Consider the following 382784-nt stretch of genomic DNA (forward strand, 5'->3'; position numbering starts at 1 on the left):
CATTTTCTTCCGATGCAAGCATCTTCCGTAAATGTCGAAACTCGTTCGACTTGCATGTATTAGGCACGCCGCCAGCGTTCATCCTGAGCCAGGATCAAACTCTCATATAAAAGTTTGAGTTAGACTCGATTTTAAATTCATTAACTAGCGAATTGACTTCGCAAATGTTCTTTGTAGATAGCGACCGAAATCGCTATCGACCCTGCACATTTATCGAAACTTTGTTCAGTTTTCAAAGGTCTACCTTGTCGCAACAGCAACTCATTTATAATACCATATCCACCAAACACTGTCAACATTTAATTTGAAAGTTTTTTGAGAAGGAAATGATCAAAGCTTAGAGCGCTGTGTGTTTCTTAAAAACGACAACTTAAATAGTTTAGCAAATCAAACCGCATTAAGCAAGCCTAAATAGCAAAAAAATCAAAAAAGTTTGGAGTGACTAAAATGGTTGCCGTTAGACTAGTAATTCGCCAACAATTCCGTGCATAATTCGTGAGTCGCCAAACTGGACGCGGGACTCACCGGGTTGCTGGCGCCTGGCGTTGTGATCGCGGTCAAAAAGGCCTGGATCAACGGTGCAAACCCACGGGCCGTCAGCATGGGTTGCCAGCTAGGCAGACTTTGCGTCAAGTCGCCGGCGCTGGTACTGACCGTCAGTTGCTGCAAATCACGGACGCAACTGATGCCTGTCGGTCGATGAAGTGTCAGCGTTTCTTGATCGACGCCTGCTTGCATATCCAACCAGGCGCTAATGGATTGCGTGGCGTCGGTCAACACAATTCCCGCCTGCCGCAGATTGCCGGCTTGATCGGCGACGATCTGGAATTTGCGGGTGCTAGCGGTCAGTTCCGCCGGACTGATCTGAGCGGCAGTCAGCGCCGTGTCGATCACGTGGGTGAACAAATCGAAAATCGCAAACTCAACTGGCTGAGCCGTGGCAATCCGATTTTTCTCAGCACGGACCATAGTGGGTCGCACTCCGGCGCTGGCTTGGACATTCAAACTGGCAAAGCGCCGGTTGAACCCGCAAGTCAACAAGAGTCCCCGCGCGGCGGCCAAAGCATACAAGGACTGCACCTCGGCCAGATCGGTGCTGACCGGCTTATCCACGTAGACGTGACATCCCGCCAGCAAGAACTGGCGGATCAAGGCGCCATGAGTGGCAGTCGGCGTATGGATAAAAACCGCGTCCGGCTGTAGTTCCAGCAGCGCCGCCACGGTTGTTACCGCCTGAGTAAACCCATAGCGCGCCTGTAAATGATTCAGCTTGACCTCATCGCGCGTGCACAAAAGCCACTGTGCTTGATCCTGTAACCCTGCCATCACTGGTAAATAAGCCTTTTGGGCAATGTTCCCCAAGCCGATCACACCGATTTTCAACATTTGCATGTCCTCTTCTTCTATATAATGGTTGCGCACAACAGTCGTCCATGGGGTCGTGTTCCGTCCATCATCAAGCCAACACCCGAACGCGCTACGCTCATTATACTATACCCCTCTGCCCACAGTCAGGAAAAATCACCTGGTGCCGCCGCCAACAAAAACGCCAAAAAACGTTCCGCGCTTAGCTATCAGGACAACTAAGCGCAGAACGTTTCGTCAACTTCTCTACTGGTTCGTTTATTTCTGGCGCGAGCGCACGCAACTGGCCCACGATCAAGGGGCTAACGCACGTCGACTGCCACAGGTTTACTGCTGGTAATCTTCAATGTTGATAACTTTGTCGATCCAGCTCTGGTCGTAGAAGTCTAGTTCGTGGGTCACGAGCAAGGCCGCGCCGGGGAAGGATTGGATGCCCTTGCGCAGGGCGGCTTTGGTCGCGTCATCCAAATGATTGGTGGGCTCGTCCAAAATCAACAGATTCGCCGGGATCATCATGATCTCCGCCAATTTCACTTTGGACTGCTCGCCCCCGGAGAGATCCGCGATCGGCGACAAGACTTGCTGGGCGGTCAAGCCCGTTCGCGCTAAAACTTGCCGCAAAATCTTCGGCTTCTCACGAGGATACAGATCCTGCATGTATTGCAGTGGCGTGGCCAACTTATGAGGCCATTGCAAACTCTGATTGTAATAGGCGATCTTCAGCGTAGGCGCCTGCTCGATCTCCCCGGCCAAAGGCGCTAACTGACCCAGAATGGTCTTCAACAAGGTGGATTTTCCCACGCCATTGTACCCGGCAATGACCACTTTCTCATCGTCCGCCACAGAAAATTCCAGTGGCCGCTGGTTCAACGGCTGCTTGTAGCCGATCACCAGATCCGTCGTGGTCACAATGATTTTGCTGGCGGTGGCGCTATGGGCAAAAGTGATCGTCGGTTGCACGAGCCGATCCGGCGCCTTCATGACTTCCACGTGGGCCAACTGCTTCTCCCGCCCCCGCGCCGAACGTGACCGCGAACCAGCCTTGTATTTACGAATATAGGCCTCGGTTTTGGCGATTTGTTCTTGTTGTTTCTGATAAGCGCGGCGATAGGCCAAGGAATTGGCTTCCTTTTGCTTGAAGGCCGCGGCCAAATCTCCGGTGTAGCGGGTGATCTGACCAAATTCAATATCCAAAATACAATTGGTGATGCCCTCGAGGAAATTATAATCGTGGGAGATCACCAAATAAGCGCCCTTGAAAGCCCGCAGGAAATCCGTCAGCCAATCAATGTGCTTCGTATCCAAATAGTTGGTCGGCTCGTCCAAGACCATCACATCGGGCTGTTGCAGCAGCAATTTCGCCAAAATGATCCGCGAACGTTGGCCGCCACTTAAAGCCGCCACATCATGTTCCAGCCCCATATCGGTGATCCCCAGACCGGTGGCCACCGTTTCGATTTGCGTCTCCACGTCATAAAACCCAGATTCTTCAAGCCGCGTCTGGATCTTGCCGGCCTTTTCCAGCAAGTCATCATCGTAATTTTGACCATATTCTTCATATAATTGGTTCATGCGCGTTTCGGCGGCGTACAAATGATCGAAAGCCGTCCGCAGAAATTCTCGAATGGTCATCCCCGGCGTTAATTGGGCGTACTGATCCAAATAACCGATCTCTAACCCTTTTTGCCAGGTGATCTGGCCCTCGTCCGGCAGGATCTCACCGGTCAGGATCTTGATCAGGGTACTTTTCCCGACCCCGTTCTGACCGACGATCCCCATGTGGTCTTGGTTCTCAACTTTAAAATTCGCATGGTCATACAGCGTCTTATCAACAAAAGCATGACTAAGATCGGTGACCGTTAATACACTCATAATTCAGACTCCTTAAAATTCGACTGACTAAAAATATACCATAAATCTTGCAAAAACGGCAGTATTCCAGATTACAAAATCATATTTTTCGCTATTTTTGTCATAAAAGTCCCCTTTTGTTACGAACGTGTGTCAAAAACCGCGCTTTATGACAATCAATTAACAGTGTGTCAGGTGCTGCGCGAACTTGTAATCTGGCTGGTATTTCACTGTTATATTCACCCGTTATACTCGATAGCGTTGATAAAACAACAGGAACTATTCCGCAACACGTAAAGGAGTCTTTCATTTATGTCCGCACGTTTGAACAATAAGCATCTCACTAGAATCGCATTCACCTTCGCGATCACGATTGCTTTCTTCTTGCCTAACTTCAACGTTCTCGCCGCTTCTACCTTGGGCGATAGCACCGAAGCGGCGCCCGTTTATCCATCGAAACAAGCTGTCAACCAAGTCACTCTCGCAGCGCGGATCACCAAAGATTTAGACGCGACCAACGCCGCCCAAGATCGTTTGGCCCGCCAAACTGCCACTCGTGCCGCTCAACTTGCTTATCAGAAACAACAAGATGAGATCGCCCGCAAAGCTGCCGAGAAAGCCGCCGCTGAAAAGGCTGCTGCTGAGAAAGCTGCTGCCGAAAAGGCTGCTAAGGCCGCTGCGGCAAAAGCTGCCGCGCAAAAGGCTGCCGCTGCTCGGGCTGCGCAAACCAGTTACTCAACGAGTCGTTCGACTTCGGGAACTTACCGAGGAACTTTCAAAATCAGTTTCTACGATCCTGCCGTTCTTGGTTCTAACATGGGTTATGGTGGCGTTGCCGCTAACTTGAGCATTTTTCCTCGGGGCACGCGCTTGAAGATCAGTATGTCTAATGGTCAAGTGCTTTACCGGACGGTCAATGATACTGGTACGTTTGCTTACAGCAATCCTTACCAATTGGACGTCGCAATGCCGAACAGTTCCATTCCTGCTGCTGGGATTCTCTCCGCTTCTGTCGAAGTTCTTTCCTAAGCAGCTGTCGTTACTAAAATTGAATAGTGTCAACTCGAGTCGCCAACTTGTTTGGCGGCTTTTTTCGTCCCTACGGCGAGCTAGGTTGGGGTTCTGGGGCTGTTTAAAAGTAGATTGGCCGCAGCTTGCGCTGCGAAATTCGGGGTGAGCTCGCTGTGGGCGTCACTTTGAGCTTTTCGGAAAACCACCGAAAAGCTCAAAGCCGAGCCTTGGTCTAAGTGGCAAAGCCACTAAGACCAATTTCACGGCGATCTCACCCCGAATTTCTCCGCTCCAGCCGCTCAACGTTATAACAGCCGTTTGAGCACTCACGCCATTTTGCAAGCTATTGTCAATTGATGTGGGACCACGCAATTGACGACCATGGTTAGTGGTCACAATCTTTACGTTGGTGACACCAGCATAGTCTGTCAGATAAACTGAGGCAAGTTCTTGGTGAATCAGCCGAATCTGTTGATGTTGCCGTACCACCCCCGAAAATCGGGTAATTGTTTGACCGCTAGCTTGCAAAAGCGCTTCGTCAAATTCTTTGCCTTGATTGCAGATAGGCTTAATTCTGTTCAGCAACCGGCTGGGACTGCGCGGCTCAGTGGTGAAATTGTCCTTGGCTGCTTTGCCGCCTAGGACAAGGCTCGATTTGAAGCCAATTCCCGCTTTTGGAATTGGCTTCAAACAACGCCCACCACGTTCGAAACAGAGTGCGAACCGACCCGGTCAGCTCATGAGCATTAGCCTAGCAAGGATTTTGGAAGCTGCGCTTTGCTTCCAGAAGCCTTGCGTAGCTAAGCGCAGGGAGCTGGGTCGGTGAGCACGTTTCCAGTCCGCAACAGCAGTCCCAGCCGGTTGCGCTCACGCACAACACACTACCACACCTGCAATCAAGCGAAAATCTACAAACAGAACCAGTGTTTTCCAACTTTTCTCAGCAATATTAATGTAATTCCCAGCGAGATTAGTTAAAATGAAAGCAAGAGCAAAATCAGAGTGCGAACCAGCCCGGGTTGCGCTTGAGCATTATCCTAGAAATCGTTTTGGAAGCCGCGCCTTGCTTCCGCAACAATCGTGTAGCTAAGCGGAAAGCGCTGGGGGTGGCGAACACGTTTCAAAAAGAGTGAGAGCCACCCCGGGTAGCTTCTGAGCATAGCCTAGTCAGGATTTTGGAGGCTGGGCTTTGCCTCCGGAAGCCTGACGTAGCTAAGCGGAAGAAGCTGGGGTGGCGAACACGTTTCAAAAGGAGGTCAAAAATGAGTGTTGATAGTATCACCGAGCCAGCGTTCATGAACGCATTGCTGAGCCTCACTGAGGAGCAGGACTTCCGTCAGATCACCGTTTCCATGTTGACCCGCAAGGTCGGGATGCATCGCCAAAGTTTTTATTATCATTTTCAGGATAAGTACGAGTTGCTGGCTTACACTTACCAACAAATCAGTTTCCACTTTCTTGATAGCGATCAGGTGACCTTCACCAATTGGCGGGTGCAAGTTGAGAAGATGCTGGATTCGATCAACAAGCATCAACGTTTCTATTTGAATACGGCGGCCAGTGATCAAAACACGTTATTGCTGACGTTCTCGCATGTGGTTAAGGCGCGGTTAACGGATATGCTGGAGGAGATTGATCCGGAGCAACATTTATCGCCTCATGATCGGGCTTTTTACGCGGAGTTCTTTGGTTATGGCTGTGGTGGTGTGTTGGTCGATTGGATCGTAGGTGGCTTTGCGACGCCGCCACAAGAAATCGCGGGCAAGCTGTCGCGGCTGGTCACGGACATCAAACACTTCTCGCCTTATCTCTAACTAAGTCCGGCTCACCTGATTAGCCTGTAGGTCACGTCAATCAAAAATCAACACGATAAAACACCCCACGGTCACGCGGACCTGGGGTGTTTTTGACTGATGAGAATGCTACGTGAATTCTGGTTTTTGAAACGTGCTGCGCCAGCCCAGCTTCTTCCGCTTAACTACGCTAGGCTTCCGGAGGCAAAGATCCGCCTCCAAAATCCTAGCTAGGTTAATGCTCAGAAGCTACCCGGGCTGGCTTCGCACTCTGGTTTTTGAAACGTGCTGCGCGCAACTGCTTTCTGCGCCGATACGCAATTTGTCACAGATTGTCTGCGCCAATCTGCAACAAATCGCTAGTCGTGCTCAAAAGCAACCCGTTGCGCTTCGCACTCTGATTCTTAATTTCCGGTCCAGGCTGTGTAGTCGTTGTTTTGGGCGTAGATGACGAAGTGTTGGTCGACGGTGGGATTTTCGAAAACGAAGCCTTGATTGGTGACATTCAATTTGTTCTGGCGCGTTTCTTCGTTATCGAGCGTCTCCTGGGCCAAACCTTGGGTGGCGCGAATTTTGTCCGAAACACGTTGGAGTTCGGTCGTCGAGGCGATCTGGTAGGCCGCCGCGCCAATATAGGCGTTGGTGCCATGAATGTAGTCACTGCTAATGCTTTCACTGGCGCCGCGATAATTCAGAAAAATCTGGACCATATCATCGAAGGTCAGGTTGGTTTTCATGTTGCTGGTGATGGCTTTGAGCACCTTTTGGAAATTAGCGAGGGTGCCGGTACTGGCGGTAGATTTGATAATTGCCGTGATGATTTGGCGCTGGCGCTTCTGGCGACCGTAATCGTTCTCCGGATCGTCGTAACGCATCCGCGCGTAAGCCAGCGCCTGTTTCCCATTCAGATGCATCGCTCCTTTGGTAAAACTGGAGCCACCGTAACTGAAAGCAAAAGGCACATCCACGTCAACACCGCCGACCGCGTCCACGATTTTCTCCAGGCCACCCATGTTGATGGTCACGTAGTAATCCAGCGGCACATTCAGCAACTGGCTGACCGTATTCATCGCCATTTTCGAACCGCCTTCACGGTAAGCCGCGTTGACTTTCTGGACGTTGAAACCGCTGGAGCCGACCATTTCCGCCATCGTATCCCGCGGCACACTGGTCAGTAAAACCTTCTTGGTGCCAGGATTGACCGTTGCGACGATCATCGTGTCCGAATTACCTTGATCGTTCCGGCCCTCGGCGCCAGTATCCGCCCCTAATAAGAGCACGGAAAAGGCCTTTTTCTGTTGGAAAAGCGCCGCCGATTTGATTTCCCCGGCGGATTCATAAGTCCCATTAAGAGCTTTCTTCGTTTGACCGTACAACCGCAACGCATATGCGCCCACGGCAAACGCCACGACCACAACGAGCAGACCAATGATCCGCCCCCAGCGTGGCTTCTTAACCCCATCATCTTCAAACGTCAGCAAGCGATTACGGCGCAACTTGCGCGTATGTTCCGTTCTTTTGTCCAAAATAACGACCTCCGTTATTAGCTACTAATAGATTAATACAGCTGACGACAAAAGACTAATAAAAAACGTCACCCTTACAACATCCTTAAGCAAATTGTGACAAAAGTGCAAGACCACGATGATCATTGTGGTGGGTTTGGTGGGTGTTGCGCGCGAGCGCAACCGGCTCCTATTCATGTTTTTTCGCTTGATTGCAGGTTTGGGTGGGTTTGGATGGTGACGCAACCGGCTGGGACTGCTGATGCGGACTGGAACGTGGTGGGCATCGTTTGAAGCCAATCCGCAAGCCCGGCGGCTTGTCTTCAAATCGAGCCTTGTCCTAAGCGGCAAAGCCGCTAAGGACAATTTCACCACTGAAACGTGTTCGCCACCCCAGCTTCTTCCGCTTAGCTACGTCAGGCTTCCGGAGGCAAAGCCCAGCCTCCAAAATCCTGACTAGGCTATGCTCAGAAGCTACCCGGGGTGGCTCTCACTCTAAATAGAGCCGCGCAGTCCCAGCCGGTTGCTAGGCAGCATTGAGCCTATCCGCAATCGAGGCGAAGGACTTGACGAAGTGGTTTTGCAAGCTAGTGGTCAAACAATCACTCCTTTTTGAAATGGTCCGGCAATATCAACGGATTTGGATTAGCGGAATGATATACTTTGCGTTGGTCTAATAATTTGACCCATTTCCTTAATAATCCTTGAGTTGGGAACGACGGATTCAGTTGATTCATCCAGAGCTTGCCTTAGTTCATCAGACAGACTGCTCTGGTGTCACCAATTTAAAGCTGGTAACCACTAGCCATGGTCGTCATTTCCGTGGTGCTCCATCAATTGGCAATAGTTTGCCAGGTGGCGTGAGTGCTCAAACGCCTGTTAAACCGTTGAGCGGCTGGAGCGGAGCGTGGCGTTGGTGGGCTGTTTGTTCGTCTGGCGGAAGGTCGGGCTGGGGGTGAGTCAGCCGCGATATTATTGTTGGCGATTTATCGCCTACAATAAGGCCGAGTTTTGAGATTTTCGGTGGGTTTCCGAAAAGCTCAAAATCGTGCCCGCCGCGTTCCACCACCCCCAGACCGACCTGGAGCCCCACCACATCTGCAATCCACCAACGCCACGCGCAGCGCAAGCTGCGGGCATCATCCTTTCGCCTGCGAAGTGCTGCGGTCATCATCCCTTCAACCAAGGCAAATCGCCGAAACTCACCACAATAAAGCAGACTTTTTCATTTCGAGGATTAACTATCTGGGCGAAAAAGTGTACGATATGATTAAGCGCCATTAACAAATATTCCAGGAGGTTTTTTCCATGGCTACAATCAAACAATTACCAGAACGACAAGAGGTTCCCGAGTCCTTAACTTGGGACCTAGGCTTGATCTATCCTGACGATGCCGCTTGGGAGGCGGATTTCGCTGAAGTTGGCGCGTTGGCTGACCAAGCGGCTGCCTTCCAAGGCAAGCTGGGTGCCAGCGCCAGTGAACTTTATCAAGGAGTGGTTGCCTTACACGCGGCTTTTCGCCGGCTGGAGAAGGTCTATGTTTACGCCAGCATGAAAAGCGATCAGGACACCAACAATAACCATTATCTCGGCTTAGACGCGCGCGCCGGTTCTTTGGCAACCAGTGTTTCGACAAAATTATCTTTCTGCGATCCAGAGATCATCGCCATTGATGACGCGACTTTGGCGGATTTTTTTGTCAGCGAACCGCGCTTGAAGGATTACAGCCATTTCTTCGATAACCTGCGGCAACAAAAGGCTCATGTGTTGGACGCCAATTCAGAGGCCTTGGTCAATGCGGCGACGGAAGTTTTCGGCGCCTCCCGTAGTACCTTCAATGTTTTGAACAACTCCGATTTAGAATTTCCTTTGGTGCAGGATGAAGACGGTCAAACCGTTCAATTATCCAACGGGCTCTACGGCACTTTGATCGAATCCGGCGACCGCGATGTCCGCCAAGACGCTTTTACCGGCTTGTATAGTGTTTACGACCAATTCCAAAACACGCTGGCGCAGACGCTTTCCGGCGAGATCAAGAGCCACAATTATTTGGCCCAAGTCCATCATTATCCTAATGCTCGGGCCGCGGCCATGAGCCAAAACAATGTGCCCGAAGTCGTTTATGACACCTTGATCGAACAGGTCAACAGCCATTTGGACCTGCTTCATCGCTATGTGGCGCTGCGCAAACGGATCCTCGGCGTCGACACCTTGCATATGTACGATATGTATGTGCCGCTGACCGGCGAGCCCCCGCTAAGTTATGATTTTGCCGCGGCGAAAGTCGAAGCCAAAAAAGCCCTGAGTATTCTCGGCGACGATTATCTGAGCCACGTGGATGAGATCTTCAACAATCGCTACATTGACGTGGTCGAAAATAAAGGCAAACGGGGCGGCGCTTATTCCGGCGGTTCTTACGACACTGCGCCTTACGAACTGCTGAACTGGCAAGATAATGTCAGCAACCTGTACACTTTGATCCACGAAACCGGCCACAGCGTGCACAGTTGGTACACCCGCCACAATCAGCCTTACCAATACGGCGATTATCCGATTTTCTTGGCCGAGATCGCCTCAACCACCAATGAAAACTTGTTGACCGAATATCTGCTGAAAACGCAAACGGATCCGCAAGTCCGCGCCTATCTGTTGAACTACTACTTGGATGGCTTCAAGGGCACCGTTTATCGCCAGACGCAATTTGCCGAATTCGAACACTTCTTGCACACAGCCGACGCGGCAGGCCAACCGCTGACCGCCGAAGCGTTGAATCAGAAGTATGGCGCTTTGAACGCCCATTACTACGGTGACGCGGTGGTTTCTGATCCGGAAATCAGTTTGGAATGGTCACGGATCCCGCATTTCTACATGGACTATTACGTTTACCAATATGCCACTGGTTTTGCGGCGGCCTCTTCCCTCTCTGCCAAAATCACCAGCGAAGGGCAACCGGCTGTTGACAAGTATCTGACTTACTTGAAGTCGGGTTCCTCCGCTTATCCGATCGAGATCATGCAAAAGGCTGGGGTCGATATGACCAAGCCGGATTATCTCGAGGCTGCCTTTGCTGTCTTCGCGGAACGGTTGACGGAACTGGAACAACTGCTGGGTCAATGATTGCTTAAGGCTGGATAAAAGGAGGCTGTCCGCAGCTTGCGCTGGGCGTGGCGTTGGTGGATGGCAGATGTGGTGGGGCTCCAGGTCGGGCTGGGGGTGGTGGAACGCTGCGGGCACGATTTTGAGATTTTCGGAAGTACGCCGAAAATCTCAAAACTCGGCCTTATTCTAGGCGGCAAAGCCGCCAAGAATAATATCGCGGCTGACTCACCCCCAGCCCGACCTTCCGCCAACTAGTAAACGGACCACCAACACCACGCTCCGCTAAACATTATCTTGGCCATTTAAGCACTCCCGCCAACTGGCAAACCATGTTCAACTGATTCAGATTCACGCAATTGACGGCCGTGATTCGTGGTTACAATCCTTGAATTGGTGACACCATCGCAGGCTGTCTGATGAACTAGGACAAAATATCGATGAATCAACCAAATTCGTTGGTATTGCCTGACGACAAAAAAGTGGTCACCTTTCGACCACTTGCTTGCAAAAGCACTTCGTCAGATACCCAGCTTCGATTGCAGATCGGCTCAATTCTGCCTAGCAACCGCCTCAGGACGTGTGGCTCAGCGGTGAGATTATTCTTAGCGATTTATCGCTTAGAATAAGGCTCGATTTGAAGACAAGCCGCTGGGCTTGCGGATTGGCTTCAAACGATGCCCACCGCGTTCCAGCCACGACAAACGTCCTGAGGCGGTTGCGTCACCATCCAAACCCACCCCGCCTGCAATCAGGCAAGAACCAAACTACCAAAAAGTTTTTCAAAAAAACAACATATCGGAGGTTACCACCATGTGGGGAATGATCGCTACTTGGCAAATGGCACGCGATGGCGTGGCCACTGCCGCGCAGGAGTTACAGCAACAAGGAGATGCCGGTGACGCCTTGGTCACGGCTATCAAGGACGTGGAAAACAATCCCGAATACGGCTCGGTCGGTTACGGCGGTTTGCCCAATGAACACGGGTTGCTGGAAATGGACGCGGCATACATGAATGGCAATACTTATGGAATCGGCGCCGTAGCTGGCATTACCGATGTCAAGAACCCAATCACCGTCGCCCGCAAACTCAGCCACGATCATTTCAATAGTTTCCGGGTCGGCGCCGGCGCAACGGAATACGCGCAACAGGCTGGTTTTGAGCGGGTCAATATGTTGACACCCGCTGCGATCACCGCTTGGCAGGAGCGCGTCGCTGAGGTTGCTGGCAAAAATTTGACTCCTTATGACGGTCATGATACCGTCGGCGTCGTCGCCCTGGATCAACAGGCGAAAATGGTCGCCGGCACGTCCACCTCGGGACTCTTCATGAAAAAGCACGGCCGCGTTGGCGATTCGCCGCTGTCTGGCTCTGGTTTTTACGTGGATAGCGAAATCGGCGGCGCCACCGCCACCGGGTTAGGCGAAGATATTATGAAAGGCGTGCTCTCCTATGAGATCGTGCGCTTGATGAAGTCCGGATTGACCCCGCAAGCGGCCTGCGACCAAGCCACTTACGATTTCGACCGGCGGCTCAAACAACATTATGGCAAAGCCGGCGCCTTCTCCCTGATCGCCCTGGACAAACAAGGCAATTGGGGCGTGGCCACCAATTGCGAGTTCACCTTTGCAGTCGCCACCGCCACCCAGCCGCTGACCGTTTACACCGCCAATCCCGGCCCCGATGACAGCACCACTTTTGTCGTGACGGCCCATTAATACCGGCGCCAATCAATCAGGAAAAAAGGTTCGCAAAATATCGGCAACACGAGGCACCAGTGACGTTAGGTCATTGGCGCCTTTTTATTTCCCCTAGAACTTCAGACCGCATCCGTTCCAGCTAATTGTTGATTCCAAACTCTAAATTTTCTAAAAAGAGCCCGCCAGTCGCCACAAAAAAACTGACCGCAAGTCATTCTGCGGTCAGTTCATTGAGTAGTGGTCACGATGTTTTAGCCATTTCGGCGTTTTTGGACGAGGAGCGCGAACAGGTAGCAGATCACTTCGATCAAGGCGATGAAGAAGGTGACCGGCCAATTGGTCAGATAGCCTAGCCACAGGCCGAGCCAGACGCCAAACAGCGCGGCCGCCACGGAGATCAGCAGCAATTGTTTCATGCTGTGTCCCAGGGCTTTGGCGATCGAGGCTGGCAACGTCAACAGGATGAACACCAGCATTGAGCCGACGATCTGCGCGCCGACGCTGACACTCATTGCCAGCAGGATCAAGAAGATGATCCCGATCACGCGAGCGTGGACCCCATTGGCCTTGGCGCCGACACTATCGAAGGAATCGAATTGCAGCGGCCGGAAAATCAGCCAGATCGTCACCAGCACCACCAGCGACAACACCACCAGTTGCCAAACGCCGCTCTGACTGATGCCGACAATACTCCCGAAGAGAATATCGGTGGCGTAACTAGAGCTTTGATTGGCCAGCGCCAGGAATAAGATCCCTGAGCCGATAAAGAGCGAGGAAACGGCGCTGATCGTCGATTCCCGTTGGACCCGTTCCACCGACAAACTACTGATCAGCAAGCTGCTGGCCAAGGTGAACAGCAACATCCCAATCAACGGCGAGATGCCGAGAAACGCGCCAAACGCCGCGCCGGCAAAACCGATCTCAGACAACATGTGGGCCAGAAAAGACAATTGCCGGGCCACCACGAAGACGCCGATCACCCCACAGGTCAAAGCGATAAACGTACTGGCCACAAACGCGTGGCGCATAAAGGTAAAAGCAAACATTAAAGCCGCACCCCCTTCAAACTATCGGCGTTGACTTCTTTGCTGGAGCCGGTCAACAACTGCTGATTACTGATCAACAAATAGCGGTCGGTGTACCGCGCCGTCAACTCCAAGTCGTGGCTGACGAAGACCAGCGCCATTTTCTGCTGGGTCACGATCGTATCCACCAAGGCCATCATCTGCACCTTCGCGTCCACGTCCATGCTGGCAGTGGCCTCATCCAAAATCAACAGATCTGGATCGGCTAACAAAGCTTGCGCCAAGTACGCCCGTTGCCGCTCACCGCCAGAGGTCAAGGTGATCGGGCGGTCTTTGATCTGCGTCAATTGCGTCTGCGCCAAAACTTGGGTCACCCGCTCTTTTTCCGAATGGCTCAACCACGGCCGCCAACTCATCCCCACATTCAAGGCCACGAAACTGGCGACGGACAGCGGCGCGTCGGCATCCAAATTGCGAAATTGGGGCACGTAGCCGATTCGCAGTCGCTCATGACCAGGCAACGGGATCCGCGTGATCGTGCCGGCAGTGGGATGGGTCAACCCGATCAACAGTTTGACCAACGTCGACTTGCCGGCGCCATTATGCCCGATCAAGGCCAATTTCTCGCCGGCGTCGATCGTAAAATTCAAATTCTTAAAAACAGTTTTCTCACCGAAGCTCATCGCTAAATCGGTGACTTTCAAAATTGGGTCTGTCATTGATTCTCCTCACTTACTATTTCTCAAAACGTGCTCACCGACCTAGCTTCTTCCGCTTAGCTACGCCATTGTTCCGGAAGCAAAGCCCAGCTTCCATAACAATGGCTAGGCTAATGCTCAGAAGCTGACCGGGGTGGCTCCGCACTCTGGTTTGAAACGTGCTGCGAGGTGCAGACCGCTGCGCCTTAAGGTATCAGTTTGCCAAATCTGCTCCGCAGCTTAGTCAATCTGATAAATTAATGCTCACGGTCTAATCGCACCTCTCCGCACTCTGTTATTTTGTGATTGTCGCGAATGCTTGTAACTGGCTGGTCATCCAACTCAAATAATTCTTCCCTTGCGGCAATGTTTCGGTCACTCGCAAAATTGGCACCTGATGTCGCTCGGCCCGCTTGATCAAATCGGTGACCAAGGCGCTGGTCACTTGTTTATTGACGACTAGGCAACTGACTTCGCGGTGATCCAATTGATCTTGCATCCGCTGAATATCAGCAGGCTTCGGATCGGCGCCCTCTTCAATATCCAAGGCGAAGCTTTCATTGACGATGGTCATTTTCAAATTAGTCAGGACATAATTGAAAACTGGCTCGGTAATCATTACTTTCTGCCCGGAAAGCGTTTGGCGTAACTCTTTTTCCTGTTCTTGCAACTTGGCCAAACGCGCCAAATATTTCTGCCCGTTACGTTCGAAAGTCGCCGCCTGAGCTGGTCGCAGCGCGCTAAAACGCTTGACCAACAGCTTCGTGACTTGGGGCATCACGCTGAAATCATACCAAAGATGTTCATTACCGCCGTCTGGCAACTTAACGATATCCGCCGCCACATCGATCAGCTGGGTCTGTTCATCGTCGGCCTTGACCAATTTGGCCAGCCAGCTGTCATAGCCCGCGCCGTTCATCAGCGCCAGATCCGCCCGCGCCACGATCTTCGCGTCATTGGTCGTCGGCGAATAATCGTGAGGATCCACACTCGGCGAATTGATCAAGCTCGTGACTGTCCCCGCGTCGCCCAAAATCGCCCGCGCCGGATCACCATAGAAATCCAATGAGGTCACAAAATGAATCTTGCCCGTAGTCTTCGCTGGTTCCTTGGTCGCGGTCCGGCCACAAGCCGTTAGCAGCAGACTCAAGCTGAGCAGCGCCACCAACCAAGGCCATTGTTTAATCAGTTTTTTAACCATAACTCCTCCTTACTAATCAATAGTCTAATGATGACAATAAATATGGTCAAATGTTCATAGGTTCATCTATCGCAATAAAGCGGTTAATTGCGGTGATCGCGCTGGGGTCGCGCCTGCCAAAACTCAGTGATAGCTTACATTCTAACCTTTTTTTGCAAAAAAATTAAATTTTTTGTATTTCAGAGCTTTTGCTTGATTGCAGGTTTGGGTGGGGACGCAACCGCCTGAGACTGCTGTTGCGGACTGGAACGTGGTGGGCATCGTTTGAATTGATCGAGAACGACTGGTTCCTATTCTTGATTGTCCGGAATTCGCAGGGTTTGGGTGGGGACGCAACCGCCTCAGGACGTTCGTCGTGGCTGGAACGCGGTGGGCATCGTTTGAAGCCAATCCGCAAAGTGCGCGGCTTGTCTTCAAATCGAGCCTTGTCCTAAGCGGCAAAGCCGCCAAGGACAATTTCACCGCTGAGCCACACGTCCTGAGGCGGTTGCTAGGCAGAATTGAGCTTATCTGCAATTGAAGATGGGTATCTGACGAAGTGCTTTTGCAAGCAAGAGGTCAAAACAATTGCCAACTTTTGGGATGGTACGGCAATGCCAACTGATTTGGATCAGGAGATCGGCCTACTTTGTGTAAGTTGAACATCTTTATCCGCTCCAGAAACAATCACTGGTTGGAAATTGACCGATTCGGCTGATTCGCCAAGAACTTGCCTCAGTTTATCTGACAGACTATGCTGGTGTCACCAACGTAAAGATTGTGACCACTAACCACGTCCGTCAATTGCGTGGTTCCCCATCAATTGGCAACAGCTTGTCAGTTGGCGTGAGTGCTCAAACGACTGCTATAACGTTGAGCGGCTGGAGCGGAGCGTGGCGTTGGTGGATTGTTTACTCGTCGGCGGAAGGTCGGGCTGGGGGTGAGTCAGCCGCGATATTATTGTTGGCGATTTATCGCCTACAATAAGGCCGAGCTTGAAGATTTTCGGCGAGTTTCCGAAAAGCTTCAAGTCGTGCCCGCCGCGTTCCACCACCCCCAGCCTGACCTGGAGCCCCACCACACTTGCCATCCACCAACGCCACGCGCAGCGCAAGCTGCGGACAAGCTACTTTCATGCAACCTAAGTGTTCCACTAGCAGTCATAATATCACCAAAAAAAACGGAATTGCTTTTATTTAGCAAAGTGGTATATTGTAATTAGATTGATCACTGTTCACGAAATTTATTGGACTAACGGGCAAGTTAAGGGCGCTGATGGGTTGTGCATTCAAGGAGGAGTTAAGATGTCATTTACCGAAGTTATTGTAGGAATTTTGTCAACACTTTGGGCGCTGGCGCCCTTTGCGTTAGCGCTGTGTCTCGGCGTGGGTCTATTCATGTTGCTGGTATCCACCCTCGAATTACTCCATCGTTACCTCAAGCAGCAAATCAAATAACCTCGAATTCCCACTGACCACTGAAGTCGTCGCTAGTTAATCGCTAGCGACTTTTTTTATTGGTCGCCTGGTGCTGACCAAAAAAGCCGCGGGAATCCGTTAGCTTGCAGCAGCTGGTCAGGCGACCAACCGCTCCAAGCTCACGTTATCCCGCGACTTATGCGTATTTTCAATCATAACTTTCGATTGCTATTTTTAGCTTGTTATTTTTGGCTTGTTATTTTTATTTTGCTATTTCTATTTCGTTATTTCTCTGGCGCGATTTTTCTACTCGGAAATAAGCGGGCCAACGTATTCGTTGACGGCGCGGACCCAATCCACCGGCTGAGCTTGGCGTAATTGGGTGGCTAAGGAAATGGTTTGGTCGGCGATGATGCTTTGGGCATCGATCACTTGATAAGGGTGCTCCGGCGCTTTTTCTTGAGCCAATGACAGTTCGGTACACCCGAGAACGATGACGGAAACGTGGTAGTCATCGTGCATTTTGGCCAAAATGCGGTGGTACAATTCATGGTCAACCAGATTCTGCTCTTTGATGTCTCGGTAAATCAATTCATTGACCATCGCTTGGATCGACTGATCACCGAGCACGACTTCGTGACCTGCCCGCTGGATCTCGTTGGCGTAAACTTTGTCGGCGATGGTGCCGGCGGTGGCGATCAAGCCCACCCGTTTTTCTTGGGGGAAGCGTTGGTGCAAGTTGTTGATCGCGATCCGCGGCATATGCAGCAGTGGCACTGGCGTCAGCGCCTGAAGTTCATCGTAGAAATAGTGGGCCGTGTTGCAGACCATCACGAAGAATTCTGGATGTAACTGACTCTGTTGCAAAATATCCTCCTGCAGATCCGGGAAGAAATTCGGTTGTTGGTGATCCAAAATATAGTTGGTCCGGTCAGGCACGGTGGCGTCATTGACCAACAAATAATTCAAATAATCCTGATCCTTACTGGCAGGTGTCCGCGCGTTCAACAACCGCAGATAACTTTCGGTGGCCATGGTGCCCATCCCACCAATGATCGTAAAGAAATCTTTCATGAAAACTAGCCTCGCAATCTCGCGGCCACAGCCTTGGCCACGGCCATATCCGTTGGCCACGGCGTATTGACGCCGCGGACTTTTTGTTCATCGTCGGAGCCTTTACCGGCCAGCACCACGATATCCCCGGGTTGACTTTCCGTGATTGCCAACTCGATGGCCGCGGCCCGATCCAATTCGATCGTCACCTTAACCTTCTGGGGATCGATCCCGGCTACGATTTGATTGGCGATGTCGATCGGCTCCTCGAAGCCCGGATCGTCATTGGTGATAAACGCCCGTTGCGCCAATTGATTCAGCGCCTTGGCGAAACCTTCCCGCCGCGAAACGCCCTTGTCGCCAGGACTCCCGACCACAACCAGCATCCGCGGTTGCTGATATTCTTTCTTCAAGAAGGACAACAACGCGACCATGCTGGCATAATTATGGGCATAATCCACATAAACGCGGCCATGACCCGGAATGTCCAGCTTTTCCATCCGGCCGGGGATCTGCACATTGGCAATTCCCTTGGCAGTATCTGGATAAGTGGCGCCAGCTAACCCAGCGCCAATGATTGCGGCGCAAGCATTGCTTTCATTGTAATCGCCGATCAGATCCAGCTCATACTCGCCGGTGATCCGCAATTGCTCCGCTTTCAAGGTACCCGCCGTCAACTTGAAGCGACTTTTCGACAAGTCGGCTTCTTCGGATTGATAGCGGAAATCGATTTTGACCCCTTCCGGCGCTGGAAAATCCGCCGAGGCGAATAAATAAACACTATCCGGTTCGGTGGTGATCGTCGCCGCCGCATAAACCTCATTGAAGTAATCTGTTTCGGCGTTGATCACACATTTCCGCGAATTGACCAACAGCTGCAATTTGCAGTGGAGATAATCGGCGAAAGTCGGGTGTTCGTTGGGCCCAATATGATCCGGCGAAATATTCAAGAAGAAGCCCACATCATAGGTCAGCCCGAAAACACGATTCTTCTTATAAGCTTGGGAAGACACTTCCATGGCCAAGTGGGTCATGCCGTTGTCCACCGCCGTCCGCATGTCGCGGAACAGGTCCAAGGATTCTGGCGTGGTCAATTCCGAAGCGATATGCTGCTCCGGTTTCGGCCCCAGCACCCGTTCCACCGTGGATGACATCGCTGTATGCCCATCATTGACGCGATCCAACATCCCCTTGGTGAAATAAGCCGAAGTTGTCTTGCCTTTGGTGCCGGTATAGGCGATCACGAACAAGTCATCTTGCGGAAAATCGTAAAACGCCGCCGCTAATAGCGCCATCGCTTTACGAATATTACGCACGATCAAGGCGTGCATGCCCTTGCCTTCCGCATAAGGTTGTTCCGCAACGTACACGGTTGCCCCGTTGTTTTTAGCCATTTCCAAATAGATCGGGCGGAAGTTCTCACCTTTACAGAAGAAGAGTGTATTCGCGGTAACTTGGCGCGAGTCGTAGGACGCGCTGGTGAATTTCTGCGAGACCTTGTCCTGGACGGCGCTGCTTTTTAATAAATGGTGCTCCTTTAAAATTAAAATACATGCATCTAGTGTTAGCCCCATAATCTAACTCCCTTTACTTAGCTATCATGTGTTTGTGCGATTGAAAAACCGCAACTTATGCGCAACGACGTTAGTTTATATTATACCACAGAGTGCGAACCGACCTGGGTAGCTCCTGAGCATTAGCTTAGATAAAGTAGGTTGGCCGCAGCTTGCGCTGCGAAATTCGGGGTGAGCTCGCTGTGGGCACTGTTTTGAGCCAATCCGCAAAGTGCGCGGCTTGTCTCAAAATCAGGCCTTGTCCTAAGCGGCAAAGCCGCCAAGGACAATTTCACGGCGATCTCACCCCGAATTTCTCCGCTCCAGCCGCTCAACGTTTTAACAGCCGTTCGAGCACTCACGCCTGCTGGTAAGCTATTGCTAATTGATGGAGATCCACGCAATTGACGACCGTGGTTAGTGGTCACCAGCTTTATATTGGTGACACCAGTACAGTCTGTCTGATGAACAGACCTAGTACTTGGCGAATCAAGCCGGGGCGTTCCTGAGCATTAGCCTAGCAATCTTAGCAATGACTTTAGAAGCGGGCTTCGCTTCGGAACAATTGCGTAGCTAAGCGCAAGGAGCTGGGTCGGTGAGCACGTTTCAATGATGGCCGCAGCTTGCGCTGCGAGAATCGGGGTGAGCTCGCTGTGGGCGTCACTTTGAGCTTCGCAAAACCCGCGAATCTCAAAGCTGAGCCTTGGTCTAAGTGGCACAGCCACTAAGACCAATTTCACGGCGATCTCACCCCGATTCTCTCCGCTCCAGCCGCTCAACGTTTTAACAGCCGTTTGAGCACTCACGCCATCCGGTAAGCTATTGCTAATTGATAGCGATCCACGCAATTGACGGCCGTGGTTAGTGATCACCAGCTTTATATTGGTGACACCAGTACAGTCTGTCTGATGAACAGACCTAGTTCTCAGCGAATCAACTGAATCGCCCGGATTCACCGAGGATTGTTTAAGGAGCAGGCAAAGATGTCCAACCAACAAATTCAAACCCGTTGATGCTGCCGTACCACCCACAAAATCGACGATTGTTTGACCTCTCACTGGCAAAAACACTTCGTCAAATCCTTCGTCTTCAATTGCAGATAGGCTCAATTCTGCCTAGCAACCGCCTCAGGACGTGTGGCTCAGCGGTGAGATTATTCTTAGCGATTTATCGCTTAGAATAAGGCCTGATTTTGAGACAAGCCGCGGTCTTTGCGGATTGGCTCAAAACAGTGCCCACCGCGTTCGAAACAGAGTGCGAACCGACCCGGTCAGCTCCTGAGCATTAGCCTAGCAATTGTTTTGAAAGCCGCACTTTGCTTTCGAAACAATTGCGTAGCTAAGCGCAGGGAGCTGGGTCGGTGAACACGTTTCCAGCCACGACAAACGTCCTGAGGCGGTTGCGTCACCATCCAAACCCACCAAAACCTGCAATCAAGTTGTCTCTAGCTAAATAAGTTCTTGATATTCCGCCAAATCTTCTCCAACCAATTCAACCCGTCAACTTTCTCAGCCGCTAAAACAGCCACGTTTTGATCCTGCTCGGGAACCAAGTGGCCACTGCCAACCAGGGGCATGGTCACGCTGCCCATTTGATCGTTTTTGGCGATTGGCGCGGTTTGGCTGTACTTGGTCTTCTCGATCTTCAAGTTCAGCTGCTTGGCGGTGACGCTTTTCGGCAGTAACATTTTGACAGTTTGGCTGGGAACGACTTTGACCTTGGCCTTCTTGCCGTCAGTGACCTTCATCGCCGGCAATAACGCGCTGGCCTGCTTGGTCTGGAAAACGTTGACCAGGTGCCAGTTGGCATAGACTTCCTTCATCAAGTCAGCGGTGGCGACGAAGCGTTTCGTGCGATCGCTACTATTGCCATCGGCGTGCAACACGACGGTGATGATGCGGAAACCGTTCTTTTTGACGGTGCCAACGAAACATTCGCCCGCTAAATCTGAGGTGCCTGTTTTCAAGCCGTCAACCGGCAATTCGGCCTGAGCCACCGCTTGGCCTGGCAACAGATAGTTCCAAGTTGGGTAGGTGGTGCCGTGGAAAGGTAGCCCGGTGATCGTGGTCGTTTGCAAAACTTCGGGATAGTCGTTCAGTAAGTGTTGCGCGACAACGGCCAGGTCCCGCGAACGCATTTTATTTTCGGCGTCGGCGGCGGAATCAGGGTAGCGATTAGCGCCGAGGAAGCTGTTGTTGAGGCCGCTAGCGTTGACGATTTGGTAATCGCGAGCGCCCCATTTCTTCAGCTGGGCCCGCATGGCGTCGACGAATTTCGTCTGATCACCACTGACCGCGTCGGCCAAAACCATCACCGCCGCGTTGGCGGAGTAGACCCAACCAGCCTCAAACAATTCTTTGACGGTATAGGCCTGCCCCGCGGCGAAAGGAATATTCGACAATTCCATGTTACGACTTAAGGTGACTTCGTGGTCGCTGGGCGTCAGCGTTTGGCTCCAAGTGAGTTTGCCTTGTTGGACCGCTTGAAGCACCAAGTATAGGGATAACATTTTGGTCAGCGAGGCAATCGGCAAAACAGCGTCGATATTCTTCGCCGCCAGGATCTGCCCACTATCGACCTCGACGGCTAAGCCCGCTTTGCCGGCAATATCCGTTTGCGGTGACTCGATCGTGCTACTGGCCGCGGCCACCAATTGGCGCGTTGGCTGGCTGATCCCCACGATCAGGCCCAAGACCAACGTCACCACTAGGAAAAGATGTCGTGTTCTATTCTTCATTAAAAAAATCCTCCATTGATCACTGGCTCCCCCACCAACCAGTTGTCCCTGGCCCGCTCTTCCCCAAGAGATTGCGCCACGGTTGAACTCCGGCGCCAACTAAACCGCCACCGTTTTACTGCTATCAAGACTAAGATTGCGATGATTTTATTTGAGTATGCTCGTGTTCCCAGATGATGACTGCCTGCTGGCGCTCTTTCAGAGCTAGGACCGCGCCTGCTCACCTGGAGCGGTCAGGCTGCTAGCCTTGACCAGATCGGTGCGTTTGGCCGTGACATCCAACGGCAAAATAATAATAAAAGCCGTTTCGTCTGGATTTGAGGTGGCGTAGATCTCGCCACCGTGCAACACGACAATGCTTTTAGCAATGGCCAAGCCTAACCCGGAGCCGCCGGTACTGGCCGACCGTGAACCATCGACCCGATAGAAACGTTCGAAAATACTTTGCAGGTCTGCTTCAGGAATCGGCGCGCCGTCATTGGTCACGTTAACGACCACGTTGTCTTGCTCGATATGGGCGCTGAGCATGACGCGGGTCGCGCCTTTGCCATATTTAAACGCGTTGGTGATTAGATTGCTGAAGACGCGGACCAATTTGCCCGTGTCCGCTCGCATGATGATCGGCCGTTGGACCACAGCGACTTCAATGAACATCTGCCGTTTTTGCGCCTCGAGTTCGAAGTCCGCCGACAATTGTTCCAACATCGAGACCAAGTCGAACCGTTGCAATTGTAACTCCGCGTGGGTTTGTTGGACCTTGGTGAATTCAAACAGATCCTCGACTAATTCCTTCATCTGCTTGGTTTTCTCGTAAGCAATGTGGTTATAGCGCAACAAATCGGCTTCATCCCGGTATTGCTTATTCTCGATCAGGCCTAAATAACCAATGATCGACGTTAGCGGCGTGCGAATATCGTGGCTAACATTGGTGATCAATTCGTCCTTGGAAACCTCGATCTTGCGCTCCTCGGCCATGGAATTCACCGTGCTGTCCACCAAGGCGTTGATGCTGGCGATCACGTGATTCAAATAACCGCCAACCTTCAAATTGATTCGATGATCCAAATGACCATCCGCGATATAATGCAATTCCGCGATAATATGGCGCATTTGCATTTGGCGATAACGCCGGTGCAGCCGCCAATAGATCACCCAAACATTGATCAGCATCAGGATCGTGATGAAGATCCACTGCCAACTCCAAATGTGCCACGGTCCGATCGTCAGGGCGTTTTTGATCTGGTAGATCCCGTCGTTGAGCCCGCGATTACTGCTGATGGCCTGGTTGATCAAGACAACCACGGCGAACTCCAGCAGCAACATCAGCCCTAAGGTAACCACCCCTTCGAGAAAAAGCTCCCACTTCTCACTGGTCTTGAGGATCACCGGCCGCGGCGCCACTGGTGCTTTTCCCGGTGTGGGGCCCAGTGTGCGGCGCTTGTTCTTGACCGCGGACGGCCCTGGTTTGACCGCCATTACGCGCTCACCTTGTAACCAACGCCCCAAACGGTTTCGATCACTTTCTCGCCGCCAGTCGCTTCTTCGATTTTATCCCGCAAATGGCTAACATGGACCATGACCGTTTTCGCGGACACAATGCTCTCCTGTTGCCAAACCCGCTCGAAAATCTCGTCCGCCGAGAAAACCCGGTTGGGATGGCTGGCCAACAAATAAAGAATGCCAAATTCCAAGGCGGTCAATTGAATATCCACTTGATTCAATGTGGTCACTTCATGGGAATCCTTATTGATGATCAGCGGTCCCACTTCCAGGCGATCCGGCTCGCTACTGGTTACCTGCGCGCTGGCCCGGCGCAATAACGATTTGACCCGCGCCATCACTTCCAACGGGTTGAACGGTTTGGACACGTAATCATCGGCGCCAGTGATCAAGCCTTGGATCTTATCCATATCGGTGGTTTTCGCGGAAACCACAATAATCGGAATGTCCGACTCTTTGCGCACTTCCTTGATCACATCGATCCCCGTCATATTCGGCATCATAATGTCCAGAATCATCAAGGCGATGTCCGGGTTGGTCGCCAATTTGGTCAAGGCCTCGCGTCCGGTAAAAGCCGACACAGGTTGGTAGCCTTCGTTTTTGGCATAAATACTTAATAACTCAACAATATCTTTATCATCATCAACGATCAGAATCTTCATTTCACAACCTCATTTCCTCATTAACACAGCGGCCAGTTAGTTTCAGCGCTAACTGTTGAAAGGTAAACACTCCCTTATTGTACCAAAAGCCACGTTAAAATTCTCTAAAGAATTTGCGCCGCGCGGGATCGATTGCGAGTAATTTGACCGTGCGGCCACCATGAGAATAAAGATGGGGTATTTTCGTGATAAAGCGTAACGGAATGGCGTTGGAATTGGGAATTGTCATAACCGCAGGATGAAGCACCCGAACCCGATTGCCAAAGATCCACCTGCCAGCAAGTCACAATATGCATAAAGAAAGCCTCACTTCCGGGCAAGAAGTGAGGCGGTGAACCTAGTTTTTCAGTTTTAAGGGGGAGGAGTAAAAAGGAAAAAACTAGTTCTTAAGGTTTTGAGTTTAGTTGCTAGAGTTGCAGGCGGGTCCGCCACTGGATTGAAGGTGACTGGCAACGGGCATTGCCATGACCTCTGCTGCTCTATATGATTAATAGTAAGCCAAAGAAGTGAATGAATCGTGATTCAAACTTGGCAGTTTCGCGAAATAATTGTGATGAAATTATGAACTCTGCCAGATTGCGGGTGTGGTGGGTGTTGCACGTGAGCGCAACCGGCTGGGACTGCTGTTGCGGACTGGAACGTGGTGGGCGTCGTTTGAAGCCAATCCGCAAAGTGCGCGGCTTGTCTTCAAATCGAGCCTTGTCCTAAGCGGCAAAGCCGCCAAGGACAATTTCACCACTGAGCCGCGCAGTCCCAGCCGGTTGCTAGGCAGAATTGAGCCGATCTGCAATCAAGGCGAAGGATTGGACGAAGTGGTTTTGCGAGCTAGAGGTCAAACAATTGTCATTTCTGAAGTGGTACGGCAATGCCAACTGATTTTGATTAGTTGGTTGGGACATTTTGCGTAGACTGAAAATCTCTACTCGTTTCCTCAACAATTCATGGATGGAACCCGACCGATTCAGTTGATTCACTGAAAACCAGGTCTGTTCATCTGACAGACTGTACTGGTGTCACCAATTTAAAGCTGATGACCACTAGACACAGTCGTCATTTGCGTGGTTCCTCATCAATTGGCGATAGCTTGCCAATTGGCGTGAGCGCTCAAACGACTGCTATAACGTTGAGCGGCTGGAGCGGAGAAATTCGGGGTGAGATCGCCGTGAAATTGTCCTTGGCGGCTCTGCCGCTTAGGACAAGGCCTGATTTTGAGACAAGCCGCGCACTTTGCGGATTGGCTCAAAACAGCGCCCACAGCGAGCTCCCCCCGAATTTCGCAGCGCAAGCTGCGGCCAATCTACTTTTAACCAGAATAAGCAATCTCGCTGATCAGCACCGTCAAAAAAAGCCGTAACGCGATTTCACGTTACAGCCTGATCAATTCTTATTTTCGAATCACAGCAACTGAGATGCGGGCATGCTTGACCATGTAAGCCGCTTGACTACCGACGCGCGCGCCGGTAGTTTTCGCTCGGGCACCGATGATCAATAAATCCGGCTTGATCGTCGGGATCGCCTCATGCACAATGACATCGCCCGGCTTGCCCTCACCGATAAAAGTCTCAACCTTCTCCACGCCAGCGTCCTCGGCCTCATGGCGATATTCTTCCAAATGTCGCTCCAGATCCTCGCGCTCGCCGTGAACATAATCATTACTGAAGGCTTGGTAAACATTCATTTCGTCGCTTTCCAAAATCGAAACGATCGCCAAACCTAAATGGTCTTTCTTGGCGCGGTGGACCGCGTATTTAAAGGCCAATTTGGAATCCTCTGAATCATCCACCGCGACTAGCATTTTATGAAAATATACTTCTGGATCTCGATCTACTTCTGCCATCGATCTAGCACCCTTTCTTTCCGAAAACCACTAACTTGACTTAACTGAATTTTTCGAAACGTGCTGCGCGAGGATTGCTTGTTGCGCTTAACTACGTCATGGTTTCGAAAGCAAAGAACGGCTTTCAAAGTCATGACTAGGTTAATGCTCACAAGCACCCATCCTCGCTCCGCACTCTGATTTCTGAAACGTGCTCGCCGACCCAGCTCCTTCCGCTTAGCTACGCGCTGGCTTTGGAAGCAAAACCGGATTCCAGAGCCTTCGCTAGGCTAATGCTCAGGAGCTAACCGGATCGGCTCGCACTCTGGTTTTGAAACGTGCTGCGCGCAACTGCTTTCTGCGCCGATACGCAATTTGTCACAGATTGTCTGCGCCAATCTGCAACAAATCGCTAGTCGTGCTCAAAAGCAACCCGTTGCGCTCCGCACTCTGGTTTAAAACAGGCCTTTGACTGATTCCCATACGATTTGTAGGTTCAGGATCGTTAGGAGGATCGTGCAGGTCCACGCTAGGATCGTGATCCATTTGCGGTTGGCGAATTCGCCCATGATTTTCTTGGAACCGGTATAGATCGTTAGGGGAATCATGGAGAATGGTAAGGCGACGGATAGGAAGACCTGCGAGTTGACCAGTAAGGCGTCCAAAGCGGATTCCTTGCCGTGATAGATGATCGCGCAGATCAAAACGGGAATAACTGAAATTAGCCGAGTCACTAAGCGCCGCGCCCAAAGAGGCATCTTCATGTGGATGAAGCCTTCCATGACGACCTGGCCAGTTAATGTGCCGGTGATGGTTGAATTTTGTCCTGACGCCAACAACGCGACGGCAAACAGAGTCGATAGGACTGGTGACGCGACCGCGCCGGCCATTTTATGATCCTGTAAGGCGTTGTATAAGTTACTGAAAGTGCCTAATTGTGAGGTGTCTTTGCCGAAGAACAAAGCGGCGCCGACGATCAGCAACAAGCAGTTAACGACGAAAGCCGCGCTAAGCTGCAAATTTGAATCCCAAGTGGTGTACTTGATCGCGCGCCGAGTCGATTCCTTGTCGTTGCGATCAAATTGCCGCGTTTGGGCAATCGATGAATGTAAGTAAAGGTTGTGGGGCATAACGGTGGCCCCGACGATCCCTAAGGCCATGTGCAATTCGCCTGGGCGGAGGATCTCTTTATGCGGTAACAAGCCTTCAAACGCCGCGGCCATATTAGGTTGGGCGATGATCACTTGATAAACGAAAACGACTAAAATAACAATGATCAGCGTCACCACGATGGCTTCGATTTTTCTGAAACCAAGCTTGGTCAGCGCTAATAGTAGGAAAACATCGAGGACGGTCAAGGCAACGCCGACCACCAATGGGATGCCGAACAAAAGCTTCAGTGAAATCGCGCCACCAATAACTTCGGCGATATCTGTCGCCATGATCGCCAGTTCGGTGGTGATCCATAAGAAGATCCCCATGCCTTTGCTGGTGTGGGCCCGGGTCGCTTGCGCCAAGTCCATATGGGTCACGATGCCAAGTTTAGCAGCCATGTATTGCAGCAACATCGCAATTAAACTTGAAATCAAGATCACGGACATCAGCAAGTAACCGTACTGGGCGCCACCACCGATCGAGGTGACCCAGTTACCTGGATCCATGTAACCAACTGCAACTAATGCACCTGGTCCTGAAAATGCTAGTAAATTCTTCCAGAAATTACCTGATTTAGGAATTTCGACGGTATTATTGATCTCTTCCAAACTTGGTCCATTGGCATATTCGATCAATTTATGGTGTTCTTCTTCTGCCATTGTGTGCCATCCCTTCTTCTCTTTCACTCCAAAAACTATTGTACTCTTATTTTAACGAATGTGAAGATAAAGTTTAGGTATGCCAAAGTAAATTTTCAGAAAAATATCATCAGAAAAGTGTTTGTTTCCCGGAAACTCGGTAAATTTAACCGGCCTTTTCTCATTATTTTTCTTAAACTTACCTAACTTTTCTGAAAATCCGCGCCCAAATTTACCCTGACCCCACTGCCACTTCGCTGCCGACTTTGCCCAAAATGTTCTGTCACTTCTCCTTAAATAATCTGTGCTTCTCTCAAATGTTCTGCTACTTCTCCCCAAATAATCTGTCTCCTCTTAGCGAGGCTGGCCTAACTCAGTGCCGCCGCCAACGCCCATGCTGATTGCCGCCACTCAACCTCACCAAAAACGACCTTTCAGCGTCATAATACCGCCAAAAGGTCGTTCTGTCTAAAGAATTGGTTTGATTTAAGAAGTTAAGTAGTCCGCGGCTAAAAGTTAATTGGTCTAGCCTAAAATCGGCTTAATTGCCGATGCTGTAATTTGGTGATTCTTTGGTGATCTGGACATCATGAGGGTGGGATTCCCGCAAGCCTGCGCCAGTGATTTTAACGAACTGGGCGTTGTCGTTCAAGGCTTGGATCGTTGGCGCGCCAACATAACCCATGCCAGAGCGCAAACCGCCAACCAATTGATAGATCACGTCGGCCAAGGCACCCTTCGCCGCGACCCGACCCTCGATGCCTTCGGGAACCAGTTTGTTGGCTTCGTTGACGCCAGATTGGAAGTAACGATCTGACGAGCCGTGGGACATTGCGGCCAGCGAGCCCATGCCCCGGTAAGTCTTGAAGCGTCGTCCTTGGAAAATCTCGAATTCGCCAGGCGCTTCGTCGGTCCCGGCCAACATGCTGCCTAACATAACCGCGTTGCCGCCTGCTGCCAAGGCCTTGACGATATCGCCAGAGAACTTGATCCCGCCATCTGCGATGATCGCCTTGCCTCGTTGCCGCGCCACCGTCGCCGCGTCATAGATCGCGGTAATCTGCGGAACGCCGACCCCGGCAATGATCCGGGTGGTACAGATCGAGCCTGGGCCGATCCCAACTTTGACCACGTCAACGCCCGCGTCATACAAAGCGGCCGTCCCTTCAGCGGTGGCCACGTTGCCAGCGATCAGAGTTTTTTCAGGGAAGGTCGCGCGGATCTCCGCCACTTTCCGCAGAACTCCCGCGGAATGACCATGAGCCGTATCGATGATCAACGCGTCGATCCCGGCATCAAACAGCGCCTGCGCCCGGTCAAAAGTATCCGAAGTCACGCCGACCGCGCCAGCAACCAACAACCGACCGTGACTGTCCTTGGCCGAGTTCGGATATTGCTTCACATTTTCAATATCTTTGATGGTGATCAGTCCGCTCAACCGGCCAGCGTCGTCAACTAATGGCAATTTCTCGATCCGGTGCTGTTGCAAAATCTTTTCCGCTTCATCCAACGATGTACCTTGACGCGCGGTCACTAAAGCGTCATCGGTCATCACGTCCTTGACCGGCACAGCGTAATCGGTCACGAAGCGCAGATCCCGGTTGGTCACGATCCCCACCAAAGTCAAATCTTCCTGCGATTTGACCACCGGTACCCCGCTGATGCGATAACGGCGCATCAAATCTTCGGCTTCACTGACCGGCCGTTCCGGCGTAATGAAAAACGGATCAGCGATCACGCCGCTTTCGGAGCGCTTGACTTTCCGCACTTCGTCAGCTTGTTGCTCAATACTCATGTTCTTATGGATCACGCCTAGACCGCCTTGGCGCGCCATGGCGATCGCCATGGGCGCTTCTGTAACGGTATCCATGCTGGCGCTGAGAATCGGGACATTTAAATGGATGTTGGCCGCCAAATCAACCGACAGATCCACATCATTCGGTAAAACATGACTTTCTGCTGGTATCAACAGCACATCATCAAACGTTAATCCTTCTTTTGCAAATTTCTGGTCCCAATTGCTCATCAAACTAGCCTCCAAAGTATTAATTGTATTTTATTTTAACAACTAACTTAGCATAGCTCGCCACTTTGGTCAATAGCAAAACTGGTTTACTGGTTTTTTAGATTGGCCGCAGCTTGCGCTGCGCGTGGCGTTGGTGGTGGGCAGATGTGGTAGGGCTCCAGGTCGGGCTGGGGGTGGTGGAACGCTGCGGGCACGACTTGAAGCTTTTCGGAAACCCGCCGAAAATCTTCAAGCTCGGCCTTATTGTAGGCGATAAATCGCCAACAATAATATCGCGGCTGACTCACCCCCAGCCCGACCTTCCGCCAGACGAACAAACGAACCACCAACGCCACGCTCCGCTCCAGCCGCTCAACGTTATAACAGCCGTTTGAGCACTCACGCGACTAGCAAGCTATGGTCAATTGATGAGGAGCCACGCAATTGACGACCGCGGTTAGTGGTTACAATTCTCAAATTGGCGACACCAGTGCAGTCTACTTGATCAACTAAGGCAAATTCTTGATGAATCAACAGAATTGGTCGGTTTCCACCCAAAGATTGTTTATGGAGCGGGTAACGATGTTCAACCGGTGCAAACTGTACCAACCTACTAATCCAAATCAGTTGGTATTGCCGTTCCACCAAAAAATGAACGATTATTTTGACCTCTAGCTCGCAAAACCACTTCGTTAAATCCTTCGCTTCGATTGCAGATAGGCTCAATTATGCCCAGCAACCGGGTCGGGCCATGTGGCTCAGCGGTGAAATTATTCTTTGCGGCTTTGCCGCTTAGAATAAGGCTCGATTTGAAGACAAGCCGCGCACTTTGCGGATTGGCTTCAAACGATGCCCACTGCGTTCCAGCCGCACAAATGGCCCGACCCGGTTGCGCTCACGCGCAACACCCACCCAAACCCGCAATTCAAGCAAAAATCAAATTTTTACCCGTTGGTCAGACCAGCATGGATCTGATCCAAATTCCACTTCATCATGTCGTAATAAGTATCGCCAGTCTTGCCTTTTGGCGCCAGTGAATCGGTGAAGATCTTGGAATAGATCGTCAGACCCGTTTCCGTAGCCACTTTGTTCATCGACTTCGGGGACACCGAGGTCTCGACGAAGAGACTTTTGACTTGGGAGTGGTCGATCTGCTTGAGCACGGCCTTCATTTGTTCCGGCGTGCCTTGAGCTTCGGTGTTGATCTCCCAAATATAAGCGGGCGTGACGTGATAGGCCTTGCTGAAATATTTAAAAGCGCCTTCGGATGTGACCAGTAACCGCTGGGCTTTGGGAATATCGAGAAATTGTGAGGTGGCTTGGTTGTGCAACTTGGTCAATTTGGCAAGATAAGCGTCCGCGTTTTTTTGGTAATAAGCGGCGTTTTGTGGATCTTTTTCTTTGAGGACCTTGGTGATCGTTTTGACGTATTGGCAGCCATTGGCCAGGTCGAGCCAGGCGTGGGGATCTTCTTCCTTGACGTTGGTGGTCAAGTGCAAGGCGGTCACGCCAGCGCTGGCGGCGAAAACGTCGCGATTGAATTTCTTTCCGGAGGTTTCGACCAGTTTCTTGAACCAGCCATTGCCGCCGGTTTCCAAGTTCAGGCCGTTGTGGAACAACACATCAGCTTCGGCCGCGGCGGAAACGTCGGCGGGACGGGGTTCGTACTCGTGAGGATCGGTGCCCCGCTTGACGATGCTATACAGCTCGATGCGGTCCTGGCCCACATTATGGACCATATCTTCAAGGATTGAATTGGTGGTCACCACGCGCAATTTGCTATCCGCAGCCACGCGTTTTGCGGCGGCATTACCGCGATTGTTCAGGAAAAACCAAGTCCCGCCAATGATCAGGAAAACGCTGAGAAAAGTTAAGATCGCTTTTTTCATTAACGGTCACCGCCTTCGTTGGTCGCTAGAGTCTCAACCGACGCCGCTTGTGGCGCTGGCGCGGTTTTCTTGACCCGGTGGCGCAAGAAAGCTTGCTTGGGTGACAGCAGGAAGGAGATCAGGAACAGGCCCGCCGCCACTAAAACGATTGCTGGACCTGACGCCCAGTTGAAGGTGTAGCTGAAATACAAGCCGGTAATCGAAGAAAGAACGCCGATACCCCCGGCGAGAAACAGCATCGTGGTCAGTTTGTCGGTCCACAGAAAGGCGGTCGCCGCCGGTGTGATCAACATCGCCACCACCAAAATAATGCCGACAGTCTGTAAGGCGGAAACGGTCACCAAGGTTAGAACCAACATTAGCGCGTAATGGAGGATCTGCACCTTGAGCCCGTAAGTTTGCGCGTAGGTCGCGTCAAAGGAGGTGATCAATAATTCCTTGTAGAAGAAGGAAACGAACAGAATCACGATCCCCAACACCACCGCCGTCGTCATAATGTCGCTGTCACTGACCGCTAAAATATTCCCGAACAAAATATGGTGCAAGTTAGTCGAGCTTTCCGCCATGGAGATCAGAATGAAGCCTAACGCGTAGAAGGCGCTAAAGACCACGCCGATCGAGGTATCGGTTTTGATTTTGCTATGAGACGCGACGAAGCCGATCAATAATGCCGCCAGGATCCCGAACAAGGACGCCCCAATCAGGATATTGAAGCCGAACATATAAGCCACCGCTACCCCTGGCAAAACCGCGTGAGAAATCGCGTCACCCATCAAGGACATCCCCCGCAAAATAATGAAACTCCCGATCACGCCGGACATCACGCCAACCATAATGGCCGTGATCAAGGCGCTTTGCAGGAAATCATATTTGCCCAAAGCGTTAATAAAGTCGATCAATGAATTCATTCGCCTACCCCCGTTTTCTCTGTGAAAAGTACCGCCGATAAATCCGCGCTAAATGCTTGGCCAATGTTGGCGGGATTGTAAACCGCGCTCGTTGGGCCGTAATCGATCACGCCATGATTCATCACCACTAAATCGTCGAAATACCGGGAAACCTTATTCAAATCGTGATGAACCACAATGATCGTTTTGCCTTGGTCCCGCCATTGTTGCAAAATTGCCATGATCGCCGTCTCGCTTTGCAGGTCGATCCCCACGAACGGCTCATCGAGAATAATGATCTCCGCCTGCTGAACGATCGCCCGAGCCACAAAGACCCGCTGCAACTGGCCCCCAGACAAGTTGCCGATCTGCCGCCGCTTGAAATCGCTCAAGGCAACTTGGGCCAACGCCTGCTCCGTTTCCGCCCGCTCCTTAGCGCCTGGACTGCGGAACAAGCCTAGCCGGCCGTAAGTCCCGGTTTCCACCAAGTCGAAAACGTTGATCGGAAAAGTAAGATCCAGATCCTTACGTTGTTCCACATAAGCGACCTGCTTTTGGACTTGTTTCATGGTTTGATCATTGTAAGCGACAGTGCCCTGCTGCGTTTTGATCAGTCCCAAGATCGCCTTGATCAGCGTTGACTTGCCTGCGCCGTTTGGTCCGATGATGCCCGTGATCTTGCCGGCCTGGAATGTCACGTCCAGGTTTGCAAAAACCGGGGTTTCGTCATAGGCCACGGTTAAATTCTTGATTGTTAACATAATGCGCCTCCCCTTTTTGATATCGCTCTTCTTGAAGTCTACTGGAAAGTTTCGTTAATTGCAAGAACTTTGTTAATCTAGCCTAAATATACAATTAAACCGCGGCGTTATTCTGATTAGTTTGAGCTAATTTTGTGATTGTATCCGTGTGTTCCTAAAGTAGATTGCCCGCAGCTTGCGCTGCGAAATTCGGGGTGAGCTCGCTGTGGGCGCTGTTTTGAGCCAATCCGCAAAGTGCGCGGCTTGTCTCAAAATCAGGCCTTGTCCTAAGCGGCAGAGCCGCCAAGGACAATTTCACGGCGATCTCACCCCGAATTTCTCCGCTCCAGCCGCTCAACGTTATAACAGCCGTTTGAGCACTCACGCCGACTGACAAGCTGTCACCAATTGATGAAGGACCACGCAAATGACGACCGTGGTTAGTGGTTACCAGCTTTAAATTGGCGACACCATAGCAGTCTGCCTGATGAACCCAGACAGGTTCTCAATGAATCAACTGAATCGGTCGGTTTCCACCCACAGATTGTTAAGGAAACAGTTGACACGTTCAGCCTACGCAAAATATCCCGACCTTCTAATCCGAATCAGTTGGTGTTGCCGTACCACCAAAAAATGGACGATTGTTTGACCTCTAGCTTGCAAAATCACTTCGTCGAATCCTTCGCTTCGATTGCAGATGGGCTCAATTCTGCCTAGCAACCGGCTGGGACTGCGCGGCTCAGTGGTGAAATTGTCCTTGGCGGCTTTGCCGCTTAGGACAAGGCTCGATTTGAAGACAATTCCCGCCTTTGGAATTGGCTTCAAACGATGCCCACCACGTTCCAGTCCGCATCAGCAGTCCCAGCCGGTTGCGCTCACGCGCAACACCCAACTCTTCTGCCATGAAATCGCCAGCAAAAAACAGAACCGCTCGCAAAACAAACAAACGCAAAAAAATCCCGCTCAACCGAAATTGAGCGGGACCATTTTCAATTCAAATGAAGTGGGCGGAGCTTAAAACATCGTGTTGCCTTTGATGTGATAATGCCGCCGGAATAAGTAACGGAGCCCGTAAACCGCGGCTGCCATTAGCAGATAGACAATCGCTGGTAGCACCACATTCAGACCTGGCAAGATCACAGAAATCATGCTGATCAACGCCATCACCACAAAAACGGCGACCACGGAGAGCAAGATAGTCCGCCACAATGGCCGTTTTGGCTTGCGCCCAGCTTTTTTGGCAGCTTGGGATTCGGCCATGCCATCGGTGAACCAAGTCAGTAAGAACCCAAAGGACAGTGACATGGTCACCAAAGTCAAGAAGCCAGAACTGGTGTTGTTGGCGGCGTTGGCTTTGGTGAAGAAGCCCATCACGCCGAAGACAGCGGCCAGGATCACGAAGTATAACATGGACCAGTCAACTGACCGCATCCAATATTTGATTTCGATTGGCTTGGCAGGCGCATGAATGATGTGGTCAACTTTGACGGTGGGTGCGCCGTAGAGTTGCGCGGCAGGCTTGCCAGTGCGTTGTCCGGCGATGATCTCTGGCAGGAATTCATCGATTTTTTGGTCAGCGTCGGCTTCGGTGTAACCCGCTTCCACGAAAAGTTTATGCATTTTGAAGACGTAATCGTCATTCTTATTGGTTAATTCCGCCCGCAATTCGGCCGGGGTCATCTCTTGCGGATCCTTACCTTGAGGACGTTTCCGTTCGCTACGAACCTTGGCCTGTCTAGCGCTGGCCTCCTGATTACGTCGCGCGGTCTCAGCGCTAACATCCGTTTTAACGATGTCGATCGTGTCGGTCTCATCAGTCGAATCGGTTGAATCGTTGGCAGATTCTGCAGCTGGTTCGTCCTTGACGGGTTCGCTCGTTGCTTGCACCTCGTCTGGCGGTGTTTGCTGGTTGTTTTCTTCGTTTGCTTTCACTAAAATATCGCTCCCTGATAAACTAAATTGAGGTGGTGCTCTGGTGGTTTAGACGTTGAAACGGAACTCGATGATATCGCCGTCTTGAACCAAATATTCTTTACCTTCTGACCGTAAGCGGCCGGCTTCGCGCACCGCTTGCATGCTGCCGTACTTATCCAAGTCGGTGAAGGAGACGGTTTCGGCGCGAATAAAGCCGCGTTCGAAGTCGGAATGGATGACGCCGGCTACTTGCGGCGCCTTCATGCCTTTGCGGAAGGTCCAGGCGCGGGTTTCTTTGCCGCCGGCGGTGAAGAAGGTGGCTAGGCCCAGCAAGGAATACGAGGCCTTGATCAGGCGATCCAAGCCGGATTCGCTGGCGCCTTCCGCGGCCAAAAAGTCAGCCTTGTCGGCGTCATCTAATTCGGCGATTTCTTCTTCGGCCCGCGCGGAGATGCCGATTGCTTCCGCATTTTCGCTGGCCGCATAGTCGCGAACGATTTGGAAATACTTGTCGTCTTCCGGCGCGCCCATCGCGTCTTCAGCAATATTTGCCACGTACAGAACCGGTTTGGCCGTCAATAAGAATAGGCCTTTGACGATTTTGGCTTCGTCTTCGTCAAACGCGATCGACCGCACGCTGTCGCCAGCTTCCAAAACCGGTTTGATCTTCTTCAAAACGGCAAATTCAGCCACCGCTTCTTTATCTTTGGTGCGCGCCACCTTTTCCACGCGTTCGTAGCGCTTATTGATGCTTTCCAAATCGGCCAAAACCAACTCCAGATTGATCGTTTCAATGTCGTCTAGGGGATCGACCTTGCCGGTGACGCTGGTAATATTATCATCGTCAAACGCGCGCACCACGTGAATGATCGCGTCAACTTGGCGAATGTTCTCCAAGAATTTATTACCCAAACCTTCACCCTTGCTGGCGCCTTTGACAATGCCGGCAATATCGGTGAATTCGAAGGTAGTATGAATGATTTTCTTGGCCGGGATCAATTCGTCGATCCGCTTGAGCCGACTATCCGGCACTTCGACCATGCCCACATTGGGATCGATCGTGGCGAATGGATAATTGGCCATTTCCGCACCGGCCTTGGTGATTGCGTTAAATAATGTTGATTTACCAACGTTTGGCAAGCCAACGATACCAGCTGTTAGTGACATAATAAACTTCCTTTTTCTCTGATTTATTGCGACGAACCGCGCTGCTCTGGCGCTTGATGACGTGGTCGCGCTGGGCCATGTTCAAGCCTAGGGCCGTTTGAGCGCGGCTGGCGTCACATATTGCGGCTCTTGGCTCAGGTCAACTTCCGCGGCGGGAGTCACCACTTTCTTCAACTTCTTGGTGAAATCGCGCCGCGTCAACATCACCAAGTGGCCGCACCCCAAGCATTTGATCTTGATGTCGGCGCCAACGCGGGTCACTTCCCAGCGGTTCGCGCCGCAAGCGTGGGGTTTCTTCATTTGAACAATATCGCCTAATTCAAACATATCGCACCTCTAATCTAAATGCATTTGCATCATTTCCAAGATCCGATTCAGATCTTCAGTGGACGCGTAACTGATCTCGATCTTGCCAGCGCCTTTCTTGGTGCTGTCGATTTTGACCTTAGTGCCCAGCTGATCGATCAAGGCGTTCTCCGTCGCCACGATGAACGGTGATTTGGCCGCTTTCTTCGCTTTACGAGCAGGCTTATCACTATTCAATTGGAGCACCAGTTGTTCCAATTGGCGGACGGTCAGGTTCTCTTTGACGGCTTTGACCGCCAGTAAATCGATCTGATCCTTCTTCTTCAAGCTTAATAGCGTGCGCGCTTGCCCCATGGACAATTGGCCCGCCTGCAAAAGCTTCTTGGTCGGATCCGGCAAGGTCAACAAGCGCAAGTAATTGGCGATGTATGGTCGGCTTTTGCCAATGCGCTCAGAAACTTGTTCCTGGGTCAACGCCAACTTCTTGATCAAGGTTTGGTACGCCTCGGCTTCCTCCAAAGGCGTCAAATCTTCTCGTTGCAGGTTCTCCAACACCGCGATCTCCATCATTTGAGTCTCATCGATGTCGCGAATGATGGCCGGGATCGTCTCTTTACCAGCTAACTTGCTGGCGCGAAACCGCCGCTCGCCGGCGATGATCTCATAACCATTGATACTTTGGCGCACAATGATCGGTTGGAAAACGCCGCTTTGCTTGATCGAATTGGCCAGCTCTTGCAAAGCCGCCTGATCAAACGTCTTCCGGGGTTGGTAAGGATTGGGGCGGATCTCCGCTAAGGCTAATTCTTCCACCGCTTCTTTATCAGAATCGATTGCCTCAAAGTCCGAGAAAATCGCGTCGATCCCACGACCCAAACCTTTAGAATTTTTATTGGTCGCCATTCGCCTTCATGACCTCCTTTGCTAAGGAAATGTAGACCTCGGCGCCGCGTGACTTGGGATCATAATCAATGATCGGCAACCCGTAACTCGGCGCTTCCGCTAACCTGGTGATGCGCGGAATAACGGTTTTGTAAACCCGCTCGCGGAACGTTTTGCGCACTTCATCGATCACTTCGGCGCCCAAATTGGTGCGAGCGTCATACATGGTCAAGAGCACGCCTTCGATTCCTAGATGGGCGTTGAAATGCTTCTGAACCAAGCGAACCGTATTCAACAATTGGCTCAAGCCTTCCAAGGCATAATATTCACTTTGGACCGGAATCATGATCGAATCGCTGGCGGTAAAAGCGTTGATCGACAGCTGCCCCAATGACGGCGGACAATCGATCAAAATATAGTCATATTGATCTCGAACTTCCCGCAAGCCAGCTTCCAGCCGCTGTTCCCGCGCCATTTGTGAGGTGAGCTCGATTTCCGCGCCAGCCAGTTGGATCGTCGCTGGCACCACATCTAAATTGACCCGTTTGGTATGATACGTCGCAGCTTTGATCGGTAATTCGTTGATCAGCACATCGTAAACATCCTTAGAAACATCAGATTTCTTGATGCCTAACCCACTGGTGGCATTGCCTTGGGGATCTGTATCCACAATCAAGACCCGTTTACCGGCTTCATTGAGGCAAGCGCCCAAATTGATCGTTGTTGTTGTTTTACCCACGCCGCCTTTTTGATTGGCGATCGAAATAATTTTAACCATTTAGTTCTCCTCTTTAGCCTTGGAATCTGGCGCTGCTGGCGCCTCGGGTACGGTCACCTTGATCGTGACTTGGTAGCTCTGCCCTGCCAGTGCCTCTTGATAGGACACTTGGGCGCCACTGGCCTCGATCAACTTGATCGATTGCTTGACCGTGTTGACGGCGACCCGCAGATCAGCGTTACCCACATGTTGCCGCTGACCACCAGTCAACCGTCCCGCCGCTTTGGCCGGGGATTTAGCGCCGGTCGACGCAGCCGATGGCAACTCGGGGCCGGCCACTGCTGGTTCCGGTTCCGGTTGACTCAGCCGTTTGATCAAAGCATCGGTTTGCGTCACCGTTAAATTATCCGTTAAAATCTGCTTCAAGACAATCGCCTGCGCGGTAGCGTCCAGTTGCAAAAGCGCCCGCCCATGTCGCGGTGAAATTTTGCCACTGGCTAAGGCTTCTTGGGCCTCGATCGGCAGCTTCAACAACCGCAACTTATTGGCGATGTACGACTGACTCTTGCCCACGCGTTGCGCCAGCTGGGCCTGGGTCAGCTGATTGTGGGCCAACAAATCTTGATAGGCGCTGGCCTCGTCGATCGCGTTAAGATCTTCCCGCTGCAAGTTCTCGATCACCGCCATTTCCGCGGATTCCTGAGAGTCCATTTGCGTCACGATTGCTGGGATCTGGCGCCAAGCCAAGGCCTGGACCGCCCGAAAGCGCCGCTCACCGGCAATGATCTCATAATGTCGCGGTTCATATTCGCGTAAAATAATTGGCTGCAAAAGGCCGTGCGCCGCGATTGTTTCCGCCAATTCGCTGATCGACTCATCACCAAACTGCTTCCGCGGTTGGTGCCGGTTGGGCACGATCTGTTTCAACGCGACCTCTTGGACCCGTTTCGCCGCAGTCGCAGCGGTGGTATCCGGCGCGGCGGTTGGTGCCGTTAACGCTGGCGTTGCCAACTCCTGACCCGGCGCCGCATTCCCGTTAGACTGGGTGCTAGTCGCTGCTGCTTTGGCTGACGTGCTACCAGCGGTCGTGCCCGCAACGTCTGACGTCGCGCTGGGCTTAGCTGTTGTTGTGTTTGATTTTTTCTGACGATTAAAGAAAGCCATGGTGATCCCCCTTAATATTCTCGGTCATGCCCTGTTGACGCTGAATCACACGCGATCAACCAGTGGTGCCTTGGCAATAGTCCCCGGCTTCCGTGGGTATGTTTTCGGTGTTTCTTTGGTTTTTTGGATAATGATGATTTTACGTAAATCGGCCGTTTCTGGCAACGTCAACGTCTTGGTCGCCACCACTTTGCCGCCGAGAATCTTAATGGCATAATCCGCCGCCGCTAATTCCTCGTCGCCTTTCGCGCTCTTCATTGCCACGAAATAGCCGCCCTTCTTGACCAACGGCAAGCACAACTCAGCCAACACCGGCAAATTCGCCACCGCCCGCGCCGTCACCACATCGTAACTTTGGCGATGACTCGAACGCTTACTCCCGAAATCCTCGGCGCGATCATGATAAAACGCCACCTGCTCCAGATCCAGCTCCCCAGCCAACTCCTGCAGAAATTTGATCCGCTTATTCAACGAATCCACGATACTCACCTGCAACTGCGGGAAAACGATTTTAACAGGTAACGAGGGAAAACCCGCGCCAGCGCCCACATCCAGCAAGGACCAGGGCTGCGTCTGCAGTTCTGGCAACGCCAACGCCAAGGTCAACGAATCATAAAAGTGCTTCAAATAAACCTCGGGTTCGGCAGTGATCGCCGTCAAGTTGACTTGCTCGTTGGTTTGGACCAGTAAGCGGTAGTATGTCGCGAACTGGGTCATTTGGGGGGCAGTGATGGTAATGCCGTCATCTGCGAGTTGTTGCTGAAAGGCTTCTGGTGACATGGTTTTCCTCATCTCTCGTGAAACAGTTTTGTGTTTCACACACTCCCTTTTACTTTAACGAAAATGGCTACATTTTGCAAGATGATTCCCGACATTTTTGCGACGATTGCTTGGGTCCAGAGTGCGAACCGACCCGGGTAGCTCCTGAGCATTAGCCTAGCAATTGTTTTGGAAGCCGCACTTTGCTTCCGGAACAATTGCGTAGCTAAGCGCAGGGAGCTGGGTCGGTGAGCACGTTTCAATGTTGCCCGCAGCTTGCGCTGCGAGAATCGGGGTGAGCTCGCTGTGGGCGTCACTTTGAGCTTCGCAAAACCCGCGAATCTCAAAGCTGAGCCTTGACCTAAGCGGTAAACCGCTAAGGTCAATTTCACGGCGATCTCACCCCGATTCTCTCCGCTCCAGCCGCTCAACGTTCTAACAGCCGTCTGAGCACTCACGCCATTTTGCAAGCTATCGTTAATTGATGAGGAGCCACGCAATCAACGACCATGGTTAGTGGTCACGAGCTTTAAGTTGGTGACACCATTACAGTCTGCCTGATAAACTTAAGCAAGTTCTTGATCAGTAAGTTGAATCGGTCGAGTTTCCTCCAATGATTGGTTACAGGAACAAGCAGAGCTGTTCAGTCTACGCAAAATAGCCCGACCTCCTGATCTAAATCAGTTTGCATTGCCGTACCACCCCAAAAGGGCATTTGTTTGTCCACGGCTTGCGCTGCGAAATTCGGGGTGAGCTCGCTGTGGGCGTCACGGCGATCTCACCCCGAATTTCTCCGCTCCAGCCGCTCAACGTTATAACAGCCGTTTGAGCACTCAAGCCATTTTGCAAGCTATCGCCAATTGATGGGGAGCCACGCAATCAACGACCGTGGTTAGTGGTCACAATCCTTGAATTGGTGACACCATTAGAGTCTGTCTGATAAACAAAGCTAGTTCTCAGTGAACTAACTGAATTGGTCGGTTTCTAACCAGAATCCGTTTAAGCAAGTGAGATAAAGCTGTCGGCACTATCCGAAATGTACCAACCTTACGTCCCAAAATTCGTTGATGTTGCAGTAACACCAAAAAAATGGCGATTGTTTGACCACTACACTTGCAAAAGCACTTCGTCAAATCCTTCGCCACGATTGCAGATAAGCTCAATTCTGCCTAGCAACCGGCTGGGACTGCGCGGCTCAGTGGTGAAATTGTCCTTGGCGGCTTTGCCGCTTAGGACAAGGCTCGATTTGAAGACAAGCCGCGCACTTTGCGGATTGGCTTCAAACGACGCCCACCACGTTCCAGTCCGCAACAGCAGTCCCAGCCGGTTGCGCTCACGCGCAACAACCACCATAATCAGCCAAATCAAACAGAGCTCCGGTAATCACTCAGCCTCGCTTTCATCGCTGTGATCGCTTAAAGCGGTTGATTTTGAGCCGATCACCCCATGTTTAGCCAGTTCTTGTCGGCGGTAGGTCGCCATTTTCTTCAAGAAGAGCCAGCCGACCACGATATTCAAGATACCGGTGCCCAAGAAAATCCATTTAATATCGATCACGTCCGCCAGCGGCCCGAACATCAGAGTTCCGATTGGGGTAGTGGCACCGACGAAGATCCCGAAGACCGAGAAGACGCGGCCCATAAATTCTGGCTCAACGTTTTCTTGGATCAAGGTCGTGTCCGCGGTAGGCAACAACGGGAACACCAGCCCACCGATGGCCATGATCACGCAGTACCAAACGATATTGCTGGCAAAACCGATCACGCCAAAAACCACGCCACAGACGATCATGACTAAGGAAATCGCGCCGATTTTGTCCTTGATGACCTTGTGTAGGGACACCAAGACCCCGCCGACCACGCTGCCGATCGACCAGGCCACCTCCGACCAGGTCAGATACATCACATTTTCGCCATAGGCTCGCTCAACGAACACCGGTGACAAAACGCTGGCCGGCGCCAATAAAACGAAAAAGGCGAAATAAGCGATCATCAAGCCTAAAATCAGCGGCCGCATTTTGACATAGTTCAGCCCCGCGGCCATTTCCTGGAAAATCCCCAATTTCTCCCGGATCCGCGCTTGTGGTTTCAATTTCAGCGTGCCGATCATACTGATCCCGATCGTCGCTGTGATCACATCCAGCCAGAAAGCGAAGTTCAAATCGAAGTTGGCCAGGATCACGCCCCCGATTGCCGGCGCCATCAATTGCGAGAACGACGCCAAGGTGTTGTAGATGCCGTTGATCCGCGAAAGATCCGAAGTCGGCGTAATATCGGCGACCAGCGCGTTAACGCTAGGCGACTGAATGCCATTGCCCGCCGAGCGCGCCGCCAGCAAAATCAGCAGCAGCCACAAGGCGTCGATATCAAACGCGAACAAAATCGCCATTAATAATGTGACCAAAGCGATCCCGCCATCGGCCATCATCGCCAATTTTCGTCGGCTGTACCGATCGGCCCAGACGCCGGCCCACAAGGAAATGATCACCGAGGGGACGGTGTTGGCCAGCGTGGCGTAAGTGACCCACATGCCCGAGCCGGTTTTCAAAGTGATGTACCAGACCACCGCGAAGCCGCTGACCATCGAGCCGAACATGGAGATGGTTTGGCTGATCAGTAGGATCGAGATTTGTTGGCGCCAATTCTTGGCCTTATTTGGTTGATAATTTGTTGAATCTGTCATAATTCCTCCAAAAACTTTCCCCAGAAAGTTTGTCTCTTCATAAAGTGTGGTTGGGACTGGGCTTGATAAAAATAGTTTGTCCGCAGCTTGCGCTGCGAAATTCGGGGTGAGCTCGCTGTGGGCGTCACTTTGAGCTTTTCGGAAGGGCGCCGAAAATCTCAAAGCTGAGCCTTGGTCTAAGTGGCAGAGCCACTAAGACCAATTTCACGGCGATCTCACCCCGAATTTCTCCGCTCCAGCCGCTCAACGTTATAACAGCCGTTTGAGCACTCACGCCATCCGACAAGCTATTGCCAATTGATGGGGTGACACGCCATTGACGACCGTGGTTAGTAATCAAAATTTTTAAATTGGTGACACCGGCACAGTCGGTCTAATGAACTCGGGCAAGTTCTGGATAAATCGGCTGAACAGTATTCGTGGACTATTCAATGTTGGCCGCGGACAATCCTATTGCACGACACGAACTAGTCTGACCAATTAACCTAAATCCGTTGATATTGCCGTACCACCAAAAAATGGGCGATTGTTTTGACCTCAATCTTGCAAAATCACTTCGTCTGATACCCAACTTCGATTGCAGATAGGCTCAATTCTGCCCAGCAACCGGCTGGGACTGCGCGGCTCAGTGGTGAAATTGTCCTTGGCGGCTTTGCCGCTTAGGACAAGGCTCGATTTTGAGACAAGCCGCGGTTTTTGCGGATTGGCTCAAAACGACGCCCACCACGTTCCAGTCCGCAACAGCAGTCCCAGCCGGTTGCGCTCACGCGCAACACCCACCATACCCGCAATTAAGTGTAGAAAAAACCGTAAAAAAAGACTGCACCAATGACCAACAGCATTGGGCAGTCTAATCTTTGTCCGTCTGAACTCTCACCGATCAAAATGGAAGTTTGACGTTACCCCGAAAAGAAGTGGCCATGCTGTGACTTACTGTGCGATTATTTTTTCGATTTAACAACATGTCGCTTCCTTCTTTCTCCATTAATTTACACTTATTAAGTAATTTATCATAAAACGGCCAAATTGCCTAGTGTTTTTTTACCAAGCGTCATTTGACTGGGTGCTGGCGCTGAATAAGCAACGTTGAGCGCCAGTTCAGCCTGGATTCAGGCCGCTTCAATCTTGCTCGTCACCTGGCACATCGCGAAGGCCTAACGGAACAATAATCACGGAGAAAAGGGCGATCAGCGTCCCCGCGATGATAAAGATCGCGGGTGCCGCCAGCCGGTCAAACAGGAAGCCAAAGACTGCCGTTCCCAATGGAACCGCTACTTGCACAAAGGCATCAAGAAGTGAGAACACCTTGCCTTGTTGCTTGGGCTGAATTTGTTTTTGCATATAGGTGACTAGGGGGATCTTCCCGGTGACCAGAACCATCCCGATCAAAAGACTGATCAGAAAAATAAGAGCCGTAAAAACAACTAGTGGTGACGCGAACGCCTGGATAACTACCCCGTTGCTGGCAATTAAGATACCGCACACGATCCAGCTCAGAACAATCAAGGAGAGCTCTCTCCGCTTGAACTTTAGATAGGGCATTACCAGCGAAGCGATGATCATCCCCACCGGAACGGCGATCTCAATTAGTCCGATCGAGAGCGAATTACCCGACAGTTTCGTGAAGACGACATAGGGCAGCCCCACTGTCAGGCTAGACATCAAGAAATTGATCAAGAGCATCCCCAGCATCAAGAGCAGGACGACGTGTTCTTTCAGCAAATATTTGATTGTCTCCACAAATGTGGCGTTATTGGTCGATATTGAATCTGAATCTAAGTCGGTTGAACGGATACTTGGACGTTTAGAGTACGGTAGTTTTAGGAAAAAGATAATTGCGATGACTTCGCAGAACACCTCGAAACCCAAGAAGAGTTTGAGGTTGATAAACGAGTACGCGGCGCCCGCTAGGAGTGGCCCCATCATCGACGCGAATGAGCTCATTGACTGTTGTGTACTATTGTAATCGATCAGTTGTTCTTCCGAGGACACAATATAAACAGCAGAGGTCATCAACGTGCTGCCATAACTAATGTCGCTGATGTTGAGGAAAACGGTCAGAATGGAAACAGAGATCACACTGACTTGCCCACCCCACTGGAGAAAAAGACCAAAAACAAGCAAGGACACAATACTGACCAGCTGCGACCCAATGAGTAGCCTCCGTTTAGGAAAGCGGTCAACAATATAACCAATCAGTGGCGTGAGAATGATCGAGGTGACCGCGCCAACGACCAACACCGTGCTATACGCGGTGGCGCTGTTTGTTTTTGCTAAAATGCTTAGTGATAATGCAAATGTAAAGATGCTGCTGCCAAGCTCCGCAAATAAAACAGAGCCCATTAACAAAATTTTATTTTTACCCATTATGTTCCTCCCGGTGCCATTGCAAGAGCGTAGTTGTGATGCCTACTCAACTCTGCCATGGCGCTTTGACGGCTAGTGCTTTAGGCCGACCGATCTCACGACTCGCAAAAAGACTGGTGCAACCTGTGACGGAGTTCAACGTAATTATCATCAATCAGTCCGAAGTTAGTAGCTCCCAGCATGCGAAACCGGAATTTCAAAAAAGTCGTTGGACAACACAAAAAGGCCATCGTAAACACAGCGTTGCGTTTGCAGTAGCCTCAATAACCATTTTATTCTGAGTGATAAGGGGCTTGTTAACTAGCCTTTATCAAAGCAGTGGTAGGTGTTGAGGCGACGTTCAAAGTTGTCCTTAAATAGCTTCATAATTGCCACCTTCTTTCCCTTTCGCTTTCGGCCGCAGCCAGAGCGGCTGACCGCACCTTGATAAACCACTAAAAAGATATAAACACTGGGTGTCGCACACGGATAAAAACCTTTATTCTAGTAAAACCTTATTTCAAGAAGTCAAGACGAGTAAAGTTTCGTCAAAATCGCCGCTATTCTCCCCGACTGATTTTCCCAAGATCAGCTGACTGGTGCTCATGCTTGTTCGGACGGTTAACCCGAATCGAAATACCGACACCACTAGCATGATCATTACTTTCAAAGGCATTCCCGAAATCGATTTCACAGCCAATTATATTCTAAATCACAAATAATGTCTATGAGTTTTTCTAATAGAATTAAAAATATTTTTCCACTATTCAAATTCTGGCTCATTATCTCTTAATGTTAAGCAAATGGTGCGTCGCTTTTCCGTTAAGCCCAGCTCCGTCACAACAACGATTGCTGAATTTAACAGCATGCTGATCGTCATGTCAAACCAGAAGTCTAGCACCGCGTGAATTGATGTTTCTAAAGTGACTGATAACTGCTGCCTTTGTCCATCTTTCCCTGTATGCGAGGCGTAGATGCTTTTTTTGGCATCAAAAAAGTCTAGAATCCCTGGCGAAGAATCATTTTCCAACACCAAAAATTCTAGACCCATTTTTTTGAATAAATCGACCAACTTAATTGGCTCAATAGCCCGCCCCAGCAACGGCCCAGCCACCAACAAGCGACTTCAAGTTCGGCTGCGCTTAAAAAGGTCAAATTGCCTAGCGTTTTCGCTATTATTTTTCGAAAAAAGCGTTATAATAGAGTCGGTTAAAATAAAAGTTAGGAGGACTGAAGAAATGTTAAAAACGATTTCAACAAATTTCTCGGCGGCGCAGTTACAAAGGGATTGTCCTCAATTGGCCCATCGGATCGGAATTTTGATCAACACTTATCTGCAACCAGGTGAGTTTCATGATCCTTATGCCCTGAAGGTGCGGCGGTACACCATTGTTTTGAACCAAAATACCCAGCGGTTGGATCTCCGGTCGGCTTGGGATCTGGCGGAGGGTGAGCAACCGCTATTGACCTTGCGCGCCTTACTTGGTGAGGCGCCCTCAGTTGACCTGACCGAAGCGACGATCACCAAAATGTTGATGACGCAACTAAACGCGGTCTTGGCCCACTGAGCGGTCAATTTTCTGATCGAATTACCGATCGACTTACTGATCGAATTACTGATTGGATTGCTGACCGAATTACCGATTGGATAACTGGCCGGATCGCTGGCGAGCTTGGATCCACGCCTGTGATCCCACCCGCATGATACCACCAGCTGATCACGCTCACATCGTCACACCAACGTGATCACATTCAAATCACGCCCACAAAAAAACTGATTCGCCATTTCCGTTGGTTTAACAACAGAAATGGTTCGAATCAGTTTTTTCCTTTTTAAAGCGCGGCCGACAGATTGTTAACACAGGGGGGGAGGAAGTGTCTAACAGGTAATAAGAAGCGCGTAGCAGTCGGGGGGGACTGAAATCGCGATTTGTGGCCGCGTTTGGTAAAATGTAAAATATGTTGAAATCATGAAACGACGTTAAGCAGCGGTGTTTAGCAGTTCTTCACGCCGTCAGTCATCATTTTCTCTTTGAGTTCGGCAGTTGTCGGCGCTTGATAACGCGTAATGGAAACGGCGCTATCCAAGATGCCGCTGTTGTCGCGCAGAATCAAGAAACCGTTATGAAAATCTAACGCCAAACCATCCGTCAAGTACATCAACTCAGGCTTGCCCGTAAAGAAATGGAGACCCTGCTCATTGGTCAACGCTTGATCATAGCCATTTTCAGGTTGATCCACCAGAACCAACTGGAATTTAGCGCCGATCGTACAGGAGCCACCCATGTTTGAGAACTTGTTTGAGCCATCATCCAATGCTAGCAGCACCAGCTCATCCTTGGTAATTTTATTCGCCAAATAGGTTTGAGCCGCCTCTTTGATTTTGATTTCCATCCTAAATCACCTTGTCCTTTCAAAAAGGGTTGTGCACAACTCTTACTATTTCATTGTAACGGTCTTGTGCAGCGATTGCAATGGAACTGCTTAAAAAAAGTAAGCCGGCCGAGCGACGAAATGTCACTAATATCAAGGGTTGATCAACGTTTAACTATTTTTGGCAAGGAGATCGCGCCAACTAAATGCACAAATGCCGCTTCTTCACGCCAGCGCATCCACAAATAAATTGCTCAAAATGATCAACGCTACACAGGTGTATTTGCTTGCATTCGCTTGACCACTTACTTAAAATTAGTGGTGTAAACTGAAAGTGGAGGTAATTTTTATGACAAAAGTCGTTATTTTGGGCGCTAATGGTCAAATCGCCCGTTTAGCAACAGCCCAATTACTGGCTGACAAAAAAGTTGACCTGACCTTATTTTTACGGAACGCTGGCCGTTTAAAGAATGAAGCCACAGGCAACGCGGAAATCATCGAAGGCGACGCCACCAAAGAAGCCGATCTGACCAAAGCAATCACCGGCGCTGATGTGGTCTACGCCAACTTGGCTGGCGGGACGATCGAAGTGCAAGCGCGCAAAGTTGTGAATGTCATGGACAAATTAGGCGTGAAACGGTTGATCTGGATCTCAACTTTGGGGATTTACGACGAAGTTCCCGGTAAGTTCGGTGAATGGAATCATGAACAGCTGGATGAAGGTTACCTACCACTTTACGCGGCGGCGGCCGAACAAGTTGAGAAGTCCGACTTGGATTATACGATCGTGCGGCCAGCTTGGTTGGACAACAAAGATGAAATCGATTATGAATTGACGCAAAAGGGTGAGGACTTCAAAGGGACTGAAGTGTCACGGAAGAGTGTGGCCGCCTTTGTTAAGCGGCTGATCGATGATCCGACGGAGAATCTGCGGCACTCTGTGGGCATCAACAAGCCCAACACCGATGGCGACAAGCCGGCTTGGTATTAAAAGTATGATGCCCGCAGCTTGCGCTGCGAAATTCGGGGTGAGCTCGCTGTGGGCGTCACTTTGAGCTTCGCAAAACCCGCGAATCTCAAAGCTGAGCCTTATTCTAAGCGGCAAGCCGCTAAGAATAACGACACGGCGATCTCACCCCGAATTTCTCCGCTCCAGCCGCTCAACGTTTTAACAGTCGTTTGAGCACTCACGCCAGCTGGCAAGCTATGGCAAATTGATGAGGAGCCACGCAATTTACGGCCATGGTTAGTGGTCACCAGTTTTAAATTGGTGACACCAGTACAATTCGCCTGATGAACGAACCTACTTCTCAGTGAATCAACTGAATCGGTTGGCTTTCCATCCAAGGCTTGTTAAGGAAACAAGCAGAGATGTTCGGCCTATGCAAAATGTCTCAGCCTTCTAATCCAAATCCGTTGACATTGCCGTACCACCCCAAAAAAGTTGGAATTGTTTGACCACGACACTTGCAAATGCACTTCGTCAAATCCTTCGCCTATATTGCAGATAGGCTCAATTCTGCCTAGCAACCGGGTCGGGCCATGCGGCTCAGCAGTGAAATTATTCTTTGCGGCTTTGCCGCTTAGAATAAGGCTCGATTTGAAGACAAGCCGCGCACTTTGCGGATTGGCTTCAAACGACGCCCACTGCGTTCCAGCCGCACAAATGGCCCGACCCGGTTGCGCTCACGCGCAACACCCACCAAAAAACCTGCAATCAAGCGCAGAATAAAGAATCGAACCACATATTTTTCCAATCAATCACAGCAATACGCTTTACCAAAAAAAACCAAGGAAAGAGAAGGCTTTGACATGACAGAATACAAGTTTCTCGAACCATACAAGTTTTTGCATAAGGACATTACCCTGAAGAACCGCGTCGTCATTCCGCCAATGACGGAAACGATGGGCTTCCATGATGGTAGCGTCAGCGACGCCGAATTGAGTTATTACGGCACTCACACTGGCGGTGTCGGCATGTTCATCACCGCCGTGGCCAACGTTAACGATTTAGGCAAGGGATTTGAAGGTGAGCTCAGTGTCGCCGATGATCGCTTTATCCCCGGTCTGCGCAAGTTGGCCCATGCGATTCAGCAGAATGGCACCAAGGCTGTTTTGCAGATTTTTAGCGCTGGGCGGATGACCAATAGCCAGGTGCTCCGCGGTCAACAACCGGTTAGCGCCAGCGCGGTCGCAGCGTTGCGGGCAGGCTCGGAAACGCCCCGCGCGTTGTCCACAGAAGAAGTTTACGCGACGATTGCCGATTTCGGTCAGGCTGTGCGCCGGGCGATTCTGGCCGGTTTTGACGGGGTGGAGATTCACGGCGCCAACACTTACTTGATCCAGCAATTTTTCTCTCCCCATTCCAACCAACGGACCGACGAATTCGGGGGTTCTGTGGAGAAACGGATGACTTTCGCCTTGGATATTATTCGCGAAGTCAATCGGGTCGTGGACGAATATGCGACCAAGCCGTTCATTATCGGTTATCGGATCTCGCCTGAAGAAATCGAGAAGCCAGGGATCACGTTTGAGGACACCTTGAAGTTTATCGATGTGCTCAAGGATCAACCTCTGGATTATCTCCACGTTTCCATGGGCAGTGTTTGGCGCAAATCGCTGAACGATCCAAGCATCACCACCCCACTGAACGAGACGATCAAGGCGCACTTGGCTGGGAAAATGCCGCTGATCGTGGTCGGCGACCTGCAAACGCCTGCCGATGTGGAAAAAGCCGCTACAGCTTTCGATTTGGTCGCGATCGGCCGCCAGAGCTTGCGCGAACCACAATGGGTCCAAAAAGTCGAACATCATGACGAGCAAGCGATCCGCTACGCGATCTCGCCAGATGATTTAGACGAATTGGGCATCAAGCCGCCTTTCCTGCAAATTTTGATCGCCCTCAGCGGTGAAAACGGCATTCCACTGACAACTGCCAAGGATGTCAACCAAGCTGCCGCCAACGCTCGGATCGACCACTATCTTAGCGGCGGCAAATAGCGTTCAGACCAATTAACGCTTGAAAAAGTGCTATGTTAGTCAGCATTTAAAAAGTGCCAAAATCAAGCAAGCATTTAAGCAAACGCTGAAAATCCAAGCAAGCATTTAACACGCGCTAAGATTACTCCAGCATTTAAAAAAACGTCAAGACTAGTTGCTTGGCGTTTTTTGTCGGCGTTTGGACGTGAATGAATGGCGATAGCTAACCCTGGATCAGGCGCCGGTGATGGGTTCGTTGCCAACGCCTTCACGTTTTTTTCTAAAGGTGCAATGTCAAGAGTAATTCCGTGCCCGTGGATGCTTGATCGATGAAATTTAGTTTCTTGAGCAGCCCTAGCGAGGGCAAGTTAGCTCGAGCGACTTCGGCTTTGATTGTCGTGATGCCTTGCTCCTTGAGCCACTGGATTACCGCGCTGACCGCTTCAAAAGCGTAGCCGTGCCGCGCTTCGGTTCGGCGGATCGAATAGCCGAGCCAACAGCTATCATCCGCTTGTTTGAGATAAATGTCGCCCAACAACGCGCCGGTCTCGCCGGTCTCGCGGTTAATAATCGCCAGCTGGACGCCATTGGGCAAATCTTCGCCGCTCAGCAAAATGTCCGCGTAAGCCTGTTTCGTCAACCCTTTCAGGCCTTGATAACGCATCCACTCCAAATCATTGTGATAAGCCATAAAACTAGCGAGCTCACTTTCCTGAAAGCGACGAATCAGGCAGCGCTGGGTGTATATTTCCATGGGACTCTCTTTTCGCTGATTATTTGGTCGAACTAACCATATCAAATTTATCAGCTTTTTGCACATCTGGCGAAAAAGTGTCTTAATCCTAGCCAAACTGGTTGATTGGTATTATACTATATATATTGGAACCCCTTTCGAGGGTGATTCCGTGGAACCCCATTAATGGGTGATTCCTTAGAGAGTATCGGCTTGCCCGGTGCTCTCTTTTTTAGTGGTTTTATTTCAAGTCCTTATAACGAACCGCAGCACAGGATTAATTGCGGGAAACTTAGTGTTGACAATTAGTCAGTTGATGCGCTAAACTGGGCGTATTATAAATGTCGAAATGAGGGATCATGCCGTTGAGAATCTAAATTAATTCAAAACAACAGTTGAGCTAAACAGTCTTGTTGAACAACAAGGGGGTTCTCTGTGCGTTTTTGGATCGATTTAGTGCTCAAGGGTGTGGTCTCTTTTTGTGTCCAATTTGCCACAATAAAACCTTGCTAGCATGATCCCTGCGCAGACTGATTGGTGATTACTGCCTGTAGGGAGATTGGCCGCAGCTTACGCTGCGAAATTCGGGGCGAGCTCGCTGTGGGCGCTGTTTTGAGCCAATCCGCAAAGTGCGCGGCTTGTCTCAAAATCAGGCCTTGTCCTAAGCGGCAAAGCCGCCAAGGACAATTTCACGGCGATCTCACCCCGAATTTCTCCGCTCCAGCCGCTCAACGTTTTAACAGCCGGTTGAGCACTCACGCCGACTGGCAAGCTATTGCTAATTGATGGGGAACCACGCAATTGACGGCCGTGGTTAGTGGTCACCAGCTTTAAATTGGCGACACCAGTACAACCTGCTTGATGAACTAGGACATGATCTTGATGAATCAGTTGAATTGGTCGTCACTCAAGGATTGTTTAGGAAACAGGTAAAGATATTCAACCAATGCAAACTGTCCCAACCAACAAATCCGAATTCGTTGGCATTGCCGTACCACCCTAAAAGGGTGATTGTTTGACCTCTAGCTTGCAAAACCACTTTGCCTAATACCCAACTTTGATTGCAGATAGGCTCAATTCTGTTCAGCAACCGGCTGGGACTGCGCGGCTCAGTGGTGAAATTGTCCTTGGCGGCTTTGCCGCTTAGGACAAGGCTCGATTTGAAGACAAGCCGCGTACTTTGCGGATTGGCTTCAAACGATGCCCACCACGTTCCAGTCCGCAACAGCAGTCCCAGCCGGTTGCGCTCACGCGCGACACCCATCACAACTGCAATCAAACGAACATTAATAAATAGAATCGCATTTTTCAAAAAGTATCCCGAGGTGATCAATCTATGTCCAAAATTGAAATCAAAGACCTAACCTTCGGCTACGATCAACAAGGCACGCTCTTGTTTGACCACGCCGACTTAAATTTAGAATCGACCTGGAAACTAGGCCTGATCGGACGCAACGGCCGGGGGAAAACGACCCTGCTGAAGTTGTTGCAACATCAGCTCCCTTTTTCTGGGCAAATCAACCAACCGCTGAATTTCGTTTACTTTCCGCAAACGATCGCCGACCCAACACATTTGACTTACCAATTGATTGAGAGCCTGTCGCCCAGCGAATTGTGGGAGGTCCAGCGGGAATTGAACTTGTTGCAAGTGGATGAAGGCGTGCTGTGGCGGCCTTTTGCTGACCTGTCTGGCGGCGAGCAGACGAAGGTTTTGTTGGCGTTGTTGTTCACGGATACGACCAACTACCCGCTGATCGACGAACCGACCAATCACTTGGATCTGCAAAGTCGCCAACAAGTCGCCCGCTATTTGCGCCAGAAACAGCAGGGGTTCATTGTGGTCAGTCACGATCGTCATTTCATTGATGAAACGACCGACCATATTTTGGCCATTGATAAGGCCAAGTTGACCTTGATGCAAGGGAATTTCAGCAGTTACGAGCAGCAAAAGCGGCAACAAGATGATTACGAACAGGCGCAAAATAGCAAACTTAAAAAGGATATCGGACGCTTGCGCCAAACCGCGGCGGAAAAGGCGGCCTGGTCCCATTCCCGTGAGAAAGACAAATACGGGCAACAACACGTCAAAAACAGTGGCGCGATCGGCGATACCGGCTTTATCGGCGCCCGCGCCGCCCGGACGATGAAACGGTCGAAGAATCTCCAACATCGGATGGAAACAGAGATCAGCGAAAAAGAGACGCTCCTGAAAAATATCGAATATATTGATCCCTTGGGCATTAATTTTCAACCGACTTTTCGCAAGAACTTGTTGACAGTGAAAAATTTCCAATTGAGCTATGAAAAGGATCAGCCTTTATTTCAACCGGTCAGTTTCCAATTGGAGCGCGGCCAACAATTGGCGCTGGTCGGTCCCAACGGCGTGGGTAAATCGTCATTGATCCGCACACTTTTAGGCGAGTTCCGCGGTATCCGTAGCGGTGAATTCCAAATGTCAAATCAGCTCAAGATCAGTCGGGTGCGGCAGGATTATCAAGATAACCGCGGTTCGCTGGCCGACTTCGCTGAATCGCAGCGCTTGGATTACCAGCTGTTCTTGAATAACCTGCATAAGCTGGGCTTGCCGCGCAACGCCTTTTCCAGTCGAATCGAGCAGTTGAGCATGGGCCAGCAGAAGAAAGTCGAGTTGGCCAAATCCCTAGCGCAACCGGCGGAACTGTATTTATGGGATGAGCCGCTGAATTATTTGGACGTTTTCAATCAGGAACAATTGGAACAACTGATCGCCGATTTTCAGCCCACCTTATTGTTGATCGAACATGACCAGGACTTCATCGCCCACGTCACCGACCAAGTCATCCAGCTTCGCCCGCAATCCTAGCGCGGCGGACGGGGCCAATGTACCGACCACCGCTCCCAATCCTGAGCCGATCTACCTGATCCAAAGCCGATCTAATCGAATTTTCTGATATAGAACAGTCTGGCCTAATAGCCCGAACTGTTCTGTTTTCTGTACCAAAAATATTTTCTCGCAACTTTTCAAAGGTGCCACACGCGACTATCTTTCTGAAATATGCGGCTTGTTGCCAGCCTATTTACAGAAATAGTCGTGATCATTCGGCTGGGTCAGCATTCTAAAAGCGCTGATTTTCCCCTGTACCAGTGGATTTCAAACGCTTTACATCTGTTTTCATTCGTTCTAGGATGAAGTTGTCAGAACCTGAACAAATTTGAAAGAGATGTTGAAAATGGCTAAGTTAGCGACGACAGCAATCAGCGCGCCCAGTGTCGACGACGCGATCAACCAATTGGTCAGCCGTGGGGTGGTGGCCTTCAAGCAATATCAGAATTACGATCAGACGCAAGTGGACGCGATCTGCGCCGCGATCGTGCGCACCGCGATCCGGCACGCCAAGGAATTGGCCTTTCTCGCCTACAAGGAGACCGGGCGAGGCAACGCTGAGGATAAAGCGATCAAGAATATTTATGCCAGTCAATACATTTGGAATGAGATCAAAGACGACCAAACCGTAGGCGTGATCAGTCGCGACGGCCACAATGGTTTGGAGAAAATCGCAGAACCACTAGGGGTGATTGCCGGGGTAACGCCGGTGACCAATCCCACTTCCACAGTGATTTTCAAGATTTTGCTGGCTTTGAAAACGCGGAACGCGATTATTTTCGGCTTGCATCCCCAAGCTCAAGAATGCGGCAGCGCCACCTGTCAACTTTTGGCCACGGCGGCGGTCAACGCGGGAGCGCCGGCGAATTTGATCCAGTGGATTCAGCAACCAAGCATTGCGGCCACATCCGCGTTGATGAACCATCCGCAAGTCAACTTGGTCTTGGCCACCGGCGGCCCCAGCATGGTCAAAGCCGCCTATTCCACCGGCAAACCAGCGATGGGTGTCGGCCCCGGCAACGCGCCGGCCTACATTGAGAAAACCGCCAACATCGCCAACGCCGTCGCTGACATCATCATGTCGAAGACTTTCGACAATGGCATGATCTGCGCCTCGGAAAACAGCATTGTCGTCGATCGCGACGTTCTCGAAGCGGTCAAACAAGAATTTCAGCGGCAAGGCGCCTTTTTCGTGGCGCCAGCCGACGTGGCCAAGTTAAGCGCCACCGTGATCGATCCGGCGCGCCACACCGTCCGCGGCCCGATCGCCGGACAAAGCGCCACCCGTATCGCTGACTTGGCCGGTATCAAAGTCCCCGCGAACACCAAATTGTTGATTGGCGAAATCGCCGGCATCGGCCCCAACTATCCCCTTTCCGGAGAAAAGTTGTCCCCGGTTTTGTCCATGTATGTGGCCAATAATCAGCAAGCCGCCTTCAGTATTTGCCTGGGACTGTTGAATTACGGCGGCTTAGGCCACACTGCCGTCGTCCACTCCCAAGACAACGATTTGATCGAACGCTTTGGCGCCATGATGCCCGCTTGCCGGATCCTGGTCAACACCCCTGGCTCCCTAGGCGGCATCGGCGGTCTCTTCAACAAGCTGACCCCTTCCCTGACTTTAGGCACCGGTTCCTACGGCAAAAACTCGATCTCCCACAATTTGACCGACTTCGATTTGTTGAATATCAAAACCGTCGCCCGGGCAACCCGGCGGCCCCACGAATTGATCAACGAGATCCGCGATGTTTTACACGAATATTAGGAGAACACAGCCGCTTAAGCGACTGCAGTAATTGTCGCCTTGGCAAAAAACCTCCCAGCATACTAAAGCACATTTTAGTATGCTGGGAGGTTTTTCTAGGGAGAACAGCTTTGACCCAGACTTTTGCGTTGCGGCGCAGCACTGACGCTCGCCTAAAATTTTGAATGATCCGACTTTGAACGCCGCCATTCGATTTCTTGGGCGGTCGTTTTTTACAACCTTGGTGTTAGCCACTCACGGCCAACCCTAATTAGGCAAGGCCAGCGCTTGCAACATTTTCCGCTGGACCGTGGGCAAGGCCGCCGTGGGGAAATCTGCCGCCGCGAACCAACGGCCGGGCAAATTGGCCAAATCGGGCACCTGCGGCAACTCCGCCGTCAATAAGTGCAATTGCCACTGCCGGTGGGTAAAGGTGTGCTTGACCAGCGGCAAACGCGGATCACGCAGCGGGAGTGGTGTCGGCCACCCACTCACCGCCTGCCACGCCGTCGTCACCGCCGCCAATAACGCCTGTTCGCTAGCAACAGTTTTTTCTGATTGGGTTTGCGACAGCTGACTTTGTCCGGACTGGTCTCCTTGATTTGTGCTCAACAGCTCATCTTGATCCAACAAGGGGAACAGCCACAACCGCGCCAACATCCCCGTGGTCGGCCGCTGCAACAAGAGCCACCCCGCCGGACTATGGATCGCCAAGGCGAAATAATGCTGGACCACCGGCCGGGCTTTTTTCTGGCGCACGGGATATTGCAAACTCGTCCCTGCCGCCGCGCTGGCATCAAAACGGCGCAAAGGTGACTGGGCCTCATCTGGATTCTTGGCGGTCATGTAACGGGTGCCGATGTCCATGATCGCCTGATTGAAATCGCCCGGGCGCGCCGGGTCGATCAAGCGGGCGATGATCGCGCTGAATACCAAGCGCGTCTGCGGCTTGGTGATATCCAAGTCGATTTCCAACAAACGGGCAAAGACGCGAAAAGCATTGCCATCCACTGCCGGCACTGCCTCACCGAAAGCAATACTTGCGATCGCGCCGGCAGTATAGGGCCCAACGCCAGCCAGATCGACCAATTCGGCGGCTGTGCGCGGCCAAACACCGGCGTAGTCATGCACCAATTGTTGCGCCGCCTTTTGCAAGTTACGGGCCCGGGAATAGTAGCCCAACCCTGACCATAATTGCAACAATTGTTCTTCCGGCACCGTCGCCAAATCTTGAATCGTCGGTAGCGCCGCCAAAAAGCGTTGGTAGTATGGGATCACGGTTTGTACTTGGGTTTGTTGCAACATGATTTCACTCAAGAGGATATGATACGGCTCTTGATCTTGGCGCCAAGGCAGGTCGCGGCCCTCGGTGTCGTACCAGCGCAACAATGTCTGGCGGAACGCGGCGATTTTTTCGGGTGACCAGGTCAAATAATGGTCGGCCAAACTTTCTATGGTTGCTCTTGCTACGGTTGCTTGTGTCTTACTCATTTTCTGCTGCCCCACTTCTCTTGAATACTGCGCTAAGCGTACCCGAATTTTCCGCCTTTTGCAAAAAAACTGGTGTGGTTGGGACTGCTTATTCTGGTTTAAAGTAGATTGGCCGCAGCTTGCGCTGCGAAATTCGGGGTGAGCTCGCTGTGGGCGCTGTTTTGAGCCAATCCGCAAAATGCGCGGCTTGTCTCAAAATCAGGCCTTGTCCTAAGCGGCAAAGCCGCCAAGGACAATTTCACGGCGATCTCACCCCGAATTTCTCCGCTCCAGCCGCTCAACGTTATAACAGCCGTTTGAGCACTCACGCCATTTGGCAAGCTATTGTCAATTGATGGGGAGCCACGCAATTGACGGCCGTGGTTAGTGGTTACCAGCTTTAAATTGGTGACACCAGGACAGTCAGTCTGATGAACTGAGGCAAGTTCTTGGTGAATCTGGAAGAATTCGGTGAAAACGGTGTCCTAGTACGCTTCAAGCCCCAGTAATTAAAAAATAATTTTAGCGTTTATGGGCGATCCAGTCGAGATAATCCCACAATTGGGTGGTCAATATCTGAATAATTAATCTCCGTCGCGTGATTGCGCTCCGTGATTCTTGCCAAAATTAGAATCGCGATCAGCTTGTTAATCCTGATCGACTAGGCTTGGATCAATGATCTCGCCGTTCAAAGCAACGTCATCATTAGAATAACGTTGATATTGACATTAATCTCATAACAATTATAATAGAAATCAATAAGTACTTGGGATTCACCCACTTAGAACCGCGGATGCAGGACAATAAGGAGGTAACGACGAATGAACACGACGGATTGTAGCAGCGATACAGTGACCTACCTGTATCATTTACCGATGCGGAAAGAATATGAGAACGTCGCTAAAGTCAAAACGACCAGTTGTACCGTACACACTAAGAAGTGTGTGGTTCACTGTCGCGACTAGTTTCGGACACAAATTTCAGAATTGGTTCCAAGCTGAATTGTCACCAACGATTCAGCTTTTTTGCTATCTTCATTTGACTTGCCATTTTTCTATCACGAATGGATCGCCGTCCTCATAATAGTCAACCCACGCCCGCAAATCCAAGAAGCGCGACAAGACCGGCTGATAACGAAAACGCCCCGCTCCCCACATTTCCGCCCATGCAAAAACTCCTCTCCAGCCAGATAAGCTTTGATTATTTGCTTATCTGGCCAGCGAGGAGGATGGTTCTGATTGAGTGGTCGCGATTTTTGTCACTGAACGCGAACCGCAAACCCCGTTATGGACGCGGCACGTCATTACCCAAGGCAGTGAAGCGTGGGTTGTCGCGGCCGGCTTCGCGTTCTTGGTCGATGGCCTTTTGGGCGGCGAGGTTGAGGTAATTGAACGGATAGTCGAAGTTGGGTTGGAACAGCATGTCCACGTAGGCCAAATCATCAATGGTGTTGTCGTTTTGGATCGCCAAGGAGATGGTATTGGCGGATTGGGCGATCTCGTGTTTACTGATCAATTGACAGCCGAGGATGCGGCGGGTTTCTTGGTCATAGATCAGGACGATCTTGATTTTGTCGGTGGTGGGCATGTAAGTTGGGCGCCACGTGTCTTCATAAATGATTTGTTGCGCTTTGAAGCCGTTGCGCAGCGCGTATTTGTAAGTCAGGCCAGTGGTGGCGATGCTGTAATCGAACAGTTGCAGCGCCGATGTGGCTTGCGTGCCCATGTAAGGCATGGTGTTGCCGAAGATGTTCGTCGCCGCTAAGACCGCTTGCCGAATCGCGTTGGTGGCTAATGGCGTGTACGCCGGCCGACCGGTGGGATTGAAGCGGACGGCGCAACTGTCTCCCGCCGCGTAAATATCTGGGTTGGACGTCTGCATGAATTTATTGGTCAAAAGCGCGCCATGCCGATCCATCTGCACTTGATTGCGCAACAACGTCGTGCTCGGCACAAAACCCGTACAAACAATCGCCAAATCAGCGCTGAAAGCCTCACCTGACATAGTCTTGATCAACAGGTCGCCCTTTTCGTCGCTGGTGAATTCTGAAACGCGCTGGTTCAAGTGGATCTCCACTTGGTGCGCCTCCAACAATTCCGTGACCTTAGCGGAAATTTCTGGGCCGATGTAGTGGTGCATCACCTGCGCGCCTGAGGTCAGTAACAACACTTCATGGTTGGTCTGGGCGTAGCTTTCGGTAATCTCGGTGCCCGAATAACCAGCGCCAATCACGGCGATCCGATGATTATGCTGGGCAGTTTCGTAGATTTCTTGTGCCTGTTGGAAATTTTTGCACAAAAGTACCTTGGATTCGTCGATCCCGGAAAGTGGCGGAACCGCCGCGGTTGAACCGGTACACATAATCAACTTATCATAAGAGTCATCGATCATTTCCCCCGTCTTGATGTTGACGGCGCGCAGGCGTTTGCTGACGGTGTTGATGCTGAGAACATTATGATGGGTCCGGATATCCGCGCCTTGTTGCTGCAATTCTTCCAGCGACGAATAGAACATGTCTTCCAAGTTCTTAACCTTACCCCCCAGGTATAGGTAAATCCCACAGGAAAGAAACGAAATATCATCATTTCGCTCATAGATCGTCACTTCTGTTTCTGGATGTGTTTTCAAAATCTGCGCCGCTGCGATCGTTCCCGCATGCGTGCAGCCGACAATTACAACTTTCATTTTGGATCCCCCTCTGGCGAATTGGTCTAACCGGCTTGCGCGTAGCGGCCCTAATTCTTGCCGCGTTTTGGCCAAACTTGGGTCAATCAATTCCCCGTTCTTACTTTTTGTAGTACAATTATCTTTAGTATACCGCATTCCGCGCAAACGTGGATAGACTTATTATACCCTATCAACAGGGTTGACGATTGGGGGAGCTATTATGTATCGCTATTTTATCCAACCGCAATTCAACAAATTCGCCAATTCTGTTTTCGGCTATGAAATGCTGATTCGCAAATGGGGCGGCGACCGCTGGCAATTGCCCAAGGACTTCGCCTCGATCCCGATCGCGATCCAAACCGATCTGTTGCGCAAAGTCGGGCAGGAGTTAGCGCTCAAGGTGGAATCGATCTCCTTTAATTTGAACCGCACTCAGTTTATTAATGATGACATCAGCGCTGCCTTGATCGCGACCCAGCATCAAATCTATCCGATCGTGCTCACCGTCGAAGTGACCGAGGAACCCACTGACCGCGTGGGGGTGGCCCAACTCCTGCCGAAAATCGTCGAATATAATGACCACGGCATCGAGATCAGCTTGGACGACGTGGCCACTGGGGTCAACACGTTGGATCACATCGAGCCGCTACTGCCCTTTGCCGCCGAGATCAAAGTCGCGATGCAGAACTTCCGGGCCGAACACCGCGAGAACGAAATCAGCGCCCAGTTGCAACAATGGATCGCCATCGCCAAGGAATACCAACTCCGCCTGATTTTGGAAGGCGTGGAAAATGACGCCGAAGATGAAATGGCCGACGACTATGGCATCGCGATCCGCCAAGGCTATTTCTACGGCAAGCCCCATCTATTCAAGCTGCGCGAGGACGACCTGACCAACGACCAGCTTCGTAGCTAAGCTTAGGTGGCTGGGCGGTGTGTGTGGTTCTATGTTGGCCGCAGCTTGCGCTGCGAAATTCGGGGTGAGCTCGCTGTGGGCGCTGTTTTGAGCCAATCCGCAAAGTGCGCGGCTTGTCTCAAAATCAGGCCTTGTCCTAAGCGGCAAAGCCGCCAAGGACAATTGGTTCTTTCTAAACTTTGGCGAAGACGCGATCAACACTGATATAGCAGCTTTCATGACGACGAATAAATACGCCAACTAAATTAATTGGAGCGATAGGAAATAAATGGCCACATCAAGCCAACCTATTATCTAATGTTGCGTGTTGCAATTTCTCAAATTCCGGAAGCAAGCCTCTCGATTATCGAGAAATTTTCAGGCCATTCGCCAAACGTTAGAAAGAACCGGACAATTTCACGGCGATCTCACCCCGAATTTCTCCGCTCCAGCCGCTCAACGTTTTAACAGTCGTTTGAGCACTCACGCCAATTGGCAATCTATTGCCAATTGATGGGGATCCCCGCAATTGATGGCCGTGGTTAGTGGGTACCAGCTTTAAATTGGTGACACCAGTGCAGTCTGTCTGATGAACAGACCAGATTCTCGATGAATCTGCCACATCGGTCGGTTTCCAACCAGAATCCGTTCAAGTGCGATAATGATGTTCAGCTCACACAATGTGTCCCGATCTCCTAATCCAAATCCGTTGGCATTGCTGTACCACTCCAAAATTGGTAATTGTTTTGACCTCTCGCTTGCAAAACCACTTCGTCAGATACCCAACTTCGATTGTAGATGAGCTCGATTCTGCCTAGCAACCGCCTCAGGACGTGTGGCTCAGCGGTGAGATTATTCTTAGCGATTTATCGCTTAGAATAAGGCCTGATTTTGAGACAAGCCGCCGGGCTTGCGGATTGGCTCAAAACAGTGCCCACCGCGTTCCAGCCACGACAAACGTCCTGAGGCGGTTGCGTTCCCATCCAAACCCTACCACACCGGCAATCAAGCACGGATCAGTTGGTATTGCCGTACCACCAAAAAAGGGACGATTGTTTTGACCTCTACCTTGCAAAAGCACTTCGTCAAATCCTTCACCTTGATTGCAGATCAGCTCAATTCTGCCTAGCAACTATTTTGGCGGCTGGGCTTTGCTTCCAGAAGCCTGGCGTAGTTAAGCGGAAAAGTCAGTTGTGTGGAACACGTTTCAATAGCGCACAACTAATGACCTTGGCTAGTGGGGCTCAGTTCGATCTAGGCGACATCACTAAACAATCATCAGCGTCAGTCCCCAATTGTTACTGGGAACTGGCTTTTTTTGTTGGCGCCTCGATCGTCATTTTCCGGAAAACAGGCGGCAAAAATTGCCTGAGAATATCACAAGGCTAACTGTTTCTTATGGGATTGAAGGCTGACCGCCTGGCTAGACAAGAAATTAAGGCCTATCGGTTTATTTCACTAACTCATCGACTTGAATCATGCGATACTTTGCTTGAATCCAAGAATCAACCCACTGGAGATGAGCAAAGTGAAAACTCTCAAAGCTTGCTGGCAACATTTTCCGGTCACTCTAATCTACGTGGTTGTCGGCTTGCTGGCAATTTTAGCGCCACTGGTCAGCGGTCTTGGTTCGAGCCAAATCAACCGCATACTCGGAGGGACGATCAATGAATTAGGACAACATCAATTTTATCGTTTGATCACCGCGACTTGGCTTTACACCGGGCATTGGGGCTGGTGGAAATTATTGGTGTGCGGTCTGTTAGTGTTGATCGGCGAAGATTATTTAGGTCACCGCACCATCGCCTGGCTGGTTCCCGTCACCGGCATCCTCTCCAGCCTTGGATTGGCCGGTTTGCGCTTCGCCTTACAGGACGCGCTACGGCCACGGCGGCATCCCCTGAACGATCCTTATTTCGACTACGCCAGCCTCCGCACGCTTCAAGTTGGCGCCACCCCCGTGATTTGCGCCTTATGCCTCTTCCTGCTGCTCATGTGGAGCTTTCAAAATCTTCCCCCGCAACGGCTAGGTAAGCTGAGCGGGCTGATCAAGGGCTTGATCGGCGGGCTGCTTTTGGTTAATTTGTTGCCCGCGTTGCTAGCGGCCCCGCTGTTTCACCACCCCTACCAACTTAGCACGATCACTCAGATCATTGGTTTTAGCGTGGGCCTATTGTTGTACTTAGGCACTAGTTTGGTGTGGCATTGGCAACATTTGAGTCCAATGGCGAAAAAAATAGCTTTGATTGCAGTTGTGATGGGTTTGGGTGTGGACGCAACCGCCTCAGGACGTTTGTCGTGGCTGGAAACGTGTTCACCGACCCAGCTCCCTGCGCTTAGCTACGCAATTGTTCCGGAAGCAAAGTACGGCTTCCAAAACAATTGCTAGGCTAATGCTCAGGAGCTACCCGGGTCGGTTCACACTCTGTTTCGAACGCGGTGGGCATCGTTTGAAGCCAATTCCAAAAGCGGGAATTGTCTTCAAATCGAGCCTTGTCCTAAGCGGCAAAGCCGCAAAGGACAATTTCACCGCTGAGCCACACGTCCTGAGGCGGTTGCTAGGCAGAATTGAGCTTATCTGCAATCGAAGCGAAGGATTTAACGAAGTGGTTTTGCAAGCTAGAGGTCAAACAGTTGCCCATTTTTTTGGTGGTACAGCAATGCCAACGGATTGGGATTAGTAGGTCGGTACAGTTTGCATTGATTGGACATCTTTACCTGTTCCCTAGACAATTCACGGGTGGAAATCGACCGATTCAGCTGAGTCATCAAGAACTTACCTTGGTTCATCTGACAGACTGCGCCGGTGTCACCAATTTGAGGCTGGTAACCACAAGCCACGGTCGTCAATTGCGTGACTCCCCATCAATTGACCATAGCTTGCCAATTGGCGAGAGTGCTCAACCGGCTGTTATAACGTTGAGCGGCTGGAGCGGAGAAATTCGGGGTGAGATCGCCGTGAAATTGTCCTTGGCGGCTTTGCCGCTTAGGACAAGGCCTGATTTTGAGACAAGCCGCGCACTTTGCGGATTGGCTCAAAACAGCGCCCACAGCGAGCTCACCCCGAATTTCGCAGCGCAAGCTGCGGCCATCATACTTTTACAAAAACAAGCAAATTCCGCAAGTTTAGCGTCAGAAAAGGTTATACTAAAGGCAGTTACACTTGGAAAAAGTTAGGAGGATGTTTCATGGTAGCAACAATCAAATTAGGTCAATCGACGGTCAACGCTACCCCATTAGGCTTAGGCACCAATGCGGTGGGCGGTCACAATCTTTTCCCAGGATTAGACGATGAAACGGGCCGGGCGATTGTCCGCGCCGGCCTGGATAATGGCATCAATTTATTGGACACGGCCTTCGCGTACGGGCTCGGCGCTTCGGAAACCCTGATCGGCGAGGCAATCAAGGGTTATGACCGCAGCAAAATCGTCATCGCCACCAAGGCAGCCCAGCATGTCCACGCCGATGGGACGATGACCATCGACAATTCACCCGCTTTTCTGAAGCAAGCGGTGGCGGAAAGTTTGCAACGGCTCCAAACAGATTACATCGATTTGTTCTACATTCATTTTCCCGATGAGCATACCCCGAAGGATGAAGCGGTCCAAGCCCTGAACGAACTGAAACAAGCAGGCAAGATCCGAGCGATCGGGGTGTCCAACTTCTCGCTGGCTCAATTAAAAGAGGCCAATCAGGATGGCCTAGTCGATGTGGATGAAGAGCAATATAGCCTGCTCCACCGCGACCAAGAAACGGAGCGCTTCGCTTACTTGCAAGCTCACCAAATTTCGTTTGTGCCTTTCTTCCCACTAGCGTCAGGATTACTGACCGGCAAGTATCACGAGGCCGTTAGTTTCCCCGCCGATGATATTCGCCATGATAATCCTGATTTTCAGGGCGCTCGTTTTGCGCAGATCATCGCGCAGATCTACCAATTGACGCCGATCGCGGCGGCGCACCAAGCGACGATTGCCCAAGTTGTGCTGGCTTGGTACATCCAGAATCCCGCCATCGCCGTGGTTATCCCCGGCGCTAAACGGGTCAAGCAGGTCGTCAGCAATGCCCACGCGCTTAAAATCAATTTGAGCGCCGCTGAGTATCAACAGATCGATCAAATTTTCCGCTGATCGTTAATGCCCAGCAATATCAAAATAGCCCATTACCTTTCGACTTCACGCCATGGCGTCTATCGGGGTAACGGGCTGTTTTTTACTTGTTCGAAAAGTATGAGGGCTACGCTAAAAGTAGATTGGCCGCAGCTTGCGCTGCGAAATTCGGGGCGAGCTCGCTGTGGGCGTCACTTTGAGCTTCGCAAAGCCCGCGAATCTCAAAGCTGAGCCTTATTCTAAGCGGCAAAGCCGCTAAGAATAACGACACGGCGATCTCACCCCGAATTTCTCCGCTCCAGCCGCTCAACGTTTTAACAGCCGTTTGAGCACTCACGCCGACTGGCAAGCTATCGCCAATTAATGGGGGAGTCACGCAATTGACGACCGTGGTTAGTGGTTACAAGCTTTAAATTGGTGACACCAGTGCAGTCTGTTTGATGAACTCGAGCAGAATCTTGACGAATCAACTGAATAGATCGGTTTTCCACTCGTGGATTGTTAAAAAAACGAGTGGAGATGTTCAGCCTACGCAAAGTATACCGGTCTCCTAATCCAAATCCGTTGGCCTTGCCGTACCACTCAAAAAGGGCGATTGTTTGACCGCTTACTTGCAAATGCAGTTCGTCAAATACTCAACTTCGATTGCAGATAGGCTCAATTCTGCCTAGCAACCGCCTCAGGACGTGTGGCTCAGCGGTGAGATTATTCTTAGCGATTTATCGCTTAGAATAAGGCTCGATTTGAAGACAATTCCCGCTTTTGGAATTGGCTTCAAACGATGCCCACCGCGTTCCAGCCACGACAAACGTCCTGAGGCGGTTGCGTCCCCATCCAAACCCACCACACCCGCTACACCGGCGTGCTTCCGGCGGCGGTGATCACCCGCGCTTTCACGCTGGTCACCCCGATATTTTCCCGCAATAAACGGGCATAGATCGTGGCCATGGCCGGCAACGGTTCGGCGCCGCTAAAGGAATAAACCACGCTCATCAGCGGCTGGATCGCAGTGTCAAAATTGACCGCGGCGCGGCGGCTGTCAATGGTGGGATTGCCGAAAGGGCCGACCGAATCGAACAGCGTGGGCAACGCAGCAATGTTGATCTGACCTTTGCCGATCCCGGCGTAGGTTGAGCCCCCGCTGGCGCCGGGCGCCACGTGATCGATCCAGATAAGGCATTCAGATTATACGAGCCGATGGAAAAACCGCTGAAGATCGACATCAGATTATTGATCTCGACCACATTATTGATCTGATAAACTTCTTGGCCCTTGACCAACCGGCGCAACATCGCCTCGGCGGTATTGCGGTAACTGGCCTGCGCTTTGCCTAAAGCCCGATAAGCCGCGCGGGTCGCGGCGATCTGGGGCATCTGGGCGATCACTGGTAGATCCAAGCGCGCCGCTTGCTTCGCGCCCAATTTGATGAACTTGGCTTGTAACGCTGGTGAGCTGAAGGTGACTTCAGCTTGATAATCCAGCACCAACAAGCTGGCCTTGGGGACGACCTGAGTCAATTCAGGCGCGATCGTGATTTCCATAAAAAACCGCCCACTTTCTTTTTTTAACTGCCCACTCTTGATTGACAAGCAAGCAGAAACTAATATTTATATTATACCACCCACCCCGACCGCGCCGTGCATTTCTGCCGGCAGAGGCTTACAATGGTCTAGTAAACTTTTTGAGAAGGTGTGCTTAATGACAAAACGTATTAAAGGTTCATGTACCACAGTTCTGGTTGGCAAGAAAGCATCGATCGATGGCTCAACGATCATCGCGCGAAACGAAGACGGCGCCGCGCCGCTAAATCCGGAAAAATTCGTCTTCGTCAAGGCGGCGGACCAACCCCGGCATTATCAAGCGGTCTTGAGCAAATTCAATCTAGATTTGCCGAACGATCCTTTGGCCTATACCTCCACGCCGGACGCGGTTTCGGGGCACGGCACTTGGGCCGCGGCAGGGATCAACAGCGCCAATGTGGCAATGACCGCCACCGAAACGATCACCTCAAATTCGCGGATTTTGGGCGTGGACCCACTGGTTGACGCTGGTTTGGGCGAAGAAGACATGACCACGATCACCCTGCCCTACATTCACAGCGCGCGGGAAGGCGTTCTGCGCTTAGGCAGCCTTTTGGAAAAATATGGCACCTACGAAATGAACGCGATCGCTTTTTCCGACAAGGATGAAGTCTGGTACTTCGAAACCATCGGCGGACATCACTGGGCCGCCATCCGCATTCCCGATGACGCCTACGTGATCGCGCCTAATCGCCTGAACATCGATCAATTCGACTTCGCCGCCGACAACACCTTGTTTGCCCACGACCTGCCCGATTTGATCGCGACTTATCACCTGAACCCCGATCCCGACCAAGTCAACCTGCGCCATATTTTTGGTAGCAGCACCATTAAGGATACCCGCTACAACAACGCCCGCGCGTGGTACGGCCAAAAGTATTTCAACCCTGAACGCGTGCAGGACCCGATCGATCAAGACCTGCCCTTCATTTGTCACACCAACCACAAGATCACCATTGAAGACCTAAAGTTCGTCCTCAGCTCCCACTATCAAAATACCCCCTACGACGCTTATGGCACCGGCACTGACGCCCAACGGAAGCAGTTTCGGCCGATCGGGATCAACCGTAATCAGGAATTACACATTTTGCAAATCCGCAATGATGTGCCCGCCAGCATCGCCGGGATCCACTGGCTGGCGTTTGGTCCCAACACCTTCAATGCGGTGGTGCCATTTTACGCCAACGTGACCGACACCCCAGCTAGCTACCGCGGCACCGGCGAATGCGATCCGTCCAAGGCTTACTGGCTCAGCAATGTCCTGGCGCTGATCGGCGATAGCAACTTCGGCCTTTACGAAGACCAAGAGAACCTCTTCGAAGAAAACACCGTCGCCGCTTGCCGGCATTTGCAACACGAAACCGACGCCCAAGCCACAGCGCAATCCGATCTACCCGCCTACCTGACCGCCGTTAATGAAAAAATGGCCGCGATCGCCATGGCCAACAGCAACAAGTTGCTGGGCCAAATGTTGGCGCTCGGCGAACCACAAATGAAATTACAGTTCACATTGCACGATTAACCAGAGTGCGGAACACAACGAGTTGACTTTGAGCATTAACCTAGCTAGGATTTTGGAGGCTGGTCTTAGCCTCCAGAAGCCTAGCGTAGTTAAGCGCAGAAGTCAGTTGTGTGGAGCACGTTTCAAAACAGAGTGCGAACCGACCTGGGTAGCTTCTGAGCATTAACCTAGTAAAAGTAGATTGGCCGTAGCTTGCGCTGCGAAATTCGGGGTGAGCTCGCTGTGGGCGCTGTTTTGAGCCAATCCGCAAAGTGCGCGGCTTGTCTCAAAATCAGGCCTTGACCTAAGCGGTAAACCGCTAAACGTGTTCACCGACCTAGCTTCCTCCGCTTAGCTACGCAACTATTCCGGAGGCAAGGCCCAGCCTCCAAAATAGTTGCTAGGCTAATGCTCAGAAGCTGACCAGGTCGGCTCGCACTCTCAACCATTTCACGGCGATCTCACCCCGAATTTCTCCGCTCCAGCCGCTCAACGTTTTAACAGCCGTTTGAGCACTCACGCCGACCAGCAGGCTATTGCTAATTGATGGTGAACCACGCCATTGACGGTCGTGGTTAGTGGTTACCAGCTTTAAATTGGTGACACCAGTACAGTCTGTCTGATGAACTGGCCTAGTTCTCAGCGAATCAGTTTGATTGGTCGGTTTCCACCCACGAATAGTCAAAGAAACAAGTAGAGATGTTCAACCAATGCAAACTGTACCAACCAACAAATCTAAATCCGTTGGCATTGCCGTGCCACCTCAAAAATGGGCGATTGTTTGACCTCTAGCTTGCAAAAGCACTTTGTCAGATATCCAGCTTCGATTGCAGATAAGCAGATAGCTGCCTAGCAACCGGGTCGGGCCATGCGGCTCAGCAGTGAAATTATTCTTTGCGGCTTTGCCGCTTAGAATAAGGCTCGATTTTGAGACAAGCCGCGGGTTTTGCGGATTGGCTCAAAACGATGCCCACTGCGTTCCAGCCGCACAAATGGCCCGACCCGGTTGCGTCCCCATCCAAACCCAACTCCTCTGCCATCAAGCGAAAAATCATGAATAGAACCCAGTTGCGCTCACGCGCAACACCCTCCGCCTGCAATCCATGCAACTCAAAAAAATTCGCCGATCAATTAAGATCGACGATTTTTTTATTCAAAGAACGTTATCAGGGCAACTGCTTGACCATGGCGGCGGTCAGGTGGTACTGATCACCATACATGCGCCATTGTAACGGTAATTTCAATTGGAAGTTGCCGGCCTTGATCAACTGCCGCTGGACCTGCAGCCGCGACAGATCCTGATGGGCCGTTTCCGCCAACATGACCGGTTGGCGCGCGGCTAGAAAGGCTTTGAGATAGGTGGCTTGCTTGCCACCTTGGGCAGGTGTTGGGGCCTTTCTCAACGCGGCGGCGCGAATGCCTTGGAAGCTGTCGGTCTCCGCCTTGGTTCCGGGGCCATGGACCACCAACGCGTCGTAATAAAGGTACTGACCTAAGGGGGACAGGCCGTCGCGCTGGGCGTAAGTTACGGCGGGATCCAGATATTCTTCGCGGACGATCTCGTTTTGTGCCTGGATCATTTTGGAATCTTGGCTGGCTTGCCGCCAAGCGCGGACAAAAGGTTTTCCCAAACCACGATGTGATGCCGTACCATTGACCCGGCGCAGCGCTGACAGGTATTGGGTCAGCTTATTCTTAGGGGCCAATTTTTGGTAGCGCTGAACCACTTGGAGCAGATCGCCGGTGCCGCTGGTGAAGCCGATGATACCTGCAGTGTAGCCGCGGCCATCGCCGATGTCTTCGATGTAGCGGTAGGCAGACTGATAAGCGGTCGTCGAGTTTTCGGCGCTGGCGACCAAGGCGAAGGTGATCTTGCGCAAGCGGCCGCTGGCAATCGTCGGCGGCGTAGTCGGATTGGCGCTGGCTTGAGTTTGACTTGAACGATCTGTGCCAGACCGACTTTGATTTGAGCGATTCGCTTGGGCTTGACGCTGGCGTGGGCGATTGGTGTCGGAGCAATCTGTGTCGGACTGATCAGTGTCGGTCGGCATTTTGGTCGGCGCGCCGCATCCGCTCAAGCCTAGCAGCCAACTGCCGCTAACGAGCAACGACAACAGCACCCATTTAACGCGACGAATTTTGCTCATCGGGGCTTTGCCTGTTGGGGCCAATGCAACGCCAGTGTTGGCCGTGTTGCTTGTGGCAATTGTGCTTGTGGAGCCGGCGGCAAAGATGGCGCGGACGCGGGGAATGCGGAAATACCGCCCGTGGCCGCTTCACCATTCGCCGGAGTCGTCGCTAAAATCGCCGCCAGATCCGCTTGGAAAATCGGCGTCCACAACTGGCGGTACCCCAATTGGGTTGGATGAATGCCGTCATACATCGCCAGTGGCTGGGCTTGCGTCCAGGCCGTCACCGTGGGGTCGCTGTTCAAATCGATCACGGCGAACCGCCATTTGGCTTGCAGATGATACAATTCGCTGATCAATTGCTGATAACGCGGTTCAGTTCCCATGATGACACAGGTGTAAAAAACCAACGGACAATGCCAGTGCTTCTCAACATACGCGCAAATGGCCTCAATTGCGCCCAAAGTCGTCGCTGTCGCAAAATCATCCCGTTGACTAGCCGGGGTGATCTGCCCCAGCGCTTTGCCCTGACCCAGATCATTGGTCGACAACTGGCAAACAAACAGATCCAAGGGTTGCTCCAGGGGTAATTCGCGTTGCAGGCGAGCCCAGTAGCTATCGGCGCTGGGTCCGGCCAAGGTAGTGCCGCTGACCGCCAATTTAGTGGTGATCACGCCGGCGCCAGTTTGCAAGTAATCTACGAAGGAAACGCCCAACGATGCGGCGCCATAGGTGATTGACGAGCCTAAGAAAGCGATCCGCCGACCCACTAGTGGCGACGCAACGTCTAGCGGCAAGGTCGCCGGAGCGAAGCCGGCCGCATTGCCCGGCGCTTCCGCGGCCCAAGGGCTAGGATGCTGGCGGCGCTGGCGTTGTGGTTGCCGCTGTTGGCGCTGACGGCGTGATGCTCGATTCGCGCTGGTGGCGGCCGTTTGGAACCAGCCGCGTTCCTGCTGGGCCGTCCATTTTTGTCTAGGTTCGGTCAAAGCAGTTCTAGATATTGCCAAATTCATCAGACTTCTTTCAAAATTATTCTCAAAATCATTCTTCTAAAATCGCTACTTGAATTTTTCGGCGAATTTTTTGAATTGCTTTGATTGCAGGTGGGAGTGCGTGAACGCAACCGGGTCGGGCCATTTGTGCGGCTGGAACGCAGTGGGCATCGTTTTGAGCCAATCCGAGACCCACGGCCTGTCTCAAAATCGAGCCTTATTCTAAGCGGCAAAGCCGCAAAGAATAACGTCACTGCTGAGCCACATGGCCCAACCCGGTTGCTAGGCAGAATTGAGCCTATCTGCAATCGAAGCGAAGGATTTGACGTAGTGCTTTTGCAAGCTAGAGGTCAAACCCATCACACTTTTGGTGGTACAGCAATGCCAACCGGTTTGGATTAGTTGGTTGGTACAGTTTGCGTTGGTTGAACATCTTTACCTGTCCCCTGAACAATCCGTGGATAAAAACCGATCAATTCAGCTGATTCACTGAGAACTAGGTCTATTCATCAAACAGACTGCACTGGTATCGCCAATTTAAAGCTTGTAACCTCTAACCACGGTCGTCATTTGCGGGGTTCCTCATCACTTGGCAATAGCTTGCCAATCGGCGGGACTGCTCAAACGACTGTTAAAACGTTGAGCCGCTGGAGCGGAGCGTGTCGTTGAAACGTGCTCCACACAACTGACTTCTGCGCTTAACTACGCCAGGCTTCCGGAGGCAAAGCCCAGCCTCCAAAATTCTGGCTAGGCTAATGCTCAGAAGTAATGAAGGTCGGTTCACACTCTGGCGTTGGTGGTTCGTTTGTTCGTTTGGCGGAAGGTCGGGCTGGGGGTGAGTCAGCCGCGATATTATTCTTGGCGGCTTTGCCGCCTAGAATAAGGCCGAGCTTGAAGATTTTCGGTGCACTTCCGAAAAGCTTCAAGTCGTGCCCGCCGCGTTCCACCACCCCCAGCCCGACCTGGAGCCTTACCACATCTGCCCACCACCAACGCCACGCGCAGCTCAAGCTGCGGCCAATCTACTTTTGTTTAAATAGACTCCACTTAAGACCTTTCCGCTCAAACCGGCCGTCTGGCTCATGTTTTGCGATCCAGCCATGATTGGATCAAGGTTTCATATTCATTTAGAAGCTGTTCCTGTTCAACAAATTTGCCGAACAGATGGATCGAATCCAATTGTTGACGTAGTAAAGGCTGCTTGATGGGGCAATCGCGACTGCGCCGGGAATCAGTTTTGCCATAGAGCGCCAGCCAGCGGGCCACATTACTGACACTTTGCAGCGCTAAGAACGTGGTGATCGGCGTTTGCTGGAGTTCACCGAAAAGATGATCAGCCATTCTGATTCCCGCCTGATCCAAGTCACCTAAATAGGCGAACTGCACGCCCCGCACCTCTAAGTTCCGCATTAGGCGCAAATAGGTCGCGTTGAAGTCATTGCCCTGCTGATCGATCAACGGCCAAGTGGGGTGATGGGCATGAAGCCAGACGAAAACGCCGTTATTTTCAATGATCACCGCTTTTTGCTGGCGCAGTGGGAAGGTCAACAGCGCCGGTAATTGCCAGGGGTTCAGCGACAAAGGTTGGGGCAAGTCCGTTGCGAACAGGTTGGCGCAAACAAAAGCCATTCCAATCAACTTCGCCGACATTTCTCGGACCTGCTCTGGTTGAAAATAATGGGTCAGGATCCATTGGTAATACCGATACAGGGGCGGATTGCTTTGGGGATCATTCAGTTCATGGGCGGTCAAGCCGGCCTCCACCGCTTGTTGGCCACGGGGCGGCAACACTTTGCCAGCCGCCAATTGGTCAAACAACGGCGCTAACTGGCCGGATTCAGCTGGCGCGTCCTGGCCCGTCTGCGCCGTATAAAACATTTGGTAGGGATCCATTAGTCAGCCTCGCTTTTGCGCCAGATCAACGCTGGCTGAACGATATTGGCATAGTAATTCCCATCATTACGCCGCGGCGGCGCAATCACTTCATAAACCAAATTATCGACCCCATCCGCCAGAATTTTGTTTTGACCGCCGCTGGGCATGGTGGCGATGAAATTGAAGCCGAAATTCGCGATGGTTTTCGCGAAGGATTTCGCGGTTTCCGGGTCTAACTTGTCCGCAAATTCATCAAACATCACCAAGTAGGGCGCGTCTTGCTGGCGGGCGCGGCGCAAGATCATTTTCGGAACCAACAGCAGCGGCAACACCATGGCCTGGGCTTTTTCCGCGCCGGAACCACCTGATTGAACGAACTTGTTGTCGACTTCTTCATAGTCGCCTTCAGCGCTTTGGCGGCGTTTGATCAGCACCTTGAAAGCCGACCATTCCCGGGTATCCAATAATTCTTGGGCCCTCGCCGTGAAAGCCTCAGGATCGGCGGCGCCCTCGGTATCATTGGCCAATTGATTCAAGCGTTGCGCCACTTCTTGTTGCAAAAGCGGACTAGTCGCGCCAGTTTGTGGGCTCAACACCTCATCGATCAGTGCTTGGCTGACCGTCACGGGAGTCAAAGCGACCTTGAGTTTAATGCTTTGCTCATGGGTAAACCCTTGGGCCAGCATCTGATTATAAGTGGCGATCAAACGATACTGATCCTCGATTTTAGTGGTGGCGCCGGCCAAATAAGTTCGCTTCGCCAAGTCATTATTACTCGTTCGCTGATCCAACGCGCGCTGCACATGGACCATATCCGTTGCCAGTTTTGCCAAGGCTTCATTCAAGTCAAACGCCACCACGGTCATTTCCCCCGCGCTGATGCCGTGGGTACGCATAGCCGCGGCCACCGTTTCATAGCCCAATTCAGTAAAAATCACATCCAAGGCTTGGTCATTGTTGGCCTGATCTTGACCTTGACGCGTGGGCGCGTCCAATAGTTGACGGATCTGCTCACTCAATTTACCAAAAGGATGGGTCCGCACCTCACTACGGTGTTGTTGGACAAAGGCAACGGCCGCCAACAAATCAGGTAAGGTCACCTCCATCGGATCAAAAGGCGCAATCGTTTGTAACGCTTCCTGCCCGGTAGCAGTCAAAGCTTGCGTTCGCGCCGTCAACCGTTGGACTTCACGTTGGGCATTGGCGACTTTCTCTTCTTGCTGGCTGATTTGATTGCTTAACGCTTGCAGTTGTTGCTGTAACTTACGCCGTTGATCCAGCGCTTTGTCTAACTTCGGCGCCACTGTCTGATCGAGGACCAGTCCAGCTAATTGTTGCTGGAGGTCGGCCAACGCCGCTTGCAACTTGGGCACGTCATAATCAGCCGACAAACCAGCGCGGGTTTCCGCCAGCCTTTGGTTAACACTAGCTTGTTCCCGTTGCAGTTGTGCTTGCGCCCGTTGACTTTTGGCCAGCTGGTCCGCCGCTTGTTGCAAGTCGCTTTGTTGCGCTTGGAGTTGTTCGAAAATGGTGGCATGCTGCCAGAGATAGTCAAAATCCGCTGACTCCTGCGCCAACGCCAGCTGTTGATCGCGCAAGCCCTGGGCCGCCTGATCAATGCGCCGGGCGCCATGCTGATGGATCCGCTGATTATCTTGGTGCAGGCCTTCGCGAACTCGCGTATACAGCGGGGATTGGGCCCGATTGTCGATGGCTTGATCCATTTCTTGACTCATCCCGTGAACCAAGGTCACATCTTGATTGGCCCGGTTCGCGCTTTGTTCCAGCGCTTGATATTCCTGCTGGCGCCGCCGTTGTTGCACCAAATATTCCGCTAAACGCGGCGCCAAGGCGATATCATCGGTATTGTTGGTCAAGATCTCCGTGAGCTCCGGCAGATTAAGCGCCCGACCATTGATTCGCGCTAAAACTTGCTTCAAGGCCGTGGTCGCGACTTGACCCACCTCAGCCTCCGTGATCAACTGCTGGGCCAATTCCGCCTGCCGTTGCTGATATTTCTCAATCAAAACCGCTTGCCGCTGGGCGCTCGCTAATAGTGCTTGGGTCGTCTTGATTGTCTGCTGACAATTTCGCCGTTGTTTTTGCAAATTGTTTTGCTGGGCCAATGCTTCCTGTAACGCCGCGATCTTCGCTTCCAACTGGACTAATTGCGGTTGCAAAATCGTCCGTTGCTTCGTCAACTTGGTGATTTTCTGGTCCGCTGTGGCGGCCTGTCCTCGCCACTGATCCAACTCTTCACGCAACTGGCTGAAGGGCTGCAAGTAAAGTTCGTTGATCCGGTTCAAATTACGCCAAAACAATTGCTTCTTCAGTCGGTTCAACCGGCTCTCCGCAAACTTGATCCGGGCCAATTTACGCTTAGTTTGGTTAACTTCCCGCTGAGTTTCAGCAACTGTATTAATGAAGTTGGGATCAATGCCTTCTTGGGCGTTTTTCAAAGCGGTCAAAATCGGCGCGAACCGGCCGTTACCCGCGGTGAGGATCGGCGAGGCTAAAATGCGATAATCCGCCGCCAACCGGGTCAGATCCTGGCTGTCAGTAAAGCCGTAGATTTTAGCTGCAACAAAGCGTTGGTACTCACTGTTCTGCTCGAAAACGTGCAGTTGCTCGCCCAATTCGTGATTGGCCGCAACAAACTCGGTCTGATCCAAGCCCTGACCCTGTTCATCCGTCGTCACCAAATTCAAGTGGGCGTGAGGGTCGGAACTCAACACCACAAACCACCAAGTCGGCTTGCGCGGATCCCCCACCGCTCGATGCGCGCCTAACCCCAAAATCACTTGGCGATAGCGGGAGCGCAACACTTGATAGACATAACCAGTCCGAACTTTCATCGCCCCCGGACCCCAACCCAGTAACATACTTTCAAAAGTTCGCGCGTCTTGTTGACTACTCCGGGGCGCGCTTTGCTTCTCTAGCCGATCGAAATTCTTCTCTGGATTAAAGGAAGGTGTCGCGATGGACCCGTTGACCAGCATGGGGAAGAAACAATTCGCCAAGGTCGTCTTGCCCACCGCGTTCTCCCCAACCAGGGTCAAATTACCATTAGCCGCGGCTTGTAAGTCGAGACTGGGATACAAATTAAATTGACGTAAATGGAAACTGATCGGCACTAAATGTTCCGCTAAACTCATCGGGACTCCTCCTTAAAAACGTGTTCGCTACGCCAGGCTTCCGGAGGCTAAGCCCTGCCTCCAAAATCCTAGCTAGGTTAATGCTCAAAGTCAACCCGTTGTGTTCCGCACTCTGGCTCAAAATGTGTTCGCCAACCTAGCTTCTTCCGCTTAGCTACACAACTATTCCGGAGGCATAAACCAGCCTCCAAAATAGTTGCTAGGCTAATGCTCAAGCGCTAACCGGGGTCGCTCGCACTCTGGTCTGTCACCGCAAAGCGACTGGCCAAAATCGTTGGCACCACAAAACCAGCGTGTTCTTGGGCCAGGCCGTTGGTCAACAACGCCTGCTTAACTGGCGTCGTGCCCCCTTGATAATGAGGCAACACCCGGGCAGCCACCGCGTTGATTCGCGAACTCAGCGCCGCCACGGGAATTCCGGCGCCTAAAGATTGGGCCACCGCAATCGCTAAAATAAACGGTTGTGCCGTGCTCGGTTGGCGCTGACGATCCAGCAACAAGGCATAGTCCTGACCCATTTCCAGCTCAAAACGGCCTAACTGCGCCCATTGCGCCGCGATCTCGGCCTGATGTTCCCGCAAAAACGGCCACAATTCCGGCGCAGTCCGGGGACTTAAGAATTGTCGTAATAACAAGGCTTGATTGACTCGCTGCCCTAGACTTAGTTTTGACGCCACAGATGGGTTCACGAGCCGATCCACCAAGCATTGGGCTACCTGATTGAAATTCACGTCAACGATCCAATAATCATCAACTTCCTGGGGATCGCTGGTGGCTGGATCCACCATTTCAGGCACACCAGCAACGAACAAGCCCATTTGGTCCACGAACAGTTGACTGATCACCCCGCGAATCTGCCACTCACTGAGTTCCACCACCTCGCTATGGACCTGGCGAATGATCGTCCGAGTAGCTACCGCCCGATCTTCAAGATTATTTTGTAATTCCGGCAAATTGATCACGGCTTTGAGCGTCGCCAACAAGACATGGACGGCCGCTGGCTCCAGACTATCAGCTCCGAATAAGAAAGCGAAATTACCTTGATATTGCGTCGGGATCACGCCTAACAACTCTTGCAAAAACGAACTGATCCGTTGTTGAGTCAACGGCTTTTTGCTGGCATTAGCGGCGTCGATTTGGCGCTGAGGCATTTTGGGGGTAGTGCCATTGGTGAAAACCCCTTGATCAAACAAGGTGTTGATGATCATGCGCTGGTTTTGATGGATCTGAACCATTTGTCGTCCTCCTTTATTTCACCAAATCGTTCCCAGTCCAAGTTCCGTCAGCCGCGCTCACTCCGCCAACCAAAGCGCGAAGCCCGCGGGCAAGAAGGCGCTATAACTTTCACCGCTGACTTGCAACCGGATCACACCCGTCTTAGGCAAGGCCTGCACCTTTTTCACGGCGCGGCCAAAGGGAGTGAAGCTCTCATAATGTTGATAACCGGTGGCTTCATACAAATGGATCACCACATCTCGCGCCAACTGGGTGCTGAAAACCAAATCATGATCAACCCGACCATAGTCCGCCGTTTGCAAGACTAACCGCTTGAACTCGGCCAAACCCCGAACACTGTCCGAGACCACCGCCGCTGGCAAAACCACCTGCGGATTATCCGCCTCCGTGGCGACCGCCCGCGTTTTGGTCTGCGCCTGATAACGGACTGGTCCCATGGTAGTGGCGTTCAACAGATCGGCTTCGTCTTCCACGGCGCGATCCAAAGCCAGATGTCGGGGCAGGGGCGCACTGATGCTCACCGTTTGATACTGCCGCATTAATTGATCCAGCTGACTGGTCAACTGCTTCACATCAACGGTCTGCCGTTGGATATGCTCATATTCCTGACTCAAGATCTCACCTGCGCCCATGATGGTTTGAAACAGGAAATAGACCGTGTCCAAACTGGTATCGATCGCGCTACTACTAAAGTCAAAACTCAAAACCAACCGCTGCAATTCGCGGCGCACATAGGCCTGCATTTGTTGCGACTTCAACACCAGCGCCTCACTTTGCCGCAACGCGTGGCTCACATCTAAATTATCGCGACCTTGTTGGCTCAACGCCACTTGCTGGGCAAACGTCGTCGAATGGACCAATAACCGCAACCGCGGACCCTGGTCAATCAATTTCTTGAAGGCGGGCACCGCTTGTCGCTGCAACATTTCCTGTAAATGGGCCGCCAACTCACTGCCATGATTGAAGGCCAAGTCGTTGGTCACCTCATCTAGATCCTCATCTAACTTGTGCATCCCCTTCATCACATCGGCGTAGGCCACCAGCATATTGCTGAAATCATTGTATAGTTGGGTATTGCCCGTTTCCAACACCGGCTGGCTGAGTCGTTTGACCAAATCACAATACTCATCGATCCGGGTAATGTTTGCAGTGACTGTGTTCTCTGCCTCCACCACCCGCTGCATCATCGTCAAATACTCGATGCCACTGCTGGTGATGCGATAAACCCAAGATTGGGCAGTGTGCGCGGTGCCCTCAGAAAGATAGCGCCGAACTTTGCGGGGCGCGGATTCAATCAAATGAGCCTGTTGCTCCAACACGACGAGGACTTTCTTCAAAACAGCCTCAGTGACCGGTGTTTCACCGGCGGCCTCATCCAAATAAGCGTCATTATATTTCTGGATCAGCAAATCCAAAGTAGTCGCCTGATTACTGCGACCGCCATCATGATAAAGAATCGTCAGGATATGCCAGCCCGCCAAACGATGATTTTGACTCAGGCCTAGATTACTCGCTAATAACAGCGCCTTTAACGCTGGTTCGATTTGAACGGCGATACCGGCCACCTCCTCATGCAAAATGTCACCAAACTCAATCATACCAGTTTTTGACCAACTTTTTTTCCGGAACTTTTCAGAAAAATGGGGCCGAGAAAATCTCACGGCAAAACGCGCGTAAAACTTACCGCCTCAACCTAGATGCGTGAGCGCCCCAGTGGAACACCTACTGATCATCAGTCGCCTCAGTCAACCGTGCCGCGCTGAACAGGCAGTCCGCCGGCGAGTTGCTGTAAGCACCGCGTCGCAAAGCGCTGGGCCAAATTCGGCGTCACAGTCGCGGTCCACAGCAGCTGCCCTTGCGTTTGGTAGGCTTGCAACGCAGCGGCGATCAACGGCCGAAATTCCGGCGCGCAGTGTTGTAAGCCCCAGCGACCGCCGCCAGCCTTGGACAAGATCAACCGCTGTTGCTGATAAGCCAGGACCCGGCAAAGGTTCAAGGTCAAGTACAGCGGTGCTTGCTGGATCTCTGCGGAGGCGGCCGCCACATCAGCGACGATGCTGGCCCAATAGGCCGCAACCGGCACGCGGCCGAACACCGTGGCGATCGGCGCCCCGACCAAAACTTGGCCGTAAGATTGCAAGATCGTCAAATGCGCCGCCAAATCAGGATCTGTCCCCTGCATCGTGGTCAAATAACGCTGCGGATCCGCATGGTAAGCCTGCCAATGCGCCGGCGAGAAGTGAAAATCAAAGGGACAGGGGTCCTGAAAATGGCGGACCGCGCCGGCTACCAAAACATGGAACTCCAACCCTTTTGCTGGCGCCAACGGCCACAACTGTTGCAAAGTGACCGTCATCAAGGCCTGCTTTTCCGCCAAGGTCAACGGTCGCCGGACCACAATCAAGTAATCCAAGTCGCTGACCGCCGGCTGATATGACCCCAACACCAGCGAGCCGTGCAAATAAACGCCGACCAGATTCGCGCCGAACAAAGTCAAACTCGTTTGCTTCAATTGGGTCAATAACCGCGCGGTTCGCGGATCCATTTCGCTGGCCATCACCAGCACCTCCTACCTAGCTGAAACTCGGGCTCGAGCGCCAGCGCAATTCGACTCGGCGGCAGTCCCTATCTCAATCATAACGATTTACGCCAAAAAAACTAGCACAATTTTGCCTGTGCTAGTTTCAAAGTTGACTGAATTCATTCGGACCTGATCATATTAACCTAATTGACGATTCTTCTCGGTGGCAGCGTGGACAGCCGCCATCACGATTCCGCGGAAGGCATGCTCTTCCAACACTTCGACGGCAGCAATCGTGGTGCCTCCGGGCGAGCAAACCATATCCTTCAAAACACCGGGATGTTCCTCAGTACTCAACACCATTTTGGCGGCGCCATAGACGGTTTGAGCGGCGAATTCATAGGCTAACTGCCGCGGCATGCCCTCGGCGACCGCGCCATCCGCCAACGCCTCCAAGAACAGATAGACGTAGGCCGGACCCGAGCCGGACAGCCCCACTACAGCGTCGATCAAGTCTTCAGGCACCAATTGCGCGCGCCCGAAACTGTTGAAGATCGCCAACACTGTCGCCTGTTCTGCCGCGGTCACCTGCGAATTGACAGCGACCCCGGCCATCCCGGCGCCGACTAACGCTGGTGTGTTGGGCATGACCCGAACCAGCTTCAATTTCGGATCCAAAACCGTTCCTAAATGAGCTAACGTGACGCCGGCCGCAATCGAGATCAGCAGTTGCTCAGCGCGAAACGACGCGCGCAGTGGGGTCAAAACACGATCAATTACTTGTGGTTTGACGGCGATCACCACGACATCCGCGGTCGCGACCAACTCGGCCGCCGAATTCATGGGTTGCACACCCAATTCTGTTTGTAAGGTGGTCAAGGCGGCTGGGTTCAGGTCATAGACCAAGACAGCATCTGCTGGATAAAGTTGTGCCTTGATCAAGCCGGCCATGATCGCCCGGCCCATATTGCCGCCTCCGATGATGCCAATGGTTTTACTCATAATTTCCGCTTCCTCTTTTCAATAAAATCAAAGAATCAGTAACGCTAAATAATTGGCGACGATGCCCGCAACAATGCCGGCGATCAATTGGGCCACCAATGATGATGTGGTCAATTTCCGGATCTTCAAGGTGTCGGCGATCGACGGGGTCGAAGACATGAACCCGGCCCAGCACAACGCGATGGCGAAATAAACCGTCATATCATGCAAGTTGATCAACCCAGCTTCGGCCATTTGCTTGGCGCCGGCGATTGAGGCACCGCATGCCCCCAACGAAGTCAACGGCAGACTCAACATCTCCCCGTTAGCGAACCCGAACATCGGGGTCAAAATAAACGACAATTTCTCACCGAGCATGGTCAATAAGCCTGTGCCCTCATAGGCAACACCTTTATACACCGCCTGACCATCAACAATCGAGGGGCCATTGGTCAGCATCATCACCAAGGTGGTAAAAATCAGAATCCCTGGAATAATTGACAAGCCTAGATCGACTCCCGCCTTGCCACCATCAAAGGCAGCGTTCAACGCGCGCTGCATTGGCGTGCCTTCACGCACACGCCGATAGCCTTTAGGCGCCTCACTACTGATGGCTTGATTCAAGTACTTCGCGTCCACGTCAGCTTCGACGCCGAACATTTTCTTAGTTTTGTGCATCATGATGCGGTTGCCGACGATCCCGCCGATGATCGCGCACAGTGTTCCCAGCGCCACAGCGGCCGCGTATTTGCCCGCTTGAATGCCCAAGATCCCACCAGAAATAATGATGCCCATCCCGAAAGTCGTCCCGAAGTTGATCATGGTCATCCATTGATACTTCTTGAAATATTTGGCATAGGCCGGATCCTGCGCGACCATAACGATCGCGGCATTGTCTGAGAAATATGTGGTGATCGCGCCTAGCGCAGCCGCACCAGGCAAATTGAATAAGGGTTTCATGATCGGCGCTAACAATTTGTTCAGGAGCGCCGTGACCCCGAATTCAGAGAAGACGCTGGATAAAGTCCCGGCCAAAACCGCCACACCCATAATATAGAACGCCGTATTCAAAATCAGATCATGAGCCGTCTTCATCAGCACACTGAACATCGTGCCAAATCCCATGACACTGGAGAAATAAGTTCCCAAAACGGCGACGAAGGCCAGACAATAAAATGTCCCGCGACTGACCTCTTTGCGATATTTACTACCGTCGACGCCCAGATCATCGATTGGTTTATTTTTGCTGAGCTCCATCGTTGTTCCCTCTACCTTCTCGATTTACGCAAATTCTTGTGACGTTCGTTGAATGATCTCGTCTTGCAAGGCGCGATCCAGATTATTGAAGTAATCACTATACCCGGCGACCCGCACGATCAAATCCTCGTAATCTTCCGGGTGTGCCTGGGCATCCAACAACGTCGCCTTGTCGATCACATTGAACTGGATATGGTGACCATCCATGGCGAAATAACCCCGGATCAGGCTGGCGAGATTGGCCAGACCTTGTTCACCGGCAACCACCGCTGGCGTAAATTTCTGGTTCAGCAGCGCTCCACCAGTCTTCAGCTGATCCAATTTCGCCGCTGATTTGACCACCGCGGTTGGGCCTTGACGATCCGCGCCTTTTTCCGGAGAAATGCCATCGGGCAACGGGATCCCCGCATGACGCCCGTTTGGACTTGCTTGCATCACTTGCCCGAAATAAACGTGGCAAGTTGTTGGCAAGAATTCCACCACCGTCCGCGAACCTTTCGGCGTTTTCCGTCCGGCAATCACGTCTTGCAAGGTATGACTGACCGTGACCAAGACCCGATCAGCGTAATCATCATCATTGCCGTATTTCGGCGTCTGGTTATAAACCAAGTCGAAAGTCGCCTCATGTCCAGCGAAGTCTGCCTGGCAAGCCGCCAAGATTTCTGCCATGGTGACGGTCTGATCCTCAAACACATTCTTCTTGATGGCAACCAACGAGTCAGTAATCGTGGCCACCCCGACGCACTGGATATAGCTCGTGTTGTACCGCGCGCCACCAGCGTTATAGTCGATCCCCTGCTTGATGCAATCGTCGGTGATCACAGACAACAGTGGCACTGGCATTTGATCCATATACATCCGTTCAATCAAGTTATTCCCGGCAACTTTGACATCGACCACATATTTCATCTGTTTTTGAAAGGCGTCATACAACTCTTGATAACTGGTAAAAGTGGTCGGATCGCCCAAGTCTAAGCCCACTTGTTGTTGCGTATAGGCGTCAAAACCGCGGTTCAACACCAATTCGAAAATCTTAGGAATGTTCAGGTAGCCCGTCAGGACATAGGCTTCTTTGCCGGCACAGCCCGTCTCGACACAGCCACTGGCGATCCCGGAATCACGAGCGTCATCCAGACTTTTACCTAAATTCATCAACTCTTGAATGATTGCTTCGGAACTGTAAAACGCGGGTTGCCCCCAGCCTTTACGTGAAACTTTCAAGGCTTCTTTCAAGAAATGCTCCGGCGATTTCTTAGAGATCTGAACGTTGGAGGAAGGTTGCAACAACTTCATTTCATCCATAACTTCCAAGATCAAATAGGACACTTCGCTAACACCCGACGTTCCATCCGGCCGCAACGCCCCGGTATTCAAATTACAAAAATCAGTATAAGTCGCGCTTTCCTTCAAAGTGATGCCAACTTTTGGTGGTGCCGGTTGATTATTGAATTGGATCCACAAATCCTCTAAGATTTCCTTGGCTTCAGCTCGCGTCAACCGCCCCGCAGCCAGATCTGCATCGTAAAACGGCTCCAAATGTTGATCCAATTTGCCTGGTGAGTAAGCGTCCCAGTTGTTCATTTCACTGGTGACCCCAATATGAGTGAACCAATACATTTGCACCGCCTGCCGGAACGTTTGCGGCGCGTGGGCTGGGACCTGATCACAAACTTCAGCCAGCTCCAGCAACTCTTGCCGCCATTGCGGATCCGTTTCGGTCGCCGCCAAAGTCCGCGCCTTTTCTGCGTAACGTTGGCCTAGGATAATCATTCCCTCACAGACCAAGCGCATCCCTTGTAATTCATCCCGCCGTTGCAAGGCGCGCTGATCGCCAAGATAATCGATTTGTGCCAATTCCGCATCAATGCGAGCCATGAAATCCAAATAACCGGTTTGATAGATCTTGCCATCAGCCACCGTGTGCCCTGGTCCCCGTTGCATCAAGAATTCGGTATAGAGGCCAGCGTCAAACAACTTGTGCCATTCCTCGGGCAATAACTGATTCATCCGTGTCATCAAGGCCCGATCATGCCAATAAGGAATGATCGTTTCTTCTTGGATCCGCCGATCTTCCGCCGAAACCTTGAAAAAGACATGTTCGCGATCATTCATGTTGGCAAAATCCGCCATGGTGTGACAGCACAGCTCTGGGAAAGTCGGCGCCGCCCATGGACGTTCACCCTTCTCGCCAACAATAATGCCATGCCGCTCCAAATAAAGCGTCCGGCGTTCCATCATATATTTGAAAGACAAACCGCGAAGCACCGGAGCCGAAACCTTGCCTTCCCATTTCTGATAAGCCTCGGTCAACAGAACCGCCCGTTCCATTGAAATACTCGGTTGATACTGTTTCTCACTGATTTCACGTAGATTCTTGATCCGCTCCGTGGAACCGCGGCGATACGTTGGGGCAACTGCTGATAACGTCATGGTAATTCCTCCTTAAAATTGTCCTGAAACAGGTCATCGTCAAGCTGGTGCAAACAAATTATCCAATGGCAGCCAATCAACCGCCGATTTTCACCGGCACGCCACGCTGCTCCCAGGCTGCCTTGATCGCCGCCAAACGTTCATCGGTGGGCACGGCGAAGTTTTGCGTGCATTCACGCCCTAATTTGCGATACTTATCCCGACCGAAATCGTGATATGGCAACAAACTAACTCGGGCGATCCGAATCTGGTTTTCCTGGACCCAAGCCAGGGTTCGCTGCAACATTTCTTCGGTATCATTCAGATCCTTCAACAAAATCAACCGCAGATCGATCACCGCACCTTGATCACTCAAAAATTTCAAATTGTCGAGAACTTTCTCGTTGCCCGCGCCGGTGTAACGCTGATGCAACTGGGAATCAATGAACTTCAAATCGTAAAGGAACAGATCCGCATAAGGCAAGATCGCCGCCAAATTCTTCTGGGGCACCACCCCACAGGTATCGATCGCCAAATGGATCCCGCGGCGCTTGATTCCCTGAGCCAAAGCCAGCAAATACGGCAACGGCTGCGCCATGACCTCACCTCCGGAGAACGTCACGCCCCCGCCAGACTGATCATAGAAAAGTTGGTCTTGCGCCACCAATTTCACCAATTCATCGATCTCGTAAGTTCGTCCAATCAATTGGGGTACGCCATTCTTATCCAGCATTCGTTCCGCGGTAAATTTCTGACTTTCCGCATTGTGACACCACTGGCACCGAATCGGGCAGCCCTTGAAGAAAATCGTCGTCCTGATTCCCGGACCATCGTGGGTCGAAAACTTCTGCACATTGAAGATCAATGGTTGCTGCATGAAACAGCCTCCTTTTTTCAAAATCATGAAATCAAGCTTGCTGATTCGATAAAACGTTTTCTATTCGTAAGCCACTTGATTTAACTGAATGTTTGTGGTTATTGTGATATAATTATTTTAACAAGCAACCACAGTATAATTCATTCTCATGAAACTATCAAGGTCTAATCGTCGATAATTTCATTTTGGTGTCAAATTTTCAGTTTGACTTGGACGAAGTGGTTGGCGCTGGTTGAAAGTAGGTTGGCCGCAGCTTGCGCTGCGCGTGGCGTTGGTGGTTGGCAGATGTAGTGGGGCTCCAGGTCGGGCTGGGGGTGGTGGAACGCGGCGGGCACGACTTGAAGCTTTTCGGAAGTGCACCGAAAATCTTCAAGCTCGGCCTTATTGTAGACGATAAATCGCCAACAATAATATCGCGCCTGACTCACCCCCAGCCCGGCCTTCCGCCAACTAGTAAACGATCCACCAACGCCAGAGTGCGGAACACAACGGGTTGACTTTGAGCATTAACCTAGCTAGGATTTTGAAGGCTGGTCTTAGCCTCCAGAAGCCTAGCGTAGTTAAGCGCAGAAGTCAGTTGTGTGAAGCACGTCTCAACGCCACGCTCCGCTCCAGCCGCTCAACGTTTTAGCAGCCGTTTGAGCGCTCACGCCGATCGGGCAAGCTATCACCAATTGATGGGGTGCTACGCAATTGACGGCCGTGGTTAGTGGGTGCAAGCTTTAAATTGGTGACACCAGCGCAGTCTGTCTGATAAACAAAGCTAGTTTTCAGTGAACTAACTGAATTGATTGGTTTCCAACCCGAATCCGTTTAAGTAAGTGAGATAATGCTGTCGGCACTATCCGAAATGTGCCAACCTTACGTCCCCGAATTCGTTGATGTTGCAGTACCACAAAAAAATTGGCGATCGTTTTGACCTCTCGCTTGCAAAAATACTTCGTCAAATCCTTCGCCTCGATTGCAGATAGGCTCAATTCTGTTCAGCAACCGGGTCGGGCCATGCGGCTCAGCAGTGAAATTATTCTTTGCGGCTTTGCCGCTTAGAATAAGGCTCGATTTTGAGACAAGCCGCGTACTTTGCGGATTGGCTCAAAACGACGCCCACTGCGTTCCAGCCGCACAAATGGCCCGACCCGGTTGCGCTCACGCGCAACGCCCCACCATACCTGCAATTAAGCTCAGGGAGCTGGGGCGGTGAGCACGTTTCCAGCCGCGACCCACTTGCTTTTTCAAGCAAACTCAACAATAATCAGTATTAACAAGAAATTCGAATGAAAGAGGTTCACACTCATGAATATTGGTGGCAAACTTAAACTCTTACGGACCCAAAATAAAATGACTCTCAAAGCTTTGGCCGAACAAACCGGGATCTCGATCGGTTTTCTATCACAATTTGAGCGGGGGCTGACGACGATCGACGTCACTCACTTGGCGACCATCGCCGCGATCTTCAATGTTTCGATCCAGTACTTCTTTGATGACGATGCCAATGAGGCGCAAGTAATCATGCGCGGTTATGAACCGAAGATCACCAAGAAGTTCAACAAGGCCATCTACAAAACTTTAAGTCCCGACAGCAGTGAGCTGGCCATGGAGCCGGAGCTGATCGAGCTGTTGCCGCGGGAAAACAAAGAGCTCCCCGAGCCTTATACTCACGAAGGCGAGGAGTTCATTTATGTTCTCAGCGGCGTTTTGACTTTGGTGATCAACGATCAAACCTTCAAAATGTATCCAACTGACGCGACTCATTTCAGTTCTCAGCGACTCCACAATTGGGGTAATCAGACGGACGAGATCGTGCGTTTGATCGTGGTTCATACGGGAGCTGGTCAAGAAACCCATCATCCGGAAATCGGTTGAAGCTGCCTCAATGCTTAGACCAAGATTCCAGACTATTGGGCACTAAAAAAACTCGTGAAGCCAGCACACAGAGCCTAAATTGTGTTGGTCATCACGAGTTTTTTTGTTTTATTTTTCTAAAATAGTAGCGACTGCACTCACGTAAAATCAGCGGCGGCGCTGATTTCGTGGCTAGGACAGCCGCCTCATTGCAACTCGGCCAGCCATTCCGACATTTCGGTCACGATCCAGCGTTGTTGCGCGGCGTTGCTGACTTTGGCCGGGCGATCGCCTTTTTGCGCGCCGTAACTGCCGAAGCCGGCGTGGTTGCCAGCAATCAGTTGGGCGATCGTGGTTTGAGCGGATAAGTATGCCTGCGCCTCACGCCAGCGCTTCTGGTTCAAAACGCCATCTTGGCCGGCAATCAAGGACAACACCGGCAGATCCGTCCCGTGAAGATCGCCTTTCTGGTCAGGATAACTGGCAAAGAAGAAAACGCCCTTCAACTGCGGGCTCAAATGCTGGCTGGCGTAGCGACTGGCCATCACCCCACCTAGGGAATGGCCCCCGATCACATAATTTTCGTTCGGGTGTTGCCGCAAATAACGATCGGCTCGTTTCCCTGACAAAACCGCCAAATCCAAGGGAAAGCGGGCAATATAAACATTGTGGCCATTTTCCGCCAATTTTTGGGCCCACAGGCTGTAACTGGCCGGTGCCACTAGCGCGCCGGGATAGAAGATCACCGTGGGCCCTTGTGGCTTTTTGGCGGCAAAAAACAGACCCTCATCGCGGGACTGCCCGGATTGCTGCGCCACCGTTTCCGCCTGCGGTGTTGGTTGGTAGCTCTGCGTTTTGAGTACGGCAACCCCGATCAACACCAAGCTGACCAAGCCGACGATCACTGCCAGCCAAATTTTGGTACTTTGCTTCAATTTCTTCTGCAAAACTTTGCCCTCGATCTTCCTTACTCCCGTGGCCGACGCCGACCACGCTGCCATTGCGACCGTCCCGCAAAAAATTCTCACTGGTAAACCGCGCTTGGCACCGCCGTTTTATTGCAACAAATCCGTCTGATAGGCCAAATGCGCAGCGGCGGGCACTTGATCCCAGGCCACCGGGTAACCCGCGCCATGGGCACAAAAAACCGAATCCGGCGTGTTATCCAAATCAGCGACTGGCTCATAGGACTGGGCCGCCAGCACCGCGGCGGAATCATGACAAGGTCGATAACCGGCCAAGGTGCAACTCAACTGCCCCTGACCGTGGGTGTATGCATTGACGGCTTGCGCGTAATTTTGCATCGTGGCCACCGGCGCGGCTCCAGTCAGGATCGTTCGGGCGTCGGCAGCCGTTATCTTAGCGGTCGTTAACGGGTCAACTTCGGCGTGCATTTGTTGCAGATCGTTCAACGCGCGCCCGATCTGCGCCCCCGCCAATTCCAAGCGAAACTGATACCATGGCTCCAAAATTTGGCAGGCGCCCTGTTGCTTGAGCATCATCAGCCCCTGACGCAAGGCCCGCCAAGTCGCTTCACGGAAATCGCCGCCCACGGAATGAACATTGCTGGCCCGACCTGCTACCAAGGTGATCTGCACATCAGTCAAGGGCGCGCCTGACAACACGCCTAATTGTTCCTTGGCAAACAAATTCGTCGCCACTTGATGTTGCCAATTGCGGCCCAAAACATCCAAAGGGCAAGTACTCTTAAAGGTCAACCCACTACCCCGCGCGCCAGGTTGCAACAATAAGTGCACCTCGGCGTAATGGCGTAACGGCTCGAAATGGCCGACCCCTTCCACCGCAGCCGTGATCGTTTCTTGGTACAAAATCTGACCCGCGTCAAAGCTGACCGCCAATTGATAACGTTCGGCCAATAACTGTTGCAGCACTTCCAGCTGGACCGCGCCCATCAACCGCACGCGGATCTCTTGCAGTTGCGGCGACCAGGTCACATGGAGCTGGGGATCTTCATCCTCCAACTGCCGCAACGCCACCAAGCAAGCGTGGGGATCCGCCGCTTGCGGCTGGACCGCATAAGTCAAAACCGGGCGTAACGCTGGCCTGATCTGGGTGGTCACGCCGCCCAGTCCCTGTCCAGGAAAAGTCGTGGTCAAGCCAGCGATCGCGCCAACTTCACCAGTTTGTAACGCCGCTACGACCGTGTATTTCGCCCCGTTATAACGGCGTAATTGGTTGGCCTTTTCGGTTCCAAGGAGCACCGTTTTCGCAGGCAAACTGCCGCTAAGCACCCGCACCCAGGTTAAGCGTTCGCCGTTGTCATCGTGGGAGATCTTGAAGACGCGCGCGCCAAAATCCGCCGGTGTGGCCGCAGTGTCTGCCGTTTTGGCGGCGGCATATTTCGTGTCGGTCCAGCGCGCCAAACCCGCCAACAAGCCGGCAACCCCGGTCATTTTCAAGGCCGCGCCAAAATAGCAGGGGATCACTTGCCGCTGCTTGATCAACCCACGCACCGCGGCGTCAGGCACGCGCCCCGTCGCCAGAAAGTCATCCAACAGGGTCTCGTTCGCTAACGCCAGCGCCTCTTGCGTGCTGGAGGATAATTCACCCTGCGCCGTCAAACGAAAGTCCAAACAACCCTCCGCCAATTCCGTTTGTAGCTGCTGCAAAACCCCGGCTGGATCGGCGCCGGTCAGATCACTTTTGTTCACGAAGATGAAAGTGGGAACTTGGTAACGGGCCAACAACCGCCACAACGTTCGCGTATGGCCTTGAATGCCTTCCGTGGCGGAAACCACCAAGATCGCGTAATCCAGAATACTGAGGACTTGCTCCGTTTGGGTGGCGAAATCCACGTGTCCCGGCGTGTCGACCAAGGTCAAGGCCAAGTCTTGATACTGCAACAGCGCCTGATGGGAAAAAATTGTGATCCCCCGTTGTTTCTCTAAGGCGTCCGAGTCCAAAAAAGCATCGCCCTTGTCGACGCGACCCAACTGGCGCAACGCCCCCGCTTGGTACAACAACGCTTCTGATAAGGTAGTTTTGCCCGCGTCCACGTGGGCCACGATCCCGGCAACGATTTGTGTCATATTCCAATCCTTCTTTACTGAGCCAAAATAATTGATATCCGTGAACACCGGCAGCGATGCCCTGGCTATTTCTGCGAAATTTTTTTGCGACGTAGGTGAACTTCGTATTCGAAGACGGCCACCACGATTGCCAGCGTCAACAGGGCCAGAATGCCTGGCCAAGCGCTGGCCACTACCAACAGATCGCCGGCGAACGCGTAAATGAACGCCACGATGGTTGACCCTAACACACAGGCGCCCACCCGTGTTCGCTGGGGGACATGGGTCGCGCTGGCCGCCGCATTGACAAAGGCCGTTGGGATCATGGGTACCGCGTAGCCAATCACCATGCCCAACGCCGGCCGCCGCATCTTGATCAGGAATTGATAGACTCGCGAATTGACCCGAGCGCCATGACGACGATCGATCACGGTAAACAGCTGGGCCTGCGCCAAATTGCCAACGATCAGCCCCACACTATTGACCGCAAATCCCAACCAATGGCCCAAGAAGCCGCCGGCAATCAAGGCAACGGCGGAAGCTGGCGCGCCAGGAATCAAGGTCATCAGCGCCACGACCACCCCGAACCCCAAGAACGCGTACGGCCCCAAATGGCGGATTCGTATGATATAACGCCGATATGATTTGATCTCCGCGAGGAAGCGTGTCAGCTCGGCCTGATAACGCCAGCCCAACAGCAGTAGGACCAACGCGAGCGCCACGACCCCGCCAATCAAAAACAATCTTTTTCGCCGTAACGCCATTACGAACGCCCCCTTTACCTGAGCCAGCCGTCACTGTCTGACCGCCAGATCGACTTCGATCCAGCCGCTAAATTTCCACCGATTTCGCTGGGTCCGTTGTGGTGTCGGTAGGCGCGGCTGCCGCCTCATCAACTGGCGCGCCAGCTTCAGCGCCGATCGCCGCCATGAACAACTGTCCGTATTTGTCCAATTTGCTTTGACCCACACCTTTGACCGCCAAGAAATCAACGTCGGTCTGCGGTTGCAGCCGCACCATGTCGCGCAGAGTTTTGTCGGAGAAGATGACGAAAGGCGGCACCCCTTGTTCGGTGGCCAATTCCAACCGTAACGTTCGCAGTTTCTGGAAGAGCGCATCGTTGACTGGCAGCGAACGCTGGGCCTGGGCCGCTTGCTTGCGCTGAACCTTCGCTTGCCCCCGCAACACCGCAATGCCGCTGGGACTGACTTGCAAAACCGGATATTGCCCCGTCGTCGCCTGCAAATAACCGGCCGCCGTCAGAAAATCGATCAGCCCGGTCACTTCTTTTTGCTTTTGATGGCTGAGAAGTCCATAAGTGGACAACTCTTGCCAATGTTGTTCCCGAATCCGTTGCGTGTTCGCGCCGGTCAGCACTTGGGCGACCACAGATTTCCCGAAACGCTCATGCATCCGTTTCACACAGGAAAGCACTTTTTGCGCGTCCACCGTGATGTCCTGCAATTCCCGCTGATCCAAGCAATTGCTGCAACGCCCACAGTCTTGATCGGTTATCTCACCGAAATAGCGCAGGATGTAGCGCTGCAAGCATAACGGTGTATTGGCGTATTGGGTCATTTCCTGGAGCTTCACATATTCAGTCTGTTTGAAATGCTCATCCAGTTCGGACGAATCAATGAAGAAGTGCTGCACCTGAATATCCTGAGATTTGAAGAGCAAAATCGCGTCACTAGGCAGACCGTCACGGCCCGCCCGACCCGCTTCCTGATAGTAAGCCTCCAGACTCCCGGGAATCTGAGCGTGGATCACGAAACGCACGTTACTTTTGTCGATGCCCATGCCAAACGCGTTGGTCGCCACCATCACATTGACCCGATCGTACAAGAAATCTTCCTGAGCCTGCCGCCGGGCCTGGTCGCTCAAGCCACCATGGTAACACGCCGCCGAGATCTTGTGGCGCTGCAATAATTGCGTCAACCGCTCCGTTTCCTTGCGGGTACTGGCGTAAATGATCCCGGCCTGATCCGGATTCAATTTCAAATAATCCAGCAAGAACCGATCCTGATCTTGATCCCGCACCACTTGAAAGGCCAAATTATCCCGGGCAAACCCGGTCTTGACCTCGTTGGCCGCTGGAATCCGCAAGCGCTGGCAAATATCCGCCGCGACTTGTTCCGTCGCCGTGGCCGTTAGCGCAATCACTGGCGGTTGACTCGGCAACTCCGCCAAGGCTGGCGCCAAGCTTAAATAACTCGGCCGGAAATCATGCCCCCATTGAGAAATACAGTGGGCCTCATCCACCGCGATCAAACTGATCTGCAGCCGCGCCAATTGATGGCGGAACCCATCACTGTCCAATCGTTCCGGAGCTAAGTAAAGCACCTTGATCGCGCCACTGGCGGCCAACTGCATCCGCTCTTGAATCTCGGAAAAGCTCAAGCTACTATTGATGAAAGTCGCGGCGATATCATTTTCACGGAGCGCGTCAACTTGATCTTTCATCAATGAAATCAACGGCGACACCACCAATGTAATTCCCGGCAAAAGTAAAGCGGGGATCTGGTAGCACAGGGACTTGCCGCCACCAGTGGGCATCAGCGCTAAGACGTTTTCGCCAGCCAGGACTTTGTCGATCGCCTTGGCCTGGCCGGGGCGAAACTGATCATACCCGAATTTTTCCTCTAATATTTTTTGTGCCGCTAAATTCACCATTGATTACGCAAACTCCTTTACTCACGACGTCACTTTTTCTGTACGTCATCATTTTAATTTTAGCAGAGTTTGCTGGCGATTTCTCAGTAAACTCCAATAAGTTTCCGACTGGTTGGGATTGTTTCGATTGCTGGCAAAAGTAGATTGGCCGCAGCTTGCGCTGCGCGTGGCGTTGGTGGTAGGCAAGTGTAGTGGGGCTCCAGGTCGGGCTGGGGGTGGTGGAACGCGGCGGGCACGATTTTGAGCTTTTCGGAAACCCGCCGAAAATCTCAAAACTCGGCCTTATTCTAGGCGGCAAAGCCGCCAAGAATAATATCGCAGCTGACTCACCCCCAGCCCGACCTTCCGCCAACGAGCAAACAGCCCACCAACACCAGAGTGCGAGCCGACCCGGGTAGCTCCTGAGCATTAGCCTAGCAATTGTTATGGAAGCCGCACTTTGCTTCCGGAACAATTGCGTAGCTAAGCGGAAGGAGCTGGGTCGGCGAACACGTTTCAACGCCACGCTCCGCTCCAGCCGCTCAACGTTTTAACAGCCGTTTGAGCACTCACGCCATTTTGCAAGCTATCGCCAATTGATGGGGAGCCACGGAATCAACGACCGTGGTTAGTGATTGCAAGCTTTGATTTGGTGACACCAGAGCAGTCTGTCTGATGAACAGACCAGGATTTCGGTGCATCAACTAAATCAGTCGATTTTCACCCGTGGATTGTTCAGAAAACAAGTAGAGATGTTCAGCCTAGCAACTATTTTGGTGGCAAATTTATACCTCCGGAATAGTTGCGTAGCTATGCGCAAGAAGCCAGCTTGTCCGCGGCTTGCGCTGCGAAATTCGGGGTGAGCTCGCTGTGGGCGTCACTTTGAGCTTTTCGGAAGGGCACCGAAAATCTCAAAGCTGAGCCTTGGTCTAAGTGGCATAGCCACTAAGACCAATTTCACGGCGATCTCACCCCGAATTTCTCCGCTCCAGCCGCTCAACGTTTTAACAGTCGTTTGAGCGCTCACGCCATTTGGCAAGCTATCGTCAATTGATGGGGAGCCACGCCATTGACGACCATGGTTAGTAGTCATCATTTTTGCATTGGTGACACCAGTGCAGTCTTTCTGATAAACAACGCTAGTTCTCAGTGAACTAACTGAATTAGCCGGTTTCCAACCAGAATTGGTTTAAGCAAGTGAGATAAAGCTGTCGGCACTATCCGAAATGTACCCACTTACGTCCCCAAATTCGTTGATGTTGCAGTACCACCAAAAAATGGCGATTGTTTTGACCTCTCGCTCGCAAAAGCACTTCGTTAGATGCCCAACTTCGATTGCAGATAGGTTTAATTCTGCCTAGCAACCGCCTCAGGACGTGTGGCTCTATTCAGAGTGAGAGCCGACCTGGGTAGCTTCTGAGCATTAGCCTAGCAAGGATTTTGGAAGCTGAACTTTGCTTCCAGAAGCCTTGCGTAGCTAAGCGGAAGAAGCTAGGTCGGCGAACACGTTTCAGCGGTGAGATTATTCTTAGCGATTTATCGCTTAGAATAAGGCTCGATTTGAAGACAAGCCGCTGGGCTTGCGGATTGGCTTCAAACGATGCCCACCGCGTTCCAGCCACGACAAACGTCCTGAGGCGGTTGCGTCCCCATCCAAACCCACCACAACCTGCAATCCAGCGCCGCCATCTGTAATGTAACAACCTACGAATCTGAATCTGTTGATGTTGCAGTACCACCAAAAAAGTTGGCGCTCGTTTTGACCTCTCGCTCGCAAAAGCACTTCGTCAGATACCCCACTTCGATTGCAGATAAGCTCAATTCTGCCTAGCAACCGCCTCAGGACGTGTGGCTCAGCGGTGAGATTATTCTTAGCGATTTATCGCTTAGAATAAGGCTCGATTTGAAGACAAGCCGCTGGGCTTGCGGATTGGCTTCAAACGATGCCCACCGCGTTCCAGCCACGACAAACGTCCTGAGGCGGTTGCGTCACCACCAAAACCCACCACAACCTGCAATCCAGCGCCGCTACCTGTAAATACGCAAAGCCACAAGAAAAAAGCGTCGACACCAAAAAACGGCATCAACACTTTTGGCAGGCAAACAGAATCAGTCGTGCGCGTTCAGCCAGTTGTCCAACACCGAAATAAATTCGTCGTGCTGATCCAGCAACGCTAAATGCCGACTGTTGGCAAACAAATGCCACCGCGCGCCGGGAATATGGTCAGCGACTGATTTCGCGATCAATGGGGTACACAGGTCATCCGTGCCACTGGTCACCAAGGCAGGAACATGGATTTTATTGAGCTGATCCGTGATCTCGAAATCGCTGATCGTCCCATTTTCTGTAAATTCATTGGGGCCTTCAGCGATGCGGCTGGCGCGCTGGCCATTGGTTGGGCGGCGGAGTGGCTCGGGCGAATTTTCATCTGGTGCGTCCCAACAATAGCGCGCCATGTAGCGTTCATTGGCGGCTAAGTATTGGGCGCCGGTAAAGTCGCCGGTGCGTTCAGCTTGGGCAATGGCGGCGCGATCTTCGTAACTCAAATAAGAAATCAGGCGGTGTTGCTCTTGGGTCCATAATTTGACGGAAGCAGGCGAGCCATCGATCATCAAACTTTGCACGCCTTGGGGATCGAAGGCGGTCAAGTAATACATCGCCAACATGCCGCCCCAAGATTGGCCCAACAAATGGACTTTTTCCAAATGAAGGTACTCGCGCAAAGCAATCAATTCCGCCACCCAGGTTTCCTTCACGTAAACGGCCGGGTCTTCAGGCAAGGTCGATTTGCCGCAACCCACTTGGTCGTACATGATCAACTGCCGCCCAGTCGCGGCGTAGTCGTCCAGTAATTCGAAGTAATTGTGAGACGAGCCGGGACCGCCGTGCAATAACAACAGCGGCGCCTTGGTCGGATCGGCCTCGCCAACAATCCGATAATATGTTTGATAGCCGCGAAACGGCATGTAACCTTCAACGATTTTCATTACAAAAGCTTCCTTTAATTGATTTCTGGGTTAACCAGGTTAAGCGAAATGTTGCCGTTGCGCCGCGAAAAAGTCGGCGTAAACTTTAACTTCTGGTAAATCATACCAAGCCTTCACGCTAACCGGGGTGGTATCCAGGTCGTAGATTTTGGCGCCGGGTAAGGCCAGGACGAAGGGTGAATGAGTGGCGATAATGAACTGGCAGCCAAAGAACCGCGCGCTGTCACCCAGCAGCCGCACCAGTTCCAATTGGCGCGAAGGCGATAGCGAATTTTCCGGTTCATCCAACAAATACAGCCGATCATCTTGGATCCGTTCGCTGAAGAAAGCCATCGCGCTTTCCCCATTGGAACGCTCCCGTACCTGCTCATGGGTGTGCTCGCGGGCATAGCGGGACTGGGTTTTCCGCCGCGTTTCCAAGGTCTTCTTCAATTCATCGTAATCCGCCAAATTTCGGTAATGAAAATCGCCGAACTTATGATCCAAATAATCCTTGAAAACTTCCTCCCGCTGCAAATCAATCCCCTGATTCAGCGCCCGCAGATCCAACATATAATTGAAAATCTCATCACTGGTCATGATCGCCGAATCCGGCGGCAGCGGCAAGTGATGCGTTGCCGTACAGAGCGCTAAATACGCCTCGAAGAAGCTGGAGCGATTGTATAACGCGCCGCGCTGCAATTGCAATTTCTCGGCGATCACGTTGAGCAACGTGGACTTGCCCGAACCGTTATCGCCGTAGAAAATCGTGATCGGCTCAAAGGTCAGCCGCGGCAGTTGCTTTTGCGGAAAAACCTGAAACGGATAGAAATCGCTGTACGCGCGACTTTTCAACTGATCCGTAAAGAAATGCCACTCCTGATCCTCGGTGGCTACATTGAATCCCTCTAAATAGATCATGCCCGCGCCTCCTTTGTTGTGGACTGGACCTAATGGCGGTCACTAATCACTGATTTTGGCTTTGACATAGGCCCAGGCCCGCTTCCAATCAGCCTTGACTTGCCGCCAAACGCCCCGAGTCTCCGCTTTAGCGTTGCGGCTATCCCAATCGGCCGGCCGCACCATCATATTGATCGTGCCAATCAGGCGAAACCAGAAACAAAACAGGTTATACAACGGCAAGGTCAACATCAAGACCCATTGCCGGTCATAGAAAGCCAGTTCCTCCGGAAACGCCTTGAGCATCGCCCGCACCGAAATGAAATTAAAGAACGAAACAATCACGTACAGGAAATAAATCAGCAAATAGGACGCGATCAAGACCACCGGCGAGAACCGGAAAAATAACAAGGCAATGCTGGCGAAAAACCAAATCATTTTCGGAAACATGAAGGTGTGGTCGATCATTAACCGGCGCACCATGAAATTCCCGAAAAACTTATTCAGCCCCACTCGGTCATCGGTATATTTGTGCGCCGATTCCAGTTCGCCCCGTTGCCAACGCTGACGCTGGGTATACAGCTGACCCAAGCCACTGATCGGCCCCACGTAGAAAATCGCGTTCTCACAAAGAACCACGTGGTCACCCAACCGCTGCCGAATCTGGAAAGTCATATCGGTGTCCTCACCAACGGTTTCTGTGTCATACATAAAAGTATCAAACAACACATTGCGGCGAAACGCGGAAAACGCCCCGGACATGGTAAACAATTGATTGCGATCGGATTCGATCGTCCGCCCGGAAAGAAACGCCTGGGCGTATTCAAAGTACTCATTTCGTTGTAACAACCGCAACGAATGCCGCCGCGTTTGTTTGATCTGCTTTTTGTCGGAGAGCACGGTGCCGGTCATCGCGGCGATATGGGGATCGTTTTCAAAGCGCAAGACCATGTTCATCAGCGCGTGCCGTTCCAAGCGCCCATCGCTATCAATATTGATGATATACGTGCCGATCGCGTTGTACATCGCCACATTCAGCGCCAAAGCTTTCCCCTTAGGCGTGTGGATCAAAAACAAACGCAACGTTTGGAAGTGGTTTTGCGCCTCGTTGAACACGCCGAAACTATTGTCCGTACTTTGATTGTCCGCCACGATCACCTGGATCAGCTCCTGGGGATAGGTGGATTGGGCAATTGAATCCAAACAGGCGAACAACGTATCCTCAGAATTGTACACCGGCACCAGCACCGAAATAACCGGTAATTTGTCCGGCGCCGTCAAGTTCCGCGGATGCAGCCCGCGGTAGAGTACCCGCAGCGACGAAATGATCGCCGGGAGAATTTCAACCAAGACCGGAATGATCGCCCACGTGATCCAGAAACCCATTTTAAAAAAAGTGAGTTGGAGCCAATACTGGATCACTTGGACTCATCCTCCTTGTCCGGCCGAATCCGATAGTACAGACCCCGCGCCATTTGTGAGTAGGTAAAGACGTTATAATAAAGGATAATCACCAACGCGTAGAAAAGCAAGCGTCCTAAAATCGTGTGCGCCAAATAGAAGCTGCTTGGCCCGAAGAAATGGACGATCACCACCACTAAACACAGGCGCAACACGTTGGCCAGATAGATCCACAGCACCCCAATGGCCCCATAGAAAAGCCGCTCCGCCGGACGATACGCCGGGAAGAACGTCAACAAGGCGACAAACGCCATGGTTTCAATGATCCCCGAGCATTCATAATCCACCGACATCAAGACGGACCCCTGCTCGGTCAGAATATGCACGATGCCATATTGACTCATCACGCCGCACAAGCCGGTCAAGTTTCCGAACCCCTGCACCGCCTTGACCACCGCATGGGTAAAGAACCAGATCCAATAAGGGTCACTATACGCGATTAGAATAAAGAAGAGCCCAATGCTCCCCAGAATGAAAGAAAAAGCGGGCAATTGAGCTCTACGCATTAATGATAAAAGATAGAGAAAAATTAAAATGCCACCGATCAATAATGGATTCACAGATCAACCTCGTGCCGTCGTTGCCGCCGTTTGAATTGCCACAACCCAAATAGCGCGATCCCCAGGCCCACACTGGCTAACAAAACAGGATTCGTGCCCGCGCCAGTGATCGTCGTGGATAAGCCTGGCAGGTTGGAATTAGATAAACTGATCACCTGACTGTCCTCACTAACTCCGAAAGCTTTCAGAGGGATTTTGACCTCAAAAGTCTGGTTCGCGCCGTCACCTGACGCCGTGGGCACAACCGTCGCATAGCCCGTAGCCCCAGCAGGCAATTTTTGTTCCTCAGTATAGGAGGCGCCAGTCGGCCAAAAACCCATCACGACTTTTTCGGTCTCATTCAGTTGAGTCAGGTCGCGATAAGTGCTGGCGTCAGCGGCTCTAAGGGTCAAGTCGTACTTCTTAGTCCCAATTGTTAATCGATAGCCATAGGGTTGGATTCGGTTCGCCCACGCTAATTGATTCAACTGCGCTTTTGGCATTTGCATATAAATATAAAGATTTCCGTCGAATTGGAGCATCGCCATCGCCCCAGTACCGCCATACACTGCTCCGGTTGTCTTGGTGACATCATCCCAGTCATGGAAAGCGCCATCGATGACAATCTCAGGATGACCGTCATACCTATGGCCAGCGTCCGTGCTGGAGGAACTACTTGAAGAACTGCTCGCCTCAGTGAAATCACCCTTGGTCGCGGTCACTTCATATTGGCCCAAATTGTACGAGCCGCCGCTTAGTTTGAATTTCGTCACGTTATCACTTAAACCAAGCACGGATAAATCAACTGATCCTTCGAAAACATCTTGATAGCCCGCCGCGGAGTCGCTCTTGACCGCCACGACATAGCCCTCAGTTCCCGCGGATTGACTAGTGCCCCAATCCACATTGACCCAGACTTTCTCCTTGGTTCCCACCTTTGTTGGTGGCGCATAGGTTCCCATGTCGGCGACTAAAGGCAACTGAAATGTTTGATTACCAGCGCGCAACATCAGGGCTTCCGCCGAAACATCCGCGCCAGAGGCCCAGCCGTTACTTAGCGCAGACTCTATGCCACTAGGATTCATCGCCATATAATAATATAGCGTTTGATTGCTGACCACCAGCGCTACTTCCGCCTTGGAACTGGTCGTTGTTTTCGGCACCGCGTTCCAATCAGAGAACTCACCATCGATTGAAATCGGCGTGGCCGCTTGCGCCGTGCTCCCATGACTAGCCCAGGCAATGCCTAAAGCCAGCGCCAAGGCCGCGAAAACTAAATTTAATTTGCGTCTCATCTTGCCTGCCTCCTTGAAAAACGGCAATAACTGCTATCCTTAACCTAATTACGACTACTTAGTCTCTTGCCAACTGCCGAAGCCGAACTACCCCAGCGTTGCCGATTCTGATGCGCCTCAAAAGAACGCTCACAGATCGGTTACATCAATACAATAGGAACGCGTCGGCGAGTCACTCACTTCGATGCGCAACAACTTAGCGCCATTCTCCCGCAAAACGCGCTCAAGCTTGACGAAGAGAAATTCAGTCACATTCTCCACGGTTGGATTGACCGTCGCGAATTCCGGTAAATCGTTGAGAAACTTTCCCGATAATTGATCCAAGGCCTGATGCAGAATTTTCTCGATGTCGTAGAACGCCACCATCTTGTCCGTTGTATGCAATTCACAAACAATTTCCCAGGTGTGGGTGTGTTTTTGTCCGGAACCCGTGGCCCAGCGGATAGCATGACTGGCGTTCACATATGATTTGATTTTATATGAGTACCGTTTTGTCATGTGTTCACCTAATTATCTTCTACTGTTTAACCATATTATCTACTGCTTATTCTAGTTTAAAAAAACTATTTTTACAATAGCTGTTGCCTATTACAGCAACGTAATTAAACAAAAAGTCCCTTTTGTTTAGATTGTTTGTCCATGACAGCGCTAACGTTCGTTCAATCCAATCAAGCAACGGTTTTCAGCTCGTTTTAGGCCCTGATCTTGATCGATGCTTTGAGCTGGTATCGGCGCAGGAATTCCGGCACAATCAGGGCAAATTCGTGACGCTTGACCACAAGCCCGCTGACGGGATGGTGTATAATGAAAGTACTTTGCTGACAATTTGAATGATCACCAGCACTATCAAGCAAGCGCATCGATTAATGGATCTCGTTGTCAACGAGATCGAGGGGGCTTAGGCGTGCACGCACTGGCGCAATTCGGTCACCGCGTTATTACTGTACTTTGGCGTCTTTTGTTCGCGCTGACGTTCTTTTTCGCGGCGACCTCTGTCAATTTGATTATTGGCGATAACCACACTTTCGGAACGAGCACCACTTATGTCACCACCTTTTTCATTTTAGGCGTGGTTTTATTCGTGTTGGCGTTACAGACCTATCCACGGGTGCGGCGCTGGGCTGATGCGACGTTCATCACGCACCAAGTCCGCACCGCTAGCCTGATCTTCGCGTTGGTGGTCATCGGGCAGATCGTCTTCGTCAGCTTCGTGCATCCGGTCAGCGGCTTCGATTCTGGAATGCTCAATTACGCCGCCGTCAGCGCTAAACACGTTCAAGAGCCGAATATCGTCGCTTATTACAGCCTGAACCAGAACAACTTGCCGATCATGCTGCTGATGCGCCAAATCGTGGTGCTCACCGGTCAAACCTCCTGGCAATTTTTTGATTTCTTGACCTTAGCGCTGGTGGATCTATCGGCTTTGCTCAATCTGCGGACCGTGGTGATTTTACGGCGCCAGTCACTGGGCACTGCCTTGTACCTTCAGGCTGGCTGGTTAGCGGTCTTCCCCAGCATCCTGATGCCTTATACCGATGCCTGGTCAATCCCGTTTGTTTCCTTGAGTCTGTTGGGCGCCGCCGTGATCAGTCAACGCCACTTCTCCCTGGGTCACCGTAGTCTCGGCGCGGCCCTAGTCGGCGTCAGTGGCGCGATCACTTATTTCATCAAGCCTTCCGCCATTATTCCCCTGATCGCCATGATCATTGTCGTTATCCTGACCTGGCTGGAACAAGCTCACCATTGGACCCGCGCCGGGGTGACCTTGACCCTGTGTCTCGGTTTGGCCGCTGGTGCCAGTGGTGCAGGCGTGTACACGGTCGCCAACCACGCTGTCAAAAACCAAGATTACATCGCCATTGACTACTCGCGCAACATCCCGGCGATCCATTTCGCCGCCATGGGCATCTACGGTCAAGGCGGTTACGCCCCCCGACAAGCCGAAGCCATGGCCGTGCTACCTACCAAGGCTCAGAAAACCGCCTATTCAAAAGATAAATTGCTCAAACGCTTGCGCCAGCTAGGGCCTTGGGGTTACCTCCGCTTCCTCTACCAAAAGCAACGCAACAATACCGCCGATGGCACCTTTGGTTGGCTCAAAGAAGGCACCTTCTTCCGCGAGAATCAAAAGCCCAGCCAAAAAGGCTTCGCCAATAAATTGAAAAACTTTATTTTCCTTTACGGTGAACACATCGCCGATTTCCGCTTCCTCGCCCAAGTCTGGTGGGTACTACTGCTTGGCCTGATTGCCCTAAGTTGGGGCAAACAACGGGGGTTTCGCGAAATTCTCCGGCTGGCGCTGCTAGGCGGTTTCATCTTCCTGCTCCTCTTTGAAGGGGGCCGCAGCCGTTACTTGATCCAGTACCTCCCTTGCTTCTTGATTCTGGCTACGCTGGACGCTCCCGTGACCTTGCGCCACCTGAAAGCCTTCGTACGCCACTACCGCAGTGCCCCGGCAGAAGCGGTCAGCGAAACGACTTCAACTGCCCCAGTGGCTTCGGTAGCTCCAACAGCTCCAACAGCTGCGGCGAACACCCCAGCCGTCAACGGAGCTGCGACCGCCAGCGCGGACCATTCCCTGCCCCTGGCAAGTACGCCAGCGACGACCGCCGGAAAGGTAGCGGAGATTGCCGCAGCAGCAACGCCTGAAACACCCCACAGTGATGCCACCCACGTTGACGCGCCCCCAGCAAAGGCAGCGCCCATTGCACCAACTGCCGCCGCGCCAGGGCCCAAGCTTGAGCGCTCCAACGCCCACTTACTTCAGGATCTCAATTTAGTCGACCAACGTGGGGCTGACCACTTGTGCCGGCCACCAGACCAACAAGAATAAGTTCGTGCCGGGACAAAATTTATTGGCATGAACGAAGCTGAAATAGGAGCCATCCAGATTATCGTTCTGGATGGCTCCTATTTTGAAACGCGCTGCACACGCTATCTAAACATGCTGCACCCAACTGACTGCTGGGCTTAACTACGCCACAGTCATCACTGCAACGTATTCGCCGGCCACAGTATGACCTCTCGCGTGAGCAGTGTCGGCTTTTCGCTGTTCTTTGAATCGATCTCGCAGATAACTTGATAGGTCTGACCTTGAACCAAGGGCGCCTTCAGGGGTAAATCGTTCACTCCCAGGCCCACGCGGAAGCCATCCGAGCTATCGATCAATTCTTGCCCCGCCGCGTTCTTGATTGAATTGAAGCCCAAAACGTCAGCGTCCCCAGTTGTCGTCGAGCGATAGACCAATTCAGCGCCTTCATGGAAACTCGTCATGCTCATGGGGATGATCTCACCGCCAGGAATATCTAGATCGTAAGCCTTTTGAACCAGAGCATGGGTTCCCGTCTTCTGATCCAAGGTGATTTCGAAATTCCAACGGCCCACAATGCCATTGATGTGGTCAATGTTGAGCGGTAGGACCACGCGATCGGGCAGCTGCGCGGATTTGACCTCATAAACGGTGCGAAAACGGAAGCCGGTCTTGGTGGCTTGAAAACCACTAGTCACCCCACGTAATTTTGCCGGCTCAGTTCCGGACAGATCAAACGCCATTGTTTCATCAGCCTTTTCGTGATCGAACAGGCCGGTCACCTCCCCCGCGACGCCGACTTTGCGGCCATTGTAATATGCCTCGACCAGCTGGACCGTGACCCCATTGGAGGTGACCCGTTGATCCAGCGCCTTAGCCGTGCCATCAACGTGCAGCGTGCTGAAGTGATTGGCAGCGCCTTGAAAAACATAAAAATTCGTCAACCACGCCACATTGCTCAGCGCCTGACTGACGCTAGGATTGACCGCGGCCAATCCGCCTACGCCCAACAAGACAGCAGCGGCTGCGGTTAAGATCCAGCGACCAAAATGCCGCAGCCGCGGCTTGGCTTGTTTATCGCCCGCTTGCTCAATGCCCGCCTGGATCGCCGCCGCGACCAAGTCTTGGGGCACCTCCAGTTGATCGATTTGCTCATGGACTGCTTGCCGGGTTTCCTGTTCATCCATAATAGTTTCCTCCTAACTGCTCCTGTAAAGCCGACCTTCCTCGCCGCAACCGCGTTTTGACGGTGCCTTCAGGAACCTCCAACAATTGACTGATCTCGCTGATCGACATATCTTGATAATAGAATAATTGCAACGCTTGCCGATAATCAGCCCCCAAAACTTGCAAAGCCGCCAATAAATCAAGATGAGCCGTCGCGTCACCCGGCGGCGCCACTTGTTCCGGCGGCGTGGCCATGGCGATTTCTTTTTGCCGGCGGCGATAAAGCGCCTGGGCCTGCCTGATCAAGATCCGTGTGAACCACGTGAAAAAATGATTGGGGTCGCGCAATTGCGCTACTGTTTTGACCGCTTGAGTGGTCGCTTCTTGGATCACATCCAACGCGTCCGCCTGATTGCCCACATACAGGTAAGCCGTGCGATAAAGATAGTCGCCACGACTTTTTAATAATTGTCCCAGCGCCTCACGATCACCGGCCACCGCCTGCTGGGCCCACGTGATCTCCTTCAAGGTCAACTCCATCTCCTCAACGCCTCCTTTCACCCATTAGTGGTCTTTCCGACCGAAAAAGTTTCAAAGAAAATTTATTTTGTTAAAGAACGCGATCCCGCGCCATTTTGCCCTAGAAAAACAGCGTTGCCTGCGCGCAACGCTGTTTGCTGACCTTGATCTAAATACCCGACCTCAAGCAGGCTGGTGGTCCAGCACGTTAGAACTGTTGGTAGTTCATTAATGCTAATATCTATCATATCCCCGTAAAACCAGACGTTGTCTCGAGCAACATTCGCTTAAACTGCCGAATCAATTCTTGGTGATCTAGGCGCATGGTCATTCCCTTATTGAAGCTAAATCCACCATCAGCACTTAACCATAGTTGGCGCTCATCCACAATAACACAATTCGGTAAGTTATGATCATATTGAGTCCATTCAGCTTGTACCGCCACCAGCTGATCACGTGGCGTTTGCGTACAGATTTGCACCACACCACCACCAGCAATGACGTCATTTGCCAAACGGCGTAAATATGATGTCAGCTTTGGCACCACGACCAAGAGCGTCTGGCTTGATCGTACACTATCGGCCAACGCTATTTGATATTTACCATCGTAGACTTGCAAGCCTCGTTGACGCGAGTACTGATCTTCCTGAACCTGATAATCTAAATATCGATAGGCCTTACAGCGCTTGCGATACATCCGCATCAGCATTGGCACAAACATATCGACATAGTCATAAATACGCAACTCCGATTTGTTTTCGAGGTCGCGATGCAATCTCCCAACAACTTGCTCAACATTACCATGAAAGCTGATGGGCATGGCCAAAACCAAGGTATCAAGCGTGGGCACATCTAAGCCCTCACCGGCCGTTGAGACTGTTGCTAAAATGAGGTAGCTGCCTGTATGTTTCGCCAAGCGTGCTAACTCGGCATTGCGTTGTTTAGCACTAAACCCACCATAAATCCGAAAAGTTGACTCAGCTGGTAGCTGGGCATAGAGCTGATCAACATGCGCCACTAGATTAGTCAAGACAATCGCGTGACGCCCTTGTTCAAGCGTCATTTGACAATCACGCAAAATCATCCCATCGCGTTGAGCATCAGCCAGGATAGCCTGATTATTTTCGGTTCGTCCGTGATTCAGCATTTCCAGACTGGTCATTCCTAGATTGGTAAACCTAGGAATCACCAGGCGTCGTATCGAGTTAGCAAAGACGGGATCGATTGCCTCAGTCTGAAAACGAATCGGACCAAAACGCATTATAATGATTGGTTCTTGACCGTCACGACGATAGGGTGTTGCTGACAAACCATATAGGCAACGACTACGCACCTGCTGAATCACCGCATCAAAGGTGCGCGCCGAATCATGATGTACTTCATCAGAAATCACCATCCCATAACGATCTAAGAACGCGCGTAGTTCAGCGATCGGTAATTGTCCGACCGCCTGACTCGTGGCAATATCAACCAAGCCGCTGAGATTTTTCTTAGTCCCATAATAGCTACCCACCTTGGCTTTGCGGCGTTTTCGCCCCGTCGGCGTCAATTCCGCGACGACTGGTTGGGAATCAATGGTCAGAAATGTCGCCAAACGATCCTGCCACTGCTCCGCCAATGTTTTATTTTTAACCAAGATCAAGGTACTACACTTGCGTTGGGCAATTAAAGCAGCAGCAATCACGGTTTTACCAAACCCAGTGCGCGCAGCCAAAATACCATTCTGGGCATGGGTCAACGCCCGAAAGGCCTCCTGCTGGTTTGGACGTAAAACGCCATTAAAGTGCACGTCCAACGATGTTCCTAGCATCGTCTTGTCGACCCATTCGATTTTAGTGGCCAACAGACTCACCTCGTCCGCCAAGCCACGAGGTAAGACCAAATAATTGGGTGATTCTTGAAACAAAGTAATTATGCGGGGAATGTTGTAAACGGACATCCGATTATTTTGGGCTTCGTAGAACTTGGGGTTATGGAATGAGGCTAACCATTTCAATTGCAGAATTTGCTGGCTTGAGAGCATAGATTTACGAACGTAAAGACCATTGGCACGGATGATTGTCAAAGGTTGCTCGATTTTTTTCTTCATGGTAAATAAATCAGGCTCACTCGGCTCACTAGGATCAAACAGCTGAAAGTCTACCTTAGCCCGAATTTTCTGGATCATCTCGGCAACTTGTCCATCCGTGATCAGCCCCACCTGAGCTAACGCCTGCCACTGATCCTTAAGTGGTTGCCAATGCTCATCAACAAAAACACCTTTACTCTGTTGTTGCGCCTGCCCCTCCAGTGGTGCGGCAATCAAATTGCCAAACTGTTTCCCACCAACAAAATCTTGGGCCGGAAACATGCGGTCAAACGCCGTAAATGGTAACTGCGGATTGACAGCCTGAGTCGCCTGCAAAAGAGCATCCCCTAATTGCCTTGCCTTACTCGCGGAAAGTGGTGTCGCAAAAAAGACCCAAAAATGGACGCCTTGTCCTGATTGCGATAGTTCAACTAAATAGGGTATCTGATAAGTCGTGCACACCTCGCGCAAAGATTCCGTTAACTCCTGCCATGGCTGAGCCGCATGATGGCCGTCAATATCAATCGCTAGAAACGGCGTCTGGTTCTCCGGTGTCATTGGGTAGAGGCCAATCGCATACGAATCCTGCGTCGAAAAGTGACGGCGCAAAATGTCGTCGGTCAGTGGATAATGCTTAGTTTCAGACTTATGCCCATCTTCCCATGGTCCCGCAGGCGAATAGGCCTTCCGTTGCATTTTCTTGTTGAAGTACCGCTCGGCGTAAAGATCACTACGGCCGACAAAGCGTTGACGATACAGTCTTAGCCGCGCGGTCCAATCCACTGGACGCTGGGCTTGTAATCGTGCCTGAAGTTCTGACAATGGCATGGAAAGATAATGCTGACCATCTTCTTCGCGATAAATCACCACATCGCCTAACCGTTGTTGGCTTTGATCCAGGGCTGTCGCAATATACTCATAACGCCGACCGTTGAGTTGAAAGTTTTTGAACATCAGTATCCCCCATTTGATTTCACCTTAACTAACTAGCTCATGAAAACGATTCGCACTCAAGGACTGAACCTCGTTGAAAGTAAGCAATCCAGGCTTCTTGCGGCCACCAAGCAAACACTTGGTTCATTATCTCGATCTCGAAGACAGCATCAACGTCTGACTTCCGATTAACATGCCAAGCAATTTATCTGGCCAGGTAATATCTAAGCGAATTCACCGCTTTGACCTATCTGAATTTCAAATTGGTCAGCCCCTTATCGATTGCTTGCCTGACCAATGGCTCTAGCCATTGCTTGACTATTTTGATAAACCATTGCTGCTTGTGAGGCATAAACAGTTCCACCAGGCTCGTTGATTTTCTCAATCAAACGCCCCGTTGTGAGCACCACACCGTATTCGGTATGTAAAAGCCGCTCAAGCTCATGTAATCCTATCTGTGGCATTGTCACGATTTGTCGCAAGAAATCACTCACTCGCGGACGAATCGCACTTTCTGGACTAATACGGATGAAGATAGGCTCCTGGGTCATCACCCGCGCGTATTCGCCTGTGGAGAACAACAAGTGTTGAAAAAAGTTTGCTTCCATGCCGTACTCACATAAAGGGTCATCAAAACCTGTCAACCGCAACGAAGTCCAAGTAAAAAATTCATCATCTGGTACCATGATCCGAACATGGTCCAAGAAAGCGTTGATCATCACTAAATCAATTCCATTTTTGGCCAAATAACCCGCCGTCGCGTACTCTGCTGAATTGATCATCATCAATTCATGCCCGCGAACCGCTTCGCGAACGCGACGATTAACATTCACGTTTCCTATTTGGTTAATTGCTGCCACCGTAATTAATGGTCCCTTAAACAAAGCATCAATCGCCGCTGTGGTTCCGGTGAATACATCTCTAATATAAAGTGAGCCTCGTTCAACGTAGCCAAGTTTTGCAACCAAAATATGACTAGTCTTACAGTCGGGATCAATTGATTTCAAGATTCTAGTCACCTGGTCACCACTATATAGTGGCTGAGTTAATAGCCTCCGCGCCCGTGAATAAAAATTAACATTTTGTGGTTCCCAGTGCTTAAGCTTAATCAGACCATTCTCAAAATAGGCTGGATAATCTCTAGACAACGTTCCCCGCGCTGTTCCAGGATGAAGCGAATATTCGCGCGCCAAATAATCAACGAGTGAATCAATCGACTGATCTTCATTTTGATAAATGGCGTCAAGAAAGAAGTCATCGCGATTAGTTATCTTGATCCAAACCTGTGACTGTCGGACCAACTTATTAATCGTCGGAATATGTTTGATCCCAATTCGATGAACAATATTGGCCAACTCCGCTGCTACCCGAATGTCCAATAACGCCATCAATTCAGGATCCGCCTCAAAGAAATATTGAATCCCATAAATTCCAGGAGCCACATCAAAAAGTGCGGTTAACTCTTCTAGAAAGTCGCGTGCATCGTCCAATTGGTATGACCGGAATTCGCCGTGACCGCGCTGGACAACCGTCATTCGGGCCACCGCCGCACTCAACGCATGCGCATTTCCCGGTAGATAACGCCGTGGCAGATGGTACTGTTGTACATAGGTGGCAACCATCTGACTGAACTCGGTTTCGTTGATTAGTCTCCCATTTGCCTGCGCCAGAACCATCTCTAATACCGCGCCCAGAGATAAAGGCAATACCGTGCCATCTTCGGAAAAGAGCAATTGATGTTCGCTAGCATATTGGGCTTTGCTGGCCTCTGGAACTTGTTCTGATGCAAGAACATATTCATATCCTGGTCTCGAGGGATGGTCCTCATTCAGAAGCGTGATATAAGTCCAAATCAACGGTGAACAATGCGTCAGCCAAACAAAGTCATCCTGGCTCAAATCATAATTGGCCAGGATTGCTCGGTATGGTTCCACATCATCAAATAAAGGTAGCGTTGTGAGTTGCTTTTTGACAATTTGACGAACGCGTTCACGCGTAATTGAAGCCTTTTCACCTACCTGACTCAGTGTCTGACCCTCAAGACGCGCGATGAGGATCGAGCGATACCGGAAATCCATCTGCAGAAAAGTCATTAGTTTATCAGGGAAATGGTCAATACCAAAATAATTTAATGCCTGGCGTGTTTTAGTTGAGTGTAAGTCGTTTGGCTTTAAATGCTTTCTCCAGTCTGCTGCACGATCTTTCATTGAGGCTTCAGCAATTAGTCGCGTCAAGGTAGCATCTTGCACCCAGGCTTGCCACCCTTTAACCGCTAGTTCTACCTCCGTATGGCGCTGATTAAAGGCGTCAGCGTCTACTAATAAAGTGTCAGCGACCGTGTCGATCAATATATCTTGATTGCTATTACGTGAATAATATTTCAAAATAGCCCCATAACCATATTTGGTCAAACCAAAGGCATACAGCAATGAAAGGCAGTGGTTCCAGTCCATAAGCTCTCGCTGCGCTCGAGCAGCGCTGATTACTGAAATTATCCTTGATTGACGTCTAGTTAAGACGAGTTGAAGCACCTCATCCTGACTCAAAAAAGGATTTTGAATATCGCTTAGCGTCATACCACTTTCAGCGAACTTGGGTATATCTTCAAGCTTAGCGCCAAATGTCATCAATGCAAACAGTGCTGGGTCTGTGGTCATCTAAAGAACCTCCATTGTCCGGATCAAAATTGTCATTTTCTCCAACCATACGACTAAAAGACAACAATTAAGAATCATAACCGCCTTCACTTATGATACGGGCTACCCTCGTTGATCATAAACGCGCGATAGATCTGCTCGGACAGGACCACCCGCATCAATTGGTGGGGTAAGGTCAAGCGGCCGAAGCTCAGTTGGTCGTTGGCCCGCTGCAACACCGCCGGGCTGAGTCCTAAGGAACCGCCGATCACAAAGGTGACGTCGCTGTGCCCATAGGTAGCCAGGTCCTTTAACTCTTGCGCGAAAACTTCCGAGGCCCGTTCACGGCCCTTGATGGCCAAGGCGATCACGTATTCTTTATCTTTGATTTTGGCAAGGATCCGGTCGCCTTCAGTGGCCATCACTTGGTCCATTTGCGCGGCGGACAGTTTCTCCGGCGCTTTCTCATCGGCCACTTCCACAATGCTGAACTTGGTGAAGCGACTCAGGCGTTTCGCGTATTCGGCGATCGCCGCTTTGAAATATTTCTCTTTCAATTTGCCCACACATACGATTTTGATCGTCATCTGAATTTTCTCCTTGCGTCCGGCGCGGCCCGCGTTACCACCTGATCCAGCGCCAATCCTTGTCACTATTATCGTAAAAGCCATCCCGGCACCGGCGTTGCGCTCATGGCAGCACCGCGTTACGAACGGCAAAACGCTGATTGCTGATCGTCAGGATTATTTCCCAGGCCATAATCGCAGCGGCGGCACAATCCACCCCTGCGCACGGTTGCGTTCATAATTCAATCTTACCACCGGACCACTTTTTGACAAACACTTTTCCAACGGGTCTAATTGTGATTGCCGCCACCACGCTGCAAACTTCGAAGACGCCAGGAACTACCAAGCCCGGTTAGACCAGTGCTTCGCTAGGTCTAACTACCAGTCCGCGACCCGTTCTGTCGGCAACTTGACCGTAAATTGCCGGTCAGTTCGAGCGAATCTATTTTCTTCAATGAAAAAACAGCTTGAAAAACACCGCCGCTTTGGGGTATATTGGTACACGGACTTGATCCACTGTGGCACTTCTGATCCCAAAACGGGTATCTCCTTTGGCCACAGTTATTAATAACCGTCATGGGTTATAAAGGAGTGAATCACATGACAAAAGAACAGAACCACCTGCGTGACATCGTCATCTCGGCGATCATCGCGGCGTTATACGTGGCGCTGACCTATTTGAGCCAAATGTTTGGCCTGGGTTACGGCGCCGTCCAGTTGCGGCTTTCCGAAATGCTGAACTGCCTGGTAATTTTTAACAAGCGCTACATTTGGGGAATCACCGTGGGTTGCGTGATTGCCAACCTATCCAGCACCCTAGGCGTGGTCGATATCCTCTGGGGTTCCGCGCAAACGCTGATCACCTTGACGATCATCTACTTCGTCAGCAAGAAGTTGCCGAACCTGATCAGCAAGCTAACCAGCGTGGTGATCATCGGGACGGCGATGATGTTCCTGATCGCCTGGGAATTAGTCGTCTTGACCAAAGCACCGTTCTGGTTGACTTATGGCACCGTTGCCGCGGGCGAATTCGCCTCATTGTTAGTCGGGGCGATCCTCTTCTACTATATTAGCAAGCGCGTCGATCTTGTGTCGTAGCCCCCACCACCATTGAAAATCTAATGTGAACCGTTTACCGTCTGGTTAATGCCAGGCGGTTTTTTGTTGCCAAAAATGCGCCAATCTCCCATTCGCGGGATGATCAGTCTCCCGCCCGTCGCAGGCAGGTTTCCTGTTGACTGCTTAGCAGGATCTGCCCGAACGGACAAGCGCATAAAAATATAATTTTTTCACTTATCGAGAAGAAAAGTCATTTCTTTTGCGTATTTAATCATATCAGGCTGATCAACCAGTTATCCGCCCGTCGTCAGGACCGTTTTAGTCCCCTGCACGGCGCTGCCCCCGGTCAGGTAAAAGTTTTCCCCAAGTTATCCACAGAGTTATCCACTTGTACACATGTTCGCCACGAAATATAGGGGTCCGGCCTGTGCATAACACCAAATAAACGATTAGCAAAAGTCAAGAATAAAATTATTTTTTTTAGTTTTCCACCGATTTTGATTGTTCGTCATCCTTGGACGACTGACGTGAAACGCTGTTGTGGCAACGATCAGCACGCGGTCAGCCTCACTGTCATAAAAGTTATCCCCAACTGTCGATAACTTTGTGGATAACTCTTGCGATGATGCTAACCCTTGTTCTTATCAGTAATCCACAGGGTTATCAACAGGCTGTGGATAACAAATCAACATCCGCGTTCCCTTGACAAATTTTTTGGCCAAAAAATATCCGAACATCTTTTCGGTTTGAACGATATAACGGCTAAATATACGAACAATGATGAGAAACTGTTCATAATTTACCTCCATTCCCAAATGCTGGTTGCCGGTCCATTACGCCGTTATTACCACTAAACAACCGTTATAACGGCTATGTGGGCCTAGACCACTGTTCCCCGGACTTTTCCACCAGTTAATTCACAAGTTTGGACAACTCTGGGGATATTAGCGCCAGGTTTTCCCTTGCCTGTGCGTAACTCCCATCAGCCCTACGCCCGTTTGCGCTGGATCGGCCCAGCGTCTAACCACTAATTACCCCATCGGTGCCCTGAAGCCCCCACCGCGGGAAATTTTCGCTCAGCTCGGCTAAGCTAGACTTGGGGATAACTTTTTTACCAGTGTGACTAATATCTGATTCCCGGCACACAAAAAGCGGCGACTGACCTGAATCGGTCAATCACCGCTTGCTCGCGCTCATTCATACCCGCGCCAATAATGAATCTGAGACGCGTTTATTGGCTTAACTTAATTTACCTTAATTGGAACTGCTGCTGGAGCTACTTGAACTTGAGGAGGCTTCCTTGGTCAAAGTAACCTTGGTCGAGCTGAGTTTGCCATCACGGTAGTACTTGACGGTCACCGTGTCACCGATGGCGTGGGCGTAGATCGCTGTGTGGATCTCGGCGATGCTGGTTACTTTTTTGTCGTCGATCCCAACGATGGTGTCATACTTCTTCAAGCCAGCTTTCGACGCTGGTGAGTTGGATTCAACCGATGCGATCACCACGCCACCTGTAACGGAGGATGGTAATTTCAAAGTTGACGATTGTTGATCAGAGGAGATGTTGGTCAAATCAACCACGGACACGCCTAAAGCTGGACGAATAACTTTGCCGTTTTTGACCAGCTGATTGATGATCGAAACGACTTCGTTACTTGGATACGCGAAGCCCATCCCTTCAACGGAGGTGCCATCGGTGCTCTCGGCGTACTTCAAGGAGTTGATCCCGATGACTTGACCAGACATATTGATCAAAGCGCCGCCGGAATTCCCTGGGTTGATTGCCGCGTCTGTTTGAATAACGCTGGCTTGGCCGGTCACTTGGCCGGTCGTTTCATCGGTCACATCAATGGTCCGGCTCTTGGCGGAGACGATCCCTTCCGTTACGGAAGTCGCGTATTCACTGCCTAAAGGTGAGCCGATCGCTAGCACTGGCTCAGCGGTCGTGATTTTCGAGGAATCACCGAAGGAAGCCACGGTGGTCACTTTGCTGGCATCGATCGTCAATACAGCCAAATCACTGGTTTCATCGGCGCCAATCACTTTGGCGGTTTCCTTGGTCCCATCCGCTAAAATCACTTCGATGGAATCGGAGCCGGAAATCACGTGATTGTTGGTCACGATATAAGCCTTGCCATTCTTCTTGGAGTAAATGACCCCAGAACCTTCACTGACGGTTTCCAGATCAGAGGAGGATGAACTGCTGCTGGAACTGCCTGAAGAACTGTTGCCATCACTGCTGTCGCCATAGCTGTTACTGCCATTGCTACCACTACTATCGCTACCATTACTGCCAAACAAGTTACCAAAAATATCAGTCTGATTTTGGCTTTGCCGCTGCTTGTTGATGACGGAGACAACAGCGCCCTCAACCTTATTAAACGCCTTCGTGGCCGCGCTACTTGTTTTTACAGAAACATTACTGGTTTTCGTTGTGCCAGTGGTTGTCGCCGTGTCAGAGGTGCTGTTGGTCGCAACGTTGTTTTGATTGAGCGCTGTGAACCCAGCAAACGCGACACCACCACCAATGACCGCAGAAATCACAGCGATCACGACAATTTGCCACACCGTGATGCCACGAATAACTTTTCGTTTACTCATTGATATCGATCTCCTTAAAATCATCTTCGAACAGGTTTATCCTGTTTTCATTATGCCTTAATCTTACTGACCAAATTTGAAAAATTTATGAAATTGGTCTTGACAAACGGGCAACTAATTATGCCTTTTTTGCGTTGCATCGACAAATTTGTGAACAAAAAAGTCGTTTTCGCTAATAAAAACGCCGATCATTGGGTCCGGCGACCGTGGCTGCACGCCCACAAATCGCCTGATGATCAGCGTTTTCCTGCATCTTTAGAACTGGCGGCCCGCAACTTAAATCAAGGTCAACGGATCGGCCACCGCGGGATCGGTATCATAAATTTTGAAATCTGTGCCCACCGCTAAATCGTGCTCACTAAGAAAGTCGGCGACGGTTTGATGAGCCAATGTTTTCACATTATTTTCTTGACTTAAATGCCCTAGGAAAACCTTTTTCGTCCGATTCCCTAAGACTTCCATGATCGTCGCCGCGCCATCGTGATTGGATAAGTGCCCCTGATCGCCCAGGATCCGCTGTTTCAACGGCCACGGGTAAAAACCATTACGCAACATTTCCAGATCATGATTACATTCCATCAAATAACCATCCGCGTTCTGGATCACGCCGGCAATATTTTCAGAAACATAGCCCGTGTCCGTCAGAATCGCAAAGGCATGATCATCATGATGAAACTGGTAAAATTGGGGTTCCGCCGCATCGTGAGAAACGCCGAAACTTTCAATATCCAAGTCCCCTAAACTCAACGTGCTCCCCATTTGGAAGACGTGTTGTTGCGCAGGATCGATCTTGCCGATCTTGGCGCTCATCGCCTGCCAAGTGCCTTCGTTGGCGTAAACATCCATCCCATAACGCCGCGCCAACACGCCGACCCCATGGATATGGTCGCTGTGCTCATGGGTGACGAAAATCGCGTCAACATCTTCTAATTTACGGTCGATACTAGTCATCAACGCGCTGATTTTTTTACCGGAAAGACCGGCGTCAACGAGAACCTTCCGCTGTGGTGTTTCGATATATGTGACATTGCCGGAACTGCTGCTGGCGAGTACACTGACAAGCAATCCCTGATTTGCGGCTGGTGTCATGACTATTTGCTTCCCTTCGAAAAAAATGATCAGAGTGCGGAGCGACCCGGGTAGCTTCTGAGCATTAGCCTAGCAACTATTTTGGAGGCTGGTTTTTGCCTCCAGAATAGTTGCGTAGCTAAGCGCAGGAAGCTGGGTCGCGCAGCACGTTTCCACGCTAGCATACCACATTTTCACGGCGGGGTGAAATCTGATGAAAATAATATTTCACCGTTTGATGACTTGGATTGAACGTTAAAAGTAGTCTGGCCGCAGCTTGCGCTGCGAAATTCGGGGTGAGCTCGCTGTGGGCGTCACTTTGAGCTTTTCGGAAGAGCGCCGAAAATCTCAAAGCTGAGCCTTGGTCTAAGTGGCAGAGCCACTAAGACCAATTTCACGGCGATCTCACCCCGAATTTCTCCGCTCCAGCCGCTCAACGTTTTAACAGCCGTTTGAGCGCTCACACCAACTGACAAGCTATCGTCAATTGATGGGGAGCCACGCAATTCGCGGCCGTGGTTAGTGGTCAACAGCTTTAAATTGGCGACACCAGGACAGTCTACCTGATGAACTGAGGCAAGTTCTTGATGAATCAGTTAAATTGGTCGGTTTCCAACCAATGATTGTTAAGGAAACGGTTCAGCCTACTCAAATAGTCCCGACCTTCCAATCCGAATCCGTTGGCATTGCCGTACCACTACAAAAGCTGGCGATTGTTTGACCTCCAGCTCGCAAAACCACCTCGTTAAATCCTTCGCCCTGATTGCAGATAGGCTCGATTCTGCCCAGCAACCGGCTGGGACTGCGCGGCTCAGTGGTGAAATTGTCCTTGGCGGCTTTGCCGCTTAGGACAAGGCTCGATTTGAAGACAAGCCGCGCACTTTGCGGATTGGCTTCAAACGATGCCCACCACGTTCCAGTCCGCAACAGCAGTCCCAGCCGGTTGCGCTCACGCGCAACACCCACCAAAACCTGCAATCAAGCGCAAGGATAGCAACAAACCCCGTCAATCCCCAGCAGTCGGCACCGAACTACTATTATTACTACTGCTAGCATTGGGATCATTCGTCGTGGTGCTGCCTTTGACCACCGTTCGCGTTAAGGCGTTGACCTTTTTCAAGGATTCGTTCTTGGTGCCCTTATGTTGCACCATCACGTTCCAAACCGGAACGTAGATCACGCTACCACGGACATCAATCAATTCGGAGTAGCCCAGGCGGTACCAGACAATTTTCGAATTGGCGGGGAGCTCGCTGGAGGTATACAGGAGTTGGATCGCGTCTTGGGCGCTGATCGTGGTTTGCTTTTCCCGCAAAACGGTGACGTTGGGCAAATAGGTCTGGGTGTAACCGGTGATGACGTCGTTGTTGACGTTGAAAGTCAGGGTCCCTTGGGCGTCCAAAACGACGCCTTGCTTGATTTTCTGGGCAAAAACAAGGGTGTTCTTCGGGTCAGACATGCCGGCGATATAGGTATATTGGTCGCCATAAAGAATATTATCGTCCTGCTTGATAAAACTTTTCAGTTCGCTGATCAGTTGCTTCTTATTGTAAGTCAGCGGGGTATTGAATTGGCTGGTCAGTTTATGAGTATCGTAATTGTATGACGTGGTTTGACCGGTCAGTTGCGCCAAGCCTTTGACCAGTAAATCTTCGGTCTTGCTGGCCAAATAGAAGCCTTCGTCGCTGTCATCGGAGAGTTTATCCACGGTAATGTGGTCATCTTTCATGTCTTGGGCGATGGCTTCAGCGTCGGACAAGTTAGTGGTCGTCGTATAAGGCGTGTCGCTGTCATTTTGGGTGAATGAGGCGAACAGGAAAATGTCCAACGCGAGAAAAACGATCAAGAAAATCAATTCAATTCGCCGAAAGTCCATTAGTTAGTCGCCTCCGTTTGCGTTTTATCGTCGATCCATGTCTGATAGGTCTGCCAGCGATCGTTGATTTTCGCGTAATAAGTTGGCGTTAAATCGACAATGTCGGCCTCCTCTTGGTCGGTGACCCATTGGTAGCCAACCACCAGATCCTGGATCTCACCTTTACGGTAACCGGCCGCGATCAATTTCTGGAGAATCGTGGCTGTCGCAGGCAAGGTGATTTGTTGGCTAGCGGCCGGCACCGGCACCTGTAAGACCCGACTAGAGAATTTGATGTGGCTGCCGGAACGAGAGAAGGTGATTTTGACCGCGCCGAAATCACTTTGTTGGAAGATGGGAAACCCTTCAACAAAACTGCGAAAAGCGATGGTTTTCTTAGTGTTGTCGACATCATAATAGCGAATATCCGTCAAGGGATTGCCGATGCTGTTCAGCATGGTGAAGCCGCTCTCCTGCAAGCGATTCAGGCTTTCCGGAATCGTGGTGCGGCTGTTATCCACGAACTCCAGCTGATCACTACGATGGTCGACGATCAATTGATTGTGATAACTGCCGCCGCCATAATAAACCGTTTGGCCACCGGATTCCCGGGACTCCACATTAGCGTTGTTGTCACTACTCATCAACGCCGAGATATAAGTGGTTTCATTCCGGCGATTGATCAAGTAGCTATACGGCTGCAATTTGACGCTGTTTTTGAAGAAAAGGCGGGGCTGGCCGGACAATGTTTCCTGGGTCACCGTCGCCTTGAAATCACACTTATTGATCAAGGTGGCCACTGGCGAGGCATCTGCCTTGCTAACGCGGCTTTCCCAAACGCTTTGGGTGCGGTCATCCAGGAAATAGACATGGTCTAAATCCCCCGTCAAGTTGAAAACGATGCGATCAAAAGCATGGTCGGTGGTGGCGCTTTTTAGACTGTCTTGTTTGGCCACCTCGCCGAACAGCTGGGTGGAAAGTTGGTCGGAATAAATCAACTGCACCGAGCCGTTCAAGCTCATCAAGTCGGCGTATCGCTTGGTACTCCGGTGCGATGAGCGATAGGACCAGTTCGCCATCAACTTGCGGATTTCCAGCACAAGGTTTTCCTTGTGGTTATAAACCAATTGTTGGTTACCTTTTTGGTCGACTTTGACCACTTCTGTCGGCAAGAAAACCTGACTCAACGCCTGTTGATTGGTGATCAACGCCGTGGTAACCGTGGATTCCGTATCTGATTTGCGTTCATAGCGCTGGTTATTGGTCCAAATCAAATACGACAACACCAAACTGATCAAAATCGCCACGATCAAGACAAAACGCACAAACAGATTAGTTTTCCGCATCCCACTCATCTCCATTCTCATATGATTGATATGGCAACGAAATGTAGAACGTTGACCCCCGACCCTCAGCGCTATCGACCCAGATGTGGCCATGATGGGCTTCGACGACTTCCTTGGAAATCGCCAGCCCTAAGCCCGTCCCGCCTTGCTTGCGCGAGCGGGCTTTATCAACTCGATAGAAACGGTCAAAAATCTTATTGATATCTTTGCGCGGAATCCCCAACCCCTGGTCACTGATACTGACCACCACACTTTGTTGGTTTTCAATCAGCCGGGCAGTGATCACGCCGCCATCAGGGGAATATTTAATCGCGTTGTTCATGATATTATCGATCACTTGCATCATTTTATCGGTATCCAGCTCCACCCAAAGATCATGGGGCGCAAATTCCCGTTTGATGCTGTAAGTCTTCTGGGGCAAATGGTGGAAGCCATCGCCGCGCTCATTCTCGGTTTTGATCATCATGTCAAATCGATCGAGAATATAATTGAAGAACTCATTGAGATTGACATATTCCATTTCCATCTTGGCCGTGCCTTGGTCCATCCGCGACAAGGCCAACAATTCGTTGATCATCCGGATCATCCGGTCGGTTTCTTCTTGGGTCACACTGAGAAATTGCGGCGCTAATTTAGGATCTTGCCAAGCGCCGTCGTTCAGCGCTTCGATATAACTACGGACGCTGGTCAACGGCGTCCGCAATTCGTGGGACACATTGGAAACGAATTCCCGGCGCTCATGTTCGTTTTTCTCCTGTTCGGTAATATCATGGAGCACGCAGACCAGCCCATTGATAAAGCCGGTCTCCCGTTGGATCAGAGAGAAATCCACGTGCAAAATCAGCTCTTGTTCCAGCCCCGGCGCCAATTTCAGATCATCATTGGCCAGGCTGCCTGGCTTCGCTGACTCCGTCGTATCGCCATGATGCTCGCGCAGGATTTTGTTCGGCTCGATCACCATTTCTTGCTTGGTCTCCAGAAGATCCCGGAATGAGTAATCCTTCTCGATCCCCAAAACGCGCAAAATCGACTCGCCGATCATTTCATCACTGGTGGTGTTCAAGAAATTCAAGGCTGTTTCATTGATGATCGTCACTTTACCCCGGCGATCCGTGGCGATCACGCCGTCAGTCATATGGCTCAAAACCGAGTCCAACCGGCGCCGCTCCGCATCTGAAACTTCTTGTGCTTCCTCCACGCGAATCGACAGGTTGTTGACCGCAACCGCTAATTGGCCCAACTCATCTTGACCGTAGATTCGAACTTGTCCCGAATAGTCCCCGTCCGCCATCCGAATTGCTTGCTTTTTCATCTCGTCGATCGGCTGCGTGATGGCCCGGGCAATAAAGATCGAGATCACCATCCCCAACAACCCCGCCACCAAGGAGGCCGTCAAGAAAATCAAGGTGATCGAATTGATATTCCGGTAAACATCGTCCATGCTAGCACGCACGTAAATGGCGCCGACGACCTGATTGGCGTCTGCACCTGGATTTGTCAGCGGCGTAATGGCGGTGTAGTAACTACCATGCCCATCTGACGTGATTTGCGTTTGCTTGTGGTTGGCGTAGATCCCCTTTTTGATGCCCGAATTTGGAGTGCGTTGACCAATATCGCCTTGATCATTGGCGTTGCTCGTTCCCCGAACCACCAATTTATTATCCACCACCAAAACTTCTGAAATCGACGCATTATCGATCTCGCCGACAATCGTTTTGATGTTACGGTTGGCTGTATCGGTGTCATTACTGGTCAGCTCACTGGCCAATTGACTGGTGATATAAGGTTGCACCACGATCGATTCTTCAAAGGTCTTGATGTTCTGCTGCTCCAATTGCTTCACGAAATAAGCCCCGATGATCTCGATCGTGGTCAGTAGTAGCAACATGAAAACAATAGCGATCTTAAAATGAATCGACTGAAACGGTCTGATTCTCTCATTCATAATTTCTAGGCGTTACGTTCTCCGCTATAACGTTACGCGTGATTCACTTCCTTAATTGGTGCCCTGCAAACGCGCAAAAGGCCGCATCGTTTCGACCGTATACGTAAGAAAAGACCGCGAAACTCTCAGAGGCGTTACGCTTCTGATCAGCTCGGTACGGCTGGGTTTCACGGTCTTAGCTGATACTAGCCCAAAACTTATTCACTATCGACATTCTTCAAATAATAACCGACACCCCGCCGCGTCATGATCCAGTCCGGGTGACTAGGGTTGTCTTCGATTTTCTCCCGCAAACGCCGCACCGTTACATCCACCGTGCGCACATCGCCGAAATAATCGTAACCCCAAACGGTTTGTAACAAATGTTCTCGCGTCATCACCTGACCAATATGCTTAGCCAAATAATGCAGCAACTCAAACTCACGGTGCGTCAGCTCAATCTTTTCGCCACGTTTAGACACATCATAGGCATCAGGGAAAATCGTCAAATCACCCACATCGATTTCGTGATGATCATCTTCTTCACTATCCGCCGCTACTTTGGCCTGCCGGCGTAAATTGGCCTTGACCCGCGCGACTAATTCACGGTTAGAGAAGGGTTTGGTGACATAATCATCCGCGCCTAACTCCAGTCCGATAACTTTATCGATTTCAGAATCTTTCGCAGTGACCATGATAATCGGCATATCGTGGGTCTTACGGACTTCACGGGCCACTTCCAGCCCATCGATTTTTGGTAACATCAAGTCCAATAAAATTAAATCAGGGTTAACTTCTTCTACTTTTTTAAGTGCTTCTTCACCATCATAAGCCACGTAAACGTCGTAGCCTTCCTTGGTCAGCGAGAATTTGACAATGTCCGAGATTGGTTTCTCGTCATCGACAACTAAGATTTTTTTTGCCATTGACATGGTTCCTCCTTAGAGACGTTCCATCTACTGCTTTCAATTATACTAATAAACCCGGTTGACAACAACCCATGACCAGAGTGCGGAGCGCAACGGGTTGACTGCGAGCATTAACCTAGCTAGGATTCAAAAAAGTAGCTTGTCCGCAGCTTGCGCTGCGAAATTCGGGGTGAGCTCGCTGTGGGCGCTGTTTTGAGCCAATCCGCAAAGACCGCGGCTTGTCTCAAAATCAGGCCTTGTCCTAAGCGGCAGAGCCGCCAAGGACAATTTCACGGCGATCTCACCCCGAATTTCTCCGCTCCAGCCGCTCAACGTTTTAACAGCCGTTTGAGCACTCACGCCAATTGACAAGCTATCATCAATTGATGGGGAGCCACGCAATTGACGACCGTGGTTAGTGGTCACAAGCTTTAAATTGGTGACATCAGTACAGTCTGTCTGATGAACAAACCTAGTTCTCAGTAGATCAACTGAATCGGCCGATTCCCACCCGTGGATTGTTAAGAAAACGAGTAGCGATGTTCAGCCGACGCAAAATATCCTGACTTCCTAACCCAAATCAGTTGACATTGCCAGACCAACACAAAAGCGGGCAATTGCTTGACCTCTAGCTCGCAAAACCACTTCGTCAGATACCCAACTTTGATTGCAGATAAGCTCAATTCTGCCTAGCAACCGGTTCGGGCCATGCGGCTCAGCGGTGAAATTGTCCTTGGCGGCTTTGCCGCTTAGGACAAGGCTCGATTTGAAGACAAGCCGCTGGGCTTGCGGGTTGGCTTCAAACGATGCCCACTGCGTTCCAGCCGCGTCAATGGCCCGAACCGGTTGCGTCACCACCAAACCTGCAATCATCACCAGCGGCACGGTTTGAACAGGGCTCCCATCATACCACAATTACGCGCAAAACCTAGATTTCAGCTCTAGTTTCGTCAATAATTAGAAAAAAATCAAGAAAAAGTGCTTAGAAGGGTTGCTAGTCCCGCTTTCCTATGCTAAGATATTTAAGTCGTCAGATTTACTTGGGTGGTTAGCTCAGCTGGCAGAGCAACGGACTCTTAATCCGTGGGTCCAGGGTTCGATCCCCTGACCACCCATCAATCGATATTAACCAGTGATCACGCAGCGTTCAGTCGCCGTGGTTGCTGGTTTTTTTAATGCCCGTTTTTGGACTAGAATTTTGGGTCTAGAATTCTTGGTGTTAAAAGAAGATTTCACACTAGGAGTTCTCGACCTTTTTTGATGACCAAAAACGCTTTTGTCACCTGGTGTAGAAATGTGGTAATTTTCTGACCCCTTTTAGATCCATTTCGGTGTTCAATTTAGCGGCCACTTTCCGTCCTAAATTGGCAAGGTGACGTGGGCTTGATCCGACCGGCGCATCCGATTCCGAGAGAACAACGTGAAAGTTATGGCTTATTGGACTCATAGTGTTCACCGAAGTATAAATATTGATAAATTAACTTTTTTCGGATAAATTAACCGTTTTCACGCTGCATTTCCCACAATTAATGTTATACTAGTGGCGAGGCTTGCTCATATTTATTTTTGGTGATGTGGGCAAAAACCGGTTGATTATTGGGGGCGGTCTGGGGCCGCGGTTTTAATGGAAGGAGTTGGCATTTCAAAATTTTGAAGGATGATAGAAAAGTTGTCAGGCAGCCACACTTATGGGTGATTTTGGTGGGCTGGCTTATTTTAGTTGGTGGGCAATGGGTCGGGGCGAATCATCAGCAAGATGGTGTGTTGGGCCTAGCGCGGTTTGAAGGTCAGGTGGTCCAGGCGGCCACAACTACCGAGCAACCGGCGACACCAGCGACAGGAACAAATCAAACCGATGGGAATCAAGTGGACACAACGACGACTGAACCCGAACCAGACGACGGGACAGCTACGACGCCAGATCCAGGTGTAAATGAACCTGTTTTAGTGCCGGAGCGGTTCGTGGGCGTCATTAATTATCAAGCCAATGGCGGGGCGAAGCTTTGGGCTTATACCCAAGGTCAGTTGACCTGGACTGGGCGCTCTTTAAAAACCGGCTCCCGTTGGCAAGTTTATGGTTCGGCGGAGATCGACGGTCAACGTTATTATAATTTAGGCCACAATCAATGGCTGCTAGCGAAATATCTGGTCACGACCGGGGCTTGGGCGCAGACGCCAAAACCGTTCAAGGGCGTGGCCACGATCACCTATGTGCCCCATTATGGCATCGCCGTTTATCGCGGTCCGGGCACGAATTATGGGCGAACGGGGCAGAAGTTGCAGACGGGCTCGCGCTGGCGGGTCTCACACCGCGTGAAAACAGCCACCGACACTTGGTATTGCGTGGGGCGGCAGCAATGGCTCAACGGCCGCAACATTGTTGTGACCGGCGCCACGTATCCAACTAGTGTGCGGCTCAAGGTGCCCATCGTCAATCAGCGACCTGAACTACCCAATGGTTGTGAGATCACGGCAGTCACTATGATGGTCAATTTCGCCGGCAATCGCGTCAACAAACTACAACTCGCCGCCGTGATGCCCCGGAGCAAGAGCAATCCTAACCTGGGCTATTTAGGCAATCCAGCCGGTTATGGGATCACGATTTTCCCGCCGGCTTTAATGGGTGTGGTCCGCAAGTATACTGGTAATGCCAAGAATCTAACGGGTCTAGGATTGGACGGACTGGCCTATCAGCTCAGTTCGGGCCATCCTGTGGTCACTTGGCACACGCTGCACGGCTTCCCGTATCACGCGCTCACGGTCAGTGGTTATGACCAAGCTCGAATTTACTTCAATGACTGTTGGACGGGCCAAGCCAGCAGCATGACCCGAGCACAATTTTTGAAAAATTGGCAAACACAAGCCCAACGCGCGATTTCGTACTAAAGCGATCCAGGGCCACCAAGTTCCTGCAGCTGTACCCGTATCGTGTTGGACATATTTTCTAACAAACAATGGAACAACAAACAAAAGGTGGAGGACGAAATGAAGGTAACAAAGCATCAACATTTACGCTTAACTGGGTTATTATTGGCCGCTAGTGTCGGCCTGATTCTGGGCAAGCCGGCACCTAGCGTTGGCGCCGCAACCACAACTGAACCAGCAACAACCACCGCCGCAACGGCCAACAAAGCTGGCACGAAGATCGTTGAACAACCGTTTCACGCGGTGGGCTGGGTCGCTTATGTGCCCCATTATGGCATCGAATTATGGCGTTCACCGGTGGAACCCCACGGCATGACTGGGCGTAAGCTGCCCCATGGCTCCTCATGGAAAATATTCGCGGCGTATCGTGAGGGTGACCATTATTGGTACAAATTGGGCACCAACCAATGGATGGATGGGCGCTATATTTCCTTAACGCCGGTCAGCGCTGATCGCAAGGTTGACGCGAAAATCAAACGCAACGTGGTCCGGATCAGTGGCACGGCGCCAGTCTACGCTGTCCCCAACGGTCGCGTGACAGGCAAAACCCTGAAGAATCGGACTTATTGGAAATTTGGCGACCGTAAAATTTCCGGCGACCATATGTGGTACTCGCTAGGTGGTAACCAATGGGTCAAGGATTCCTGGGCCAAAGAAGCTGTCCCTTACCAAAATCCTAGCGGCTATTATCAAGTCAATTATCAAACCATCAAACCAACCGGCCAAGTTGGCTATAACTTGATTCGCGGTTCCGAAGGGATCAAAACCTGGCTCACACTGCGAGCACTGGGTTTGAATAGCAGTTACGCCAATATGTCCGGTTACGCGCAAAGTGCCGTGGCCAGTTTCCAACGGCGTCATGGCCTACCTGCAACCGGCGTGGTCAATCAAGCGACTTGGGTCAAGTTAGGCTTCAAGGCCAGCACCTGGACCAGCATCGATAGCTGGATTTATCCGCTGCAAGCGCCATGGTACACCGATTGCTCGGCGCACATCGAAGCGATGATCAAAGCTGCCTATAGTTATTTGGGCAAGCCATTCATCGTAGGCGCCTCCTCTTCCTACGCTTATGGGGTTGACTGTTCCGGCCTGGTGACCCAAGCCTTGTATGCAGGTGGTATCAACCCACTCCCCGTTTCCTCGATCCAACACGCTCAACCAGGCAACGAGTGGAATTCGCGCCAATTAGCCGTTGCTCGTGGGCTGAAACAAGTCAGCTACGCCAATCGCCAACGGGGGGATTTGATTTTCTATACCAACCCAAGTGATCATCGCGTTTGGCACGTGGCCATTTACCTCGGCAACAACCAAGTCATCGAATCCTGGCCATCTCATGTGATGGTCCAGCCAATCAAGAACGGCCAGCGTAACTGGGTCACCTCCGTTTCCCGGCCATTCTTATAAAACACACGCCACAAATCGTACCAGCATCACCGACAAAAAAGGATCGCGCCTGACCAGCGTGATCCTTTTTATGTTGACTTCGAACTATTGGGGCGCTTGCCCGTGAGTGTGGCAGATCCCCCCAACGCCAAATTCAGCTAACGCTTCAACGCTAGACAACATTCCCTGCATTCTCTACCTACCAAAAAACAACCTGAAATTAATCAGGCCGTTTTCATCAATTATTTACTATGAAACAAGTCATCATGAGATCCCGTCGCAATCAAAAAAAGTTTGAGTTGCTTATGATCAATTTGATAAATCAATAGCCAATCAGGTTCAATGTGTAATTCTTTAAAGCCTTGATAGGATCCCTTTAAAAAGTGATCGAAATACTGGGATTTAAGTTCTTGTGTTCGACCGGAGTCAATCAATTGTAATGACCGTTTCCAGTTTCTGCATATCGTAATGCTTCCGTCGTAACTTCTTGGCGCTTCTCAAAAATGAGCTTGTGTATGTCACAGACTCAATCATTGTTGATATCGTCCATCAATTCTTTGACCGAACTGACTGTTTTCGTTTGACCCATTTTCATTTCCATAATTGAAGCTTCGAGCGGGCTTAATTTAACTGCAAACGGTAAGCCTTTTTCAGCAATCACCTGATTTAGAAAGACTCTGATTCCCGTGGTTAAATCCATTCCTAATGCTTCCAAAATTTCTTGTGATTCTTTTTTTGTGTCTTCATCAATTCTAACATTAATTGACGCCATCGCAATCACCTCTAACGGTCATTGTAAAGTAAAAACAATACATTGTAAATAAACTTGTTCATATTTGGACTGAACGCCTCGCCACTTGCCCACAACACTAGCCGGCCGCGCTGGTGTAATATTTGAGTCCAGTCTTCCAAACCCCAAAATAGACAATCCAGAAAAATCAGCGCACCCCACTCGGAACACAAAGCTGATTGTGGTTCACGTCGATCTCTTGCTTTTTTTCATAAAAAAATACCCCATCATAATCTGATGAGGTAATTGTCGTCCAGCTAGGACAGCAACATCAGCCGTCAACTCAGCTGTTGCTGTTTACTTTCTTAGTTTCGTTATCTTGACTGCATTGGCTTTCTTCTGACCCTGAATCCCCAGGAAAAAAACAATGCCTGCTAGCGCGAGGAAGAAAAGACTGAGATAGAACAGGGGGCTACTAGCGAGAGTGATTCCAAGGTCAGGAAACTCCTTAGCATCCTGAGCCACCAGAACAGAGGTAACAATGAACAGAAGCAACCCTCCAATCAGGTAAATCCCACCGATCTTCCGATACCTTACCAGTTGTTGTTGCGCGCTTCGTTCCTTGAAATAACTGTAATGATAACCTAACGATAAAATGAAGAACAGCAGAATAATGTAGAGATAGTCGCTCTTATAGACAGGATAGCCCCTAAGTCCTGGCCAAATGGAGCAGCCAATTAATGCAATCACACCAAGGATAAAGTAGACCTTGCCCATTCTAAAATATTCCTTCATCATCTGACTAGCCTCCAGTATCGTTAGCCCATCGTTTTAATGGACACCACATCATTATAAGTCTGGCGAGCAGACCAATTGCTTTGTTCAGCACACCAACCCACCGAAATAAAGTCAATCGATAAATAATAGCCCCCATTAATTATCGGCACACTTGTTGCAACAAATTGATTATACATCCAACTGATGGCGCTTTCAATACGAAAATAATTTATTTTTTATTTTCTAATTGACAAAGGCAAATCTTGTGAGGAACTAGCCGGCCGCACTGGTGTAATGGCGTAATCCGACTTTCCAAACGCCAAAATAGGCGATCAAGAGAAAGACCGGCCCACTCAAGATCACATAAAGAGTGGCGGTCCAGGACGACTGCGGGAACAACAACAGCGAGAGGGGATAATAGCCGTACAGGCCAAAGGGGATGATCGTCATGATGATCTTGACAAAGTTGGGATAGATCTCCAAGGGGTAGCGATTCAGTTGGAGGATCTGGTAGATGATCGATTTCAGTCCTTCCGTTGAGGTGAACCAAAACGCGGTGGACGAGATCGTTAAGTAAATCGCCTCTAAACCCATGAGCGCCGAGAATGTGGCCAAGATGAAAATCAGGATCTTGCCCGGGCCGGCGACGATCTGACAGGATGCCAGGGCGCCTAGAAACATTAAAAACGAGACAATGATCTCAAAAATCGATTCCTCATCCAATTCGAAAATGACAAATTGAAACAGGTCGTTGACCGGTCGAACTAAGAAAATATCCAATTCACCATCGAAAATCAAAAAAGGAATCTCCAGCGTGTTCACGAAAAAGAACTCCCAAATCGACAATAAAAACAAGGTATACGTAAATAGGGCAAACATTTCTGAAATGCCCCAAGCATAAATCGACCCTACTTGATTCAAGATCAACCAGATCGAAAAGAAGGTCGCCAGCGAGTCGAGCAAATAGCCCAGGCTACTGGTCAAGAGATTGGCGCGATATAGCCCGATGCGCCGAATATCCATTTTGAAAAAATCTCGATAAAGTTTGAGATAGCGTTTGATTTTTAGCATGGCTAGCCTCCCGCGATTTCAATGTGCGCGCGCATTTTGCTGTAGACCTGCGTCGTGATCAGGATCAAGATCAGCAACCAGGCCAGCTGCGGGTATAACTGCCGCCAACTGATCTCAGACATCGTCAACGTCAGTAACGGTAGCCCCTGCATCGCATAAAAGGGGGTGACCTTGGCCACCGCCGCCAACCAGTGGGGATAGATCGTGATCGGTAACATCCCTCCGCCGAAAATCATGACCAGCCCCGTATAAAGCGACAGCATGCCGCCGTTGCGGAAGGTGACAAAGGAGAGAATACCGAGCAGAAAGCCCATCACAAAGGACAACAAGTATCCCAGCAACAAGACAAGCAGCGTCAAAAAGACGGCCCCGAAATCCTTGGCGACCATGAAGTTGATCTTGAACACGAAAATATAAATCAGGATCAGCGGGAAAATGGTGAACAGGGTCAAGTACAGGGATTTACCCAACTGCGTGAAAAAGATGTTCTTCCAATAATCAAGCGGCCGCACAAAATCATAAATGATCGTGCCTTTTTTGACTTGATAGGCGATCGTTTTCGCGATCTCGGCGGCGGGCATCAGGATCGTGTAGGCGGTCGCCAAAATCGCGTAGCTGGAAATCATTTCACTGGCCGCCAAACTGATATTGCCCGTTTTTTGCGTGGAAGTCCAGACGAAATATTGAATGCCCGCCGCTAATAACGCCCCTACGACCGTCATGATCGTGTCGAAATAATAGTAGCTTTGGCGTTTGAATTGACAAGAAATATAGGCAAGAATCACTTCAAGCGCCCCCTTTCCGCTGGGCGCGCAACAGTAAGATCATTTCCAGATCATTGGGTAAAACGGTGATCCCTTTGACCGCTTGTTGCGTTAACAAAGGGACCTGCTGAATAAAGGCGGCCGTCGTGATCAAGCGCTGATCAAGCAAGCAAATGATGTTCGTGTTGTTGCGTTGATAAATCGTGACCCCGGGAATGGTTTTCAAATCCGTGACCCCTTGGACCGCCACCCGCTGGTAAGCCGCGTATTGATCTTTAAAGCGATCCAAATCACCGTCATACCCGACCTGACCTTGCTCCAACAATAATAAGCGATTCGCGATTTTCTCCACATCGGCCATTTCGTGGGACGTATACAAAATCGTGGTCCGCTGCTCCCGATTGATCTGGAGCAACAAGTCCAAAACAGCGGCCCTGGTCGCGACATCCAGCCCCAAGGTCGGTTCATCCAGAAAAACAATTTCTGGCTGATGGAGCAACGCCGCGATGAACTCGCCGCGCATCCGCTGGCCCAAAGACAATTCCCGCACCGGTTGCTTGAGAAATGAGCCAACCTGTAGCCGCTCAACTAATTCAGCCAGCCATATTTGATCCGCGTGAGCGGTCCGCTGATACATTTTTTGAAGAAAGTAAAACGAATCCTGCAAAGGTAATTCCCACCAAAGCTGGGATTTTTGCCCCATTAGCGTGCCGACGCGGTGGGCGATTTTTTCCGTTCAGCCATGGGGTCATGGCCCAAGACAGTTACCGAACCGGATGTTTTGCGCAAGATACCCAGGAGAATCTTGATCGTGGTGGATTTCCCCGCCCCGTTCTCACCAACATAACCGAGAACATCGCCGGCGCGCACCTGAAAATTGATGTTTGCTAGCGCATTGATCGTTCGATAACTGGGATGAAGGAAATTACTCAGTTTATTTCTCGATTGATCCGCCTCACGAACCCGATAATTCATCGTCACCTGTTTGACTGTAATTAATTCATTTTCCATGTTTCACCAACTTCAATAGACTTGATCAGGACCAGACTGAATCGCTAAAATGAGATAAATCTGTTAAATGATAACAATCTAAGAACTGGTTGTTATATTGGATTATTACGCAGACTAACACGTCAATGTCCTATATTATATAAGTAAATGCATATATATATCACTTATAGTTAAAAGCGGCAAGGCGTTTCGCCGTGGAAAATTATAGAATGATGCGATTGATTTGAAATTTTCTAAATTTTCTATTAATCGCCGTAATCAATCCCAGTCATCTTTCCATCTCATTACAATTTTGGGCGGGAAACCTCTGACTAAAGCCAGAGGTTTCCCGCCCAAAATTGTAATGAAGGCCAGCCGCAACCAGCGTCATATTTATTCGTGGAGCTGAACAAAGGTTGGCCACTGACCACGTCCACATAAATCCCCGGTTCGAAAAATTGATCATATTGACCACTGAAAGGCGCTTCTGTGGCCGCTTTTTGGGTGACCGCATATTGTTCGGCGGTCAGCCGCCGTTTCAAATCGGCGGCAGATTCTGTTGTTTCTCGCATAAGGCTCACTCCTAACAGGCAATTAGATTGTTGACAATCTAATTGTAGCTTGCCGGAGAGAGATGACAACTATTCTGCTTACCGTGGTGGACCTTCAATCGAAATTGTTTACGCGGATTAATTGCAGGTGTGTAGGGTGTTGCGCAGAAGCGCAACCGGCTGGGACTGCTGTTGCGGACTGGAACGTGGTGGGCATCGTTTGAATTGATTGGAAACGACCGGTTCCTATTCTTGATTGTCCGCTTGATTGCTGGTTGGCTGGTTTTGGGTGGTGACGCAACCGCCTCAGGACGTTTGTCGTGGCTGGAACGCGGTGGGCATCGTTTGAAGCCAATCCGCAAAGTGCGCGGCTTGTCTTCAAATCGAGCCTTATTCTAAGCGATAAATCGCTAAGAATAATCTCACCGCTGAGCCACACGTCCTGAGGCGGTTGCTAGGCAGAATTGAACCTATCTGCAATAGGGGCGAAGAATTTGACGAAGTGCTTTTGCAAGTAGAAGGTCAAACAATCCCCACTTTTTTGATGGTACGGCAAGGCCAACGGATTTGGATCAGAAGTCGGGACGTTTTGCGTAGTCCGAACATCGCTATTCGTTTCCATAACAATCCATAGGTGGAAACTGACTGATTCAGTTGATTCATCCAAAACTTGCCTTAGTTCATCAGACAGACTGTCCTGGTGTCACCAATTTAAAGCTTGTAACCACTAACCACGGTCGTTGATTCCGTGGCTCCCCATCAATCGGCGATAGCTTGCAAAATGGCGTGAGTGCTCAGACGGCTGTTATAACGTTGAGCGGCTGGAGCGGAGAAATTCGGGGTGAGATCGCCGTGAAATTGGTCGGTTCTTTCTAACGTTTGGCGAATGGCCTTAAAATTTCTTGATAATCGAGAGTCTTGCTTCCGAAATTTGAGAAATTGCAACACTCAACATTAGATAATAGGTTGGCTTGATGCGGCCATTTATTTCCTATCGCTCCAATTAATTTAGTTGGAGTATTTATTCGTCGTCTTGAAAGCTGCTATATCAGCGCTGATCGCGTTTTCGCCAAAGTTTAGAAAGAACCAATTGGTCTTAGTGGCTCTGCCACTTAGACCAAGGCCTGATTTTGAGACAAGCCGCGTACTTTGCGGATTGGCTCAAAACAGCGCCCACAGCGAGCTCACCCCGAATTTCGTAGCGCAAGCCGCGGCCAAATTACTATTGCCAGAACTTCGGCCAACAGAAATCGTCAGTCCTGCAGCTCAGCGCCAACCACTCGCCGAGCGCGCGTTGGCCACCATAACACCAAAGCGCCCGCGCCAAGCAGCAACGTCAGCCACCCCAGCAGCACCAGCGTTGTCAGCAAAGGACCACCCTGGCCCATGGTCACAGACAAATAACGATCCGCCGCGCCATTAAGATCGAAGTAGCTCAGCGGTGACCACCAAACAGCTGGCAGTACAAGACTCAGCACGCAGATCAAGCTGGTGCCAAAAAAGCTGAGCAGCCCGGAATGACTGATCAGCGCCACTAATTGCGCCAAAGCGAACGCGCAAAGGGTCAACAAATAAAGCCAACCGAATTTCAGGAGAATATTTTGCCACAAGGGCATGAAGCTGAAGCGTTTGGCGGTTTGCCAAACAAGAATAGGATAACCAAGGCTGCCTGGCGTTCCGAAAAGCAAGCTGCCAACCATGAATCCAGCGAAGAACAGCGCCAGTGTGACCAACGCCGCCACGGCCTTCACGGCGAAATTACTGAAGTATTGATATTGAGGTGACAACTGTTGTAATTGTAGCCAATGACTACCCGCGGCTTTTTTCCGTAGGGAGCTGGGGAAGTCCAAGCTGAACAGCAACAAACAGCTCACCACCAGGGCGATGGCGAGCGGCTGGCGCAACTGATATTGTAAATAGTACCAACCATTGGTGTAGAATCGGCGGCCAAAACGCGGCCCATACTGCTGGTATTGCGCTTCGGTGCCGAGGAAGTTCTGTTTCGTCGTTTCATGGTTCAAGATCCGCGCCGGATAAAACGGCGTCAGTCCTTGCCGCTGCACCAAGCTCAACTCCCGAATGGTCAGATCCACTTCCTGCGCTTTATAAAAAACCGACCCATCCTGCCGATTGCCCGGAATCACGGCAGCGAAGGGAACTTGCTGGGGCAATTGGGCCACCTGCGCCGCCGTTCCGAACGTGCGCACCAAGCTATTCAAGTATTGACGTTGATAGCGTCGAGGCTGTTTGAGGGCTTGGCGTTCCAAGTTAAAGCCCAGAGTTTCTTCGCTGTCGGCGCCAAACAATTTAGTAAACCGTTGGCTATTCTTGACCAAATGTTGCTGATAGGCTTGCACATATTGCCGCTGTTGCCGCTGCTGCTGCGCCAAACCGAACCACAATAAGAGCAGTAATCCTAAGAAAATGCCCAAAAAAGGCCAACGACGCCGCAGCAAACGCCATTGGAGTTGGTGATACGCCTGGGTTTGACTGTTGATTATCAACACCCCTATTCCTGCTTGATACGCTCAAGTTTACTTCAGAGATAAGTCTATCAGCTAATTCACTGCAAGACTCCCAGTATAAGTTCCAACATATTTGCCGTCACCCAATGCCTGAACGCTCCCCATTCTTGTGCCCGTAAAAGTGCCCCACAACCCATCATAAAAAACGCTACCTTTTTTATAATATGTTGGTGGATATGAATTAAATTGAAATTGAATACTAGGAACAAACACTGTATCATAACTCTTAGTGGCAGCTTGAACTTCTTGACTATGACCACCACCCTCTACATTAGAAACTATCCCGGAAAACGTTAAAGCCACCGCAATAGAAAGCAATCCAGTTGAAATTTTCTTCATAGTAACATCCCTCCACATATAAAAACATTAGTTACCTATAGAATAATGTTACCACCAGGAAGAAAGATAATCAATCCGCGAAACGCTTATTTAAAGGCAAAGTAAGCGCTATACATATTTCCAATATGTTCAACATCACATTATCCATTGATAAACGGAGGCGTGGGCGATCAAACAATTAAGCAAAATGCTAAATGGCCACTATTTATGGCTGTTGCGGGGACTGCTGGTGCTGATTTTGACTGGGGCGTTGTTCGCCAGTAATTCGGCGCAAATGACCAACTATCGAACCGAATTGCAAACAAGCCTGGCTAAGGAAAGCCTGCGCCTGGCGGATTTGGAAACGAATGGGCGCAAAGGCCAGATGGCGCCACGACAGCTCGAACGACTGGGCGTGATCACCAGCGCCGCCAGTCAACAACTAGGTGCCCTGAAAGATCAGGACCAACTGGCTTTTCTCCGCCATGAGCAGGCCAAGATCGCCGCCGCCCGGCGCTACCAACACGATTATCACCAGTGGCTGCTAAGCGCGCCAGCCACAACCAGCCGCCAGCAACAGTGGCAGGATCATCGATTGCTTGAGCAAGGCTGGGGCCAAGAAGATCTGATCAAAACAACCCGCTATCCTAATGGTATTTTGGCAATTTTCCAAGGATTGGCGCGGCCTTTATTGACGCTAACGCTGGTGCTAGGCCTGATTTTGCCACTATGGGCGCAATTGCAACGTCCTAGCTTCACCCTCGTGCTGCTCAATACGCGCCGGCGCAGCTTGTTATTCGCCCGCTTCTTAGGACTGGAAACCATGCAAATCAGCGCCGATCTGCTGTTGGGGCTGGTTAGCGCCGGCCTGCTTAGTTGGACGCTCGGCGAAAGCCTGCTGCAACCCCGGCTGCCCAGCAGTTGGCGCTATCCATTGCTTGACGGCAGCACCCTACTTCCCCGCCTGCTTTGGCTACTGCTGGGACTCCTCTTATTGACACTGATCGCCGCGCAAATCCTGGTCTGGCTGACGCTGCGCCACTGGTCAGCGCCAGCGCAACTGCTGTTCGTCGGCGGAATCACCGCCAGCGCCCTAACTCTGACTGCTAAAATCCCTCAGCTACAAACCGGCATCAACCCGCTGAATTGGTTGCGGCAGTGTCCAAGCTTCGCCGCCGGGAGCGGTGGCGTGTTGATATGTTTGTTGCTACTGGGGCTCTTGTGGTTCAGCCTATTCTACCGCGGTCAAAATAAAACCGGACACGTTGGCTAACTCGACGTGTCCGGTTTTATTTGCTTGGCTTGATTGCAGGTTTGCTGGGTTTGGGTGGGGGCGCAACCGGCTGGGACTGCTGTTGCGGACTGGAACGTGGTGGGCATCGTTTTGAGCCAATCCGCAAAGTTCGCGGCTTGTCTCAAAATCGAGCCTTGTCCTAAGCGGCAAAGCCGCCAAGGACAATTTCACCACTGAGCCGCGCAGTCCCAGCCGGTTGCTAGGCAAAATTGAACCTATCTGCAATAGGGGCGAAGGATTTGACGAAGTGCTTTTGCAAGCAGAAGGTCAAACAATCCCCACTTTTTTGATGGTACGGCAATGCCAACGGATTGGGATTAGAAAGTCGGAACACTTTGCGTAGGCAGAACATTTCTACTCGTTTCCGTAATCAATCCATGTGTGGAAACAGACCGATTCTGCTGATTCACCAAGATTCTGTCACAGTTCATCAGACAGACTGTCCCGGTGTCACCAATTTAAAGCTTGTAACCACTAACCACGGTCGTTAATTACGTGGATCCCCATCAATTGACCATAACTTGCCAGCTGGCGTGAGTGCTCAACCGGCTGTTAAAACGTTGAGCGGCTGGAGCGGAGAAATTCGGGGTGAGATCGCCGTGAAATTGGTCTTAGTGGCTCTGCCACTTAGACCAAGGCTCAGCTTTGAGATTTTCGGTGGTTTTCCGAAAAGCTCAAAGTGACGCCCACAGCGATCTCACCCCGAATTTCGCAGCGCAAGCCGCGGGCATCATTGAAACGTGTTCGCCGACCTAGCTGATTCATCAAGAGCTTGCTTTAGTTCATCAGACAGACTGTCCTGGTGTCGCCAATTTAAAGCTAGTAACCACTAACCACGGCCGTCCATTACGTGGCTCCCCATCAATTGGCGATAGCTTGCCAGCTGGCGTGAGTGCTCAACCGGCTGTTAAAACGTTGAGCGGCTGGAGCGGAGAAATTCGGGGTGAGATCGCCGTGAAATTGGTCTTAGTGGCTCTGCCACTTAGACCAAGGCTCAGCTTTGAGATTTTCGGTGGTTTTCCGAAAAGCTCAAAGTGACGCCCACAGCGAGCTCACCCCGAATTTCGCAGCGCAAGCTGCGGGCATCATACTTTAAGCTAGCGCCCCGCTTTTGCTTGTCGCCGTTGGATCAGGTAAACGATCAGCGCCGCGCCCAGTACGATCAGACCCATCACCCCGTGTACCGTGCCGATCAGCCCGCTGAAATTCGCCGAGACCGTTTTGTGGGCATAGGAAGTCAAGAGCCCGGCCAACTTGATCCCGCGAACTTGCGCGACGAGCATCATCACCAACCACAACAACATTTGGAAGAACAGCCCGCCTAACGCTAAAAGCCGCGGTGCGACCAAGAATTCTTCATCAGTGGTCAGTGGCGTTTCGCCATCTAATTCCGCCAACACTTCGCGATTCAATTCACCGACCACGATCCGCAAGCACAGGATACCCACCAAGTAAACAGGTTGCCAGAAGGTCAACACCAACCCTAGCGCCAGCAAGAGCAGATTAAAGTCGGCCACACTAATTTGGGGGATTTTGGCGTGGAGGAATTTCAGTAGCGGCGCGCCAATCGCCATGGCCACCACGTACATCAGGATGACCCATACATAAAAGCCGCTGCCTAAAATCACGAAAACGTAAATCGTCCCGTAAACGGCCACGAAATCAATACAGAGACCGCGCAGGAACCCGCGGGCGCGGATCGTCCAAGTCAGACGGCCGTTGCCCCGGGCCAACCGCCAAGAGAAAATCAGCAGCGCGATCGGCAAGACGATCGCCAAAACAGTCAAGCCCCGCAAAAGTGACTGTAGCGTGCCTTCATTCCGGGCCAACCGCAGATTGATCAGGCTCAAGAAGATCGCCGCCGTCAACAACAGATTGAGCCCGAGCAACTTGACATCCCGCCAAACCACCGGCGCTAAAGGTTGCCGTAAAGGACTGGCCCACAGCCCGACCCAGCCTAAGCCGACATAAAGCAACATGCCGCCGAACGACCAAACGATCAGGCGGCCGCCGTCCAGCTGGATCAAGCCCAGCAACAACAACAGCGCGCCATATTGGTACAAGGCACTGAATTTGATTTTTGGCAGTGCCGCCGTTTGCCCCCGTTGGTTGAAAACACGCACCGCTGGCGGCAATAACGCCGCCGCGATCCCCACGCCGACCCCGGCCAAGTCCCAAAACAATGGATTCCAGCCGCCAAACAGTCCCAACAAGCAGCCTAGGGTCGCCGCGCTCAGTCCCCACGTCGCTAGCCGTTCCGCCTTCGGATGATAGCCGCGAAAGAGGAACAAGGTCGTCCGCCGAAACGTATAAAACAGCACATAAGGCAAGGCGTTAAGGATCACGATATTGTTGCGCAAGATCAATTGCGGCAACAGTAAATAAGGTAGCGTGTTCACGGTGAAGCTGGTGATCTTGAGAAAAAGCGCGGAGAAACGAGCGCTCGTTTGCTTGAGTTGGGCGATATTGATCAAAATGAACCTCCTGAGCTGTGAAGCTGACAGTTTTTTTCTGCTTTGATTATAAGCTGATTTCCAGATAGTTCAAAGCGAAACCCTTGCCGCCGGATCCGCCCGACGACCCCTTGACGAGATCAGATCAAGGTCACGGTCGTTAATAAATTTTTCTCAGGCGATAAAAGCCGAACATTTTGTTTTTTCTGTTACCGCGACTGTCGCTGCGGATAAGCGGTCAAGTTCATGTTGGACAAGGCTTGACACCCCTTTAGCTCCAATAATTACAAAGCACGCTTGTATACTTTTTAGTCACTTTGATAGACATATGATGACTTTTAAAGCCTGATAGTTACCCGCTTGTTCCTTTACACTTTAGGTATCCTAGACTGCAAGGGGGCATTAGATGGCATTTGGTAAAGAAATTGCGGGGCGGATCCATGACTTGCGCATCAGCCAAGGACTCACTCAAGAGAAATTGGCCGAGAAAGCGGGCATCGATCCCACCATGTTTGGTCGGATCGAGCGGGGCCAGCGCGCCAATCTCACCGTTAACACACTGGAGAAAATCGTCACGGCACTGGACATTGACTATCCAACTTTCTTCTCGTTTGGCGATAGTTCCGATCGGACCACGGTGGTTCTCAGCCGCTTGGCTTTGTTGGACCAACCTGACGAAGTGTTGGCGATCATCGAAAGCGTGATCGACCTGGCCGAAGCCACGCATCATGGCAAGCCAGAATCACCTGAATCATAGACACACAGACCCCCGACCGACCCTGGTGCGACGGGTCTTTTTTGCATTGCGGATTCTGTGCCGCTCGGTTCTGTGCCGTTTGGTCCGGGCCTCTTGCTTCGATGCCGTTCGGTCTGTGCCGCTTGCTTCAATGCAACTCGGTTCGGCCGCTTGCTACGATGATGTCCGATTCTGTGCTGCCCAACTTCTTTCCTATCGATTTTTCTGCTAATTTTGGACCACTGATCCTCTGATTGCCCTAAAAAACCTCCCACGTAACCCATTCAGGTAACTTAGGAGGTTTGATCGCCGTTAGTTGGACACTAACTGGCATCAGGTAACTTAATTGATTCGTTTGGCTTAACTCAGTACAACTGTTTCGTGGCGGAATCCGCGAAAGCGTTGAAAGGCACGATGGTTTGCGCGCGATCGTGCTGTTCCAGTTTCAAGACGGTCACGTCGGTGCAACCACCTTGGATATAATCGTAGATATAGTCGTCACGGAAGCCGATCGCCGCCGCGTCTTGGGCGTTATTGCCGTAATAAGTGGTTTTGATATTGGCCCAAATGATCGCGCTTAAGCACATCGGGCAAGGATAAGCATTGGTGTAAAGTTGGCAACCGCTGAGATCATGGGTTCCCAGCACCTGACAAGCCGCCCGGATCGCCATCACCTCGCCGTGAGCGGTGGGATCATTATTTTCCAGCACCTGGTTGTGTCCTTGGGCGATGATCTGGCCATCTTTGACCACCACTGACCCGAACGGACCGCCGGCGCCAGTGGTCACATTGCTGGCCGCCTCCGCAATGGCGATCTGCATGAATTTACTTTGATAATCGCTTGTCTCTGCACTCATAGGTGTACTTTGATACTTGCTTGGCTCTTCGCTCATAAATTTACCTTCTTTTTTAAGCGTGCTGTGAGGTGCAGACCGCTCCTCTCCGCACTCTGATTTTGAAACGTGCTCCGCGCAACTGACTGCTGTGCTTAACTACGCTACGCTTCCGGAGGCGAAGACCAGCCTACAAAATCCTAGCTAGGTTAATGCTCGCAGTCAACCCGTCGCGCGCCGCACTCTTTTTTGAAACGTGCTAACCGGGTCGGCTCGCACTCTTTTTCGAAAAGTGGGTCCATCTCACATTCTAACTGATAACGGCGGGAATTACACCTACTAACCCCGCCTTTTTAAGGAAAAATGTTAAGATTTTGCCGAAAAATCACAAATTTGATGACTGTTGCAGCGCCGCTAATTAGTTTTTTCTAATTTTTCAAGATAATTCTGCACATTTCTGCGGTATACTATTAGCTAGTTAGTCAATTGGAAAGGAGTCATCATTGTGCCACAAGAAAATAACTATTTTGTCGCCGAACGGTCCGCTTATAGTTTCCATCGGGGCCACTATCTTAGCGGCGCTTTCGTCAACGCTAATCCTGAAGATATGAACTTTGATATTTTTCAACTATATCCCCTACCGCTGACCATTCGCCGGTTCAACCAGGCGCGGGAGAAGAATGGCGAGCTCCTATTTCGCGATACCTTCAAGTACGAGGCGACCCTCTATTCTTCCTCGAATAAACAGGCCCGCCTCTTCCTTGAACAAACCATGAAAAAGCCACTGGTGATCATGGCGGAAGGCGCTGAATTTCTTGATGGTGTCGGTAATGAGATCCCGTTACACACGGTGCGGCTGATCGAAGCGACCGATTCTACCAACAATCTTTGTTACCTGCTGATCGGCGGGCGCGGCGCCTTGGAATATAAGAGTAATCACTTGGTGGCTGCGGAACATCTTGACTACGATCAGAATTTATTTGAAACGGATCCGCAACAACATGTGGTTTTATCTGAGGATCATTTGCTTAAATTCGCCTTGGTCTTGGCCCATGAGTATTTCGATCGGCATTTGACCGCGGACGATGTGGTGTCGCAATCAACGATTTTCCCGATCGCCAGCACTTCCTTTTCTGGGCCGATCAAGGTTGCCAGTGGTCCGGACGCGCCGCGGATCGGGTTTTACTTCGAAACGACGCATAAATGGTTGCCGGTTCCTGATCCGAACAATTTCGGTAATGACTGATCTTAAGTAGATTGGCCGCAGCTTGCGCTGCGAAATTCGGGGTGAGCTCGCTGTGGGCGCTGTTTTGAGCCAATCCGCAAAGTGCGCGGCTTGTCTCAAAATCATGCCTTGTCCTAAGCGGCAAAGCCGCTAAGGACAATTTCACGGCGATCTCACCCCGAATTTCTCCGCTCCAGCCGCTCAACGTTATAACAGTCGTTTGAGCACTCACGCCAGCTGGCAAGCTATCACCAATTGATGTGGGACCACGCAATTGACGACCGTGGTTAGTGGTCACCAGCTTTAAATTGGTGACACCAACGCAGTCTGCCTGATGAACCGAAGCAAGCGCTTGATGAATCAGCTGAATCGGTCGGTTTCTAAACAGGGATTGTTAAGAAAACAAGTAGAGACGTTCGGTCTACGTAAAGTGTTCCAACCTCTTGATACAATTCAGTTGATGTTGCTGTACCACCCCACAAAGGGCGATTGTTTGACCTCGATCTTGCAAAATCACTTCGTTGGATACTCAACTTCGATTGCAGATGAGCTCGATTCGGTTCAGCAACCGCCTCAGGACGTGTGGCTCAGCGGTGAAATTGTCCTTTGCGGCTCTGCCGCTTAGGACAAGGCTCGATTTGAAGCCAATTCCCGCTTTTGGAATTGGCTTCAAACGACGCCCACCGCGTTCCAGCCACGACAAACGTCCTGAGGCGGTTGCGTCACCACCCAAACCCACCACACCTGCAATCAAGCGCAGGTTCAAGAACCGATCCCAGACTTTCGGAATCCGTTGGCATTGCAGTACCACCTTAAAAGCGGGTGATTGTTTGACCTCTAGCTTGCAAAACCACTTCGTTAAATCCTTCGCCTTGATTGCAGATAGGCTCAATTCTGTTCAGCAACCGGCTGGGACTGCGCGGCTCAGTGGTGAAATTGTCCTTGGCGGCTTTGCCGCTTAGGACAAGGCTCGATTTGAAGACAAGCCGCGCACTTTGCGGATTGGCTTCAAACGACGCCCACCACGTTCCAGTCCGCAACAGCAGTCCCAGCCGGTTGCGCTCACGCGCAACACCCACCACATCTGCCATCAAGCGCAGGTTCAGAAAGAGAAATCCACCTTTTCAAATTAACTCAAAACACACCACAGCGGTGTGTTTTTTACTGCACCAGACCCAGCGCGAACAACGCCTTGGCCGCATCAAGCACGGTCTGTTCAGGCGAATACTGCGTCCAGCCCAGTTCAGATTCCGCCGCCTGGGTGGAATGTCGCGCGCGGCGATCGAGCATGGGAACTAGCGTGCGCAAACTGGGAACAAATTTCGCGGCGGTTTTGGTGACCCAGTTGGGCAATACCCGCACTTTGATTTTCAGCTCGGGGAAGTTGGTCTGATAAAGTGTGGCAATGTCTGCCATGGTCAGTTCCTGTGAAGCCGCCAAATAGCGCTTGCCCCGGGCGTTATCGCGCTCGAATGCTAGGCGATGCAACGTGGCCAGATCGCGCACATCACTGATCTCCATGGGAACGCGAGGAAGCGCCGGTTGCCCTTGCAAGAGACGCAATAGGATTTCATTGGAGCTCATCGCCATTTCGCTCATGGCTGGGCCAAAGATCGCGCCAGGCAAAATTGTGGTCAATTCCAGGTTATTTTCTTGGGCAAAAGTCCAAGCGGCTTGTTCAGAGGCCACTTTCGAAATGCGATAGGGATCCAAATCAGGGTTGTTGACGTCCGTCCAAAAGGATTCATCCAATAAAGCCGTGCTACCAGTTGTCGGCGTCGAAGCGGCCTCAGAGCTGGTCATGATGATTCGGTTGACCCCAACGTCCTTGGCCGCGCGCAACACATTCAAGGCCCCATTCTTTGAGATGTTGACTAACTCCGCGGCCGTTTCGGTGCCGTGGCCCAAGGGTGACGCCACGTGAATGACCCCGGCACTGCCTTTGATGCCCTCATGCCAACCCTCGATTCGGGTCAAATCCGCTTCAAAAAACGACAGGCGGGCAATGGCGTCCGGCGCAACCTGCTGTTTTAGTTCGTGTCTAATTGAATCAGCCTTGGCCAATGAGCGCACACTGGTCGCAACTTGATACCCATGATCCAGAAAATCCTTGATCACCCAACTGGCCACAAAACCAGAGCCACCGGTAACAACTACTTTTTTCATAATGATTTACCTCTTTATTTTTAAATTAGACAAATAATACATCATATTGTCTAATTTGTAAATATGGTTTATAATATTTCTGGGAGGAATAATCTAATGAATACTAAAGAAGAACTCGCTATCCGCTTGAACCACGTAGTTTTGATCAACGGCTTCCAAACTTTATCGATGGCCAAACTTGCCCAAGCCATCAACGTAAGCCGCGCCACCCTGTACATTTATTTCAAAAACAAGGACGAAATCGTCGCCGCCGTGGTTGACCGCCATCTAAATTTCATCCAGAGCCACCCGGTCCCAGCGCGCTTCCAGCCAGCCGACTACCCCGCCACTTTGGTGAATACCCTCTTATTGTTCGGCTCAACCACCGCCACTTTCACCGGCGAGTTGCAGCGTTATTATCCCCAACACTACGCCGAATTTGTGGCCGCTTACGATCGCTACTTCACCGATCTGGAACGCTATTATCGCCGCGCTCAGAACCGTGATTTCATCGACAAGCAATTTCGCCCTGATTTTTTACTTTTCCAAAATCGGACGGGAATCCAGGCCATCTTAGCGGCCGTTCGCCAGAAGGAGATCGAGATCGGGCAGGCCGAGGCCTATCTGAATGAGCTGTTCACGTTGCAGTTGCTGGGATTTCTGACGCCCACTGCTAAAAGTCAACTGGAATTGAGCACGGTGCAACCTCTGATCGATAAAATCATGGCCGAGTTTCGCGCGACTTACTCGCTGATCGGGTGAGCATGAAGGTTTATAGTGTGTCCGCAGCTTGCGCTGCGAAATTCGGGGTGAGCTCGCTGTGGGCGTCACTTTGAGCTTCGCAAAACCACGCGAATCTCAAAGCTGAGCCTTGGTCTAAGTGGCATAGCCACTAAGACCAATTTCACGGCGATCTCACCCCGAATTTCTCCGCTCCAGCCGCTCAACGTTATAACAGCCGTTTGAGCACTCCCGCCAGCTAGCCAGCTATGGTCAATTGATGGGGAACCCCGCAATTGACGGCCGTGGTTAGTGGTTACCAGCTTTAAATTGGTGACACCAGTACAGTTTATCTGATGAACTCAGGCAAGTTCTTGATGAATCAGCTAAATCGGTCGGGTTCTAAACAGGGATTGTTAAAGAAACAAGTAGAGACGTTCGGTCTACGTAAAGTGTCCCGACCTCCCAATCCGAATCCGTTGGCATTGCTGTACCACCCCAAAAGTGGACGATTGTTTGACCTCTTACTTGCAAAACCACTTCGTCAGATATTCCACTTCGATTGCGGATAGGCTCAATTCTGCCTAGCAACCGGGTCGGGCCATGCGGCTCAGCAGTGAAATTATTCTTTGCGGCTTTGCCGCTTAGAATAAGGCTCGATTTTGAGACAAGCCGCGGGTTTTGCGGATTGGCTCAAAACGATGCCCACTGCGTTCCAGCCGCACAAATGGCCCGACCCGGTTGCGCTCACGCGCAACACCCACCCACACCCGCAATCAAGCGAAAGATCAAGAATAGAAACCAAACGCCTAAATCAATCAACCACAAAAAAGCCGGGAGCGCTGCTCCTGGCTTTAGGCAAATCAAAAAGACGTCGGCCAACAAGCGCCGACGTCTTTTTTCCTAGAAACGGGGATTCAGGACGATCTGTGCGGGACGGCCCGCGGTCAGATGGATCCGATTCTCCTGGACGATCACGCAAAGATCGTGATCGGTCGTTAACGTTAATTTGCTGTTCTGGAAGTTGAAACTTAGCCAAGTATCCCGGAATCGTTGCTGGAAACTCAAGCGCCGCCATGATCGCGGAATCTGCGGTTCGATGATCACCTGACCTTCAAAATACTTGATCCCAGCAAAGGCGTGCTCGATCACCGCTAGCGTGCCGCCCATGACGCCGGTGTGGATGCCCTCGGCGGTGGTGCCGCCTTGGATGTCATCGTAATCGGAGCGGATGGCGGTGACGAGGTTTTCTACGGCGTGGTCCAATTCGCCGAGGATCACGTCAACGCTGGCGAAGACGGGGCGGGAAACGGTGGAGCCGTGAACGGTGCGGGCCAAATAGTAGTCGCGATTGCGGCGAAGCCAGTTGCGCGGTAACCGATATCCCAGTTGGTTGACCAGTTGATGCATCATTTTCTCACCGAGATTGTACACGGCCATTAAGGTGTCCGCCTGTTTGTTGACTTGATAGTCGTTGGGCGACTTGCCTTCCGATTTCAAGATCCGATCGATTCGGTGAATGTCACCGTACTTTTCGTGATAAGCGGTCAAGTCCAGTTCCTTCAAAGCCAGATAGTGCTGGTACTGTTCGATCACGCCTTGATCATCAATATAGATGGTCAAATTGTTGGCCACGTCGCTGGCTTTTTGGAGGAGGTGGTGGCTGAAGTCGGTTTCGTGACACGCGGCCGCGAAATCCACTTCGGGGTGATGGCGCAACTCCGAGAGCCAATTCAAGGACCACACCAGCATAATGTTGGTGTAGGCATTGTCGTTGACGCCAGGTGAACTGGCGCCGGGGTAGCCTTCGTGGAATTCGTCGGGCCCCATGACGCCACTTAAATGGTAGCGTTCGCCGTCATAGGTCACCTTACTCAGCCAGAACTTGCTAGTTTCCAGCAACACCTTCAACCCGCCGTCGTTGAGCAGGTCGTAACGCCCGGTGACTTGGGTGTAATACCAAATGTTATAAACGACCGCCAAGGAAATGTGGCGTTGGAGCCGGGAATTGTCTTGGTACCAGCGGTGGGTGATCGGATTGAGATGGATCACTTGGGACTGTTCATCGCCGTACATCGCCGATTGCCACGGGTACAGCGCCCCCACCTCGTGTTGGGCATGGGCGTTTTTGCGGGCGGCTTCCAGACGTTTCAGCCGGTATTGCAGAATATCATAGGCGGTGTCCGGGTCCATTTCCGCGTAATAGGGGATCAAGAACAATTCATCCCAGAAAATATGCCCGCGATAACCCTCGCCAGTCAGCGCCCGGGAACCCACCGACGCGTCCAGATCTTGATTCGCCAAATGTTGCGCCGCTTGATGTAAGTGGAAGACGTTCATCCGCACCAAGCGTTGCAGATCGGGGTCATCATTTTCGATTTGAACATCGGCGCGCCGCCAGAATTCCCGCCAATGCGCTTGACTGGTCGTTTGCACCCGGTCGAAACTACTGCGCGCCAATTCCGCCTGAACTTCCGCCACCGGATCGGTGGTTTCATAACTGGTGGCCACGACCATCGTCCGCTCAAAGGTGAATTCTTCGCCGGCATCCAAGGAAACCACCGTTTGGTCAATCACCGAATGTTCCGGATACGTCGTGGTAAAAGTCGCCTGTTTACTGGTCGTGCGCGCCCCGACTACCAGATCTAATTCTGATTTCAGTGTCCGCGCTTGTAACATATGCTCGCCGACTTTGGTGATTTTGAACTCTTGGCTATTGAACTCGCGATAACGGGCCACGTTCTGATTCTGGATCAGCCCGTCAACCACCCCTTCGATCGTCACCTGAGCCCCAAAGTCCAGATGAAAACTGATTTTTTCCGCGAAACAATGATAATGGACCGGATCGACCACCTTCAAGGTGTCCACGAACAACCGACCTTGAGGTAACGCGTATTCGAAGTGCTCGGTCAGATTGCCCCGATCCATATTCAAACAGGAGCAGCGCTGATCATAGTCACCGGTCAACGGTTGATGATCGATGAACAGCCGGATCAGCTGGGGATTGGGCAAATTGACCATGTCCTCGTTAACGATATCGCGATGATTGACCTGCGTGGTGGTTTGATTGAAGATCCCCGCCACGTACAAGCCCGGATAATGGTCGTCGCTATATTGAGCCAGCACCGGTGCGCCGCGCCAACCCAAGTAACCATTGCCCAACGTTAAGATCGATTCCTGACCGTAAGAACGCGGTCCATTGGGAATATTCTGATACTCGATTTGCCAATCTGTAATCATTTTAAGCTCCTTATTCTGCCGGTTTGAAAACATTCTTCTTTTGCGCACCCTTGACTTTATCTAAGTCAGCATCACTGAAGCCCCAAAGGTAAACGCAGGTGAAGGAAACAACGATGGTGATCACCGACGCAATCAAGTAGATCCAGATATTATTCGGATTTTGCGCCGAGAAGAAGGATGGGAAGCCGATCAGCGAGCCGGAGAAGCCGAACATATCGATATGGAACAAGCCGGCGACGAAACAGCCCACCGCGCTCCCGATGCTGGACATCCAGAAGACGTGGCCATATTTCAAGTTGATCCCATACATCGCCGGTTCGGTCACGCCCGCAAAACCGGATAAAGCGCCGGCCATGGCCAAGCCTTTGATGTCAGCGCGTTTGGATTTCGCCCAAACCGCCAAAGCTCCAGCCGCTTGCGCGATCATGGTGAAGTTGATCAAGCCGTTCAAAACCGAATGCCCGGTCATGGCAATGTCGTTGGACACAATCGGAACGATCATCCAGTGCAAGCCGAAAATAACCAAAGTTTGGTAGAAACCACCTAGCACCAGCCCCGCGATGGCTTCGTTGGCCGTTACCAAGAAGTTGATCACCGCCGCAAAGCCCGCCGAAATCATCGAAATAACCGGTCCCATCAAGACTAAGACCACGCTGGCCACAATGAACAAGGTGAACAACGGTTGGAAAATCGAACGCAAACTCAGTGGCAGGACTTTTTTCAGCCAATTGCCCACTGGTCGCGCCAGCCACGCCGCGAAAATAATTGGGAAAATCGAGTAGGTGTATTGGGGAATGTGGATCGGCAGCCCGAAGAAGGTGGCGTTCAGCGGAATCCCCAATAATGTTGCCATGCCCTTAGTTGGCGCTGCCCATAACGCCGCGATGGACGGATGGACCAGCACTCCCGCGATGGCCGCCACGGTGATCGGCTCGGAATGGAGTTGTTTCGCCGCGGTGTAACCGACGAGGATCGGCAGGAAGTAGAAGGTCGAATCGCCCATGGCATTGATAATAACGAACGTTGTCGACTTGGTGTCGATCCAGTGCAGATTAGAAGTAAATAATGTCAAAAACCCTTTTAAGATACCTGAAGCGGCTAACAGGCCAATGATCGGGATCATCGAGCCAGTGATCGTGCCGATCAACAACTGGAAGCCGCGAACGATCCAGCCCCAAAGATTGGTTGGCCGGGCTGCCTTCGCCTGAGCTTGCGTGGCTTCGACAATTTCCCGCGTCGCCGCGTCGTCAACCACATCATCACCAAGTTGGGCGACCACCGCGTCGTAAACATCTTCGACGGCCGGGCCGATCACCACTTGATATTGCCCCAAGCCAGCGTTATAGATCGCCCCCGCGACCCCATTCAAATTGGTCAATTTGGCGTTGTCCGCCTTGGTCTCGTCCTTCAGGTAAAAACGCAACCGTGAGATACAATGGATCACTTTGTTGACATTACTTGGCCCACCAACATATTTAATAATGTCGGTGGCCAATTGCGTATAGTCTTGAGCCATTTTCTTTTCCCCCTATGACTGTGACTAAGCCTTCGCGCTTGCTTTGCCCAGCAAGTCGCCAAGACCAACATGTTGATAATCGACATCAAGCGCCGCCAGATTCGACTGGGAATTGGTGATCAAAACCATCACCGTTTGATCCAGTTGCGCCGCTTCGATTTGACTCCAGTCCACCGAAACGACCTTATCCCCACTGGCGACTTGCTTGCCCTGCTTAACATGAACCTTGAACGGTGCCCCCTTCAACCCGACAGTATCGATCCCCACGTGCACCAGGAATTCTAGGCCGTCATCACGCCGAATCCCCAGGGCGTGACCTTGCGCGATCATCACTTCGCCACTGACCGGCGCGACCACCGCCGACTCGTCCGCGTCAGGCATGATGGCGAAGCCTTCGCCCATCATTTTCTGCGCGAACACCGGGTCGGAAACGGTGCTCAGTTCGATCACTTGGCCGCTGACCGGCGCGAAGATATTGTCGGTGTGCACAAGTTCTTTTCTCTTAAGGTGTAACATTTTGAATCCCCCCATTTTGATCCTGAAGCATGGTACCAACGAATTTGACCCCCTGCGACAAAATGACCCTTGGCAACTTTGGTTGAGATAGCTTGAAGCTGGTTAAAAGTAGATTGGCCGCAGCTTGCGCTGCGCGATTCGGGGTGAGCTCGCTGTGGGCGTCACTTTGAGCTTTTCGGAAATGCACCGAAAATCTCAAAGCTGAGCCTTGACCTAAGCGGTAAACCGCTAAGGTCAATTTCACGGCGATCTCACCCCGAATCGCTCCGCTCCAGCCGCTCAACGTTTTAATAGGCGCTTGAGCACTCACGCCATTTGGCAAGCTATCGTCAATTGATGGGGAACCACGCAATTGATGACCGTGGTTAGTGGTCACCAGCGTGAGATTGGCGACACCAGAATAATTTGCCTGATAAACCAAGACAAGTTCTGGACAAATCAGTCAAATCCGTTGGCCTTCACCGAAAGATTGTCTAAGGAAGCAGGTAAAATCGGGCAACCTCAGCAAAGTAGCCGACCGATTCAACCAAATCCGTTGGCGTTGCCGTACCACCTCAAAAGTGGGCAATTGTTTGACCTCTAGCTTGCAAAAGCACTTCGTCAAATACCCAACTTCGATTGCAGATCAGCGCAATTCTGTTCAGCAACCGGTTCGGGCCATGCGGCTCAGCAGTGAAATTGTCCTTTGCGGCTCCGCCGCTTAGGACAAGGCTCGATTTGAAGACAAGCCGCGCTTTTTGCGGATTGGCTTCAAACGATGCCCACTGCGTTCCAGCCGCACAAATGGCCCGAACCGGTTGCGCTCACGCGCAACACCCACCAAAACCCGCAATCAAATCCAGCATCACCAATCAACCGGTTTTTCACTGATGACGCCGGGCAAATTCCAAACTACTGAACTTGTCCGCGCGATGCCGCGACTCCGTATAAGACAACACCCGGTTATCCGACAAATGCGTTTCGCTGCGCACCACCAACACCGGCACACTTTGATTGATCCCCAGATACACACAATCGTCGTATTCCGCCGGTTCGATTGCGATATGCTTGATCGCATAATCGATTTTCAAGTGCAAGGTCGATTCGAAGTAATCGAACAACGAGCGTTGCGCCACGGTCGCCGGCACTTCCGGCACGATCGCTTCATTAATGTAATCGTAATCCAAAATCACCGGTACTTCATCAACCACCCGTTTGCGCACGATCAACTGTGTCGTCAAGGCCGGCGCGCCATTGAGCAATTCCACTGGCACCGCGACGTGATCGCGAATCGAAACCAAATCATTGGTCGAGTGTAAATGATTCTGCGCGACTAATTCGTGGTAACTTTCAATCGACGAGAACGGAAACATTAATTTCTCGGTACTGAGAATCAGACTACCCTTCCCCCGAATCGTCTGAATGTAGCCTTCATTCGCCAACAAACGGACCGCTTTACGCACCGTCTCCCGCGAAACATGATAACGCATCACTAATTTCTGATCACTTGGCAGCAAGTCCCCTTTCTTAAACTTCTTGTTTTGAATATCTGTGAGTAAATCATGGTAGATCTGTAAATATTTTTTCATCTTCCCCGACCCCCGAGCTTATCCTAGCACAGGGAAAAATCGCTTACATGATTGCGGCTTGCCTCCGTTGCGGAAAAACTAGACAAGTTGGCGCCAACCATTGTTGTTTAAACAAATTTTGAGTAGACAACTTTTTTCGCTGACTTACTCCCCAATCCTTGTAAAACGGCTCCCCCCGACTACAATTACCAAATCGATCCCCCAATCGATACTTAAAGCGCTTACAAAAACTACATAAGAAAATGCCTAAACTGAAAAAATTTAGGCATCGAACAAAATTGATCCTAACCAAACATCATCACGTCAAGCTCGTTTACTGACGAGCACTGCAAAATCGAATTACCATTTGGCAGTGACTTGATTTATTTCACCGATCAAACGCGAGCAGATCCTTATTTTCAGAACTATCTAACTGCCAATTGGTAAGTTGATTATATCACGAAGCTGTCTATTCGTCTTTTTTAACGCTTACACTGACAAAAAGTAGGCCTATTTGAAAAAACAAATAAGCACGATCACTTTTTGAATCAGGATTTCAGTAAATGATTGTGCCTATTCAGATAATCCCGCCAGCAACGATTGCCCGGTTCGATCACGCTCAGAAAGATCAAAGGAATAACTTCACATCAGCGTGATCATCAACGGTTTTTGCGCCGACAGGTGATATTGCTGCCCTTGCACGATCACTTTTGCGTCGTGATCGGCATTGATGACCACCTTTTGATCGTGGAAATCAAAGCTGAACCAAGTGCCGTGAAATTGGCGTTGGAACTTTAACTGTTGCCACGCTGCGGGGATATGGGGGGTCAAGGTGAGTTGCGCGCCAGTCAGATCTAGCCCAGCGAAACCCCGTTCGATCACGGCCAAAGTGCCGCCCATCACGCCAGTGTGAATGCCTTCTGCGGTGGTGCCGCCTTGAATATCAATATAATCGGACTTGATCGCGGTGACTAAATAATCTAAGGAGCGCTTCAACTCGCCTAAAGATAGATCGACATAGGCGAAAACCGGTCGTGAAACAGTTGACCCGTGAACGGTCCGCGCTAAGTAATAGTCACGGTTCCGTTGGAGCCAATCTTGCGGCAATTGATAGCCCAGTTGCCGAACGATCTGTTCAACTTGTTGGGCGCCCAAATTATAAACAGCCATTAAACTGTCGGCCTGTTTATCCACCTGATAGTCGTTGGAAGATTTTCCTTCGGCTTTGAGGATCCGGTCGATCCGATGGATATCACCATATTTTTTCGCGTAAGCATCTAAGTCTAGTGTCTGCAATTCAAAATAACGCTGATATTGTTCGATCACACCCTGATCATCGATATGGAGACTTAGATTGTGGGCCACATCTGTCGCCTTTTGCAAAAGTTCGGCGCTAAAATCAACAGTTTGGCAAGCTTGAGCAAATATTTCCGACTGCTGGTGGCGTAACGCCAACAACCAATTCAGTGACCAAACCAACATGATATTAGTATAGGCATTGTCCTGCAACCCACTGACTTGCGTGTGGGGATAGGCTTCATGGAACTCGTCAGGTCCCATTACCCCAGACAAGTGATAACGTTGGCCATCATAGGTGACCTTATTCAACCAGAATTTACTGGTTTCCAGTAAAAGCTGTAAGCCCCCTGCGGCCAAAATCCCTTGATCCCCAGTGACCTGAGTGTAATACCACAAATTGTAGACGATCGCCAAAGAAACATGGCGTTGTAACCGCGAATTATCCTGATACCAACGATGAGTCATTGGATTCAAATGAATGATCTGCGACTGCTCATCGCCAGACATCGCTGACTGCCAAGGATACATCGCCCCATGTTCGTACTGCGACCGCGCATTTTTTTTCGCGGCAGGCAATCTTTTCAAACGATAGTGCAAAAGCGCCGCGGCGGTTTTCGGCGTCGTCGCCGCATAATAAGGCAAGAAGAAGATCTCGTCCCAGAAAATATGACCGCGATAACCCTCACCAGTCAGGCCGCGAGAACCTACGGACGCATCCAGATCCGGATTGGCTTGGTCTTGCGCCGCTTGATGCAGCTGGAAAATATTGAAGCGCACCAACCGTTGCAGATCAGGCTCCGCGCTAGTCAATCGGACATCGGCTTTTTGCCAAAAATCTCGCCAGTGAGCCTGGCTGCTTGCTAGGATCTGTTGAAAATCTGCCGCGTCTAAATTCTGTTGAACCGTAGTGATCGGATCTTGATCCTGATAACTCGTCGCCACGGCCATCACCCGCTCGAAGGTCAAAGTCTCATTGGCAGGTAATTGGATCGTGGCCTCATCACAGATCTGTTGATCCGGATAAGTCGTCTTAAAGGTCAGCTGCTCGCTGGTACTGCGACCACCAACGACCAGCGTCACCCCAGATCGTAAGGTCCGGGCGACCAATAGTTGGCCTTGTTGTCCGGTCACCTTAAACTCTTGACTATTAAACTCACGGTACCGCGCAACGTTACGATTTTGGATCGTACCATCGATCAGATTTTGAATCTCAACTTTTGCCGAGAAGTCCAAACGCAAACTAACTTGCGTCGCGATCCGATGATAATTGATTGGATCGACGACTTTTTTTGTTTCCAAATAAAGGTGACCCTGTTTCGCGGGAAAAGTCAGTGTTTCCGTGAGAACGCCTTGATCCATTTGTAAAACCGCCTGCCGCTGATCGTAATTCAGAGTCACTGGTTCTCCGTCGATCCGCAGCCGCAACAGTTGCGGATTCGGCAAATTGACCATGTCCTCATTCACAATATCACGGTGATTGACCGCCGTTGTAGTTTGATTGAAAATACCAGCGACATAAAGGCCGGGATAATGGTCGTCACTGTACGAACTCAGCAGTGGCGCCCCCCGCCAACCTAAATAGCCGTTGCCAAGAGTCAAGATCGACTCCTGACCGTAGGAGTTCACTCCCTTAGAAATATCGTGATATGCGATTTGCCAATCTGATGCTTTCATAAAAAGTTCCTCCTTTTGAATAGATACCGCGGAAAAGCCTGCGGCGCGGCAACTTTGATTGGGATTGCTTATTTGCTGTATAAAGTAGACTGGCCGCAGCTTGCGCTGCGAAATTCGGGGTGAGCTCGCTGTGGGCGTCACTTTGAGCTTTTCGGAAGGGCGCCGAAAATCTCAAAGCTGAGCCTTATTCTAAGCGGCAGAGCCGCTAAGAATAACGACACGGCGATCTCACCCCGAATTTCTCCGCTCCGGCCGCTCAACGCTCTAATAGCCGTTTGAGCACGCACGCCAACTGGTAAGCTATGGCCAATGGATGGAAAGCCACGCAATTGACGACCGTGGTTAGTGGGCACAAGCTTCAAATTGGCGACACCAGCGCAGTCCATCTGATGAACAGAACTAGTTCTCAGCGAATCAACTGAATCGGTCGGTTTCCAACAAAATCCGTTTAAGTAAGTGAGATAAAGTTGGCGGCACTATCCGAAATATACCGACCTATGTCCCCGAATCTGTTGACGTTGCAGTACCACCAAAACAGTTGGCGATTGTTTTAACCTCTAGCTTGCAAAAGCACTTCGTCAAATCCTTCGCCTTCGATTGCAGATAGGCTCAGTGCTGCCCAGCAACCGGTTCGGGCCATGCGGCTCAGCAGTGACGTTATTCTTAGCGGTTTACCGCTTAGAATAAGGCTCGATTTTGAGACAAGCCGCGGGTTTTGCGGATTGGCTCAAAACGATGCCCACTGCGTTCCAGCCGCACAAATGGACCGAACCGGTTGCGCTCACGCGCAACACCCACCAGAACCTGCAATTAAACACAAAACAATCAACAGAAGCCTTAGCACAAGTCAAAAATCAATCATTGACCGCAGACTTGAAGACGTTCTTCTTTTTAGCACCCTTTTGCTTGTCCAGGTCAGCGTCTGAGAAGCCCCAGAAGTAAACACAGACAAAGGAGATCACGATAGTAATCACGCTGGCGATCACAAAGGTCCAGATGTTATTCGGATTAGATTTCGAGAAGAAGGATGGGAACCCGATCAAAGAACCGGTAAAGCCAAACATATCAATGTGCATCAAGCCGGCGACTAAGCCACCAACGGCACTACCAATGCTGGCCATCCAGAAGACCCGACCGTATTTCAAGTTGATCCCATACATCGCTGGTTCGGTAACGCCGGCGAATCCTGATAAGGCGCCACTCATTGCTAAGCCTTTGATATCAGGGCGTTTGGATTTCGCCCAAACAGCTAAGGCACCAGCGCCTTGCGCGATCATGGTGAAGTTGATCAAACCATTTAAGACGGAGTGTCCCGTCATGGCAATATCATTGGAGACAATTGGCACGATCATCCAGTGTAACCCGAAGATAACCAAGGTCTGGTAGAAGGCCCCAATGATCAGGCCGGCGATGGCTTCATTGGCGGTAACCAAGAAGTTGATGATCGCGGCTAACCCAGCGGAAACTAAGGAGATCACTGGCCCCATTACGACCAAGACGGCACTGGCGACAATGAACAAGGTGAATAACGGTTGGAAAATCGAACGCAAACTCAGTGGCAGGACTTTTTTCAGCCAATTGCCCACGGGCCGCGCTAACCAAGCGGCGAAAATAATCGGGAAGATCGAATAAGTGTATTGGGGGATGTGGATCGGCAGGCCGAAGAAGGTCGCGTTCAACGGGATCCCCAATAAAGTGGCCATGCCCTTAGTTGGCGCGGACCATAACGCCGCGATGGTCGGGTGGACCAAGACGCCGGCGATGGCCGCAACAGTGATTGGATCGGAATGAAGTTGCTTCGCGGCGGTGTAGCCCACGAGAATCGGCAAGAAGTAGAACGTTGAATCGCCCATCGCGTTGATAATGACGTAAGTGGTCGATTTGGTATCGATCCAATTCAAGTTGTACGTGAATAATGTCAAGAAACCTTTTAATATACCTGAAGCGGCTAGCAATCCAATGATCGGGATCATCGAACCGGTGATCGTGCCGATCAATAACTTAAAGCCTCGCGAGATCCAACCCCAAAGATTCTTCGGCCGTTCTGCTTGCGCCTGTGCCTGAGTTGAGGCGACCGCTTGGTTCGTCGCGTCTTCATCAACGACGCTACTGCCCAATTGCGCGACGACTTGATCGTAAACATCCGCTACCGCTGGCCCGATCACGACTTGGTACTGCCCGAGACCAGCGTTATATAACGCCCCTGCAACGCCTGGTAACGCCGTGATTTTAGCGGTATCGGCTTTTTTCTCATCTTTCAAATAAAAGCGTAGTCGTGAGATACAGTGGATCACTTTATCAACGTTCTCTGGCCCGCCGACGTACTTAATGATATTGGCTGCCAGATCTTGGTAATTATTATCTTTAGCCATTCAAAAAATCCTCCTATTTCGCGGTGGCTTGCCCAACAACGGCGCCACTGGCGATTTGTTGATAATTGACTTTTAATTGTGCGAGATTCGTTTTGGTATTGGTGATCAGCACCATCACGGTGGGATCTAAGTTCGCCGCGGTGATTTGCGCCCAGTCCACGGTCACCATTTTGGCGCCGGCCCGGACGGTTTTGCCCTGTTTGGTGTGAATGGTGAAGGGCGCGCCCTGTAAATTGACCGTGTCCACGCCGATGTGGACCAAGACTTCCAAGCCGTCGTCGCGGCGGATCCCGAACGCGTGCCCCTGCGCCACGGTCACCTCGCCGCTGATCGGCGCGACCACCACTGAATCACCTTCGTTCGGCTTGATCGCCAAGCCATCACCCATCATTTTCTGGGCGAACACCGGGTCTGACACCGTACTCAATGACAAAACTTGCCCACCAACAGGCGCCAACAAGTCATCGGTATGCGGCGCTGGTTCTTTCTTAAAATGGAACATGATCAAGGGCCTCCTTCACTATTGATGCCGGCGGGCGAACGCCACGCTGCTGAATTTATCGGCGCGGTGCCGCGACTCCGTATAAGACAAAATTCGATTATCTGATAAATGCGTTTCACTGCGGACCACCACAATCGGTGTGCTTTGATCGATCTCCAGATAAACACAATCATCGTATTTTGCCGGCTCAACGGTGAAGTGTTTGATCGCGTAATCGATTTTCAAGCCCAAAATCTCTTCGAAATAATGAAAAAGAGAGTCCCGAGCCGCGGTGATGGGAACATCGGCAGCAACTTGCTCGTTAACATAGTCATAATCCACGATCAACGGCTCCCCAGCCACGATCCGCCGCCGCACGATCAACTGCGACGTCAGCTCCGGCGCGCCATAAAGCAAACTAGAAGGAACCGGAACATGGTAATTGACCTGAACCAGATCATTGACCGAATCCAACCCGTTATGCTTGACCAACTCGCGGTAACTTTCGATCGACGCCCAGGGAAAGTTCAGCCGGTCCGCATTGAGAACCAGACTGCCCTTGCCCCGAATCGTTTGCAAATACCCTTCATTGGCCAACAACCGCACCGCCTTGCGAATCGTTTCCCGGGAAACGTGATACCGCATGACCAACTGCTGGTCGCTAGGCAAGAGATCACCTTGTTGATACTTGTTAGACTGAATGTCATTGAGTAAATCATGATAAATCTGCAAATATTTCTTCATCACCACAACTCCCAAATCCTAATGTAGCACGAATTGAAAGGGCTTACTAGCCGCGTCCGCACCCCTTTACAACAAATAACTAGACAAGTTGGTCCAAAAGCCCACTGCCGCCGTCACTGCAGAATAGACAACTTTATTTTTGTAAGTGACCCGACCGACTCCGATTTCCAGAAATCAGTCAACTTAATTGACGAGAATTATGCAAGAAAAACCAGAATTGATTATTTGTGAATCCGCTGGTCATTGATCGATTGTCGATTAAATCGAGCTAGTATCACCAGCTCATCTCCATCGATCGATGTTTTATCTCTTGTCAAAAAATAAAGTATAAAGCTGGTCAAATCGCAACTGCTATTCTGCAAAGATACGGTCAAGACAATCAAAGTCAGGTTTTACTCGACGCCAAGTAGAATTTCCAACTTATTATGTCCATACGTAAAGTGTAGCACTGATTAATAAAGGTGGGGCATTTTGTGAATTATAAAAAGCGCTGCGGATCCTCATCGGACCAGCAGCGCCTTGACCTCAGCACATTTTTTTATTTTAAAAGTCAACCATATCTTGCGCCATTTCTCAGCCCCAAACGGACCCCGTAGCAAAACGAGAGCCAACTTGACTAGTTAAAGTCGGCTGATCCGCCATTGCCCAGATCCTTGGTGATCGGATCATTGGTGCCCCGCTCATTGACCTAAGCGTCGTGGTGTCGGCGTTGGTTTTTGCTTACGGCCACTAGCCGCAAAGATCAGGACAGCTACCAAAATCAGGAGCGCGCAAAAAACAAACAGCAATGGGTAGGAGATCGATTCAATGATCAACGCGCCAACTAAAGGCCCCACCGCTCGCCCTGCCGATGCCGCCATCGTGACCAAGCCCTGATACTTTCCTTTTTCTTGGAGCGCCGCGCGTTCATTGACAAAGGTCGAGACTGCGGGAAAAGCAATCACTTCGCCCACTGTCAAAACCGCCATCGCGATGACGAACCAAGCGTAGTGATTCGCGTAGATCAAAATCAGAAACGCGCTACAAACAAACGCGAAGCCTGTGTAAAGCCGCCCCCGCAAATGTTGCGATAAATAGCCATCAAAGTGAGTCAACAGTGGCTGTAAGGTTACGATCAGAACGGCGTTGACCGTCCACAAAAAGCTATATGACCGCACCGACATCCCTAAGTGCAGCATATACGCGGAAATATTGCTCTGCCATTGTTCATAGCCGATCCAGGCCACGAATAGCGTCAACAATAGCAAATAGATCGGCCATTTCTCCCGCGTCTGCTCGGCGCGATCGGTATCGACTCGCGCACGCCGAATCGCCTGTTTTGCCTGATTCAACTGACGGAAGGTCAACAAAGCCACGACCCAGAAAATAATGAAAAGACCAAAAGCCGTTGCAAAAATGTAACTGATCCCTAAAGGCAAAATGAAACCAACGATCAATGAGCCAAAAACTAGGCCTAGATTACTGGTAAAATAAAGCACATTAAAAACATAACTAGGCTGATGACTTTTTATCATCGTCGCGATCGAATTGACACAAGTCACCACGATCCCATTACCTAGGCCCAAAATGATCAACAAGATCGCATAGATCGGCCAACCATGCCAGAAAATCAGGACGCCAGCAGACGCCGCCGCGATCGTGATCCCTAATAAAATCGTTTCATACGGTCGCCAGTGATCAAACAACCAACCACCGATATAATTTCCGATCACCGTGAAGACCGAATTGATCAATAAAACAATGCCCGCGGTCGTCAACGGTTCATGCAAATACTCATGCATATAAATCGTTGTTAATGGCCAAATGAAACTGATTCCGGTGTTCGTGATCAACGAGCCCAGAAATAACCACTTTAATTTAATTGGATCATTCCTCAAAACGCTACACCCCTTAATACGATTGCTTATAGCGTAGCGCGAACCCTATTGAAAAATCAACCCATTTATACATAAAATTTTTCATAATTTGCATCATGATCTTTTCATTTTCAACGTTTTATTCTCATCTTATTGTTTCTAAAAGCCTTTTCATTCGGCGCTCGTCTTTCTTCACCTAAATGAGAATGAAGGCTACATAAACCGTTGTGGTGGCTACGGTCAACGATGCGCGTGTTAAGTCATTACCTTCGACGAACTTTCTCATTGCCAGCGACGGCGGTTTGTGCTAATCTAATAGCAAATACACGAGAAAGAAGAATGTTGGATGTCGGCGATTCGCTAAAGTACGCATAACGAAAGAACGGAACACAAACCGTTTATTTTGTTTTGCCCGCAAACTTTCGCGAAAACGCCGCCGCCAACTTCTCATTTAAAGAGACTGTTGAGCTGCTTTGGCGACTAGTCTCTTTTCGTTTACTCAAAATAACGACTGCAGCGGACTGGCGACGCGGAATTTCCAGGCGGAAAACTTCAAAAAACATTAGACAACTAGAAAGGAATTACAAAAAACAATGTCATTAAACTTAACTGACTATGGGTTAACCAATCATTTTCAACAAGCCGCTGAAAACTTCCCCGAGCTTTTCATCGCGCGGATCAGCGGTCAACAACGCCAACAGTATCGAGTGCTGGGCGCTCAAGGTGAATATAGCGCCGAGGTCAGCGGTAAGCTGGCCTATCAAGCCAATGATCCAACTGACTTTCCCGCGGTCGGCGATTGGGTGCTGCTGGCTCGCGCCGACGACCAGCACGGCACCGCCATCATTCAACAAATATTGCCGCGAACCAGCGCTCTGGCGCGACAAGCGGCCGGCAATGAAAGCAAAGGGCAGATGATTGCCGCCAATATTGACCGGATTTTCATTTGTATGTCGCTGAACGCCGATTTCAATTTGCGCCGGTTGGAGCGCTACTTAACGATTACCTGGGAAAGTCAAGCCCAGCCTGTCGTGGTCCTGACCAAGGCCGATCTTTGCGATGACCTGGCCGAGAAGATCGCCCAAGTCGCCGCCATCAGTATTGGCGTGGACATCATCACCTGTTCTTCTGAAAATGGTCAAGGTTTTTCAGAAATTCGGCAGGCTCTACCGGCGGGAACCACCGGCGCTTTCATTGGTTCCTCCGGCGTTGGCAAATCCACTTTGATCAATCGGTTGCTGGGCCAAGACAAATTGGCCACCAAGGCAATCCGCGCCGATGACGCGAAGGGCCGCCACACCACCACCCACCGTGAACTTTTCCTGCTCCCCAGCGGCGGTTTGGTGATCGACACCCCAGGCATGCGGGAATTACAGATCTACACCGGCGACTTGGACCGAACCTTCGCCGACATCGCCACGCTGGCAAGACAATGTAAATTCAACGACTGCCGACACCAAAGCGAGCCCGGTTGCGCCGTGCAAGCCGCGCTGGCCAGCGGCGAACTAGCGCCCGAGCGTTGGGCCAGCTACCAGAAACTCCAACACGAAATGGCTTACGACGGCCTCAACAGTCGCCAATTAGAAAACGAGAAACTCAACCGGATGTTTGGCAGCCGCGGCGCCGTCAAAGACCTGCGTAAACGCGTGAAAAAGCGCCACTAAACTGAAATTATTTTCACGTGGCCTAATCATCCCGGAAAAATTCCAGAAAGGAACCGAACTTTCCATGACTAAAACAACCTTTGAATCGGAATCGTGCCACGCTTAGGCTATCACGATCACTAAATCTAAAGCTAGCGAAACCGGATAGTCTAACGTGATCCTAAAGCATCATTGAATTAGGAGGCGCCGATTTTGGACTACCAAAACGCAACCCGGATCTTACCTGAAAACTTGATCGCAGCAATCCAGGAATATACCGACGGTGAATATCTTTACATTCCCCGTAAAGACGAGCATCGCCAAGCTTGGGGCGCGAATAAGCAAACGCGACAATTACTGGATCAGCGCAATCAAGCGATCTACCAACGTTATTGCCGTGGAACCTCTGTCAAATCCTTGGCGGCGGAATATTATTTAGCGACGAAAACAATCTACAAGATCCTGGCTAACTGTAAAAAGAATGAATAAACTTAACCGTTGTGGTCAACAGCTACAACGGTTTTTGTTCGCCGTGGATTCGCCAGAACAATTCTAGGTCGTTTACGCGGGTGTTTTCAAGAGATTTCCATGGTAAAGTAAATTCATGAACTAAGAAATGGAGAAATGTGCATGTTAACAACAATTCCAATTGTGACCGTCGTCGCGGGGGAGGTTTGTCCCGACTGACCGCTGCAAGCCTCCCTGAAAACCCCTTAGATCACTTTCAGGAGGAAAAGAATTTTGAATCGAGAAAATAAACGAAAAATGTACGCTAAAGGTTATTATCGCAACAATCCCTGCCATGATAGCTTCACTTGTAAAGTCTGTGGCCGGCTCAACGTCGAACAAGGCGCCGGCAGCGACCACCGCAATCATTGTTACAACTGCTTGGCCAGCCTGCACGTGGATGACGAACCCGGCGATCGCGCCGCCAACTGTGGTGGCATTATGGAACCGATCGGCGTTTGGGTCCGCAAAAGCGGCGAATGGGCGATTATCCATCGCTGTAAACGCTGCGGCAAACTAAGCTCCAATCGCTGCGCCGCCGATGATAATCCCATGAAACTCATGGCCGTCGCCTTGAAACCGCTGGGAAACCCACCGTTCCCCGTTGAACGGATCGAAGAATTGACCGCCGCTATGGGTGGTCAGGGCGAACTCCCGCAACATCAGCGTTAAGCGCAAGGAGCTGGGTGGCAAGCACATTTCAATTATGCCCGCAGCTTGCGCTGGCCAGCGAAAACATCGGCAACGCAGATGAACACTGCGCAACGGGTTGACTTCCAACATTAACCTAGCAACTGTTCCGGAAGCCAACTTTATTTCCAGAGCCATCGCGTAGCTAAGCACAGCAGTCTGTCGCGTGTAGCCCATTTAAATAGAAAGGCATGCCTCCTTCTTAGGTCGACCAGCAAATAATCAACGCTGGGCGGTCCTGGGAGGGAGTTTTTTGTTTTCCCCGGATTTTCGACGCGATTTAATAACTGCCTTGCAACAATTTTCAAAGCCAACGCCAACAAAAAAACAGTTGATCAACGGGATCAACTGTTTTTCAGGAGGGAATCATTCTTGGGGGGAATGATTTGAAAATAGGGGAAGTGCTATCCTGATTGTTGGAAAATCTTCGGCGCCAACCACCATTTAAGGGGGAGGAAAGTGGTGGTGGCGCTCACTTTCTCAACAATCAGTCTGCGCCGAAAACTAATGAAAACCGCGGTTTAGCCTAGTCATCATCCTCATCATCGTCTTCTTCAACCAAGCCTTCCCAGACTGTTTTACCCAGGAACGCTTGTAACTGCCGCGTCCGTCGATTATTAGCTCCGCGCAAGCTGGTCATGAAAACGGCCAATGCTGGACGGTTCTCCCGCTGGGCCAAAATGATCGCCCGATCAATGAACATATTGGCTGTGGTATAATCTTGCGCCGTTTCCGCAACCAATTCCGCCGCGCTAACATATTTCAACCGCGCATCTTCGCTCATTTTGGTGTACTGGGTATATTCGGCCACGGTTGCTGGGGGCAACTGATTTTCATCCAAGAGCAACTCTCCTAAATCATCCAATTGCTGGCGATTCTCGGCGATCAGTTCCCGGTAAAAACCTTGAAGTTGCAACGCTTGTGGTCCTTTGACGAACCAGAGCGCTTGATGCAACTTCACGTCGAAATACCACATGTTCGCGACGATGTGCCCAATCATCGCCCCAGCCGTGGGCTTGTGATGGTCGATGTCGGCCTGTTTTAGTTCTGCTTGGTACTTTGCTTCGATTTCTGGATTTGTCATGGTGTTTACCTCCGTAGATTTTAATTTGATTGATGCGATTATTTATTGAAAAAAGGGTTCTGTTATTTGTCCGCGGCTTGCGCTGCGCGTGGCGTTGGTGGTTGACGGATGTGGTGGGGCTCCAGGTCGGGCTGGGGGTGGTGGAACGCGGCGGGCGTCACTTTGAGCTTTTCGGAAGTGCACCGAAAATCTCAAAGCTGAACCTTATTCTAGGCGGCAGAGCCGCCAAGAATAATCTCGCGGCTGACTCACCCCCAGCCCGACCTTCCGCCAGACCAGCAAACGAGTCACCAACGCCACGCTCCACTCCAGCCGCTCAACGTTATAACAGTCGCTTGAGCACTCACGCCAATTGGCAAGATGTCGTCAATTGATGAGGAACCACGCAATTGACGGCCGTGGTTAGTGGTTACAAGCTTTAAATTGGCGACACCGGTACAGTTTGTCTGATGAACGAACCTAGTTCTCGGTGAATCAACCGAACCGGTCGGTCGCCACTCAAGGATTGTTTAGGGGACAGGTAAGGATGTTCAATCAATGCAAACTGTACGAACCAACTAATCCGAATCCGTTGGCATTGCCGTACCACCCCAAACGAGGGCAATTGTTTGACCTCAATCTTGCGAAAGCACTTCGTTAAATCCTTCGTGTCAATTGCAGATAAGCTCAATTCTGCCTAGCAACCGGCTGGGACTGCGCGGCTCAGTGGTAAAATTGTCCTTGGCGGCTTTGCCGCTTAGGACGAGGCTCGTTTTGAAGACAATTCCCGCTTTTGGAATTGGCTTCAAACGATGCCCACCACGTTCCAGTCCGCAACAGCAGTCCCAGCCGGTTGCGCTCACGCGCAACACCCACCAAAACCTGCAATCAAGCGACTCTCTGCCTAAAGATCTTTAACTTTGACCTGCTCAACCTCATAACCCAGCTTCGTAACGGTATCTTTCAGATCATCAGCGCTGACCTGTGTGTTATCGATCTCCGCTTTGACCTTCCCGGCGTTGAACAGCACCTTGACTGAGTCGACGCCTGGTAACGCTTTGACGCCACCTTCGATTTTAGTTAAACATGAGGGGCAAGTTAGTGCATCTAATTGTAAGGTAACCTTTTGATTGACTGCCATTTTTAAAACATCCTTTCTTTAACTGATGACCCTAGTATAGCCCGTGACTGTTGATAAAAAATTGACCGCCATCAAGTTGCGAGAACTTTCGGAAATAAAAAACACGTTCCACTCAACCACTTTCTACGCTGTTATGAAACGTGCTGCGCTCAACTGTTTTCTGCTCCGATACGCAATTTCACTGGATCGATACCATCGATCCAGTGAAATCCCTAGTCGTGTTCAAAAGCAGTCCGTTGCACTCCGCATTGATTTCTAGCCTTGGTCGTCCATCGCCTCGCCGTGACACCCTATCAATTGGATAAAGCTTGCCAGTCGGTGTGAGTGCTGAAATGAAAAAGATAACGTGAGCGGCTGGAGCGGAGCGTGGCATTGAAACATGTTCACCGACCTAGCTTCTTCCGCTTAGCTATGCGATTATTTCGGAGCTCCTGGGTCGGCTCGCACGCTGGCGTTGGTGGGCTGTTTACTCGTTGGCGGAAGGTCGGGCTGGGGGTGAGTCAGCCGCGATATTATTCTTGGTGGCTCTGCCGCCTAGAATAAGGCCGAGCTTGAAGATTTTCGACGGTTTTCCGAAAAGCTTCAAGTCGTGCCCGCAGCGTTCCACCACCCCCAGCCCGACCTGGAGCCCCACCACACTTGATTACCACCAACGCCACGCGCAGCGCAAGCCACCGACATGATAGAAGGATGCTCAGAAGCTACCCAGGGTCACTCAGTCTTCGACCAACTTGCCACTTTTTGTTGTGGTAGGTTGGTTCGGATGGCGCTTGCCGCCGAAGTTCAACAGGCGCATAGCGTTGAAGATGACGACCAGGATACTGGCTTCGTGAACGAACATCCCACTGGCCATGTAGATGAAGCCGGCAATCAGCCCTAACAACAGGAACGCGACCACCGCGATGGCAATAAAGACGTTCTCTTTGGTGTTCAGGACGGTTTTCTTCGCCAACCGGAACGCGTGGACCAACGCTTCAAAACTAGAATTCATCAACACCACGTCGGACGTTTCGATGGCGACATCGGTGCCGCTACCCATGGCGATGCCAATATCCGCTGTGGCCAGCGAAGGGCTGTCGTTGATGCCATCGCCGACAAAGGCCACTTTACGCCCTTGCGCCTGAAATTGTTTGACGAATTTGACCTTCTCGTCTGGCAAAAGTTCAGCGTGGACCTCATCGATCCCCAACTGCCGCGCCACATAATCCGCCGTGACCTGATTGTCACCGGTCAACATGACCAAATGCTTGGCGCCCGCCGCTTTCAAGGCCGCTAATTGCGCCGCGACTTCTGGCCGGATAATGTCGGAAACACCGATCAAGCCAGCGACGACCCCATCGATCGCCACGATCATCGTCGAGCTACCGGTTTGTTGCAAAGCCGTCAAGTCCGCTTGCGCCGCCGCCGATAAAATCACCTGGTTCGCCGCCATCAACTTGCCATTGCCGACCAAAACTTTTTTGCCAGCAACGATGGCGCTGATGCCTTGACCCTTGATCGTTTGGTTGGCGCTGATCGCTAAGCTGGCCAAGTCCACCTGGTCCGCTTGGGCTTCCGCTACGACGGCCCGGCCTAAAGGATGATCGGATAAAGTTTCCACTTTCGCCGCTAAGCCCAGCAAGGTCGCTTGGTCCACATCATAAGTTTTCACCGCGGAAACGGCGGTTTTCCCCGTAGTCAGTGTGCCTGTCTTGTCGAAAACGAAGGTATCCACGTGGGCGAAGGTATCCATCGCCTCGCCACCCTTGATCAAGATGCCCCGCTTGGCGCCATTGCCGATCCCAGCCACGTTGGACACGGGCGCGCCGATGACCAAAGCGCCAGGGCAACCCAGCACCAAAACTGTGATCGCCAGCCGGAAATCCCGGGAGATCAGCCACACCACGAAGGCAATCACCAAAACAGCCGGCGTGTAGTATTTCGAAAAACGATCAATGAATTTCTCCGCGTGGGATTTCGTGTCCTGCGCGTCCTCAACCAACTCGATGATTTTCGCGAAAGTCGTGTCATCGCCCACTTTGGTCGCCTTCACGTGCAAATAGCCATCGCTCAACATGGTTCCCGAGAAGACCTGGTCATTTTGCGATTTTTTGACCGCGCGAGACTCGCCAGTGACCGCCGCTTCATCCGCGTAACCGGTCCCGGCCACAACCACCCCATCAACGGGGATCGCCGCGCCGGTTTTGACCAAAACCTCGTCGTCCACATCCACATCATCCACATCGACTTCGGCCACATCGCCGTTAGCTTGCACCACCAGCGCCGTCGTTGGTGTCATTTCCGTCAACGACTTGATTGACGCCCGCGTCTTGTCCAAAGTCCGCTGCTCCAAAATCTCCCCGAAGAGAAATAGGAAGGTGACCACCGCGGCCTCATTATATTCACCAATCACAAAGGCCCCGATCACCGCCACGCTGACCAACAATTCAATACTGACCACCTTGACCCGCAGCGCCTGATAAGCGTGGATCATGATCGGCACCGCGCCAATCACCCCACCGATCGCCATCAACACATCCGCCAAAATCAGCCAATGCAACAAATACTGACTCACCAACGCCGCCGCGATCAACCCGCCCAGCGTCCACGTAATCTGCTTACTATGCTTCTGTACAAACATCTGAAACTTCATAAAAAACACCCCATCACTGTTATTCCTTAACTTGATGAACCAAGTCTACCGCGAATCGCGGCGGGAATAATTGATGGGGATCAAGAAATGAAGAATTTGGAGAAATACTGGACGATTTTAGGACGATTCCATAGAAATCTTGCGGTATCATTCAATTTGAACGAAGTTGGGAGGCTGAATTAATGGCTAGGAAAGATTAGTACTGGTCACAATCGTATAGATTATTTCTATTCTATCGTATGAGGAATCGAGAGGCGAACAGCGAACTCTTGAACACCACGTTGGAACTGATAGAGATTATGTTTCATAGCGCAACAACTAAGGTTTTTACGATTTCCAAATGCTATAATTAGAAGTGTGAAGATTAGTTAACATGTCGGGGGTTATTTGACAGTTGGGGGGCATTGACTATGCTTGATGATCATTCTTCCATTATTGATTATATTGATAATAATTTCCGTTTCGGTAGTCAATTACGATACGAGACTATCGAGCGGTTATTTAGAGATTTTCAGGTTCCCATAACCGAACGGAAAGCCGCCTACGAAGAGCTCGCTTCCCTCGAGATTGATATTCTTTATTCTGCGGAATCGTTGAAGGAAAAAGTCGCCAAACTTAATAAGATTATTGGTGGCGACCATGAGATAAGCGAAGAAGAATTATTGACTTGGTTTTATACCGAAAAAATCGATTCGAATATGCAAAAGCGGTTGCGCCAGTTCTTGGATAGCTCTGGTTGCAAAATCCTTTCCAAGAAAGTCACAATTGATAATACTGCTTATCGCAATCTTTTAAATGAATATAACAACGACAGCCTAGATGATGTCTTCGCTGGCGAATCATTTCAAAAGGAAGCTAACCGGCTTATAGATGTAATTGATCCCAAGTATAATTTAGACTATTTAGACGCTTTTAACACCCCAGAAAGCAGTCCAGATAAGCGTGCCCAGGCCTTAAATAATCTTGTCAGCGCCAACACCAAGCTTGTTTGGAAATGGGTCTTAAGATATAAACAACTGACAACGCCCTCTTTGGATGTTGAGGATCTGTTCCAAGCAGGAAGACTAGGATTATTAAAAGCAGCAGAAGGATTTGATTTCTCTCAAGGCTACCAGTTTTCAACCTATGCAGTTTTCTGGATTAGACAAGCGATAACCCGAGAAATCGCAAATTATAGCACGACTATCCGGGTTCCAGTGCATATGCATGAACAAATCCGCAAATTCATTAAGGCCGAAAATGACTTTTATATTGAACATAACCGCATGGGAACCAACGAAGAGCTGGCCGCGATACTAGATGCCACTCCCGAAAAGATCGAAGACCTCAGAGTTACTAAGGAAATCGCCAACCTCGCTAGTTTGGAAGCGCCACTTGCCGTTGATGATCAAAGTACTCTCGGAGACTTTGTCGTCGATCAAAGTCAACCACTCCCAGATGATCATTTGAACAAAACAGAATTACAAAAAGAATTACAAAAAGCTTTTGACCTAAAGTTATCAAAAAAGCAGGCCCGAGTACTCAGTTTTCGGTTTGGTTTAATTGACGGTCAAGAGCATACTTTAGAGGAAATCGGCGCTGTTGAAGGCGTGACCCGCGAGCGGATTCGCCAAATCGAACAGAAAGCCTTAGCCAAACTAAGTACGACACAAAGCAAAGAAATGTTGGAGGATTTTTACTATGATTGAAATTGAAACCAGAATTCAACAAATTATCGATAACCTTGGCAAGTCAATTATCGTTCTAAAAGGCTTCGATGTTACCGCATTGCCTGAACAGCATCGCTACTTCAACACAATCCATATCTCCTACTATGACCAAGTTGACCTAGAACTTCTAAAAAAATACGCAGTCCAGGATATCTTTCAAAACCAAGAATTTATTGACCAATATAAATGGATGACTATTGAGGAATACCAGTTATTTAAAGAATATCCACAGCTCAACTCAATACCCATCGCTATTCTCGAGAACAACTTATACAATAAGCAGTTTCCCTACCGAAACACATTATCAAATGTCGATGATATCTACCACTATCTCTATTATCAAGAAGATACTGAGCTGGAACCAGACCAAGAAAAGCTACATCAAAATGTCTCATATTTTTATGGGCAAATAGATTATTCCAAGCAGAGTAATCGTTATTTTGTCACCTATCCACAAGTCCCTCGGAATGTGGATGTCTATTACCTCTACCCAGAGAATCCCATTGAGGTTGAAATTGTTGATACTTACCCCGCTGATAACGCTCAACAGGTAGAACTTTCCGAGAACGAAACCGCCTTTCTGGACATTGAGGCGGAGATCCTTAACCAAACTAATCTACGCAATATCATTCTTGTCTTATCAGGTCCAATTGAATCCTTGCCCAACAAGTATCTTGAGAGACTGAACATTTTGCGGCGGCTAGCTGATCTTAACTTATATTTCATTAACCAATCAATAAAACGGCAAATTATTCCCAATCAGACCGCCTACACACAAATCTTAAAAGAATTAGGAGACTTCGATTCGTTTCGGAGTATTCCCTTTTACAAGAACATTGAAGCCCATTCAAAAGAAACAATTGAGATCTCTCAAGCCCAGTTGATTGATGATATTGTTAGTCAGGCTGAGTTGGCTATTACAGGCGACCCTTTCCGCGATATCTATATTACTGCCTCAACTGGCTCTGGTAAGTCTTTAATCTATCAGATCGCAACCTTATTTCTAGCCAAGAAATATGCCAAGAACAAGCCATTGACAATTGTTATTTCTCCATTAATTGGTCTGATGACTGATCAAGTGGCCAGCATGCAGCAGTTAGGGGTCACTTCATCCGCTACTATTAACGGAAATACACCACCCTTTGAAAAAGAACAAGTGATCGAATAAATCCAAAAGCAAGAAATTGATCTCCTTTATCTGTCACCAGAAACACTTCAGGCCAGAAGCGATATTAGAATGTTAATTGGCGATCGCAATATTGGCGCTGTTATTGTTGACGAAGCCCATATCGTCACAACCTGGGGCAAATCGTTCCGCGCTGACTATTGGTATCTAGGAATTTACTTGGCGAAATTAAGAAAGAAGTACAGATTTCCAATTGTTACCTTCACAGCCACTGCCATTTACGGTGGGAAAGAAGACATGTACTTGGATACCCGAAAGAGTCTCAACATGATCCGGCCAATTTCTTACTTTGGCGTGGTCCGCCGAGATAACATTAAGATGGTTGTCCGGAGCAGTGAGAAGGCCTATCAGAAGGCTGATAGTGACTACCGAAAAGCCAAAAGTGTCTTAGCGATTAACCATCTGAAACAAGCGACACGACTCCACAAGAAAACGCTCCTATACTTTCCCACGATCAAACTATTAAACGGCTTTTACAGCATACTAAAACAGAACGAACCAGAAATCGCCAGTAAGACTGGCCGCTATTACGGCAGTCTAACCAAGGAGGAGAAGGACGAGGTTTTAAAGGAGTTTCAGACAGGCGCTTTAGAATTCGTCCTAGCGACAAAAGCGTTCGGAATGGGAATTGATATCCCGGATATTACCAACGTCTATCACTACGCGCCGACTGGTAATGTGGTGGATTACATTCAAGAAGTCGGTCGGGCCGCTCGCAATACCAAGAAAGTGCCTGTTGGTTTCGGACTCATTGACTTTCTCAACCATGACATGAATGAAGTCAAGAAGCTATATGGTATGTCAGCGATCAGAAAGACGCAGATCTTAGATGTTATGAAGAAAATCCTATCTGTCTATCATGATAAAGGTGATCAACGTAACTTGATTATGAGCCCCGAAGATTTTAAATATATTTTCGTTCAAACAAAAGGGGATGAAGATTCCCTCGATAACAAAGTGAAGACAGCGCTCTTAATGATTGAGAAAGACTTCTCGTCACCGCAGAAGCTGGGTTATCCCCCTTTCGCCGCCCGACCCCGCAGCCTCTTCGGGAATGATCTGTTATTTGTGACCGCGGAAAATGAAACGCAATTTCTAAAATCACGTTTAAGCGGCTATTTCACCAAGCTATTGGATATTCAAAGTAAATCCTACGCTGCCGTCTACCAAGTCAACCTCAGTGGGATTTGGGAGAAGCATTACCGGGACATGTCCTACCCAAGTTTCAAGTATGCCCTGCATAACAACGCGGAATTAGAGAAACTTAAGCACAAAACACTATTTGGTAAATTCAATTACACAACTGGGATTGAGGTCACCCTTCGTGATGATGAATCAATCGATGATGTGCTCTCACAATATCGAAGAATTTTGACATCATTTGAAGAGTTCATTGATAGCCAACATATCAGTGATCGTCAGTTTACGGTGAATAACCTAGGTGATTATTTTATGCGGTCACTAAAAATCTCTGATAAGTTTGAAGCCCGCGCATTCGCCCAAACAATCATTAACTCCGCGTTTGAGTTCAGTAAAATAAAAAAAATAAAATTCATTTCCGAACGCGCTAATAGCGAATTAACCAATCAACGATATAAAGTTGAAGATACTGTCGACCTCTTTACTCAATTTATCCTGGAGTCAATCAACAGCGTCCTGAGACCAATAGATAATTTTGCCAAAACTGACTCGCAAATCACTTCTTTCGCCCATCGCGCCAACTCTGCCGACACCGATGCTAAAATTGCGGCCCTCGGTATTGGTGAGGCCCGAAAATTAGTAAACTATCAAGTTATTGGCGGAAATACCCCCCAACTCTACCTTCGAATTAACTCCGTATTTCCTTTAGAACAAGCCATCCGAAAAGGAAATTTATATCAAAACAGCATTCTTCAAGATGTTCAAATCAAGCACTACACCAGCGTTGAAATGTTAAAATATCTATTCACTAAAAAAATTGACGGTGCTACTAGTGGTGAACGTATCGAGAAATACTCGACCTGGTTCTGGGATAATATTGAAGATTATTTCATGGGAAGATTACCCAACGAAGTTAAGGAAGCCTTGGCCAAGGACGCTAAGGAATAATTTATTGAGCTATCTACCCCTCGAACCACTATTATCTATCACAAAAATCAAACAAAGCTAGGCGGTATCCACAAGAATATGAACGACCTCAAAGATGCAATTATAAACTATCTCGGTACAAGCGAGCCATACGCCTTTCAAATCGATGGCGCATGGGGTACTGGGAAAACCTACTTCATTAAGAACAAGGTGATGACTGACGCTAAGGTCAGTAAGTATCACCCGATTTATTTCTCTATCAATGGGTATGACAGCCTACTAGAGTTGAAACAGGCTCTATTTGCGCAAATAGTTACTAACCTAAGTGCGAACCCAAAGATTTATTCTACGATAACAAGGATTAGTAAAAAAATCAGAAAAATATCTAACGTCATTGGCAATACCACATTGAGCTCGGTAAGTCTATTTTCGGATTGGATTATGGAAGCATATCGTTCCAACAAACTAGACACAAATACCCAACCCATAGTAATCTTTATTGACGATTTAGAAAGACTAAGTCTGGAAATAGCATTAGGTGACTTTCTCGGTTTTATGGTAACTGAATTGCTAGAGAATCTACATTGTCGCATAATCGTTATTTCGAATAGTGATAAGATCACAAGAGACAGAGGCCAGGCTTTCAAAGCAACAAAAGAGAAAGCAATTAATAAAACCATAAGATTCAGTGTAGATCTATCAATCATTAAGGAATCAATTCTTTCACCGGATAAAAACTCGTTCATACAGGAAGATCTAGGCTGGATCACCAACATCTTATTAGATTACGAAAAATTTATTGATGGAGATATAAACCTACGAACTCTCCTACTAGTCATTGAGAACTTCAAGGTAGTTACAGACAAATTATCCGACCAAATCAATAAGCTAAACGATAGACGGTTAAAAACGGACATTACTCGAAGTATCTTTCTAAACATCTTCGTACTAACAACCGAGCATTCTTTGGGTAATATCTCCATCAATGATTTAGATTCACTAAACCGGCTAGATGGTCGGCGAGACTTTCTTTTATTTAGAATGCAAAACTCACAGAACAATCAAACTCCATCTTCAAAAATTGTTGAGAAGTACCATGGTAAGTCAGCATCATTTGACAACTCTATTTATTACTCGATTAGTATCAACAAGTTTATCTTGACAGGAATCTTTAGTAACTAGAGCTATGTTTCAGAATGGAAAAGAGTATTTATCCCCTCTTCAGCAACCAGTCATGTTAACGAGCTGGCTAGGTTTCGGAAACATACACAGAGATTTAATGATATCCAACTTAGAAATATACAGGAAGCCGTAATCACAGAACTCAATCAGAACAAGTTTGATTTGGATGACCTAATTAGAATATGTTCTCATTTTCAATACTTAAAGGAAAATGATTTAATATTTACTGATAAAGAATATGCCAATACTCTGAACGACAAAATCATAGAAGCTTATAGTGCTCAGAGAACAAATCTTTCCGGAACACGAGATATTTCCGAAAAATTCCTCGATTATAACCTTTCGCTTCCAAACAGCTTTCCAGAATTAAACCAAGCTCTTAAAGAAATCGATAACCAAAACAACCAGAAAGAACTGGATAAAATACTAAGAGTCTTGCAGACTAACTTCGATGTTGCTCGTGAGGCTCTGTCAACATCTGGACTCTTTTCCAAGATAAGTTTATTCAAACATTTAAATAATAATTATAAAATCGACAAGTATATTGTAGCTGAGAATAATGTAGCGGATCTTCTATCAATACTCATCCAGTTAGAATTTGTTCGTATAAGCAATTTAAAGGATATCACCATTATCAAAAAAGATGATGTAGTAAATCTCAGGGTAAGCATATCTGAACGAATAGAGGAGCAAAAGACAACAATCCATCTTGGCAGAATTGATTCGCATAATATTAATTCTCTCTTGGCATCCCTTGCTGATGTTGAAGAGAGATTAAATGGCTAACACTGAACCCTGGATTCCCGTGACTCATAACGAGCTGGGTGGCACTATTCCAAAATTTTCATAGATGTTTACTTGATCAGTGAGGATTTCACCGACCTGCGGACAGTGACCAGGAGAGGAAAACTGCTCAATCACATCCAATCGATCTAGTAGCCTCTGCATGGAGTAGTGTTCATATAGTTGTCGCCTATCTTGCATCGTGTGGTTGATGCTTGAAACTAGAATCAACGCAATAAACTCGATGAATAGTTTCCCGGTTAAGCTCTTTTCAGAAGACACTAACAACCGTCTGCCATTTAGGCGCTCCTTGACATTGCCGAACGCTTTCTCAATGAGATCTTTAGTACGATAAATATATAATGCTTCTTGTGCGGTCATTAGTTCGTTGGTAAGTAATACCCAGTAACCGCAGTATCGCTTGGCTTGTTTGATTACATCGTTCTTTGGTGTCACTTTGCGGCCGTGTTTTGGTGTTTCCTTGATGTCAAAATACTTCTCGTAATCTTTGCTATGCCGTTCAACACGATGGCCGGATTCTAGTTCCTGTTGAAGGCCTGCTAGTTTCACATCAAGTCGTCGCTGATCCTCGGCGCGTTTGTCACTGTTACAGTACAGATGCAGATAGACCCGTTTACTTTGACTTAATGTATCGCCCCGAGTGGGGCGTGTTTTGTGATACTCCCACTGTGTACGCACGGTCATGCCATAGATTCCGCTATTTGCATCATAGTTTTCAAAACTCAAAAGTGTGTCTAAATTTGGGTCAAGTATAGCGCGTACGAAACGTAAACTGGTACGTACTCCGACAAGGAACTTCAAATGTCGACTAAGTATTGCGTTAACATTGGATTCACTATAGAAACCTCGATCCATAACCAACTTAGCTTTATCAATACCCAACACATCCAAATCAGTTAGTAGCTTTTGGTTTGTTTTCACGTCAGGAATATTTCCGGCAAGTTTCCGATAATAGAAAGGCAATCCGGACTCCTCACCGAAGACAAGGAGTAAGTTCAACTGTGCCAGTTGGTCATGTTCCTTATTCCGACCAAAGCGCAGTTGTTTTAGTCCCTGGGAATAGCTAGAAATCGAGGTGTTGTCATATTGTCGTCTTCCCTCAGTATGAATATAACGATGGAAAAGAAAGAGAAAAACTGCTAAAACTGTTGATTGATCACGGTCTTAGCAGTTTTTTATCGTTACGTATTTTGGGAATTCAGGTCACACCCCTTTTGAGCTATTGCACCACCGTTGTCCATCGCCATAAATCTCATCTCCTAACAACGCTTCACTCGTCTACGCTAGAGTCTAACGCTAAGATATTAACAGATCTAAAACTGTGACAGGTATATGCTTTGTATCACTAAATAATATAATAATTATTAATGTTCGGTAACTTAATATTGGGCACCCACACAGGGTGACCAGCCCAGCCCTTTTCTTTTTGCCCTATAACTCGATAAAGCGTGAGCACAAATTTATCTTCATATTGATTAGATTCAGCCCAATCATCCGGCGAAAGTAATGCTCGATTTGCACGTGTGATACTACGGTCACGTCTAACTAATAGATACCCTTGCGCCAATGGATTATCCGCTAATCTTGCTGTGATCATATCAATGTAAGCATCCATCCCGAAGCTATCTTCAGCCTTAATATGTCCTAACATCTGCACTATGAATTTCAAACTAACTTCTGTTGCGGGATCATGATTTCCAAATTTCTGTACCAACTTATCAATCTCTTCAACAGACTCATTGACTGGATCCAGTGGGAAATGGTTCGAACCACCAACAAGGATATTAAGTAATGACTTATCCAACACATTTGTCCTTGTGGGATTTAATCCCTCGGGGTAAGCAATCGTAACTCTTTGTCCACTTTTCACTTGATTAATAATTGCATTATTCGTGGCGTTAATATCTGAAAACAACTTATATAGCGCACGACTTGAAAACATTGTCACCAATCCCGGATCACGATCGTATCCAAACATTCTCGAATGTTGCCACATTGTGTCCGCCTGAGGGTGTTTTGACGATCTCGTATAGTAAAAAGTATTCAGCTGTCGAAAGGTAACGCCCCTTCCAAGATTAGTTCCTCCAATAATGAAATTACATCCAGATTCATAGTCAGAACTGCCATCACTGCTGGTACCATTTAGTGTAATTATCGAAAACTCTCGTTGTCTAAGCATCTGATTTACTTTAATTAGCAATTCTTCCTTAGTTTTTTTTATGGAATTAACTGGGTGCATCAAAGAATACTCTCTATCAAATGCCGAAAGAAAAGTCTCACTTTCATGATCATATGTCCATTTAGCAATTCCATTTTCAATTTCTTTTCGTGAGCGAGAATGAGAAGACCTTACAATACCAGGATGTATCAAACAATTAGACACTGGTATTCCACTAAGTAAGGTTTGCGCAGACACGATCAAATGCCGAAGAACAACTCGTGATGCGCTTTCACTCGGTGTCTCGTCATCTACAAACCTGATAAATTTTGGAGTTGGATCATTTGGTGATACGGGAAAGAAATAATCTCCTCCTACATATGCCCGTCCTGGCTCAAAGTACTGTGTAAATAATGGATGCCAATTTGATTCTTGTGTTTGTAGTAACAGTGACTGTGGTGTCCCCGTTACTTGTAAATAAATACTTGCCAGCGCAATATCACGAATTTCTGACAAATACCTATTGATTGAAGACACAGAATCTTGATTAACTTTTGTATTTAAGGATGCAGCATCCGCCTCATCATCGATAATAAATAGTGGATTTCCTTTTAACATTGCTGAGTTTCTCAAAATGCCCGCCCACGATTTTAAAATACGTGTATTCTTTTTCAAAACGATCAAAACAGGGTCAGCACCATGGCTTCGAAACTTTTGCTCATCATCCTCTGAGCAAACAACAAAATCAGTCAAATCATTTCTTGCCCGCTCGTATGTCTGCTCCTGCAATAATTTATTATCAGTAGTCAGTAATAGGAATGTAGAAAAACCATCATCTGCCGCCTCGCAAGCAATCCCAAATACCTGTCCAGTCTTCCCGGATTGGATATTTCCAAATAGTAATCCAATCTGATCTGAAGAGAAATCAAACTTCTTAAGATATTTATCTCCTACATGCCTTGCTGTCTTTGATACTGACTCCGCCAATTCATCCTTTCCTTTTAGCCGAAAGCGATTTATATAATTATCTAAATAGTTCAATCTATTTATCTCCTTCAAAATGCACTGTCCAAACATCCAACAACTTCATTGTCCATTTTGTCTTGTCAAGCGTTCCTTTTGCATTACTAGACGATGGCGGTCTGCGCAAGTATACTCTTCCATACTCTTGCATCCTTGTTTTTGTCATGACAAGCACTCGCATTTTTGCTCTATCAAGCATTTCTTTGGTAATAACACCCATTTTTTGGGTGTCATCAAAAACATTACTTACACCACTGACATAACCCGCAGTCTCGAGTCTGCCTTTTATCCAACGTCCAAAAACTCGATCGGATCCATATGCAGTCAACTGTTTATAATTATCCGCCGTCGTATGTGCTTCAAACTTGTATCCATCATCCGTGATAATCCAAAATGGAAGCTCCTTTGGATATTCTTCTTGAAGTGCAATCTTCTTATCTACTGTAATTTGTACCTCATACCAACTCCGAGGATCAATTTTCCCTGTAGCAGTATTTTTTCTACCTTTTCCATAACAAACATTTATATTAGACTTTGCATAATCCTTTCTTTCTTTAGAAAATCGACGGTCAAATGCAGGAACTTTGATCGGTATCCGAATTACTTGATCTGTTTCATCAGCCTTATATTTGCTCTCCTCGTCTTCGGTAATCTCTGTAACTTCCTCATAACCCTTTAGTACCTCAATACGCTCATGGCGAACCTTAAAAGCGGTCAATTTATTAGCAGAAACCGTGCTTGTTTGGATGAGCTTGGAAACATGTTCAACCACAGATTGAATAATATTCTGCTCCCTAATAGCTACAGCAAGTTCATATTGCCGTGCGCTTCCTCCATCGGGTGCAATTACCCCTAGATTGGCAGATCCTATAATCGTCGCATATGGATTTCCATTTCGAATAAAAGTATATGATTTGCCATGATATTCCATGTTACGAACCATATAAATACATCCCAAATTATCACGTTGCCAGCCTTCTTGTATGCTACTAATTTCATTAAAAATGCTCTCAGGAATGCCGTCATTTATATACATGCCTATAACTAAAGTAATGGATTTAACCTGACTATTTCGGACAACTCTATCAAGCTCTCTAAGTCCGCCAACAGAAACGTACCCGACAGCAATAAGAAGCTCGTCTGACTCGCTCACAAATTTATTAAACATCTCTATAATCGTGTTTTGATTTGGTGGCACAGCAACCGGACGAATATTTGAAAATAAGACCTTCATTTTGACACACTCCTCACAATGACTTCTAACTTAATCATACAATAAGGTGCGTGATAGTGCTTAAGAAATTATAAATTTGGCTCTTGAAAGATTTAAAAAAAGGCGTAAAATCAAAAGCATAGGCATAAGCCGGAACGTATGTTCGCTTTTTCGGACGATAGAAGGAGAATATTATGATATTTAAAACTGCAGAACTTTTTTCTGGCCCAGGTGGAGGAGCATACGCAGCCAAGACAAGCCATTTCGTCGATAAAGATGGAGAAGAGTGGGGCTTTCAGCATTCCTGGGCCAATGATTTCGATGAGGACACTGTCAACACATATAAACTTAATATTCTAGAAAACATTCATGCAGAAACTGTTTATTGCATGGACGTTCGTAAATTCGATCTTTCCAACCGTCAGAAGCTAGGGAATATCGATGCATTAATATTTGGCTTTCCCTGTAATGATTTCTCCGTTGTAGGTAAGCAGAAGGGCATGAACGGTACATTCGGACCTCTTTATACTTATGGCGTTGAAGCACTTAAAACCTATCAACCTAAAGTCTTTGTTGCTGAGAATGTAGGCGGATTAACCTCAGCAAATGATGGCGATGCTTTTATTGAAATCATCAAGGCATTAATGGGTGCAGGATACACACTAACTCCTAATTTTTACAAATTCGAAGAGTATGGAGTACCCCAAACTCGACATAGAATCATAATTGTAGGAATAAGGAACGACTTAGCTAACGATGGAATTATTTTTCGCGTTCCAAAACCCACAACACCTAACCCAGAAGACTTTGTAACGGCCGAAACTGCACTGACAGTCCCACCAATTCCTGAGGATGCAAACAACAACGAATATACCAAGCACAATAAATCTACGATCAAAATGCTGTCATATATTCCAGAAGGTGGAAACGCTTGGTCCCACAGTATTCCTCCCGAGCTTCGTCTGAATGTCAAGGGTGCACGCTTATCAAATATATATAAGCGTCTGGACAGAAATAAGCCATCTTATACTGTTACCGGTTCAGGTGGTGGCGGCACACATATGTACCATTGGTCCGAAGATCGGGCATTAACAAATCGCGAACGTGCACGCTTGCAGACATTTCCTGACTCTTATTATTTTGTTGGTGGCAAAGAATCCGTTCGCAAGCAAATTGGAATGGCAATTCCTCCAGCCGGTATGCGTCACATATTGCAGGCAGTATTAAAGTCATTTGCTAAGGTTGACTATCCATACGTAGACGCAACACCACGATTGCAAACCCGAAGCCTCTTTAGGAACAGTGGATCCGAAATAGCATCACTCGTTAAATCATAATCATTAAAATTAATTGCCAATAACAATAGCCTACGCACAAAACTAATCTATATAATATACGGTTTAGTTTACTCTTTCCTCCCCTCCTGCCCACCAGCGCAGGAGGGGTTTTTCTTCCCCAAATCTCTGGGAAAAACAGTCGCTCTCGCGGCAGCGATTTACAGCAAATTTACCTAATGTTTACAATTACTTTACGTTGATTGCTTAATATTATAAACAGTTTTCAGAAAGGAGGGCACGACTGGCGCGCCAGTCGTTTGAGTTTAGCCACCGGGTGGTTGATTGTGTGACCAAATTCAGTTTTTGTATTGGGGAGGAACTTATGAAGCACCTAAGTCCCAGGCGGATTTTTTATACTTTCGGAAAGAAATACGTGATTGATTCGTTGATTTTCATTGTTTTCTTTCTATTCTTTTTCGGGCCGTTGTTGAACACGGCCATGCTGATCTTCGCCGAGCGTTATCAGGCGCCGCATTTATTGCCGACGCGCTTTGGTTTGCAGTGGTGGCGCTACATTCTGGGTCAGCCGGAATTATTGCAAGTGATGTTGAACTCGTTGTTGATTGCCTTGATCGCCACCTCGATTTCCTTGGTGATCTGCCTGCCCGCGGCTTATGCGGTGGCGCGTTTACAATTTAAAGGGAAAAGTTTCTTTCTGTTTTCATTCTTGTTGACCAACGCTTTCCCTAAAATCGGGCTGTATACGGCGATCGGCATTTTGTTTTATCGGTTTCATTTGATGGGAACGTTGACGGGCGTGGTGATCATCCACGTTTTGAACATGTTGCTTTTCATGATCTGGATTCCTTCGGGCGCTTTTCAGAAAATCCGGATCCAACAAGAAGAAGCGGCGCGGGATGTGGGCGCGGGGCCGTTACGGACGTTCCTGTCGATCACCATGCCGATCGCGCTTCCGGGAATCGCGGTAGCGGCGATGTTCTCATTTCTGGGGTCGTTGGAAGAGGCGCAGGGCACGCTTTTAGTTGGCTTTCCCGAAGTCAAAACCATGGCCACCTCGATGTACGGCATGATTTTGGACTATCCACCGATGGCCGGCGCGGTTTTCTCCGTGTTGTTGCTGATTCCCACGGTGATCATTTTGCTCGTTTGTCGCAAATTATTTGGAAAGGGGATCCTCTCTGGCGGCATCATGATGTAAACATCAGCCGCCAGTGAACCACGACTATGACAGAAATCAAAGTAAGAATCAATCACATTTCCAAGGTTTATGAAAACGGTGATGGCATCCGCGACATTGATTTGGAAATCAGAAATGGCGAGATCTTGACGCTGCTCGGTCCTTCCGGCTGTGGCAAAAGCACGATTCTCCGCTGTCTTGGCGGCTTTCAAGGCGTCGATTCCGGCCACATTCTGATCGATGGCCAGGACGTGACCGAGTTGCCGGCGAACAAACGGCCGACCAGTATGGTTTTCCAAAGTTACAATCTTTGGGACCACATGACTGTTTATGAAAACTTGGCGTTCGGCCTGAAACTGCGGAAAATGGCGAAAAGTAAGATCCGCGAAAAAATCACCGCCATGTTGCAACTTTTGCGGATGCCGGAAGTGGTCAAGAAGTATCCTAGCCAACTTTCTGGCGGGCAACAACAGCGGATTGCCATTGGTCGTTCGCTCTTGCTGGAGCCTTCCGTGTTGCTACTGGACGAACCCTATTCCGCTTTGGACGCGAAAATTCGCCAACAAATGCGGGAAGAATTAAAACGGATCCAGCGGGAAACCGGCGTGACCGTGGCCTTTGTCACTCACGATCAAGAAGAGGCGATGGCTTTGTCCGATCGCATCGTGGTCATGGACAAGGGCAGCATCGCCCAGATCGACACACCGCAAAACATCTATGAAAATCCGATCAATCGTTACACGGCTTCTTTCATTGGGGAAATGAATTTTCTCGATCAAGGCATGGACGTCCAGGCTTTTCGGCCTGAAGACGCGACGCTATCTGCGGAGCACGGCGATTTCCTGGCCCAGATCGAGCACGTCAGCAGCGCCGGTCATTACGGCATCATCACGTTGACCTATCAGGAACAACCGTTGAAGATTTTCGTCGACAAGGTGGCGCTGGCGCAATACCAGCCGCGCCAACAAGTCTACGTCACCGTCAACAAGGCCAAGACTTATGGCGCGCCCGCCTTAACCGCGGGGAAATCAGGCGCATGATCGCGGCGAACGCGACGCAGATTGACGATCAACTGATCTAACAACAAACTTGTTTGACAAGAATAGATTTTGATAACCAGTTCGTTTGACAACAATAGATTTGGGCGACCAGTTTTTTGACAAGAACGGATTTTGCCAGCCAACTCGTTTGACAATAGTAGTTGTTGCCAACCAACTCGTTTGACTACACCAAGTTTTACCAGCCAATCATTTTAGCAAACAATCATTTTAGCAAACAATCGCTTTTAACAACTAAACAGACGGAACATTTTAGCAAACATCAGGGGGAGAATTATTTTGAAAAAGAAATGGTATCAATGGTTAGCCGCAGGCGCGGCCGCGCTTTGCTTGACGGGGGCGTTGGCGGGATGCGCCAATAAGGCCTCCGCGGAGAAAACGAAGAAGGCGGCGGGTCCGTCCACGGTAACGTTGTGGGCCGGCGGTTCTGACAATGTTCGGGAAAGTATGGAAGCGATCGTGACAGCTTTCAACAAGAGTGAAAACGGCAAGAAATATAAAATGAAATTGGAATTCATCATGTCCGGCGGTGGCGCGCAAAGCCTATCCAGCCGCCTGTTGGCCGCGAAGAAAACCAATCAGAAAAACACCAAGTATGATCTGATTTTAATGTCTGACGGTAGCTTTTCATCCTATGTCAAAGAAGGCGGCAAGGACTTTTTCACGGCTTACAAGGAAAGCAATGTGCCTAACGCCAAGAACGTCAAAACCAAGGTTTCTGACGGTAAGGGCGTGATCATGCCATACCGGGGCACAACCGTGGTGCTGGCTTACGATTCAAAGCGGGTACCCAAGCCACCGAAAACCACCCAAGAACTTTACACTTGGATCAAGTCGCACCCTGGACGTTTCGCTTACAACACTCCAGGTTCTGGCGGTTCTGGTAGCTCCTTCGTGCAATCTTCGCTGTACAACTTTTTACCGGAAAAGGCTTTGTCTGATTCAGATCCAAAATGGCAGAAAGAATGGAACAAGGGCTTCGATCTGTTGAAAGAATTGCATCCTTACTTGTACAAATCTGGCGGCAAAGTGGTTTATCCTAACAAGAACCAAGGGACTTTGGATCTGTTGGCCAATGGCGAAGTGGACATGATTCCCGCTTGGGCCGACATGACCATCACTAATTTGGCGAACGGCGGCTTGCCTGAAACCGTGAAATTGACCCAGTTGGCGCCTGCTTTTACCGGCGACGTGGACTGCTTGGCGATTCCTAGCGTCGGCTCGAACCCAGAAGGCGCGCAGGCGGTGATGAACTTCATGATCAGCAAGGAAGGCCAACAAATCCTGCTGGATAAAATGGCGGCGATCCCAGTCGTTGACAGCAGCACCTTGCAGTCAGAAAACTCCAAACGCTTGGCCGGATTGGACATTGACCATTTCCGGATCATCAGTATCGGCGACTTAGGTAGCGAACTGACCGCGCAATGGGATCGGCAAATCGGGACGTTGGCCAAATGAACGACGGCCTGAATGACGACCTCAATGACCAACTCAATGGTAGTCTAGCGGACAATCTCAAGGCGGAGCTGGAAAAAAATCTCCGTCATGAGTGCGACAGCGTCAATTCCAACACCGCCGCGGCAGAGCCGGAAGTAACCAACGACCGCACATCTACGACAACAACAACGCTAACGCTTGACGCTACGACTGAACCCGCGATTGGTTCCACAACTAATGCTGTCAGCGCCACCGCTAATGCAGGTAGCCACGCTAGCCACACAGCCAGCCACGCCAGGCCAATTTCGGCGCGCCGGCGGTTGGTCAAACTTTGGGGCCAGCGTTGTCTGCCCTATCTACTAACGTTGCCCGCGTTTTTGCTGGTGATGGGCTTCATTGTTTACCCGATCGGCAACACGTTCCTGCGGAGCTTCCGCGACGGCAAGACTCAACGGTTCACTTGGGACAATTATCGTTATTTCTTCATCGATCCGCTGCAACGGGATAATTTCGCCTTCACTTTGCGGATCGTGGTGGCAACGGTGGCCTTGGCGATGGTGCTGGGTTACGGCTTGGCGCTATATCTCCATTTCAGCCCTAGTTGGGTCAGTCGCTGGCTACGTTCCTTGACCGTGGTGCCGCGTTTCGTGCCAGGATTGGTGGCGACCTATTCGCTGATCATGGTGATCCGCGACGCCGGGGTGCTCAATCGGCTCAGTCGGCTGTGGGGCGGCAATTTCAAGCCAGGGCTGATGTATCACGAATCGGGGATCATTCTGATGAATCTATGGTACAACATCCCCTTCGTTACCTTGATCATGTTGGCCAGTTTAAGCGCTTTGAAGCCGGCCAGCATCGAGGCGGCGACAGATATTGGCGCTGGTAAGCTGCTGATTTTGGCCAAAGTGGTCCTGCCCAACACCTTCAAGGAAATCCTGATCGCGACCACGTTTATTTTCATGGGGAATGTGGGTTCGTTCACCACCCCATTCTTGATTGGTGGCAATCATCCCAAAATGTTAGGCATCGCCTTGTTCGACCAATTCAACAATTATGTTAATTACGAACGGACCGCCGCTTTGTCGGTGATCATGTTCCTGATCTGCTCATTATCCGCATCTTTTTATATCGTGAATAATCTGCGGCAACGGCAGTAACACCCGCCAGCCGCGTGAGGACAGCTGAAAAGAGGGAAAAAGATGACTTTGATTCTAACGCAACAATGGCGGTTAAGTCCGCAAGACGAACGCCGTCAGCTCAAAGTTCCTTTTCATTTAACTCGATCTTATCAGGAATTGCGCCTTGCCTTCAGCTACACCCCCAGCCAAGTGGTCCCCGCCGAAGCCTTACCGGTGATCATGGCGGCCCTGCCAACGGCGTTCACCGCCACGGAACGGGCAAAGCTCCAAGCGGCGGATTTCCTGCCCTTGGACAACCTGATCACCGTCTCGCTAGCTTGCGGGGCCGATTATCTGGGCTGTTACCATAACAAAAGCGCCACGCAGCAACTGTGGGTAACCGGCGACCAGGCTTCTTGGGGGCTACTTCCCCACGAGATCGCGGCGGGCCCTTGGGAAGTTCAGTTAAGCACCCATTGCCTGCGCTCCCACTTGGTTGAAGTCAACTTGCGGATCGAGGCGATTTAGATGAGTGACTACTATTTGACCGAATTGCACGCCCACACGAAACACAGCGATGGCCACTTCACCACCGCCGAATTACTCGCTAAGGCCCAAGCGTTCGGTTACGAGATCCTGGCGATCACCGACCACAACACCAGCGCCGCGTTACGCGACTGTCAAAAATTGGCAGCAACAACAAAGCTGGTGATTTTGCCCGGCATGGAATGGACCACTTTTTACGGGCATTTATTGGTTTGGGGCGCCCGGGAATTCGTCGATTGGCGTCCGGTGACCCCGGCCACGATCGATGCCGCATTACGTCAACTCAAGGCGGTCGGCGGGATCACCGCTTGCGCGCATCCTTATGCCGTGGGTAGCCCGCTTTGTACCGGTTGTCGTTGGGATTTCCCCGTCCATGATCAACAATTATTGGATTTCGTTGAAGTTTGGAACGGCGCCGCGCCGGACCAAAGTCGCCGCAGTCAGCAAGCCTACCAACTGTGGCTGACCCGTTTGGCGGCGGGCCAGCGAGTCGCCGCCAGCGCCGGTCGCGATTGGCACGACGATGAGCCCGCCACCAAAAACACGGCGTTGTTATACCTAGGCTGTCAGGAACGCACCACCAGCAACGCCCTGCGTAATTTGGCCCAAGGTAATTTCTACTTGAGCCTGGGCCCACGCTTGACCCTAGCCCTGACCCAAAATGGCCAAACCTACGAAATGGGCGCCACCTTGGCCACCGGTCCCGCCTTGGTCCAACTGACGTTTCAAGCGACCGCCCAAGCCAAAATGCGCCAATTCGGTTTTGCCGCGCAACGGGTCCGGATCTTCCAAAACGAGACCGTCAGCTGTGACATTCCCTGGCCCCCAGATACACCGCTGGAACTGCCTGTCCTCCTAAAAGTCGGCTACCTGCGCGTGGAACTCTGGGGAACCGCCCGCGGCCAAACCCAGCAACAACTGCTGGTGCTGGCCAACCCCTTCTACGTGCGCTGACAACCCGGCCGCAAATCCCCAGGCTGTGAAAACAGCTCCGAGTCGTTCGATTTAAACAGGCGGCTTCGGTTAGTCAGCTTTAGTCAGCTCCACACAGGCGACGGTTGACCGCGGTCTTGTCCACCGGCTCACGACCAGCGAGTTTTTCATCAAGTCTAAGCGAGATGAGAACCCGGCTGCCAACCTATCTAGTCAACTTTTTTCAAAGAGAATTTTGCGGCGTGGCCCTAGTGCCACGCCGTTTTTCTGGAAAGCGCCGCGAAAAACGCAAGGCGTTTTTCACGCCATTTTACGCCAGGCGCCCTATAATGAAAGTGAACAAAAATAGGAGGTATTCATGATGGCTGATTACAAACAAACTGAACCGGAAGTTTTAAATCTGCGGATGAATGAGGTATTCGATTGGAGCGAGGACAAAGATGTCATTCGCGACGCCATTTGGGACCATATCATGGAAGCAAATGATCGTGACACAATCAAGACTGAAGAGGCCATGAAGCCAATGCTGGACATGACCGACGACCAAATCAAAGACTACGTCGAGAAGAACTTGAAGAAATAGTCAGAGTGCGGAGAGGTGCGGTTAGACCGTGAGCATTAATTTATCTGATTGACTAAGCTGCGCAGCAGATTGGGCAATCAGATACTTTAAGGCGCAGCGGTCTGCACCTCGCAGCACGTTTCAAAACAGAGTGCGGAGCGCAACGGGTTGACTGCGAGCATTAACCTAGCTAGGATTTTGGAGGCTGGTCTGCGCCTCCGGAAGCCTAGCGTAGTTAAGCACAGCAGTCAGTTGCGCGCAGCACGTTTCAAAAAAAGAGTGCGGAGCGACCCGGTTAGCTTCTGAGCATTAGCAGCAGTTGGGCGCGATTCATGGTAAGCTCACTGTGGGCGCTCAACGTTAACTTAGTCGTTCAAGCACTCCCGCCAATCGATAAGCGATGTCCAATTGATGGGATCCAAGTAATTGACGATTGTGGTTGGTAGTTACACTTTTACAATTACTTGCGTGGCGCACGTTTAAAAAGACACCTTTCGTTTAAGTGAAAGGTGTCTTTTTTGTGTTGGTGCCGCTACTAGGGGTACCGTTACTGTTATTATTTGTGAATTGTTTCGAGGTTAGCGTTAAATCCCAACACCTCATCATTACTCATGATTTCAGGGACAATCGCTTTATATGCTGGACTGGCAAATGCGTTAATCATTGCCAGAATGGCATTAACAAAAATCATACCGTCTGCAACACTACCATTACCGCTTAGTAGACAAATCATAAAGCAAACAATACCGCTTAATACCAGCAGGACGGTATTTTTTAATCTTGCGGCCCTTTTGCGGGTTCAAATCAAGCCACACAATATCTTTTTGCTTGAGCTGATATTCGGTCATCATTCAACCTCATTAAAATCAGCGTCGGCCCATTCCTCAGCCATTGGTTCACCAGCTGCGGGTCTTGCGTATGGATCCTCAATTCGTGGCACCAGCGTAAAGGATGTCCCGTCTGCAGACGGAATCATTAACCAGCGTTGGTCCTTCTCACATTTAAAGCCAGAATTTGACGGAAGACTAAGTGCCAGAGAATTACCACGAGATACTGTTTTGACTTCTAACATATAATCGACCTCCGTGTTGAACCTAGTACCACACATTATACAGGTTATCCGCGATGCAGTCACCATTGATAAACAAGCAAACTCGTCCCGGTCCAATGACGGTTATACTTAGGCGATGGATGATTTACACATCTACACACTTACACATTTACACATCTGTAAATTTACACATTTACACATAAAGTTTGGAGGAAAATTGTGACTGAAAAAAAATACAGCTGAAACGGCCGCTTACCATTACGGTTGCCAATACCAAGGGTGGCGTTGGTAAAACTACAATCACTCGTTTCTTACCTTTTGTTCTTGCCGAACGCGGTTATAAAGTACTGGTAGTAGCTGCTGACCCGCAAGCCCAAAGTACGAAATATTAGCTTGCATTGGCAAAAAACCTCCCATTGTACTAAAATATATTTTAGTATGATAGGAGGTTTTTATATGAAAAATGTACTAGATATTTTTTTGAAACAAAATGGTCTGACTAGATATGATTTATCAAAAAAAGTTGGAATATCAGAGCAAACTTTATCAAAAGCATCAAAACGAGACCCAGAAACTTATTCAGGAAAAACTCTGATCGCTATCTCCAAAGGCACTAACCATTCTCCCGGAGAAGTATTAGACCAATTATTGACTATTAGAGATAGTGATTTGCTGTATACTGCGTCTAATTTAAAAGAAATTCGACAAAAAGTAAAAGAACAAGAAGATGAATTTATTATCCAAGGTGAATTCAACTCAATTCTTAAAGATATTAAAAAGAGTACACTTTCAGAGAACGAGCAGTTAGGTTTTAACTTGGGAACTGCTGGTCTGGGTACACCAGTTGTTTGGATAATTAACAGAATTTTTAATTCTATTGATAGTAATAAAGAAGAAGAAAATTTAAAAACTGATATTGCTATGTTATATCAGATCAAACTACTGAACTCAAATGAAGCAAAGTTAAGATTAAAACAATCCAAATAAAAAAATGTTAGTGGAAATGATCCAAAGTGAACCGAACAATTTAAGTGGGACAGCTCCCGGCTCCTCGATGCACAAAAAGCACTCCTCAGGGGGAATGCTTGGTAACTCGGATAAATTTAGTAATGATCCCGACATGAGAAAATAGCGATGGTCTCGCCATCGATACTGTAAACTAAACGATCTTCCCGGGTAATCCTGCGTGACCACTTACCTTGCAGTTCAAAACGCAGTGCTTCTGGTTTGCCAATGCCTTCAAACGGCATCGCATCAATCGACTTGATAAGACAGTTGATTTTTTCGTTTTGTCGCCTTATCGTTCTGATCATACCAATACATGTAGTCTTCCCAGGCATCATCAGTCCCAGATGTAATCATCGTTGTCGTCCTCTAGCAGCTCATGTTTGGTGCCCTTGCCAGCGACAATTTGCGCGTCACCCCGGCGGATCCGTTCCATAACGGTACGGTTACTCAGCAGATACATCGTTTCCTGCATTGAATCGTAATCTCGTTTGCTCATGACTACGACGGTGTCCTCGGGATCCTCGGCTGTGACTATTAGCGCCACAGAATCTCGATTGACCATGGTCATAAATGACTTTAGATTTTTGCGGAACCCGCTGTAAGATACTGCATCCATTAAATCAGCCCCTTCGGTAATTATATTGTCCAACAAGAAGTACAATGCACAGAATGTGGTACTTACATTCATTAAAAATCGCGCCATTGCTAAAACAAGCAAACTCGTCAAAAAAGAAAAATAGCTAACAAATCAGAAAGGAACGTAAAAATGGCAGAAGAGAAAAGTAATTTAATCAAGAATGTTGAAGAAATCATTGATTATGAAAATGGCAAGAATAACGATATGTTGATCGTCAAAGGTCCATTGCAGCCATTACCTGAGTTTTCATAGTCAGCTGTCGTTCCCCCCTTAGTAGTGTGCCAGTTACAAAGATAGGTCATCATTTTTTCTGATTCGAGACCACTTTCTTATTTGCTATATCTAGCATATTGGCGTAGCTCGCTGCGGCTGATAAGGTGTCGTCAAAACTGATTTCTGATGCGTAGGGTCTTCTTCCCTGGTAATTTGTCCATGATTTTTGTAAGCCAACTGACGAACGAAGCAGTTCAACTTGTTTCGGAATATCGCTGATGGCCGTCGTTAGACCGATATTTTGTGATTTTCCCTGGTATGCTTCTAAAAGATCCAACGCGTTGACCTTCCCAAAATCGGAATTTTTCAGAGCATAGAAGTCGAATAAATCTTTGGCGCGTGAATTGATTCTCCCAAATTTTACGAGTGCCGTTAGTTTATCCGCAATAATTTGTGTTGGTGGGAATGCCCATACCTGGAATGGTTTTGTATCATTCAATGAACCATGGTAATTAAGTTTTATTGGTTCGGGTATAATCAAATCACCCGTTGAAATATCAAGTTTGAACGAGTTTTTAACTTCGCCCATCTTTACGGCAATCGTTGCTCGTAAACCAGGATAGCGATTTTCATCCATTTCTGGCTTGAGGCTCCTGATGCTGAATTGAACATCTGAATTTTGACTGACCAGGCAAATATCAGTCAAAACCTTTATTACATTATCCGGATTCAAATCATGCCGATTCAAGGTCGTATCTAAATCTTCAGTCATCCTGTGAGTCACGCCTAATAAACTCTGTAATTCAAAGCCACCTTTCAAAATAAAATCATCTTTATAAGAAGAATTTGAAATATTATCAAGAAAACGTTCAATGAAATAAAGCTTTTGAAAATATTGTTTTGGTAATCCCAAATCATTCGCTCTTTGGTTGATTTGATCTAGCCTTCGATTATTACTCATTGTTTGATCAGCTCCAAAACTCGTAATAAGCTGCTTTCCGGATACAGCTTTTGTTGTAATTTTTCTAATGTGAGCATGCTATTGTAATTGAAGTATTCAGATTCCAAGTATCGTTGGCAAGCATCGTTTTGGATATAGGCTTCGATTTTTTTATCCTGCCAAACGTCCAATAGTGTGCGCTCAACACTGTATGCGCGCACTAAATTGCCATTGGGCGTACGCGCTGTCGTGATTCCGGCCGTGTAGTAGTCATTCGTTCGGTAATGTGGCAGAATATAGCGGCGCGCGAGGATCTCCGCATTGGGGTGGTAGCCTTTGGGAAAAGTTAAATCATAGATCCAGGGCATCTCATCGGTTAGATCATATAAAATCAATGCCGTGATTCCGGAGATAACCGCAGTTTGGTAAATCTGCGTTGTCAATGCCAGGTCATCTTCTAAGTAGTCCGCAAAAACGTAGGTATTGGTGGCGGTCTTTGTTAGCACACCGTCCCGAATTAGGCCGGCCAGACCATACCTGGTTAAGCCATATTTTGTCGCGGTTGCAAGTGTGAATGTTGTGTAGTCATTTTTTAAGGCGGCAACCTTTGCGAATTGATTTTTCATGATATACTAACTCCTTTTCCATAGTTAGTATATCATGAAAAAGGTTGCAATTAGCAGAATAAGCCGGTTATTTTTTCAATTAGGCTCCCTGCAAGCGTACATATGACAAGAGCCACCAAAAATAAGCCAAAAACGACTTCGCAAAATAGATTTCCACTCAGCTCCCAGACAGCAAATATCAGCGAATCCATAAACGCCTTGACGAGAATCGATCAACAGCCATTCGAAATATTATCACCTGTATTCGAAATTGTCAGATTTAGGGAACAGACGTTTTTTGCCGCCAGCGGCACCAGCTTGATTTTACCAGCTATTATCACTGGTAAAATCCACCAATTTCTGTAAAATCAAGGGTGTAAGTTCCCCAAAAATTTTCACTGGTGAGGTGGCCTGTTTGTCAAAATTGAATGTTGGTTTTATCTGTGTGCACAATGCTTGTCGGAGTCAAATGGCCGAAGCGCTGGGGCGGCACTTGGCCGGCGCGACGTTCAACAGTTTCTCCGCTGGAACCACGGTGGCGGCGCGGATCGACCCACAAGCGGCGCGCACCATGGCTGACTTGTATCAGCTGGATCTGTCCGCCCAATTCTCCAAACCTTTGGCGCAATTGCCGGCGCTGGACATCGTCATCACCATGGGCTGTGAAGTTGATTGCCCCATGGTCCCTTGCCGCTACCGCGAGGACTGGGGCCTAGCCGATCCCACCGGCCAATCCCCCGCGGTCTATCGCGCCTGCGCCGAAACCATCGCCGCCAAGATCCTCGATTTACAAAAACGGATCCAGCAAGACCAGCTTCCGTTGACGCCGCTGACCCCGCAGACGGATCCAGCTATTGATGCGCTTGATTGAAACGTGCTGCACGCAACTGACTTCTGCGCTTAGCTACGCAACGATTCCGGAGGCAAAGTTCAGCCTCCAAAATCGTTGCTAGGCTAATGCTCGGAAGCTGACCAGGTCGGCTCACACTCTGTTTTCAAATAAGGAGGCAACAAGATGCCCATCAGCAACAAAATCGTGCCTAGTCTGTGGTTCGCCCACAATGATTGCGAGGAGGCCGTCCGCTACTACGTTAGTCTCTTCCCCGATTCTCACATCGACAGCATCACCTATTACCCCGATGAAAATTTGGACGTTCATTTTCAGGGTATGACCAACAAAGTTTTGACCGCGGTTTTCAGCTTGAACGGCCAGGATTTCATCGCCTTGGATGGCGGTCCGGAATTTCAATTCAATGAAGCAATCTCCTTCACGATCGATTGCGCCGATCAGGCCGAGATCGACTACTATTGGGGCAAACTTTCCCACGTGGTCGCCGCCGAACAATGTGGCTGGGCCAAGGATCGTTACGGTCTGTCGTGGCAGATCGTCCCCGCCAACATCGCCGCGCTAACGCAAACGCCCGCCCAGATCCAAGCGCTGATGCAGATGAAGAAGATCGACATCGCCACGCTGGCAGCCTTAGGGTAACAAAGTGTCCACGGCTTGAGGCCCTAGACTTGCCACGTTTAGATTCGTCAATAAAAGGAGTAATCAATCGAAAAAATTGATCACTCCTTTTTTGCTAACTTTTATTGAGCTTCACCCAGTGAGCCACGATGGATCACCCGGGTATTGATAAACTGATCCTGTTGCGGCGCTTCGCCGTTGATCATTGCCAGTAACGTTTCCGCCGCTCGCTCACCCCATTGATGTTTAGAATAGTCCACTGTGGTCAAGCCGGGCTGGAGATAAGTTCCCAGCAAGTCATTATCAAAGCCGACGATCTTAACGTTATCACCAACCGTAACATGATGTGCCGTGAACCCTTCGTAGAGCCCAATGGCCAGCTCATCGTTCAACGCGAAGATGCCAACGTCCTTCATGCCCATGTTATAAATGATTTCCGCGGCTTTGCGCCCGCCTGGAATCGTGAAATCGCTGGGAATGACTAGAATTGATTGATCATCTTGCTTTTCAACTTGACGGATCGCCGTTTTCAGTCGCGTCTGCGAGTCGTATGAATTAGTTGGGCCGGTGACCACAACGTAGTGCTTGACCTGCGCGCTTGCCAAGGCCGCAATGGCTTTCTCCGCACCGTCATTATTATCCAGCATGACCCGGCAAACATTCTCATGGGAAATATCACGATCCATGATCACGATTTGGTTACCCGCGTCCGCATAATCGGTGACAAGCTCCGTTGGAAAAGCCACATCCAAAATAATCGCGCCATCGACGAATTTCTGGGGAATGAAAGCTCGTGAGCGACTCCCGCCAGACCCAACGATCAATTCATAATTGTTCTTCTTCAAAACACTGGCGACACCATCGATGACATGACTGTAGAAGTCACCACCGAACCCATTGACATAAAGACCAATCATGTTCGTTTTCTGCTTCTTTAACGTGCGCCCCGCTAAATTAGGCGTATAGTGCATTTCTTTAGCAATCGCTAGAATGCGATCTCGTGTTTCTTCGGTGACCTTAGGATTCCCATTCAGCGCATACGACACCGTTGAAATTGAAACACCAGCATGCTTTGCTATTTCTCTTATTCCGACCACTGGCAAAAACTCCTTACTTTAATTTCTTACTTGTTGACTATGCGCTGAATAACACAATATTACCATACTAGAGATAATATTAGCACAAAAGGGGCAGGTTCTTTGAATGCAACTGACTGCATTCTCAGAATCGCCCCCACAACTACTTACAAACCTTTTGGTATTCTCGCAAGTACCTCTCTGCCTATGCAGCCACTACTTCTTGGGGAGGTTACCCTAGCAAGACTACCTCAGTTGACTAACCGAGCTTCCAATGGAAAATGATCCGAAGCGTACTTATTATCAAACGAATCAGTCAACACACCGGTCGCCTTGATTTCATAGCCTTTTGTATAAATATAATCAATTTTCTCGAGTTGCGACCAAGGCAAGCTATACTGGAAATTCTGGAATGTACCCACGGGACCATAATGTGGAATGTCCGCTAATGCCTTGGCATTGGTGAAATTCTCCGCCAATAATCCGTGGACTCGTTCCTCTGGCTCAGCGTTAAAGTCACCTAAAATGATTGTCGGATAAGCCGCGATCTGCTGCGCTAATTGCCGTAAGACCACCTTCATCCCAGAATATCGGGCCACCTCTGATTCGTTATCCAAGTGGACATCGACCACCAGAGAGGCCTTAGCAGTCGCACGTTCCTGGACGATCGCCCAGACACAAACCCGGCGATAAGCCGCATCGGGATGAATACTTGGTTGCTCCGGCGTCTCCGATAACCAGAAGGCGCCGTGGTCGCTAATGTGATACTTGGCTTTTTTGATCAGCAGGGCCAAGCCTTCTCCGGTACCATCGCCATCGCGTTCTTGCGCCAGGACCGAATAAGCGTCTAGTTGCGTCAAATCGCGAACTTGATTAGGACGGACTTCTTGGATCGCCACCAGATCCCAGTCATGGAACGCTATCAAACTACAAACCTTATCTTGCCTAAATCGCCATTGCCAATCCTGATCATAGTCGGTATCGACCCGAACATTATATGTTGCTACTCGCATCACGCTACAATACCCTCTTCATCTTATTTTAGTCGATCAACGCCAAGACTTGGTCAACTTCCCATTTTGATCGTTCTAAACCGCCACCTTCATGAGCATGGCCGTGATAAACTTTGAGTTCTTTCGGTGCTGTGATCCGATCATAGGTCACCTGAAAATCCGCAGGTGGACAGGTCGTATCCTGGTCACCAACCGAACAGTAGATAGGCGCGCTGATTTGGCTAGCGAAATATTGAGTATCGAAGTAGCGGATCATCGCGAAAACCTTTTCCTGATCCTCAGGGTGAAGTTCAAGATAATCCCCTAGAACCCCATAAGAACCGGCGCGCTCTTTGATGCGCTCAACCAAATTAGATTGACTCGGCACATCAGCAAAAATCGCCTTTAGTTTGATCGGTGTCAACGCGCCGACCATCACCGCCAACCCACCGCCTTGGCTACCGCCACGCAGGAAGATGCGATCAGCATCGATCATCGGTAGATCGCGGCCAACTTGGACTTCAAGTAAATGATCCGCCACGACGCGTTTCATATAGAAATCTTGAGGATCCAAGAACCCTTGGCCCATCGGTGTCGTGCCAAATGTGATCGCATAGGGCTGTTGATCGAGTGTGGCACCACCCTGACCCCGATTATCGATCACCAAACACGCACACCCCACCGCCGGCCAATGATAGAACTGTGTAGGATCACTGATGAAATTGGTATATCCCAAATAATCAATGACCAGCGGCACTTTCGCGGTTGTTTTAGGTGCGATCAGAATCCCTCGGATCCGCTCTGCGTACAAGCTGGTGAATGAGATCGCCTGAATGTTGAAGGCTGTCGACTGATACTGCGCCGGTTTTAGTTCAACCGCCGGATCGAGCACGGCGAGTTCGGCCTGAACCCCCGCCCAGAATTCTTGTTTTTCTCTCATAGCTTAATCTCGACCTTTTCTACAAAAAATACTTGTGCCAGACAGGCCAACGCTGGTCCAAAACAAAATTCTAAATAAAAGCCAAACTTACCGATCAACCAAATTGTCAACGCCGGGATCAAGAGAATAGCAATGCTCGCGACGATGTGACGGAAAACCAAGTAGATCGACCGATCGAAAGCCCGTTGGACCGTTGCCGTTGTTGAGGAAAAGACCAACATGAATGTTGCCAGAATCAAGAGGATCGCCGCCAAGACGAAAATCAAAATCGGCGCCACCAGTGGACTAAGCAACGAAAGGAGATACAAAAGCGTCAAGGTACTTGCGATCACACCACCGACAATGCCTAATAATTTCAATCCCCGGCGCAAGTTGGCCCGGACTTCAGCAATGAATAGTTGCACGACCCCTTCCGTATTTCCCCGCAACAATCGCTGAGCGGCTTGATAGAGGGCAATCAGCCCCGCACCGCTAAAGACGACCGTCAAACATGAGATCAGGAACAAGAGGTTGACCATAAATAGATCGGTGATAAATGCCATGATTCGGTAATATGGCCCTTCGATTGAAAAGATTCGTTTCATATTATCCGCAAGTGTCCCTGGACACTTCCGTTTTCAACTCCTTTAGTTCAACTTAGAACGGTTCTCTTTCATGTTCTTAGTCAGTGTTTTCTCGATGTCACTCCACTTGTTCTGCTTTAAGAATGAGCGATAACTTGATAACGTGCTATCGAAACCATTGTCATCCTTAGCCCGGATCAGGGAGATCACTGTACTATTCAACTTAGTCTGAACTTGATCGTAGGACCGTGCTGCTGGTGTGCCAGCTTGTGGCTTGATGTTTTCAATGACAAAGTGTGGATAAAGCTTGCCCTTGCCCCATTGTTGCATTTGCGTCAAAGCGGATTCTTCAGGTGCTTTGAGGGCATTCATCCGGTCGTTATTGAAGTAGTTGAAGCGGCTGATCCCATATTTCTTGTTGTAAGCATCGTTGTCGCTCTTCTCTAACGCTTTGACTTCAGGCAGGTATTCGATCTTGCCAGCATCGTTGTACTTATAAGTAACCCCTTCGATCCCATATTTGGTTAAGATCTGTCCTGGTTTGTCGATTAAATAAGTAAACAATTCCATGACTTTAGCAGGGTCTTTCGCATCTTTAGTAATGTAGTTGATCAACCAACCGGAAATACCCGTTTGGCTCAAAGTTGCTTTCCGTCCTGATGTGCTTGAAGGTCCGTCGATTGCGATGTAACGAGTCTTGGAGTTCTTCATGAAGTCCGTGTAGTTACCACCTTGACCACTTGTTCCGGCAACTAACATAACCGCATAATCACCTTGTTTAACCTTTTGGTCATAAGTTGCGCCATCGTCAGTGAAGCTATCATCAACGATATTCTTATCACGATACGCTTGGTTCAAGGCCTTTAACCAGCTAACATATTCAGGATCCAGGTTACGATCATAGAACGAACCATTCTTCTTCTCTAGTGGTACCCCTAAGAAATCTTGTAATTTGTCAGTGAAAGGACCGGCGCCATCGCCAACGGTTGTGAAACCAAATGGCGTTAGATCAGGATACTTCGCTTTGATCGCGTTCAATGACTTGACGAACCCTTCTGGTGTCGTGAAATCAGGCTTGCCCAAAGCGTCGTAGACGTCTTCGCGAATCACGAAGTTATCATTGACTGGGATCGTGCCGCTTTCATAATCTTTCTTCGTGTTCGAGTAGTTAGGATAGCCATATGTTTTCCCATCTGATAAGGAGAACCATTTCATCGTATCTTTATTGGCTACTTTCGTAAAGTAAGGATCATACTTCTTAGCCAAATCGTTTAATGAAGAGGCCCAACTATTGGCCTTTTCAGCTGCTTGACTGGTCTTGTCCATCAACGTTACGATGTCTGGCATATCACCGCCAGAGATCATCGCGTTCAGTTTCGAATCATCACCGGTGATGAATTTAACATTGATGTTCAGATCCTTCTTGATCTGCGCCGTCGTCACATCTTTCCCGAATGGTAAAGCCGTCCAATCTGAGTTGATGTACCAAGTAATATCAGTGGTCTTTTTCTTCTTGTCTAATTTCCACGCTGGCTTGTTCGCATTCAAGGTGTAACGATCCTTGATCGAGAAATCAGAATTGCTACCTGAATCTTTGTTGCTGCCACAAGCGCTTAGCCCTAACGTTGCAACGATCGCCGCTAAACCATAGATTAATTTTTTCATTGATTCTCCCACTTTCTTAATGCTATTTTATTAACCCTTAAACCAAGTTGAAGATGCTCGTTATTCCTTGACCGCGCCTTCCATCATGCCAGCGATGAAGTGCTTCTGTAATAAAGGATAAATAATCAGGATCGGCACTGTTGTGATGACGATCGTCGCCAGTTGAACGCCACGGGTCGTCGCCTTGAAGATCACGTCTGTACTCCCACTTTGCGTCATACTACTCAAGTTGGACTGAACGATGATCTCGTAGATTTTCATTTGTAACGGATAAAGGTATTGCTTCGTAATATATAGCTTTGTGGTCATAAAGTCGTTCCACTGACCAACACCGTTGAATAGAATGATCGTGGCCAATGCTGGTTTTGTCAGCGGTAAATAGATATCAGCGAAAATCTTCCATTCTGATGCCCCATCGATCTTAGCTGATTCTTCCAATGAAGCAGGAATTTCTCTAAAGAAGTTCATGAGGATCACACAGTCATAATAGCTAAACAGTGCAGGAATGATGTAGACCCAGAACGTATCCAGCAAGCCCAATGATTTGATCAACAGGTAAGTCGGGATCATCCCACCACCAAAGTACATGGTGATCACGCCCATTGTCGTGTAAAATTTCCGACCGATCAAGCGCGATTTACTTAACGCGTAAGCAACGATCGCGCAGAAGACCGTATGGGTCCCTGCCCCGATCACCGTTTTCAGGATCGAGATCCCAAAGGCTTTAGGAATACTACTGTCCGAGAAAACCTTGGTATAGTTTTGAAAAGTGAAATCCTTCGGCCAGAGCATCAACCCACCACTGGCCAGACCTGCATTGGACGATACCGATGAAACTAAGATGTTCCAAATCGGAACCACGATCAATAAGGAGAAGAGAATCAGAATTATCGTATTAAAAAAGTAAAACCAATACCCTTCACTCCTGGGTTTCTTTTTTAACTCCATTAAGTTCCCCTCCTAAACAATGATGGAATGACCATCATTAAGCTTGCGTGTGATTCGATCTGTGATCACCAATAAAATGACTGAAACGATCGAGATGCCTAACCCAACCGCGGTCGCGTATGAGAAGTCGCCTTGAGTCAACCCCATGCGATAAACAAACGAGTTGATCACTTCCGCGTGGGATTGGTTCTGTGAGTTCATCAGGACCAAGGTTTGATCCAAGTTGGAACCCAGCAAACCGCTGACATTCAAAATCAAGTTCAGAGAAATGATCGGTGCCAATAGCGGAATCGTGATCCGCGTGATTTGTGTCATCTTAGTCGCGCCATCCATCCGCGCTGCTTCATACAACGTTGGGTCGATCCGTGACATGCCGGCAAGATACAGGATCGTGCCCCAGCCAACTTCCTTCCAGAGGTCAGATAAGACGGCGATCCACCAATACTGACTAGGATCAAGCAAATGGTTATTGCCCTTATGCATCAACCCTAACGCCATCAATGTTTGGTTGAAGAATCCGTCCGTTGACAACCAAGAGATCAACATCCCACCCAATACGATCCAAGAGAAAAAGTGAGGGATATAAGAAATCGTTTGGACGATCTTCTTAAAACGCATATTCTTAACTTCAAAAATCATAATAGCCAAGAAAATCGGAATGGCGAACCCTAAGAATAATTTCATCAAGCTGATTGCCAAGGTATTACGCACGGATTCCCAGAAGAACGAATCCTGCACGATCAGTTTGAAGTTCTCTAACCCCACCCACGGCGCCGAGCTCATACTATCAACGATCGTATAACGCTTGAACGCGGTGATGATCCCATAGATCGGAATATAGTTAAAGATAATCATGAAGATGATGCCCGGTAAAACCATCAATTGTAATTGTCTTTGTTTATAGAGCCTTTTTAATGTGTTCATCTACAATCAATTCATACGATTCAGAGCAATCATATAAATTTTCCTCCTCTCTCAAAATGATCCTCTCATTTTGGTGAAACGTTTCTACTAGGAAATAGTAGCACAGCACCCGTCTTCTTGCAACCGTTTTCTTGAACATTTTATTAATTTGTTCTGACCAAGAAATAATAATCAAAAACAAATCCCTGATTTACCAACAGTTAGCGCCACGAATTCGCCTCGTAGCGTTTTAAAGACTAGCGGTTTGTTATTTTGATTTCGGGATCAAACGGCAGAGATAGCCCTTCTTCAACTCGTTTAAACGTTTCTACGTCGGTGAGCCGGAAAACACTACGCAAGAGCGTCCCGATATAGATGCCAGGGCCACTACTGTATAAGCGCCAACCGCCTTTCACGCCGACTTGTTGCGTTCTTAGCTGGTCAAAGTCTCGTTGCGCGGTATAACGATCCGCGAAGTCAGCATCGGAACTGGAGAAGTAAACGTTGCTTTGCCGCGTTTCAGCATTGCTGACCCGTTGTTGCAAGTTGATCGGATTAACGAGTTGCAATAGGTGCCACGCTTGGGCTTGATCACCATGATCCGCAATGGCATTGGCATAACGAATATGGGCGTGCACATACAGCAAGCCGATTTCCCGACCGAAATTCGCGGCTTGTTCGGCTCGCTTGAATGTCTCGCTGACGCCGCCGTGATAGGTTGACGGCTTGTTCATCAAGCGGACCCCATCAGGGAAGAGCAGATGCTCCTTGATCAGTGCCAGGGCCTCATCCGCCGCGGTTCCCGTTAAGATCTGGCTGAGAACGCCTTGAGATAGGGGCAGCAGACGATAATCAATCCCGGTTTGGTGGTCATTCGGATGAATGATTTGACGCACATGCTGATCCTGATCTAAATAAATGAAGCCTGGTAAAGTATCATCGGTCATGAAATACTTCTGGAAATCACGCGACATTTTGGCTGCCAGACCTGCTACCTGATCAATCAGCGCATCGTTAGCGAAAACCTGTTCCGCCAATCGCATCGTTTCGATGGTCAGTTCCATCGTCCAAGTGCTGGCCATGCCTTGTTTCAAGGTCGCATTGGCCGGTTGCAAGGTGTCATCCCAGTCGCCATCGCCATAACCAGAAATATAAGTCCCAGGTAGAAAATGCGTCTTGAGATAGGTCAATTGCTTAATAATGTGCTCGCGCAGTGACGCCGTTTGCGCGGTGGCCTGCTTGGTGGTGCGGCTCATATAGGGTAGTTGGACATTCAATAGCTCGTCATCTTGAGTCAGCTTCAGATAGTCCACAACCACTTTTAACGGCCAGACAATAATGTCGCCATGACTTTCATCCGCAAACATATCAGCATATTCGTCGTACATAAACCACTGCGGCCAATTGCCATCTTCAACAAATTGGTGTTGGTATAATTTCAAGATGATTGCCCGCACCAAATCCAAGCGGCCAGTTGCCGTAAATAGTTCAACCGGTCCCTGAGAAACATCACGCGTTCCCCAAGCCGCACCGCCATACTGTTCCAAGCCGTGGGGGGAGAGTAAATGGACCAGGGCATCGTGGGCAAACCAACGTAAAACTAAATTGGTTTGCTCAACCAAAGCCTGTTTTTCAGGATTAGGTGTTGCCAATTCAATGCCGTGTAAGAGTGTTTCGATCGCTTGCTGATGTTGCCGGCGCACTTGTGCTAGGTCACAGTTCTTGATTTCATGACCGACCAAACCTGTCTTGATCACAAAAGCAGAGGTCTCTTGATAATGGGCGACGAGTTGGTCAGTGGGTTCAAAGGTCCCCGCTTCAAAAATCAAGCCTTCATCGCCAAGCACTAAGGCTTGAGCATCGTTTTGTTGATAATCGATCTGATACCCGAGTTGCGGGTTCCGTTGCGCCATCAAAGTGGTCAATTCAGGCATGATCTGTAACGTTTGCTGGTCACGGGTCACGATCGGTGTCTGGCCCAAGGTTGGCTGGCTTAATTGTGTCGTCACCAGAACTCGATATTTCCGCCCTTGTTGCGAGCGGAAACGTAAAGTCAATTGTGGCGCCGTGGCTTCCGCGTCATCACTGATCTCGATCACATCATCTGCCAATTGATAGATCCAATCACCGCCGTTATAGCTCATCACATAAGCAGACGGTACCCCCAGCAGATGATAGGTCGTTTCACCTGGCGCACTCAGATAGATCCGTGTTCCCGTCACCTTGAGCAGGTTAAGGCTGTCACGTGTATGTGTCGTAAGCATCTGCGTATTGGTGTTGCCAAACACAACGTGCGATTCAAAGACCCCCGCCATGAATTGAGTTGTTGCCAGTACCGGTTTCCCGGGGACGATCGCGGTTTCCGCCATTACGATATTACCCGTCGGTCGTTCTTGTTCCAATTCCTTGCTTTGCAAAACCACGTGTTCAGCCGTGGGCGTAAAGAACGACTGTACTTGCCCCTGTTTCATTTCAACTTGGCACCGTTGTGGGAACCGGCGTTCAAGCTCGGCTGCGCTTAAAGGCTGCCCCGCGATAACCGTACCCAACTTTAAGCGACGTTTGGTCGGCATCAAGGCTTGCAACTGATGACCCCGTTGCTGAACTTGCTCAAATTCCCGTGCTAATTCTTGAGAATCGATCAGCAGCGTTTGATTATTATCAGGCTGATCCTGACAGACTGCCGCATAGAAAACCACTTCACCATCCGTGGTCTGCAGCGGCGTCCGCAACGCAATCACACCGGATTCATATTGGATCTTCTGATTGGCCAACTGGTGTGTTTGCATGGCTTGTGGCACCGAATCAAGCCGGGAGTGGGTCCCGAAGAACTGATTGCCATCCGTTGAGAAGCTGGCCAACCCCGAGAATGACCCCTGTTGAATATAGGGATGCCGTCCATTTTGATCCTGGTTTTGCCGTGACCCGATCGTGATTTGGTCACCTGACTGGACAACGAAGTGATCCAAGTATTGGGCCGCATAAGCCTCATTACTGGTAACATAGCCTTCCGTCCCCATCCCCAAGTCCTGCACGTAAGTCAGATCGAACGCCAACCCCTCTGGATCAGCAACCTTGGCCTGCCAAAACCAGTGACCCTGGCAGACATCGAGTTGCAGCTGATAGTGCAGCGTTTGAAATGTTCCTGACCAAACGGCAGTCGTGGCGTCAAACTTGACCGTGCTCTTGGCATCCGGGCCTAATAATGGCTGAAACAACCACGTCTCCCCTTGGCGAATCCGTAAATAGACATTCATTAAGCCGCCATCCAACGCATTACCTGCGACTTGATCGACCATGACTTGGTCGTCCATGATTTTACCGATGGCGCCATTCTTTAAGATTTGGATCCTTGTAGTTCCGTTTACTAAATCTGGCATGACAGACCTCCGTTAATCGTTCTGGTAGGCAACACTGATTGCCTTGGTATGCTGAGAGTCAAGGCCGATCAGGAATTTCAGTTCCCCGGTGAAAGTTTGACGTTTCAGCGCCGCATCCAAATAAGTCAGCTCTTCAGGAGCAACCGTCAAGGTGAGTTCGACCTTTTGCTTGCTAGGAACGAGCACTTTGCTGAAAGCGACTAACCGCTGAACTGGCTGGACCGTGGTCGCAACAGGTTGATGTAAATAACATTGAACCACCGTCTTCCCTGCAAGTGCAGCCGTATTCTCAAGTTCGACCTTCAACTGAATCGATCGCCCTTGTTGGGTCGCGCTGATCGGTTGGGCCTTGATCTCAGCATAACTCAAGCCAAACCCAAAAGGATACAAGGGACTGTTGGCTTCATCAATGTACTTCGATAAATACTTGTTTTCACGGTCATTTTCCGTATGGCTAAGTGGGCGGCCGGTATTGAATTGGTTATAGTAGATCGGCACTTGCCCAACCGAGCGTGGGAAGGTCATCGGTAACTTGCCACTAGGATTGACCGCACCGCTGAGAATATTCGTCAATGCAGCCGCGCCCCGACTACCTGGGAACCAGGCCAAAACAACCGCTGCAGATAAGTCATCAACGAGCGTCAAATCCAAAGGACGTCCTGTGACCACCACGCTAATGATCGGTTTGCCTAATTTCGCCAATGCTTGCAGTAAGGTCAATTGTTCTTGTGGCAAGCGAATATCCGTCATACTGGTGGCCTCACCACTTTCTGAACTAGGCAGACCGAGCACCGCAATGATTTTATCTGCCTGGCGGGCCGTACTCAGGGCTTGGTCAAACTCACGGTGATTGAGCTGATGATAAGCGCACCCCGATGCATAGCTCACTTGGGGGAATTTCTCGGCCATCGCCGTATAAATCGACGGGGTCTGATGCTGATCTCCTTGCCAAGACCAACTCCCCAACAGATCGCCAGTATTGGCGACTGGTCCGATCAAGGCCAATTTTTGGTCGCGGGCCAATGGTAAGATCGCCCGCTCGTTCTTCAATAAAACAATACTTTCTTCGGCTACTTGTTGCGCGGCGTTCAGATTCTGGACCGACTTCAACTCGGCCTGTTCACGCTCGGGCGTCACTTGTCGATAGGGATCGGTGAATAAGCCCAAGCTCTCCTTTAATTCCAAGATCCGCGCCGTTGACTCATCGATCAACTGACGTGTTGACTCATCAAGGTTAGCCGCCTTTTGCAAGTATTTGGCATAGGCGAAGCTCATCATATCAATATCCACACCAGCAGCCAATGCCTGATCAGCCGCGGCTTGTAAATTACCGGCAACGCCATGATTGATCAACTCACCGATCGCATCCCAGTCCGAGATCACAACCCCTTTGAAGGCCAATTCGTCCCGCAGAATATCACGGAACAAGTGTTGGTTCGCCGTAGCTGGCACCCCGAAAAGCGTATTGAACGATGTCATGACTAACTTAGCTTGCGCCGCGATCGCCGCGGAATAAGCTGGTAAATATTGTTCACGGAACCGCCATTCGGACAGATCTACCGTGTTGTATTCTCGACCTGCCTCAGGAGCGCCATAAGCAGCAAAATGCTTAACACAGGCAGCGATGTGCTCAACGTCAAGATCACCTTGGAACCCGTCAACACTCGCCTTTGCCAACACACTATTCAAATACGGATCTTCACCGGTTGACTCCATCACTCGACCCCAGCGTGGATCCCTAACCAAATCGACCATCGGCGCAAAAGTCACGTGCAGCCCACTGACTGCGGATTCACGTGCCGCCACTTCGGAAGCCAGCTTGACTGCTTCGGGATCAAAACTCGCGGCCATCCCTAATGGAATTGGAAAGATCGTTTGAAACCCATGAACGATATCCGCCATGAACAATAGCGGAATCTTCAAACGACTTTTCGCCAAATAGTCGGCCTGGATCTGATGAACTCGCTCCGCCCCGGAAATGCCTAAAACAGAACCAGCTGTATAAACAGTTGCCAACGTCAGATCATGTTCACGCATCGGTCCCGTGATCACCGCCTGGCTTCCCTCAAAGAAATCGGCACTTAATTGCAATAATTGCCCGATTTTCTCTTCCGTGGTCATCTCTTGCAGCAACTTTGAAACACGTTCACTTGTCATATTTACTAGCTTCCTCTCTTTAATTGACGCTATTATCGTAGAAACGTTTCTTAGGTCACAATCGATCATTATTTCTTCGTTTCAAAAAGCATTTATCAGCCAATACCGCCTATATTCCAACTGATTACCCCAACGACCCCTGATTAGGGGGTGGTTAAGATTTTGCTTTCGAAACGTTTCGACAATCATTGTATAGCGTTTTCATCTGTAAATCAAGCATTATTTTTATTCCGGCTGCCAATTTGATTTTGCCCCGGACAAAAAAAGCCCAGGCAACTTGCCTGGGCTTTTCAGAACCTTGCTTCATTTAGTTTTGGGCCGACTCGGCGCCTAAATACTCCTCCAGCGACAGTCCTTGCGCCTTGATCTGTTGCGCGGCGGCGACGCCCACATAACGAACATGCCACGGTTCATAGGTGTAGCCCGTCAATCCTTCCTTTCCTTGTGGGAAACGAATGATGAAGCCATAGGTGGCGCAGTTTTGGGCCAACCAACGACCGGCGGCGGTTTTGCCGTAGCTCGCTTCAAGATCAGTCGTGCCAATGTCAAAAGCCAATCCCGTTTGATGCTCGGAAAAGCCCGGACGCGCAGAGTATTGGTCGGCAGCGGCAATGCCATCCGTCGCAACATAATCACGATATAACTTGACCTGATAACCGTAAGAACGATAACCGGAGATGCGCGGCATGGCGTGACCCGCCGCTCGGGCCGCCTGCTGCAACTTCCACAGCGCCGCATTCGCCGTGGGATTACTGCCGCCAAACCGCTGCCCGATCCCATTCAACTTATTGACGAGCAACACGCCCTTCAAATAAGTCGGACGCCCAATGCGCCCCTGACCATCAAGATTAGTGATCCAGCCATACTGGTGCGCGATCCACTGATTTCCCCCGAGATTATAGAAGGTTTGCCCATTGATTTGCGCCGTCCCCAAACTACGCCAACGCGTGCCATGGCGCAGCCGCCGTCCAGTTCCCACCAGCTGACCTGTTGCCGTCAAGCGCCACAGATTAACACCGTAACCGGGAACGTAATGAATCTGGATCAGGCGCCGATCCCGCTTTAATTGGGGTTGCTGCGGCCGCAAGTATTTCGCTTCGACCCATTGAGTCCCACCAAGATTGGCGTAACGCGTTTCCTGAATTGTCGTGTGACCAAAGACTTGCCAAGTCGTCCCCGCGGCCAAGTGCCGACCGCTAAAAACCAACTGCCCCTTTTGTTCCGTATACACATTGAGACCCGCGCTCGAATGATCGACCACCGTCTCAACCGAGCGCGCCGGTTGCAGCACCAGCGCCGCTTGAACGGACCTCGACTGGACCTGATCGACCGCGATACTCCCACCAAAAAGACCGGCAAGAACGCCTGCCAGTACCCATTTTCTAACATTTTTCACTTGTAACGCCGACTCCTTTCCCTTACTGGGACCATATTCACGCTTGCCTCATCTTCCCAAATAAGCTGTTTTACCCTGACTGATTTCCTGACCAAGTGGCTGGCGCAAGCCGCCTGCCGCTGGATCATTGTGTCCCGCTACTGCCATGATTCTGCGATGCTACGACTAGGCTACCGCCGCTTTGTGCCCGATCGCCATTTTCAGAAACAGTGGCGCCAACAAGGTCGTCAGAATAATCGCCGCGATCACCGCGGAATAATGGGCGGTGGACATGAGGTGGTTGGTCAAGCCGATCTGGGCGATGATCAGCGCCATTTCCCCGCGCGAAACCATCCCCGAACCGACGATCAGCGCGCTGTTCCAGTCGAAGCCCAACAATTTCACGGCGCCCCCGCAACCGATCAGCTTAGTGACGATTGCCACCACAGTCAGCACCAGAATGAAGCCGATCTGCGGAACGAAGCTGTCGAAAGTCATACTCAAGCCAATATTAACGAAAAAGATCGGCATGAACAGACTGTTGCCCAAGGTGTCAACGGAACGACTGATTTCCTCGCGAAAGTCGGTGCGACTGACCGCCACCCCGGCAAAAAAAGCGCCGACCACATCGCTCAAGCCCACAACTTCCGCTAGATAGGCCAAACCAAAGGCGATGATCAGTGAAACCACGGTACTGGCGTATTGGATCTGTAACCGCCGCGCCACGCTGAAGACGATCGGCGTGACCCATTTGATCACCACGAAGATCCCAACGAAATAACCGATCTGCAAGGCGAAATGCCCCAGCATCGCCGGCGTCGACATTTTCTCCTCGCCGAGAAATGACATCATCAAGCTTAAAATAATCACCGCTAAAATATCGTCAACCACCGCCGCGCCTAAGATCGTGCTGGCCTCGCGATTCTTGGTGAAGTTCAGCTCCTGCATCACCACCACCGAGATCGACACCGACGTCGCCGCGAACACCACCCCCAGAAACAGGGCATGCTGGCTGGACATGCCAAATAATTGCGCTAAGGGCCAGATCGTTACGATCGGCAAAACCGCGCCCAAAATAGCGGCCAACATGCTGGGCTTGAAGTATTTCCGCAACAAGACGAGATCACTTTCGCATCCCGCCGCAAACATCAGCAAAATCACGCCGATCTCGGCCATTTGATGGAGAAAGTTGGTCGGTTTGACCCAACTCAAAACGGCCGGGCCGACCAAGACTCCGGCGATCAACTCGCCTAGTACGGCGGGAATGCCGATTCGATTGCACAAATAGCCTACCAATAATGTTGTTACCAAAATAATCGTGATCTGTCCTAGAAATTCCACAACCTAGCCCCTTTTTCTCGCTGTTCCCACTGTCTTCTACCCTTGATTATAGCAAAAATCACCGTCTTTTGCTGGGATTGCTGGTGCTGGTTGAAAGTAGATTGTGCGCAGCCTGCGCTGCGCGTGACGAAGTGAGCTCGCTACACTGACTGGCAAAAGTAGCTTGGCCGCGGCTTGCGCTGCGAAATTCGGGGTGAGCTCGCTGTGGGCGTCACTTTGAGCTTTTCGGAAGGGCGCCGAAAATCTCAAAGCTGAGCCTTATTCTAAGCGGCAAAGCCGCTAAGAATAACGACACGGCGATCTCACCCCGAATTTCTCCGCTCCAGCCGCTCAACGTTATAACAGTCGCTTGAGCACTCACGGCAGTTAACAAGATATGGTCAATTGATGAGGGGCCACGCACTTGACGACCGTGGTTAGTGGTCACCAGCTTTAAATTGGTAACCCCAGTGCAGCCTGTCTGATGAACTAGGACTTGATCTTGATGAATCAGCTGAGTCGGTCGGTTTCCACCCGTGGAGTGTTCATCGAGCGGTTAAAGATGTTCAATCGATGTAAACTGTACCAACCTTCTAATCTGAATCAGTTGGCATTGCCGTACCACCCAAAAAATGGGCAATTGGTTTGACCTCTAGCTTGCAAAAGCGCTTCGTCAGATACACAACTTCGATTGCAGGTAGGCTCAATTCTGCCTAGCAACCGGCTGGGACTGCGCGGCTCAGTGGTGAAATTGTCCTTGGCGGCTTTGCCGCTTAGGACAAGGCCTGATTTTGAGACAAGCCGCGCTTTTTGCGGATTGGCTCAAAACAGTGCCCACCACGTTCCAGTCCGCAACAGCAGTCCCAGCCGGTTGCGCTCACGCCCGCAATTAAGCATAGGTTCAATAACAACGCATAAGCTTCTGGAATCAGTTGGCATTGCCGTACCATCACCAAAAGGGCAATTGTTTGACCACCACACTTGCAAAAGCGCTTCGTCAAATCCTTCGCCATGATTGCAGATAGGCTCAATTCTGCCTAGCAACCGCCTCAGGACGTGTGGCTCAGCGGTGAAATTGTCCTTGGCGGCTTTGTCGCTTAGGACAAGGCTCGATTTGAAGACAAGCCGCTGGGCTTGCGGATTGGCTTCAAACGATGCCCACCGCGTTCCAGCCACGACAAACGTCCTGAGGCGGTTGCGTCCCCATCCAAACCCCACCACACCTGCAATCAAGCGCCTAATTACCAACCCAAGGCCATTTGGTCGTATAATGAAAACGGAAACATTGTTATCGCAAGTTTTTTGCACTCAGGGGGGAAACATATCATGGAACTGATTCAACAAACATTGACCACACCACTGTCGGACACAGCCACGCTGACCGGCTACGTGCTGGACAATTCACCGGAGATCGATCCGCAACGACAACGGCCCGCGGTGATCATCTGTCCTGGTGGTGGTTACGAATTTCTATCCGATCGGGAGGCGGAGCCGGTGGCGATTCATTTCGCGGCCGCTGGTGTTCAGGCGTTTATTTTGCGGTATTCGGTGGCGCCGGCGCGTTTTCCGGTGGCCTTATTGGAAATGGCGCAAGCGCTGGCGACGGTGCGGGCCAACGCCGCGGCTTGGCACGTTGATCCCCAGCGGATCATCGCCGCTGGGTTCTCGGCGGGAGCTCATGTCGCCGCTAGTTTAGGCGTTTATTGGGATCAGAAGCTATTGCCGACTTTGGCTTCACGGCGGCGCAGATTCAACCTAATGGCCTACTGCTGTCCTATCCCGTGATCACGGCTGGCAAATATTGCCACGAAGGCTCGATCGCGGCGTTGTTGGGCGAGCGCAAACATGAAACGGAAGCGCGGGCGGAAGTCTCGCTGGAACATCACGTCAGCGCCGCTACGCCGAAAACATTCTTGTGGTCCACGTTTACCGACGATGTGGTCCCGATGGAAAACGCCTTGTTGTTCGCGAAAAGTTTGCGGGCCAACCAAGTTCCTTTTGAATTACACATTTTCCCAGAAGGTCACCACGGCTTGAGTTTGGCCACGGCGGAAACGGCCAGTTCCCACCGCGACACCAGCGTTCAGCCGGAAGTCACCGTCTGGCCCGACCTCTTCATGACGTGGCTGCACCACCAGCTGCCGGCCGGCACGACATCCGCGGCCAAAGCACCAACAGATCAAAATTAAATCTGATATTAGCGCACCGACTAGTTAAAAGTCCTCTAATTTTCATCCATTTTCAATTGGATTGGAAAATTGGGGGACTTTTTTTCACGGTTGATTCATTTGTTTGTCTTCTAACATCTTATGATTTCAAGAAACAAGCGATTTTTGTTAGGAAAATGATAGGACAGCCTTCTAAACCTGTCATTTTCGGCACGTCAGCTCAGCAAGAAAACAGCGGTTTAGGTCACGCGCCAGCAAGGCAAGCGCCCTAGACACCGCTTTTGCGCCTCCTAGTCGGCCATCGCACCAGTGACGATCCAGACTTTTTTGCCAAAAAAGTTCCGCAACGCAGCGGCGATATGCTATGGTGAAATCAGTAAAAAACGCTTGCTTGATCAAGCGCTTTTGGTAAAGGAGCGATCAGAAATGGCGCGGGGACAACGAGAATTGCATTTAATGGGGACGGTGATCACCTTGGATATTCAGGTGGACGCCGATCCTGAGCCGATTCTGGCGGAGTGCGCCACTTTGTTGCAGGTGGCGGAGCATCGCTTTAGCGCTAACGCCGCCGATTCGGAGTTGATGGCGGTCAACCACGCCGCTGGTCGGCATCCGGTCAAGGTCCACCCCCAATTGTTCGCGCTGATCGAACTTGGCAAAACGCACAGTTGCGCGCCGGCCAGTCATTTGAATATCGCCATTGATCCGCTGGTGCAAACTTGGCGGATCGGCTTTAGTGACGCCCGGGTGCCCAGCGCCGCCGAGATCGCCGCCTGTTTGCCGTTGATCGATCCGCGCCAGATCCAGCTGAATCCCGCGACGCAGGAAGTTTACTTACCTCAAGTGGGGATGGCCCTTGATTTAGGCGCGCTGGCCAAGGGCTACAGCGCCGATTTGGTGATCGCCCACCTCCAAGCGCGCCACGTCCAGTCCGCCTTGGTCAACTTAGGCGGCAACCTGGTCACTTGGGGTCCCGCTTTGGCCCACGCCGACCATTTGTGGCGAATTGGCATTCAAGATCCCCGCAGCCCCCGCGGCGATTACCTGACCGCGTTGAAATTACCAGCGGGTTCGGTGGTGACTTCAGGCATTTATGAGCGCCACTTGGAGCGCGACGGTCACAGTTATCATCATATTTTCGACTCGCGCACCGGCTATCCCTTGGTCACCGACCTGGCCAGCCTGACGATTTTTTCTGAAAAATCGGTTACGGGCGAGATTTGGACCTCCCGCTTATTCGGTCATGACGCCAACGAGATCCTCGCCCAGATCGCCGCCGAACCGCGGATCGAAGGGATTCTGGTCTTTCGAGATGGTCATTGGCAAGCCTCCGCCGGTTTACAGGGACATTTTCTCTAAAAAAGGTTGTGCACGACTGAGACAGATATGTTAAACTATACGCATGAAAGCGGTCACACTGCGTTCAAACTGAAAAGAAGGGACGTTTTTGAATGGATAAGTTTATTGGTTTAGTGGGGACCAACTCCAGCCACTCCACGAATCGTCAACTGTTACAATTTATGCAAAAGCATTTCGCCGATCAGGCCACGATCGAGCTGGTCGAAATCAAAGGATTGCCTATATTCAACAAGCCCGATCCTGATCACAAGCAGATCCCAGCGGCAGCCCAAGTCATCGTTGACAAGATCAACGCGGCCGATGGCGTGATCATCAGCACCCCAGAATATGACCATTCGGTACCGGCAGCCTTGATGAACGCGCTCCAATGGCTATCTTACGGCGTGCACCCATTCGTCGACAAACCGGTGATGATCACCGGCGCTTCTTACGGCGCGCTAGGTTCTTCCCGCGCCCAAGCCCATTTGCGCCAGATCCTCGACTCGCCAGAACTGAAGGCGCGGATCATGCCGAGTTCCGAGTTCTTGCTGGGTCACTCGCTAGCTGGTTTCTCGCCAGATGGTGAGCTCCTGGATCGCGAGCAATGTAACCAATTGGAAGGCCTTTTCAAGGACTTTTTGACTTTTGTGAAAATCACCAAGCAACTGAACCACGCCCATGAAAGCAACGCCAAAGAAGCAGCAAATTTTTCTTGGGAAGATAAATAGAGTGCGGAGCGCAACGGGTTGACTTCGAGCATTAGCCTAGCGGTGGCTTTGGAAGCGTCCTTTGCTTCCGGAGACATCGCGTAGCTAAGCGGAAAAGTCAGTTGCGCGCAGCACGTTTCAAACTAGAGTGCGGAGCGCAACGGGTTGACTTCGAGCATTAGTCTAGCTAAGCGGAAAGTACTGGGGTTGCGAACACATTTATAAGGAGCGAAAAAAGATGAAAATAGTTGGTATTGTTGGTTCAAGCGCTGATTTTTCCTATAATCGGCTGTTATTGCAATTTATCGGTCGCCACTTTGGCGCGGATTTCGACTTCAACTTAGCCGAAATCAAAGATCTGCCCATGTTCAATCAGGATGACGACCAAACCAATAGCGCGCCCGTCCAAGAATTGGTCCAAGTGATCGAGGAAGCGGACGGTGTTATCATCGCCACACCTGAGCACAATCACACGATCAACGCCAGTCTGAAAAGCGCGCTGGAATGGCTTTCCTACAAGATCCATCCCCTGGACGGCAAGCCGGTGATGATCATTGGCGCCTCTTATTTCACCCAAGGTTCATCCCGCGCGCAACTGCATTTGCGTCAGATTTTGGACGCGCCTGGCGTTAACGCCTTGGCTTTCCCTGGCAACGAATTTCTGCTCGGAAATGTCAAAGAAGCCTTCGACGATCATGGCGATTTGAAAGATCCGAAAACAATTTCATTCTTGGGCACCTGCTTACAAAAGTTTCAACGCTTCATTAAAATGACCGAATTTTTGAATCAACCAGAGGCTGAAGTGTTGCCACCAGAGGACTTGAAGGCCACCGGCACGATCGACACAACCATTCAAGGCGTCGATAAATCCGCGCCGGATTGGGTCGAACAAGCTTCCGAAGTTGCCCACGCCGTTGATGGCAAGACTTATGTTCGCTTGAATCGGGGGATCTTGACCGTCGACCAACTGAATTATTTCCTGGCCTCAATGCCCATGGAACTCACTTTCGCCGACAGCAACAACCAATTCCTCTACTACAATCAACAACCGGATACCGGCGAGAAAATGTTGGCCAGCCGCAACCCCACTCAACCTGGTAATCCCTTGATCAATTGCCACCCAGAACGAGCGCGGAAAAACGTGGAATGGGTCATCCAGCAACTGCGCCACGGCAAACAAGACGTGATTCGAATGCACGTGCCCACCCACGGACCGGACAAGTTCGTCGTCCACAATTATCAAGCGCTACATGATGAAACCGGCGCCTACAAAGGGCTCAACGAATACGTTCTGGACATTCAACCAATCATCGACTGGTATTTGCAACAAACTGGCCAGAAACTCGTTGGCGATGTGGACGCGGTCAGTGGCGCCTCGGAGAAATCCGGCCCAACTAAACCAGCAGTCGACGGCGTTTCCGGCGCCTCGGAAAAGGCTGCCACGCCTGCCAAGCCGGCAGTTGATGGTGTTTCGGGCGCTTCGGAAAAGCACTGAGTTATATTGCGCTCCTGATTGCTGATGTAGGTGGGTGTTGCGGATCTGCTGGGTTTGGTGGTGACGCAACCGCCTCAGGACGTTTGTCGTGGCTGGAACGCAGTGGGCATCGTTTGAAGCCAATCCGCAAGCCCAGCGGCTTGTCTTCAAATCGAGCCTTATTCTAATTGATAAATCGCTAAGAATAATCTCACCGCTGAGCCACACGTCCTGAGGCGGTTGCTAGGCAGAATTGAGCCTATCTGCAATCAAAGTTGGATATCTGAAAAAGTGTTTTTGCAAGTGTGGTGGTCAAAACCCATCACACTTTTTTTGTGGTACGGCAATGCCAACGGATTTGAACTAGTTGGTTGGTACAGGTTGCGTTGGTCGAACATCTTTACCAGTTCCCTGAATAATCTTTGAGTGAAATCGATCGATTCAGCTGATTCATCAAGATCATGTCCTAGTTCATCAGACAGACTATACTGGTGTCACCAATTTAAAGATTTTGACCACTAACCACGACCGTCAATTTCGTGGATCCCCCTCAATTGGCCATAGCTTGCCAATTGGCGTGAGTGCTCAAACGGCTGTTATAACGTTGAGCGGCTGGAGCGGAGAAATTCGGGGTGAGATCGCCGTGTCGTTATTCTTAGCGGCTTTGCCGCTTAGAATAAGGCTCAGCTTTGAGATTCGCGGGCTTTGCGAAGCTCAAAGTGACGCCCACAGCGAGCTCACCCCGAATTTCGCAGCGCAAGCTGCGGGCATCATCTTATACTTTCAAAAAAAGCGATGGAAAACCGACATTATTATGCCAGTTCGCCATCGCTTTTACTTATCTGCCAGTGTGAAACTCATTAGTCGATCTTGATTTGGTGATCGCTACTGATTTCTTTGTTTTCCTTAGGCAAGGTAATCTTCAAAACACCATTTTCATAGTGACCTGAGATCGCGTCCGCCTTGATCTTAGGCAAGCGATATTGCCGTGAGAAACTGCCGTAACTCCGCTCGCTCATCAAGGTGTTGCCATCTTTGTCGGCGTCATCCGTGAAACTGTCCTTCTTGCCGCTGATCGTCAAAATATCGTTGTCATAACGCACTTCGATATCTTTCTTATCCAAACCAGGAAGATCAACAGTCACTTGATAATCATGCTTGGTTTCCTTGATATCCGTCTTTAAATCGTTCGGTTCGGACATGCCATAGAACGCACGCCCGAGATTGTTAAAGAAACGGTCATCATTAAACCAATCATTGAAACCTCCAAATAAATCATTACGACGGTTATTCATTAAGTCATTTGCCATAATTCTTTACTTCCTTTCTTCAACCTTCAAAACCCATTATAATCACTTTTTGGTTGGTTTCAAGAATTTAGCACTCTGAATATCTGAGTGCTAAAAAGTAAGTGGGAATACCCCTGTCTAGGCATTCCCACTTACTTAGTAGGTCATTCATTTGGTGTGACTGTTACTGGCGGCTGGCCCGTGGCTGAGTGACGCGCCGGAGCTCAACGTTCGTCCGCGTTGAATTTCTCTAAAACTTCCGAGCGTTTCTCACTGGGGATCTGGGTCAGGTATTGGTCGCCACCGTTCCAAATGCCACCGCGAGCTTCGGCGGCGTCCATCACCAATACAAACGCGCTGGGGTCGATCTCATGAACCAGACCAAGGAGTTGGTGGTAATCGGGATTTTCCACGATGACCATTAACATTTCTTTGTCGTGCCCGGTGTAGCCGCCCGTCACGTTGAAAATCGTGAGCGCCTTCCCCAGCAAACCCAGCTTGCCTTTGATCTTATTCAGATCCGCATCGCTCATAATGTAAATGACTTTCTTGCGATCGAAGCCTGTTTCAATGAAATTCATCACGATCGTGGTCAGGATCTGCGACGTGACCGCCAGGACCATCACTTCGAAGCCGGCGACGAACACGTTCAGCAGGCAGATCACCCCGTCGATCAGCAGTAAGGAGGTGGATGTTTTCAGCCCCCAATATTTCTTGATGATCAGTGGTGGCACTGTGGTTCCGCCACTGGAAGCGTCGATTTGGTAGAGCATTGAGATGCCCACCGCGAAAATCGACGCGCCCACGATCACGGTCAAGAGTGGGTCTTTGATCAATTTGATCTGCGGGGTCAACGCCAAACAAACAGGCAAAATGAAACTGCCCAGGGCGATTTTCAAAACGGTTTGCTTGCTTAAGAAAATCCACGCCAGGATCAACATGAAAATATTGATGATCAAAACAACCAATGACAGATTGAATCCAAAGGCCGCTTCCAGCAGGATCCCGATCCCGGTGGCGCCGCCAGAAGCGATATTGTGGGGCGCGTAGAACATATTGATACTGATGGCAATGATTTCCAAAGCTACCAGCATGACTAAGAATTGCGCCCACTTCGAACGAACAAATCTTGACATCAAAGCACTTCCTTTTCTGAAAATTTATCTAGTCCGCCCTCAGCGTTTCGCCGATTCGGACCTAAGAGTCTGCCTGACCCGACTGACCCCGCCAAAATCAAGTGGCGAACTTCAATCGGTGGCAGTTATGTTTCAATAATTATAACACAGCCAGCGGGATTCGCCCGCTTTCAACCGATTCACACCACCGGGGCTGGTCGTTTTTCTGGCGCGTAGCCCAGCGGCGAACCGTTGGCGAGTTGACTGGGGCCGAAAAATCCAAGCCATTGCCCCAACAGTTTGCCAGATCTGTGTCACTTTCCAAAAGTAAGTTTTAGCTTGACACAGGTGGCTTTCAGAATCTTTTTGATATTTACTGCGCCGTTTTCGTCATTTTTATTCAATCTTTTCATTGATTCTTTCACCATAAATAAGTTACAATGAAAAAATCTGAAAATCATAAAGGGGCGAGTAAGTAAATGAATCTTCTCATTGGACTGATCCCAGCAATTGGTTGGGGCATCATGCCGTTGATTGCGACCAAGGCTGGCGGCGACCATATCAATCAAATCATGGGCACGACCTACGCGACTTTGATCACCGCGATTGTGATCTACGTGATCAGTCAACCACAGATCTCTTGGCAACTGCTCTTGATGGGCATGCTGTCAGGCGCTTGCTGGGCGACCGGCCAAATGTTGCAATACCAGCTGTTCCAGAAGATGACGGTGTCCAAAGCCATGCCGATTTCCACTGGCTTGCAGATTATCGGCACCGCTTTGATCGGCGTGTTGGTCTTCGGCGAATGGGCGGCGACTTCCATGAAAATCATTGGCACATTGGCGATCATTGGCATTATTTTCGGGATGTATTTCACCACGATCCGTTCCAAAAGCCAAGCTGGGACTGAGAAGCGTTACAGCACCGCCTCGTTGATCATCACTTTCATCGTTTCCACCATGGGCTACCTTGGTTACAATATTTTCCCACAATTGGTGGGCGCGGATCCTTGGGCTGGTTTCTTGCCGCAGGGAATCGGGATGGCCTTAATGGCGACGATCTTCGCCTTGTACCGAACTCACCGCACGCCAACCGCCAAGAATTACTTCACTGAAGGCGCGACTTGGCGCAACCTGGCGTCTGGCTTCTTCTTCGCCTTGGCCGCGCTCTTCTATATCGTCTCCGCGCGCCGCAATGGTGTCGCCACCGGTTTCGCTTTAACGCAAATGAGTGTGGTCATCTCGACGATCGGCGGGATTCTCTTCCTCCACGAGCACAAAACCAAGAAAGAGTTGACTTTCACCCTGATTGGTCTAGCACTGGTCATGGTTGGGGGCATCACCATCGGAATCATGTAAATCTTCTGAAAAGATAAGCATTGTTTTCGCAAAAAACAGTCACCCCAGCTGGCGCTAATTCTGGTTCCAACCCAAATAAGCAGCCACTCCAGCCTATTAACGGCTAATAAAAAACGTGTTTCCCACCAATGTGTGGTGAAACACGTTTTTTGAGCTGTCCAATTAGTGGCGCGACGCCCGGCCCGGTCTGAGACCAAACTTGCTGGCGCCGCTACCGCCGGCGCTGACCGCGTGGCCGAGCTTGGTTAGTTCTGACCGGAAGCGGCGGCCTCATCGCTGGTTTGGTTGTCGAGACGCGCTTGGAGTTGGTCCAGTTGCGCCAACATGATATGGTTGCGATTGATTCGGGCAAAGGCGCGGGAATCGTGAATATGCTCGATGATCTCCGCCGGATCCGCCTTCAACGCCAGCCCATTCAAGGCCAGCTGATACTCGACTTTCGCCACGTAATAAGTCACATGGTTATTCGCGCAGATCGTCAGGGCATAGTTGAGCAACTCGTTGCCGATCTCGTAATTATGGCCACTTTGGCTGTAGAAACGGCCCGTGTTGTAAACGATATTCAGCACCCGCCAAACATCTTTGGTGGTTTCGATCGTACATTGATAGATTTGGTCGAACACCTTATTGAAGTAGAACTCGGCCTTATCCAGCTGGTCGTGCCGCGCGTAGGCGATCCCGCAGCCAGTGTACGCCAACAAGTTATAAATCAGCGGCGCTTGACTTTTCGCCATTAAAATCTGATTGAAATCGAAAATCGAATCGGTGATCGGGTGATCCAACAAAGTTGACAAATATCCGCGCAGATAGAGATACCGCCAACGTTGGCGCTCGTCAGTCAGATCGGAGCCGTTGATCTTCTCGAGCAGCGCTTGGGCTTCGCGATATTCACTGGTCACCAGCTTGAATTCGGTCGCGTCCAATTGTTGGTTGAGTTGACTTTCAGGCACGCCGAACTTCGGAAACAAATCATCCAAGCTCAGATGTAACCGCCGACACAATTGAATCAATATTTTGATCGTGGGCACTTGGCCATTACTTTCCAAGCGGCTCAACGTCGCCTGGGTGCAAACGCCGTCGCAAAGCTCTTGTTGAGAGAATCCCATCGCTTTACGGGTCGCAATAAATTTATCGATATTCATCTTATCACGTTCCTAATTTTTAAAACGTGTTCTCCGACCCAGCTCCCTGTGCTTAGCTAGGCTAATGCTCCGGAGCTACCCAGATCGGCTCACGCTCTCTTTGTAAACGTGTTGCGCGCAACTGACTGCTGTGCTTAGCTACGCTCTTGTTCCGGAAGCCAAGTTCAGCTTCCAAAACAAGAGTTAGGCTAATGCTCGCAGTCAACCCGTTGCGCTCCGCACTCTCTTCATTATCATCATTATAGCATATACATTTCTTATATAAAGGCAAGACAGTGATTATTCTGGCGGATCTTTGGCAATGACGATGGTAAACAGACGCAAATAGGATCTCCGGCCAATACCCGGAACTAATGAAAACGCTTATTAGTTATAGTTTACCTCATTTTTAGAAAAAAATGTTGAAAATTATCAACTTACTAAAAATAATCTTTCCATCAGTTTTGTCCAGGCCATTAACGACCTGAATCTCCTAGTAAGCTGAACATTTTGCTCCATTTTCGAAGGGTGAGCAGATTGCCCCCAGCCCGACCTGGGGTGAGTCAGCACAAATAATTGTGACCACTAACCATGGCCGTCACCTGCGCGGCTCCAAATCAACCGGACACAGCTTGCCAGTCGGCGGGAGTGCTTAAATGAATAAAATACCGTGAGCAGGTGGAGTGGAGCGAATCGGGGTGAGATCGCCGTGTCGTTATTCTTAGCGGCTGTGCCGCTTAGAATAAGGCTCAGCTTTGAGATTCGCGCGGGTTTCGCAAAGCTCAAAGTGACGCCCGCCGCGTTCCACCACCCCCAGCCCGACCTGGAGCCCCTCCATATCCGTTGACCACCAACGCCCCGCGCAACGCAAGCTGCGGCCAAACTATTTTTATCAGCATCATTGGCCAGAAAAAACAAAGCAGCTTCCCCTTGACAGCGCCGCGAATAACAGGTATGATAGCAACTAAGTTAATATGCCGCAAAGCAAATAGAGGTCGCATGAATCACCAACCTCGGGGAGTGTCCAAACACGTTGAACCGAGCTTAAGGAGGATTGCCGAAATCTGATTCCCGTTTGGCCGCGAATCAGGTTGGGCCAACAGTTAAGAGCTGTTGGACTGTCTCGAACTTCAGCGTTTTCGTTGAAGCTTGAGGAGCGCTATGATTTTGGGATGATTCGCCGGGCAACCGCGAGTGGTCATTCAGGGATAAATTATGGTCAAGACCTTTATTGAATTTGATTTCAGTAAAGGTCTTTTTGTTGGCTCTTAATCAAAAGAGTGCGGAGCGCAACGGGTTGACTTTGAGCATTAGCCTAGCAAGGATTTTGGAAGCCGCACTTCGCTTCCGGAAGCCTTGCGTAGCTAAGCGGAAAAGTCAGTTGCGCGCAGCACGTCAAAGAGTGCGGAGCGCAACGGGTTGCTTTTGAGCACGACTAGCGATTTGTTGCAGATTGGCGCAGACAATCTGTGACAAATCGCGTATCGGCGCAGAAAGCAGTTGCGCGCAGCACATTTATGTGGAGGAGTTCATCATGAAACATTTGCGTCAAGGGTTGATCATTTTAGGTTTGATTTTAGTCGGTTGGTTGGCTTTACCTGCCAACGCCAGTCAGGCCGCTAGTAATTCAGATACGTTCAAGGTCGGGATGGAGGCGGGTTATCCGCCGTTCAACTGGACTCAGACGGACGCCAGCAACGGCGCGGTCCAAATCGACGGTTCCTCAGCTTACGCCGGCGGTTACGATGTGCAAATGGCCAAGAAGGTCGCCCACGCCCTAGGCAAGAAATTAGTCGTGGTCAAGACCAGTTGGGACGGATTAGCGCCCGCCCTGACCTCCGGCAAAATCGACGCGATCATCGCCGGCATGTCGCCCACAGCGGAACGGCGCAAGACGATCGACTTTTCCGACACGTATTACGCTTCACAATTGGTGATCGTGGTGCGCAAGGACAGCAAATACGCTCAGGCCACCAAACTCAGCGACTTCAGCGGCGCCAAATTGACCGGGCAGTTGAACACCTACCATTACACCGCCTTGAGCCAGATCAAAGGGGCGATCAAAGAGCCGGCGATGAAGGATTTTCCGGCGATGCGGGTAGCTTTGGAATCCGGCACCATCGACGGTTATATTTCCGAGAAACCAGAAGGCATCAGCGTCACCGGCGCCAATCCCAATATGACCATGGTCGAGTTCAAAGGCGCCCAAGGCTTCAAAACCAAGCCCGAAGACACAGACCTCGCCATTGGCCTGCGGAAAAACGATCCGGACAAACTCAAGATCAACGCCGCGTTGGCCCAGATCTCGCAAAAAGAACGCAACCAATTGATGACCGCCGCTGTGGCGCAACAACCACAGGCCAAATCTCAAGGCAATTGGGTCGTTAGTTTACTGAAACAATATGGCGGCATGTTGGCCAGTGGGACGGGGATCACCTTACTGATCTCCCTAGTCGGCACCATTGTCGGCTTCGTGATCGGCTTGTTAGTTGGGATCGTGCGCACGATCCCCCGGGGCGGTTCCGCTTGGCGCCGCGGTCTACTGCGTTTCGTTGACTGGCTCTTATCCGTTTATATCGAAGTTTTCCGCGGCACGCCAATGATCGTGCAGGCCGCCGTCGTTTATTACGGCGCCGCGCAAGCGTTTGGCTGGAATATGAATCGGTTGGCCGCCGCTTTGGTGATCGTTTCCGTCAACACCGGCGCTTACTTGGCCGAGATCATGCGCGGTGGCATCATCGCCGTCGATTCCGGTCAGTTCGAAGCCGCCCACGCGCTGGGCATGACCCATTTGCAGACCATGAACAAAATTATTTTGCCCCAAGCGATCCGCAATAGTCTGCCTGCGGTGACCAACGAATTCGTGATCAACATCAAGGATACTTCGGTGCTCAGCGTTATTTCCGTTTCCGAATTGTTCTTCCAAGGCTCGACCATCGCCGGCCAGAACTTCCAATTCTTCCACACCTACCTGATCATTTCCGCAATCTACTTGATCCTCACCTTCACGATCACCCGGATCCTGCGCTGGGTCGAACGGAAAATGGACGGCCCGCAAAACTACAATTTGATGGCCAATCAGAACCAAGTCACTAATCCCAAAACTAGCCTGACCAATTAGGAGGTTCCCCATGACAGACGAAATTCTAGCAGTTACCCACTTAGAGAAATCTTTCGGCGACCACCAAGTCCTGAAAGACATTAATTTACAGATTCGCCGCGGCGAAGTCGTCACGATCATTGGCTCCTCCGGCTCAGGCAAATCCACCTTGTTGCGCTGCATCAACTTGTTGGAGCAACCCACCCAAGGCGAGATCACCTTCCACGGCGAAAATATCCTAGCGCCGAAGTTTGACATCACCGCCTACCGCGCCAAGGTTGGCATGGTCTTTCAATCTTTCAACCTTTTCAACAACCTGAACGTTTTACAAAACTGCATGGTCGGGCAAACCACCGTTTTGAACCGCACCCCTGAAGCGGCCCGCGAAATGGCGCTGGCCCAACTGGAGAAAGTCGGCATGACCCCTTATGTCAACGCCAAACCGAGTCAACTTTCCGGCGGGCAAAAACAACGGATCGGGATCGCCCGCGCGGTCTCGATGAGTCCAGAAGTACTCCTGTTCGATGAACCAACTTCGGCGTTGGATCCGGAAATGGTCGATGATGTGCTCGATTCAATGCGGGCCCTGGCGCACACTGGCTTGACCATGGTTTTGGTCACGCATGAAATGGCTTTTGCTCGAGATATTTCTGATCACGTGGTCTTCATGGATCAAGGCGTCATCGCCGAGGAGGGCTCCGCCGAGGAGATCTTCACACGACCGCAAAAACCACGGACACAGACGTTCTTGAAACGGTACCTACAACGATAGAGTGCGAACCGACCCGGGTAGCTCCTGAGCATTAGCCTAGCAATTGTTTTGGAAGCCGCACTTCGCTTCCGGAACAATTGCGTAGCTAAGCGCAGGGAGCTGGGTCGGTGAGCACGTTTCAGAATGAGTAAAGTATGATGTCCGCAGCTTGCGCTGCGCGATTCGGGGTGAGCTCGCTGTGGGCGCTGTTTTAAGCCTCGCAAAAACCGCGAGTCTTAAAATCAGGCCTTGTCCTAAGTGGCATAGCCACTAAACGTGTTCGCTGACCTAGCTTCTTCCGCTTAGCTACGCAACTATTCCGGAGGCAAAGTCCAGCCTCCAAAATAGTTGCTAGGCTAGTGCTCAGAAGCTGCCCAGGTCAGCTCGCACTCTCAACCATTTCACGGCGATCTCACCCCGAATCGCTCCGCTCCAGCCGCTAAACGTTATAATAGTCGTTTGAGCACTCACGCCGGCTGGCAAGCTATGGCTAATTGATGGGGAACCACGCATTTGACGACCATGGCTTGTGAACCCTGACTGCTTGGGCGGGTGACACCGGGATAGATTACTTGAAGAACCAAAACGAGTCTGGATCCGGGTTTCGTGATTTTGCTACCCAAAATCCTAGCGCTCACCAAGCTACAACCGGAATACCTCACCGCTGTTCACCGGCGAAATCGCGTTATAACTGTGGCACGCTCCTTGCGTGGACGCCGTGCTGACGAAGCAGTGATCCCAAAAAGTAAAAAATAGTCTAAGGCACTGATCAAAATTATCGATCAACAAGTCTTAGACTTTTTTCTTTGTCCTATTCATCAAAGCCGCAGCCGAGACAACTCGCTGTGGCTATTTATTGGTCATCAATTGACCACGGCGGGGTAACATTAAAAAATAATAACAGAATATTAGAAATCTACTTGACCCCCCCAGATCCAGGACTAAAATTGACTTGTTTAGACACAAACTAACTGGATGATTTCTCTTTTGGTTGAATGGGTCGATTTGGGTTTCATTCGATTTTTCGAGCTCCAAGACAATAATCTATGGGAAAATGGGTGGCGTCAATGAATTTAAAGAAGTATTTCTTGCAAGAAAAGAAGATGAACCTGATTGTTTTCTTTTTCGTTATTATGGCGATTCTGATGAGCACGATTGTTCAATATGTTCTCACCAAACTATCAGATAGTTTGATCGGTTTTCAGCGGTCCAGCTTCTTTTATTGGTTTGTCGTTGGCATCGCGCTGACGGTGATCAACCTCTTCTTTTCCATTTATGGTGATTATCTGGAGGAGTCGGCCAAACAAAAGATGGATGTGCATTTACGTGACGACCTGGCCCGCGGGATCGCCAATGAATCCGCCGATAACTTCAACGCGAAAGGATCGGTCGGTCGTTATACCTCTTGGCTGACCAATGACGTGGAACAAATCAACGACAAAGGCTTCCAAACGGTTTATAATTTTGTGATGTATTTTTCCGGAATTATCTTTCCGATCTCCGCTTTCATGATGTTTCATTGGACTTTGGCGGTGACGGCGGTGGCGCTGGGGATTATTCTGGCGTTCATGCCTCGCGTGGTGAAGCGCCTGATCACCGATCGTTCGAAAATCCTGACGACCACCAACGAGCAATTCGTCAGTCGCGTGGAAAATCTATTGAACGGTTTTGAAACACTGATTTCCTTCGGCCGGCGTTTTGAGATCATTCATCGCGTCAATCGCTCTTCGAAGGAACTGAAGGACGCCACTCTAGGCTATAAACGTAGTGAGATCACCGTTGACACCATCGTCAGCTTGCTGAGCGTGGTCAGTCAGGAAATCATCATTCTCGAAGCTGGTCTGCTGATCCTCAATCATCAAATCAGTCCCGGCGTTTTGCTCAGTGTCGGGGCGCTGGCGGGAACGGTCTTCACCTCGATGGGGCAGCTTTCCGGCCTGATCGTCAAAATCAAGGCCGTTGATCCCGTCTTCGCCAAATACAAAGACTTGGATCTGACCGACATCGCTAATGTGGACCGGCGCCCGGCGGCAACCAGTCAGACGGTTTCTCTTGATTTGGCCGCCGTTACCAGCGCCAGCGGCCAACAAGTCTGGTTGCATCCCACCTCGAAGCAAGTTCCGGCCGGCGCAAAAATCAGGATTTCCGGCGCTAGCGGCCAGGGTAAGAGCACGCTACTGCGGATCATCGCCGGATTGACCGAACATTTCAGCGGTCAAGTCGCGTGGCAAGCAGATGGCGTGACTACAACAGTGACCCCACCAGACCTAATTTATGTTCCCCAAAAACCGTTTATTCTCAATGATTCGGTTCGCTTCAACTTAACCTTGGGCCGTGAATTCTCTCAACAAGAGCTCCGCGCCGCGCTGGCCAGCGTCGGTCTAAATGAAACCATCGACCAACTGCCGGATCAACTAGATACGATTTTAACGGCGAATGGCAGCGACTTGTCCGGCGGTCAACGGCAACGAATCGCGCTGGCGCGGGCGATCTTACTCAAACCAGTGGTACTCTTGCTGGACGAAAGCACCGCCAACGTGGACGAACACACCGCGCAAGCGATCGAAGCCCAACTTCTCTCCGATCCACAACAACTTGTCCTCCTGGTTTCCCACCATCCCTTCACCGAAAACAAACCGCTGTTCACCGGTGAAATCGCGTTATAACTGTAGCGCGCTCCTGGCGTGGACGCCGCGCTGGCATTGACTTTTTCCTTAGCGGGCAGGATAACAAGGTTAGAAAATAAAAAGCGCGCTGGCGAAGTAAAGATCCCCAAATTCAAAAAGTACAAAAATAGTCTAAGGCTGCTGATCAAAATTATCGATCAACAAGTCTTAGACTTTTTCTTTTGTCCTAATCATCAATCAACTGGGCCAGCTGTTAACGTACCGGTCACACCCCGTCGCTCAGGGGTTCGTCGGCCAAGCGATAGCGGATATGGCTTTCGCCATTGCCATTGGCGACCACCTGCAATTGGCTGGTGATCTGCAACTGTAATTCCCGAACATGGCTGATGATCCCGATCAACCGTTGTTTGCCTTCTAAACTGGTCAAAGCGGCGATCGCCGTTTGTAAGGCCTCTTCGTCCAGCGAGCCGAACCCTTCATCGATGAAAAGGGTGTTGATCTCGATGGCGCCGGTTTGTTGCTGCACGACTTCGCCCAAGGCTAACGCCAGTGACAGGGCCGCGATGAAACTTTCGCCGCCTGACAAGGTGCGCACACTGCGGAATTCGCCGGTATAATCATCATAAACATTCAATTCCAGGCCGGATTTCTTCCGTGCGGCTTGAAGTTCATCATCAAGCGCCAATTGATAGCGGCCTTGGGTCAACTGATCCAAGCGGGTGTTGGCGACTTTGAGTACTTCTTCCAGATACATCCGCAAAACGTAGCGTTCCAGTCCCAACTTCTGACTGCCCACGCCGCGAGTGACTTCCGCCAATTCTTGTAATTCGGTCAAATCAGTCAATTGGCTCAGCGCTGTTTGGATCCCGGTCAATAATCGGTGTTGTTGGCGCTGCTGCTGCGTTTGCGCCGCAAATCGATCACTTAACTGGGCCAGTTGGTCGCTGGCGCTAGCCGCGGCGGCCTGTAACGCCACCAAATCGGGTTGGTCCGCCGCCGCGGGTAATTTAGTCACCACTTCTTCCAGTAAGGTGCTCAGTTTCAACTGCTGTTCCTCATAGGCTTTGACTTGCGCGGTCACCTGCTCCTGTTGCCGCCCCGCAGTCAATAAGGCTTGATAGGCCTGATTTTGCGCCGCAAAGTCCGTTAGTTCTGGCCACTGGTGGCTAAACGCCGCCGCCAAGCGGGCCTGTAACTGGGTCACTTGGGCTTGTGTCGTCGCCAACTGTTCCGCAAAATGCCGCCTGTCAGCTTCTTGGACCTTCGCCTGTTGTAATAACGCTTGGTGCTGCTCCGCCACGCTTTGAACTTGCTCCTGGTAGGCGTTATAACGTTGTAACGTCTGATCCAGTGCTTGTTGTAACGCCTGCGAAGTGGCGAAGTCCACCGCCAGACGCGCCTGAAGGTCAGCCAATTGAGTTTGTTGGATCGCCAGCGTTTGTTGGGCTTGATGCAGCTGTTCTTGAGCGGCTTGTCCCGCCGTTTGGGCCTGTTCCACTTGTTGCCGCAGTTCAACCAACCGATGTTGCGCTTGCTGACTGGCTTGCTGAGCCGTCGCCAATGCTTGCTGATCTTGATGCAGCTTAGCGACCGGCGCCGTTAGTAAGCTAGCCCCCGCCTGATAAAAATCCGCCGTCAAGGTGTCAGGCAGCGCCAACCATGACGCCGCCACCAATTCTTGCTGTAACGCTTGAGCGGCAGCTTGTAGCGTGGTCGTTTGAGCGGTCATTTTATTGGTCAATTCTGTCAATTCATGCTCTTTGGCTAAGGCGGCGCGACTGGCTCCTTGCCGAGCTTGATCGGCTTCATCCACCGCCGCTTGGGTAACGGTGCTGGCCACGGCCACCGCTGGCGCGGGATGTTGGCGCGAACCGCAGACTGGGCAAGGCGTGTCCGGCAACAGATCTTGACTCAAACGGGCGATCTGCTGCTGCGCGAAGTCACTTCGTTGGCGCTGATAGACGCTCAAAGCGCGCTCCGCCGCCGCGTTCAAGGTGAGCTGTTCTTGACTTAACGCCGTTTGTTGGCTTTGCCAGTCCTGCAATTGTTGCTGGGTCTGTTGCAGTTGGGCCAATTGTTTTTGCCAGTCCTGCAATTGCGTCTGTCGGGTCAATAAGACCACTTGTTCCCCAGCGAAGTCGGGCTGTTGCGCTTGGGCCGCCGTCAACGCCGCCAACTCTTGCCGCTGGCGCTCCAATTTGGTTGCCGCCGCGCTGACCTTGGTCTGTTGCGCCGTCACTTGGGCCGCCGCCTGATCGCGAGCGCTTCGTTGCCCATCAGCTTCCTGATACAGCGGTAGTTGCGCTTGCCATTGTTGGATCTGCGCCTGTAATTGCGCTTGTTCTGGTTGCGCCGCGGTCAGTTGCGCTTGGGTTTGGGCCAAGGCGGTTTGCGCTTGCCCGTTGGCTTGACTTAATTTGGCGTTGGCGGCCAGCCGTTGTTGCAAATCCGCGCTTTGGTCTTGCGCCGTGGTGAATTGTTCCTGTTGTGGTCGCAATTCCCGCGCCCATTGCCAGTCTTGGAGCTGTTGCCGCCAATGGGCCACCGTCGGCGCTTGGGCGGTTAATTTGGCTTGGTCCTGCTGTAATTTCACCTGTTGGGCCAACAAAGCGCTAACTTGTTGGCCCTGTTGTAACGCCGTTTGGGCAGCGGCACTAACTTCAGTCTGAGCGTCTTTTTGTTGTTTGAGCTGGGCCAATTCTGCTTGCTGGTCTTGCAGTTGGCTGGCCAACAACGCCGCCTGTTCAGGCAAGGACGTGGTTTCCGCCGGCGCGCCATCAGCTGGCCACAGGACCTGTTGCAACAGTGCTTGGATCCGTTGCGTCGTGGCCTCGTTTTGTTTGCGTTGATCTTTATAAGATTGCTGTAATGCGTCGATCCAGCGTTCATAACGCTGGGTTTGGAAGAGGTTGCGCAACACTTGTTCCTTTTGGTCACTGTCACCATCGAGGAAGTTCCGGAAATCTCCTTGCGGCAACAAAATGATTTGGCGAAATTGGGCCGAGTTCATTTGCAACAGATCGGTCAAAAAGAGATTGACCTTTTTGACTTGGAGGATCTGATTCTCTTCCACTTGCAGGGCGGCGTCTTGGAAAACGGTCAAACTGGCTTGGGTCAACATTTCCGTCACACCGCTGCCCCGCTTCTTGTTCTGCGTCTGGGCCGGACTGCGCAACACCTGATAGAATTTACCCCGATGGCTGAAGGTCAAGGTCACTTGGGTCAAGTCTGCCGGGGTGGCGAAATCAGAGCGCAGATCCTTATCTTGGCGTTGCGGACTGGCGGCATCGCCGTATAGCGCGTAAACCAACCCATCGAACAAGGTCGATTTGCCAGCGCCGGTCGCCCCGCTGATCAAGAACAGCGGTTGTTGCTCGAACCGACTGAAATCGACAACCTCGTGGCGATAGGGCCCGAAGAAGTCCAGTGTCAATTTGATTGGCTTCATGAACGATCCACCTCCTTCAAAGTTTCCGCCGCCCAAGTCTGCTGGGCTGGCGTTAAGGGTTTAGCGGTCAACTGCTGATAGAAATCCGCCAACAACTGTAACGGCGCTTTGATCTGCGCCTGCGTCAAGTGTTGCCGCTGAGCCAATTGCACGCTTTGCTCCCGCTGCATCGTCAAGAAACGCGGAAATTGCGCCTTTAATTTCCCGCTGGCGTTACTAATGATATTCGTATCTTGCAAGACGATCCCGGTATACGCCGTTTGATCGATCTGATGTTGGCGTAAGTAGTCAGGATCACTCAAATCCGCAAAAGCGCCGCGAATATTTTGAACATCGTGGAGTGGGGTGACCGGTCGGAACTTGACGGTTAACTCTGGCGCCGTTTCAACGATCAAAACCCCCTTGGTCTGATCAACTTCTGAAAGCGAAAACTTGTTCAATGAACCGCTATAACGGACCCGTTCGCTGTGCAGCGCGTTCTTGTTGTGGATATGTCCCAAGGCAACGTAATCGAACTCCGCCAATTGATCCAGCGGCACCGCGTCCAAGCCGCCCACCGCCACCGTTGTCTCCGAGTCCGAGTGGGTGCTGCCCGCCGCAAAGAAATGCGCCACCAAGACATGTTGCAAGCCCGGCGTAAATTGCGCCTGCATCCGCGCCACCAACTGGGTCATCGCTTGGGCCACAGTATGGATACTGTCATCTTGCAGAAATTGCCGCGCCTGAAACGGTTCGAAATAAGGCAACAGGAAAAATTGCGCGTCCCCCAACGTTAGCGGCTGATCCACCGAGGCCAAAGTCGTCCGCAAGAAATAGTCGGTTTCGGCGAACCAATCGGCGCCCACGCCTAAACGAACGCCGCTATCATGATTGCCGCTGATCACCAACAAGGGCAGTTTCAAACTCAAATTCAACTGTTGGATCGTGGCATCCAGCAACGCCACCGCCGTTTCGTTAGGATTTTGCCGGTCATACAGATCCCCGGCGATCACGATCGCGTCCACTTGTTCTTCCTGGGCGATCGTCGCCACCTGACTCAAGACCGCCGCCTGTTCCGCCAACAGATCATAGCCGAACAAGCGCCGCCCGATATGCCAATCCGCCGTTTGTAAAAATCGCATCCCTATTCCTCCGTTTCCGCCAACAACCAAGCCTGATAATGACTGATCACATAATCATGACGCAACTTGATCCACTTCTGATATTGACTGTTCTCACCATCGCGCAACCCCTGCAACAACTTGATCTGTTGCCGCAATGCTTGGGCGGCAGGCGCCTTGACCTGACCATGCAAATGCTGCTCCACCGCCAATTTGGCTTGAACGCGCTCCTGACGCTGACGCAACGCCGTCAACGTCCGCTGAGCCGCCGCCAATTTACGGAGCAGTGGGGCCACTTCCTGATTCCATTGCACGAACAGCGCGTAAGGCATGTCCCCCTTCAGCCGGTTACACTCGCGACAGGCCAAAGTCAAATTCGCCCGCCGATTATCCGCCGATAACGCCACCGGATCCTTGTGATCCACACTATCGCCATAACGACCGCAATATTGACAACGATAACCGAATTGTTCCCGAACCCGCTGACGAGTAGCGTAATCCAAGTCGTTTTTGTCAAAAAGGCCGGTGGTGTCACAACCTAGGTGACGCAGATCTTGCGGCAGATCGCCAGTCAAATTCGCCTGGGGCTGATCCTGCCAACCGATGATCCGCTGATAAAAATCCCGCCGCCGCGCCGGCGTTTGCCAAGCCACCGTCAAAGCATCAAACGCATTGATCACACTAGCGCAGGCTCGCCGCTGTTGCTTGTTCAGCGCCAACGGTTGTGGTCGCGCCAAGTCCGGCGTGATCGGGATCGCCGGCGCCAATTCGCTTTGCCCCAGAAACTGCCCCGAACGCGCCTGCGCCAAAGCCGCGATCTGCGGGTTGGCCCATTGTCCCGGCTGAAGCCCCCGTTGCTGGCACAGGTCACAAATACTGGTCAACGCCGTCGCGCTGACCTGAAAATGTTGTTCATTCAAATCCAACCCACAATAAGCACAGCGCAATTTCATCGGCGCCACCTCCTTCACTTCGACAAGCCGTGGTCCCCTTACGAACTGCGACTAACCGTGGTCCCACTACGAACTGTGATCCAGCGCGGATCATCAGCCAACAACGACGTCCCCGCGAATAACAAATAAACCAAGTCCCGCGATTCCTGAACTTGGTTTACGCCGGCTTGATTTGACTGGATCCCCCTAAACAAAATCGTCGTAGACGATCTCCACCAGTTGCTTCTTGGTCGCAAAATTGACCTGATAAACACTTTGCTCCAACGCCTTTTGATATTCGTCCAAAACATCATGGGGCAGTGGCGTGACTACCGCCAACTTGGTGATCACCTCATGAGGATCATTGACCGCGCCAAGATCCACAAATAAGTAGATCTTGGTCAGAATATCATGGAGTAGATCGGTCATCACCGCGTTCGGTTTCCCGTTCAAATCGGTCAGCACCACTTGTTCTGGCGCCAAACTACGGTGATTCACAGTAATAAATTTAAGAATTTGAAAAACATTCATCGCATTGACCTCGATTAGCCTATTTTCTCTTAGTTTAGCACAAATTCCGGTCGCGACCCACGCTTTCACGAACTTTTTGCAAGCGCCGCCTATTGCGCCCGCACAGCGACCCCTTAATAAAAAGCTAAAACCTTTAACGACTGTTAAGAACCATCTATCTTTCTTCAAAGTAAAAACACGCCTTCCGGATAAAACGGTCCCAAATCGGTCATCATTCTCGGTTATGCTATTACCATGCTCAGTCAATGAAAGGATGATACTTATGTTGATCAATGACAGCGAGCAAATTACGACAGTTCAAATCAAAACGATCAAGAACGCCAACAACATCGAATGCGAAACCGAGGACGGCCAAACCGTTAAACTGCACCTCACCAAAACCCAGAAAAGTGACTCGCTCTTCTGGTGGACCCTCTTTAAGATCCGCGCCGCCGAACTTTGGATCCCGATCCAAACCGCGACCCAAACCCTACTCGCCTTCGATTGGCTCAGTGAGCCCGTTCTGAACTAGTCCTTGCTCAACCGAAAATCGAAAATTCAAAAACGCCTGCCTAGCCGCCCCTTTGCTAGGCAGTTTTTATTACGAACGCCTGTTTCGGCACCGCACCGGAACTCCGGTCGTTTCAACTTCGATTCGCTCGTTTTCGATTCACTCACCTTGGATCCGCTCGCCTTGGATCCACTCGTTTGACCCCACTAAAGTTAATTACGCGAACCCGCCGCAGTTTCCCGAAACTTTCGGAAATTATTTTAACAAACAGTCCCACCGCGTCGCAATAACGGTCAAGGCCGACTAAGATTCCGATCAGGATCCGGCGCGGTCAGCTCGGCCAATGATTTTGAGCAAAATAAAAAGACCAACACCAAAAGTGCGGTCTCCAGCATCAGCCCCGAAACGGACACTGCTTACTTGTCGGCGTCAGCCAACTTCTTCAAAGTTGCTAAAACTTGATCATTTGCTTTGATGTTTTTCTTGATGTTAGACTGGTTGACTGGACGACGGTTGCCATCGATCCCAGTATGCAAATTTTGCGACATGATAGACCTCCTTGCTTATATCCATTTAATTCTATTGCATTTAGCCAATTAATTCAAGTCCCAAGTCAATTTCTTCTCGCCATCAAAATAAAGCAAACGCACCGCGAAATCGGCGTCTGCGGGTATTTTAGAGCCATTGGGGCGCGTGATCACGGCATTTTCCGTATCTTTATGATAGGTTAGAACCAGATCACGTTGGGGCGATTTCCAAGGTAGAAACCGCCGGGAATAAATTTGGTAACCATCAGAGTCCGCAAGCGCCGTGGTCAGAATAACATTCTTCGCGCGGGGATGGAGCACGATCCGCATGGTATCCGCGGTGATTTCGGTACTCACGGTCACGTCTTGCATCGTCGGCGCGCTCGTTTTCGTGTTCACCCGTAAGAAAACGACGACACCCACGATCAAGATCAGCGGAACCAACACCAACAGACTAACTTTCTTCTTCAAGATTCTCTCCTCCAGTCAACGCGGCCACTGACACCTGCCCGCTCAAGAAAAACGCGGCCAGCAAACCAACCCACTAAAGATGCCCAACGTGATCAGCTAGTCACTTCCACAACCACGTTATCTTCTTATCTTTACGGCGATGCGTACCCCAGCGCTTATCCTTGTCTTTATCCTTGTCCAGGTCCTTGTCTTTGTCCTGACCGTCAATCTTTGCTTGTTGCTGTTCTTTGATCACCGCGGATACGGCAGCCAGATCTTCTAACGAATCCGACGTACCAAGAAAGTCGCCGGACCTCAGTTGCGCTTCGACATCAGCAGCCAACGCCGTCATGTACTCCCCTTCCGTCAGAACCGGGCCATATTCCCGCACTATGGTGTCCCCACTAACGCCAACCGATACAGACTCGATAAAGTCCCGTTTGAGTAGTTTGCGGATGACCGCCAACACCTTATTCGGCCTGATGTCCGGTGATAAGGCACCAATCTCCTTCGATGACAACGGCTTATCAGCGTGCCACAAAATCGTCATCATTTGCATCTCACGCTTCGTTAATAAGTGCATCGCTATTCTTCTTTCTTTGCAAAAAAGTTATTCAATGATTCTTACTTAATCATACAAAAAAATCGGAGAAAGCGCAATCATAAGTGCTGTTGAAGTTTTCTTTACAGTTATTGCTTCAAATGTTTTCACGACAGAAGACGTTATTCCATCAATCAAGCGCCAACCCGACGTTGAGGTTGACGCCTGATTGGGGCTACATTCCCACCTGTGCCAAATGCTCACTTCCATTCGTAAGCTTCACCGTTACAACAGCGTTATAACGCATCAAGCGATTCGAGACCATTATTTCCCGGGAAATAATGTACGTTTGGTCAGATTACGTCTTAACAGATTATCGCCGGTCACTAAATCAATGGCAATTTAGGATGTACCTGCCTTGAGGTAACTTGACTTTAACCCGAAAGACTTGTCGTGACTTAACGTTCAGTTTTCGCTGCTGTCCTGGTTTAAGGCTAAAGGATTTTCCCAGCGCTTGACCGTTTCGATCGACCAGGCGCACCCTGACTTGACTGGTGCTGGCGACATGATTAGTCAATGTCGACTTTCTGAAAATCGAACCCTTAACCAGTGAACCTTGGTCCCAGACCACAGTGGTCCACACGTTAGCCTGACGTTTCTTAATAGTCAACCCAGCCGACCAATTAGGTGAGAAAAACCGATTAACAGCATCCACATCCTGGTAAACCAGATATGCGGTGAATACTGATAACGCAAAGAAAACAGGAATAATGATTCGTAAGGCAAGCTTTCTTTTCCGATTGTTGTGTTGTTCGCGACTAATTGTTGCAACCATTACAGGCGCCTCCTTGATTAATTGATCAACGGAGATTTGGAGAACGCGACTTAAACTGACCAGCATATCCAGATCTGGGTAGCTTCGGCCAACTTCCCAACTGGAAATAGCTGAACGCGAAATATTTAGTTGGTCAGCAAGTTCCACTTGGGTCAGGTGGTGTAAGTGCCGGACCTGTTTCAAATTCTCACCAAAAGTAGTCATAATCCTAACCTCCACTATTGTTATCGCAATAATCTCAGGAAAAGTCGAGCTTGAGTCTGAGTCACAGTGGTCTTTAGCAAAATATCCAGTGATACAAATACTGCCATTGTTGATTTCACGGCCTCTATTATCTATTGTACCTCACCAATTTGTTAGGCGCCGACATATCGAAGATGGTTGTGTAATCATTATGAGTTCAAGGGAGATCAGTAAAAAAGTAGCAGAAATGAATTTAAAGTTATGTAAACATTTGTTGGGAACAGAACGAATCATCAAAAACTTCCCCTAGTTCATCAGACAGGCTGTGCTAGTATCACCGACCTAATAACCACTAACCACAGTTATTAACTATGGTAGGCCAGATCAACGAGACACGGCTTATTAGCCGACGAGATTGCTTAGGCTAGAAAGTGTGATTGACTTCGGCAAGTACTTGACCGTTTATGAATAAGTTGGCGACTACTCCGAAAAAGTGCATATTGAAATTCTGACCCCAATACCTTGATAACAACCATTTCATTCTTCTAGACCCATTCAAGACCACTTACTTGTTGCAACAATTTTATTCGGAGAATTCAAATCAGCGCACCGATCAATGGGGTGGCACCCGTCAGCGGCGGTTGCAATTTCCGCTAGCGGTGATTGCGGAAGTGCAAGCAGTGGTTGCGCGTTACGCCACTGGACCGTTCGTGGTTGGTTATCGCCTTTCCCCAGAAGAGTTGGAAACGCCGGGGATCCGCTTGGCCGATTCGCTGTATTTCGTGGATCAAATCAAGGATAAAGTTGATTATCTCCATCTATCCATGGGCAGTTACCAACGGACCTCCCTCAATGATCCGCAAAATACCGAAACCCTACTGTCGCAATTCGCGGCGCATACCGCTGGCGTCATCCCGTTGATCGGCGTCGGCTCGTTGGAACAACCCGCAGACGCGGAAGCCACGATCAATGATGGCGCAGACTTTGTGGCGATCGGACGCGAATTGCTCCGCGAACCACAGTGGGTCCAAAAAGTCGCGACCAACACCCCAGCTAGTCTTCGGACGACTTTCAGCGCGCTGGACATGGACGAACTGGCGATCCCCGGGGCGATGCAAGAATATTTGCGCACCGCCTTCCGCAGCGTGATGCACTTTACTGATGACGAAACCGCCCAAGCCTCTTATCAGAACACCCTAGCCCCCATGGAAGGCTTTGAAAAGAAACTTTAGGCAGTTGCTTTAGTCGCTAAGACAACCATCACAACCAGAACGTCGCCGGCACAACCACTGCGCAAAAGTACTAGCCCAGCAAAAGCACCCAGCCTGATCAGCAGCTGTCCCATCGCCTGACTTTTTCCCAGCGGCCCAGCCACAGAAAACGCTTTGTACCCGCCCACATAAACGAATTATTAAAGAAAATAATGAGTGATTACAAAAAAATGAGAAAAGTATTGATTCGTCTTACTTATGAGATATAATATTCTTAACCAAGTTAATAATTATCTTTTAATAATAATCGTTTCAAGTCTGATCCTTACTCAACTCAGCGGTCATTCGTGTCGTCATTTATCGGATGCTTGGCAAAGACCACGCTTGAAATCCCAGAAGTGTTGGCGCTGACATAACGACAGCGCGTTACTTGATTTGATTAAATGTATAATTGGCGCCCTGGTTTTGTGCTGATAATATTCTTTTGGAGTGAGTAGAATGCTAATTTTTAAGTTTGGGAAAAAGTTGAAACTGATTAATTTCTTGTTCTGGACAGCGCTGGATAGCCTTCAAAGTGTTTTCATGGCGTTTATTCTTGGGCGCTTTATTGCGGCGGCAACCAAGGCCAACCTGACAATGTTCTTGCAAAATAGTGTGATTGCTGTCATTGGGTTCTTGATCTTCTGCGGGGTGAGCTTGCTGCAAGTTAACGCGGAAACTCGTTACGTGGCGGACGCCAATCTGGAAATAAAGCAAATCATGATTACAGAATTACTCGCGGAGGCGCCTGAAAAGAAGCTGATTTCGGCGAATATTTCGTTCATGACCAATGACTTGAAACAGCTTGAAACGAATGGGATCAAGGCTGAGATGGGTATTGCCACCAATTTGCTAACTTTTGTGTTCGCGTTGGTCGCGTCATTGACTTATGATATTTGGACCACACTGGCCTTCTTCGTTGGCTCGTTGGTGCCACTGTTGATTTCTAATCTTACCCAAGGCAGGATCAGTTCCCGCGGCAAGGAGTGGTCGCAAGCTAATGCCGGTTTCACCAATCGGTTGAAGGATGTTTTAACCGGGCAACGGACGATCCGCACCTACCAAGCCGAAGCTAATTTAGGGCGTAAACTGTTGGGCCAGGGTGCGCAGTTGGAGCATAATTTGCGGCGGATGAATTTGACGATTGGCGTGGCCAACACCTTGGCTTACACGGTCGCCATGCTCACGGCAATGACCTTTCCGTTCGGTGTGGGTGTCTATCGGATTATTTTGGGCGCTTTGAGCTTGGCTAGTTTCGTGTCGGTGATGCAGTTATCGAATAGCGTTACCAATCCTTTGATGGCCATCGTTGGCGCGAATAATCAGCGGCAAACCGTCAAGGAGATCCAAGCCCGGGTGCTGACCGCTAAACAAAATCAAGCAAGGCGCGCGGAAGAACAAGCTGAAGCGAATCATGCCGCCGCAATCAGCGACTTTCATGACTTGCGGTTAAGCCAACTGGCCGTGACCGTTGACCAACACGAACTATTTAGTCAGTTGGATGTCAAAATCGCGGCCGGCGAGAAAGTGTTACTCACCGCTCCCTCTGGCTTTGGCAAATCAACTTTATTGGCGGTTTTGCAAGACGAACTGGTTCCCAGCGCTGGCAATTATACGTTCAATGGGCACCCGATCGCTGACTATTCGCCGACAACGGTTGAAGAACAGTTTGCCTGGATCAGTCAGCAACCGTTCGCGTTTGATGATACGATCAAATTCAATCTCACTTTAGGCCGCGAGTTCAGCGTTGACCAGTTGCAACAGGCGCTGACAAATGCCGGATTGGCGCAATTCAGTACCAGTGAAGGGTTGAATTATCAAGTCGGTGAGAATGGGCAGAATCTTTCTGGTGGTGAATTACAGCGCTTAGAAATTGCCCGCGCGCAGTTGTATGATCGGCCGATCATTCTCGCCGACGAGGCTACTTCGTCATTGGATCAACAGACGGCTGAGCAGATCCATCAGCTATTTATGGCCAGTCAGCAAACTCTCATTGAAGTGGCTCATCAAGTTCCTGACGCACACTTAAAGGATTACGATCAGATTATTCGGCTGGATCAAGTCACCGTTCATCCCTAGTTTACGTTGCTTTTGAAAAGCAGATTGTCCGCGGCTTGCGCTGCGCGGGGCGTTGGTGGTTGGCAAGTGTGGTGGGCTCCAGGTCGGGCTGGGGGTGGTGGAACGCGGCGGGCACAACTGACTCACCCCCAGCCCGACCTTCCGCCAGACAAGTAAACTGCCCACCAACGTCAGAGTGCGGAACACAACGGGTTGACTTTGAGCATTAACCTAGCCAGGATTTTGGAGGTTGGGCTTTGCCTCCAGAAGCCTGGCGTAGTTAAGCGCATAAGTCAGTTGTGTGGAGCACGTTTCAAAACAGAGTGTGAGCCGACCTGGTCAGCTTCTGAGCATTAGCCTAGCAATTGTTTTGGAAGCCGCACTTTGCTTCCGGAACAATTGCGTAGCTAAGCGCAGGAAGCTAGGTCGGCGAACACGTTTCAACGCGGAACACAACAGGTTGACGGCGATCTCACCCCGATTCGCTCCGCTCCAGCCGCTCAACGTTTTAACAGTCGTTTGAGCACGCACGCCAACTGATTTGCTGTGTTCAAATAATGTGGCGCCACGCCATTGAAGATCGTGGTTAGTGGTTCCAATCTTTAAATTGGCGACACCAGTAAAGCTTGTCTGCGGAACTAGCGTAAGGTCTTGCTAATTGTCCGTTCTCACTAGGGATTGCTTGAACGGTGAATAAAGTGGTTCAAATCGCACAAGATGAACCGATCTAGTCTTCAAACTAGGTGGTGTTACCATATATCAGCCCCAAAGACAAATTGGCTTGATTTCAATTTGGAAAAACCATTTCGGCCGAGCCTCGCCACATAAAAAGAATCAGCGGCAGTCGTTTTTTTAGCGACTGCCGCTGATTTTTTTCGTCTGGTTTAAGATTGGTTGGTTCTTTGCTGGAAGTTTGAGTGCCACTGGGCTGTGTCAGCTGATTGTTTCCAGTTTGATTGCTTTCAGCTGGCTGGGCTGGCAAATTCGGTTGCCCTGATGACTGGTCGTTTGATTCCTGTCAATTCTGGCGCGAGTTATTGGACAATTAGCTCAAGTAGAGGCCCGCCAATTTTTCAGATTCGTACGCGGTCAGGTTGTTGGCTGAGGGCGATGATCTCCTTTTTGACTTGGGCGCGTTGGTTGTGGTCGGTCAAGATCACCAGGGTGTCGCCGGCGAGGATCTCGGTGTCACCCTTGGGGATCACTTCCCGAGAACCGCGGTGGATCGACATCAGCAGTGTGTTAGTCGGCCATTCCACATCGCGCACTTGCAAGCCGACGAACCGTGTGCCTTCGAAAACCGGGATCTCGATGCGGTCGTTGCGCCCGGTCAATTTGGCCAATTTCTGGTCTAGCGTCATTTTCGCAGCTAGGGATTCGTAGATCGGCGCGCCACCTAGCAGGTCAACGACCAAATAAGCGGTCAAGGACACCACGGCCAGCGGCATCAAATGGCTTAAATTCCCGACCATTTCGGTGATCAGCAGAATCGCGGTGAAGGGCGCTTTCCCGATCCCGGCGAAGTAACCGGCCATGGCCACGATCACCAAGTTGAGGATCAACGCCTTGGGCAAAAGGTGCAAGTTGACCATGATCACCGCGTAGAAATCGCCTAAGAGCGCGCCCAAAGTCAGGATCGGCAGGAAGATGCCCCCAGGTAGACCGGACCCGTAAGAAATCATTGAGAAAATAAACCGTAGACTAAAGAGCCCGAAAACCACTAACGCCGCCGGTTGTTGCTGGGCTAAGCTCAAAATCAAGCCGTTGCCGCCGCCTAGCGTTTGCGGCCAGTAATAACCAACGATCGTGACCAATAACAAGGGCACGATCCCGTCAGCGTACCGCGGAAGTTTGCCGATTTTCTCATAAAGTTTGGGCATGTACAACAGGATGCGCTGGTACACGATGCCCATCACCCCAAGGAAAATCCCCAATAAAATCAGGTGCCAGTATAACGCCAAGGGAAAATTATCCGCGTACTCCAGATGCAAGACCGGCGTTAAACCGAAGAAATTGGAGGACACGAAATTGGCACCCACTGCCCCGGACAAGGCGGTCATCCAGACCAGCGGCGAGAAATTATGGTAGACCTCTTCCAACACGAACATCGTCCCAGCCATCGGAGCGTTGAACGCCGCCGATAAGCCACTGGCCGCTCCCGCCGCGATCAACACGCGGGCGTCGGTGCCTTTTTCCTTGGTCAAAGCCGCGAAGCCTTCGCCGATCGAGGAACCCAACTGGATCGAGGGACCTTCACGCCCGAGAAAGAGGCCGGCGCCGATCGCCAAGACCCCACCGACAAATTTCCGCCACAAAATCGACCACCAGTGAAGTTGCAAACTCCCCTCCAACTGCGCCTCGACTTCGGGGATCCCTGAGCCCATAATGTGGGGCTGTTGCTTGATCAGCACCACGTTGATCACGCCGATCAACACCAATAGCGCCACGATCAGCACCAGCCACCAACCGTTGCCGTGAGCGCGGCCATAGAGGAACCGCCAGCCTCGCAACGATTCTTCGATCAATAAGCGAAAAAGACTGACCCCTAAACCGGCAATCAGTCCCACTAATAATCCTTTGAAAATATAACTTACATGGGTCGTATCTAAAGTCGCCCGTAGTTTTCGCACCGTCAACACCTCAATTCTATTTAAACCCCAAAACGGTGATTGGTCAAGGCGCCCGGGCAATTGCGGCTACGGCGTTGTCTAATTAAATCGATGTGAGCTACTATGCTAAAAGTAGATTGGCCGCAGCTTGCGCTGCGCGTGGCGTTGGTGGTTGGCAGATGTGGTGGGGCTCCAGGTCGGGCTGGGGGTGGTGAAACGCGGCGGTCACGATTTTGAGACAAGCCGCGCACTTTGCGGATTGGCTCAAAACAGTGCCCACCGCGTTCCAGCCACGACAAACGTCCTGAGGCGGTTGCGTCCCCGCCCACACCCACCAAAACCTGCAATCAAACGTAGATTTACGAAGCAGCAACCGCCGTCCGCGCTTGCGGCACCAACTCACTGGCCTGCTCATAACGATCCGTGATCAACCCGATCACTCCAGGTTGACTAGCTAAATGTTGCATTTGGATCGGATCATTGATCGTCCACAATCGTTGTGGTACCGCCAGATCCGGGAAATAAGTGTCGCTGTGCAGCGCCGTGACCAGCTGACCGACTTGTCCCCACGCCGGGATCGCGTTTCCTTCCACTAATAACGCGCGCTCTTGTTGGGGCGCGATTTTGGCGATGGTCACCAGGCTGTCCGGGTTGAAGGAACTATACAGGGTTTGCGCCGCGCAATCATGGGCCACCACGGCGGCTTGGGTTGCCGCTTCAATGCCGGGATAGCGGAGATTTCCCGTCTTGAATTCAATGTTCAAGGCGACTTGACTACCGGCGAAAATCGTCAAAACTTCGGCCAAGGTAGGCACCGGCTCTCCATTGGCCAAATGGAATTGACGTAATTGGGCCAAGGTATAGTCATGGAGCTGCCCATGACCATTGGTGGTCCGGTCCAAGCATTCGTCATGCATCACAATCAGCGCGCCGTCGCGGCTGAACTGAACATCGGTCTCCACGCCGGCGAAGTGATGCGCGGCGGCGTAGCGGAAACCGGCCAAACTATTTTCTGGAAAACGTGCTGGATAGCCACGATGGCCAAAAAGCTTAAATGTCATGATCATTAACCCCTCACTGGCTCGGCGCGCCGAGCATTCTAGGTGCAGTATACCGCTTCTGATCGAAAAAACAATCTTACCGTCTGACTTATTCACGGGAGATTTAGGAATTTAGAGCAAGCCGTCCGGCGGATGTCTGGTGACTTTATGGTGACTGATTCGGGTTTGCTGATTAGGGTTTACCGATTCGGGGTCGCTGGCCCATGATAACCGATTCAGGTTGGCGGATTCGAGTTCGCCGGCCCATGATAACTAATTCAGGTTGGCTAATTCATGAGGGCTGATCCTGGTTCGCTGATTCATGACAGCTGATTCATAATAACTGCTCTAATTCGATTATTATTTATGTGTTTTTCCTTTTTATGTTGTTATAGTTTTTTTTAGTGATATAATAAGAATGAGTATTGATCATTTTTTATCATATAAAAGGAGTGTCAGAAATGAAAATTCTTTGGACAAACTTGACGACGCGGGAAAAATTGACGCGTACTCGCCACGTTCTGCCCGTGATGACGGTGATTATTGTGGTGTTATCCATTATTAATCCTGTTGGCACTTGGTCAGACGTTTTTTTCAGTGACCTTTTTGTAGTTTCCAATAATATTGCCGTGATCAAACTGTACACACTCCGGGTCAAATATGAAGACTTGGAGAACAGCATCGCGGCAGAAACGCCCCCTGCCCGCGAACCAAATAAATAATCAGTTGACCAAGCATTTGCGGCAGCGATCGGTTAAGTCACGCGACCAACAAGTTCGCTGAACCCCCCTCATCTAAAAAGAACCACGATTGGAAATCTCGCGAAGATTTCCAATCGTGGTTCTTTTTTTCTTATGAGCCTGCGTGCGGACGCGTTGGCGGACTACTTGGCGACTTTCGCGATCCGGCCCTGCTCGATGTAGACGCTGAGGATCGCCAAGTCGGCGGGATTGACGCCACTGATCCGGGACGCTTGGGCCAAGGTTTCCGGTTGGATCTTGGTCAATTTCTGGCGCGCTTCGGTGGCAAGTCCATTGATCGCCGCGTAATCCAAGCGCTCGGGGATCTTCTTGGCTTCCAGGCGGCGCAGGCGGGCGATTTTTTGTTCTTCTTTGTGGATGTAGCCAGCGTACTTCAACTGGATCTCAACTTGTTCTTGCACGTACCGATCAACGGCTGGCGCGCCGGGACCGATCAAGGCCGCCACGTCTTGATAGCTGATCTGAGGGCGTTTCAAGAATTCGCTGGCCAGAAGACCATCTTTCAGCGGCGCCATTTCCTTAGCCGCTAATAATTCTTGGACCCCTGCCTGACCGGGTTTGATGCGGACATTGGCGAGACGCTGGAGTTCTGTGGTGATCGCGGCTTGTTTAACGCGAAAGGCTTGGTAACGGTCGGCGGAGATCAGGCCTAGCTCATGGCCCTTTTCCGTTAGGCGTAGGTCGGCGTTGTCGTGGCGCAGGATCAACCGGTATTCGGCGCGGCTGGTCAAGAGCCGGTAGGGTTCGTTGGTGCCTTTGGTGACCAAGTCGTCGATCATCACGCCGATATAGGCTTCGTCTCGGCCTAAGGTGAAGTCAGCGGGGCGGCCTGCCGCTCGTAACGCGGCGTTGATCCCGGCGATCAAGCCCTGGCCGCCAGCCTCTTCGTAGCCTGAAGTCCCGTTCATTTGGCCGGCGGTGAAGAGGTTCTTCACGACTTTCGTTTCCAGCGTATGGGTCAATTGCCACGGTTCGATCACGTCATATTCAATGGCGTAACCGGGCCGCATCAACTCGGCGTGTTCCAGACCGGCGACAGAATGCAACATCTTCAGCTGGATCTCCTCCGGCATCGAAGTGGAGAAATCACCCACATAATATTCTTCTGTGTGACGACCTTCTGGCTCCAAAAATAATTGGTGCCGCGGTTTATCCGCGAAGCGAACGATCTTATCCTCGATTGACGGACAATAACGAGGGCCGACCCCTTCAATGATCCCCGAGAACATTGGCGCGCGGTCCAAGTTATCGCGAATGATCTGATGCGTGGTGCCATTGGTATAAGTCATCCAGCAAGATAATTGATCCTTGACGTAGGCTGAATCCGGTGTCAAATAAGAGAAGTGGTTCGGTTGCTTGTCGCCAGGTTGCTCGATGGTCTGGTCGTAGTCGATCGTATTCCCATCGACCCGCGGCGGCGTGCCGGTTTTGAAACGGCGTAACTTGAAGCCTAAGCGCTCCAAACTTTCGGACAATTTGATCGAGGGCAGCGAATTGTTGGGCCCAGAAGAGTAGGTCAATTCACCAATAATGATCTTGCCCCGAGAAGAGGTCCCCGCGGTCAAAACCACACTTTTCGCTTCGTAACAAGCGCCGGTCGCCGTGATCACGCCGCGACAAACCCCGTCGGTCACGATCAGGTCATTGACCAGGCCTTGGCGCAAAGTTAGATTCGGTTCGTTCTCCAAGGTGTCCTTCATAACGGCATGATAATCGGCCTTGTCCGCTTGCGCGCGCAACGCCCGCACCGCTGGACCTTTTCCTGTATTCAACATCCGCATTTGAATATAAGTGGCATCGATATTTTGCCCCATTTGTCCGCCTAACGCGTCGATCTCGCGAACCACGGTGCCTTTGGCGGGGCCACCTAGTGAAGGATTGCATGGCATGAAAGCGACCATATCTAGATTGATCGTCAACAACAAGGTTTTCTGCCCCATGCGGGCGGCGGCTAACGCGGCTTCACAGCCGGCATGGCCTGCGCCGACCACGATCACGTCATATTCTTTGGAACTATACTGCTTGACTTCCACGTTGACTTCCTACTTTCCTAAACAAAACTGGCTGAACAGCTGGGTGATCAATTCGTCCGGCGCGCTTTCTCCGGTGATCTCCCCCAACTTGTCCCAGCAATTGGTCATGTCGATCTGGACCAGATCAACGGGCAAGCCCGCGTCTAAGCCAGCCAAAACATCATGTAACGCCTGTTGCGCCTGACGCAACAAGCCGATCTGGCGATTATTGGAGACCAGGATATCCTTTTGTTGATTCTCGATCCCGCCGAAAAACATGGTTTTGATCGTGGTTTCCAGCTGATCCAACCCGGCTTGATCCTTGACCGAAACCACCAAAGGCGCGCTGGTCACACCTAACGCGGTCAATTCGGTTTGCGTGGTGACCGCTTGCAGATCCGCCTTGTTCAAGACAATGATCCGCTTCTGTTGGCTAGTCAGTTGTAATAATTCCCGATCCGCCGCCGTTAAAGGCTCACTGCCATTCAGGACCAAGATGATCAGGTCCGCGCTCGCCAAGGCTTTCTTGCTGCGGGCCACGCCGATCTTCTCGACTTTGTCTTCGGTGTCATGGATCCCAGCGGTGTCGATCAATTTCAGCGGCACCCCTTGGACATTGACATATTCCTCCAACACATCTCGGGTCGTTCCGGCCACATCCGTGACGATCGCCTTGTCCTCATGTAACAAGTAATTTAGCAACGAGGACTTGCCCACGTTAGGCCGACCAATGATCGCCGTCGCCAAGCCCTCACGCAAAATTTTGCCTTGACCGGCGGTGGCCAGCAATTGGCTGATCTCTTGTTGAACGGTCCCGGCCTTCTCCCGCAACATTTGCGCGGTCAGTTGTTCTTCGTCATATTCCGGATAATCGATATTGACCTCGACTTGAGCCAACACTTGCAAGATCTCCTGACGCAAATTCTTGATCAAGTGCTCCAGATTGCCGTCCAGCTGGTTCAACGCCACTTTCATCGCCGCGTCCGTCTTGGCCCGGATCAGATCCATCACCGATTCCGCCTGGGTCAAATCGATCCGTCCATTAAGGAAAGCCCGCTTGGTGAATTCGCCGGGCTCGGCCATCCGCGCGCCTACAGCCAACAACAGTTGTAAGATCCGATTAGTTGAAACGATGCCCCCATGGCAATTGATCTCGACCACATCTTCGCGGGTGAATGTCTTGGGCGCCCGCATCACCGCGACCATCACCTCATCCAGTTCCTCGTGATCCGCCGGGTCGATAATGTGCCCATAATGCAAGGTGTGACTGGCCACTTGGGTCAGATCCGCCCCGCGAAAGACCCGATTCGCCAGCGCGACCGCTTGCTCCCCAGACAAACGCACGATCGAGATCGCCCCTTCACCAGGCGGCGTCGAGATCGCCGTGATCGTATCATATTCCGTGACCGTTGCCATGTTAAAACCTCTTTCTTGATTTTTGACCATAAAAAAAGTGCCTAAAATCTACGCGCCGATCAGTCCCGCCGCGTAGATAAAGCACTTTGACTACTTTATCGCTTAACTTGTAGGAATAATATAAACCAAAATGGCCGAAAAGTAAAGCGCCAACCTACCCAAACAATGGTCGGCCCCAGGTTTACCCGCCTATTCTTGCCGTCTGTTTAATGCCCGTGTCCACGTGAACCGCCGAGTTAAAGGCTTGACAAGATAATCGTCGCCTCACAGAATTTGCGCGGCGAAAGCAAACATCGCCTTAGAAACCCTTAACGCCATGATCCTGATGGCCGATCAGAACCATGGCGAGAATTCTCTCTACTGTTTAGTTTTCTTGACCAAATGTAGCACAGCAATCGTCAAAATCAATAGTAGCACAATCACGATTACCAGCGCCGCCAAAATCACCATTGTATCGCCTATCATTTAAATACCTCCTCTCGAAGCATGTTTGCCGTCCTGAACATTGATAACGTCCGCGCGGAAGATACCTCTTCCGATTTTTTTACATAGACTGATTTCAAAAAAACTTTCTATCCTTTTATTCATTATATCATATGTATTTCTCTAATGACAATAGAAAATGAATGTTTTTACATATTGATACCGATTTCATCAGCAGACTTAACCAAATCACTCCCCCGCTTGCAGGCCACCAAGAACGCCAAACTCACTACCGCTAACAATGTGAACCACAACCACTTCCATCTTTTCCTAATTACTAATTAGCGTAGCTGTAACGATGCACCATAATTATTTAGCAAAAAATCAAAACTGCACCTCACCGATTTACTGGTGAGGTGCAGTTTTTGTAATGTCGATCACTAACATAATTGCGTTTAGCTGTTTATCCAGTAACGATCGCGCGCTGCCAAACCTAATGAGCGACCAAGGTTTGTCAGACTCGTACCCATTTCCCGATCCAAGAATCAGTTGTCACATTATATTGTCTCCGATAGATGATGCCGTTCACAGTCTTATAGCGCCATTTAGTAACGGCCGCCTGCGCCGCGTACGTCGTATCCAGCTCAACGTCCGGTTGATTCATCACGCTACTGGCGACCTCTGTCGTCGTGGCCGCCGCGACTTGATGCGTTTCCTGTTGCGTCACGATACCCCACGCGAGGAACGCCGCCGCTAAATAGAGCCATTTACTCTGTTGGAGCGTTCTTATAGTCATTTTCTTCTTCCTCTCTAATTTCAAGCCCTTGAATAGTTTCGTCATGAATATTCGTGATCCTACCGTAATTCTTACCATCTAGGATCAAATAGTAAGCCGTGCCCCGTTTAAGAATATGGTCATCGGCCTTGCCATCTTCGGAGATCACCCCAGTACCTTTGATCAGTTCCGAATCCGTGTAATAAGGCACCACGATGACCGCTGTCGCCGTATACATCAACGCCACCGTGAAGAGGAGCGTCAGGATGCGGGTGTGCTTGATTGGATGCTTCTCCAACAGGAATTTGATCCGTTTCGTTAAGGTGGCCTTTTCATCGATCACGAAAGCTGAGGATAGATTCGGTGGAAACGACGAAGCATGTTTCTGGTTGGCCGTGTGCTGATTTAGGTGACGTGAAACATCAATCAAGCTCTCCGCGTATCGATAGTCCTTCTCACCGTTGCCAAGATGACGCTGCACTTGCGTATCCACATGGATCTCGAGCACCAACATCAATTGTTTCTCAAACCAGTGGATCGGCGGAAACCACCAATAGACACAGCTGATCAGCCCCATCAATAATTTGACCCAAGCATCCTTGTTCCTGATATGGCGCCATTCATGGTACAGAGCAAATGGTAGATCCGGTGAATCTCTAAGGAATCTCGGAATCACGATCACCGGCCGAAAGTAGCCCATCATGAATGAGGAGAACTCCCTCTCAATGTCGTACACTTTGACCGGGCGAGCGGACGCCCCTGCCGGTTGATATTGTTCTGGCGTGACGCCCTTAAAGAGCTTCCGGATTCTCCCCACGGTCACCAACTGTTTCACTGTCCAAACGAGCAGATAACAAGCCGCGCTAACGATCCACAGGACCAATAAGAGCTGGATGAGCGTCAAATGAATCCCGCCAAGTGAGACCGGCTGACGCAACCAGGTATAGATCACCGGCAGCGCTTTGGTGGAGAACAGGGTGTGCGTACTTCGGAACTCCAAGGGAAACAGAATCCTAAGCACCAAGACCACACAGAAAGCCAATAAGAAATCAACGCGGAAACTCTTAAAAAGAACGGAATTATTAAGAATCAGGTGGAACAACACAACCAAGATAAAGACCATCGTCAACGAGATGAACAAAGAAAATAAGGAAAATTGCATTTAAGCACCCCCTCACCTATTTGTTATCTTGACGTTTCTCTTTGATATAAGCCTCCAACGCATCCAATTCATTATCGGAACTATCCCCAATGAAGTTAGAAACGACTTTCATCATTTCTTGACGGGAAACCAAGGACTCCAGATATTCCTCCTTAGGCAGAACCGCCGTAAACTGCCGCGCCAACACCGTACCACTGTAGGTCACGCCTGAAGTCTCAACGAACTTACTAGCCAGCAACTTCTTTAACACCGTCAAGACCGTATTCTGACTCAACCCCGGTTCCGCTCCAGCGATCTCTTTGGCGGATAAAGCGTTCTCACTCCCCCATAAGATCTGTAAAACCTGAAGTTCCCGTTTTGTAAAAGAATATTTTTTCATGATCAAAACCTCCAAATTTTTTTGGCTCTGTCCAGCCAACGATTTGAATAATCTTTATCGTCGTTTAAACAGCTTATGCCGTAATAATATTTTCTAAGCTAAGTTTACACTAATTCGGTTATAAAATCAATTGTTGCGACAAGAAAGAGTGCGGAGCGCAACGGACGGGTTGACTTTGAGCATTAACCTAGCAAAAGTAGGTTGGCCGCGGCTTGCGCTGCGAAATTCGGGGTGAGCTCGCTGTGGGCGCTGTTTAACCAACTGATCCTGCTGATCATCACTTACCTACTTCGCGCGCGGCTCCAGGAGAACCAAGCTTAATTTCGGAAGCAGCAACAGGAAACACGCCGATTAGTTCCGATTGCCTGTTGATCGGTACCAATCGGCGTGTTTTTGTGACTCTGATGTTGAAGGTCTGACTCCCAGTTCGCCTTGCTCGTTCAAGTTGTTGCCAAGAACGCAACGATTTCTACGGGCGGCCCAAGTTGGGGGCCCCAGCCAAATGCCGCTTGGGTACATAAAAGAACAGAGATTCTCAAGACAGCAAGCTTTGCGATTGCTGCATTGAAAGAATCTCTGTTTTTTTCGAAGTTTCATTGGAATTTTTTTCGAAGTTTCTTTCGAAGTTTCTTTCGAAGTTTCATTGGAATTTTGTACGCATCTATCTAAGCAAATATTCTAACTGGAATTGGACGAAATGACTGGGTTAAACGCGCCCCGTGACCCTTGCCAATGTGAGGAGATTCTCTCGTAAATCGGTCACCGCCATGTAATCTGGGCTGACTTTCGGCGAGAGCAGTGCCCAGGCGAGCCAAAACTCAAGCTCCTAATTTGATGACTTGATCAAACTGGGCCACTAACTGATGATCGCTGGTGTGGGTGACCATTAGAAGCGTGATCTCTGGTTGGTTCAATAGGCGCTGAACGATGTCACGGGCGTTGGCTTCATCTAAAGCTGAAGTCCCCTCGTCCATGATCAGAAATTCTTTGCCGCGAATCAGAGCCCGGGCCAAGGAGATCCGCTGCATCTCGCCACCAGACATGGTGCCATTGGCCGGATCGACCACGGTTTCGACCCCGTCAGTCATGCCCTGGACCGTGGCCGCTAAGTTGACTTTCTCCAGCGTTGGCGCTAGTTCGGTCTTGAGGCCTTCATCAAACAGGAGCACATTTTCGGCGATCGTGGTCTTGAACACGTGACTGGTTTGGGGGATGATCCCGATTTTCTCGCGCAGTGATTCTTGATCGATATTCTTTATATCCAGGTCATTGATCTGGGCGACACCTTGATAACCGGTCAGTTCACCACTCAGGATCTCCATCAACGTGGTTTTCCCGACACCGCTGGGGCCAACGATCGCCACTTTACTGCCTTCTTTGATGGTGAAATCAGGGAATTTGATCGTCTTATTCGGATATTCGTAACTCAAATCAGCGACTTTAACCAGCTGGGGCTGACCAGCTAACACTTGTTTGTTCGTCTCCGTGTCCGCAGGTTGCTTCGTCTGCAACAAGTGCTGGTACTTCTCACTGATTGCCTTACCTGAGATGTGACTGGTAATGTTATTGCTCATAGTCACCAAACCAGTAAAAATCAAATAAATGAAATCGCCGACACTGACCACGACCCCGGTGGTGACCAGACCACGAGTAGACAGATAACTGGCCAATAGAATCAGGGCGAATTGGGAGATCGTCCCGGTAATGTTGCCAAAGAAGCCGATCCAACTATCCACGGTCTCATTCTTGACATAACTGTCTTCTAACGCCTTGGCTTTAGGGCTGATCCGGGTCCAAAGTTTCTTGGCCGCCCCATTCCAACGCAACTCGAACAGCCCGCCCAACCAATCATTCAAGGAGGCGATCAACTCCTGGTTTGAGGCGGAGATACGCTTCGTCACTGCCGTTAACTGTTTGTTGAACAACATTGGGATCACGATCATCATGCTGGCTAATCGCCGCGATCATCCCGGTCATTATCTATGGATGTACTTTTTCCGGTTTAGAGTCAGGGAAAGCGTATTTCTTCACTGACGGGTTGCCAATCGCGGCCAATCAATACTTAATGCGGCTCTGGCTTTTTCCCATTATCCTAACAACGGCGATTCAATTGGATTTCATCAATACTCGGCTGCACGGGCCTTATGCGCAACGAATCGTGCGCCAAGCTGGTCGCCGGATCTCCTATTGGCAACTTTATTGCCACCGCATCCTCAGTCAAATGGGTATCCTAATCTTCTTATTACTGGTCTATACGCTGACGCGGGCAATCCGGCAATTCCCACTTTGGCCGCTTGATTTGCCAAACTTGGCTTTGTCTTTAATGACCTTTCTAGTGCTGTTCTCGATCCAATTTCTTATTTCCCTGTATGTGTCCCCTTTGATCGGTTATCTTGGGCTCAATATATACGTGCTTGTCTCGCTTTCAATTACAGGAATCGATTATCGCAGTCCCTGGACGCTGATCCTCTTTCCCAACGCGTTGATGGCTAGTCGGATCAGTCAGCCCGGATCCTATTGGCTTACACTGGGGCTTGTCCTCATCGCAGCGCTGGCTTGGGGTCAAAGACGGTTTGAACAAATGGATTTAATTTAGAGGAGGATCAAGATGATCGAAGTCAAACAAATTAGCAAAGCAATCAAAGGGCAACCTATTTTGGACCGGATCTCCGTCAACTTTGAAGCTGGCTACATCTATGGCCTTCGTGGTAAGAACGGCGCCGGCAAAACAATGCTATTACGGGCAATCGCTGGACTGATCAATATCGACACGGGTAAGATCATCATCAACGACCAAACACTTCACGACGAAATTGATTTCCCACCAAGTCTAGGCATTCTGATTGAAAATGATAACCTGCTGCCAGAACATACCGCCATGAGGAACTTGCAACTACTGGCCAGAATCAAGAAAGTCGCATCTGATACTGACATTGAAACCGCGATCCGGCGGGTCGGTCTGGATCCAGCCGATCAACGAATCGTCAAGAAATTCTCATTGGGGATGCGCCAACGTTTGGCCATCGCCCAAGCAATCTTTGAACGCCCGGATTTGATCCTCCTGGATGAACCAACCAACGCGATCGATACCGATGGTGTTGAGCAGGTCCGTGAGATTCTTTTGGCCGAGAAGAAACGCGGCGCGACAATTGTGATCGCCAGTCATTCCCAAGAAGATCTGGCTGTTCTAGCCGATGTGGTTTATGAGATGGCAGAGGGTCATTTGCAATGAAGACCCAAGAACGCCAACGCAGACGGCTCTTCTGGGTGGTGGTCACGCTATTGTTGATCTGTCTTGGTGGACGCCTCTACCACAAGTATCTGAATCAGAACAGCGCTTCACTTTTACGTAGCGTGGCGAAGAATACCGCCAAACCGTTTACCTATCAAGCCCGAGCTTCTAAAGCGGTGGCAGAGCGCGTAGCTGGTCAGGACTTCCCGCCAGGTTACTATGATCTCAGCGTTACTGGCGGGCGCGTTAACGGTCTCGCCAGTGGACAACGCTTGGAGAATCAATTCTACAATCCCGCTGAACACTTGTCTTTCCAGGGAAGCGGGCGGGTTCAATTCAAGCCCGCCCGCTTTAGCCCGTTGGTGTTCACCGCTGGTCAGTGTATCTTGACAAATACCTATGGGAATTATTTAGCGGGGGCGGAAATTGCCAGTGGTGACTACACCATTACTTGGCGCCGTAATCAGAACAGTTCAACCAAGTTCGCTTTGCTCGTTCAAGTTGTATCCAAGAACAAAACGACTTCTACGGACGGCCCAAGCTGGGGCACCCAGCTATTACCTGGGCAAACCGCCCATTTCAAATTGAAACCTCATGACCTACTCGCGATCGTGCCGCCAGTAGAAAATCGAGCCATTGCCCAACTCGAACTGATGATCAACCGAGACTAACTTGCGGATCCCTAAGCCTCAATAAAACTATTGGGTGGCGCATATCACCACAATTTTGTGATATTCCACCCATTTCGATAGTTACGCCTTCGTTAATGAACAATATTAGCTGAATAAAATCCCGAGAAAGCGTTTACTGGTAACGATTTTAATGCTACACTTTATTGTGAAGTAATTGATCAGATCCAGATTTTGAATTGCGGAGCCAAATTAGCTTGGCTCCTTTTTAGATAGCGATCGATCACAGATTAGCGCAGGTGAAATGAGCAATGATGATTGAATTGACCGGACTTTCGAAACGATACAAGCAGCAAGTGGTGCTGGACCAAGCCAATGCCAGTTTCACCGAACCTCAGAAGATCTACGCTTTGATCGGACCCAGCGGCAGTGGTAAGAGCACGCTGTTCAATATTCTTTTCGGCCTGGATAACGATTATCAAGGCCATTATCAGCTACTGGGGCACAATGCGGCCGAACTGACCAAGAAGCAGTGGGCGATCATTCGCGAACAAGAAATGCGGATGGTCTTCCAAGATTACAAACTGCTGGAGAACTTAACGGTTTACGACAATTTACATTTGTCTGGCGATTATTCGGACCAACAGATCGAAACCGTGCTCGCTACCATGAAGTTGACCCAATTCAAGACGGCGATCGTCGCTGACTTAAGTGGTGGTCAGAAACAACGACTGGCCATCGCCCGCGCGGTGATCGCGAAACCGAAGATTCTCTTGCTGGACGAACCCACCGGTAACCTTGACCAAGAGAATATCGAAATGACGATGACCTACTTGGATCAATTACGTCAACAGGGAATCATGATTCTGATCATTACCCATGATCCGCAGGTGGCGGAGTTCGCCGACGTGGTCTATCAATTACAAGACCAGCAATTGGTTTTGACGAAGGGCAGCCGACCAGAAGAGGCGCCAGATGACGTTTCAAGGGAGATCATCTCAGCGACACCAACGACGATCCCTTCGGCCGCCAAGAAACATCTGTTCAGCTATACCTGGACGAATCTCCGCCATACCAAGCGGCGTTTATTTTTCTTAGCGATCCCGATCATTATTATTATTTCTGCCTTTATTCTAAGCTTTACGGCTTTTCGCACCAGCTCGACCTTATCCTTTAAGAATTCATTCGGCGGGATCAGTGAGCGGGCAATAACACTGAATACGCAAGATCTGAATCGAAAGACCCATGCCCGTTATCGTAAGGAGGGCATTGTGAGTTCCTTCGATGGCAAGCGGATCGGGTTTTCCCAGGCCGACCTTACCGCGGCGCGTAAGTTGACCGGGGTGGCAAGTGTGACGCCCTTCAATCCAGGTGGGGTCAACTTATATGATTCTCATCAGAACACACTCAAATTGACCTATTTAGCGGCAGAATTCGACCCGTTGATCCAACGTTATCAACGGCTGAATAATAAGCTTGATGAGATCACCTTTGAATTCAACATGTCGTCCACGCCCCAACGCGTCATTCGCGACTTCAATGAAGCCAACATTGACCTCGTCGCGGGGAACTATCCCCATGATCGCAGCGACGAGATCTTGATTCCTGACGTCCTTGTCTTGCAGAAGTACCACACCACGGATCTGCGCCAAGTCTTGCGGAAGTCCATAACCCTAAATGTTCGGAAAAATCGCCAAACTAAGAAACATCACTACCGGATCGCTGGCATCTACAATACCGACTATGCCCATGGTTTGAGCGCTAAGTACCCAATTTATGTGGGTTATGCCGCTGAAGATGAAAAGACCGTCTACCTAGATAAGGAAACCTACCAATTTTATCGTGATCTCCTGACTGAGGACGAGGCTACCGCCGCGGTCAGCCAGAGCCTCATCGCGAGTTACACGCAATACGAGCAGGCTGTCGGTACCGGCTATCAAGGAATGTTGATCGTGGCTGCTCACGACACCGACGTCCCGCAGTTGACGAAACAATTACAAACGAAGTACCCCGCTTACAAGATCACTTCTCAGGAAGATCTCCGCCATGGTGAGCTGGGCGCCATCTATCAGCGGTTGATTTGGATCCTGATCGGTGGTTCTGTGGCGATTGCTTTGATTGCCGGTGTCTTGATCTGTTTCTTGAATAAGAGTTATATCAACGGCCGTAGTCGTGAATTGGCGATTTTATACAGCCTGGGTTATCAGCGCAAAGATATCTTCCAAGTGATCGCATTGGAGAACGGGCTCTTGTTTGGCGCTTACTTCCTTATTTCTTGCGGTATCTGCGCCTTACTCAATCGCTTTCTGCTAAGTAAATTAAGTAGCGCCCGCTTGTTTATCTACCTGTTCGCTCCCGAAAATATTGGGGCGTTGTTCCTCCTGGTCGTGATGATGCTGTTGATCTCGATCTTGTGGGGGATCAGTGGGGTCAAGCAGAAGAACCTGAAGTATTATTTGAATCACTGATCAAGTATTTAAGCGACTGAACGCTAAAATAATCGCTTGTCCAGAAAGGTTTGAAGCTCAATGAATAAGAAAAAGCGCCATGGCAAGTATCGGGGTCTCAAGATTCTTCTAACCTTCGTGGGCGTGATTGCATTGCTAGTGGCAGGTGGTTACTTGATGTTGCGCTATCGGGAAAGCACCAAGAAAGTGATCGCCCTAGATAAACTTGATCAAATCGAGCTTGTTCAAAAGGATAATCGCTTGTGGCTCAAGGGTGACGCTGATATCAGCAAGCATCGGCGGATCTTCGTCGTGGATGGCACCCAATCTGGTAATGACGCCTATATTTATATCATGGAAGTTTTCAGTTTCAAACAGAATAGCCAAGTCCATTTTGATATTACCGATACCATCAATCGAGAGTTCGGGACAAACACGCCAATCAAGAATTATTACCTTGTCAGCGGAGCGGAAATTTGTGGTCAGGGCGCGACGAGACAGGAGAACTATACCGACGCCACCAAGTATGATCAGCGCCGGGACTTACCAATCAAATCAGAATGAGCCATAATAAAAAAGAGTGGGACCCTTCAGAAATAAACTTCTGCGGGACCTACTCTTTTTTGGTAGCGTGAATTATGGTAATTTAACGGTTTTGCGCGGGACAACCACCACATAGCGTTCGGGATCGACCCCTTCGGAATAGGTTTCCACATAGGGGCTGTCCGCTAACAAGGTGTGGATCTGCTTGCGTTCGAAGGACGGCATTGGATCCAAATAAACCGCTTGATGATCGGCGATCACATTGCGGGCGGTGCGCTTGGCGACTGAGGCCAGAACGCGTTCCCGGCGCTCGCGATAATCGCCAACGTTGAGCACGATCGCCTGATGCGTGCGGCCGCGGTGATTAAAGAAGGTTTGACTGATGTACTGCAAGGAATTGATCGAGCGACCATGCTTGCCGATCAGGAGTCCTTCTTTCGCCGTATCTAAATGAAAGACGATTTGGCGGTCATCACTTTTCCGATCGATCCGCACCAAAGATGGCGCGCCTAAGCGTTGGGTCAGATCAGTCAAATATAAGGCCAAGTCTTTGACGGCTTGTTCGTCATTGCGATTTTCAGTTTCAGCGGTTGCGACCGGTGCTGGTTGCGCCGCGGGGCGGGCCACTGGCGCGGCCGGCGCTGGTGTCACTGGTTTGACCGCGGTTGCGGTCGCTGACGCAGGCGTCGGCGCGCTGGCTTTAGCGGCTGGCTGGCCACTGCGCCGTTGCGGATCATTTTGCGCGTCGGTGCGGATATTTTGCCGCATTTCTTTTTCGATCTTCTTCTGCGCCGCTTGCCGCCGCGCGACGGTTTCCGCCGAAATCTCGACTTCGACCAGGGCGGTTTTGCGCCCTAAGCCTAAGAAACCTTTCGCTTCTTTGCGGCGGATCGTGATCGTTGCTTCTGTTTCCTCCAGGCCCAAGGCAGTTAAACCTTTTTCAACTGCCGCGGCCACGGTAACTCCTTCATACTGTGCCATAATGTTGAGCGACCCCTTTCTCGATTAGCGGCGCCGCGCTCGTTTCCAGGCGCGCCGTAAAGCCTTCTCTTTCTCCTTGGCTTCCGCTTCCTTGGCCTCCCGTTCCCGTTTCGCTTGGAATGGGTTTTGTAAGATCAACGTCTGAACCACTTGGAACGCGTTGGAAACAACCCAGTACAGGGACATCGCCGAAGCGATATTCAAAGCGGGGATGATGATCATCAACGGCATCACATACATCATGATCTTACCCGTCGAACCACTTTGCGGCATGGACAGGTTACTGATGTAGGTGCTCAAAAACGTGAACAAACCGGCCAGGATCGCCATAATGTAGTAGGGATCCTTCTCCCCTAATTGCATCCAGAGGAACGTCCCTTGCTTCAACGCCTCGGTGCGCCAGATCGCCTGGTACAAGGCGTACATGAATGGCATCTGGATCAGCATTGGCAAACAACCCATCATGGGATTGACGCCAGCTTCGGACATCAATTTCTGGGTCTCACTCCGCAACTTCTGCTGTGTTTCCACATCTTTGTCGGAATATTTCTTTTGGAGCGCTTGTAATTCTGGTTGGATCTCCTGTTGCTTCTTCATGTTCTTGGTGCTGAAATGGTTCAGCGGCAACAACACGATCCGCACGATGATCGTAAAGACCACGATGGCCCAGCCGTAGCTGTTGCCTAAGATCGAAGCGATCTTCAAGATAAACCAAGAGAAGGGGTACAGGACATAATGGTCCCAGAATCCCGCGCTACTCTTGGTAATTGGCTCATTCAAATTAGAACAGCCGGTCAAGACCAGAACCAAACTCAGGATCGCGACCAGTAAAATGATTTTCTTTAACTGCGAGCGTTTCTTCACTAATTTTCCCTCACGAATCGAATTATTCTGCTTGTGCTTCAAGCAACAACTGACTTAATTTTAGCACATGGATGAGATTAGTTTTAGTCTCTTTCATATCTAAATTTTTCGCATTGGCGCGGGCGATCACTAAAAAGTCCACATCGCCGGGTAATTGATCGGATAATTCCAATAAACTTTGACGAATATAACGCTTGATCTGATTGCGACAAACCGCGGTGTGACCGACTTTCTTGCCCACAGAAATGCCAACGCGGTAATGTGTCTGCCCCGGTTTCTTGATTTGATAGACGACAAAATTGCGGTTAGCCTTGGAGTGGCCAGCCGCAAAAACTTCTTGAAATTCTTTTTCTCGTTTGATCCGATACCGTTTCTGCATAACGCCGTTCCCATCTTTGTCTCGCGAAATAAACTAATAAAAAAAACCACTGAAACTCAGTGGCCTTAAGCAGATAAAACTTTTCTACCTTTACTACGACGTCTTGCTAATACTCTACGGCCGTTTTTCGTGCTCATGCGTTTCATGAAACCGTGAACGCGTTGACGATGACGTTTTTTAGGTTGATATGTCCGTTTTGTTGTCATGTGTGTGGCACCTCCCAAATATAAGTGGATACACCATGAAGATCGTTTCGAAATAATTCTGATATGTTCTTCAAGCGCAATTACTTTATCCATACTATCATACAGTTCTGGAAAAATAAACAGATTTCTCGGGTTTCCGTCAGGTTTTTTTTGAAAAGTTGCGTTTTAGTCGTCATTCAGGTGGAAAATCGAGGCGAAGCGGCGAAAAACAAGCGAATTCAAGAAAACATACGAATTCAAGATACACGAAATCAGAAAAAATAAAATCAGAGAAAATAAAATCAGAAAGTACGAATTCAAAAAATGCGAAATCAGAAAACACAAAATCAGAAAACACGAAATCAGAAAAACACGAATCCAAAAAGATGGTCAAGAAAAACGGGGGCGCCAGGCAGACTGGCTTGGTGATTCCTTTAGTTGGCCCGGTCACTTTTGGCGTGGGTCAGCAAGCCGGTCAGTAATAAGGTGGTCGCGGCCACCGTGATCAGGATGCCGCGCCCGTTAAGCCGCCACCAGAGCTGGCGATAACTGCTGATCGCGCCACCTTGGGTCAAGGTCAGATCCCGCCAATGATCCAGCGTGGCGACCACTAAACCTTGGCCCCAAATGGCGCCTAACAACCCGCTGAGCAGACACCCCAACAAATAACCCAATAAGACCAAGCCTGTATTGATCAAGCCACTCCGCCAGGCAAAGCGCCACCGGTGGCGATCATTTTTTAATGATTTCATTTTTATTCCTTTATTCACTTTCATTCTAACATTTTCTGCGGATTAGACAACCAGCTTGGGAAATTCTCAGCGACCTATTTTGCCGCTGGCCAAGCGCCCTAAAACGGCGATTTCATCAGGCTGAAATCGCCAATTTACTTATCCACAAGTTGGACCATTCCTTGGGATTATCCCTGTGGATTGTTGGACCGCTTGATTCCACTTGTCCCCTGCAAATGTGGATAACTCCAGTTGTCCACAGCTTGGTGCGCAACGCTTTCCACAACTCGCTTTTCGGTGGATATTTTCATGAAAACAAGTCGTGACGGCGCTGGTTATTCACACCCAGCTGTGGATAACTTTATTTTCGTTGGCGTTGCCTTAATTTGTCCACAAGCCTGTGGACAAATTAGCCGCAATCTGTGCGTAATTTATTGGTCTAGCTAAAAACCTGTGGAAAACTTTTTTAGTAAATGCTAGAATTAAGTTACGATTTATTTTTAAGATGGAGAAAGAGGCGGCTAAATTCATGGATAGTACGAAATTACTATGGCAACAACTCAGCGCCGAGCTTAAGAAAACGTTTAAGCCGGTCAGCTACAACACCTGGATTGCCTCCGTTAAACCAATCGAAATCTCCGGCGATACCCTTGTCCTTGAACTGCCCTCAGAGTTTCACTTAAATTATTGGAATGAGCATTTATTGGATCCCACCCAAACGATCCTCGAAGAATTGACCGGACAGGCCATGACGATCAAACTCCGCTTGCCCAACCAACTCACCAACCAAAATCAAGGGCAAACGCAGACACTGGATAACGACGAAAAAGCGGTTTACGGGCATGACACCCATTTAAACGACCAATATACTTTCGATAATTTCGTGATCGGCGCCGGCAACTATCTGGCGCAAGCAGCGGCGTTATCGGCGGCCGAAGAACCTGGGGAGATTTACAACCCCTTGAACATTTACGGCGGCGTGGGTTTGGGCAAAACCCATTTGATGCAGGCGATCGGCAACGAAATGCTGCGCCGCAATCCTGACGCCAAAGTCAAATACGTCACCAGCGAAGAGTTCACCAATGATTTGATCAACTCGATCCGCACCCGCCGCCAAGAGGCTTTCCGCCGCGAATACCGCTCGGTTGACCTTTTGCTGGTCGATGATATTCAGTTCTTCGCGGACAAAGAGGCGATCCAGGAAGAATTCTTCCACACCTTCAACAAGTTATATGAAAACAAAAAACAAATCGTCCTCACTTCTGACCGGATCCCCAGCGAGATCCCCAAGCTGGAAGACCGCTTAGTTTCCCGCTTCCGGTCTGGCTTATCCGCCGACATCACCCCACCGGACTTGGAAACCCGGATCGCGATCCTGCGCAACAAAGCCTTAGCGGAAGGCCTAGAAATCGACGACCAGACCCTCAGCTACATCGCCAGCCAGATCGACACCAACATTCGCGAACTGGAAGGCGCCCTCGTCCGCGTCCAGGCCTACTGCACCATCAACAAGATCGACATTGACCTGGAAAACGCCATGGCCGCGCTCCAAGGCCTCCAAGAACTTTCCGCCGAACGCGGCCTGTCGATCAGCGGCATCCAAGAAGTCGTCGCCCAATATTATCGCCTCCAAGTCGCCGACATCACCGGCAAGAAACGCACCAAAAACATCGTCGAACCCCGCCAGATCGCCATGTACCTCGCCCGCGAACTCACCGACAACTCCCTACCAAAAATCGGCAAAGAATTCGGCGGCAAAGACCACACCACCGTCATCCACGCCCACGAAAAAATCGCCACCAACATCAAACGCGATTCCGAACTCAGAAAACAAGTCAGCGACCTCCAAAAACTACTACAGAATTAAGAGTGCGAACCACACCGGGTAGTGCTTGAGCATTAGCCTAGTCACTGTTTTGGGAGCCGGTTTTAGCTCCCGGAACAGTGACGTAGCTAAGCGGAAAGCACTGGGGTGGTGAGCACATTTCGGTAGAAAGTGCGGAGCGCAACGGGTTAATTTTCAGCATTAGACTAACGATGATTTTACAACTCGCCATTCCCCACTTTTCTCCTTTATAATTGTCCACCGGTGGACAACTTTGTGCAGGGATCAAAAATCCGTCCTGTGGATAACTAAAAAAGTGTCCCCAGAATTCTCCACAAGTTATCCACAGTGAAAATTGGTCACGAGTGATTCGTCACCGGACTTTTCCACAGGTTCCACAGGCCCTAATACTAATACTAAAAATACTATAGCTTTATTAAAGACAAACCGAGGAGGAACCACTATGAAATTCACAATCAATCGGAACAGTTTTATCCGTTCATTCAACGATGTTTCACGGGCTATCCCAGCTAAAACCACGATTCCGATTTTAACCGGGATCAAATTAGATCTGACCAATGATGGGTTACTTTTGACGGGAAGCAATTCGGACATTTCTATTGAAACTTTCATGCCTGTCAGTGATGAAGAATTAAATCTGCAAATTGAGTCTGTCGGGAGCGTTGTTTTAACGGCGCGCTTCTTCGGTGAAGTCGTCAAACGTTTACCTGAAGACGAATTCACGTTGGAAGTTCGGGACAATTACCAGACCCGGCTGACTTCAGGTAAATCCGAATTTACCGTTGTCGGGATCGACGCCAATGATTTTCCACGCTTACCTGAAGTTGAAGATCAAAGCGAGTTGAAAATCGGCGCTGATATTTTACGGGACTTGATCAACCAAACCGTCTTGGCCGTTTCAGACCAGGAAACCCGGCCGATCTTGACGGGGGTCAATTTCACCATTGATGGCAATGGGTTACTGGCGGTGGCCACGGATAGCCATCGTTTATCCCAACGCCGGCTTGATTTACCGGACATTACCAGCACCTATCGCATGGTGATCCCCGGCAAAAGTTTGCAAGAACTGAGCCGAATGTTAGCCGACCAAAGTGGGGACATTGCCCTGCGGATCAGCGAAAATCAAGTCCTCTTCAGTTTCGGCGCGACGAAATTCTATTCCCGTTTGCTGGAAGGTAATTATCCGGACACCGCGCGGTTGATTCCAACCGAACACAATGTGCAATTGCAACTGAACGCTTCGACATTTTTGGCGGCGATCGAGCGGGCGGCTTTGCTGTCCCACGCCAGTCGGGCCAATGTGGTGCGGCTCGTGCTGACCCCGGCGGACAATTCGGCGATTCTGTCCGGGACCTCGCCAGATGTGGGGAATGTGGAAGAAGCCTTGACGATCACGGCGTTAACCGGGGATGAGCTGGATATTTCTTTCAATCCAGATTACATGAAGGACGCGTTGCGGGCGTTCGGACCCGCCGAGATCAGCCTGAATTTCACCACCAATCTGCGGCCGTTCACGCTTGTGCCGACAGCGGATGGCGAGCACTTTGTCCAATTGATCACACCTGTGCGAACTTTCAACTAGACCAATTTTATTCAGCGTCACACAAGCCTGATTTCACCCTTTTTCCGGGAAAATCAGGCTTGTTTTATCGTGCTTTTTGGCGTGATCAGTGGTTTCGGTTGGGTCTGTGATACAACAGCACCGACACTTTGATTTTTAGTGATTGTGAGAAAAGGCCGTTAATAGCGGGAAACAGGTCAGATTGCTAGCGTAGCAAGCTGGGGGTATCTTGACGAGCCCCTAAGACTTAAGCGTTACCGTTGATTAACCTAATCAATGGTTTTTATTTTTCTTGCGCCAGCGGGCGGGTTTGGCGGGAGCTAAGTAGTTAAGCTAGGCGCGGATTCACTATGACGTTTTGGCACGGATGTGGGGTGGCGCTTAAAAAAAGGTGGATTTTCCGCTAGAACAAGAAAAAAAGCCCTTCTCAGCAATTTTAACGAAAATAGGCTATCTGGCTTATTTGAACTAATATTTGCTGAAACGGCTTTATTTGCGGTTTAAATTGTTTTTTACACAAAAAAAGTGTATAATTTAGAAGTACAAAAAGTTGGAATTCTAGTGCTGGGGGCGAAAATAATCAAGCAAATCAAAATCGATACCGAATACTTGACCTTGACGCAGCTTTTGAAAGAAGAAGGCATTGTCGGCAGTGGTGGTCAGGTCAAATGGTATTTACAGGAAACACCGGTCCAGTTGAACGGCGTCACCGAGGCTCGACGGGGCAAGAAGCTTTATCCCGACGACATCGTGCAATTGGCTAGCGGCGAACGTTTCCAAATCGTGAAGGTCTAAATGTACCTCCAGCAAATTGCGCTGACCCATTTCCGTAATTACGATCGGCTGACGGCGGAATTCTCGCCGCAGATCAACGTGCTGATCGGTGAGAACGCGCAAGGCAAGACGAACCTGCTCGAAGCAATCTATGTGTTGTCACTAGCGCGCTCCCATCGAACAACGGATGACAAATCGCTGATTCAATGGGGGCATGATTTTGCTAAGGTCAGCGGGGTGATCCAGCGGCGGCTCAGTCCCTTGCCTTTAGAATTGGTCATTAGCCAAAAGGGCAAGCAAGCGCGGGTCAACCACTTGGATCAAAAGCGCTTATCTGATTACGTTGGCCAGTTCAATGTGGTGCTGTTTGCCCCAGAAGACCTGGAATTGGTCAAAGGCTCACCGGCCAAGCGCCGCCGCTTTATTGATATGGAGTTTGGCCAGATCGACCATCAATATCTTTATAATATTAGCCAATACCGCAGTATTTTACGCCAACGAAATCTTTATTTGCGTCAGCTTAAGTTTGGCGAGGCCAAGGACCGAGTCTATTTGGAAGTACTGTCTGATCAATTGGCGGGTTTTGGTGCCGAAATCGTGTGGACCCGGCATCTTTTTTTGCAACAAATGGTCGCTTTCGCCAGCGCCGAACACCGCCAGATCACCCAAAATCGCGAGGAATTGCAGTTCGCGTACCAAACCGTGCTGCCAGAAGCCGAGTTGACCAGCTCAAATCAGATTTTCCAATTCTTACAACAGGATTACCAGCGTTTGCAAAAGCGGGAGATCCAGCAAGGCACCACCTTGAGCGGGCCCCATCGTGATGATGTTCGGTTCATTGTTAACGAGCAGAATGTGCAGGAATTTGGCTCCCAAGGGCAACAACGGACAGTGGCGCTTAGTTTGAAATTGGCCGAGATCCAGATGATCAAAGAAAAAACCGGCGAGGCGCCGGTGCTATTGCTGGACGATGTGTTGTCGGAATTGGATGATTTGCGGCAAACGCATTTGCTGCACACGATCCAGGATCAAGTGCAGACGTTTTTGACCACTACTAGTTTGGATGGGGTCGCGCAGGAGGTCATTGGGCAGCCGACGGTCTTTCGGGTGACGCAGGGGCAGATCGAGCGTGAGTAGGTCGCCGGGGCCTGGGGCGGTGAACACGTTTCAATGATGTCCACGGCTTGCGCTGCGCGTGGCGTTGGTGGTTGGCAAGTGTAGTGGGGCTCCAGGTCGGGCTGGGGGTGGTGGAACGCGGCGGGCACGATTTTGAGCTTTTCGGAAGTGCGCCGAAAATCTCAAAACTCGGCCTTATTGTAGGCGATAAATCGCCAACAATAATATCGCGGCTGACTCACCCCCAGCCCGACCTTCCGCCAGACGAACAAACAGACCACCAACGCCCAGAGTGCGGAACACAACGGGTTGACTTTGAGCATTAACCTAGCCAGGATTTTGGAGGCTGGGCTTTGCCTCCGGAAGCCTGGCGTAGTTAAGCGCAGAAGTCAGTTGTGTGGAGCACGTTTCAACGCCACGCTCCGCTCCAGCCGCTCAACGTTATAACAGCCGTTTGAGCACTCACGCCATTTGGCAAGCTATCGTCAATTGATGAGGAGCCCCGCACTTGACGACCGTGGTCACAATCCTTGAATTGGTGACACCAGCGCAGTCTATCTGATGAACAGACCTAGTTCTGGATGAATCAACTGAATCGGTCGGTTTCTACCCGTGGATTGTTAAAGAAACAAGTAGAGATGTTCAGCCCACGCAAAATGTCCCGAGCTCCTGATCCGAATCCGTTGGTGTTGCCAGACCACCAAAAAAGTGGGAATTATTTGACCGCTATCTTGCAAAATCACTTTGTCCGATACTCCACTTGATTGCAGATCGGCTCAATTATGCCCAGCAACCGGTTCGAGTCGAAACATGTTATCCGTGAATCAAGCGGCGTAAAAGTACAAATTGACTCGAATCAACTGTTGGCATCGCCGGACCACCCAAAAAGTGCGGTATTTTGCATAACTAGCAAAAGCACTTCGCTAAATAGCTGATCTTGATTGTAGATAAGCTCAATTCTGTTCAGCAACCGGCTGGGACTGCGCGGCTCAGTGGTGAAATTGTCCTTTGCGGCTTTGCCGCTTAGGACAAGGCTCGATTTGAAGACAAGCCGCGCCCTTTGCGGATTGGCTTCAAACGATGCCCACCACGTTCCAGTCCGCAACAGCAGTCCCAGCCGGTTGCGCTCACGCGCAACACCCACTTTCCCCCTGCAACCAGATCCAGCACAATCAACAGAAATCATAGATAAAAACAAAAAGATAAAAAACACCGCATCAAACCAAGCACCCACCAGTTAGGAGGATTTTTGTGAACGATTCAGAGAAAAATCAACAAAACCCAACAAATGAACCCGAACCAACCATCAAACCCTTGATCGCCGACGAAACCGACGCGCCTGCAACGGCTGACGCAACACCAGCGGCACCGTCTGCGGAAGCTGTTTTGGCCAAGGAAGAAAAAGCGAAAGAATACAACGCCAGCCAGATCCAAGTGTTGGAAGGACTGGAAGCCGTGCGGAAACGCCCGGGGATGTACATTGGCTCGACCAGTAGCCAAGGTCTGCACCATTTAGTTTGGGAAATCATTGATAACGGCATCGATGAGGCGTTGGCCGGTTTCGCCACGCAGATCGATGTGGAAGTTGAAGCGGACAATAGCATCACCGTCACCGATAATGGCCGGGGTATCCCGGTGGATATCCAACCGAAAACGGGACGGCCTGCTTTGGAGACGGTTTACACGATCCTGCACGCCGGTGGTAAATTCGGCGGTGGCGGCTACAAAGTCTCCGGTGGGTTGCACGGGGTCGGCGGCTCGGTCGTTAACGCGCTTTCCAGCGTTTTGGACGTGACCGTGACTCGTGAAGGCAAGCGTTATTACATGGATTTTGTTCGCGGCAAGGTGCGGACCGAAATGAAGGTCATTGGCACCGCGGCGGCGCATGAACATGGCACTAAGGTTCATTTTCTGCCTGATCCGGATATTTTCACGGAGACGACGGTTTTTGACGACCATGTCTTGAATACGCGGATCCGCGAGTTGGCTTTCCTGAATAAAGGGTTGAAATTGACCTTTACCGACAAACGCGCGGCGACGGCGGAACGGATCACCTATCATTATGTTGGCGGGATCAAGAGTTACGTCGAATATCTCAACGAGAAGAAGACGGTGCTCTTCCCTGAGCCGATCTATGTGGAAGGCGAACAGGACGGGATCACGGTGGAAGTCGCGTTGCAATATACCGACGATTTCCATTCCAATCTGCTGACGTTCGCGAATAATATCCATACCTACGAAGGTGGCACCCACGAGGCCGGCTTTAAAGCGGCGCTGACGCGGATCATCAACGATTATGGTAAGCGGGCCAATTTGATCAAGGACAACGACGACAATCTTTCCGGCGATGATGTGCGGGAAGGGATGACGGCTGTGGTTTCGATCAAGCATCCTGATCCCCAATTCGAGGGTCAGACCAAGACGAAGTTGGGTAACTCTGACGCGCGAACGGTCACCGATCGGATGTTCTCCGAAACTTTCATGAAGTTCTTGATGGAAAATCCGACTGTCGCTAAACAAATCGTGGAAAAAGGTCAATTGGCCTCCAAAGCGCGCTTGGCCGCCAAGCATGCGCGGGAAGTGACGCGGAAGAAGTCAGGCTTGGAGATCAGTAATCTACCAGGTAAATTGGCGGATAACACCAGCAAGGACCCGAATATCTCGGAATTGTTCATTGTCGAAGGGGATTCCGCCGGCGGCTCCGCTAAGCAGGGGCGGTCGCGGTTGACCCAAGCGATTTTACCGATCCGAGGCAAGATTTTAAACGTGGAAAAAGCGTCAATGGATCGGATTTTGGCCAACGAAGAGATCCGGACCTTATTCACGGCCATGGGGACTGGCTTTGGCGGCGATTTCGATGTGGCCAAGGCGCGCTACCACAAATTGATCATCATGACCGATGCCGATGTGGATGGCGCCCATATTCGGACGTTATTACTGACGCTCTTTTATCGGTATATGCGGCCGATCGTGGAGGCTGGCTATGTTTATGTGGCCAAGCCACCGCTATATCAGGTGCGCCAAGGGAAATTCATGCGTTACATTGATTCCGACGAAGAATTGGAAGAGGTCTTGGGGCATTTGCCAGCGGCGCCGAAACCAGCGATCCAACGGTATAAAGGTTTAGGGGAAATGGACGCGGAACAGTTGTGGGAGACCACAATGAATCCGGAGAACCGCCGTTTGGACCGGGTCGAAGTTACTGACGCCGCGGAAGCTGATGAGGTTTTCCAAATGTTGATGGGTGACGATGTTGCGCCCCGGCGTAAATTCATCGAAGATAACGCGAAATATACGAAGAACTTGGATGTCTAGAAGGGAAGTTTGCGAGTAAATGGCAGAATTTGAAGATCATCGCATCGAAACGATCAACCTTTCCAAAACGATGCGGGATTCATTTTTGGATTATGCAATGAGTGTCATCGTCGCGCGGGCCCTGCCTGACGTTCGCGATGGCTTGAAGCCGGTGCATCGGCGGATCTTGTATGGCATGAACGAACTGGGTGTGACCCCGGACAAGCCTTATAAGAAATCGGCCCGGATCGTCGGCGATGTCATGGGTAAGTACCATCCCCACGGTGATTCGGCGATTTACGAGTCAATGGTGCGGATGGCCCAAGATTTCAGCTACCGTTACATGCTGGTCGACGGCCACGGGAACTTTGGCTCGGTCGATGGTGATGGCGCGGCGGCGATGCGTTATACCGAAGCGCGGATGAGCAAAATCGCTCTGGAAATGTTGCGCGACATCAATAAAGATACGATCGATTTTCAGCCCAACTATGATGGCACTGAACGGGAGCCTGTGGTGTTACCAGCCCGCTTCCCGAACCTGCTAGTCAATGGCGCTACTGGGATCGCGGTGGGGATGACCACCAATATCCCGCCCCATAATTTGGCGGAAGTGATCAGTGCCCTGCACCTTTTGATGAAGAACCCGGACGCCAGCACCGCTGAGTTGATGGAAGTTTTACCAGGACCTGATTTCCCTACTGGGGGCTTGGTTCTGGGCAAGTCGGGGATCCGGCGGGCCTACGAGACGGGGAAGGGCACGATTATTTTACGGGCCAAGACCGAGATCGAGACCTTGAAAAACGGCCGCGAACGGATCATCGTTCATGAGATTCCTTATATGGTCAATAAGGCCAAGTTGGTTGAGCGGATCGCGGAATTGGCCCGGGACAAGCGGCTTGATGGCATCATTGATCTAGCCGACGAATCGGACCGTGAAGGGATGCGGATCTCGATCGACTTGCGCCGGGATGCCAGCGCGTCGGTGGTGTTGAACAACCTGTACAAATTAACGCCGATGCAAACGACTTTCGGCTTCAACATGGTGGCGATCGTTAATGGCGCCCCGAAACAGTTGAGTCTGAAAGAGATCCTGCAATATTATTTGGCTCATCAAGAAGAAGTGATTCGGCGACGGACCGCTTTTGACCTGAAGAAGGCCGAAGCCCGCGCCCATATTCTTGAAGGATTGCGGATCGCGCTGGATCATATTGACGAGATCATCAAGATCATCCGTGGTTCTGAGACCGGCGAATTGGCCAAAAATACGATGATGGACCGTTACGGTTTAAGCGACAAGCAATCCCAAGCGATCTTGGATATGCGGTTGGTGCGCTTGACCGGTTTGGAACGGGAAAAGATCGAAGCTGAATACCAAGAATTAATGAAAACCATCGCCGATTTGAAAGATATTTTAGCGCGTTCCGAACGAATCGACGAAATCATTTATCAAGAGTTGTTGGAGATCCAACGGCGCTTCGGCGATGATCGGCGGACGGAATTGCTGGTCGGCGAAGAATTAAGTATCGAAGACGAAGACTTGATCGACGAAGAAGACGTGATGATCGTCTTGAGCCATAACGGCTACGTTAAACGCGTGCCTGCCAATGAGTTCAAGGTCCAAAATCGGGGCGGCCGCGGGATCCAAGGCATGAACGTTCATGATGACGACTTTATCGAGCAATTGATCTTCACTTCGACCCATGACACCTTGCTCTTCTTTACCGATGTGGGTAAAGTCTACCGGGCCAAGGGTTACGAGATTCCTGAATATGGTCGGACCGCCAAAGGGTTGCCGATCATCAACTTGTTGGGGATCGAAACTGGTGAGAAGATCGAGACCGTGGTCAAGGTTCGCGACGCGGATGCCGAGGACTCCCTCTTCTTCATCACCCGGCTGGGCACCGTTAAACGTACCAGCGTGGCGGAATTCGCCAATATCCGCAGCAATGGCTTGCGGGCGCTGACCTTGCGTGACGGCGACTCACTGAGTAATGTGCTTTTGACCGACAATCACCAGAACATTTTCATTGGGACGCATTTAGGCTACGCGGTCTCCTTCCGGGAAACCGATGTCCGGGCCATGGGACGGACCGCCGCCGGTGTGCGGGGGATCCGCCTGCGCGAAGGCGATTATGTAGTCGGTTCCGCGATCCTGGCGCCGGACCATGAAGTCCTAGTCATTTCTGAAAACGGCTATGGCAAACGGACCAATGTGGCCGAATATCCGATCAAAGGCCGCGGCGGTAAAGGCATCAAGACCGCCAACATCACCGAGAAAAACGGGCCGTTAGTTGGGTTGACCGTCGTTGATGGCAGCGAAGATATCATGCTGATCACCGACGAAGGCGTCCTGATTCGTTTTGAAGTCAAGGCAGTTTCCCAAACCGGTCGTGCCACCATGGGTGTTCGCGTGATCAAAGTCGACAACGGCGCCAAAGTCGCAGCGTTGGCCAAGGTCGCGCCAGACGATGACGACGATGATCCTACTGATCCAAGCGCAACCAAGCCAACCGATCCGAACGGGTCAACAGCTGATGGCGCGACCGCCAGCTCAGCGGTAGCCGCGGCTGGCGGGGAACAAGGCATTGACGCTGGTCAAACCGATTCGACCGATTCGACGACCGATCAAGCAGACGCGACCAACCTCGCTGACGCCGCCAATAACGCCAACATCGCCACACCAGGACAAGACCTGCCCTCCGATGTCCGACGCCTGCTAGACCGCGCGGAAGCTGATGATGCCGCGTTGACCGACCCAGACGACGCCGAACGAGATGACGCCAGCGCCGATCCCGATCAAGGTGACGACGATCAGGCTTAGTTTTTCCTGAATGGCCCAATGGCAGGGCACAGCTTTAAAAGCAATTTTCAAAATCCGAAGTCAGATTACGGCAGCGCTCAAATTTTGAGCGCTGCTTTTTTTCGACAAAAATAAAAAAATTGTTCACTTTCTTGCGTATTTCATGATGTAGCCAGCTCAACGTCCTCATTAGCACTAACAGTTCTGATAAGCGTTCAGTTTTACCATTTACCATTTAACACTTACCATTTAACACTTCGTACCAAGTGCCCAGAATTACTTTGCCACCCGCGTCAAGAGTCGAAAGGAGTGAGCAGCCCGTTTAATAAGCGTTGTCATATTTCAATAGCCGCATCGCGCAGCGCCAGCCGCGGACATAATACTTTTGTCCGTTCAAGCAACCCCGACCAAAAATCGAATAATTCCCAGCTGCTCGCTTGTTTCCCCGCCACAAATATGATAAACTGTTAGCTTGTGAGTAGTCTTCAGGGCTGCTTACTCCTTGTTCTTAGTAGATAAGAACCAATAGTCCATAAGGAGGTGTACAAACCATGGCACAAACTTTTTACGAAGTTACTTATATCATCAAGCCAGATCTTGAAGAAGAAGCGAAAGCTGCTTTGATCAAGCGTTATGATGACGTTTTAGGTAGCGAAGGTGCAGAATTGGTTGACTCAAAAGATTGGTCGAAGCGGCGTTTAGCTTACGAGATCAATGATTATCGTGAAGGAATCTATCACATTGTCAATGTGAAGTCCGACAACGATGCGTCAGTCAACGAATTCGACCGTCTTTCCAAGATCGACGGTAGCGTTTTACGTCATATGATCGTTAAACGCGATGATAAGAACTAAAACATCATTAATTGCGAAACGAGTTCAGAAAGGGGCTTTTTAAATGATCAATAACGTGGTACTGGTTGGCCGGCTAACGAAGGACGTTGAGTTGCGCTACACCGGTAACGGGATTGCTGTTGGTACGTTTACGATGGCGATCAATCGCTCTTTTACTAATGCCCAAGGTGAACATGAGGCCGATTTTATTCAATGCGTCATCTGGCGAAAATCTGCTGAAAATTTTGCTAATTTCACCCATAAAGGTTCTTTAGTTGGGATCCAAGGCCGGATCCAAACGCGTAATTACGAAAACCAACAAGGTCAACGTGTTTACGTGACTGAGGTCGTGGCGGATAACTTCTCGCTATTGGAGCCTAAAGGGGCCGGTGGTCACAGTAATAATAGCGGTAGCCAAAGTAATGGCGGCGGCTATAACGGTGGCGCCAGCAATGGTGGTAGCAACTTTAACAACAATTATAACCAGAACAATTCGAACAATAATAACGCTTTTAACTCAAATCCGGGGAAAGACAATAATGGTGGGCAGAGCGGTAACAGCAATGCCACTGATGATCCATTCGCGAACAGCAGTGAACCAATGTCAATCACCGATGATGATCTACCGTTCTAAATTTGGACCCGTTTTAATTAACGCTTGAGAGGAGGAACTCACATGGCTCAACAACGTCGTGGCGGCCGTCGTCGCCGTAAAGTCGATTTTATCGCTGCTAATCACATCGAATATATCGATTACAAAGACACAGAATTGTTGAAACGTTTTATCTCAGAACGAGGTAAAATCTTACCACGCCGCGTAACTGGCACTAGCGCAAAGAATCAGCGCAAGTTGACCGTTGCTGTCAAGCGTGCACGGATCATGGGCTTGTTACCATTCGTAACAGCTGACTAATTTTGTGAATTGAATTGGATTAGCCTTCTGAAATCGTCATGATTTCGGAAGGCTAATTTAGTTTTGCCGCCGTTTTCCCGGCCAAGGGGCTATTCGCGGTCGCTGGTGGTTAACAGGCGGCGCCAGCCCGGGGATTTTTCGCGTTGACCGTGGGCATTTGCGCTGGGGTGGCTTCCGAATCACTAAATTTATGTTAAAATGGGAAGAGTAAGTAGCTTTTTGGAGAACGAACGACGAAGGGGTACTATGAAGAAACTGATTAGTTTTTTACGAAAAAAAATCGCCATCCCCACTTTTTTCGCGGATGTTCAACTGCGGGTGATTGCCCTAACTGTTTTGGGAATCGCCATCGCGGCCAGTATTGTGGCCATGATTTTGAACCCGATTTTCGGGATCGTGTTCTTGGTCGCGATTATTTTGCTAGTGGGGGTCATTTTTTACGGATTTGAAGTTTTATCAAAGAATACCAACCGTTATGTTTCCGACCTGTCTTATCGAATCAAGCGTGGTGAGCAAGAAGCGTTGATTCAAATGCCGATCGGGATCATGCTGTTTGACAAAAATTACGAGATCCAGTGGGTCAATCCGACGCTGCAGAAATATTTAGGCGATCGGACCGTCCTCGGCCATAAAATCGCCGAAGTGGACGCCAATTTGGCCAAGTTGATCACCAGCCATCCAGGCGATGAAGTCAATCGAATCGTGGACTGGGACGATTATAAGTTTGAGATCACCCTGCAAGAGAAGGCGGGCGCGCTGTATTTGCTGGACGTGACGCACTCGGCCAAGATCGAGCAGCGTTTCTTGGAGCAGCAAGTGGTGATCGGCCAAATTTTCGTTGATAATTACGACGAAATCACCCAAAGCATGGACGATCAAAGCGTTTCTAATCTAAGTAATTATTTGACCAATCGGTTGAGCAACTGGGCCAACCGTTATGAAATGTTCTTGAAACGGGTCGATGAAGATCATTTCTTTGTTTTGGCGTACGCGAAAGCGCTGAGCAAGGCGGAGGCCAACAAGTTTCAAATTTTGGACCGGATTCGCGAGGATACGTCCGCCCAGAACTTCCCGATCACGCTGAGCATTGGGTTCGCCTATGGCAACGATGATTTGGCCGAATTGGCGATCACCTCCCAGAATAATCTGGATCTCGCCTTGGGCCGGGGTGGCGACCAAGTGGTGGTGCGGGCCAAGGACCAGCAAGCGCGTTTCTATGGCGGCAAGACTAACCCAATGGAGAAGCGGACGCGGGTGCGGGCGCGGATGATCAGTCAGGCGCTGCAAGGCCTATTTACGCAAGTTGATGACATTTACGTCATGGGTCACAGCCATCCTGATATGGACGCGATCGGCGCCTCCTTGGGTATTCGCCGGATCGCGCAAATGAACAACGTCAAATGTCACGTGGTTTTGGACCAGTCTTCGATCCATTCTGACGTGCAGCGCCTGGTTAAGGAAATCAGTCGCTATCCTGACTTGGTCAAGTGCATTGTCACGCCAGAACAAGCCGTCGAGTTGGCCACGCCGAAAAGTATGCTGATCCTGGTTGACCATTCGAAGCCGTCGATCTCGATCAGTCCGGAGCTGTATCACAAATTGGAGCAGCGCGTGGTCATTATCGATCATCACCGCCGAGGCGAAGAGTTCCCGGAGAATCCAATGTTGACCTACATTGAACCTTATGCCAGCTCCACCTGTGAGTTGATCGCCGAGATCTTCGAATACCAGCCAACCGACGCCGAACCGTTGAACAAAATCGAAGCGACCGCCATGCTGGCCGGTATTTCCGTCGATACCCGCTCCTTTGCCCAACGCACGGGCACGCGGACCTTTGACGCCGCTAGTTACCTGCGTTCCGTCGGCGCCGACAATGGCATGGTCCAGCGCCTGCTGAAGGAAAGTCCCAACGACTTTATCCAACGGAACCATTTGATCGATTCGATGGAAATGGTCAAACCCAATATTGCCGTGGCGAATGGTGAAGAAGATCAAACCTATGATCCTGTTTTGGCCGCGCAGGCAGCGGACACCATGCTGAACCTATCCGGCATCGACGCCTCCTTTGTGATCTGCCGCCGCCTGGATGACATGGTGGGCATCTCCGCCCGCAGTATTGGCGATGTCAATGTCCAAATCATCATGGAGAAAATGGGCGGTGGTGGTCACTTATCCAATGCCGCCACCCAAATCAAAGGGACCTCAGTCGCCCAAGCGCGCAAGCAACTGCTCGAAATCCTCAACGCCGACGACACAGACGCGTAGCAGTCATTGGCGCCACTGGAGCACTGGACCTGGCGCCATTACTGGAAATGGGTAGAAATTGCAGTAATGGACGCCAATCACAAGAAATTTGCAAGAAATGACTGTGAATCGCTAGAAATTGCTAGCAATGACTGTAAATCGCCAGCAATGGCCGTGAATTTCTGACAATTTCCAGTGAGTCCCAGTATTTCCGCCAAGTTCCACGCGGTCGGGGCGAGCTATTTTCGCCAAGCTTGATCGCGATATTTCGACTTTCCGTTAGAAAAGGTCGCATTTTTTGCGCAAATCAGTTAGTATTTTTAGGTAGACAAGGAGGCTTTTCGCATGAAAGTTATTTTTCTCAAAGATGTTCGCGGCAAAGGCAAACGTGGGGATATCAAAGAGGTACCCGACGGCTATGCTCGCAACTTCCTCTTCAAGAACGGGGCCGCGAAAGAAGCGACCAAGAACGCCGTTAGCCAATTAAAAGGCCAACAAAAGGCTGAGGCCAAGCAAATCGCCAATGATAAAGCCGCGGCCATTGCGGTCAAGGCACGTTTGGAAGCCGATGAAACCGTGGTGGCGATCCATTCTAAGGCGGGCTCTGACAGTCGCTTATTCGGCTCCGTGCCCAGCAAACAAATTGTTGAGGCGTTGGCCGCTCAGTTTGACATCAAGATTGACAAGCGCCGGCTGCAACTTGCTGAACCGATCAAGAGTTTAGGTTATACCAATGTGCCGGTTAAATTATTCAACGGTGTCAACGCCAAGATCCGGGTGCACATTACCGCGGAATAACAGGTCGCGACATCGCACACGTTATAACACCGACATAACGTCGGCAGCGTGTCCGTAGGTCGTGGCAAAATTGCTGATATAACGTTATAACGCTAACTTGAACGTCCAAATCGGCAAGATAACCTACAAGTGAAATGAGGATCCAGTCTGATCAGACCGGCCTTGTTTGAAAAACTGGGACTGGTAACAAAACAACTGTTTTGTCTCAGTCCCTTTTTACTAGAATAAATCAGAAATTTACTAGAATAATAGCGAGAAACGCCAAGGCGAAGCAACGGTAACAAGCAGCCATGTTGTGCTACCGTGTTGTAGATAGGAGTAATGATGGATAACAATTTATTAAGCCAAGTGCCACCAAACAATCCGGAGGCCGAGGCCGCCGTGTTAGGTGCGATTTTCTTGGCGCCGGAAGCAATCATTGATGCAATGGAATATCTCACCCCAGAAGACTTCTATCGTCATGCCAATCAGCTGATTTATCAGGCCATGGTGGCGATCAATGATCGCGGTGAACAGATCGATACCGTTACCTTGCGAAATGAATTGGAGAGCCATAATCAACTCGATGATATTGGTGGCGCCACCTATTTGGGCGAGTTGGCGGTGGGTACCCCAACACCGCGGAACGTGGTTTATTATGCCAAGATCGTTGAAGAGAAATCCCAACTACGTAAACTGATCGGTGCTTCCACGCGGATCATTAGTCAGAGTTTTCAGCAAAAGGACGACGCCGCAACGATCCTTGATGATGCCGAGCGGGCGATCTCTGATGTTGGTCAGAACCGCAATCGTAATGGTTTCAAGCAAATCAGTGATATCTTGACCGAATCGCTGACGCATATCGATGCCTTGACCAAGAACGATAGCAGTATCACTGGATTGAGTACTGGCTACACTGATCTGGACCGCATTACCGCTGGCCTCCATGAGGATGAGTTGATCATTCTGGCCGCCCGTCCCGGCGTTGGTAAAACGGCGTTCGCGTTGAATATCGCCCAGAATATCGGCACTTCCGATGTGGATACGTCGATTGCGATTTTCAGTTTGGAAATGGGCGCCGAATCTTTGGTCAACCGGATGATCTGCGCGGAAGGTAGCATTGATGCCAATCACCTGCGGACTGGCAATCTGAACGATTCAGAATGGCAACAATTGGTCGTGGCCATGGGTAGTTTGGCAAAGGCGAAGATTTTCATTGACGACACGCCCGGGGTCAAAATGGCGGAGATCCGCGCGAAAAGTCGACGGCTGCAACAAGAACAGAAAAATCTAGGCTTGATCGTGATCGATTATCTGCAATTGATCGAAGGTTCTGGTCAAGAGAACCGGCAACAAGAAGTCTCCGCAATTTCCCGGCAGCTGAAGAAACTGGCCAAGGAATTGCACGTGCCAGTCATTGCCTTGTCGCAGTTATCGCGGGGTGTTGAACAACGCCAAGATAAACGACCGGTGCTCTCAGATATTCGAGAATCGGGCTCAATCGAGCAGGATGCCGATATCGTCGCTTTCCTGTATCGGGATGACTATTACCGCGCCGAAGAAGACGGCAGTGACGGTGGTCCAACAGGTCCAGCCGCACCAGCCAATGATGATGAGCAAAATGTCGGCCCTGTTGAAGTGATCGTCGAGAAGAACCGGGCCGGCGCTCGAGGAACGGTCAATTTACTATTTATTAAGTCCTACAATAAGTTCTCCTCGATTTCACCCCGGGGTGATAATTAGATTATTTCCCGGGAAATAAACGTCTCAAACGAATGAAATTCAGAATCGCGGTGTAAACTGCCCTTTAGGACGCTTTGCTAAATCAATATTATATAATGTGCTGATGGAATGTGCCACAAACGTGCCACCCCACGAAAAAAGAGAAGCGTGTTGGCTTCTTTTTTTTACTAGCAAAACGTTATACTGAGTTCGGGCTTCTTGTAACTCCGATTTTAACTTGATGTCAATGGCAATTTAAAAATGTAGGTTGGGGCGTGCGGACGTTTTTCTGGACTTTCAACCTCAGGCAACCTTGCTCTGACGGTATTCTTGCGGGCTCTTTCCTCCTAAAACTTTTTTTCTTCGTTTTGTGTTATACCACTCAATATATTGATTCAGTTCTTTGGTGAAATCATCAACAGATTTTCCCAGCCAACTTCTGTTGTAGAAGAATTCAGTTTTTAGGTGACCAAAGAAGCTCTTTGCTAGAGCATTATCTGGGGTGCTGGCTTTCTTCGACATAGAACGTGTGAAGCCAAATTCATCCATCAACTCAATCCACCCCGGCCACCTGTAATGAGCCCCTCGATCTGAATGTACAACAGGCTTCTCGTCAGGCGCAAGGGTCTCTGCCGCAGCGCTAAGCATTGTGTTAACGAGTTCCGCATTAGGACTAGTGCCAATTGTCCAACTCGTGATTTGACCGTCAAAGCAGTCAATTAGCGGTGATAAGTACACCTTCCCAGCCTGGATAGAAAACTCCGTAATATCCGTGACGAACTTCTGGTTGGGAGCTTCGGCGTGAAAATCTCGATCGAGGATATTGGGTACGGCCGGCGTGATTTCACCTGCATACGAGTTGTATTTACGACATCGCGTAACGGTGACTTCTAGCCCTTCCTCGACCATTAATCGGCGGATTACTTTCTCGGAAAGATGGATGCCTTCATCATCTAATTCCATCTTAATTCGGCGGTATCCATAGCTCTCGTAGTTCTGTTTGAAGATGATTCTTAAGCGCGGGCGAACAGCCTCATATTTGTCACCCTTGGCGATGGCATCACGTTGATAGAAGTAGCTACTCTTCGAGAGCTGTAATACTCTGAGTAGTGTTTGGAGTGAGTATTTGTCACGTAGGGCATCAATCACCTGTACCTTTTCTCGATTGGTCAGGTTTAGATGGTCGATGCCCAGATCTTTTTTTAGAAGGGCGTTTACCTGAAGGAGAATATCATTTTGAAGCTCAAGTTCTTTGACTCGAGCTTGAAGACTTGAGATTTCTGGGTCAGTGGCTTTTGAGGCACGTTCTTCATCTAGTGAGCCAGATGTCTGTTTTGCGGGAAAATTCTTTCCAAGAACGTCTTTCTTCCAATCATAAAGTGTATCACGGCTTACTCCGAAATCTTCTGCAATTTCTTTGGCAGGAGCCTCACGCTTATAAAGCGCCTCAACAGCTTTGGCCTTAACTTCTTCCGTTGCGGCGGGTTTATTCACAACTGTACGACTCCGCAACGTATCATCGCAACGCAGGTCTTCGAGAAGCCAGTCGCGAAGAAGTTGGCGTGAGGGATATCCAAGCGCCTTGACTGTCTTAGTGATGAACTGCCCGTGCTCAAAGAAGTGATCCACTGCGGCCTGGCGCTGAGCATCAGAGTACTTGGGTTTTCGCTTTCGAGGAGTATCGGCAAGCACCGCCTTGGGATCTTCTTCATAATCTTTGACCCACCGTTTTAAAGCGCCTAAAGATGGATAACCTAATTCTCGGGTTACTGCACTCCATGAATGATGATATTGGTAGTAGAGCTCGATAGCTCTTTTCTTGTCTGCTTTTGAATACATAATGACATCATACCCGAAGTCCAGGATTTTGTCCGCAGGTCCTTTCCTACATTTTACGATTGCCATTTACACTTGAAGTGCAAAAGCTGATAAACTAGGCCAAAAAGGCCATGATAACCTTGCTTATAAGCACCTTATGCATATAAGAAAGGAGTCATCATGACCAACTCTCAGATTAGCACGACAGGACAACATCAATAACTCAGTTTAGACGAACGGTGGGAAGCTTTAAGCACTCCATCAAGCTGCTTTTGTCATCGTTCAAACCGCCGAGTAGATTTATCGCAACAAGTTTACGGTTAGCCGTGAACTCAGACGTGGCAATACCGAACAGATCCGTGGTGCTGGCAGACACTACCGGCGTTACTTTGCCGAAATCGGTGTTGCCGTATACGAGAAGAACAGTGCTTCGTGTTGCCCAGGCACACACTTAGAGCGGTGCTCAGAATTCTACGCAGAGCTTATGGTGGTGCTCAGAGTGTCTCCTCGAATCCGCAGCGTTGATAGCTTTGTGCACAGATATAAGAGGGTACATCCAGAACTGCCATGCCGGTTTAGCGCGACATCGACAAGAGCCTCTTAGAGGTGCTTAACGGTGATCTACGGATGAAGCCACCCATCATTTTCCAAAATTAGGATGGAGCCAAACCTTTTCGGATGCTTTGCGGCATTTTTGTATACGCTATCCGTAACATGGCTACTCTTTGTGCATTAAATTTCGTGGCAAACAAGCTTCCAGTTCTTTATCCTTTGCGAATGTCTATAGTTTTGATTTTTTGAAGCAGGTCCTTAAATTGTTAGATGGCCGTAAGCGTGTTTGGTTTGCAGCTTTCAATCGATGCCGTTTAAGTCGTGGGTGCTGTTGCGCCTTTTGGACTTATACTGAATAACCAGTTTTTCAGTCGAACACATGGAGCGTCTGTTTTTAGGTTACGTTTGAACGCATTGTGACGAATTTACAATGTAAGTGCAACAAATTAGCCAAATAGAAAAGACTCATAGCCTGAGTCCTTGTAAAATGGAATCACCACAACACCAGATACAAGGAGAACTCGGCTATGAGCCCGTACACACATCTTAACCTAAAAGAACGCGAAGCGATACTACTTGGTCTCAATAATGGTCTCACTCAGGCCGCAATTGCCAAGTCACTTGGCCGCTCAAAGAGTTCAATCAGCCGCGAAATCTCCCGCAATGGCGGTTGGCGGCACTACTCCGTCTCAGATGCCCAGGTTCGCTATCAGACCGTTCGGGAGAAGTCCCGTCGTCATCGCATTCTTGAGGATAATGGCATTCGTGACTTTGTCATCCATGGCATCGTCGAGCACCATTGGTCTCCCGAACAGATTGCCGGGCGCTTGCGGTACGAACACAGCCCGATGCAGATCAGTTACGCGACCATCTACCGCGGGATTTATCGCGATAATCTGGGAGTTCCACGCAAGAGCCACGGCCCTCGTGGACTGCCTCGCCAACTGCGCCATCGAGGTAAGACACGTAAAGTTAAAGGGACAATCAATGAACGGCGTGGTCGCTTCAACGATGCCCCATCAATCCACGAGCGCCCCATTTCAGCCGAAAACCGTAGCCGGTTCGGCCATTGGGAAGGTGATACGGTTCGTGGAAAGACCGGGCGATCAGCCTTGGTCACGCTGGTGGACCGAAAGTCACGCTTCCTGCTCTCAATGCGCGTGTGGAAGGTTAATGCGGACAACGTCAAAGACGCAATGGTCCAGCTCCTGGAATCACAACCCAACAATCGGGTTCGTACCGTGACGCCAGACCGGGGCAGTGAATTCGCTCGATACCCCGAGCTGGCCGAAGCGCTAGGCACTAAGGTATTCTTCCCGGATCCCCACGCGCCACATCAGCGAGGAACCAACGAGAATACAAACGGGCTGATTCGGGAGTATTTCCCTAAGAGTACCGACTTGGACCTCCAAACCGACGATGACATCGCAGCCTTCGTCGAACAACTGAATAACCGACCACGCAAGGTCTTAGGCTGGAAGACACCGTCCGAAGTCTACATGGGCAAAAAGTTGCACTTGATTTGACAAATCGTCGTTATACAAGTGGAATAAACGGTGGAAGTCTGGTATATTTAAGGTGTGTAACTGTAATCAAAACCACATCAGGTTAGTAATATAAATTAACATACGGTTAGACGCGGAAACTCGAATTTCAAGAAAGTGGGGTGTTCACATTATCACGTATAAATTTAGGGGTAGAAATTCAACCATGGAAAGAGGTAAAAAACATGGATCCTGGATTATTCACCTCGGTATTTGGGACATGAAATCGCATCTGGCCGGTCTGAAAGCAACGTTTGGAGCGTTGCGAATACTGACTGAGCGGAGAAGTTGGTGATCGATGCACCACGAACAGACCGACCCAGTTTTCGGCTCGACGCACGACCTATTCAGTTATTCAGTTCAGGTCGCCAACTGATGGACTTCGTCCATGAGCCGACTAAACCAGTTCTTGTAAACATAGTTAGAAGCAAGATGAATCACCACACGACGGGCGTGCCAAGTAATCCTACCGGCGATGTGAAAGAGACTGAACCGTAGCGAGGAGATGGTTGAACGACGGTCTTCCGAGACAAAGAGCTGTTTAAAGAGCTGAACCAGGTTATAGGCAATACCGGTGATCAAGGCTCGTGCAGTGTTCCGTGCAAAAGTTGAGCTGTCTGTTTTGTCAAAGCCAAACCCGCATTTCAGCTCCTTAATTTGGTTCTCAGCATTGCCCCGCTGTCTATAGGTCTTGAACAAAGTCTCTGGAGCCTCGGAGGCCAGGCTGGTCACTACGAATGCGTGGTTCCAGGGAACTAGCTCATCTGCCGTATGAGTAGAACATACGATAACACGGCGAGCTTTACCCCATGACGCGGCCTGATACTTGAATTCGTGGTAGACGCATTTGCTCTCTTCATATTTTGGAGGGCAATCCACTAAGGCCGTTTCTGCCAGCTTCCCAAGCTTTGAATTTGCCTTGAGTCGAACCAAAAAGTCGACGCCATGTGTGTCGCACATCTCGTAAAATTTTGGCGCAGCAAACCCCGAATCGCCTCGAATGATGACGCTGGTGCTTTGAGGGAGCGCCGATAGGCGCGAAAAAGTTGTCTCGACGAACTTATCGGCTTCCTTGCCGGTGTACTCATTGCCAGGGCGCATCAAGGCGTCTAAGAGCAACCCGGACTCTTGATCAAATACAACCTGAGGGTGATATCCATAGGCCATATAGTGAGCGTTGAAGGCGGACCGTTCTTGATTACCGAAAGTATCACAATGCGTTGAGTCTATATCCAGCACGAAGCGGGATTGACCACTAAGACGGAAAGCCAAGGCGGCTACTTGCCAGATAAGCTTCCGAAAGTCATCTAGGTCGGCGTCTTCAAGGCGCTTGAAAAACCGTGAAAGTGAGGGCTGTGAGACTAGCCGAGAGCTACCCAAGGTGGCCGCCAGTACGGGATCACGTTGCCAGTCATTGGCACTACTGTCATGTAAATACCCGGCAACGTCGAGCAACAATTTTTCCAAGAAGATGTCGATCATCGAGGCCTTCCAGAATCGTCGTTGGTCTGGTAACTTGAGGCACTGATTGGCAAGTTGCCTAAAGTTGATACGATGAAGAAACTCTTGGAACAAAACGAGCCCGGCGTCATTTGAAAGTTGACCGCCGTCGGCGGTCACAGTCACATTGGTATTGCATTGCAGGGATAAGCTGGTTAAAGTTGAGATGGTGTGAAGCCTCGCTTTCGTGATGGTTTTCATCGACTCAACCTTAGCATATAGGCGCACCCAATGGGTGAAACACCAAAGCAGCGCAGTCCCGTGTGAATCATGGGATTGCGCTGCTTTTTTGAAATTCTATGAATAATCCAGGATCAATATATTGAAAACGCCGTCTAAATATAGCGTATAATATGAGCAGCTGTAAGCATAATGGAGAGGAAGTGCAAGAATGGGCAAAGGTTATCAGTTGCAACCTAATGAGAATGTCTTGATGCGCACTAAAGAATTTCGAGTAAATGGGTATTCTACACAACTTGAAGAAGTCATTTTAACTACAAAAAATCTAGTCATTGAATGGCATGGCAAAAAGCGTGGTGATGGTACTGGCGCCACATTGGCAGATATTGGTAGTACCTTGAAAGAAGCTTACACATTAGGCTTGTTGAAAGATAAGAATACCATCGATGTCATTCCACTACGTATGATTAAAACTGATCAACAACGGGCGCAGGTATTGTTAAATATTCAATCTGGGCGACCTGCGTTGGATATTTATTTCACTGATGGTGGTCAACTTAGTTTGTATACCGTTGTAGACAGTTGGTCACAAAAACGTGCCCATACGATGGAGCAAAAGAAGTTACTACCGTGGGTGTTGGCTATTAATCAGGCGGTCACCGGTACTGAAATCAACGAAGCCGATGTTTTGGCAACAGCCCCGACTCATTTCGACAAGGCAGTACCAGGGACTCGGTTGGTGGCAGAGACGTTGAAAGATACTGTGGGGACGATCGGTGAGGCGTTTGGTGTAAAGCTTGGCGGTGCAGCTAACCAGAATGTGAAATCGGCTCGAAAGAATGTGACGGCACACTGTAGTGGCTGCGGCGCGCCAATCGGCGGTCTCGAAGGTAGTATTGTTCGGTGCGACTATTGTGATACGGATAATCAGTTGTGATGAGGGGTGAAGGCACATGGGAATGATTCAGGCATTTACTGGTGCGATTGGTGGTACCTTTGCCGATCAATGGAAAGATATTATTACAGCAGGATTCTTTGATGAGCATACCGTTGTTGCACCTGGTGTTTTAAAGCAAACCAATAATGGCCGAGGTAGTAACACGCAGGGCTCTGATGGCGTGTTAACGACGGGGTCTAAGATCTTTATCCCTGAAAATACGGCAGCCTTTGTGTTTAGCCAATCGGGAATCGAGGAAGTGATTACTCAAGCTGGGGGATATGAATATACTGCCGGCCAAGATAGCATCTTTACGGACGATGACGATTCACTGATTGGGCGTTTCTCACGTTCGATTGTGGATCAAGCCAAGCAGCGCTTAGCGTATGGCGGTCAGACCGATGATGAAAAGCGTGTCGCATATGTTAATCTGCGTGAGATTCGCGGGATTAAGTTTGGAACTAAAGGGCCATTAATGTATAACGATGGTTTCTATGGTACTGATTTGTCTGTTCAGGGATATGGTCACTTCTCATTGCAAGTTACTGATCCCACACGCTTTATTCAGAATTTTGTACCTGCTAATACTAGTTATTATACTTTCGATGATGCGCAAGTACGGTCTCAGATCCTTAGTGAATTTCTGCAATCGTTTATGGTCAGCCTCAATGCGCTATCGGCGCAATATCGGATCTCGCAATTACCTGCACAGGCTAACATGTTGGTGGAAACGATAAAGAATGATGGCGGAAATGCTGGTACTTGGCAAGACCGCTTTGGTTTCGAATTGCGTAGTGTTGCCATTGAAAATATTTCCTTCTCCGCGGATTCACAGGCCTTGGTTCACCAGTATTCTGAAAATAAGATGAATGTGAAGGCTTATGAAGACGTGAGTCAGCAGGCAGCAGATATCGCCGCACAACAAAACATCTCTAAGGGCATCAACCAACATGGATTTGGCGACGCGGCGGGAATGGTAATTGGCGCAAATATGGCGCAACATCTTGATCCGATGACCGCGAGAACTGGATCAACCGTGCCCCAATCTCAAGCGACGCCGGGAGCAGCGACTTTATCGCTTGCGGAGCAAATTGAGATGGTCAAGAAACTTCAGGAGTTGCTGACTGCCGGTATTCTATCTCAAGAAGAATTCGACCTCAAGAAAAAAGAAATTCTTGGTCTATGATTTCTAACAGTATGATGTGAATTAATGATTTTTTAATAAGTAAACGTTGATTAATAGTATCGGTTATCTGCCAGATATTTAAGTAAATGCGACGCAATATCATGAATAATTGGAGAACGGATAAGTATTCCTGGATTATTCACCTCGGTATTTGGGACATGAAATCGCATCTGGCCGGTCTGAAAGCAACGTTTGGAGCGTTGCGAATACTGACTGAGCGGAGAAGTTGGTGATCGATGCACCACGAATAGACCGACCCAGTTTTCGGCTCGACGCACGACCTATTCAGTTATTCAGTTCAGGTCGCCAACTGATGGACTTCGTCCATGAGCCGACTAAACCAGTTCTTGTAAACATAGTTAGAAGCAAGATGAATCACCACACGACGGGCGTGCCAAGTAATCCTACCGGCGATGTGAAAGAGACTGAACCGTAGCGAGGAGATGGTTGAACGACGGTCTTCCGAGACAAAGAGCTGTTTAAAGAGCTGAACCAGGTTATAGGCAATACCGGTGATCAAGGCTCGTGCAGTGTTCCGTGCAAAAGTTGAGCTGTCTGTTTTGTCAAAGCCAAACCCGCATTTCAGCTCCTTAATTTGGTTCTCAGCATTGCCCCGCTGTCTATAGGTCTTGAACAAAGTCTCTGGAGCCTCGGAGGCCAGGCTGGTCACTACGAATGCGTGGTTCCAGGGAACTAGCTCATCTGCCGTATGAGTAGAACATACGATAACACGGCGAGCTTTACCCCATGACGCGGCCTGATACTTGAATTCGTGGTAGACGCATTTGCTCTCTTCATATTTTGGAGGGCAATCCACTAAGGCCGTTTCTGCCAGCTTCCCAAGCTTTGAATTTGCCTTGAGTCGAACCAAAAAGTCGACGCCATGTGTGTCGCACATCTCGTAAAATTTTGGCGCAGCAAACCCCGAATCGCCTCGAATGATGACGCTGGTGCTTTGAGGGAGCGCCGATAGGCGCGAAAAAGTTGTCTCGACGAACTTATCGGCTTCCTTGCCGGTGTACTCATTGCCAGGGCGCATCAAGGCGTCTAAGAGCAACCCGGACTCTTGATCAAATACAACCTGAGGGTGATATCCATAGGCCATATAGTGAGCGTTGAAGGCGGACCGTTCTTGATTACCGAAAGTATCACAATGCGTTGAGTCTATATCCAGCACGAAGCGGGATTGACCACTAAGACGGAAAGCCAAGGCGGCTACTTGCCAGATAAGCTTCCGAAAGTCATCTAGGTCGGCGTCTTCAAGGCGCTTGAAAAACCGTGAAAGTGAGGGCTGTGAGACTAGCCGAGAGCTACCCAAGGTGGCTGCCAGTACGGGATCACGTTGCCAGTCATTGGCACTACTGTCATGTAAATACCCGGCAACGTCGAGCAACAATTTTTCCAAGAAGATGTCGATCATCGAGGCCTTCCAGAATCGTCGTTGGTCTGGTAACTTGAGGCACTGATTGGCAAGTTGCCTAAAGTTGATACGATGAAGAAACTCTTGGAACAAAACGAGCCCGGCGTCATTTGAAAGTTGACCGCCGTCGGCGGTCACAGTCACATTGGTATTGCATTGCAGGGATAAGCTGGTTAAAGTTGAGATGGTGTGAAGCCTCGCTTTCGTGATGGTTTTCGTTGACTCAACCTTAGCATATAGGCGCACCCAATGGGTGAAACACCAAAGCAGCGCAGTCCCGTGTGAATCGTGGGATTGCGCTGCTTTTTTGAAATTCTATGAATAATCCAGGTGGATAAAAGGAAAATTGGACAGCAAATATATGCTTTAGTTTTAGTGCTTCTGCTGTTCTTACAATCCTCGGCACAAGTTGTAGGGGCGGTGACGGCTAGCTCTAGCGGTACTAATGATCCCAAGACTGTTCAACTTTTAGAGGCTACTCAGGAAACACCTGGATTGCGAACAATTGGACTGAAACTTTCGCTAAACAATTCAACGGATGAAATTGTTCAAGAGCAAGTTTCAGTATCCTTCTCAGGTGATCAGCAACTACAAGAGACCGCCGATGCCAACATTGTTGATGATGCTCATAGGGTTGTTGGACAATACTCCTATTCAAACAGCCACTTACAGCTATATTTGGCTGGCAATATTTCTGGAACAGCAACGATCCAACTAGGCCTCACAGACACTTCATCCTTAGAAGGATCTGTCAATTTCTCAACGGATGGTCAAAACGTTACTGCAAAACTGTCTGATACTACCTCAGTAGCAAAAGCTGATAAACCTTCAGCCAATGTTAGCAGCAAGGCTGCATCTAGTGTTGCGTCGAAGAGCCAAACCGCAAAGACAATTTCTGAGAGTGCTGAGGGCAATGATATCTCACAATATTTGCCAGATGACTCCAAAGGAACAATCATTACCGGAGCAAATATTGAATTCACAGATAGCAAAGGTAATACTGTTGATCCCACACAAGTGAGAAAAGATACCAATCTTAATTTTCAATATACGTGGGCAATTCCGGATGAGCTGAAAGACGGATACCAAGTAAAAGATGGTGACTATTTCTCATTTAAGTTACCTGAAGGAGTTACCTATAAACCAGGTACGGGAACCCTCGGTGACTATGGAACTTATAGCATAGCTGCTGATGGCACAGTTAAGTTCACCTTTAACAGTGATGTTGAAAACGTGAACCACATTGAAGGGATATTTAGTTATACTTCTACCATCAGCAGTGATTCATCGTCTGGCAAAGAAGACATTGTCATTGACACGACTACTGGGCCGGTAACGATACCAATTGTTGTTCAGCCATCAGGTGATAACGACATCGCAAAGACTGGTCAACTAACTGGCGCTAACACATCTGGAAATAATCCGACTGGGATTACGTGGAACGTTACAATTAATACCAATGGTCAAGAGCTAGAGAATGCAACGATTTCTGATCCTATGCCAAGTGATACTACCAACACTGTGCCAACCACGCTGAAATCGGTTAGTGTATATCTCTTAACAGTTGATCTGAATGGGAATGTGACTAAAACTGGCGATCCTCTTAAAGAAGGTACAGATTACAAGGTTGAAAATGGAAAAATTACGTTTATTGGTGCATATGCGGATACCTATCAGGCTTTCAAGATCGAATACACTAGCGACATTGACTCGAGCAAGTTGCCTGATGATGGTGGAAAAGTAACCTTTACGAACAAGGCTACTTTAACTAATAACGGTAAAGACTATCCAGCAAGTGCGACTGTCAATGCAAACTACGGTAAACTTTTAAGTAAGAGCTATGATGGTCCGGATAGCAATGGCAGTCAGAAGTATAACTGGCATATTGACTACAATTATGGTGAGAAGGCACTGCCTGCCAACACCAAATTAGTAGATAAGTTATCTGAAGGTCAAATATTTCCTACTGACAACAAGCTTTCAATAGTTGATGAGGCTGGTAATGCTATCAGTTCCGATCAATATCAGGTAGCTTACAACGAAGCTAGAACCGAAATGACGATTACCTTCCCCAATGGGCTCAACATGGGAGTCAAGATTTCATATCAATCGCAAGTCACAAAATCAATAGACGCTGATGGAGAAAAAATTAGTAACTCTGTAGAAAGCAATGGCAAAACTTCGAATCCTGGGGAAAAGCAAGCCGACCAGCAGGGCCTAACTAAGTCTCGTGGAGCCGTTGATTATAACGCCAAGACTGTAACGTGGAATTTCGATATCAATAAGGCTCGTCAGGATATGAGTGACTGGACGATGACTGATCCGGTTCCGGATGGACTGACTGTGGACTATAGCTCTTTTGTTCTAACAGATGTTCTAACAGACAAAGATACTAAAAAGGTTCTGAAAGAAGGCGAAGACTATACTGTTAACCCCGATGGTAACGGGTTTAAAGTTACTTTTGAAGGCGCGCTCAAAGACCATGCTAAAAATTGGTATACGTTGAGCTATAAAACTACCTTTGAAACGAATAGCCTTCCAGCTAGTGGTACATGGACTAATACTGCTAAGGCGACTTGGAAAGACAAAGATGGTGGCAAACACACTAATGAAGGGAAAGACCACTTTACTCCTAAGACTGAGTTTAAAAATGATGGTACCAAGTCCGGAAGTTACAATGCCGTTTCAAAACAAATTACTTGGACTGTGGTTGTTAACTACAATCAACGTAAACTTAGCAACGCTTCCATCACTGATCCAATCATTGGTGACCAAGACTATGTTGCAGATAGTGCCAAGCTATACGAAGCTTCTATTAAGGTAGATGGTTCATATGTTTTAGGTGCACAAGTTACTTCTGCTAATATTTCCTTTGACAATAATAAGAAACAACTTAGTGCAAAATTACCAGAGGATAGCGCTAAAGCTTATGTATTGACTTACCAGACTAGCCTTTCAGGTAAGGTGATTGATCAGAAGTCCTATGACAATACAGCAACCTACACAAACAGCGGGAAGTCTAGTGATTTGACGGCTAAGGTGACAGTGCCGAACAGTGGCAATGTTCTGGATAAAAGCGGTAAACAAGATCCAGCAAACTCTGCTTATGCTTTATGGACTTTATGGGTCAACAAGGCACAGTCAACCTTCAGTAATGCGGTTGTTACCGATGAGCCTTCTGACAACCAGATCATCGATGAAAGTTCAATTGTAGTCTATCCAGGAAAGGTATCTTCTAATGGGACCTTTACTGAAGATACGAGCAATCCATTAGTACTTGATAAGGACTACTCGCTGGACCTACAAACTGATAATGCGACGGGTAAGCAGACATTGAAGATTTCTTTTGCAAACGAAATCAGTTCGGCTTACTCAATTCATTATCGTTCATTGATTAACTCGTCAAAGATTAATGATACGTTGACCAATACAGCATCGATATCCGGTAAGGGTGAAAAAGATGTTGATAACAATACCAGTGGATCGACGGCAGTAGTAAACAATAGCGGGTCGGCAACTGGTAAGAACACCAATCTTGTTCTCACCAAGAGTGATGCTGATACCAAAAAGTCAATTTCTGGAGCTTCTTTTGAACTTTGGTCTGATGTTTCTGGACAAAAGGGACAGTTGCTTCGCAAAGGCACAACAGATGCATCTGGCAGTATTACTTGGAACAATCTTAAATCTGGGAAGTATATTTTAGTTGAAACAAAGGCCCCAGATGGGTATGTAATCTCTACCATTTTGGCCAATGGTAAGGAAATTAACCTTCAGTATAGTGATGCAAACGATGATAATAACGTTTCTATTTCGGAAACTAATCAAAAAGGAAAAGTTACGGTTGAGAAGTCTGATGCTGATGGCTCAGGCCCTTTAGCTGGAGCGGTATTTGATCTTTACAAGAAAGATGGGACTAAGGTTGCTTCAGATCTTAAGACAGAATCAGATGGCACTGTAAGTTACACTGGTCTTAATGCTGGTGAGTATTATGTTGTTGAGACAAAGGCCCCTGCTGGATATAAGCTAGATGCAACACAGCATGCTTTTACTATCGATGGAAACAATATCCAAGTAAAGGTTTCAATAACGGATGAGAAAGCATTGGGAAGCGTTCTTCTAACAAAGACCGATGGTGACACAGGTAAAGCCCTGGCGGGCGCTGTGTTTGATCTTCATAAGAAGGACGGGACGAAGGTTGCTAGTGGCTTGACCACCGATGCCAAGGGTCAGATTAAAGTTGATGACCTGAAGCCAGGCGACTACTACTTTGTTGAAACTGCCGCCCCTGCTGGTTATAAACTAAATGACAGTCAGCTGAGCTTCACGGTTGAACTACAAACAACCACCAAGGTCGCGACCGTATCGGCCACAAATGCCGAAAAGACCGGTTCCGTTGTTCTGAATAAGACGGACGGTGATACAGGTAAAACCTTGGCGGGCGCTGTGTTTGATCTTCATAAGAAGGACGGGACGAAGGTTGCTAGTGGCTTGACCACCGATGCCAAGGGTCAGATTAAAGTTGATGACCTGAAGCCAGGCGACTACTACTTTGTTGAAACTGCCGCCCCTGCTGGTTATGAACTAAATGACAGTCAGCTGAGCTTCACGGTTGAACTACAAACAACCACCAAGGTCGCGACCGTATCGGCCACAAATGCCGAAAAGACCGGTTCCGTTGTTCTGAATAAGACGGACGGTGATACAGGTAAAACCTTGGCGGGCGCTGTGTTTGATCTTCATAAGAAGGACGGGACGAAGGTTGCTAGTGGCTTGACCACCGATGCCAAGGGTCAGATTAAAGTTGATGATCTGAAGCCAGGCGACTACTACTTTGTTGAAACTGCCGCCCCTGCTGGTTATGAACTAAATGACAGTCAGCTGAGCTTCACGGTTGAACTACAAACAACCACCAAGGTCGCGACCGTCTCGGCCACAAATGCCGAAAAGACCGGTTCCGTTGTTCTGAATAAGACGGACGGTGATACAGGTAAAGCCCTGGCGGGCGCCGTGTTCAATCTGTATAAGAAGGACGGGACGAAGGTTGCCAGTGGCTTGACCACCAATGCCAAGGGTCAGATTAAAGTTGATGACCTGAAGCCAGGCGACTACTACTTTGTTGAAACTGCTGCCCCTGCTGGTTATGAACTAAATGACAGTCGGCTGAGCTTCACGGTTGAACTACAAACAACCACCAAGGTCGCGACCGTCTCGGCCACAAATGCCGAAAAGACCGGTTCCGTTGTTCTGAATAAGACGGACGGTGATACAGGTAAATCCCTGGCGGGCGCTGTGTTTGATCTGTATAAGAAGGACGGGACGAAGGTTGCCAGTGGCTTGACCACCAATGCCAAGGGTCAGATTAAAGTTGATGACCTGAAGCCAGGCGACTACTACTTTGTTGAAACTGCCGCCCCTGCTGGTTATGAATTGAATGACAGCCAGCTGAGTTTCACGGTTGAATTGCAAACAACCACCAAAGTTGCGACCGTTTCAGCTACGAACGCCCAAAAGACCGGTTCCGTTGTTCTGAATAAGACGGACGGTGATACAGGTAAAGCCCTGGCGGGCGCTGTGTTTGATCTTCATAAGAAGGACGGGACGAAGGTTGCTAGTGGCTTGACCACCGATGCCAAGGGTCAGATTAAAGTTGATGACCTGAAGCCAGGCAACTACTACTTTGTTGAAACTGCTGCCCCTGCTGGTTATGAATTGAATGAGGGTAAGCTTTCATTTACTATCGACCTACAAGTTAGTGGCAAACAGTCTGTAGTTAAGGCTAAGAATTTTAAGAAGAGTTCATCACAAAGTAACAACGATAAGCACAAAGGCGACCAAAACCTGCCTGCTACAGGAGATGCCAATAGTTCAGTAACGACACTGATGGGGGTAGTTTTGTTGCTCAGTATGTTCACCTACGGTCTTTTCAATCTTTACAGACGAGAACGCCAGTAGAGGTAGAGAATGCAGGTCTCTGGTGCCAAACGATTATTCAGTGAAGTAAAAGAACTTCGACTCAAATTTTTAGAGCGTCAGTAAACCGCTAACAATTAGTAATCACCTAATAATCGACCGTACGAAGGAACCCCACAAACTTGTTTTTTGAGATTGTGGCTCTTCGTCAAGTAGAGTTGATAGCTTTTTTTATGAAGCACTTGGGCCTTAACTGGTCTAGGTGCTTTTCTTATGCCCTTTCATTCGTAAGTACCCAATAACTGTAAGCACGTAAGCACTCAATAACGTAAGCACCCAATATCAGACCGGTAAGCACCTAATAACCGACCGTATCACGCAAAAACAGCGCACTCGTCACCGAATAACCCGGTGGCGGGTGCGCTGTTGCTTAAGCGGTCTGCTTTGCCACGATCTCATTCTGATGCCACGGCAAATAAGCTGCCAACTGTTCCTCAGTTGGCTCGGCGCGATACTGAGATAGATCCTCCAGAAGCTGCTCGATGTAGCGCCTCGGATCCAGCCCGTTGGCCTTGGCAGTTTCCACCAGTGTCATCCAAATCGCGTTGGCTTCGGCACCCTTGGGGCTGGTGGCGAAGAGCCAGTTCTTCCGGCCGATGACAAACGACTTCATGTTCCGTTCGGACGCGTTGTTGCTCAAATCAACTTCACCATAATCCAGTACCCGGTTGAGCAGTTGGCGCTGGTTCCTGGCGTAGGTTAGCGCTTTGCCAAGCCGCGACTTAGGGGTCGCTTCTGCCGCATCACACCAGGTCCAAAACGCATCAATCACCGGCTTCAGTTCTGCCTGACGCCGCTTCAGTCGCTCTGCTGGGTCAAGCAGAACCCACTTGGCCTCTAGCGCAAACATCTCATCGAGCAGGGCTAGCGGCTTGGTGGTGGTGAAGCTGCCCTTGACCTTGACCGCGTCGTCGAAGAACTTACGCCGCACATGCGCCCAACAGCCTACTCGCACCACACTGTCGCCCAGGAGATTGTAGCCGGAATAGCCGTCACATTGAAGGACGCCGGTGAAGCCTTGATAGAGATTCTGGGCGAACTTACCTGAGCGGTTATTGCCGTAGGCGTAGTAGATCATCGGGTGATCGGCCAGCCGAGTGGTGCGCGCAACCCAGATGTAGGACTTGCTGCGGGGCGCTTTGCCTGGCTCGCGCAGGATCTGAAACGGGGTCTCGTCACCCTGTAAGAACTTATGCGCCTTCAGTCGCGCGTGGATTAAGTCATAGACCGGCCTGACCAGGTTGGCGGCTTTGATCACCCAGTTGGTCATGGTGGTTTCGCTAAGCGTAAGCCCCGCCCTTTGCCACTCCAGGCGCTGGCGGTACAACGGCGTGCCGAGCGTGTACTTCTGGTGAAGCACCTCGGTCACCAATGACGGTGTCGCCAGGCTATGAGGAAACAGAGCTTGCGGTGCGGCGCCTTGATATAAGTGAGCCTCGCCATCGGTACGCTCACAATCCGTGCACTTGTAACGTGTTTCGTAGATCCGCTCAACGAATAGATAGCCTGGCTTGTAATGCACGACATCGCGGACGAAATGCTTACCCACCTTGGTTAAGGCGTGGCCATGTTCACAGTGATCGCGGCCGGGTTAGATGATGGTCTCTCGCACCGGGAGCGCCGGATCGATGGTTTCCTCGCGCTTTTTCTTGGGCTTTCGCTTCGCTAGCCGGACGACTGTTTCTTCGCTTTGGTTCCCAGTCTGCTCTGGGTCGGTAAAAACACCTTCGTCCTCCAACAATGAGAGCTGGTTTGGATCCGTCAGCTTCTCAGAGTGAGCACCAAAGAGTTTCCGAGTCAGATACGCGACTTGCTCGGTCAGGGTTTGAACCTGCTTTGTGAGGTCGCGATTCTGCGCTAGTAACTGCTTGTTCAGCTCCTGGAATTGATCTGCTTGTTTTTGATCCAGGAGCTGCCGAAGCAGTTCTTCAGTCGTTTCTGCCATGAAGGGTCGCCTTCGTTTCAATCAAGATGGGCTGAGTGTACCACTGATACGATGGGCTTCCTAGCACTTTTTCGTGGACAGTTGGCGGTGCTTGTCCAGATGGTTTCTTGGACAGATCACTGCTTATTTTGAATCGTTTTTTGATCCACTTTGCCTCCTTTCCCAGGCTGGTAGGGTTTGATGGTCGACTCCAGCCCCCAGCCCGTCAGAAGCCGTTCAAGCTGCTTGGCGTGGAGCTTCTTGACCTCGTTTTGCGTCGTCGGCCACTGAAAACGGCCATCCTCGATGCGCTTGTACAGGAGCACGAAGCCATCGCCTGCCCAGTACAGAGCCTTAAAGCGGTCTTTGCGACTGCCACAAAACAGGAATAGAGCCCGGCTGTATGGATTCAGCTGATAGTCTTCCTTGATGACGCCGGCGAGGCCATCGATGCCACGACGCAGGTCTGTCTTGCCACAGATCAAGAAGATGCCACTGAGCTGGCGGAGATCAATGAGCATTCGCAAACACCGCCTTCATCAAGGCATCCAGGATGTAGCCTTGGATGTGGTTGTAGACGACCACGGTTTTGTTGGCGTCGAGCTTGATCTGAAGTGCCTTGGTTGGCACGCTCTGCGGTCGGCGCTGGTCGTCTTCCAGTTTAATGCGTACGATTTCGGGTTTTTGTTCCATAGAAATACCTCACCAAGTTAGATTTGATGAGGTAAGCGTACAATGCACGGAGCGGGATTCATATGCGGTCAGTTATTGGGTGCTTACGAGAAAAGACAAATTTCTCCAGTAAATTATTTATGGTATCAGCTAGCAACAAATCAAATTGTTGCATAGTCGTCCAAAAATATGGAGGCAACGCGAATGCAGCAGTGGTCGCAGGGTAATCATGTTCAAGCAATGGGAGAAGTCTTCATGTTAAGATCCTGTTACAGTTCAACTTTCAGTTTCAAAATACGTCCTACAAACAGTCTGTATATGTTGAGAGCGAATGTTCTCACATACCTTCCGGAGGGGTCTTGCAACGCATCGCCGTCGTGCGCGGCGTGCAGCGCGAAAGCCGCTAGCGCGAGCGGCGGCGGTCGGCGTTAGCCGGCCGCCTCAAGCCCCCAGTATCTAATAGGGGGGCAGAGATAGGAACGTATTAACAAAACACAGGGTAGAAATGCCGAAGGCAAGGCATTCCCCGTAGAGACAGAGTGTCAACAGGCTAAAAAAGCTGTAAACACCAGAAAACAAAGGAGAGACGCTAATGCAAAATGATTTGACTGCGGGAATCGTGGTCACTGATTGGCTAGGTAAGTTCTGGGACTTGATGACCGAGCAGAAGTTGACGCAACAACAAGTGGCCGATAAGGTCGGGATCACCCGTGGTTACCTGAATCAGCTACTCGGCGGCAAAAAACCGCTAAACGACAATATGCGACGCCAGCTGATGTGTGCTTATCGTGAGCTATCCGGTGACGAAGCACTGACCATGTGGATCGACTATGTCCGCATTCGCTTCCCCACCCACGATGCTATCCCCATCATGACCGAGTTGTTGCAGATTAAGCCAATATTCTTCGCGCCTGACAACTGGGGCTTCTACGGCTATACCGGTAAGTTTGAACACGGCGCGATGCAAATCTTCACTTCACCAGAAGATGACGATCGCGGGACGCTACTGGAACTGAAAGGTGAAGGCTGTCGCGAATTTGAGTGTCTGCTACTTTCTCAACATCGAAGCTGGTATGACTTCTTTGAAAAGGCCAATGAACTCGGTGGTCATTACAACCGGATTGATCTTGCTATCAATGATTATGTGGACATGCTACCGGTGCAATACTTCATTGATAAGTGTGATCGCGACGAATTCACCTCAATTTTCCGGCGTATTCATAAAGACGCTAATAAAGAACACGGTGTTATTGGCCGCACGCTGTATATTGGTTCGAGAAAAAGCCAATTCTACATGTGCCTATACCAGAAAGACGCCGAACAGTTTTTCAAATATGGCACGCCGCTAGATCAGACACCAATCAAAAACCGCTTTGAGCTACGCTTAGCTGATGAACGGGCAACAAAAGCGATTGAGGCGTTGTTAAACGAGCGTGACCCTGCCAAGGTGATATTTGGTATCATCAATCGCTATATACGTTTTTTAAAACCCAACGGCAAGGCTAGAGCAAGTTGGCCGCTGGACGACCTCTGGGCGAATTTTATCGGCAAATACGGTGAGAAGCTTCGGCTAACAACCCAACCAGAGCCATTCTCTATCAAACGCACCTACAAGTGGATTGAGAAGCAAGTTGCGCCGACCTTGAAGATGTTACTCGCCTACGATTCAGCTACCGCCCAAGACATTTTGATGACGATGATTGCCAACGCTACTATCACGCAAAAGGAGATGAGTGTTCTACAAGCAATGCTCGCATCAACCGAAGAAATGATTATCCCAAGTGAGGAATCAAAAAAGAGCGACTACGCCGACCAAAGCAAGTAGTCACCCTTCACAGATAAAATATGGGTTCTATCTGTTTTGATTATCTCACTCCCGCTAAACTTTAGGAAGTGATTTGATTGAATATTAACGTACCAGCACAGCCAGTCTTCCTGACGATGACTAGAGCTGATCTTATTAACCTGGGATACAGTCAATCGCAAGCAAGCCGCATCATCAAAATGGCAAAAGAGTTGTTGCTCAAACGTGGCCTTGGATGGTACGGTAAGAAAGGCGTAGACCGTGTTCCAGTGGAAGCAGTAGACGCAGTATTAGGCTTGAAACTAAGCCAACTTGAGGGTGCACCAAGTGGCCTTTCCGCAGTTAAGGAGGAACTATCTTGACTACGAAAGACCCAATTACAAAACAAGCGGACGGCACTTTTAGCTTCCGCGTGAGCTTAGGAACTGACAAACGGACTGGCAAGCGAATTCAAAAACGCGCCAGCGGCTTCAAAACGAAAACGGAGGCGAAAAAAGCAAGAGTTGCAATGTTGGCAGCTGGGGTCGCCGATGATGAGGACATCAAGAAGACGAAGTTTGGCGAGTTTATGGAGGATGTGTTCAAGCCTTGGTACAAAACCCAAGTGAAGCCACGCACCTACCGCCAACGACTGGTTTTGATGAACACCGATTATCTGACTAGGTTCAACGACATCATCATTGACCAAATTCGGCCGATTGATGTGCAACATTGGCAAGTCAGCCTGCTCAAGGACTGTAAGCAATCCTATGCGCGTACCATCAACATTATGTTAGGCCAAGTGCTTGAACGTGCTAAGGCACTGGGTATCATCACTGAAAATCCTGTGCGGATCGTTGGCCTCATCAAGAAGAAGAAAGCAAAAATTCAGTTCTGGACGCAAGCCGACTTTCAAAAGGTGCTTACTATGACAAATACCGACACGTACACGGGCCGATTTGATTACACGATGTTGTGGTTCATGTTCATGTCAGGCTTGCGTAGCGGTGAAGCACGGGCGTTAAAGTGGACAGACGTTGATCTCGAAGCTAAGACCGTGAGCGTCAATAAGACGATGGACTATCACAACCGCAACTGGTTTGAAACGCCTGCGCCAAAGACTGCCGCTAGCCGTCGTACCGTGGCGCTTGATGATGATACCGTAGCGTGTTTAGGCGCGTGGCAGGTCGCACAAGCGGCGATGGTGAATTCCGAGTGGGTATTCTCACGCGATGGGATTCCGTGCTCTGACGGACAATTTTTGGACATTGTGGACGCGTACAGTACACTCGCCAAAGTTCAGCGAATTACCGTGCACGGCCTCCGCCACTCGCATGTGTCGCTGTTGATCAGCCTTGGTGAAAATCCACTCCAGATTAAAGAACGTCTGGGGCATGAGGATATCGAAACGACACTCGGCACTTACGGTCATCTCTACCCAAACAGTAACTTTGAAGTCGCAAAAAAGCTCAACGGGATATTCTCCAAAGAGGTGCCCGATGAGCCAAAATAACTTGGAAAGGGTCAAAACTGTGCCACCGTAAAATCGGTGGTGCTAGAAACGTTGATACCACGGGACGGGCGCGAAATGCGCGATTGTTCCCGGGAAATAATCGTGCGTTTTCACCGCCTGGCAATCAGTGATTTTCCACATTTTTCAAGTGAGATTGTGGATTCGAGAGCACAAATCCGCTCGTCCCTAAAATTGAATATTCCGTTGTAAGTGTTGCCTGTGGTCTGTAGGGGAGTTTGCTGGTGTCTGCCAGTAAACTAGCGTGGCCGTGACCAAGCAGCACTTTTTTTGCACCGATATTATCGACATGCGGTTGGCGCGGGCGGTAGCAAGAACGATTCAAGAAATTCGTGAGTTTGTCAATCTATTTGCTTCTAGCCCAATGATTGTTCGCCTATAAAACGCTTACTTAGATGATCGTACACGCAACGTTTGATTTCTTCATTGTAAAGCATTGGAAAACATGATAATATATGTTCTGTTGTTAACGTTGATAAAAGAGGAGTTGCTAGCATGACGGGTGTAATTGTAGTTGGAACGCAGTGGGGTGACGAGGGTAAGGGCAAGATCACCGACTTCCTCAGTCAGAAAGCTGATGTGATCGTGCGCTACCAAGGCGGCGACAACGCTGGTCACACAATCAAGTCCCAGGGTCAAGTCTACAAATTGCGGTTGATTCCCTCAGGCATCCTTTATCCTGATAAAATTTCCGTTTTAGGCAATGGCGTTGTTGTCAATCCGGAATCGTTGGTGGGTGAGATCGCGCGCGTTCATGAACAAGGAATTTCGACGGCCAATTTGCGTATCTCCAATCGTTGCCACCTGATTCTTCCATATCATATCGCCATGGATCACGCGCTGGAACAGTACCGCGGCAGTGAGAAGATCGGCACGACGAATCGGGGCATCGGGCCGGCTTACACGGATAAAGCAACGCGCTCTGGCATTCGGATGGCCGACTTACTAGAGAAAGATGTTTTTGCCGAAAAACTTCAACAAAATTTAGCACTCAAGAACGAACTTCTAACCAAAATTTACCATCAAGAACCATTAAAATTCGAAGATATTTTCGAACCGTTTTATGAATACGGTCAACAATTGGCCAAATACGTTTGTGACACCTCGGTGCTGATTGACGAAACGGTGCAAAAGCACGGGCACGTTTTGTTTGAAGGCGCTCAGGGTGTCATGCTTGATCTGGATCAAGGCACCTATCCATTCGTGACCTCTTCCAATCCTGCTGGCGGTGTTTGTGCTGGCGCTGGCGTCGGACCAACCACGATCGATCGCGTCGTTGGTGTGGCCAAGGCTTACACCTCGCGTGTTGGCGACGGTCCTTTCCCAACGGAATTGCTGGACGAAACCGGCCATTTCATCCGTGAGGCTGGGCATGAGTATGGCGTTGTCACCAAGCGACCACGGCGGATCGGCTGGTTCGATTCTGTCGTGGTGCGTCACGCCAAACGTGTCGCGGGCTTGACCGATCTTTGCTTGAATTCGATTGATGTGTTAACTGGCCTGGACACCGTTAAGATTTGCGTGGCTTACCAATTGAATGGCGCCACGATCGATCGTTATCCCGCTAGTTTGACGGAACTGGCTCAATGCCAACCAGTGTACGAAGAACTTCCAGGCTGGCAAGAGGACATCACCCAGGTTAAAACCTTCGCTGAGCTGCCCGTCAATGCGCAGAACTATTTACACCGAATTGCCGAACTGACCGGCGTGGATTTAGCAACCTTCGCTGTTGGTCCCGATCGGACACAAACTGTGATTTTGAATCACGTCTGGGATAACTAACCAGGAGCAATTCTGTTTCCCGATTTTAAAAAAGAGAGTGAACATCATGCGGCGGCCAGTCGCGCGATATTCACTCTCTTTTGATTAACGCAGGTGGTGCTGGGGCGTTCATTTGCCTGAATCGTGCCAATTCGTCACTAAACCATAGATAGCTTCGCCGAGCATCCCAAAGCCCATCAGATACATGGATAACATGTTTTTGCCCATGAACAAGCAAATCACCACTAGGGCGTAGACAATCACCAAGACAACGCTCAACCAACGCGGATTCTTCATAATATCATCTCCGCCCCCAGTTTAGCAGATTGGCCGACCGAAAACCATTTTGACCCGCCAACAAAAAAAGAGAACACAAGACTGTTTTCGAAACGTCTTGCGACGCCAGCAGTCTCTGTTCTCAGGGTTTGGCACCCAAAAGAATTATAACATCTTTGCCGGCGAATGAGTAGCCTTGAACAGCGAAGTCAATGGATAAATTTGAATTGTTCCACGTGAAAACAACCCTATCCTGTGATTGAAGCAAGAATAGCGATTTAACGGCATTCTTGTGCCAATGGAGAGAGCCTAAAAATGCTGAAATTGCTATGGAGTGTGCCAGCTCTGTGCCAGCAAAACATCCAAGAAGATTGATTGAGCGATTACTGACGACCGTGGTAATCGCTCTTTGTGTCCCCGCGTTTGCCGCGCGCGCCGTGCAACGCGAAAGGCGCAAGCGCGAGCAAACGGCGGCCGGCGTCAGCCGGTCGCCGTATACCCCCAGTACTCTAACAGGGGGGAGTAAAGTAAAAAAATCATGCCCGAACACCGGGTAGAATCCTAACCTAGCGCGGTTTATAGTAACCGGAAATAAATGGGACATTTCCGATTAATCCATCATTTTGACTAGGTGTCATTTTCACAGACACTATATAAGTGCCGCTGTATCATGGCATGCGCTACTCGGCGTCGGCACATACACCACAGCTTGTTACTGTGCGACCAATATACGGCTAATAAACGGGACGCGGCTCACCTTGAGTTGTAGGGTCAGCAATACCAATACTCTCGTTTGCGACAAATGATGGATCGCGAACGATTTTGAGCACCACGTCAGCAATGCTTTGGCGGGAACCTGATACGCCAAGGTAAGGCTCATTTTGATGAGTAATCGTGTATTTGATTTCATTACGATCGTTGAGCCACGGTATACGTAAAGTCGTATAGGTCATACCAGATTCTGAAAGCATGCGATCAGAATTTCTTGCTGATTTTAGCCCCGCTTTGACGAATTCGTGATTCCACCGGCCAAATTCACCAGGAACTTCATCGTAGATTCCCAGGATGTTTGATGAAATAACACGACTTACATTGTGTTGCCTCATTGCTTTAAGGACGTTTCGAGTTTTGGCATTATCAGCATCGTGATCGACATCAGCAACAAAAACCATATCCTGTCCTGACATTGCGCTTGTCACGTCCTCAGCAGATTCAAGATCCAGCTCGATAATTCGTACCCTTGGATTATCATTCAATGCGGCAAGACGCTGGCTATTGCGTAATCCTAACGTCAAATCGACGTCATTAAATTCAGATCCCGATAGAATACGATGTTCAACGATCCGAGCAATTTGCCCGTAAGCACCTAAAATAAGTAGTTTCATAAAATACCTCCTAGTCTTCTGGATGCCAGGCCATAAACTGCGCGGCTTGTTGTTCCAAGGGTACGTTGAAGTAACGTTTATTGCAATCAAGCGCGGCAATTTTTGCCATTTCTAAGTCGGTTAATTCGAAATCAAACAAGGCAATGTTATCAGACATATGTGCCGGATTAGTTGTCTTAGGGAAGACGATATGACCGACTTGTGTATGCCAGCGCAAGATAATTTGTGCATTCGACTTGTGATACTTCTTAGCCAATTCTGAAAACAATGTTTCGTTCAATAACTGCGGATCACCATGCCCTAATGGGTACCATGATTCAAGTTTTGTTCCATAAGGGGCTAGAATTTCCTTCAAGTCGTTCTGTTGAAAATACGGGTGCAGTTCTACTTGCATGATTGCTGGTTTGATCGTCGCTTGCCGGAGTACTTCGTCAAGCCGAGCGCCATCGAAATTACTCAACCCGATGGCGCGCACTTTACCTGACCGGACAGCCGCTTCCATCGCTTGCCAGGCACCCATGTAATCACCGACTTGTTGATGGAGCAATAACAAGTCGAGGTATGGTGTGTTAAGCCGATCCAACATCTTGTCAATCGCGATCTGCGTTAAATCCTTGCCATACTCATGTGGCCACAACTTGCTGGTGATCCAGATGTCCTTGCGCTCGATGCCACTTGTGGCGACAGCTTGTCCAACCCCGCGCTCATTTTGATAAGCGTGGGCGGTGTCAATGTGTCGATAGCCCATCTTCAAGGCTGCCGATACTGCTTGTCGCGTGTTGTCGTCACCTGAAATTTGATACACGCCTAGTCCGACTTGCGGAATCAGTGTACCGTTGTTGAGTTCAATGCTTGGAATTGTCATGTTAATCCTTCTTTCTTTTGTTAGCGTGCAGCAGGTTTTGGCTCGCGACGGCGAATGTTGATCAGAAATGCAATGATGATCAATACCAAACCGATGATCATAATCGTATGAATGCCATTGAATAGAATCGTTCGCAACTGTGGTAGTAATGCTGGATCGAGACCTTTAGCAGTCGCCGAATCTGACAGATGATTGATCATATTGGTTGTGATCCCGTGTCCGGCAGTTGCCACTTGACGGGTTGTACTTAAACTGAGGACAGCGCCGAAAATTGAGGCGAGGAAGGTTTCCCCAAGCGTTCGAAATAATAGGCCAAACGTGGTCGAAACACTCACAAGTTCTTTTTCGACCCCGTCTTGAATGGACACTTGCATTGGTGTGAATGACAAGCCCATACCAAATCCTTCAAAAGCACCACTGATCAGCAACCACCAATACGGGGCATTCTTGGTTGCAATTACCATGGCAAGTGCAGAGATTAGCAAACTGGTTGTCCCCACCAGAACAATGGTTTTGTATCCAAGCTTCGTCATGAGATGCGCGGTTAAGCGGGTACCAATCAAAAGCATCAGGGAACCAGCAATCTGGGTCAATCCGCCAAACGTTGCGTTTGTCCCCAGAATTCCTTGCGCCCACATTGGAGCATAGACGCTATAACCGATAAAGAATCCATTGATTAAAAACATGATCAGGTTTTGCGCTTGAACCGGCCAAGCCGTGATTAACTGGTGTGGAATCAAAGGATTGGTTGCACGGCCTTCAACGTGCCAAAACGCGGCTAATAGAATGATGCCGGCAAGTAAAAGTAATACCGCGCGCAAGACACTGACAGCCAACGCATCACCTGCAAACAACAACAGGATCAATGCGAGGGCAAGAACCGCAGCGCCGGCATAATCAAAGGCTTGGCGTTCTCTTTGACGTTTTGTATCTTGATAAGCCCATTGTAGTAACAACATTGAGATGATTCCGATTGGCAAGTTGATAAAGAAAATCCAGTGCCAAGTAAATTGATCAACTAGCCACCCACCGATAATTGGACCACTCACCGTGGAAAGGGTGTAAGACGCAGTGACCCAACCTAAAGCCCGTGCGCGCTGCGCAGCATTGGGATAAATATCCGCGTAGATAATGAATGGAATTGAAACCATACCTCCCGTCCCAATGCCCATTACCGCTCGAGCGACAATTAGCATAACCATACTATTGGATAATCCAGCGATGACCGAGCTGCCGATAAATAAGAATGTGGAAATCTGAAAGGCTCGTTTGTTACCGATGGTTTCACCAATTCGACCCCATAATACGGTTGTGATTGCCGTGCCTAATAAGAATACGGAACTGACCCAACCGACGAGCCGGATGCCGTTTAAGTCGCTAATAATCACTGGTAGTGCAGTGTTAACAATGGTGGCGTCTAGGCCACCCATAAAATTGGCAATTAGTAAGGCAATCGTTGCCATTGCGAGTTTTCTTTTCATAAAGCCTCCTCTAAAAAAATTGTGCTTGCGAGCGGGTGATTTGCCATGCGTTATTGCGTTGAGCAAGTCTAGTCGTTGTCTCAATGTGCCAGCAATTCTCAAAGCCATAAATGCGGGCGGTCAAGTCTGACCGGCTGACAATGACAACATCTGTGCCGTCTTCAGTTACTGTTAAAGTCAATTCGTTACTGTCGAGATAGCGCATGCGACCAATTCGCATCTGATCTAACCAGACCTCCCGAGATTGTACTTTGCCATTGAGATGGACGAAAATTGCGTCTGGCGCAATTACTTGTTTCAGCAATGTCACATCGTGCCGTAGCATGCCTGATGTCATTTCGTGAAAAACGGCAATCGTTTCCTGTCTAGTTTGCTTATCCATAATGACTTCACCGCCTTTCAATATTGCTAGTATACCAGCGTCGATGAACTCATTCGATGGGCAATGTTTTCAAATCTGGGACTTATGCCACGCTTTTTAAAAAAGCGGCGCAAAAAAAGACAACCAGTTTCCTGATTGTCTTATTGATGCCTATTGATCAAATATTGAAAGGAGTTTTTCGACGCCGCCTTGCATCAATGCCGTCGCAAGTGTAATGACATCTTCTAATGGTGCAGCCCGCTTATTGTCGATCCACTGACGGTACACACGTAGGCCGGTGTCTTGGACGAAGCTTAACAACATTTGCTTTTGCCAATCAGCAAGCTTTTGAAACTCCGGTGAGGCTCCCCAAGTCTTACTCATGACCTGATCCACCATCTGCTGTCTGATCCCAGAATAAGCACCACTAATCGTGATTCGGTCATAGGCTGGGCCTTGGACCGCAGAGTATTCGAAGAAGCTGCGAACGCTTTTGGCGATGTCTCGTGGGTATTGAAAGTGAGCCGTGATTTGTAAGTAGCCTTGTGAATAGCGAGACTGCATCTCAGATAAGAGGTCGTCCATAGTCGGATAGTACCGATAAAAGGTCTTTTTATTGATCTGGGCCAACTTGGCAAGGGCCGTAACAGTGATCTTCTCATAATCGTTCGCTAGTATCAGCGTTTCAAATGCGTCATAAATCGAGTTAATGGTTTTCTGAACGCGCAAATCTTCATATCCAGTTAATTTCATCAAAATACCTCAGCTTCATTTATTCCAACTCTAGTTTTATCAGGCAATCACGCACTTGGCTGTCCATAAGTTTCAAACTCGAAGCAATATATTGTGAATGTAGCCATTCAGCAACTCGCCTACGATCGGAAAGGCGCGGCGTGTAAGTCTTAATAATCTGGTCAAGTGCCTCTGCTTCTGCGCCTTCATCATGAGCATCTCTTGCTATATCAGCTTTCGCAAATAGTTGTTGAACGGGAAGCATCTGTTTCGTTAAGGATTGCAGCGAATTATCCTGGTCGTCTAAGGCGTTTGCCCGAATATTCTCGACTACTGACATGTCGAGCATCAGGTCATTTGGCGTCACATTAAATACTGCACAAAGCTGCATCAAGCTTTCTGTTGAGGGGCTAAAGATACCACGTTCCATTTTTGAAATAGTCTGTTCGATGGTATTCAACTTATCTGCGAGCTCACGTTGAGTCATACCTTTAGATTTGCGTAGCCGTCGAATGTTTTGTCCGATTATTGTCCCTGTGCTTGGTGCAAGGTCCAGCTTCTTATCTGTGATCGGCTTACGATTCTTTCCGGCAGGTGTCTGTGATGTGCTTGGGCGCATAATTTTGTCCTCCTTGGGTGTACAACCAAGTGTTTGCGGAAAATGAAACTCTCTTTACATTATTTAAACATATTTAATGTTTGTAGTAAAGATTTTTAGTGTTTACAACGAACATCTAAGATGATACACTATCGGTAAAGTTAGATGTTACAAACAGCCATCAAAAGTGTTTGTTCTTTGACAACTGAATATTACCACATACAACTAAGACCAACAACATTGGAGGTGATCACATGGTCTTACCAACGCAATCGGCACTATTCATCAGTCGCCAAGATCTGATATCTTATGGGTTTGGTGAATACGAAGCCACCCAGCTACTACGAATGGCTAAGGCCAATCTCGTTAAATATGGACTGAATTACTACGCGATTCGCGGGCGGCGTCGCGTTCCAGCGTCAGCGGTTGAACAAATTCTTGGATGTCCATTATTTACGGCACAAACAGGCACGCTCGATGGCCGAGCAAAGGAGACTGAATAATTTGACCAAAGAGAGTGAACTGATAAAAAAAGCAAAAGATGGCACGTACTACTATCGCGCCAGTTTAGGATTTGATGCGATGACCGGCAAACGAATTCAAAAAAGGCGTTCTGGTTTCAAGACCAAGACCGCCGCTAAAGAGGATTACCGTAAGTTAGTCGCCAAAGCAGACGAGGAGGCTTACCACCCAACCAGTACGTTTAAGGAATTTACCAAAACCTATTTCTTGCCATTCTATAAAAATAATGTCAACGAACAGACCTTTCGGCATCGTTGTGGCGTCATTCGACGGGCGCTTGCATACTTCGACAACATGCAAATTGCCAAGATAACGTCATTCGATGTACAGAACGGGCAGTTTGAATTTCTAGAAGACCATTCCAACGGCTATACACGCATGGCACACACCTTATTGGGAGCAATCCTTAGCCGTGCAATCACACTCGGCTTAATGAACAACAACTCTGCCAAAATCGTTGGTAACGTCAAGCATCAGCAAAAAGACATTGAGTTCTGGACGAAAGATGAATTCCAGAAGGTGATTCAAAAGACCAGTAAGACCACGTATACACAGCGATTGGACTTCATTATCCTGTGGTTCATGTTCATGACTGGTATGCGTTCGGGGGAGGCTAAAGCGTTGACGTGGCGCGATATTGACCTCAAAGCGAAAACCGTCAATATCAACAAGACGTTGATCTACAAGAGTGCTAATGACTATGAGTTTCATAAAACGAAAACCAAAGACGGGACGCGTGTTATCAGTATTGACCAGCAAACCGCCGACTTTCTTGAGGAGTGGTATGAGGATCAACGATTGATGGTACATTCTAAATTCGTGCTGTCGCTCGATGGTGTACCCTTGAATAACAGCTACATTAACGCGATTGTGCATGATTAAGGTGAACTAACCGGAGTGCCGACCATCACAGCTCACGGCCTCCGTCACTCACATGCGTCGCTTCTCATTAGTATGGGTGAGAACGCGCTAATTGTCCGTGACCGGCTAGGACACGCAGACGTGCGTACGACGCTTGATGTTTATGGGCACCTTTATCCTAAAAGTGATGCCGAAGCGGCTAAGCGACTTGGAGGTCTACTCGATGTGCCACCAGAATGAAAAAGCGCTGGAGTGTGCCAAATCGGTGCCACTTCAAAACCAAAGCCGACAAATCAATGTTTGTTAGCTTATAAATGTTTCACGTGAAACATTTCTGTCTTGAAGTAAAAAGGATTTGCCAAAGACAAGTCATTAGATTTAGCATATAATAGTAAGGTATTCGAAAACAGCCTCATTGAACTGGTTGTTCCACATGAAACATTTGAGAGGATGAAAAGAATGGAAAAGAAAAACGCAGTTGAATTGATTCAAAAGCTATCCAATGTCTATGGCATTTCTGCCTTTGAGGATGATGTGACCCGCCTTTTCCGTGAAGAGGTCGCTGGCACAGGGAAAATCACCGAAGACCATATGCGCAACGTTTTCGTTGAACATCACCATAATAACGGGCAACGACCAGTTGTTGAGTTAGACGCTCACTCTGATGAAGTTGGCTTTATGGTGCGGGCAATCAAACCTAACGGCCAATTGATGTTTGTCCAGGTTGGTGGCTGGGCGCTGGTAACCATTCCGGCCCAAAAGGTGAAAGTTCGTAACCGTAATGGCGAATGGATCTCCGGCATTATCAGCAGCACCCCGCCACATTTTATGACGCCTGAAGAGCGAACCCGTCTTCCAAAGATGGATGAACTGAAAATTGATGTTGGTGCCACGACGGCCCAAGAAATCAGCGAAGACTATCAAATTGAGATTGGCGCGCCGGTCGTGCCAGATGTCACCTGCGAATATAATGAACACACTGGACTTTTCTTAGGTAAAGCGTTCGATAATCGTATTGGCACGGCGTTATTGGCATCGACGCTGAAGGATCTAGCGCAAACAAGTTTGGATATCGATTTGATTGCCGGCCTTTCGTCACAGGAGGAAGTTGGCGACCGTGGCGCTGAAGTCGTTGTCCGGAAAATCAAACCGGATTTGGCGATTGTTTTTGAAGGCGCGCCAGCAGATGATACCGTTATGCCGGATTATTTGATCCAAGCAGGCCTGGGTCGGGGGCCAATGTTGCGCGACTTTGATTCAACCATTGTCACCAATCCTCATTTCCAACGGTATGCTTTGGATATTGCCAAGGAAAATGGAATTCACACGCAACGTTCAGTTAGAACTGGCGGCGGTCAAGACGGCGCCATCATCAATCGCTATAATGGGGCACCTACCATCGTGATCAGTGTGCCGGTCCGCTATGCCCACACACCGTATTGCTTCATCGCCTATCAGGATTATGCGGATGCTCTGCAATTAGCTGAGAAAATTATTTGTCAACTGAACGCGGAGGTCATTAGCAAGTTCTAAACGCGATCTCGTCGGTGCTTTCTAAGTGTCGATGCGTGATCAAGCGTTGACCGAATTGAATGCGCGCGCTTGCTGACACCAGCTTGTTTCTGAGTCAAGCGCTTTAGCATCAGATTGAAATTTATCGTACTAAAAAAGCCGCTGATTCAGCGGCTTTTTTGATCCAGGTAGAAGATAGAACGGGTGAATTTATTGGAGCTCTTTCGTAGAATGACGGCGGGCAATGGCAGGTAAGATGAAGCCAATCCCAATCAAAATTACCGGCATCAACACGTTAAGAATCAATTGGAACCACCAAGCGCCTGGATTGCTGGTGTATTCGATTTTTGGCACCATGCCAAGGATGCAGGCGAAGGCGGTGAAGAGGAAGCACCAGAGACCGAAGCCGAACCCGACCTTGCTATTCTTGACAAACATATAGTCTGAATGGAATTTATCCAAGTGGCGGTTGAGTAGCATGAAGGCCAGGAACACCCAAAGGTAACGTAACGGCATGACAACGGAGTTTAAGTTCAGCAACCAATTGTAGAGACTGTTGGTCCCGCCAATCCCCAGGGCCGGGATAATGATGATCAGGCTGACCAGCAAGCCGGTAAGGCGGTAGCCGTTGACGGGCGTGCCCTTCTTGTTACGTTTCCGCAAACCAGCCGGAATATAGTCGGGATCCGCATCATCAAGCAAGATCCGCAGCGGCGCGTCAATGGAAACAGCCAATGCGGCGATCGAGGCCATGGCGTTAGCGATGGCGTAGATCCAGAGCAGCAAATTGCCCACGTGGAAATAATGACCTAAGCGCTGAAAGGCTAGGTAAGCGCCATTGGCCATTAAATCGTCAGGCAGGTTGTTGGCGTCGAAAATCATTCCCATGGCGAAGGAACCCATGATGGCAGAGACGGCCACCATAATTGCCAAAACGATCATCCCCTTGGGGAAGTTCTTGGCGGGATTCTTGGTGGCATTCACATAGGGCGAGATCTTCTCAGAGCCACCCACCGCGAAAACCAGCATGGAAATCGTTGTGAAATATTTGAAGTTGAATTTAGGAATATAGCTGCTCAAATGATTCATATTCTGAGTCGCGATCCCGGACCCGGTCATCGCCGGTGCGGCCAGGCCCAAAATGATGAACAGAATCGACATGATAAACATTGACATCCCAGCAATCGTACCGATGCGGTTCAACGTGGTGATCCCACGGGAAGCCAAGTACAGGAACAGCAAGAATAGCACGAGACAGAGTGATTGGACCACGATTGACGGCATGGTTTTGACAAAGTTACCATTACTTTGGAATAACCAGCTCCCGGCAATCATGATTGCCTGTGGCTTCTGGGCCAAGTAAGGAATGTGAACGACCCAGTATGTCCAGGCGGCAAAGTAAGCCAGCCGCCGTGTGGAAACTTCTTTGATCCAGCTAGAAACGCCGCCCTCGGCATCTTTGAATGTTGCGCCCATTTGTCCGACCATTAAGGTGTAAGGGACGAAGTAAAACGCCATGATCAAGACCCAGGAGACGACAACGACCAAGCCTTGCTGGGCGAAGTTGTTAACGACGTTGCCTAGGCCCCAAACGCTGACGAACCCAAGTAGTGCAATGTTGTACCAAAACAGTTGTTTGGAATTTTTTTCATCGGCCATGATGAACCCCCTTGATAAAATGAGAACTAATAGGCTTACTATAACGCCTTTTTAACGGCCTTGCATGAGATATAAATGAGATAACGGCTGAAATGAGTGGGAGAGTCCGAGACCATAGTTGGCAATTAATAGCGGCTTTATTGACAGATAAATAATGAGATCCGAGCGCGAAGGCTCATTTTTCGCTAATAAAAAAATTGAATTATTTTTGGAAAAAGTGACCGTCAGGCCGACGAAAAGCAGTGGGATCAGCAAAAACGTCCCTCTTTGGTCGAACCGCGTTTCTGGCGGTCCGCAAAGGGGGACGTTTTAGTGATGGTTACGCGTTAGTGATGGCTTCGTTTAAATGATGACATCATCTCACTGTTGGCTTCGCTTTTCCGTGGTGGGTTAGTTGCGATGATCGGCTTAGCTTAGGGTGGCGTGGCTTTGGCCGGCCTTAAGGTAGGTCAGGTTGCTTTCGCGAAGGACTTGATCGAGTTGTTGGGTCATGCGTTGAGTTTGATGAGGATTCCAATTGAGTTGGCGCGCAATTTCGTCGATCAGGGGCTGTTTCAGCGGGGCCAATGAATCCGCCTCGAACAGGATGTGGTTGGTCCGGCGCAATAGGTAGTCCACCGGAGTCAAGACCATTTCTTCGCGAAGGCAATAGTTCAGCATCAAGGTTTCAGCCAGACTCAGACCGGCGGCAGGTTGGGTGGTGTGGATCATCGTGAAGATCTGCAGGGCGTTAGAGCCGAACAGGTGGGCGATTTTACGGGCGTCCTTAGCGGCTAGACCCAGAGCTTCACCTTGATCGCTGATAAGTTGGAGCTCGGTTTGAACGTTGCTTGGATTAATGTCACCACCGGAGACCCGTAACTTGGTTGAGTCGATCGGTTGAAATTGTTGATGGAACCGCGTCTTCATTTCTCGAAGGATCATTTCCAGCGCGCCCGCGGCCATGCGGCGATAGTCAGTGATTTTGCCCCCGGAAAGAATGATCAGTCCGTCGTCCGCCATGTGTAGGGAACTGCCGCGAGAAATCTGCGAAGGCTTCAGAATTTTCTCCGAAAGGGTCTGCTCACTGGCCATCACCGCGTCGGCAATGTCGTCGCGAGTGGCGCGACCTTGATTGTAGTTATTAACGCTGCCAATCACTTCATCAACGCTTTGGTCGGTAATGTGGCTACCACCGCCGCCGTTATAATCGGAACTCCCATTGGAGGCGATCAGCGGACGAATCCCTGCCCAGCTTGCTTCGATGTCCGCCAGGGTGATTTTGGCTTCGGGGAAGCGTTGATTGACGATCGTTAACAGATAATCCAAGTCAGCTTGGGTGATCTGGGGATGGCGCAAGTCGCCGCGATAGTCGGTGTCGGTGGTGCCAAAGTAAGTCTTCCCGTCACGAGGAATCACGAAAATCATCCGCTCATCATGATGGCGGCTATCGAAGTAGAGCGGTTGTGGTACAGGTAGGCGGTGCCAGTCCACAACAACGTGGATTCCCTTGGTCGGCCGCAATTGTTTCAAATAGGGAACTTGCTCGTCCAGCTGATCGATTTGGTCGACCCATGGGCCCGCCGCGTTGAGCACCAGGCGGCTATGAACAGCGAAACTATTGTCACTAAGCAAATCATCAGCTGTCACCCCACACACATGTCCCTGCTCATCGTGAAGAAAATTGGTGACTTTGGTGCGGCTGACCATTACCCCGCCAAAAGCCGCGGCTTTCTTGATGTTCTCGATGACCAGCCGCGCGTCATTATTAGTAAAGTCGAGATAGGAACCTGCGCCTAACAGGTTCTCGGGATTCAACTCAGGCACTTGGGTAATCACTTCGTCCCGGGTCAAGGTGAAGCTGGTCAGACGGGGATCGTGAATCATGGCCAACTGATCGTATAGTTTCATAGCGACTTTAACCGCGAACATATCGTAGGTGGCGTCGGGTTCGTTATATATAGGTAGTAACATCCGGATCGGTTGCGGAATGTGGGGCGCGATCTGCTGGACCTTGGCCCGTTCCTGGACCGTGTCTGCGACCACGCCAACATCGAAGTTCTTGAGATAACGAATGCCGCCGTGGACCATCTTGGTCGAGCGGGATGAGGTGCCCTCGGCGAAATCCTGCATCTCCAGCAAGGCCGTCTTTAACCCCGAGGCTGCGGCCTGCAAGGCGACGCCAGCGCCGGTGATTCCGCCGCCAATGATGACAAGGTCAAACGTCTCGTTGGCAAGTCTATCCAAATTGTCTTGTCGCGTTTGTGCTGAAAACGTCATCACAATTCCTCCAAATAATCTTTCTCTCTTAATTCTAAGGCACTCCAGCAAAATTGCAAGCGACCTTTTGATTTTTTGTGAAAGCGGATCCGCGCTATTGTTTGCGGGCTTGCCAAACGATTGATGGCTGTCACTGTTTTTATGGGCGGAGAAAACGTACAATGAAGGTAGCAATAACGGACCAACAATAAATCCTGAGGTGATTGAAATGAAGTTAACGATGGCAATAGCTGGTTTCGGAAAGAGCGCGAATCGGTATCACTTGCCATATTTAGCGCTCCGTCCTGAAATCAAGGTCAAAACAATCTATGATCACGGCTTTCGTCACTATCCCGAGGCGCAACAAGCTTGGCGCGAGCAAGGGGTGACGTTGACCAAGGACTTCCAACAAGTGTTGACCGATCCGGAAATCCAGTTGATCACACTGACCACGCCTGCCGCCACTCATTATCAGTTGGCTAAAGAAGCGCTGGATCACGGCAAAAACGTCCTGGTAGAGAAACCATTTTGTCAAACAAAGGCCGAGGCGGCTGAACTTCTGGCCTTGGCCCGGCGCAAAGGGTTAGTCGCGATGCCTTTCCAAAATCGTCGTTTCGACGGCGACTTCTTGGTGCTGCAGCGCGTTTTGCAGGTCGGCTATTTGGGACGTCCGTTAGAGGTTGAGTCCCATATGGATCACTATCGTCTGCAAGCAACGCAAGTCAACGGCGCCATGATCAATGGCCAATTCTATGGCCTTGGCGTGCATACTTTGGACCAAATGGTGGCGTTGTTCGGCACCCCAAAGCAGGCGTATTTCGACATTCGACCGCAACAAAATCAAGGTGATCTGGATGACTATTATGAAGTCGACCTGTTTTATGAAGGCTTTAAGGCCAAAGTCAAGTCCAGCAATTTGGTGGCGACCCCATACCCTAAGTTTCTCCTGCATGGCACCCAAGGTAGCTTCTTGAAGTATGGCATTGATCAACAAGAAAATGATTTGAAGGCGCAGATCATGCCAGGCACGGCTGGATTCGGCCAAGATGATCCCAGCGCCTATGGCCGACTTCATTATCAAAATAGTAATGGTGATTGGATCGATAAGTCGCTGCCGACTCCAACTGGTGACTACGGTCGGGTTTACGATGCAATGATGGCGTCAATCATCACTGGCGCGCCGAAGCTAGTCAGTGATCAAGAATTGCTGACGGTGATGGCCCTGTTGGAGGCCGGTGCAGCCAGTGCCGGTCCACACGTGGTCACTTTGTAGTTGCCGTGTAGTTACTGGCCGCCGTTCGCTACGTCCGATTCACTGGTCACAGCAGATTATTTCCCGGGAAATAATCTGGGCAACCTGGCGAAGATTGAAAGTTACCGGTCTTCCGTTTGCCCGGGTGCGACACAATCAGTCCCCTGTCATGATGCGGACAAGAATCGTTGTTTCTGAGGAAGATCAGTAGTACCAAGTCAGCTGACACAAAATTGTCGCCTGTCCGGAAAATATTGACGGAAATGGGAAATCAAATTATTTCCCGGGAAATAATCCTCGCTCGAATGGTTAATGGTTGACAGGCTTACTATTAACAAGTATCATGAAGTCAATTAAGAAACGGGAGGTCCTAACAATGTCAAAGTTTACCAATAAATTAAGTGGATGTTGCCAATGCTGTTGTGGCACAAACTCTCTGCATAGTTGGGACCGTCAGAATTCAGTTCAGCGATGTTGCTGAACTTTAAAATTTTGGTTAGGCGTAACTGTGCACAGAATTGATTTGTGCGCAGTTTTTTTATGCGATTTTCTGGCGGTGGGTGGGTCATCACCGTATTGCCAATCGGTGAATCGGATGTGTGGATGTAACTGAGAAGGATTTAGGTAGGTGCTAGTCTGATGCTAGTAATAAATAATGAGGTGTAAAGATGAACGGGCGAAAATTTATTAAAACAGTTGGTAGTGTAGTGGTTCTAGGCGGGCTTTTGTTGCTGGCGGCTTGTGGGCAAAAGCAAGCAACGACCACAACCAAGCAGAATGCGGGTCAAGTCTTGCGGTTGCCGGTCGCGGCGCAGATGAATACTATTGATATCTCGGCTTCCAGTGGTTATGGCCAAACGGGGAATATTTTCGAAAGCTTCTATCGCTTAGGTGAGAATGGAAAAGTGGCGCCTGGCTTGGCTAAGTCGGTTAAGGTCAGCGCTGATGGGTTACAATATACTTTCACTTTACGTCAGGCGAAATGGAGTAACGGCGATCCAATTACCGCCCAGGACTTTGTCTATTCATGGCGGCGCACAGTTACCCCAGCGACGAAATCCCAATACGCTTATCTGTTTGATGGCATCAAGAACGCCAATGCCATTAACGAAGGCAAGCAGGAGCCGCAGACCTTAGGCATCTCCGCGCCAAATGATCAGACGGTGGTTGTTCAATTGGAGAAGGCCATTCCTTATTTCAAGGTCTTGATGGCCTATCCGTTGTTTGGACCGCAAAGCGAGAAAATCGTCAAGAAGTATGGCAAGAAATACGGGACGAATTCTAAGTACATGGTTTATAGCGGCCCCTTCAAAATGACTGGCTGGAAGGGGACCAACAATAGCTGGCAGTTCGTGCGCAACAATCAGTATTGGGACGCGGACAAGGTCAAGCTGGATAAGATCACTTACGCCGTTGTGACGAACGCGCAGACCAGTTTGGACTTATACCAAAGCGAGAAACTAGACTTAAGTAAACTGTCCAACGAACAAGTTCCGACCTATGAGAATGATCCAGAATATACCCAATATCCATATTCCTATGTCAGTTACTTAAGTTATAACTACGCTAGCCCCGACGCTGACAAGAAAAAGATCTTGAATAATCGGGACGCACGCTTGGCGATTTCCTTGGCGATCAATCGGAAGCAGTTGACTAAGAAGGTCTTGGGGAACGGCTCCTTAGTCCCAACCGGTTTTGTCTCCACTGATCTGGCAAAGAGCCCCAGTGATGGCGTTGATTTCTCCCAGGATCAGAAGACCAAAGGTACCATGACCTATGACTTGAGCGCGGCGAAAAAACATTGGGCTGCGGCTCAGAAAGCTACTGGAGTCAAGAAGATCACCTTAACATTATTGGCGGGCAATGATAACGGTGACGACCCGTCAACGAACATTGTCATCCAATATTTAAAGGGTCAGTTGGAAAAAGAACTGACAGGTATGACGATCAAGATTCGGGCCGTGCCTTCCAGTGTAGCGTCGAGTGAACGGCAAGCGGGCAACTTTGATATTGCCTTGACTGGGTGGGGCGCAGACTTTAATGATCCGATTTCATTCTTGCAGATTCCGGAAACCGGCACGCCTTATAACTATGGTAAATACAGTAACGCGCAATATGACGCGTTGATCGCCCAAGCCTCCAACGCTGACGCTGGCAACGCCGAGAAGCGCTGGTCCGATTTGGTTGCGGCTAGTCAAATGCTGATGAAAGAGCAAGGCGTTACACCGTTATACCAAAGTGTTTATTCCTATTTGCAGAAATCAACGGTCAAGGGTATCATTCATAACACCGCAGGCACGCAATGGAATTATAAATACGCAACGGTCGGCAAGTAAGGTGACCAGTCCTTGGGACAACTAAGAATCATGAATCAGTTCTTTTGAATTAGCTAATTTGAAACGTCAGAGTGAAGTGTTAGATTGAATGAGTCAGATTGAATGAGCCAGATCGAAGAGTCGAATCGTCGCTTAAACGATTTGACTCTTTTTCTGTCATCTGGTTTTAAAAACCAGATGTTGTGCTATAATGGGGTGAAGATAACGATAAACATGACATCGGGTTTTAGAAATGAGGTTAGCTGATATGACAACAGCAAAAAAATTATTTGTCGCACCGCAACATCCTACTAAGCGTTACCAGATTCTCAACGAGGTTTTTTCGGCAATCACCCATGGCATTGGGGTGGGGCTGGCAATCACGGCGCTGGTCCTCTTGGTGCTCAAGGCGAGCGGCACGCAGGATACGATGCGGATCGTAACGTTCACGATCTACGGGGTTTCCTTGGTGGTGTTGTACCTGTGCTCAACGCTTTACCACAGTCTGATTTTCACGCGGGCCCGGCACGTTTTCCAGATTTTTGACCATAGTTCGATCTTTATCCTGATCGCCGGCACGTACACACCCTATACTTTGGTGGCCATTGGTGGCTGGCAAGGTTGGGCGATGTTTGGCGGTATCTGGGGTCTGGCGCTGCTAGGAATTCTGTACAAAATATTTGTGGTGGGCAAACATCCGATTTTTGAAACGCTGCTTTATGTTGTGATGGGGTGGCTGGTGATCATTTCGGCCAAACCTTTGGCGGCGGCAATTGGGATGAAGGGATTATGGCTCTTGATTGGCGGCGGGATCGCTTATACCTTCGGCGCGTTGCTTTACAGCATGCGGGGAATCAAGTTCATTCACGTGATCTGGCATTTATTCGTCCTCTTGGGCTCGATTCTGATGTTCTTCTCGGTATACTTATACGTTTAAATCCGTTTCGTGCTTTTAGACGTGAGTTGAATTTGGTCGCTTTAAGTCGCTGACTGACCTTTGGCAGCAATATTCACTGGGCGCGTTCCAGCAGGAAGGCCCGCATGTAACGGCGTTATAGCAGCAGATGAACTTGCTATCAGTCACAACGGGTGGCAAGCTCACCGCGACCGTCTGCTAGTGTTGGTGTTGGGGGCTGCTAAATGCGGTCTCAGCGCTTTCTAACAGAATTGTTCGTTTGCTGTTAGGCCAAGCCATGGCTGGTCACAGCTTTTTCAGATTAAATGGAGATAATCAAGTTTAAGCGGAGGTTTCCATTATGAAAAAGATCTTGACCCTGATTGTGACGCTGACGGCGGCAATCGTTGGCGGCTACTTCTTGTACGACCATTTCGGCCATCGTCCGGTTCACGGCCTGGTGATCGTTGATCCACAGGCGACACGGTTGACCACGACTTTGGCCGAACAGAAGGCGGAGATTGAGACGCAGTTGATTTTGACCAGTAAGTATCAGAAATCCACCGACACATTGGTTCTTTCTAAGCGGCAAGCACAGCAATTAGTCGCGCGGAAAGGTCTGAAACAGGTTACGCAGAAGGGCAAAGACGATTATCGTTTTCGGGCGTTGACCCAGGTGCCGCAAGATTTACCAGTAGTGTATTCCAAGAATAGTGGGGCCAATAAAGTTGTGGACCAAAGCGGTGTGGTCTATCGGGCCGCGACGCAGGGCTACGTGGTGTTGGGCCAATCATCTATGTTTACCAAGCAGTTGCTGATTCTAAACGATCGGGATTATCAGCGATTTCATGGCAGCCAGGTACACGTGGCCGTGCTAACGTTGAAGGATGACGCGGCCGATCGGATCAGTCGCTTTGACGGGGAGTCTATACAGATTTTCGATCAAGATCTCTAGCCGCAACGAACTCAGCATAACGAACCCAGCGCACACGGCAATGGCTGGGTTGCAGTTGTAGGCAGGCAATCGGATTCCGGCTGTTGCTGAAAATATCTGACCGCCAGCAGTCAAATAAAAAACCCTACTAACTATTTCTGACGTTTTGCATCAGGCTGGTTAGTAGGGTTTTTGAGTTGGGTTGTGAATACGGACTGATTCTCAGGTTTCAGACGAGGACCAGCTGTTCGGTGATTTTGATCTGGGGATCCAAGGATTGGGTCACGGGGCAGTTGGCGGCAACGAGGCGAAGCGCACGCTGGGCGAGGCCTTGCTTGGCTTCTGGGATTGTGACGTAGAAGGTGATGGTCATTGCCTGCACTGGGTTGACGTTACCATCAGGATTGCGGTCATAGCTGACGGTGGTCTTCTGAAAAGTATAAGGAATCTTGGAGTTGGTGAGGATTTCTTGATAAACATAGCTTTCGCACACGGCGGCGGCGGAAACCAGCGCTTGAACTGGCGCGTAGCCGATCCCGCGTTTGAAGGTCCAGGTTTCGGTTTGGCGATTTTGTAAGCCTTGGTCGGTTTGGTCAAAAGTGAGTGTCTCCATATTTTAGCGTCCTTTCTGTTTGTGGTCCCTGTCTAGTTTAACAGGTTGATCACCAAAACGTCAGGGGATTCACTTGAACTTGGCGTTATAACGGCGTTGTGCTGGATCGCGCGGTACCAGCGTCTCGTGATGGCGGTTAGAAATCTTGTCCGTGAATTTCTTGTTGAAAGGGGCAGTTTTGGCTTGCAAAGCCGTACCAATTCAACTAATCTTAAGATAATGAACAGTTAAGAATTCGACATGGAGGTTTTTGTATGCAAAAGCATTGGTGGCAAGAAGCTGTCGTTTATCAAGTTTATCCCCGCAGTTTTCAGGATACGAACCGCGATGGCATTGGTGACTTGCAAGGCATCATTCAACATTTAGATTACATCAAGACGCTTGGGGTCGACGTGATTTGGCTCAACCCAATTTACAAATCTCCCAACGACGATAATGGTTATGATATTGCGGATTATCAAGCAATCATGCAGGATTTCGGCACGATGGCTGACTTTGAAGAATTGTTGAAAAAGGCACACCACCGCGGCTTGAAGATCATGATGGACTTGGTGGTCAATCATACTTCTGATGAGCATCGCTGGTTCGTTGAAAGCAAAAAAGGCCGCGACAATAAGTATCGTGACTATTATATTTGGCATGATCCCGTTGATGGTCATGAGCCCAATGATTGGCAATCGTCATTCAGCGGGTCGGCTTGGCAATTTGACGAGGCTAGTGGTCAGTATTATTTGCATTTGTTCTCCAAGAAGCAACCGGATTTGAATTGGAAGAATCCGGATGTGCGCCAATCGATTTTCACGATGATGGCGTGGTGGTTGAATAAGGGGATCGACGGCTTCCGGATGGACGTGATCAATTTGATTTCGAAACCGGATAGCTTCTTGCCAGACAGCACCGGCTATTTGCCGCCAGTGGCCAATGGTCCTTATGTCCACGATTATTTGCTGGAAATGAATAAGAAAGTTTTGTCAAAATATGACATTATTACTGTTGGCGAAACACCTGATGTGAAGCCTTATGACGCGATCAATTACGCTGGCTTTGATCGGCACGAATTGGAAATGGTTTTTCAATTCGAGCACATGGGTGTGGATCAGGATTCGAAGTTTGGTAAGTGGAAGCCGCGGAAGTTCAGTTTGCCTGAATTGAAACGGATCATGAGTAAGTGGCAGATGGAGTTGAACAATAAGGCTTGGAATTCACTTTATTGGAATAACCACGACCAGCCGCGGGTGGTTTCCCGCTTCGGCGATGATTCCACGCCAGAATATCGGGTGTTATCCGCGAAGATGTTAGCGATCGCGCTGCACTTCCTCCAAGGAACGCCGTATATTTATCAAGGCGAAGAACTGGGCATGACCAACGATTATGATTTTAATTCGATCTCGGATTATCGGGATATTGAAGCGGTCAACGCTTATCGCGATTTGGTTGAGCAACGGCATGAATTGACCAATCAGGAGTTCATCGCGGCCGCGCATAAAATGTCACGGGATAACGCGCGGACACCAATGCAATGGGATGGCTCGCTGAATGCTGGTTTTACGGACGAAGGTGTCGATCCTTGGATCGCGGTCAATTCCAACTATACCGAAATCAACGCGGCGAAGGCGTTAGCCGACCCCAACTCGATCTACTATTTCTACCAACGGATCAATGGGTTGCGCCACCAGTTCCCGGTGATCGTTTATGGGAACTATCAATTATTGTTGCCTGATGATGAGCGCATCTGGGCTTATCACCGTCACGATAGCAAGCAGTCCCTGTTGGTTGTCACGAACTTTAGCGCTGACACGGTCCAGGTTGACTTGCCTGATTTGAAGAATGAAGCGAATGTTTGCTTGATCAAGAACTACCCAGACGATCAAGGACAGACGTTACGTCCGTACGAAGCCAAGGCGTATTTGTTGGTCAAGTAGGCGCGGTGACAGCAGGGTGATCATTGGTGGTCAACCGACTGCGACCATGAACGTTAGAATGGATAATTAAAAAAATCTTGAAACGCGTGTGCCAGCCGAGGCTAGTACTTAATGCCTTGCAGCTACCCAGGCTAGTTCACACGCTGTTTCTTTGCGAGACTTGCTGATTTTAAGAGCAAGTCTCTTTTGTTATGCGTTCAAAGGCTGGCGCAGCTGATCATGAGCTAACTTTTGGTGGCCAGCGGCTGGCGCGTGGTAAAAAAACTTGTCTGGTTTTAGAATCGCTTTGTTTGGCAGTCGGTTGATTGGCGCCGTATGATGGAGCAAAAGAGCAGGGACCGGCGTTACAGCTGGGCGTAGCGTTATAACGCGGTTGACGTCGACGACCACGTTTCAAAACCAGAGTGTGAACCGACCCGGGCAACTTCTGAGCATTAACCTAGCAGGGATTTTGGAAGTGGTTTAGCTTCCGGAAGCCCTGCGTAGTTAAGCGGAGGAAGTTAGGTCGGTGACCACGTTTCCAACAAACGAGGCGAGCACAATGCATAGCACGATCAAATATTATCCCGATGATCCTTGGCGACTGTCAGAGGCTTGTTTTGACCCCCGTAATTTAAATAAATATGAATCGATTTTTGCGCTGGGTAATGGCTACTTGGGGACCAGGGCGGCCACGGAAGAATCTTATTTGGGGGAGCAGCGCGACACGTTTATTGCCGGTAGCTTTGATAAGTTCGGTAGCGAGGCCAGCGAGTTGCCCAATCTGGCCGATATTTTCCAATTGAAGATCCGCCTGAATGGCCAGTTGCTGGACCTGACCAGCGGGACTGTCACCGCCTATTTGCGGACGCTGAACTTGAAGACCGGCGAGTTGACCCGGGAATTCGTGTGGACGATCGGCGACGCGGCTTATCAGTTCCGCTTTTCCCGCTTCGTGTCTTTGGCAAATCGGCATCTTTTGGGCGAAAAAGTTCAGATCACGCCCTTAACAGCGGCGGCGCAACTGAAAATGACCGTGGGGATCGATGGGCAGGTGACCAATCGGGGGACGCAGCATTTCAATGACGATATCAAGCGGCTTTATCCAGAACACACCTTGCAATTGCTGACCCAGACCAACACCTCGCAGATCAATTTCGTGATTACTTCCAGCCATCGCTTCGACGGCGAAGACTCGCAGATGATCGCTGCCAAAACGGCGATGCTGCGGCGGAAACTGGTCACCACCTACCATTTGACATTGGCGGTGAAGCAGACCTTGAATTTCGAAAACATTTCGACGATTTACACGTCGCGGGACAATGATTGCGTTTATCATGATCGCCAAAGTTTGCAGCAGCGGGGGCTAGATCAGGCCAAGACGTTACGGGACCAAACCTATGACCAACTTGTTCACGCGTCAGCCCAGGCTTGCAGGACCAGGTTTGGGGGCCCATGCCGCTGGTGATCACCTCCACGGATTTCCGGGATCAGTTAGCGCTGAATTTTGCGCGCTATCACTTGCAGATCATGACCCCGGCTCACGACCCGCGAATGAATATCGGCGCGAAAGGCTTGTCTGGCGAAGGGTATAAGGGTCATACCTTTTGGGACACCGATCTATTTATGTTGCCCTATTTTATTTTCACGGCGCCGGATGTGGCCCGTAGCTTGGTCACTTACCGGTACTTGACTTTGCCCGGCGCCCGGCAAAAAGCGGCGGCGGGTGGTTACGCGGGGGCCCAGTATCCTTGGGAGTCTGCCTGGATCACGGAGGGTGAAACCGCGTCGGTTTGGGGCGCCACCGACATTGTCACGGGCAAGGCGACGAAGATCTGGTCCGGTTTCATTGAGCAACACATTACTGCAGACGTGGCTTTTGGCGTGAATGAGTATATCCAAGCGACTCAAGATCAAAAATTCGCCCAGGAGATGGGGACGGAGATCATCCTAGATACAGGGCGGTTTTGGGCTAGTCGGCTGGATTGGCAGGGGGCTAAGCAGCGCTATGAGATCCGCGATGTGATCGGGCCTGACGAGTACAAGGAGCACGCCAACAACAATGCCTTCACCAATTACATGGCGCACTGGAATATGTCCTTGGCCTTGGAGTTGGTCAAAAAATTGCCGCAAACGGATCCGGCGTTGTACGCCCGCTTGGATCAGCAAATGAATTTGCATAAGTTACATGAGGACTTGGGGACCAAATTGCCTTTGCTATACGTGCCGGAGCCCAATCAAGACGAGATCATTCCGCAAGATGACGCTTATTTAAGCAAGCAAAAGATCGACCTGAGTCAATATTTGACTTTGGGCACAGTAGACGAATTATTTGATCATTTCAGTTTGGACCAGATCAATGAGTTGCAGGTGACCAAGCAGGCCGATGTGATCTTGTTGCTGTATATGTTCGAGGACAAATTCGCCAAGTCGGTCAAACAGAAGAATTGGGATTATTATGAGCCGCGCACCACCCATGATTCTTCACTGTCCCGGTGCACCTACACGAATTTCGCCGCCGATCTGGGGTTGGACGATAAAGCCTACTGGTATTACCAACAAGCGCGCGATATCGATCTAGGCCCCAATATGAAAAGCAGTGATGCCGGCGTTCATGCCGCTTCGCTCGCCGGTATCTGGTTGATGACGATCTTCGGCTTCGGTGGCGTGCGTTACCTTAACGGCAAGTTGCGGGTCGCGCCAAATTTACCGGCCGCCTGGCAACGGCTGGATTTCTACCTCTGGTGGCATGGCCAAAAGCTGCATTTCGTTGAAGACGCCAACCAAGTCACGGTGCTCAACATCACCGCGACAGCCAACGTTTCCATCTGCGCCAACGAGCAAAATTATCCCGTGCCCACTGACCAACCCTTGGTGATCAAGCGGCGGGAGGCCAACGGGTAGCAAGCGGGGGCGCCCTGCTTGGTAGTAATAACCTAGCTTGACCGGTTAAATTTGGTTGGCTAGGTTATTTTCTGCTGGCGAATCAATATAAATACCAATGATCTGCTGATATTCCAAGATTTTTCTGGTCTGGGGACTTAGGCCGATCGGTGCAAGCGGTGCCAATAATTGTCAGTCGTGGTCGCAAATGCTATTCTGAAAGAGCAACAATAGCGACGGTTGGTAAGCACAGCAACAGACAAATCCGCGCGGTTTTATTCGAATCCGCGCGTAAGTATGATGAGGAGTTTTTTGGGAGGGCGAGTACGTGGCAAATCCATTTGTATTGAAATTGCAGGATCTGAAGAATCAGTCGGCGGCCAATGTGGCGACGATTTTCTCCCAGGGGAATGGGAGCTTTGGCGTGCAGGCGACGGATCCGTTGGTGGCTAGCGCGGGAACGATCATCAATGGGTTCTACGAGCAGGCGCCGATCACTTATGGCGAGACGGCTTACGGCTATGCCAAAAATCACCAAACGATCATTGCGTTACCGTCATTGCGGCAATTGCAACTTGCAGATCAGGCGGGGCGTCCGGCGGTCAGTTTAGGCGCGCAGGCAGTGGCGTTAGATATGGCCACTGGGATTTTGACGGCGGTTTATGGCGTGAGCTTCGCGGCGGCTGAACCGGCGGCGTTAACGTTAACGGTGCGCTCGCTAATTGGCGAGGCGGATGCTGATCTGTCCGCTTATTTATTGGACTATCAGGTGAAATCGTTGACTTATCAAGGTGCGCTGACGTTGACCAAACCAGGGTTGGCCTTGGCCGCAACAGCGGCTGCCACCGTGGATCCTGACGATCCGCGGGTGGTTGACCGGGGGAGCCAACTGACCAGCGCGACCTTGGCGTCGACCGCGCAGACGCTCACCCAGACCGTCACGACGCAAACCAGTCAGTTAACGGCGCAGGTGCAAATGGCGGGGATCGGGACTGATTTGCGCCGGGTGGTGCAGTTAGTACCTGGCGCACAGCTTGAGCTGACTTATTTGGCCCAGCTTGATTTTGATCCCCGCCGAGATTTACAACCTGCGACGGCGGCGACGGTCACAGCTTTGCGCCAACGAACGGCGACGTATTGGCGTGATTTCTGGGCAGCGGGCGAAGTCAAGATCAGCGGCGATGCGCAATTGGATCGCGGCCTTCATTTCAATTTGTATCAACTGTGTCAGTCGGCAAATCGGACCGGCGCCTACAGTATTGCCGCGAAAGGTGTTTCCGGGCCAGGTTACGAGGGCCATTTCTTCTGGGATACGGAAATGTACATGCTGCCCTTCTTCACCTACACCCAGCCGAAAATCGCCCGGGCCTTGCTGAAATTCCGCTATCAACAACTGCCTCAAGCACGGCAACGGGCGTGGGAGTTGGGCGTGGCGGCAGGGGCGCTGTTTCCTTGGCGGTCGATCAACGGGCAAGAGGCCAGCGCTTTTTTCCCGGCGGGGACGGCGCAATATCATTTGGACGCGGACATCGCTTATGCGGTGGGACTTTATTATGAAACCACTTTAGATGATCCCTTCATGGCGAAGTACGGCTTACCGATCCTTTGGGAGACGGCCCGCTTTTGGCAAAACTTCGGGGCTTGGGGTGAGCGCGACGGACAACGGTGCTTCATGTTCCATGATGTGACCGGGCCTGATGAATACACGGCGCTGGTGGACAACAATTATTACACCAACCGCTTGGCGAAACATAATCTGGAATTGTTCCTCAAATATTATCCTCAATTTCAAGCCTGTGCTCAACTGCCAGTGACGGCGGCCGATTTGACGGCCTTGCGGGAGATCGCGGCGGGGATTTATCTGGGCTTTGATCAGCAACGGCAATTGACGCCTCAAGATGACACCTTCTTGAACAAGCCGCTGTGGCCGCTGGCAAGTACGCCGGCCGCCAATTTCCCCTTGCTGCTGCATTATCACCCGCTCACGATCTATCGCTACCAGGTCAATAAGCAACCGGACATGTTGCTGACCAACTTGCTTTTTCCTGGCGAGAAGTCACCGGCGCAACAGGCTCGCGATTACGCCTATTATGAAAAAGTCACCACCCATGACTCCTCGCTGTCCCGTAGTGTCTTCGCCGTTTTAGCGGCGCAGTTAGGTTATGATGACGCGGCTTACCAATATTTCTTGGACTCAGCCTTGCTGGATCTGACCGACTTGCAGGGCAATACCAAAGATGGCCTGCATATGGCCAATCTAGGTGGCAGCTGGCTAAGTGTGATTTATGGATTTGCCGGAGTGTCGCTGCAAGACGGCCTGCTCCACATCAATAATCATTTGCCGCAGAAGTGGTCCGGGCTGATGTTCCGTTTGAAGATTGCTGGTCGCCAGTTACAAGTCCAGCTAACCAAGGACAAAACAACGGTAGAACTGCTTAGCGGTGCGCCTTTAGAAGTTGTGATCGCCGGTCAACCAACCATGATCAAGGCGCAAGCCGACCAAAGCTAATTGGCGCGTCCAGTTTGCTTGGCCTGACTTTTCCTAGGCCAATTCTTTTCAGAAAATTATCTGGAATTTCTTGGCCACTTTTCTGAAAGAAATCAAAGTATCAGCACACAAAAACACACCAGCGGGCAACTGGTGTGTTTTCTTATCTATGGGGTTTGTAGAGGAGAAACTCTACGCTCATTCTTGTCTTTGGAGGAGTAAGAATGAAATGAAAAAGTTGGGTTACTATTATGGGCTAGCTTCAAAGGAGGGGTAAGTCCTTCGAAGCTATGAGTACAATATAACCGCAAAATGTGAAGAAAGTTTGACGTTAGCCTTAAGGAAAGGTAAATCAGACCTAGGACTGAGACGTTTTCCGTACAATGACCGAGAAGCAATCTCCTACTAATCTAGATCAGTTTTACTTAATAGGTCAACTAAGGTCAAAAGGTTGGGATGTTGCTCAGAAAAACGACCGGTAAGTTGGTCACGATCAAAAAACGCCTGACTTTGAAGCGTGAAATTTAACGGTTGTTGGGGCTGACTGACCAAGGTCACGGTTACGAAATGGTGGTCCCAAGTTGGATGGTCAACCGTGAAACTCAATGTAATTGGCATTGACGCTAATGCTTGGAGTTGTTGCTTGGCCTGATTCATGGTGGCGTCGTCGACCCACAGTTCATCGTCCAGCAGCATAAATCGCTTGGGACCAGCGCTGATCGTTAGATCCACCGCCTGCCCAGCTTGATGATATTGCTGTAATTGCTGGAACAGATCCGCTAAGGAATAATTAAGTTGCGCTGTCATGGGAGTACTCGCTTTCATCGCTTACTTTCAATGTCTTCTTCAGTATAGGAAACTGCCTCACCAAAAACAAGCCACGCGCCCGCCGCGTTGGCTGTTGGGTTGGATGACTTATTTTTGGCTGAAAGTATGAAGCTCGCAGCTTGCGCTGCGCGTGGCGTTGGTGGTGGGCAGGTGTAGTGGGCTCCAGGTCGGGCTGGGGGTGGTGGAACGCGGCGGGCACGATTTTGAGCTTTTCGGAAACCCACCGAAAAGCTCAAAACTCGGCCTTATTGTAGGCGATAAATCGCCAACAATAATATCGCGGCTGACTCACCCCCAGCCCGACCTTCCGCCAACAAACGAACGGACCACCAACACCAGAGTGCGGAACACAACGGGTTGACTTTGAGCATTAACCTAGCTAGGATTTTGGAGGCTGGTCTTTGCCTCCGGAAGCCTAGCGTAGTTAAGCGGAAAAGTCAGTTGTGTGGAGCACGTTTCAACACCACACGCTCCGCTCCAGCCGCTCAACGTTATTGCAGCCGTTTGAGCACTTACGCCAATTGGTAAGCTATGGTTAATTGATAGGGAGCTACGCAGTTGACAACCATGGCTAGTGGTTACCAGCTTTAAATTGGTGATACCAGTACAATTTATCTGATGAACTCGGGCAGAATTTTGGCGGATCAACTAAATCGGCCGGCTTTCCACCTATGAACTGTGACGAAAACAAACAGAGCTGTCCAGCCTACGCAAAATAGCCCGACCTCCTGATCCAAATCCGTTGGTATTGCTGTACCACCTCAAAAGAGGGTAATTGTTTTGACCTCCAGCTTGCAAAAGCACTTCGTCAGATACCCCACTTCGACTGCAGATATGCACACAGCTGCCCAGCAACCGCCTCAGGACGTGTGGCTCAGCGGTGAGATTATTCTTAGCGATTTATCGCTTAGAATAAGGCTCGATTTGAAGACAATTCCCGTTTTTGGAATTGGCTTCAAACGATGCCCACCGCGTTCGAAACAGAGTGCGAGCCGACCCGGGTAGCTCCTGAGCATTAGCCTAGCAACTATTTTGGAGGCTGATCTTTGCCTCCGGAATAGTTGCGTAGCTAAGCGCAGGGAGCTGGGTCGGTGAGCACGTTTCCAGCCACGACAAACGTCCTGAGGCGGTTGCGTCCACACCCAAACCCGCCACACCTGCAATCAAGCGAAAAAGCATGAATAGGAGCCGACCCACCCCACCCGCAATCAAGCGAGGAATCAAACATAGGAATCGTCCGTTTTAAAAGCCATTCAAACCATACCCGTCAAATCCGCGCTCAATCACTTTTTCTCCGCGAATCTTCCCGAATAAAGACGCTCATCCGCCCGTCCGCCCCTTGAAACCCAGTGGCTTGCCCGCTAAGCTTTTAAACAAAGACTGAACTGATGGGGGATAAATGTCATGTTAGAACTTGCGGTGGGAATCTTTGCGGTGGTGACCTTGGCCCTGTTTGTTTTAATAAAAGTCAACTTGCGCTTGCCCCAGCGTCTGTTTGAGTTCTGTGCCTTGGGATATATTATGGGCGGGCTGATTTTGTTTGCGCTGTTGGTTTTTCTGATACCGGGGCCGGAAAGATATTTGCTTGTGATCGATTTCGGAATCTTGCTATTTGGAACACGGTTGAGCCTGCGCTATCAGCAGCGTTATTAAACGTTGATTTCAGGGCGTTTGAATTTAAATCAAGCGTTATTTTAATGCGTAGGGCTTGTAATATGCGGATAAATCAGGTACGCTTTTGCCATTCAAGGGAGAGGGGTTGGTGCCCATGTTAATGGTGCATGACCTGGTAAAGAAATTTGGTACGATGACAGCGGTGGATCATGTTGATTTCACGCTGAATCCGGGAGAAATTTTAGGTTTGATTGGGCAAAACGGCGCTGGTAAAACGACGACTTTTCGGATGATTCTGAACTTTATTGAGCCTGATCAGGGCCAGATTCGCTGGCAAGGGCAGCCGTTCACTCAGGCGCAGTATAATCAGTTGGGCTATTTGCCTGAGGAGCGCGGGCTGTTTCCGAAAATGACGGTGATGGATCAAATCACTTACTTTGCCGAACTGCGGGGCATGAAGCGGGCGACGATTCGGGCGGAAGTGCCGCGTTGGTTGGAGCGGTTTGCGGTCAAGGCCAAGCCAACGGATAAGATTCGTGATTTATCCAAGGGTAACGCGCAAAAGGTGCAGTTGATCGCAACGTTGATCCATCACCCAAAGTTGATTATTTTGGATGAACCGTTTAGTGGCTTGGATCCAGTTAATGTTAGTTTGTTGCGGGAAGGTATGCTGGACATGAAGCGCGAGGGTGCGGCAATCATTTATTCGGATCATAATATGACCAACGTGGAACAGGTCAGCGATCAGTTGGTGATGCTGCGTCAAGGCGAAATGGTTTTGAATGGGACCGTGGATCAGGTGCGCCAGCAATTCGGGCGCATCAAGGTTTATGTGGAAACAACGCTGCCGCAAGAACAGTTAGCGGCGATCCCTGGCGTGGTGCGGATCACGCCGCGGCGTCATGATTTGGAGTTGACGTTGGCGGATGAAGCGGTGGGTCGCGAGGTGTTCAAGTTGGTGACGGCGCAGGGTTATTTGCCGGAGTTTAGCCAACAACCGCCAACGTTAGAGGAGATTTTCAAGTTGAAAGCGGGTGCGGACCATGAGTAAATTCCGAATTGTTTTTCGCCAAGTTTATTTGAAGAATTTGAAAAGTGGCACTTATATTTGGATGGTCTTAGCGCCACTGGTCTTTCTACTGATCGGCGGGGTGATCACGATCGGCATTGTCAAAACGCAGCAACCAGTGAGTGTGGCCTTGGTCACGCCGCAAGCTGAGTTAGCGCCGCTGGTGGCCAGTTTGCCTAAGAAAAACGACTCCTATCAGCGGGCGACTAAAATCACTACAGAAGCGCAGGCCAAACGGGCGTTGAGTCGCTCGAAATTGGATGGCTACGCGGTTTTGACCAGTCAGAACAATCAGATGAAAGTTAGCTACGTTAGTCGCGCCAGTGGGCAAGGACTGCCATTTTCCACCCTGGACGCCCAATTCAATCAAGTGAGCTTGCAGTATCAGGCCGAGCGCTTGCAACTCAGCGGGGCCGCCTTGCAGACGCTACTAGCGCCGATTAAGACCACGCAGACCACGGTCGCCTTCAATGATCAAGGCAAGGTCGAAAAACGCGATAATAACCAGCAGGTGGTCAATACGATTGTGGCGACGGCGGTCTCGGTGTTGATGATGATGTTCATTATGATGTACGCGGGAATGATCGCCAGTGAGGTCGCGGCGGAAAAGGGAACGCGAATCATGGAGATCGTTCTATCCAGCATCAACGTCAACACGCAATTCATCGGCAAAATCGTGGCGATCCTGGCGCTGATCATGACTCAGCTCGGGGTTTATGTGGTTTTGGGCTTGGTGGGCAAGCCGCTAGTGACCCACTTCCTCTTCCAAGAATTTCCCGCGGTCAAAAGCATGCTGAGCAATTTCAAATTACCAGGTTTAGCAGCGGGTCAACTGGTGCTGACTGGGCTATTTCTGATCGTCGGCATTATGACCTACACGGTTTTGGCGGCGATGCTAGGGTCTTTGGTCTCCTCGGTTGAGCAGGCGCAACAGGCGATTACCCCGCTGTCAATGGTGGCGGTCCTCGCTTATGTCTTGGGCATCATGGCCGGCAATGGCGTCAACAACACCCTGATCAAGGTGACGGCCTTTGTGCCACTGCTTTCGCCAATCTTGGCGCCCGCGCGCGTCTCCGCTGAGGCGATGAGCCTTAGCGCCGGTTGGCTGTCCCTGCTGATCTCCGTCGTAGTGCTGGTGCTGCTTTACTACGTCTCGCTGATCTTCTACCGGGCCAACGTGCTAGTCTACTCCGACAGCAATCTCTGGCAATCGTGGCGCGCATCTTGGCGGATCTTGACCAATCGTCAGCGGCAGAGTCGTTCTTGATTCGCAGCCATTGTTGACAAGAACCACATCAGAAAAATAGAGTGGATCCGATTTCCCGCTATGCATGGCGCATGGTTGGGAAAACGGGTCTTTTTTGATTTGCGGGTGTGGGTGGGTCTGGTGGGGACGCAACCGCCTCAGGACGTTTGTCGTGGCTGGAACGCGGTGGGCACTGTTTTGAGCCAATCCGCAAAGACCGCGGCTTGTCTCAAAATCAGGCCTTATTCTAAGCGATAAATCGCTAAGAATAATCTCACCGCTGAGCCACACGTCCTGAGGCGGTTGCTGAACAGAATTGAGCCTATCCGCAATCGAAGTTGTGTATCTGACGAAGTGCTTTTGCAAGCTAGAGGACAAACAATCGCCCTTTTTGGGGTGGTACGGCAATATCAACAGATTCGGATTAATTGGTGGATACAGTTTGCGTAGTTGAACATCTTTACTTGTTCCCTAAACAATCCTTGGCTGAAAACCGACCGATTCAACTGACTGATCAAGAACTTGTACCAGTTCATCAAGCAGTTTGCGCTGGTGTCACCAATTTAAAGCTGGTAACCACTAACCACGGTCGTCATTTGCGTGGTTCCCCATCAATTGACAATAGCTTGCTAGTCGGCGTGAGTGCTCAAACGGCTGTTATAACGTTGAGCGGCTGGAGTGGAGAAATTCGGGGTGAGCTCGCCGTGAAATTGTCCTTAGCGGCTTTGCCGCTTAGGACAAGGCCTGATTTTGAGACAAGCCGCGTCCTTTGCGGATTGGCTCAAAACAGCGCCCACAGCGAGCTCACCCCGAATTTCGCAGCGCAAGCTGCGGACATCATACTTTCAACTCGCTCAAGTGACACCAACTCAAAATCTGGTGTCAATGATTTGACATCTAGTTTTAAAAACCAGATAATAACGGTGAAGCGTTATTGGAGGTTGACCATCATGAAAATTGCTATTTTAATTGTGTTGATTCTGGTCGTGGTATTCTTGGCAATCGCCGCCTGGAAAACGTATACGATCGCGATCCGCACGACACCGAAGCAAAAGCAAGCCTATATTGACCGCTCGTGGGCCCAAGTCAGCGCCGCGGATCGCCAGTGGTATCAGCAACAGGATTGGCAAACGTGGCAGATCAAGAGCGAGGATGGCCTACAGTTGGTGGCGCGCTTTCTCCCGCCAGCCACGCCCGATCGTCCAATCGTGGTCCTGGCACATGGCTATCATCACACGCATCAGCAAATGATTCCCTACGCCTGTTTGTATGCCCAGTGGGGTTGTGGATTGTTGTTACCAGACAGTCGCGGTCAAGGTTTGAGTGACGGGTTCAACTTGGGTTTTGGCTGGTTGGATCGCCGCGATTATGTGGCTTGGAGTCAGGAAATCTTGCGGCAACGTGGATCGGCGACAGCAATCGTGTTGGCTGGGGTCAGTATGGGTGGCGCCACTGTTTTAGCGGCTAGCGGCGAGGCGGATTTGCCGGCGAACGTTCAGGCAATCATTGACGATTGTGGCTTCGATCATGTTTACCCCCAAATCAAATTGCGGGTCAGCGGAAAATATCATTTGCCCCAGGAGCCCACGGTTTGGCTGGCCAGTTTGTTGACGCGGCACTTTGCCCACTATCGCCTGCAGGAGGGGGATATCGCTAGCCAAGTCGCCCGCAGTCACACGCCGACCTTGTTCATCCACGGTGATCAGGACGATTATGTACCAATCGCGTCAGAGCGGCACATGTACAAAATTTGCCAAGCGCCGAAAGCAGCCTATATCGTTCCGGGAGCAGGTCATACTGCCGCGTATGCCACTGATCCAGACCAGTATGCCGCTCGGGTAAAAGATTTTTTAAGTCGTTATGTGAGTGACTTCGCTTAGTGCCAATTTCGTTTTCGGGATGGATTGTTCGTCTTTTCTGCGCAAAGTTAAGCGCGAAGCCCCGTGATTAATTGACTCATTTTAATAAATACTGAACTAATCGCACAATCAGTTGATTGTGCGATTTTTTAAAAAGTGATTATTCACAAAAAACTGTATTTTTCACGATTGCAGATAGTTGCTGAATGGGATTGGATGTGGAATAATGACTGATGGTACAAAAGAAATGATTATCTTTGGGAGGATTATGAATTATGGATTTTGGCAAAGTTTTAGCTGAAACTTTCACCAACATGAGCATCATCAGCGCCATCACGTCGACGATCTTCATTATTTTGTTGGGCTTTATTCTGAGAAAACGTAATATTTTCACAGCCCAATTTGGGAAAGTTTTGACCAAGGTCGTGCTGTCAGTGTCACTGCCAGCGTTGGCCTTCAACTCATTTATGGCACCGATCGATCAGAAAACGTTACGTCAGGGCATCAACGTACTGATCTTCGGGATCGTTGTTTATATTGTTTTGATTTTCGTGACTAAATTAATGTATCTGCGCTATCCAAAAGAAAAGGGCGATGTGCTCAGTGTCTTGACGACATTCGGTTCGACCACGTTCTTCGGGATCCCGATCGTTTCGGCGATTTATGGCGTTAAAGGCGCGATGTACGCGTCGATCTTCAATATTGGCTACCGGATCTTCTTATATTCGTACGCGTATATCAAGATGTCTGGCTTGGAAATGGATAAGAAGAACATTAAGAAGATGTTCCTCAATCCAATTGTCATCGCGACCTTCTTAGGCTTGTTCCTGTGGATTTTGCAACCGTACATGCCTCAAGTCAGCGCCATGAATGTGGCTACGCAGAAAATGGGCCAAGTTGCCTTCTACCGGATCGACCAAACAGCGCTATGGCTGTACAAACCATTGACCTACTTGGCGGGGTTGGCTTCACCGTTAGCTTGGTTAGCGATCGGGTCGACTTTGGGCGAGATCACCTTCAAGGACGCGGCTTCCGACAAAACTTCTTGGTACTATACTGCCATGAAAGTAATTGCTGTGCCGGCGATCAACTTGGCTTTGTTGCTGATCTTGACCGTGACGCATATCTTACCTGTTGACCAAGTTGCTTTGGCGACGATCTTGATCATGATGGCCACGCCAACAGCCGCAGTCGCGTCATCCTACGCGATCGGTTTCGATCGAGAAGCCATCATGGCCTCCAACGCCTCGTTGCTGTCAACGATCGGCGCGGTGGTGATGATGCCAATCTGGATCGTGATCATTTCCATTATCAACGCGACAGGTCTATTCTAGAGATGGCTCAAGTCGCGGCAGCGCGACCGTATCTGAACTTGCTTTTGATTAGCTGAAGGAGGATTTTCATGTTTAAAATCGTTGCTTATGGCGTTCGCGAAAACGAAGTCCCATTTTTCGAAAAATTGAATCGCTACAACTATGACTTGAAATTATTGCCGGAATACTTGAATCACGACAACATCGACACAGCGAAAGGCGCTGATGCCGTGCTGTTGCGGGCTAATTGTGTGGCCGACGCGACCAATCTGGCTAAAATGAAAAACTGGGGTATCAAGTACGTCTTCACCCGTACCGTCGGCTTCAACCATATCGACTTAGCAGCGGCTGACGCCAATGGCCAATTAGTGGCCCGGGTCCCTTCTTATTCACCCAACGCCGTCGCCGATTTGGCGTTGACCTTAGGCTTGACCTTGCAGCGGCACGTGGCTTTTGCGGCTTATCATTCCCAGGCCAAAGACTTCCGCGTTTTGCCGGAGGAATTCAGCTCTGAGATCCGTAATTTGACCGTGGGAATCATTGGCACTGGCCATATTGGGATTGCTGAAGCGCGTTCGTATCAAGCGCTGGGCGCCAAAGTTCTCGGCTATGACATTTATCAATCTGATGAAGCCAAAGAAGTCGTGACTTTCGTCGAACAAGCTGACTTATTGGCGCAAGCTGACATCGTCTCGCTACACGTTCCTTACATCAAAGGCGAAAACGATCGCTTCATCAACGCCGATTTATTGAAATTGATGAAGCCGACCGCGATCTTGGTCAATACCGCGCGGGCGGAAGTTACTAATGTGGCTGACATCGTGGCGGCCCTGCAAGCCGGCAAGTTAGGCGGTTTCGCCGCCGACGTGATCGATGATGAGAAGGATTATTTAGGTAAAAACCTGCAAGATCAACCCATCAAAAACGCCGACTTGGCCGCTTTGATCGATTTATATCCACGGGTGATCTTGACGCCACATATCGGTTCTTACACCAAAGAAGCCTTGACTGACATGATCAACATCAGCTATGACAATTTCAACGAAGTTTTGACCACCGGCACCAGTAAGAACTTATTGCACGCAAAATAAGCGCGGCCGCTCAGGGGCATTGGTGGTGGGCAAATGCGGTGGGGCTCCAGGTCGGGCTGGGAGTGGTGGAAACGTGTTCCACGCAATTGCTTTCTACGCCGATACGCAATTTCACTGGATTGATGCAATCAATCCAGTGAAATCGCTAGTCGTGCTCAAAAGCAGATCATTGCGTTCCACACTCTTCTTCGAACGCGGCGGGCGTCACTTTGAGCTTTTCGGAAACCCGCCGAAAATCTCAAAGCTGAGCCTTATTCTAGGCGGCAGAGCCGCCAAGAATAATATCGCAGCTGACTCACCCCCAGCCCGACCTTCCGCCAACTAATAAACGCCCACCAACGCCAGAGTGCGAACCGACCCGGGTAGCTCCTGAGCATTAGCCTAGCAAAAATTTTGGAAGTGGACTTATGCCTCCAGAATTTTTGTGTGGCTAAGCGTAGAATTCAGTTGTGGTGAGCACATTCCAAATAAAGCCGGCGTTCCTTGATCCCTCAGCGTTTTGCTGAAGGTTAGGGGAGCGCCGGCTTTATATTTTCTTCACACTTGGGGTCGAGCATCATTTTTTCTTCAATTTTTATTCGCGTAAGTCGCTTAATTCCATTAGAGATTCTTCGCAAAGGTTGGGTATAGTTATCAACATAGAAAGCAAGAGGTGATGCCCATGACAAACAAAACCTGCTCCGCATCCACTGGCCGCACTTCCGACCAACACTGATGCTAAGAAGCAGCTGCGCCACCACGATCTAGATAAAAATCCAAATTCTAAAACTTAATGTAATCGTAGTTGCCCGCTATAGATTACACCGTGTTCACGCTGGTTGCCCGCCAGCAAGAACACACTCTAAAACGCTAGGCCGCAAGTTGCCCGCTTGCGACCAACCCTTTCCAAATTTTCTTCATTTTATTAATTAACGTATTCGCGCTTGCCCGCGTGAATACCCTCCTCCCCTTAAAATAATTGTCTTAAATAAGCGCCGTCCCTTGCCCGGGGACCGGCGCTTTTTGCGTTTGAGCTTTCGCTTGATTGCGGATGTAGTGGGTTTGAGTGGGGGACGCAACCGCCTCAGGACGTTTATCGCGGCTGGAACGCGGTGGGCACTGTTTTGAGCCAATCCGCAAAGTGCGCGGCTTGTCTCAAAATCAGGCCTTGTCCTAAGCGGCGGAGCCGCAAAGGACAATTTCACGGCTGAGCCGCACGTCCTGAGGCGGTTGCTAGGCAGAATTGAGCCGATCTGCAATCGAAGTTGGGTATCTGACGAAGTGCTTTTGCGAGCTAGAGGTTAAACAATTGCCCACTTTTGGGGTGGTACGGCAACACCAACGGATTTGGCTGATTCGTCCAGAACTTGTCTTGGTTTATCCGGCAAACTATTCTGGTGTCACCCATTTAAGACTGGTAACCACTAGCCATGGCCGTCAATTGCGTGGTTCCCCATCAATTGACGATAGCTTGCCAAATGGCGTGAGTGCTCAAGCGCCTATTAAAACGTTGAGCGGCTGGAGCGGAGCGTGTCGTTGGTGGTCTGTTTATCCGTCTGGCGGAAGGTCGGGCTGGGGGTGAGTAAGCCGCGATATTATTGTTGGCGATTTATCGCCTACAATAAGGCCGAGCTTGAAGATTTTCGGTGCACTTCCGAAAAGCTTCAAGTCGTGCCCGCAGCGTTCCACCACCACCAGCCCGACCTGGAGCCCCACCACATCTGCCCACCACCAACGCCACGCGCAGCGCAAGCCGCGGCCAAGCTACTTTAGGCCAAGCTACTTTAGGTGGCATCAAATAACCTGCAGTACGATTTTGCCCTGCGTATGGCCGGTTTCCAGCAAGCGATGCGCGGTCAGTAGATTGTCATTGGACAGCCCGGCCAAAACAGTCGCGACATTGCTGCGCAACTCGCCAGTGGTAAACAAATGTGCGGCCCGCGCCAAGATCTGACCCTGAGTGGCCAGTTCCATTTGATAGTCCGTTTTAGTGAACATGTACTCCCAATGCCAGCTGGCGCTCTTGGCCTTCAACAACCCTAGGGGGAGATCGTTGGCTGATTCAACAATGCTGCCCACGTGACCCAAAGGCGCGATTACCGCCGCGGCTAAGGCGAAGTAGGCGGTGGGTTCGGTGAGGATCGCCACGGCGTCGACTTGGGCCCACCCAGCGTCTGCTAGTTGCGCTTGCAAGTCCTGATGATAATCTAGGGGTAAGTCAACTTGATGCTGCTGCAACCAGGGAAAGTGCTTAGGGCTGGCGGTGGCCGCAACGGAAAAGCCGCTCCAATGGGCCAACTGGCTCATGATTGAACCGACGCCGCCTGCGCCGTTGATGATCAACAAGCGCCGACCTGTGTTAGCGTTTTTGACGGCGGGAAAGCCCATCCGTTCGAAAAGTAATTCCCAGGCGGTCAGGGTGGTCAAGGGCATGGCCGCGGCGGCGGTCATCGTCAGATTCGTCGGTTTGGCCGCGACCAGGCGGCTGTCGATCAACTGGGCGGTGGCGTAACTGCCAGGGCGCCGAGTTGTGCCGGAATAGTAGATCTGGTCGCCAACTTGAAAGTCAACGACTTGGTCGCCTTTCGCTAGAATCACGCCAGCGCCGTCATAACCTAAAACGTGCGCGTGTGGACCAAGCAAGCTTTGCCGTAGTTTGGTGTCCACGGGATTAACCGCGGTGGCCGCTACCTGCACCAGAAGGTCGTAGGATCGCGGTGTAGGCAGTTCACGCCGTTCCGCGTTGAATTGTCCATTACCTAATTGGAAGCCGTCAGTGAAGCTGTAAACGGTTGTTTCTGTCATGATAAATGAGACCTCCCTCATGAAATCGGTCAGATCGGTATAAATATTAACAGTCAAGCATATTCTAACGCCGATCCGACAAACACTGGTGAAAATACCCCTATTTTCCTCAGAAAAATGGTATGATGATAATATCATGAGATTCAATCAGGAGAGGGAGAAAAGTTGGTATGTTCAATCGGGATTCTGGCCGCGACCGCACACTAACGATTCTGATTGCGATTTTGATTTGGGTCGCGGGCGGCTACTTGTTACTACGGGATTACTTTAAGACTGGGGTTCTCAACGGACCGATGGCGGTTGTTCTCATTTTAGGGGTAATTTTGACGATTTTGGCGGCAATCCAGCAACTCCGCTCGAAAAAGTAGAATTTTAGTAGGCTGGTCTACGTGAGTGAGCTCGGCTTAACTCTCATCATCAATTCAGACGAAGGCCAGACTTGGCGGATTTATGACAGAAAATAAAATAATTTCTCATATTTTTTGTTGGTCGCTTTAACGTTGATATACAGGCATTGGTAACGCTACCGATGGCGGGTATCTAGTCAAGAATCCCAAATTAATTGGGATTTTAGTATTGACATTAAAGTTTAATAATTGTATTATTTTATCAATTTCAGAAAGCAATTTTTAGCGTTTGACTGAGAGGGAATTTAGATTTGGAGGGTTTTTACATGAAGAATTCGAAGAAGGGGCTATTGGCAGTTGCCTTGATCAGTGTGGCACTGCTTGGCGCATGTGGCAACAAAAAAGCAGCAACGACCGGTGGCAACAGCGTTATTCCGGAAACTAGCACGACCCAGTACAACTATGTTTATGGGACAGATCCAGATAACTTTGACTATACCGTTTCAATGCGGAAAACCAACAGTTCACACTACGCCAACTTTATTGATGGCCTGGTGGAAAATGATCGCTATGGTCAGATCAAGCCTGACTTGGCAACCTCATGGAAAGTCAGCGATGACGGCTTGACTTACACTTACAAGATCCGCAAGGGCGTTAAGTGGGTCGACAGCGAAGGCAACGAATATGCCACTGTCAAAGCTGAAGACTGGGTAACCGCATTGAAGCATGCCGTTGCCGCTAAGTCGGAAACATTATATGTTGTTCAAGGCAGTATCAAGGGCTTGGATGATTATGTCAATGGTAAAACCACTGATTTCTCAACAGTTGGGGTAAAAGCTGTTGATGATTATACTTTGGAATATACGTTGAACCAACCTGAAACGTATTGGAACTCGAAATTAACTTATGGGATCATGTTCCCAGTCAATGCTAAATTCTTAAAGGAAAAAGGCAGCGACTTTGGTAAACCAAAGGCTGACGCGATCCTTTACAACGGCGCTTATACGTTAGCTAACTTCACTTCGAAGTCTGTCATTGAATATGCGGCTAACAAGAGCTATTGGGATAAGAAGAACGTCCACGTTAAAGACGTTAAGTTGACTTATAACGATGGTTCAAACCCTGATGGCTTGTACAAATCCTTCAAGAAGGGTGACTTCACCGCTTCTCGGGTTTATCCAAACTCAGCTGGTTATGATCAAGTCGTTAAAGATGTGAAGAATGACATCAACTGGTCTGACCAGGATGCATCTGTTTACAACTTCACCTTTAACTTGGATCGGAAAGCATACGGCGCAACTTCCAAGAAGACTGATTCACTGAAGTCCGATACCAAGAAAGCAATCTTGAACAAGAGCTTCCGTCAAGCGATCCAAGCTGCTTTTGACAAGGGTGCCTATAACGCTCAGGTCAATGGTAAGGAAGGCGAAACTAAGAGCTTACGTAATGAAATGACACCGCCAGCCTTTGTTTCGGTCGATGGCCAAGATTACGGCAAACAAGTTGAAACTGACTTAGCTGCTTTGGACAGCGATGCTTGGGGCGCAGTCAACTTGGCTGACGCGCAAGACGCAACTTACAACGTTGATCGGGCCAAGAAGTTATTCGCTCAGGCGAAGAAAGAGTTGAAAGCGGCAGGCGTGGCCTTCCCAATTCACTTGGACTTACCTGTTGACCAAAAGGCGCAATTAAGCTTGAACCAATCTAAGTCATTCAAGAGCTCTGTTGAAAAGAGTTTAGGAACTTCTAATGTTGTTATCGACATTCAAATGTTGAGTGAAGACAAATACTTGGCAGCAACTTACCAAGCAACGACTGGCGCCGCAGCTGACTTTGATATCAGTAACGCGTCTGGTTGGAGCCCTGACTACGATGATCCATCAAGCTACTTGGATATCTACGATCCAAATGGTGGGACGATGTTAACGACTTTAGGTATCGAACCTGGTGCTGACAAGAACGCGGCTGCTAAGAAGGCTGCTGGCTTGGACACTTACGCTACTTTATTAGCTAAGGCTGAAGCTATCACTGATGATACAAATGCGCGTTACAAGGCTTTTGCCGCTGCTGAAGCACAATTGCTGGATAGCACCGTTCAGATCCCTGTCTTCTCATTAGGCGGTTCACCATCTGTTTCTAAGGTTGTTCCTTACACCGCACCGTTCGCTTGGTCCGGGTTAGGTAGCTCTAAGTTCAAATTCATGAAGATCCAAGCATCACCAGTAACGATTACTCAAAAAACCAAGGCTAAGAAAGCTTGGGAAAAGAAGCGTGCCGAGATTGCCAAAGAAGCAGCAAAAGAGTAAGATTTAAAGAACGGCGAAAAAGGCTAGCCTATACTAGCCTTTTTTCTGCTTTTCTCATCATGAGGTCAGCATTAAGGAGGAACTATTAGATGAAGAAGTATATTTGGGGTCGAATCTTTCGATCACTGATCAGTATATTTCTGGTAACGACCTTGACGTACATTGTGATCTACTCCATGGTCCCCCGGCGGGACGTCTTCAAGAGTGACACAATGGTCAGTAAGTTGCGGTCCGATCCAGATAAGTTAAGTGACTACGAGAATAACGCCTTCGCCAAGATGAATTATATCGAGTACTACGATACCAAGTCCTTGGTCGCTAAGGTCAAGAAGGATAGTCCTGAGGTAACGGCTGCTGTGAACGCGACTAATGAAAAGGCCATCAAGCAGTGGGCTGCTAAGCACAACTTCGCGGTCAAGCAATTCAAACAAAGCAAACGCTATTATGTGACCCGCGAATTGCCCTTGTACGAGCGCTTAGGCCGTTTCTACGGGAACTTGATCCAATGGGACAATCCTTGGGCAGTTCATGACAAGAATAATCCAAATATGAAGCGTTACTTGAAGTTTACGAATGACAAGCTGGTTGGGTTCGCCTTAGTTGGTTCGGGAACAAAGTATCGCTACCAGATTTACTTCAATAGTTCCTTTCCTTACATTCACCAAAACTTCCTGAAATTTAATTTAGGGACTTCTTACCCGACTTACGCCGGCTTGCCAGTGTCATCTGTGATTGGCGGTCGTCAAGGACGGGCAGAGGTTACCCAGTACACTTATCCTGACGGCAGTAAGCGCAACACGGCGGATAACGTTTATTTACGTTCTTATCAGCCAAAGAACCGTCAAGACAAGACTGAATTTGCTCGTTATGGCGATGACTACACCAGCACCGAACAAGTTCTCAGTGATCCATCGATGATCGGGACTTCATTCAAGGCTGGGATCTTCGCTTTGATCATCACCTACTTGATCTCGATTCCGATGGCGATTCTGATGGCCCGTTACAAAGGCGGCTGGGTCGACAAACTAGGTACGGGGATCGTGACTGTTTTGATTGCCGTGCCAAGTTTGGCCTTCATCTACGCGTTCCGTTACCTCTTCACAACTTGGTTTGGGGTTCCTGATTCCTTCCCAACGCTCGGGGCGACAGCCTTTAGTTCATGGGTCGGGCCAACCTTGGTGCTAGCTGGTTTGTCCGTTTCCGGATTGGTCATTTGGTTCCGGCGTTATATGATCGATCAACAATCTTCTGATTACGTTAAGTTTGCTAAGGCCAAGGGCTTGAACGATGGCGAAATCTACCGGAAGCATATCTTCAAGAATGCTTCGATTCCAATTGTTCAGGGGATCCCTGGTTCGATTATTGGGTTGATTGGCGGCGCGACCATGACCGAAACAATTTTCGCAATGCCTGGGATGGGTAAAATGTTGCCCGATGCAATTATTACCCATAATAACCCAATCGTGATCGGCTTAGTCTTCATTTTCACCACGATCTCTGTGTTCTCGATCTTGCTTGGTGACTTATTGATGACGGCGGTCGATCCTCGTATCAAACTTTCAGCGTCAGGAGATGATTAGCGGATGGCTAAGAAAAATGCAGCGGTAACTGCTGAGGCGATCAAGCCGAGAGCAGTAGCCAAGGATGAAGATTTCGTCCTGGTTAGTTTAGACAAAAAGGCGACCGAAATTATCGATACGCCGAAATATTCTTATTGGAAATCAGTTTGGAAAACTTTCTTTGCCAACCCAGTCACGATTTTTATGTTGGTGCTGATGATCATTATCTTACTGATGTCGTATATTCAGCCGATGTTCAGTGGCTATAGTTTGCTAGATGTTAAGGGCGTCAACGATTTCGGCGCTCGTTACAACTGGCCCAGCGCTCAATATTGGTTCGGGACCGATGCCGATGGTAAGTCGTTGTTCGACGCTGTTTGGGCTGGGGCGAAGACCTCGATCTCCATTGGGGTCATTGCCTCGGTGATCGTGACCGTTGTCGGTGTGATTGTCGGTGCCTTCTGGGGCGTTTCTAAGAAGATCGACCGAATCATGCTGGAAATTTATAACGTTATTTCTAACGTCCCAATGACTTTGATTGTCATTGTCTTGTCTTACACGTTTGGTAATGGTTTCTGGAATTTGATTTTCGCGATGACGGTAACGTCTTGGCTGGGAACCGCCTACTTCATTCGGGTCCAGGTCATGATCATGCGTGATCGCGAGTACAATATCGCTTCGCGGACGTTGGGTACCCCAACACGTCGGATGATTTTCCGAAACATCCTTCCTTATTTGACTTCTGTTATTGTGACCCAAGTGTCGCAATTGTTACCAAGCTTCATTTCGATTGAAGTGTTCCTGTCCTTCTTAGGCGTTGGTTTAAGCTCAAACGTGCCTTCTTTAGGCCGCTTGATTTCCCAATATTCACCGTATATGACCAGCTACCCTTACTTGTTCTGGTTACCAGTACTTGTGTTGGCGTTGATCACCGTTTCGTTGTATATCGTTGGGCAGAACTTAGCTGACGCGTCAGATCCACGGACTCATATGTAGGAGGGAACAGCATGACTGAAAATATTTTAACTGTCAAGGATCTTTCCGTTGGGTTTCAAGTTCGTGGTAAAGAATTAAAAGCGATCCGGAACGTTTCTTTGGAATTGCACGATCAAGAGATCTTCGCGATCGTTGGCGAATCCGGTTCCGGTAAATCTGTCTTGACCAAGACGTTTACTGGAATGTTGGAACAAAACGGGAGCATCACCCATGGCACGATTGATTATAAAGGCAAACGACTTAGTGATTTAAAGAAAGATAAGCAGTGGGAAGGAATCCGGGGTAAGGAAATCGCCACGATTTTCCAGGACCCGATGACTTCTTTGGACCCTATCAAAACGATTGGTTCCCAGATCGCTGAAGTCATTATCAAGCACCAAGGTAAAAGCAAAGCCGAAGCCAAGAAATTGGCGATCGAATTGATGGATCGGACCGGGATCCCTAACGCGGCTGACCGTTATGACGAATATCCTTTTGAGTATTCTGGCGGGATGCGGCAACGGATCGTTATCGCCATCGCTTTGGCTTGTCACCCAAATATCCTGATCTGTGACGAACCAACGACCGCGTTGGACGTGACGATCCAAGCGCAGATCTTGGAACTGATCAAGGAACTCCAACGCGAGTATAAGTTCACGACGATCTTCATCACCCATGACTTGGGTGTTGTTGCTTCAATCGCGGATCGGATCGCCGTGATGTATTCTGGCGAGATCATTGAAGTCGGCACGTGCGACGAGATTTTCTACAATCCACGGCATCCTTATACTTGGAGTTTGTTGTCGTCACTGCCACAATTGGCGCAAAAAGGCGGCGACCTGTACTCGATCCCAGGGACACCACCATCACTTTACAAGGATATTGAAGGTGATGCGTTCGCGCCCCGTAATCCTTTCGCAATGAAGGTCGATTTCGAAGCGGAACCACCAATGTTCCAAGTTTCACCGACCCATTTCGCCAAAACTTGGCTCCTCGATCCTCGAGCACCACGGGTCGAAAAGCCAGCGCTGATCCAGAACCTGCATGAACGGTTCGAGCAAACCTTGGTCAAGGACAATCAACTTGATCAAGACGTTAAAGTTGAGGAGAATTTGGAGGACGAAGAACATGACCGTAAATAAAAAAGACGTGTTGTTGTCGCTCCGTGATCTAGAGATTTCTTTCGGTGAAGGCAAGAACAAATTCGTTGCTGTGCAAGATGTTAATTTCGATATTTATCGCGGTGAGACTTTCTCCTTAGTTGGGGAATCTGGCTCAGGTAAAACAACGATCGGCCGCGCTATCTTGGGGATCAACCCAACCAGCAACGGGACGATCACCTTCAATGGCACTCAGATCAACAAGAAATTGTCCCACCATCAAGAACAGGATGTCTCACGTAAGATCCAAATGATCTTCCAAGATCCATCCGCGTCATTGAATGAGCGGGCAACGATCGACTACATCATTTCTGAGGGGTTATATAACTTCAACTTGTTCGATTCTGAAGAAGATCGCTTGCAAAAAGTGACCCAGATCATTGAAGAAGTCGGCCTCTTACCCGAACATTTATACCGCTATCCCCATGAATTCTCAGGTGGTCAGCGGCAACGGATCGGGATCGCCCGTGCTTTGATCATGCAGCCAGAATTAGTCGTTGCGGATGAACCAATTTCGGCGTTGGACGTATCGATTCGGGCCCAAGTTTTGAACCTGTTGAAGAAATTCCAGCGGGAAAGCAACTTGACCTATCTCTTTATCGCCCATGACTTGTCAGTCGTTCACTTCATTTCTGATCGGATCGCCGTTATTCGTAACGGTCGGATCTTGGAATTGGCGGAAACGGAAGAACTTTTCAATAATCCGTTGCACCCATACACCCAAGCGCTTTTGTCGGCTGTGCCGATCCCTGACCCTAAATTGGCTCGGGAGAAGAAACTCTTGGTTTATGATCCCAAGATGCACGATTACAGTGTGGACAAGCCGTCCTTTGTTGAAGTCAAGCCAGGTCACTTCATCTACGCCAACGCGCCAGAAGAAGAACATTACCGCCAACTCTTAGACGAGCAGGCGCAAGGGGTCAACTAGCAGCGTTATCAGCTAGCGCCGCGAGCAGGCAACACCGCGTGTGTAGCGCCGACATAACGCCGTTACACCGTTATATGCCCGTTATCTAAGTGAAAAAAGTTGACGCAAATGCTTGACAGTCGGTGGACCATCGGGTATTGTAGTGTCAATGTTAATTCAGTTTTCAATAACGAATGGAATGGGAAAGTAAATCCGTCAAGACTGTACAGAAAACTTACATTTGCTGAGAGTAAGGTAGTTGCGATTGATTGAAAATGGCCCACGATCGGCATCACTAAGCGTTTGCGAGGTGATGATGGCTTGGCACTCATTATCGTGCACGCGTATCGGTAGTTTATTTGCCTGTACGTTAGTGAGGTGGTAGTCCGTAAGGCTAGCACAAATTAGAATGGTAAACACGACAGCGCTCGTTTCTAGCAATAGAAACGGGCGCTTTTTATTTTGCCCAGGGTTGGATCCACCTGTGGACCTTGCCCAAATGCCCAAGTCACCAGCCGTCGCAATCAGTCGGGATTTCGCTGCAGCAATCCCCCAACAATTGCCCTTCGTTAGAAAATCGCTTAACAAAAAAGTCAAAATGAACCACTAATTCGGGAGGAAATATCATGAAAAAATTAATCAAACGTTTAAGCTTAGGATTGTTAGCGTTAGTACCTTTGTTGGTTGCCTATGGTTGCAGCAGCGACAGCTCAGCCAACGCCAAGAAAGTCACCACCGTCAAAGTCGGCATCATGAGTTCCGATGAACAGATCTGGAAACCGATCGCGACTAAATTGGCTAAAGAAAATATCAAATTGAAGTTCGTCGAATTCTCAGATTACAATCAACCGAATAAAGCCTTGAGTGATCATCAGATCGACTTGAACTCGTTCCAACATTACAACTTCTTGGATAGCTGGAACAAGGCGCACAAGACCACGCTGACCGCAATTGGTGAGACATACATCGCCCCACTGAATCTGTACTCGAAGAAGATCACCAAACTCAGCCAAATCAAAACCGGTGACAGCATCGCGATCCCTAATGACGCGACCAACGAAGGACGTGCCTTGAACATCTTGGAACAGGCCGGACTACTGAAGATCGACAAGAGCGTGACTTTACCAACCGTTAAAGACATCACTTCAAATCCCAAGAAGCTTAAGATCACCGAACTAGAAACCGCGCAAACCGCCCGGGCCTTGACCGACGTGGCGGCCGCCGTTGTTAATAATGATATTGCCGCTGACGGTGGCTTGACGACCAAGGACGCGATCTTCCAAGAAAAGATCAACAAGCGTTCGCATCAATGGATCAACGTGATCGTGGCAAACAAGGCTGATAAGGATAACGCGACTTACAAGAAGATCGTCAAAGCTTATCGGACGGCCGCAACTGAGAAGAACATCGAGAAGGTTTACAAGGGCACTGCGTTTGGTGTTTGGACTCTGGATAAATAAAGTTCTGTCGCGGCCGGCTATGGTATAATTTGGCCAAAGGGACTTGGTGGCAAAGGTTTGGACTGGTTTGGGGAAGCGTTAGCTTCTGTTCTTAGGGGTTCGCTCGATGGCAGGTGATGGCGGGTGTTGCGCGTGAGCGCAACCGGCTGGGACTGCTGTTGCGGACTGGAACGTGGTGGGCATCGTTTGAAGCCAATCCGCAAAGTGTGCGGCTTGTCTTCAAATCGAGCCTTGTCCTAAGCGGCAAAGCCGCCAAGGACAATTTCACCACTGAGCCGCGCAGTCCCAGCCGGTTGCTAGGCAGAATCGAGCTTATCTGCAATCGAGACGAAGGATTAGACGAAGTGCTTTTGCAAGATAGAGGTCAAAAAATTGCCCTTTTTGTGGTGGTACGGCAATGCCAACAGATTTCAGAGACTGCAGGTGTTGGCGGGTTTGGTGTGGACGCAACCGCCTCAGGACGTTTGTCGTGGCTGGAACGCGGTGGGCATCGTTTGAAGCCAATCCGCAAGCCCAGCGGCTTGTCTTCAAATTGAGCCTTATTCTAAGCGATAAATCGCTAAGAATAATCTCACCGCTGAGCCACACGTCCTGAGGCGGTTGCTAGGCAGAATTGGGCCTATCTGCAATCTGGGCGAAGCAGTTTACGAAGTGCTTTTGCAAGTGCGGTGGTCAAAGGATTGCCCACTTTTTAGGTGGTACGGCAATGCCAACGGATTTGGATTAGTAGGTCGGTACAAGTTTGCGTTGGGTCGACATCTTTACCTGCTCCCTAGACAATTCATGAGTCAAGACCGACCGATCCAGCTGGTTTATCAAGAACTTGCCTCAGTTCATCAGACAGACTGCGCTGGTGTCACCAATTTAAATCTGGTGACCACTGACCACGGTCGTCAATTGCGTGGCTTCCCATCAATCGGCCATAGCTTGCCAGTCGGCGTGAGTGCTCAAACGGCTGTTATAACGTTGAGCGGCTGGAGCGGAGCGATTCGGGGTGAGATCGCCGTGAAATTGTCCTTGGCGGCTCTGCCGCTTAGGACAAGGCTCAGCTTTGAGATTCGCGGGTCTTGCGAAGCTCAAAGTGACGCCCACAGCGAGCTCACCCCGAATCGCGCAGCGCAAGCTGCGCACAATCTACTTTCAGGAAACTTCAAGCAGCTTCAAGCAGCTTCAACCAAGTTCAACCAAAGGCATAAAGCAGTATCAAGGAGGAATCATTTTGGCAGCAGAACCAATTATTGAATTGAAAAACATCTGCGTCACGTTCAAGGAAGACAAACGCGACGTCCATGCCGTTGACCACGTTGACCTCAACGTCGACCGCGGTGACATTTATGGCGTCGTCGGCTATTCCGGTGCCGGCAAATCAACCTTGATCCGCGTGATCAATTTGCTCCAGCGCCCGACCAACGCTGACGCCAGCGTGAAAGTCAATGGCACCGACTTATTAGGATTAGACGCCAGTAAGTTACGGGGCGAACGGCGGAAGATCGGGATGATTTTTCAACATTTCAATTTGATGCAATCTTTATCGATCGCGGATAATGTTGATTTTGCTCTGAAAAAGGCGCACTTGAGTAGGGCTGACCGCAAGAAGCGGGTCGCGGAACTGCTGGAACTGGTGGGTTTGACGGATAAGGCCGATGATTATCCCGCGCAGCTGTCTGGTGGGCAAAAGCAGCGGGTGGGGATCGCCCGCGCTTTGGCGAATCGTCCGGATATTTTGATCTCGGACGAAGCGACCAGCGCGTTAGATCCGAAAACGACCGTGGCGATCTTGGATTTGTTGGCGGATCTTAATCGGAAGTTGGGTCTGACGGTGGTGCTGATCACTCATGAAATGGATGCGGTCAAACGCATATGTAATCGGGTCGCGGTCATGGAAGCAGGCCGTTTGGTGGAGACTGGCGATCTGCTGCAGATCTTTAGCCAGCCGGAAGCGCCGTTGACCAAGGACTTTATTGATACGACGACTCATTTGGAGTCGGCGTTGGCGGCGGTCAATCAGCAAGCGGCAATCAAACACCTGCAAGTGGGCTCGGTTTTGGTGCAGCTAGGTTATCAAGGCGAGAGCACGGATCAACCGCTGATCACCGAGCTTTATCGTCGCTTTGAAGTCAGCGCGAATATTTTGTACGGAAACTTGGAAATCTTGCAAGGAACGCCGGTGGGTAACTTGTTGGTGATCCTGTCAGGCACGCCGAAGCACACGGAACAGGCGCTGGTCTTCATGAAGGAGCAACGCGTGTCCGTCAAAGTTTTGAAGTCGGGAACAGAGGAGGTCAGCGTTCATGATTGATTTTTTGACAAAAATTATGCCTAACGTGGTCGAAAATTGGTCGGGTGATAATGGCATCTTGCTGGGGATCGGTCAGACTTTATATATGACCTTCTGGACGACCTTGATCGGGGGGATCTTGGGCTTGATTTTGGGGATCGCCTTGGTGGTCACGGAAAAGAAAGGCATCTTAGCCAACGCGGTGGTTTACAGTATTCTCGATAAGATCGTCAATATTTTCCGTTCGATTCCCTTCGTTATTCTGCTGGCAGTGGCCTTTCCATTGACCCAATTGCTGGTGCACACGACGATCGGCCCCAAAGGCGCGTTGGTGCCCCTGATTTTGGGCTCGGCGCCATTCTACGCCCGCCAAGTCCAAAACACCTTGGTCCAAGTCGATAGCGGCGTGATCGAGTCAGCGGAAGCGCTGGGCTACGGACCGTGGACGATCGTCTTCAGCGTCTATCTCCGTGAAGGTCTGCCTGATTTGATCCGGACGTCGGTCTTGACGATCATTTCGATCATTGGTCTGACCGCAATGGCCGGCGCGGTCGGCGCGGGCGGGCTGGGCTATATTGCTATCAGCAAAGGCTACCAGCGCTATCAAAACGACATTATCTGGGTCTGTACGTTATTGATCCTCGTGATCGTCTTTATCGTCCAAGGGTTGGGCGATCTCTGGGCACGAAAGGTCGACCATTCGTAAAGCTAGACGCTCAATCTCAATAATCGCAGTAACGAAAAATAAAAACACCAGCGACGGCAAGTAAAATGCTCTCGTCGCTGGTGTTTTGCTGTTTCAAACTGGATTTTTCTGAACCGCGCTTACTAGGAAATAGACCGCACTGGACCTCAGCATTTACGCAAACTAAGGTGTTCTAGCAATTTCACCGCCGCCGTTGCGCCTGCTGATACTGGGTCAGATTGCGGAAACCTTGGCGCAGGGCGTCTTGGCAAAGCGCGAAGTGTTTGTCTTGGGTGGCGGTGGTTTTGGGCGAATAGACGTAGCGGGTCCAGTCGCGCTGATAGCCGGGAGTCAAGGCGGCGAACAGCTGGCCGACTTGGGGATCACTGGCGGTCAGGCGGGTTTGCAAGTTGGCGACTTGATCTTGATAAGTGGCGACCCGTTGATCAGCGCTGTCACGACTGCGGGGCGCCGATTTCAACCATTTCAAACCGACGACGGTGAAATCCCCATCGAAACTGACCATTCGCGAGAACTTCAAACCGGTTTGCCCGACTTCGCCAGTGGTGTCATCCACGTGCAAAAAAGGAAATAGATCATCACGATGGATCCCCGAATATTTTTTGCTGGCGAGTTTGGGATAGGCCAGGTACAAATAACCGGCGGCGCTGAGCTGGTGGTCTTGGGCGACTTGGTCGATGGCCGCTTTCATGGCGGTCAGGTCATAGACGAAGATCAAGCGCAGATCGGTGTTGGCGGTCGGGGTCGTTTGGGTCTGCCAAGGCGCTAGTGTGGGCTGTAATTCGGCCGGCGGGTTGGCGATGTAACGTTGGGGATAATGGTCAAATTTCAATTTCTGCGGGTCAAACATTGCGGGACCTCCTCATGGGGCGCTAACCTAAGCGGTCAAGCTGAAATAAGACGAGTTTGCTGATCAGTTCTGCTGGCAGTGGTTGGTCATAGGCAAACTGCATCGTTCCCTTGCTGGTGCGATAGGGCGCAGTCTCCGCGCTGAAAGCGTCGATTGCTTCCGGGGTGGGATAGAAGCCTAAGTGGGTTTTGAAAGCGGCGAAATGGACCAAGTTGTGTCGTTGCCAAAAGGTCGGCATTTGGTAGCTGATTTTCTCAGTGGCCTCTGGTAATAGTGGCTTGATCAGATCATAAAGCGCTTGAGCTTGTTGCTGTTGCTGCCCGGACAAGGTCGCCAAGTAGGCAATGATGGGACTAGAATTGGGATCGGTCGACATGGGATCACTCCTTCTTAAACGTGCTACGCACAACTGACTGCTGTGCTTAACTACGCTAGGCTTTCGGAGGCTAAGCCCTGCCTCCAAAATCCTGACTAGGTTAATGCTCAGAAGCTACCCGGGTTGGCTCACACTGATTTGAAACGTGTTCGCCAACCCAGCTTCTTCCGCTTAACTACGCCAGGCTTCTGGAGGCTAAGCCCTGCCTCCAAAATCCTGACTAGGTTAATGCTCAGAAGCTAATCGGGTTGGCTCACACTCTGTTTTGGTGAGTTGGGGGTCAGTTGGTAGGAGCTGAGGAAGCTGGCTTGCCAAGCCTGCTCAGTCTTGACTTGTTGACCAAACAGAACGATGCAGGCGTGGAAGGCTTGCAAGCCGCGTAGGGTCAACGGGTCGAGTTGCGGCAGGATCAGTTGTTGGGCGGCTTGATAGGTTCTGGGTAGGGGGGCTTGGAGCCGTTGAAACAGGCGGCGCGCGTAAACATCCACGATGAAAGTCGCTTGACTCAATCCATACAACATGATCGTATCGGCGGTCTCCTCACCGACACCCTTGAGCGCCAATAATTCCCGCCGCAATTGCGCTGGTGGTAGACGCCGGAGCTGACCGAGATCATCTTGATATTGGGCGAAGTAGGCGCAGAGGTTTTGGATCGTTTGGGCTTTACGCACGAAGAAGCCGGCACTGCGGATCGTTTGCTGCAACTGCGCGGTGGTCAACTGGCGGATCCGTTCTGGCAAAAAAGCGGTGGCCGCGGCCAAGTCAGCCAAGGCGTAGTCAACATTCTTCCAATTGGTGTTTTGGACCAAAACGGCGCCCCAAATGATTTGCCAATCACTGCGCGCTGGCCACCAACCGGTGCTATCGACATGGTCATACAGCAAGTCGTAAAGTTCGGGTAAGTTGATCAGGGTCAGTTGTTGCGGCGTTTGTGGTTGGACGGCGGCTGCGGTCCGGGCGGATTTGCTAGGCATGGGTCGTCGCCAGACGCTCCTCGTGGGCGGCGATGATCGTGGCGGCAATGGCTTGAGCCACGTTCAGGTTGCGCAACAAAGGACCATGGGAATAGCTGCCAATGGTGTTCTTGTAGTGCAGACCTTCTTCGTGATCGTCAGGATTGTTACCATAGCCTTGCTCCACTTGGCCCAAGGGTTTGAGCATGTTTTTGTCATCGAAATAGGTGCGGCCGCTGTGGTTTTCAAAGGCGTGGATCTGGCCCCAAGGGGTTTGGACGGTGGTGTCGCCGATCATCCGACTGTCAGCCTTGTAAACCGTGTGCAGGGGCAAGATGCCGAGGCCCTTGATCGTGGTGCCGCCGCTGGTTTCGTAATAGGCGCCTAATAATTGGTAGCCGCCACAGATCGCCAATAGCGGCCGTGACGCTTCAATATAAGCAGCTAAGGTGGCACGATGGCGCTGCAAGTCTTGGGCGACGATCGTTTGTTCGAAGTCTTGACCGCCACCGAAAAAGACGAAATCATAATCGAAGGCGTCAAAATCAGCGCCTAAACTAACATTGGTGACTGTCACGTCAAACCCTTGTTGATTGAGCAGGTGGCGCAGAATCTTGACATCGCCGCTGTCACCGTAAGTGTTCATCAGATCTTCATAGAGATAAGCGATTTTGATCGTTGTGGTTGCGGACATAAAGCTGCCTCCTTAGGCCAGTCGGTTGATTTGTTGCTGGGGACAGGTCTCTAGATTGATCTGCCGCTTGCCATAATGGGGCTCAGGAAATTCCTGCATCAGGTCCTGCGGATTGATCAAACCGAATTTGTAGTATTCTTTGCCATACAGTTTCTTGCTCGGCCCCATTAAATCCGCGCGCAGATTGTGACTGCTGACCAAGTAATGTTGGCCACGGAATTTAAAAGGGAAAACAGTAAACGCGTTGGCTTCATTGATCGTGGACAGATCTTGGTTGATATAGGCTACGTGATGGGATTGGCTGTGTTTCAGCGCGAAATCATGGTTAAAAGTGAAATAAAATTCGTGGGGCTTCAAAGACCCGCGGAAGTTGGCGTTGCGACCGATAATGGCGATGCTGCGATAACTAGACAGGTCCGTCTCCTCTAAGTATAAGGTACGATCGAATTTATCAGGTGTAATCTGCTTGACCCAGCGCGGTAACCGGGGATGAGTTCGCGCGAATTGATAAATCTTCTTGATGATCTCGGGGTTGATCCAACGATAATCGACCCGGGTTTCATTACGCCGCAACAGTTCTTGCAGGCCGATCCCCTTGGTGAAGTCGACCACGTAGACTTCGTAATCGAATTCTTTCTTATACTGCAAGTAAGGTTCGAAGGCGTTGGGATAAAGGTGGGTCGCGTCAATGATCACCGTTTCGCCGCGGGCCATTTTGTTGCGAATCAGTTGATCCAACAGCGTGAAGGTTTGCTCGTTATATTCCTGCGGGATCACTTGCCGGATCTGGTGGCGCTCCTCGTCATAAATCGATTTGAGATTGCCGTAAAGCAAGCGCAAGTTGTCCGTGGCGATGGTGTAAGGTTCCAGGCGATGCTGGCGAATGAAGGTGGATTTGCCCGAGCCGGGGACGCCACGGAGGACGTATAAATTTTTCAAGATAAAAAACTCCTATTGTAATTGACTAAGTGACACAATGTCAGAATGAAGCTAATCATCTTTATTCTACCCGATTGCCTGCACCGTTAAAAGGAATCTCCGCAAAAAATCTGAATTTATCGCCACGAATCCGTTGGTCGAAAATCCGGCCGCATGAACCTAGTTTTGCGTGCCGCCATTACGGAAAAAGCCGTCTAACTTGGTCTACATTTTAATAAGTCAAGCTGACCAAAAATGTCTAGCTTTTTTAGACAGATTACCCCCTTAATATTCGGCGCGATTTAACGTATACTGAAGAAGTGAGTAAACACTTATATGGAGGTTAATATGTCAACTACAGCATTCAACAAGGATTTCTTATGGGGCAACTCCGTCTCCAGTATGCAGACTGAGGGCGCTTATAACGAAGGTGGTAAAGGCCCGTCCGTTTATGATTTAGTTGAACCAGGTGAGCATCGTTCGGATTGGAAAGTGGCGATCGACGATTATCACCGCTATCCAGAAGACTTCGATCTGATGCAAGACTTGGGAATGAACTGCTATCGCTTCCAAATTTCGTGGAGTCGGGTCCAACCTGATGGCGAAGGCGACTTCAATCAAGCGGGCATTCAATTCTACCACGACTTCATTGATGGCCTGCTTGCCCGCGGCATCACCCCAATGATCTGCCTGTATCATTTCGACATGCCCCTGGCGCTGGCCCAGAAATATCACGGCTTCATGAGTCGCGAAGTTGTCGCCGCTTTTGTTCGCTACGGCCAGAAGATGATCGACGAGTTCGCTGGGAAAGTCCCATATTGGCTAACTTTTAACGAGCAGAACCTCTATTCCATGCCCGGCGCCGCTAAAATCGCCGGCGCTTTGGACACCCCGGACACCTTGGAGAACATCCTGACCATCAGTCACCATGTCATGCTGGCCCATGCCCAAGTCGCTAATTATTTACACGCCACCACTGACGCTAAAATCGGCGGAATGCTGGCATATACCGAACTCTATCCAGCCACCGCTAAACCAGCGGATAATTTCTACACCGAACAAATCAATCAATTCTACAATTATAACCTGTTAGACGCCTTCACCGGTCGCGGCTACGTGCCCGCCTTCCTAAACATCATCGAACAACAAGGCTTTACGATGATCAAAGCTGGCGATCTAGACGTGATCAAGCAACAACGCAGTGACTTCTTACCATTCAGTTATTACCGCTCGACCACACTGAACGCGGACACGATCAAGGATCTCGCCGAATTGCTGGAAAACTCCGGCGCCCACTTACAGAGCAATCCATACCTGGATACCACCGAATGGGATTGGCAAATCGATCCCCTCGGCTTCCGCAATATCATTGTCAAAATGTGGAATCGCTATCGGCTGCCGATTTTCCCGATCGAAAACGGTATTGGCGTGATTGAAACTTGGGATGGTCACGATGAAATCCAAGATGACTACCGCATCGTCTACCACCGTGAACACATCCAAGCCATCAAAGATGCGGTCTTCATTGATGGCGCTGACGTGATCGGTTATTTAGGCTGGGGCTTGATCGATATCCTCAGTTCGCAGGGCGATATGCGCAAGCGTTATGGGGTGGTCTATGTTAATCGAACCAACCACGATTTGCGCGATATGAAGCGGGTGCCCAAGAAGAGTTATCATTGGCTGAAAAAAGTTATCGCTAGTAACGGCGCGGAAATGTAGGGTTCCATTCTTGAATCCTTGTTTGATTGCAGGTTTTGGTGGGTGTTGCGCGTGAGCGCAACCGGCTGGGACTGCTGTTGCGGACTGGAAACGTGCTCCGCGCAACTGACTTCTGTGCTTAGCTACGCAACTGTTTCGGAAGCCAAGTGCTGCTTCCAAAACAGTTGCTAGGCTAATGCTCGAAGTCAACCCGTTGCGCTACACACTCTGTTTCGAAACGTGCTCACCGACCCAGCTCCCTGCGCTTAGCTACGCAAGGCTTCCGGGAGCAAAGTTCAGCTCCCAAAATCCTTGCTAGGCTAATGCTCAGGAGCTACCCGGGTCGGTTCGCACTCTGTTTCGAAACGTGTTCCACGCAACTGACTTCTGTGCTTAGCTACGCAATTGTTTCGGAAGCAAAGTGCGGCTTCCAAAACAGTTGCTAGGCTAATGCTCGATGTCAACCCGTTGCGCTGCGCACTCTGTTTCGAACGCAGTGGACACTGTTTTGAGCCAATCCGCAAAGTGCGCGGCTTGTCTCAAAATCAGGTCTTTGTCTAAGTGGCAAAGCCACTAAGACAAATTGGTTCTTTCTAAACTTTGGCGAAAACGCGATCAGCGCTGATATAGCAGCTTTCAAGACGACGAATAAATACTCCAACTAAATTAATTGGAGCGATAGGAAATAAATGGCCGCATCAAGCCAACCTATTATCTAATGTTGAGTGTTGCAATTTCTCAAATTTCGGAAGCAAGACTCTCGATTATCAAGAAATTTTAAGGCCATTCGCCAAACGTTAGAAAGAACCGACAAATTTCACCGCTGAAACGTGTTCGCCGACCTAGCTTCTTCCGCTTAGCTACGCAAGGCTTCCGGAAGCAAACTTCAGCTTCCAAAATCCTTGCTAGGCTAATGCTCAGAAGCTGACCAGGTCGGCTCTCACTCTGAATAGAGCCACACGTCCTGAGGCGGTTGCTAGGCAGAATTGAGCTTATCTGCAATCGAGACGAAGGATTAGACGGAGTGCTTTTGCAAGCTAGAGGTCAAAACAATCGCCCACTTTTGGGGTGGTATGGCAACATCAGCAGATTTGGATTAGTAGGTTGATACATTTCGGATAGTGCCACCAACTTTATCTCACTTACCTAAGCGGGTTTGGGTTGAAAACTGACCGATCCAGTTGATTCAACAAGAACTTGCCTTAGTTCATCAGACAGGCTTCACTGGTGTCACCAATTTAAAGCTTGTGGCCACTAGGCATGGTCGTCAAATGCGTGGCGCCCCATCAATCGGCCATAGCTTACCAATTGGCGTGAGTGCTCAAGCGACTGTTATAACGTTGAGCGGCTGGAGCGGAGAAATTCGGGGTGAGATCGCCGTGAAATTGTCCTTGGCGGCTCTGCCGCTTAGGACAAGGATCAGCTTTGAGATTTTAGGCGCTCTTCCGAAAAGCTCAAAGTGACGCCCACAGCTAGCTCACCCCGAATTTCGCAGCGCAAGCTGCGGACATCATACTTTCAGCAATCCAAGCAATTCAAAGCCAGCCCAAGCCGCTGTCTAGTCACAAATTTAGGGAATATCCACGATAGCTAAGATAGCTTTTGTTACAAAATCGGTGTACGATTTGAAATGAAAAGATCAAGGGAGCTGAAATTAATGGAACCATTATTTTTGAAGCCATATTTTCAAGAGAAAATTTGGGGCGGCCGTAAGCTAGCCACAGACTGGGGTTATCAGATCCCCGACGGTGATATTGGCGAATGTTGGGCCATCTCCGCCCATCCCCACGGCCCAAGCACCGTGGAAAATGGCCCGTATAAAGGTTTGAATGTCGCTGAATTGTGGGATCAACATAAAGAATTATTTGGCAACGCTCCAGGTAAAGTCTTCCCGCTTTTGACAAAAATCTTGGACGCGGAAGCCAGTTTATCGGTTCAGGTCCATCCCGATGACGCTTACGCGGAGGAACACGAGCATGAATTAGGCAAGACGGAATGCTGGTACGTCTTAAGCGCGGAGCCGAACTCTTATTTGATTTACGGACATCACGCGCAAACGCGGGCGCAGCTGCAAGAAATGATCGATCAAGGCGATTGGGAACACCTTTTGCGGAAATACCCAGTTAAAACTGGCGATTTCGTTTACGTTCCCAGTGGCACGATCCACGCCTTAAATAAGGGCATCGTTGTTTTGGAAACGCAACAAAGCAGTGATACCACTTATCGGCTTTACGATTACGACCGGGTCGACGCGAAAAACGGCAAACAACGGGACCTGCATTTAAAACAATCGATCGATGTAACCACGGTACCTTCCCACGATCCTGAATTGCACATCACCGAGCAGAAATACGGCGATTCTTACGTCAAAACCTTCGTCCAAGCACCATTATCACCGTTCTTCAGTGTTTACGAATGGCGTGTTAACGGCGAATTGACCTTACACCGCGGCGCGGCGCCATACACGCTGGTTTCCGTCGTCGCCGGTTCCGGAAGTATTACCTGTGATGGTCAGACCTACGACCTGAAAAAAGGCGAACATTTCATTCTGCCTTTCCAAATCAAGGAATGGCAATTAAATGGAGATTTGCAGATCATCGCTTCTGAAGCCGGGTTGACCGAATAATCGGTTGGCCTGACTAGCAGTTGTTTAGCGCTGATTTGAATCAAAGTCCCAGCGAATCTTTGCGTTGAATCAGCGCGATCGGTTGCTGGGGCTTTTTGTATTGGAGAGCGCACCAATGAAAATTGCTTTACAAGCGGTCGGGGCAAGCAGTATGATATTTGTTGGCTTATTTTTTGGCATGGGGATCACCATGGGCTAAATCGCGGCGCTGGGCAGCGCGCGTTGATAAGGCTTACAAAAAGTTGAGACTTTAGCCCCGTGGTTAATCGCGAGTAGTGTGCTAAAGTAAAGTTAGTCGAACCACAGGCCGAAATTCACGGCCCGGGTTTAGGTAGAACTGTGATAGCAGAGAAAGGGCGAGGATAATGTCACAGCAAAGGCGCAATAAATTAGTTAAAAGAATCATGATCGGTCTCGGGATTATCTGCGGCCTGACTTTAACATTACAACCATGGCGGCAACCAAACGTGGTTGAAAGCACGGTCAATGTACCGAAAAGTGCGGCGGTAGCGCCGGGTAAAGGCTCAATTGCGGTGACGGATCAGCCGATGGATTCTGTGGTACCAGTGGTCAATGTTACCGAGAAAGTTGAAGGCTATTTATATCCCGTTGGTCAACGGATTGTGTTTATCAGTGGGGTCAAATGCCCTGATTTTCGGTCGGCGGCCGATGTTGCCAGCTTCTTCGCTGAAGGCGTGCGCTTGGATCAGCCGGATCACTTGACCGCCAACGCGAATCTCAGCGTAATCGTCTTACCGCGGTCAACCGATGTGCAAGCACACTTCGCGCCAGCAGAAGTGGTGACCAGCCACGTTCCGGGAGTGGCCAAGGTGACCACGATCACTCATTTCGATTTGACGGATACCACGACCTTACCACAGGCCGATGTGGTCAGCCTCAATCTAAAATAACAATCAGATAACATGACACAAAAAGCCACCGAGCAGAAATCTCGGTGGCTTTTTTGCCAGTATTACATCTGGAGAAGCGACGTTAGTCATCGGAGTTTGGCCTTGAACAGAAATCAAAATGGCAACTGCCAGTTCAATCAAATGGTTCGGGTGGTTTGGACAATTGCCCCGATGCAACACTGGGCTTAACGATCCGTTTGGGCAGGATCGCGACGTGCTTCTCTTCTTAAGTTCATCATAGCAAAGTCTGAAAGCGGTTGCAAAAAATGTGCTTGCGGCGATGGCGTCAAGTTAACGTGGGTTTTAGTAATAAAGATATTTGCCAGAATTATCTGAGTACTGATGGCACCACTCGGGCCGTTAGTACATACTACCTGATTTTTCTCACGTTACTGATTCAATGTGTGATTCCGTGTTGCCACTCTCGCATAAGACCATTCGCTTGGGCCACAAAATGAGCACTCGCAACTGCCGCATATTTCTCAATCTGGGTGTTATATTTTCGCCGTAGACGGTTATCGACTCTAAGATTCACTTTGACCTTTGTCTGCGCCTTTTGGCGCTCCTGTAGTCTTTCAAGCACCTTTCCGTCTTTAAGAACGAAAACACGTGTCTGTGATAAGCTATCTGTACCTTTTTGAGACCAGCCCATCGGGCGCGAACTAAAACGTATTGAGAGTAGATTGCTGACATGCCCTTCTGCGGAACATCCATGAAAACCAAGCGTATTATTTGCTTGGATTGATTTCCAATTACGACGGATTAATCTTCTCGACTCAAGTAATGCACTTCGCTCAGAAGAACGTAGGTCAGGGTCATTGAATCTTATTTTAAAATAGTCATCCAAATAAGATGAATGTCCTTGTAAAGCCCATCCCATCAACGTCTTGTGAAGATCACCACCAATACCAATAGCTGCCTTCTTACAGACTTTCTTTAAGTGAAACTTGTCGTAGACTAGCGTACAATTCGGTAAATACGCAACGCCAGACTTGATCCATTGAGCACCATCCCCAGCTAAAAAGAACTTCTTCGGATACTTCCCACCATATTGCTTTTCAATACAGTCTAGTAAGGTTTGCCATAGCTCCTCAGTTCCTTCTGCCGTCGGATATTCTCCTGTCACGAATAGTGGATTCTTCAGTGTAAACTTATTAGCACCATTCTTGATGTACCCCTCGTGAACGTAAACTAATTTTAGAAAATGATTAGTACCATCCTGGTGGGCAACGTGGTCCTCATCGGCTTCAACGTAGAGTATTTCAGGAACTGATCGTATCTCCTCTCCGATTTGATCAAGAGCAGTGATTGCGCCGTTGGCGCTATGGACAATGTTCTTGACGGTACTGGCGCTAGTAGTTACTGGACCGCCATTATGCTTAGCAGACTGGCGATAAGACATCAGAGTCGCATCAGATAATAAGGCGGCCTTAAGATCCAAACTCAACCGACTACGTTTCTCAATTCCGACGGTTTCATCCAGTAAGAAAATCAATTCATTTGTGGTCTTCTCCTCATAATAGCGACGTTCGTAAGTGACCGATCCAGCACTTGTATCCAACACACGGCTGCGTTTATCCTTAATCCGAAAATGTCGTCTTCGAAATGGTGACTCACTGATTTGTTTATCCTGTTGTGTTAGTGCTAGGCCGATCATCTCACACAGCGCTGTATTGAAAAGTTCTTGACCATTTATTACAAGATTTGCCAGATCCAATTGGCCATTAAATAGCTTTGCGACCTCAGAACCAAAAGAAGTTAACAATTCTGTGTTGATTTGTTGTAGAATAGATTTCAAGAGCGATTCCTCCTAAACTAGAGTGTTGTTAGTCCAATACTATTCTAGCATAAAGGGAATCGCTCCCTTTTTATCTTCAACTATTCCACCCACTTAAACTTTACGCCAACGCTTACGGCCAGTAGTTTGACCGCAGCTTGCGCTGCGAAATTCGGGGTGAGATCGCTGTGGGCGTCACTTTGAGCTTCGCAAAACCCGCGAATCTCAAAGCTGAGCCTTGGTCTAAGTGGCAGAGCCACTAAACGTGTTCGCCGACCTAGCTTCTTCCGCTTAGCTACGCAACTATTCCGGAGGCAAAGCCCAGCCTCCAAAATAGTTGCTAGGCTAATGCTCAGAAGCTGACCAGGTCGGCTCGCACTCTCAACAATTTTACGGCGATCTCACCCCGAATTTCTCCGCTCCAGCCGCTCAACGTTATAGCAGCCGTTTGAGCACTCACGCCAATTGACAAGCTGTTGCCAATTGATCGGGAACCACGCAAATGACGGCCGTGGTTAGTAGTCACAATCTTTGAATTGGTGACACCAGAACAGTCTGCCTGATGAACAAACCTAGTTCTCGGTGAATCAGCTGAATTGGTCGATTTCCACCTATGGATTGTTTGGGGAACGGGTTAAGCTGTTCAACCGATGCAAACTGTACCGACCAACTAATCCAAATCCGTTGGCATTGCCGTACCACCCCCAAAAGAGGGATTGTTTGACCTCTAGCTTGCAAAAGCACTTCGTCAAATTCTACCTCTTGATGGTAGATAGGCGCAATTCTGCCTAGCAACCGCCTCAGGACGTGTGGCTCAGCGGTGAGATTATTCTTAGCGATTTATCGCTTAGAATAAGGCCTGATTTTGAGACAAGCCGCGGTCTTTGCGGATTGGCTCAAAACAGTGCCCACCGCGTTCCAGCCACGACAAACGTCCTGAGGCGGTTGCGTCCCCACCAAACCCACCCACACCTGCAATCAAGCGCAGGTGTGAGAATAGGAACCGGTCAATTTCAAACGACGCCCACCACGTTCCAGTCCGCAACAGCAGTCCCAGCCGATTGCGTCCCCATCCAAACCCACCACACCCGGCAATCAAACGAAAAATTCAGAATCAGCGACTCTGCGCAGTAAAGTCCGTCTCTAGCATGATGCTTCAGCGCCAATTTCTTGCTAAACTAAGAGTATCAAATAAGGAAAGTGGCAATTATGATTCTAACAATCGCGCTAATCACCATGCTGTTATCGGCGTGGTATCGCGGCTACAAACGTGGCCTGATCAAGGAATTACTTTATAGTGTGGGAACGTTGCTGGTGTTTCTACTGGCGCTTTTTTATGATAAGCAATTGGGGAGTTTGTTGGTCAAGGTAGCGACTAATTATGACCTCAGTAATGAAATGACGGCGTTTATCGGGCAATCAGTCGGCTTTTGGGTGATCATGTTTGTCGGTCATTTGGTGATTCGCTGGATCGGGCGCTTGTCACAATCGGTCACCTGGCTCCCCGTGATCAAGCAGGCTAATGGGCTTGGTGGCGCGTTGTTGGCGGGGTTGATGATGTACTTGGGCATCTTCTTGGCCTTGGCGATCTTGAACGTGATCCAGCCAGAGTGGTACATGAACCAGTACATCAATTCACCGGTCGCCCAATTCGTCGTAGAGAAAACCCCAATCGTCAGTCAAAAAGTGATCGACTGGCTCTTCCATACCGACACAACCAGCTTCATGGATGCCCTGTCATTCTAAAAATAGAGTTCGAATTGACACGAAAGGGGAAGTTGCCATCCGCAACTTTCCCTTTTTTGCGTTCTGTTAGTATTAATGGTGTGCGACTAATGTCCGAAATCTGATTGCCCCGCTACTTTAACCAAGCTGGCGTTTGCAATTCTCTCAGTTCGTAGTAGTTAGGTTTGCTGGTCCGATTGAAAACAACCACGCATAATTTTTGGCTCGGATTCGGAAATTCATGGACTTCACCTTTGACCTTGGTATACCTGATGACCGTATCTCGGGTTGGACCCATCACGATTTCATAAGTCGGTTTATTCTGCTTGGCAATTTGTGCCCGAACAAAGTATTCTCCACCGATACCGAGAAGTATTCCTAGAAGGAGCGTTAATCCGGAAATGATGATTGTTTTCTTTTTGTTGTTCATGTCCTACTTCACCACCAATCCATAGTACTTGTTGCTTAGTGTGCAAACAGTGCTATAGTAACTTGTGACAAAACTGTTGTCCATGTTGTTGTATACGGAAATCAAGAATTTCTTAGCGGTAACCGTGCCATAATAACCCACCGCACCTTTCTTTCCTTTAGGAACTTTGAACGAATGGCCTTCTGTTATGGAAGTACTGAACCCGAGACCTGCAGTGCCTCCGTCACCATCTGAAACTGACACAGAGGCAGAGAAGGATCTACCGATTGAAATACTGACAGTTGACTCGGATGTCTGATAACCAGTAAGAACTTTCAATAGTTTGTTCTTTGTAACATGTGTTGAAACCAATTTAGAGGTCGAGTGCTGTCCGGTTGCTTCGAATGGCTGAATTCCACCGGATCCACTGTTGGCGGGGATCTTTTTGTTAAGTGTTGTATGATGATCAATGTCGGACAAGCCCAAACCGCTTGGGACTTCGTCGTTTGTACTTGCCGATACAAGCGAAGTCATTGGAATGGACGAACTGATAAGAAGAAGTAATGCAGTCAAAAATGTATATCGTTTTTCCATTATTGAACATCCTCTCTAAGTTTAATTCAATATAACGATATTACTGGGTTGATATGCGTTCTATGCGCTATTGTCCTGCTATATTCCTCCTTCTATTTGTTGTATTATGCTCAGTTCAGAGTTATACTGAATTTAAATTGATTATACCATAAAAAAATAGTAACAGCTGAAATGTCAAGGAATTGACACGGTTGGTGTATTTTTCACAGAGGGAGTTTGACGGCGATGGACCATGGGCAAATGATTCGACGATTGCGTTGTGAACGGGGGTTGACGCAGGCAATGTTGACCCAGGGAATCTGTTCGCGAACGACACTTTCGATGTTTGAGAATGGGGGGACATACTTAAGTGGTGAGATTCTCTTTCAATATTTAGATCGCCTTAATATTTTACCCAATGAATACGTGACACTGTTGTTGCAAGAGCAAGCATCGCAGGGTTGGAAGCGCATCGTGGATAAGGAGGATCAGCTGTTGAAGGTGGGACGCGCAATCGAGTTGGGGGGAGCTCGATTGGCGAGACTACGTTCTGAATACTGGTGCCATTACCAGGAAACGCGGGATGTATTTTATCTCTATCTCTTGATCAGAATTCAGGGGGCCCAGACTTTTCAAACCCGCGGGCAGGTAGTTCTTAGCCAGGAATTGCTGACCCCGGCCCAGGCTTTCCTCAATCAAATTACTGTGCCGCATTATTTCGATCTACTGCTTTATACCGGTATCCTCCACACATATTCCTTGACCGATATTCAGCACGATTACCAGAATGTCCTCAGCCATTATACGTTAGCGGATTTGCACAGCCCCGACCAAGTTCGCGCTCTTTTCGAATATTATGTGCGATTGATCAGCCTTCAAATAACTGCCGGTAATTGGTCAGGGCTGTCGAAATATCTGACCGCGTTTCGTGAGTTGCTGACTGGAGATAATCGGTTTTATGGCAGTCTATTGTTACAACTCTGGCAACAGGCCTTAGCTACAACTGTCAACTCGCCATCTAAGCCGGAAGTGACGCTGGATTTGGTGCGGCCCTTATTGACGTTGCTCGGTATTGATCCGCGAGTTGATCCCGATCTGGCCCTTGCACTGGCCAGCCAGGTTCCCGGCCACTTGAGCCAGACGCAGATCTTTCCATTGGCCGCTCGGTAGACGTGGTTTGCAGTCCTCAGTTGGGGTGGGGTTTAGCGCATGCTGATTTGATCTGTGTAGATAGCCACGAGGGTACCCAAGTGCTTAGGCTCTTCTGCTAGCCAGCTATCGATTACCACCGACTGTCAGCAGCCGGTTATGATCAACGATTTCTGGACTTCTGATTATCAGAAGTCCGCTACTATCAATGCTTTCAGCGGGAAAAGCACTGATCGACCAGTGAAGGTTAGTGCCAACCTTGGCCTTCTGCCACGTCGGCTTGATTTCACTGAGTTTATGAAGTATCTCTGTAAAAAAACGAACTCAGAAGATGAGTTCGTTTGTTGGCACCGTTATTCACGCTGTTGGAACAGGAAGATGATTTTATTTAGCGGGCTCTGGCCTCTAATAAGCTGACCCTCCCAGAAGCCGAAGTTAGCATCTCGTGATGCTTAACTGGTAGCTTGAACCAAAGCTTCTTAATTCAAGCTCCAGAGAACTGGGATCGGGACGGCAAGCATTTCTTGGAAATCACCACCTAGTCAGCTATCCCTAATTTGGTCAAATCGACAATTTCATCAAACAGTGGCCGGGTATCAGCGCGCAGATTATGGGTGACCATCACCACGGTTTTATCAGGTTGTTGCAAAATGTTCCGCTCGATCCGCAAGGCGGTGTCCGCATCCAAGGCGGAGGTGATCTCATCGAGCAATAGGATCGGTCGGTCGCTCAACAACATCCGGGCCAGCGCGATCCGCTGCATCTGCCCACCAGATAAATTAGACCCACTGTGGCGCAAGTTGGTTTCCAAACCAGCGCTGAGATCGCCTAAGAATTGATCGATCCCACAAATCTCGCAAACAGCGGTTAATTTCTCCGGCGTCACTGCCCGCCCCATGACAATGTTGTCCCGTAAACTAGCCGCGAAGATATAGGGATGTTGATCAACGTAAAGCATCTGACTTTGGATCGCGTCCTCACTGAGCTGGCGATAATCAACGCCATCAATACTCAGCTTGCCTTGGTAGTCCTCATACATGGCGAACAACAAATTCAGAATCGTCGATTTCCCATAACCGGAGGGAGCAATCAAGGCGTATTTCCGCGCCTTGTCGATCTGCAAACTGAAGTCGCGCAAAATTGGCGCCGCTTGGCCAGGATATTGGTAAGTCACCCGATCCATTTTGAGTTGCTCGTGAAAATCAGTTAGGACCGCCTGCTGCGATGTAGTGACCTCATCTGTTGAGATCTGGAATTTCTCCAAGATCGGTTTGGTCGAACGCACACCGACGATCGAGAAACTGAAGGCCGTCAAATTACCGAAAATCACGCCGCCTAAGGACGAGCAAGTAATGATACTACCGACCTTCATGAAGCCACGAAAGGCCAACCAGCCGGAAAGCACCACGATCGCCGCCTGACTAATGCTTGAGAAAATATTCCTTCAAACTCATCTTGCTATCCCCTAAACACCCCCTCGACTAGGTCATCGAGGGGGTGCTAATTTATCCGTTTATAACGGTTGAGCCTTTACTATTGCAGTTAACGACAACCCCGTTCTTCATCGGATTGATATTATGGTACACTGAGTTCGGATAGTTATTCTCAAAAATATCTGATTCAGGCGAAAAGTCATCATCCTGATCAGCGGCTTTGACAATTGATCCGGGAGTTCCAATTACGAAAATTCGTTTATTCATTTTTGTCACCTCCTTTTTTCAACATACTTAGTATACGAAGATGACGTTTCTTCTATACGCATATGCGACGTAGGATTACATTATCATAAATGAAATTCCGTCTTTTTAACTTTAAAAATAGCATAAAAATCTAGTTATCCGCATAAAAACTGGACTTATCACACTTTATCAAGGTCAAAACCACTCAATTTACTACTAATTTACTACTTATGAATGAGCTTTGATACGACGATTTATCCTTGAAAAGTGAAGATATAAAGATACTTCCAATAAAATTTGAATATTTAATAGGTAGACACTTCAAAAAATGAGGTGTCTATTTTTTTACCCGATTTTGAAAGGAAGTGAACTTATGAAAACAAAAAATCAAGAATCAAAAGGTCGTTCCCCACTCTTTAAGACCATCAAACATTCATTCAGCCAATAAAAAAGAAAGGATAGGTAAAAATATGGAACTTAAATTTGTGATTCCCAACATGGAAAAAACATTCGGCAATTTAGAATTTGCTGGCGAGGATAAAGTCGTTCAGCGAAGAATCAACGGACGGCTAACTGTCTTATCAAGAAGCTATAATCTCTATTCTGATGTTCAAAGAGCAGATGATATTGTGGTGGTGCTTCCTGCTGAAGCTGGCGAAAAACATTTCGGCTTTGAGGAACGTGTGAAGTTAGTCAATCCACGTATTACCGCAGAGGGCTACAAAATCGGCACTCGTGGTTTTACAAATTACCTTTTACATGCTGACGACATGATAAAAGAATAAAGAAAGAGAGGAAAAATGATGAGATTAGCAAATGGCATTGTATTAGATAAAGACACGACTTTTGGAGAATTGAAATTCTCTGCTCTACGTCGTGAAGTGAGAATCCAAAATGAAGACGGGTCGGTTTCAGATGAAATCAAGGAACGTACCTATGACTTAAAATCCAAAGGACAAGGACGCATGATTCAAGTAAGTATTCCTGCCAGCGTGCCTTTGAAAGAGTTTGATTATAACGCACGGGTGGAACTTATCAATCCCATTGCGGACACCGTTGCTACTGCCACCTATCAAGGAGCAGATGTTGACTGGTATATCAAGGCAGACGATATTGTGCTGACAAAGGATTCTAGTTCATTCAAAGCTCAACCACAAGCAAAGAAAGAACCGACACAAGACAAATAGTCGCTAGGTAGAAAGGAGACTTTTTCGCATGAAACAGCGTGGTAAAAGGATTCGCCCATCTGGTAAAGATTTAGTCTTTCATTTTACGATAGCGTCACTCCTGCCTGTTTTCCTGCTGGTTGTCGGACTGTTTCATGTGAAGACAATCCAGCAGATCAACTGGCAGGATTTTAACCTATCACAAGCAGATAAGATTGACATTCCCTATTTAATTATCAGTTTCAGTGTCGCAATTCTTATCTGCTTGCTGGTAGCGTTTGTATTCAAACGGGTTCGCTATGATACGGTTAAACAACTTTACCACCGTCAAAAACTGGCAAAGATGATACTTGAAAACAAGTGGTATGAATCTGAACAGGTCAAAACAGAGGGTTTCTTTAAAGATAGTGCTGGTCGTACAAAGGAAAAGATAACCTACTTCCCTAAAATGTATTATCGACTTAAAAATGGCTTGATACAGATACGGGTGGAAATCACGCTGGGAAAATATCAAGACCAACTCTTACACTTGGAAAAGAAATTAGAGAGTGGCTTGTACTGTGAGCTGACGGATAAAGAGTTAAAGGATTCCTATGTGGAATATACTTTGCTCTATGACACCATAGCCAGTCGTATTTCTATTGATGAAGTAGAAGCTAAAGATGGTAAACTTCGCTTAATGAAAAACGTATGGTGGGAATATGATAAGCTCCCTCATATGTTGATTGCTGGTGGTACAGGTGGCGGTAAAACTTACTTTATACTGACACTGATTGAAGCCTTGCTTCATACAGATTCAAAACTGTATATTCTTGACCCGAAAAATGCTGATCTTGCGGACTTAGGTTCTGTGATGGCAAATGTCTACTATAGAAAAGAAGACTTGCTTTCTTGCATTGAAACATTCTATGAAGAAATGATGAAACGTAGTGAGGAAATGAAGCAGATGAAGAACTATAAGACTGGCAAAAATTATGCTTACTTAGGTCTCCCGGCACACTTCTTAATCTTTGATGAATACGTCGCTTTCATGGAAATGCTGGGAACAAAAGAAAACACCGCAGTTATGAATAAGCTGAAACAGATTGTCATGTTAGGTCGTCAAGCTGGCTTCTTTCTAATACTGGCTTGTCAACGTCCAGACGCAAAATATTTAGGCGACGGAATCCGTGATCAGTTTAATTTCAGAGTGGCTTTAGGTCGTATGTCTGAAATGGGCTATGGCATGATGTTTGGCAGTGACGTACAAAAGGATTTCTTCTTAAAGCGAATCAAAGGTCGTGGCTATGTTGATGTAGGAACAAGTGTCATATCAGAGTTTTATACTCCCCTTGTACCAAAAGGATATGATTTCTTGGAGGAAATTAAAAAGTTATCCAACAGCAGACAGTCCACGCAGGCGACGTGCGAAGCGGAAGTCGCAGGTGTGGACTGATCTTGCTGGCTGGTGTGGCAATAGCCACGCCAGCACTTAACCCCCCGTATCTAACAGGGGGGTACAAATCGACAGGAAACAGTCAAAAAAACATTAGAAAATCCTTTGGTTACAAGGGATTTACAAAATTTCAGCGTATGTCAAATGGGCTTTAAAAGTTGACATACGCCTTTTTGATTGGAGGGATTTTTACTGAATGAACAAACTTGGTTACAGCATTTAAAAGAAAAACGCTTGGCTTATGGACTATCTCAAAACCGTTTAGCTGTTGCGACTGGTATTACAAGGCAGTATCTAAGCGATATTGAAACAGGAAAAGTCAAGCCATCAGAGGATTTACAGCAGTCCCTTTGGGAAGCTCTGGAACGCTTCAATCCCGACGCTCCCCTTGAAATGCTGTTTGATTATGTAAGAATTCGCTTTCCGACAACAGACGTACAGCAGGTGGTCGAAAACATCTTACAACTGAAACTGTCCTATTTTCTTCATGAGGACTATGGTTTCTATTCTTATTCAGAGCATTATGCTTTAGGCGACATATTCGTCCTTTGCTCCCATGAACTGGACAAAGGAGTTCTGGTGGAATTGAAAGGTCGTGGGTGCAGACAATTTGAAAGCTATCTTCTGGCACAACAAAGAAGCTGGTATGAGTTCTTTATGGACGTTTTGGTGGCTGGCGGTGTGATGAAACGCCTTGACCTTGCCATTAACGATAAGACAGGGATTTTAAATATCCCTGTACTCACTGAAAAGTGCCAACAGGAAGAATGTATCTCCGTCTTCCGCAGTTTTAAAAGCTATCGCAGTGGCGAACTGGTACGCAAAGAGGAAAAGGAATGTATGGGAAACACCCTCTATATCGGTTCATTACAAAGTGAAGTTTATTTCTGTATCTATGAAAAGGACTACGAGCAGTACAAGAAAAATGATATTCCCATTGAAGACGCAGAAGTAAAAAACCGTTTTGAGATTCGATTGAAAAATGAGCGTGCCTATTATGCAGTCCGTGATTTACTCGTCTATGACAATCCAGAGCATACCGCCTTTAAAATTATCAATCGGTATATCCGTTTTGTAGATAAAGACGATTCCAAACCTCGTTCTGATTGGAAACTGAATGAAGAATGGGCTTGGTTTATTGGGAACAATCGTGAACGATTAAAACTAACCACAAAACCAGAGCCTTACTCCTTCCAAAGGACGCTGAACTGGCTATCTCATCAAGTTGCCCCGACCTTAAAGGTTGCGATTAAACTTGATGAAATCAACCAGACGCAGGTTGTAAAAGACATTCTCGACCATGCGAAACTGACAGACCGACACAAGCAGATTTTGAAGCAACAGTCAGTAAAAGAACAGGACGTGATAACAACAAAAAAATAACTCAAATACAAATTCATTGAATATAGAGAGGAGAACATTTTTATGAATTTTGGACAAAACCTTTATAACTGGTTTCTATCAAACGCTCAATCACTGGTGCTTTTAGCAATCGTTGTGATTGGCTTGTATCTTGGCTTCAAGCGTGAGTTTAGCAAACTGATTGGCTTTTTAATTATTGCGATTATTGCGGTTGGCTTAGTCTTCAACGCTGCTGGAGTAAAAGACATTTTACTAGAGCTATTCAATCGCATTATTGGTGCTTAAATAAAACCGTTCTTTTGTGGAATATAAGTGGTTTTCTTATGTTCCGCAAAGGAATGGTACACCAAACGAAGTGCGGTAGGGATTTTTGAATCTCTACAAAGAAAGGACGTGAATATATGGACGATATGCAAGTCTATATTGCGAATTTAGGCAAATACAATGAGGGCGAATTGGTCGGTGCGTGGTTTACCTTTCCCATTGACTTTGAGGAAGTCAAAGAGAAAATCGGCTTGAATGATGAATATGAGGAATACGCCATTCATGACTACGAGTTACCCTTTACGGTTGACGAATACACTTCCATTGGCGAACTCAATCGACTATGGGAAATGGTATCGGAATTACCCGAAGAATTACAATCGGAGCTATCTGCTCTGCTCACTCATTTTTCAAGCATTGAAGAACTAAGCGAACATCAAGAGGATATTATCATTCATTCCGATTGTGATGATATGTATGACGTGGCACGCTACTACATTGAAGAAACGGGTGCTTTAGGCGAAGTACCAGCTAGTCTTCAAAACTATATTGATTATCAAGCCTATGGTCGGGATTTAGACCTTTCAGGAACGTTTATCTCAACCAATCATGGGATTTTTGAAATCGTCTATTAAATCTGTCGGTACATTACTACTGGCAGATTTTCTATTTTACGGGGTGGCTCAATCAGCTACCCCTATTTTTTATGAAAGGATTGATTACATGAAGAAAATACGAAGCTATACCAGTATCTGGTCTGTGGAAAAGGTACTGTATTCTATCAATGATTTTAGACTTCCGTTTCCCATAACCTTTACGCAAATGACATGGTTTGTCGTGTCACTCTTTGCAGTGATGATACTTGGCAACTTGCCCCCTCTTTCCATGATAGAGGGAGCATTTCTCAAATACTTTGGGATTCCTGTGGCTTTCACATGGTTTATGTCTACAAAAACTTTTGATGGTAAAAAGCCTTATGGATTTTTGAAGTCTGTCATTGCTTATGCACTGCGACCAAAGCTGACCTATGCAGGAAAAAAAGTAACGCTTGGCAGAAACCAGCCACAAGAAGCCATTACAGCAGTTAGGAGTGAATTTTATGGCATATCCAATTAAATACATTGAAAACAATCTCGTCTGGAATAAAGACGGGGAATGTTATGCTTACTATGAGCTTGTTCCTTACAATTACTCATTTCTAAGTCCAGAACAGAAAATACAAGTGCATGATTCTTTCAGACAGCTTATCGCACAAAATCGTGATGGCAAAATTCATGCTTTACAAATCAGTACAGAATCCAGCATACGTTCTGCACAAGAGCGTTCCAAAAATGAAGTCACTGGCAAGCTCAAAGCGGTTGCCTATGACAAAATCGACCAACAGACAGACGCTTTAATATCCATGATTGGCGAAAATCAAGTGAACTACCGTTTCTTTATCGGCTTTAAGTTGCTTCTCAACGATCAGGAGTTTTCTATGAAAAGTCTTACCGTTGAAGCAAAAAATGCTTTGTCTGATTTTGTCTATGATGTGAACCATAAGCTGATGGGCGATTTTGTTAGTATGAGTAATGATGAAATCCTGCGTTTTCAGAAGATGGAAAAGCTCTTAGAAAATAAAATCTCTCGTCGTTTCAAAATCCGCAGGTTAGATAAGGACGACTTCGGCTATCTGATTGAACACCTTTACGGACAGACAGGCACTGCCTATGAAGAGTATGAGTACCATCTATCAAAGAAAAAGCTGGATAATGAAACGCTGATTAAATACTATGACTTGATTAAGCCTACTCGCTGTTTGGTGGAAGAAAAACAGCGATATTTGAAAATCCAGCAGGAAGATGAAACCGTCTATGTAGCTTACTTTACCATTAACAGCATTGTCGGAGAACTGGACTTCCCGTCCTCTGAAATCTTCTACTACCAGCAACAGCAATTTACATTCCCGATTGATACGTCAATGAATGTGGAAATTGTAGCGAATCGTAAAGCCCTATCTACTGTCCGCAATAAAAAGAAAGAACTGAAAGACTTGGATAACCACGCTTGGCAAAGTGATAATGAAACCAGCTCCAATGTGGCGGAAGCTCTGGAAAGTGTGAATGAGCTGGAAACCAATTTAGACCAAAGCAAGGAATCTATGTACAAGCTGTCTTATGTGGTAAGGGTATCAGCAAATGATCTTGACGAACTCAAACGTCGTTGTAATGAAGTGAAAGATTTTTATGACGATTTAAGCGTAAAACTGGTACGACCATTTGGGGATATGCTCGGCTTACATGAAGAATTTTTACCTGCCAGCAAGCGTTATATGAATGATTATATTCAATACGTGACCTCTGATTTCCTCGCTGGTTTAGGTTTTGGTGCTACTCAAATGCTGGGGGAAAATGAGGGGATTTATGTTGGCTACAGCTTAGATACTGGACGCAATGTCTATCTGAAACCTGCTCTTGCCAGTCAAGGGGTTAAGGGTTCAGTAACCAATGCGTTAGCGTCGGCTTTTGTTGGTTCGCTGGGTGGTGGTAAATCCTTTGCGAATAACCTTATCGTCTATTATGCGGTGCTTTATGGGGCACAAGCAGTGATTGTAGACCCAAAAGCAGAACGTGGCAGATGGAAAGAAACCTTGCCAGAGATTTCCCATGAAATCAATATCGTCACTCTGACTTCTGATGAGAAAAACAAAGGCTTACTTGACCCTTATGTGATTATGAAAAATCCCAAAGATTCTGAATCACTGGCTATTGATATTCTGACATTCCTTACGGGGATTTCCTCTCGTGATGGGGAACGCTTCCCAATCCTTAGAAAAGCCATTCGTGCAGTAACCAATAGTGAAGTACGAGGGTTGATGAAAGTGATTGAGGAATTACGGGTTGAGAATACGCCACTAAGTACCAGTATAGCCGACCATATCGAAAGTTTTACAGACTATGACTTTGCACATTTATTATTCAGTAATGGTTATGTGGAGCAGTCTATCAGCTTAGAAAAACAACTGAACATTATACAGGTTGCGGACTTGGTACTTCCCGACAAGGAAACTTCCTTTGAGGAATATACCACTATGGAGCTTTTATCCGTTGCTATGCTGATTGTCATTAGTACCTTTGCTTTAGACTTTATCCATACAGACCGAAGCATTTTCAAGATTGTAGATTTAGACGAAGCATGGAGCTTTTTACAGGTAGCACAAGGAAAAACACTATCTATGAAGCTGGTTCGGGCTGGTCGTGCTATGAACGCTGGGGTATATTTCGTGACCCAAAATACAGACGACCTCTTAGATGAAAAACTGAAAAATAACCTCGGCTTAAAATTTGCATTTCGTTCCACTGACCTTAACGAGATTAAAAAGACCTTAGCCTTTTTTGGTGTAGACCCAGAGGACGAAAACAATCAGAAGCGATTGCGTGATTTGGAAAACGGGCAATGCCTTATCAGTGATTTATATGGTCGTGTCGGTGTGATACAGTTCCACCCTGTATTTGAAGAACTGCTCCATGCCTTTGATACCAGACCACCTGTGCGAAAAGAGGTGTAAATGTGAAACCATCAATAGTAAACAGAATAAAATCAAACTGGACGCTGAAACGTCTAGGTAAAGTGGCAATGACAGTGGCTTTCACACTTGTGATTGCCATTTTTCTTTTAGCCATGCTGGGAACGGTGGTTCAAGCTGCGGGCTTGGTAGATGATACGGTCAATGTGGCAAATGAATACAGCCGATACCCACTTGAAAACTATCAACTGGATTTTTATGTGGATAATAGCTGGGGCTGGCTTCCGTGGAACTGGTCGGACGGGATTGGAAAACAGGTCATGTATGGACTATATGCCATTACCAATTTTATTTGGACAATCAGTTTGTATGTTTCCAATGCGACAGGTTACTTAGTACAGGAAGCCTATTCCTTAGACTTCATTTCCGCTACAGCAGATTCCATTGGTAAGAATATGCAGACCTTAGCTGGTGTGAGTGCAAACGGATTTTCAACAGAGGGTTTCTATGTTGGATTCCTCTTACTCTTGATTTTGGTTCTTGGGGTTTATGTTGCCTATACGGGACTGATAAAGAGAGAAACCACAAAGGCAATTCATGCCATTATGAATTTTGTGCTGGTGTTTATCCTATCGGCTTCCTTTATTGCCTACGCTCCCGACTACATTAAAAAAATCAATGACTTTTCATCAGACATCAGTAATGCCAGTTTATCACTTGGCACGAAGATTGTCATGCCCCATTCCGATAGTCAAGGCAAGGACAGCGTGGACTTAATCAGAGATAGCCTGTTTTCCATACAGGTTCAGCAACCGTGGCTACTGCTTCAATACAACAGTTCAGACATTGAAAGTATCGGTATTGACCGTGTGGAAAGCCTGCTCTCCACCAGCCCAGATTCCAACAATGGCGAAGACAGAGAAAAAATTGTTGCGGAAGAAATTGAAGACAGAAGCAATACCAATCTAACCATTACAAAGACCATTAACCGTTTAGGTACAGTCTTCTTCCTATTTGTCTTCAATATTGGGATTTCCATATTTGTATTCCTATTAACAGGAATCATGATTTTCTCGCAGGTACTTTTTATCATCTATGCTATGTTTCTGCCTGTGAGCTTTATTTTAAGCATGATTCCATCATTTGATGGTATGTCAAAACGAGCCATAACAAAGCTCTTTAATACCATTTTGACACGAGCTGGAATCACATTGATTATTACGACAGCATTTAGTATTTCAACCATGCTCTATACCTTATCGGCTGGTTATCCGTTCTTTTTGATTGCTTTTCTACAGATTGTGACCTTTGCAGGAATCTACTTCAAGCTGGGCGATTTAATGAGTATGTTTTCTCTACAGAGTAACGATTCTCAAAGTGTGGGAAGTCGTGTGATGAGAAAACCTCGTATGCTTATGCACGCTCACATGCACCGTCTACAGCGGAAACTTGGACGTTCCATGACTACTCTAGGGGCTGGGTCTGCCATTGTTACAGGTAAAAAAGGACAGTCGGGTTCGGGGAGTTCTGCAAGGACACAAGCAGATCACTCCCGACCAGACGGAAAGGAAAAATCAACACTTGGAAAACGTATCGGTCAAACCATCGGTACAGTAGCTGATACCAAAGACAGAATGGTAGACACTGCTAGTGGTTTGAAAGAACAGGTTAAAGATTTGCCGACCAATGCAAGATATGCAGTATATCAAGGAAAATCCAAAGTAAAAGAGAATGTCCGTGATTTAACCAGTAGTATTTCTCAAACCAAAGCGGACAGAGCCAGTGGACGCAAGGAACAGCAGGAACAAAGGCGAAAAACCATTGCGAAGCGTCGCTCTGAAATGGAACAGGTCAAACAGAAAAAACAGCCTGCTTCTTCTGTTCATGAAAGACCGACTACAAGACAAGAACAATATCATGATGAACAGACCTCAAAACAGTCTAATATTCAGACTTCATATAAGGAATCTCAACAAGCCAAACAAGAGCGTCCAGCAGTTAAGTCCGATTTTTCAAGTCCAAAAGTGGAACGCCAAGGCAATACCGTTCAAGAAAAAACCGTTCAAAAGCCAGCAACTTCAACCACTACAGCAGATAGAACTTCACAACGTCCAATCACAAAAGAACGTCCGTCTACTGTTCAAAGAGTACCACTACAAAATACAAGAAGTAGACCACCAATCAAAACCGCCACCATTAAGAAAGTCGGTAAGAAACCATGAAGTTGAAAACTTTAGTGATTGGTGGTTCTGGATTATTCTTGATGGTCTTCTCACTGCTTCTGTTTGTTGCCATTTTATTTTCAGATGAACAGGACAGCGGAATTTCCAATATTCATTATGGAGGTGTGAATGTTTCCGCAGAAGTGCTGGCTCATAAGCCTATGGTAGAAAAATATGCCAAAGAATATGGCGTTGAAGAATATGTCAACATACTTCTTGCGATTATACAGGTGGAATCGGGCGGTACTGCGGAAGATGTTATGCAGTCCTCGGAATCCCTCGGTCTTCCACCTAATTCATTGAGTACAGAAGAATCCATTAAGCAAGGTGTGAAGTATTTCAGTGAATTATTAGCCAGTAGCGAAAGGCTCAGTGTAGATTTAGAATCGGTTATCCAGTCCTACAATTATGGTGGTGGTTTCTTAGGGTATGTGGCTAATCGTGGAAATAAATATACCTTTGAACTGGCTCAAAGTTTCTCAAAAGAGTATTCAGGTGGCGAAAAAGTGTCTTACCCCAATCCCATAGCCATACCTATCAATGGGGGCTGGCGATACAACTATGGCAATATGTTTTATGTGCAACTGGTAACGCAGTATCTTGTCACAACAGAGTTTGATGATGATACGGTACAAGCCATCATGGACGAAGCACTGAAATATGAGGGCTGGCGATACGTTTACGGTGGAGCTTCCCCGACTACTTCTTTTGATTGTAGCGGACTGACACAATGGACGTATGGAAAAGCTGGAATTAACTTACCACGAACCGCACAACAGCAATATGATGTGACCCAGCATATCCCACTATCGGAAGCACAAGCTGGCGATTTGGTTTTCTTTCATTCTACCTATAACGCTGGCTCTTATATTACTCATGTTGGGATATACCTTGGCAATAACCGTATGTTTCATGCAGGCGACCCAATCGGTTATGCCGACTTAACAAGCCCCTACTGGCAACAGCATTTAGTGGGAGCAGGACGAATCAAACAATGAGAAAGGAAGATTTAATGATGAAATTTAGAAAAAATCAGAATAAAGAAAAACAGATACCAAAGGAAAAGAAACCTCGTGTCTATAAGGTCAATCCTCATAAAAAGGTTGTGATTGCCTTGTGGGTACTTTTAGGGCTTAGTTTCAGCTTTGCGATATTCAAGCACTTTACAGCTATAGATACTCATACTATTCACGAAACAACTATCATAGAAAAGGAATACGTTGATACTCATCATGTAGAAAATTTTGTAGAGAACTTTGCGAAAGTCTACTATTCATGGGAGCAATCCGATAAGTCCATTGATAATCGAATGGAAAGTCTAAAAGGCTATCTGACAGATGAACTTCAAGCTCTCAATGTTGATACAGTACGCAAAGATATTCCTGTATCGTCTTCTGTAAGAGGATTTCAGATATGGACGGTAGAGCCAACTGGCGACAATGAGTTTAATGTAACCTACAGTGTAGACCAGCTCATTACAGAGGGAGAAAATACAAAGACCGTCCACTCTGCTTATATAGTGAGTGTCTATGTAGATGGTTCTGGAAATATGGTACTGGTTAAGAATCCGACCATTACCAACATACCTAAGAAATCAAGTTATAAACCAAAAGCCATTGAAAGTGAGGGGACGGTTGATTCCATTACAACCAATGAAATCAATGAGTTTTTAACGACGTTCTTCAAGCTCTATCCTACAGCGACAGCCAGTGAACTTTCCTACTATGTGAATGACGGGATATTAAAACCAATCGGAAAAGAGTACATCTTTCAAGAACTGGTAAATCCTATTCACAATCGTAAGGATAATCAAGTCACGGTATCGCTGACAGTGGAGTATATCGACCAGCAGACCAAAGCAACGCAGGTATCTCAATTTGATTTGGTACTTGAAAAGAACGGGAGTAATTGGAAGATTGTAAAATAACAAATATTGGTACATGATTACAGATACTTTGTAATCATGTACTCTTTTTGATAAAAAATTGGAGATTCCTTTACAAATATGCTCTTACGTGCTATTATTTAAGTGACTATTTAAAAGGAGTTAATAAATATGCGGCAAGGTATTCTTAAATAAACTGTCAATTTGATAGCGGGAACAAATAATTAGATGTCCTTTTTTTAGGAGGGCTTAGTTTTTTGTACCCAGTTTAAGAATACCTTTATCATGTGATTCTAAAGTATCCAGAGAATATCTGTATGCTTTGTATACCTATGGTTATGCATAAAAATCCCAGTGATAAAAGTATTTATCACTGGGATTTTTATGCCCTTTTGGGTTTTTGAATGGAGGAAAATCACATGAAAATTATTAATATTGGAGTTTTAGCTCATGTTGATGCAGGAAAAACTACCTTAACAGAAAGCTTATTATATAACAGTGGAGCGATTACAGAATTAGGAAGCGTGGACAAAGGTACAACGAGGACGGATAATACGCTTTTAGAACGTCAGAGAGGAATTACAATTCAGACAGGAATAACCTCTTTTCAGTGGGAAAATACGAAGGTGAACATCATAGACACGCCAGGACATATGGATTTCTTAGCAGAAGTATATCGTTCATTATCAGTTTTAGATGGGGCAATTCTACTGATTTCTGCAAAAGATGGCGTACAAGCACAAACTCGTATATTATTTCATGCACTTAGGAAAATGGGGATTCCCACAATCTTTTTTATCAATAAGATTGACCAAAATGGAATTGATTTATCAACGGTTTATCAGGATATTAAAGAGAAACTTTCTGCCGAAATTGTAATCAAACAGAAGGTAGAACTGTATCCTAATATGTGTGTGACGAACTTTACCGAATCTGAACAATGGGATACGGTAATAGAGGGAAACGATGACCTTTTAGAGAAATATATGTCCGGTAAATCATTAGAAGCATTGGAACTCGAACAAGAGGAAAGCATAAGATTTCATAATTGTTCCCTGTTCCCTGTTTATCACGGAAGTGCAAAAAACAATATAGGGATTGATAACCTTATAGAAGTGATTACGAATAAATTTTATTCATCAACACATCGAGGTCCGTCTGAACTTTGCGGAAATGTTTTCAAAATTGAATATACAAAAAAAAGACAACGTCTTGCATATATACGCCTTTATAGTGGAGTACTACATTTACGAGATTCGGTTAGAGTATCAGAAAAAGAAAAAATAAAAGTTACAGAAATGTATACTTCAATAAATGGTGAATTATGTAAGATTGATAGAGCTTATTCTGGAGAAATTGTTATTTTGCAAAATGAGTTTTTGAAGTTAAATAGTGTTCTTGGAGATACAAAACTATTGCCACAGAGAAAAAAGATTGAAAATCCGCACCCTCTACTACAAACAACTGTTGAACCGAGTAAACCTGAACAGAGAGAAATGTTGCTTGATGCCCTTTTGGAAATCTCAGATAGTGATCCGCTTCTACGATATTACGTGGATTCTACGACACATGAAATTATACTTTCTTTCTTAGGGAAAGTACAAATGGAAGTGATTAGTGCACTGTTGCAAGAAAAGTATCATGTGGAGATAGAACTAAAAGAGCCTACAGTCATTTATATGGAGAGACCGTTAAAAAATGCAGAATATACCATTCACATCGAAGTGCCGCCAAATCCTTTCTGGGCTTCCATTGGTTTATCTGTATCACCGCTTCCGTTGGGAAGTGGAATGCAGTATGAGAGCTCGGTTTCTCTTGGATACTTAAATCAATCATTTCAAAATGCAGTTATGGAAGGGATACGCTATGGTTGCGAACAAGGATTATATGGTTGGAATGTGACGGATTGTAAAATCTGTTTTAAGTATGGCTTATACTATAGCCCTGTTAGTACCCCAGCAGATTTTCGGATGCTTGCTCCTATTGTATTGGAACAAGTCTTAAAAAAAGCTGGAACAGAATTGTTAGAGCCATATCTTAGTTTTAAAATTTATGCGCCACAGGAATATCTTTCACGAGCATACAACGATGCTCCTAAATATTGTGCGAACATCGTAGACACTCAATTGAAAAATAATGAGGTCATTCTTAGTGGAGAAATCCCTGCTCGGTGTATTCAAGAATATCGTAGTGATTTAACTTTCTTTACAAATGGACGTAGTGTTTGTTTAACAGAGTTAAAAGGGTACCATGTTACTACCGGTGAACCTGTTTGCCAGCCCCGTCGTCCAAATAGTCGGATAGATAAAGTACGATATATGTTCAATAAAATAACTTAGTGTATTTTATGTTGTTATATAAATATGGTTTCTTGTTAAATAAGATGAAATATTTTTTAATAAAGATTTGAATTAAAGTGTAAAGGAGGAGATAGTTATTATAAACTACAAGTGGATATTGTGTCCTGTATGTGGAAATAAAACACGATTAAAGATAAGGGAAGATACTGAATTAAAAAAATTCCCCCTCTATTGTCCGAAATGCAGACAAGAAAATTTAATTGAAATAAAGCAGTTCAAAGTAACTGTGATTACAGAGCCAGACGCAAAGACGCAGAGCCGATAAAATGAGATTAATACAATCTCATTTTATCGGCTCTTTCCGTTATGTATGGATTCTTTTAATTAGTCTTCGATGTTTCTTGCTTCGTTGATACCGCTGGCTAAAGATTCCATTAAGGATAGTTCTTTGTCTGTAAAGCTATCCATGTATTTCTCTATCTGTAATCGTCGGGTGCTTTTTACCAAGTTATTAGCAGGTAAGAAAAATTCATCAACGGAAACATGAAGTAACGATACAAGGTCATAAAGAACTTGTATGCTGGGGTGTTGCCCTTTATTTTCAATATTAGTTAAGTACCGTGGGTCAATTTCAATCAATGCTCCCACTTGTTCACGAGTTAAACCTCGTTTCAATCGAGCTTCTTTAATGGCTAAACCAAAGGCTCTAAAATCATATTTATCTTCTTTTTTACGCATAGTAGACCACCTCTATACATTTTATTGTTCCTACTGAATTAAAAACAGGTATAGAAAAACGTGTTATATGGTTTATAGGTTTATATTTAATAAAAAGCACTACTAAACGCCAATAAAAAAAACCGTTATATGGTAGTGCTATTTACGCTGTTAAAATATTGTATATTACTTCCAAATGGCGGTTTGTTGGAGGTCAACGTCGCCATGAAGTACATCATATACAATAAATTTCCTTACATTGGGTTCTTGTCAAAAAAAGTCGTCTATCTGCAATAGATAAGTACGTCCACCAATGTGGTTTTATAAATCATATAGATAGAATAACAGAAGCATGTAAACAGAGAAATAAATCTGTTTATATGCTTTTTTGGCTATTCAGAACTTTTTTACAAAGTTTATTTATCAGTAATGCAACAAATCCCCCTTTCACATTGGGACTAAGAGTGAAAGGAGATAAACGAGCAAGGCTCACTTCCTTTCCTAGACAGAAAGGGGGTGAGAAACATGAAACCATCTTCTTTTCAGACCACAATAGAAAATCAGTTTGACTATATCTGTAAACGTGCTATGGAAGACGAGCGAAAGAATTATATGCTTTATCTTTCAAGGATTGCAAAGCGTGAGGTGTCCTTTTCGGATGTTGGCGATTATCTTGTTAGCCAGTTTGCGACAACAGATAACTATTCAACTGACTTTCAGATTTTTACACTCAATGGGTTATCAGTAGGCGTTGAAAATGATTTGTTGAGTGAAGCATTACGTGAGTTGCCAGACAAGAAACGTGAAATTCTACTGCTGTTTTACTTTATGGACATGAGCGATTCAGAAATTGCAGACCTGTTGAAATTGAACCGTTCTACTGTCTATCGGCATAGAACCAGTGGACTAGCCTTAATTAAAAAGTTTATGGAGGAATTTGAAGAATGAAAACACAATATCCTATGATTCCCTTTCCTCTCATTGTAAAGGCAACAGATGGCGATACCGAAGCGATTAACCAGATTCTACATCATTACAGAGGGTACATAACGAAGCGTTCCCTACGACTTATGAAAGATGAATATGGCAATCAAAGTATGGTCGTTGATGAAGTCTTACGTGGAAGAATGGAAACCAGACTGATTACAAAGATTTTGTCATTTGAAATTAAGTAATATCCTCTCTCCTTTCGTGGAAGCGTGCTAAACCATTCCACGCTTCCCGAACAGGGAGGTTTGTTATTCCACCAAAGCATATTGAGCTTTCAATGTGTTTTGATAGGCTAACGAGCCATTGTTCTTTGAAAACTGAATAAAAGTAATCGAATACGTTTCGATAAGAAAAGAGCCAACGGAACTAACCGCCATGACCTATCTTATAAAGATAGCGAGCGATTCATGTTAGTGATCCGAGAAGCAATCTTTAGCAGGATTGCCTGCAACGACATTCTTATCGTGATAATGATACTCCCATACAGTCAATAGTCCGAGCGTGATAAAACCGTCGCAGGCAATGAGTATGGCTACATGAGAACCATGCAGGGGTGGAACTCCCGTGAGCTTTGCTAAAGCTGTTCGATTGCTGGTAAAACAACTTTTATGAAATCCAAATAAGTGATTTGGAAAGGAGGATTTTATGAAGCAGACTGACATTCCTATTTGGGAACGTTATACCCTAACCATTGAAGAAGCGTCAAAATATTTTCGTATTGGCGAAAACAAGCTACGACGCTTGGCAGAGGAAAATAAAAATGCAAATTGGCTGATTATGAATGGCAATCGTATTCAGATTAAACGAAAACAATTTGAAAAAATTATAGATACATTGGACGCAATCTAGCGTCGCCAAAGGGTCTTGTATATGATAAAATAGTATTAAGTCGTATCAAGGCTCTTTCCATAAAGGAAAGGAGCAAATGCCATGTCAGAAAAAAGACGTGACAATAAAGGTCGAATCTTAAAGACTGGAGAGAGCCAACGAAAAGACGGAAGATACTTATACAAATATATAGATTCATTTGGAGAACCGCAATTTGTTTACTCGTGGAAACTTGTGGCTACAGACCGAGTACCAGCAGGAAAGCGTGATTGTATCTCACTTAGAGAGAAAATCGCAGAGTTACAGAAAGACATTCATGATGGTATTGATGTTGTAGGAAAGAAAATGACACTCTGCCAGCTTTACGCAAAACAGAACGCTCAAAGACCAAAGGTTAGAAAAAACACTGAAACTGGACGCAAATATCTTATGGATATTTTGAAGAAAGACAAGTTAGGTGTAAGAAGTATTGACAGTATTAAGCCATCAGACGCTAAAGAATGGGCTATTAGAATGAGTGAAAATGGTTATGCTTATCAAACCATCAATAACTACAAACGTTCTTTAAAGGCTTCATTCTATATTGCTATACAAGATGATTGTGTTCGGAAGAATCCATTTGACTTTCAACTGAAAGCAGTTCTTGATGATGATACTGTCCCTAAGACCGTACTAACAGAAGAACAGGAAGAAAAACTGTTAGCCTTTGCAAAAGCTGATAAAACCTACAGCAAAAATTATGATGAAATTCTGATACTCTTAAAAACAGGTCTTCGTATTTCAGAGTTTGGTGGTTTGACACTTCCAGATTTAGATTTTGAGAATCGTCTTGTCAATATAGACCATCAGCTATTGAGAGATACTGAAATTGGGTACTACATTGAAACACCAAAGACCAAAAGTGGCGAACGTCAAGTTCCTATGGTTGAAGAAGCCTATCAAGCATTTAAGCGAGTGTTAGCGAATCGAAAGAATGATAAGCGTGTTGAGATTGATGGATATAGTGATTTCCTCTTTCTTAATAGAAAGAACTATCCAAAAGTGGCAAGTGATTACAACGGCATGATGAAAGGTCTTGTTAAGAAATACAATAAGTATAACGAGGATAAATTGCCACACATCACTCCACATAGTTTGCGACATACATTCTGTACCAACTATGCAAATGCAGGAATGAATCCAAAGGCATTACAGTACATTATGGGACATGCTAATATAGCCATGACGCTGAACTATTACGCACATGCAACATTCGATTCTGCAATGGCAGAAATGAAACGCTTGAATAAAGAGAAGCAACAGGAGCGTCTTGTTGCTTAGTAGTACAAATGAATTTACTACTTATTTACCACTTCTGACAGCTAAGACATGAGGAAATATGCAAAGAAACGTGAAGTATCTTCCTACAGTAAAAATACTCGAAAGCACATAGAATAAGGCTTTACGAGCATTTAAGAAAATATAAAAAGATAATTAGAAATTTATACTTTGTTTATAAACAAAAATTTTCCCCTCTATAGTTTTGCGGCTGACTTGATGCATTTAGCTAATCACATTAACCATTGCTTACCCCGCATCCAACTTTTCATAGATAGAGTTGCTTGTAGGAACCGTTGCAACGTTTTTTGGTACAGTCACGGCGGCCGCTAGAACGGTTAGCACAATGCTAAGTACCGCAACAATCTTTTTGATTTTCCGCATGTGATATCTGCAATTTCCAATTAATTATCTGCTACGTTTGTATACCTGTATCATATCCTGGGTTAAACTTGGCGGTTATTTTTTTATCCTATAGGTTAAACTGCCAGAAGTGCTATACTTGAATAAAGGAAGGTGTTCACATATGGATAATAATGATCTGGGCGTAACCCTACGTGAGTTGAGACAGTCTAAAGATATGACGTTAACAGACACAGCCAAGGGAATTGTTTCAGTGCCCTTTCTGTCAAAATATGAGCGGGGCAATAGTGATATTTCTGCAACTAATTTTCTTAGTTTGCTGGACAGATTGAACGTTAATCTACGCGAATTTGATGAAAAGAATCATCGTATCAATCAACGCTCTCAGCAAGTCTTTCTCGATGAATACTACGAGGCTGTCATTCCAGAAGACACCTTTCTCTTGACTCAGTTGATAAAGCGGGAGCAGGCTTTTCTTCAACAAGACAATAACTATCGGCATGAATACAATATAATCCTGATGCAGCAGTGGCTAAACAGGATTAATGGGGTGCCCTTTGATAATGATCAAGTCAAAGTAATAACCAACTATCTGCTTCAAGTTGACGACTGGAGCCACTACGAGCTTGAATTATTTACTAACGGGCTTTTCTGTTTTTCCGCAGAAACAGTGGGTTTTTTATGTAAATCGGCCTTTAGGAAGGCCACTGCTTTTAGTAAACTGATCACCAATCGGAATGAATTGGCACTGCTCGCGATCAACGTGATCGTGTTATTGTTAGAGAGAAATGCATTGGACCAAATCGCTTCGATCATTGCCATGGCCGAGAGTTCCTTAAACGGGACGAAATTTTATTACGAACGGAATAAACTCAATTACGTTAAGGGTCTTTACGCCCTCCGCACTGGCGACAAAGAGAACGGTCTGAAATTAGCCAATGACGCAATCGCGATCATGTATAGTTTGGGCAGTCATCGCGACGCCAAAGCACATCAAGATGAATTGAAGAAATATTTAAATTAATTTCCGGTTTAACCTATATGAAAAAATGGCGCCGAATTCGCCATAAATTCGATAAGCCGTTATTCCCTGTTCATTCGGCGCCATCAGTCAATTGCCAATATTTTTGTTGCGACGAAGCAGCTGGCAGCTTCCCGCACTGTTAAAAGCGGCGTATTCTATTTCGCCTCGATTCATACCAATTTTGGGCGGGAAACATCTGACTTTAGTCAGAGGAGGAAAGCCTGCACTTACTAACGCTAGTTAGCTTTCTTGCTTGGCCGTCCCGCCTTGCCCCTTTCTGTTCTCTGATTTTGAATATAGTTGGCAACCGTCTCTTTTGACATGTTGCCGAGTGTCCCCATGTAATAGCTTGGCGACCACAAATGTCCACCCCAGAGGAGTTTCTTGGTCTCAGGAT

Annotated in this window: 367 protein-coding genes, 1 tRNA gene, 1 rRNA gene, 9 pseudogenes and 1 riboswitch; of the genes and pseudogenes, 166 read left to right on the plus strand and 212 right to left on the minus strand. The window is 49.3% G+C overall.

What is annotated here, in order from left to right:
- The 3 genes from ACYVSB_RS03955 to ACYVSB_RS03965 all read right to left on the minus strand — a co-directional run.
- A 16S ribosomal RNA gene (locus ACYVSB_RS03955) occupies window positions 1-110 on the minus strand; the annotation flags it as partial.
- Between the two features lie 352 nt (window positions 111-462).
- Window positions 463-1386: a Gfo/Idh/MocA family protein gene (locus ACYVSB_RS03960; protein ID WP_461218505.1), complete on the minus strand. Its 924-nt coding sequence runs from the start codon at window positions 1384-1386 to the stop codon at window positions 463-465.
- A 306-nt stretch (window positions 1387-1692) separates the two neighbouring features.
- Window positions 1693-3237 (minus strand): ABC-F family ATP-binding cassette domain-containing protein, encoded by a 1545-nt coding sequence (locus ACYVSB_RS03965; protein ID WP_461218506.1) that lies wholly within the window; start codon window positions 3235-3237, stop codon window positions 1693-1695.
- A 291-nt stretch (window positions 3238-3528) separates the two neighbouring features.
- Between ACYVSB_RS03965 and ACYVSB_RS03970 the strand changes: the two genes are divergently transcribed.
- Window positions 3529-4245 (plus strand): hypothetical protein, encoded by a 717-nt coding sequence (locus ACYVSB_RS03970; protein WP_461218507.1) that lies wholly within the window; start codon window positions 3529-3531, stop codon window positions 4243-4245.
- A gap of 162 nt (window positions 4246-4407) precedes the next feature.
- Here ACYVSB_RS03970 and ACYVSB_RS03975 read toward each other — a convergent pair whose 3' ends face one another.
- Window positions 4408-4917, minus strand: coding sequence for a hypothetical protein (locus ACYVSB_RS03975; RefSeq protein ID WP_125602281.1), 510 nt, complete (start codon window positions 4915-4917; stop codon window positions 4408-4410).
- 572 nt (window positions 4918-5489) lie between these two features.
- Between ACYVSB_RS03975 and ACYVSB_RS03980 the strand changes: the two genes are divergently transcribed.
- Window positions 5490-6041 (plus strand): TetR/AcrR family transcriptional regulator, encoded by a 552-nt coding sequence (locus tag ACYVSB_RS03980; protein ID WP_125602284.1) that lies wholly within the window; start codon window positions 5490-5492, stop codon window positions 6039-6041.
- Between the two features lie 383 nt (window positions 6042-6424).
- Here ACYVSB_RS03980 and ACYVSB_RS03985 read toward each other — a convergent pair whose 3' ends face one another.
- The gene (locus ACYVSB_RS03985) at window positions 6425-7501 is read right to left on the minus strand and encodes an LCP family protein (protein ID WP_318531104.1); all 1077 of its coding nucleotides are present in this window, start codon (window positions 7499-7501) and stop codon (window positions 6425-6427) included.
- Window positions 7502-7787: 286 nt separating this feature from the next.
- Here ACYVSB_RS03985 and ACYVSB_RS03990 point away from each other — a divergent pair, with 286 nt between their 5' ends.
- The 4 genes from ACYVSB_RS03990 to ACYVSB_RS04005 all read left to right on the plus strand — a co-directional run bounded on the left by ACYVSB_RS03990 (window position 7788) and on the right by ACYVSB_RS04005 (window position 10879).
- Window positions 7788-7985, plus strand: coding sequence for a hypothetical protein (locus ACYVSB_RS03990; protein WP_125602286.1), 198 nt, complete (start codon window positions 7788-7790; stop codon window positions 7983-7985).
- A 268-nt stretch (window positions 7986-8253) separates the two neighbouring features.
- Complete coding sequence (locus ACYVSB_RS03995) at window positions 8254-8484, plus strand: hypothetical protein (protein WP_125602289.1); 231 nt, start codon at window positions 8254-8256, stop codon at window positions 8482-8484.
- A gap of 358 nt (window positions 8485-8842) precedes the next feature.
- Window positions 8843-10642, plus strand: coding sequence for an oligoendopeptidase F (pepF, locus tag ACYVSB_RS04000; RefSeq protein WP_191987507.1), 1800 nt, complete (start codon window positions 8843-8845; stop codon window positions 10640-10642).
- 36 nt (window positions 10643-10678) lie between these two features.
- Window positions 10679-10879: a hypothetical protein gene (locus tag ACYVSB_RS04005; RefSeq protein WP_125602295.1), complete on the plus strand. Its 201-nt coding sequence runs from the start codon at window positions 10679-10681 to the stop codon at window positions 10877-10879.
- A 315-nt stretch (window positions 10880-11194) separates the two neighbouring features.
- Here the strand turns inward: ACYVSB_RS04005 and ACYVSB_RS04010 are convergent, their stop codons facing one another.
- The gene (locus tag ACYVSB_RS04010; RefSeq protein ID WP_263853211.1) at window positions 11195-11320 is read right to left on the minus strand and encodes a hypothetical protein; all 126 of its coding nucleotides are present in this window, start codon (window positions 11318-11320) and stop codon (window positions 11195-11197) included.
- Between the two features lie 114 nt (window positions 11321-11434).
- Between ACYVSB_RS04010 and ACYVSB_RS04015 the strand changes: the two genes are divergently transcribed.
- Window positions 11435-12340 (plus strand): N(4)-(beta-N-acetylglucosaminyl)-L-asparaginase, encoded by a 906-nt coding sequence (locus ACYVSB_RS04015; protein ID WP_461218508.1) that lies wholly within the window; start codon window positions 11435-11437, stop codon window positions 12338-12340.
- A gap of 233 nt (window positions 12341-12573) precedes the next feature.
- Here ACYVSB_RS04015 and ACYVSB_RS04020 read toward each other — a convergent pair whose 3' ends face one another.
- The 3 genes from ACYVSB_RS04020 to ACYVSB_RS04030 form a co-directional block, all read right to left on the minus strand.
- Entirely contained in the window at window positions 12574-13368 is a 795-nt protein-coding gene (locus tag ACYVSB_RS04020; protein ID WP_461218509.1) for a metal ABC transporter permease, read from the minus strand.
- Window positions 13368-14066 (minus strand): metal ABC transporter ATP-binding protein, encoded by a 699-nt coding sequence (locus tag ACYVSB_RS04025; protein ID WP_461218510.1) that lies wholly within the window; start codon window positions 14064-14066, stop codon window positions 13368-13370. Before ACYVSB_RS04025 ends, ACYVSB_RS04020 begins: the two co-directional genes overlap by 1 nt.
- Before the next feature lie 274 nt (window positions 14067-14340).
- Window positions 14341-15246 carry a metal ABC transporter solute-binding protein, Zn/Mn family gene (locus tag ACYVSB_RS04030; RefSeq protein WP_461218511.1) on the minus strand — a complete coding sequence of 302 codons (906 nt, stop codon included), beginning with the start codon at window positions 15244-15246 and terminating at the stop codon, window positions 14341-14343.
- 355 nt (window positions 15247-15601) lie between these two features.
- Between ACYVSB_RS04030 and ACYVSB_RS04035 the strand changes: the two genes are divergently transcribed.
- The 3 genes from ACYVSB_RS04035 (at window position 15602) to ACYVSB_RS04045 (ending at window position 16682) form a co-directional block, all read left to right on the plus strand.
- Window positions 15602-15766: a hypothetical protein gene (locus ACYVSB_RS04035; protein ID WP_461218512.1), complete on the plus strand. Its 165-nt coding sequence runs from the start codon at window positions 15602-15604 to the stop codon at window positions 15764-15766.
- Between the two features lie 239 nt (window positions 15767-16005).
- Entirely contained in the window at window positions 16006-16212 is a 207-nt protein-coding gene (locus tag ACYVSB_RS04040; protein ID WP_461218513.1) for a hypothetical protein, read from the plus strand.
- 317 nt (window positions 16213-16529) lie between these two features.
- Complete coding sequence (locus tag ACYVSB_RS04045; protein ID WP_164511184.1) at window positions 16530-16682, plus strand: hypothetical protein; 153 nt, start codon at window positions 16530-16532, stop codon at window positions 16680-16682.
- Window positions 16683-16949: 267 nt separating this feature from the next.
- Here ACYVSB_RS04045 and ACYVSB_RS04050 read toward each other — a convergent pair whose 3' ends face one another.
- From ACYVSB_RS04050 to ACYVSB_RS04065, 4 genes are all read right to left on the minus strand, one after another.
- Window positions 16950-17717 (minus strand): aspartate/glutamate racemase family protein, encoded by a 768-nt coding sequence (locus tag ACYVSB_RS04050; RefSeq protein WP_461218514.1) that lies wholly within the window; start codon window positions 17715-17717, stop codon window positions 16950-16952.
- A 5-nt stretch (window positions 17718-17722) separates the two neighbouring features.
- On the minus strand, window positions 17723-19270 hold the full coding sequence (locus tag ACYVSB_RS04055) for a UDP-N-acetylmuramoyl-L-alanyl-D-glutamate--2,6-diaminopimelate ligase (protein ID WP_461218515.1): 1548 nt from the start codon (window positions 19268-19270) through the stop codon (window positions 17723-17725).
- Window positions 19271-19392: 122 nt separating this feature from the next.
- Entirely contained in the window at window positions 19393-19677 is a 285-nt protein-coding gene (locus tag ACYVSB_RS04060; RefSeq protein WP_461218516.1) for a hypothetical protein, read from the minus strand.
- Window positions 19678-19761: 84 nt separating this feature from the next.
- Window positions 19762-20319, minus strand: a complete 558-nt coding sequence (locus tag ACYVSB_RS04065) for a hypothetical protein (protein WP_461218517.1) — start codon at window positions 20317-20319, stop codon at window positions 19762-19764.
- A gap of 64 nt (window positions 20320-20383) precedes the next feature.
- Between ACYVSB_RS04065 and ACYVSB_RS04070 the strand changes: the two genes are divergently transcribed.
- Entirely contained in the window at window positions 20384-20530 is a 147-nt protein-coding gene (locus ACYVSB_RS04070; protein WP_461218518.1) for a hypothetical protein, read from the plus strand.
- A 163-nt stretch (window positions 20531-20693) separates the two neighbouring features.
- Here the strand turns inward: ACYVSB_RS04070 and ACYVSB_RS04075 are convergent, their stop codons facing one another.
- The 3 genes from ACYVSB_RS04075 to croR all read right to left on the minus strand — a co-directional run bounded on the left by ACYVSB_RS04075 (window position 20694) and on the right by croR (window position 24148).
- A complete protein-coding gene (locus ACYVSB_RS04075) occupies window positions 20694-21986 on the minus strand; it encodes a serine hydrolase (protein ID WP_461218519.1) in 1293 nt (430 codons plus the stop codon).
- 204 nt (window positions 21987-22190) lie between these two features.
- A complete protein-coding gene (locus tag ACYVSB_RS04080; RefSeq protein WP_461218741.1) occupies window positions 22191-23372 on the minus strand; it encodes a sensor histidine kinase in 1182 nt (393 codons plus the stop codon).
- 89 nt (window positions 23373-23461) lie between these two features.
- A complete protein-coding gene (gene croR / locus ACYVSB_RS04085; RefSeq protein WP_461218520.1) occupies window positions 23462-24148 on the minus strand; it encodes a response regulator transcription factor CroR in 687 nt (228 codons plus the stop codon).
- Between the two features lie 587 nt (window positions 24149-24735).
- Between croR and ACYVSB_RS04090 the strand changes: the two genes are divergently transcribed.
- The gene (locus tag ACYVSB_RS04090; protein ID WP_461218521.1) at window positions 24736-25056 is read left to right on the plus strand and encodes a hypothetical protein; all 321 of its coding nucleotides are present in this window, start codon (window positions 24736-24738) and stop codon (window positions 25054-25056) included.
- Window positions 25057-25178: 122 nt separating this feature from the next.
- Entirely contained in the window at window positions 25179-25502 is a 324-nt protein-coding gene (locus ACYVSB_RS04095) for a hypothetical protein (protein ID WP_461218522.1), read from the plus strand.
- Window positions 25503-25532: 30 nt separating this feature from the next.
- Here ACYVSB_RS04095 and ACYVSB_RS04100 read toward each other — a convergent pair whose 3' ends face one another.
- The 4 genes from ACYVSB_RS04100 to ACYVSB_RS04115 form a co-directional block, all read right to left on the minus strand.
- Window positions 25533-25985: a universal stress protein gene (locus tag ACYVSB_RS04100; protein ID WP_461218523.1), complete on the minus strand. Its 453-nt coding sequence runs from the start codon at window positions 25983-25985 to the stop codon at window positions 25533-25535.
- 434 nt (window positions 25986-26419) lie between these two features.
- Window positions 26420-27778: an Nramp family divalent metal transporter gene (locus ACYVSB_RS04105; RefSeq protein ID WP_125600964.1), complete on the minus strand. Its 1359-nt coding sequence runs from the start codon at window positions 27776-27778 to the stop codon at window positions 26420-26422.
- Between the two features lie 520 nt (window positions 27779-28298).
- On the minus strand, window positions 28299-29783 hold the full coding sequence (gene guaB, locus ACYVSB_RS04110; RefSeq protein WP_125600961.1) for an IMP dehydrogenase: 1485 nt from the start codon (window positions 29781-29783) through the stop codon (window positions 28299-28301).
- Between the two features lie 378 nt (window positions 29784-30161).
- A complete protein-coding gene (locus tag ACYVSB_RS04115) occupies window positions 30162-30296 on the minus strand; it encodes a hypothetical protein (RefSeq protein ID WP_461218524.1) in 135 nt (44 codons plus the stop codon).
- Between the two features lie 230 nt (window positions 30297-30526).
- Here ACYVSB_RS04115 and ACYVSB_RS04120 point away from each other — a divergent pair, with 230 nt between their 5' ends.
- Complete coding sequence (locus ACYVSB_RS04120) at window positions 30527-30799, plus strand: hypothetical protein (RefSeq protein WP_461218525.1); 273 nt, start codon at window positions 30527-30529, stop codon at window positions 30797-30799.
- Here the strand turns inward: ACYVSB_RS04120 and ACYVSB_RS04125 are convergent.
- From ACYVSB_RS04125 to ACYVSB_RS04205, 17 genes are all read right to left on the minus strand, one after another.
- Window positions 30707-31651: a metal ABC transporter substrate-binding protein gene (locus ACYVSB_RS04125; protein ID WP_461218526.1), complete on the minus strand. Its 945-nt coding sequence runs from the start codon at window positions 31649-31651 to the stop codon at window positions 30707-30709. The genes ACYVSB_RS04120 and ACYVSB_RS04125 overlap by 93 nt on opposite strands.
- Window positions 31651-32559, minus strand: coding sequence for a metal ABC transporter permease (locus ACYVSB_RS04130; RefSeq protein WP_125600955.1), 909 nt, complete (start codon window positions 32557-32559; stop codon window positions 31651-31653). Before ACYVSB_RS04130 ends, ACYVSB_RS04125 begins: the two co-directional genes overlap by 1 nt.
- The gene (locus ACYVSB_RS04135; protein WP_461218527.1) at window positions 32556-33299 is read right to left on the minus strand and encodes a metal ABC transporter ATP-binding protein; all 744 of its coding nucleotides are present in this window, start codon (window positions 33297-33299) and stop codon (window positions 32556-32558) included. Before ACYVSB_RS04135 ends, ACYVSB_RS04130 begins: the two co-directional genes overlap by 4 nt.
- Window positions 33300-33453: 154 nt before the next feature.
- Window positions 33454-33705 (minus strand): hypothetical protein, encoded by a 252-nt coding sequence (locus ACYVSB_RS04140; protein WP_461218528.1) that lies wholly within the window; start codon window positions 33703-33705, stop codon window positions 33454-33456.
- 146 nt (window positions 33706-33851) lie between these two features.
- A complete protein-coding gene (locus tag ACYVSB_RS04145) occupies window positions 33852-34103 on the minus strand; it encodes a hypothetical protein (protein WP_461218529.1) in 252 nt (83 codons plus the stop codon).
- 189 nt (window positions 34104-34292) lie between these two features.
- On the minus strand, window positions 34293-35210 hold the full coding sequence (locus tag ACYVSB_RS04150) for a DUF1129 family protein (protein WP_461218530.1): 918 nt from the start codon (window positions 35208-35210) through the stop codon (window positions 34293-34295).
- Between the two features lie 48 nt (window positions 35211-35258).
- Window positions 35259-36359 (minus strand): redox-regulated ATPase YchF, encoded by a 1101-nt coding sequence (gene ychF, locus ACYVSB_RS04155; protein ID WP_461218531.1) that lies wholly within the window; start codon window positions 36357-36359, stop codon window positions 35259-35261.
- Window positions 36360-36446: 87 nt separating this feature from the next.
- On the minus strand, window positions 36447-36686 hold the full coding sequence (locus ACYVSB_RS04160) for a DUF951 domain-containing protein (RefSeq protein ID WP_125600938.1): 240 nt from the start codon (window positions 36684-36686) through the stop codon (window positions 36447-36449).
- Between the two features lie 9 nt (window positions 36687-36695).
- Window positions 36696-37568 carry a ParB/RepB/Spo0J family partition protein gene (locus tag ACYVSB_RS04165; RefSeq protein ID WP_125600935.1) on the minus strand — a complete coding sequence of 291 codons (873 nt, stop codon included), beginning with the start codon at window positions 37566-37568 and terminating at the stop codon, window positions 36696-36698.
- Window positions 37555-38325 carry a ParA family protein gene (locus tag ACYVSB_RS04170; protein WP_125600932.1) on the minus strand — a complete coding sequence of 257 codons (771 nt, stop codon included), beginning with the start codon at window positions 38323-38325 and terminating at the stop codon, window positions 37555-37557. Before ACYVSB_RS04170 ends, ACYVSB_RS04165 begins: the two co-directional genes overlap by 14 nt.
- A complete protein-coding gene (locus ACYVSB_RS04175) occupies window positions 38326-39429 on the minus strand; it encodes a ParB/RepB/Spo0J family partition protein (RefSeq protein WP_125600929.1) in 1104 nt (367 codons plus the stop codon).
- A gap of 45 nt (window positions 39430-39474) precedes the next feature.
- A complete protein-coding gene (rsmG, locus tag ACYVSB_RS04180) occupies window positions 39475-40209 on the minus strand; it encodes a 16S rRNA (guanine(527)-N(7))-methyltransferase RsmG (protein ID WP_125600926.1) in 735 nt (244 codons plus the stop codon).
- A 35-nt stretch (window positions 40210-40244) separates the two neighbouring features.
- On the minus strand, window positions 40245-40688 hold the full coding sequence (locus tag ACYVSB_RS04185) for a hypothetical protein (RefSeq protein WP_461218532.1): 444 nt from the start codon (window positions 40686-40688) through the stop codon (window positions 40245-40247).
- Window positions 40689-40863: 175 nt separating this feature from the next.
- Window positions 40864-41067 (minus strand): hypothetical protein, encoded by a 204-nt coding sequence (locus ACYVSB_RS04190; protein ID WP_461218533.1) that lies wholly within the window; start codon window positions 41065-41067, stop codon window positions 40864-40866.
- 228 nt (window positions 41068-41295) lie between these two features.
- A complete protein-coding gene (locus ACYVSB_RS04195) occupies window positions 41296-41556 on the minus strand; it encodes a hypothetical protein (protein WP_461218534.1) in 261 nt (86 codons plus the stop codon).
- A gap of 15 nt (window positions 41557-41571) precedes the next feature.
- Window positions 41572-43032, minus strand: coding sequence for an MFS transporter (locus ACYVSB_RS04200; protein ID WP_461218535.1), 1461 nt, complete (start codon window positions 43030-43032; stop codon window positions 41572-41574).
- The gene (locus ACYVSB_RS04205; protein ID WP_461218536.1) at window positions 42995-43210 is read right to left on the minus strand and encodes a hypothetical protein; all 216 of its coding nucleotides are present in this window, start codon (window positions 43208-43210) and stop codon (window positions 42995-42997) included. Before ACYVSB_RS04205 ends, ACYVSB_RS04200 begins: the two co-directional genes overlap by 38 nt.
- Window positions 43211-43447: 237 nt before the next feature.
- On the opposite strand from ACYVSB_RS04205, the gene ACYVSB_RS04210 reads away from it, so the two are divergent.
- Entirely contained in the window at window positions 43448-43702 is a 255-nt protein-coding gene (locus ACYVSB_RS04210) for a hypothetical protein (protein WP_461218537.1), read from the plus strand.
- Window positions 43703-43989: 287 nt separating this feature from the next.
- Here the strand turns inward: ACYVSB_RS04210 and ACYVSB_RS04215 are convergent, their stop codons facing one another.
- Entirely contained in the window at window positions 43990-45237 is a 1248-nt protein-coding gene (locus tag ACYVSB_RS04215; RefSeq protein WP_461218538.1) for an MFS transporter, read from the minus strand.
- A gap of 742 nt (window positions 45238-45979) precedes the next feature.
- On the minus strand, window positions 45980-46318 hold the full coding sequence (locus ACYVSB_RS04220; protein ID WP_461218539.1) for a hypothetical protein: 339 nt from the start codon (window positions 46316-46318) through the stop codon (window positions 45980-45982).
- Window positions 46319-46454: 136 nt separating this feature from the next.
- Between ACYVSB_RS04220 and ACYVSB_RS04225 the strand changes: the two genes are divergently transcribed.
- Window positions 46455-46784, plus strand: coding sequence for a hypothetical protein (locus ACYVSB_RS04225; RefSeq protein ID WP_461218540.1), 330 nt, complete (start codon window positions 46455-46457; stop codon window positions 46782-46784).
- Window positions 46785-47211: 427 nt separating this feature from the next.
- Here the strand turns inward: ACYVSB_RS04225 and ACYVSB_RS04230 are convergent, their stop codons facing one another.
- Window positions 47212-47610: an iron-sulfur cluster biosynthesis family protein gene (locus ACYVSB_RS04230; RefSeq protein ID WP_461218541.1), complete on the minus strand. Its 399-nt coding sequence runs from the start codon at window positions 47608-47610 to the stop codon at window positions 47212-47214.
- A gap of 328 nt (window positions 47611-47938) precedes the next feature.
- Here ACYVSB_RS04230 and ACYVSB_RS04235 point away from each other — a divergent pair, with 328 nt between their 5' ends.
- Window positions 47939-48580: an SDR family oxidoreductase gene (locus ACYVSB_RS04235; RefSeq protein WP_461218542.1), complete on the plus strand. Its 642-nt coding sequence runs from the start codon at window positions 47939-47941 to the stop codon at window positions 48578-48580.
- Window positions 48581-48678: 98 nt separating this feature from the next.
- On the opposite strand, the gene ACYVSB_RS04240 is transcribed toward ACYVSB_RS04235, so the two are convergent.
- Window positions 48679-48846: a hypothetical protein gene (locus tag ACYVSB_RS04240; RefSeq protein ID WP_461218543.1), complete on the minus strand. Its 168-nt coding sequence runs from the start codon at window positions 48844-48846 to the stop codon at window positions 48679-48681.
- Window positions 48847-49144: 298 nt separating this feature from the next.
- Here ACYVSB_RS04240 and ACYVSB_RS04245 point away from each other — a divergent pair, with 298 nt between their 5' ends.
- Together ACYVSB_RS04245 and ACYVSB_RS04250 are read left to right on the plus strand one after the other, a co-directional pair.
- Window positions 49145-49321 (plus strand): hypothetical protein, encoded by a 177-nt coding sequence (locus ACYVSB_RS04245; protein WP_461218544.1) that lies wholly within the window; start codon window positions 49145-49147, stop codon window positions 49319-49321.
- Window positions 49322-49401: 80 nt separating this feature from the next.
- Complete coding sequence (locus ACYVSB_RS04250; protein ID WP_461218545.1) at window positions 49402-50589, plus strand: NADH-dependent flavin oxidoreductase; 1188 nt, start codon at window positions 49402-49404, stop codon at window positions 50587-50589.
- A gap of 259 nt (window positions 50590-50848) precedes the next feature.
- Here the strand turns inward: ACYVSB_RS04250 and ACYVSB_RS04255 are convergent, their stop codons facing one another.
- The 3 genes from ACYVSB_RS04255 to ACYVSB_RS04265 form a co-directional block, all read right to left on the minus strand.
- A complete protein-coding gene (locus tag ACYVSB_RS04255; RefSeq protein ID WP_461218546.1) occupies window positions 50849-51322 on the minus strand; it encodes a GNAT family N-acetyltransferase in 474 nt (157 codons plus the stop codon).
- 549 nt (window positions 51323-51871) lie between these two features.
- Window positions 51872-52126, minus strand: coding sequence for a hypothetical protein (locus ACYVSB_RS04260; protein WP_461218547.1), 255 nt, complete (start codon window positions 52124-52126; stop codon window positions 51872-51874).
- Between the two features lie 82 nt (window positions 52127-52208).
- Window positions 52209-52613 (minus strand): hypothetical protein, encoded by a 405-nt coding sequence (locus ACYVSB_RS04265; protein ID WP_461218548.1) that lies wholly within the window; start codon window positions 52611-52613, stop codon window positions 52209-52211.
- Between the two features lie 24 nt (window positions 52614-52637).
- Between ACYVSB_RS04265 and abc-f the strand changes: the two genes are divergently transcribed.
- Entirely contained in the window at window positions 52638-54143 is a 1506-nt protein-coding gene (gene abc-f / locus ACYVSB_RS04270) for a ribosomal protection-like ABC-F family protein (protein WP_461218549.1), read from the plus strand.
- A 367-nt stretch (window positions 54144-54510) separates the two neighbouring features.
- Window positions 54511-55929, plus strand: coding sequence for an aldehyde dehydrogenase family protein (locus tag ACYVSB_RS04275; protein ID WP_461218550.1), 1419 nt, complete (start codon window positions 54511-54513; stop codon window positions 55927-55929).
- Window positions 55930-56175: 246 nt separating this feature from the next.
- Here ACYVSB_RS04275 and ACYVSB_RS04280 read toward each other — a convergent pair whose 3' ends face one another.
- Both ACYVSB_RS04280 and ACYVSB_RS04285 read right to left on the minus strand, forming a co-directional pair.
- Entirely contained in the window at window positions 56176-57399 is a 1224-nt protein-coding gene (locus ACYVSB_RS04280) for an A/G-specific adenine glycosylase (RefSeq protein WP_461218551.1), read from the minus strand.
- 98 nt (window positions 57400-57497) lie between these two features.
- Complete coding sequence (locus ACYVSB_RS04285) at window positions 57498-57749, minus strand: hypothetical protein (protein ID WP_461218552.1); 252 nt, start codon at window positions 57747-57749, stop codon at window positions 57498-57500.
- A 450-nt stretch (window positions 57750-58199) separates the two neighbouring features.
- Between ACYVSB_RS04285 and ACYVSB_RS04290 the strand changes: the two genes are divergently transcribed.
- The gene (locus ACYVSB_RS04290; protein WP_461218553.1) at window positions 58200-58343 is read left to right on the plus strand and encodes a hypothetical protein; all 144 of its coding nucleotides are present in this window, start codon (window positions 58200-58202) and stop codon (window positions 58341-58343) included.
- 319 nt (window positions 58344-58662) lie between these two features.
- Here ACYVSB_RS04290 and ACYVSB_RS04295 read toward each other — a convergent pair whose 3' ends face one another.
- Window positions 58663-60063: an FAD-dependent oxidoreductase gene (locus ACYVSB_RS04295; protein WP_461218554.1), complete on the minus strand. Its 1401-nt coding sequence runs from the start codon at window positions 60061-60063 to the stop codon at window positions 58663-58665.
- 202 nt (window positions 60064-60265) lie between these two features.
- On the opposite strand from ACYVSB_RS04295, the gene ACYVSB_RS04300 reads away from it, so the two are divergent.
- Window positions 60266-60961 (plus strand): EAL domain-containing protein, encoded by a 696-nt coding sequence (locus ACYVSB_RS04300; protein WP_125601762.1) that lies wholly within the window; start codon window positions 60266-60268, stop codon window positions 60959-60961.
- Here ACYVSB_RS04300 and ACYVSB_RS04305 read toward each other — a convergent pair.
- Window positions 60911-61180, minus strand: coding sequence for a hypothetical protein (locus tag ACYVSB_RS04305; protein WP_461218555.1), 270 nt, complete (start codon window positions 61178-61180; stop codon window positions 60911-60913). The genes ACYVSB_RS04300 and ACYVSB_RS04305 overlap by 51 nt on opposite strands.
- Window positions 61181-61337: 157 nt before the next feature.
- Window positions 61338-61562 (minus strand): hypothetical protein, encoded by a 225-nt coding sequence (locus ACYVSB_RS04310; protein WP_461218556.1) that lies wholly within the window; start codon window positions 61560-61562, stop codon window positions 61338-61340.
- 211 nt (window positions 61563-61773) lie between these two features.
- Between ACYVSB_RS04310 and ACYVSB_RS04315 the strand changes: the two genes are divergently transcribed.
- From ACYVSB_RS04315 to ACYVSB_RS04335, 5 genes are all read left to right on the plus strand, one after another.
- Complete coding sequence (locus ACYVSB_RS04315) at window positions 61774-62001, plus strand: hypothetical protein (protein ID WP_461218557.1); 228 nt, start codon at window positions 61774-61776, stop codon at window positions 61999-62001.
- 467 nt (window positions 62002-62468) lie between these two features.
- On the plus strand, window positions 62469-63329 hold the full coding sequence (locus ACYVSB_RS04320) for a hypothetical protein (RefSeq protein ID WP_461218558.1): 861 nt from the start codon (window positions 62469-62471) through the stop codon (window positions 63327-63329).
- Window positions 63330-63390: 61 nt separating this feature from the next.
- Window positions 63391-63621 carry a hypothetical protein gene (locus tag ACYVSB_RS04325; protein ID WP_461218559.1) on the plus strand — a complete coding sequence of 77 codons (231 nt, stop codon included), beginning with the start codon at window positions 63391-63393 and terminating at the stop codon, window positions 63619-63621.
- A 136-nt stretch (window positions 63622-63757) separates the two neighbouring features.
- A complete protein-coding gene (locus ACYVSB_RS04330; protein WP_461218560.1) occupies window positions 63758-64117 on the plus strand; it encodes a hypothetical protein in 360 nt (119 codons plus the stop codon).
- Window positions 64118-64128: 11 nt separating this feature from the next.
- A complete protein-coding gene (locus ACYVSB_RS04335) occupies window positions 64129-65067 on the plus strand; it encodes an aldo/keto reductase (RefSeq protein ID WP_461218561.1) in 939 nt (312 codons plus the stop codon).
- Between the two features lie 106 nt (window positions 65068-65173).
- Here the strand turns inward: ACYVSB_RS04335 and ACYVSB_RS04340 are convergent, their stop codons facing one another.
- The 3 genes from ACYVSB_RS04340 to ACYVSB_RS04350 all read right to left on the minus strand — a co-directional run bounded on the left by ACYVSB_RS04340 (window position 65174) and on the right by ACYVSB_RS04350 (window position 66587).
- The gene (locus ACYVSB_RS04340) at window positions 65174-65422 is read right to left on the minus strand and encodes a hypothetical protein (RefSeq protein WP_461218562.1); all 249 of its coding nucleotides are present in this window, start codon (window positions 65420-65422) and stop codon (window positions 65174-65176) included.
- Window positions 65423-65898: 476 nt separating this feature from the next.
- Window positions 65899-66033: a hypothetical protein gene (locus ACYVSB_RS04345; protein ID WP_461218563.1), complete on the minus strand. Its 135-nt coding sequence runs from the start codon at window positions 66031-66033 to the stop codon at window positions 65899-65901.
- Between the two features lie 5 nt (window positions 66034-66038).
- The gene (locus tag ACYVSB_RS04350; protein ID WP_461218564.1) at window positions 66039-66587 is read right to left on the minus strand and encodes a phenylalanine--tRNA ligase beta subunit-related protein; all 549 of its coding nucleotides are present in this window, start codon (window positions 66585-66587) and stop codon (window positions 66039-66041) included.
- Between the two features lie 157 nt (window positions 66588-66744).
- On the opposite strand from ACYVSB_RS04350, the gene ACYVSB_RS04355 reads away from it, so the two are divergent.
- Window positions 66745-68148, plus strand: coding sequence for a C69 family dipeptidase (locus ACYVSB_RS04355; RefSeq protein WP_461218565.1), 1404 nt, complete (start codon window positions 66745-66747; stop codon window positions 68146-68148).
- A gap of 162 nt (window positions 68149-68310) precedes the next feature.
- On the opposite strand, the gene ACYVSB_RS04360 is transcribed toward ACYVSB_RS04355, so the two are convergent.
- Together ACYVSB_RS04360 and ACYVSB_RS04365 are read right to left on the minus strand one after the other, a co-directional pair.
- On the minus strand, window positions 68311-68460 hold the full coding sequence (locus ACYVSB_RS04360) for a hypothetical protein (RefSeq protein ID WP_461218566.1): 150 nt from the start codon (window positions 68458-68460) through the stop codon (window positions 68311-68313).
- A gap of 79 nt (window positions 68461-68539) precedes the next feature.
- A complete protein-coding gene (locus ACYVSB_RS04365) occupies window positions 68540-68812 on the minus strand; it encodes a hypothetical protein (RefSeq protein ID WP_461218567.1) in 273 nt (90 codons plus the stop codon).
- A gap of 196 nt (window positions 68813-69008) precedes the next feature.
- On the opposite strand from ACYVSB_RS04365, the gene ACYVSB_RS04370 reads away from it, so the two are divergent.
- Window positions 69009-69188, plus strand: a complete 180-nt coding sequence (locus ACYVSB_RS04370; protein ID WP_461218568.1) for a hypothetical protein — start codon at window positions 69009-69011, stop codon at window positions 69186-69188.
- A gap of 105 nt (window positions 69189-69293) precedes the next feature.
- Here the strand turns inward: ACYVSB_RS04370 and ACYVSB_RS04375 are convergent, their stop codons facing one another.
- Together ACYVSB_RS04375 and ACYVSB_RS04380 are read right to left on the minus strand one after the other, a co-directional pair.
- Window positions 69294-70274, minus strand: coding sequence for a chitosanase (locus ACYVSB_RS04375; RefSeq protein ID WP_461218569.1), 981 nt, complete (start codon window positions 70272-70274; stop codon window positions 69294-69296).
- A 206-nt stretch (window positions 70275-70480) separates the two neighbouring features.
- Window positions 70481-71269 (minus strand): annotated as a pseudogene (locus tag ACYVSB_RS04380) (SGNH/GDSL hydrolase family protein); the annotation flags it as partial.
- A gap of 96 nt (window positions 71270-71365) precedes the next feature.
- Between ACYVSB_RS04380 and ACYVSB_RS04385 the strand changes: the two are divergent.
- Complete coding sequence (locus ACYVSB_RS04385) at window positions 71366-71650, plus strand: hypothetical protein (RefSeq protein WP_461218570.1); 285 nt, start codon at window positions 71366-71368, stop codon at window positions 71648-71650.
- Between the two features lie 678 nt (window positions 71651-72328).
- On the opposite strand, the gene ACYVSB_RS04390 is transcribed toward ACYVSB_RS04385, so the two are convergent.
- The 10 genes from ACYVSB_RS04390 to ACYVSB_RS04435 form a co-directional block, all read right to left on the minus strand.
- The gene (locus tag ACYVSB_RS04390; RefSeq protein ID WP_461218571.1) at window positions 72329-73141 is read right to left on the minus strand and encodes a DUF2399 domain-containing protein; all 813 of its coding nucleotides are present in this window, start codon (window positions 73139-73141) and stop codon (window positions 72329-72331) included.
- Entirely contained in the window at window positions 73141-76278 is a 3138-nt protein-coding gene (locus ACYVSB_RS04395; RefSeq protein ID WP_461218572.1) for an SbcC/MukB-like Walker B domain-containing protein, read from the minus strand. The genes ACYVSB_RS04390 and ACYVSB_RS04395 overlap by 1 nt, the downstream gene beginning before the upstream one ends.
- 218 nt (window positions 76279-76496) lie before the next feature.
- Entirely contained in the window at window positions 76497-77513 is a 1017-nt protein-coding gene (locus ACYVSB_RS04400; protein ID WP_461218573.1) for a hypothetical protein, read from the minus strand.
- Between the two features lie 57 nt (window positions 77514-77570).
- A complete protein-coding gene (locus tag ACYVSB_RS04405) occupies window positions 77571-79112 on the minus strand; it encodes a hypothetical protein (protein WP_461218574.1) in 1542 nt (513 codons plus the stop codon).
- Window positions 79113-79255: 143 nt separating this feature from the next.
- A complete protein-coding gene (locus ACYVSB_RS04410; RefSeq protein ID WP_461218575.1) occupies window positions 79256-80071 on the minus strand; it encodes an aminoglycoside adenylyltransferase domain-containing protein in 816 nt (271 codons plus the stop codon).
- Window positions 80072-80233: 162 nt separating this feature from the next.
- Window positions 80234-81037 (minus strand): pyrroline-5-carboxylate reductase, encoded by an 804-nt coding sequence (proC, locus tag ACYVSB_RS04415; RefSeq protein ID WP_125601796.1) that lies wholly within the window; start codon window positions 81035-81037, stop codon window positions 80234-80236.
- Window positions 81038-81064: 27 nt separating this feature from the next.
- Window positions 81065-82273, minus strand: coding sequence for a CD0519/CD1768 family membrane protein (locus tag ACYVSB_RS04420; RefSeq protein WP_125601799.1), 1209 nt, complete (start codon window positions 82271-82273; stop codon window positions 81065-81067).
- Window positions 82274-82297: 24 nt separating this feature from the next.
- Complete coding sequence (gene hypD / locus ACYVSB_RS04425) at window positions 82298-84703, minus strand: trans-4-hydroxy-L-proline dehydratase (RefSeq protein WP_461218576.1); 2406 nt, start codon at window positions 84701-84703, stop codon at window positions 82298-82300.
- Between the two features lie 76 nt (window positions 84704-84779).
- Complete coding sequence (locus ACYVSB_RS04430) at window positions 84780-85559, minus strand: glycyl-radical enzyme activating protein (protein WP_125601804.1); 780 nt, start codon at window positions 85557-85559, stop codon at window positions 84780-84782.
- A 593-nt stretch (window positions 85560-86152) separates the two neighbouring features.
- Window positions 86153-86278 (minus strand): hypothetical protein, encoded by a 126-nt coding sequence (locus ACYVSB_RS04435; protein ID WP_461218577.1) that lies wholly within the window; start codon window positions 86276-86278, stop codon window positions 86153-86155.
- 296 nt (window positions 86279-86574) lie between these two features.
- Here ACYVSB_RS04435 and ACYVSB_RS04440 point away from each other — a divergent pair, with 296 nt between their 5' ends.
- Entirely contained in the window at window positions 86575-86760 is a 186-nt protein-coding gene (locus tag ACYVSB_RS04440) for a hypothetical protein (protein WP_461218578.1), read from the plus strand.
- Between the two features lie 92 nt (window positions 86761-86852).
- Window positions 86853-87422: a helix-turn-helix domain-containing protein gene (locus ACYVSB_RS04445; protein WP_461218579.1), complete on the plus strand. Its 570-nt coding sequence runs from the start codon at window positions 86853-86855 to the stop codon at window positions 87420-87422.
- A 185-nt stretch (window positions 87423-87607) separates the two neighbouring features.
- Here the strand turns inward: ACYVSB_RS04445 and ACYVSB_RS04450 are convergent, their stop codons facing one another.
- From ACYVSB_RS04450 to ACYVSB_RS04470, 5 genes are all read right to left on the minus strand, one after another.
- Complete coding sequence (locus ACYVSB_RS04450; RefSeq protein ID WP_125601810.1) at window positions 87608-88402, minus strand: alpha/beta hydrolase; 795 nt, start codon at window positions 88400-88402, stop codon at window positions 87608-87610.
- 54 nt (window positions 88403-88456) lie between these two features.
- Entirely contained in the window at window positions 88457-90451 is a 1995-nt protein-coding gene (locus ACYVSB_RS04455) for a GTP-binding protein (protein WP_461218580.1), read from the minus strand.
- Between the two features lie 65 nt (window positions 90452-90516).
- Window positions 90517-91194 (minus strand): TVP38/TMEM64 family protein, encoded by a 678-nt coding sequence (locus tag ACYVSB_RS04460; RefSeq protein WP_461218581.1) that lies wholly within the window; start codon window positions 91192-91194, stop codon window positions 90517-90519.
- A gap of 67 nt (window positions 91195-91261) precedes the next feature.
- A complete protein-coding gene (gene recQ / locus ACYVSB_RS04465) occupies window positions 91262-93103 on the minus strand; it encodes a DNA helicase RecQ (RefSeq protein WP_461218582.1) in 1842 nt (613 codons plus the stop codon).
- Between the two features lie 856 nt (window positions 93104-93959).
- On the minus strand, window positions 93960-94175 hold the full coding sequence (locus tag ACYVSB_RS04470; RefSeq protein ID WP_461218583.1) for a hypothetical protein: 216 nt from the start codon (window positions 94173-94175) through the stop codon (window positions 93960-93962).
- 347 nt (window positions 94176-94522) lie between these two features.
- On the opposite strand from ACYVSB_RS04470, the gene ACYVSB_RS04475 reads away from it, so the two are divergent.
- Window positions 94523-94777 (plus strand): hypothetical protein, encoded by a 255-nt coding sequence (locus ACYVSB_RS04475; protein ID WP_461218584.1) that lies wholly within the window; start codon window positions 94523-94525, stop codon window positions 94775-94777.
- Window positions 94778-94928: 151 nt separating this feature from the next.
- Window positions 94929-95120: a hypothetical protein gene (locus ACYVSB_RS04480; protein WP_461218585.1), complete on the plus strand. Its 192-nt coding sequence runs from the start codon at window positions 94929-94931 to the stop codon at window positions 95118-95120.
- A 71-nt stretch (window positions 95121-95191) separates the two neighbouring features.
- On the opposite strand, the gene pepI is transcribed toward ACYVSB_RS04480, so the two are convergent.
- From pepI to ACYVSB_RS04510, 6 genes are all read right to left on the minus strand, one after another.
- Complete coding sequence (gene pepI, locus ACYVSB_RS04485) at window positions 95192-96070, minus strand: proline iminopeptidase (RefSeq protein ID WP_461218586.1); 879 nt, start codon at window positions 96068-96070, stop codon at window positions 95192-95194.
- Between the two features lie 39 nt (window positions 96071-96109).
- Window positions 96110-96970 carry an AAA family ATPase gene (locus ACYVSB_RS04490; protein ID WP_461218587.1) on the minus strand — a complete coding sequence of 287 codons (861 nt, stop codon included), beginning with the start codon at window positions 96968-96970 and terminating at the stop codon, window positions 96110-96112.
- 42 nt (window positions 96971-97012) lie between these two features.
- Window positions 97013-98368, minus strand: coding sequence for a TIGR03111 family XrtG-associated glycosyltransferase (locus tag ACYVSB_RS04495; RefSeq protein WP_461218742.1), 1356 nt, complete (start codon window positions 98366-98368; stop codon window positions 97013-97015).
- Window positions 98368-98970: an exosortase family protein XrtG gene (gene xrtG / locus ACYVSB_RS04500; protein WP_461218588.1), complete on the minus strand. Its 603-nt coding sequence runs from the start codon at window positions 98968-98970 to the stop codon at window positions 98368-98370. The genes ACYVSB_RS04495 and xrtG overlap by 1 nt, the downstream gene beginning before the upstream one ends.
- A complete protein-coding gene (locus ACYVSB_RS04505; RefSeq protein WP_461218589.1) occupies window positions 98967-100244 on the minus strand; it encodes a Firmicu-CTERM sorting domain-containing protein in 1278 nt (425 codons plus the stop codon). Before ACYVSB_RS04505 ends, xrtG begins: the two co-directional genes overlap by 4 nt.
- A gap of 129 nt (window positions 100245-100373) precedes the next feature.
- Window positions 100374-100742 (minus strand): 6-carboxytetrahydropterin synthase, encoded by a 369-nt coding sequence (locus ACYVSB_RS04510; RefSeq protein ID WP_461218590.1) that lies wholly within the window; start codon window positions 100740-100742, stop codon window positions 100374-100376.
- 406 nt (window positions 100743-101148) lie between these two features.
- Here ACYVSB_RS04510 and ACYVSB_RS04515 point away from each other — a divergent pair, with 406 nt between their 5' ends.
- Window positions 101149-103077: a TIGR03766 family XrtG-associated glycosyltransferase gene (locus tag ACYVSB_RS04515; RefSeq protein ID WP_461218591.1), complete on the plus strand. Its 1929-nt coding sequence runs from the start codon at window positions 101149-101151 to the stop codon at window positions 103075-103077.
- 155 nt (window positions 103078-103232) lie between these two features.
- On the opposite strand, the gene ACYVSB_RS04520 is transcribed toward ACYVSB_RS04515, so the two are convergent.
- From ACYVSB_RS04520 to rlmH, 5 genes are all read right to left on the minus strand, one after another.
- Window positions 103233-104240: a DUF4179 domain-containing protein gene (locus ACYVSB_RS04520; RefSeq protein WP_461218592.1), complete on the minus strand. Its 1008-nt coding sequence runs from the start codon at window positions 104238-104240 to the stop codon at window positions 103233-103235.
- Window positions 104233-104760: a sigma-70 family RNA polymerase sigma factor gene (locus tag ACYVSB_RS04525; protein WP_461218593.1), complete on the minus strand. Its 528-nt coding sequence runs from the start codon at window positions 104758-104760 to the stop codon at window positions 104233-104235. Before ACYVSB_RS04525 ends, ACYVSB_RS04520 begins: the two co-directional genes overlap by 8 nt.
- A 223-nt stretch (window positions 104761-104983) precedes the next feature.
- Window positions 104984-107761: a TOTE conflict system archaeo-eukaryotic primase domain-containing protein gene (locus tag ACYVSB_RS04530; RefSeq protein WP_461218594.1), complete on the minus strand. Its 2778-nt coding sequence runs from the start codon at window positions 107759-107761 to the stop codon at window positions 104984-104986.
- 254 nt (window positions 107762-108015) lie between these two features.
- Window positions 108016-110397, minus strand: coding sequence for a sigma factor-like helix-turn-helix DNA-binding protein (locus ACYVSB_RS04535; protein WP_461218595.1), 2382 nt, complete (start codon window positions 110395-110397; stop codon window positions 108016-108018).
- 86 nt (window positions 110398-110483) lie between these two features.
- The gene (rlmH, locus tag ACYVSB_RS04540) at window positions 110484-110963 is read right to left on the minus strand and encodes a 23S rRNA (pseudouridine(1915)-N(3))-methyltransferase RlmH (RefSeq protein WP_461218596.1); all 480 of its coding nucleotides are present in this window, start codon (window positions 110961-110963) and stop codon (window positions 110484-110486) included.
- Window positions 110964-111542: 579 nt separating this feature from the next.
- Between rlmH and ACYVSB_RS04545 the strand changes: the two genes are divergently transcribed.
- On the plus strand, window positions 111543-112040 hold the full coding sequence (locus ACYVSB_RS04545) for a QueT transporter family protein (RefSeq protein ID WP_461218597.1): 498 nt from the start codon (window positions 111543-111545) through the stop codon (window positions 112038-112040).
- Between the two features lie 1215 nt (window positions 112041-113255).
- Here ACYVSB_RS04545 and ACYVSB_RS04550 read toward each other — a convergent pair.
- From ACYVSB_RS04550 to ACYVSB_RS04595, 10 genes are all read right to left on the minus strand, one after another.
- The gene (locus ACYVSB_RS04550) at window positions 113256-114602 is read right to left on the minus strand and encodes a S1C family serine protease (RefSeq protein WP_461218598.1); all 1347 of its coding nucleotides are present in this window, start codon (window positions 114600-114602) and stop codon (window positions 113256-113258) included.
- A gap of 276 nt (window positions 114603-114878) precedes the next feature.
- Window positions 114879-115691, minus strand: coding sequence for an MBL fold metallo-hydrolase (locus ACYVSB_RS04555; protein ID WP_461218599.1), 813 nt, complete (start codon window positions 115689-115691; stop codon window positions 114879-114881).
- A 293-nt stretch (window positions 115692-115984) separates the two neighbouring features.
- Window positions 115985-116200: a hypothetical protein gene (locus ACYVSB_RS04560; RefSeq protein ID WP_461218600.1), complete on the minus strand. Its 216-nt coding sequence runs from the start codon at window positions 116198-116200 to the stop codon at window positions 115985-115987.
- Window positions 116201-116318: 118 nt separating this feature from the next.
- On the minus strand, window positions 116319-116636 hold the full coding sequence (locus ACYVSB_RS04565; protein WP_461218601.1) for a hypothetical protein: 318 nt from the start codon (window positions 116634-116636) through the stop codon (window positions 116319-116321).
- 40 nt (window positions 116637-116676) lie between these two features.
- On the minus strand, window positions 116677-117546 hold the full coding sequence (locus ACYVSB_RS04570; protein ID WP_461218602.1) for a two-component system regulatory protein YycI: 870 nt from the start codon (window positions 117544-117546) through the stop codon (window positions 116677-116679).
- Window positions 117546-118871 (minus strand): YycH family regulatory protein, encoded by a 1326-nt coding sequence (locus ACYVSB_RS04575; protein ID WP_461218603.1) that lies wholly within the window; start codon window positions 118869-118871, stop codon window positions 117546-117548. Before ACYVSB_RS04575 ends, ACYVSB_RS04570 begins: the two co-directional genes overlap by 1 nt.
- Window positions 118858-120816: an ATP-binding protein gene (locus ACYVSB_RS04580; protein WP_461218604.1), complete on the minus strand. Its 1959-nt coding sequence runs from the start codon at window positions 120814-120816 to the stop codon at window positions 118858-118860. Before ACYVSB_RS04580 ends, ACYVSB_RS04575 begins: the two co-directional genes overlap by 14 nt.
- 197 nt (window positions 120817-121013) lie before the next feature.
- Window positions 121014-121721, minus strand: a complete 708-nt coding sequence (gene yycF / locus ACYVSB_RS04585; RefSeq protein ID WP_461218605.1) for a response regulator YycF — start codon at window positions 121719-121721, stop codon at window positions 121014-121016.
- A gap of 129 nt (window positions 121722-121850) precedes the next feature.
- Window positions 121851-122129, minus strand: a complete 279-nt coding sequence (locus tag ACYVSB_RS04590; protein WP_461218606.1) for a hypothetical protein — start codon at window positions 122127-122129, stop codon at window positions 121851-121853.
- Between the two features lie 144 nt (window positions 122130-122273).
- Complete coding sequence (locus tag ACYVSB_RS04595; protein ID WP_461218607.1) at window positions 122274-122618, minus strand: hypothetical protein; 345 nt, start codon at window positions 122616-122618, stop codon at window positions 122274-122276.
- Between the two features lie 127 nt (window positions 122619-122745).
- Between ACYVSB_RS04595 and ACYVSB_RS04600 the strand changes: the two genes are divergently transcribed.
- The 3 genes from ACYVSB_RS04600 (at window position 122746) to ACYVSB_RS04610 (ending at window position 126032) form a co-directional block, all read left to right on the plus strand.
- Window positions 122746-122818, plus strand: a tRNA-Lys gene (locus tag ACYVSB_RS04600).
- 586 nt (window positions 122819-123404) lie between these two features.
- Window positions 123405-124589 (plus strand): C39 family peptidase, encoded by a 1185-nt coding sequence (locus ACYVSB_RS04605; RefSeq protein ID WP_461218608.1) that lies wholly within the window; start codon window positions 123405-123407, stop codon window positions 124587-124589.
- A 99-nt stretch (window positions 124590-124688) separates the two neighbouring features.
- A complete protein-coding gene (locus ACYVSB_RS04610) occupies window positions 124689-126032 on the plus strand; it encodes a C40 family peptidase (protein ID WP_461218609.1) in 1344 nt (447 codons plus the stop codon).
- 221 nt (window positions 126033-126253) lie between these two features.
- Here the strand turns inward: ACYVSB_RS04610 and ACYVSB_RS04615 are convergent, their stop codons facing one another.
- The 8 genes and pseudogenes from ACYVSB_RS04615 to ACYVSB_RS04650 all read right to left on the minus strand — a co-directional run.
- Window positions 126254-126445 carry a type II toxin-antitoxin system mRNA interferase toxin, RelE/StbE family gene (locus ACYVSB_RS04615; protein ID WP_461218610.1) on the minus strand — a complete coding sequence of 64 codons (192 nt, stop codon included), beginning with the start codon at window positions 126443-126445 and terminating at the stop codon, window positions 126254-126256.
- Between the two features lie 92 nt (window positions 126446-126537).
- Window positions 126538-126783 (minus strand): type II toxin-antitoxin system RelB/DinJ family antitoxin, encoded by a 246-nt coding sequence (locus tag ACYVSB_RS04620; protein ID WP_125601626.1) that lies wholly within the window; start codon window positions 126781-126783, stop codon window positions 126538-126540.
- 315 nt (window positions 126784-127098) lie between these two features.
- A complete protein-coding gene (locus ACYVSB_RS04625; protein ID WP_461218611.1) occupies window positions 127099-127539 on the minus strand; it encodes a hypothetical protein in 441 nt (146 codons plus the stop codon).
- Window positions 127540-127791: 252 nt separating this feature from the next.
- On the minus strand, window positions 127792-128589 hold the full coding sequence (locus tag ACYVSB_RS04630) for an ABC transporter permease (RefSeq protein ID WP_225422215.1): 798 nt from the start codon (window positions 128587-128589) through the stop codon (window positions 127792-127794).
- Between the two features lie 2 nt (window positions 128590-128591).
- Window positions 128592-129374 carry an ABC-2 family transporter protein gene (locus tag ACYVSB_RS04635; RefSeq protein ID WP_461218612.1) on the minus strand — a complete coding sequence of 261 codons (783 nt, stop codon included), beginning with the start codon at window positions 129372-129374 and terminating at the stop codon, window positions 128592-128594.
- Between the two features lies 1 nt (window position 129375).
- The gene (locus ACYVSB_RS04640) at window positions 129376-130056 is read right to left on the minus strand and encodes an ATP-binding cassette domain-containing protein (protein WP_461218613.1); all 681 of its coding nucleotides are present in this window, start codon (window positions 130054-130056) and stop codon (window positions 129376-129378) included.
- Window positions 130056-130364, minus strand: coding sequence for an ATP-binding cassette domain-containing protein (locus ACYVSB_RS04645; RefSeq protein WP_461218614.1), 309 nt, complete (start codon window positions 130362-130364; stop codon window positions 130056-130058). The genes ACYVSB_RS04640 and ACYVSB_RS04645 overlap by 1 nt, the downstream gene beginning before the upstream one ends.
- Window positions 130365-130708: 344 nt before the next feature.
- Window positions 130709-130915, minus strand: a pseudogene (locus ACYVSB_RS04650) (peptide-methionine (R)-S-oxide reductase); the annotation flags it as partial.
- Window positions 130916-131214: 299 nt separating this feature from the next.
- On the opposite strand from ACYVSB_RS04650, the gene ACYVSB_RS04655 reads away from it, so the two are divergent.
- Window positions 131215-131340 (plus strand): hypothetical protein, encoded by a 126-nt coding sequence (locus ACYVSB_RS04655; RefSeq protein WP_263853223.1) that lies wholly within the window; start codon window positions 131215-131217, stop codon window positions 131338-131340.
- Window positions 131341-132147: 807 nt separating this feature from the next.
- Here the strand turns inward: ACYVSB_RS04655 and ACYVSB_RS04660 are convergent.
- Window positions 132148-133401, minus strand: coding sequence for a hypothetical protein (locus ACYVSB_RS04660; RefSeq protein ID WP_461218615.1), 1254 nt, complete (start codon window positions 133399-133401; stop codon window positions 132148-132150).
- A 51-nt stretch (window positions 133402-133452) separates the two neighbouring features.
- On the minus strand, window positions 133453-133758 hold the full coding sequence (locus ACYVSB_RS04665; RefSeq protein WP_461218616.1) for a hypothetical protein: 306 nt from the start codon (window positions 133756-133758) through the stop codon (window positions 133453-133455).
- Window positions 133759-133945: 187 nt separating this feature from the next.
- Here ACYVSB_RS04665 and ACYVSB_RS04670 point away from each other — a divergent pair, with 187 nt between their 5' ends.
- Entirely contained in the window at window positions 133946-135010 is a 1065-nt protein-coding gene (locus ACYVSB_RS04670) for a hypothetical protein (protein WP_461218617.1), read from the plus strand.
- On the opposite strand, the gene ACYVSB_RS04675 is transcribed toward ACYVSB_RS04670, so the two are convergent.
- The gene (locus tag ACYVSB_RS04675) at window positions 134969-135238 is read right to left on the minus strand and encodes a hypothetical protein (RefSeq protein WP_461218618.1); all 270 of its coding nucleotides are present in this window, start codon (window positions 135236-135238) and stop codon (window positions 134969-134971) included. The two genes, ACYVSB_RS04670 and ACYVSB_RS04675, sit on opposite strands and share 42 nt — an antisense overlap.
- Window positions 135239-135552: 314 nt before the next feature.
- Between ACYVSB_RS04675 and ACYVSB_RS04680 the strand changes: the two genes are divergently transcribed.
- Window positions 135553-135714, plus strand: coding sequence for a hypothetical protein (locus ACYVSB_RS04680; protein ID WP_461218619.1), 162 nt, complete (start codon window positions 135553-135555; stop codon window positions 135712-135714).
- Window positions 135715-135907: 193 nt separating this feature from the next.
- Entirely contained in the window at window positions 135908-136069 is a 162-nt protein-coding gene (locus tag ACYVSB_RS04685; protein ID WP_461218619.1) for a hypothetical protein, read from the plus strand.
- A gap of 59 nt (window positions 136070-136128) precedes the next feature.
- Here ACYVSB_RS04685 and ACYVSB_RS04690 read toward each other — a convergent pair whose 3' ends face one another.
- A complete protein-coding gene (locus ACYVSB_RS04690; RefSeq protein WP_461218620.1) occupies window positions 136129-137505 on the minus strand; it encodes a hypothetical protein in 1377 nt (458 codons plus the stop codon).
- Between the two features lie 385 nt (window positions 137506-137890).
- On the opposite strand from ACYVSB_RS04690, the gene ACYVSB_RS04695 reads away from it, so the two are divergent.
- Complete coding sequence (locus ACYVSB_RS04695) at window positions 137891-138241, plus strand: helix-turn-helix domain-containing protein (RefSeq protein WP_125601662.1); 351 nt, start codon at window positions 137891-137893, stop codon at window positions 138239-138241.
- A gap of 344 nt (window positions 138242-138585) precedes the next feature.
- Here the strand turns inward: ACYVSB_RS04695 and ACYVSB_RS04700 are convergent, their stop codons facing one another.
- Window positions 138586-139077, minus strand: coding sequence for a nucleoside deaminase (locus ACYVSB_RS04700; protein ID WP_461218743.1), 492 nt, complete (start codon window positions 139075-139077; stop codon window positions 138586-138588).
- Between the two features lie 481 nt (window positions 139078-139558).
- Between ACYVSB_RS04700 and ACYVSB_RS04705 the strand changes: the two genes are divergently transcribed.
- Entirely contained in the window at window positions 139559-140299 is a 741-nt protein-coding gene (locus ACYVSB_RS04705; protein WP_461218621.1) for a hypothetical protein, read from the plus strand.
- Here ACYVSB_RS04705 and ACYVSB_RS04710 read toward each other — a convergent pair.
- The 4 genes from ACYVSB_RS04710 to ACYVSB_RS04725 all read right to left on the minus strand — a co-directional run bounded on the left by ACYVSB_RS04710 (window position 140196) and on the right by ACYVSB_RS04725 (window position 142444).
- The gene (locus ACYVSB_RS04710) at window positions 140196-140576 is read right to left on the minus strand and encodes a hypothetical protein (protein WP_461218622.1); all 381 of its coding nucleotides are present in this window, start codon (window positions 140574-140576) and stop codon (window positions 140196-140198) included. The genes ACYVSB_RS04705 and ACYVSB_RS04710 overlap by 104 nt on opposite strands.
- Window positions 140577-140807: 231 nt before the next feature.
- Complete coding sequence (locus ACYVSB_RS04715; protein ID WP_461218623.1) at window positions 140808-140951, minus strand: hypothetical protein; 144 nt, start codon at window positions 140949-140951, stop codon at window positions 140808-140810.
- Window positions 140952-141090: 139 nt separating this feature from the next.
- On the minus strand, window positions 141091-141357 hold the full coding sequence (locus ACYVSB_RS04720) for a hypothetical protein (RefSeq protein ID WP_125599485.1): 267 nt from the start codon (window positions 141355-141357) through the stop codon (window positions 141091-141093).
- Window positions 141358-141439: 82 nt separating this feature from the next.
- Window positions 141440-142444 carry an NAD-dependent epimerase/dehydratase family protein gene (locus tag ACYVSB_RS04725; protein WP_461218624.1) on the minus strand — a complete coding sequence of 335 codons (1005 nt, stop codon included), beginning with the start codon at window positions 142442-142444 and terminating at the stop codon, window positions 141440-141442.
- Between the two features lie 96 nt (window positions 142445-142540).
- Here ACYVSB_RS04725 and ACYVSB_RS04730 point away from each other — a divergent pair, with 96 nt between their 5' ends.
- Window positions 142541-143185: a TetR/AcrR family transcriptional regulator gene (locus ACYVSB_RS04730; protein ID WP_461218625.1), complete on the plus strand. Its 645-nt coding sequence runs from the start codon at window positions 142541-142543 to the stop codon at window positions 143183-143185.
- Window positions 143186-143250: 65 nt separating this feature from the next.
- Here the strand turns inward: ACYVSB_RS04730 and ACYVSB_RS04735 are convergent, their stop codons facing one another.
- Entirely contained in the window at window positions 143251-143439 is a 189-nt protein-coding gene (locus ACYVSB_RS04735) for a hypothetical protein (protein ID WP_461218626.1), read from the minus strand.
- Between the two features lie 320 nt (window positions 143440-143759).
- On the opposite strand from ACYVSB_RS04735, the gene ACYVSB_RS04740 reads away from it, so the two are divergent.
- Window positions 143760-144050: a hypothetical protein gene (locus tag ACYVSB_RS04740; protein ID WP_125599472.1), complete on the plus strand. Its 291-nt coding sequence runs from the start codon at window positions 143760-143762 to the stop codon at window positions 144048-144050.
- Here the strand turns inward: ACYVSB_RS04740 and ACYVSB_RS04745 are convergent.
- Genes ACYVSB_RS04745 through ACYVSB_RS04760 form a run of 4 tightly spaced genes read right to left on the minus strand, consistent with a single transcriptional unit; the run spans window position 144047 to window position 148836 of the window.
- A complete protein-coding gene (locus tag ACYVSB_RS04745) occupies window positions 144047-146383 on the minus strand; it encodes a glycoside hydrolase family 65 protein (RefSeq protein WP_461218627.1) in 2337 nt (778 codons plus the stop codon). The two genes, ACYVSB_RS04740 and ACYVSB_RS04745, sit on opposite strands and share 4 nt — an antisense overlap.
- 10 nt (window positions 146384-146393) lie before the next feature.
- Complete coding sequence (locus tag ACYVSB_RS04750; RefSeq protein WP_461218628.1) at window positions 146394-147899, minus strand: PTS transporter subunit EIIC; 1506 nt, start codon at window positions 147897-147899, stop codon at window positions 146394-146396.
- 24 nt (window positions 147900-147923) lie between these two features.
- Entirely contained in the window at window positions 147924-148415 is a 492-nt protein-coding gene (locus ACYVSB_RS04755) for a PTS sugar transporter subunit IIA (RefSeq protein ID WP_125599463.1), read from the minus strand.
- Entirely contained in the window at window positions 148402-148836 is a 435-nt protein-coding gene (locus ACYVSB_RS04760; RefSeq protein WP_125599460.1) for a hypothetical protein, read from the minus strand. Before ACYVSB_RS04760 ends, ACYVSB_RS04755 begins: the two co-directional genes overlap by 14 nt.
- Before the next feature lie 251 nt (window positions 148837-149087).
- Here ACYVSB_RS04760 and ACYVSB_RS04765 point away from each other — a divergent pair, with 251 nt between their 5' ends.
- Complete coding sequence (locus ACYVSB_RS04765) at window positions 149088-149285, plus strand: hypothetical protein (RefSeq protein ID WP_125599457.1); 198 nt, start codon at window positions 149088-149090, stop codon at window positions 149283-149285.
- Here the strand turns inward: ACYVSB_RS04765 and treR (ACYVSB_RS04770) are convergent.
- The 7 genes from treR (ACYVSB_RS04770) to ACYVSB_RS04800 all read right to left on the minus strand — a co-directional run bounded on the left by treR (ACYVSB_RS04770) (window position 149279) and on the right by ACYVSB_RS04800 (window position 158409).
- Entirely contained in the window at window positions 149279-149983 is a 705-nt protein-coding gene (gene treR, locus ACYVSB_RS04770; RefSeq protein WP_461218629.1) for a trehalose operon repressor, read from the minus strand. The genes ACYVSB_RS04765 and treR (ACYVSB_RS04770) overlap by 7 nt on opposite strands.
- 621 nt (window positions 149984-150604) lie before the next feature.
- Window positions 150605-152935, minus strand: a complete 2331-nt coding sequence (locus tag ACYVSB_RS04775; RefSeq protein ID WP_261807422.1) for a glycosyl hydrolase family 65 protein — start codon at window positions 152933-152935, stop codon at window positions 150605-150607.
- Window positions 152936-153072: 137 nt separating this feature from the next.
- On the minus strand, window positions 153073-153297 hold the full coding sequence (locus ACYVSB_RS04780; RefSeq protein ID WP_461218630.1) for a hypothetical protein: 225 nt from the start codon (window positions 153295-153297) through the stop codon (window positions 153073-153075).
- Between the two features lie 492 nt (window positions 153298-153789).
- Window positions 153790-155307 carry a PTS transporter subunit EIIC gene (locus tag ACYVSB_RS04785; RefSeq protein ID WP_461218631.1) on the minus strand — a complete coding sequence of 506 codons (1518 nt, stop codon included), beginning with the start codon at window positions 155305-155307 and terminating at the stop codon, window positions 153790-153792.
- A 13-nt stretch (window positions 155308-155320) separates the two neighbouring features.
- Window positions 155321-155809: a PTS sugar transporter subunit IIA gene (locus tag ACYVSB_RS04790; protein WP_461218632.1), complete on the minus strand. Its 489-nt coding sequence runs from the start codon at window positions 155807-155809 to the stop codon at window positions 155321-155323.
- A gap of 18 nt (window positions 155810-155827) precedes the next feature.
- Window positions 155828-156532: a trehalose operon repressor gene (treR, locus tag ACYVSB_RS04795; protein ID WP_461218633.1), complete on the minus strand. Its 705-nt coding sequence runs from the start codon at window positions 156530-156532 to the stop codon at window positions 155828-155830.
- Window positions 156533-157212: 680 nt separating this feature from the next.
- Window positions 157213-158409 carry an MDR family MFS transporter gene (locus ACYVSB_RS04800; protein ID WP_461218634.1) on the minus strand — a complete coding sequence of 399 codons (1197 nt, stop codon included), beginning with the start codon at window positions 158407-158409 and terminating at the stop codon, window positions 157213-157215.
- 572 nt (window positions 158410-158981) lie between these two features.
- On the opposite strand from ACYVSB_RS04800, the gene rsgA reads away from it, so the two are divergent.
- From rsgA to ACYVSB_RS04815, 3 genes are all read left to right on the plus strand, one after another.
- Window positions 158982-160052 carry a ribosome small subunit-dependent GTPase A gene (gene rsgA / locus ACYVSB_RS04805; RefSeq protein WP_461218635.1) on the plus strand — a complete coding sequence of 357 codons (1071 nt, stop codon included), beginning with the start codon at window positions 158982-158984 and terminating at the stop codon, window positions 160050-160052.
- 192 nt (window positions 160053-160244) lie between these two features.
- Window positions 160245-160520 carry a CD3324 family protein gene (locus ACYVSB_RS04810; protein WP_461218636.1) on the plus strand — a complete coding sequence of 92 codons (276 nt, stop codon included), beginning with the start codon at window positions 160245-160247 and terminating at the stop codon, window positions 160518-160520.
- 252 nt (window positions 160521-160772) lie between these two features.
- Window positions 160773-161210: an RNHCP domain-containing protein gene (locus ACYVSB_RS04815; RefSeq protein WP_461218637.1), complete on the plus strand. Its 438-nt coding sequence runs from the start codon at window positions 160773-160775 to the stop codon at window positions 161208-161210.
- Between the two features lie 544 nt (window positions 161211-161754).
- Here ACYVSB_RS04815 and ACYVSB_RS04820 read toward each other — a convergent pair.
- From ACYVSB_RS04820 to ACYVSB_RS04840, 5 genes are all read right to left on the minus strand, one after another.
- A complete protein-coding gene (locus ACYVSB_RS04820) occupies window positions 161755-162312 on the minus strand; it encodes a ferritin-like domain-containing protein (RefSeq protein ID WP_461218638.1) in 558 nt (185 codons plus the stop codon).
- 157 nt (window positions 162313-162469) lie between these two features.
- A complete protein-coding gene (locus ACYVSB_RS04825; protein ID WP_461218639.1) occupies window positions 162470-162619 on the minus strand; it encodes a hypothetical protein in 150 nt (49 codons plus the stop codon).
- 343 nt (window positions 162620-162962) lie between these two features.
- Complete coding sequence (locus ACYVSB_RS04830; RefSeq protein ID WP_461218640.1) at window positions 162963-163100, minus strand: hypothetical protein; 138 nt, start codon at window positions 163098-163100, stop codon at window positions 162963-162965.
- Between the two features lie 95 nt (window positions 163101-163195).
- Window positions 163196-163432, minus strand: a complete 237-nt coding sequence (locus tag ACYVSB_RS04835) for a heavy-metal-associated domain-containing protein (RefSeq protein WP_461218641.1) — start codon at window positions 163430-163432, stop codon at window positions 163196-163198.
- Between the two features lie 715 nt (window positions 163433-164147).
- Complete coding sequence (locus tag ACYVSB_RS04840; protein WP_461218642.1) at window positions 164148-166064, minus strand: heavy metal translocating P-type ATPase; 1917 nt, start codon at window positions 166062-166064, stop codon at window positions 164148-164150.
- A 410-nt stretch (window positions 166065-166474) separates the two neighbouring features.
- Between ACYVSB_RS04840 and ACYVSB_RS04845 the strand changes: the two genes are divergently transcribed.
- The 5 genes from ACYVSB_RS04845 (at window position 166475) to ACYVSB_RS04865 (ending at window position 172994) form a co-directional block, all read left to right on the plus strand.
- Entirely contained in the window at window positions 166475-167752 is a 1278-nt protein-coding gene (locus tag ACYVSB_RS04845) for a sigma-70 family RNA polymerase sigma factor (RefSeq protein ID WP_461218643.1), read from the plus strand.
- Window positions 167745-168941, plus strand: a complete 1197-nt coding sequence (locus tag ACYVSB_RS04850; RefSeq protein WP_461218644.1) for a DEAD/DEAH box helicase — start codon at window positions 167745-167747, stop codon at window positions 168939-168941. The genes ACYVSB_RS04845 and ACYVSB_RS04850 overlap by 8 nt, the downstream gene beginning before the upstream one ends.
- Before the next feature lie 69 nt (window positions 168942-169010).
- Window positions 169011-171047, plus strand: coding sequence for a helicase-related protein (locus tag ACYVSB_RS04855; RefSeq protein WP_461218645.1), 2037 nt, complete (start codon window positions 169011-169013; stop codon window positions 171045-171047).
- A gap of 78 nt (window positions 171048-171125) precedes the next feature.
- Entirely contained in the window at window positions 171126-172208 is a 1083-nt protein-coding gene (locus ACYVSB_RS04860; protein ID WP_461218646.1) for a P-loop NTPase fold protein, read from the plus strand.
- A gap of 162 nt (window positions 172209-172370) precedes the next feature.
- Window positions 172371-172994: a hypothetical protein gene (locus ACYVSB_RS04865; RefSeq protein WP_461218647.1), complete on the plus strand. Its 624-nt coding sequence runs from the start codon at window positions 172371-172373 to the stop codon at window positions 172992-172994.
- A 24-nt stretch (window positions 172995-173018) separates the two neighbouring features.
- Here the strand turns inward: ACYVSB_RS04865 and ACYVSB_RS04870 are convergent, their stop codons facing one another.
- The 3 genes from ACYVSB_RS04870 to ACYVSB_RS04880 form a co-directional block, all read right to left on the minus strand.
- Window positions 173019-174122 carry an IS1634 family transposase gene (locus tag ACYVSB_RS04870; protein ID WP_461218744.1) on the minus strand — a complete coding sequence of 368 codons (1104 nt, stop codon included), beginning with the start codon at window positions 174120-174122 and terminating at the stop codon, window positions 173019-173021.
- A gap of 235 nt (window positions 174123-174357) precedes the next feature.
- A complete protein-coding gene (locus tag ACYVSB_RS04875; RefSeq protein WP_461218648.1) occupies window positions 174358-176211 on the minus strand; it encodes a Z1 domain-containing protein in 1854 nt (617 codons plus the stop codon).
- Between the two features lies 1 nt (window position 176212).
- Complete coding sequence (locus ACYVSB_RS04880) at window positions 176213-177427, minus strand: restriction endonuclease PLD domain-containing protein (protein ID WP_461218649.1); 1215 nt, start codon at window positions 177425-177427, stop codon at window positions 176213-176215.
- 173 nt (window positions 177428-177600) lie between these two features.
- On the opposite strand from ACYVSB_RS04880, the gene ACYVSB_RS04885 reads away from it, so the two are divergent.
- From ACYVSB_RS04885 to ACYVSB_RS04920, 8 genes are all read left to right on the plus strand, one after another.
- On the plus strand, window positions 177601-178743 hold the full coding sequence (locus ACYVSB_RS04885; RefSeq protein WP_461218650.1) for a DNA cytosine methyltransferase: 1143 nt from the start codon (window positions 177601-177603) through the stop codon (window positions 178741-178743).
- A 322-nt stretch (window positions 178744-179065) separates the two neighbouring features.
- Window positions 179066-179902, plus strand: coding sequence for an ABC transporter permease (locus tag ACYVSB_RS04890; RefSeq protein ID WP_461218651.1), 837 nt, complete (start codon window positions 179066-179068; stop codon window positions 179900-179902).
- Between the two features lie 26 nt (window positions 179903-179928).
- Window positions 179929-180921 (plus strand): ABC transporter ATP-binding protein, encoded by a 993-nt coding sequence (locus ACYVSB_RS04895; protein WP_461218652.1) that lies wholly within the window; start codon window positions 179929-179931, stop codon window positions 180919-180921.
- Window positions 180922-181218: 297 nt separating this feature from the next.
- Window positions 181219-182397: an extracellular solute-binding protein gene (locus ACYVSB_RS04900; protein ID WP_461218653.1), complete on the plus strand. Its 1179-nt coding sequence runs from the start codon at window positions 181219-181221 to the stop codon at window positions 182395-182397.
- Window positions 182394-183533 carry an ABC transporter permease gene (locus ACYVSB_RS04905; protein WP_225422178.1) on the plus strand — a complete coding sequence of 380 codons (1140 nt, stop codon included), beginning with the start codon at window positions 182394-182396 and terminating at the stop codon, window positions 183531-183533. The genes ACYVSB_RS04900 and ACYVSB_RS04905 overlap by 4 nt, the downstream gene beginning before the upstream one ends.
- Before the next feature lie 42 nt (window positions 183534-183575).
- On the plus strand, window positions 183576-184022 hold the full coding sequence (locus ACYVSB_RS04910) for a hypothetical protein (protein WP_125599402.1): 447 nt from the start codon (window positions 183576-183578) through the stop codon (window positions 184020-184022).
- On the plus strand, window positions 184023-184994 hold the full coding sequence (locus tag ACYVSB_RS04915) for a CehA/McbA family metallohydrolase (protein WP_125599399.1): 972 nt from the start codon (window positions 184023-184025) through the stop codon (window positions 184992-184994).
- A 340-nt stretch (window positions 184995-185334) separates the two neighbouring features.
- The gene (locus ACYVSB_RS04920; protein ID WP_125599397.1) at window positions 185335-185556 is read left to right on the plus strand and encodes a P8 family protein; all 222 of its coding nucleotides are present in this window, start codon (window positions 185335-185337) and stop codon (window positions 185554-185556) included.
- A gap of 689 nt (window positions 185557-186245) precedes the next feature.
- Here ACYVSB_RS04920 and ACYVSB_RS04925 read toward each other — a convergent pair.
- Window positions 186246-186383, minus strand: coding sequence for a hypothetical protein (locus tag ACYVSB_RS04925; protein WP_461218654.1), 138 nt, complete (start codon window positions 186381-186383; stop codon window positions 186246-186248).
- A complete protein-coding gene (mazE, locus tag ACYVSB_RS04930; protein ID WP_461218655.1) occupies window positions 186383-186607 on the minus strand; it encodes a type II toxin-antitoxin system PemI/MazE family antitoxin in 225 nt (74 codons plus the stop codon). The genes ACYVSB_RS04925 and mazE overlap by 1 nt, the downstream gene beginning before the upstream one ends.
- A 212-nt stretch (window positions 186608-186819) precedes the next feature.
- On the opposite strand from mazE, the pseudogene ACYVSB_RS04935 reads away from it, so the two are divergent.
- Both ACYVSB_RS04935 and ACYVSB_RS04940 read left to right on the plus strand, forming a co-directional pair.
- A pseudogene (locus tag ACYVSB_RS04935) lies at window positions 186820-186972 on the plus strand (ParA family protein); the annotation flags it as partial.
- 70 nt (window positions 186973-187042) lie between these two features.
- Window positions 187043-187573, plus strand: coding sequence for a helix-turn-helix domain-containing protein (locus ACYVSB_RS04940; protein ID WP_125599391.1), 531 nt, complete (start codon window positions 187043-187045; stop codon window positions 187571-187573).
- A gap of 116 nt (window positions 187574-187689) precedes the next feature.
- On the opposite strand, the pseudogene ACYVSB_RS04945 reads toward ACYVSB_RS04940, so the two are convergent.
- Window positions 187690-187948 (minus strand): annotated as a pseudogene (locus tag ACYVSB_RS04945) (Txe/YoeB family addiction module toxin).
- Complete coding sequence (locus ACYVSB_RS04950; protein WP_461218656.1) at window positions 187929-188210, minus strand: type II toxin-antitoxin system Phd/YefM family antitoxin; 282 nt, start codon at window positions 188208-188210, stop codon at window positions 187929-187931. The pseudogene ACYVSB_RS04945 and the gene ACYVSB_RS04950 overlap by 20 nt, the downstream one beginning before the upstream one ends.
- Window positions 188211-188360: 150 nt before the next feature.
- On the opposite strand from ACYVSB_RS04950, the gene ACYVSB_RS04955 reads away from it, so the two are divergent.
- Complete coding sequence (locus ACYVSB_RS04955) at window positions 188361-188483, plus strand: hypothetical protein (RefSeq protein ID WP_263853233.1); 123 nt, start codon at window positions 188361-188363, stop codon at window positions 188481-188483.
- A 49-nt stretch (window positions 188484-188532) separates the two neighbouring features.
- Here ACYVSB_RS04955 and ACYVSB_RS04960 read toward each other — a convergent pair whose 3' ends face one another.
- Entirely contained in the window at window positions 188533-189405 is an 873-nt protein-coding gene (locus ACYVSB_RS04960) for a nucleotidyl transferase AbiEii/AbiGii toxin family protein (protein WP_461218657.1), read from the minus strand.
- Complete coding sequence (locus tag ACYVSB_RS04965; RefSeq protein WP_125599385.1) at window positions 189402-190010, minus strand: type IV toxin-antitoxin system AbiEi family antitoxin domain-containing protein; 609 nt, start codon at window positions 190008-190010, stop codon at window positions 189402-189404. The genes ACYVSB_RS04960 and ACYVSB_RS04965 overlap by 4 nt, the downstream gene beginning before the upstream one ends.
- 394 nt (window positions 190011-190404) lie before the next feature.
- Between ACYVSB_RS04965 and ACYVSB_RS04970 the strand changes: the two genes are divergently transcribed.
- Entirely contained in the window at window positions 190405-190860 is a 456-nt protein-coding gene (locus tag ACYVSB_RS04970) for an arsenate reductase/protein-tyrosine-phosphatase family protein (RefSeq protein ID WP_461218658.1), read from the plus strand.
- 144 nt (window positions 190861-191004) lie between these two features.
- Complete coding sequence (locus ACYVSB_RS04975) at window positions 191005-191478, plus strand: VOC family protein (protein WP_461218659.1); 474 nt, start codon at window positions 191005-191007, stop codon at window positions 191476-191478.
- A gap of 101 nt (window positions 191479-191579) precedes the next feature.
- Here ACYVSB_RS04975 and ACYVSB_RS04980 read toward each other — a convergent pair whose 3' ends face one another.
- The 14 genes from ACYVSB_RS04980 to ACYVSB_RS05045 form a co-directional block, all read right to left on the minus strand.
- Window positions 191580-192554, minus strand: coding sequence for a LacI family DNA-binding transcriptional regulator (locus tag ACYVSB_RS04980; RefSeq protein WP_461218660.1), 975 nt, complete (start codon window positions 192552-192554; stop codon window positions 191580-191582).
- Between the two features lie 230 nt (window positions 192555-192784).
- Entirely contained in the window at window positions 192785-193546 is a 762-nt protein-coding gene (locus ACYVSB_RS04985) for an endonuclease/exonuclease/phosphatase family protein (RefSeq protein WP_461218661.1), read from the minus strand.
- A 28-nt stretch (window positions 193547-193574) separates the two neighbouring features.
- A complete protein-coding gene (locus ACYVSB_RS04990) occupies window positions 193575-194465 on the minus strand; it encodes an acetylxylan esterase (protein ID WP_125599372.1) in 891 nt (296 codons plus the stop codon).
- Window positions 194462-195049 carry a DUF624 domain-containing protein gene (locus ACYVSB_RS04995; protein ID WP_125599369.1) on the minus strand — a complete coding sequence of 196 codons (588 nt, stop codon included), beginning with the start codon at window positions 195047-195049 and terminating at the stop codon, window positions 194462-194464. Before ACYVSB_RS04995 ends, ACYVSB_RS04990 begins: the two co-directional genes overlap by 4 nt.
- Before the next feature lie 42 nt (window positions 195050-195091).
- Window positions 195092-196693, minus strand: coding sequence for a type 2 periplasmic-binding domain-containing protein (locus tag ACYVSB_RS05000; RefSeq protein ID WP_125599366.1), 1602 nt, complete (start codon window positions 196691-196693; stop codon window positions 195092-195094).
- Between the two features lie 60 nt (window positions 196694-196753).
- On the minus strand, window positions 196754-197641 hold the full coding sequence (locus tag ACYVSB_RS05005; protein WP_125599363.1) for a carbohydrate ABC transporter permease: 888 nt from the start codon (window positions 197639-197641) through the stop codon (window positions 196754-196756).
- A 12-nt stretch (window positions 197642-197653) separates the two neighbouring features.
- Complete coding sequence (locus ACYVSB_RS05010) at window positions 197654-198565, minus strand: ABC transporter permease (RefSeq protein WP_125599360.1); 912 nt, start codon at window positions 198563-198565, stop codon at window positions 197654-197656.
- A 236-nt stretch (window positions 198566-198801) separates the two neighbouring features.
- Window positions 198802-201924 carry a GH36-type glycosyl hydrolase domain-containing protein gene (locus ACYVSB_RS05015; protein WP_125599356.1) on the minus strand — a complete coding sequence of 1041 codons (3123 nt, stop codon included), beginning with the start codon at window positions 201922-201924 and terminating at the stop codon, window positions 198802-198804.
- Window positions 201925-201936: 12 nt separating this feature from the next.
- Window positions 201937-204081, minus strand: a complete 2145-nt coding sequence (locus ACYVSB_RS05020; protein WP_125599353.1) for a glycoside hydrolase family 3 N-terminal domain-containing protein — start codon at window positions 204079-204081, stop codon at window positions 201937-201939.
- Window positions 204082-204388: 307 nt separating this feature from the next.
- Complete coding sequence (locus ACYVSB_RS05025) at window positions 204389-205477, minus strand: D-alanyl-D-alanine carboxypeptidase family protein (protein WP_125599350.1); 1089 nt, start codon at window positions 205475-205477, stop codon at window positions 204389-204391.
- A gap of 165 nt (window positions 205478-205642) precedes the next feature.
- Window positions 205643-206797: a cation:proton antiporter gene (locus tag ACYVSB_RS05030; RefSeq protein WP_125599347.1), complete on the minus strand. Its 1155-nt coding sequence runs from the start codon at window positions 206795-206797 to the stop codon at window positions 205643-205645.
- A 36-nt stretch (window positions 206798-206833) separates the two neighbouring features.
- Window positions 206834-207046: a hypothetical protein gene (locus tag ACYVSB_RS05035; RefSeq protein WP_461218662.1), complete on the minus strand. Its 213-nt coding sequence runs from the start codon at window positions 207044-207046 to the stop codon at window positions 206834-206836.
- Window positions 207009-207224, minus strand: coding sequence for a hypothetical protein (locus ACYVSB_RS05040; protein ID WP_125599344.1), 216 nt, complete (start codon window positions 207222-207224; stop codon window positions 207009-207011). Before ACYVSB_RS05040 ends, ACYVSB_RS05035 begins: the two co-directional genes overlap by 38 nt.
- Window positions 207225-207598: 374 nt before the next feature.
- Complete coding sequence (locus ACYVSB_RS05045) at window positions 207599-207952, minus strand: hypothetical protein (RefSeq protein WP_125599341.1); 354 nt, start codon at window positions 207950-207952, stop codon at window positions 207599-207601.
- A gap of 150 nt (window positions 207953-208102) precedes the next feature.
- Here ACYVSB_RS05045 and ACYVSB_RS05050 point away from each other — a divergent pair, with 150 nt between their 5' ends.
- The 7 genes from ACYVSB_RS05050 to ACYVSB_RS05080 all read left to right on the plus strand — a co-directional run bounded on the left by ACYVSB_RS05050 (window position 208103) and on the right by ACYVSB_RS05080 (window position 213337).
- Window positions 208103-208561, plus strand: coding sequence for an alpha/beta hydrolase (locus ACYVSB_RS05050; protein WP_461218663.1), 459 nt, complete (start codon window positions 208103-208105; stop codon window positions 208559-208561).
- Window positions 208480-208965: an alpha/beta hydrolase family protein gene (locus ACYVSB_RS05055; protein ID WP_461218664.1), complete on the plus strand. Its 486-nt coding sequence runs from the start codon at window positions 208480-208482 to the stop codon at window positions 208963-208965. The genes ACYVSB_RS05050 and ACYVSB_RS05055 overlap by 82 nt, the downstream gene beginning before the upstream one ends.
- A gap of 405 nt (window positions 208966-209370) precedes the next feature.
- Window positions 209371-210303 (plus strand): FAD:protein FMN transferase, encoded by a 933-nt coding sequence (locus ACYVSB_RS05060; RefSeq protein WP_461218665.1) that lies wholly within the window; start codon window positions 209371-209373, stop codon window positions 210301-210303.
- A 92-nt stretch (window positions 210304-210395) separates the two neighbouring features.
- Entirely contained in the window at window positions 210396-211010 is a 615-nt protein-coding gene (locus tag ACYVSB_RS05065; protein ID WP_461218666.1) for an NADPH-dependent FMN reductase, read from the plus strand.
- A gap of 217 nt (window positions 211011-211227) precedes the next feature.
- On the plus strand, window positions 211228-212484 hold the full coding sequence (locus ACYVSB_RS05070; RefSeq protein ID WP_461218667.1) for an NAD(P)H-dependent oxidoreductase: 1257 nt from the start codon (window positions 211228-211230) through the stop codon (window positions 212482-212484).
- A gap of 88 nt (window positions 212485-212572) precedes the next feature.
- Complete coding sequence (locus ACYVSB_RS05075; protein WP_461218668.1) at window positions 212573-212698, plus strand: hypothetical protein; 126 nt, start codon at window positions 212573-212575, stop codon at window positions 212696-212698.
- A 276-nt stretch (window positions 212699-212974) separates the two neighbouring features.
- A complete protein-coding gene (locus ACYVSB_RS05080; protein ID WP_461218669.1) occupies window positions 212975-213337 on the plus strand; it encodes a hypothetical protein in 363 nt (120 codons plus the stop codon).
- Here the strand turns inward: ACYVSB_RS05080 and ACYVSB_RS05085 are convergent.
- Complete coding sequence (locus tag ACYVSB_RS05085) at window positions 213324-213773, minus strand: Hsp20/alpha crystallin family protein (RefSeq protein ID WP_461218670.1); 450 nt, start codon at window positions 213771-213773, stop codon at window positions 213324-213326. The genes ACYVSB_RS05080 and ACYVSB_RS05085 overlap by 14 nt on opposite strands.
- Window positions 213774-213976: 203 nt before the next feature.
- Window positions 213977-214888 carry a YitT family protein gene (locus tag ACYVSB_RS05090; protein WP_461218671.1) on the minus strand — a complete coding sequence of 304 codons (912 nt, stop codon included), beginning with the start codon at window positions 214886-214888 and terminating at the stop codon, window positions 213977-213979.
- A 458-nt stretch (window positions 214889-215346) separates the two neighbouring features.
- Between ACYVSB_RS05090 and ACYVSB_RS05095 the strand changes: the two genes are divergently transcribed.
- Window positions 215347-216225, plus strand: a complete 879-nt coding sequence (locus ACYVSB_RS05095) for a GRP family sugar transporter (RefSeq protein ID WP_125599316.1) — start codon at window positions 215347-215349, stop codon at window positions 216223-216225.
- Between the two features lie 245 nt (window positions 216226-216470).
- Here the strand turns inward: ACYVSB_RS05095 and ACYVSB_RS05100 are convergent, their stop codons facing one another.
- On the minus strand, window positions 216471-217367 hold the full coding sequence (locus tag ACYVSB_RS05100) for a helix-turn-helix domain-containing protein (RefSeq protein WP_125599313.1): 897 nt from the start codon (window positions 217365-217367) through the stop codon (window positions 216471-216473).
- Window positions 217368-218016: 649 nt separating this feature from the next.
- Here ACYVSB_RS05100 and ACYVSB_RS05105 point away from each other — a divergent pair.
- The 3 genes from ACYVSB_RS05105 (at window position 218017) to ACYVSB_RS05115 (ending at window position 221218) form a co-directional block, all read left to right on the plus strand.
- On the plus strand, window positions 218017-218193 hold the full coding sequence (locus ACYVSB_RS05105) for a hypothetical protein (RefSeq protein WP_164511139.1): 177 nt from the start codon (window positions 218017-218019) through the stop codon (window positions 218191-218193).
- Between the two features lie 134 nt (window positions 218194-218327).
- A riboswitch (Lysine riboswitch) is annotated at window positions 218328-218516 on the plus strand.
- Between the two features lie 364 nt (window positions 218517-218880).
- Window positions 218881-220467, plus strand: coding sequence for an ABC transporter permease subunit (locus ACYVSB_RS05110; RefSeq protein WP_461218672.1), 1587 nt, complete (start codon window positions 218881-218883; stop codon window positions 220465-220467).
- Between the two features lie 10 nt (window positions 220468-220477).
- Window positions 220478-221218 (plus strand): amino acid ABC transporter ATP-binding protein, encoded by a 741-nt coding sequence (locus tag ACYVSB_RS05115; RefSeq protein ID WP_461218673.1) that lies wholly within the window; start codon window positions 220478-220480, stop codon window positions 221216-221218.
- Window positions 221219-221560: 342 nt separating this feature from the next.
- On the opposite strand, the gene ACYVSB_RS05120 is transcribed toward ACYVSB_RS05115, so the two are convergent.
- Window positions 221561-221710: a hypothetical protein gene (locus ACYVSB_RS05120; RefSeq protein ID WP_164511138.1), complete on the minus strand. Its 150-nt coding sequence runs from the start codon at window positions 221708-221710 to the stop codon at window positions 221561-221563.
- Window positions 221711-222264: 554 nt separating this feature from the next.
- Between ACYVSB_RS05120 and ACYVSB_RS05125 the strand changes: the two genes are divergently transcribed.
- The gene (locus ACYVSB_RS05125; RefSeq protein ID WP_461218674.1) at window positions 222265-223863 is read left to right on the plus strand and encodes an ATP-binding cassette domain-containing protein; all 1599 of its coding nucleotides are present in this window, start codon (window positions 222265-222267) and stop codon (window positions 223861-223863) included.
- 226 nt (window positions 223864-224089) lie between these two features.
- Here the strand turns inward: ACYVSB_RS05125 and ACYVSB_RS05130 are convergent, their stop codons facing one another.
- From ACYVSB_RS05130 to ACYVSB_RS05145, 4 genes are all read right to left on the minus strand, one after another.
- A complete protein-coding gene (locus tag ACYVSB_RS05130) occupies window positions 224090-227272 on the minus strand; it encodes an AAA family ATPase (RefSeq protein WP_461218675.1) in 3183 nt (1060 codons plus the stop codon).
- The gene (locus ACYVSB_RS05135) at window positions 227269-228393 is read right to left on the minus strand and encodes an exonuclease SbcCD subunit D (protein WP_461218676.1); all 1125 of its coding nucleotides are present in this window, start codon (window positions 228391-228393) and stop codon (window positions 227269-227271) included. The genes ACYVSB_RS05130 and ACYVSB_RS05135 overlap by 4 nt, the downstream gene beginning before the upstream one ends.
- A 2-nt stretch (window positions 228394-228395) precedes the next feature.
- On the minus strand, window positions 228396-229325 hold the full coding sequence (locus tag ACYVSB_RS05140; protein ID WP_461218677.1) for an HNH endonuclease: 930 nt from the start codon (window positions 229323-229325) through the stop codon (window positions 228396-228398).
- 186 nt (window positions 229326-229511) lie between these two features.
- The gene (locus ACYVSB_RS05145; protein WP_125599293.1) at window positions 229512-229835 is read right to left on the minus strand and encodes a hypothetical protein; all 324 of its coding nucleotides are present in this window, start codon (window positions 229833-229835) and stop codon (window positions 229512-229514) included.
- A gap of 262 nt (window positions 229836-230097) precedes the next feature.
- On the opposite strand from ACYVSB_RS05145, the gene ACYVSB_RS05150 reads away from it, so the two are divergent.
- Window positions 230098-230346 (plus strand): hypothetical protein, encoded by a 249-nt coding sequence (locus ACYVSB_RS05150; protein ID WP_461218678.1) that lies wholly within the window; start codon window positions 230098-230100, stop codon window positions 230344-230346.
- Between the two features lie 395 nt (window positions 230347-230741).
- On the opposite strand, the gene ACYVSB_RS05155 is transcribed toward ACYVSB_RS05150, so the two are convergent.
- From ACYVSB_RS05155 to ACYVSB_RS05170, 4 genes are all read right to left on the minus strand, one after another.
- Entirely contained in the window at window positions 230742-230873 is a 132-nt protein-coding gene (locus ACYVSB_RS05155; RefSeq protein WP_261806828.1) for a hypothetical protein, read from the minus strand.
- A 48-nt stretch (window positions 230874-230921) separates the two neighbouring features.
- Window positions 230922-231323, minus strand: coding sequence for a hypothetical protein (locus ACYVSB_RS05160; RefSeq protein ID WP_461218679.1), 402 nt, complete (start codon window positions 231321-231323; stop codon window positions 230922-230924).
- Between the two features lie 100 nt (window positions 231324-231423).
- Window positions 231424-231885 (minus strand): hypothetical protein, encoded by a 462-nt coding sequence (locus tag ACYVSB_RS05165; protein WP_461218680.1) that lies wholly within the window; start codon window positions 231883-231885, stop codon window positions 231424-231426.
- 349 nt (window positions 231886-232234) lie between these two features.
- Window positions 232235-232882 (minus strand): helix-turn-helix domain-containing protein, encoded by a 648-nt coding sequence (locus tag ACYVSB_RS05170; protein ID WP_125601467.1) that lies wholly within the window; start codon window positions 232880-232882, stop codon window positions 232235-232237.
- A gap of 542 nt (window positions 232883-233424) precedes the next feature.
- On the opposite strand from ACYVSB_RS05170, the pseudogene ACYVSB_RS05175 reads away from it, so the two are divergent.
- Window positions 233425-234093, plus strand: a pseudogene (locus ACYVSB_RS05175) (oxidoreductase); the annotation flags it as partial.
- Between the two features lie 477 nt (window positions 234094-234570).
- Window positions 234571-236190 carry an ATP-binding cassette domain-containing protein gene (locus ACYVSB_RS05180; RefSeq protein WP_125601461.1) on the plus strand — a complete coding sequence of 540 codons (1620 nt, stop codon included), beginning with the start codon at window positions 234571-234573 and terminating at the stop codon, window positions 236188-236190.
- Window positions 236191-236508: 318 nt separating this feature from the next.
- Here the strand turns inward: ACYVSB_RS05180 and ACYVSB_RS05185 are convergent, their stop codons facing one another.
- The 3 genes from ACYVSB_RS05185 to ACYVSB_RS05195 all read right to left on the minus strand — a co-directional run bounded on the left by ACYVSB_RS05185 (window position 236509) and on the right by ACYVSB_RS05195 (window position 239839).
- Window positions 236509-236700, minus strand: coding sequence for a hypothetical protein (locus ACYVSB_RS05185; RefSeq protein ID WP_164511199.1), 192 nt, complete (start codon window positions 236698-236700; stop codon window positions 236509-236511).
- 542 nt (window positions 236701-237242) lie between these two features.
- The gene (locus ACYVSB_RS05190; RefSeq protein WP_379861088.1) at window positions 237243-238808 is read right to left on the minus strand and encodes a ClC family H(+)/Cl(-) exchange transporter; all 1566 of its coding nucleotides are present in this window, start codon (window positions 238806-238808) and stop codon (window positions 237243-237245) included.
- Between the two features lie 329 nt (window positions 238809-239137).
- A complete protein-coding gene (locus ACYVSB_RS05195) occupies window positions 239138-239839 on the minus strand; it encodes a glycerophosphodiester phosphodiesterase family protein (protein WP_125601455.1) in 702 nt (233 codons plus the stop codon).
- Between the two features lie 440 nt (window positions 239840-240279).
- Between ACYVSB_RS05195 and ACYVSB_RS05200 the strand changes: the two genes are divergently transcribed.
- On the plus strand, window positions 240280-240540 hold the full coding sequence (locus ACYVSB_RS05200; RefSeq protein WP_125601452.1) for a hypothetical protein: 261 nt from the start codon (window positions 240280-240282) through the stop codon (window positions 240538-240540).
- 161 nt (window positions 240541-240701) lie between these two features.
- On the opposite strand, the gene mnmG is transcribed toward ACYVSB_RS05200, so the two are convergent.
- The 6 genes from mnmG to ACYVSB_RS05230 form a co-directional block, all read right to left on the minus strand.
- On the minus strand, window positions 240702-242612 hold the full coding sequence (gene mnmG, locus ACYVSB_RS05205) for a tRNA uridine-5-carboxymethylaminomethyl(34) synthesis enzyme MnmG (protein ID WP_461218681.1): 1911 nt from the start codon (window positions 242610-242612) through the stop codon (window positions 240702-240704).
- Between the two features lie 9 nt (window positions 242613-242621).
- Window positions 242622-244007 (minus strand): tRNA uridine-5-carboxymethylaminomethyl(34) synthesis GTPase MnmE, encoded by a 1386-nt coding sequence (gene mnmE, locus ACYVSB_RS05210; protein ID WP_461218682.1) that lies wholly within the window; start codon window positions 244005-244007, stop codon window positions 242622-242624.
- 937 nt (window positions 244008-244944) lie between these two features.
- On the minus strand, window positions 244945-245226 hold the full coding sequence (locus ACYVSB_RS05215) for a hypothetical protein (protein WP_461218683.1): 282 nt from the start codon (window positions 245224-245226) through the stop codon (window positions 244945-244947).
- Window positions 245198-246367 (minus strand): M56 family metallopeptidase, encoded by a 1170-nt coding sequence (locus tag ACYVSB_RS05220; RefSeq protein ID WP_461218684.1) that lies wholly within the window; start codon window positions 246365-246367, stop codon window positions 245198-245200. Before ACYVSB_RS05220 ends, ACYVSB_RS05215 begins: the two co-directional genes overlap by 29 nt.
- 16 nt (window positions 246368-246383) lie before the next feature.
- On the minus strand, window positions 246384-246746 hold the full coding sequence (locus tag ACYVSB_RS05225; RefSeq protein WP_125601434.1) for a BlaI/MecI/CopY family transcriptional regulator: 363 nt from the start codon (window positions 246744-246746) through the stop codon (window positions 246384-246386).
- Window positions 246747-247564: 818 nt separating this feature from the next.
- A complete protein-coding gene (locus ACYVSB_RS05230; RefSeq protein WP_125601431.1) occupies window positions 247565-248692 on the minus strand; it encodes an ATP-binding cassette domain-containing protein in 1128 nt (375 codons plus the stop codon).
- Here ACYVSB_RS05230 and ACYVSB_RS05235 point away from each other — a divergent pair.
- The 5 genes from ACYVSB_RS05235 to ACYVSB_RS05255 all read left to right on the plus strand — a co-directional run bounded on the left by ACYVSB_RS05235 (window position 248674) and on the right by ACYVSB_RS05255 (window position 253618).
- Window positions 248674-249342, plus strand: a complete 669-nt coding sequence (locus ACYVSB_RS05235) for a DUF2705 family protein (protein ID WP_125601428.1) — start codon at window positions 248674-248676, stop codon at window positions 249340-249342. The two genes, ACYVSB_RS05230 and ACYVSB_RS05235, sit on opposite strands and share 19 nt — an antisense overlap.
- Window positions 249343-249354: 12 nt before the next feature.
- On the plus strand, window positions 249355-249978 hold the full coding sequence (locus ACYVSB_RS05240; RefSeq protein WP_125601425.1) for an ATP-binding cassette domain-containing protein: 624 nt from the start codon (window positions 249355-249357) through the stop codon (window positions 249976-249978).
- On the plus strand, window positions 249975-250649 hold the full coding sequence (locus tag ACYVSB_RS05245; RefSeq protein ID WP_125601422.1) for a hypothetical protein: 675 nt from the start codon (window positions 249975-249977) through the stop codon (window positions 250647-250649). The genes ACYVSB_RS05240 and ACYVSB_RS05245 overlap by 4 nt, the downstream gene beginning before the upstream one ends.
- A 269-nt stretch (window positions 250650-250918) precedes the next feature.
- Window positions 250919-253075 (plus strand): ABC transporter ATP-binding protein/permease, encoded by a 2157-nt coding sequence (locus ACYVSB_RS05250; protein WP_461218685.1) that lies wholly within the window; start codon window positions 250919-250921, stop codon window positions 253073-253075.
- A gap of 60 nt (window positions 253076-253135) precedes the next feature.
- Window positions 253136-253618 (plus strand): hypothetical protein, encoded by a 483-nt coding sequence (locus tag ACYVSB_RS05255; RefSeq protein ID WP_125601415.1) that lies wholly within the window; start codon window positions 253136-253138, stop codon window positions 253616-253618.
- Between the two features lie 72 nt (window positions 253619-253690).
- On the opposite strand, the gene jag is transcribed toward ACYVSB_RS05255, so the two are convergent.
- The 5 genes from jag to ACYVSB_RS05280 all read right to left on the minus strand — a co-directional run bounded on the left by jag (window position 253691) and on the right by ACYVSB_RS05280 (window position 256758).
- Window positions 253691-254578: an RNA-binding cell elongation regulator Jag/EloR gene (jag, locus tag ACYVSB_RS05260; RefSeq protein WP_125601412.1), complete on the minus strand. Its 888-nt coding sequence runs from the start codon at window positions 254576-254578 to the stop codon at window positions 253691-253693.
- A gap of 24 nt (window positions 254579-254602) precedes the next feature.
- Complete coding sequence (gene yidC / locus ACYVSB_RS05265; protein WP_225422210.1) at window positions 254603-255442, minus strand: membrane protein insertase YidC; 840 nt, start codon at window positions 255440-255442, stop codon at window positions 254603-254605.
- Between the two features lie 22 nt (window positions 255443-255464).
- Entirely contained in the window at window positions 255465-255821 is a 357-nt protein-coding gene (rnpA, locus tag ACYVSB_RS05270; protein ID WP_125601409.1) for a ribonuclease P protein component, read from the minus strand.
- Window positions 255822-255886: 65 nt separating this feature from the next.
- A complete protein-coding gene (rpmH, locus tag ACYVSB_RS05275) occupies window positions 255887-256027 on the minus strand; it encodes a 50S ribosomal protein L34 (RefSeq protein WP_083479007.1) in 141 nt (46 codons plus the stop codon).
- Between the two features lie 413 nt (window positions 256028-256440).
- A complete protein-coding gene (locus tag ACYVSB_RS05280; RefSeq protein WP_125601406.1) occupies window positions 256441-256758 on the minus strand; it encodes a hypothetical protein in 318 nt (105 codons plus the stop codon).
- A 508-nt stretch (window positions 256759-257266) separates the two neighbouring features.
- Between ACYVSB_RS05280 and dnaA the strand changes: the two genes are divergently transcribed.
- The 4 genes from dnaA to recF all read left to right on the plus strand — a co-directional run bounded on the left by dnaA (window position 257267) and on the right by recF (window position 262055).
- On the plus strand, window positions 257267-258604 hold the full coding sequence (gene dnaA / locus ACYVSB_RS05285) for a chromosomal replication initiator protein DnaA (RefSeq protein ID WP_125601402.1): 1338 nt from the start codon (window positions 257267-257269) through the stop codon (window positions 258602-258604).
- A 421-nt stretch (window positions 258605-259025) separates the two neighbouring features.
- Window positions 259026-260165 (plus strand): DNA polymerase III subunit beta, encoded by a 1140-nt coding sequence (dnaN, locus tag ACYVSB_RS05290; protein WP_125601399.1) that lies wholly within the window; start codon window positions 259026-259028, stop codon window positions 260163-260165.
- Window positions 260166-260705: 540 nt separating this feature from the next.
- Window positions 260706-260939: a S4 domain-containing protein YaaA gene (gene yaaA / locus ACYVSB_RS05295; protein ID WP_225422209.1), complete on the plus strand. Its 234-nt coding sequence runs from the start codon at window positions 260706-260708 to the stop codon at window positions 260937-260939.
- Window positions 260940-262055, plus strand: a complete 1116-nt coding sequence (recF, locus tag ACYVSB_RS05300) for a DNA replication/repair protein RecF (protein WP_125601396.1) — start codon at window positions 260940-260942, stop codon at window positions 262053-262055.
- Between the two features lie 835 nt (window positions 262056-262890).
- Here the strand turns inward: recF and ACYVSB_RS05305 are convergent.
- On the minus strand, window positions 262891-263178 hold the full coding sequence (locus ACYVSB_RS05305; RefSeq protein WP_125599497.1) for a hypothetical protein: 288 nt from the start codon (window positions 263176-263178) through the stop codon (window positions 262891-262893).
- A gap of 242 nt (window positions 263179-263420) precedes the next feature.
- Here ACYVSB_RS05305 and gyrB point away from each other — a divergent pair, with 242 nt between their 5' ends.
- The 8 genes and pseudogenes from gyrB (at window position 263421) to dnaB (ending at window position 274638) form a co-directional block, all read left to right on the plus strand.
- Window positions 263421-265349 (plus strand): DNA topoisomerase (ATP-hydrolyzing) subunit B, encoded by a 1929-nt coding sequence (gene gyrB / locus ACYVSB_RS05310; protein WP_125599696.1) that lies wholly within the window; start codon window positions 263421-263423, stop codon window positions 265347-265349.
- 19 nt (window positions 265350-265368) lie between these two features.
- Window positions 265369-267885 (plus strand): annotated as a pseudogene (gyrA, locus tag ACYVSB_RS05315) (DNA gyrase subunit A); the annotation flags it as partial.
- Window positions 267886-268679: 794 nt separating this feature from the next.
- A complete protein-coding gene (rpsF, locus tag ACYVSB_RS05320) occupies window positions 268680-268982 on the plus strand; it encodes a 30S ribosomal protein S6 (protein ID WP_125599500.1) in 303 nt (100 codons plus the stop codon).
- A 43-nt stretch (window positions 268983-269025) separates the two neighbouring features.
- Window positions 269026-269595 carry a single-stranded DNA-binding protein gene (gene ssb, locus ACYVSB_RS05325; RefSeq protein ID WP_125599503.1) on the plus strand — a complete coding sequence of 190 codons (570 nt, stop codon included), beginning with the start codon at window positions 269026-269028 and terminating at the stop codon, window positions 269593-269595.
- A gap of 42 nt (window positions 269596-269637) precedes the next feature.
- The gene (rpsR, locus tag ACYVSB_RS05330; RefSeq protein WP_125599505.1) at window positions 269638-269874 is read left to right on the plus strand and encodes a 30S ribosomal protein S18; all 237 of its coding nucleotides are present in this window, start codon (window positions 269638-269640) and stop codon (window positions 269872-269874) included.
- A gap of 246 nt (window positions 269875-270120) precedes the next feature.
- Window positions 270121-272139, plus strand: a complete 2019-nt coding sequence (locus ACYVSB_RS05335; RefSeq protein WP_125599508.1) for a DHH family phosphoesterase — start codon at window positions 270121-270123, stop codon at window positions 272137-272139.
- 324 nt (window positions 272140-272463) lie between these two features.
- The gene (gene rplI, locus ACYVSB_RS05340; protein WP_125599511.1) at window positions 272464-272916 is read left to right on the plus strand and encodes a 50S ribosomal protein L9; all 453 of its coding nucleotides are present in this window, start codon (window positions 272464-272466) and stop codon (window positions 272914-272916) included.
- Window positions 272917-273240: 324 nt separating this feature from the next.
- On the plus strand, window positions 273241-274638 hold the full coding sequence (dnaB, locus tag ACYVSB_RS05345) for a replicative DNA helicase (RefSeq protein ID WP_125599514.1): 1398 nt from the start codon (window positions 273241-273243) through the stop codon (window positions 274636-274638).
- Between the two features lie 282 nt (window positions 274639-274920).
- Here the strand turns inward: dnaB and ACYVSB_RS05350 are convergent, their stop codons facing one another.
- Window positions 274921-276456, minus strand: a complete 1536-nt coding sequence (locus ACYVSB_RS05350; RefSeq protein WP_461218686.1) for an IS3 family transposase — start codon at window positions 276454-276456, stop codon at window positions 274921-274923.
- 1058 nt (window positions 276457-277514) lie between these two features.
- Between ACYVSB_RS05350 and ACYVSB_RS05355 the strand changes: the two genes are divergently transcribed.
- Window positions 277515-278513 (plus strand): IS30 family transposase, encoded by a 999-nt coding sequence (locus tag ACYVSB_RS05355; RefSeq protein ID WP_461218687.1) that lies wholly within the window; start codon window positions 277515-277517, stop codon window positions 278511-278513.
- Window positions 278514-278891: 378 nt separating this feature from the next.
- Here ACYVSB_RS05355 and ACYVSB_RS05360 read toward each other — a convergent pair whose 3' ends face one another.
- Complete coding sequence (locus ACYVSB_RS05360; RefSeq protein ID WP_152164843.1) at window positions 278892-280232, minus strand: IS1380 family transposase; 1341 nt, start codon at window positions 280230-280232, stop codon at window positions 278892-278894.
- Between the two features lie 190 nt (window positions 280233-280422).
- Here ACYVSB_RS05360 and ACYVSB_RS05365 point away from each other — a divergent pair, with 190 nt between their 5' ends.
- Together ACYVSB_RS05365 and ACYVSB_RS05370 are read left to right on the plus strand one after the other, a co-directional pair.
- Window positions 280423-281148, plus strand: a complete 726-nt coding sequence (locus ACYVSB_RS05365; protein WP_461218688.1) for a hypothetical protein — start codon at window positions 280423-280425, stop codon at window positions 281146-281148.
- Window positions 281149-281164: 16 nt separating this feature from the next.
- Window positions 281165-282334: an SPFH domain-containing protein gene (locus ACYVSB_RS05370; protein WP_436444339.1), complete on the plus strand. Its 1170-nt coding sequence runs from the start codon at window positions 281165-281167 to the stop codon at window positions 282332-282334.
- 298 nt (window positions 282335-282632) lie between these two features.
- On the opposite strand, the gene ACYVSB_RS05375 is transcribed toward ACYVSB_RS05370, so the two are convergent.
- A complete protein-coding gene (locus ACYVSB_RS05375; protein ID WP_021730603.1) occupies window positions 282633-284000 on the minus strand; it encodes an IS1380 family transposase in 1368 nt (455 codons plus the stop codon).
- Window positions 284001-284084: 84 nt separating this feature from the next.
- On the opposite strand from ACYVSB_RS05375, the gene ACYVSB_RS05380 reads away from it, so the two are divergent.
- Window positions 284085-289706: a SpaA isopeptide-forming pilin-related protein gene (locus ACYVSB_RS05380; protein WP_461218689.1), complete on the plus strand. Its 5622-nt coding sequence runs from the start codon at window positions 284085-284087 to the stop codon at window positions 289704-289706.
- 388 nt (window positions 289707-290094) lie between these two features.
- Here the strand turns inward: ACYVSB_RS05380 and tnpC are convergent.
- From tnpC to ACYVSB_RS05400, 4 genes and pseudogenes are all read right to left on the minus strand, one after another.
- A pseudogene (tnpC, locus tag ACYVSB_RS05385) lies at window positions 290095-291291 on the minus strand (IS66 family transposase); the annotation flags it as partial.
- A gap of 24 nt (window positions 291292-291315) precedes the next feature.
- The gene (locus ACYVSB_RS05390) at window positions 291316-291669 is read right to left on the minus strand and encodes a transposase domain-containing protein (RefSeq protein WP_461218690.1); all 354 of its coding nucleotides are present in this window, start codon (window positions 291667-291669) and stop codon (window positions 291316-291318) included.
- A gap of 116 nt (window positions 291670-291785) precedes the next feature.
- Entirely contained in the window at window positions 291786-292169 is a 384-nt protein-coding gene (gene tnpB / locus ACYVSB_RS05395) for an IS66 family insertion sequence element accessory protein TnpB (protein ID WP_461218691.1), read from the minus strand.
- Window positions 292159-292341 carry a hypothetical protein gene (locus ACYVSB_RS05400; RefSeq protein ID WP_225048191.1) on the minus strand — a complete coding sequence of 61 codons (183 nt, stop codon included), beginning with the start codon at window positions 292339-292341 and terminating at the stop codon, window positions 292159-292161. Before ACYVSB_RS05400 ends, tnpB begins: the two co-directional genes overlap by 11 nt.
- 571 nt (window positions 292342-292912) lie before the next feature.
- On the opposite strand from ACYVSB_RS05400, the gene ACYVSB_RS05405 reads away from it, so the two are divergent.
- From ACYVSB_RS05405 to ACYVSB_RS05420, 4 genes are all read left to right on the plus strand, one after another.
- Window positions 292913-294145 (plus strand): replication initiation factor domain-containing protein, encoded by a 1233-nt coding sequence (locus ACYVSB_RS05405; protein ID WP_461218692.1) that lies wholly within the window; start codon window positions 292913-292915, stop codon window positions 294143-294145.
- A 77-nt stretch (window positions 294146-294222) separates the two neighbouring features.
- Complete coding sequence (locus ACYVSB_RS05410) at window positions 294223-294486, plus strand: DUF3173 family protein (RefSeq protein ID WP_225048761.1); 264 nt, start codon at window positions 294223-294225, stop codon at window positions 294484-294486.
- Window positions 294483-295616: a site-specific integrase gene (locus ACYVSB_RS05415; protein ID WP_461218693.1), complete on the plus strand. Its 1134-nt coding sequence runs from the start codon at window positions 294483-294485 to the stop codon at window positions 295614-295616. Before ACYVSB_RS05410 ends, ACYVSB_RS05415 begins: the two co-directional genes overlap by 4 nt.
- 513 nt (window positions 295617-296129) lie before the next feature.
- Entirely contained in the window at window positions 296130-297416 is a 1287-nt protein-coding gene (locus ACYVSB_RS05420) for an adenylosuccinate synthase (RefSeq protein WP_461218694.1), read from the plus strand.
- Between the two features lie 108 nt (window positions 297417-297524).
- Here ACYVSB_RS05420 and ACYVSB_RS05425 read toward each other — a convergent pair whose 3' ends face one another.
- The 7 genes from ACYVSB_RS05425 to ACYVSB_RS05455 form a co-directional block, all read right to left on the minus strand.
- Window positions 297525-297692, minus strand: coding sequence for a hypothetical protein (locus ACYVSB_RS05425; RefSeq protein WP_164511144.1), 168 nt, complete (start codon window positions 297690-297692; stop codon window positions 297525-297527).
- A gap of 713 nt (window positions 297693-298405) precedes the next feature.
- Entirely contained in the window at window positions 298406-299056 is a 651-nt protein-coding gene (locus ACYVSB_RS05430; protein ID WP_125599520.1) for an NAD(P)H-binding protein, read from the minus strand.
- Window positions 299057-299066: 10 nt separating this feature from the next.
- A complete protein-coding gene (locus ACYVSB_RS05435) occupies window positions 299067-299921 on the minus strand; it encodes an aldo/keto reductase (protein WP_125599523.1) in 855 nt (284 codons plus the stop codon).
- Between the two features lie 20 nt (window positions 299922-299941).
- Window positions 299942-301402, minus strand: coding sequence for an MFS transporter (locus ACYVSB_RS05440; RefSeq protein WP_461218695.1), 1461 nt, complete (start codon window positions 301400-301402; stop codon window positions 299942-299944).
- A 10-nt stretch (window positions 301403-301412) separates the two neighbouring features.
- Entirely contained in the window at window positions 301413-301784 is a 372-nt protein-coding gene (locus tag ACYVSB_RS05445) for a nuclear transport factor 2 family protein (RefSeq protein ID WP_125599529.1), read from the minus strand.
- A 150-nt stretch (window positions 301785-301934) separates the two neighbouring features.
- Entirely contained in the window at window positions 301935-302516 is a 582-nt protein-coding gene (locus tag ACYVSB_RS05450) for a TetR/AcrR family transcriptional regulator (RefSeq protein WP_461218696.1), read from the minus strand.
- Between the two features lie 19 nt (window positions 302517-302535).
- Window positions 302536-303114, minus strand: a complete 579-nt coding sequence (locus tag ACYVSB_RS05455) for a helix-turn-helix domain-containing protein (protein ID WP_461218697.1) — start codon at window positions 303112-303114, stop codon at window positions 302536-302538.
- A 233-nt stretch (window positions 303115-303347) separates the two neighbouring features.
- On the opposite strand from ACYVSB_RS05455, the gene ACYVSB_RS05460 reads away from it, so the two are divergent.
- The 3 genes and pseudogenes from ACYVSB_RS05460 to ACYVSB_RS05470 all read left to right on the plus strand — a co-directional run bounded on the left by ACYVSB_RS05460 (window position 303348) and on the right by ACYVSB_RS05470 (window position 306009).
- Complete coding sequence (locus tag ACYVSB_RS05460) at window positions 303348-303596, plus strand: DUF3173 family protein (protein WP_461218698.1); 249 nt, start codon at window positions 303348-303350, stop codon at window positions 303594-303596.
- 1 nt (window position 303597) lies between these two features.
- A pseudogene (locus ACYVSB_RS05465) lies at window positions 303598-304716 on the plus strand (site-specific integrase).
- A gap of 219 nt (window positions 304717-304935) precedes the next feature.
- Window positions 304936-306009: a M42 family metallopeptidase gene (locus ACYVSB_RS05470; RefSeq protein ID WP_461218699.1), complete on the plus strand. Its 1074-nt coding sequence runs from the start codon at window positions 304936-304938 to the stop codon at window positions 306007-306009.
- A 189-nt stretch (window positions 306010-306198) separates the two neighbouring features.
- Here ACYVSB_RS05470 and ACYVSB_RS05475 read toward each other — a convergent pair whose 3' ends face one another.
- Complete coding sequence (locus tag ACYVSB_RS05475; protein WP_461218700.1) at window positions 306199-307647, minus strand: APC family permease; 1449 nt, start codon at window positions 307645-307647, stop codon at window positions 306199-306201.
- Window positions 307648-308055: 408 nt separating this feature from the next.
- Window positions 308056-309906, minus strand: coding sequence for a type 1 glycerol-3-phosphate oxidase (gene glpO, locus ACYVSB_RS05480; RefSeq protein WP_461218701.1), 1851 nt, complete (start codon window positions 309904-309906; stop codon window positions 308056-308058).
- Window positions 309907-310114: 208 nt separating this feature from the next.
- Here glpO and ACYVSB_RS05485 point away from each other — a divergent pair, with 208 nt between their 5' ends.
- From ACYVSB_RS05485 to ACYVSB_RS05500, 4 genes are all read left to right on the plus strand, one after another.
- On the plus strand, window positions 310115-311158 hold the full coding sequence (locus ACYVSB_RS05485) for an oxidoreductase (RefSeq protein ID WP_461218702.1): 1044 nt from the start codon (window positions 310115-310117) through the stop codon (window positions 311156-311158).
- Between the two features lie 647 nt (window positions 311159-311805).
- Window positions 311806-313473, plus strand: coding sequence for a peptide ABC transporter substrate-binding protein (locus ACYVSB_RS05490; protein ID WP_125599560.1), 1668 nt, complete (start codon window positions 311806-311808; stop codon window positions 313471-313473).
- Window positions 313474-313720: 247 nt separating this feature from the next.
- Complete coding sequence (trhA, locus tag ACYVSB_RS05495; protein ID WP_125599563.1) at window positions 313721-314389, plus strand: PAQR family membrane homeostasis protein TrhA; 669 nt, start codon at window positions 313721-313723, stop codon at window positions 314387-314389.
- A gap of 319 nt (window positions 314390-314708) precedes the next feature.
- Window positions 314709-315302, plus strand: coding sequence for a lipoprotein BA_5634 family protein (locus ACYVSB_RS05500; RefSeq protein WP_461218703.1), 594 nt, complete (start codon window positions 314709-314711; stop codon window positions 315300-315302).
- Between the two features lie 208 nt (window positions 315303-315510).
- On the opposite strand, the gene ACYVSB_RS05505 is transcribed toward ACYVSB_RS05500, so the two are convergent.
- Window positions 315511-315894, minus strand: coding sequence for an OsmC family protein (locus tag ACYVSB_RS05505; protein ID WP_461218704.1), 384 nt, complete (start codon window positions 315892-315894; stop codon window positions 315511-315513).
- A 254-nt stretch (window positions 315895-316148) separates the two neighbouring features.
- Between ACYVSB_RS05505 and ACYVSB_RS05510 the strand changes: the two genes are divergently transcribed.
- The 4 genes from ACYVSB_RS05510 (at window position 316149) to ACYVSB_RS05525 (ending at window position 323187) form a co-directional block, all read left to right on the plus strand.
- Window positions 316149-317816 carry a glycoside hydrolase family 13 protein gene (locus tag ACYVSB_RS05510; protein ID WP_461218705.1) on the plus strand — a complete coding sequence of 556 codons (1668 nt, stop codon included), beginning with the start codon at window positions 316149-316151 and terminating at the stop codon, window positions 317814-317816.
- A gap of 508 nt (window positions 317817-318324) precedes the next feature.
- The gene (locus ACYVSB_RS05515) at window positions 318325-319263 is read left to right on the plus strand and encodes a hypothetical protein (protein WP_461218706.1); all 939 of its coding nucleotides are present in this window, start codon (window positions 318325-318327) and stop codon (window positions 319261-319263) included.
- A complete protein-coding gene (locus ACYVSB_RS05520) occupies window positions 319251-320699 on the plus strand; it encodes a glycosyl hydrolase family 65 protein (protein ID WP_461218707.1) in 1449 nt (482 codons plus the stop codon). The genes ACYVSB_RS05515 and ACYVSB_RS05520 overlap by 13 nt, the downstream gene beginning before the upstream one ends.
- Before the next feature lie 307 nt (window positions 320700-321006).
- Entirely contained in the window at window positions 321007-323187 is a 2181-nt protein-coding gene (locus ACYVSB_RS05525; RefSeq protein WP_461218708.1) for a glycoside hydrolase family 65 protein, read from the plus strand.
- Window positions 323188-323571: 384 nt separating this feature from the next.
- Here the strand turns inward: ACYVSB_RS05525 and ACYVSB_RS05530 are convergent, their stop codons facing one another.
- Window positions 323572-323973, minus strand: a complete 402-nt coding sequence (locus ACYVSB_RS05530; RefSeq protein ID WP_461218709.1) for a hypothetical protein — start codon at window positions 323971-323973, stop codon at window positions 323572-323574.
- Window positions 323974-325398: 1425 nt separating this feature from the next.
- Here ACYVSB_RS05530 and ACYVSB_RS05535 point away from each other — a divergent pair.
- From ACYVSB_RS05535 to ACYVSB_RS05545, 3 genes are all read left to right on the plus strand, one after another.
- On the plus strand, window positions 325399-325647 hold the full coding sequence (locus ACYVSB_RS05535) for a hypothetical protein (protein ID WP_461218710.1): 249 nt from the start codon (window positions 325399-325401) through the stop codon (window positions 325645-325647).
- A 115-nt stretch (window positions 325648-325762) separates the two neighbouring features.
- On the plus strand, window positions 325763-326659 hold the full coding sequence (locus ACYVSB_RS05540) for an ABC transporter ATP-binding protein (RefSeq protein ID WP_461218711.1): 897 nt from the start codon (window positions 325763-325765) through the stop codon (window positions 326657-326659).
- A complete protein-coding gene (locus ACYVSB_RS05545; protein ID WP_461218712.1) occupies window positions 326652-327944 on the plus strand; it encodes an ABC transporter permease in 1293 nt (430 codons plus the stop codon). Before ACYVSB_RS05540 ends, ACYVSB_RS05545 begins: the two co-directional genes overlap by 8 nt.
- Here the strand turns inward: ACYVSB_RS05545 and ACYVSB_RS05550 are convergent.
- Window positions 327858-328301, minus strand: a complete 444-nt coding sequence (locus tag ACYVSB_RS05550) for a hypothetical protein (RefSeq protein ID WP_461218713.1) — start codon at window positions 328299-328301, stop codon at window positions 327858-327860. The two genes, ACYVSB_RS05545 and ACYVSB_RS05550, sit on opposite strands and share 87 nt — an antisense overlap.
- Before the next feature lie 53 nt (window positions 328302-328354).
- Between ACYVSB_RS05550 and ACYVSB_RS05555 the strand changes: the two genes are divergently transcribed.
- The 3 genes from ACYVSB_RS05555 (at window position 328355) to ACYVSB_RS05565 (ending at window position 332186) form a co-directional block, all read left to right on the plus strand.
- The gene (locus ACYVSB_RS05555; RefSeq protein ID WP_461218714.1) at window positions 328355-329803 is read left to right on the plus strand and encodes an alpha/beta hydrolase; all 1449 of its coding nucleotides are present in this window, start codon (window positions 328355-328357) and stop codon (window positions 329801-329803) included.
- Between the two features lie 254 nt (window positions 329804-330057).
- Window positions 330058-331116 carry an AEC family transporter gene (locus ACYVSB_RS05560; protein WP_461218715.1) on the plus strand — a complete coding sequence of 353 codons (1059 nt, stop codon included), beginning with the start codon at window positions 330058-330060 and terminating at the stop codon, window positions 331114-331116.
- Between the two features lie 68 nt (window positions 331117-331184).
- On the plus strand, window positions 331185-332186 hold the full coding sequence (locus ACYVSB_RS05565) for an NAD(P)-dependent oxidoreductase (RefSeq protein ID WP_461218716.1): 1002 nt from the start codon (window positions 331185-331187) through the stop codon (window positions 332184-332186).
- A gap of 908 nt (window positions 332187-333094) precedes the next feature.
- Here ACYVSB_RS05565 and ACYVSB_RS05570 read toward each other — a convergent pair.
- Window positions 333095-333370 carry a hypothetical protein gene (locus ACYVSB_RS05570; protein ID WP_461218717.1) on the minus strand — a complete coding sequence of 92 codons (276 nt, stop codon included), beginning with the start codon at window positions 333368-333370 and terminating at the stop codon, window positions 333095-333097.
- Window positions 333371-333474: 104 nt separating this feature from the next.
- Between ACYVSB_RS05570 and ACYVSB_RS05575 the strand changes: the two genes are divergently transcribed.
- Entirely contained in the window at window positions 333475-333747 is a 273-nt protein-coding gene (locus tag ACYVSB_RS05575) for a hypothetical protein (RefSeq protein WP_461218718.1), read from the plus strand.
- 212 nt (window positions 333748-333959) lie between these two features.
- Here the strand turns inward: ACYVSB_RS05575 and ACYVSB_RS05580 are convergent, their stop codons facing one another.
- Window positions 333960-334970, minus strand: coding sequence for a zinc-binding alcohol dehydrogenase family protein (locus tag ACYVSB_RS05580; RefSeq protein ID WP_461218719.1), 1011 nt, complete (start codon window positions 334968-334970; stop codon window positions 333960-333962).
- Window positions 334971-335140: 170 nt separating this feature from the next.
- Between ACYVSB_RS05580 and ACYVSB_RS05585 the strand changes: the two genes are divergently transcribed.
- The 11 genes from ACYVSB_RS05585 (at window position 335141) to ACYVSB_RS05635 (ending at window position 346668) form a co-directional block, all read left to right on the plus strand.
- The gene (locus tag ACYVSB_RS05585) at window positions 335141-335338 is read left to right on the plus strand and encodes a hypothetical protein (protein ID WP_125599615.1); all 198 of its coding nucleotides are present in this window, start codon (window positions 335141-335143) and stop codon (window positions 335336-335338) included.
- A gap of 305 nt (window positions 335339-335643) precedes the next feature.
- Window positions 335644-337623, plus strand: coding sequence for a peptide ABC transporter substrate-binding protein (locus ACYVSB_RS05590; RefSeq protein ID WP_461218720.1), 1980 nt, complete (start codon window positions 335644-335646; stop codon window positions 337621-337623).
- 89 nt (window positions 337624-337712) lie between these two features.
- On the plus strand, window positions 337713-339203 hold the full coding sequence (locus ACYVSB_RS05595) for an ABC transporter permease (protein ID WP_125599621.1): 1491 nt from the start codon (window positions 337713-337715) through the stop codon (window positions 339201-339203).
- A 3-nt stretch (window positions 339204-339206) separates the two neighbouring features.
- Complete coding sequence (oppC, locus tag ACYVSB_RS05600) at window positions 339207-340178, plus strand: oligopeptide ABC transporter permease OppC (protein ID WP_461218721.1); 972 nt, start codon at window positions 339207-339209, stop codon at window positions 340176-340178.
- Between the two features lie 11 nt (window positions 340179-340189).
- On the plus strand, window positions 340190-341299 hold the full coding sequence (locus ACYVSB_RS05605; RefSeq protein WP_125599626.1) for an ABC transporter ATP-binding protein: 1110 nt from the start codon (window positions 340190-340192) through the stop codon (window positions 341297-341299).
- On the plus strand, window positions 341286-342245 hold the full coding sequence (locus ACYVSB_RS05610) for an ATP-binding cassette domain-containing protein (RefSeq protein ID WP_125599629.1): 960 nt from the start codon (window positions 341286-341288) through the stop codon (window positions 342243-342245). The genes ACYVSB_RS05605 and ACYVSB_RS05610 overlap by 14 nt, the downstream gene beginning before the upstream one ends.
- A gap of 605 nt (window positions 342246-342850) precedes the next feature.
- The gene (locus ACYVSB_RS05615) at window positions 342851-343684 is read left to right on the plus strand and encodes a MetQ/NlpA family ABC transporter substrate-binding protein (RefSeq protein ID WP_125599632.1); all 834 of its coding nucleotides are present in this window, start codon (window positions 342851-342853) and stop codon (window positions 343682-343684) included.
- A 116-nt stretch (window positions 343685-343800) separates the two neighbouring features.
- Window positions 343801-344220: a hypothetical protein gene (locus ACYVSB_RS05620; RefSeq protein WP_125599635.1), complete on the plus strand. Its 420-nt coding sequence runs from the start codon at window positions 343801-343803 to the stop codon at window positions 344218-344220.
- Between the two features lie 247 nt (window positions 344221-344467).
- On the plus strand, window positions 344468-344926 hold the full coding sequence (locus ACYVSB_RS05625) for a hypothetical protein (RefSeq protein WP_461218722.1): 459 nt from the start codon (window positions 344468-344470) through the stop codon (window positions 344924-344926).
- A complete protein-coding gene (locus ACYVSB_RS05630; RefSeq protein ID WP_461218723.1) occupies window positions 344904-345983 on the plus strand; it encodes a methionine ABC transporter ATP-binding protein in 1080 nt (359 codons plus the stop codon). The genes ACYVSB_RS05625 and ACYVSB_RS05630 overlap by 23 nt, the downstream gene beginning before the upstream one ends.
- The gene (locus ACYVSB_RS05635; RefSeq protein ID WP_125599644.1) at window positions 345976-346668 is read left to right on the plus strand and encodes a methionine ABC transporter permease; all 693 of its coding nucleotides are present in this window, start codon (window positions 345976-345978) and stop codon (window positions 346666-346668) included. The genes ACYVSB_RS05630 and ACYVSB_RS05635 overlap by 8 nt, the downstream gene beginning before the upstream one ends.
- A 181-nt stretch (window positions 346669-346849) precedes the next feature.
- On the opposite strand, the gene ACYVSB_RS05640 is transcribed toward ACYVSB_RS05635, so the two are convergent.
- The 5 genes from ACYVSB_RS05640 to ACYVSB_RS05660 form a co-directional block, all read right to left on the minus strand.
- Window positions 346850-347518 carry a YdeI/OmpD-associated family protein gene (locus ACYVSB_RS05640; RefSeq protein ID WP_461218724.1) on the minus strand — a complete coding sequence of 223 codons (669 nt, stop codon included), beginning with the start codon at window positions 347516-347518 and terminating at the stop codon, window positions 346850-346852.
- A 22-nt stretch (window positions 347519-347540) separates the two neighbouring features.
- Window positions 347541-347894: an iron chaperone gene (locus tag ACYVSB_RS05645; protein WP_125599664.1), complete on the minus strand. Its 354-nt coding sequence runs from the start codon at window positions 347892-347894 to the stop codon at window positions 347541-347543.
- A 239-nt stretch (window positions 347895-348133) separates the two neighbouring features.
- Window positions 348134-348868, minus strand: coding sequence for an endonuclease III domain-containing protein (locus ACYVSB_RS05650; RefSeq protein WP_461218725.1), 735 nt, complete (start codon window positions 348866-348868; stop codon window positions 348134-348136).
- Window positions 348861-349541, minus strand: coding sequence for a type 1 glutamine amidotransferase (locus ACYVSB_RS05655; protein WP_125599667.1), 681 nt, complete (start codon window positions 349539-349541; stop codon window positions 348861-348863). The genes ACYVSB_RS05650 and ACYVSB_RS05655 overlap by 8 nt, the downstream gene beginning before the upstream one ends.
- 12 nt (window positions 349542-349553) lie before the next feature.
- The gene (locus ACYVSB_RS05660) at window positions 349554-350480 is read right to left on the minus strand and encodes an AAA family ATPase (RefSeq protein ID WP_164511147.1); all 927 of its coding nucleotides are present in this window, start codon (window positions 350478-350480) and stop codon (window positions 349554-349556) included.
- Window positions 350481-350807: 327 nt separating this feature from the next.
- Between ACYVSB_RS05660 and ACYVSB_RS05665 the strand changes: the two genes are divergently transcribed.
- Window positions 350808-352181 (plus strand): glycoside hydrolase family 1 protein, encoded by a 1374-nt coding sequence (locus ACYVSB_RS05665; RefSeq protein WP_125599673.1) that lies wholly within the window; start codon window positions 350808-350810, stop codon window positions 352179-352181.
- A 439-nt stretch (window positions 352182-352620) separates the two neighbouring features.
- Here the strand turns inward: ACYVSB_RS05665 and ACYVSB_RS05670 are convergent, their stop codons facing one another.
- The gene (locus ACYVSB_RS05670) at window positions 352621-352800 is read right to left on the minus strand and encodes a hypothetical protein (protein ID WP_461218726.1); all 180 of its coding nucleotides are present in this window, start codon (window positions 352798-352800) and stop codon (window positions 352621-352623) included.
- Window positions 352801-353341: 541 nt separating this feature from the next.
- On the opposite strand from ACYVSB_RS05670, the gene ACYVSB_RS05675 reads away from it, so the two are divergent.
- From ACYVSB_RS05675 to ACYVSB_RS05685, 3 genes are all read left to right on the plus strand, one after another.
- Complete coding sequence (locus ACYVSB_RS05675) at window positions 353342-353623, plus strand: hypothetical protein (protein WP_461218727.1); 282 nt, start codon at window positions 353342-353344, stop codon at window positions 353621-353623.
- Between the two features lie 194 nt (window positions 353624-353817).
- Complete coding sequence (manA, locus tag ACYVSB_RS05680) at window positions 353818-354786, plus strand: mannose-6-phosphate isomerase, class I (RefSeq protein ID WP_461218728.1); 969 nt, start codon at window positions 353818-353820, stop codon at window positions 354784-354786.
- A 365-nt stretch (window positions 354787-355151) separates the two neighbouring features.
- Window positions 355152-355697: a hypothetical protein gene (locus ACYVSB_RS05685; RefSeq protein WP_461218729.1), complete on the plus strand. Its 546-nt coding sequence runs from the start codon at window positions 355152-355154 to the stop codon at window positions 355695-355697.
- Window positions 355698-356094: 397 nt separating this feature from the next.
- On the opposite strand, the gene ACYVSB_RS05690 is transcribed toward ACYVSB_RS05685, so the two are convergent.
- From ACYVSB_RS05690 to ACYVSB_RS05700, 3 genes are all read right to left on the minus strand, one after another.
- A complete protein-coding gene (locus tag ACYVSB_RS05690) occupies window positions 356095-357495 on the minus strand; it encodes an ISLre2 family transposase (protein WP_461218730.1) in 1401 nt (466 codons plus the stop codon).
- A gap of 80 nt (window positions 357496-357575) precedes the next feature.
- On the minus strand, window positions 357576-357734 hold the full coding sequence (locus ACYVSB_RS05695) for a hypothetical protein (protein ID WP_461218731.1): 159 nt from the start codon (window positions 357732-357734) through the stop codon (window positions 357576-357578).
- Window positions 357735-357826: 92 nt separating this feature from the next.
- Window positions 357827-358000 carry a hypothetical protein gene (locus ACYVSB_RS05700; protein WP_461218732.1) on the minus strand — a complete coding sequence of 58 codons (174 nt, stop codon included), beginning with the start codon at window positions 357998-358000 and terminating at the stop codon, window positions 357827-357829.
- Window positions 358001-358281: 281 nt separating this feature from the next.
- On the opposite strand from ACYVSB_RS05700, the gene ACYVSB_RS05705 reads away from it, so the two are divergent.
- Together ACYVSB_RS05705 and ACYVSB_RS05710 are read left to right on the plus strand one after the other, a co-directional pair.
- Complete coding sequence (locus ACYVSB_RS05705) at window positions 358282-358608, plus strand: hypothetical protein (protein ID WP_461218733.1); 327 nt, start codon at window positions 358282-358284, stop codon at window positions 358606-358608.
- 75 nt (window positions 358609-358683) lie between these two features.
- Complete coding sequence (locus ACYVSB_RS05710) at window positions 358684-359220, plus strand: CvpA family protein (protein ID WP_461218734.1); 537 nt, start codon at window positions 358684-358686, stop codon at window positions 359218-359220.
- Window positions 359221-359332: 112 nt separating this feature from the next.
- Here the strand turns inward: ACYVSB_RS05710 and ACYVSB_RS05715 are convergent, their stop codons facing one another.
- Window positions 359333-359629 (minus strand): hypothetical protein, encoded by a 297-nt coding sequence (locus ACYVSB_RS05715; protein ID WP_461218735.1) that lies wholly within the window; start codon window positions 359627-359629, stop codon window positions 359333-359335.
- 3 nt (window positions 359630-359632) lie between these two features.
- On the minus strand, window positions 359633-360202 hold the full coding sequence (locus ACYVSB_RS05720) for a hypothetical protein (RefSeq protein WP_461218736.1): 570 nt from the start codon (window positions 360200-360202) through the stop codon (window positions 359633-359635).
- 240 nt (window positions 360203-360442) lie between these two features.
- Here ACYVSB_RS05720 and ACYVSB_RS05725 point away from each other — a divergent pair, with 240 nt between their 5' ends.
- Window positions 360443-361351: a helix-turn-helix domain-containing protein gene (locus tag ACYVSB_RS05725; RefSeq protein WP_461218737.1), complete on the plus strand. Its 909-nt coding sequence runs from the start codon at window positions 360443-360445 to the stop codon at window positions 361349-361351.
- A gap of 517 nt (window positions 361352-361868) precedes the next feature.
- On the opposite strand, the gene ACYVSB_RS05730 is transcribed toward ACYVSB_RS05725, so the two are convergent.
- Together ACYVSB_RS05730 and ACYVSB_RS05735 are read right to left on the minus strand one after the other, a co-directional pair.
- Window positions 361869-362735 (minus strand): ATP-binding cassette domain-containing protein, encoded by an 867-nt coding sequence (locus tag ACYVSB_RS05730; protein ID WP_461218738.1) that lies wholly within the window; start codon window positions 362733-362735, stop codon window positions 361869-361871.
- 100 nt (window positions 362736-362835) lie between these two features.
- Window positions 362836-363030 (minus strand): hypothetical protein, encoded by a 195-nt coding sequence (locus ACYVSB_RS05735; protein WP_461218739.1) that lies wholly within the window; start codon window positions 363028-363030, stop codon window positions 362836-362838.
- A 449-nt stretch (window positions 363031-363479) separates the two neighbouring features.
- Between ACYVSB_RS05735 and ACYVSB_RS05740 the strand changes: the two genes are divergently transcribed.
- The 14 genes and pseudogenes from ACYVSB_RS05740 (at window position 363480) to ACYVSB_RS05805 (ending at window position 377473) form a co-directional block, all read left to right on the plus strand.
- Window positions 363480-363794 (plus strand): YdcP family protein, encoded by a 315-nt coding sequence (locus tag ACYVSB_RS05740; protein WP_000420682.1) that lies wholly within the window; start codon window positions 363480-363482, stop codon window positions 363792-363794.
- A 15-nt stretch (window positions 363795-363809) separates the two neighbouring features.
- Window positions 363810-364196, plus strand: coding sequence for a YdcP family protein (locus ACYVSB_RS05745; protein WP_000985015.1), 387 nt, complete (start codon window positions 363810-363812; stop codon window positions 364194-364196).
- A gap of 28 nt (window positions 364197-364224) precedes the next feature.
- Window positions 364225-365610 carry an FtsK/SpoIIIE domain-containing protein gene (locus ACYVSB_RS05750; RefSeq protein WP_000813488.1) on the plus strand — a complete coding sequence of 462 codons (1386 nt, stop codon included), beginning with the start codon at window positions 364225-364227 and terminating at the stop codon, window positions 365608-365610.
- A gap of 177 nt (window positions 365611-365787) precedes the next feature.
- The gene (mobT, locus tag ACYVSB_RS05755; RefSeq protein WP_000398284.1) at window positions 365788-366993 is read left to right on the plus strand and encodes a MobT family relaxase; all 1206 of its coding nucleotides are present in this window, start codon (window positions 365788-365790) and stop codon (window positions 366991-366993) included.
- A 42-nt stretch (window positions 366994-367035) separates the two neighbouring features.
- On the plus strand, window positions 367036-367257 hold the full coding sequence (locus tag ACYVSB_RS05760; protein WP_001009056.1) for a hypothetical protein: 222 nt from the start codon (window positions 367036-367038) through the stop codon (window positions 367255-367257).
- Between the two features lie 116 nt (window positions 367258-367373).
- Complete coding sequence (locus tag ACYVSB_RS05765; RefSeq protein ID WP_000342539.1) at window positions 367374-367871, plus strand: antirestriction protein ArdA; 498 nt, start codon at window positions 367374-367376, stop codon at window positions 367869-367871.
- Window positions 367872-367959: 88 nt separating this feature from the next.
- Window positions 367960-368352: a conjugal transfer protein gene (locus tag ACYVSB_RS05770; protein ID WP_000723888.1), complete on the plus strand. Its 393-nt coding sequence runs from the start codon at window positions 367960-367962 to the stop codon at window positions 368350-368352.
- Window positions 368336-370783, plus strand: coding sequence for a conjugal transfer ATPase TcpF (tcpF, locus tag ACYVSB_RS05775; RefSeq protein ID WP_000331160.1), 2448 nt, complete (start codon window positions 368336-368338; stop codon window positions 370781-370783). The genes ACYVSB_RS05770 and tcpF overlap by 17 nt, the downstream gene beginning before the upstream one ends.
- A 2-nt stretch (window positions 370784-370785) precedes the next feature.
- Complete coding sequence (locus ACYVSB_RS05780; protein WP_000804748.1) at window positions 370786-372963, plus strand: CD3337/EF1877 family mobilome membrane protein; 2178 nt, start codon at window positions 370786-370788, stop codon at window positions 372961-372963.
- Window positions 372960-373961 (plus strand): bifunctional lytic transglycosylase/C40 family peptidase, encoded by a 1002-nt coding sequence (locus ACYVSB_RS05785; protein ID WP_000769868.1) that lies wholly within the window; start codon window positions 372960-372962, stop codon window positions 373959-373961. Before ACYVSB_RS05780 ends, ACYVSB_RS05785 begins: the two co-directional genes overlap by 4 nt.
- A complete protein-coding gene (locus ACYVSB_RS05790; protein WP_001224319.1) occupies window positions 373958-374890 on the plus strand; it encodes a conjugal transfer protein in 933 nt (310 codons plus the stop codon). Before ACYVSB_RS05785 ends, ACYVSB_RS05790 begins: the two co-directional genes overlap by 4 nt.
- A gap of 314 nt (window positions 374891-375204) precedes the next feature.
- Window positions 375205-375252, plus strand: a pseudogene (locus ACYVSB_RS05795) (hypothetical protein); the annotation flags it as partial.
- A gap of 15 nt (window positions 375253-375267) precedes the next feature.
- Entirely contained in the window at window positions 375268-377187 is a 1920-nt protein-coding gene (tet(M), locus tag ACYVSB_RS05800; protein ID WP_000691727.1) for a tetracycline resistance ribosomal protection protein Tet(M), read from the plus strand.
- A gap of 100 nt (window positions 377188-377287) precedes the next feature.
- Window positions 377288-377473, plus strand: coding sequence for a cysteine-rich KTR domain-containing protein (locus tag ACYVSB_RS05805; protein WP_011058338.1), 186 nt, complete (start codon window positions 377288-377290; stop codon window positions 377471-377473).
- A 59-nt stretch (window positions 377474-377532) separates the two neighbouring features.
- Here ACYVSB_RS05805 and ACYVSB_RS05810 read toward each other — a convergent pair whose 3' ends face one another.
- Window positions 377533-377886: a helix-turn-helix transcriptional regulator gene (locus ACYVSB_RS05810; protein WP_001227347.1), complete on the minus strand. Its 354-nt coding sequence runs from the start codon at window positions 377884-377886 to the stop codon at window positions 377533-377535.
- 504 nt (window positions 377887-378390) lie between these two features.
- Between ACYVSB_RS05810 and ACYVSB_RS05815 the strand changes: the two genes are divergently transcribed.
- The 5 genes from ACYVSB_RS05815 (at window position 378391) to ACYVSB_RS05835 (ending at window position 382387) form a co-directional block, all read left to right on the plus strand.
- Window positions 378391-378813, plus strand: a complete 423-nt coding sequence (locus ACYVSB_RS05815) for a sigma-70 family RNA polymerase sigma factor (protein WP_000804885.1) — start codon at window positions 378391-378393, stop codon at window positions 378811-378813.
- Window positions 378810-379040, plus strand: a complete 231-nt coding sequence (locus tag ACYVSB_RS05820) for a helix-turn-helix domain-containing protein (protein ID WP_000857133.1) — start codon at window positions 378810-378812, stop codon at window positions 379038-379040. The genes ACYVSB_RS05815 and ACYVSB_RS05820 overlap by 4 nt, the downstream gene beginning before the upstream one ends.
- A gap of 460 nt (window positions 379041-379500) precedes the next feature.
- Window positions 379501-379704 carry an excisionase gene (locus tag ACYVSB_RS05825; protein WP_000814511.1) on the plus strand — a complete coding sequence of 68 codons (204 nt, stop codon included), beginning with the start codon at window positions 379501-379503 and terminating at the stop codon, window positions 379702-379704.
- Window positions 379705-379785: 81 nt separating this feature from the next.
- Window positions 379786-381003, plus strand: a complete 1218-nt coding sequence (locus ACYVSB_RS05830) for a tyrosine-type recombinase/integrase (protein ID WP_001291561.1) — start codon at window positions 379786-379788, stop codon at window positions 381001-381003.
- A gap of 523 nt (window positions 381004-381526) precedes the next feature.
- Window positions 381527-382387, plus strand: coding sequence for a helix-turn-helix domain-containing protein (locus ACYVSB_RS05835; RefSeq protein ID WP_461218740.1), 861 nt, complete (start codon window positions 381527-381529; stop codon window positions 382385-382387).
- A 236-nt stretch (window positions 382388-382623) separates the two neighbouring features.
- On the opposite strand, the gene ACYVSB_RS05840 is transcribed toward ACYVSB_RS05835, so the two are convergent.
- Window positions 382624-382784: transposase (locus tag ACYVSB_RS05840; protein WP_461218745.1), on the minus strand; the 161-nt coding region annotated here is incomplete at its 5' end.

The sequence above is a fragment of the Lapidilactobacillus salsurivasis genome (genome assembly GCF_054785215.1).

What these genes read in the sequence shown, in the direction of transcription:
- ACYVSB_RS05430 (WP_125599520.1), bottom strand. Translation starts at nt 299,056, where the DNA reads ATGAAACTACTTATTTTAGGTGCTTACGGGCAAATTGCTCGGATCGTT.
- ACYVSB_RS04895 (WP_461218652.1), top strand. Translation starts at nt 179,929, where the DNA reads ATGACAGAAATCAAAGTAAGAATCAATCACATTTCCAAGGTTTATGAA.
- ACYVSB_RS05280 (WP_125601406.1), bottom strand. Translation starts at nt 256,758, where the DNA reads ATGAAATCATTAAAAAATGATCGCCACCGGTGGCGCTTTGCCTGGCGG.
- ACYVSB_RS05140 (WP_461218677.1), bottom strand. Translation starts at nt 229,325, where the DNA reads ATGAAATTGCGCTGTGCTTATTGTGGGTTGGATTTGAATGAACAACAT.
- ACYVSB_RS04275 (WP_461218550.1), top strand. Translation starts at nt 54,511, where the DNA reads ATGGCTAAGTTAGCGACGACAGCAATCAGCGCGCCCAGTGTCGACGAC.
- ACYVSB_RS04095 (WP_461218522.1), top strand. Translation starts at nt 25,179, where the DNA reads ATGACCACTAGACACAGTCGTCATTTGCGTGGTTCCTCATCAATTGGC.
- ACYVSB_RS05350 (WP_461218686.1), bottom strand. Translation starts at nt 276,456, where the DNA reads ATGTATTCAAAAGCAGACAAGAAAAGAGCTATCGAGCTCTACTACCAA.
- ACYVSB_RS04730 (WP_461218625.1), top strand. Translation starts at nt 142,541, where the DNA reads ATGAATACTAAAGAAGAACTCGCTATCCGCTTGAACCACGTAGTTTTG.
- ACYVSB_RS04075 (WP_461218519.1), bottom strand. Translation starts at nt 21,986, where the DNA reads ATGAAGAATAGAACACGACATCTTTTCCTAGTGGTGACGTTGGTCTTG.
- ACYVSB_RS04175 (WP_125600929.1), bottom strand. Translation starts at nt 39,429, where the DNA reads ATGGCTTTCTTTAATCGTCAGAAAAAATCAAACACAACAACAGCTAAG.
- ACYVSB_RS04620 (WP_125601626.1), bottom strand. Translation starts at nt 126,783, where the DNA reads ATGGCGTCAATTAATGTTAGAATTGATGAAGACACAAAAAAAGAATCA.
- ACYVSB_RS04510 (WP_461218590.1), bottom strand. Translation starts at nt 100,742, where the DNA reads ATGACAAAACGGTACTCATATAAAATCAAATCATATGTGAACGCCAGT.
- rnpA (WP_125601409.1), bottom strand. Translation starts at nt 255,821, where the DNA reads ATGCAGAAACGGTATCGGATCAAACGAGAAAAAGAATTTCAAGAAGTT.
- recQ (WP_461218582.1), bottom strand. Translation starts at nt 93,103, where the DNA reads ATGGTGAATTTAGCGGCACAAAAAATATTAGAGGAAAAATTCGGGTAT.
- ACYVSB_RS05240 (WP_125601425.1), top strand. Translation starts at nt 249,355, where the DNA reads ATGATCGAAGTCAAACAAATTAGCAAAGCAATCAAAGGGCAACCTATT.
- ACYVSB_RS05830 (WP_001291561.1), top strand. Translation starts at nt 379,786, where the DNA reads ATGTCAGAAAAAAGACGTGACAATAAAGGTCGAATCTTAAAGACTGGA.
- ACYVSB_RS05170 (WP_125601467.1), bottom strand. Translation starts at nt 232,882, where the DNA reads ATGACTACTTTTGGTGAGAATTTGAAACAGGTCCGGCACTTACACCAC.
- ACYVSB_RS05360 (WP_152164843.1), bottom strand. Translation starts at nt 280,232, where the DNA reads ATGAAAACCATCACGAAAGCGAGGCTTCACACCATCTCAACTTTAACC.
- ACYVSB_RS04055 (WP_461218515.1), bottom strand. Translation starts at nt 19,270, where the DNA reads ATGGGGCTAACACTAGATGCATGTATTTTAATTTTAAAGGAGCACCAT.
- ACYVSB_RS05155 (WP_261806828.1), bottom strand. Translation starts at nt 230,873, where the DNA reads ATGTCGCAAAATTTGCATACTGGGATCGATGGCAACCGTCGTCCAGTC.
- ACYVSB_RS04880 (WP_461218649.1), bottom strand. Translation starts at nt 177,427, where the DNA reads ATGAAGGTCTTATTTTCAAATATTCGTCCGGTTGCTGTGCCACCAAAT.
- ACYVSB_RS05540 (WP_461218711.1), top strand. Translation starts at nt 325,763, where the DNA reads ATGTTAATGGTGCATGACCTGGTAAAGAAATTTGGTACGATGACAGCG.
- ACYVSB_RS05745 (WP_000985015.1), top strand. Translation starts at nt 363,810, where the DNA reads ATGATGAGATTAGCAAATGGCATTGTATTAGATAAAGACACGACTTTT.
- ACYVSB_RS05335 (WP_125599508.1), top strand. Translation starts at nt 270,121, where the DNA reads ATGAAGAAACTGATTAGTTTTTTACGAAAAAAAATCGCCATCCCCACT.
- ACYVSB_RS04125 (WP_461218526.1), bottom strand. Translation starts at nt 31,651, where the DNA reads ATGAAAAAAGCGATCTTAACTTTTCTCAGCGTTTTCCTGATCATTGGC.
- ACYVSB_RS04250 (WP_461218545.1), top strand. Translation starts at nt 49,402, where the DNA reads ATGACAGAATACAAGTTTCTCGAACCATACAAGTTTTTGCATAAGGAC.
- ssb (WP_125599503.1), top strand. Translation starts at nt 269,026, where the DNA reads ATGATCAATAACGTGGTACTGGTTGGCCGGCTAACGAAGGACGTTGAG.
- pepI (WP_461218586.1), bottom strand. Translation starts at nt 96,070, where the DNA reads ATGAAAATCGTTGAAGGTTACATGCCGTTTCGCGGCTATCAAACATAT.
- ACYVSB_RS05120 (WP_164511138.1), bottom strand. Translation starts at nt 221,710, where the DNA reads ATGCGTGGTTCCCCATCAATTAGCCATAGCTTGCCAGCCGGCGTGAGT.
- ACYVSB_RS04230 (WP_461218541.1), bottom strand. Translation starts at nt 47,610, where the DNA reads ATGGAAATCAAAATCAAAGAGGCGGCTCAAACCTATTTGGCGAATAAA.
- croR (WP_461218520.1), bottom strand. Translation starts at nt 24,148, where the DNA reads ATGAAGATTCTGATCGTTGATGATGATAAAGATATTGTTGAGTTATTA.
- ACYVSB_RS05255 (WP_125601415.1), top strand. Translation starts at nt 253,136, where the DNA reads ATGAATAAGAAAAAGCGCCATGGCAAGTATCGGGGTCTCAAGATTCTT.
- ACYVSB_RS05370 (WP_436444339.1), top strand. Translation starts at nt 281,165, where the DNA reads ATGGGAATGATTCAGGCATTTACTGGTGCGATTGGTGGTACCTTTGCC.
- proC (WP_125601796.1), bottom strand. Translation starts at nt 81,037, where the DNA reads ATGAGTAAAACCATTGGCATCATCGGAGGCGGCAATATGGGCCGGGCG.
- ACYVSB_RS04910 (WP_125599402.1), top strand. Translation starts at nt 183,576, where the DNA reads ATGACTTTGATTCTAACGCAACAATGGCGGTTAAGTCCGCAAGACGAA.
- ACYVSB_RS05750 (WP_000813488.1), top strand. Translation starts at nt 364,225, where the DNA reads ATGAAACAGCGTGGTAAAAGGATTCGCCCATCTGGTAAAGATTTAGTC.
- rlmH (WP_461218596.1), bottom strand. Translation starts at nt 110,963, where the DNA reads ATGACGATCAAAATCGTATGTGTGGGCAAATTGAAAGAGAAATATTTC.
- ACYVSB_RS04785 (WP_461218631.1), bottom strand. Translation starts at nt 155,307, where the DNA reads ATGGCTAAAGATAATAATTACCAAGATCTGGCAGCCAATATCATTAAG.
- ACYVSB_RS04215 (WP_461218538.1), bottom strand. Translation starts at nt 45,237, where the DNA reads ATGGGTAAAAATAAAATTTTGTTAATGGGCTCTGTTTTATTTGCGGAG.
- ACYVSB_RS05635 (WP_125599644.1), top strand. Translation starts at nt 345,976, where the DNA reads ATGATTGATTTTTTGACAAAAATTATGCCTAACGTGGTCGAAAATTGG.
- ACYVSB_RS04455 (WP_461218580.1), bottom strand. Translation starts at nt 90,451, where the DNA reads ATGACACAAATCGTTGCCGGGATCGTGGCCCACGTGGACGCGGGCAAA.
- ACYVSB_RS05215 (WP_461218683.1), bottom strand. Translation starts at nt 245,226, where the DNA reads ATGACTATAAGAACGCTCCAACAGAGTAAATGGCTCTATTTAGCGGCG.
- ACYVSB_RS04165 (WP_125600935.1), bottom strand. Translation starts at nt 37,568, where the DNA reads ATGGCGACCAATAAAAATTCTAAAGGTTTGGGTCGTGGGATCGACGCG.
- ACYVSB_RS05740 (WP_000420682.1), top strand. Translation starts at nt 363,480, where the DNA reads ATGGAACTTAAATTTGTGATTCCCAACATGGAAAAAACATTCGGCAAT.
- ACYVSB_RS04790 (WP_461218632.1), bottom strand. Translation starts at nt 155,809, where the DNA reads ATGTTCCATTTTAAGAAAGAACCAGCGCCGCATACCGATGACTTGTTG.
- manA (WP_461218728.1), top strand. Translation starts at nt 353,818, where the DNA reads ATGGAACCATTATTTTTGAAGCCATATTTTCAAGAGAAAATTTGGGGC.
- dnaN (WP_125601399.1), top strand. Translation starts at nt 259,026, where the DNA reads ATGAAATTCACAATCAATCGGAACAGTTTTATCCGTTCATTCAACGAT.
- ACYVSB_RS05090 (WP_461218671.1), bottom strand. Translation starts at nt 214,888, where the DNA reads ATGTCAAGATTTGTTCGTTCGAAGTGGGCGCAATTCTTAGTCATGCTG.
- ACYVSB_RS05125 (WP_461218674.1), top strand. Translation starts at nt 222,265, where the DNA reads ATGAATTTAAAGAAGTATTTCTTGCAAGAAAAGAAGATGAACCTGATT.
- ACYVSB_RS05095 (WP_125599316.1), top strand. Translation starts at nt 215,347, where the DNA reads ATGAATCTTCTCATTGGACTGATCCCAGCAATTGGTTGGGGCATCATG.
- ACYVSB_RS05475 (WP_461218700.1), bottom strand. Translation starts at nt 307,647, where the DNA reads ATGGCCGATGAAAAAAATTCCAAACAACTGTTTTGGTACAACATTGCA.
- ACYVSB_RS05355 (WP_461218687.1), top strand. Translation starts at nt 277,515, where the DNA reads ATGAGCCCGTACACACATCTTAACCTAAAAGAACGCGAAGCGATACTA.
- ACYVSB_RS05165 (WP_461218680.1), bottom strand. Translation starts at nt 231,885, where the DNA reads ATGCACTTATTAACGAAGCGTGAGATGCAAATGATGACGATTTTGTGG.
- trhA (WP_125599563.1), top strand. Translation starts at nt 313,721, where the DNA reads ATGACAACAGCAAAAAAATTATTTGTCGCACCGCAACATCCTACTAAG.
- ACYVSB_RS04305 (WP_461218555.1), bottom strand. Translation starts at nt 61,180, where the DNA reads ATGAAAGCTGCTATATCAGTGTTGATCGCGTCTTCGCCAAAGTTTAGA.
- ACYVSB_RS04640 (WP_461218613.1), bottom strand. Translation starts at nt 130,056, where the DNA reads ATGGGGCAAAAATCCCAGCTTTGGTGGGAATTACCTTTGCAGGATTCG.
- ACYVSB_RS03960 (WP_461218505.1), bottom strand. Translation starts at nt 1,386, where the DNA reads ATGTTGAAAATCGGTGTGATCGGCTTGGGGAACATTGCCCAAAAGGCT.
- ACYVSB_RS04925 (WP_461218654.1), bottom strand. Translation starts at nt 186,383, where the DNA reads ATGACCGAATATCAGCTCAAGCAAAAAGATATTGTGTGGCTTGATTTG.
- ACYVSB_RS05400 (WP_225048191.1), bottom strand. Translation starts at nt 292,341, where the DNA reads ATGGAACAAAAACCCGAAATCGTACGCATTAAACTGGAAGACGACCAG.
- ACYVSB_RS04490 (WP_461218587.1), bottom strand. Translation starts at nt 96,970, where the DNA reads ATGATCTATTTAGAGGGATTCAATGTAGCCACCGAGGATCAGGAGTGG.
- ACYVSB_RS04450 (WP_125601810.1), bottom strand. Translation starts at nt 88,402, where the DNA reads ATGGCAGCGTGGTCGGCGTCGGCCACGGGAGTAAGGAAGATCGAGGGC.
- ACYVSB_RS04745 (WP_461218627.1), bottom strand. Translation starts at nt 146,383, where the DNA reads ATGATTACAGATTGGCAAATCGAGTATCAGAATATTCCCAATGGACCG.
- ACYVSB_RS04130 (WP_125600955.1), bottom strand. Translation starts at nt 32,559, where the DNA reads ATGAATTCATTGATCGACTTTATTAACGCTTTGGGCAAATATGATTTC.
- ACYVSB_RS04950 (WP_461218656.1), bottom strand. Translation starts at nt 188,210, where the DNA reads ATGGATGCAGTATCTTACAGCGGGTTCCGCAAAAATCTAAAGTCATTT.
- ACYVSB_RS05020 (WP_125599353.1), bottom strand. Translation starts at nt 204,081, where the DNA reads ATGACAAGTGAACGTGTTTCAAAGTTGCTGCAAGAGATGACCACGGAA.
- ACYVSB_RS05445 (WP_125599529.1), bottom strand. Translation starts at nt 301,784, where the DNA reads ATGGATAAGCAAACTAGACAGGAAACGATTGCCGTTTTTCACGAAATG.
- ACYVSB_RS05425 (WP_164511144.1), bottom strand. Translation starts at nt 297,692, where the DNA reads ATGAAGAATCCGCGTTGGTTGAGCGTTGTCTTGGTGATTGTCTACGCC.
- ACYVSB_RS05580 (WP_461218719.1), bottom strand. Translation starts at nt 334,970, where the DNA reads ATGACAGAAACAACCGTTTACAGCTTCACTGACGGCTTCCAATTAGGT.
- ACYVSB_RS04820 (WP_461218638.1), bottom strand. Translation starts at nt 162,312, where the DNA reads ATGACAAATCCAGAAATCGAAGCAAAGTACCAAGCAGAACTAAAACAG.
- ACYVSB_RS05000 (WP_125599366.1), bottom strand. Translation starts at nt 196,693, where the DNA reads ATGAAAAAATTAATCTATGGTTTAGCGGCGATCGTTGCAACGTTAGGG.
- ACYVSB_RS04300 (WP_125601762.1), top strand. Translation starts at nt 60,266, where the DNA reads ATGTATCGCTATTTTATCCAACCGCAATTCAACAAATTCGCCAATTCT.
- ACYVSB_RS05230 (WP_125601431.1), bottom strand. Translation starts at nt 248,692, where the DNA reads ATGATGATCGTGATCCCAATGTTGTTCAACAAACAGTTAACGGCAGTG.
- ACYVSB_RS05560 (WP_461218715.1), top strand. Translation starts at nt 330,058, where the DNA reads ATGGATTTTGGCAAAGTTTTAGCTGAAACTTTCACCAACATGAGCATC.
- ACYVSB_RS04170 (WP_125600932.1), bottom strand. Translation starts at nt 38,325, where the DNA reads ATGGTTAAAATTATTTCGATCGCCAATCAAAAAGGCGGCGTGGGTAAA.
- ACYVSB_RS05590 (WP_461218720.1), top strand. Translation starts at nt 335,644, where the DNA reads ATGAAGAATTCGAAGAAGGGGCTATTGGCAGTTGCCTTGATCAGTGTG.
- ACYVSB_RS05485 (WP_461218702.1), top strand. Translation starts at nt 310,115, where the DNA reads ATGAAGTTAACGATGGCAATAGCTGGTTTCGGAAAGAGCGCGAATCGG.
- ACYVSB_RS05665 (WP_125599673.1), top strand. Translation starts at nt 350,808, where the DNA reads ATGTCAACTACAGCATTCAACAAGGATTTCTTATGGGGCAACTCCGTC.
- glpO (WP_461218701.1), bottom strand. Translation starts at nt 309,906, where the DNA reads ATGACGTTTTCAGCACAAACGCGACAAGACAATTTGGATAGACTTGCC.
- ACYVSB_RS04700 (WP_461218743.1), bottom strand. Translation starts at nt 139,077, where the DNA reads ATGAGTGCAGAGACAAGCGATTATCAAAGTAAATTCATGCAGATCGCC.
- ACYVSB_RS04630 (WP_225422215.1), bottom strand. Translation starts at nt 128,589, where the DNA reads ATGCTAAAAATCAAACGCTATCTCAAACTTTATCGAGATTTTTTCAAA.
- ACYVSB_RS05180 (WP_125601461.1), top strand. Translation starts at nt 234,571, where the DNA reads ATGCTAATTTTTAAGTTTGGGAAAAAGTTGAAACTGATTAATTTCTTG.
- ACYVSB_RS04295 (WP_461218554.1), bottom strand. Translation starts at nt 60,063, where the DNA reads ATGAAAGTTGTAATTGTCGGCTGCACGCATGCGGGAACGATCGCAGCG.
- ACYVSB_RS03965 (WP_461218506.1), bottom strand. Translation starts at nt 3,237, where the DNA reads ATGAGTGTATTAACGGTCACCGATCTTAGTCATGCTTTTGTTGATAAG.
- ACYVSB_RS05245 (WP_125601422.1), top strand. Translation starts at nt 249,975, where the DNA reads ATGAAGACCCAAGAACGCCAACGCAGACGGCTCTTCTGGGTGGTGGTC.
- ACYVSB_RS04545 (WP_461218597.1), top strand. Translation starts at nt 111,543, where the DNA reads ATGACAAAAGAACAGAACCACCTGCGTGACATCGTCATCTCGGCGATC.
- ACYVSB_RS05220 (WP_461218684.1), bottom strand. Translation starts at nt 246,367, where the DNA reads ATGCAATTTTCCTTATTTTCTTTGTTCATCTCGTTGACGATGGTCTTT.
- ACYVSB_RS04990 (WP_125599372.1), bottom strand. Translation starts at nt 194,465, where the DNA reads ATGAGAGAAAAACAAGAATTCTGGGCGGGGGTTCAGGCCGAACTCGCC.
- ACYVSB_RS04100 (WP_461218523.1), bottom strand. Translation starts at nt 25,985, where the DNA reads ATGGCAGAAGTAGATCGAGATCCAGAAGTATATTTTCATAAAATGCTA.
- ACYVSB_RS05060 (WP_461218665.1), top strand. Translation starts at nt 209,371, where the DNA reads ATGGCGCGGGGACAACGAGAATTGCATTTAATGGGGACGGTGATCACC.
- ACYVSB_RS04610 (WP_461218609.1), top strand. Translation starts at nt 124,689, where the DNA reads ATGAAGGTAACAAAGCATCAACATTTACGCTTAACTGGGTTATTATTG.
- ACYVSB_RS04775 (WP_261807422.1), bottom strand. Translation starts at nt 152,935, where the DNA reads ATGAAAGCATCAGATTGGCAAATCGCATATCACGATATTTCTAAGGGA.
- ACYVSB_RS03990 (WP_125602286.1), top strand. Translation starts at nt 7,788, where the DNA reads ATGCGGACTGGAACGTGGTGGGCATCGTTTGAAGCCAATCCGCAAGCC.
- ACYVSB_RS04750 (WP_461218628.1), bottom strand. Translation starts at nt 147,899, where the DNA reads ATGGCTCAAGACTATACGCAATTGGCCACCGACATTATTAAATATGTT.
- ACYVSB_RS04915 (WP_125599399.1), top strand. Translation starts at nt 184,023, where the DNA reads ATGAGTGACTACTATTTGACCGAATTGCACGCCCACACGAAACACAGC.
- guaB (WP_125600961.1), bottom strand. Translation starts at nt 29,783, where the DNA reads ATGAGCAATTGGGACCAGAAATTTGCAAAAGAAGGATTAACGTTTGAT.
- ACYVSB_RS05605 (WP_125599626.1), top strand. Translation starts at nt 340,190, where the DNA reads ATGACTGAAAATATTTTAACTGTCAAGGATCTTTCCGTTGGGTTTCAA.
- ACYVSB_RS04530 (WP_461218594.1), bottom strand. Translation starts at nt 107,761, where the DNA reads ATGTTCAAAAACTTTCAACTCAACGGTCGGCGTTATGAGTATATTGCG.
- abc-f (WP_461218549.1), top strand. Translation starts at nt 52,638, where the DNA reads ATGTCCAAAATTGAAATCAAAGACCTAACCTTCGGCTACGATCAACAA.
- ACYVSB_RS03980 (WP_125602284.1), top strand. Translation starts at nt 5,490, where the DNA reads ATGAGTGTTGATAGTATCACCGAGCCAGCGTTCATGAACGCATTGCTG.
- ACYVSB_RS04520 (WP_461218592.1), bottom strand. Translation starts at nt 104,240, where the DNA reads ATGGATGAACAGGAAACCCGGCAAGCAGTCCATGAGCAAATCGATCAA.
- ACYVSB_RS04975 (WP_461218659.1), top strand. Translation starts at nt 191,005, where the DNA reads ATGCCCATCAGCAACAAAATCGTGCCTAGTCTGTGGTTCGCCCACAAT.
- ACYVSB_RS05615 (WP_125599632.1), top strand. Translation starts at nt 342,851, where the DNA reads ATGAAAAAATTAATCAAACGTTTAAGCTTAGGATTGTTAGCGTTAGTA.
- ACYVSB_RS04885 (WP_461218650.1), top strand. Translation starts at nt 177,601, where the DNA reads ATGATATTTAAAACTGCAGAACTTTTTTCTGGCCCAGGTGGAGGAGCA.
- ACYVSB_RS05455 (WP_461218697.1), bottom strand. Translation starts at nt 303,114, where the DNA reads ATGCGCCCAAGCACATCACAGACACCTGCCGGAAAGAATCGTAAGCCG.
- rsmG (WP_125600926.1), bottom strand. Translation starts at nt 40,209, where the DNA reads ATGTCACCAGAAGCCTTTCAGCAACAACTCGCAGATGACGGCATTACC.
- ACYVSB_RS05645 (WP_125599664.1), bottom strand. Translation starts at nt 347,894, where the DNA reads ATGTCGACCGATCCCAATTCTAGTCCCATCATTGCCTACTTGGCGACC.
- mnmE (WP_461218682.1), bottom strand. Translation starts at nt 244,007, where the DNA reads ATGGCAACGGTCACGGAATATGATACGATCACGGCGATCTCGACGCCG.
- jag (WP_125601412.1), bottom strand. Translation starts at nt 254,578, where the DNA reads ATGGCACAGTATGAAGGAGTTACCGTGGCCGCGGCAGTTGAAAAAGGT.
- ACYVSB_RS04665 (WP_461218616.1), bottom strand. Translation starts at nt 133,758, where the DNA reads ATGAAGAAAATTTCAACTGGATTGCTTTCTATTGCGGTGGCTTTAACG.
- ACYVSB_RS05765 (WP_000342539.1), top strand. Translation starts at nt 367,374, where the DNA reads ATGGACGATATGCAAGTCTATATTGCGAATTTAGGCAAATACAATGAG.
- yycF (WP_461218605.1), bottom strand. Translation starts at nt 121,721, where the DNA reads ATGGCAAAAAAAATCTTAGTTGTCGATGACGAGAAACCAATCTCGGAC.
- ACYVSB_RS05500 (WP_461218703.1), top strand. Translation starts at nt 314,709, where the DNA reads ATGAAAAAGATCTTGACCCTGATTGTGACGCTGACGGCGGCAATCGTT.
- ACYVSB_RS04255 (WP_461218546.1), bottom strand. Translation starts at nt 51,322, where the DNA reads ATGGAAATATACACCCAGCGCTGCCTGATTCGTCGCTTTCAGGAAAGT.
- dnaB (WP_125599514.1), top strand. Translation starts at nt 273,241, where the DNA reads ATGGATAACAATTTATTAAGCCAAGTGCCACCAAACAATCCGGAGGCC.
- ACYVSB_RS04225 (WP_461218540.1), top strand. Translation starts at nt 46,455, where the DNA reads ATGTTAAAAACGATTTCAACAAATTTCTCGGCGGCGCAGTTACAAAGG.
- ACYVSB_RS05050 (WP_461218663.1), top strand. Translation starts at nt 208,103, where the DNA reads ATGGAACTGATTCAACAAACATTGACCACACCACTGTCGGACACAGCC.
- ACYVSB_RS04905 (WP_225422178.1), top strand. Translation starts at nt 182,394, where the DNA reads ATGAACGACGGCCTGAATGACGACCTCAATGACCAACTCAATGGTAGT.
- ACYVSB_RS05770 (WP_000723888.1), top strand. Translation starts at nt 367,960, where the DNA reads ATGAAGAAAATACGAAGCTATACCAGTATCTGGTCTGTGGAAAAGGTA.
- ACYVSB_RS04960 (WP_461218657.1), bottom strand. Translation starts at nt 189,405, where the DNA reads ATGAGTAATAATCGAAGGCTAGATCAAATCAACCAAAGAGCGAATGAT.
- ACYVSB_RS04890 (WP_461218651.1), top strand. Translation starts at nt 179,066, where the DNA reads ATGAAGCACCTAAGTCCCAGGCGGATTTTTTATACTTTCGGAAAGAAA.
- ACYVSB_RS05145 (WP_125599293.1), bottom strand. Translation starts at nt 229,835, where the DNA reads ATGAATGTTTTTCAAATTCTTAAATTTATTACTGTGAATCACCGTAGT.
- rsgA (WP_461218635.1), top strand. Translation starts at nt 158,982, where the DNA reads ATGTCATTAAACTTAACTGACTATGGGTTAACCAATCATTTTCAACAA.
- dnaA (WP_125601402.1), top strand. Translation starts at nt 257,267, where the DNA reads ATGGATAGTACGAAATTACTATGGCAACAACTCAGCGCCGAGCTTAAG.
- ACYVSB_RS04535 (WP_461218595.1), bottom strand. Translation starts at nt 110,397, where the DNA reads ATGACCACAGACCCAGCACTGTTTGCATTGATGACATTTGGCGCTAAG.
- mazE (WP_461218655.1), bottom strand. Translation starts at nt 186,607, where the DNA reads ATGTTAGAAGTCAAAACAGTATCTCGTGGTAATTCTCTGGCACTTAGT.
- ACYVSB_RS05685 (WP_461218729.1), top strand. Translation starts at nt 355,152, where the DNA reads ATGTCACAGCAAAGGCGCAATAAATTAGTTAAAAGAATCATGATCGGT.
- ACYVSB_RS05530 (WP_461218709.1), bottom strand. Translation starts at nt 323,973, where the DNA reads ATGACAGCGCAACTTAATTATTCCTTAGCGGATCTGTTCCAGCAATTA.
- ACYVSB_RS05390 (WP_461218690.1), bottom strand. Translation starts at nt 291,669, where the DNA reads ATGGCAGAAACGACTGAAGAACTGCTTCGGCAGCTCCTGGATCAAAAA.
- ACYVSB_RS04335 (WP_461218561.1), top strand. Translation starts at nt 64,129, where the DNA reads ATGGTAGCAACAATCAAATTAGGTCAATCGACGGTCAACGCTACCCCA.
- ACYVSB_RS04460 (WP_461218581.1), bottom strand. Translation starts at nt 91,194, where the DNA reads ATGGCGTTACGGCGAAAAAGATTGTTTTTGATTGGCGGGGTCGTGGCG.
- ACYVSB_RS04695 (WP_125601662.1), top strand. Translation starts at nt 137,891, where the DNA reads ATGGCATTTGGTAAAGAAATTGCGGGGCGGATCCATGACTTGCGCATC.
- ACYVSB_RS04555 (WP_461218599.1), bottom strand. Translation starts at nt 115,691, where the DNA reads ATGACACCAGCCGCAAATCAGGGATTGCTTGTCAGTGTACTCGCCAGC.
- ACYVSB_RS04575 (WP_461218603.1), bottom strand. Translation starts at nt 118,871, where the DNA reads ATGCGGAAAACTAATCTGTTTGTGCGTTTTGTCTTGATCGTGGCGATT.
- ACYVSB_RS04670 (WP_461218617.1), top strand. Translation starts at nt 133,946, where the DNA reads ATGCTAAATGGCCACTATTTATGGCTGTTGCGGGGACTGCTGGTGCTG.
- ACYVSB_RS05225 (WP_125601434.1), bottom strand. Translation starts at nt 246,746, where the DNA reads ATGAAAAAATATTCTTTTACAAAACGGGAACTTCAGGTTTTACAGATC.
- ACYVSB_RS04445 (WP_461218579.1), top strand. Translation starts at nt 86,853, where the DNA reads ATGAATATTGGTGGCAAACTTAAACTCTTACGGACCCAAAATAAAATG.
- ACYVSB_RS04840 (WP_461218642.1), bottom strand. Translation starts at nt 166,064, where the DNA reads ATGAAGTTTCAGATGTTTGTACAGAAGCATAGTAAGCAGATTACGTGG.
- ACYVSB_RS04410 (WP_461218575.1), bottom strand. Translation starts at nt 80,071, where the DNA reads ATGGCCAGCGAAATGGATCCGCGAACCGCGCGGTTATTGACCCAATTG.
- ACYVSB_RS04025 (WP_461218510.1), bottom strand. Translation starts at nt 14,066, where the DNA reads ATGACAGACCCAATTTTGAAAGTCACCGATTTAGCGATGAGCTTCGGT.
- ACYVSB_RS04390 (WP_461218571.1), bottom strand. Translation starts at nt 73,141, where the DNA reads ATGGATCCCTACCAAATGTTTTATACGGCGCAGACGGGCCAGGACGCG.
- ACYVSB_RS04105 (WP_125600964.1), bottom strand. Translation starts at nt 27,778, where the DNA reads ATGGCAGAAGAAGAACACCATAAATTGATCGAATATGCCAATGGACCA.
- ACYVSB_RS05505 (WP_461218704.1), bottom strand. Translation starts at nt 315,894, where the DNA reads ATGGAGACACTCACTTTTGACCAAACCGACCAAGGCTTACAAAATCGC.
- ACYVSB_RS05820 (WP_000857133.1), top strand. Translation starts at nt 378,810, where the DNA reads ATGAAAACACAATATCCTATGATTCCCTTTCCTCTCATTGTAAAGGCA.
- ACYVSB_RS04625 (WP_461218611.1), bottom strand. Translation starts at nt 127,539, where the DNA reads ATGATGAAGGAATATTTTAGAATGGGCAAGGTCTACTTTATCCTTGGT.
- ACYVSB_RS04965 (WP_125599385.1), bottom strand. Translation starts at nt 190,010, where the DNA reads ATGAAAAATCAATTCGCAAAGGTTGCCGCCTTAAAAAATGACTACACA.
- ACYVSB_RS04525 (WP_461218593.1), bottom strand. Translation starts at nt 104,760, where the DNA reads ATGGAGTTGACCTTGAAGGAGATCACGTGGGCCCAGCAGGCGGTGGCC.
- ACYVSB_RS05520 (WP_461218707.1), top strand. Translation starts at nt 319,251, where the DNA reads ATGCCGCTGGTGATCACCTCCACGGATTTCCGGGATCAGTTAGCGCTG.
- ACYVSB_RS04580 (WP_461218604.1), bottom strand. Translation starts at nt 120,816, where the DNA reads ATGAATGAGAGAATCAGACCGTTTCAGTCGATTCATTTTAAGATCGCT.
- ACYVSB_RS04420 (WP_125601799.1), bottom strand. Translation starts at nt 82,273, where the DNA reads ATGGAGCTCAGCAAAAATAAACCAATCGATGATCTGGGCGTCGACGGT.
- ACYVSB_RS04235 (WP_461218542.1), top strand. Translation starts at nt 47,939, where the DNA reads ATGACAAAAGTCGTTATTTTGGGCGCTAATGGTCAAATCGCCCGTTTA.
- ACYVSB_RS05365 (WP_461218688.1), top strand. Translation starts at nt 280,423, where the DNA reads ATGGGCAAAGGTTATCAGTTGCAACCTAATGAGAATGTCTTGATGCGC.
- ACYVSB_RS04860 (WP_461218646.1), top strand. Translation starts at nt 171,126, where the DNA reads ATGAACGACCTCAAAGATGCAATTATAAACTATCTCGGTACAAGCGAG.
- ACYVSB_RS05100 (WP_125599313.1), bottom strand. Translation starts at nt 217,367, where the DNA reads ATGAATATCGATAAATTTATTGCGACCCGTAAAGCGATGGGATTCTCT.
- ACYVSB_RS05015 (WP_125599356.1), bottom strand. Translation starts at nt 201,924, where the DNA reads ATGCCAGATTTAGTAAACGGAACTACAAGGATCCAAATCTTAAAGAAT.
- ACYVSB_RS05835 (WP_461218740.1), top strand. Translation starts at nt 381,527, where the DNA reads ATGGATAATAATGATCTGGGCGTAACCCTACGTGAGTTGAGACAGTCT.
- ACYVSB_RS05535 (WP_461218710.1), top strand. Translation starts at nt 325,399, where the DNA reads ATGTTAGAACTTGCGGTGGGAATCTTTGCGGTGGTGACCTTGGCCCTG.
- ACYVSB_RS05070 (WP_461218667.1), top strand. Translation starts at nt 211,228, where the DNA reads ATGAAAATAGTTGGTATTGTTGGTTCAAGCGCTGATTTTTCCTATAAT.
- ACYVSB_RS05110 (WP_461218672.1), top strand. Translation starts at nt 218,881, where the DNA reads ATGAAACATTTGCGTCAAGGGTTGATCATTTTAGGTTTGATTTTAGTC.
- ACYVSB_RS05510 (WP_461218705.1), top strand. Translation starts at nt 316,149, where the DNA reads ATGCAAAAGCATTGGTGGCAAGAAGCTGTCGTTTATCAAGTTTATCCC.
- ACYVSB_RS05725 (WP_461218737.1), top strand. Translation starts at nt 360,443, where the DNA reads ATGATTCGACGATTGCGTTGTGAACGGGGGTTGACGCAGGCAATGTTG.
- recF (WP_125601396.1), top strand. Translation starts at nt 260,940, where the DNA reads ATGTACCTCCAGCAAATTGCGCTGACCCATTTCCGTAATTACGATCGG.
- ACYVSB_RS05735 (WP_461218739.1), bottom strand. Translation starts at nt 363,030, where the DNA reads ATGAATAAACGAATTTTCGTAATTGGAACTCCCGGATCAATTGTCAAA.
- ACYVSB_RS05490 (WP_125599560.1), top strand. Translation starts at nt 311,806, where the DNA reads ATGAACGGGCGAAAATTTATTAAAACAGTTGGTAGTGTAGTGGTTCTA.
- rpsR (WP_125599505.1), top strand. Translation starts at nt 269,638, where the DNA reads ATGGCTCAACAACGTCGTGGCGGCCGTCGTCGCCGTAAAGTCGATTTT.
- ACYVSB_RS05650 (WP_461218725.1), bottom strand. Translation starts at nt 348,868, where the DNA reads ATGCCTAGCAAATCCGCCCGGACCGCAGCCGCCGTCCAACCACAAACG.
- treR (WP_461218629.1), bottom strand. Translation starts at nt 149,983, where the DNA reads ATGAAAAAATATTTACAGATCTACCATGATTTACTCACAGATATTCAA.
- ACYVSB_RS04280 (WP_461218551.1), bottom strand. Translation starts at nt 57,399, where the DNA reads ATGAGTAAGACACAAGCAACCGTAGCAAGAGCAACCATAGAAAGTTTG.
- ACYVSB_RS04845 (WP_461218643.1), top strand. Translation starts at nt 166,475, where the DNA reads ATGCTTGATGATCATTCTTCCATTATTGATTATATTGATAATAATTTC.
- ychF (WP_461218531.1), bottom strand. Translation starts at nt 36,359, where the DNA reads ATGTCACTAACAGCTGGTATCGTTGGCTTGCCAAACGTTGGTAAATCA.
- ACYVSB_RS05565 (WP_461218716.1), top strand. Translation starts at nt 331,185, where the DNA reads ATGTTTAAAATCGTTGCTTATGGCGTTCGCGAAAACGAAGTCCCATTT.
- ACYVSB_RS04015 (WP_461218508.1), top strand. Translation starts at nt 11,435, where the DNA reads ATGTGGGGAATGATCGCTACTTGGCAAATGGCACGCGATGGCGTGGCC.
- ACYVSB_RS04835 (WP_461218641.1), bottom strand. Translation starts at nt 163,432, where the DNA reads ATGGCAGTCAATCAAAAGGTTACCTTACAATTAGATGCACTAACTTGC.
- ACYVSB_RS05005 (WP_125599363.1), bottom strand. Translation starts at nt 197,641, where the DNA reads ATGGAGTTAAAAAAGAAACCCAGGAGTGAAGGGTATTGGTTTTACTTT.
- rplI (WP_125599511.1), top strand. Translation starts at nt 272,464, where the DNA reads ATGAAAGTTATTTTTCTCAAAGATGTTCGCGGCAAAGGCAAACGTGGG.
- ACYVSB_RS05250 (WP_461218685.1), top strand. Translation starts at nt 250,919, where the DNA reads ATGATGATTGAATTGACCGGACTTTCGAAACGATACAAGCAGCAAGTG.
- ACYVSB_RS05440 (WP_461218695.1), bottom strand. Translation starts at nt 301,402, where the DNA reads ATGAAAAGAAAACTCGCAATGGCAACGATTGCCTTACTAATTGCCAAT.
- ACYVSB_RS04995 (WP_125599369.1), bottom strand. Translation starts at nt 195,049, where the DNA reads ATGAAACGAATCTTTTCAATCGAAGGGCCATATTACCGAATCATGGCA.
- ACYVSB_RS05085 (WP_461218670.1), bottom strand. Translation starts at nt 213,773, where the DNA reads ATGGCAAATGACTTAATGAATAACCGTCGTAATGATTTATTTGGAGGT.
- ACYVSB_RS04505 (WP_461218589.1), bottom strand. Translation starts at nt 100,244, where the DNA reads ATGAGACGCAAATTAAATTTAGTTTTCGCGGCCTTGGCGCTGGCTTTA.
- ACYVSB_RS04355 (WP_461218565.1), top strand. Translation starts at nt 66,745, where the DNA reads ATGACAAAACGTATTAAAGGTTCATGTACCACAGTTCTGGTTGGCAAG.
- ACYVSB_RS05655 (WP_125599667.1), bottom strand. Translation starts at nt 349,541, where the DNA reads ATGTCCGCAACCACAACGATCAAAATCGCTTATCTCTATGAAGATCTG.
- ACYVSB_RS05720 (WP_461218736.1), bottom strand. Translation starts at nt 360,202, where the DNA reads ATGGAAAAACGATATACATTTTTGACTGCATTACTTCTTCTTATCAGT.
- ACYVSB_RS03970 (WP_461218507.1), top strand. Translation starts at nt 3,529, where the DNA reads ATGTCCGCACGTTTGAACAATAAGCATCTCACTAGAATCGCATTCACC.
- ACYVSB_RS04985 (WP_461218661.1), bottom strand. Translation starts at nt 193,546, where the DNA reads ATGCGAGTAGCAACATATAATGTTCGGGTCGATACCGACTATGATCAG.
- ACYVSB_RS05810 (WP_001227347.1), bottom strand. Translation starts at nt 377,886, where the DNA reads ATGCGTAAAAAAGAAGATAAATATGATTTTAGAGCCTTTGGTTTAGCC.
- ACYVSB_RS04940 (WP_125599391.1), top strand. Translation starts at nt 187,043, where the DNA reads ATGAAAAATGTACTAGATATTTTTTTGAAACAAAATGGTCTGACTAGA.
- ACYVSB_RS05790 (WP_001224319.1), top strand. Translation starts at nt 373,958, where the DNA reads ATGAGAAAGGAAGATTTAATGATGAAATTTAGAAAAAATCAGAATAAA.
- ACYVSB_RS05130 (WP_461218675.1), bottom strand. Translation starts at nt 227,272, where the DNA reads ATGAAGCCAATCAAATTGACACTGGACTTCTTCGGGCCCTATCGCCAC.
- ACYVSB_RS05640 (WP_461218724.1), bottom strand. Translation starts at nt 347,518, where the DNA reads ATGTTTGACCCGCAGAAATTGAAATTTGACCATTATCCCCAACGTTAC.
- ACYVSB_RS05195 (WP_125601455.1), bottom strand. Translation starts at nt 239,839, where the DNA reads ATGACATTTAAGCTTTTTGGCCATCGTGGCTATCCAGCACGTTTTCCA.
- ACYVSB_RS05825 (WP_000814511.1), top strand. Translation starts at nt 379,501, where the DNA reads ATGAAGCAGACTGACATTCCTATTTGGGAACGTTATACCCTAACCATT.
- ACYVSB_RS04755 (WP_125599463.1), bottom strand. Translation starts at nt 148,415, where the DNA reads ATGTTACACCTTAAGAGAAAAGAACTTGTGCACACCGACAATATCTTC.
- tnpB (WP_461218691.1), bottom strand. Translation starts at nt 292,169, where the DNA reads ATGCTCATTGATCTCCGCCAGCTCAGTGGCATCTTCTTGATCTGTGGC.
- ACYVSB_RS04135 (WP_461218527.1), bottom strand. Translation starts at nt 33,299, where the DNA reads ATGTTAACAATCAAGAATTTAACCGTGGCCTATGACGAAACCCCGGTT.
- ACYVSB_RS04725 (WP_461218624.1), bottom strand. Translation starts at nt 142,444, where the DNA reads ATGAAAAAAGTAGTTGTTACCGGTGGCTCTGGTTTTGTGGCCAGTTGG.
- ACYVSB_RS05115 (WP_461218673.1), top strand. Translation starts at nt 220,478, where the DNA reads ATGACAGACGAAATTCTAGCAGTTACCCACTTAGAGAAATCTTTCGGC.
- ACYVSB_RS05610 (WP_125599629.1), top strand. Translation starts at nt 341,286, where the DNA reads ATGACCGTAAATAAAAAAGACGTGTTGTTGTCGCTCCGTGATCTAGAG.
- ACYVSB_RS05815 (WP_000804885.1), top strand. Translation starts at nt 378,391, where the DNA reads ATGAAACCATCTTCTTTTCAGACCACAATAGAAAATCAGTTTGACTAT.
- ACYVSB_RS04020 (WP_461218509.1), bottom strand. Translation starts at nt 13,368, where the DNA reads ATGTTTGCTTTTACCTTTATGCGCCACGCGTTTGTGGCCAGTACGTTT.
- ACYVSB_RS05065 (WP_461218666.1), top strand. Translation starts at nt 210,396, where the DNA reads ATGGATAAGTTTATTGGTTTAGTGGGGACCAACTCCAGCCACTCCACG.
- ACYVSB_RS04570 (WP_461218602.1), bottom strand. Translation starts at nt 117,546, where the DNA reads ATGGACTTTCGGCGAATTGAATTGATTTTCTTGATCGTTTTTCTCGCG.
- ACYVSB_RS05420 (WP_461218694.1), top strand. Translation starts at nt 296,130, where the DNA reads ATGACGGGTGTAATTGTAGTTGGAACGCAGTGGGGTGACGAGGGTAAG.
- ACYVSB_RS05785 (WP_000769868.1), top strand. Translation starts at nt 372,960, where the DNA reads ATGAAGTTGAAAACTTTAGTGATTGGTGGTTCTGGATTATTCTTGATG.
- ACYVSB_RS05435 (WP_125599523.1), bottom strand. Translation starts at nt 299,921, where the DNA reads ATGACAATTCCAAGCATTGAACTCAACAACGGTACACTGATTCCGCAA.
- ACYVSB_RS05760 (WP_001009056.1), top strand. Translation starts at nt 367,036, where the DNA reads ATGAATTTTGGACAAAACCTTTATAACTGGTTTCTATCAAACGCTCAA.
- ACYVSB_RS04290 (WP_461218553.1), top strand. Translation starts at nt 58,200, where the DNA reads ATGAACACGACGGATTGTAGCAGCGATACAGTGACCTACCTGTATCAT.
- ACYVSB_RS05010 (WP_125599360.1), bottom strand. Translation starts at nt 198,565, where the DNA reads ATGAACACATTAAAAAGGCTCTATAAACAAAGACAATTACAATTGATG.
- rpmH (WP_083479007.1), bottom strand. Translation starts at nt 256,027, where the DNA reads ATGACAACAAAACGGACATATCAACCTAAAAAACGTCATCGTCAACGC.
- ACYVSB_RS05710 (WP_461218734.1), top strand. Translation starts at nt 358,684, where the DNA reads ATGATTCTAACAATCGCGCTAATCACCATGCTGTTATCGGCGTGGTAT.
- ACYVSB_RS05595 (WP_125599621.1), top strand. Translation starts at nt 337,713, where the DNA reads ATGAAGAAGTATATTTGGGGTCGAATCTTTCGATCACTGATCAGTATA.
- ACYVSB_RS05450 (WP_461218696.1), bottom strand. Translation starts at nt 302,516, where the DNA reads ATGAAATTAACTGGATATGAAGATTTGCGCGTTCAGAAAACCATTAAC.
- ACYVSB_RS04400 (WP_461218573.1), bottom strand. Translation starts at nt 77,513, where the DNA reads ATGGTTCAGATCCATCAAAACCAGCGCATGATCATCAACACCTTGTTT.
- ACYVSB_RS04850 (WP_461218644.1), top strand. Translation starts at nt 167,745, where the DNA reads ATGATTGAAATTGAAACCAGAATTCAACAAATTATCGATAACCTTGGC.
- treR (WP_461218633.1), bottom strand. Translation starts at nt 156,532, where the DNA reads ATGAAGAAATATTTGCAGATTTATCATGATTTACTCAATGACATTCAG.
- ACYVSB_RS05200 (WP_125601452.1), top strand. Translation starts at nt 240,280, where the DNA reads ATGAAAATTCTTTGGACAAACTTGACGACGCGGGAAAAATTGACGCGT.
- tcpF (WP_000331160.1), top strand. Translation starts at nt 368,336, where the DNA reads ATGGCATATCCAATTAAATACATTGAAAACAATCTCGTCTGGAATAAA.
- ACYVSB_RS04160 (WP_125600938.1), bottom strand. Translation starts at nt 36,686, where the DNA reads ATGTTTGAATTAGGCGATATTGTTCAAATGAAGAAACCCCACGCTTGC.
- ACYVSB_RS04050 (WP_461218514.1), bottom strand. Translation starts at nt 17,717, where the DNA reads ATGAAAGATTTCTTTACGATCATTGGTGGGATGGGCACCATGGCCACC.
- ACYVSB_RS04645 (WP_461218614.1), bottom strand. Translation starts at nt 130,364, where the DNA reads ATGGAAAATGAATTAATTACAGTCAAACAGGTGACGATGAATTATCGG.
- ACYVSB_RS04375 (WP_461218569.1), bottom strand. Translation starts at nt 70,274, where the DNA reads ATGAGCAAAATTCGTCGCGTTAAATGGGTGCTGTTGTCGTTGCTCGTT.
- ACYVSB_RS04920 (WP_125599397.1), top strand. Translation starts at nt 185,335, where the DNA reads ATGGCTGATTACAAACAAACTGAACCGGAAGTTTTAAATCTGCGGATG.
- hypD (WP_461218576.1), bottom strand. Translation starts at nt 84,703, where the DNA reads ATGACGTTATCAGCAGTTGCCCCAACGTATCGCCGCGGTTCCACGGAG.
- ACYVSB_RS04045 (WP_164511184.1), top strand. Translation starts at nt 16,530, where the DNA reads ATGTCATTTACCGAAGTTATTGTAGGAATTTTGTCAACACTTTGGGCG.
- ACYVSB_RS04350 (WP_461218564.1), bottom strand. Translation starts at nt 66,587, where the DNA reads ATGGAAATCACGATCGCGCCTGAATTGACTCAGGTCGTCCCCAAGGCC.
- ACYVSB_RS04550 (WP_461218598.1), bottom strand. Translation starts at nt 114,602, where the DNA reads ATGAGTAAACGAAAAGTTATTCGTGGCATCACGGTGTGGCAAATTGTC.
- ACYVSB_RS05715 (WP_461218735.1), bottom strand. Translation starts at nt 359,629, where the DNA reads ATGAACAACAAAAAGAAAACAATCATCATTTCCGGATTAACGCTCCTT.
- ACYVSB_RS04955 (WP_263853233.1), top strand. Translation starts at nt 188,361, where the DNA reads ATGGCAGAAGAGAAAAGTAATTTAATCAAGAATGTTGAAGAAATCATT.
- ACYVSB_RS04395 (WP_461218572.1), bottom strand. Translation starts at nt 76,278, where the DNA reads ATGAGTTTAGCGGAACATTTAGTGCCGATCAGTTTCCATTTACGTCAA.
- ACYVSB_RS05405 (WP_461218692.1), top strand. Translation starts at nt 292,913, where the DNA reads ATGCAAAATGATTTGACTGCGGGAATCGTGGTCACTGATTGGCTAGGT.
- ACYVSB_RS05585 (WP_125599615.1), top strand. Translation starts at nt 335,141, where the DNA reads ATGTTCAATCGGGATTCTGGCCGCGACCGCACACTAACGATTCTGATT.
- ACYVSB_RS04030 (WP_461218511.1), bottom strand. Translation starts at nt 15,246, where the DNA reads ATGGTTAAAAAACTGATTAAACAATGGCCTTGGTTGGTGGCGCTGCTC.
- ACYVSB_RS04430 (WP_125601804.1), bottom strand. Translation starts at nt 85,559, where the DNA reads ATGCAGCAACCATTGATCTTCAATGTGCAGAAGTTTTCGACCCACGAT.
- ACYVSB_RS04405 (WP_461218574.1), bottom strand. Translation starts at nt 79,112, where the DNA reads ATGATTGAGTTTGGTGACATTTTGCATGAGGAGGTGGCCGGTATCGCC.
- ACYVSB_RS05625 (WP_461218722.1), top strand. Translation starts at nt 344,468, where the DNA reads ATGAGTCAAGACCGACCGATCCAGCTGGTTTATCAAGAACTTGCCTCA.
- ACYVSB_RS05135 (WP_461218676.1), bottom strand. Translation starts at nt 228,393, where the DNA reads ATGCGATTTTTACAAACGGCGGATTGGCATATCGGGCGGCGCTTGTTC.
- ACYVSB_RS04470 (WP_461218583.1), bottom strand. Translation starts at nt 94,175, where the DNA reads ATGACTACTAACCATGGTCGTCAATGGCGTGGCTCCCCATCAATTGAC.
- ACYVSB_RS05470 (WP_461218699.1), top strand. Translation starts at nt 304,936, where the DNA reads ATGGAAAAGAAAAACGCAGTTGAATTGATTCAAAAGCTATCCAATGTC.
- ACYVSB_RS05620 (WP_125599635.1), top strand. Translation starts at nt 343,801, where the DNA reads ATGGCGGGTGTTGCGCGTGAGCGCAACCGGCTGGGACTGCTGTTGCGG.
- ACYVSB_RS05545 (WP_461218712.1), top strand. Translation starts at nt 326,652, where the DNA reads ATGAGTAAATTCCGAATTGTTTTTCGCCAAGTTTATTTGAAGAATTTG.
- ACYVSB_RS05150 (WP_461218678.1), top strand. Translation starts at nt 230,098, where the DNA reads ATGTTGATCAATGACAGCGAGCAAATTACGACAGTTCAAATCAAAACG.
- oppC (WP_461218721.1), top strand. Translation starts at nt 339,207, where the DNA reads ATGGCTAAGAAAAATGCAGCGGTAACTGCTGAGGCGATCAAGCCGAGA.
- rpsF (WP_125599500.1), top strand. Translation starts at nt 268,680, where the DNA reads ATGGCACAAACTTTTTACGAAGTTACTTATATCATCAAGCCAGATCTT.
- ACYVSB_RS04855 (WP_461218645.1), top strand. Translation starts at nt 169,011, where the DNA reads ATGTTAATTGGCGATCGCAATATTGGCGCTGTTATTGTTGACGAAGCC.
- ACYVSB_RS05460 (WP_461218698.1), top strand. Translation starts at nt 303,348, where the DNA reads ATGGTCTTACCAACGCAATCGGCACTATTCATCAGTCGCCAAGATCTG.